This is a genomic window from Streptomyces sp. WAC 01529, assembly GCF_003945545.1.
Classification (GTDB): Bacteria; Actinomycetota; Actinomycetes; order Streptomycetales; family Streptomycetaceae; genus Streptomyces; species Streptomyces anatolicus.
Window position 1 is genome coordinate 4250036 of sequence record NZ_CP029617.1, and the last position, 379965, is coordinate 4630000.

A 379965-nucleotide genomic window follows, 5' to 3' on the forward strand; every position below is an offset into this window, starting at 1 on the left:
GCAGCTCGTCGACGCGGCCCTCGTGTTCGGGGAGGGTGAGGGTGCCGGTGGCGTCGATGTCCGTGGAGAAGAAGACGACGTGGACGGTGGCCTCGGGGTCCACGTGGGCGGCCAGGGCGAGTACCTGCTCGGCGAGGCTCTGGGCGGAGCCGTCCTTGTAGTACGGGCGCATGGAGCCGGAGCGGTCGAGGACCAGGTAGACCTGGGCTCGGGTTCCGGTGAGGTCGTTCTTCTTGAGGGCGGTGGCGGCGGCCTTGTAGGGGGTGGCCAGGGCGGGGGCCTTGGCGCGAAGCTTGGCCCCGGATACGGCGGCCTTCTTCCCGGCCCCTTCAGGCGCGGCTGCCTTCTCGGCCTCCCTCGCCGGGGCTTCCGGCTCCGCCGCAGGGACCTCGGGCTTCTCCGCGCTTTCCGGCTCCGCCGAGGGCGTGGTGCTTGCCGTGGCTTCAACGTCCCCGGCGCCTTCGGGCTGTGCCCACCCGTCCCGCCCAGCGGGACGATTGCCCACAGCGGAAGCGGCCTCGGCCTCGTCGGCCTCGTTGTCGGTCGGCTCGGTGGTGGTCGGGGGGTGCTCCTGTTGTGGGCAGGCGTCCCGCAGGGCGGGACGGGTGGGCACAACGTCGTCCGCTTCGGGGGAGGCGGAGGTCTCACCCGGGGTGTCCGCGACGGCGGGCTCAGCTGCCTCAGCCTTCGGCTCGACCTCGGGCTCGGCCACCGGTTCAGGCGCCGACTCGGCAGGCCGCTCAGCCTCAGCCTCAGCCGCAGGCTCCGGCTCACTTTCCCGGTCCCGCGCCGCAGGCACCGGTACCGAGACGTTGTCGAACGCCGCCGCCACCAGGTCATCGACCGCCGAAGACGAAGACGAAGACGAAGACGAAGGCGGAGGCGAAGGCTCCCGGCTCGGGGAAGGGAGCGAGGCCTTGGAGGGCGGGGTCGGCTCCGGTGAAGGGGAGGGGAGCGAGACCGCCTCCGGCGCCGAGGACTCCCCCTCCGCTTCAGGCGCAGCCGCACGCTCAGGCTCCCGCGCCTCAGGAACGCTCCCCTTGCGTGACCGTCCGAACGCGTTCCGCAGGCGATCCAGAATGCCCATGTGCGCAACCCTTCGCGTGAGTTGATTCCCGAAATCCCTGGCCAGGGCGGACACGTAAGGTTAGCCGCCGCCATGGGCGATCTTGGGCAGGGTCGCCACCCCTCACCCGCCCGAACCACCGCCGAGCCCCCCGTGGCACCTCCCATGGCACCCCCCGTGGCATCCGCCGCGCCGCCCGCCACACCCCCCGCACGCCAACTTCCTCCCATGCGCCACGGATTCACCCGCCGTTCACCCGCAGGCCGCCGCCTTGCCGGAACCCACACCTAGCCTCACGGCGGAATCAAGCCACGCCACGACGACGGAGGATCCGTGCCCAAGCTGCTGCCGATCATCACCTCGCATCAGGGGAGCGGCGGCCGTTCCGCCCTGACCTGCCGCTTCCGCTGCGGTGACGCCTGCTTCAACGAGGTGCCCAACACCAGCGACAACGAGTACGTCGGCGATGTCATCGCCGGTGCCCTCAGCCGCCGTTCGATGATGCGCGCCGCCGCCGTCGTGACGGTCGCCACCGCCGCGGGCAGCGCGGTCATAGCGGGCCCCGGCGCGAGCGAGGCAGCCGCGGCCACGCCCGGCCACCGCCCCCAGGCCGGGCACACGGGTGGGAAGAGCAAGGGAGCGCGCGGACTGAGGTTCGCGCCCGTCGCCCCGAACACCACCGACGCCGTCACCATCCCCACCGGCTACGAGCAGAACGTCGTGATCCGCTGGGGCGCACCGATCCTGCGCGGCGCCCCCGCCTTCGACCCGGACAAGCAGACCGCCAAGGCACAGGCCGGCCAGTTCGGTTACAACAACGACTTCCTCTCCCTGCTCCCCCTCCGCGGCGAGCACGGCGAGCACGGCCGGCAGCTCCTCGTGGCCAACCACGAGTACACGGACGAAGTCCTGATGTTCAAGGGGTACGACCCCCAGAACCCGACCCGCGAGCAGGTCGAGATCGCCTGGGCGGCCCACGGCCTCTCCGTCGTCGTGGTCGAGGGCGAGCGCAAGAGCGGCGCCCTGCGCGCCGTCAGCCGCCACCACCTCAACCGCCGCCTCACCGCCACCAGCCGCTTCCGCCTCACGGGACCTGTCGCCGGCAGCCCCCTCGTACGTACGAAGGCCGATCCGCGCGGCACCACCGTGCTCGGCACGCTCAACAACTGCGCGGGCGGCACCACGCCTTGGGGCACGACGCTGCACGGCGAGGAGAACTTCAACCAGTACTTCGCCAACGCCGCGAAGGTGACCGACCCGACGGCCGCCGCCCGCCTGAAGCGGTACGGCGTCTCCGGTGAGGCCTCCGAGCGGAAGTGGGAGCGGTTCGACGACCGTTTCGACCTCGCCAAGGAGCCGAACGAGGCCAATCGTTTCGGCTGGGTCGTCGAGCTGGACCCGTACGACCCGGACTCGACCCCGCGCAAGCGCACCGCGCTCGGCCGCTTCAAGCACGAGGCCGCGCAGCCGCGCCTCACCCACGACGGCCGGCCCGTGGTCTACATGGGTGACGACGAGAAGTTCGACTACTTCTACAAGTTCGTCAGCAGCAAGCGCGTCGCCAAGGGCAAGTCCCGCGCCGCGCACGAGCACAACCTCACCCTCCTCGACGAGGGCACCCTCTACGTCGCCAAGCTCACCGGTGACTCCCCCGCGAGCGAGATCGACGGCAAGGGGACGCTCCCGGAGGACGGCGAGTTCGACGGCAGCGGCACCTGGATCCCGCTCGCCACCGCCGGTCCCGGCGGGAAGGCCGTCAGCCACGTCGAGGGCATGACCGCCGCGGAGGTGTACGTCTTCACGCGCCTCGCGGGCGACAAGGTCGGCGCCACCAAGATGGACCGCCCCGAGGACATCGAGCCCTCCCCGCACACCGGCAAGGTGTACGTGGCGCTCACCAACAACTCCGACCGCGGCAAGGCGGGCAAGGCCGGCGCGGACGAGGCCAACCCGCGCAACCTCAACAAGCACGGGCAGATCCTGGAGCTGACCGAGCGCCGCAACCGCGCGGAGGCGACGACGTTCGCCTGGTCGCTCTTCCTCGTCGCCGGTGACCCGAACGACCCCTCGACGTACTTCGCGGGGTTCCCCAAGGACCGGGTCTCCCCGATCTCCTGCCCCGACAACGTGACCTTCGACCCGCACGGCAACCTGTGGATCTCCACCGACGGCAACCAGCTCGGCTCCCACGACGGCCTGTTCGGTGTCGCCACGCGCGGCGAACGGCGCGGTGAGCTGAAGCAGTTCCTGACCATGCCGAAGGGCGCGGAGACCTGCGGGCCGCTCGTCCAGGACCGGCGCGTGGTCGTCGCCGTGCAGCACCCGGGCGAGGTCGACGGCGCCTCCGCCGAGAAGCCCGCGAGCGCCTGGCCCGACGGCCCCGGCAAGATCGTCCGCCCGTCGGTCGTCTCGGTGTGGCGCGCGGACGGCCGCGACATCGGCGTCTGAGTACGAAAAGGGGGCACCCGGCAGGCGCCGGGTGCCCCCTCCTCGTACCGCGGGAGACCGCTCAGCCGTTCTGCTTGCGGCGGTAGAGCGCGAAGCCGAGGCCGCCCGCGCCCAGGGCGGCCATGCCGCTGCCCGCGGCGATCAGCGGGGCGTCCTCGGAGGAGCCCGCGGTGACGCCCTCGGCGCCCGCCTTGACGCCGCCCTTCGGGACGACCTGGTGGGAGCCGTTCCTGGGCTGCGGCTTCACCGGCTGCGGCTTCCCGTGCGGCTGCGGCTTCGTGCCGTTGTGGTGGTGGTTCTTGCCCTCGACCCAGGACTTGATCGTGCCGTCGGGGTTGAGGACGACGTGCAGGCCGTTGTTCTGGCCGTAGGCGGCCTTGCCGTTGGCGTCGAGGGTGTCGAGCCTGCTGCCGTGGGCGAAGATGTCGGCCTGGTAGTGGTGCGGGCCGAGCTTGTAGATCTTGGCGAGGGAGCCGTCGGCCAGCTTGACGGTCGCCTTGTGGACGCGCTTGTCGTTCACCGGCTTAGGCGGGACCGGCTTGCCCTTCATGCTGATGGTGCCGTCGGGCGTCAGGGTGAAGGTGTTGCCGTCGACGGTGGTGCGCGCGGCCTTCTCGTACGCGGTGAGCGAGCCCTTGACCGCGCCGTTCAGGGTGAGCGTGGCCTTGGCGGTGCGGGCGGACGCGTTGACCTGGACCTTCGCGGACCAGCCGTTGCCGAGGGCCGTGGTGCCCTTCGACTCCCAGCTGCCGGGCTTGGGCGTGGTCCCGGTGTCCTTGTCCGCGTCGTCCTTCTTCTCCCCGTCCTTCTCGTCCTTCTTCTCTTCGTTCTTCTTGTTGTCGTCCGGCTTGGTGCCGTCGTCCGTCTTGGTGTTCTCGTCCGTCTTCGTGTCGTCCGGCTTCGTCTGGTCCTTGGTTCCGTGGTCCTGACGCTGGTCATCCGTGGTGACCTGGCCCTGCGAGGGTGACGGGGCGTCCGATGCGAAGGCGGCCGTGGCCGGGACGGCGAGAGCGGCGATGGCTCCGGTGGCGATGGCGGCGGTACGGAAGGTACGGCGGGTGGCGCGCATGGGTGGCCCCTCGTTACTGGTCGTTCGAGCTGTCCGTCTTTGTGCCCCTTTGCGGCGGCGACAGCCATGAAGCTACGGGCGCCATGTGTGCGTCATCCGTAGGGAATGTAACAAGTGGCCTCATGCCGTGACGCAGTACCGTAAAGCGGTCGAAAGCGCAGGTCAGAGGGGGTGCGGCCGAAGGTCACCGGGTGGCGGGGACCAAGGTCCCGCCGGAGGCGCCCCGCGGGTCGCCGGCCCGCAGCAGCCACTCCGTGTAGGCGGAGGACTGCCGCGCCGCCTCCCAGTAGGCGGCCTCCAGCTCGCCGTAGACCGCGTTCAGCTCGTCCTCCGTACGGGCCGCCACCAGGAGCCGTACGCCGAGCGGGTCGCCGAAGAGGGGGCGTACGGCCATGTCGGCGCGGCCCCGTGACGTCGGCTGGCAGAGCGTGACGACCTCGCCGGTCGCGACGAGGGACGCCCCGGTGAGGTAATCGCCGTGCAGGACAGGGGGGTTGAGCCCGGCGGCGGTCAGGATGCGGCGCAGGCCGTCCCACTCGCCGTCCACGGTCGGGTCGACCATCCAGCGGTCGTCCGCGAGGTCGCCGAGCCGTACGACGGGACGCGCCACCGCCGGATGGTCCGCGGCGAGGCAGACGAACTGCGGTTCGCGGTCGAGCAGGACCCGTCTTCGCAGCGACTCCGGCAGCCGCAGCGGGCTGCCCTCGACCTCGTGCACGAACACGACGTCGAGCTGTGCCGCGGCCACCATGCGCAGCAGCGCGTTGGCGGACACGTCCATCTGGAGCGAGATCTCGGTGCCGGGCAGGCGCACCCGCAGTCTGCGCAGCCAGCCCGGTATGGCGCGGCTCGCCGTGGAGCCGATGCGCAGCCGCGGGCCGTCGCTCGCGCGGGCGGCGGCCGCCTTGGTCTCGGCCACCAGGGCCCGCATCTCGGTGACCAGCGGGCGGGCCCGGCTGAGGACGACCCGGCCGAGCGGCGTGGGGCGGCAGCCGGTGCGCTCGCGGTCGAAGAGGCGGCCGCCGAGCGCGTTCTCGATGCGCCGCAGCTGGGTCGTCAACGACGGCTGGCTCATGCCGAGTTGACGCGCCGCCTTGTGCAGGCTGCCGGTGTCGGCGATGGCGCACAACGCGCGGAGGTGCCTGACCTCGAGCTCCATGGTCGATGAGCGTAGAGGCGGTACGGCCGTCGCACCAGACGCCCAAGCCCCATGAGAACCAGCCGTTCTGGGCAGACCGGGCGCCCAGGTGATAGCTCCGCGCTATCGCGAGTTGCCATCATCCCCACGCGTCCCGTGCTCCCCGAGACTCACAGCCACCGAAAAGTTCACCTTTCATCGACCCCCCACGGTCGGTTGGACGAGTAGGGAGCCCCCCACACATGAGCAAGCGATACCTGTCCGTCGCGGCGGTCCTCGGTCTCACCGTCGCCGGACTCGGCGTGACCTCCACGGCCGCCTCCGCCGCACCGCTGGCGCCCACGCCGTCTGCCCCGGCCGCGTCCGGCTCGTATGCCTCGTACGCCGCGTACGAGGGTTCGGCGCGGGAGGCCAAGGCCAACAAGGCGTTCTTCGAGGCCGTCGTGAAGGCCGTCGCCGAGAAGCGCGCGGCCAACCCCGGTGCCAAGTCGGTGACGGTCGTCTACGACGCGTCCGGAGCCCCCACCTTCGCCCGCCAGATAGCCGGTTCCACGTCCATATGGAACGCCGCGGTCTCCAACGTGAAGCTCCAGCAGGGCACTTCCGGCGCGAGCTTCTCCTACCGCGAGGGCAACGACCCGCGCGGCTCGTACGCGAGCACCGACGGGCACGGCAAGGGGTACATCTTCCTGGACTACGCCCAGAACAAGGAGTACGACTCGACTCGCGTCACCACGCACGAGACGGGGCACGTGCTGGGGCTGCCGGACACGTACGACGGGCCGTGCAGCCAGCTGATGTCCGGGGGCGGGCCTGGGCCCTCCTGCACCAACGCGCAGCCGGATGCGGCCGAGCGGGCCAAGGTCGAGCAGCTTTGGGCCAATGGGCTGGCGAAGGCGTTGCACAAGGTGAGGTAGCTGTAGCTGGGTGTGGTGGGCGGGGAGCTGCGGGTCCTATGTGGCTGGGCGCGCAGTTCCCCGCGCCCCTGACGGGGCGCCAGCCCCCGGGGCCTTACGGCTGGGGGGTCGCGATGGCTCTCGCTGCGCCCACCTCCTGGCGCAGGGGTTCCAGGACGCTCTCCTTCGGGCCCACCGTGAATTCCGAGCGCACCTCTTCGAGGGTCGCGGACGTGCGCAGGCCCGCCGCCAACTCCCTCAGCTCGCGGGCCACTTCGGCCACCTCCTCCGGCGCGGGGGGCTCGGCGCCGTGCCGGATCCGGACGCGCGCCGCGGTCGTCGCGTCCAGAATGCGTTCGACCGCGACGACCAGCGGCCACCACGCCGTGGCGCGCGTACCGGTCGGCGGCGGCTCGGTCAGGGCCCGCTGGAACTCGGAGCGGATCACCGACAGATCGCGGTAGAGGCGGCGGCGCAGGCGCGCCCGGGCGGCCGGTCCCGCGGTGGCGCCGAACGCGCACTCCACGTACCCGGCGGTGTCCGCGACCGCGTCCGCGAGCCGGTCGCCGATCCGCGTCCCCCAGCTCTCGGGCCAGAGCAGATACCCCGCGACGAGCGCGATGGCGCAGCCGATGAGGCTGTCGACGAGGCGCGGCACGACCAGGCCGAGCCCCTGGTGGTTGAGGATGTCGGAGAGCAGCAGGATGACCGGGGTGATCGCCGCGGTCTGATAGCCGTAGCCGCGCGTGGTCAGCGCGGGGATGAGCGGGGCGAGCAGCATCATCACCGGCACGTCCCACCAGCCGTGCGGCACCTCCGCGAGGACGGCCGCCGCGACGACCAGGCCCGCGGCGGTGCCGAGCGCGCGCAGGACGGCGCGGGAGAAGACCGAGCCGAAGTCGGGCTTGAGCACGAAGGTGACGGTGAGGGCGACCCAGTACGACCTCGGCACGTCGATCAGCGAGACCAGGGCCTGTGCGATGCCGATGCAGAGCGCGAGCCGCAGGCCGTAGCGCCAGGACGTCCCGGAGAGCACGACGTTGCGGGCGGCGCGCCGGGCCCGGACCCGCAGCGCGGCGGGCCGGCCGAGGCGGTCCTCGGTCTCGATGACGCCGAGCGGGTCGGCGTCGTTCAGGGTCTCCGTCGCGTGCCGCACGGCGTGGTCGAGGGCGCGTGCCGCGTGGTCGCCGGGCTCGTCCCCGGGCGCCGGGACGCTCGCGGCGCCCTGCCCGCCCCGCTCCACGGCCTGGGCCAGGGCCCGCACCGCCGCAGGGACCTCGGAGGGGAGGCGTACGCGGGCGTGGCGGGCACTGAGGTGGGTGGCGGGGGCCGCTTCGATGATGGGGGTGAGGGCGTTCAGCTGGGCGACGAGCCGGACCAGGTCCGGGTTGCGGCCGTGGTCGCGGGCGCGGCGGGCGAGGACGAGGTCGTAGCTCTGGTTGAGCGAGGTGGTCACGGCGGCGCGGGCGTCGTCGTACGCGTCCGTGCCCGCGGCGTCCAGGAGCGCGGCCACCGCGCGGTAGGAGGCGGCGACGGCGGTGCGCTCGGGGATGCCGGACCGCAGCGGCCAGGCGAGCAGGCCGAGCGCGAGCACGAGGAGGCCGCCGCCGGTCATCAGGGCGGGGGCGAGCCACCACTGGCCGGGCATCGGAAGCCCGGCGCCGACCACGCAGTTGAGGAGCAGGAGCAGCCCGCCGACGGATGCCACGGCGCCGATCGTCGACATCATCCCGGAGACGAGCGCCACGAAGGTGACCGCGCCGACCGTCACCCAGCCGTGCCCGAAGGCGAGCGAGCCGAGGGTGACGCCGATGGCGCCGAAGAGCTGCGGGACGGCGATGTTGAGGACGCGCATGCGGTAGGCGTCGGCGGTGTCGCCGATGACGCCGGAGAGCGCGCCCATCGAGGCGAGCGCGCCATACGTGGGCTGCCCCGCGAGGATGCCGACGGCGAGCGGCAGCGCCATGGCGAGGGAGGCGCGGGCGACGGCCGCCCAGGGGATGGGCGCGGACTGCGGCTTGAGGGACCTGACCAGCCAGTCGGGTGGGGTCAGTGGGTGCCGGGGGCCGCGTGGGACCGGAGGGGCGGTGGGGGTCTCACGAGGCATGTGCCCATTATCGCCGCTTTGCGTGGGGGGCCTGGGCTGCCCGGGGTCCCCGGGGCGGCGGGATCAACGCTCCGGGCGGTGGAGGGTGAGGGTGACGACGAGGGTGCGGTGGTCGGTGTCGCCGATCTCCAGGAAACGGGCGTCGCGGGCCGAGAAGTCCGGCGTCGCGAGGACGTGGTCGATCTGCGCGCCGAGCGGTGAGGGCACGGCGGTGGGCCAGCTGGGGGAGCGGGAGGAGCCGTCGAGCCGGGCGGCGTCGCGCAGGCGGCCGGCGTCGAGGATGGCGCGGAAGGCGGCGTGGTCCTGGGTGGCGTTGAAGTCACCGGCGATGATGGTGGACCGTCCCTCGCCGGCGGCGGCGTACTCCTTGAGCTTGCCCAGCTCCTCGCGCCACAGGCCGACCTGGCGGGGCATCGGGGGCATGGGGTGGGCGAGCTGGACACGCACGGGGTGCCCCTTCACGTCGGCCACGGCGGCGGGCATGCCGAGGGTGGCGGCTATGCGGGGGGCGCGCTTGAGGGGCACCTTGGCGAGGATGACGGAACCCTCCGGGCCGTAGGCGGCGACGGCCTCGCGGTAGGGGTAGTCGGCGCGGGGGAGTTCCTTGCGGAGGGTCGCGGCGCAGGCGTGGTCGCACTCCTCGACGAAGAGCAGGTCGGGCCGCTCCTCGCGGACGGCGCGGACCAACCCCGCTGTGCCCCGGCCGAATTCGACGTTGGACGTCATGACGCGCAGCTCGGCGACGGCCTCGCCGCTCGGGTCGTTCGTGTCGCCGTACGGCTCCATGTACCAGGCGAGGAGACCGAGGGTGGCGACGCCCCAGACCATGCCGGTGCGCCAACGGGCGAGGGCGGCGAGGAGGAGCCCCGCGACGGCGGGCACGAGGAGCCAGGGCAGGAAGGCGAGGATTTGGGGTACGGGGGTGGGCCCGTCGGAGTCGGCGACGCGGAAGCCGATGACGGCACAGGTGCCGAGCAGAAGCACCCCCGCACTCCAGGCGGCCCCTCGCCGCGGCCGCCGCGCGCCCCTTGCTCCCTGCGCCCCCGCCTCGGTCTCGGCGTCATGGTCGGCGGTCACACTGTCCAAGGCACCGGCCTCTCACTAGTCGGGTGCTCCTGGGATCCTCCCTCATGCCACGTCTACGGATCGTTAGCGCACTCGGCATGCGGCGGGGATGGCGCCCCGTCAGGGGCGCGGGGAACGGCGCGAGCAACCACGACGCACCTGCGGTGGGCTTGCGGCGGTGGCGCCCCGCCAGTACTCGCGTGTAAACCCACTGATGCTGCGGGTTCGTCGTGGCTTGGCGCGCAGTTCCCCGCGCCCCTAGCGCCGGGCCGGATCACGAACGGCGGGCCAGCAGGTGGGCGTCGAGGAAGCCCCGTTCGGAGCCCGGATCGTGGAGCAGCCGGGCGAAGGGAACGAGCCCGGCATCGGCCAGCAGTTCGGCGAGGCGGTCCGCCGGCCAGCTGTAGGCAGGCGCCACCTTGTGGTCGAACCAGACCGGCTCCGGTCCGTCGGTCCCGAAGAAGGACACCAGGAGCAGACCACCCGGAGCCAGAACGCGTACCTGCTCGGCGAGCAGCCCCGGCAGTTCCTCCGGAGCGGTGTGGATCATCGAGTAGTGGGCCAGTACACCGCCGAGCACACCGTCCTCGATCGGCAGAGTCTCCATCCGCGCCTCCTGGAAGTGCAGCGCCGGATGGGCCCGTCGGGCGTGGTCGACCATGCCGGGGGAGAGATCGAGCCCGAAGGCGTCCAGGCCCAGCTCGTGCAGCATGGCCGTCAGATGCCCGGGCCCGCACCCGACGTCAGCTGCCCTCGGGTTACCCGTCGCGCGCACCAGTTCGGCGAAAGTGCTGATCATGGCCCGGGCGAACGGTTGTGTCTCCAGCCGGTCTGCGAACAGCGATGCGTACAGCTCGACGACTCCGTCGTAGGCCGCCCTGGTTTCGTCCTGATGATTCGCCACATGCAGGACCCTATAGCCGGTCTGATCATTGATCTTGTGGCAGGTCGAGGTGAGCTGACGGATGCGGCGGGAGCGAATAGAGCCCCTGTTGCCGCGGGTGGATGGGCGTGGTCGTCCGTGGCGTGATCACCGGCAGGTGGTCAACGGGGCGCTGTGGCGGCTGCGGACCGGGGCTCCGTGGCGCGATCCGCCCGAGCGGTGCGGACCCTGGCAGACCGTCTACGAGCGGTTCGCCCGTTGGGAAGCGGACGGGACCTGGGCGAAGCTGCTGGAACACGTCCAGGTCCGCGACGACGCGGTGGGCCGGGTGGAGTGGACCGTCTCCGTCGACTCCACGATCAACCGAGCGCACCAGTACTCGGCCGGCGCCCGCAAAAAAGGGGGCCGCAGACGGGGACGAACTGGAAGATCCGGGCCGCTCGCAGGAGCGCCAGGCCCTCGGCCGGTCCCGGGGCGGGCTGACCACCAAGGTCCACCTCGCCGTCGACGGCCGTGGCCTCCCTCTGCCCATCGTGCTCACACCCGGCAACGTCAACGACGCCACCGCCTTCGGCCAGGTCCTCGACAGCATCCGCATTCCGCGCACTGTTACGGGCCGACCTCGCACGACACCGGCGCGGGTGCTGGGCGACAAAGCGTATTCCAGCCGGGCGATACGCCACCTGCTGCGGCGCCGGGGCATCGTTGCCACGATCCCCGAGCGCCGCGACCAGATGGCCAACCGCCGGCGACGCGGAACTCACGGCGGTCGCCCACCCGCCTTCGACAAAGGCATCTACCGCAACCGCAACGTGGTCGAACGGTGCTTCGCCCGTCTCAAGCAGTCCCGTGCGATCGCGATGAGGTTCGACAAACTCGCCGATCGCTATCGGGCTGGAATCGTTGTGGCAGCTCTGGTCCTGTGGCTCCGCGAGCCCGCCGGGTGATCATTTGTCAGACAGGCCCTGGGGAGCGTCTCGTGCCGCCTCCCGAGAGGTGCGGCAGACATACGACGGAGGCACCCCGCCAACCCCTAGGCCCGCCCCGACCGACGCACCCGCGGAACCCCCCACACCCCCAGAGCCACGACCACCCCCACCCCCATCACCGCCCAAGCCGCAACCCGCAAGGACGCCGTCAACGCGTCGTACACCGCCCCCACCGCACCCCGCGAGACATCCGCCGGAAGGTCGTCCAGCGTGAGCCCCCGCGTCACCGCCACGGCCACCGCAAGGACCGCCCCCGCCAGCACGGCGCCCAGCGCCACCGCGATGCCCGCCCGCCGGCGGCGTACCGCGAGCAGGACGCCGGCCACGGCGAGCACGACCGCCGCCACGGGAAGCCACAGGCCCGCCGCCTGGAGCAGGCGGAAGACCTCCCGCAGCCACCCGGGATCCGCCGACCGCATGACCGTGACCTCCGTATGCTTCACCGGGATCTTGGAGGCGAACGGCACCCCGTCGTCGGACAGTTGCTGCTTGATCCGCTGGGTGATCGGCGCGAGGTCGACGGTGACCTCCCCGTCGGAGGAGTCGCGCAAGGCCCGCTGCACGGCGTCGTGGGCGGCACGGTTCGCCGCGTTCCAGGCGGTCTTGTAGGCGGCCGTCTCGCTGAAGGACCCCACCGCGTCCCGTACGAAGGCCCTGACCGTGCCCTGGAGCGGCCCCACGTCGATCTCGTCCATGACCGCGTCGGTGACCGCGTCCGCGACGGCCGACCGCACCGCGGGGTCGGAGGCCAGCGGCGCCATCGTGGCGACGTAGTTGTCCGCGTCCCCGATCTCGTACCGCGACCAGGTGGAGACCGCGCCCAGGGGCACGAGGAGGCAGGCGAGGACGAGGAGGACGGCGGAGAGAGGACCACGGACGCGGGACAGGGGGCTGCGGGCGCTGGACAGGGGGCTGCGGACGCTGCGGGGCACGCATCCCAGGCAAGGCCCCGCTCACAGGGGACGCGAGCGGGGCGACTGCATATGGGGCAACGACATCAGCCGACAGGGCAGAAGCGCCGAAGGACGAGGGAGCGACCCGCGGAGCCGACCGAGAGCGCAACCGGACTATTTCCGGTTGTACAACCGCATCGTCACCGGCCCGAACACCCCCACCAGCAACACCACCCACCCCAGCGTCCACGCCAGTTCCGTCGTCGGCGACGTGCCGTCCATCAGCGCGCGTACCGCCGACGACACATGGGTGATGGGGTTGTTGTTGACGAAGGCCTGGAGCCAGCCCGGCATCGTCTCCGGCTTCACGAAGATGTCGCTGAGGAACGTCAGCGGGAAGATCACCATCATGCTGACGCCCATCACCGACTTCTCCGTGCGCAGCAGCAGCCCGAACATCGTCCAGATCCACGAGAACGCGAAGGAGAAGACGAGCAGCACCGCGATCCCGGCGACCACGCCGAGGAAGCCGCCGTCGGGGCGGAAGCCCATGATGAGGCCGACGGTCAGGATCACCACGGACGCGATGGCGTAGCGCAGGGCGTCGCCGAGGAGGTAGCCCACCATCGTCGAGGGGCGCCAGATCGGCAGCGTACGGAAGCGGTCGAAGACGCCCTTCTCGATGTCGGTGTTGACCGAGACGCCCGTATACATCGTGATCATGACGACGGACATCACCAGGATGCCCGGCAGCAGGTACTGGATGTACTCCTGCGGCGACCCGGCCAGCGCGCCCCCGAACAGGTACGTGTACATCAGCACCATCATGATCGGGAAGGCCGTGACGTCGAACAGCTGCTCCGGCACATGCTTGATCTTCAGCATCGCGCGCCAGCCGAAGGTGAGGCAGGCGGAGAGCGCGCTGGGCCGCGGCGGCCGCTCGGTGGAGATGAGGAGTTCGGCGAGGGACTCGGTCCTGACGGGCGCCAGGTCCTGGGTCTCGGTGGGGGCGGTGGCGCTCATGCCGTGGCCTCTTTCTGCGCGTCGGTCGCGGGGGCGGAGTGACCGGCGTCCGTGCCGGTCAGGGCGAGGAAGACCTCGTCGAGGCTGGGCTGGCCCAGCGCGAAGTTGTCGACGGTGATGCCGGCGTGGGCCAGCTCGGCCAGCGCCCGCGAGGCCTGCTCGGCGGCGCCGCGGCCGGTGCGGGCGCCGTCGTCCGTGCCGACGCGGGCCGTCAGCGCGACCGGGTCGGGCTCCAGCTGGATCTGCGCGTCGAGCACCGCGCCGAGCAGCCGCGCCGCGTCCTCGCGCTGCGCGGCCTCCCGCAGCCGCACATGCACCGAGCCCGCGCCGACCGACGCCTTCAGCTCGCCCTTGGTGCCCTCGGCGATGACCTTGCCCTTGTCGATGACCGCGATACGGGACGCCAACTGGTCGGCCTCGTCGAGGTACTGGGTGGTGAGGAGCACCGTCGTGCCGTGGGCGACGACCGCGCGCACGATGTCCCAGACCTGGTTCCGGCTGCGCGGGTCGAGGCCGGTCGTCGGCTCGTCGAGGAAGAGCAGGTCCGGGGTGTTCAGGATGGACGCGGCGATGTCGATCCGCCGTCGCATGCCGCCCGAGTAGTTCTTCACCTGGCGCCCGGCCGCCTCGGTCAGGCCGAACGCCTCCAGGAGCTGCCCGGCGCGGGCGCGCGCCGCCTTCTTGGCGTGGCCGGTGAGGCGGCCGAGCAGGATCAGGTTCTCCAGGCCGGTCAGGTCCTCGTCGACCGACGCGTACTGCCCGGTGAGGCTGACCCTGCCGCGTACGGCGTCGGCCTCGCGCACCACGTCGTGGCCGAAGACGTGCGCCTCGCCGCCGTCGGGGCGCAGGAGCGTGGCGAGCATCTTGACCGCCGTGGTCTTGCCCGCGCCGTTCGGCCCGAGTACGCCGTAGACCGTCCCGGCCCGGACGGTGAGGTCGATGCCGTCGACCGCGCGGTTCTCGCCGAAGGTCTTGACCAGACCCGCGGTCTCGATGGCCATGCTGCTCATGTCCGTCCGCCTTCTCGCAAGGAGTGTCGTCGGCAGTACAGACCCCGGCCGCGGCCGAAACTCATCGGTCCTCGTCGGTCCCTATCAGTCCCGGCGCCTCCAGGCCTCCAGTGGAGCGCTCGGCCGAACGGGTGTTTCCTGGATGAGGGAACGAGGAGGCCGATCATGCGAATCGCTCTGACCCTCGGGGCGGCCTGCGCGACAGCCGTACTGACCGTGGGAACCGCCGCCACGGCCACCGCGTCCAGCCCCGCGAACAACGACGGCGGTGTCGTCTGGGGGACCGTCGTCTCCGGCCCCGACCTGAAGGTCAGGGACCAGCCGACGACCCGCGGTGAGATCGTCGCGAAGCTTCCGCACGGCAGTCAGGACCGCGTCGAGTGCGTCACCCACGGCACCTCCGTGCACGGCGACCCGCACTGGTACTGGCTGACCGGCGTCCGCGGCTGGGTGAGCGCCGTCCACGTCGACACCGGCGGCCGCTCCGTGCCGAGCTGCACCTCCGCCGATCCGTGCCCGCAGTGGCGGGACCGGGACTGCCACCACGACCCGTGCGCGTACCGCGACCACTGACGAACACGCCCCCCGCCGACGAACCCCCATGATCACCGGGGGCACAGAAGGGACCCGTCATGGCACACGCCGCTCCCCTCCACCCGATGCGCCACCGCTCCAGGGCGGCGGCGACTCCCGCCGCCCGCTGGGCCGGACTCGCCCTGCTCATGGGCGTCGTCTACGGCCTCTGGGCCTGCGCCATCCGGCGCGACGGCGGACCGATCACCACCGGCAACGTCCTGTTCGGCGTCGTCAGCGGCCTCGTCTTCGCCGCCCTGATGATCGCCGTGCACCGTGTGGCGCCCACGCTCCCCCGCGAGCTGCGCGCCCTGTCCTGGGCGGCGTTCGCGGGGGTCACCTTCGGCTTCCTCTACAGCCTGGCCGGGGCGAGCGTGCTGCGCTGCACGGCCATGGCGCTGGCGGTCGCCGCGGGCGTCTTCGCGGTGACGTTCTACCGGTACTACACCACCGAGTGAGCACGCCTCTCCCCGCGCCACAGCCGGTGCGCCGCGAGCAGTGAGGCGGCTAGCACCAGCGCCGAGTTGACGGCGACCGCCAGGCTCAGCCCGGAGAGCACCGCCTCCGGGGCGGCGGCCGTGCCCGCTTCCGTCCGGGCCGCCACGATCGCGCTCATCACCGGGATGCCGAGGGTGATGCCGACCTGCTGGGTCATCGTGGCGAGCCCGGTCGCCAGGCCCTGCTCGGAGTCCGGGAGACCGGACGTGGCCGTCACCATGAAGGCGACGATCATCAGCATGTTGCCGACGCCACCGACGAAGGACGCGGCCAGGACCAGCCAGATCCACCCGCCCGAGGTGCCGAGCGCGAGGAGGGAGGCCGTGGCGGCGGCCTGGACGACGCCTCCGCCGAGGATCGTGGCCCGCCCGCCGAACCGGCTCACCGCCCGCCCGCCCAGCATCCCCCCGGCCACCGTGCCGAGGCCGAGCACACCGAAGGCCAGACCGGTCGCGAGCGCCGAGTAGCCGAGGACCTCCTGGAGGTAGAGCGTCAGGAGGAAGACCAGCGAGGTCTCCGTGGCGAAGGCGATGAGCCCCGCCGCGTTGCCCCAGATCACCGTGGGGCGCCGCATGATGCGTACGGGAATCAGCGGCGCCGCCGACCGCCGCTCCACGAACCAGAACGCGACGAGCAGCGCCCCGCCCGCGACCAGCGAGGTGAGCGCCACCGGGTCGCCCCAGCCGCTCTCGCCAGCCCGCGTCAGCCCGTACACCACGGCCAGCAGACCGCCCGTCACGGTCACCGCGCCCGGCACGTCGAGCCGGTGCCTGCACACGATCCGCGAGTCGGTGAGCAGGGCGGGCGCGAGGGCGACGACGGCCGCCGCGACCGGCACGTTGATGAGGAAGGCCCAGCGCCAGGAGAGCAGGTCGGTGAGGAGCCCACCGAGGAGTGCCCCGGTGGTGAAACCGGCGGACATGAGCGCCCCGTTGAGCCCGAGCGCCCGGTCCCGCCGCGGACCCTCGGGGAACGCCGTGGTGAGCAGCGAGAGCCCCGCCGGGGTGACGGCCGCGGTCGCCAGCCCCTGCAACACCCGTGCCGTGAGAAGGACTTCAGGCGTGGTCGCGAGGCCGCCCAGCGCCGAGGAGAGGCCGAGGAGCGCCATGCCGCCGATGAAGATCCGCTTGCGCCCGAAGAGGTCGGCGACGCGCCCGAGGAGCAGCGTGAAGCCCGCCGCGGCGAGCGCGAAGGCGGTCGCGATCCACTGGAGGTGGGAGAGGGAGAAGCCGAGCCCCTCCCCGACGACGGGGAGGGCGACGTTCAGGATCGAGAAGTCGACGGCGACCATGAACTGCGACCCGAGCAGCAGCACGAGGACGAGCCGCTGCCGACGAGTCATCCGGGCGGCGCCGCCACGGGCGCCCTCGGGCGCTTTCAGACCGGTGCTCACAGCTCCTCCAGCTCGACCGCGCGGGCCATGGCCCGGTAACCGGCGTCGTTCGGGTGCAGGTGGTCGCCGCTGTCGTACGCGGGGGCGATCCGCTCCGGGTCGGCGGGGTCGGCGAGGGCCTTGTCGAAGTCGACGTACGCGTCGTACTCGCCGGAGGTGCGCACCCACGTGTTGAACTCGTCGCTCACCGCGGCGGCGTGCGGCCCGTAGTGGTCGGAGCCGCCGAGCGGGAGCAGCGTCGCGCCGACGACCCTCAGGCCCTTGGCGCGGGCCTCGCGGATCAGTTTCCGGTGGCCGTTGATGAGCTGGCGGGCGGAGACGGTCGGGGCGGGCTTGTAGGTGGGCTTGTCGGTCTCGCCGAAGCCGATGTCGTTGACGCCTTCGAGGACGACGACCGTGCCGACGCCGGGCAGGTCGAGGGCGTCCCGCGCGAAGCGGCCCACGCCCTTCTCGCCGTACCAGGCGGAGTCGTTGAGGACCATGTTGCCGCCGATCCCGGCGTTGAGGACGGGCCGCTGGTCGCCCGCATCGGCGAGGCGTTCGGCGAGGGCGTCGGACCAGCGGCGGTCGCGGTCGGTGGAGGAGGCGAAGCCGTCGGTGATGGAGTCGCCGAAGAGGACGACGCCGTCCCGCGCGGCGGGCCGCGGGCCGCTGACGTCGACGCCCGTGAGGTAGTACCAGGACTCGGTGGACTCGTCGAAGGCCCCGGCGCCGGTGTCGCCGGTGTGATCGCCGTCGGCGCGGTAGCTGGTGGCGAAGGCCTGGGAGTGGAAGGTGGCGGGCCCGGTCGTGCCGGAGAGGTGGAGCGTGACGGTCACGGACTCGAACGCGTCGAGCTCCAACCCCGCCGCGTCACTGGCGAGCCGCCCCCCGGCGGGGATGGTGGCGGCCCGTTTCCCCCCGCCGAAGGTGAGCCGCCGCACCGAGCCTTCCTCGACGGCCGCGCCCTTCTTCGTACGGGCGACGGTGGCGCTCTCGATGCGCAGGGGTGAGGCGCCGTACGCGTTGGAGAGCCGGATGCGGGCTCTGGTGCCGCCCTCGGTGACGCGGACGACCTGGCGCAGGGTCTGGCGGTCGAATCCGGCCTCGGACCAGTTGGGCTTGAAGCCGGTGCTGGGCCGCTGCGGGGAGGCGGCCCAGGCGGCGGCCCACCCGCCCTTGGGGGCGTGAATCTCGTTCTGAGCCTGGGCCTGGGCACCGGTCAGGGTGACCCCGGCGGTGAGGGCGAGTGCGGCGGCGGTGGCCGCGGTGACGACGGAGATACGGGCACGCGAAATCATCGAAGGCTCCCGGGAGTTGGGGTGGAGGACCGGTCCGGCGTCCGCGCCGGACCGACACCCCAAAGATCCGCCGAACCCGATGGTCCATCAACGACGATCCGTGAAACGATCTGCGCGCCACGCTTATCGACGCAGGTCACAGGGGGTACGCATGGAACGGCAGGAGCTGGAGACCTTCCTGACGCTGGCCGAGGAACTGCATTTCGGCCGCACCGCCGAGCGCCTCCTGCTCTCCCAGGCGAGGGTCAGCCAGACGCTGAAGAAGCTGGAGCGCAAGATCGGCGCCCCGCTCTTCGAGCGCACCAGCAGGGTGGTGCGGATGTCACCGCTGGGGCGGCAGTTGTACGAGGACGTGGCGCCGCTCCACGCCCAGATGGAGGCGGCGGTGGCCCGCGCGAAGGACGCGGCGCGGGGCGTGGAGGGCGAGCTGCACGTGGGCTTCCTCGGCTCGGGCGCGGGGTCGCTGACGGCGTCGATCCTGGCGACGTTCCGGGAGCGCTGTCCCGGGTGCGAGGTGACGATGCGGGAGACGCAGTTCCGGGACCCGCTGGGGGCGCTGCGCGCCGGCGAGATCGACCTGCTCTTCACCTGCCTGCCGGTCCAGGAGCCGGATCTGGCCGTGGGCCCCGTCGTCATCGAGGAACCCCGGCTCCTCGCGATGCCGCTGGGCCACCCGCTCGCGGGCCGCGCGTCGGTCTCCCTGGAGGAGATGGCGGGCGAGACGTTCTTCGGCGTCGTCAACAGCGCGCCCGCGTACTGGTGGGACTTCCATGTACCGCCGCGCACGCCGAGCGGCCGCGAGATCCGGCGGGGCCAGGCGGTGGCGACGTTCCAGGAACTGATGACGCTGATCGCCACGGGCCAGGGAATCTCTCCGGTAATCGCCTCCGTGGAGCGGTATTACGCACGTCCTGACGTGACCTTCGTCCCCCTGCGGGATGTTCCGGCGGCGGAGGTGGCGCTGATTCATCGCGCGGGCGCGGTGCCGGCTCGCGTGGCGGCGTTCATCCGTGCGGTTGCCGACTCGGTCGCCGCGAACGGGGGCCCTGCCCGGTTCTGACGGCTCCCAGGTGCGGGTCGTTCGTGGCTGGCCGCGCAGTTCCCCGCGTTGTCTGGCGGGGCGCCTTGAGGGTTTTCGCCCGTGCGGGCCGTTCGTGGCCGGTCGCGCAGTTCCCCGCGCCCCTTACGGGGCGCCCCTGTCGGGGCACTGAGAAGCGCCCCGAAGGGGCGCGGGGAACGGCGCGAGCAACCACGGTCAAACGCGCACGTGAAGGACGGCCCCTTCAGGGGCGCGGGGAACTGCGCGACACGCCACAGCCCACCCGCACCCGAAATCCGCCCACGTACCGCCCGACGTCAGGGCCCCGCACTGTCGGGCCGGTCCGTGCACAGCGCCCAGATGACGAAGACGCCGATCGCGATGGAGATGAACGCCCAGACCGGCGTATACGGCAGCCACAGGAACTGCGCCACGATCCCCAGCGCCGCCAGCGCCACGCCCGTCGCCTTCGCCCAGCTCGCGCCCTTGAGGATGCCCCAGCCCGTCACCGCGATGACGATGCCCAGGACCAGGTGGATCCAGCCCCACGTGGTGAGGCTGAACTTGTAGACGTAGTCGCCGATACGAGCGTAGACGTCGTCCTTCGCGATGCCCGCGATCCCCGCGAAGATGCCGAGGAGCCCGTTCACCAGCATCAGCACACCGGCGAAGAGGGTGCCGCCGGTGGTCCACACGTCCTCGTCGCCGCCACCATGGTGCGGCTTCCCGTGCTCCGGCCTGCCGTGATGCTCGGTCGCGCTGCTCATGGCCAGCCACCCCATCTCTCGCTGTCAGGACTCACAGCGTGTGACGGTCCGCCCGGGGCAGCGACCGGTGTTACTGCAAACGGGTGACCCGAAGCCCCCACCGGGCGGGGCTACGACGCATCGGCCACCGCCCGCGTGATCGCCGCCGCGATCCGGCGGATGCCCGGCGAACGCACCGGACAGGGCCGGGACTTGGGCGTGGTCGGCGCCAGACAGAAATGCAGGGGGTCATCGCTCCGGTGCAGAGCCGTCCGCCCCCGCGCCCCCTCGGTGCAGTACGCCGGGTTCTTCGTCTCGTACGCCGTACACGGCAGCGTCTCCGCCCACGTGTACCGCGCCGACGCGGGGGCGACCGCGCGCCCCGCGTCGGCGACGAGGCCGCCCGAGGCGCGGGCCTGCGCCTCGTAGATGCCGTTGACGCGGCGCACCCGGTCGGGAGTGATCGGGTCGGGACCCTGGAGGACCCACACGATGCGGGGCCGGTCCGCGCCCCCGGCGGCCGCGTTGATCTGCCCGGCCAGCGCACGCGCGTCCGCCGCGTACCGGTCGAAGTACTTCTGGCGCGCCTTGTCGTACGTGATGCCGTCCATGCACGGCGTATAGCCCCACGCGTTGCCCCAGAACTGGAGCACCACGTAATCCGGCCGCTCGGCACGCACGAGCGCGGCGGCCTTGTCCTTGTCGGGGACGAGGGAGCGCTTGCCGGTGCCGTCGAGGTAGTCGCAGAGGGTGGTACCCGAGTAGGGCGCGCTGCGGTAGCGGGCGCCGAGGTCGCGCTTGAGCTGCGCGCCGAGGACGTCCTGGTTCTCCATGGCGAGGGAGTCCCCGAGGTAGAGCACCTTCGGCTCCTTCATCCGGGGCTTCTCCGCGACCCGCTGCCGGGTGGTGGAGGTCGGGGCGGGCGAGCGGGAGCCGGAGCCGGCCGAGTCGGGACGCCCCGCGCCACCGGGGTCTTTGGACACCTGGCCCCCCGGCACGGGCGCGGCGGCCGGGGCCTCACCCCCGGACCCGGGATCACCGCACGCCCCCAGCAGCAACACGGCCGCCAGCGCCCCCGCCCCCGAGGCCGTACCCACACTCCACCGCTTGCGCATGCGGCAACTCCCGCCCCAGACAGCCGAAATGGGCACCAGGCAAACACATGCGCGACGGCAGGGGAAGTGGGTGGCGCGCCAACTACCGTCGGGCCCGGGAGCCGTGTGCGGCCCGCGCGAAGTGGCGGGCCAGCGCGCGGAAGGACTCCTTCGGCTCCCAGTGCCAGGGCGATTCGGGGTCGTCGGGGCGGTCCCTGACCGTCTTGGTGAGGCTGTAGCCCGCCATGTCGAGGTCGTGTCGCCGCTCGGGGTGGTGCGGGGCGTCGGGGGTGACGAAGTTGTAGACGAGGGCCGCGTGCAGGCCCATGGCCTCGAAGGCGCCGAAGACGTCGAGGAGGTACGCGGCCTGCGTGCCCTCGCTCCGCTTCAGGTCGCCGATGATCTCCGGGGGCCGCTTGTCGTAGTCCACGACGTCGTGCCAGCCCATGCCGCCGCGCTCGGGCGCCCCTTCGTACGTACACGTCCCGCACTCGGTGATCGCCACCGGCTTGCCCCAACGGCGGTACGGCGTCAGCTCCTTGATGTAGGCGTCGCGGGTCGGGTGGTACGCGTAGTAGTTGACGCTGACGAGGTCGAAGAGGGACCAGTCGACGTCGTCCTCGTGTGCGGCGCCGTAGGTGAGCGGCCCCCGGAAGACGGAACGGCCGGTCTTCGCGGCCCGCGCGATGAACGCGCGGAGCTTGCGGACCATGGCCTGGGGGTCGTAATTCCCCTTGAGGATGTTCTCGACGCGCTCCACGGCGTTGGCGCCGGGCACGATCCCGGGAACGTACAGCAGGAACTCGCACCCCACACTGAGGCACACGCGCGCCCCCTGGCGGCGCATCCGCTCGGCGTGCCGGCCGGTCTCCGCGAGGTGATCGAGGATGTCGCTCTCCGGTACGTCGCCCAGGCGCGGCTGGAGCCAGACGTGCAGCCCGCGCTCGGCGGCCTCGGAGGCGGTGGCGGCGAGGCGTTCGACGCCGTCGCCGAAGACGGAGACGGTGGTGGCGTGCAGGTCCTGCCTGATCGCGCGCAGGTCGGCGCGCATGCGGGCGGGGGCCCAGCGGGTGGCGTGGGACTCACCGTCCACGACTTCGTAGCAGACGCCTCGGTGGGCGAGGCCGCGAGCGCCGGCAGGGGCTTCCCTCGCCGTCCGTGCGGCCTCGGCGGACCCGGTGGCGGCGGCGACCCCGGTGGGGGTGGCGGCCGACGCGGAACCGCCCGCCACGGCCACCGCGACCGCTCCCGCTCCTGCCCCTGCGATGAACCGGGCTCTGCTGATCGCTTCGTTACGCACTGCGCCTCCCGTGGTGTCGGACCACCAGCCTGGCGATCCGACACGACGGGGCCATCGGCCGAAGGTCTACCCGGCCCTGGCCGAAGGGAGGTTCACGGAAGGACGACGGAACAACGGCACAACGAGGGGCTAGCGGGCCACGAACTGCGTGAGGATGGCCTGTACCTCGTAGATGTCGACGCCCTTGGTGAAGGTCTTCTGCAGCGGCGTCGGGTTGCCGGAGATCCAGATCTTCAGCTCCGCGTCGAGGTCGAAGTGTCCGGCCGTCTCCACCGAGAAGTGCGTGATGCTGCGGTACGGCACCGAGTGGTACTCGACCTTCTTGCCGGTTATCCCCTGCTTGTCGACCATGATCAGCCGACGGTCGGTGAACAGCATGGTGTCGCGTATCAGCGTGTACGCGGCGTGCACCTGCTCGCCGTGCCCGAGCAGACGGGCGTAGTCGCCCTGCGCCTTCGCCGGGTCGACGGTGTGCGCGTTTCCGAAAAGTGCCATGTAAGGCCCCCCACTCGATGATCACCTCGGGTGGTGATCGATCCCCATTCCCCGTGTCCCGGACCGAGCCACGGGATCGGACCACCCTAACCGGGAGGGGCGGGGATACGGGGGTGGGGCAGTTCGCCGGGTGGGAGTTCCGCGCCCCGCGCGAAGGCGTCGGCGAAGGCGGCCTCGCCGAGGGCAGCCTTCGCGGCGGCCGTGGCGCGGTCGACGTCGCCGCGTTCGGCGGGCGGCAGCGGGGCGCCCACGCGGCGGCGGGCCGCGTCGGCGGCGCCGAGGAGCAGGGCGGCGTGTTCGGCGCCGCCGGTCTCCCGCGCTCCGGCGAGGGCGGCCGCACCGGCGAGGCCTTCCAGGGAGAGGGCGAGGGCGCGTGGTTCGGCGAGGGTGCGGGCGATCTCCAGACCGAGGAGGTGCTCGGCCTCGGCGCGGGCGCGGTCGCCGCGGAGTTCGGCGACGAAACCGAGTTCCGCGTGGAGCAGGTGGTCGCCGACGGGGGAGGAGACGTCGGCGTGGCGGTCGCGGATGCGCAGGAGATACGACTCGGCGGCGTCGAGGTCTCCGGCGCGGCGGGCGCCGAGGGCGAGGCCCATCTCGGCGTGGATCTCGCCGTACCGGTAGCCCTGGGCGACGGCGAGGTCCCGCGCCTGCTCGTGCAGTTCGCGGGCGCGCTGCCACTCCTTGGTGAGGAGGGCGAGTCGCCCGAGCCCGGAGAGCCGAGCGGCGACCTCGGCCTCAAGCCCCAGCTCCCGGGCGATGCGGAGCCCCTCGTCCTGGCGGCGGGCGGCTTCTTCGTAATCGCCCTTGATCTCGGCGAGTACGGCGAGCGGGGTTACGGTCTGCAACTCGCCCCACCGATCCCCGAGTTCGGCGAAGAGCGCGGCGGCGCGGAGCCCATCGCGGGGGATCGTGCCGAGGTCCCCCCGGATCAACGCGTGCATGGCCCGCAGGGAGAGCGAGGCGGCGGCCCCCCACAAGTCCCCACTCTCCTCGGCGCCCCGGAGCGCGCACGAGTTCACTTCCTCACTACGGGTCTGCTCTCCGGCGCTGAAGAGGGCGTAGGCATAGAGCCAGAGGAGCCGGGCACCCACGTGGCGGACGTCATCGGGGTCCGCGCTCGCGCGGGGAACGGTGCGCTCAGCCACGTCATACCCGCAGGATTCGGCGGGTTGGTCCCCGTCAGGGGCGCGGGGAACGGCGCGCTCAGCCCCATCGAACCCGCAGAAGGCCACCGGGCCAGCCCCCTCAGGGGCGCGAGGAACTGCGCGACCAGCCCCATCGAACCCGCAGGATTCGGCGGGTTGGTCCCCGTCAGGGGCGCGGGGAACGGCGCGCTCAGCCCCATCGAACCCGCAGAAGGCCACCGGGCCAGCCCCCTCAGGGGCGCGAGGAACTGCGCGACCAGCCCCATCGAACCCGCAGATATCCACGGAAGAGACCCCACCCACCCCACAGCCCCCGGCACAGGAACAGATACCGCCACCGCCCCAGGCGCCCCCGCCAGAACCGGTGAGCAACGCAAACGCCCCCCAAAGCACCCGGAGTTCAGCACCCCCCACCCCGAGCCGCCCCACCTCAGAGAGATAACGGCGAGCCTCCGCAAGGCGGCCGCGAAGCAGCCACCACCAAGCCAGCGCCACCCCCAACCGCCCCGCCACGTCCCCGGACCCGAACCCGGACCCGGACCCGAATCCGGACCCGGACCCCCCGCGCACCGCCTCCTCCAACGCCGCCCGGAGATTGCCCGCCTCGGCATCGAGCCGAGCGAGCCACTCCCGCTGACCGCCCCCGCGAAGGTACGGCTCGGCCCGCTCGGCGAGGGCGAGGTAGTAGCGCAGGTGACGTTCCCGTACGCCCCGAAGATCCTCCATCTCCCGCAACCGCTCGACGGCATACGCCCCCACGGACTCCAGGAGCCGATAACGCGTGACGCCTCCAGCAGCCGCCCCCACCCCTACCCCCACTCCCGCCCGCCCCGGGACCACAACCACCAGCGACCGGCCGACGAGCCGCATCAACAGGTCAAGTACCTCCTCGCGCTCGACCCCGTCACCCGCGCACACCGCCTCCGCGGCCTCAAGCGTGCAACCGTCACGGTGGACGGCGAGGCGGCGCAGCACGATGCGTTCGGGAGCGCTGAGCAGCTCCCAGCTCCAGTCGATCACCGCGCGGAGCGTCTGCTGACGGGCGGGGGCGCCGCGCTGCCCGGAGGTGAGCAGCCGGAACCGGTCACCGAGCCGCTCGGCCAACTCCCGTACGCCGAGGCCGCGAACACGCGTGGCGGCCAGTTCGAGGGCGAGCGGTATGCCGTCGAGGCGCCGGCAGATCTCCGCGACGGCCTCCGCGTCGCCGGGATCGGCGAGGGAGAAGCCGGGGGCGGAGGCGGCGGCACGGGCGGCGAACAGGCTGACGGCGTCGTCCTCGTCCAGGGGCGCCACGAGGAACACGCCCTCGCCGGTGAGGCCGAGCGGCTCCTGACTGGTGGCGAGGACACGAAGCCCGGGCGCGGTGCGCAGCAGCGTGTCGGTGAGGTGAGCGGCCTGCTCGACGACCTGTTCGCAGTTGTCGAGGACGAGGAGCATGTGCCGGTCGCGCAGGGCGGCGGCGAGACGTTCGAGGGGCCCGCCGTCGGCGCCGGGCGCGGGCACGCCGGAGGGCGCGTCATCGCGAAGCCCCAGCACACCGGCGACGGCCTCGGCGAGACCATCGACGCCACTACCGTCCGGGCCCCCGCGCAGCCCGGCGAACTCCACGAGCCACACGCCATCGGCTACAGCGCCCTCACCGCCACCGCCACCTCCCCCGGCAACCCGCCCCGCGACTTCAACAGCGAGCCGAGTCTTCCCCACCCCTCCGGCCCCGGTGAGGGTCACCACCCGGGCCCGCTCCAGGAGGCCCTGAACTTCACGAACGGCCGACTCCCGTCCGAGGAGAGGAGTGAGCGGGGCGGGGAGATTACTGCCGCGCCCCACGGCCGTCGCCGACACCTGCGCCGCCCCGCCACCAGTCCCAGGCACCGGATCCTGTCCCTCCCGCCGAGGAGAGGCCTGCGGTGCGCCGGTGGAGGAGGCCGGGACTGCGCCCTGCCCCACGCGGGCCGGAGGATCCTGCGTCGAGCCGCCACCCGGGCGAGGCACCGGACCCCGGCCCGCCCTAACACCCGGGGCAAGCCCAGGATCCTGCCGAAGAATCCCCGCATGCAACGCGGCCAGCTCCGGCCCCGGATCAACCCCCAACTCCCGAGCCAGCCGCCCCCGCAACTCCTCATAGGAAGCCAACGCCTCCCCCTGCCGCCCCGCGAGGTAAAGGGCCCGCATCTGCAAGCCCCGCAGCCGCTCCCTCAGCGGATACCGAGTCACAAGATCCGTCAACTCCCCGGTGAGCAACGCATGGTCCTCCGCCGCCAGCCGCGCCTCCCCCTGCTCCTCAAGCACCGCCAGCCGCTGCTCGGCCAACCGCTGCGCTGACGCTCGTACGAACTCCTCGTCGGCGAAATCGGCGTAAGCGGGCCCGCGCCACAACTGAAGCGCCTCGCCGAGGAGTTCGGCCCGCACCCGAGGGTCACCCTGGAGCCGCGCTTCCCCCACCAGCTCACGGAAGCGGAACGCATCCACAAAGTCCCCGGCCCCAGCCCCGGCCCCCGCCTCCACCCGGAGCCGGTAACCGGCGGCCTCGTACACCACCCGGTCGCGCCCGATCGCGCGCCGCAGCTGGGAGACCTTGGACTGAAGGGCGTTGGCGGGTCTGCCGGGCGGCCGGTCGCCCCAGAGGTCGTCGATGAGCCGGTCGGCGGAGACCGGCCGCCCCTCGTGCACCAGAAGGTCGGCGAGCAGCGCCCGGACCTTCGCCTCGGGAACCCTCACCGGCTCTCCGTCACCGTCCCACACAGCCAGTGGACCGAGCACCCCGAACCGCATGTGGATCACCGTACACACGCCCGAACGACGGCCTGGCGCCGACCGTCGGCGAACCGTCAGCGGGCCGTCAGCGGACCCCCAGCGCCTCCGAAGCCCCCTCAAGAAGAGTCATCCGCATGCCCAAGTACGAGAACCGGAAAGCCGTGGTCATCGGTGGCACGACCGGCCTCGGCCTCGCCATCGCCAAACGGCTGGTCGAGGGCGGCGCCGAGGTCCTGCTGACCGGCGACCGGCCGGCGGACCTGGCGGAAGCCGCCGAGGAGGTGGGCCCCCGGGCCCACATCATCCGCTGGCCCCCGCCGCCTCGGGGGCAGGCCGAGGATCTGCCCCCCAAGGCCGACGCACCGCTGGCCCGCGAGACCGACGCACTGGCGCGCGAGACCGACGTACGACTGACCCACGAGACCGACGTACGACTGACCCACGAGACCGACGTACGACTGACCCGCGAGGCCGACGCACAGCTGACCCGGAACACCGAGGCACGGCTCGGCCGCATCGACCTCCTCTTCGTCCACGCGGAGACGGAACTGCCCGTACCGCCCCCGCCCGCCCTGCTCCGACTCCTCCGCGAGGGCGGCTCCGTGATCCTCACCGCCGCGTCCGCGGACCCGGCGACCAACTCCCTCGCCCCCTTGATCCGCTGCCACGGCACGGCCGACGACGCGGCCCGAACGGCACTCGGCCTGGCGGCGGCGACCTCACTTACGCCGACTGCCCCACGCACACGTACCGCCCCTCACACACGTACCGCCCCTCGTACGCCCGAAAGGACCTGACCCCATGCCCACGGAGACACACACGAGGACCCCGCACCCGCCAACCCCCCAGACAAACCCCCCGCACCCCCAGAAACTCCCCCTGCCCGCCCTACTGGCACTGGCCACGGCCGTGTTCATCACCAGCCTGACCGAGACGCTGCCCGCGGGCCTGCTGCCCGCCATGAGCGCCGACCTGGGCGTGAGCGAGTCCGCGACAGGCCAGACCGTCACGGTCTACGCCATCGGCACCGCGCTCACCGCGATACCGCTGACGGCGGCCACATCGGGCTGGCGCCGGAAGCGACTGCTCCTCATGGCGATGGCAGGCTTCGCGGCAGCGAACACCGTCACGGCGGTCTCGGGCAACTACACCCTCACGATGGCCGCCCGTTTCCTCGCGGGCGTGGCCGCGGGCCTGGCCTGGGCGCTGCTCGCCGGGTACGCCCGTCGGATGGCACCCGTCCACCTCCAGGGCAAGGCCATCGCGATCGCGATGGCGGGCATCCCCGTGGCGCTCTCACTCGGCGTACCGGCAGGCACATTCCTGGGCAAGGTGGTCAGCTGGCAGGTGGCGTTCCTGGCCATGACGGGCCTCACGGCGGGCCTGCTCGCGTGGATCGCGGCGCTCGTACCCGACTACCCCGGGCAGCCGCGCGGGGCGACGCCCCCGATGCTGCGGACGCTGCGCGTGCCGGGCGTGACGCCGGTCCTGTTCGTCACGCTGGTGTTCGTCCTCGCGCACACGGTCCTCTATACGTACATCGCGACGTACCTCGACGGACTCGGCATGGGCGGCTCGACCGACCTGGTGCTGCTGGTCTTCGGCGCGGCGTCCCTGCTCAGCATCTGGCTCGTGGGCGCCCTGATCCACCACAGGCTGCGCGCGCTGATGCTGGCGGCGGTACTGCTCGTGGGCGTGGCGGCGGCGGTGTTGGCGGTGTTCTCCGGGGCCCCGGTACTCGTGTACGCGGCGGTGACGCTGTGGGGCCTGGGCTGGGGCGGCGCGCCGACCCTCCTGCAGACCGCGGCGGGCGACGCGGGCGGTGAGGCGGCGGACACCGCGCAGGCCATGCTGGTCACGCTGTGGAACGTGGCCATGGCTGCGGGCGGAGTAGCGGGCGGCCTCCTCCTGAACCTCTCCGGCACCGAGTCTTTCCCCTGGACCATCCTGCTCCTCCTCATCCCGGTCCTCCTGACGGTTCTCGCCTCCCGGACCCACGGGTTTCCCGCGAAGCGGGTTGCTGCCGGAACGTGAAGGGCGGGCGGGGCGCGGACCGCATACGGCGGAGGAGAGCCTGGGCGGATCCCGGCGGCGTAGGGCTCATTCGCGCCGAACTGGCCTCAGCGCGGCCGCCGTTCACTGCCGCGCAGGAGTACGGTTGACCGTAGGCAGGGCATGTCGCACGCCGGTACCCAGACCGGCCTCGCTCTCGCGCGCCGGCCCGCATCTCGCGCTCCGCCCGGCGCGGGCCCACCCACCAGGACCCCCAGTCCGCGCCGGCGTCCCACCGCACGGCGCCCCCCGATTCCGGCCCCCGGCCATACGGGGAACCCGGCACCGAAGCCACCACCGCACCGGCCCCCGCCCGCACCGGGAGCCGAACCCACGACCCCACCCCACTCACCCCACCCCACCTCACTCACCCCACCCGCTCCACTCACCCCACCTGTTGGACAGGGGCAGCCCAGGACCCCGGCCGCGCCGCGAGCCACGAGTACCTCCGACCGTCCCTCTTCCTCTCAGGAGCACACCCCCATGACCGCCGCCCTTCAGCAACCGCCGCCGCCCTCCCACCCCCTGCTCCGCCTGACCCTGGCCGCCCGCCTCGGCGGCGCCCCGCGCCGGATCGACGGAGCGTGGTGGCCCAGGTCGCACGACCTGCTCGTCGAACTCCCGCTCCTGTTGGCCGGGTTGCCCGCCGCCTGGGGAAACATCACCGCCGTCACCGTGAACGCGCCCGCCTGGTCCCCGTCCCCCGGCCGCCTCCTCGTCGCCAACCAACTCGTACGGCTGCGCAGGACCGACACCAGGGCGGACTCCAGGGCGGACCCCACGACGGATCCCAGGACCGACCTCAGGCCCGAGACCCCGCACGCCCCCTCCACCATCTGCCTCCTGACCCCCGGCCGAGGACGCTGGGACCTGCTCGTCGTACCGCCGGAGACCCTGGAGGCCAGCGCTGAATCGGCCATGGCGACCGCCGCGGAGTGAAGCTCTGCCCACAGGTCTGAGATGATCGGGGCCCGTACGTAGGGCCCCGTGGGGGTCCGACCAGGTGGGGTGGGGATGTCGATGATGGTGTTGCTGCTCAGCATGGGGGTGCTGATCGCGGCGGCGGGCCTCGGGGCCGTCGTATGGGCCGCGCGGGGCGGCCCGCGCTGGGTCCACGGCGTGGCCAAGGCGACGACTGTCGCAGCGGAGTTGGCCGCGTCGGCCACCAAGAAGAGCCGCCGCGGCGACAACAACAACGGCGCGGACTCCGTCATGTGACGTGAGCCGACCCGACGGGACGCGAACCGACGCGACGCGACGCGGCACGAGCTGACGCGACGCGACCCGACCTGACCCGATCCGACGCGGCCCGAGCTGACGCGACGCGGCCCGAGCCGGTGAGACCGGACCCGGCCCGAGCCGACCCGAACCGACGCGACGCGAGCCGGTGTGACCGGACCCGACCCGAGCCGACGCGACCCGAGCCAACGACCCGGCCTGACTCGACCTGACCCGACCCGACCCGAGCCGACGGCCTGACTCGACCCGACCCGAGCCGACGGCCTGGCCCGACTCGACCCGGCCCCACCCAACCCGACGCCCCGGCGCGCGAGTCGGCATGCACCCGCCTCCCCGCAGCCCCACCGGACCGCCGATTTCGGCACGGAAGCCGGACCTTAACGGCCCCGCGACGTCACCGGATCCGCTGCCGCGAGAGCGGGCCTCGCCCCCCCGCGACGATCCCCTACGACACAGGGGCGGCCCCACGGCCCGCCCGCCGCACCCCCCGCCCCACCCCCCGGTGCAACCCCAACCCACTGACCCCCGGCTCCTCAACGCCCTCCAACAGCCGCATGTCATGGTCGTAATCCCCGCCGACGAGCGAGCGGAACGGCACCGGGTCCTCCGTGAACAGACCGTCGAGCCGCGCCCCGTACTCCCGCCGCGCCGCCGCGAACCGCTCTTCCGGCAGCTCATTGGCGCCGTACACCGCGAAAGGCGCCAGCGGCGCCATGCCGGTGAACCAGAACAACCCGTGCTGAAGCGGATGCAGCACGTCCGCGAGCTGCCCGTGGATCCCCCGATCCGAGAACGACGTCTCCCGCGCGCCCACCGTCACCGAGATCAACGCCCGCCGCCCCGCGAGCACGCCCTCGCTGTAGGGCGGCGGCACCGCGGGCCCGTACGCGAACCCGGCCGTGAAGACACGGTCGATCCACCCCTTGAGGATCGCGGGCGCCGAGAACCACCACAGCGGAAACTGCAGTACCACCGCATCCGCCCACCGCACCTTCTCCTGCTCCGCCGCCACATCCGGCGTCAACCGCCCCGCGAGCGTCGCCTCCTCGGAGGCAGCCATGACACGCAGCCGCGGACGGGCACCGGCAGCAACGCCCCCGCTCCCACCCTCGTACGCCTCACCCGAAGGAAAATCGCCGGCATCCACCGTCGCCTTCCACTTCATCGCATACAGATCGGACACCCGCACCTCATGCCCGGCGGCACGCAAGTGACCGACCGCGAAATTGGTCAACGCCCCGTTGAGGGAGCGGGGTTCGGGATGGGCACTGACGACAAGAACCTTCTTCACGTCTACGTTCATGGGGCCACGCTCTCCCGGCCACGCGCCCCCAGCCATCCCCCCACCCAGCGGCGGAACCTCATTCCTGGTACCACCAGGCCCACCCACGCCCACCCACGCGCACCCCGCCCCACGGACCGAAACCGGCGCCCCCCGGGGGCCCATACTTGATCGCATGGAGACTCCCGGCCCGGAACTCGGCACCTTCCTGCGCGCCCGCCGGGCCCGAGTCACCCCCGAGGCCGTCGGGCTCCCGGCCGGTCCCCGCCGCAGAGTGCGCGGCCTGCGCCGCGAGGAGCTGGCCCAGCTGGCAGGCATCAGCGTCGACTATTACGTACGTCTCGAACAGGGCCGCGCCACCCAGCCGTCCCCGGAAGTGCTCGACGCCCTCGCCAGGGCGCTCGGTCTGGACATGGCGGAACGCGGGCACCTCATGACCCTGGCGACGGCCGAGCACGCCCCCGCGCCGACGGCCAGGGTGAGCCCGCTGCTGCGCCGCGTTTTGGACGCGGTAGCCGACGGCTTCCCGGCGTTCGCGACGGACCACCGCCTCGACGTCGTCGCCTGGAACGACCTCGGCGCCGAACTCCTCGGCGGCCTCGCCGACCCGCCCCGCCGCGACCGCAACAACGCCAGATACCTCTTCCTGGACCCCGCCTCCAGGGACGTACACCCGGAGTGGCCCGACCGCGCGGCCGAAGCCGTGGGCCAGCTCCGAGTAGCCGCCGGCCGCCACCTGAACGACACACAGCTCAAGTCACTAATCGCCGAACTGCACTCCAACAGCGCGGAGTTCCGGCGCATCTGGGCGACCGGTGAGGTGGTGATGTGCGCGGCGGGCACCAAACGGCTGCGCCACCCGGAGACGGGGACGCTCACGCTGGACTTCGAGAGCCTGCACGTACCGGCGGCGCCCGGTGAGACGGGGCTGGTCGTGCACGTGTTCGGCGCGGCGGAAGGCACGGAGGCGGCAGCGGCGCTGACCCGCCTCACGAGACGGCTCGCGAGCACCACAGAGCGCCGTACGAGGAGCCACACGACGACCCCAGCCGACTGACGAATCACCCACTCACGCCTCAGAAGTCATCGGCGCCGTTCCGCAGCTCGTACGTCCAGTAGCCGGTCGCCCACTTCGCCGGATCCACGGCGACACCACTCTCACCCGGAGCCTTGACGGCGGTCATGCCGCCCCCGCCCTGGAGGGTGACGGAGAACCCGGTGACGACCTCGTTCTCCTCGTCGACGCCACCGTCGGAGAGCCTCACCAGCGCGTACGCCGGGGCCCCCGCTTTGAGGACAACGGCCGTGGCGGGCTTGCTCTTGGCGACCGGCGGCACGTTCTCCCGGTGGCTCTCCAGGAACTGGATCTCCGGGTAGCCGGTCATCGTGCAGCTGTGCCCCGAGGTGTTCTTCGCGGTCAGGACGATGTGGGTGTAGGGCGGCCCGTTGTGGCGGGCGGCACTGAGGGAGAGGTCCTTGGCGGCGCAGGCGGGGGCGGCGCCGTGGGCAGCGGCGTCGGCGGCAGCCCCACTCCCCCCACCCGAGGAAACGGAAACGGTCCCCCCATCCCCACCAGCCCCACCACTCCGACTCACTCCCGCAGCCTTGACCCCGGTGCCATCCCCACCGCACGCGGTGAGCGACAGGGCGAAGACGGCGGCGCCGGTCGCGGCGACAACGGTGGTGCGACTACGGAACGTACGCATGGGAGTTCCCCCGAAAAGGTAAGGACGGTGACAAGGACGCGAGCAGGACCCGGCGTGAAACCGCCCCGCCCCCGACCCGGCCTGACCTGCTGACACCACGAGTCTGCCCCGCCCCGCTCACGTCCCACTGCCGCCCGACTCACGTCCCCCTGCCGCCCGGCCCCTCCCGGCTCTAGGCGCGGGGCCGTGGTGAACCGGTGGACGGCGTACGTCAGAACCAGAATGAAATCGGTCGCCACCCAGAACGCGACGACCAGACCGGCCTCGGACGGCCCAGCCAACGGCCCTGTCATAGCCGATCAGACGCGTGTACCCTGCCGGACCGCTGATCATATGGGGGCCTCATGGACGCAGGGGTTGCAGCCGTTGTCGGTGGCGCGATCGGCGCGGGCGGCGCATGTCTCGCAGCGCTCATCGCGCTACGTGCTGCCCAGCACACAGCAGACCAGCAGCGCCGATCAACGCACGAGCAGTGGCTACGGCAGACGCGACGTGACACATACGCGCAATTGCTGGCAGAAGCGATGTCGATCAGCAACCTGTTCGAACGAGCTGAGCCGGGTACCGTAGACCCTTTGCCTGACACGGTCACTGTCGAGCAACACCTAGCTGCCCTCCTCATCGAGGCGCCTCAAGCAGTGCATCCTGCGGCTGGAGCGATCGCCGAAGCCTTGGAGAGGCAGATGCGCCTTCATGCGTCCGCCGGCCCTTCCGAGCGTGAGACGAACCGCAGAATCTTCTACGACGCGGTCCACGAGTTCATCGAAGCCAGTCGGTTGTCCCTGCATGATCCGGCCGATTGAACGGCATAGGGGCGCCAGCATGACGGGAGGTCGGCGGAGCGGGTTCGGCCGGTGCGGCGCGTGCTCGCCCCGTCGGCGCCGGTACCTTCTCGACGGCCGGCCCGTCGAGTGGGGGGAAACAGAGAACCCCCGGGCCCATGGCCCAGGGGTTCGAAGAAGAGCGGGTGACGAGAATCGAACTCGCACTCTCAGCTTGGGAAGCTGATGTTCTACCACTAAACTACACCCGCGAAACGTCCCGCCGGAAGCGGTGTCGTAACGTCGCACACTCTACCTCATCACGGGCCCCGGGCGCTCTCGCCGCGGGGCCCGCGTGCTGTGTGGGAGGGGGATGCGCCGTGCGGGGGGAGGGAGTTGGGGCGTACCGTGGGCGCACCGTCGATGGGTGGCTCGGTGCGGTCGTGCCGCCTGGAGTGGCGTCCCTTTCGTGTCGTAATGTGGGGGTTCGTCGAGGGCTCGGGGACGAAACAGTGCCGAGCGCTCAGGCGACAGTGGCACACGGCTTTTGGGGAAGGGACTCGAGGACTTGATGGACCGCACCGTCGTCCGATGTGCCGAAGGGCACGTCTTCAGCACCGCGTCGTTCCCGATGCAGCAGGCGGACCGGCTCGGTCCCGGCCGGCTCATCCGGTGTCCGCGCTGCGCCCGGCTCCGGCACGCGGTGCCGGTCGCCCTGCAGAAGCGGTAGGGCCAGGCCCGAAACTCCGCGAGCGGGAAGAGAGCGCGCGACGTCCCCACGGTCGACGAGATTGTGGTGGGCCCGCGCGCTCTGCGTATCCTCGGTGCGTGCTTCTCTCAGACAAGGACATCCGGGCCGAGATCGACTCCGGACGGGTGCGGATCGACCCGTACGACGAATCCATGGTGCAGCCCTCGAGCATCGACGTGCGGCTGGACCGCTACTTCCGGGTGTTCGAGAATCACCGCTACCCACACATCGACCCCTCCGTGGAGCAGGCCGATCTGACGCGGCTCGTGGAGCCCGAGGGCGACGAGCCCTTCATCCTGCACCCCGGGGAGTTCGTCCTCGCCTCGACCTACGAGGTCGTCAGCCTCCCCGACGACCTCGCCAGCCGGCTGGAGGGCAAGTCCAGCCTCGGGCGGCTCGGGCTCGTCACGCACTCCACCGCCGGGTTCATCGACCCGGGGTTCAGCGGACACGTGACCCTTGAGCTGTCGAACCTCGCGACCCTGCCGATCAAGCTCTGGCCGGGCATGAAGATCGGGCAGCTCTGTCTGTTCCGGCTGACCTCGCCCGCCGAGGAGCCCTACGGATCGGAGCGGTACGGGTCGCGTTACCAGGGGCAGCGCGGGCCGACCGCCTCCCGGTCCTTCCTCAATTTCCATCGGACACAGGTGTGAGCAGCGGTATGAGTGACGTACGCGAGAACCTTACGTACGAGAAGTTCGGCGGCGCCGTGCGCGAGCTGGCGCAGGCCATCGCCGATGACGGGTACCAGCCCGACGTCATCATCTCCATCGCCCGTGGCGGTGTCTTCGTCGCCGGTGGGCTCGCCTACGCGCTCGACTGCAAGAACATCCACCTCGTGAACGTGGAGTTCTACACGGGCGTGGGCACGACCCTCGAAATGCCCGTCATGCTCTCGCCGGTCCCCAACGCCATCGACTTCACCGATAAGAAGGTGCTCATCGCCGATGACGTCGCCGACACCGGCAAGACGCTGAAGCTCGTGCACGACTTCTGCCTCGACCACGTCGCCGAGGTGCGCTCCGCCGTCATCTACGAGAAGTCGCACTCCCTCGTGAAGTGCGAGTACGTGTGGAAGCGCACCGACGAGTGGATCAACTTCCCGTGGAGCGTCGAGCCGCCCGTCGTGAAGCGGGCGGGGCAGGTTCTCGACGCCTGACCCGAGGACATGTGGACACGTGGAGAAGGGCCCCGGCGGTTCAGTACGCCGCCGGGGCCCTTCTCCGTACGTACGGTCTAGAACGTGCCCAGCTTGATGATCGACAGGATCGCCAGGAGCTGGATCGAGGCCGCCCCCAGCGCCTTCGGCCACGGCAGGTCGTGGGACTTGCTCACCATCGTCGTCAGCAGCGCGCCCGCCGCGAGCCAGGTCGCCCAGCCGAGGAGCTGCACGAAGGGCTGGCCGCCGCCGAAGAACATCGCCACGATCACGCGCGGCGCGTCCGTCAGCGACATGATCAGCATGGAGAGGCCGACCGTCGGCTGCCAGGCGCCGTCGCCGCCGAGCTGGCGGGCGAGGGTGTGCGTGACCACGCCCAGGATGAACGCGCTGATGGTGATCGCGACGCCGGTCGTGAGGACGTACGGGACCGCCGCCGAGAGCGTGGCGTTGATCGCGTCGGAGCGGGCGTCGTCGAAGCCGAAGATCGCCAGCGAGCCGTAGAGGAACGTGACGATGACGGCCGGGACCCACATCGCGTAGTCCCGCATGTGGAGGAAGGTCGGGGCCGGGCGCAGCACGATGCCCCGCAGCAGGTCCTTCCAGTGCAGACGCGGGCCGATGGGCGCCGGGGCCTGGCCGGCGCGGTACGTGTCGCCCTGGGTGTAGGGGTCCTCGCCGATGGAGAAGGCCTGGGTGTGCCCGGGGTTGTTGGCCGCGTACGGGTCGTAGCCGCCCTGGGGGCCGTGACCGTGGCCGTGGCCCTGGTCGCCGGGCCCGCCGAAGTACTCCGGCTCGCCGTGACCGCCGCCACCGGCCTGCGGCCACTGCTGGCCGCCGCCCCCGTACTGGGGGCCGCCACCGCCGTACTGCTGCGGGTTGGGCGGCACGGGTGGGTAGCCGTACGGCTGCTGCCCCTGGGGGGCCTGCTGACCGTACGGCTGCTGCCGCGGTTGTTGTTGCGGTCGCGCTTGCGGGGCGCGGTTGTCCCGGCCGCGTCCGATCCTGAATCCAGCCACGAATCGAACGTACCTGGTCTTACGGAGTGGGGTCGTCCCCCCTCGGGAGGAGAGCGGCTTTGCGGCCGACCTGTGACAACCCCTAGGGGGAACCCTGAGCCCACCCCTCAAGCGCCTCAGCTGCCCCAAGCGTCGCAGTAGACCCAACCGCCTCAGCGGCTCAGGACCGCTCCATACGCGTACGGGTGCGAAGACGCGGGCAGGCCGAGGGAGTTGGGGGTGACGACCGTGCCGCCCGCGGTGACGGAGGGCAGGTTCCAGACGCCGCCCGCCGAGGCGTTCTCGCCGGGGGCCGCGGCCGCGAGGTCCGGGCGGCCGTCGCCGTTGTGGTCGGCGGTGGCGAGCGCCGCGCCGAAGGTGTCGCCCCGCTCGGCGACGCCGCGGATACCGGGGGAGTTCTGCTGGTACGAGACCGCCCTCGCCGCCCCCGAGGCGTCGAGGATGCCCTTCGTACCGCCCTTGAGGACCGTGAGGGCGCCCGCGCGTGACGCGCTGCCGATCGCCTCGCCGGGGGCGCCCGCGATCAGGTCGTCCTTGCCGTCGGCGTCTATGTCCGCGACGGCGAGGGCGTTGCCGAAGTCGTCACCCGTCTCGGCGACCCCGGGGACGCCCGGCGTGTCCTGGTTGAGGGTCTGGCCCTGCCAGATCGGCTCGTCGCCGCCCCCGTAGTGGATGTGGATGCCGCCGCCCTTGGCGCGCTCCTCGGGGCCGCACGGGTCGTCGATGTTCTCGTCGGCGATCTCGCGGCAGTTGCCGAGGGCCAGGTCGTCGAGGCCGTCGCCGTTGAAGTCGCCCACGGCCAGCGCGTTGGCGGCGCTGTTGTCGCTGCTCCAGGCGAGGCCGAAGCGGGCCTCGTCCTTGCTGTAGCGGTAGAGCTGGACGTGGGACTGGGTGTGGGGCTGGTTCTGCGTGTAGTAGGCCACGGCCACTTCGGGGCGGCCGTCGGAGTTGAAGTCGCCGGTCGTCAGGACGGGGGCGCGGCCGCCCATGGGGTAGGTCATCACGGGCTCGGTCCGGGCCGCGTACGGGTTGAGGTTGGCGACGACCTTGTCCTTGGCGCCGATCGCCAGATCGACGTCCGTGTCGCCGGTGAAGTCGGCGGCGGCCAGGGACATGCCGTACGCGTCGGAGGCCTTCTCGCCGCGGGCGGCCGTGTTGGCCTGGGCGAAGCCGTCGCCGGTGCCGTAGAGGACGGTGACCGAGCCCGCGTCGGCCTTGGCGTCGATGTCCTCGCCCGGGGCGCCGATGACGAGGTCGGCGTACTTGTCGTCGTCCACGTACGCGGTGGTGACCGCCGCGCCGAAGCGGTCGCCCGCCTCGGGGGTGCCGGGGACCTCGGCGGTGGCCTGCGTGATGCGGCGCACGCCGTTGCCGCCCGGACCGTTCTCGCCGCCGAAGACGACGCTCACGTAACCGGCCTTCGCCTTGCCGTCGACGGTGCCGGAGGGCACGCCGACGGCGAGGTCCGCGTAGCCGTCGCCGTTGAAGTCCTCGGCGTGCTCGGCGGGGGCGCCGGGGGCGGCGGACGCCGTGGTGGCGGGGAGGGTGAGCAGGCCGGTCGCGGTCAGGGACGCGGCGAGGAGAAGGGTGCGTACGCGCACGGGGACTCCGGGGAGTGGGAGGGCGGGCCCGCACTCGGGCCCGGGGGACGGGAGGGCGGGCCCGCGCTCGCGAGCGCGGGCCCGGCTTTCGGCGGGGCGGGAGGCGTCAGTCCGCGAAGTTGGAGCCGAGGCGCGGCGTGCCCGCGCTCGAGACGCCCACCGTGGAGGGGTAGACGCCGGACGTGCCCGAGAGCGTGCCGTCCGCCTGGGAGTCCAGGAGGTAGTAGGCGCCGTTCTCGCTGTTCTCGCCGGACGCGCCGACCGCGAGGTCCCCGCGCCCGTCGCCGTTCAGGTCGTCGACGTGGACGTCCGAGCCGAAGAAGTCGTTCTTCTCGTCGGAGTTGGGGACGCCCGGGGTGTTCTGGCTCAGCAGCACCGCGTTCTTGGTGGAGAGGCCGGAACCGTCCGCGGCGCCGTAGAGGACCGTGACGGAGCCCGCGTCGCCGACGCCGTCCAGGTTCTCGCCGGGGGTGCCCACGACCAGGTCGAGGCGGCCGTCGCCGTTGATGTCCCCGAGCTCCAGCTCGGCGCCGAACGCGTCGCCGGTCTCGCCGCTGCCGGGCACGCCCTCGGTGTCCTGGGTGATGACCTGGCTGCCGCCGTACGGGCCGGTGGACTTGCCCTTCACGACGTACACGGTGCCGCCCTTGTGGGCGCCGTCGATGCCGTCGTCCCAGGTCAGGCCGATGACGATGTCGCCGTAGCCGTCGCCGTCCGTGTCGCCGACATCGGTGATGGTGCCGCCGGGGAGCCGCTGCACGCCGGCCGTGGTGACGCCGTTCGCGCTGCCGGGCAGCCACAGGTTCGCGTTGTCGCCGCCTGCGACGGAGAAGCCGTCGACGATCAGGTCGTCCTTGCCGTCGCCGTTGACGTCACCGGAGTGCAGGTTGAGGGGGCCCGCGCCCTCGCCGCTGTGGATGGGCGGCGTCACGGTGTAGTGGCGGCCGGTGCCGCCCGCGCGGGTGAAGCCGCCTTCGTAGACGTCGAGGGTGGCGGAGCCCGAGCGGGAGCCGATGACGAGGTCGTCCTTGCCGTCGCCGTCGAAGTCGCCCGCCTCGATGGGCGCGCCGAAGAAGTCGTGCTTGGTGGGGCGCGGGTCCTTCACCGTGGTGCCGCCGGACAGGCCGTTCTTCGAGCCCCACAGGATCTGTACGGTGCCGCCGTCGGCGTCCGAGCCGACGTCCTCGCCGATCGCGGAGACCGCGAGGTCGTCGTATCCGTCGCGGTTGAAGTCGCCGAACGCGATGTCGCTGCCGAAGTGGTCGTTCTTCTCGGCGTCGCCGGGCACGCCCGCGCTGTTCTGGCTGTACGAGAGGTGGCGCCGCTCGGCACCGCCGTACGTCACGGCGACCTGGCCCGCTTCGGCCTTGCCGGAGACGGTGGCGCCCGTGGCGGCGGTGGCGAGGTCCGCGACGCCGTCGCCGTTGAAGTCGGCTTCGTCCGGCTGGGTGGCGGGGGCCGGCGCGGCGGTGGCGGTGGCCGCCGTGGCGGTGAGCAGTCCACCGGAGAGCGCGGCCGCGACGGCCGTCGCCGCGGCGAGGCGTATGCGTCCGGGTCTGGTGGTGGTGGTGCGCTTGTGCTGGGCCATGCGGTTCTCCTGCGGCATGCGGGGATGGGGCGTTCACCGGGCGTTGGCCTTGGTGTCACGCCGTGGTCGGCGAAGGGGAGACCGCCGGGGGGCCTCAAGGGTTGTACGGGAATGGGGAGTTGGAGAGCGGGAACGCCGGACGGGCTGGATCTCTCCAGCCCGTCCGGCGTTTGAGGACGAACTCGGCGAAGCCGGTGATTCACCGGCCAACCAAAGGCACCGCCCGCCGATCAAAGACACCGCCCAAGGCCTACCGGCCAAGCACCGCCCCGTAGGCCACGCTGCCCGAAAGCCCCAGCTTGCCCGGCGTCACCGAGGTGACCGGCGGGTTCGGGCCGTCCTTCGGGGTCGCGGCGTACCAGACGCCGCCCTTGCCGTCCTCGCCCGGCGCGCCCACCGCGATGTCCGGGTAGGTGTCGCCGTTGTAGTCACCGGTGGTGACGGCCGCGCCGAGCCGGTCGTCGGCCTCCGCGTTGCCCGCCACGCCCGTGGAGTTCTGGCTGAAGGAGGGGCCGACGAGGTGCTTGCCGGTGCCGAGCGAGGCGAGGACCGAGTAGGAACCGGCGTTCTTGGCGGTGCCGACGGCCTCGGTGTCGGCGCCTACGATCAGCTCGTCGATGCCGTCCTTGTCGACGTTGGCGGTCGCCAGGTGCGCGCCGAAGTTGTCGTCGGCCTCCGCGGTGCCGCCGACCTGCGGGCTGTCCTGCGTGGTGCAGGAGGAGCCGCCGTCGCCGAACGCGCCGCCCTTCTTGCCGTAGACGGTGAGGACGGCGCCGCCGAGGCGGTCCTCGCAGGCGGTGCTCTCGGACTCGGGGTTGGGCTGGACGTGTCCGATGGCGAGGTCGTCGGTGCCGTCGCCGTCGAAGTCACCGGCGGCCAGGGCGGAGTAGGTGGTGTCGCCGCTGGACCACGCCGTCTTCCACGCGCCGGACGCCCGGCTCAGCACCTCGGTGCCGCTGATCTCCATGCCGTCGTACGCCAGGGCGATGTCGTCGCCGCCGTCGCCGTCGAAGTCACCGCTGGTCACGACGGTCGGCCCGGCGAAGTGCCAGCCCTGGATGCGGGAGAGCGTGGCGGGTGAGCCCGAGGTGAACGGGCCCGGCCGCATCGAGAGCGAGCTGGTCTCGTCGGAGTGGGTGTTGAGGGCGATGTCCTTGTCGCCGTCCTTGTCGAAGTCGCCGGTGGTGAGGGCCGCCCCGTACCCGCGGGCTTCGTTCTCTCCTCCGGAGGCCGCGGTGAAGCCGCCATTGAAGCCGCTCGCGGAGCCCCACACGATCGTGACGGTGCCCGCGTTCAGGGCGGCGTCGATGTCCTCGCCGGGGGCGCCGACGACCAGGTCCGCGTAACCGTCGCCGTTCATGTCGTTCGAGTCGACGGCCCTGCCGAACTTGTCGCCCGCCTCGGCGGTGCCGGGCACACCCGTGGTGGCCTGGCTGACCGTGGCCGAGCCGTGCTTGCCGAGGCCGGACGCGCCGCCCCAGACGACGTTGACGTATCCGGCACCGGCCTTGCCGCCGACCGTCGCGCCGGGCACGCCGACCGCGAGGTCCGCGTAGCCGTCGCCGTTGTAGTCGGCGCGGAGCTTGGAGGGCTCGACGGCGGAGGCGCCGCCCGCCGTCAGGCCCGTGAGGGCGAGGGCCGTGGCGGCGCAGAGGGCGCCCGCCGCGATGAGCCTGTTCCGTGCGGGCTTCCGCACGTGCTGAGTCACTGAGATGTCTCCAACTGGGTTAAAGGGAAGGCAAGTCGCCCCGCAGGCGGGGAAGGTCAGCGCAGGGTGTGTCCGAAGCGCGCGTCCACGCCCCCGACGCCGAAGTCCCTGCCGTTGAAGGAGGTCGCGTAGGACGAGGTCAGGCCGGTCGCCGTGCCGCGCAGGGACCAGACGGCGCCGACGTCCCGGGTCGTGTCGATGTCCTCGTCGGTGGCGCCGGTGGCCAGGTCCGCCCTGCCGTTCTTGTTGATGTCCTTGAGGCGTACGGACGTACCGAAGTGGTCACCCGGCTCCGCGACGCCCGGTACGCCCGAGGTCTCCTGGTGCCAGGACTTGCCGGAGGTGAAAGCGCCTCCGGAGGACTTCAGGAGCGTCACAGCGCCCGCGCCCGCGACCGTGCCGACGGTCTCGCCGGGCGCGCCCACCGCGAGGTCGGCCAGGCCGTCGCCGGTCACGTCGCCCGCGGAGAGGGAGGCGCCGAAGCCGTCGCCGCTCTCGTCGGTGCCGGGCACGCCCGTGCTGTCCTGGTGGTACGTCGTCGGGGCGCCGAACTTCTGGTCGCCGCCGAGCCGCACGGTGACCGAACCGCCCTTGCCGCCATGGGCGTTCCGGGAATTGCCGGTGATCAGGTCGGCGTAGCCGTCGCCGTTGACGTCACCGGCGGTGGCCGCGTCGCGGGTGGCGGTGGGGTCGTCGCCCTCGCCGAGGATCTCGGCCCGGTAGCCGTAGTCGCCCGCGCCGCCGTTCATGTGGGCGGTCCAGGCGCCGCCGTCCGCGCGCTCGCCGTACAGGACGAGGCTGATGCCGTCCGCCTGCTTGAAGTTGCCGGCGACCATGCCGTCGAGGCGGGTGCCCTCGGGGATGAAGTCGACCTCCAGGCCGAGCGGGCGCTCGAATTCGTTCCCGTCGCTGTAGTACCACCAGTTGTCGCCGCTGACCACGGCGAGCTGCTGGCTTCCGTCGCCGTCGAAGTCGGTCCAGACGGTGGCCTCGCCGAAGCGGCCCGCGGTGTCGGCAGGGGAGTTCACGACGCGGCCGCCGTCGTGGAAGCCGTTCTTGCCGCCCCAGATGATGGTGACCGCGCCGGACGGCCTGCCGTCGACCTTCTCGCCGGGGGCGCCGACGACGAGGTCGGCGTAGCCGTCGCGGTTCACGTCGCCCGTGGTGACGTTCTCGCCGAACTCGTCCTCGGGCTCGGTCACGCCGGGCACCTGGAGGGAGTTCTGGGTGAGGGTCGTCGCCTGGTTGGCGGCGAGCCCGGACGCCGAACCGAAGGTCACGGTGACGGAGTTGGTGCGCGGCGAGCCGATCGCGAGGTCGCGGTAGCCGTCGCCGTTGAAGTCGTCCTTGAGCACGGAGGCGGCGCTCGCCGAACCGGCCAGCGGCAACGTCAGCCCCGCGGCGGCGAGGGCCGCGACGGTGGCGGTGACGGCCAGGTTTCTTGCACGCACGTGGTACTCCCGGAACTGGGGGACTCTGGGTGGAGCTGGGCTTCCGGGTGTGTGACTCGTGAGGTGTACGAAGGGTTGTGCGAAGGGAAAGGCGCGGTGTCCTCGCGGGGCCGCTTGAGGCACGCGAAGGCTGGCCCGCATGCCCGGCCCCGTATGCGAAATACCGGCCCCGCATACGAAAAGGCCGGCCCCGCCCAGAGAGGGCGGAACCGGCCTTTTACCGTACCGGGACCCCTACTTGACCGGCTCCGGCTCCGGCGTGTCCACCGACTCCTCGTCGCCCGCCGGATCGGCAGGCGTCTTCACGGAGTCGAGCAGCAGCTGCGCCACGTCGACGACCTGGAGCGATTCCTTCGCCTGGCCGTCGTTCTTCTTGCCGTTGACCGAGTCGGTGAGCATGACGAGGCAGAACGGGCACGCGGTGGAGACGATGTCGGGATTGAGGGAGAGCGCCTCGTCGACCCGCTCCGTGTTGATCCGCTTGCCGATCCGCTCCTCCATCCACATCCGGGCACCACCGGCGCCGCAGCAGAAGCCGCGCTCCTTGTGGCGGTGCATCTCCTGCTGGCGCAGGCCCGGGACGGCGGACATGATCTCGCGCGGGGGCGTGTAGACCTTGTTGTGACGGCCCAGGTAGCAGGGGTCGTGGTACGTGATCAGACCCTCGACCGGCGTAACCGGGATCAGCTTGCCCTCGTCGATCAGGTGCTGGAGCAGCTGCGTGTGGTGGATGACCTCGAACTCGCCGCCCAGCTGGGGGTACTCGTTCGCGATGGTGTTGAAGCAGTGCGGACAGGTCGCGACGATCTTCTTCGCCGACTTCGGCTTACGCGTCGACTCGTCCTCATCGTCCTCGCCGTACGCCATGTTCAGCATCGCGACGTTCTCCTGGCCGAGCTGCTGGAAGAGCGGCTCGTTGCCCAGGCGCCGGGCGGAGTCACCGGTGCACTTCTCGTCGCCGCCCATGATCGCGAACTTGACGCCCGCGATGTGCAGCAGCTCGGCGAAGGCCTTGGTGGTCTTCTTGGCCCGGTCCTCCAGGGCGCCCGCGCAGCCGACCCAGTAGAGGTAGTCGACCTCGGTGAGGTCCTCCACGTCCTTGCCGACGATCGGGACCTCGAAGTCGACCTCCTTGGTCCACTCCACGCGCTGCTTCTTGGCGAGCCCCCAGGGGTTGCCCTTCTTCTCCAGGTTCTTGAGCATCGTGCCCGCCTCGGACGGGAACGCGCTCTCGATCATCACCTGGTAGCGGCGCATGTCGACGATGTGGTCGATGTGCTCGATGTCGACCGGGCACTGCTCGACGCAGGCGCCGCAGGTGGTGCAGGACCACAGGACGTCGGGGTCGATGACGCCGTTCTCTTCGCGGGTGCCGATGAGCGGCCGCTCGGCCTCCGCGAGAGCGGCGGCGGGGACGTCGGCGAGCTGCTCGGCCGACGCCTTCTCCTCGCCCTCCATGGTCTTGCCGCCGCCCGCGAGCAGGTAGGGCGCCTTGGCGTGCGCGTGGTCGCGCAGCGACATGATGAGGAGCTTGGGGGAGAGCGGCTTGCCCGTGTTCCAGGCGGGGCACTGCGACTGGCAGCGGCCGCACTCCGTGCACGTGGAGAAGTCCAGCAGGCCCTTCCAGGAGAACTGCTCGACCTGGGAGACGCCGAAGGTGTCGTCCTCGCCCGGGTCCTCCCAGTCGATGGCCTTGCCGCCGCTGGTCATCGGCTGCAGCTCACCCAGCGTGGTGGAGCCGTCCGCGTCCCGCTTGAACCAGATGTTCGGGAAGGCGAGGAAGCGGTGCCAGGCCACGCCCATGTCGGTCTTCAGGGAGACCGTGATCATCCAGATGAACGAGGTCGCGATCTTCAGGCCCGCGAAGAAGTACGTGAGGTTCTGGAGCGTGGAGACGTCCAGGCCCTCAAGGGCCGAGACCAGGGGGTACGAGATGAAGAACGAGGCCTCGTAGCCGTCCACGTGGTGCTGGGCGCCCTCAAGGGCGTGCAGCATGAAGATGCAGACGCCGACGATGAGGATGACGGTCTCGACGAAGTACGCCTGGCCGGTGTTCGATCCGGCGAAGCGGGACTTGCGGCCGGGCTTGCCGGGACGGTTCAGCTGCCGGATGACGATCAGCGTCGCGATGCCGAGCACGGTCATCGTGCCGAGGAACTCGACGAAGACGTTGTACGGCGCCCACTCGCCGATGATCGGCAGCATCCAGTCGGCCTTGAAGAGCTGGCCGATGGCGTTGACGATCGTCAGCAGCAGCGAGAAGAACCCCACCGCCACGAACCAGTGCGCGACACCGACGACGCCCCACCGGTTCATGCGCGTATGGCCGAGGAACTCCTTGACCACGGTGAGCGTGCGCTGGACGGGGTAGTCGGTCCGGGTTCCGGCGGGCACGGGCTGGCCGAGCCGCATGAACTTGTAGATCTGCACGATGGCACGGCCGAACAGCGCTACGCCGACCACGATTAGGACCAGCGACACGATGATCGCGGCGAGTTGCATTTGGGGGCTCCTCGGGCCTGCGAGGCGAACTATTACTAAGCGGTAACTTATGCAGTCCGTCTGAGACTACCCACTTACTCCGCCGCACTGTAGCCAGCAACCCGGTGATCTGCGTCGCTCAGGCAACCCTTCGCGGCTAGATCACCGGGTGACATGAGCGCCCCGTCAGGGGCGCGGGGAACGGCGCGAGCAACCCAACGAGACCCGCAGCCGACCGTGAAGCCCCGGGAGGCCCACCTTGCGCGTAAGCACGCGATAAGAGTTGAGCCCCCCAGACTCACATCTGTTGACGCCAGCGCAGCGCTCATGCATGCTTGAGCCAGATCCACTCAAGAAGTACCTCTGGAGGAACCGAAATGGCACGTGCGGTCGGCATCGACCTGGGCACGACTAACTCCGTCGTCAGCGTTCTCGAAGGCGGCGAGCCCACCGTCATCACCAACGCCGAAGGCGCCAGGACCACGCCGTCCGTCGTCGCCTTCGCGAAGAACGGCGAGGTGCTCGTCGGCGAGGTCGCCAAGCGCCAGGCGGTCACGAACGTCGACAGGACCATCCGGTCGGTCAAGCGCCACATGGGCACCGACTGGAAGGTGGACATCGACGACAAGGGGTTCAACCCCCAGCAGATCTCCGCGTTCATCCTCCAGAAGCTGAAGCGTGACGCCGAGGCGTACCTGGGCGAGAAGGTCGCCGACGCGGTCATCACCGTCCCGGCGTACTTCAACGACTCGGAGCGCCAGGCCACCAAGGAGGCCGGCGAGATCGCGGGCCTGAACGTCCTGCGCATCGTCAACGAGCCCACCGCCGCCGCCCTGGCCTACGGCCTGGACAAGGACGACCAGACCATTCTCGTCTTCGACCTCGGCGGCGGCACCTTCGACGTCTCGCTGCTCGAGATCGGCGACGGCGTCGTCGAGGTGAAGGCGACCAACGGCGACAACCACCTCGGTGGTGACGACTGGGACCAGCGCGTCGTCGACTACCTGGTCAAGCAGTTCAACAACGGCCACGGCGTGGACCTCTCCAAGGACAAGATGGCGCTCCAGCGCCTGCGCGAGGCGGCCGAGAAGGCCAAGATCGAGCTGTCCTCCTCCACGGAGACCACGATCAACCTCCCGTACATCACGGCCTCCGCCGAGGGCCCGCTGCACCTGGACGAGAAGCTCACGCGCGCCCAGTTCCAGCAGCTCACGTCCGACCTCCTGGAGCGCTGCAAGACGCCGTTCCACAACGTCATCAAGGACGCGGGCATCCAGCTCTCCGAGATCGACCACGTCGTTCTCGTCGGTGGCTCCACCCGCATGCCCGCCGTCGCCGAGCTGGTCAAGGAGCTGACCGGCGGCAAGGACGCGAACAAGGGCGTGAACCCGGACGAGGTCGTCGCCATCGGCGCCTCGCTCCAGGCCGGTGTCCTCAAGGGTGAGGTCAAGGACGTACTGCTCCTCGACGTGACCCCGCTGTCGCTTGGCATCGAGACCAAGGGCGGCATCATGACCAAGCTCATCGAGCGCAACACGACCATCCCGACCAAGCGGTCGGAGATCTTCACGACGGCCGAGGACAACCAGCCGTCGGTGCAGATCCAGGTCTACCAGGGCGAGCGCGAGATCGCGGCGTACAACAAGAAGCTCGGCATGTTCGAGCTGACGGGCCTGCCCCCGGCCCCGCGCGGCGTCCCGCAGATCGAGGTCTCCTTCGACATCGACGCCAACGGCATCATGCACGTGACCGCGAAGGACCTGGGCACGGGCAAGGAGCAGAAGATGACCGTCACCGGCGGCTCCTCGCTGCCGAAGGACGAGGTCGACCGCATGCGCCAGGAGGCCGAGAAGTACGCGGACGAGGACCACGCCCGCCGCGAGGCCGCCGAGTCCCGCAACCAGGGCGAGCAGCTCGTCTACCAGACCGAGAAGTTCCTCAAGGACAACGAGGACAAGGTCCCCGGTGACGTGAAGACCGAGGTCGAGGAAGCCGTCACCGAGCTGAAGGAGAAGCTCAAGGGCGAGGACACGGCCGAGATCCGCACCGCCACCGAGAAGGTCGCCGCCGTCTCGCAGAAGCTGGGCCAGGCCATGTACGCCGACGCCCAGGGCGCGCAGGCGGCCGGTGCCGAGGGCGCGGCCCCCGGCGGCGAGCAGGCCAAGGAGGACGACGGAGTCGTCGACGCCGAGATCGTCGACGACGAGAAGCCCGGAGACGCGAAGGGTGGCGCCGCCTGATGACCGAGGAGACCCCGGGCTTCGGCGAGAACGCCGAGAAGCCTGACGTCCCCTCCGGCGCCACCCCTGATGACGCGGCGCCGAAGGCCGCCGAGCCCTCCACCGAGGAGGGCCCGGCGGCCCCGGCCGGGGACGCAGACAGCAAGACGTCCGCCCAGGACTCGAGCCTGGTCGGCCTGACCGCCCAGCTGGACCAGGCCCGCACCGCGCTCAACGAGCGCACGGCGGACCTCCAGCGGCTGCAGGCCGAGTATCAGAACTACCGCCGCAGGGTGGAGCGGGACAAGGTGGCGGTGAAGGAGATCGCCTCGGCGAACCTCCTCTCCGAGCTGCTGCCGACCCTCGACGACATCGGCCGCGCCCGTGAACACGGCGAGCTGGTCGGTGGCTTCAAGTCGGTCGCCGAGGCGCTGGAGACGGTCGTCGCCAAGATGGGCCTCCAGCAGTTCGGCAAGGAGGGCGAGCCCTTCGACCCGACGATCCACGAGGCCCTGATGCACAGCTACGCACCGGACGTCACCGAGACGACGTGCGTCGCGATCCTGCAGCCGGGGTACCGCATCGGCGAGCGCACCATCCGCCCCGCGCGGGTGGCCGTCGCCGAGCCGCAGCCCGGCGCGCAGACCGTCAAGGGCGACGAGGCCTCCGACGACTCCGAGGCCGCCACGGCTCCCGCGGAGGGCTCGGAAGGCTCGGACGAGAAGGAGACCGGTGGCCCGGACAAGGGCTGACGGCTACGACATGAGTGAGGAGGGACGTCGAGGATGAGCACCAAGGACTTCATCGAGAAGGACTACTACAAGGTCCTCGGCGTCCCCAAGGACGCCACCGAAGCCGAGATCAAGAAGGCGTACCGGAAGCTCGCCCGCGAGAACCACCCGGACGCCAACACGGGCAACGTCAAGGCGGAGGAGCGCTTCAAGGAGATCTCCGAGGCGAACGACATCCTCGGGGACCCCAAGAAGCGCAAGGAGTACGACGAAGCGCGTGCTCTCTTCGGCAACGGCGGATTCCGGCAGGGCCCCGGAGGCGGCGGCGGTTCGTTCAACTTCGACCTGGGCGACCTCTTCGGAGGCGGCGCCCCGGGCGGTGGTGGAGCGGCCGGCGGCGGCTTCGGGGGCGGTCTCGGTGACGTCTTCGGGGGCCTGTTCAACCGCGGCGGCGCGGGTGCCGGTTCGGGCACGCGTACGCAGCCGAGGCGCGGCCAGGACATCGAGTCCGAGGTCACGCTGAGCTTCACGGAGGCGGTGGACGGCGCGACGGTGCCGTTGCGCATGTCCTCCCAGGCCGCCTGCAAGGCCTGTTCCGGCACCGGCGACAAGAACGGCACGCCGCGCGTGTGCCCGACCTGCGTCGGCACGGGCCAGGTCTCGCGGGGCGGTGGCGGCGGTTTCTCGCTGACCGACCCGTGCGTGGACTGCAAGGGCCGGGGCCTGATCGCCCAGGACCCGTGCGAGGTCTGCGCCGGTTCGGGGCGCGCGAAGTCGTCCCGCACCATGCAGGTGCGGATCCCGGCGGGGGTGAGCGACGGCCAGCGGATCAGGCTCCGCGGCAAGGGCGCACCCGGCGAGCGGGGCGGCCCGGCCGGTGACCTCTACGTGGTGGTGCACGTCGACGCCCACCCGGTCTTCGGCCGCAAGGGCGACAACCTCACGGTCACGGTTCCGGTGACGTACCCCGAGGCGGCGCTGGGCGGCGAGGTCAAGGTCCCGACCCTGGGCGGACCCGCCGTCACCCTGAAGCTGCCCGCGGGCACGCCCAACGGCCGTACGATGCGGGCCCGCGGAAAGGGCGCCCTCCGCAAGGACGGCACCCGGGGCGACCTGCTGGTGACGGTCGAGGTGACCGTGCCGACGTCGCTGAGCGACGGGGCGAAGGAAGCCCTGGAGTCCTACCGCGAGGCGACCGCGGGCGACGACCCGCGGGCAGAACTGTTCCAGGCCGCGAAGGGAGCATGAGATGGACGGCCGTCGTCGACAGTCCGGTTTCAGTAGGGCGTACCAACTCACCGACGAGACGCCGGTGTACGTCATCTCGGTGGCCGCACAGCTGAGCGGCCTCCACCCGCAGACCCTGCGTCAGTACGACCGCCTCGGCCTGGTCTCCCCGGACCGCACCGCGGGCCGCGGCCGACGCTACTCCGCCCGCGACATCGAACTGCTGCGCACCGTGCAGCAGTTGTCGCAGGAGGAGGGGATCAACCTCGCCGGCATCAAGCGCATCATCGAGCTGGAGAACCAGGTCGCCGCGCTCCAGTCCCGCGTCGCGGAGCTGTCCGCGGCCGTGGAGGGAGCGGCCGCCGCCATGCAGCAGCGCGAGGCGGCGGTGCACGCCTCGTACCGCCGCGACCTGGTCCCGTACCAGGACGTGCAGCAGGCGAGCGCGCTGGTGGTGTGGCGTCCCAAGAGGGCGACGGAGTAGCTCGGCGATCTCTGTGCGCGAAGCCCGTCGGGGCCGGGAGGTGGGAACCTCCCGGCCCCGACGCGCGTTGCGTCTGACGACCTGAAGTGATTGTCGGTGCTGGGGGAAGTGGGTAGTTCGGCATGGCCATGGTGGGACTGTTCTGGATCGCCGAGGGGGACGTGTACGTGGGGGCGAAGCCGTCCGGCCTCGCCCCCGGGGTGCGCCTGACGCCGGAAGGCGTGGTGGCCCTAGGCGACAAGCAGTCGGCGTTCTGGCCCTGGGAGGACGTCCACTCGCTGACCATCGACGACGTCCCGGTGAAGTCCCTCAAGCGTCGGCTTGGCGCGGCCGTCGACATGGTCCTGACGGTCGGCCTGGGCGGCACGGACGGGGCCCCCACGATGACCGTCCGCGTGGGCGGCCCCGACGGCGCCGAGACGGAACTGACGGCTTACACGGCGGCGGCGGTCGGCTACTCCGCCACGGAGTACGACCTCTCCCGAACCCTTCTGGCCGGTCTCACCCAGGGCGCGGGCACCCTCCTGACGACGCTGACGGCGATGGCGGAGTGGGGGCGGCGGCACGAGGGCGGCTCGCCCCGGGCGGCCGCGCGGGAGGCGCTGCTGCGGGAGTGGCTGGCGGTGGCGGACGCTACTGAGCCCGGTCGAGGAGGCCTGAGCGGCCGATGAGGTAGCCGAGTTGGGCGCGGCTCTCGCTGCCGAGGGTGGCGGCGAGTTTGGCTATGTGGACGCGGGCGGTGCGGATGTTCATGCCCAGGCGGTCGGCTATCTCGGCGTCGGTGTGGCCCTCGACGAGGAGGCCGGCTATGGCGCGCTGGCGGGGGGTGACGCCGCCCTCGGAGATCTGCGGGGCGGCCTGGGGCCACATGGGGGTGGCCAGGCGCCACAGGCGCCAGAAGGTGGTGGCGAAGTAGGCGACGAGGGCCGGGTGGCGCAGCTCCAGGGCGATGCTGCGGTCCTTGCTCGCCGGGATGAACGCCACGGTCCGGTCGAACACGAAGAGGCGGTCGGTCACCTCGTCCAGGGTGCGGGCCTCGGCGTCGCCGTCGAGCTGTTCGAAGTAGGCGAGCACGGGCAGGGAATGGCGCGTCGTGTGCTGGTAGAGGGTCCGCATCCGGCAGCCCCGGCTGAGGATCCCCTGGTCCCGGGGGAAGGCCTCGGCCAGCGTCTCGGGCGGGCGGGTGCCGCCGGGCTGGATGGCGAGGAACTCCTCGGTGACGTCGTTCATGGCGCGGTCGATGGCCGAGTTGATGCGCTCGACGCCGTCGAGGACGGTGATCGCGGGGGGCTCGGTGGCGGGGGACAGCCGCGCGTCGAGAGCGATGAGCGGCGCGACCGCCGCGGTCAGCCGTGCCTCGCGGGCGCGCTCGTCGCTGATGTGGTCCTCGATGGCGCGCAGCAGGCGGGGCAGGGCGGTGGCGGGGGTGCTGGGGCGCAGCCAGCGCATGTCGTCGAGGTCGGGGTGGAGGAGGCCGAAGTCGATGAGGCAGGGGGTGCGGGCGGCGTCCTTGCTGGGGATCCTGCCGGTGTGGAGGGCGCGGGCGTACACGGCGAGGCCGGCTTCGCACAGCTCTTCCACCGCGTGGGGCGCGTGCTGGTCGGCCATGCGGGCTCCCTCCTGCTTGGTTGAAGCGACGCGATTCTATGCAGGCGGGTGCCCGGTCGGCGGGCGTGCAGTGTGTGAAGTGTCTACTTCACACACCATCGACGCACCCGGACCCGGATCAGCCGCTTCAGGGCTCCCGGCGGAGAATTCCCGGCCGCCCGGTCCCGGCGTCCGTCGGCTCGTCCGGGCCGTGCGGGTGGGCCCGCGTGGTCACTTGGAGCGGTCCTGGTCCAGGATCCCCGACTGGGCGATGAGGTAGCCGAGCTGGGCGCGGCTGCCGCTGCCGAGGGCCGCGGCGATCTTGGCGATGTGGGCGCGGCAGGTGCGGACGTTCATGCCGAGGCGGCGGGCGATGGCCTCGTCGACGTGGCCCTCGACCAGGAGCCTGGCTATGGAGCGCTGGACGCCGGTGATGCCGTCCGTGGGCGGGTCGTAGGGAGCCTCCTCCAGGAGGGGGGCGGCCCGCTGCCACAACTGCTCGAAGACCTTGGCCAGGTACTCGACCAGGCCCGGGTGGCGCAGTTCCAGGGCTATTTGACGGTCGTCGCGGGCGGGGATGAAGGCGACGGTGCGGTCGAAGATCATCAGTCGTTCGATGAGTTCCTCGAGCGTGCGCACCTCGACCTTGCCCTGCCTCATGTACTCCGCGTAGGCGATGGTGCCCTGGCTGTGCCTGGCGGTGTGCTGGTAGAGCGTGCGCATGGTGATGCCCCGCTCGATGATGCCCTGACTCCGTTTCACCGCCTCGGTGAGGATGGCCTCGCTGCGTCCGCCGCCCGGCTGGACCGTCAGGATCTCCGACTTGCACTCGGCCGTGGCGATGCCGATGGCCGCGTTGATGCGGGTGACGCCCTCCAGAACCGTGATCGCGTGGACCGAGGGGCGGTCCTGGGCGCTGATGGCCATGAATGGCTCGAAAACATCGGTCAACTCGACCGCGAGGGCCCTGCGCTCCTGAATCTCGCGTTCCAGAGGCCTGAGGCGCTGCGCGAGGACGGAGGTGGGTGGAACTGGGCGAAGCCAGTCCGCGTCATCCGGATCGGGATCCAGGAGAGCGAACTCCATCAGACAGGGAGCGGCTTCCGCTTCGGCCCGGCCGATGCGTCCGGTGCGCAGCGCGCTGGCGTAAAGCCTCTTGCCCTCGTCGCATAGTTCGGCCATGGAGTGTGGATGTGCCCGAATTGGGCTGTTCGTTGTCATTGCTCCACCCCCCAGGGTCCTGAACGTGCAGGAACATGATGCATCGCTTCTGTGGTGTTCGCATGGCTGAATGAGCCATCGTCATGGAAGGCCGGGGGAGAGTCGCGATGGAAGTGAGGACGAAGCCCGCTATGTGCATGGGAATGCTTCGCTCGGTGCTTGTCGGTGCCTTCTCTGTTGGGTTGGCCGTCACCGCGTTCAGCGGTCTTGGGGTGAGCTCGGATTACGAGTCCACGGCCGTGGATGTCTCGACACCCGATGTGAGGCCACTGGACATCATCTGGAACTCGACTCCAGGCGACATAATTTGGGATTCTGGCTCGAAGGGAGCGGTCAGGTCATGAGTACTCCCCCCGACGACCGCACCTTCCGCCGAGAAATGGCCACCGCCTACCGCTCCGGTTGGCACTTCATCGATCTCGTGACCGCGATCCCCCATCGCGGCGACTCGCTGATGGTGACCCTGCTCGGTGAGCCGATCGTCGTCACGCGGGACGACGAGGAGGAGATCCGGGCCTACCGGTGCCTCCGCCGACCGCGAGGCGCGCCCCAGCCCGTGCGCTGTGCCGTGCGGTACGGGATGGTCTTCGTCAATCTCGACCGGCGCGACCACCAGCTCGTCGGAGAGCAGGAGCAGCAGGACCCCGGGGCGATGTCGAACGCCCCGGACAGCATCACAGCCACCCCCCGCAGTGCCTGACGCGATTCCCCCGTCGTTGTAAATCGCGCAGGCGCTTCCCCCAGCAGCGGCGCCACCGTGGACCTGAACACGGTGGCGCCGCTGTGGTGTGTGCGGGTGGTGTGTGCAAGGGGTGCGGGCGGAAGGCCTACGCCTTGCCCAGCGCCCGCGTCACCGCGATCTCGATGAGCACCCGGTCCGGGTTGGGCGAGGGGCGCCGCCCGTAGCGCGCCTCGTAGCGCAGCTCCGCCGCCTCGATCTCCGCCGGTTCCGTGCGGATCGTCGCGTGCCCCTCCAGCGTCGCCCAGCGCCGGCCCTCGAACTGGCAGACCGCCACCCGCGCCCCGGGGTCGTCCGTCACGCCCGTCGCCAGGAGGATGTGGACGACCTTGCGGCTCGTCTTGCGCGCGAGCACGCGGGCGGTGCCGGTCTCCGGGTCGTACGTCACGCCGACCGGGACCACGTGCGGGGTGCCGTCCGGGCGCAGTGTGGTCAAGGTGCACAGGTGCCGTTCGCGCCAGAAGCTGAGGTAGGGCTCCGGTGGATCGCGCGGGTCGATCCGGGGGACCCGGGGGGCGGCAGCGGGGTTTGCGCTCATGGGTACGGAACATAGCCGCCCCGCCTCCCCAAAGTTTCCTTGAGTGGAATAGACTCAACTTTGTGTACGTTGATCTAGTCAGAGTCACTCGTTGACTCAGAGTCACTCGTTGACGCCGTAAGGAGGGCACGCGCACGTGGACGCAGAGCTGACCAACAGGAGCCGGGCCGCCATCAACGCGGCAGGCGACCGGGCCGTACATGACGGGCACCCCGATCTGACGCCCGCGCATCTGCTGCTCGCACTCCTTGAGGGGGAGGGCCGGCAGGAGAGCGCGAACATCACCGACCTCCTCGCCGCCGTCGAGGCCGACCAGGCGGCCGTGCGCGCGGACGCCGAGCGGATCCTCGCCGCGCTGCCCAGCGTGACCGGCTCCACCGTCGCGCCGCCGCAGCCCAACCGCGAGCTGCTCGCCGTCATCGCCGACGCCGACCGGCGCGCGAAGGAGCTGGGCGACGAGTACCTCTCCACCGAGCACCTGCTCATCGGCATCGCCGCCAAGGGCGGCCAGGCCGGGGAGGCCCTCGCCAGGCACGGGGCCACCGACAAGAAGCTGCTGAAGGCATTCGAGACGACAAGGGGAGGGCGCCGGGTGACCACACCCGACCCCGAGGGTCAGTACAAGGCGCTGGAGAAATTCGGCACCGACTTCACCGCCGCGGCCCGCGAAGGGCGGCTCGACCCCGTCATCGGGCGGGACCAGGAGATCCGGCGGGTCGTCCAGGTGCTCTCCCGGCGCACGAAGAACAATCCCGTGCTCATCGGCGAGCCCGGCGTCGGCAAGACCGCCGTCGTGGAAGGCCTCGCGCAGCGGATCGTGAAGGGGGACGTCCCCGAGTCGCTGAAGAACAAGCGGCTCGTCTCCCTCGACCTCGGCGCGATGGTCGCGGGCGCCAAATACCGCGGCGAGTTCGAGGAGCGCCTCAAGACCGTCCTCTCCGAGATCAAGGAGAGCGACGGCCAGATCATCACCTTCATCGACGAGCTGCACACCGTCGTGGGCGCGGGCGCCGGAGGCGACTCGGCCATGGACGCGGGCAACATGCTCAAGCCCATGCTCGCCCGCGGCGAGCTGCGCATGGTCGGCGCCACCACCCTCGACGAGTACCGCGAGCGGATCGAGAAGGACCCCGCCCTGGAGCGCCGCTTCCAGCAGGTGCTCGTCGCCGAGCCCTCCGTCGAGGACTCGATCGCGATCCTCCGCGGCCTCAAGGGGCGGTACGAGGCCCACCACAAGGTCCAGATCGCCGACAGCGCGCTCGTGGCGGCCGCCGCGCTCTCCGACCGGTACATCACCTCCCGCTTCCTGCCCGACAAGGCCATCGACCTCGTCGACGAGGCCGCCTCCCGGCTGCGCATGGAGATCGACTCGTCCCCGGTCGAGATCGACGAACTCCAGCGCGCCGTCGACCGGCTCAAGATGGAGGAGCTGGCGCTCAGCAAGGAGACGGATCCGGCCAGCAAGCAGCGCCTGGAGAAGCTGCGGCGCGACCTCGCCGACAAGGAGGAGGAGCTGCGCGGCCTCACCGCCCGCTGGGAGAAGGAGAAGCAGTCCCTCAACCGCGTCGGTGAGCTGAAGGAAAAGCTCGACGACCTGCGCGGCCAGGCCGAGCGCGCGCAGCGCGACGGCGACTTCGACACCGCGTCCAAGCTGCTCTACGGCGAGATCCCGACCCTGGAGCGCGACCTCGAAGCCGCCTCCGAGGCCGAGGAGGAGGCCGTCCAGTCCCAGGACACGATGGTCAAGGACGAGGTGGGCCCGGACGACATCGCCGATGTGGTGGGGGCGTGGACCGGCATCCCCGCCGGGCGCCTCCTGGAGGGCGAGACGCAGAAGCTGCTGCGCATGGAGGACGAGCTGGGCAAGCGGCTCATCGGGCAGGGCGAGGCCGTGCGCGCCGTCTCCGACGCCGTGCGCCGCACCCGCGCCGGGATCGCCGACCCCGACCGGCCGACCGGCTCCTTCCTCTTCCTCGGGCCCACCGGCGTCGGCAAGACCGAGCTGGCCAAGGCCCTCGCGGACTTCCTCTTCGACGACGAGCGGGCCATGGTCCGCATCGACATGAGCGAGTACGGCGAGAAGCACAGCGTCGCCCGCCTCGTCGGCGCCCCGCCCGGTTACGTCGGCTACGAGGAGGGCGGCCAGCTGACGGAGGCGGTGCGGCGGCGCCCGTACTCGGTCGTCCTCCTCGACGAGGTCGAGAAGGCGCACCCGGAGGTCTTCGACGTCCTGCTCCAGGTCCTCGACGACGGGCGCCTCACCGACGGGCAGGGGCGGACGGTGGACTTCCGCAACACCATCCTGGTCCTCACCTCCAACTTGGGCAGCCAGTACCTGGTCGAGCCGCTGACGAGCGAGGAGGAGAAGAAGCAGCAGGTCCTGGAGGTCGTGCGGGCCTCCTTCAAGCCGGAGTTCCTCAACCGGCTCGACGACCTCGTCGTCTTCTCCGCGCTCACCAAGGACGAGCTGGCGCGCATCGCGCGGCTCCAGATCGACCGGCTCGCCAAGCGGCTCGCCGAGCGCAGGCTCACGCTGGACGTCAGCGCCGAGGCGCTGGACTGGCTGGCCCTTGAGGGCAACGACCCGGCGTACGGGGCGAGGCCGCTGCGGCGGCTCATCCAGACGGCCATCGGTGACAGGCTCGCGAAGGAGATCCTCGCGGGTGAGGTGAAGGACGGTGACACGGTCCGCGTGGACCGCGCGGGGGACGGCCTCCTGGTAGGCCCTGCGGGCAAGTCGCTGTAGCGGCCTCGCGTCTGCCCCGGTCTGTCGTTCGCCGGGTGCGGCGGGTCTGTTGGTTGCTCGCGCAGTTCCCCGCGCCCCTACGGGGCACGACCCCGTCCGGAGCGCCCCGTCAGGGGCGCGGGGAACTGCGCGACCAGCCACACGCTGTCCGCAGACGGCGAACGGCGGAAACACGGCAGACGAGCAGCCGGGCTTGCCCCGGGGGGCCCACCCTGGGAGAGGATGGGCCCATCCATACGAAGGGACAAAGCACGTGAGCATCGACCCGTCCTCGATTCCGAATTTCGGGGGACAGCCCGAACCGCAGCAGGGCGCAGGACCGGCGGGCCCCGTCGTCCCCGACCAGGACCTCGTCAAGCAGCTCCTGGACCAGATGGAGCTGAAGCACGTCGTCGACGACGAGGGTGACCTCGCGGCGCCGTGGGAGGAGTTCCGTACGTACTTCATGTTCCGCGGCGAGGACGACCAGCAGGTCTTCTCGGTGCGGACGTTCTACGACCGGCCCCACCAGATCGAGCAGAAGCAGCAGCTTCTGGAGTCGATCGACGACTGGAACCGCCGCACGCTGTGGCCCAAGGTCTACAGCCACACGCACGACGACGGCACGGTCCGCCTCATCGGCGAGGCCCAGATGCTGATCGGCACCGGAGTCTCCCTGGAGCACTTCGTGTCGTCGACCGTCAGCTGGGTGCGCGCCGCGATCGAGTTCGACCGCTGGCTCGTCGAGCAGCTGGGCCTGGAGTCCGAGGTCGACTCCGCCGAGGGCGAGAAGCCGGGTGACGACGAGGCCTGAGGGCCCGTACGCACGCGAGAGCCCGGCCGGGCGTGACACCCCGGCCGGGCTCTCGGCGTACCGGCGGCCGCCTCAGCCCGCCAGCGCCTTGAGGCGAGCCACCGCCTCCTCCAGGACAGACGTCCGCTTGCAGAAGGCGAACCGGACAAAGGGCGCGCCCTCGTCGCGGTGGTCGTAGAAGACCGCGTTCGGGATGGCGACGACCCCGGCCCGCTCCGGCAGCGCGCGGCAGAACGCGAAGCCGTCGCTCTCCCCCAGCGGGCGGATGTCGGTCGTGACGAAGTACGTGCCGGCCGGGCGGTAGACGTCGAAGCCCGCCGCCGTCAGGCCCTCGCACAGCAGGTCCCGCTTGGCCCGCAGGTCCGCGCGGAAGTCGGCGAAGAAGGAGCCGGGCAGGGCCAGCGCCTCCGCGATCGCGTACTGGAAGGGGCCCGAGGAGACGTACGTGAGGAACTGCTTCGCCGAGCGGACCGCGGCGACCAGCTCCGGCGCGGCGGTCAGCCAGCCGACCTTCCAGCCCGTGAACGAGAACGTCTTGCCCGCGGAGCCGATGGTGACCGTGCGCTCGCGCATGCCGGGGAAGGAGGCGAGCGGGATGTGCTCGGCACCGTCGAAGACCAGGTGCTCGTAGACCTCGTCGGTGACGACGAGCAGGTCGCGCTCGACCGCGAGCCGCGCGATCTCGGTCAGCTCGGCGCGGGTGAGGACCGTGCCGGTCGGGTTGTGCGGGGTGTTGAGGAGGAGCAGCCGGGTGCGCGGCGTGATCGCGTCGCGCAGCTCGTCCAGGTCGAGGCGGAAGCGGCCGTCCGCGGGGCGCAGGGTGACCGGGACGCGGGTGCCGCCCGCCAGCGCGATCGAGGCGGCGTACGAGTCGTAGTAGGGCTCCAGCGCGATGACCTCGTCGCCCGGTTCCACGAGGGCGAGCAGCGAGGCCGCGATCGCCTCGGTCGCGCCCGCCGTGACGAGGACCTCGCGGTCGGGGTCGTAGGAGAGGGCGTAACGGGCGAGCTGGTGCCCGGCGATCGCCGCACGCAGCTCGGGGACGCCCGGGCCCGGCGGGTACTGGTTGCCGCGGCCGTCGCGCAGCGCGCGCACCGCGGCCTCGCGGACGGAGTCGGGTCCGTCGGTGTCCGGGAAGCCCTGGCCCAGGTTGATCGCGCCCGTGGAGACCGCGAGCGCGGACATCTCGGCGAAGATCGTCGTACCGAACTCGGTGAGGCGGCGGTTGAGCAGCGGGCGCCCGCTCCCGGAAGTGGAGGTCATGGCGGTCATCCTGCGCCGAACCTCTGGACTTCCTCAACTCTGCTTTGGGCCGTCCCGCAGGGGGGCATCCCCCTGTCACGCAAGCAGCGGGGCCCACGGGGGGACCGCGCTTCGGGGGAACGGAAGGAGCGTGGTGGTCATGTTCGTGGCCTTCATCTTCGCCGCGGTGATCATCTTCGCCGTCGTCGCGGCGGCCAATGTCGGGCACAACCGCAGTCGCCGCCGTGGGGGCCGGCGCTCGGGCACCGCCGCCGGCACGGCGGGCGGCGGCAGTTGGTGGGCCGGGGGCGGCGACAGCGGCGGCGGTTCCTCGTGCGGGGGCGGCGGCTCCTCGTGCGGCAGCAGTTCGTCGTGCGGGAGCAGCAGCAGCTCCTCGTGCGGTGGCGGGGGCGGATGCGGCGGAGGCAGCTGACACGGGGCAGCTGGTCCACCGATTCCAGTGAGCGCCCGGCGGGGAGACAACTCCCGCCGGGCGCTCCGACGTTGATTGCGGCATTGAACAGTTGAACTGTGGAGCCCCCAGGGGGATGGAAACCCTACGAAGTTGGGTAAAAACGCTGTGGCACTGTCGCCGACCATGATTCCCTCTTAACCGCCAGTACCGCCCTCGGACGTCCGTCACGGGTTTGCCGGACCGAAGTCTGGAGACCTGCAAGTGACGAGCTCGTGGGCACGAGCCGGTATTCCGACCGCCCGGTGCCCGTATCCGGGTGCGTCGGCCCCACCTCCATTGCGTGTTAGCGGAGCCGACCCATGCTCACGACCCTGAAGACTGTCTATACCGACACGCGCGCCGCGGACCTCGCCTGGGCCCTGGGGCGCGAGCCGCTGCCCGCGCTCGCCACCCTCGACGTGGAACTGGCCGACGCGAAGATGCAGTTGAGACTCCTCGGCGCCTCCCACCAGGTGCTTCTGGAGGAGGAGCAGGGCAGCTGTTCCGAGACCGTGGCCTGCATCCCCGGCAGCAGCACGCCGCTCCCGCTGGGGGTCTCCAAGCGGGTGGGCGACTGGGAGTACGAGTTCGCCGCGCGCGTCGAGACGCTCTCGCGCGGCCAGTTCGCGGGCCGCGCACAGGAGTTGCTCGCACTGGTGACCGAGCACCCGCATGGCCTCGCCGGGGTCTTCCCCGGCAGCCCGCACGCCTTCACGGCCATGCTGGCGCAGCGGCACGAGGGCTCGGTGATGTGGCGTACGTGGCACGCGTATCCGCAGGACGGCCAGTTGGTCGCCACGCGGACCCGGGTGGGCGTACGGATGCCGCTTCCGGCGGCGCTATGAGCGGTACGGCGTCGTGAGGGTTGCGGCGCCGTGAGCGACGGGGCGGCCCCATGTGCACCCTTTTGGGGGACCCGGCGTGAGCGTGCGGTGACGTAGCGTGCTGGGGTGCTCGAGTCGTCGGTGCGGTTGCCGGTCTCGCCGCGGGCAGGACGGTTCCTCGTCCTGGCGGGCGTGTTCGTCTGCGCTGCCTGCGGACTCGTCTATGAACTCGAACTCGTCGCCCTCGCGGCGTACTTGATCGGCGACTCCGTCACCCAGGCCTCCGTGGTGCTCTCCGTGATGGTCTTCGCCATGGGCATCGGCTCGCTGCTCGCCAAGCGGCTGCGGCGCCGCGCCTCCTTCTGGTTCGGCGTCGTCGAGGCGGCGCTCGCGCTGGTCGGCGGGTGCAGCGCCATGGCGTTGTACGCGGCGTTCGCGTGGACCGGCGACCGGGGCGAGGTCTGGGCGGGCGGCTCGCGGTACCTCCTCGTCGCCTTCTCCCTCGCCATCGGCGTCCTCATCGGCGCCGAGGTGCCGCTCCTGATGGTGCTCATCCAGCGCATCCGTCGGCAGGACGCCGGGGGCGCGGTCGCCGACCTGTTCGCCGCCGACTACGTGGGCGCGCTCGTCGGCGGCCTCGCCTTCCCCTTCCTGCTCCTGCCGATGTTCGGGCAGCTCACGGGCGCCCTGTTCACCGGCGCGGTCAACGCGCTCGCGGGCGGCGCGCTCGTCCTCGGCCTCTTCGGGCGTGACCTGACCGCGCGCGGCCGCTGGTCGCTGCTGGCGGCGAACGTCACCGTCCTCGCCCTGCTCGCCTCGGCCGCCGTCCACGTCGACGAGTTCGAGCGGGCCGCGCGGCGGGCGGTGTACGGCAAGGACGTGCGGGTCGCCGTCCAGACCGACGTACAGGAAGTCGTCCTCACCGGAGGGCGCCGCCGCACCCTCGACCTCTTCCTCGACGGACGCCTGCGCATCAGCGGACGCGACGAGGACCGCTACCACCGGGGGCTCGTCCGCCCGGCGCTGCGGGGCCCCCACGCGCGCGTGCTCGTCCTCGGCGGCGGCGACGGCCTCGCGGCGCGCGAGGTGCTGCGCCACCGGGGGGTGCGCCGCGTCGACATCGTCGAACTGGACGCGGGCGTCGTCGACCTGGCCCGGCACGACCCGGCCCTGAGCGAGCTGAACGGCCACGCCTACCGCGACCGCCGGGTGCGGGTGGTGCACGCCGAGGCGTTCCGCTGGCTGCGCTCGGCGCGCGGGCGGTACGACGTGGTGATCTCCGATCTGCCGGACCCCGGCATCACGGCGAGCGCGAAGCTGTACTCCCAGGAGTTCTACGGCCTCGCCACCCGCGTCCTCACCCCGCGCGGGCGGCTCGCCGTGCACGCGGGCCCCGTGTCGACCCGGCCGCGGTCGTTCTGGACGGTGGAGGCGACGCTGCGCGCGGCGGGCCTGAAGACCGTGCCGTACCGCGTGGGCGGGCGCAGGTCCGGGTTTGCCGCCGGGCCCGACCGCACGTCACAGGGGGCGCGGGCGCCCCGCGACTGGGGCTTCGTGCTGGCCTCGCGGGCGCGCCCCGTGCTGCGGCACGCGGCCGGGTCCGACGTGGTGCGCGCCGGGGCGCGGTCGGCCGAGCCGACCAGGGTGCCGGGGCTGACGGCATCGACCCTGGTGCACCCGCGCTACGCGAACTGACGCACGGTCAGGCGAAGAGGCGTACATAAAGACGAGTGCGTGGGTAGGCTCGACTGCCATGGAGCATGAGGTGTTCGTTCCGGTTTCGGCAGAGCGGCTCCGGCAGGTCCTGGCAGACCCCGAGCGGGTCGCGGGGGCGGTGCCCGGGCTTCAGCGCGACGCGGAGGAGACGGCGGGCCCGCTCTCCGGCCGCCTCAAGGTGCGCGTCGGGGGGCACACCATCACGTACCGGGGCGTGGCGCGGGTCGTGGGCCGCGGTGCCGGGGCGTACGCGATCGAGGGCGAGGGCGCGGAGGTGCGCGGCTCCGGTTCCGTGCGGCTCTCGCTGACCGTGCGGCTCATGCCGGCCTCCGCGGGGACGACCGTCGTGTTCGGCGGGACGGCCGACGCCGACGGCCGGATCACGGAGAGTTCTCCACAGGCTGTGGAATCCGCTGTGCGCAGGCTCCTCGAACGGTTCGCGGAGGGCCTTGCGGAAGCGGCGCCCGCGGACTCCGGCCCGGCCGAGCCCGCCGAGCCGCGGCCCGCGCCTCCCACCGTCTTCGAGACCGAGGTGCCGCCGCCGTCCCTCGACCGGCTGAGCGATGAGGCGGACGACGCCGAAGATCTCGACGAGGTGGACGACGTCGAGGACCTGGATGACGTCGACGACGCCGACGACGCCGACGACATCGACGACGCCGAGGACATCGGTGGTCTCGACGGCATCGAGGACATCGACGGCATCGAGGACGACGTGAGCGACATCGACGTCCCGCCCGCCGAGGCCGCGCACGCCCGCCGCACGATGATCGGCCGCAGCGCCGAGGAGGTCGACCACGCCCCGCCCCGCGGCAGGTACGCCCCCGCGCCCGCCCCCGAGGCGCTGGCCTCCCGCGCCACGCTCCGCTGGGCCGCCCCCGCCGCCGCCCTCGCGCTCGCCTCTGCCATCGTGGTCGGCAGGGCCCTGCGCCGCCGCCGCTGAGCGCGTACACCGTAGGGTCGGGCCCGTGAGTACCGAAGACGTGACCCTGACCGCGGGCGACGCGGAAGTGACCGTGCAGCCGGGCAACGGCTGCCGCATCGGCAGCCTGCGCATCGACGGCGTCGAGCTGCTGAGGCAGGGGGAGCGGTACGGCAGCTTCCCGATGGTGCCCTGGTGCGGCCGGACCGAGAACGGACGGTTCCGCGACGGCGCGACCGTCCACCAGATGCCCCTGAACTCCCCGCCGCACGCCATCCACGGCTTCGCCCGTGACGCCGCATGGCGCACGGCGCGCACCTCGAAGACCGAGGCCGTCTTCACGTACGACCTCACCGACCCCTGGCCCTACCCCGGCCGCGTCACCCAGATCGTGGAGCTGACCGAGGAGGCGCTGACGCTGCGCCTCGGCATCGAGACGTACGGCGAGTCCTTCCCCGCGCAGGCGGGCTGGCACCCGTGGTTCAACCGCTCCCTGGACGGCGGCGGCGAGCCCGTACGGATCGACTTCACCCCCGCCTGGCAGGAGGAGCGCGGCGACGACCACCTCCCCACCGGCCGCCGTATCGACCCCGGGCCCGGCCCCTGGGACGACTGCTTCGGCATGCCCGACGGCGTCGACGTGACGCTGACCTGGCCCGGGCGGCTCGCGGTGAACGTCGCCAGCCGCGAGCAGTGGGTCGTCGTCTACGACGAGCAGGAGGCCGCGGTGTGCGTGGAGCCGCAGACCGGGCCGCCCAACGGACTCAACACCGCGCCGCGCCTCGTCACCCCGATCGAACCGCTGGAGACGGCGACGACCTGGACCTGGACGCGGCTTTAAGCTGACAGGCATGACTGACGACGTACGTGGCGCTCTGCTCCAGCAGATCAAGGACAAGGCCGTGGTGCACGGCAAGGTGACCCTCTCCTCGGGTCTCGAGGCCGACTACTACATCGACCTGCGCCGCATCACCCTCGACGGCGAGGCCGCCCCCCTGGTCGGCCAGGTGCTGCTCGACCTCACCGCCGACCTCGACTTCGACGCGGTGGGCGGCCTGACCATGGGCGCCGACCCGGTCGCCGGCGCGATGCTGCACGCCTCCGCCGCGCGCGGCAAGCGCCTGGACGCCTTCGTGGTCCGCAAGGCCGCCAAGGCGCACGGCATGCAGCGCCGCGTCGAGGGCCCGGACATCAAGGGCCGCCGCGTGCTCGTCGTCGAGGACACCTCCACCACCGGCGGCTCGCCGCTCACCGCCGTCGAGGCCGTCCGTGAGGCGGGCGCCGAGGTCGTCGGCGTCGCCACCATCGTGGACCGCGCCACCGGCGCGGGCGAGAAGATCACCGAGGGCGCGGGCGTGCCGTACCTCTTCGCGTACTCGAAGGACGACCTCGGACTGGACTGACGGCAGCGCCCGGACCGGCGGCCGAGTCTGGAAAGATGGGGGCGACGATGTCGTCGCCCCCAGGTCAGGGTCAAGCAGCACAGCACCCCTACCCGCACATCACAAGGAGCGGACACATGCCCATCGCAACTCCCGAGGTCTACAACGAGATGCTCGACCGGGCGAAGGCAGGCAAGTTCGCCTACCCGGCCATCAACGTGACCTCCTCGCAGACCCTGCACGCCGCGCTGCGCGGTTTCGCGGAGGCCGAGAGCGACGGCATCATCCAGATCTCCACCGGTGGCGCGGAGTTCCTGGGCGGCCAGTACAGCAAGGACATGGTGACCGGCGCGGTCGCGCTCGCCGAGTTCGCGCACATCGTCGCCGCGAAGTACGACATCACGGTCGCGCTCCACACCGACCACTGCCCCAAGGACAAGCTGGACGGCTATGTCCGCCCGCTGCTCGACGTCTCCGCCGAGCGCGTCAAGGCCGGCCGGAACCCGCTCTTCCAGTCGCACATGTGGGACGGCTCCGCCGAGACCCTCGCCGACAACCTGGCCATCGGCCAGGAGCTGCTCGCGAAGGCCGCCGCCGCGAAGATCATCCTTGAGGTCGAGATCACCCCGACCGGCGGCGAGGAGGACGGCGTCAGCCACGAGATCAACGACGAGCTGTACACGACCGTCGACGACGCGCTGCGCACCGCCGAGGCGCTGGGCCTCGGCGACAAGGGCCGCTACCTGCTCGCCGCGTCCTTCGGCAACGTCCACGGCGTCTACAAGCCGGGCAACGTGGTCCTCCGTCCCGAGCTGCTGAAGGACCTCCAGGAGGGCGTGGGCGCCAAGTACGGCAAGCAGTCCCCGTTCGACTTCGTCTTCCACGGCGGCTCCGGCTCCACCGCCGAGGAGATCGCCACCGCGCTGGAGAACGGCGTCGTGAAGATGAACCTGGACACCGACACGCAGTACGCGTTCACGCGGCCCGTCGCGGACCACATGTTCAAGAACTACGACGGTGTCCTGAAGGTCGACGGCGAGGTCGGCTCGAAGAAGACGTACGACCCGCGCACCTGGGGCAAGCTCGCCGAGGCGGGCATGGCCAAGCGCGTCACCGAGGCGTGCGCGAACCTGCGCTCCACGGGCACGAAGCTGAAGTAGTACCCCCGCTTCACGCCGCGAAGGCCCCGGGTCGGGTGACCCGGGGCCTTCGCCGTACCGCCATGGAGCAGACTGGGACCCATGGCCATTCACAAGGATCTGCTCGGGGGACCGCCCCCGACCCACCTGCCCGACGACCCGGAGCCGCGCGAGCTGCTCGCGAACGGCACGGCGCCCGCCGACGTCGCCGCCAAGTACCCCACGTCCTCCCTCGCCTGGGCGCAGCTCGCCGACGAGGCGTTTGAGCGGGGCAGCGTCGTCGAGTCGTACGCGTACGCCCGCACGGGCTACCACCGCGGCCTCGACGCCCTGCGCCGCAGCGGCTGGAAGGGCCACGGCCCGGTCCCGTGGGAGCACGAGCCGAACCGCGGCTTCCTGCGGGCGCTGCACGCGCTGGCGCGGGCGGCGCAGTCGATCGGCGAGCAGGAGGAGTACGAGCGCTGCGCGGGCTTCTTGCGTGACTCCTCGGAGACCGCGGCGACCACGCTGGGCTGACCTTGGGCGGGCCCCCGCGCCCCGAAGGGGCGCGGGGCTGTCACATGTGCGGCTCCGCCGCGTGGGCGCGACCAGCCACGGCGGGCCCGCACTGCCGTCCCGTCGATCGCCCTCCGGGCTCGGGCTCTTGTTCTCGCTGGAGCGCCCCGAAGGGGCGCGGGGAACTGCGCGACCAGCCACGTCCGGCCCGCAGGCGGAGAGCTAGCGCAGCTCGCGCAGCGAGCGCGCGTCATAGGGTGCCGCCTGGGCCAAGCGGCCAGTAAGCGCCTTGTTGGCCCACGCGGCGTCCGCGATAAGTGCGCGGCCCACCGCGATCACGTCGAACTCGTCCCGCTCCATGCGGTCGAGGAGCAGGTCGATCCCCGTGGACACCGTCTCCTTGGCCCACCCCTGCGGCCCCACGAACTCCTTGTCGAGGCCGACCGAGCCCACGGACAGCGTGGCCCTGCCGGTGAGCTTCTTGACCCAGCCCGCGAGGTTCAGGTCGCTGCCCTCGAACTCGGGGAGCCAGTAGCGCCGCGTGGAGGCGTGGAAGGCGTCGACGCCCGCCGCGGCCAGCGGGGCCAGCAGGGACTCCAGCTCGGCGGGGTCGGCGGCCAGCTTCGCGTCGAACGCGTTCGCCTTCCACTGGGAGAGCCGGAAGATCACGGGGAAGGACGGCGAGACCGCACCCCGCACCGCCTCGACGATCTCGCGGGCGAAGCGGGTGCGGGAGGCGAGGTCACCGCCGTAGCCGTCGGTGCGCCGGTTGGTGGTGCCCCAGAGGAACTGGTCGATCAAGTAGCCGTGCGCGCCGTGCAGTTCGACCCCGTCGAAGCCGATCCGCTCGGCGGCGGCCGCGCTGTCGGCGAAGGCGGCGATCACCGCGTCGATGTCGGCGCCGGTCATCGCGTGCCCCTTGGCCTCGCCGTCGAGGGAGAGGCCGGAGGGGCCCGCCGGAGGCGCCGAGGGGATCGGGCCCTGGCCCTCGTCGCGGGTCGCGCCCACGTGCCAGAGCTGCGGGACGATCTTCCCGCCCGCCGCGTGCACGGCGTCGGCGACCTTCTGCCAGCCCGCGAGGGCCGCCTCGCCGTAGAAGTGGGGGACGCGGTGGCTGCTGCCGGCCGAGGCGTGGTCGACGTAGGTGCCCTCGGTGACGATCAGGCCGACGCCGCCCGCCGCGCGGCGCGCGTAGTACTCGGCGACGTCCGCGCCCGGCACGCCCCCGGGCGAGAACTCGCGGGTCATGGGGGCCATGGCGATGCGGTTGGGCAGGGTGAGGCCGTTGATGTCGAAGGGGCGGCCGAGGAGGCGGGCGGCGCGTGAGGCGTCCGCGCCCGTCCCCGCGTCCGCGCCCGCGGTCCCGGCGACCCCCCTGGCTCCCGAGGCTTCCTGCGTCGCTTCCGTGGCTTCCATGCGGCCCTCCTGGGCTTTCGGTGCGGATGACGTTCTACGTTCTGACAGCACTGTAAGCCGATTGCCCGTGTCCTCGTACGGGCGGGTACCTTGAAGGACATGAACTGGCCAGCGACCGAGCGCCACCACCTGACCTCCGCGCCCGGCGGCCTCGCCCTCGTCCAGGAGCTCCTGAACACCGCGCCCGCCTGCCGCCCCGGCCCCGCCGACCTGCCCGACCTGCTGGCCGACGGCGCGCTGGGCGCCGCCCAGGAGTGGGCCGACGCGGCCGTGCGCGGCTGGGCCCGCGAGACGGGCAGGGCCGACGTGCACCTCGTCCTGACCGACGAGGACCTGCCGAAGCTGCGCTGCCTGCGCGACCAGGTGCGGCGCGCGCTCGCCGCGGGGGACCGGAGCGGGGCCGCGGTGCGCTTCACCTCCGCGCCCGTCGTCGTCGGGCTCGCGGGCGACGGCACGCTGACCGTGGAGCCGGAGGGGGCGGGCGCGCGCTGGCTGGCCTCCGCCGTGCTCGCCGAGGCGCTGCTCGCCCAGGCCTCGGGCGTCTGGCGGCGCCTGAAGATCTGCCGCAACCCCGCCTGCGCCACCGCGTTCTACGACCGCTCCCGGAACAACAGCGGCGTCTGGCACTCGGTGCGGGGCTGCGGGAACGCCGCCCACCTGCGGGCCTGCCGGGAGCGGCGCCGTGTGCAAGAGGGCGCCGCCGACAGCAGCGTACAGCTTTAGGTGCGTTTTCCGAACGGGTGTGCCTTGCCGTTTCGGGGAAAGTTGCAGAAGATTCCGGTGGGGACCGGGGCCCCCGTGCCGGTAACGGCAGGGGCGGACCGCTACCCGGAGTACGTACGAGGAGACAGCGATGTCCCCACAGGCGCATGAGACGCCCACCGAGGCGCGCGAGATGCCCACCGAGGCCCGCGAGACGCCCCCCGAGGCGCACGAGGCCCCCAACCTCGACTTCGCCGGCACCACCCCGTACGAGGACTACGTCCAGGCGGACGTCCTCACCCACCTCCAGCAGCTGCGCTCGGACGACCCCGGCGAGATGGTCTTCCTGGTCACCACCCAGGTCATGGAGTTGTGGTTCACCGTCATCGTCCACGAGTGGGAGACCGCCGCGCGCGCCCTGCGCAGCGACGACATCCCGGTCGCCGTGGCCGCGCTCAAGCGCAGCATCCGTGAGCTGGAGGCCCTGAACCACTCCTGGACGCCGCTCGCCGGACTGACCCCGGGGCAGTTCAACTCCTACCGCAGCGCGCTCGGCGAGGGCTCCGGATTCCAGTCCGCGATGTACCGCCGCATGGAGTTCCTGCTCGGCGACAAGTCGGCGTCCATGCTGGTCCCGCACCGGGGCGCGCCGCGCGTCCACGCGGAGCTGGAGAAGGCGCTGCACGAGCCGAGCCTGTACGACGAGGTGCTCAGGCTGCTCTCCCGCCGCGGGTATGCGATCCCGGCCGAGGTCATGGAGCGCGATCTGTCGAAGAAGTACGAGCCCTCGCCCGAGGTCGAGGCCGTCTGGGCCGAGCTGTACTCGGGCGACGAGAGCGGCGAACTGGCCCGCCTCGGCGAGACGTTGACGGACGTGGCCGAGCTGGTCTGGCGCTGGCGCAACGACCACCTGGTCGCCACGCGCCGCGCGATGGGCTCCAAGACGGGCACGGGCGGCTCGGCGGGCGTGGCCTGGCTGGAGAAGCGCGCGACGAAGAACGTCTTCCCCGAGCTGTGGACGGCGAGGAGCCATGTCTGACCGAGCCGTCTTCGAACAGGCGGGGGCCGTGCCCGAGCAGCGTGGCGCGGCGGCCGGTCTGCGCGCCGAGGCGCGGTCCCTGGACGCCGCCGACGAACTGCGGGGCAAGCGCGCCGAGTTCGTCCTGGACGACACCGTCTACCTGGACGGCAACTCCCTGGGCGCCCTGCCCGCGCACGTGCCGGGCCGCGTCGCGGACGTCATCGCCCGCCAGTGGGGCGAGCTGCGCATCCGCTCCTGGGACGAGAGCGGCTGGTGGGCCGCGCCCGAGCGGATCGGCGACCGCATCGCCCCGCTGGTCGGCGCCGCGCCGGGCCAGATCGTGGTCGGCGACTCGACGAGCGTGAACGTCTTCAAGGCGCTGGTGGGTGCCGTACGCCTGGCGCGCGGCGAGGACGGCGGTCACCCGGGCGCGGGTGCTTCCGGGAGCGCCGGTCACCCGGGTGAGGGGCGCGACGAGATCATCGTTGACGCCACGACCTTCCCCACGGACGGGTACATCGCACAGTCCGCGGCCCGCCTCACCGGCTGCCGCCTGACCCCGCTCGCCCCGGCCGAGGTGCCCGCCGCCGTCAGCTCCCGCACGGCGGCCGTGCTGCTCAACCACGCCGACTACCGCACGGGACGCCTGCACGACCTGCCGGGCCTGACGGCGGCCGTGCGCGCGGCGGGCGCCCTCGCCGTCTGGGACCTGTGCCACACGGCGGGCGCCCTGCCCGTGGGCCTGGACGCGCACGGCGTGGACCTCGCGGTCGGCTGCACGTACAAGTACCTGAACGGCGGCCCCGGTTCGCCCGCGTACCTCTATGTGCGCGAGGAGCACCAGGCGCGCTTCGACTCGCCGCTGCCCGGCTGGACCTCGCACGTCGAGCCCTTCGGCATGCGCCCCGAATTCGAGGCGGCGCACGGCGTCACGCGCGGTCGCGTCGGCACGCCCGACATCCTCTCGATGCTCGCCCTGGAAGCGGCCCTCGATGTCTGGGACGGCGTCCCGGTCGAGGCGGTGCGGGCCAAGTCGCTCGCCCTGACCGACTTCTTCCTGCGATGCGTCGAGGCGTACGTACCGAAGGGGCGGGTGGAGTCGATCACCCCGGAGGCGCACGCCGAGCGCGGCAGCCAGGTCGCGCTGCGCTGCGAGGGCGCGGGGGACGTCATGAAGCGCCTGATCGAGCGGGGTGTGGTCGGCGACTTCCGCGCGCCGGACGTACTGCGCTTCGGGTTCACCCCGTTGTACGTCTCCTTCGCCGACGCCGAGCGGGCCGCGCGCGTCCTCGCGCAGACCCTGGACGCGTGATGCCCGCGCGTACGCGGGACTGATAGCGTCCGGCGGATCTTGGTCCCGTTCCTCCGCGCGCCGGAGGGACGGGACGGACCCGCCAGCCGCACTGCCGTTGAGGCAGCCGCACTGCCGTTGAGAGGTTGCCGCATGCCGGACGACGCCGCCGTGGCCCGCGATGCCGCCGAGGCCGAAGCCGCCTTCTCGCATCCCCACGTGGAGCCGGACGCCACCGCCGCCTACGGCGACCACCCCGACCAGGTCATCGACTTCTACGCGCCCCGAGGCGACACGGCCCGGCCCGCCCCGCTGGTCGTCGCCCTGCACGGCGGGGCCTGGCGCGCGCCCTACGACCGTCGGCACCTCACGCCGTTCGTGGACTTCCTCGCCCGCCGGGGCTTCGCGGTCGCCAACGTGGAGTACCGCAGGGGCAGCCCCATCCCCGCCCAGGGCGGAACGGCCCCGGTGGCCGGGCGCTGGCCGGAGACCTTCGACGACGTGGCCGCCGCCCTCGACGCGCTCCCCTCGCTCGTACGGACCGCCCTGCCGGCGGCCGACCCGCGCCGCACGGTCGTCACCGGGCACTCGGCCGGCGGCCACCTCGCGCTGTGGGCGGCCGGGCGCCACCTGCTGCCCGCCGACGCGCCCTGGCGCACCGAACGCCCGGCCCCGCTGCGCGGCGTCGTCGCGCTCGCGCCGATCGCGGACCTCAAGGTCGCCGAGGCGCTGGAGGTCTGCGGCGGGGCGTCGGCCCAACTTCTGGGCGGAAAGGGCAAGTTCGACGAGCGGCTGCCGTACGCCGACCCGGCCGCGCTGCTCCCGACGGGCATCGCCACGACCGTCGTGCAGGGCCGCGAGGACATCGTGGTGCCGCAGGCCGTCGCCGAGGCGTACGCCGACGCGGCGGCCAGGGCGGGCGAGGTCGTGGGCCTCACCCTCCTTGAGGACGTGGGGCACTTCCCGCTGATCGACCCGGCGGCAGACGCGTGCGCGGTGGTCGCGGAGGAGATCGCGCAGCTGGCGTTCTGACTCCGGGGGAGACCGCCTCCCGGCCCTGGGGTGGCCCCCGGGGATACCCGTAATACCTGAGAGCTACGCGGCGGCTGTATACCCCGGTGTGATGTGGTCGACGGCACCTGATCCATAACTTCCCTTCCATGGACGCGAGTCGGAGGACCGGCCCGCGCGGTGGAAGGGAAGCGCGATGAGGATCAGGGCCGGGCGGCTGCGCCGCACTCTGCTGGCGGCCGGTGTCACCGTGGCGGTGGCGTTCCCGCTTTCGGGCGCGGCGCGCCCCGAGATCCCGGCCCCCGCCCCCGCCTCCCTCGGCCGGGTCACGGCACCGGAGCTGACCGCCGCGTACGAGGAGAACAGGGCGAACGCCGCCGAGGCGGCCGAGATGGCCGAGCGGTACGGCGCACGGGAGCGGGCCGCCGAACTGCGCGCCATGGCCTCCCCCGACCGGCGCTTCCTCGTCTTCGACGGGCGGGGCGCGGGCCGCACCGCCGAGGTCTTCGGTGACCTGGCGGACGCCGAGCGCGTCGCCGTCCTGGTGCCGGGTTCGGACACGTCCCTCGACTCGTACGGCAGGCTGCGCTCCGGCGCCCGCGCCCTCCACGGCGAGCTGGGTCCGCGCACGGCCGTGGTGGCCTGGCTCGGGTACGAGACACCGGGCACGGTCAGCCCCGCCGTGCTGACCACGGGCCGCGCGGACGCGGCGGCACCCGCGCTGCGCTCCTTCGTGGCCGAACTGCACGGCATCAACGCCCACGCGCGCGTGTCCCTGCTCTGCCACTCCTACGGCTCGGTGGTGTGCGCGAGCGCGGCCTCCGGGCCGAGCACCCTGGACGTCGCCGACATCGCGTTCTTCGCCAGCCCCGGCACCGGCGCCGACAAGGCGGCCGACCTGCGCACCCCGGCCCGGATCTGGGCGGGTCGCGGAGGCGGCGACTGGATCGCCGAGGTGCCGCACACCAGCGCCGACGTCTTCGGCACCACGTTCGGCTTCGGCACCGACCCGGTCTCCGGCGGCTTCGGGGCGCGCGTCTTCGAGGCGGGCGGCGGCGGCCACAGCGACTACCTCGCACCCGGATCCGTCCCGCTGGAGAACCTCGCGCGGATCGTGCGCGGGGACGGATCGGAGGTCACCGATGCGTGAGTTCGTACGCGGAACCGTGCGGCAACTGGCCAGGAACATCCGGCACATCGAGGCCGCCACGCCCGCCGACCGGGACCGTGCCGTCGACGCCCTGCGGGCCCTGGCCGTCCTCGGCGTGGTCGGCGGCCACTGGCTGGTCACCGCCCTGGTGGCGGACGGCGGCGCGCTGCGCGCCGCGAGCCCGCTGCGGTACCTGCCGTGGCTCGCGCCGGTCTCCTGGATCTTCCAGACGCTCGCCGTGTTCTTCCTGGTGGGCGGGCACGTGGCGGCGAAGAGCCTCGCGTCGGCGCGGGCGCGGGGAAGCGGCTACCTGCCGTGGCTCACGGCCCGGCTCGGCCGCCTCTTCAGGCCGGTCACCGCGGTCCTGTCCGTGTGGAGCGTCATAGGGGTGTGCCTGCTCCTGTCGGGCGCGGGCCCGGACACGGCGCACACGCTGCTCAAACTGGCGCTCTCCCCGCTGTGGTTCCTGCTCGTCCTCGCCGCCCTCACCGCGGCGACCCCGCTGGTGGCGCGGCTCAACCCGCTGTGGCCGCTGGCGGTCGTACTCCACGTGGACCTCGTACGGTTCGGCTTCGGCGGCCCGGCCTGGCTCGGCTGGGTCAACGTGGCGGCGGGCTGGCTCGTGCCCTGGACACTGGGCACGGCCTGGGCACGGGGCGAGCTGACGCGGCGCTCGGGGCGGGTGCTGCTGGTCGGCGGCGCTGCGGCCGCGGCCGGTCTTGTGCGGTGGGGCGGCTATCCCGCCTCGATGGTCGGCGTCCCCGGCGATGCGGTGTCGAACCTCGACCCGCCCACCCTGGCCGCCGTCGCCTTCGGCCTCGCCCAGTGCGGCCTCGCGCTGCTGCTGCGGGAGCCCCTGGCCCGGTGGACGCGCAGGCCCGCGGCCTGGGCGGCGGTGGCCCTCGTCAACCTCTCCGCGATGACGGTGTTCCTCTGGCACCAGACGGCACTGATGGCGGTCACCGCACTCGGTCTGCTCACCGGAGGCCCGCTGCCGGGCCTGCACACGGTGCCGGACGGGCTCGGCTGGGTGGCGGCGCGCCTCGCGTGGCTGCCGGTGTTCGCGGTGGCGCTCGCGGTCTGCCGGGCGGCGTTCCTCACGTACGAGCGAGGGCGCCCGAAGCGGCGCGGGGGAGCCTCCCGGGTGGTGCGCGTGCACCGCTCCCCCGGGGCGTCGGAGACGGCGACCGGGACGGAAGGGGAGGCGGCGCGGCGTGGTTAGAGTTGATCTTGTGGAGCGCGGGGGCCGCGGGCGCGGCGACACAGAGCGGGTGGACCGGACCCTGGGGGTCGGGCTCCGCGGGCTCGGCGCCGAGCTGTGGACCGTGGCGCCCATGCCGCTGCCGCCGCTCGCCAGGTCGCGCCGACTGCGCTGGGCCCCGCACTTCGTGATCCTGTGCGTCGCCATCGGCACGACGATCGGCAACGCCCACCAGGCACGGGACAACTACCACCTGGGCCCCACCCTGGTCACGTTCACGAGCGCCGCGCAGGCCGTGGCCCTCCTGCTCGCCCTGGTGCGCCCGGTCCCCGCGTGGTGGCTGTCCCTCACGGTGAGCATGCTCATCGCCGCCGAGGCGACGATCCCCGTCGGCCGGGGCGCCGAGCCCTGGCCGTGGACGCCGCCCTCGTTCATCACGCACGCAGGTGTGACGCTGCTGCTCGCGCTGCGGCTGCCGGCCCGGGCCGCCGCGGGGGCGTTCGTCGTCAGCGTCGGCGTGCCGATCCTGGTGCAGCAGACGACCGGCCCGGGCCCGTACGACACGACGGTGCCGCTCTCGGTATTCATCTTCGGAGCCCTCACCCTCATCGGCACGCTGCTGCGCGGCCGCCGCGAGGTCCGCAGCCGGCTCGTCGAGCAGGAGACCCTCACCGCCGAGGAGCGCGCCCGCCGCATGCTCCTGGAGGAGCGCAGCCGTATCGCCCGCGAACTGCACGACGTGGTCGCCCACCACATGTCCGTGATCTCCATCCAGGCGCAGGTGGCCCCGCACCTGGTCGAGGACCCGCCCGAGGAGCTGAGGGAGAACCTCGCGGGCATCAGGGGAAACGCCCTGGAGGCCCTCACCGAACTCCGCCGCATCCTCGGTGTCCTGCGCGCGGAGGACCCCGAGGACCCCGGCTCCGCGCCGCAGGCCCCGCTGCCCGGCCTGGACCGTCTCGACGGCCTCGTCGACAACGCCCGCCTGGCCGGGCTCACCGTCCACCGCGAGGACACCGGGGAGCGGCGCACGCTGCCGCCCGGCGTGGACCTGTCGGCCTACCGCATCGTGCAGGAGGCGCTGAGCAACGCCATCCGCCACGCGCCGGGCTCCACCGTGCGCATCACCCTCGCGCACGGCGGGCCCGGGCTGCGCGTCCACGTCACCAACACCGCGGCCCGCGCCCAGGCCCCGCCGTCGCCGGGCGCCGGGCACGGGCTGCTCGGGATGCGCGAGCGGGCCGCCATGCTGGGCGGGGACCTCGCCACGGGCCCGCTCCCGGACGGCGGCTACGAGGTCTGCGCCTTCCTGCCGACGAACGGGGAAAACCAGTGAAGAAGACGATCCGGGTGCTGATCGCCGACGACCAGATCATGGTCAGACAGGGCTTCACGGTCCTGCTGAACGCGGAACCGGACATCGAGGTGGTCGGCCAGGCCGTCGACGGGCGGGACGCGGTGGCCAAGGTGGCCGAGCTGACGCCCGACGTGGTCCTGATGGACATCCGCATGCCCGAGCTGAGCGGCATCGAGGCGTCCCGCCGCATCACGTCCGAGCTGCCCGAGGTGCGGGTCCTCGTCCTGACGACGTTCGACCTCGACGAGTACGTGTACGAGGCGCTGCGCGCGGGCGCCTCCGGCTTCCTGCTGAAGGACGCCTCCGCGGACCAGCTCGCCGAGGCCGTCCGCGTGGTCGCCGCGGGGGACGCGCTGCTGGCCCCCGGGATCACCCGGCGCCTGATCGCCGAGTTCTCCCGCATGGACGGCGGCCCGCGCGGCCCCCTCAAGTCCCGCGTCGGCGAGCTGACCGGGCGCGAGACGGAGGTACTCGCCCTGATCGCGCGGGGCCTGTCGAACGCGGAGATAGCCGAGGACCTGGTCGTCGCCGAGCAGACCGTGAAGACCCACGTGGGCCGCATCCTGCTCAAACTGGACCTGCGTGACCGCACCCAGGCCGCCGTGTTCGCGTACGAGTCGGGAGTGGTGCGGCCCTCCGGACCCGCCGGGTAGTACCTGCGACGGACCCGCGAGGACCCGTCCTGGTGCGGACGCCCCACGCCCGCCGCCCCCGTACCGTCGTAGCCGTGACCGAGACGAGCGAGCAGTTCAAGGCCAGTGGCCTGCGGAGCCCCGAGTACCACCTCGTGAAGGATGTCCTCGGCGGCATGCGCGAGGAACTGATCCACGGCGCCTTCGCCTACCGCCCGCTGGCGCCGAGGACCGCGGACGGCTGGTTCAGCAGGCACCTCCCGCGGCGGATACGCGGGTACGCGGACTGGAACAGGCACGCCCTCGTGGTGGCGGCGGCCCTGTTCACCGTGATCCTCGCCTACCAGGTGGGCCTCGGCGGCGACGAGGGCGTCTACCTCGTGATGGGGGGCGTCTCGGCGTTCGCCGTCCTGATGACCCTGGTCAGGCCGGTGGGTGCCTGGTGGATCTCGCTGGGCTCCGCCCCCTTCACGGGCGCGTTCGGCAACAGCTGGGACGGGCTGCCGTGGACGCCGCCCGCGTTCTTCGCGCACATCGTGGTGATGGTCGTGGTGGCGTTGCGGACCCGCCCGCGCGCCGCCGTGTGGATGTGGCTCGGCACGGCGGTGTACTCGCTGGGCGCCGAGGTCCTGATGCGGACCTCCAGCCCGAACACCCCGCAGATGCTGTTCGCCTCGGCGCTCGCGCTGCTCGTCACCACGGTGGTGCACGTGCGCCGCGAGGCGCAGCGCGAGGTCACCGTGCAGCGCACCGTCACCGCCATCGAGCGCGACAAGCGCACGCTCCTGGAGGAGCGCACCACGATCGCCCGCGAGCTGCACGACGTGGTCGCCCACCACATGTCGGTGGTCGCCATCCAGGCCGAGGCCGCGCCCTACCGCGTACAGAACCCGCCGCCCGAGCTGGAGCAGGCGTTCGTGACGATCCGCGAGAACGCGGTGGCCGCGCTGACCGAGCTGCGCCGCGTCCTCGGCGTCGTACGGGCGGAGGACTACGAGGCGCCGGACGCCCCGCAGCCGACCCTCGCCGACCTCGACCGCCTCCTGGACAACGTCCGGGACGCGGGCCTGACCGTCGACAAGGTGATCACGGGGGCGGTGCGCGAACTGCCGCAGGGCGTCGAGCTGTCGGCGTACCGCATCGTGCAGGAGGCGCTCAGCAACAGCCTGCGCCACGCGCCGGGCGCCCCGGCCCGCGTGGAGGTCGGCTACGTACTCGGCGGCCTCGGCCTGCGCGTCGTGAACGGCCCGGCGACCGGCCTGGTCAAGCCCTCCCCGGGCGCGGGCCACGGCATCACCGGCATGCGCGAGCGCGTCACGATGCTCAACGGCGAGATGACGGCGGAGCCGACACCCGAGGGCGGCTACGAGGTCACGGTCTTCCTCCCGGTGCCGCTCGCCGACCGGGCCGCTCCCGGCTCGACGGGGGAGGACCGGGCATGACGATCCGCGTCCTGATCGCGGACGACCAGATGATGGTCCGCGAGGGGTTCTCCGTCCTCCTCAACGCCATGCCGGACATCGAGGTCGTCGGCGAGGCGGTGAACGGCCGCGAGGCGATCGAACGCGTCCGCGACCTCGCCCCCGACGTCGTCCTGATGGACATCCGCATGCCCGAGCTGAACGGCATCGAGGCGACCCGCGAGATCATCGCGTCCGAGGGCACGTCCAAGGTGCTCGTCCTGACCACGTTCGACCTCGACGAGTACGTGTACCAGGCGCTGCGGGCGGGCGCCTCCGGCTTCCTCCTCAAGGACGCCTCGGCCCGCCAACTCGCGGAAGGCGTAAGGGTGGTGGCGTCCGGCGAGGCACTCCTGGCCCCCACGGTGACGCGCCGCCTGATCACGGAGTTCTCCAAGCTGGCGGAGACCCCGCGCCTCTCGGCGGCGGCCCGGGCCCAGCAGTACGGCGAACTCACCGAGCGCGAGACGGAGGTCTTGGTCCTCATCGCGCAGGGCCTGTCGAACGCGGAGATCGCCTCGCGCCTGGTGGTGGCCGAGTCCACGATCAAGACGCACGTCAGCAGGGTCCTGGTAAAACTGGGCCTACGCGACCGTACGCAGGCTGCGGTATTCGCCTACGAGGCGAGATTGGTGACGCCGGGTTAGTGCCGGTAGGGCGCCCCGCTCTTTTGCGCCCCGAGGAATAGCGCCCCGAAGGGGCGCGGGGAACTGCGCGCCCAGCCCCCACAAACCCGCAGACTATTCCGCAAACCCCGCAGCGCCCCATAGCGTCCCGCCATGAACAAAGCACCCCACCCCTTCACCCCCGCGGCAGCGGACTTCGTGGCGAACCCCTACCCCGCCTACGCCCACCTCCGAGCCACCGGCCGAGCCCACTACAACCCCCCGACGGACCAGTGGCTGATCCCGCACCACGCGGACGTCTCCGCCCTGCTGAGAGACCGCCGGGTGGGCCGCGCCTACCGGCACCGCTTCACCCACGAGGAGTTCGGCCGCACACCCCCGCCCCCCGAGCAGGAGCCGTTCCACACCCTCAACGACAAAGGCATGCTCGACCTGGAACCCCCCACACACACCCGCATCCGCCGCCTGGTCGCCAAGGCCTTCACCCCGCGCACGGTCGAGGGACTGCGGACGTACGTGAGCGAGCTGGCGGACGCCCTCGTACGCGACCTCGTGGCGGACGGCGGCGGCGACCTCGCCGCGAGGGTCGCCGAGCCCCTGCCCGTCGCGGTCATCGCCCAGATGCTCGGCATCCCGGAGAGCGACCGCCCGCTGCTGCGCCCCTGGTCGGCGGCGATCTGCGGAATGTACGAGCTGAACCCGACCGAGGAGACGGCGGCCCGCGCGGTGCGCGCGTCCGTCGAATTCACCTCGTATCTCAAGGACTTGATCGCGCACCGCCGCGAGAAGCCGGGCGACGACCTGATCTCGGGCCTGATCGCCGCGTACGAGGACGGACAGTCGCTCAGCGAGCAGGAGATGATCTCGACCTGCGTACTGCTCCTGAACGCGGGGCACGAGGCGACCGTCAACGCCACGGTCAACGGCTGGTACGCACTGTTCCGCAACCCCGCCCAACTCGCCGCCCTGCGCGCGGACCCGGCCCGGCTGATCCCCACGGCCGTCGAGGAGCTGATGCGCTACGACACCCCGCTCCAGCTCTTCGAACGCTGGGTCCTCGACGACATCGAGATCGACGGAGTGACGATCCCGCGCGGCGCCGAGCTGGCGCTCCTCTTCGGCTCCGCCAACCACGACCCGGCGGTCTTCACGCGCCCCGCCGAACTGGACATCGCCCGCCGCGACAACCCCCACATCTCCTTCAGCGCGGGCATCCACTACTGCATCGGCGCGCCCCTGGCCCGTATCGAACTCGCCGCGTCCATGGGGGCGTTGCTGCGCCGGGCGCCGGGGATGCGGCTCGCGGCCGAGCCCCGGCGCAAGCCGAACTTCGTGATCCGGGGCCTTGCGGAACTGCGCGTCGAGGTGTGAGACGCGGGTCGCTCGCCGACGCCCCGCCCCTCAGCCGATCACATCCCTGCGCCGCAGCCCCGCGAGGCCCCCGGCCACCAGGACCACCGCCACCAGCGTGAGCGTGATCAGCGGCGGCCAGGACACCTCGGCGCCCGGCAGCTTCGGCAGGTGGCTGAAGGGGGAGAGGTTCATGACCGCTTGGGGGAGGTCGAGCGCCGGGCCGATCCAGCCGATCGCCAGGCAGACCCCGACCACGGCCCAGACCGCGACCGCCCCCCTCGGATACGCCCCGACGAGCAGCACCGCGAGCCCGCCGAGCACCCAGATCGCGGGGAGCCGCGCCAGGCACGCGCCCAGCAGCGCCCCCGCCTCCCCGCCGTGCCCGATGGCCATGCCGGCCCCGCAGACCGCCATCAGCAGCACCGTTCCCCCGAAGGCGATCACCAGGTGCCCGGCCGCCCACCGCAGCCGCCCCACCGCGCCCGCGAGGACGGGCTCGGCGCGCTGCGAGGTCTCCTCGCCGTGCAGCCGCAGCACGGAGGAGGCCACGTACAACCCGGCGACCATGCCGAACAGTCCGGTCATCGTGGCGAGGAAGGCGTTCGTCAGGCCGGAGCCGCCGCCCATCCGCTCGATGATGTCGCGGGTGCTCTCGTTGTCGCCGACGATGTCGGCGGCGCCGGAGGCCATCTGCCCGAACACCATCCCGGCGAGCAGGAACCCGGCCGTCCAGCCGAACACCGCGCCCCGCTGGAGCCGCCAGGCCAGCGCGCCCGCCGTGCCGATACGGCCCCGCGCGGGCCCGGGCCGCGTCGGCAGGAAGCTCATGCCGACATCGCGCCGCCCCGCCAGTCCGTACGCGACCACGCCCTGCGCCACGAGCGCGGCGGCGACGAGCGCGAGCACCCACCACCGCTCGCCCGCGAAGGCCCGCAGGTTCTCCTGCCAGCCGAGCGGGGAGAGCCAGGTCGCCGCGGAGGAGCCTTCCGCGCTCCCCGCGTCCCCCGCGGCCCGCAGCACGAACGCCGCTCCGAGGACCGCCGCCGTCAGCCCCTTGGCGAGCCGCGCGCTCTCCGTGAGCTGCGCGGCGATCGCCGCCGTGGTGGCGAAGAGCATGCCGGTACCGGCGATCCCGAGGCCGAGCGCGAGCGCGCCGGACGCGCCCTGCCCCGCCATGCCCGCGGTGATCAGCAGCCCGGCCCCGGCGTTGGCCACGAACGCGGCGAGCAGCGCGGCGGTGAGCGGCGCCCGCCGCCCCACCATCGACGCCGAGAGCATTTCCTGACGCCCCGACTCCTCTTCCTCGCGGGTGTGGCGTACGACGATGACGAGGCTCATGACGGCGGCGAGGACGCCCGCGTAGCCGCCGATGCGCCAGGCGGACAGGGCGCCGATCGAGTCGCCGAAGACGGGGCCGTACATGGCCCGCATCGAGGAGTTGGAGTTCATCGACTCCATGGCGTCGGCGCGCTCGGCGGCCGTCCCGTACACGCTCTCCAGGGAGCCGGGCATGGTGAGCACAAGCCCGGCGACGAGGAGGATCCAGACGGGCATCATGACCCGGTCGCGGCGCAGGGCGAGCCGCAACAGGGCTGCGGTACCGGCGAGTTGGCGGGCGGTCGCGCTCTCGCTCGTTCCGAAGGCGGTGGTGGCGAGGGAGGCGTGGGCGGTCATCGGGCCACCACCGTTTCGTCGCCGTTCTCCGCCGCGTCCTGGTAGTGCCGCAGGAACAGTTCCTCCAGGGTGGGCGGGGTGCTGGTCAGGGACCGGATGCCCGCCTCGGTGAGCGACCTGAGGACGCCGTCGAGCTTGTCGGTGTCGACCTGGAGCCTGACCCGGCGGTCCTCCACGGCGAGATCGTGTACGCCGGGGAGGTGGGCCAACCCGTTGGGCGGGCCCGCGAGTTCGGCGGTGACGCTGGTCCGCGTCAGATGGCGCAGCTCGGCGAGGGAACCGCTCTCGACGGTCACTCCCTTCCTGATGATGCTGACGCGGTCGCAGAGTGTCTCGACCTCGCTGAGGAGGTGCGAGGAGAGCAGGACGGTCCGCCCGCGCTCGCGCTCCTCGGTGACGCAGCGCTGGAAGACCTCCTCCATGAGCGGGTCGAGCCCGGAGGTGGGCTCGTCGAGGATCAGCAGGTCGACGTCGGAGGCGAAGGCGGCGACGAGGGCGACCTTCTGGCGGTTGCCCTTGGAGTACGTACGCCCCTTCTTGGTCGGGTCCAGCTCGAACCGCTCGACGAGGTCGTCGCGCCGGGCCCGGTCGAGGCCGCCCCGCAGCTTCCCGTACAGGTCGATGACCTCGCCGCCGGAGAGGTTGCGCCACAGGGTGACGTCGCCGGGGACGTAGGCGACGCGGCGGTGCAGGGCGACGGCGTCGTGCCAGGGGTCCCTGCCGAGCAGTTGCGCGGCGCCGGAGTCGGCGCGGAGCAGGCCGAGGAGGACGCGGATGGTGGTGGACTTCCCGGAACCGTTCGGCCCGAGGAACCCGTGCACCTCGCCGGCCTCGACATCCAGATCGAGCCCGGCCAGGGCGTGCGTCCTGCCGAACGACTTGTGGAGTCCCGAGACGGTGATTGCCTTGGTCATGATTCTGAAAGTACGCGAGTTTCACAAACTTGTGAAGTTAACGAAGTGTATAAACTCGGCGGCGGGGACGGGCACGGATGAACAGGGGAGATGATCGACGCATGAGGAGTGAAGGCGAGGGCGAGGGCGTGGGTGTGGATGGGGATGTGGGGGCGCGGGGCGCGGAGGCGGAGGCCTCTGGTGCCCGGGACGCGGAGGTCGTCTCCCGTTTCGTGGAGCAGTTCGCCGCGCAGCTCGTCGAGGCGGGCCTGCCGAGGATGCCCTCCCGGATCTTCGCCGCGCTGCTCGCCTCCGACTCGGGGGCGCTGACCTCGGCGGAGCTGGGGGAGCGGCTGCGGGTCAGCCCCGCGGCGGTATCGGGTGCCGTGCGCTATCTGACCCAGCAGCACATGGTCTCCCGCGAGCGGGAGCCCGGGACGCGGCGCGATCTGTTCCGGGTGCACAACAACCAGTGGTACGAGGCGCTGGGCAACCGTGACGCGGTCCTCGACCGCTGGGAGCACGCGCTGCGGGAGGGCGTGGCGAGCCTCGGCGCGGAGACGCCGGCGGGGCGGCGGCTGGCGGAAACGCTGGCGTTCTTCGAGTTCATCCAGGTGGAGCTGGCGGGCATGATGTCCCGCTGGCGAGCCCACAGAAAAACCCTGTTCCCCCCAGACTGACCCCGCGCCGGCTGCCTCCGCCCCGCGCCTCAACAGCGCGGGGCAAACGGGTGGGTGGGTGGGGAAGGAATCGCCGCGCAGCGGCGCCTTGGTCATCCGCCCCCGCTGACCGCGTCACCTAGGCAGCGTCAACCCCCACGCCCCCTGACGGACCGTCCAGGTCCTCGTGCGGACCGGCCCCGCCACCACCGCGTCCGCGCGATAGCGGAAGTCCGCCCCCGAGACCGTCACGGTCCGCGCCCGCACCCGCAGCGGCCTCGCCTCCGCGCCCACCGAGGACGGCCGGATCTCCACCTGGGCGAGCCCGTCGTTCCCCGCGCTCACGCGGACGCCCTCCACCGGCTGGTCCAGGTCGATCAGCGTGACCCCGTCCGCCTCCACCCGCAGCCGCGAAGGCCCCGGCCCGGGCGCCGCCGCCACCCGCGAGGGCCGCGCCGCGGCGAGCGTACGTACGAAGGACTGGCACGTCCGCAACCACGCGTGCCCCTCCCCGGACCCGGAGCCGGAAGCAGAGCCGGAACGACCGGCACCCGCCCCAGAGGCCCCCGTCTCAGCCGCCTCAGAAGGCCCCTCCGTCCCCAGCCCCCGCCCCACCACACCCAGAACCCCCGCCCCCAACGAACCCGCGGCCCCTCCCACCCCGCCAGAGGCCCCAATCCCCCCAGACCCCCCGAACCCCACAGAAGGAATCCGCAAGTCCCCCAGAACCACCCCATCACTGTCATCGACCAGCAGATCCAGCCGCCGCTCGACCCCCTCGAGCACCGCCCGCGACGCCGCCACCGCCCCCGCGGGCACCCCGAGCGCCCGCGCCAGCGACTGCGCGGCCCCCACGGGGACGACGGAGAGCGCGGTCCCGCCGAGCCCCCGCTCCCGGTGCAACGCACCCACCGCCCGCAGCAGCGCCCGATCGTCGCCGATCACCACGAGCCGCCGCGCACCCCTCCTGGCCAGGGCTTTCGTGAAGTCCTCGGGGCCGTCCGGCAGGCACACCCGCACCGCCGCGCCCGCGCCGAGCACATCCCTCGCGATCCGTACCGACTCGCCGTCCGTGAGCCGGGCCACCGGGTCGATGACGACAAGGAGCTGGTCGCGAGCCGACACCATGCGCCCTTTCTTTTAGCCGTTCTTTGAGACCTCGGGTAGCATCTTTGTGCAAGAGCCCCTTGCGCTATTGCGCCAGGGGCTTCGTCTATTCCGGGGCAGCATCCAAGGCACACCCAGGCCGTACACGCCACACCCATACGGGGGCGACGGCCCCTGACCTTGGACATGCCCCGCCCGGAAGGGGTGTACGCCTGTGCCCGCACTTGTGCTGCTCGGTGCTCAGTGGGGTGACGAAGGCAAGGGAAAGGCCACCGACCTGCTCGGTGGCTCCGTGGACTATGTAGTGCGCTACCAGGGCGGCAACAACGCCGGCCACACGGTCGTCGTAGGCGACCAGAAGTACGCGCTGCATCTCCTCCCTTCCGGGATTCTCTCCCCGGACTGTGTCCCGGTCATCGGCAACGGAGTCGTCGTCGACCCGTCGGTCCTGCTCTCCGAGCTGAGCGGTCTGAACGAGCGCGGCGTCGACACGTCGAAGCTGCTGATCAGCGGTAACGCGCACATCATCACGCCGTACAACGTGACCGTCGACAAGGTGACGGAACGCTTCCTCGGGAAGCGGAAGATCGGCACGACCGGGCGCGGCATCGGCCCGACGTACGCCGACAAGATCAACCGCACCGGCATCCGCGTCCAGGACCTCTACGACGAGTCGATCCTCCAGCAGAAGGTCGAAGCGGCGCTGGAGATCAAGAACCAGCTCCTCACCAAGCTCTACAACCGCCGCGCGATCGAGGCGGAGCAGATCGTGGAGCAGCTCCTGGAGCACGGCGAGAACATCAAGCAGTACGTCGCCGACACCACCCTGATCCTCAACGACGCGCTCGACGAGGACAAGGTCGTCCTCTTCGAGGGCGGCCAGGGCACGCTCCTGGACGTGGACCACGGCACGTACCCCTTCGTCACCTCCTCGAACCCGACCGCGGGCGGCGCCTGCACGGGTACGGGCGTGGGCCCGACGAAGATCAGCCGGGTCATCGGCATCCTCAAGGCGTACACGACCCGTGTCGGCGCGGGCCCGTTCCCGACCGAGCTGTTCGACCAGGACGGCGAGGACCTGCGCCGCATCGGCGGCGAGCGCGGCGTGACCACCGGCCGTGACCGCCGCTGCGGCTGGTTCGACGCCCCGATCGCCCGCTACGCCACCCGCGTGAACGGCCTGACGGACTTCTTCCTCACCAAGCTCGACGTCCTCACCGGCTGGGAGCAGATCCCGGTCTGCGTGGCGTACGAGATCGACGGCAAGCGCGTCGAGGAACTCCCCTACAGCCAGACCGACTTCCACCACGCGAAGCCGATCTACGAAATGCTGCCGGGCTGGTCCGAGGACATCACCAAGGCCCAGACCTTCTCCGACCTGCCGAAGAACGCGCAGGGCTACGTGAAGGCCCTGGAGGAGATGTCCGGCGCCCCGATCTCCGCGATCGGCGTGGGCCCGGGGCGCACGGAGACGATCGAGATCAACTCGTTCGTCTGATCCGCCCGCCCCGGGGTCTCCGGGGTTCAGCTCACTCGAAGGGGTGGGTCGCGCTGGAGTGCGACCCACCCCTTCGGCGTCTCCGGAAGACTGCCGGACATGACAGCGACCGGCGTTACCGTGGGAGGGCATCTCCGTCATGCCCGAGCGAGGAGTAGGCCGATGAGTGCGCAGCCGGTGGAGTCGAGCAGGCCGACGGTCACGTATCAGCAGCTCAGGGAATTGGCCGAGGAGTTCGAGGCCGTAGCGGAGAACCGTGACCACGTGGCACGGGCAGACATCACGAACCAGGAGATCACCGTCCACATGATGTCTCCCTCGAAGAAGCACGGGCGCATCGTCGTCATGATCGCGCGGCAGATCGAGAATCAGGACGAGACGGCCTTCACGTCCGCCGAATGCCGGGTCGACCACCCCGGCCTCGGCATGTGCCGGACCGCTGACCTGCTCGTCATGGAGCAGGAGGCTTACGAGCGCGAAGCCGACGACGACTTCGCGGTGTTCGCCCCCGATGCCTCGGTCGCCTTCGAGGTGGTGTCGCCCTCCAACCCGAGCAACGACCACGTCACCAAACTCCGCGACTACCCCCGCATGGGCATCCCCGTCTACGTGATCGTGGACCCCCGGGACGGCACGATCACGGTCCACTCCGGCCCGGACACCTCCGCCGGAGAGCCCTCCTACGCGGACACCCCGCGCCGCTACAAGTTCGGCGACACCGTCGAGGTGGGCCGGTGGACGCTCGAAACCGACGGGTTCCCCCGCTACCGCTGCTGACCGCCCCGCCGGACAGGCCCTAAGCGTCGTCCCCGCAGATCCGCAGCCCCTCCGGCGTCGCGCACGGGAGGTGGCCGTGGGTGCGGATGACGTCCAGGCCGGTGCCGCGGGCGTAGGCGAGGAAGCTGGAGGCCAGGGAGTCGGCGGGGGGCCGGCCGTAGGTGTAGGCGTACTCGATCTCGCGGTAGGGGTAGCCGCTCTTGTCCAGCCCCTCGACGGACGGCTCGTGGCCGTCGAGGTTGAGGCGGTGCAGGCCCTCTAGGCCCGCGGCGGAACGCAGTTCGCTGTAGCCGATGGCGCCGGGGATGCGGCCGACGGCGTCCAGGACCTGGTCGGTGGAGTCCAGCTCGCAGCGCGTGACGGGCACGGACGGGTCATCCCTGCTCAGGCAGTCGTTCGACGAGGCCTTGATCTCGAACGCGCCGCCGAGGACCCGGCGTTGGAGCGTGTCGCGTGTGCCCGAGCTTGAGCCGCGGCTGACCAGGACGACCGGCAGGTCGGGGCCGCCGAGCTGCTTCCAGTTGCGTACGTCGCCACGGTAGAGGCGGCGTACCTCGGGCCGGGTCAGATTGCGTATCCGTACGCGGTCGTTGAGGACCAGCGCGAAGACGGAGACCGCCACCCGCGTCTCCGCCAGACGCGGGAAGCCGTCGGACTTGGGCCCGTCGGAGAAGGTGAGGAGGGGCGGGGAGCCCTGCCCGCCCGTACGGCCCGCGCCCGTACGGCCCGCGCCCGTACGGCCCTCGCCCGCACCGCTCCCGCCCGACTTCTTCCCCTCGTCGTCCAGTTCGCGTATGCCCGCCGCGCTGCCGTGCGCGGCGACCGTGATGTCGGAGCCCGGGCAGTCCTTCTCGTACTTGTCCGCCAACTCCTCGGCGACCGGCGCGAACGCCGTCGAGCCGAGCACCGTCAGCTCGCCCGTCGCACACTCGATGGGCGGCGGGCTCGCGTCCCGCAGCACGATGATCGAGGCCAGCGCGGTGACGGAGAGCGTGAGCAGGACGGTCAACAGCTGTGCGGGCCGGGAGAAGAGCGGCGGTTTGTCGTCGGGGGTCGTCGAGCGGTTGGGCCGCACCTCACCCGCCTGGATGCCGCCGGACATGGTGACCTCGCCGCCGACGGGCCCGCCGGTGAGCAGCACGAGGAGCTTGTAGTGCTGACCCCGGTTGAGCGGGACGCGCGGGATGTGCAGCGTGCTCCCCTCGTACCGCAGGCCCGCGCCCGCAGTGAAGTGCTCCATGAGGGGGTCGGCACCGGTCGGCGCGGTCACCGCGAGGCCGCGGATGGTGCGGCCGGTGAAGACGGCGGTGAGTCCGTGCAGGGCGCGGCCGGTGTAGTCGGCGTCGGTGATGGACTGCGAGCCGTCGTTCTCGACGCGGAGCAGGACGAGCGTGGCGTCGGACATCTCGGGGGTCTCGTCGAAGAGGCCGAGGCGCGCGTTGGCGCCGCCCGTACGGACGTTGTCCCCTATGGCCGTGTCCATCTGGACGCGGTAGCCGACGCGTTTGCGGCGCGGCACCCGGCGTTCGTACCAGAGCGCCCCGACGGTGGCGAGCAGGCCGAGGGCGGCCGTGAGCACGGCGATGGTGTTCTCGGTGCTCAACCAGTCCATGGGCGGTGACGGTAGGCGGCCCGTGGGGGGCGCGGGCCGCCTTCGCCGTCCTGTCGGATGCTGTTCGCCGGCGGTTCAGACCGACGTACGCGGATCCGGCGCGGGGGCGGGCCGGCGGGGCCGTCCGGCGCGGGGTCAGCCCGACCTGGTGTACGTCAGCTCGCCCGTGCCGTCCGTGTTCGCGCGGCGCAGCTTGCCGTTGCCGAGGATCGTCACGACGCTCGCCTTGCCGGGTGTGCAGGCCGACATGGGCTCGCCGACCGTGACGTCGGTCGGGCCGATGTGCAGCCGCTCGTCGGACGCGGACTCCAGCTTGCCCTCGAAGACGCAGCGGTACGTGCCGCCGTCCTCCGTCGGGCCCTCGGCTATCAGCGACAGGGCCGTCTCGCCGGTCTCGCCCTGCTGGAGGGTGAGGCGGCGTGTGTGGTGGCCGTGCTGGTTGTCGAGGCCGCCGGACCACGTGCCCAGGTACTTGTCCGGCACCGTGCCCTCGTCCTCGGTGGGCGTCGGGTCCGGGCTCGTCGGGTCCACGGGCGGCGAGCTGGTGCCGGGGGTGCGCGGGGCGCTGCTCGTGGGGCTCTTGGCGTCGTCGCCCCGCTTCGTCTCGTCGCCGTCGCCGTTCATGACGGCGTAGACGGTGCCGCCCGCTCCGATGGCCACTATCAACGCGACGACGATCAGCGCCGCCGTCGCACGGCCGCTGCGGGGCGGCGGTTCGGGCGACGGGGTGGGCATGGGGGTGTACATGCCGGGGCCGTAGGGGGGAGTGGGGCCGTAGCCGGGCGGGGGCTGGTGGGGGTAGCCGTACGCGGCGGGCTGGGGGTGCTGCTGCGGGTGCTGGGGATAGCCGTACGAGGGGGCGCCCGGCGGCGGCGTGGGCGGCGGGGCCTGGCGGGACACCATGGTGGGGAGGTGGTCGAGCGGGGCGGCGCCGGGTGAGCCGGGGGGAGGGGGAGTCTCCCCGCCTCCGGGGGCGACCGGAGCGGCCGCTCCGGGGGCAGGCGCGCCCGCGCTCGCGGCCGCCGCTTCGGGGGAGGCGGCCGCGGGACTCTCCGAGGGCCCACCTGCGGGGCTCGCGTCCGAGGGGCTCGCGTCCGAGGGGCCGTTGGCTCTCGCACCGGCCCCGCCCTCGGCACCCGCACCCGCAGCTCCCACGGCACCGGCGGCACCGGCGACTCCTACGGCACCCGCCGCGTCCGCCGTACCCGCGCCCGGCTCATCCGGATCCTCCGCGTCCAGCAACTGCACCGCGTGCCGCCCCAACTGGGCGACGAGCGCCCCCGGCAGCCAGGGGTCGAGCGTGGTGCCCCCGGCGCTGAGGGTGTCCTGCGCGCCCGTCCGCTCCAGGACGTCGTCGAGGGAGGGCCGTGACGCGGGGTCCTTGCGCAGGCACAGCGCGATCAGCTCGGCCAGGTTCTCCGGGAGCCCCGTCAGGTCCGGCTCCTCCTGCGCGATGCGGAACATCAGGGCGTGCACCCCGCTGTTGGCCGTACCGAAGGGCAGCGCGCCGGACGCCGCGTACGCCAGGACGGAGCCGAGGCAGAACACGTCGCACGCCGGGGTGATGCGGTCCCCGCGCACCTGTTCGGGCGCCATGAAGCCGGGCGAGCCGACGAGCGCGCCGGTGCGGGTGAGGCCGCCGTCGGTGACCGTCTCCAGGGCGCGGGCGATGCCGAAGTCGATGACGCGCGGGCCGTCGATCGTGACCAGCACGTTCGACGGCTTGAGGTCGCGGTGGACGATGCCCGCCGCGTGGATGTCCTTGAGGGCGTTGGCGAGCCCGGCCCCGAGGATGTTCACCGAACGCTCGGGCAGCGGGCCGTGGTCGCGCGAGACGACGGTCTGGAGCGAGGGCCCGGCCACGTACCCCGTGGCGACCCACGGGATCGCCGCCTCGGTGTCCGCGTCCAGGACGGGCGCCGTCCACGCGCCGCCGACCCGCCGCGCGGCCTGCACCTCCTGCCGGAAGCGGTTCCTGAACTCGTCCTGTTCGGCCAGCTCCTGGCGGACCAGTTTGACCGCGACCGTACGCCCCCTGCCGGACCGCGCGAGGTACACCTGCCCCATGCCGCCCGCACCGAGCCGCGCCAGCAGCCGATACGCGCCGATCCGCTGTGGATCTCCGGGCCCGAGCTTTTCCATCGCGGCACCGACCTCCCCCATTGGTGTGCAACAGGGTGAGGATAGTGCGGAGCTGGGACAGCGTGGCCCGCCCCGCCCTCTACGGTTCCGTAACGGGTTCCGCCACCGCTTCCGGATCCGGGGCGGAGAGCGCGTCCAGGACCTCGGACAGGCGTTCCAACGAGCGTACGGTCGCGGCGAGTTCGGCCTCGCCGAGCATCGTCGAGAGCCATCCGGCCAGCTCCGCGTGGCCCGGTTCGATCTTCGCCACCGCCGCCCTGCCGCCGGCCGTGGGGCGCAGCAGCTTGGCGCGGCGGTGCGCGGGGTTCGGCACGTACTCGGCGAGGCCCTCGCGCACGAGGAGGTCCGCCACGCGCTGCACGCTCTGCCGGGTGATCCCCATCGCGCGGGCGATCCCCGCCACCGGCAGCGGCTCGCGCAGCACGGCGCCGAGCACCTGCCACCAGGCGGCGGTGAGCCCGGCGGGCCTTGCCAGCTCCTCGGAGCGGGCGAGGAACTGCCCGTTCAGCCGGAAGACGGTCAGCGCCGCCCGACTGAGCAGCTCCTGCGGGTCCCGGTGTGCGGACCCGGCCTGGTCGTGGCGGGCGGCGGCGGAAGCCGGGTCACGGCGTGCGGAGTCGGTCATCGTCCCGCCCCGCTCACGAGTTCAGCGTCTCGTACGCCGCCGGGTCCGAGTCGTGGAAGAGGCGGTACCAGGCGTCGAGCTTCTCGCCCTCGAAGACGTCACCGAGCCGCCCGAAGACCTCCCGCGCGAACGCGACCGGCTCGGTCGGGCCCGCCGTGATCAGGTCGCCGTCGGTGACCGCGTCCGCCTCGACATACCGCTCGCCGCCCCTGTAGCCGGAGGCCGCCAGATACATCGCCGCGCCGCTGGTGTGCGCCCGCTCGTCGAGCAGCCCCTCGCGGGCGAGCCCCGCCGTGGCCCCGCAGATCGCGGCGACCGGCACCCCCGCGTCGAGGAAGGTGCGGGCCGTGCGGGCGAAGGGCGCGAGGTCGTCGCTCGTGTCCCAGAGGTCGGCGCCCGGCAGGATCAGCAACGAGCTGTCCTCGGGCCGCAGTTCGGCGAGCGACAGGGCGGGCTGGACGCACAGGCCGCCGATGGAGGTGACCGGGGCGGCCGAGGGGCCGACCGTGCGGATCTCGTGGCCGACGCGGGCGAGCCACGCCGTGGTGTGGCCGGTCTCCCAGTCGGCGAAGGTGTCGTAGACGGCGAGGTGTACGGGCTTGCGGGACATCAGGGCCTCCGTTGGCTGCGTGTCGTGCGCTGTGTGCGACTGCGTGCCGTGCTCTGCGTACGTAAGTATGCTGTCAAAACGACAACATGCTGTCAAGAGGTGGGAGCGAACCTTGCCGCGCCGGCTCACCCCACTGGGCGCTCCCCGCTTTCGTGGAGGCGGGGGTGGGCGGAGGTTGGGCGCATGAACACCACACTCAAAGCAGCGTTCGTCTCCGGCGTCCTGGTCCTCGCGGCTCTCGGCGCGGCCGGTGCGGCGCAGGCCGACGCACCCCTGGACCCGGCTCCCCCGGCCGCCGACAACGGCGCCGCGAACGGCATCGGCTTGCCCTCCGTCGGCACCCTGCCCGCCACCGGCCTGCCCGCCAATGGCCTGGCCGACCCCGGCGGCGCCACCAACGGAGTGGCCCAGCCCCCCAACGGCCTGCCCCTTGCCCATACCGCGCCCCTCACCGACCTGCTCCCCAAAACCCCGCCCACCAACGCCCAGCTCCCCGTCGGGGGCCTGCCGACCCAGCCCTAGGGACAGGCTCTCCCCTGAGATGGCCCCGCCCCGGCGGGGCCATCTCCATGCCCGCTCCATGGCCGGCGCCCACCCGCGCAGCCCTTAACGCCCGGCAGAGGCGCCCTTAACCCGCCGGTCCCTAGCGTCCCGGCCATGGACAGCACACTGAACCTCAGCGCCCTCGGCGCCCACCTGGGCCTCGACCTGGCCGCCGTCGCGCTCCTGACCTTCGGCGTCTTCTATCCCCGGCACCACAGGCGCGAGCTGGTCCCCGCGTACCTCGCCCTGAACGTCGCGCTGTTCGCCGTGGTCGCCGGGCTCGGGACCGTCGGCGGCGACGGCGGGCTCGCGCTCGGGTTCGGGCTCTTCGGGGTGCTCTCCATCGTGCGGCTGCGCTCCGACGCGCTCCAGCACCAGGAGGTCGCGTACTACTTCATCACCCTCGTACTCGGCCTGCTCTGCGGCCTTCCCGCGCTCAGCCTGCCGGTGGCGGCGCTGCTCTCCGGCGTACTGCTCGTCGTGATGTACGGCGCCGACCACCCGCGGCTCTTCGCGCGCGACCGGCGCGCGGTCGTCACGCTCGACGCCGTCTACCGCGAGGAGGGCGCGCTCCGGGCCGAGCTGGCGCGGCGCCTGGGGGAGCCGCTGGGATGGACCGTCCAGGAGGTGGATTACGTACGCGACCTCATGGTCCTGGAAGTCCGCTTCCGTCAGCCGGAACCTTCGCGGCGGCGTGGGGAGTTGACGATACGACGACGCACGACCCGGTCCCGCACGATCGCCCCCAGCCACCCGAAGGAGACCGTGTGAACCCCGCCGTACGCGCCATCGGCCGCGCCGCGCTCGCCGCGCACCCCATCGCGCTGGACGAGGTGAACGCCCGGGCGGAGCTGCTCGCCCGCTTCGACAACAGCTATCTCGTGCCCGTGGAGATCTTCGAGGACCTCGCCGCGCTGCTGACCGACCCCCGCAGGGCCCATGGCCCCTTCCGGGCGCTCAGCATCGGCGGCAAGCGGTGGTTCCGGTACCACTCGACGTACTACGACACCCCTGACCTGGAGACCTTCCACGACCACCGGCAGGGCAGGCGGCTGCGCTACCGCATACGTGAGCGGGTCTACCAGGACAGCGGCGAGCGGCAGTTCGAGATCAAGCTGAAGAGCGGGCGGGGCGAGACCATCAAGCACCGGCAGCGTCTCGAAGGCGGCGACCACGCCCTGGACGGGGCGCGGCAGGACTTCCTCGCCGGGGTGCTGCGCGGGTCGTACGGCATCGAGGCCCCGGAGGGCCTCACCGCCTCGCTCGTGACCGACTACCAGCGGGCGACCTTCGTGGCGGACGGGCAGCGCGTCACGTGCGACGCGGGGCTGGTCGTGCGGGACACCGCGACGGGGCGGACGGCGGCCGCCGACAGCGGGCTCGTCCTCGTCGAGACGAAGACCAAGGGGCAGCTGACCGAGGCCGACCGCGTGCTGCACCGGTTCGGGGTGCGGGCCGCGGAGTTCACCAAGTACTGCGGGGGGTATGCGGCGGTCCGGCCCGAGCTGGGGATCAACCGGTGGGCGCGGGCGGTGCGGACGGCGTTTCCCCGGTCGGCGTTTCCCCGGGGGGCGGGGCCCCTCCCTCTCGGGACGGGGTTCCCTCGCGGGGCGCGGGCGGGAACGTGAGCGTGACGCGGGCACCCTCGGACGTGCTCGCCGTCTCGAAGCGGCCGCCCGCCTCCTCGGCGGTGCGGCGGGCGATGTCCAGGCCGAGGCCCGTGGACCCGGCGCCGCTCGTCCCGCGGCCGGGGGCGGTCGCGCCGGGGAAGCCGGGGCCCTCGTCCGTGACGGTCAGCTCCGCCTCGTGGGCCGGGGTGACGACGACCGTGAGGGCGAACGCCGTGCCCTGCGGCGTGTGGTCCAGGACGTTGCCTATCAGCGCGTCGAGCGCGGCGACGAGTTCGTCCTCCGGCACGGGGACCTGAACCGCGTGGGCGGGGGTCGTGGTGCTGGTGGCGCGGTTCTGGTCCTCGGCCAACGGCGCCCAGAACGCGGCGCGTTCGCGCGCCACCGCCGCCAGGTCGGCGCGCGGCGCCTCGCGCAGGGGGCGCCGCGCCTTGCGGATCACGTCGTCGACGCTGTGCTCCAGGGCGAGGACGTCGGCGGCGATGCGGTGCGCCTCGTCCGGGTCCCGCAGGGTCTCGGCGTCCAGGCGCAGGGCGGCCATCGGGGTCCGCAGTCGGTGGGCCAGGTCGGCGGCGTTCTCCCGCTCGGCGGCGAGCAGGGTGTCGATGCGGGCGGCGAGGCGGTTCAACTCGCCTGCCACGAGACGTAGTTCGGGCGGGCCCTCCGGCGTGGCGCGGGCCGTCAGGTCACCGGCGGCCAGCCGGTCCGCGGTGCGGGCGAGGCGACGGGTCGCGCCGACGAGCCGCGCGCCCAGCCGGTCGGCCAGGAGGAGCCCCAGGAGTACGAGACCCACGCCGATGCCCGCCAGGACGAGCCAGGAGGCGAGCGTACCGGCGTACAACTGCCGCTCGCTGAGCGTCACTTGCACGACCGCGGTGCCGTTCTTCGCGCCCTGCACGGGCACGAGGACCAGGCGGCCGCCGGACTCGGGTTCGTAGGTGAAGGCGCGGCCGGTGCGGGCGAGGCGGACCGGGTCGGTCTCCTGGTGCACGCGCGGGCCGATGACGGTGTCGTCCGCGAGGATGAGCGAAGTGGCAGGCAGATTCGTGCCGTTGACGCTCTCCACCGTCTGCTCGGCGGACGCGCGCTCGTCGGCGGTGGCCAGGGCGGGGCCCAGGGCGTGGGCGACCCACTGGGCACGCGCGGTGGCCTCGGCCGTGGCGCGGTCGGCGGCGTGGGTGCGGGTGAGGAGGGTGAGGGGGACGAGGAGGGCGGCGAGGACGAGGGCGGTGGTGGCCGCGGTCAGCAGGAGGAGGCTGCGGCGCATCAGTCGGTGTCCTCGGGGGCGGTCAGTTTGACGCCCACCGTGCGGACCGTGTGGAGGTAGCGGGGGCGCTGGGCCGTCTCGCCGAGTTTGCGGCGGAGCCAGGAGAGGTGGACGTCCACCGTCTTGTCGGCGCCGCCCAGCGGCTGCTGCCAGACCTCGGCGAGGAGTTCGCGGCGGGACACGACCTGTCCGGGGCGGCGGGCGAGGTGGGCGAGGAGGTCGAACTCGCGGGGCGTCAGGTCGATGGGCGTGCCGTCGAGGGTGACCTCGCGGGAGGCCGGGTCGACGCGGAGCCCGCCGACGCGCAGCGGCTCCTCGGTCTCCGTCACGCCGAGGCGCCGCAGGACGGCCTTGACGCGCGCGTCCAACTGGGCGGCGCCGAACGGCTTCACGATGTAGTCGTCCGCCCCGGCCTCCAGGACCGTCACCATCTCCGGCTCGTCGTCGCGGGCCGTCGCCACGATGACGGGGACGTCGCTGATCGCGCGCAGCATCCGCAGCACCTGCGCCCCGTCGACGTCGGGCAGCCCCAGGTCCAGGACGACCAGGTCGGGACGGCTGGTGACGGCGGCGTCGAGCCCCGCCATGCCGCTGGGCGCGGTCGCCACCGCGTGCCCCTTGTCGCGCAGGGCACGCACCAGGGCGCCGCGGAGCTGGGGGTCGTCCTCGACGACGAGAAGGTGCGCCATACAACCACCGTAGTGAGGGGCATTGGCCGGGGTTTAACCGGGCGTTAGGAAACGATGCGGCACAGTGGCGGGATGAGGAAGTGGCGGAGCGCGGTCGTCACGGCGGCGTGGGTGGCCGTCGGCACGGCGGCGGGGGCGCTGGGTGCCTGGCAGTTGGCCGGTTCGGACAGCGGGGGCGGCGCGGCGCACAGCCGTCCGCTGGACGAGGCGGCGGTGCGTGAGGCGCTGGCCAGGGCGTCGGAGGGGCGGCAGGCCTCGCGGACACCGGCCAGGGAACCCGCGCCCTCACCCTCATCCTCGTCCTCCCCCTCCCCCTCGCCCGAACGCTCCACGGTCCGCTTCACCGGCGGCGCGGCGACGGTGGAGTGCCGCCCGGACGGCACCGTCAGACTCGTCTCCTGGAGCCCGGCGGACGGCTTCCACATCGACGACGACGTGGAGCGGGGCCCGGCGGCGGTCGCCCGCCTGGAGGCGGAGCCGGGCGACGACGACGAGCGGGAAGACCTCGCCTACGACATCCGCTGCACGGCGCAAGGCCCACGGGCGAGGGTGACCCCGGACCGGGACGAGGACTAACCCCGGCAGCTCCTCACCTGCGGCCGGTCCCCCATTGCGCGCGCAGTTCCCCGCGCCCCTTCGGGGCACGTACGAGCGCCCCGAAGGGGCGCGGGGAACGGCGCGAGCAACCACGACGGACCGGCAGATCCCAACTGAGGCCCCCCGGCCCGACACTGTGTCGGGTTCCGCTTCCGAGGCCAGACAGGACGCCCATGTCCTGTCCACACCGTGGACATTTACCCTCGGCCCCATGACCCCTCAGCCGAATCCGCAGGTCGGCGCCGCCGTGAAGGCCGCGGACCGCGCACATGTCTTCCACTCCTGGTCCGCACAGGAACTCATCGACCCGCCGGCCATCGCCGGCGCCGAAGGCTCGTACTTCTGGGACTACGAAGGAAACCGCTACCTGGACTTCACCAGCGGCCTCGTCTTCACCAACATCGGGTACCAGCACCCGAAGGTCGTCGCCGCGATCCAGGAACAGGCCGCGACGATGACGACGTTCGCGCCCGCCTTCGCCGTCGAGGCCCGCTCGGAGGCCGCGCGCCTCATCGCCGAGCGGACCCCGGGCGACCTGGACAAGATCTTCTTCACCAACGCCGGCGCCGACGCCGTCGAACACGCCGTACGCATGGCCCGTCTGCACACGGGCCGTACGAAGGTCCTCTCGGCGTACCGCTCGTACCACGGCGGCACCCAGCAGGCCATCAACCTCACCGGCGACCCGCGCCGCTGGGCCTCCGACAGCGGCGCGGCGGGCGTGGTCCGCTTCTGGGCGCCGTTCCTGTACCGCTCCCGCTTCTACGCGGAGAACGAGCGGCAGGAGTGCGAGCGGGCCCTCCAGCACCTGGAGGACACCATCGTCTTCGAGGGCCCGCAGACCATCGCCGCGCTCATCCTGGAGACGATCCCCGGCACCGCGGGCATCATGACCCCGCCGCCCGGCTACCTCGCGGGCGTCCGCGAGATCTGCGACCGGTACGGCATCGTCTTCATCCTCGACGAGGTCATGGTCGGGTTCGGGCGGACCGGCAAGTGGTTCGCCGTGGACCACTTCGAGGGCGTCGTGCCGGACCTGATGACGTTCGCGAAGGGCGTGAACTCGGGTTACGTCCCGCTGGGCGGCGTCGCGATCTCCGGTGCCATCGCCGAGACCTTCGCGAGGCGGCCCTACCCGGGCGGTCTGACGTACTCCGGGCATCCGCTGGCCTGCGCCGCCGCGGTCGCCACGATCCAGGTCATGGAGGAGGAGGGGGTCGTCGAGAACGCGGCCCGGCTGGGCACGGAGCTGATCGGCCCGGGGCTCGCGGACCTCGCCGAGCGGCACCCGAGTGTGGGGGAGGTGCGGGGGCTCGGCATGTTCTGGGCGCTGGAGCTGGTGAAGGACAGGCGGACGCGGGAGCCGCTGGTGCCGTACAACGCCTCCGGGGAGGCGAACGCTCCCATGGCGGCGTTCGGCGCCGCGGCGAAGAAGCACGGCCTGTGGCCGTTCATCAACATGAACCGCACTCATGTGGTGCCGCCGTGCACCATCACGGAGGCGGAGGCGAAGGAGGGCCTCGCGGTGCTGGACGCAGCGCTCACGGAGGCGGACGCGCACGTCTCCTGACCCCACGCCCCCAGGTGGCCCCGCACCGTCTCCCCCGGCCGGCGCGGGGCCTTTCCACGCGCCGGCCTCCGAGGCCTCCCCGGGTGTGACGGCCCGCGTGGCCTCCGGCCGTGACGGCCTGTGCGGCCTGTGCGGCCTGCCCGGCCTGTGCGGCCTCCCCGGCCTGCCCGGCCTGTGCGGCCTGCCCGGCCTGTGCGGCCTGCCCGGCCTGTGCGGCCTGCGAGGCCTCCGAGGCCTGCGAGGCCTCCCTGGTGTGAGGGCCTGCGTGGCCTCCCCGGCGTGACGGCCCGCGCGGCCTGCCCGGCCTGACAGCCTGTGTGGCCCCCGGCTGTGACGGCCTGTGCGACCTCCCCCGGCGCCGCGACCCCCGGCCGTGACGGCCCGCCCGCCTCCCCGGCCTGGGCCCCGGGCACCTCCCCGGGCATGCCGAGCCGTCACCCGTTCGCCGCCCTCGGCCCCCGTCGCTCGCCACCCCGGAGCCTCGCCCCATGCCGCCCTCGGCCCCCGCCGCTCGCCACCCCCGGGCCTCGCCCCATGCCGCCCTCGGCCCCCGCCGCTCGCCACCCCGGGCCCCCGCCACACACCACCCCGGGCCCCTGCCACAAGCCACCCCCACCCCCCGCCGCTCACCACCCCCACCCCCCGCCGAAGGCACCACACCAGGCCCCCCAACCCCCCACCGCGTACTCTGACAAGCCCGCGCCCCTCCGCAGGGCCCAGCAAAACGACCGCTCAAGGCGACCACGCCAGACTCCGTGGGGGAACCCAGATGCCCGGCACCGACGGCCCCGCCGTCATCCGCAGCACTCTGCGCCAGCAGATCGCCGACGCCCTCCGCGACGAGGTCCTCGCGGGCCGGCTGGAGCCGGGTCAGGAGTTCACCGTCAAGGAGATCGCCGAGCAGTACGGCGTCTCGGCGACCCCCGTCCGCGAGGCCCTGGTGAACCTCACCGCCCAGGGCCTCCTCGACGCCGACCAGCACCGCGGCTTCCGTGTCCACGAGCACACGCTGGCCGACTACCGCGGCATGCTGGAGGCCCGCAGCCTCATAGCCGACGGCATGTTCCGCGACCTCGCGGAGAACCCCGCGACCCACGACGACAAGGCCGACGCCCTGCTCTCCGTACGCCGCAGGGGCGAGGAAGCGGCCCGCGCGGCCTGTGCGGGCGACCTGAACGTCCTCATCGGCTACGACCTCCGCTTCTGGCGCGAGCTGAGCACCCTCTTCGGCAACCCCTACCTCTCCGACTTCCTGCACCGCCTGCGCGTGAAGTCCTGGGTCTGCGCCGTCACCCACCTGCGCCGCTGGAGCGAGGGCGGCGGCGGTGACCTGCGCGGCGCCCTCTGGTCACGCCACACCGAGCTGGTGGACGCCCTGGTGCGCCGCGACCCGGCGGGCGCCCACGCGATCGTCGTGGAGTACAACGCGCACTCCCTCTCCCTCATCGAGCGGCTGGCCGCGGCATGAGCACGGAACCGAACACCGGCCAAACGCCAACCCCGTCCCCGACGCCAACCCCAACCCCGCCCTCGGCCCCGGAACTGACCGTCGTCGTCCCCGCGTACAACGAGGAGCGCCGCCTCGCCCCCACCCTCGCCGCGATCAAGGCGCACCTGGACGGCCCGGACCAGGGCGAGTGGGAGCTGATCGTCGTGGACGACGGCTCCACCGACCGCACCGCCGAGATCGCCGCGGAGGCGTCCGCCGCCGACCCCCGCGTCCACCTCATCCGCGGCGACCGCAACCGCGGCAAGGGCCACGCCCTGCGCCAGGGCGTCCTCGCCTCCTACGGCCGCCGCGTCCTGATCACCGACGCCGACCTCGCCGCGCCCATAGAAGAGCTGGACCACCTCGACAAGGCGCTCGCCGACGGCCACACGGCGGCGATCGGCTCCCGCGCCCGCCCCGGCGCGACCATCGGCGCCCACCAGCACCGCCTGCGCGAGTTCCTCGGACGTACCGGCAACTTCCTCATACGCTCGGTCGCCGTCCCCGGAATCCGCGACACCCAGTGCGGCTTCAAGCTCTTCGACGGCGACCGTGCCCGCGAGGCCTTCGCCGCGTCCCGGCTGCGCGGCTGGGGGATAGACGTCGAGATACTCCAGTACTTCCGCCGGGCGGGCTGGCCGGTCGCCGAGGTCCCCGTGCGCTGGTCGCACCAGGAGGGCTCGAAGGTCAGGCCGCTGGACTACGTCAGGGTCCTCGCCGAACTGACCGCCCTCAAGGCCCGCGCGATCCGCCGCGCCGACGTCCTCGTCGCGCTCCTCTTCCTGGCCCTGTCGGTCACCCTCTACGCCCAGCGCTGGATATCCCCCGCGTCCCGCTACTTCCCCGACTCCATGCAGGACCAGAACCAGTGGGAGTGGTTCTTCGCGGTGACGGCCGACAACGTCCGCCACCTCGACAACCCGCTCTTCACCACCCTCCAGAACTTCCCCGACGGCGTGAACCTCATGGCCAACACGGTCATGCTCGGCCTCTCCGTCCCCCTCGCCCCCGTGACCTGGCTCCTCGGCCCCGCGGTCGCCCTGAACGTGGCGATGACCGGGGGCCTGGCCGCCACCGCCGTCGCCTGGTACTGGCTGATCCGCAGGCGCCTGACCGCCCACCGGGGCGCCGCCGCCGTCGGCGCGGCCCTCGCCGCCTTCGCGCCCCCGATGGTCAGCCACGCCAACGCCCACCCGAACTTCATCGTCCTGTTCATGATCCCGCTGATCATCGACAGGGCGCTGCGGCTGTGCGAGGGCACCCGTGTCGTACGCGACGGAGTCGTCCTCGGCCTCCTCGCGACGTACCAGATCTTCCTCGGCGAGGAACCCCTGCTGCTCGCGGCGCTCGGCATGCTGCTCTTCGCGCTCGCGTACGCGGCCGTACGAAGAGACGTGGCGAGGGAGGCCTGGCGCCCGCTGGCCCGCGGCATCGGCATCGCCCTCGCGGTCGCGCTCCCGCTGGTCGCCTACCCCCTCCACTGGCAGTTCTTCGGCCCGCAGAGCTACCAGAGCGTGCTGCACGGCGACCACGCGGGCAACAGCCCGCTCGCCTTCCTCTCCTTCGCGGAACGCTCCCTCGCGGGCGCCGCGGAGACCTCCGACCCCCTCGCCCTGAACCGCACCGAGCAGAACGCCTTCTACGGCTGGCCGCTCACCGCCCTGGCCTTCGCGATCGTCGTACGACTGTGGGAGCGCGCGGTCGTCAAGGCGCTCGCCTGCACGGTGCTCGGGGCGGCGCTGCTCTCGCTCGGCCCGAAATTCCGCGTCCCCCTCACGGACATCGTCCTCCCCGGACCCTGGGCCCTGATCCGCCACCGCCCGCTCTTCGAGTCCGTCATCGAGGGACGCGTGGCGATGGTGTGCGCCCCGGCGCTCGGCATGCTCCTCGCCCTGGCCCTCGCCCGCCTGCTGACCCGGGACAAGGCACCCGCCGGCCGCTACGCGGGCGTCGCCGCGGTCGCCCTCGCCCTGCTGCCGATCGTGCCCGTGCCGCTCGACGCCGTGGACCGGGCCGAGGTGCCGCCGTTCATCGCGCGGGGCACCTGGCGCGCGTATCTGGGCCCGCACGAGACCCTCGTACCGATCCCCGTGCCCGACGCCGCCCACGCGGAGGCCCTGCACTGGCAGACCGTCGCCGACCTCGGTTTCCGCTTCCCGGGCGGCTACTTCAACGGCCCCTGGGGCCCGGACCGCGTCGGCATCTACGGCCCCTCGCCCCGCAACACCTCCACCCTCCTGCGCCAGGTCAGCGACTCGGGCCAGGTCCCGAAGGTCACCCGGGCCTGGCGTGAGGCGGCCCGCGAGGACCTGGAGTTCTGGAAGGCGGGCCTCCTCGTCCTGCCCCCGCAGCCGAACGAGGCGGCTCTGCGCACGACCGTCGACGCGCTTGTGGGGCAGCGGGCGCGGTGGGTGGACGGCGTGTGGGTATGGGACTTGTACGAAGGCCGTGGCGACGACCGGGTCGCGCACGGGGGCAGCTAGCGGGCCCGGGGCGCGACTACGCTGCCTGCACGCGAGGCAACGCACAGCTACTCAGCACAGCGCAACGCACGTACCGACCCATGTCCCCGACCCCGCCCCCTACCCCGACCCGAGGAGTCTTCTTGGCCTGCGACCTGTGGCTGGTCCCGCTCGTCGACGTGTTGTGCCACAGCCCCGACAACCCCTTCGCGGAAGAGATCGCCGCCTACGACAAAGCGCTGCACGAGGCCGGCTACCCGCCCGTACCCGTCTTCTCCTACATGCCGGGCCTCTCCGGCGACGTCGCCCCGGTCGCGGGGTTCGACTACGACGCGCTGCACTTCCTGCGCCGCGCCTACCTGCTGCGCATCTGCGGCCTTGAGGTCACGCCGGTGGACGAACTGGGCGGCGACTACGAGCAGTTGCTGGAGATGTTCGACGCCACGGCCCAGCAGTCGCACCTGGTCTGGCACTACGACCACGCGGGCGCGTACGTCCCCGTGGACTTCCCCGCGCCGCTGTCCAACGACGAACTCCTCACCGGCGGGGGCCCGTTGGGCTCCTCCCAGGCGCTCCTGCGCGAGCTGGAGTTCGTCGCCCCGTCGATCGGCATAGACCCCGCGAACCCGCCCCTGGCCCCGGCCCCGCCGGCGCACCCCACGTCCCTGGAGGAACCGGCGGCCCCGGCCCCTCCGGACGCGAGCCCGTTCGCCAGAGAACGCCACGTCTGGCTGGGCCTGCACGCGGCGACGACAAGAAGCCTCGCCCAAGGCTCAATGATCATCTACAGCTGAGCACGGTGGGGAAGCCCGTCCGGCGTTTGAGGACGAACCCGGCGAAGCCGGTGACAGGCCCGCCAAAAGCAGCCGGTGACTACCTGGGTTCTGGCGGCCGCTGCCGAGGCATGTTCGGCCGCGCCCCCGGCGGCAACGGAAACCGCCCGGGCGGAGACGGCACCTCCCGGGCGGCCCCGCGCACCATCGCCTGCATGACCAGCGGCACGGGCCCCGCCCGGAACTCCACCATCCAGTCCGACGTCTCGGCCCGCACCAGCTCCGTCACGTCCTCGGAGAACCTCCGCAGCACCCCGAGGCACCGCTCCGCCGCCTCCCCCGCGGTCCCCTCCGTCGGCCCGAGCACCTCCCGCACGCTCTCCGTGGCCCAGTCGAACTGCAACGCCTGCAACCGCCGCTGCACGGCCTGCGCGGTCGCCACGTCCCGCATCCACCCGGACGTCAGCCCGAAGAACCGGTCGCACCCCACGCACGCCACCCCGGCAAGCAGCGAGACGAACCCCCACGTGGCCACCCCCGCCGCCGCCCCGGCCAGATCGAGCAGCGGCAGCACCCCGGCCCCCGCCGCCCCCAGCGCGGTCCCCGCCCGCAGCAGCCGCGCCCCGCGCCGCTTCCAGCCGCGGTCCGTGAGGTACCACTCGGCGGTGTCCAGGGCGCCCCGCTCCACCCAGCGGTACAGCTCGTCGAGGCGCGCGGCGGGCTCTCCCCAGTCGCCGAGCGGAAAAGTCCGCCCGGTCAGGTCCCCGAGACGCTGCCCGCCCGCACCGGCACCCGCCCCCGCACCCTGCCCCTCGGGGGGCACCCCATCGGGCTGCATCTCCGGCTGGCTCACCCGGCACTCCTCTACGAGATCCCTGACTGTTCCCTGCGGGGCTGTTCCCTGCGGTGGCGCAACGTTTTCCGGCCGATGCGGTGGCACAAGTCCTACCGCCCAATGGGTGGCCCTGAGCGCCGTTTCACGGCTTTTCCGCCCGGAAGAGGTGCTTGATCAGGTATAGGAAGACGGCTGATCTCACTCGAAAGAGTGCTGGGGCGACGGCACCCCTGACCACGTAGGCTCGTTTCAGGCGGAAACCCCGCCTCGTGGACCCGTAGGAAAGGGAGCTGATCGTGATCCCCGGTGGTGGCCAGCCCAATATGCAGCAGCTGCTTCAGCAGGCCCAGAAGATGCAGCAGGACCTCGCGACCGCGCAGGAGGAGCTGGCGCGCACGGAGGTCGAAGGACAGGCGGGCGGCGGGCTCGTCAAGGCGACGGTCACCGGCTCCGGTGAGCTGCGCGGCCTGGTGATCGACCCCAAGGCCGTGGACCCGGAGGACACCGAGACGCTGGCGGACCTGGTGGTCGCGGCGGTCCAGGCGGCCAACGAGAACGCGCAGACGCTCCAGCAGCAGAAGCTCGGCCCGCTGGCCCAGGGCCTGGGCGGCGGAGGCATCCCGGGCCTTCCCTTCTAAGAAACCCCCCGGCCAACTACCGTACGTAGAGAGTCGGCAACCTCCTCAGGACCACCGGGTCCCGGGATCTCAAGGAAAGGCGTTCCGTTGTACGAAGGCGTGGTTCAGGACCTCATCGACGAGTTGGGCAGGCTGCCCGGCGTCGGTCCCAAGAGCGCGCAGCGGATCGCCTTCCACATCCTCCAGACGGAGCCCACGGACGTTCGCCGGCTCGCGCACGCCCTCCTTGAGGTGAAGGACAAGGTCCGCTTCTGCGCGACCTGTGGGAACGTCGCCCAGGAAGAGCTGTGCAACATCTGCCGCGACCCGCGCCGCGACCTCTCGGTCATCTGTGTGGTCGAGGAGCCGAAGGATGTCGTGGCGATCGAGCGGACCCGCGAGTTCCGCGGGAAGTACCACGTCCTCGGCGGGGCGATCAGCCCGATCGAGGGCGTGGGCCCGGACGATCTGCGGATACGAGAACTCCTGGCGAGGCTCGCGGACGGCACCGTCACGGAGCTGATCCTGGCGACCGATCCCAACCTGGAGGGCGAGGCGACGGCGACGTACCTCGCACGCATGATCAAGCCCATGGGCCTGAAGGTCACCCGCCTGGCCAGCGGACTCCCTGTCGGGGGAGATCTGGAGTACGCGGACGAGGTCACCCTGGGCCGCGCTTTCGAGGGGAGACGACTCCTAGATGTCTGACGCCACGCTGAACACCGTGACCGACAACCCGGACGACTTCGCGGTGCAGATCTCCGACCAGATCGAGAGCTTCATCGTCTCGGTCAGGGAGGTCGCGAAGGGCGACGAACCGGACTCGGCGGTCCCCTTCCTCCTCCTGGAGGTCTCCCAGCTCCTGCTGGCTGGCGGCCGCCTCGGCGCGCACGAGGACATCGTCCCCGATGAGCGGTACGAGCCCGACCTCGGCCCGGAGCAGGACGTCGACGACCTCCGGGAGCGCCTCGCGCTGCTCCTGGACCCCATCGACGTCTACTCCGAGGTCTTCGATCCGTACGAGCCCCGCAAGGCGCCCGTGGCCGCCCGTATCTCGGACGACCTCGCGGACGTCGTCGCGGACCTCTCCCACGGTCTGGCCCACTACCGCGCGGGCCGCACGACCGAGGCCCTGTGGTGGTGGCAGTTCTCGTACTTCTCGAACTGGGGCTCGACCGCGTCGGCCACCCTGCGCGCCCTCCAGTCCCTGGTGGCCCACGTCCGCCTGAACCAGCCCCTGGAGGACCTGGACGGCCTGGACACGGACGAGGACCTCGCCGAGGAGGCGCTCGCGGAGGAAGCGGGCAGGGTGATGGCGGAGGAGATCGCGGGCCCGCTGGGCCTGCACACCGTGAAGCCGGTGCGGTAAGGGCCCGCCCTGTGAGCCGCCCCACTTTCCGGAGTGCAGCGCTCCACAGCGGGCATGTGCCAAGCCGAGCGACCGGAACGTACGCCCGACCAGCGGGAACGTACGCCTGAGACGATCATCTGGTGAGCAGAACATCTCACGATGTGATATCCACCAGGCGAATTTCGGCCGCTCGTTAAACTGAGCCGACCGCACAACGGATTGAGCGAGGAGCGCACGTGGGCCTTGTCGTGCAGAAGTACGGAGGCTCCTCCGTAGCCGATGCCGAGGGCATCAAGCGGGTCGCCAAGAGAATCGTCGACGCCAAGAAGAACGGCCATCAGGTCGTTGTCGTGGTCTCGGCGATGGGCGACACGACGGATGAGTTGATCGATCTTGCCGGGCAGGTATCCCCGATCCCTGCCGGGCGTGAATTCGACATGCTGCTGACCGCCGGAGAGCGCATCTCCATGGCGCTGCTCGCCATGGCGATCAAAAACCTGGGCCACGAGGCCCAGTCGTTCACCGGCAGCCAGGCCGGCGTCATCACCGACTCCGTCCACAACAAGGCGCGGATCATCGATGTCACCCCCGGGCGCATCAGGACCTCGATCGACGAGGGCAACATCGCCATCGTCGCCGGGTTCCAGGGCGTCAGCCAGGAGGGCAAGAACATCACCACGCTGGGCCGCGGCGGGTCGGACACGACCGCCGTCGCCCTCGCCGCCGCCCTCGACGCCGAGGTCTGCGAGATCTACACGGACGTGGACGGTGTCTTCACCGCCGACCCGCGTGTGGTCAAGAAGGCGCGGAAGATCGACTGGATCTCGTTCGCGGACATGCTGGAGCTGGCCAGCTCCGGGTCCAAGGTGCTCCTCCACCGCTGTGTGGAGTACGCCCGCCGTTACAACATCCCGATCCACGTGCGCTCGTCCTTCAGCGGACTCCAGGGCACCTGGGTCAGCAACGAATCACCCTCCGAGCAAGGAGCCCGCAAGGTGGAGCAGGCCATCATCTCCGGTGTCGCGCACGACACCTCCGAGGCCAAGATCACGGTCGTCGGCGTGCCGGACAAGCCGGGCGAGGCCGCCGCCATCTTCCGCGCGATCGCGGACGCCGAGGTCAACATCGACATGGTCGTGCAGAACGTGTCGGCCGCCTCGACGGGCCTGACCGACATCTCCTTCACCCTCCCCAAGGACGAGGGCCGCAAGGCCATCGACGCCCTGGAGAAGACGCGCTCGGCGATCGGCTTCGACTCCCTGCGCTACGACGACCAGATCGCCAAGATCTCCCTCGTCGGCGCCGGCATGAAGACCAACCCCGGTGTCACGGCGACCTTCTTCGAGGCGCTCAGCGACTCGGGCGTCAACATCGAGCTGATCTCGACCTCCGAGATCCGCATCTCGGTCGTCACGCGCGCCGATGACGTCAACGAGGCCGTGCGCGCCGTGCACACCGCCTTCGGCCTGGACTCCGACACGGACGAGGCCGTGGTCTATGGAGGCACCGGCCGATGAGCCGAAAGCCGACGCTCGCGGTCGTCGGAGCGACCGGGGCCGTCGGCACGGTCATGCTCCAGATCCTGTCGCAGCACGCCGATATCTGGGGCGAGATCCGGCTCGTCGCCTCACCGCGCTCGGCCGGCCGCAAGCTGGCGGTGCGCGGTGAGCAGGTCGAGGTCCTCGCACTCTCCGAGGAGGTCTTCGACGGGGTCGACGTCGCCATGTTCGACGTGCCCGACGAGGTGGCCGCGCGGTGGGCGCCGCTCGCCGCGGCCAAGGGCGTCGTCGTGGTCGACAACTCCGCGGCCTTCCGGATGGACCCGGACGTCCCGCTCGTGGTCCCCGAGGTCAACCCGCACGCCGCGCGCGTGCGCCCGCGCGGCATCGTCGCCAACCCCAACTGCACGACCCTTTCGATGATCGTGGCCGTCGGCGCGCTGCACGCCGAGTTCGGGCTGCGCGAGCTGATCGTCTCCTCGTACCAGGCGGTGAGCGGGGCCGGCCGCGACGGCGTGGAGACGCTGCGCCGCCAGCTGAAGCTCGTGGCCGGCTCCGAGCTGGGCACCAGCCCCGGAGACGTACGCAGGGCCGTCGGCGACGACACGGGGCCCTTCCCGGAGCCCGTGGCGCTGAACGTCGTGCCGTGGGCCGGGACGCTGAGGGACGACGGCTGGTCGTCCGAGGAGATGAAGGTCCGCGACGAGTCGCGCAAGATCCTCGGCCTTCCGGGGCTGCGCGTCGCCGCCACGTGCGTCCGCGTGCCCGTCATCACCACCCACTCCCTGACCGTCCACGCCCGCTTCGAGGACGAGGTCACGGTCGACCGCGCGCGCGAGATCCTCGCCACCGCGCCGGGGGTCGTGCTGTTCGACGATCCGGCCGCGGGGGAGTTCCCGACGCCCGCGGACGTGGTCGGCACCGACCCGACCTGGGTGGGCCGGGTGCGGCGCGCCCTGGACGACCCGACCGCCCTGGAGCTGTTCGTGTGCGGGGACAACCTGCGCAAGGGGGCGGCCCTGAACACCGCGCAGATCGCGGAGCTGGTGGCCAAGGAGTTCACGGCGGGCTGAGCGGGGGCGTTCCGCCACGAGCCCAACCAGTCCGTATGCCCCGCAAACCGATCGGTATGCGGCCCCAGAGCGAAGATCTTCGCGGTATCTGTGTAAGTTCTGTGTCCAACTCGGTGGGCCAGTGCGGTTGAACTGGATCATCTCCGCGTTCGAAGATTCCCGTCCGATCACTGCAACCGGCAGCGGGGCGGGGGCGTCTTTAGCGGTCACCCTCAGGGTGGCCTGAGCGCCGCAAAATTGGGGCATAGGGGAAGAGCTGGTACGCATGGGGGCATTTGATGCATCGTCACGAGCGATGCCCGCGCGACTCGCCGCAAACGCGATGCCGGATGCGTACAACCCTGACGGGGGGAAGCGTGTCCAACAGGCGTGGCAGAGGTACTCGACTTCACAGCGGTACAGGCGAGAGGCGCGGCAGCGCTGCGTCCCCCTCGTCGTACCCGCGCGCCCGGCGGCATGCCGGTGATCGCGCCCATGCCCGCGGCGCGGCCCGCCTCTCTTCCTGCGCAGCGCGAGGGCGCTGACGACACGATGACCGCGGGCACCACTGTCGACCATCTCACCGAGACCTACCGCGCCCACTACAGGTCGCTGCTCGGCCTCGCCGCGCTGCTCCTGGACGACACGGCGTCCTGCGAGGACGTGGTGCAGGAGGCGTTCATCCGGGTCCACTCCGCGCGCAAGCGGGTGCGGGACCCCGAGAAGACGCTCGCCTATCTGCGCCAGACCGTGGTGAACCTCTCGCGGTCCGCGCTCCGGCGGCGCATCCTCGGGCTGAAGCTGCTCTCCAAGCCGATGCCGGACATGGCGAGCGCCGAGGAAGGGGCCTATGACCTGCTGGAGCGCGACGAGCTGATCAAGGCGATGCGCGGCCTCCAGCGGCGCCAGCGCGAGGTCCTCGTGCTGCGCTACTTCGCCGATATGACCGAGGCGCAGGTCGCCGAGACCCTGGGCATATCCCTGGGCTCGGTGAAGGCGTACGGCTCGCGCGGCATCGCGGCCCTGAGGGTCGCCATGGAGGCGCCGGCATGAGTGAGCGCAAGCGTGATGAGCAGGGCGGATTTGAGCAGCATGGCGGGAACGGAAACGTGAACCACGGCCCCGAGGACGAACCAGGCGAGCTCGGTTCCGACGAGCTCGCGCTGCGGCGGATGATGCGGCAGGCCGTGGAGGAGATCGAGCCGAGCGAGCGCTCCCTCGAACACCTGCGGCGCGCGGTCCCGGCCCGCAGGGCCCGCAAGCGCCAGGCCGTCGTCGGCCTCGCCGCCGCGGCACTCTTCATCGGCACCGCGGTCCCCGCGCTGGTGCACGTGACCAACTCCGGGGGCGGCTCGGACGACCGGCCCTCGATCGCGGGCAACAGCCAGGAGTCGCAGGGCGGCTCCAGCCAGGGCAAGGGTCCCCACTCCGGCCAGAAGGACACCGGCAAGAAGCCCGGCAAGTCCAAGGAGAAGGGCAAGAAGGACAAGAAGAACAAGAAGGACGGCAAGGGCAAGGGCGGCACGGGCGGCGGCGGTACGGGCTCGCCCGACCCCGGCGCCTCCGAAGCCGCCACCTCGCCCATCTGCTCCGCGGCCCAGCTCGGCGCCACGGGCGGCGCGGGCCCGGCGGAGGCCGACAGCAAGGTCTACGGCAGCTTCCGCGTCACCAACGTCTCCGGCAGCAGCTGCACGGTCGAGGCGGCGGGCGCGGTCAGCGCCACGGCGCAGGGCGCGGCCGACCCCGCGAAGATCACGGTGGTGGACCACACGGCGGGCGACGCCGCGGGTGCCCTGCCCGACCCCTCGCTGGAGGCGAGCCCGCTCGTCCTTCAGCCCGGCGCGGCCTATGAGGTGCGCTTCGCCTGGGTGCCGTCGGAGACATGCCCGACCAACGGCGGCGAGCCCACCCCCGACCCGACGCCCACCGACGGCGGCGGCACCCCGGAGACCGGCACGAACGACGGCCTGGAGCCCCAGCTGGGGCGGGCGGACGGCGGAGTGCTCGACGGCAGCGTCCTGGTCTCCCTGACCGCGGAGGCGGGCTCGCCCTCGGCGGGCGCGACGGTCCCCAACGCCTGCGCCGGGACGCTCTACCGCACCGGGATCCTGCCCACGACCTAGCGGCTTGGGCCCGCCGGGCTCAGGAGGCGGCTTCCGTCGCTTCCTGGCCCCGGGCCTCGGGCAGCAGGCCGAGCCGCGCGTCGCGGGCGACCTCCGCCTCGCGGCGGAAGAGCCGGAACCACATGAAGACGACGAAGCCCGCGAAGACGAACCACTCGCCGGTGTAGCCGAGGTTCTGGAAGGCCTTGAGATCCAGGCCGGTGTTGCTCGGCGCGCTCGCCGGGACGGCCTTCATGCCGGAGTCGCCCTTGTCGAGGGTGATCCAGGCGTCGTACACGTCGTCGCGTACGAGATTGACCAGCGAGGCCGAGCTGATCGCGCCCAGCTGGCCCCGGGGGAGCCCGCCGGCGGCGCTCACCCCGTTGGAACCGGGGCTCTCGGAGGCCTGGAGGGCGCCCTTGACGGTGACCTCACCCTTCGGGGCGGCTGGGGCCTTGGCGGCGCTCGCCTCGCCGGGGAGCCAGCCGCGCACCACGGGCAGCGACTTGCCGCCGTCGGTGCGCAGCAGGGTCAGCACGTAGAAGCCGCGCTTGCCGTCCAACTCCCGGTCGGGTACGAGGAGTTGCTCGCCGTACCGCCCGGTGGCCGTGGCCTGCTCGCCGGAGGTCTCCTTGTCGACGGGCAGCAGCGCGTCGAGGGGCCGGGCCTCGGCCTTACGACCGTGCGCGCCGCGCTGCGCCGCGGCCTGCTCCTTGGCGGACTCGTGGTCCTGCACGCGGTCCTCGAAGCGGCCGAGCTGCCAGGACCCCATGAAAATGCAGAAGGGGATGGCCAGCACGACGAAGACGTTGATCCCCCACCAGCGGGGCGTCAGCAGAAACCGGTACACACCTCCCACGGTACGGGGCCCCTGCGGGGTGCCGGGCCGTGGGGTATCCCTCGCCCCGCCTCCCGCCAAGCGCGCGGAACCGACGTCACCCCCGCTCGGAGCGGTGGCTGGCCCCCGTCTCGTCCACCCAGCTGGTCCCCACGTCTCATCCCAGCCACGCGCCCGTTTACCCGGCACCAAGCGGTGACGGGCGGTGGCCGCACCTTCCCCGGCGCCCCCAGGCCGGCCGCACCGAACCGGCCGCCACGACCCAGTTCTCCCACCCACCCACCCGTTTACCCCGCACCAAGCGGTGACCGACCGCCCCCGGCCCCTGACCGGCCACACCCAGCCCCGCCTGCCGCGAGCCTTTCCCCGGCACCCCAGCATCCAGCCCCCTGCCCCGCCCCTCGGTGCGGGGTGAACGGGTGGGTGGGGAAGGACCCGCCGCGAAGCGGCGGTATGGCCTGCGCCGTAGGCGCGAGGCGCGCAAGCCCGCCCAGCGCAGGCGCAAGCCCCAGCCCCCAGGCCCTAGTCCGCCGCCCACCGCAGGCGCGGCGCACCGCACCCCACCTCAGCCCGCCGCAGGCGCGGCGCACAACCCCGCCCCGCCCGCCGCAGGCGAACCTCACGCCACCCGGGGCGCCCCCGTCAGATGCCGGGAGGCGAAGTCCAGCTCAAGGGCGACCTGTTTGATCCGCTCGTCCACGACGAGCGACCCGTGCCCGGCGTCGTACCGGTACACCTCATGTACCGCGCCCCGCGCGACCAGCCGGTCCACGTAGTTGTCGATCTGGCGGATCGGGCAGCGCGGGTCGTTGACGCCCGCCGAGATGTAGACGGGGGCCTTGACCTGGTCCACGTACGTCAGAGGGGACGACGCGGCGAAGCGCTCGGGGACCTCCTCCGGCGTGCCGCCCAGCAGCGTGCGGTCCATCGCCTTGAGAGCCTCCATCTCGTCGTGGTACGCCGTCACGTAGTCCGCGACGGGCACCGCCGCCAGCCCCACCGCCCACGCATCGGGCTGCGTGCCGAGGCCGAGCAGAGTCAGGTACCCGCCCCAGGAGCCGCCCGAGAGGACCAGGCGGTCGGGGTCGGCGAGACCCGAGGTGACCGCCCACTCGCGGACCGCCGCGATGTCCTCCAGCTCGATGAGGCCCACCCGGTGCTTGAGCGCGTCCGTCCACTCCCGGCCGTACCCCGTGGAGCCGCGGTAGTTGACCCGCACCACCGCGTACCCATGGTCGACCCAGGCCGCCGGGCCCGCCGCGAAGGAGTCGCTGTCGTGCCAGGTGGGCCCGCCGTGCACCTCGAAGACCGTGGGGAGCGGACCGGTGGCGCCCGCGGGCCTCTGCACGAGGGCGTGGATACGGCCGCCGGGGCCCTCCACCCACACGTCCTCCACCGGCACGGACCTCGGCGCCTTCATGCCGGGCGGATCCAGGACCACGCCACCCGAGGTGGACCGCACCACCGGCGGCTCGGCCGCCGAGGACCACATGTACTCCACGGAACCGTCGGGCCGCGCCGTGGCACCCGAGACCGAGCCCGCGGGCGTCTCGATGCGCACCAGCTCCCGCGAGGCCAGGTCGTAGCGGAACAGCTCGCCCCGCGCCTCGAAGCCGTGCGCGATCAGCAGCGCGGAGCCGTCCGGATACCACTCGGCGCTCACATCACCCGGCAGCCCGAGCGCGAGGTCGCTCTCCTCGCCGGACGCGACGTCCCACAGCATCGGCTCCCAGCGGCCCCGGCGCTGGTGCCCGACGAGCAGGCGCGTGTCCCCGTGGACCGGCGCGAAGCCGAGGACCTCCAGGCCCAGCTCGACCGTGCCGCCCTTGGTGTCGTCCAGCTCGGCGACCGTGGAGCCGTCCGTCCTGATCACGCGGAGCGCGGAGTGCATCGCGTCGCCGTGCTCCGTGTGCTCCACGGCGATCAGCGTGCCGTCGTGGGAGAGGTCGCCGACGCCCGCCGACTCGCGGTGGCGGTACACCTCGACGGGCCCCGCGTCCGGGCCGCCGGGACCATCCGGGCGTACGACGTGGATCGTCGAGCCGTCCTCGTCCGTGGAGCGTCCGACGACCACCGTCCGGCCGTCCCTGCCGAGCGCGAGGCCCGCGGGATAGGAACCCTCAAGGCCAGGCACCGCGGGCTCGTCGGGCCCCCCGGCGAAGGGCTGGCGCAGCCACACGCCGAACTCGTCGCCGTCCTTGTCGTTGAACCACCAGATCCACTCGCCGTCGGGCGAGAGCACGCCGTCCGTCGTGCCGTTCGGCCGGTCGGTGACCTGGCGCTGGGTGCCCGTCGTCCTGTCCCACGCGTACAGCTCGTACGTCCCCGTCGCGTTCGACACGAACAGGGAGCGCTGCGGCGCGTCCTCCGCCCAGTCCGGCAGCGACACCCGTGGTGCCCTGAACCGCTTCTCCCAGTCCGGCATGGACTTCGACCCCGTGGCCTTCTCTGCACCCGTCTCGCTCATGCCCCCCATAGTGCCCGCACCCGCCGACAATTCGCTGGCGAGGTTCCCCACCCTGTGGATAACTTTCCGCACATGTACTCCCCGACCCCCGCGGACTGGCGCGAGACCAACCGGAAACGCTGGGACGAACGCGTACCGATCCACCTGGCCAGCGACTTCTACGACGTTGCCGCCTTCCGCGCCGGCGAGGACGCCCTGCGCGGCTTCGAGCGCGCGGAAGTGGGTGACGTACGCGGAAGGTCGCTGCTGCACCTCCAGTGCCACATCGGCCTCGACACCCTGTCCTGGGCGCGGCACGGCGCCTCCCGCGTGGTCGGCCTCGACTTCTCCGAGCCCGCCGTCGACGCGGCCCGGGAGTTCGCCGCCGAGCTGGGCCTCGGCCAGGAGCGCGCCACCTTCGTCGCCGCCGACGTGTACGACGCGGCGCAGGCGGTCCCCGACAGTGCGTACGACATCGTCTACACCGGAGTGGGCGCGCTCTGCTGGCTCCCCGACATCCAGCGGTGGGCCGAGACCGCCGCCTCCCTCGTCGCCCCCGGCGGCTTCCTCTACCTCGCCGAGTTCCACCCCCTCGCCGACATCCTGGACGACGCCACGGGCTCCCGCCTGGAGCACGACTACTTCGCGCGCGAGGCCTGGGTGGAGGAGGACCCCGCCGGGTACGTGGACACGACGACGCCGACCGTCCACAACCGCTCCGTCGAGTGGCAGCACCCCATCGGGGAGGTCGTCTCCGCGCTCGCCGCGGCGGGCCTGCGCATCGAATTCCTGCACGAGCACGACATGACGCTCTTCCCGCGCTTCGGCGCGCTGGAGATCCGCGACGGCGCCTACCGCTTCCCCAAGGACCGTCCCCGCGTCCCGCTCATGTACTCACTGAAGGCGAGCAAGCCCTGACGCCCCCCAAAGCTCAGGGCAAGGGCGCGGGCGCCCGCAGCCACCCCTCGCGCCCGGGGTCGAACTCCCCCAGCTTCGCCCACTCCCAGGCCCGCAGCACCTCCCGCCCCTGATCGTCGTCCCGCTTGATGACGGCGACGACGGCATCGGTGGTGTGCCGGGCCAGGAGCAGCGTCCGCAGCCGGGTGGCGACGCCCTTCCCGCGGTGGGCGGGCGCCACCATCAGCTCGCTCAGCAGGAAGACCCGGCCCGAGGCGGTCTGCTCCTCGACATCGGCGGGCAGGATGCCCCGGAACCCCTCCCACCACTCGCCGGTGGGCGCGGCGCGATGCCCGTAGAGGGCGCCGACAAGGCCCCCCGAGTCGGCGACGACCATGTCGAAGTCGGGCTGCTGCACATCGCGTTCGAAGCGCCGCAGGAAGCCCTGCCGGTCGCTGTACTCGGCGCCCGCCACACCCCGATAGGCCTCTACGTAGAGGTTGGCCACGGACTCCCGCTGCTGCTCCGCCTGCCAACGGCTCAGCCGCCGCAAGAACACCTCTGCCATGCACGCCTCCCGCCCCGCCCCCCTCAGAGGACGACTCCCCCCGCTTCCCGGACTCCGCATGGTGGCAGCACCGAACGCCCAGCGGAACGGTGCGTCGGGGATCAGCGTGTCGGAGCCGGCGATCAGCGCGCCGGATAGGCGTTGCCCGTCCCGTCGCAGCGCAGATCCCACGTGGCGGCCCTGTCCGCGCCGTCGATCTCCGGCTCGTGTACGCGTACCAGGACATCGGCCGGGGCCTTCCCGCCGGGGATCCCGTCGGCGTTGGCGACGGTACAGGCCAGCTGGCTCACCGCGGTGTGCTCCAACTGCGCGACGGCGACCGGCAGATGAAGGTCGACGGCGCCCCGGCCGGGCAGCGCGGTCACCCGGCCGCGCAGCTCCTGAGGGACGAGGGTGGCGAGGCCGCGCTCGCGCTCGGCGGCGGTGGGCCCCGCGAGGAGCAGGTCGACGGCCTGCTGCGGCCCGACCGGGGTGTCCGACCTGCGGGACACGAACTGCATGCCCCAGGGGCCGAGGAAGTCCAGCCGGGCGTCGTACGCGCGCGTGCCGGGCCGCACCGCGCCGGTCGCCGCCGCACCCGCGGAGACGGGCCCGGTGGTGGAGATCCCGCACCCGGCGACGGCGGACAGCGGGGTGAGCAGCAAGGCGGCGACGGCGACGACGTGAAGCGGCCTTTTCACACGTCCTCCGTGGCGGCCCGGGAGGCCTGGCGCAGCGGCACGGTCAGCGTGAACACCGCGCCGCCCTCCGGCGAGTTGGCGGCATCGAGCGTGCCGTGATGCAGGCGTACGTTCTCCAGGGTGATCGCAAGCCCGAGGCCGCTGCCGTCGGAGCGGGCGCGGGCCGCGTCGGCCTTGTAGAAGCGGTCGAAGACATGGGGCAGGACGTCGGCGGGGATGCCGGGCCCCTGATCGGCGACCTCGACGACGAGACCGCCCTCGCCCCCGTACAGCCCTTCCTCGGCGTACGCGCGCACCACGACGGGCTCCCCGCCGTGCCGCAGCGCGTTGCCGACGAGGTTGGCGACGATCACGTCGAAGCGGCGCGGGTCGAGCGAGGCCCGTAGCCCCTCGGGGAGTTCGGCGGTGACGCGCCCCTGCCAGCCGCGCAGCTGAAGGGTCTTGCGGATCGCCTCGGCGACGTCGATGCCGTCGAGATGGAGGGCAGCGGCGCCCGCGTCGAAGCGGGAGATCTCCATCAAGTCCTCGACCATGCGCGCGAGTTTGCGGGTCTCGCCGCTGATGAGGCGCACCGCGTCGGCCGTCTCCGGAGGCAGCTCCCCGGAGTTCGCGTCCTCGTCGAGCACCTCGGTGACGGCGGTCATCGCGGCCAGCGGCGTCCGCAGCTCGTGCGAGACGTCGGCGGCGAAGCGGCGGGCGTTCGCCTCCATGCGGCGCAGCTCGGCGTCGTCCTTCTCCAGGGCGCCCGCCATGGAGTTGAACGTGCGGCTCAGATCGGCGAGTTCATCGTTCCCGGAGACGTCCAGTCGGGTGTCGAGCGCTCCGGAGGACAGCTGTTCCGCGGCCGTACGCAGTCTGCGCACCGGTCGCAGGACGCGGCGGGCGGCGAAGAGCGCGGGCACCACGGCCAGGGCGAGGGCGGGCACGGCACCGGCCTGCGCCGCGGTGACGAGCGCGGCGATGTCGGCCTTCTCGTCCTTGAGGGAGAAGGTGACGTAGACGGCGAGCCCGGAGGCGGCCTTCCGGTCGCCCGCCTTGGCCCCGTCGCTGAAGTCCAGCGGCAGACCGATCGCAAGCCAGGGCTCGCCGCCGCGCTCCAGGCGCTGATGGGCGGCCGTGTTCCGCTCCCGGACGGCCCGGCGCAGGCTCCCGGGCACCCGCAAGGTCTCGCCCTCCTTGGCGGTCACCAGCGGCCCGTCCTCGTACGCGGCCCCCGCCCGCCAGCCGCGGGAGCCGCCCGCGCGGTCGAGCTGGAGGGCCAGATCGCGCAGATTGCGTGAGGTGGGCGGGAAGGGCACGTCGGGCGCGAGGGAGTCGAGCTGCGCGCGCAGGTCGTGCACGGCGGAGTCCTGTGTGCGGTCCAGGATGGCGGCGCGGGCCTCGCGGAAGGTGAGGGCCGCGGTGATGAGGGCGCTGATCGCGGAGACGACCAGGAAGGCGACGAGCAGCCGGGTACGCAGACCACCACGCGGACGCAGGGCGGCCAGCCCGCGCCTCTCGGGACCACGCCTCTCGCGACCCGGCCTGTCGTGACCACGCCTCACAGTGGCCCGAACCGGTAGCCGAACCCCCGCACCGTCTGGACGTACACGGGATGGCGGGGGTCGTCCTCGACCTTGCCGCGCAGCCGCATCACACACGCGTCGACCAGCCGCGCGTCACCGTAGAAGCTGTGCTCCCAGACCTGTTCGAGGAGTTGCTGGCGGCTGAAGACCTGCCCCGGCGCCCCGCACAGGAAGAGCAGCAGTTTCAACTCGCTGGGAGCCAGGACCACTTCGTGCCCGCCCTTGAAGACACGCAACGCCACCCGGTCCACGCTCAGCTCCCCGTGGACCTCTGGACCACCGGCCTCGGCGTCCCCGTCCGGGCTCTCCCTCGGTACGACGCGTCGCAGCACCGCCCGGATCCGCGCTTCGAGCACCTCACCGCTCGCGGGTTTGACCACGTAGTCGTCGGCGCCCGCCTCCAGGCCCACGACCATGTCAATGTCGTCGCCGCGCGCGGAGAGGATGATGATCGGGATCTGCCGGGTCTCCCGGATGCGCCGGCACACCTCGAGTCCGCTGATGCCGGGCAGCATCAGGTCGAGCAGCACGAGATCGGGCCGGAAGCGCTCCAGGGCGAAGAGCCCGGACTCGCCGCTGGCGGCCGCCTCGATCTCGTGCCCGCGCCGGCGCAGCGCCAGGGTCACCCCCTGTTGCACGGCCGGGTCGTCCTCGATGAGCAGTACGCGAGTCACGTACGAGAGGCTACGTCCGCTTTGTGAGGAAACGGTGACAGCGTGACAGCGCGCCCGTGCCGTCGCCGCTAGACGAACGTCACCGCGCGCGAGGCGGTGGCGTGCCGGGTCAGCTTGAGGCCGGGCAGGCTCACGGACGTCAGTGTCACGTCCGCCTCGGCCTTGCCGTTCTTCGGCCACTGCCCGCTGAAGGTGCGCTTCCAGGGGCGGACCGTGGCGCTCCCGTCGCACTTCAGGGCGACGGTGCGGGTCTGGGCGGTGACGGTCGAGAGCTCTTTGGGAACGGGCGCGGCGGAGACGCCGAGGCCGGTGAAGAGCTGCTTCATCGCCTGGGTCTCGGACGCGGTCGGCGTACGGTCGCGCCGGGTCCGGAGCGTGACCATCAGCTGTGCGTCGCCCCGCACGCCCCGGCACGTATAGGTACCGGAGACGGTCGCGACCGAGGGGTCCTCGCCGAGCCGGGCGGTGCCGTCCAGCGTCACCTCGGGGCGTTCGGCGGCGGTCGCCGCCATGGGAGCGAGGGCCGAGACGGCGGCCACCGCCGCCGTGAGTCCCGCTTTCACGATTCGCTGCATCAGAGGCCTTCCGGAGCCGTTCGAGCCGCAGGGGCCGGCCGGTGTTCCGGCCGGCCCCTGTCGGAACTCAGGTTCAGTTGTTGGCGACACCGTTGGCCGAGAGGACCGGGATGTCGGACAGGATGTGCGACAGCGGCTCGTCGCCCTTCGCCTGGGTCGAGTTCTCGACACACTGCTGCATCTGCGGCGCGGAGAGGATCGGGATGTCCTGGATGCCGACGTTGACCAGGGCGACGATGTTCTGGATGTTGGCCTTGACCGGGAGGCCGACGCAGAGCTTGTTCAGCGAGCCCTGGGCCAGGGACATCTGCGGGCTCATCCGGCCGTTGGTGGCGGAGTTGCCGAACGACTGCTTGGCGCCGTTACCGCTCTGGGATTCGGTGCTGGAGTCATTTCCGGTGGCCATGGCCTGCGGGACCATGGCGGCGGACATTCCGGCGGTGGTCAGGGCGATGGCGGCCGTTGCGAGCAGCTTCTTCATGGTGAGGGGTTCCCTTCGAGTGAGGCTCCACTCCGGAGCCGCATGGTCATCAACTCGGCGACAAGGCGCGGGTTTCGGCGATTGAGCCATTCGGTTGATAAGTGTGCTGAATGCCGGTCGCCGAAGTGACGGTGACGGCTTTCGCTCCAACGGCACCGTTTCGTGCCGCACTTCGCCAGGAACGAAGACGGGGACGCCCCCACTCTCACCGAGGAACTATGGCTGACCGCACAGGACCATGGCAGCGGCTAGGTGTCATTCCGACAAGCAGGCAGTCCCCGGAGTGTCGCACCGACCCCATCTACGATTCCTTGCTCAGGAGCTGGCACGCGCAGGGAAGGACCATTCCGGGCCATCCCGACCCCGAGTGGAGAAGGCTGGTCGAACGCGACCCGTGGCCCCGGAACTGAAGCAGAGGAATTATCCGGAGAACAACAGAAGCGGGCCGCCGAGGAGGAAGCCGGCGGCCCGCTTTTTTGTGTCCGGTGTCAGTCGTTGCTGACGCCGTTGGCCGAGAGGATCGGGATGTCCTGCAGGATGTGCGACAGGGGCTCGTCGCCCTTCGCCTGCGTCGAGTTCTCGGTGCACTGCTGGGTCTGCGGCGCGGAGAGGATCGGAATGTCCTGGATGCCGACGTTGACCAGGCCGACGATGTTCTGGAGGTTGAGCTTGGCCGGCAGAGCGATACAGGGCTTGTTGAACGAGCCCTGGATGAGCGCCATCTGCGGGCTCATGTTGCCGTGCGTGGCGGAGTTGCCGAACGACTGCACGGCGTGGTTGCCGCTCATGGTCTCGGTGCCGCCGTCGTTGCCGATGGCGACTGCCGTGGGCGCTGCGGCCGCTGACATGCCGACGACGGAAGCCGTGACCGCAGCTGCGGTCATAACCTTCTTGATCACAGATATTCCTCTCTGAGTTAGCCCCGTCCTCGGAGCACCCTGAGCAACTGCCCCGGGACGTGAGGGGTTGCTGAAATTCACTCCGATGGCCCAATGTGCGGCCTCTCGCGAGGCGCGATCCGCCGATCTGCGAATAATCGGACCTTCATTTCTGTGTGCCGATTCCAGGAGTGCCTCGCCGTCAGAGTGGGTCGCTGAAAAGATCCGATGGAGTGAATGCACGGAACTAAACGCGGAGTGGGGAGTTGAGCAGGCCGCAGTAACGTGAGCGTCTGCCCAGAAAAGGAACCACAAATGCTTAAGAAGGCAATGGCAACGGCAGCAGCCGCGGTCGCCGTGTCCGTGGCCGGTGTCGGCACCCCTGCGATGGCGATCGGTGACGACACCGGCACCCGGTCGCAGAGCGGTAATGGCGCCGAGCAGTCGTTCGGTAACTCTGCCACCAAGGGCGACATGAGCCCGCAGCTCTCCCTGGTCCAGGGCACTCTGAACAAGCCCTGCATCGGTCTCCCGGTCAAGGCCAACATTCAGAACATCGTCGCCCTGGTCAACGTCGGCATCCAGGACATCCCGATCCTGTCCGCGCCGCAGACCCAGCAGTGCACCGAGAACTCGACGCAGGCGAAGGGCGACGAGCCGCTGTCGCACATCCTGGAGGACATCCCGATCCTCTCGGCCAACGGCGCCGGCAACGGCTGATCCGTCACGCCGTAGGACCCGCTCGGGCCGCCCGTCTTCACGGTGGGCGGCCCGAGCTTGTTTTATTCCCTCGCATTCGAGTGAATTTCCGAGGAACGTCAACCCCTCGGTTTCCTCTGCGCTTATCACTCGTTAAGCAGGGCTCTGGTCACGGTGCGGGAACAGGAACTGCCCGCCCGGCCCCGGCCGCCGCTCAGGCGTGACCCGAAAGAAGGGAAAAGCTGTGAAGCTCAAGAAGAGCGCAACGCTCGTCGCTGGTGCGGTCATGGTCCTGGGCATGGCCGCTCCGGCTGTCGCCGACGCCGGCGCCTCGGGTGTGGCTGCCAACTCCCCGGGTGTCCTCTCGGGCAACGTCGTCCAGGTGCCGATCCACGTGCCCATCAACCTGTGCGGCAACACCATCGACATCATCGCTCTGCTGAACCCGGCGTTCGGCAACACCTGCGTCAACGACTGACGTCTCGACTCAGCTGCTCCAGCTGCGTCTTGACCGGCCCCGGCAGCCTTCGGGCTCCGGGGCCGGTCCTCCCTCGCACAGAGAAAGACCACTAGATTGCGACAGGCCCTCAGCAAAGGAATGCTCTCCGCCGCGGCCGCCACGAGCATCCTGTCCCTGTCCGGCACCTCCGCGTTCGCCGACTCCGAGGCGAGCGGACAGGCTTCGGGCTCTCCCGGTGTGCTGTCGGGCAACAGTGTGCAGGCGCCGCTGGAGGTGCCGGTGAACATCTGCGGCAACTCCGTGAACGGCGTGGGCGCCGCCAACCCGGCCGCCGCCAACAAGTGCGCGAACACCTCCACTCCGGCCGGGCGGGGCCACGATTACCGCCGCGGCGCCGGGAGTTCACCGGCGGCCGCCGAACGGAGAGGCTCCGCGGGACCTGCCTCCGGTGCCACCGCCCGCGGTGAGGTCGCCAACTCGCCCGGCGTGCTGTCCGGCAACAACGTGAAGGCGCCGGTCGAGGTCCCGGTGAACGTCTGCGGCAACTCCGTGAACGGTGTCGCCGCCGTCTCGCCCGCCACGGGCAACAGCTGCGGCGGCCCGCGATCCGAACCGCACGCGGTGCGCCCGCCGTTCGTACCGCATCCCCCCGGCGCGCGCCCCGACGTGCCCGGTCCGCGCGACCCCGGCCGCGAGCCCGGCGCCGAGGCCGGACCCGCGCCCACGACGCCGCGGCACGCCCCGCAGGCGACCCCCGCCGACCACCCGGTGCACGCGACGGGCCCGGGGACCCGGCTCGCCGAGACGGGCATGGACGGGACGCTGCTGGGGGCGGCGGCCGCGGGCACCGGACTGCTGCTCGGCGGCGCGATCCTCTACCGGCGCGGCCGCACCGCCCCGGCCCACCGCTGATTCTCGTACGACAGAACCGGTCGAGCCCCGCTACCTGCCGGGTAGCGGGGCTCGACCGGTCCTTGGCGGCCAAGGCTCTGACGCGTGCTGCCGGACGCGTACGCCCCGAGGAATCGCGGAGCCGAGGCGGCGGACGGAGGGCGGCCGGCCCGCTGGGGGATGTCGCTCACCCACGGCATGGCTGCCGACGGCTGGCGGGAGGCGACCCGGCTGTCCCATGAAGCGCGTCCAGTGCACCATCTGACGGGCCGTGCGGCGGACGAGGTTCACCCGTTCGCCCGCTGTGTCACTCATAAGAGGGCCTGGTCCAGGCCGCCCGGCCTCGGTGATCCGGCCCTGGGGGCCTGGTCCTGGTGGCCCGGCTTCGGTGGACCATCGCATACACGGAAGCCGGGCCGGGTGCCGTCTCCGCGTCACCTGAGGCGAGCGTAGGGGCAGCGGGCCGCACGGGGGCGTGCCACGCCTGTGACCGGTGGCGGTTCCACCCGATCAGCGCGGTTCGCGCGTCGGTGACGGCACGCTCTCCGGCCGGTCGGCCCGCTTCTTCTGGCCGGGGACGACGGCGGGCGCCAGCTCCCGCGGCCCGCTCCTGAAGGAGAAGAGCGCGAGGACCCTCCGCGAGCGGCGGACCACGGCGTCGCAGAGCCGCCGCGTGACATGGCGGAGCCACAGGCGGCGCATGGCCGCCCCGGGACCGGGGTCGTCGCCCGCGTGCCAGGCGAGTTCGCCGGGCGGTGACGGCTCGCGCGGCCCCGGCAGGGCCAGGGCGCGCAGCGCGGTCAGCGGGGCGTAGTTCTCCACGACGTAGGCGCGGCCCTCAAGGGGGTGCGGGGCGGGCACGGGCCGGTGCGTGAGGTCCAGGTGCAGCGCGCGCACCACGTCCGTGCCCGTGCCGTCGGCGAAGAGGCGGAACTGGGCGCCGGGGCGCGGGTTGAAGTCGATGAGGTGGAAGTCGCCGGTCGCCGCGTCCCTGCGGAAGTCCAGGTCGAAGACGCCCCGGTAGCCCAGCGAGGTGATCAACCGCGTGGCGGCGGACCACAGTTCGCGGTTCTCCGTCCACGTGCCGCTCACCGTCAGGCCCGCCGAGCGCGGCCAGGAGCGGTGCTTGCGGCCCGTACCGCCACCGCGTACGACCCCGTCGCGGCCCGCGCACCCGTGCACGAACCAGTCGCCGTCCCGGGCGCCGGGCACGAAGGCCTGGAGCAGCAGGCGGCTGCCCGCCTCGTCCCGGCGCTCGAAGAGGGCGGCCGCCTCGTGCGGGGAGCCGATGAGGGTGGTGCTGCGCAGACCCGTGTGGTGCGGGAGCAGCCAGGGGCGGCTCCACTTCGCGACGGCGGGGAGGCCGAGCCTGGCCACGGCGCCGACGGCGTCGGCGGCGGACTCCGGCACGACCGTCGTCGGATGCGCCACGCCCGCCCGCGCGCACACCCGTGCCAGGGACGCCTTGTCGGCGACGCGCTCGGCCGTGTCGCCGGTGGGGCGGGGGAGCAGGAAGCGGTCGCTCAGCTCCGCGTACAGGGCGCTGACCGCGAGGGCGCCGGCGTCGTCCAGGGGGATCAGGACGGCCGGGGCCGTGAGGTGGCGGGTGACGCGGCGCAGCGCGGCGGCCACCTCGGCGGGCGGGGAGCCCGGGGCGGGCGGCTGATGCATGCGGTGCAGATACCGGGAGCGCCGCACGGGGCTCTCGCGGTCGTCGGCCACCAGGTGCACCTGCACGCCCGCGCGCCCCAGCGAGCGTACGGCGCCCAGTGTCCCGTGGTGAAAGGGATTGCGGTCGATCCTCAAGAGGACCGCAGGGATTCGTGTGTCCAGCGGAGACAAAGTCACCCTCACTGCTCGGTCGTCCATACGGGCGATGTGACGGATCGCGGGATTAGAAACTCGATTGGCGTAATAGAAATAAATATGACGAGGTGTCAGTGCGGGCTGGTCGAGAAAGAGGAGCGGTTATGGGTGCAGGGCGTCGGCGACACGGCAAACGTCTTTCCTTTCTCGCTGTCGGGGTCGTCTCGGCGGTGGCTCTCGCCTCGGCGCCGGGACACACGACGGGCGTCGAGCGCGACGGTGACCCGCCGGGCGCCCCGCCCGCGGCCCCCGCGCCTCCCGGGCCCCCCGTGACCTCGGTCGGGCCGGTGGACCCCGCGGCCTCGCCCGCTCCGGCGCCCGCCGCCTCGGTGAAGACGCCCGCCTTCGGCGCGTATCTGGACTACGGGCCCCGCGGCGTCCGGCGCATCGACGAGCTGAGCAAGTGGCTTGGCGGGGCCGAGCTGCGGGTCGGGCACACCTACCTCCCCGGCGACCTGTGGACCAACATCGAGGGCACCCCCGGCTTCCTGGAGGACTGGGCGAAGTGGCGCAAGGAGAAGGACGACAGGCTCTTCGTCCTCAACGTGCCGATGCTCGAACGCAACGAGGAAGGCGTCGGTGACGACGAGGTCGCCGGGCTGCTGCGGCAGGGTGCCGCCGGCGGCTTCGACCACCACTTCCGGGCGCTCGCCGAACGCCTGGTCCGCCTCGGCGTGCCCGACACGGTGATCGTCCTCGGCTGGGAGATGAACGGCACGACCTACACCCATCGCTGCGGCCCGGACCCGGAGTCCTGGAAGAAGTACTGGAACAGGATCGTCACCACGATGCGTTCGGTGGCCGGACAGAAGTTTCAGTTCGACTTCACGCCCAGCAGAGGGCGTGACGCCGTTCCGTGGACGCAGTGCTATCCGGGTGACGATGTCGTCGACATCATCGGCATGGACTCGTACGACCAGCCGCGCGGAATGTCGTTCGACGAGCAGATCGAGGAGCCGTACGGACTCCAGGAGCACGTCGATTTCGCGGCGGCGCACAAGAAACCCATCTCTTATCCCGAATGGGGGCTTTTCCGCAACGGCGACAACGAAGAGTACATGCGCCGGATGCTGAAATGGATGGACGAGAAGAAGCCGCTCTACAACACGGTGACGGACTACTGCCCGCACGGCGTGTGGCAGTGCAAGGAGAATCCGGCGGCCTCGGCGGTCTACCGCGAGCTGCTCTCCGGCCGTGACGGCACGCCGGACGTGCCGCCCGGACCGGTGATGCCGACCGAGTGCTCGCCGCTGAACCTCGGTGACTGGGTCGAGCAGTGGCTCGGCGGGAAGCTGTGCATGCGGCTCGACTGGTGGAAGGGGCCGCGGCACTCCTGAGGCCGTCGCTCCTGTGCCCGCTGTGTGTGGCGAGGGCAGGGCTTCTCACGGCGAGGGCGGGGCTTCTCACGAGGAGGCCCCGCCGCCGCGGCGCGCCGCCCGCTCGCGCAGCCGCTCCTTCGCCCACCGCCGGGCCGACGCGTCGCAGACCGCCGCGGCCAGCAGGGGGGCCGTACGCCCGCGGGCGAGAAGGAAGCGCTGGTTGGTGACCGGGTCGGGGCGCCAGTGGTGTTTGTACGGCTCGTCGCCGCGCAGCAGGCTCAGGGCGCGCCGCTGTTCGCCGCCGGTGTGGCGGGTGCACGCGTCCAGGAGCATCGTCGCGACGTCCACCTTGCGCTCCCGCAGCCGGGGGTGGGCGCCGTACAGATAGCCGCCCGCCAGCGTGCCCGAGAGCAGCGTCAGATCGGCGGCCATCACCTCGCCGTCGAGGCGGAACTCGGTCAGCACCGCCTCGCCCGCCGCGACCATCGGCCGCATCGAGCGCAGCAGGTGCTCGCGGAACCGCGGCCGCAGATGCTCCGAGGTCACCTTCCGGCCCCGCCACTGCAACTCGTGCAGGTGCAGCAGGGTCCGTACGGACGCCTCGACCTCGTCGGCGGGCACGGTACGCGCCTCCACGCCCAGCTTCGTCAGCCTGCGCATCTTGGCCCGGGCGCGCTGGGCCCGGGGCGTCGGCAGCCGCTGGAGCAGCTCCTCCATGGGCAGGGCGGGAAGCTCCAGGCAGGGTGAGTCGGGCAGCGCCAGCTTGGGCCCGGGCCAGCGTGCGTGGACGCTCTCCACGCAGGCGCCGGGGCGGGCCTCCCCGAAGTCGATCAGCGCGGTCCTGGCAAGCTTGTGGAGCCCGGTCACCAGCGCCCCGGTGGCGCGCTCGCGCGCGGAGCCGGCCACCAGCACGTCCGCGAAGTCGGAGATCGCCCCGCCGAGCGGCTTCAGCGCCGGGAGGGGACGGTGCACCCGCATCAGCGGCGCCGCGGCGATCAGCCGGTCCCCCTCCCGGACCAGGAGCACCCGCAGCCGTCCGGGCCGCCCGTACGACCGCCACCAGGAGGAGAGCCAGGCGTGGCTCTGGAAGGGCGTTGCCGCCTCGCAGGACCGGTACAGCCGCCCCCACGGCTCCGCGAGCGCCTCGAACTCGCCCTCGTCCACGCACAGCCGCGTCCCGAGCAGGCCCGCCTCCGTCGCCGTGCTCACGGCGCGGCGCTCCTCGCGAGGGCGGACGCGGGGCCGGGGACGGCGGCCCCGGCGGTCGCCTCCGCGCGCCCCCGTGGGCGTACGAGAAGGGCGAGGCCACCGAGCAGACCGCCGGCGCAGCCGCCGACCAGGGTCGTCACGCCGGTGGAGAGCGAGGAGGGCGCGTCGGGCTCCAGCGCGCGGGAGAACGTCAGGAGCCGGACCTGGGTGCTGTCCTTGGAGTGGTTGGCGCTCTTGGCGAGCGAGCGGGCCACCGCGTCGGCGGTGACGGCAGCGGCCGCGGGCTTGGCGGAGACCGCGGAGATGGCGATCATCGGCGCGTCGGGGGAGGTGGCCACCTGGACGGTGTCCCGCAGCTCCGTGGCCGACACGCCCGCCGCGACCTGCGCGTCGCCCAGCACGGCGAGCTGTGTGGCCACCCGCCCGTAGGCCTGGGCGAACCCGAGCGCCGACGCCGGGTCGGACTTGGCCTGCGGTACGGCGACGACGTAACTGGTGGCGGTGTACTGCGGCGTCTGGAGCACGCCGTACCCGGCACCGGCGAGCACGCCGAGGGCCGCGCAGGCCGGCAGGGGCCACCAGCGGGGCAGCCGCGCGAGGCGGGCGCGCAGGGCGTCGGTACGCGGGCGCTCTTTCGCGGAGTCGCTCATCGGGGGTTCACCTCCGGGGTCGTGCCGGGGACAACGGACGCGTAGACGCGCATCAGCTGCTCGGCGCTGCGGGTGATGCTGTAGTGCCGCACCGCGGCCGGTGCGGGGCGGCGCGGCAGGAGGGCGGTCCGCAGGCCGTACAGGGCCTGCGCGAAGGAGTCCGGGTCGCTCGGGCAGTACGTGGCGTCCGCCCGCGCCCCGGTCGGGAAGCCGTCCACGGCGGGGCAGGACGCGTAGACCACGGGAAGCCCGCAGGCCAGGCCCTCCACGAGCGCGAGCCCGAACGCCTCCTCGGGGGAGGGGGAGGCCAGGGCGTCCATCGCGGACAGCAGCGAGGGCAGACCGGGCGCGCCGCCGTCGCCGCCGCTCTCCTCGTGGGCGGCCTCCCCGGCGAACCGCACCCGCCGCGCCAGACCGAGCCGGTCGGCAAGCCGCCGCAACTCCTCCTCCTGGGGGCCGGTGCCGACCAGCAGGACGACGATGTCCTCCGGGAGCTGGGCGGCCGCGTGCAGGAGTACGTCGAAACGCTTGCCGCCGGTCAGCCGCCCCACGCCCCCGACGACGAACGCCGCGTCCGGCAGTTCGAGGCGGCGCCGGACGCGCACCCGGGCCGCCGGGTCGTACCGGAAGCGCTCCACGTCGATGCCGTTCGGCACCACCCGGATGCGTTGGCGGGGCACTCCCCAGCGGTGCAGGCGCTGCCCGACGGCGGGGGAGACGGCGACCGTCATCCGGCCGAGGCGCTCCCCGGCGAGGTACAGCGCGCGGACACCGGCGCTCAGCGGGCGGCCCTCCATCTGGGTGTCGCCCAGGGAGTGTTCCGTGGCCACCACCGCGCGCACCCCGGCCATGCGGGCCGCGACGCGCCCGTACAGGCAGGCGCGGTAGAGGTGGGTGTGGACGGCGTCGTACCGCCCGGCCTTGATGAGCCGGGTCAGCCGGGGCAGCGCCGGCAGATCGCGGTTGCCGGACATGCCGAGGTCGGTCACCTGGGTGCCGTCGGCGACGATGCCCCGTGCCACGCTGCCCGCGTTGGTCAGCGTGACCACGTCGCAGTCGGCGGGCAAGTGGCGCAGCAGCAGGCGCAGTTGCAGCTCGGCGCCGCCCACGCCGAGGCCGGTGATGATGTGCAGGACCCTCATCCGGCGACCGCCGAGCGGTCCAGGGCGCGGTGCCTGAGCCGGTTCGTCCACAGCTTCAGCCGCAGGCGCGGGGCCGTGTCGTTCTGGCCGATGTGTACGCGGGGCAGCGCGAAGGGGCCGGAGAGGGGGCCCGGGTCGATCGCGCAGGCGTAGCGGTAACCGGCGTCCCGTACGGCGTCCCTCACCCGCTCGTCGACGTGGCCGTAGGGGTAGCAGAAGCCCTGCGCCTCGGTGCCGGTCAGGTCGGCGAGGGCCGCGCGGCTTCCGCCGATCTCGCGGTGCAGGAGCTGGTCGTCGGCCCGGGTCAGGTCGACGTGGGTCAGGCCGTGCGAGGCGATCTCCATGCCGTACTCGGCGGCGCGGCGGATGCCGGTGGCGCCCAGGAGCGGCTTGCGCGGGCCCTTGGGGTCCCAGGCGTTGTCGCCGTCGAGGCGGCCCGGCAGGACGAAGAGGGTGGCGGTGCAGTCGTGGCTGCGCAGCAGCGGGATCGCCTCGTCGACGAAGTCGCGGTAGCCGTCGTCGAAGGTGAGCCCCACGAGGCCGTGCTCCTGGCCGCGCGCGCACGCGTCCAGGAGCTGGCGCATCGACACCCCGCGCAGCCCCTGGCGGCGCAGCCACCGCAGCTGTGCGGCGAGGCGGCCGGGCGACACCGTGATGCGGTACGGATCGTCGGAAGGGTCCGCCACGGAGTGGTACATCGCGATCCACGCGCGCGTGCGGGGCGGCCTAGTGCGCAGGAAAGGCTCCGCACCGGACGGGGAGGACGGGGTGAGGTCAACGGACATGACGGACCTTTCCTCTGACGGAGCGAAGGGCGGACGGCCAGGGCTGTGCGCCCAGGAGCAGGCCGATCAGCACGAAGGAGACGGTGACCACCGAGAAACCGGCGAGGACGGCGAGGGCGGGCTGCCCGATCCGGCCCGCGCACAGGGCGCCGAGGACCGCGGCGCCCCCGGCGGCGGCCACCAGGCGGCCCAGCTGCCCGGCGACCGCCCGCGTCCTGAGGGGCACGGTGCTCGGGCCCATGCCCCGCAGCAGGAGCAGGGCGCTGACGCAGATGCCGGTGGCGTTCGCGGCGGCGATGCCGTGGACGCCCCAGGTGCCCACGCTCAGGAAGCCGATGCCGGCGGTGGTGACGATGCCGAGGAACATCGCGAGGAACGGGACCCAGGTGGTACGGGCGGCGGCGAAGTGGGCGCGGGCGAGCGCGCCCACCATGGTGTGGCCCAGCAGGCCCAGCGCGTACACCCGCATGACGGACGCCGTGGTGGCGGTGTCCGGTGCGGTGAAGGCGCCGCGCTGGAAGAGCAGTTCGATGAGGGCGGGCGCGGCGGCGATGACGGCGGCGGTGCCGCACAGCACCACGCAGCCCGCGAGGACGAGGTCGCGTTCGACGCGGTCCCTGGCACGCTCCGTCTCCCCGGCGGCCAGGGCGCGGGCGACCGTGGGGAAGGTGACCGTGCACAGCATGAGGGAGAGGGCCATCGGCATCTGCGCGACCTTCTGCGCGTAGTTCAGATGCGAGATGGCCCCGGCGGGCAGCGAGGAGGCGAGGAAGCGTTCGATGAGGACCTGCGACTGGCGGCAGAGCGCGAAGAGCAGGACGGTCCAGATGATCGCCGTCTGAAGCGCCCTGTCGGCGGCCGCGCCCTGCGCCACGGGCTCCTGCGCGGCCACGCCCTTCGCCCCCGGCTCAGTCGCCGCCTGGCCGCTGACGGCCGGGCCCGCGCCCGGTGCGCGCCGCAACTGCCGCCACAGGGAAGGCGCCTGTACGACCACCATGAGGGCACCGCCCACCGCCACACCCACCGCCGCGGCCCGCACCCCCCAGGGCGCGGCGCACACGAACAGGGCGGTGATGATGGCCGCGTTGTACGCCACGTACACCGTCGCCGGGGCGACGAACCGCTGGTGGGCCCGGAGCACCGCACTGCAGTACCCGGTGAGCCCGAAGGTGAAGGCGCAGGTGGCCGTCAGCCGCGTACAGTCCACCGCCCGCCCCGGATCGGGCAGCCCCGGCGCGAGCAGCGCCACCACGTACGGCGCCGCCGCCACGAGCGCGAGCGCCGCCGCCGCGAACCACAGCGACATGCGCGGCAGCGAGGCCCGGACGAGATCGCGTACGGGGTCGTGTACGGGGTCGGCGGCGGAGTCGGCCGCGCGGCGGGCGAGCGCCAGGCTGAACGCCGGTACGAGGAAGAAGGCGAGGCCGTCCTCGATGAGCAGCGTCGCCGCCAGCTCGGGGATCGTCCACGCCACCAGGAAGGCGTCGGTGTCGGTCCCCGCGCCGAAGAAGTGCGCAAGCGCCTGGTCCCGTACGAGTCCGAGGAGCGAACCGGCCACCGAGAGCGCGGCGGTGACCAGCGCGGCCTTGGCGAGGAAGGAACCCCCGCTCTTCTCGGGCGGCGCGCCCCGCGAGGTATTGCGGGCCTCCGCGGTCTCCGCGGTCTCTGCGTTCTTTGCGGGCCCCGCGATCTCCGCGGTCACCTCCGGCGGCACGGTCGTCATCGCGCGCCCGCCTCTCCCGCCACCGCGCGCGAGCCACCCGAGCGCGAGCCGCCCGCGCCCGCCGCCGCCCCGCGTCCCGAGCCCACTGCCCACCACGCCGCGACACCGAAGGCGACCGCCGTCAGGACGGTGGAGGGCCCGCCGATGTCCGCGTACACGAAGTCGGTCAACTGCCAGATCAGCAGCCCGCAGGCGACCAGCGCACAGTCCAGCTCCGGGCCGCCGGGGCCACCCGGCCGCGCGCACCGGCGCTTCCACCGCAGCAGCCCGCACACCAGGAGCGCCGCCCAGCTCCCGGCGAGGGTGGCGAGGCCGAGCAGCCCCTGTTCACCGAGGACGAGCAGGTACATGTTGTGCGGGGACAGCAGCGGCTGACGGGCGAAACCGCTGCCCGCGCCCGCCGTGTCGCTGCCGGACGACAGGGCGAGCGAGGCGTGCTTGTCGCGGTGTTCGGGGAAGCCCTTCAGGCCCACGCCGGTCACCGGCCGCTCGCGCCACATGTCCGCGGAGGCCGCCCACATCGTGTACCGGTCGGTGACCGACTGGTCGGGCGCGCCCGTGACCTGGGTGATGCTGCTGAGCCGTTCCTGGAGCATCGCGGAGCCCACCCCGAGCCCCGCCACGAGCACCACGGCCGCCGCGCCCCCCGCAAGGAGGACCGTGCCCGCCCGGCGCGCCCCGGCGAGCAGCAGGACACCGAGGCAGGCCGCGGCCGTCGCGATCCACGCCCCCCGGCTGAACGACAGGGCGAGCGGCACGGTCAGCACGGCCGCGCACACGCCCGCCGCGACGCGTGGGCGCGGGGCCCGCGGGCGGAAGGCGAGCGCGAGGGCGCAGACGAGCCCGTACGAGACGACCGTGGCCATCCCCATGACGTCCGTGGCGCCGAACGTGCCCACCGCCCGGATGTCCTCGCCCATGTACGAGGCCCCGGTGCCCGTCAGGTACTGCTGTACGCCGATCCCGCCTTGCCACAGCGCAAGGGCCACGAACGACCAGGCGAGGAGGCGGAAGTGGCGCGCGTCCCGGACCAGGATCAGCACGGCCGCCGGGACCAGCACGAAGATCTGGAGGTAGCGCGCGGCCCCCGCGACGCCGGTCGCCGCGGAGGAGGCACCGAAGGCGGCCACCGTGACGCCGACGACCGGGAGCCCGAGGAGCACGGCGGCGGTCCGGCTCAGCGGGCGCCGCCCGGTGCGCGCCAGGTGGACGACGCAGTAGCCGACGACCAGGGCGGAGACGGCGTCGGCGACCGTGCCGGTCCCGGCGCCGGTACCGGTGCTCCCGCCGCCGCTCGGCATCGGCAGGGCGAGCAGCGCGATGAGCAGGACGACGGGCAGGACGGGGGCGGCGTACCGCAGTTCGCGCGCCACGGCGTCGCGTGGGGTCACCGTGCTCAGCTCCCCGTGCGGCGCAGCAGGACGCCCAGGGTGCGCAGCAGGATGCACATGTCCTGCCAGAAGGACCAGCTGTCGATGTAGGCGTTGTCGAAGCGGCACCGGTCCTCGATGGAGGTGTCCCCGCGCAGGCCGTGGATCTGGGCGAGCCCGGTGATGCCGGTCGGCATCCGGTGCCGCCGCGCGTAGTCCGGGTAGGCCTGGCTGAACTGCGCGACGAAGAAGGGGCGTTCGGGGCGCGGGCCGACCAGGCTCATGTCGCCGCGCAGTACGTTCCACAGCTGCGGCAGCTCGTCCAGCGAGGTGCTCCGCAGGAAGCGGCAGAACGCGTTCATCCGCCGCTCGTCGGCGACGCTCCACCGCGTCGCCGCCTCCTGCGGGTCGGCGGGCCGGTGGGTCCGGAACTTCAGCAGGGTGAACAGGCGCCCGTCCTTGCCGACCCGCTCCTGACGGAAGATCACGCCGGGTCCCTCCACGGCCCGCAGCACCAGCGCGCAGACCGCGAGCACCGGCGAGGCCACCAGCAGCAGCGCCCCGGCCACGGTGATGTCCAGCAGCCGCTTGCCCACGCTCGTCCCACGGGGCGCCGCCACCTCCAGCGGACGGCAGGCGAACCCGGCCACATACCGGCGGGCCCCCTCCCGCGCCGGGCCGAGCTGCGCGTGGCGCGGCCCGATCTCCCAGAGGTCGCAGCCCAGGCCGGTCAGCGCCGGCAGCCGTCCCGTGAGCCCCGGGCCGCCGCCGGGGAGCAGGAGCACGGCCTGTACGTCGTTCTGGATCACCGCCCGGTGCAGTTCGTCCTCCGTGCCGAGCACGGGCAGTTCGGGGACGGGCTCCTCGCCCCCGGGCCCGGGCGGTTCGGGGGCGGTCCCCTCGTCCTGCTGGTCGGCCTCGCTCACCACGCCCACGGGCCGCATGCCGCAGCGGGGGCGCCGCAGCAGGGCCGCCGCCACCGCCCGCGCCTCACCGCAAGGGCCGAACACCAGCACGGGCCGGGGCCTGCGCAGGACGTCCGCCCGGCGCTGCCAGTGCACCAGGGCGCGCCCGCCGACGGCGAGCAGGCACTGGGCGGCGCCCACGGTGGCCAGGGCCGACAGGGGCAGCGGCGGCACGGGGGCGGGCAGCGCCGGGGCGAGGACGGCGGTGAGGGCGAGGCCGAGCGCGATCCGCCCGCTCAGCGAGGGCACCTCGTCGAGGGTGGCGGGCAGCGCCGTGTACGCGTACAGGCGCCCCTGCGCGTTCAGGGTGAGGACGGCGACCAGAAGCAGGGGCGCCAGCACGGCGTACCACCGCGGCTCGTCGAGCAGGAGCAGGGCGAGCAGTGCGGCGGCGGAGTCGACCGCCACCAGGGCGGCGACCGAACGGCGGTGCCGGGAGGGGCGCCGCGCCTGCGCCCCGGCGCGTGAACCCCGCGCGCCCCGCGGCCCGATGACAAAGCTGCCGGGCGAGGCGTGGGCACTCCGCGAGGCGTGGGTGTCCTGCGAGGCGTGGGTGTCCTGCCGTGTCGGACCTGACGAGGAGGCAACGGTTCGTTCCGCACTCACGTGGTGGTGCACTCCCTGTACTTGGTGGGCGCCGCGCCCAGAAGCTCGCGGTACACCACGTCGATCGCGTCCGCGGCGCGGCGCGCGTCGTGGTGGTCCAGGACATGCCTGCGGCCCCGCCTGCCGAGCGCGTCGCGCAGCTCCGCGTCCCGCAGCAGGGCGACGAGGGCCCGGGCCAGCGCGGCGGGATCCTCGGGCGGTACGAGGCCGTGGGCGCGGCCCGCCGACGGCAGGCTCTCCCGGGCGCCGTTCACATCGGTGACGACGACCGGCCGGCCGCACGCCATGGCCTCCAGCGGGGCCAGCGCCATCCCCTCCCACCGGGAGGGCAGCACCACCACGTCGGCGGCGCGGTACCAGTCGGCGGTGTCCCTGGCCGCCCCGGCGAACGTCACGGACGCGTCCGCCCCCGCGCGCAGCCGGCCGGCGTCCGGCCCGTCCCCGACGAGGACGAGCCGCGCCCCCGGCACCCGCGCGGTGACCGAGGCCCAGGCGCGCAGCAGGACGTCCTGCCCCTTCTGCCGGCACAGCCTGCCCACGCACACCACCAGGGGAGCGGGGGCGAAGTCGGTGGGCAGCAGCCGGTCGCGGGCCCGCCGGGAGGCGCCGGGCGAGAAGTGGTCCACGTCCACTCCGTTGGGGACGACCACGTAGGAGCCCGCGATGCCCGCACGGCGGCCGGTGATCCATTCGGCCTCGCTGACGCAGACGACGCGGTCCGTCCAGCGGGCCGCGCGGCGCTCCCAGAACCGGGCGAGCAGCGCGGTGCCCCCGCCGACCGCCTCGAAGGACCAGGCGTGCGGCTGGAAGACGGTCGGGACGCGCCCGCGCAGGGCGAGCCGCGCGGCGAGCCCGGCCTTGGCGCTGTGGGCGTGGACGAGCGTGGGCCGTACGGCGTCGATGACGCGGTTCAGCTCCGCCACCTCGGTGCGCAGCCCGGGGCCGGGGGAGCGCGACGCCGCCCACGGGTGGCCGCGCACCCCGCGCCCGGCGGCGTCCAGCGCCCGCGGCAGGGTGCCCTCGGCAGGGCAGGCCACGTGGACATCCAGCCCCGCCGCCGCCTGAGCGGCGGCCAGCTCGGTGACGACCCGCGCCACACCTCCGTCCACGGGCTGGCTGACGTGCAGGATCCGTGGCATGACGGCGTTGGCCTTCCGACGTGTGAAGAGCTCTGACCACAGCGGAGATGAGAGGTTCGCATCAATTACGCGAATCTGGCGCGTATGACTGAAATGCCCTAAATAGAAGGGCAACTGTAGCCGCTGCGGGGCGCCGCTCCGTCAACCTGAGTACGTGTGTCGGATTGGTGAAGGGCATGGTGAATCGGCGATCGCGTACGTGGGGGCCCGCCGCACATCACTCGTCTGGGCGCACAACTCGCCGTCCGGGTCGGCAGTTGATCCCTGTATACGGGCACCCGGCCCGTACGTCGCACCCTTACCAAGGAGCAGCACTCCATGTCGCGTACCACCAAGGCTCTCGCCCTGTCCGCCGTTGCCGCCGCCGCCGTGGCCGGAAGCGCGGGTGTCGCTGCCGCCGACGCCGGCGCGCAGGGCGCCGCCACCAACTCCCCGGGCGTCCTCTCCGGCAACGCTCTCCAGGTGCCGGTCCACATCCCCGTGAACGTCTGCGGCAACTCCATCAACGTCATCGGTCTGCTGAACCCGGCGTTCGGCAACACGTGCGTCAACGACTGACGCGTCGTCTGACCGAACGGCCGTCCCCGCGAAGGCGGGGGCGGCCGTTCCGCATGTGGGGGCCCCGGCCGCCCGTGCCGCCGCCCGTACCGCCGCCGTATAGAAACAGGCCGGTTGATATGAGAATGCGATGCGTTCTTCATTTGAGCGGGTCGGCGGGAACTTTCCGGACCAGGGGTTTCCGCACCGGCCTTGTCTCGTTAGTCCCGGTGAATGAGACGCCAGGCAAACGATGCCTGAACGGTGCTCCCATATGGCGGCGCGAGTCGCCGAAGAAAGGAACATGATGAAGGCCCTGAAGGCTGCCGCTGTCCTTGCCGGTTCGATCGCCATCGCCGGTTCCGCCGCGCCCGCGTTCGCCGGCGGCCTGACGCCCACCAGCCTGAACGGCGGACTTGAGACCCTTGCCGGCCAGCCCCTGCTCGACACCAAGCCGGTGAGCACCAACATGCTCGACACCGAGAACGAGAACTCGGTCGTCAACACCGTCAACGACACCGCGGAGGGCCTGAACGCCGGTGGCGGCCCGACGAAGATGCTCGGTGGGCTTCCCCTCGCCAAGTAACCCCCGGTTCATTCCCCTTTCCGCTGCGGTGTACTGCCCCGAACGGGAAAAGGGAACACGCGACGACGCAAGGGCCGGCCCCCTCTTCCACGGGCCGGCCCTTTCGCGTGCCCGCACGTCATCGGAGACCGCCGAATGACCCCATCGTGTGATGGAAGCCCCGCGCTCGGCCAATTGGGTGACAGCGGAAGGGAATAGGGCCGCCGCCGTCTATACGGTTCCCCTCATGACCTCAACCAGCGAACAGCGCCCCTTCCAAGCAACCGACCTCGGAACCCTGGCTGTTCTTGCCTGGAGCGGCGAACACCCCGACGAGGAGCAGGACATGCCCTTTCTGCTCGCCTACTCCCTGGGCGACACGGAGGGCGGGCCCGAGGCGACGGCCGAGGCCATGCGCGTCCTGCTCCGCGACACGGGGCTGCCCGTCGGCGGGCCCGTGGTCGACGGCTCGCGCAACCCGTCCCTGCCCGTCAGCCTCCTCGTCGAGACCGACCAGGCGGTCGTCTCCATGCCGCACCTGCACGCGCAGTGCGTCGTGCCGCCGGAGTGGCTCGCCGCGGTGAAGCAGCGCGGCCACGCCTACTTCATGGTCACCACGCGCGCGTGGCCGGACGCCAGGCCGGGAGAGCCCGTCGACGAGAAGCGCCTCGCCGAGTTCGCGGGCGACGAGGAGACCCTGCTCAACTCCGGCCACTGCCTGCTGCCCGCGCGAAGCCTGCGCTGATGAGCACCACCGGACTGCCGACCCGGGTGCCGCGGCAGGCCGTCGGCGGGCCCGGTGCGTCCGACGCGGCGCCTGAGGACGGCCCCCACCGGCCCGAGGGGGGCCGGTGGTTCGGCCTGCTCCTGGTCGTCACCGGCGCGGCGGGGCTGCTGGCGTCCTGGGTCATCACGCTCGACAAGTTCAAGCTCCTCCAGGACCCGGACTTCACCCCGGGGTGCAGCCTCAACCCGGTGGTGGCCTGCGGGAACATCATGGAGAGCGAGCAGGCGTCGGCGTTCGGCTTCCCCAACCCGATGCTCGGCCTCGCCGCCTACGCCGTCGTGATCGGCGCGGGGGCGGGCGTCCTCGCCGGGGCCCGCTTCCCGCGCTGGTACTGGCTGACGTTCCAGGCGGGCACGCTCTTCGGCGTCGCGTTCTGCACCTGGCTGCAATTCCAGTCCCTCTACCGCGTCAATTCGCTCTGCCTGTGGTGCTGCCTCGCCTGGATCGCCACCACGCTCATGTTCTGGTACGTGACGTCACACAACGTGCGCCGCGGATTTCTCCCCGCCCCACGCGAAGTGCGCGCTTTCCTGGGCGAGTTCACCTGGACTCTCCCCGCCCTGCACATCGGCGTCATCGGAATGCTCGTACTGACGCGCTGGTGGGATTTCTGGACCAGCTGAGCCCGGGAAATCCACGGGAATTGGTTCAGTCGGGCGAAGTTTGCGCTGATGTCGGCCCAGGATCGTTGATTCGGTGACGGCCGCTCGGTCGTCACGGTGAAAGGACGAGACCCGCAATGAAGAAGTCAACCCGAGGCGCCCTCGCCGCGGTCATCGCATGCGCGGCGGCGGCCGGCGGCAGCGCCTCCGCCACGGCCGCCGAGCAGTCCGAGGTGACCGTCCCGCTGCACGGCGTCGAGTACGCCCTGGGGATGCAGGCGCCCGAGATCACCCTCGGCCTCCCGGTCCCGCTGCCCAGCGGCAGCCCGGAGGGCCCCGACTACGTCGAGGGCCAGCTGCTGCCCGACCACGTGCTCCCGCGTGTCCCGGTCAACAACAGCCTCCCGTCCGCGCGGGTGAAGGCCCCGCTCTCCGACGTGGTCGGCGACCACAGCGTCGACGCGGTCGAGGCCGAGCTGAGCGCCTCCGACGTCAGGGCCACCACGCCGGGCGCCGGCCTCGGTCTCCCCCTGACCGCGCCGCGCGGCGAGCTGTGGGGGCTGCCCGCCCTCCAGCTGCCCAGCGCGGGGCTCCACGCGCCGAGGCTGAGCGCCCAGCCGACGACCGCGCTCGGCCTCACCTGACCGTGGCGCCGCTGCTGAACCGTGTGGGCCCGGTCCCGAGCCGGGCCCACACCGCCCCCTGCCAGGAGCCCCCGGCCCCACGGCTCATCGACCGCGTGACGCGGCGCCACCTCCTCGGCGTCGCGGCCTCGGCGCTGCTCGCCGCCGGGAGCGTATTCCGCCTCGCACAGGCGCCGCGCGAGGCGAGCCCGCCCGTCGCGCTCGACGACCCGCCGTCAGGTGAGCCACTGCCCGGCGCACCACTGCCCGGCGAACCGTCGTTCGACGAGATGTACCGGGGCCGCCGCATCCAGGGGGAGTCGGTCGCCTCGCGGGACCCGCACGCGCCGGGGGGCTGGAGCGTCACCGTCGACGGGCGGCCGCTCGGCCTCATGCGCCGGGCGGACGGCGGCTACCTCAGCACGGTCGACCACTTCCAGTCGTACGCGACACCGCTCGCCGCCGCCCGGGCGGCCGTGGACGAACTCGGCCCCTCCCAAGCCCTGAGCGGCCGCGGGCACTGAGCCGGCCGCACCGCCCCGGACGGCAGAACGGACGGACATGGCCCACACGCGCAAGAACCAGAGCAGCCTCAGCCGGGCCGAGCGGCGCAGATTCGTCGACGCGGTCCTGAAGCTCAAGCGCAGGGGGGAGTACGACGAATTCGTCCGGATGCACATCGACTACTACGTGTCGGACGGCGAGGACCGACTCCGGGTCGCGCACATGACCCCGTCGTTCTTCCCCTGGCACCGCCGCTTCCTGATCGAGTTCGAACGGGCCCTCCAGCGGATCGACTCCGGTGTCACCGTCCCGTACTGGGACTGGACGAAGGACCGCAGCCCGGCCGCGTCCCTTTGGGGCGAGGACCTGATGGGCGGGAACGGGCGGCGGTCTGACCGGCGGGTCACGACCGGCCCGTTCGCCTACAGGAACGGCCACTGGGTCATCAAGGAGGGCGTCACCGACGGGGAGTTCCTCACCCGCGACCTCGGGCGCCCGCACGACCCCCTCGACCTGCCCACCCGGCGGGACGTTGCCTGGGCGATGGCCGATCCGCGCTACGACGTGCCGCCGTGGGACTCCCGCGCGCCCCGGGGCTTCCGCAACAAGCTGGAGGGCTGGACGTCGGCGTCGGGCAAGGAGCGGTGGCGCAACCACAACCGGGTCCACCGCTGGGTCGGCGGGCACATGCTGGGCGGCGGCTCGGTGAACGACCCCGTGTTCTGGCTCAACCACGCCTTCGTCGACCTGCTGTGGGACCGCTGGCGCCGCCGCCACCCCCGCTCGGCCCCCTACCTCCCCGCCCGGCCCCCCGGCCCCGGCTCGTCCCAGTACCGGCGCGTCGTCGCCCGCCACGAGCCGATGCCGCCGTGGGACGTGCGGCCGGACGACCTGCTGGAGCACAAGCGGCTCTACACCTACGGCAGTTAACCCCGGGCAGCGCGAAGCCCCCGGTGGAACGCTCACCGGGGGCTTCCTCGGCCGGGATCAGCCGCCGTAGCCACCCTTGTGGTGGCCGCCGCCGTGGTGCCCCTTGCCCTTGCCGTGGCCCTTGCCGTGACCCTTGTCGTGGCCCTTGCCGTGGTGGCCCTTGCCGTGGCCGTTGTGGTGGCCGTTGTCCTTGTGGTGGCCGCCGCCGTTGTTGATGCAGGTGTTGCCGAATGCGGGGTTCAGCACACCGATGATGTCGACGGTGTTGCCGCACAGGTTGATCGGCACGTGGATCGGGACCTGGAGCAGGTTGCCCGAGAGCACACCGGGGGAGCCGACGGCCGAGCCCTGCGCACCGGCGTCCGCCGAAGCCAGGCCGGAGCCCCCGAGCACGATGGCGCCGGTGCCGAGGGTGACGGCGGCTGCCTTCGCGATGCGAGACATCACGTTCTCCTTTGAGTCGGATAGAGCGACTGCTACGCGCAGCCGCATTCTTCTAACGTCTGTTCTCACGGCGAAGTAACGGCATACGACACTCCGGCCACCGGTCCGGAAATCGCTTTTCCGCGCGTCGAGCGGACCCGAATGCGCTATTCGGCGTTTCTCATGAGTGAGAACGGAGGGAAAGCCGTGTCCTTGGCGGGGGTCCGGCCGTTTCTGAGGACATGACATCAGCACGCCGACTTATCGCCGCTGTCTCGCTGGCCGCCGGAGCCGCCGCCCTTGCCACCCCGACGGCCCACGCCGCCGGTGACGCGCTGGGGCCGGGCAACATCTCGGTGCAGGGCACGATCAACGATCTCCAGACGGCAGGGATGCCCGAGGAGCACCGCGCCCTGGTGCCCAAGATCGACCAGCAGCTCGGCGGCCTGAGCGAACTGAACAAGCTGCAGGCGCTGGTCGAGCCGGTGGCCCCCCTCATGAACCTCGTGCCGGCCATCGCGTAGCCGGTACCACCAGGGCTAGAGGAGCCGGGCTCCCCGTCTGGCGAGGTAGCGGACCGGGTCGATGTCCGAGCCGTAGCCGCGGCGGGCCCGGATCTCCAGGTGCAGATGGGGGCCGGTGGCCCGGCCCGTCGCCCCGCTGCTCCCGATGCGGGCCCCGGTCCGGAGCCGCGTCCCCTGCTGGACCTGGACGCGGGAGAGATGGGCGAAGACGGCGTAGTGGCCGTCCCGCATCCGCACCGTCACCGCGTTGCCGTACGCCCCCGACCAGCGTGCGAGTACGACGACCCCCGCGCCCACCGCGTACACCGGTGTCCCGCGCGGCACCGCCAGGTCGATGCCCGTGTGGTGCCCGGCGAGCCAGTCGCCGCGGATCCCGTAGCGCGCGCTGACCCTGAAGCGGCGGCGCAGCGGGAGGGTGTACCGGCCGGGGCCCAGCTCAGGGGGGAGGCCCCGGGTCTCCTCGGCGGGGACCTGGGCGTCCGCCTCGGCCAGGGCCTCCTCGAACTCGGCGTCGTACTCGCCCGTGCAGACATCCGCTGATCGTGCGGAGGCGCGCGGCGCGGTCAGCGGGACCGCGCCGACGGCCAGGATTCCGGCGGCGACGCGCAGGGCGTGGCGCCGCGTGGGAGGCGCCTCGGGCGCCTTCTCTATGTCGTGGTCCATGCCCGTCAGCTCACTAGCGGCGGACTCGACACGCATCCCGTGGGCCGCCGTCGCTACTCCAGGCGGCTCAATCGGCCCGATCACATGAAGGACATGCCGCCGCCCACGACGCAGGACCTGCCGTACTTCCAGTCGCACTCGACCTGGCCGACGACGGTTCCGGTACGGCCGGCGGGGCCCGTGGGGGCCGCGGCGGAGGGGCTGAACACCAGCAGCGGGATCACCATCGCCACCAGCGACACAAGCAGTCTGAGGTGAACCGACACGTCCGTTCTCCTCGTGATCGTCGTATCCCGAGACGTTCCGATCCTGCCCCGATGTCACTCATGATCGCTATTCCATCACCAAGGGTGACCTTGGTGGCGGGTGTGACGGGGGTGCGAGGGCGGCGGCGACACGGCGTCGGCGTTGAGCCGTGACGCGGCGGGCGGCGCTTACGTTGGTCGGCGTGAAGATCGATTGCGTCGGTGGGGGCCCCGCGTCCCTGTACCTGGCCATCCTCGCCAAGCTTCAGGAACCGGCCCACGAGGTCACCGTCCACGAGAGGCACGCGGCCGGCTCCAGCCACGGCTGGGGCGTCACCTTCTGGCCCGATCTCCTGGCGGAGCTGCACCTCCACGACCCCGTCTCCGCGCGGGCCGTCGCCGAGCGGTCCGTGCGCTGGCGCGGCGGCTTCGCGCACGTCGGCGACAGGACCACGGCCCACGACGGCGACGTGGGCCATGCCATCGGACGCCACCGGCTGCGGACGATCCTCGCCGACCGCGCCCAGGAGCTGGGCGTCCGGCTGGAGTTCGGCGTCGAGATCGGCGGCCGCGCACAGCTGCCCGACGCGGACCTCGTCGTCGCGGGCGACGGCGCGCACAGCAGGCTCCGCACGGAGAGCGCCGCCCACTTCGGCACCCGCGTGACGACCGGCGCCAACCGCTTCATCTGGCTCGGCACGACCCGGGTGTTCACCGCGTTCACCTTCGCCTTCGTGGAGACCGGGCACGGCTGGATCTGGTGCTACGCCTACGGATACAGCCCCGAGCACAGCACCTGCGTGGTGGAGTGCTCCGAGGCCACCTGGACCGGCCTCGGGCTCGACCGGCTCGGCCACGGGGACGCCCTGCGCCTGCTGGAGGGGCTCTTCGCCGACATGCTCGACGGCCACGCGCTCCTCGGCCGTACGGACATCGACGGCCACGCCCGGTGGCAGGCCTTCCCGACCGTCACCAACGAGTCCTGGTCGCACGGCAACCTCGTCCTGATCGGCGACGCCGCGCACACCACGCACTACTCGATCGGGGCCGGCACCAGCCTCGCCCTGCGCGACGCCGCCTGCCTGGCCCGTGCGCTGGGGCCGGCGGGCCCCGAGCAGCTGCCCGCCGCGCTCGCCGCCTACGAGCGCGAGCGCAAGCAGGCCCTGCTCCCGGTGCAGAGCGCGGCCCGGCACAGCGCCCAGTGGTACGAGAACCTGCCCCGGTACATCGGTCTGGAGCCGGAGCGGATGTTCGCGCTGCTCGGTCAGCGCCACTCGCCGCTGCTGCCGTATGTGCCGCCGCAGCTCTACTACCACCTGGACCAGACCGTGGGCCGCCTCCCGTCCCTGCGCAGGCTCAAGCGGAGCCTCGGCCCCCGGCTGGCGCGCGTCCTGCAGAGCCGGAGCCCTCGGGGCTGAGCCGGAAGGGGGCGGGGCCCCGGTGGGTGCAGTGCCCACGCGTTCACCCGAATGGCCCTATCGGCTTCCTTGGCCGGTCCGGGCGGTCGGAACGGCGTCGGCGCCGGGATGGCGAAGCCGCGTACGGCTGCCCCCGCACGCTGCGTGACGCTCCGCCTTGCGCGGCAGGCGTCGGCGGCGCGGGATGGGTACGAGGCGTGCGTCGTCCTTGGCGGATTGGTTTCTGCCCGTCGCATGCTCCAAGGGAGTGATCACCCATGACGCAGGGCGAGGCCTTCACCAACCCCGATGCGCTCAAGGGCCTGACAGCCTACGACCGGACCGGCGAGAAGATCGGCAGCATCGAACGGGTCTACCTCGACGACCGCAGCGGACGCCCCGAGTGGGTGACCGTGAAGACCGGCCTCTTCGGCATGAAGGAGAGCTTCGTGCCGCTGGCGGGTGCCCGGCTGCGGGGCGACGACCTGCACGTCACGGCCACCAAGGAGGCCGTGAAGGAGGCGCCGAGGGTGGATGCCGACCAACACCTCGACCCTGGCCAGGAGCACGAGCTGTACGCCCACTACGGCCTGACCCGGCCGGGTGCCGCGACCGGCACCGGCAAGGCGGCGACCGGCACCGGTATGGGCACGGCGGGCACCGCGGGCACGGCCGGTCTGGCCGGCGCCGGTGCGGGCCAGGGCCGGAACGCCGGTGACCGCGAGTACGCCATGCGGGCCGGTCTGGGCGACGACACCAAGGACCAGGAGATGGTGCGGTCCGAGGAGCGGCTGCGGGTCGGCACCGAGGAGGAAGAGGTCGGCCAGGCCCGGCTGCGCAAGACGGTCGTGAACGAAGAGGTCAAGACGTCCGTCCCCGTCTCGCACGAGGAGGTCCGCGTCGTACGCGAGCCGATCCGCGAGGGCGACCGGGTGCGCGGCACCATCGGCGAGGCCGAGACGGAGGTGACCCTGCACTCCGAGCGGGCCGTGGTGAGCAAGGAGACCGTGCCGGTCGAACGCGTGCGCCTGGAGACGGAGAAGGTCACCGAGACCGAGGAGATCTCCGACACCGTCCGCAAGGAGCAGATCGAGTTCGACGACCCCCAGCAGGCCAGGAGCCGGCGCCGTGGCGTGAAGGGCGAGCGCGGCATGAAGGGCGAGCGCGGCGTGCAGGGCGAGGGCGGCATGAAGGGTGAGGACTGGCGCGACCGGAAGCAGGGCCCGAGCCACTGACGTTCCGCCGGACCCCGGAGGGAAGCACTCGCAGGAGTGCTTCCCTCCGCTTCTGTGTCCGGGGTTCCCGCGTGTCCGTGGTCCCTGCGCCCGCGCCCGCGTCCGCCACCGGCCCCGGTCACCGGCCTCGCAGCAGCACGTCCCGGCCGAGCCCACGCCATCTCCCGCCCCACCGGCGCCACCGGGCGAGGGAATCGTTTCTCCTCGCCGCCCGTACGTGCGCGGACAGTTCGGCAAGGCCATCGGCCCGCCGCAACTGCGCGCACCACTCGCAGTAGTCAAGGCCCGGGTCGTCGTCAAAAGGCGCCATGCCGAACCCAACGATCCACCGACGCGCGTCGGAACGTCCGGGTCAGCCTCGCGTACGGATTTTCACCCGCCTGCCCAGGCCCTAGAGGCGGATCAGCCGCTGCGTGATCTCCCGGTACTCCCGCAGCGCGAGCCGGAGTTCGGTGGACTGCGTACCGGGGTCCTGGTCCTGCCAGTTCGCGCGCAGCAGCCGACGCCGCTCCGCGAGCGCCTTCACCAGCTGGTCGGCGGCCTCGTCGAGGGCGGCGTCGGCCTCTTCGAGCGATTCGTGGGGGGTCTCGTCGAAGGTGTTGATGGCGTGGCCGAGGCGCAGCGCGATCTTCTCCCGTTCGTCCGACGGGAGCAGCGGCTCCGGGCCGCTCGTGCCGCGCTGCGCGCTGCCCCGGGGGCGGTCGGCGGGCTGCTGGGCGCGTGTCTGGTCGTACATCATTGAGTGCCGCTTCCGTTGCGCCTGTGTGCGTACTGGGTACCGCTATGGGGTGCTGCGTACTGCGTGCTCGGTGCTGTCGGTGCTGCCAGTCAACGTCCGGCGAGAGCCCGTGTCAACGCGCCGCCGCGCGCCCCGTCAGAGGTGCAGCATGGCCAGCACCTCCGGGCTGCGTACGCCCGTCGCCACGCTCGGGACCTGTTCGCCGGGGCGGATCCAGCCCGCCTCCTCGGCCGCTTCGACGGCCGCCTTCTCCGCCGCCTCGGCTTCGGAGTTCAGGCCCTCGTTCCTGCCCGAGTGCCCGGCCCCCGCCGCGGCCGCGGCGGCCCGGGATGCCCCGAGGGCGGCCCGGCACGCGAGCGCGGTGGGTTCGGCGTCGTCGGCGGCGGCGATGAGCCGGCCCATCTGGGAGGCCTGCGCCGCGGCCGCCGCCGCGTTCCGGGCGCAGCGCGAGTCCGCGGCCGGGTCGGGCGCGGACTCGGAGAGCACGGCGAGAGCCTGCGCCGCCACGCGCGCCGCGTGGGCGGCCTTCCACACGGCGTCCGCGTGTTCCGCGCCATGCCGCTCGACGTGGTGGCAGAGGGCTGCCGCGCGGGCCGCCGCGCTCTCGGCACGGGCGGCGTGGCCCGCCCTGAGGGCCGCCGCCGTCGGCTGCCGCTCTTCGTGGGCTTCGTGGGCTTCGTGGTCTTTGTGGGCCTCGTGGGCCTCGTGGGCCTCGTGGGCGTTGTGGGCTTCGTGGTCGTGCTCGTTCACCGGGCACCTCCGACTCCGCGTACCTGGTACCTAAAGAAAGATCCCCAGCGCCGCGTCCAGGGACCACACCTGCCAGCTCATCGCGGAGAGCGCGACGAGCGAGATGAGCGCCATCATGAGGTTCTGCCCCTGCTCGGCCCAGTCGTGGATCATCAGTACGAGGTAGACCAGGTTGAGCACGAGGCCCGCGACGAGGGCGATCGGGGTGAGGAAGCCGAGGATCAGGCCGAGGCCGAGCGCGAGTTCCGCGTAGGCGACGACGTAGGCCATGACCCGCGGCCGGGGTTTGACCACGACGTCGAAGCCGCTGCGCACGACCGCCCACCGGTGCTTCTCGGCGATGCCCGCCGCCCAGCCGATCCCGCCCCCTTTGAACCACTCCTTCTTGTCCTTGTGGCGCCAGCTCTCCAGCCACCACAGGCCGAGCCCGATCCGGAGCACGGCCAGCCACTCGGCGCCGCCGAGCCACATCGTCTGCATCGAAAGCCTTCCCTCGACCGGAGCTGACGCTCCGTCAGTTCAGCTCACACGCCCCGCCCGCGCAAGGGGTGGGGCGAGTTCCGATGGGGTGGTTGCCGTCGTTCCGGTGAGCCCATAACCTCGATCTGATGGTCCGTCAGATTCAGTGGGCGGATCCGGCGAGCCGTAGGGGGCGACGCAGTGGAAAGCAGCGAGGTCGGCACCAAGGAAATCCCCCGGGTCATCAGCGTGGACGACCACGTGATCGAGCCCGCGCACCTCTTCGAGACGTGGCTCCCGGCCAAGTACCGCGACCGCGGGCCGAAGCCCTTCACCGCGGGCATCGGCGAACTGGCGTACGTCGGCGGGAAGTACAAGTTCACGACGGACCCGGAGGGCCAGACCACCGACTGGTGGGAGTACGAGGGCGACATCTTCCCGTACAAGCGCATCATCGCCGCCGTCGGTTTCTCCCGCGACGAGATGACCCTGGACGGCATCACCCGGGAGCAGATGCGGCGCGGCTGCTGGGATCCGAAGGCGCGGCTCCAGGACATGGACATCAACCACGTCGAGGCCTCGCTCTGCTTCCCCACCTTCCCCCGCTTCTGCGGGCAGACCTTCGCCGAGGCCAAGGACAAGGAGGTGGGCCTCGCCTGCGTCCGCGCCTACAACGACTGGATGGTCGAGGAGTGGTGCGGCGACAGCGGGGGCAGGCTGATCCCGCTCTGCCTGATCCCCCTGTGGGACATCGACCTCGCCGTCGCCGAGATCCGGCGCAACGCCGCCCGCGGGGTGCGTGCGGTGACCTTCTCCGAGATCCCGACGTATCTGGGGCTGCCGTCGATCCACTGCGGCTACTGGGACCCGTTCTTCGCGGTCTGCGAGGAGACCGGCACGGTCGTGAACATGCACATCGGGTCCTCGTCGCAGATGCCGGCGGCGTCGCCCGACGCCCCGCCCGCCGTCCAGGCCGCGCTGAGCTTCAACAACGCCATGGCGTCGATGATGGACTTCCTCTTCTCGGGGGTCCTCGTCAAATTCCCGAGGCTCAAACTCGCCTACAGCGAAGGGCAGATGGGGTGGATCCCGTACGCCCTGGAGCGCGCCGACGACGTATGGCAGGAGCATCGCGCGTGGGGCGGGGTGAAGGATCTGGTCCCCGAGCCCCCATCGACGTACTACTACCGGCAGATCTTCTGCTGCTTCTTCCGCGACAAGCACGGCATCGAGTCGATCGAGACGGTGGGGGTCGACAACGCGACCTTCGAGACGGACTACCCGCACGTCGACTCGACCTGGCCGCATACGAAGCAGGTGGCGCAGGAGCACGTCGGCGGGTTGTCCGAGGAGGTCGCGTACAAGCTGCTGCGGGGCAACGCGATCCGGATGCTCGGCCTGCCGTTCGACCAGGGGCGGGGAGCCGCCCGGCGTTAGGGTTCGCCTGTTCCCTGCTGGAAAGGCGATCGGATGAGCATCCCCACGACGGAGGCCCTGGTCACACTCGGCCGCGCCTATGTACGGCGAGCCCCTGGGACGCTGTTCAAGAGCGCGCTCGCCGCCCGTTTCCTCAATCCACGCCTGCGGGACCATCCCCGCCGCAGGGTCGTCGACGTGGAGTGCGGCGCGCGGTTCGCGGTCGACACCCAGGACCTCATCCAGCGCTATCTGTACCTCTTCGGCGTCTGGGAGCCGAACATGACGCGGTGGCTGAGGAGTCGCCTGCGCGGCGGTGACGTGCTGGTGGACGTCGGTGCCAACGTAGGAGTCTTCGCCGTCCTCGGCTCCCGGCTCGTCGGTGACACGGGCCGGGTCGTCGCCGTCGAGGCGTCCCCGGCCTTCCACCGGCGGCTGCTGCGGAACGCCGCGCTGAACGGCTGCGAGAACATCCGCGCGGTCAACGCCGCGGTCTCCGACAGCCACAAGTCGCTGACCTTCATCCTCGCCAGCTCCCACAACATGGGCGCGAACTCGATCGTTCCCTACGAGGGTCCCGCCGAGTCCACCTTCGAGGCGCGGGCGCTGCCGCTCCCGGAACTCCTGGAGGCGGACGAGATCGCCGGGGCCCGCGTGATCAAGATCGATGTCGAGGGCGCGGAGGGCGGGGTCGTCCGGGGCCTGCGGCCGGTACTGGACCGGCTCCGCCCGGACGTGGAGATCGCCGTGGAGGTCACGCCCGAACGCATGGCCCAGCTCGGCGACTCGGCCGACGAACTGCTCGCCACCATGCGGGAGCACGGCTTCCACAGCTACCGCCTCGCCAACGACTACGCCCCCCAGAGCTATCCGCGCGCGATGAGGAGCCCCGCGCCTCCCGTGCGGTGGCGAGGTCCTGTGGTGGGCGAGACCGAGCTGGTCTTCTCGCGGGTCGACGCCGAGATCCTGGTCTGACTGGTCTGACCGGTCTGGCTGGTCTGACCGGTCTGGCTGGTCTGACGGGGGCGCGGGGTCAGTCCGTACTGACGGGATACCCCCACTGGAAGTGGCCCAGCGCCCGGGCACGGGCCTCGACGACGGCCATCCGGGCGGCCCGCTCGGCGGCGTCCGTGTGGGAGGTCTGGCTGGTGGCCTGGCCCTCCCACTTGCGGTAGAGGAGCCCCACCTCGGCCGAGAACCAGCCGCGGGCCACGGAGTTCAGCGCGAGGAGCAGGCCCGTGTCCTCGGAGGCGGGCAGTGCCATCCAGCCGCCGAGCGCGACGAGCAGGTCGCGCCGGACGAAGAGCGTCGCCGGGTGCACCTGCGCGCGGAAGTCGTGGGCCGACCAGTAATCGAGGACCGCGCCGCGCTCGACGGGGCCCTGTTCGGGGTCGCCGGGGAACCCCGCCGTCGAACCGTCGGGCAGCAGGTCGAGCACCCGGGAAGTGGCCCAGCCGAGCGTCGGGTCGCCTTCCAGCGCGGCGAGATCGCGGGCCAGCGCGCCGGGCGTGAGCTGGTCGTCGGCGTCCAGGATCTTGACGTAGTCGCCGTCCGCGTGGGCGAGCGCCATCGTGCGGGCGACGCCGGGTCCGCCGGGGCGCCCCTGACGGAAACCGACCCGCTCGTCGTCCGGGACGTGCCGGGTGACCTCATCCGTCCTGCCGTCCTCCTGGATCAGCCACCGCCACTCCCAGCCCTGGGGCAACTCCTGCTCGCACAGGGATGCGTACGCCGCCGGCAGGAAGCGCGCCGACGGGGCGTGAACGGCCGTGACGACCGTGATGCGCCTGCCCATGGCTCACCACCTCTCCAGGCGAGTCGTGAAGATCAGTTCCGTGCGGTCACCGGGCATGATCACGTCGGACATCTCGACGACCCGGTCCTCGATGTCGTACGCGAGCTTGCGGATCGCGAGGACCGCGGCGCCGGGCGGCAGACCGAGTTCCGGTCCCTCCTCGGGCGTCGGCGGGCGGGCCGTGACGTGCTCCTCCATGCGGTCGATCTCGATGCCGACGGTGTGGAGCTGGCTCATGGTGCCGCCCGGCCACGGTTCGTTCCTCTCGTCCAGGAGGGCGGGGTTGGGCTCGACGAGGCTCCGGATCAGATACGACGTCACCAGGGTGAACGGCGCGTCCTCGGCGCTGTACCGGGTGCGGTAGGTGCGCTCCACCAGTGGGGTGCCCTCGGCGACCCCCATGGCGTCGCCGATCTCCTTGGGCGCCTCGATCTCGCGGTACGAGGCGTGGAAGACGAGGTCGTCGACGTCGAGGCCGGTGTCGTGCTCGGTCGAGCCCGTGGCGAGCCGCTTCTCCTCGGGCTGGCGGGCGCGGTCCTTCTCCCACTGGTGGCGGCCGTTGTCGCGCCGCACAGGCGTGCGGGGCGGGTGCCCCTCCGCCGAGTTTTCGCTGGATTTCGCCACTGCCGCTCACCGTCCCGTCGTTCGACAGGACTCAGCGTACGACTCCTCATCAGGACGCTTACGTGATCGACGTTATGCCAACCGCCTGACTTACCGGCGATTTCCCGTTCCGGAAGGCGAAGAGGTTTTCGGCCGCATCGCCGTCGTAAAAAGAAATGCCCGACCGCTGGCGACGGGGGATGCACCAACGATCGGGCTGTAGCCAACAGTAACAAGGCCGCATCCATGTGGGGAGTCAACTTCGCAGCTGAAATGGGGGGTTGTGATCGGGATCACGCCGTGAAGGTGCGGTGTTCAACTGCCTTCCGCAATCCTGTTGAAGAGCAGAGTTCTCGCTACTCGTCGCACGGGGGCTCGTATGACAGCCGGGGCAGATACTCACGCCACTTTTCCGGTGTCAGAACGCCCCGAGTGGTCGAGCAGACGCGGCGAATCGCCGCCTCGGTGTCGAGGTTCCACATCCGGACGGTATCGGTGCCGCTGGACACCCCGAGCATGTCGCTCTGCGGACTGAACGACAGAAAGCTTCCCGCCTTGGCGTTGGGGCTCATCGACTGGCCGATGGCGGACGCCTCGGAGGGGTGGGCGACGTCCCAGAGCCGCACCGTGTTGTCGTTGGCGCCGGTCGCCAGGGTCGAGCCGTCCTGGCTGAACGTCAGCGACACCACCGCGTCGGTGTGGCCGGTGAGCGTGGCCTCCGGCCGGGTCGCCTTGGTCCGCGAGTCGCCGTGCGCGCCGGAGTGCGGGGCCCCGGGATCCCAGAGCCGGACCGTGCCGTCGTCGCTGCCGCTGGCCAGGGTCTTGCCGTCCGGGCTGTAGGAGAGCGTGTTGATGGGGCCGAGGTGCCCCGTCAGCGGCTTGCCGGACCGGGTGGCGTGACGCGGGTCGGCCGTCTTCCAGAGCCGGATGGTGCCGTCCGCGCTGCCGCTGGCCAGGCGCCGCCCGTCCTTGTGGAAGACAAGGGAGTTGACGTACCCCTTGTGGCCGGTGAGCGGCTCGCCGAGCGGGCGGAGACGAGAAGGGTCGGCGACGTTCCACAACTGGATGGTGCGGTCGGTCTGGGGGGTCGCCAGCGTGCGTCCGTCGGGGCTGAACGCCAGCGCGGCCGCGAAGCGCGTGCGCAGCGCGACGGGCGGCCCGTACGCGACGGGCCGGGTCGGGTCGGTGACGTTCCACAGCCGGACCGCGCTGTTCGCCGTCAGCACCGCGAGCGTGCGCCCGTCGGGGGAGAACGCCAACGTACGTACGTCTCCCTTCCCGTCACCCTTCCCGGACCGGAACGGCTTGCTCAGCGTGACCGGTCTGCCGGGGCGCGCCACGTTCCACAGCCGGACCTTGTCGTCGCGCGCGGCCGTGGCGAGCACCTTGCCGTCGGGGCGGAAGGCACCCATCCGGCCGATCATGTCGGTCGTCGGTATCGACCACAGCCGTACCTTGTTGTCGCCGGTCCCGGTGGCGAGCGTCCGTCCGTCGGGGCTGAAGCCGAGCGCGTACATCTCCCCGCTGCTGCCGGCGAGCGGCTCGCCGACCTGGGACGGGTGCGCCGGATCGCTGACGTTCCACAGACTCGCCGTGCTGTCCGCGCTCGCTCCGGCGAGCATCGTCCCCGCGGCGTTGAAGGAGACCGACCACAGGGGGCCGGTGTGGCCGGTGAGCGGCGCGCCGAGCGGTTTCGCGCGCCGGGGGTCGGCCACGTTCCAGAGCCTGAGGGTGTTGTCCGAGCTGCCGCTGGCGAGCGTGCGCCCGTCGGGGTTGAAGGCCACGGAGTGCACCCCGCTCGTGTGGCCCTTCAGTACCTTCCCGATCGGCTTCGGGCGCCGCGGATCGGCCATGTCCCACAGCCGGATCGTGCTGTCGTCGCCACCGGCGGCCAGCGTCCGCCCGTCGGGGCTGAAGGCGACGGAGCGCACGGCCGCCGTGGCGCCGGTCAAGGTGCGCAGCGCCTTCGGCCTGCCCGGTTCCGCCACGTTCCACAGGCGGACGGTGTGGTCGTCCTGGGCGGTGGCGAGCGTGCGTCCGTCGGGGCTGAAGGCGACCAGGTAGATCGTGCCGCCGTCGCCGGTCAGGGGCGTGCCCAACAGGCGCGGGCGGCGGGGGTCGCGGATGTCCCACAGCCGGATCGTGCCGTCGTCCGACGCGCTGGCGAGCGTGCGGCCGTCCGGGCTGAAGACGGCGCTGCTCACCCAGCTCTTGTGGCCGGTCAGGGGCTTGCCGACGCGCTTGGGGCGCGAGGGGTCCGCCACGTCCCACAGCCGTACGGTCCGGTCGTAGCTGGCGGTGGCGAGGAGCCGTCCGCTCGGGCTGAACGAGGTGAGGTAGACGGCGCCGGTGTGGCCGAGCAGTGGTGTGGCCAGCGGCGCGTTCACGATCGAGAGCAGGCGGTTGCGGGTGGCCGCGTCGTCCGGCCGCATCCGGTGGGCCACCAGGTCGAGCTGGGCGGAGAGCGAGGGGTCGGTGGTCTGGGCGCGATCGGCCTCGGCGACCACCTGCTGGAACACCGCGTCGTCCCGCTGCTGCCAGGCGACCACCGCCGAGACGACGGCCACCATCGCCAGGACGACGAGCGCCGCCACCGCGCCGCGGGCGATCCAGACCGTGCGCCGGCGCAGCCTGGCCGATGCCGCGAGGAACTCCGCCGCGCCCCGCGTCAGGAACGTGGCCCCGGCGGACTTCGCCCAGGCGCGGGCGTGCTCCAGACGCGAACCCCGGTAGAGCAGCGCGGTGTCGCGCTCCGATTCCTCCCAGGCGCGGCCGTCCTCCTCCAGGCGCTGGCGCAGCAGGTGGTCGTTGCGGTCCTCGTCGATCCAGTCGCGCAGCCGCGGCCAGGCGTGCAGCAGCGCCTCGTGCGTGATCTCCACGGTCTCCGCGTCGAGCGTCACAAGCCGGGCGCGGACCAGCGCTTCGAGCGACTCCTCCGTCTTGGCGGGGTCCGTCGATTCCTCCGCGAGCTGGCGCCGGGTGCCCCGTCTGCGGGTGGCCTGGGTGTCCTCGCCGAGCCGGACGAGGCGCAGCAGGAGCAGGCGCGCGGCGGTGCGGGCCGCGGGGTCGAGGTCGGACCAGGCCCGCTCGGCGGTGGCGGCCACCGCGCCCTGGATTCCGCCCGCCGCGCGGTATCCGGCGAGGGTCAGCCGTCCCGTCTTCCGCCGCTGCCAGGTGGCGAGCAGGGCGTGGGAGAGGAGCGGCAGCACGCCCGCGTCGTGCGTCCCGCGGGGGCCGTCGGTGCTCACTTCGCGGACGATCAGCTCGGCGAGGCCCGGCTCCAGCTCCAGCCCCACGGACTTGGCGGGCCCGGTCACCGCCTCGCGCAGCTCCGCGTTGGTCAGCGGGCCGAGCACCATGTGCCGGTGCTGGAGCGCGTCGGCCAGTTCGGGGTGGCCGAGGCACTGCTCGTAGAAGTCCGCGCGGATGCCGAGGACGACGAGGGCGGGGGCGAGGGCATCGGGGCCGGGGTCGGCGGCATCGGGGGCGGGGGGCGAGCAGGCGGTGTGCAGGAGATGGACGAACGTACGCCTGTCCGCCTCGTCCGAGCAGAGGGTGAAGGCCTCCTCGAACTGATCCACGATGATGACGGGCCGGGCGCCGGAGGGGGTGGTGTGCCGCGCGGCCCACGCGGCGATGGCCTTGCTCGCGGCGCGCGTGAACTCCGGGTCCTCGGCGGGGGCGGCGGGGTGTGTGGTGTGCGGGGCGTGGGTGGTTGCCGTGGTGCGCGGGGCGGGTGCGGTGGCCGTGGCGTGGGCGGGAGCGTGGGCCGGGGCGTGCCCGGGGGCGGAGAGGGGGGCCGCCAGCTCGGGTATGTGCCGGGTCAGCTCGGCGAGGGGGTCGTTGCCCGGTACGAGCTGGAGCACCAGCCGTTCCTTCGCGGGGGTGCTGGGGGTGCTGGGGGTGCTGGGGGTGCTGGGGGTGCTGGAGGTGCTGGAGGTGCTCGGCGCGCCCTCACGGAGGGCTCCGTTCCGCAGGGCGGGGACCAGGCCGGCGTTGAGCAGGGAGGACTTGCCCGCCCCCGAGGCGCCGACGAGCATCACGAGGCCGCCCGACTTCTCCACCGCGCGGAGCTGGGCGACGAGCGCCTCCGTGCTCCGCTCCCGCCCGAAGAACCACCGGGCGTCCTCCTGGCGGTACGAGGCGAGCCCCCGATAGGGGCAGACGGCGGGGGCGGTCGGCGCCTCGGCCAGGGGCTGCTTCTCCCCCTCCGCGGCACCCGCGGCGGCCCGCCCGCTGACCGGGTCGGCGACCGCGCGCTCCCACAGGAGCTGCCACTGGCCCATGTCGTACAGGCCTTCGGAGACGGGTACGGGCCGTTCGCGCCGCGCCTCGGGGATCAGGACGTGCAGCACCGCCGCGAGGGCGGCGAACTGCGCGGGCACGTTCTTGGCCCGCCGCCAGTCGCTGATCCGCTGCGCCGATACCCGTACGGGCCGACCGCGTTCGTCGACCCGCTGCAACCGGACGACCGCCTCGGCCACGCGCTGGAGGGGAGGGTTCCCGGCTTCCTTGTAGAGCAGAGCGAGCCGTTCCGCGAAGGCTGTGCGTGCCCCTGAGTCGGGACTCAAGGCCTCCACCCCTTACTTCCGCCGCGCTTGGACATCCGGACCGGAAAACTCACTTTATACGGCTGACCTGCGAATAAGGGGGCCGGATGCCGCCGGAACCTCCTCCTCGGATGCGGTAACTGGCAGGATCTCAACGCAGTAGCGAACCAACCGCGAAGCGTCAGGGCAGGCCACGAGCCCGGCGTTCGGAGAGGTGCCTGATGACGCTGCGAATGCGCGGCTGGTTTCGGCCGGAGTCACGACGTGGTGGCGGCGACGATCTCGTCGCGTGAACTCGCGTGAACTCCAGAGTGCCGATCAGCCGGAGACGTCCGGATCACTTTCGTATTGATCGCAGATCCGGACTTACCCCGATCCGTGCCGCAACGCCGACGCGTCGCGGATCGACCCGCCCGCGTCGTTCGGTACCGGTCCCCACAGGGGAGGGACCGGTGCCGAACCGACGCGGCGCGAAGGGCGCCCGCTCTCCGGGACCCACTCCCCGGCGACTGCTTCCCGGCGACCACTTCGCGGTGGCTACTCCCCGCCGCGCTCTCCTCCACCGTGGAGCCTCCGGTACTCGGCGTTGATGCGCTGGGCCTCTTCGAGCTGGTCCTCAAGGATGACGATCCGGCAGGCGGCCTCGACCGGGGTGCCCTGGTCGACGAGTTCACGCGCGCGGGCCGCGATCCGCAGCTGGTAGCGGGAGTAGCGGCGGTGCCCGCCCTCGGAGCGCAGGGGCGTGATCAGCCGCGCGTCACCGATGGCGCGCAGGAAGCCAGGAGTGGCACCGATCATCTCGGCGGCCCGGCCCATGGTGTAGGCGGGGTAGTCGTCGTCATCGAGACGGCCCAGCGAGTCGTCCGCTGTCATCTCACCTCTCTGTGGAACGCGTAGAGGGGCCCTGGTGCCGTACGGCACCAGGGCCCCGAAGGAACTGCAACACCATCTGCCGACCCTAATGCTGCGTCGGCCTACTGTGTCCGCACGACCGTCCTTGATGCCGACGGAAGTACGGGGATCGCGGATGCGTGACCGGAGACCACCTGCCTATCGATGTCCTGCGGTACCCGGGCTTCAGCTTTCCCGCCCGGGCGATCCTGATGGCGCTCGATTCCTCCGTTCTTCCCTCTGAGCCTTCGCTCACTTACGGAACTGCGTACTGCGACTACTGAACTACTGGTACTGCGAACTGCGGGTACTGCTGTACTGCGAACTGCTGGTACTTCAACTGCGGGTACTGCTACTGCTGGCGGCGGCCCCTGATCACTGCGGGCCACCCGGTCCGGTCGTCAGCCCCGTCGCCGTCATGCGACAACCCTGGCTTCGAAGCTCCACCACCGCACCGTCGTACAGGTACTGCTACTGCGGGTACTGCTGCCCGGCAGTTCGTGTCTGCCGGGCCTTGCTCGATCTCGCTCGTTCTCGGCTACAACAGAAACCATAGCCACGTGAGCGCCCAATGTCTACCGCGATCAGCATAGATTTCTATGCGCTCGCCGACGAGATATTCGACCGTGCCGATCTACGCCTGGACACGACGAAGGCCCGACCGGGCGTACCGGTCGGGCCTTCGGTGCTGCGTCTCCGAGCCGTCGTCAGACGGTCACGGGCATCCCCAGCATGGCGGAAGCCCGCTGGAGCGGGCTGACGCGGACGGCGGGAGCGGGCGCGGCCGCGGGGAGCGTACGGCAGGTGAAACCGAGCTGGGCCATGGCCCGGAGAACCTCACCGGCGCTGAAATCGCGGCGGTCCTGGCGGGTGATGACCTGGCCGACCTGCTTCACGGGGTAGTGGCGGCGGCCGATGATGACGGACTCACCGGTGACCGGCTCGGGCTTGACGCCCTTCATCGTTTCCAGCACGCCGCTCTTGGTCAGGTTGAACGGGAAGCGAGCGATGACACAACGCATGAGACCTCACAGGGAGAAAGGGGAACCGAGGTGAGCTGATTCAGAGAGCGAGGGCGGGGGCCGGGGCGGCGGCGAGGCTGCCGGCGCCGATGTCGCGCAGGCGGATCCGGTCCGTGTACGCGGGGCTGTCACGGACGGCGATGAGCCGGGCGTGCGTGACCAGATCGGTGCGCCTGCCGTCCTCGTCGCAGACGAGCAGGTGCTCGACGCGGGCGCCGACCATGACGGAGAGGGCGACTTCGACGGTCATGTCGTCCCAGACCCGCGGCGCGGCTTCCTCCGCGGTGTCGGCGTTCGCCGGGCAGAGCTGCGTCTGAACCAGTGTCAAAGGGTTCCTCCTACAGAGTCCTACAGAAGAGTCCTACAGAGATGGGGCGACTTCCCGAGCACGGAAGTCCTAGGCGGCTGCCGTGTCGACGCCGCCGGTGAACGGACGCGGTACGGACGTACGCCGCACCGTGCCGACGGGGCGGCGTCGGCCGCGGGAAGAGGCGCCGCGCTTGGGGCGGTCGGCCACCGGCGCGGTGATGACGACCGGAATGCCGGACGGCGCCTGGGCACCGGTGATCCGGCCGAGCGCTTCCTCGCCGGAGCGGACCTGCGTGATCTGCGGGCGGATCCCGGCGGCCGACATGAGGCGGACCATGCCGCGGCGCTGGTTCGGGGTGACCAGCGTGACGACGCTCCCGGACTCACCGGCGCGGGCGGTGCGGCCGCCGCGGTGCAGGTAGTCCTTGTGGTCGGTCGGCGGGTCGACGTTGACGACGAGGTCGAGGTTGTCGACGTGGATGCCGCGGGCGGCGACGTTCGTGGCGACGAGCACGGTGACGTGCCCGGTCTTGAACTGCGTCAGGGTGCGGGTGCGCTGGGGCTGCGACTTCCCGCCGTGCAGCGCCGCGGCGCGCACACCGCTGTTGAGCAGATCCTGCGTCAGCCGGTCGACGGCGTGCTTGGTGTCCAGGAACATGATCACGCGGCCGTCGCGGGCGGCGATCTCGGTGGTGGCCGTGTGCTTGTCGGCGCCGTGGACGTGCAGCACGTGGTGCTCCATCGTCGTGACCGCGCCGGCCACCGGATCCACTGAGTGGACGACGGGATCGGTCAGGTAGCGGCGCACCAGCAGGTCGACGTTGCGGTCCAGGGTGGCGGAGAAGAGCATCCGCTGCCCCTCGGGACGTACCTGGTCGAGGAGCGCGGTGACCTGCGGCATGAAGCCCATGTCCGCCATCTGGTCGGCCTCGTCCAGCACGGTGATGCCGACGTGGTTCAGCCGGCAGTCGCCGCGGTCGATGAGGTCCTTGAGCCGGCCCGGCGTCGCGACGACGATCTCGGCCCCGCCGCGCAGCGCACCGGCCTGCCTGCCGATCGGCATCCCGCCGACGACGGTGGCCAGGCGCAGCTTGACGGAACGGGCGTAGGGGGTGAGTGCGTCGGTCACCTGCTGCGCGAGTTCACGGGTGGGTACGAGGATGAGTCCCAGCGGCTGGCGGGGCTCGGCGAGCTGTCCGGCCGTCCGGGCGAGCAGGGCGAGGCCGAAGGCGAGGGTCTTGCCGGAACCGGTGCGCCCGCGGCCGAGGACGTCACGGCCCGCGAGGGAATTCGGCAGTGTCGCTCCCTGAATCGGGAACGGGACGACGACACCCTGCCTGCCGAGCTCGGCCAGGAGCGGCGCCGCCATATCGAGATCGGCGAAGCCTTCCACTGCGGGGAGGGCCGGGGTGATCGTCTTGGGGAGGGCGAAACGGTCATTCGTGTGGCGTGTGCGGTTCATGCGGGAACCTTCCTCGATGCGGCGCATAACAAGGAATTCCCGCAGCGATGGGCAGCGCAGAGAACTACAAGAATGGACCGATGGTAAAAAGCGAAAGCGAACGTGGCCGAGGACGAGAATCCAAAAGAGAACTCACCCGGCCCCAGGCGCAGCATCCAACTGATCGAACGTACGTCTCCGAGCCGTTCCGGCTCGCCCGCAGGCGAAATCACTGCGGGAAACGCATGCAAAAGCAATGCAAACGCATGCAGCTGGGGCCCGCACCCCGAAGGATGCGGGCCCCAGCTACAAGAGTGCGCGAGCGTCAGGCGGGAACGATGTTCTCGGCCGTCGGGCCCTTCTGGCCCTGCGCGATGTCGAAGGTCACCTTCTGGCCCTCGAGCAGCTCGCGGAAGCCCTGGGCGGCGATGTTCGAGTAGTGGGCGAACACGTCAGCGCCGCCACCGTCCTGCTCGATGAAGCCAAAACCCTTTTCCGCGTTGAACCACTTCACGGTACCAGCAGCCATGTCAATCTCCTTTGGGGCAGTACATCGGCATCCGCACTGTGTGGACACCGTGTCGCCGCGATGATTACCCCGCCCGGAAATGACCGGTAATACAAAAGCGCCCCCGTCGCAGTATCCGACCAGGAGCACTTGAAGTTTCGGGAACCACAACTGCAACTGAGACGACAGTAGCACGCCGAGACGCCCGCCGTCCGTTAAACAATTTCCCCCGCCCCGTTACCCCAAAAACCCTTCCCGCACGGCCCATTAAACTCTCACTCCGCGAACACAGACATTGATTCTTCGAGGCCCTGCTGCAGCCGAGGGAGTGCCCGGCGCCGCTCATCGCCACGGTGACTACGGTGCTCCGGTGGCCGGCCCTGGCGTGAGCTGAGCGCGTCGGTCGATGACCATGCTGCGCCAGCGTTGGTGCACCGTCTGCGGCTCGTCGAGCCACCGCGCGCGGGAGGGACTGTCGAGGGGAAGGTCGGCCATGAAGTGGACGATGTCGACGTAGTAGGCGTAGTAGCCCTCACGGGTCAGCTCACGGAGTCGGCTGATGCTGGAGGCGACGCCCGCCTGGTCGTCGCGGATGGCGTGGTGGAAGGCGCGCGCCAACTCCAGCTTGGCCTGGACGAAGCGCAGTCCCGACGTGCTGATCTCCGCCGCCAGTACCTGTGCCCGGTCCTCGACTCCTGTGTCGGTGCCGGCGTCGCGCAGAAACGCTGCGATCCGTATGTCCAGGGTCGCGGCGCGGAGATCGACCTGGGCCAGGAGGTGTTCACCGAGGTCGATCTCATCATCGGTGGCGGGGTCGGTCGTGAAGGCGAGGGTGAAGGCACGCATGGCCTGTGACATGGCTGCCTCCCCGTTCTTGCCGTGCTCTTCGGCCTCCGCGACGGCCGCTCCGAATGCCTGCGCGGCCAGGGGCATGTCGCCCTGCACCCACTGCACGTCGCCGACGACGCGATGGTGCCGCCCCGCCCAACCCAAGTGTGCGGCGGCCTCCAGAGCGGTCGGGAAGTCACCGGCGAGCCGGGCGAGATGGGCGAGCCCGCGGCGGGCATTCGGCGCAAGACGTCCCCCACCTGCGGCGACCAGCTGCATTCCCTGGCGGGATCCCTCGGTGTCTCCGAGGTCGCGCTGTGCCTTGGCCCGGTAGTAGACGGCCATTTCGGACAGCTCCGCAGGCAGCAGGCCGGTGTTGGCGACCGCGACCAGGCGCTCCACGGTGCGAGCCCGGTTTTCGTGCTGCCGACGGGCGATCGCGCTGAGCAGATCGACCAACGCGTCGGCGGCCGTGGCCGCGGCGCCTGCCGCCTCAGGGCTGTCGGCTACGTCGAGTGGCTCCCATACGGAGTCGCCCACGTAGGTCCATGCGGCATCGATGAGCCAGCCGAGGTCAAGGCGGTAGTTGCGGGCGATGGCCAGTCCCTGCCGCAAGCAGCCGACAAGAAGCAGCCGGTCGCGATCCGAGCCGTCCCTCCACTGCTCTCCCAAGGCGGCAAGGGACCGGGTGACGGCTTGCTGCCAGTCGGCGGGCGACCATCGGTCGTCGGTCTGGTCGTCGGCGTCCCGAATCGTCGTGCGGATGAGGGCATGGAGGTGGTAGGGCCACAGCCCGAACGGAGTCTCCCGTACGAAGGGGCGCTCAGTCAGCCGCAGTGCCGGCGCTTGTTGGGGCAGGCCCGCGGCCCGAGTCGCCAGGGTGATGTCGAAGGAGGAGAAGAGGCTGACGGAGCGCAGCACGTGACGCTCGGGGGCGGTGAGATCGGAGAGTGTGCGGGCGATCAGCGCCGGGAAGTCGTGGTCGAAGTCGGCCGGTTGCGGGGTACGCCCGCTGCGGCGGAGCTCCAGAAACCTCATCACGGAGAGGTCCAGATACAGCGGCAGGCCGTGCGAGCGCTGTGCGATCACGGTGCGGATGGCATCGCTGATGAGGGGCCGGCCATCGGCGGAGAGGCGGCGGCCGAGGTAGTCGTCGCAGTCCTCGAGGGAGAAGTCACCGATCAGCATCTGCCTTTCGCGGCCCAGGGCAGGGAACTCCGGACCGGCTTGGCGGATGTCGTGGGCGGCCAGGCCGGGCCAGGCTGCGGGGCCGGTGAAGTCGAGCTGTCCCTGGAGGGCTTCATCCGCCCATTGCAGGCGGGAGCGGCCGGTGATGACGAAGAAGGCGTTCGGCATCAGCCACACCAGGCGCTGCAGGAGGCGTTCGAAGTCTCGGTGGGTGCGGTCCCCGACCTCCTCGAAGGAGTCCAGCAAGATCACTGGCGTGACCCTCTTCCCGGCGGGTAGCCGGGCGAGCTCGAAGCCGAGCAGGTGTGGGTAGTAGGAGAGGGAGTCCAGATCGGGCTCGCTCTCCAGGAGGTCGACCAGGCGTGCGCAGTCGGCGAGCGCACCCACGGTCTGCCGACGCTCGCGCAGCGCTCCTACGAGCGCCCCGGTCACCTGCCCGATGGCGGAGCCGACTGTGCCGGGCAGCATCAGCATTTGGGCGATGTCGGCGAGCACGGACTGCATCTGCTGCGGCAGCGCCTTGCCGAACCGGGTGCCCAGGCCGCTGCGATTGAGGAAGTCCTCCAGCGGACTACCCGGGTGCTGATGCTCCCAGTAGCGGCGCAGCGCCACGTCGAAGGCAGGCAGCGGCCGGCCGACAGCCGCCAGCGCGAGGCGGACGGAGAGCACGACCTTTTCGAAATCTGGGCTCGCCGCACGCGCAAGGTCGATCCGTACGGGCAGGATTCGCGCTTGACCCCATGCGGGGGCGGCCCACTGGGCAGGGCGCTGTACCGGGTCAGTGAGGGACGCCTCAAGCTTGCGTGACAGCGTGGACTTCCCGATACCACCGATGCCGTGGAAGACCACCACGTTGTTCCGGGGCGCCTCCAAGTCCGCTGCATCAAAGGCAGGGTTGTCGACTTGTCGCAGGTGCTCGGTGAGCGCGGCCATCGCGAAGGCCCACTGTGCCTGGCGGTTCGTGAACGCTTCCGCAGTTCCCAGCGTGCGGTCGTTCGTACTGAACAGCGCCCGCAGATCCCGACCTGCCACACCAACCCCCAATTGAAGATCGACTAGGCGCCAACATGGTCCCGGCCACGTCCTGTTGGAGAACAGTCTCCGAAGACCGCTGCGCCCCACCGCCAGGACGTCTGACGCACACGCGGCAACAAAACCCCCGAACACCCCGGCGGTCCGGAGGCCCCCTCTGTCTCAACCGCCAGGTTTAACGAACTACCGGCAACTACCACTGCCTCTTTCTGGGTTTGGCCCAGAAACCCAGAAAAAAGTAGATCCACCAGGCGGGGTTGATGTAGTTGATCCAGTTCCTTCTGTTCTTGAGGTGACGTTCCCAGTAGGCATCCTGCTCTTCAACGGAGCCAACAAGTCTGGCCGGGCAGCGGCCAAATGTCGGAACCAGGTCGCGAGTCGTCGACGGAAGCCGCATGTGCAGAATATAGACCATCCATCCGCCATGCGATTTGGAAAGTCCTGATGGTCTGACATCAACTCGCGCGCCATTGCAGCAGATAGTGACTCCTTTCGGAGCCAGCTCCGCCCGAATGGATCGCAGCGCCTCGAAAACGTTGTCCCCGTTGGCCGTAGATTCGACTCCATCAGGGGATTCCAGTCGCAGGCGCCAGGGGCCTTCGCCTTCGACCGACATCTTCCATTCGGCTTCCTCGCCCCCGAGTTGGACGTAAACTGGAATATCCTCGTTCACTGCCTGTATCCCGGATTCTCGATGATCTCGCCGGTGGGCCTTGCGTAGCGCCATCGTTCCGCGCGGACGATACTACTCGGATCGATGTTCCGGTAGATCACTTCTCGTTCGGTCGGGAATCCGGTGCCGCGTATCCAGGATCGGATGGCTCCGCCAAGTGCCCGGTTCACGTCGACGCCGTACCCGTTGCCGCGGATCTCGTATACCCATGTCCCACGACCTCGGGCCGACTGCGGAAAGTTGCCGGCCTGCATGGCGCTCTTGCTCGTACCTACCCAGTTCGACGGCGTGTCGTAGAGCGCGTACTGGCCGATATCTTCGTTGGTCCCCTTCGGGTGGAAACCGTTCTTGAACATCTCCTCAGGAGATCGCAGATCTCCGCGGAACACGCGTTTCGGGTTGATCACAGCTCTGCGGCGGACGTTGAAACTGTCCGCCACGTCCTGCCGACAGGGTGCGAGTCCCTCCGGGTCAGTCGCCGCCAGCGGATTATGGACGTAGGTGAGGGGGTTGGGGGCTGGCGAGAGACCGAGCGGGTCGGGGCTGGTGTACCGGGCGGTGGTGGGATCGTAGTGGCGGTGGTGATTGTAGTGAAGGGCGGTTTCCGCGTCGGCGTATTGGCCGGGGAACCGAAGCGGGGTATACGCAGTGGCGTCACTGTTCCAGGTGGTGGAGCCCCACAGCGTGGTCTGTGTGTGCCAGGCGATGTCGCCGTGCTCATCGACGAGTTCGGTCGGGGTTCCGACCAGGTCGGTGACGATCGCGTAGAAGCGAGCGTCGACCTCTTCCTGTGGTGAGGACGGCGTGAGTTTGCGCTCGAGCTGGGTCAGGGGGCGATAGCCCTCGTGGTCCCAGGTGAGGACGGTTCCGGTGGCGGGATCGTACTGTTCCGCCAGGACGGGGCCGTCCCAGGCGAAGTAGAGGGACTCCCTGGGGGTTTGGTCGTCGCCTGCCACGCGGTGCTTGGCCGTGCGGCGGCCCAGCGGGTCGTAGGTGTAGGTCCACACCGTGCCGTCTGGGGTAGTGCAGGATGTCAGGCGGTCTTCCGCATCCCAGGTGTAGTGCCATACGTCTGGGTTACAGGACAGGCGTGTCTTACGGCGGCGGGTTATGCGACCTGCGGCGTCATATTCGTAGTGGATCTGCCCGGCTGAGCGGAGGCGGGTGCCGGCGTAGGTGCGTTCACCGCGCGCTTCGGGGTCGGTCGCGCGGTCCGGCCAGTGTGCTTGGGTCTGGTTGCCTGCGCTGTCGTATGTGTACGTCTCCCTCCAGCCATCCGCGGTGACCTCGGTCGGGCGCCCCAACGGGTCGGCGTTGAAACGCCGTGCTGCCCCGGTGAGTTGGTCGGTGATCTGGGCGACGTGGCCGTCCGCGCGGTAGTCGTAGGCGCGCTGGCGGAGGGTGCCCCGGGCAGTGGTGAGGGAACGACCAGTGAGGCGGCCCAACTGGTCCCAGGCGGAGGCGAGAGTCACGTGGCCGGAGACCGTGCTCAGGGTTCGTTCGCGTTCGCGGCCGATCTCGTCGTGTGTGAAGGCGAGTGTGCGGCCGTGTATGGCCAGTTCGGTGCGGTTTCCTGTCGCGTCATAGGACAGATGTGTGACGGCACCGGAGGGTGTGGTGCGCGAGGTGCGCTGTCCCAGGGCGTCGTAGGTGTAGCAAGTGGAGCGGCCGTCCACCGTCTCGGAGAGCACTTGGCCCAGGAGATCGTACGCCCGCGTCAGTGTCGAGGAAGGGGATGTCGCGGCGGTCAGGAGACCCGTCTCGTCGTACTCGAACCGGGTCGTAGCGCCATTGGCGGTCTTGGCTGTGAGGTTGCCGAGTGCGTCATAGGTATGGGTGATTCTGTCGCCCAGTGGCGTGGTTCGTACGAGCAGTTGGCCGACGGCGTCCAGTTCGTAGTGCTGTTCCCTGCCGTCGAAATCAGACTCGGCAACAAGCCGACCTGCGGCGTCATAGGTGTAGTTCCAGGTCAGCCCCTGAGGGTTGGTGACCTGGGTGACATGCAGTTCGGTGTCGTGGGTGAATTCGTAGCGTGCTCCGTCCGGGCCAGTTCGGGCGGAGAGCAGGTCGAAATGGGTGTACTCGAAGCGGGAGACCGCGCCCGTAGCGTCGGTGTGGCTGGTGCAGTTTCCTTCGCCGTCGTACGTCCACGACTCGGTGGCGCCGTCCGGGGAGATGCGGCGAGCCAGGTGCCCTTCGGTAGTCCACTCCTGGCGGATCGTTGCTCCGGTGGCGTTTGTGATCGCGATCGGCCTTCCGAAGATGTCCCGCTCGTAGCGAGTCTCCGCCCCCAGTGGGTCAGTGATGGAGATCGGGAGTCCGGCGGCGTCGCAGTGGATCGTCGTGGTGTTGCCCAGTGGGTCGATCACCGCAGTGGGAAGGCCGTTCACGTCGTAGGTGAAACGGGTCGTCTGCCCGGCCGGGTTGGTGATCGCCGTACGGTTGCCGCGCTCGTCGCATTCCTGCCGCCAGACGGCGCCTGTGGGGCCGTACACCGCTACGGGCAGGCCGAGGTCGTTGTACTCCGTCCGCTCCTCGAGTCCATCCGCTCGTTGGATCGCCACGAGGTGCCCGTTCTCGTCGTAGGAGAAGCGGGTGGTATGGCCGAGTGGATCAGTGACGGCAACCAGCTGGTGCAGGTCGTCCCATTCCTGGTGTACGGACTCGCCGTAAGGATCCGTCTCGCGTATGAGGCGGCTGGCACGGTTGTGCTCGTAGCGGGTCTCGTTGCCTAGCGAGTCGGTGACCGTGGTGGTTCGCGTCGTGTCGTCATAGGCGAGGGTGCCGGCGAGAAAGCCGTTGCTGCCTTCCGTGCGGACCACTCTGCCCTGGTCGTCGTAGGTGTAGTGGTACGCAGTGTTGTTGCGGTCAGTCCAGGAAGTGATGCGTCCGGCGCTGTCGTAGGTGAAACGCACCGGAAGCCCAGAGGAATTGGTGACCTCGGTGAGGTGTCCCTCGTCGTTGTAGCCGTAGGAGACCAACAGCGTGCCCGTGCTGTCCCAGGGCTGGTCCGGGCCGAGCAGGTGCACGGCGCTGATCCGCGGCAGATCGGGGTGGCAGTCGAGCTTGAGTCGGTAACCGCCGCTGTGGACGAGCCCAACGGGGGTGCCATCGGGTTCGTAGTGGATGGTGATCCGTTGGCCGTTGCGGTCCACAATGGCCTGCAGGGGCAGGTCGACCGCTTCTCCATCTGCCGCCGGACGCGGTGTGTGGAAGACGAACCCGAGCCCGGATACCGGATCAGTGACGCGCAGCGCGCCGTCGACTTCGGTGTCCCAGGTGAGAGGCAGTCGCCCTCCAGATTCGGGGAGAACCGGTACATCCGTGTCCGGGTTCAGTCTCGGGTAGATCAAGCGTGCGCCGTCGGGCGCGGCGTAGATGAAGCCCTCGTCGTCGGCCTGCACACGCTGATCGAGGGTCGAGGCCCACGAAGGGCCGAACCAGCCACCCCACCGGTAGGAGGAGATGTGGGTGCGTTCCAGGACCAGCGGCAGGGCAGCCGGCAGCTCGACGTCGGTCTGAGGCAGCAGCATGTCACCGGTGGCCACGTCGATCGGGTCGAGCTTGACCTTCTTGAGCGCGGCCCGGATGGAGGCGGGCAGCTTCTCCCACTCCGAGGGGCGCAGCTTGAGCCGGGACAGCCCCGAACCGTCGAGCTTCAACGTCTTGCCGAGCTTGGCGAGTTCGCTGGGCTTGAGTTTGCCCAGGCCCTTGCCGAGAACCTTGCCCAGACCGCCGATGCCCACCCCAAAGGCGGCCCCCAGGGCCAGGGTCTCCGCCAGCTTGTCCGGGTCCTTGAACGTCCCCGGATCCTGCAACAACGCGTCGAAGGCAGAGAACTTCATGCCCTCACCCGCGAGTTTCCCGGCCTTGGCGATCGTCTTGATCTCCCCGAGGGCCTTCAGGGCCCGCTCCAGGCCGCGGATCGCCTCCATGACAGTACGGATGACCCGGGCCATACGGGACCCGGACTTCTCGATCCGGGCGATCAGCGCCACGACCTTCGCGGCCCGCGCACCGGCCGCAAGACTGCCCGCGATCGCGGACAGGCCACCCGTCAGTACCGACAGGGCCAAGCCCGCGATCTCGAACTCCGCGATCTCGGCGAGGATCACCCCGATCTCGGCGAGCAGCGCGTGGGCCTCATCAGCGAAGTCATCCAGCGCCTTGGCGCCCTTGCGCAGCGAGTCGGCCATCTCGGTGGCCTGCGTACGGGCGGTCTTGGCCCGCTTGTGAAGGGCCTTGGCGGCCTTGCCCTCCCACTCCAGATCCTTCAGGGCCGTCTCGGCGTCGCGGGCCGCGGCGTCCAGACCCTTGGCCAGGGCCCGCCACTGCTTGGCTATCTCGCGGACGCCGTCGGGGTCGACGGCGGGGTCGGTGATGCCCAGGAACTCCAGACCGCTGGCGAGGGTGTTGCCGAAGGCGTGGTTGGCCTTGTTGATCCAGTGCAGCGGGTTGAGGTCTTCGGCGTCGATATCGATGTCGATGTCGCCGGGGATGATGTCGAAGCCCATGTACGGCTCAGCCCTTCTTGGCGCGAGCCGCGGCGGACAACAGCACATCCAGCAGGTCGAAGGCATCGGAGACGTCGTCCATGAACTTCGCCTCCGCCTCCCACTCCTTGTGCAGGTCCTTGGTGAGCTTGGCGATGGTGTCCATGCCGTCCTGGATGTCGTCCTTGGCACTCATCAGCGAACCCAGCACCCCGAACGCGGACAGATCATGCGAAGCGGCCTTGAAGTCATGCAACGGCTTACGGGTGTGGTCCTCCGCCTTGCCCAACGCAGAAGCCGCCTTGTGCAGGGCCTCCGCATCCTTCTTCAGGTCCGACATACGTGTCCGCCCCCGTGGGTTGAGATGGTTCTACGTGCGATGCGCCGACGCGTGCAGACCGGATGGGCCTGCAGTCTCGGTCAGCGGTTGATGGACTGGATCTCCTGGACACTCATGTCCTGGGTCGTCTCGAAGGTGCCATCCGGCAGATCGCCCTTCGCGCCGCCCGTGCCTTCCCAGGAGATCTCCCAGGTGATCGACGCCTTCAACTGGTACGGCTCGCCGCTCGTGGCGCGGAGGTATTGAATCCCGCACGGCGGCTCCTGCCCGGCACTGCCCTTCTTGTACGGGGCACCGATGGAACCGTCCTCGTTGACAGGGCAGTCGCCAGAAGCGGGGAAGGTCTTCGCGTCCTCGGTGCCCGGCTCCAGATGGAGGGCGACGGGCTTGGCCGTGGTCACCGCCCACAGGCCGGTGCCCGGCAGGTCGGCGCGGACCGTGACGTCCTTGAAGGTGGTCTTGTCCAGCCACGCCCAAGTGGGCAGGTTCACCGTCGACTTACCCTCGGGCTTCAACTCGACCTCGGTGTCCGGGACCTTGATCTTGTCGTACGCGAAGGCAGCGAGAGTCTCGGGAGTGGGGGCGTTCTTGTCCTTAGGAATCGTGCCCTCGTCCTGCCAGAACATGATCCGGCCGCAGTCCCACGCCCTGGAATCCTGGTACATACCCTTGCGGACCGTACTGCGCCAGAACATACCTTTCTTGCCGAGGTTGTAGTTCTTGTAGCCGTCGGCACTGGTGTCCTTGGGAAGCGTCATGTCGAAGTTGTTGTCGGCCTTCCCTTTCTCGTAGTGGTCCACCCAGAGGCCGTTGCTCCACCACACATGAGCGTTGACGAGACCGCCCTCGCCGGTGGCGACCGCGTCCTTGAGCTGCTTCGGGGAGAAGACCGGTTCGTACCAGCAGGCTGGCGGCTCCCAGTTGGGGTCGATGGACTTCAGTTCGCCCACCGAAGCCTTCGCCGTCCGGCCACCGGGGTACGTGAGCTTGATCTTCGAGTTGGACACCGAAGCCATGAGTGATTTGCCGGAGACGTCACCACTGGGGCCTGAGGGCTTGCTCGGCTGCTTGGACTTGTCGTCCTCGCCGAACGCGTGGGCCATGCCGGGCACCGCAACGACGACGAGTGCTGAGGCAATCATCAGGCTCGCTGCCTTGTAGTGGTGCGGCATGTTCAGCAGCCTCCCCGTTCGGTCTCCGAGTAGCGCGTCTTCCACACACCCTGGGGCGTCTTGTCGAGCCGGTTGCGGTACTGGACGCGCGCCTTGGAGTTCTGGGGCGTGTGCTCCACCTTGCCGGTCTTGGTGTTCTTGGTGGAGCCCTTGCTCTCGTCGACGCAGTAGAACAACACGCCGCTGCCGTCATCGGCGATGCTCACCTGCGGCTTCGACACCGTGGCGCGGCCGATCAGAACCAGGCCGTCGTCGACGAAGCCCTTGATCCATTTGCGGGCCGACTGGCCGGCGGTTTCGTCGGTGTAGAAGGCCAGCGCCTTGGAGTCCGGGTTTCCCTCGATGATCGCGGCGTACTCGGCCAGCAGTTCCTGCCTGCCGTCATTCAAGATCGCCTGCTTCTTCGGGTCCGAGTTCGTCCACCCCTGGAAGTCGGCCTGGAAGCTCTTGGGGAGCGTGATCTTTGGGCGGCCTGCCGCCGTGTCGGAGGGTGTAGCGGAGGGCGACGGGCTGGCACTCGATGGTGTGTCCGCCCCGGCGATCTTCTTGTTGTCGTTGTCGTCGTCCGAGCCGCCGCAGGCGGTCAGCAGCAGGGCCGCGGATGCGGTGAGCGCGGCCGCGACGAGCCGGGTCGAGCGAGTCACTGTTGTCTCCGGTGAGGTGAGGGTTAACCCGAGCGAAGCAACGCTATCCGTGACCACCCGGTGACCATGAGAGCGGGTCGGGCTTTGGCTGAGACGTAACTGTGCTGAACTGCCCCGGTTCAGGTGGAGACCGCGGCGATTCCGCTGCGCGCGCCTCTTCGCCAGATTCTCCAGCACCTGTGCGGCCACCTTGCGTACCTGACTGTTGAGGTCCTTCTCGGCCACCACGTGGGCGGGAGAGTGCCTCTCGACGTACAGGAACTGCTCCGCTCCGATGCCCACCGTGAGCAATGCCCACCAGGTGTCGCCGTACACGACCTGACCTGCCGCACTGCGTTCCGGCCCTTGAGGATCACGGGGGCGGCCTTCGTCAGGCTGGAGGGGTAGGGTGTGCTCCAGCGCGGGGCCAGGGGGCGATTCACGAACGCACAGGTGGGCCGGTGGTCACGGGCGGGCCGACCCAACCCTCAGAGTGCACCCGTCGGGGAGACCTCGATCAAGATCGTCCCCCACATTTCTCCCAAACGATCTGGAAAACAGTCAGGGGCCTGATCCGATTCCTCGGATCAGGCCCCTGACCTGGTACTTCAGCTGTCGGGGTGGCGGGATTTGAACCCACGACCTCTTCGTCCCGAATGAGGTTCGGTTAACGATCTTTCCTGCCGGGATTGTGTTTACGCAGTTCAGGTGGGTGGTTCCGGTTGGTCTCGGGTGGTGTGGAGGGGGTTTCGGGAGCGAGTCGGCTCCCAGATGGCTCCCAGAGCCGAGCACGGCGCCGACGTCCCTACGCCTGGTGCGACAGGCCGTCCACAAGGAGATCGAGGATCGCTTCTTCATGGAGCGCGACGCCGGGCGCAGTCAGCACGACCGAAGCCGCGGCCTCGCGGACCGTTCTGTAGCCCGGGCCAATGACGGTCAAGGCCGTTCATGCCGGCAAGGCGCGGAGGGCCACGCGTTGATGCTGTGTGCGACGCACTCTCGACTGCGAGCGGTATTCGGTCAAGCCTTCACCGACCTAGGCAGGTTGAGTGCATTGTCGCGTTTGCGGTCTGGTGGTTCCGGGACTTCGCCATGATGATGCCCGCCGTGTCAGTGAACGGGGGGCGGGAATGGGGTTCGGTCGGGGACTGCGTGTACGAGAGGGGCGTGCCCCGGAAGGGATGGTCGATGGGCCCGCGGTACCGGTTCAGGCCGGGCCTGTCCCCTCTCACAGTGGCGGCTCTGGTGAGTTGGACTCGACCTCGTCGGAGGTGACAAGGCTGCTGTGCCAGGCCGTCTACACCCGTCCCGACCGGGTCAAGGCCGTCAAGGCGTGGTGGAGCAAGATCCGGGGCAAGGATCAGAAACCGAACAAGCCGCGGCGCAGTACTCGTAGACGCATCTACTTGGAGGGCAGCGACGACTGCCCTCCCCTGGGTGAGCCTATGGCCCAGTGGGTACGTGATCACGTTCTCCACGGGCCGCCGTTGCCTGTCCCGTCGTACGGATTCGACCTCGTGCCCGTCATCGCGCACAGTCTGCGCGCACGGAGACGGCGTCGGCTGCGGCGAACGCTCGTCCTGCTCTTTGCCGTCGGTGTTGCGTACGAGGTCCCCCGGGCAGCCGTCGTGTGAGGCGGAGCCGTCTTGCCTCATGTGGTGGGCCGGGCTGCGGGCAGCCCATAAGGGCAAGAAGTCGAGGTTGGCGCCCGCGCCCCGTCTGGCGTACCTCGTTCTGTGTGTGCCCTGGATGCTCGCGGTAGTGCCCTACGAGCCGATACCCGGCGAGGCGGTCGCTCTGCGGACCGGCCTGCTCCTGCTGCCGTTCGCCCTGCTGGTCGGAGCCGTACTCGTCTGTGCGGGAGATCGCTTCATGGCGCGGGCGGGGTTGTCCAGGATCGTCCGGGACGGCATCGCGTCTGACCGCCTGCCCTGGACGTCGGCGAAGGCCATGCGTCGGATGGCTCTCATCAGCAACGAGCAGACGCGGCTCGAACTGCCCTATGACCATCCGGAATCCTTCGTCGGAGCCGGACGGCTACGTATGGGGCGTGGCTGACATCGGTATCCCACTCAAGCCCAAGGACTCAGAGGTATCGATCAAGCCCTTCGGCGAGCGGGAACTGCTGCGGCGGATGGGCGACGCCCTCAGGGAACTGGGCCGTGGCGCACGGGAGATCACCGATCCCCTACCCGGCTTCTCCGTCACGGAGATTCTCGGGCTGCCGTCCGAGCTGTGGCTTCGACGGACCCGTGCCGCGAAGTTGGAGCTGCCGGACCTGCGCGGCCGGGGCCGCCGGTCACCGTCCAGCGTGCCGGACCGGCTCTATTTGCGGGCACAGTGCGTCAGTTGGGACGGCCAGGTCGTGGTCACCCTGTTCGCGCATGCCGCACTGGAGGCAGGCGAACTACGGCTTACCCTGCGCCCGCACGTGATGACGCCCCTCTACAACGAGCTGAGGGTGACGGACTCACCCGTCGCCAAGCGCAGAGCGAGACTTTACGGCTGGGTGGTCGTGCAGTCCCTGTTGGACGCCGTCCACGGCCCCCTCGCACTGTGGCGGCTGGTGACCCGGCTCGCCCTCGGAGTGCAGTCGGAAGGTGGCCGGGCCGAGGAAAAAGATCCGGTCAGCCTCCGGGACCGGTACTCCAGCGAAGAAGTCACCGACATGCACCAGGCCGACGACGCGAAGCGGCACGTCGTCCTCATGCAGACCTGCGTCTTCCGCGCGGTCTCCGCCTACCTCGAAGAGCTGGGCGTCGACACCGTTGCGTACGAGCGCCAGGTGGCCGCGGTCATCACCAACATCCAGGTCTACGGCGACAACAACGCACCCATCCAGAACGTCACCGGCAGCGGTATCAGCAATGTCGGCCAGGACAACAAGACTCAAGGAGGAGGAAGTTGATGGTTGTAGGACGTCGCCGCCCCGAACCGGAACAGGGACACGGCTCGGGCATCAGCATCGGCGGTAACAACATCGCCCCGCTCCAGAACGTGGTAGGTCAGAACATCTCGAACGTCCACCAGTCCGCGTCCGTCGAGAGTGCCGCCGTCAGCATGGAAACCGTGCGCGATCTCCTTGCCACGTTCCGCACCGAGGTGGATCAGAACGGGTCGGTCCTGCCGAACGCACAGGAGCTCCGCGCCATGGCGGACTCCATCAACACCTCGCCGACAGCCTCGGACACGTCGGCGATTGGGGCGCTGCGCGGGGCTGTGCAAGCGTTGCCGGCTTTGGTGGCGGGGACGGTGGTGCAGCAGGGGGGTGACGCGCTCGCTCACGGCATTGCCGGATGGCTCAGCTGAGGTGACGGCTGCGCCAAGTCCCAGCCGGTCCGATCGACGATCCCGGTGGTCGGTATCGTCACCGTCTCACGCGACAGCTTGCGGTCCGTGCTTCGCAGGCGCGACCAGCCGAGCCCTTCAGGGCTCGTTGCAGCCTCGGCGATCGATCAATGGCCAGCACTCTCTTCACCGTGTTGTCGAGATTCCTCAGGAGGTTCGCGGTCATCCGGATAGGGAGCCGCTCAACCCAGAACGGGCACGAGGGCTCTCCTGTGACGGGTGAAACCACATATCGGCCAATGTCGCGTGAGGCACCTGAAGAGATGGCGTGGAGTTACCACCTGGAGACTTGATCGCTGGCAGGATCGGTGCCTCTGAGCAGCGTGCACACGCGTACGAATCGAAGTGGTAATGGGGTGGGGGCGGTATGGCCAGAGGGCCGGAGGCCAGGGAGCGCGTTCGCCGGGAGCTCTGGAGACTGGCAAACGGCATGTGCCAGATGTGTCGGAGGGAGCTGGACCCTGGGACTGCCGGACGTACCCCAACGGCTCAGGCGGCACACAATGTGGCACTCAGCGATCATGGGCCCCGAGCGGACCCCACCCTGCCGATCGAGGCCAGGAACGCTGCATCGAACCTCCTGTTGTTGTGCTCGACCTGCCACGACATCGTCGACAAGAACAACGGGGAGGCGTACACCGTTGAGGAGCTGTCCAGACTCAAGGCGGAGCATGAGACCTGGACCGCCGCGCTGAGGAAAGCCGGACAGGCGTGGCGGATGAGCTACAGCAGCATCGACTACCTCAACGTGCCGAGAGTTGCGATGCTTCCGGGCGGGGATGTCGTGCAGCAGGCAGCTCAACGTGCCGGCCTCGACCCGACGCGGCCGTTCTCTGGGCAGGGGTTCGCCCCCGGAATGTTCGTCGGGACTGTGCGTCCCGTCTTCGAGTCGTGGCGAGGGCACGCTGTTCCTCTCGGCGAAGCGCGTCTGGATACGATCCGGCAGGGGATGTACGTGGCGTTCAACGCGCCGATGCGTAGCCGCAACGTGTCCAACCGGCCGTTTCCTCGGCCGCTCACCGGAACATGGCAGGACGACCCCTACCTGTCCTTTCGACTGGGCGGACGTACGGTCATGATCCGGTATGACCCGCAATGGCTCACCACCACTACCGCCGGCACAGACTTGGTCAGCGCGGCGACAGAGCAGGCCACCTATGCGGGGATCGGCCTTGTCGTGGGTGAATCCGCCGATGCGATTCGGATCTCCGCGCTGTTCTTCGGGAAGCCGCAAACCGCAGAAGGGGCGTTCATGAAGTACGTCATTCAGGGCGAGGACGAGACCGTAAGGATGGTCTCTGTCGACGACTTCGAGACAGGGTTGTCGTCGCACGGGTCGGGATCGCGACTGCTGGGCGCTACTCGTGACTCGAGCAGCGATGACGTCACTGTGGCACTGCACTTCAACGAACTTGAGGTCGACCCGGGGCAGATCCAGCGTGAGACGTTCCGGCAGCTGATGCGGGTGGTGCCGGAGTTCCGGCGCGATCTCACGGTCGCCGTGGGCAATCTCGTCACCCACTCGGGGCTGACCGGCCTGCCGAAGCCGCTTGACATCGCAGCGGCCCACTTGGCGGGTGAGCCCAAGGTGTGGTCGACGCACTCCATCAACGCTCTGGGCACTCTGCTGGCGGACGTGGAAGTGGCCTTCGCCCTCGTCCGTGGCGTGCGCAGAGGCCAACTCGATGACTTGCACCAAGCGCTCCTGGCTGAGTCGGAGAGCTACCTCGGGGCGGTCGAGGTGAATCTTCGGCGCCCGACACACCAGCGTTTCTACGGCGTGAGCCCTCGCTATCGACTCATCGAAGCGGATCTCCGACTGCTGTACAGCGCGAAGGAGTACTACGGGGAACTCGGCGACTGGGATCACAGACCTCACGAGCTGCTTGATGAGTGGGAATCGGAGGAGATCTTCAAGAGCGTGGCCTGGGAGGAGGACAAGGAACAAAGCGCTGCTGACGAACGCCAGGCTGAGGAAGAGATGTCCGGGTGGTTGGCCATGATCGACCCGGACGAGGCAGCAGCGGATTGATGGCCCCTGACCCCGTAGGCGTAGAGCACTCTCCGCTCGCACCTTGCCGTGGACAGATCCTGAGGACCGTGGTCACCGGTGGCCGGCGGCACGGTGTCCTCCAGGGCGAGCACCCGGGGTAGTCCACGGACTATGGCTCGCACCGTGGTGGCCGTGGCCCGGCCAGACGCAGGTCTGACAGGACTTGGTGAGCCAGTTCGAAGGGCTGGTTGCGGGGGCCGTGGGGTACCGAGGTGGCGGATTCGAAGCCGCGCTGTGCGGCGAGGGCTCTGGGGCCTACCAGCCAGGTGAGCCGGTAATGCCGCCAGAGGGGAATCGGCCGACGGGCATCGACCACGATGAGGTCGGGCCGACGCCAGATGACCAGCGCCCAGGCTCCCCCGCCGGAGTCGGAGCCCGAGCTGGCCCAGGCTCCGACCAGGGGCGCGTCTTCGGCTGCACCGACTGCTTCGAGTGCCACCAGCGCGGGGTTGCTGAAGCGGCCGCCGGTGACATGGAGGAGGAGTCGTCCATGGCGGTGTACGTCGCGCCCCTTCTCGGCGAGGGACCATACGGCGTCAGCGACGGGATCGTCCTGGACGACGTCCGACGCGACATCGAGCACGGCGGCCGGGTCGACGGCCGGGCCGAAAGCTGTGTCGAGCAGCGTCGTGTACTCCGAGACGTACGCGGAATCCGCTGCGGGAAGCAGGTGGCCGACTGCCTGGGAGGCTTCGTTGAAGGCGAGTGTTTCACGGGTGATTTCGTAGCGTGGGGCGTGGCTTCGGAGCACGGCGAGGGCGACTGCGGCGAGGCTGCCGACCTGGGGCTCGATTCGCTCGGGGAAATCGTTTCGGTTCAGTGCGCGGACGGCCTGGGAGAGCAGTGGTAGCCAGTCGGTGTGTGCCGGGGGCCAGGCGCCTGCCGCGCCGGTCCACAGGGTCAGCCGGACGACGAGCATGCGCTCCGGAGGGCCCAGTTGCGGAGCGAGGGTGACGAGGCGCTCCACCCAGCGCCGGTATCTACGGCGGACTTCCTGGTCGGCCTGCCGGAGGTCGGGCAGGGTGGCGGCGCTGCTCGCTTCGGCACCGGCTGCCTCGGGGGCGTGCTCTGCTGCCACGGCCTCGGCGTCGTCATCGTCGAGGGCGGCTTCGATGTCATCGCTGAACCGCTCGTCCCAGGAGACGGGCAGCAGGTCCTGAAAGGGCGTGCTGGTGTCGGTGGGTAGGGGGAGCCCCAGCGCGAAGCGCGTGAGCGGGTGTCCGACGCGTCCGGCGCATTCGTCCAGATAGCGCTCCCAGCCGTCCTCGTCGCCGTCCAGTGGGGCCGTCGCGGCCGCACCGCCAGTGCTGCTGCTCGCGGATACGCCCGCTGGGGTGGGGGTCAGTCCCGTACGGAGGGTTTCCAGGTCGCCCAGGAATCGTTCGGCGAGCCGGGGATCCGCGAACAGGTCGGGTGGCCGTGTCGTGGGGGCCTGGGACTGGGCCGGGGTCATTCGGCGTAGGGCGCGGTCGGGGTCGACGACGAACACGATGTTGCCGAAGCTCGGTACGCCGTCGCTGTCGAGGACGACCAGGCGCACGCGGCTGCCCGCATCCGCCGGAGCCGTCACCGTCAGCGTGGCCTGTCCGGGCGGGATTTCGGCGATGCGCTCCCATGCCTCCGGCGGTGCTGCGGCCTGAGACAACTCCAAGTGAGCGGTGTCGGAGATCGGCCGGGCCACGCTGATCTCCAGGCCGTCCGGTACGCGTAGGGCACCGAGCAGCAGCGGCCCACTGCCGGCGATGGGGCGGGGAAGGGGCGGGACCGTGTGCAGCTGGACGGCGGGCTCGTCGCTGCCGTCCGGAAGGAGGGTGGCGGTGATGGGAGCGATGATGCCGAGTTCGCAGTTGCCGCCGTCGCCCTGGGAAAGCAGCAGGGCCGCGGCGGAGAGGTTCGGGCTGCCGGTCAGGGCCCAACGCTGCCCCTCGGAGACCCACTCGACGAGTTTCCCGTGGCGGTACCGCTGGTCGTTGTCGCTGACGACGCGTCCGTCGTACTCCTTCACCAGGGTGGCGACCGACGGATCGTCAAGGTCGCTGAGTCCGGGCTGGTAGGCGAGGGTGAACCGACTCGGGCGGAAGCGTTCGAGCAGCCGCCGCAGTGCCATCGCGCGCCGGTCGTAGAAGGGCGCGAACACGGCCAGTTCGTCGACGGGCCCCTGCGGCAGCTGATCGATGATCGGCGAACGCAGACTGCTGACGACGCGGACCTGCGGCGCTGTGGGTGTCCTGTCGCGGTGGAGCCGGTCCAGCAGCGCTGCGACCCGACCCAGCGCCTGTGGCACTCCGGCGGAGAATCTCACCCTTTCCGGGAGGTCGCGTAGCCATGCCGACAGCTCCGAAACCGCGGTGGGACTCTGCTCGCCGTCCACCCGCAGAACCGTCCACAGTTCGGCGTTGGCCTGCCAGCCAGCCAGCGTGGTGTTGCCGGAGCCGAGGGCGATGGTGGCATGCTCCGGTCCGGCAAGGACCATCAGCTTGGGATGGAACGCGGGACCGTGGGCGTACGCCAGACCTGCCAGGTAGCTGCGGCCAGCCCGCCGGACGGAGCGGGGGTCGTTCCGGGTCATGGAGACGTCTCCCACCACGGTGACGCGTGCGCCGGTGGCCTGGGTGACGCCGAGGGCGATCTCCTCGAAGAAGCCGAGATCGGCGGTGAAGCTGAGGAAGAGTGCTTCTTCCAGGTTCCGTCCGCCCGTGCGCTCCTCGTTGAGGATGAGGGTCAGCGGCGAGGCGAACGCGGTTGGTGGCTCCACCGCTCCCGGTGCCGGTACGGTCTCAGTCAACGAGAGCCCTCCCGCTACTGGTCACCGACCAGTGTTGGTCGTGGTAGTGCAGTACGCCGCAGGTGGCCAGGACGGTCCCGAGCTGGTCCAGCCGTAGCCCGACGTCGCCGCGCCCCTCCTGGCTTGTCCGGTACAGCAGCCCGCCCCGTTGGTGCAGCCGGGTCGGTAACCACAATGTGCCGTCGGCGCGTCGGCGCGTCGGCGCGTCGGCGGGCCTTGGCCAGCGCGATCCGCTGCGACCGCGCCACCAGGTCGTAGGTGAGTCGGCGGGCGACGTCGCGCAGTTTCATGGGCCGAGCTTCGTCAAGCCGCCGCTGGACCCATTCCGGGCCGAGCTCGACACCGCGCTGGCCGAGGAACGCGTCCCGGACCCGACCGGTGAGTTCGTCCACCCGACGGGCATTGGTGGCAAGCACCCGCAGTTCGGCGAGGGGCAAGGGATCACCCACCCACCGCAGGTCGTGCTCAGCGGGCAACGGCGCTCCGGTCGTGCTCTGCGTCGCGGGCAGGGAGGACAGGAACGCGTCCACCGTCATGTCGGGCAACTCTGCGGCGAACCGGTCGGCCACCTCCTCGATCGGCACCAGCCCTTCGACCTGCTCCACGAGCCAGGACCACAGGCGGCGCCATGCTCCGACGGAGTAGTTCCGCAGCACCACTCCGCGCCAGGCACCGGCCGTGTCGATGCCGCTGGTCACGGGATCGCTGGTCAGGAAGTCACCGAAAGCGAGCACGTGGCCGATGTCGCGGGTGAAATATCGGACGGGATGTGTGGCGACCACACGAGCCAGAAGCTGAATCGTCTGTCGCCGTGTTGCCGAGCGGGAGCCTGCTTCGGCCGGTGCACCGGGCTCGCACATGAGGTTCGCCAGCCACGCCCCGTCAGGATGCTCACCGCCCACGCACACACACAGCCGGTCCCCGAAAGGGGCGAGATCATCCACGTTCAGCGTGTCCTCGGCGGCCAGTTCGAGCAACCCGCCCAGTCCGGCTCGTAGTGCTGCGGTCTCAAGCCGCGGTCCGGGAACCGGCATGGGCCCTGCACCGAGGATGCCGAGCGCGACCTCGGATCCGGCGTACGGTGTCCAGAACCCCCACGAGTTGCCCACGTACCCGTCCTTGCCCGGGACCTCGGCCTCGGACATGGTGACCGTCCCGGAGTGCAGCCGCCGGGCAAGGGCATCGACCCCATGAGCACGCGGCAGCCACTCCAGAGCCTGCGGATGATGCGCGAGCGACACGGCGGCCAACGCCACCTCCGCGCGGCGCAGCAGAGTCTGGGCGGCCGGGACCGTCAGGTCTTCCGCATCGGCTTGGGCTGCGATCAGCCCGTGCAGAGCATAGTAACGCGCATGCGGAGTCAACGTGGTCACCCCTGGCACCAGGTGATCGACCATGCGCCCCACATGCCGCTCCACCGAGAGCGGATAACGGCCCGCGGCGACGTCAAGCCCCGGGCGACTCCACCCTGGCCCCTCTACACGCCCCGAGGCGGTCCCGCGCCCTCCTGCGGTGGCTACCCGCTCAGCCATCAGACCGGAAGGAGCCGACCGGGAACCGGTTGGTGACTCTTACTGGCTCTAACAAAAACTGATGATCATGTGACTGCTGGCTTGTCTGCTCGTTGGTCTGGTCGTGGGGAATCGTCAGTCGCGTCCGTGGATCGTGTCGGATGAGCTGTGGTCGCTGATCGAGCCGTTGCTGCCCGAGCCGGCGCCGAAGGTGGTCGAGGGGCGGCCGCGGGTGCCGGACCGGCAGGCCCTGTGCGGGATCCTGTTCGTGCTGCACACCGGCATCCAGTGGGGGTACCTGCCCCAGGAGCTCGGCTTCGGCTCGGGCATGACCTGCTGGCGACGGCTGGCCGCCTGGAACGAGGCCGGCGTCTGGGACCAACTCCATGTCCTGCCGCTCGAGAAGCTGCGTTCGAAGGACAAGCTGGACTGGTCGCGGGCGGTGATCGACTCCTCGCACGTCCGCGCGGCCCGCAGGGGCCCAAAAGCGGGCCCAGCCCGGTCGACCGCGCACGACCGGGCAGCAAACACCACCTCATCGTCGACGGGCAGGGCATCCCGCTCGCGGTGTCGCTGACCGGCGGCAACCGCAACGACGTCACCCAGCTTTTGCCCCTGCTCGACAAGATTCCGGCCGTCGCGGGCCGGGTCGGCAGACCGCGCCGACGGTCGGACGCACTGCTGGCCGACCGCGGCTACGACCACGACAAGTACCGCCGCTTGCTCTGGCAGCGCGGAATCCGCCCGGTGATCGCGGAGCGAGGCCAGCCCCACGGCAGCGGCCTGGGCATCTTCCGCTACGTCGTCGAGCGCACGATCTCCTGGCTGCACGGCTTCCGTCGGCTTCGGATCCGCTGGGAACGACGCGACGACATCCACGAAGCGTTCCTCGGCCTCGCCGTCTGCCTGATCACCCACCGACACGTCCAACGGCTTTGTTAGGGCCTTTTACTGGGCACGCGAGCCGACTTCCCACCGGTGCGGGCGGCACCATCGTCGTCGTGCGCCATTCCTTCGCACCTGGCACACCTGTATCGCGCTTCTTCATGCCCTGCTGCCCATCCTCAGTGCCGCCCCAGCAGGCGACTGATCAGTCAGTCTGACGCATCCTCAGCCGCCGTTAGGTGGGCTGGTGGACATCCACTACGAATCAAGCAGCCGGGCTGACGCTCGATGCCGCAAGTGCCGCGCCGCAGCGTGTGCGGCAGTACAGAGGGAGGGAAGGGTATGCGCGGTCAGCCTCCGCTCAGCGGATACCGCCGTCCGCTCTATCCAGCATGCTTGTCTGCCGTGCTACCCGCCCTCCCTCATCCTTTCGATCTGCCTATTGAGATTGCGGACCTGGGTCGACTCGGGACCGAAGGCTTCAGCCAGGAGGGGGCGGATGGCCTCGAGTTCGGTCAATGCCTCGTCAGAACGAGCTGCGGCTGCCAGCATCTGGGCGATGACGAAGCGGGTTTCGAGCACTTCTTCTGGCTCTTTTTGTGGCACTGAGCTCAGGGCGTTCAGAACGTAGAATCGCAGCTGGGGAAGGGCTTTATCGGGCTTGCCGATCTCAGCGTAGGCATGTCCTGCGTGGTAGGCGCAGTCGAGGACATATGCGTCATTTGGTGGCAGATGCCTGCGGTAATCGCGTCCAACGGTATCGAATAGGGAGGCGGCCCGCGTGTATTCCCCAGCGTAGAACAGCGCGGCAGCCAAGAAGTGACGCAGTTGCAGCGCCAGGAACTGATCGTGCCCGGCGCGTTCAATGCCGTCCTCGAGGAGGTTGATCGCCTCGGACGGCCGGTCATCGTCCAGCAGCACACGAACGTTGTCCCTGAGCCGTTCGAACTCGGCTTCGGTGAGCCTGGTGCGGGAAGACTCATGGACGCGGCGCTTCGCTGGCGCCAGCAACGGTCGACGAAACGGTCGGGTCGGGTCGCGGCTCTCATCGCTTCCGGCGAGCCCGCTCGCCGTCGAGGTAAGGGGAACAAGCGCTTCGTAAACCACCTCGGCGGACGGTCGTATGTTCGGATCCTTGGCCAGCATCGACGCCACCAGAGCGTCCACGGACTCTGAGATTTCGGATCGCCGTGCCCTCACCGACGGCGGAATCGACTGTAGGTGGTGAGCACGGAGCGGAACATCGTTCGAGGCGTGGAAAGGCACATCGCCTGTGAGCAGTTCACACAAGAGGCAACCGAGCGAATAGATGTCGGACGCGGACGTCACCGCTTGGCCGAGACACTGCTCCGGCGACATGTACGCCGGTGTGCCAACGGTTCTGTCAACCTGCGTCAGCCGCGGCAGCGCTCCTGCTCCGCGGAGGATGGCGATACCGAAGTCGAGCACCTTCACCAAGCCGCCGTCGACGAGCATCACGTTGGCCGGCTTGATGTCGCGGTGGACGATGTCGACCCGGTGGACGTCGGCCAGCACAGCTGCGATCTGTGCCGCGATCGCAGCGGCCCATTCCAGGCTCGGAGGCGATTCCACGTAGTCCGTGTGGTCGAGTGTTGCCTCCAATGTGGAGCCACGTAGCAGCTGCATGACAAGCCACAGTTGCGTGGTGCCGTCCGGCGCCGTTTCGACGCCCGTGTCATAAACAGCTGGGGTACCGGGATGCTCCAACTGGGCGGTGGTACGAATCTCGCGCAGGAACCGTTTGCGATCTCGCTCCAGCGCATCGAGGATTTCGACTGCCTCCGGGCTGTCCGGCGAGGCAGGAACGGAGCCTGGAGAGGGGGGACGCAAGAGCTTGATCGCCACCCGCCGGTCCAGACGTTCGTCGTAGCCGTGAAAGACCTCGCTCATACCGCCGCGGCCAAGCGACCCGTCCACTCGGTATCGCCCGGCAAACAGCCGTCTTGCGGCCGGTCGCGCCGTCTCTTCCGTCACGCTCCGCCCCTCCCAAGGAGTGGGATTTGCCCGGTTAATTCGCCTGGGTGTCTACCCGCCGGGGTGATCATTCGTCGCGCGCCTGTCTGCCGGTCTCCCGGCTCATCTCGGCGCGCAGTCGGGCCAGAGCCTCGTCGCGAACAGGTTCCGTAATGATGCGGTAGGCGCGCTTCCGAGCCGCTTCCTTGATCGCCTTCCGGAACTCGTTGTTGTCGAAGTAAAGCTTCACGAAGTCTGTATTGCGTTCGGCGTTCTCGGCGACGATGTCATCGAGCCGGTCATCGGCCACCTGCCCGAAACGGGCCTCGTCGTTCATGAGGGCGATCTGCTGCATCCCCGTGTCCTCGACGAGGCCGACGACCTGCTGGTAGACGAGGATCTGGTCGGAAGTACCGAGTTCCAGCCCGAACCGGTCGTTCAGCTCTTCGATGATCTCCGACAGGGGTTTCATCTCCGGCTCCCGGAAGCCGCCGCCATCAGCGGCATGTCCGCGTACGTCTCGGTCGCCCACCGCCGACAGCGAGACGTTGTGCCGCCCTGTGAACTCCAGTCGGAAGTGGCTCAGGTCCGCATCGCCTATGTCGACCGATGTTGACGGCCGTCCCGGCAGCCGGATCAGCAGAACCCTGCCGTACTGGTAGAGACGCTCCAGGTCCTTATCGCCCCAGTCGACGATCTGCGCGATGAGGCTATAGGCGCGGACGTAGTTCTGCATGGCGGACCGGAAGCCTTCCCGCTCGTCATCGGTGTCGAGAGCGACGAAGCGGTCAATTGCTGGCTTGAGATACTCATGTAGCTCGGCATGCAGCTTCCGCTCAGCAGCCTCCGGCATTCGACCGGGCCCGGCCTGGGCCAAGACCCTGATGAATGCCTCCATTTCGGAGGCGACCAGCAGCGCGTAGTCCATCACTTCCCGCTGCTTGGTGTAGAGCAGGTTCGGATCGCTTGGCTCCGTGATTGTCGTCTCGAACCAGTCCTCGAATGCAGCTTGGATGTCGGCAGCGTTGTTGACGAAGTCCAGGATGTGAACGTCGTCCTGTGACTTCATTGGATGGATCCGGTTGAGTCGGGAGAGTGTCTGCACGGCGGCAACCCCGGTCAGCGGCTTGTCCACGTACATCCCACACAGCAGCGGTTGGTCGAAGCCGGTCTGGTACTTCTCCGCGACGACCAGCAGGCGGTACTCGTCCTGGTCACGTGCAACTGCCTGTGGGTCGTCCGCCTTGGTGTAGCCGAACCGGTCCGGTAGCTGGCCTTCCGGGAAACCGTTGAGCTGAGCTTCGGTGAACTCCAGACCTGCCGCCTCGTCCTTGAGCTGACCAGAGAAGGCGACAAGTGTCCCGCAGTCGGTGAAACCGCACAGGGTGACGTAGTTGCGGATCGCCTGGTATAGGTCGAGCGCGTGCTGCCGACTTCCGGTGACGACCATCGTCTTGGCCCGGCCCCCAAGCCGTCCTGCGATGTTCTCACGGAAGTCGTCGACGATCAGCTTCGCCTTCTGCTCTAGCGATTTCGGGTGCTGCTCGGCGAAGCGGACCAGCTTCGCCTTCGCCTTCGCTTCGTCGACGTCCGGGTTGGAGATGCGTGACTCCACCTGTTCAACGGCCGCGTTACGCAGCCGCCATTTGGTGTCGTACGTGATGTAGTTGGCCAGTACGTCGAGGATGTAGCCCTCGTCGATCGCCTGCCGCATGGAGTAGATGTGGAAGGGCACGTGCATGCCCTGTTCACCGGTTCGCGGGTTCACCCTCTCCGGATCGAAGGTGCCGAATAGCTTCAGCGTCGGCGACTTGGGGGTAGCGGTGAAGGCGAAGTACGACAGGTTCGGCTGCTTGCCACGCACGCGCGTCATGTACTCCGCGTCGTCCTCGTCCTCCTCCCGCGGTTGTGCATTGGCTCCGAGCGCCTGCTTGAGCTGGATCGCCGACTCTCCGCCCTGAGACGAGTGCGCCTCGTCAATGATGACTGCGTAGCGCTTGCCGGCTAGCCTCAGGTCGGCGATCTTCTTGAGTACGAACGGGTACATCTGCAGTGTGCTGATGACGATCTTCGATGTGGAATCGTCAAGGGCCTTTGCCAGCTGGTTCGAATCCTCGTCGATCTTCTTGACGACACCGGGCGTGTGATCGAACTGGAAGATGGTCCTCTGGAGTTGCCTGTCGAGAACGACGCGGTCCGTGATCACGATCGTCTTGTGGAAGACCGGCTGGTTGCTCGCATCGAAAAGGTTGGAGAGGCGGTGCGACAGCCAGGCAATGGTGTTCGACTTACCCGAGCCGGCCGAATGTTGGACCAGGTAGTTCTGGCCTGCCCCGTGCGCCTGCGCATGCGCGATCATCTTCTGCACCGCATCCCACTGGTGGTAGCGAGGGAAGATGCGAGGCGAGGTGTGCGGGCTTGTCTTCGCACCCTTTTTGTCCGGAACCTGCACGTGAATGAAACGGTGCAGGATCTCCAGCCAGCTGTCGCGCGGCCAGATCTGTTCCCAGAGGTAGGCGACGCTGTAAGAGCCTGGGGCAGCCGACGGGTTTCCAGCGCCTCCGGACACACCTGGACCGTTGGAGCCGACATTGAAGGGCAGGAACTGTGTATCACGGCCGCGCAGACGGGTAGCGACGAAGACGCGGTCCGGATCGATTGCGAAGTGGACGAGTGTTCGTTTGGCGAAGAACACATCGTTCGGGTCGCGGCGTCGGTACTGAGCGATGGCATGGTCGGCGTTCTGGCGAGTGTTCGGATTTTTCAGCTCAATAGTGGCCACAGGAAGGCCATTGACGAAGAAGGCCATGTCCAGGGATAGAAGGGGATCACGCGCGCTGTAGTGCAGCTGCCGTGCGACCGTCAGCACGTTTGCGTTGTACTCAGCTAGGGCGTCAGCGGCCAGTGTGTGACCGGGGCGGAAGTAGGCCAGGTCAATCTGGACGCCTCGGTCGCGCACACCTTGGCGCAGCACGTCGAGCACGCCGCGTGCGTCAATCTCGGAGGCGAGGCGCTGGGCGAACTGCCGCTGAGTGGTGGACGGGTCGCCACCGTACAGCTCGATGAGCCGGTTCCAGCCGTTCTGCTGTGTGGCGCCGATGAACCGGTACAACTCGCCGGTGTCGATGCCCAGCTCAGCGTTGAACGTACCCTGCGCCGGCGACCAGCCGCGCGTGAGTAGTTCGGCCTCGATGCGGGACTCGAAGATGGGCTCGGTGTGAGCTCCAGGCGTCATACAGCACTCCCAGGTAGGGACCGACCGCTCGCGGTCGTGACGTCGAATTGGCCGGTTACGGCGGCAGTGATCAGAGCTAGGCGGTGTTCCTTGAGGAGCGCGAGCTGGTCAACCAATGCCTGTTTCGCGGCGTTGCCTGACCTCCGGCGGTCATTGAGGTCGTTGACAACCCGTGCCTGATCTGTAAGCGGCGCATCCGGTAGGGGCAACTTGGTTACCGTTGCGGTAGGCAAGTTATTTGCCATGCCGTCAGCGCCAGAAATTCCGAGCTTAATTAGCTCGCGCACTTGATGCGTGCCGAGCATGAAAGCAACAAATTCTGGCGTCATTCGGGTGCGGTCCATTCGAAGGCGGTAGACCTTATCGCAAAGCAGCAATTGAGGTGGTAGGTCTTCCGGGAGAACGGCGATGCTGCCGATCAAATCAACGGATCCGCTTGCGCGAGACATGAGCAGGTCGCCGGAGCGCAGGCTATAGCGAAGCTCGGGTTGAGTTTCGGGAGGTAGCGCTTTGTGCTGACTTGCGTCGAAAGTGCCACCATTCACACAGCCGGCTTTGACGACCCCCCATTCACCTTCGTCGGTTGGTCGATCTTCGCACTGAGGTGACCAACCTTGCTCGATCTTCTGTAGAACGTGCCGAACTCTCACCGTCCCATGCTTAATCTCTAGCGATTTAGCCACCTGGGAAAGGTGACTCTGTACGCGTGTGCTGATCTTTTCCAGTTGAGAAGTGCGCAATCCGGCCAAGCGGTGGATCCGGTTCGTCTCGGCGTCGAGAAAATCCGCGATTCTTTGCTGCTCGATAAGTGGCGGATGGGGGAGTACTAGATTTGCCAGGGTGGCTGAATCGAAGGAGGTCGAGCGCTCCCTAATTCCCTTAGCCAATGATTCTACGTATCCCGAAGATGCCATACTGCGCAAAACGTACGCGATATATCGCAGATCTGCATCGCCTTTTGCCTGGTACGCGTGCACCACGGGTGAGCATTTGCCATCAGCGTCTGAGATTCCAATGGCTCCCGCAAAGCCATCCATCGAATGTACTACTAGATCACCTCTGCGGATTCCTTGGTAGCCAATTTCCTGGACTGCTTCGGTGAATCCATCGACCCGCCGATTTGCCCTGAGTGTAACTTGACCATCTCGGAAAGCTGTCACAACGCCATCATCGGGGCGGGGTTGGCGCAGCTGTCTTCCCAGTAGCCATTTGGCTCGCTCAGAACTCCAATTTGCTGGCAGGTGCCCAAGGCTGGTTTCTGTTGTCATCCCGTCACCTCGCCAAGCAGCTTCTGAATCTGGGATTCAAGCTCCCGCAGCTCCGCATCGATCTCCGTCAACGGCCTCGGGGGGGTGTACACGTAAAAGTGTCGCGTGAACGGGATCTCATAACCGATCTTCGTCTTTTCGTAGTCAATCCATGCGTCCGGGACATGCGGTGTGACTTCGCGAGCGAAATACGTGTCAATTTCCTCATTCAGTGGAACGTTTTCGTAGTCACGAAGATCTGGGTCCGGCAAAACTTCCCCGTCTTTTGCCTTCTGGACCTCTCCCTCCGGGTCCGACACCGAAACCGCACCCCACAGGCTCTTCAAGAGGGGTGCCTTGCTCGGCCAGATTGCCCCGGCCCCTGCAACAGCAGAATGCAGTGCATCTGCTGCCTCTTTCTTGGTCCACCACGTCGAGCCCGCCAGGCTCCGGGCCGCCTCGACCAGTGCCTCGTGCCCATCCCACTTGGCAAGCGCCTTCGCGTTCTCCAGCGCGGCGAGAGTGTCCTCGGTAATCTCGAAGCGCAGCTTGAGTGGGCGCTCGACAGTGATGCGCTGGTAGCCGAAGTCGCGGGTGCTGAAGATCTTTACCTTGTCGTGGTCTGGGTGGTCAGTGTCAGCGGCCACCTTGACGGCGTCGACGTACAAGTCCGTAATGCGCTTGATCTGCGCATCGGTAATCTGCTTTCGCTTATTGCCGAAAGACTTGCGCATCTTCTCCCACTGGTCGCGGGCGTCGAGCAAGATCACCTTGTTCCGGAATTTAGTGTCCTTGCGGTTGGACAGGATCCAGAAATACGTGGAGATGCCGGTGTTGTAGAATAGCTGGTCCGGCAGGGCGACAATCCCCTCTAGCCAATCGTTCTCCAGGATCCACTGGCGGATCCTGGACTCACCAGAATCGGCCGCGCCGGTGAAAAGAGGGGAGCCGTTGAAGACGATCGCCAGCCGGGCACCTTTACCCTCGACCGGTTCCATCTTCGAGATCATGTGCTGAAGGAACAGAAAAGATCCGTCATTGATGCGGGGTGTGCCGGCGCCGAAACGGCCAGCGTGACCGAGTTCCGCCTCAGCCTCTACCTCATCCTTGACCTTTTTCCACTCCACGCCGAAGGGCGGATTGGCCAACATGTAGTCGAACTTCTGGTCCGGATGGCCGTCGTCACTGAAGGAGTTGCCGTAGTGGATGCGGCCGCGTTGATTCCGCATGAGCATGTCTGACTGGCAGACCGCCCATGATTCTGCGTTGACTTCCTGGCCGAACAGGTACACCTCGGCCTTGGGGTTGATCGACTTGATGTGGTCTTCAGCCGCAGTCAGCATGCCACCGGTTCCACAGGCTGGGTCCAGGATGTTGATGACCTGGCCCTCGCCGGCAACTGTGTCGGCGTCCGGAGCGATCAACAGGTTGACCATCAGCTTGATGACTTCGCGCGGGGTGAAGTGCTCACCGGCGGTCTCGTTGGAGTCTTCGGCGAACTTGCGGATCAGATGCTCGAAGACGTAGCCCATGTCGTGGTTGGACAGCTTGTCGAGGTCGCGCATCTCGGCGAACCTACCGACGACCTTGTAAAGGATCTTCGCGCTTGCCAGCCTGGTGATCTCGTTGTCCAGATCGAAGCGGGCCAGGATCCTGCGCACGTTCGGTGAGAATCCGTTGATGTAGTCGCGCAGGTTCTTGGCAGTGCTCGGCGCGTCTGCGGCGATTGTCGTGAAGTCCTGGTCGGAGGTGTTGTAGAACGGCAGCTTGGCTGCGATCTCCAGCAAGCGCTCCTTGTTCTGGACGTCGAGTGAGGCGTCTCGCTTGCGGACGGCGTCCCGCGTTGGTGCCATCACAGCGTCGAGGCGGCGCAGAAGTGTGAACGGCAGGATCACCTGTCCGTACTCATGGCGCTTGTAGTCGCCGCGTAGGAGGTCGGCGACCGCCCAGATGTCACTTGCCATCTTGGAGTGCGTGGGTCCGGATGTCATAGCTTGCTCGTCTCACCTTCGGTTGTGTGGAGGGCATTAGTGTTCTTCAGCGAGGGTTGGTCCGGGGCCAGAACGCCGACAGTGAGACCATGAATGGTCTGGTCGATCACGTTCGCGCTAACCCTCGCCAGCGTCGACAGCGCCTCTTGTAGCTCCTGCAAGCGGCGGAACGCGTCGCCGTAGCGTCGCTGCTCTGCGAGAGGTATACGGGGGATGCGGCAGCGGCGCAGGTCGTCGCGGCTGAGTACGCCGAGCGTGTTGGTCACTGGCACTGAGTTGGCATCGGTTTGCAGGAAGATCGCGACGAAGTGTGCGTCCAGACGGTCCGCATCCAATTCCACAACCTGCGCGATACCAAGTCCGTCTTCCTCTGCGCCAGTCGCGACAACTGGTGGCCGGCCAAGGGTTCTCACCAGTAGATCTCCGGGCCGGGGAGGGGTGTCGCGAGAGTGAATCGTCAGTGCTCCCACACGTTCCAGTTCGCCAATGGTGACGTGGGCGTGGACGGGTGGAGACACGGTGGCGGGAAAGGATGGCATGCCTATCCGGCCCACCTCGGAGTAGAGAGTCTTCAACCGATCGGTCATATGGACGAGGTCCTCGGCCCCCGCTTCAACCCGCGCCGCTACATAGCGGGAAGGCCGCAGATCGACGTCACCGTCGAGTAGGTCCAACCGGGGAACAGCGCGGGAGATGCTCGGGTCAGCATCTGTATAAAGCCGCTCCCAGGCTGCGTATTCGCAGGGGACATCGGCTGCATCGACCAATCCAGACAGGTCGATCATGCGCACAGCCGTTCGGGCTGACGAGCCGTAGGGGCGTTGGAGAACCCAGAGGTACACGTCGGTGCCGGGCAACGACCCCATTGCCTTGGGCAGTGCGATCACGTCACGCAGAACGCCGGAACGCACCAGCCTTGCCCGGATGTCACGTCCGGACGGCTGGATGCAGGTACGTGGCGAGACAGCGATGACGGCCACACCGAGCGGGCGCAGGTGCGCGTAGCAGTGCTGCACCCAAACCAGTTCGCCGTCGCGTGGTGCCGGAGTGCCGAACCTCCAACGTGGATCCGTAGCGAGTTCCTCCGACGGCCACTGCGGGATGTCGAAAGGGGGCTCGCAGACAATGGCTCTGGCTGCGCCCAGATAGGCGCCGAGGCGGTTGTTCAGCAGTGAATCTCCGGTCTGGATCTCGTACGGCACACCCCGAGCGCTGTGTCGCAAACTCGATGCTGCAGCGGAGGCTGCCGATTCCTCGATCTCCTGACCGACAAGCTTGACGTGGTCGCCGAAGCGGTCGGCAGCGGCTGTTAGCACTGTTCCGTTGGCGCACGCGGGATCGAGCACGATGTGCGAGTCGGTATTGCCGACATCCACGGGTTCCTCGCTGGCCGTCGAGCGCGGTAGAAGCGACACCATCACCCTTGCCAGCAACTGCCCCGCGGTCAGGTCGGTGATGGCGCGCTCCTGGGGCACTTGCTGTACGAGCCCTGCCAGTTCGTCTTCCTTGCCTTCCGGCGACTGCACGGCACCGTGGACGCGTTGGGTGCCAGTCTCGGTTTGGCCTGCCGTGGCCAACTGGTCTGCCTTACCCGTCGACTTCAGCCAGGCTTCGACCGCAGCCCGAGAGAACTTCGGGCTACCAGAGCCATCGCCGACAGGCTTCGGAAACTCCGGATAACGACGCCGCCAGTTCGACACGGCGGCGCGGCTGACGCCTGCCAGGCGTGCGATCGCGGCCGCTGTCATCTCATCGCGCTCATCCGGGCTCATGGGGCAACTCTAGCGGCGCACCATCGCCACGGCAAGAATATGTGAGCACTGTTGACAGTAGGCGTCTGTGTACACATTCTAGGATCCACCAGGACCGCTCAAAGGCACAGGAGGACCTCGTGCACCATCAGCGCATCGCACGCGTTACACACCGAGCCCTTTCCCCTCGCTCTCGGCGGCAGAAGTCCTGCGGCAAGGTCTGGTTCGCGGACCGGGTCGCGGCGGATCTGGGCCTCGCTGTCGTCCGGTCGCGAGGCGATGCCCGTGCCAAGGAGCTGGTGCGGTCATACCACTGCCCGCGCTGCCACTGCTGGCACCTGACCTCTGCCGCGCCGCGCCGTGATCACTCCGCAACGCCGAGGATCACTCGCAGTCACTGATCCAGCGCTCCGCCTCGCATTCCCGAAGAGCTCGACCCTGCACTGAAGCACCGCAGCAACCGCGTTGTACGGCGCACGGCGCTGCCCCGGACCTGCGGGGTTCTCCACACCCATACGTCCTTATCCACAGCCCATCCAGGGAGTGGCGCCATGGCAGCCAGCACATCCAGTACTTCCAAGCGGACCCTTTACCGGCTCCGGAGCGTCGCCCCGACTGTCGATGCAATGTTCGACGCCCTGGACCCGAACCAGCTGGAGAAGGTCTACGCGGATTTCGACTTCCCCGAGAACCTCGGTGTACCGGCGGTTCTGGTCACCGGCAGCTTCGAGCAGCCCGTCGCGAGCTGGTGCGACGAGATCTTCCGTACGACAGGTATCGAGGTGTCACGGCCGGTCAACCGTTCGGCCGGGCTGCTGGTGGTCGCCGTCGACGGCGAGGTGTACGCCATCGGCTACGACCAGGGCTTCCGCCTGGTGCCCGACCGCCTGAAAGACCACCGCTTCGGGCTGAGCTTCGCGTCCCGCCGGGTGGACCCCGGGAAGATCCGGGACCTGGTGTCGCACACTCCGGGCGGAGGGCGCACCGACATCACCCTGATCCCGAGCGGGGCCTCGGTGTGGAGCCTGGGCATCGTCGAGCACGCCCAGATTGTGCGCCGCCTCGGCGGTCACCTGGACAACATCCCGCTCACGATCTCCCGGGACAACCCGGCGAAGATCTCCAGCGCCGAGGGCGGTGCTGGTCTGCGTATGCGGCTCGGTGTAGAGGGCACCGACCTGATCGCTGACATCCGCGCGATCGCCCGCGTGCTGCGCGAGGAGAAGCCGAGCCCTGGGCTGGAGTTCGTCGAGCATGTCGTGCCCGTCGACGATCCCGACCTTGCTACTCGCCTGGAGGCTGTCCTCGATCACCTCTTGGGTCAGGAGCCTGACGGGAGGATCAGCGTCGCCGTCCCCGCCGACCATTGGGACGACTATGCGGCGGCCCGGGCATTCAGGGCCAGGATCAACAGTGACGCGGCCAGCCAGCCGACCGACGACTTCAACCTCGACTACGTCCTCAGTCGGGCCCGGATCCAGCGTGCCGGCAAGCGCGTGACCGCACTCCGGGAAGGAACTGTCGCTCTCTACCAGCACAGCCGCGCCGACCGGGCCGACGAGATCTGGACGTCCAGTGCGCTCCGGTGGATCGAAGTGGAAGTGTCCCTCGACTCCCACCGGTTCTTTCTGATGGACGAGCACTGGTATGAGATCGACCAGGCGTATTTGAAGGGGATCCGCTCTCACACCGAGCGGCTGATCACCGACTCCCCGTCCGTAGACTTGCCCCCGTGGGTCCTCGGAGAGAAGGAGCGCACCTACAACGAGTCCGTGCCGGACCAGCGGCCTGGGTACGTCTGCTTCGACCGTGACAACGTTCAGACCACGCTGCACCGCGGGAACGGCGTGGAGATCTGCGATCTGCTGAGCCCGGACAACGTCCTGGTGATGGTGAAGCGCGCCAAGGGCTCCGACGCACTGAGCCATCTCTTCAGCCAGGCGCTCGTTGCTGTACAGACTCTGCGGAACTCCCCGGAGGGGCGGGAACGGTTCGCCGAGAAGGTGGTCGCGGCCCGGAACGGACGCGGCCTGCCGGAAGGCTTCCGGCCGTTGAAGGTCGTCTTCGCGATCTTGCTGAAGGACGGCACCGACCTCACCGCAGACACCCTGTTCCCGTTCTCGCAGGTCACTCTGGTGCAGGCGGCCAGGACGCTCGAAGCGTGGGGTGTTGAGGTCGAGGTCGTCGGCATCGCCTCCACTTCGCCGACCGTCACCTCGACCGGGATCCGGCGGATTGCGGCGTAGCCGCCGCGCGCAGGCTCAGCCGAGCTCAGGGCCATCTCGAAGCCGCGGCTGATCTCACCTGGGGCATCCAGCCTGAGTGCTCACCGTCTGCCGACGAACATCATGTTTGCTCGCTTGTCAGCCCTCGGCTTCTAGGCACTGCCCGTGTTCCAGGTACGCAGTTGTACCGTCGGCGCGTGCCTTGATCCCGGCGGTGATCCGACGTACGAGGCGGGGGATAGTGAGCTCTGGCAGCTGCTCGGCGTCGTGGAAGTCGTAGCTGCGGAGCTCGTCGGCCTGCAACGCGATTTTCTGGCGCTGGTCCGCGCTGAGACGGCCGCCGTCGAAGAGGTAAAGGACCTTGTCTCCCTCTCCTGGATTCGGTGCCCAGTCCACGACGAGCAGGCGGCCGATGTGTGGCTTGATACCCAGCTCTTCGTGGACTTCGCGTACGCAGGCTTGTCGGGGAGACTCCCCATGCTCGACGTATCCGCCGGGGACGTCGCGGTAGTCCTTGTACGAGGGTTCGACGAGCAGGACTCGGTCGGCGTCGTCGAAGAAGAGTGCGCCGGCTGCCATGCGCGGGTGGGCCATCTTCGCTTCGTGCTCGTTCTCACTCACGGGACGGACTCTAACCGCCGACGACGCCGAGCCTGCGTGCCAGGTCTGCCACCGGCTGGGACGGGCGGCCTCGGGTACCTCGGATCCAGCCGATGACCAGTTCCCGGCTCAGGTAGTGGTGGCGCACCTGCTCGGGGGCAGCCTGTTCGGCGTCCAGCAGGGTGGCCAGGGCTTCGTCGGTCCGGTTCCAGGCGCTGAGTGCTCGGGCGACTTCCAGGTTGTGCCTCACGCGGCGTTCCACCGGCAAGCCGCTGGTGTCGATGCGTTGTCCGAGGTCCGCCGCTATCTGGATGTCTCCGAGCTCTCCGGCGGTAGCGACGCAGTGGATGGCCACGTTCGTCGGGCCGAAGGCCGTCCACAGGTGGTTGGCATCGGTGCCTAGCCGCTGTGCGGCTTCGTCGGCTTCTCGAAGGAAGGTCTGCGTCGTCGCCCGGTCCTCCGCTCGGGCGGCTGCCATGGCGCCGGCGAGGAAGAGGGTGCCGTAGACCGAGAGGTATTCGTCGTTCGCGGTGTCCAGGCCGGGCTGCATCACCGCCGCCGCATCGTTCACCAGTTGGACCGCCGGGGTGAAGCGCCCGGTGGCCAGCAGGCAGTGTGTGACCGCCCGGAAGAGCGAGCCCGTCACCGCGCTCTGGCCGCTGTGCTGCGCGGCCGCCAGGCCGCGGTCGGCGGCGATCCATGCCAGCTCCGACTCCCCGACCTTGCCCAACACCATGGCCGCGCCTTGGTAGGTCAGGGCGAGTAGGGCATGTGCCTCCTCCCTATTACGCCCCGAGTACCCGCGGGATGCGGCGAGGGCATCGGCCAGTACGAGGGGAAGGCGTCGCGTGGCGAAGCCGTAGCGAGACGCCTGATAGGCGTCGAGGATCTCCTTCACGTTGGCCCGAAGGTCCTTCAGGGCGGGCGGTTCGTCATCGGGCGGAGGTACGAGCAGCGGCGTGAGCTGCTTGTAGTCCATGAGGGCTTCGCGCAGGGCGGGGACCGTGCGGCGGCCGCTGTCGTTCGACCACTCCATGAGGGTCGGTTCGGCGAGCAGGTCTCCGAGGGAGACGTCGAGGGCCTCGGCGAGTGAGGTGATCACCGAGAGCCGGTCGAGCTCGATCCGATTGTTCTCCGCTTTGCTCAGCCAGTCCGTGGTCCGCCCGACAAGGCCGGCCAGGACTTCTTGGGAGAGGCCGCGTCGGCGCCGGTACCAGGCGACGCGCTCGCCGATGGTCAGGTTCTCTGTCATCCCTCGCATGTCCTGAGCATCACCTCGTGGCCGGAATCGACCCCGGAAGGATTTTCCGGGGTGATGCGGGGTGCCGTACCTACTGTCGCAGTAGATCGAAAAGGCCGCCGGGCAATGTGGTCAACTCCCTTCGCTTCGGCAGGCTTTGGTGATCGGTCCTGCTTCTCACATGGGAGCAGGGCACGGCTCGCTGATACGGACTGGGGGTGTGGAGGGTGCGCAGCACGAATTCGGCGGAGCCGTGGACCGAGCAGGGTCTCGGCCCGTTCGGCCCGGCAGCTCTCAAGCCGTACTCCAGAACGCGGTTCGCCACGGACGGCAGTGCTTTGTTGAAGATCTACGTGGGCATCGACCCCGAAGGCCGGCGCCAGCGCGAGGTCGCGACGGTCGAGCGCGCTGCCCCGTTGGGTATCGCGGTCCCAGCCGTCCTGGCCACGGGAAACGATGAGGCAGGGTCTTGGACGGCATTCCGGGTGGTGGATGGGACGCCGTGCTCGGTAAGCACGCACTCAGCGATTGAGGAGTACATCGGTCACGTCGTGGCTGTGAGTCGCAGGCTGCACCGGCCTGTTGCCGACGCCACTCCCGGATCTGGCTGGGAAGCTCGACGAGCCGGTGTCGTTTCCTCGCACCAGTTCCTGCTCGATCAGTTCTCTCCTCGCTGCCGGTCGCTGCCTTGGTGGTCGGTGCTGGGGGAGGCCCTCCAACCGATCGATTCCCATCCGGTCGTTCACCTGCATGGTGACCTCAAGCCCGAGCACCTACTCGTCGACGGCGGGCGCCTGCATGTCGTCGACTGGGAGGCGAGCGCCTGCGGACAGGCCGTACTCGACTACACCGACGTGGTCTTCCACTTCGTACGCGACCTGCTGTACGGGGGCATGCCGCCCGCACGCGTCCCGGTCGATCTCCTGATCCGGTTGCCGTTCAGCGGGCCGGTCCTGGCCTGGCGCCTGCTCCTCTGGCTCGATCGCCGTCGGACGCAGGACATCGACCTCATCACCGCCCACGACGTCTATCGACTCGCTGCCGAGGAACAGGTGGCCTCCGCGTACCGGTCACTCGCTCAGACGGTCGCGCTCCTCCGCGCTGCCGACGTCCCTCGCTGAATCGTCCGCTCCACCGTTCGTCCAGGCGTGCTGACGCCTGCGCTCATCCCCTTCTACCCACCCCGAACGGGAGTTCGTGATGCCTCGTACGAGCACGACCATCGACAACAGCCACATCGTCATCGACACCGGCATGGCCCAGCCGGACGCGACGACCATCGTGGAACGCAAGGGCCTCGGCCATCCGGACACCCTGGCCGACCATCTCGCCGAGCGGTTGTCCCGCGCCTACAGCCGCTACACCGTTCAGCACTTCGGCGCCGTACTGCACCACAACTTCGACAAGCTCGCCCTCCTCGGTGGAGCCAGCGAGGTGCGGTACGGCGCCGGTCGGATGACATCGCCGGTGCGGGTCCTGGTCAATGGGAGGGCCGCGCCGTTGTGCGGCGGCGAGCGGATACCGGTCGAGGACATAGTGGAGGCCGAGGTTCGGGCGTTCTTCGCCGAGCGACTGCCCGAGGTCTCGGCCCACCTCGACATCGTCTTCAACATCACCAGCAATTCGAGCCCGGGTGCTGTACTCACCGGCGACGGGGTGCCCGACCGCACCCGCTGGTTCAACCCGCGCTCCGTCGAAGATCTCCGCGAGCGGCGGGTACGGCTCTCCAACGACACGTCCCTCGGCACTGGCTGGGCGCCGGAGAACCCCTTCGAGTCGTTCGTACGGGAACTGGTGGACTACTTCTCCGGGAAGAGCGAGTTCACGCTCGCCCACGCCTGGTGCGGATCGGACGTCAAACTCATGGGCTACTGGGACGGAGCCCAGGCCGACATCGTGCTGTGCGTCCCCCAGAAGTCGCGTCACGTTGCCAGCCGGGCGGAGTACGTCCGCAACGCGGAGACCGTCCTCGCCGAGTGCCACCGCCTCGCTGGCCTCCGGCTGCCTGGAGCGGACGCGCGCTTCCGGCTGAATGCTCGCGACGTTCCGGAGAAGGACGAGCTGTACCTCACCTACACCGGCAGTTCGATCGAGTCCGGTGATGAAGGCGTTGTGGGGCGAGGAAACCGGGTCAACGGGCTGATCACACCGTTGCGGCCGATGAACCTTGAGGGCGCCAACGGCAAGAACCCCGTCTACCACGTCGGCAAGCTGTACAACGTCGCCGCGCAGCGACTCGCCACCCGGCTCCACGAGGCGACCGAGGGGCACGCCGAGGTTCACCTGGTGAGCACGACCGGGCAGCGACTCGATCAGCCCTGGCGTGTCCTCGTCCGCCTGTCCTCTCCCGACGTCGAGGTGGACAAGGTACAGGCCCTGGTCACCGAGGCGCTCGGCGAGTTCCCGGCCCTGACGGACGAGCTGGTTTCCGACGGGATCGTGCTGAGCTGATGGTGATGCGGACGCTCGGAGAGGTTCCCGCAGGGTGCCGACAGCGGCTACTCGCGCACTACGGGCCGGAAGCCCAGGCGTGGCTGGACGCAGCACCGGCCCTGCTGGAACAGGCCGCCGAATGCTGGCAGTTGTCCCTCGGCGACTATCACGACGCCGGACACGCCTCGGTGATCGTGACAGCGACCGCCCTCGACGGGCGTCCGCTACTCCTCAAGGCATGGACCGACCCCACCCGGTATCGCCACGAAGTGAGTGCACTGCGGCTGTGGGCCGGCGGACCGACGGCGGACGTCATCGAGGCCGCTGACGACCTGGCGGTGGCCGCCCTGGAGCTGGTGGGAGGGCGCCCTGGTGGCGCCGAGCGGCCAGAGTGCGAGGTTCAGCTGGTGGCGGCTGCCCTTCAGGGGCTGCACACCCTCGGCCAGCGCCGAAGGCGACCGAACAGCTTCCCGCTGCTCACCGACCACCTCGGCACGGAGATGCTGCCGCGGATCCGGCGACGGATGGAGACGCTCGACCTCGACACATGGCGTCTGCTCGTCGACGCCGCGCTCCCGGCGCTCTCCGGACTGCAGGAAGACGCAGGCAGGACAACTGTCTTGCACGCGGACCTGTATCGGGAGAACGTGCCATGCGACTGGCTGGGCCACCCGCGCCTGCTCGATCCGCTGCCCATGCTGGGCGACGCGGCATTCGACTGGGCCTTCTGGACCGTCTACTACGACCTTGGACACGGGACCGACGGGCGGCTGGCCGCTGCCGCCCGGATCTCGCGGATCCCCATTCCCGTACTCGCGCCGTGGTGCAGAGCGCTGGCCCTCGACGGACTCCTCTACTACCTGGAGGCCGGGGACCCGAGAGCACCGCAGATGGCGGGAGTGCTCGCCGGCCTTTCCGCGTCGACCCCGAGGAGGGGCTCGTGACCACCTACGCCCTCCGCCACGGTCAGACGAACTACAGCAAGCGGTACCTCGTCAACGGCGACCCGTCCCAACCCATCCACCTGACCGAGGAGGGTCGGCAATCACTGGGCCTGGGCTGGTCCACCCTCCCCCTCCACACCGTGCGGACGTGGCTGACCAGCGAATTCCCGCGTGCCCAGCAGACTGCTTCTCTGCTGATGGGCGTGCCGGCGGCGGAACTGGTCATCGACCCTCGCCTGAATGAACTCGACTACGGAGAGTTCGAGGGCCGCCCGTTCCTGGAGTACGCGGTCTGGCTTGACGGCCAGGGGCCGAACGAGCGGCCTGCGGGTGGCACCGAGTCCCAGCGCGCCGGCATCCGGAGGATGCTCACCGGATTGCTCGCCACCCTGGAGCGACCCGGACCCCGCGTTCTCGTAGGCCACGGCCTTTTGGCCTCCGTGCTCCTCTGGCATCAGAACCGATCTCCGAAGGAGGCCATGCCGCTCTTCTTCCCGGAGGCGCCGTACGTCGAGCCGATCGCCATACCTGACGACGAGCTGCCGGACTGGATCACGGCGCTGATGAGTGATCTCGACAGGGACGTTCCCGGAGGTCGTGCTGACCGCGGTGGCGCGGACATATTCCGGATCGGTGAGGGCTCGGCGGTTGCTACGGTCGATTCCGTATCCCACCAGCCGGATCAAAAGGATCTTCCTCATGCATGATGCCCGCGCCCTAATCGAAATGGGTGCCGAAGCGGTTCGTCGGCTCGCTCGTCGCGGTTACTCTCTGGACCTGTCCGAGCTGGAGTCCCTCCAGTCTCGGCGCAACCAGAACATCCGCTCGGCCGACGAGCTGCGGGCTGAGTCCAAGCGGGTGGCGAGTGAGGTCCAGCAGACGGCCAAGCAGGGCGGCGACATCTCCAAGCTGAAGGAGCGCGCCCGCGAGCTGAAGGACCAGATCCGGGACATCGAGGCCGGGCAGGTGCAGGTCGAGGAGCAGCTCCGCGACCTCCTCCTCAGCATCCCGAACCTGCCGGACGACGCGGCCCCCGACGGCGACTCCGAGGATTTCGCGGAAGAGGTCCGACGGGTCGGCACTCCGCCGGCCTTCCCGTTCGAGCCGAAGGACCACGTCGACCTCGGCGAGGCCACCGGCATCCTCGACTTCGCTCGGGCGACGAAGCTGTCCGGCCCGCGCTTCGCGGTCTCGCGCGGCGCCGGAGCAGCGCTGGAGCGTGCCCTGGCCACACTCTTCCTCGACCTGCACACCCGTCGTCACGGATACGTCGAGCACGCGGTCCCGTACCTGGTCACCCGCAAGACGATGACCGGCACGGGGCAGCTGCCGAAGTTCGAGGAGGACCTGTTCAAGACCGGCGTCGCCGACCGCGAGCTGTTCCTGATCCCGACGGCCGAGGTGCCGCTGACCAACCTCTACGCCGACGAGATCATCCCGCCGGCTGAGCTGCCGCTGGCGCTCACCGCCCACACGCCGTGCTTCCGGTCCGAAGCCGGGTCGTACGGCCGCGACACCAGGGGCCTGATTCGTCAGCACCAGTTCGCCAAGGTGGAGATCGTCCAGATGGTCGACCCCGCGGACGCGAACACCACGCTGGAGACGATGGTCGGCCACGCCGAGGCGTGCCTGAAGGAACTCGGCCTCGCCTACCGCGTCGTCAAGCTGGCAGCTGGTGACACGGGCTTCTCCGCTCAGCTCACGTACGACATCGAGGTCTGGATCCCGAGCCAGAACACGTACCGAGAGATCTCCTCGGTCTCCAACTTCGGCACCTTCCAGGCCCGCCGGGCGAACATCCGGACCCGCGGTGAGGGCGGCAAGCCCAAGCTCGTCGCCACGCTCAACGGCTCCGGTCTCCCCGTCGGCCGCACCCTGGCCGCTCTCCTTGAGCAGTGCCAGCAGCAGGACGGCTCCATCGTCCTGCCCGAATCGCTCGTCCCGTACCTCGGCTTCCGCCGGATCTCGGCGGACGGAACACCGGAGGCATAACGTGCTCGTCGGCGTCTGCGACTTCCCTGGTAGCTACGCCTTTCCACCCGCCGGCTACGGCGGGATCGAACGATGGCTGTGGGCGGTCGCCGTAGGCGCCCGAGCCGCAGGCGCCGACGTACACCTTCTTGGGCCGGGCTGGCTCACGGACCTGGAGAACGACTGGGTTCGTCGGCCGGTCCGCCTAGAGGACATCACCGCCGGATCGCTCGCCGAGCGCGAGCTTCGCGACACTGGATACGACCTCTTGGTCGTGGGGCACGAATACCCGTCCCTGCCGGCCTGGACGCGCAAGTGGAACGAGCTGGACTGTGACGTCGCCACCTTCCAGCACTCGCCCGTCTTCCAGCACGCCGACGCGGCCTTCGATGGCAGGCGGTCACGGCTCTACTGCTATTCGCCCGAGATGATCGAGCGGTACGCGGAGCACCAGCCGATCACCGAACTCGCCGTTCACCTCGGCCTGGATGAGGAGGAGCCGTCGACCGTTGCTGGCAGCGACCTTGTGTGGCTTGGCCGAATCGACGAGGAGAAGGCACCGCACCTCGCTGTCCGAGCAGCCCAGATCCTTGGCCGCCGGATACGGGTAGTCGGCCCCGTCTTCGACGAGGCATACGTACGACGCCATGAACGTCTCTTCAGTGCGGACCACGTGAAGTGGATCGGCGAAATCGGCGGCCCGGCTAAGACCGCCGCCATCCGTGACGCATCCGTCTTCGTCTACACCTACGCCCGTACGTACGTGGAAGCCGGCGCAGCCGTCTTCGGTGAGTCCCTCCGCGCCGGTACCCCCATAGCCGCGCTCACTTGGCGCGAAGGGACCTGCGCCGAGGCGGCCCTGTGCGATCGGACGGGCGTGGTCACGGTGGCTGATCCCGCAGAGGACGACGAGACAGCAGCGGAGCTTCTCGCCGTCGCGATCGAACAGGCCCAGGATCTCAACCACAAAGAGGTCCAGGAGACCGGGATGCATCGCTTCGATCCAGCCCGCCACTTCACGGCGATGTCGACCCGGTCATGCTGAGTAGGCCCGGGGAACTCGTGCTCGGGACTTCGTCCCATTCGGAAGCCCGCTTACTTGCGGCCCTCCGTCAAGCCATGGGATCCCACTGGGAGTTCACTGTTTCCGAGGGGAGGGTCGCGATCGAGCATCCCCACAGGGCGTCGCCGTACTCTCCGCCTCGTCGGTCCCCGTCCTGGGAGGAACTGCTGGTGGGGCTCAAGGTGGGTTTCGCGGCCCATGGCGCCCCACAGGAGCCCTGCCTGCCAGTTCGGTGGGGCCGTGAGACCGAGCTGACGATCTCGGCCGTCCAAGCCCTTGACCTCTTCCTCAAGGACGGGCGTCCGGTGACCTACCGCAGTGGCTTCCTGCCCCAGCCTGTTGTCCGTTTCACCGGGCAACGTGACGCAACGGGCGATCTCCGGGAAGGGTTTCTGACCTCGTTCGTCAACGTCTCCCGCGTCCAGCCGATTCAGTGCATCGACGAGTACGGGGGGATCCTGGACGGCTGGCTCAGCGTGCTGTCGCGACTGGGTTTCCACGCGCGCCACATCAGCATCAACGGCAAGCTGGCAGCATGGCGGCGCCGCCAAGTCGAAGGCATCACCCTTCGCTTCAACCACCTCGATCTGCCTCTCGGCGACATCGTCCTTCTTTGGAATGCCGACAACCCCGCGCGCATGGCCGTAGACCTCGGCACCGGGCTGGAACGGCTGGCCTGGGCGAGGACGAGGCTGAGGTGGAGGGAACTCGTCTTCGGCCAGTTCGCGTCCCTGGCGCCCCCGCCGACCCTGGACGCCGTCCGCACGGCCACTCTCCTCCTTGCACACGGTGTCCGTCCCGCAGCGCGCGGAGCCGGCGGGATCACCCGCCGGGTGATCGGAACGATCGATCCAGGTGCGGCGAGGTTGGGCGTCAGCTCCCTGGTTCGCGCGTCGTACCGCTATTGGCGACTGTTCGGTGAACCGAAGGTCCCATGGCCAGCCGTGACCATGGCGATCGAGGAGGAACTGGGCATCTGAAGGAAGACCTCCAGTGAGTCGAGTCCGCTTACCGGGGCAAATCTGTCCTTCGCCAGTTGTTCCCGGACAGCGGTCAGTCCAGCGGAACGCCGTGACCTGCGCGGACTCACTTCACTGGCAACGCGGTTGCGTGGCACCGCCCGCCTTGCGAGTGCTGCGACCTGCGGCGACTGGATTGGATGGCAAGGAGAGCCGCGGACTGAGTTCGCTGTCGACGGACACCAGTTGTCCGTTGACATCGAACCCAGTCGTTTTGCCATCGAACCGAGTCGTGCCGCATCCGGCGTGCCCAGAACCACGAAACGAACGAGGGCCGACGGCAAGCCGTCGGTCCTCTGGTCAGCTATCCCACAGCACAGCACAGCACGCCCTGCAGCTCATCAGCCGCCGAGAGTCCCCATGCACGTCATGCACCGGCTCGTCGCCCGCAGCTGCGCGTTCCCCTCAGTGGCGATGGCTGGGCTGCTTTCGCTGATACGGCCCCAATCTCCGGGGGACGGATCGAGAATCCAACCCCACTTCGGAGGCCGCACCTCGTCTTCTGTCATGTGATCGCAGGCGCCTGGAACGTGCGCCTTACCATTCTGTTTGATCAAGATGGCGTCGCCGGGGAACCGCCGCCACTCCTGTCGAACACACCTTTCCTCCGGGTGCGCCTTGGGCACGCTGCCATCAGGAGGGCAGGCGCACCCCATGCCGATGATGTTGTCGCATCGCTCGCAGCGCACCTCTTTCATGTGACCAAGTGTCCCATCCGAGAGCATGCAGCTCACGCGTAACGGCATGGCGGCGGTGTCCATTGCGGCGACACCGAGAGATCACCGCGATTCGACTGGGTTGGATGGCAAAGCGGCTGGCTTCGTTGATGTAGGGTCTCGCCGCCCATGGCCAGCGGCGGTTCCGTGACCTGGTAGTTGTCGTCGTGTCTCACGGCTTGGCCAGCCGTCCAGTCTCACGATCGTGTCCGAATCCTCGGGGCGGCTGGCTTGCTGGCTCGTCAGCTCGCTGGCTAACCACCAGCTGACGGAGTGCAGAACGCAAGCGGGGCGCCGGCCGGAGTGGCTGGCGCCCCGCTGCCGTGCCGTCAGGCCGGTTCGGGTGTGGGCGTCTCGGTCCGGCTGCCGCTCAAGACGTCCACGATGCGGAAGTCGTCGCGCTCCAGGGCCTCGACGATCGCCACGGCCATGTTCTCAAGGCCGTCCGTGTCGGCAGGTAGGCCGCCGTGCGCCTTCCGGTAGGCGACCATGGTGTCCACGATCTTGAGCACAACATCGATGTTCTCCGCACTGCTCTGCATCACGCCTCCTGTTCGTCGTCGCTGCCGCCGTTGACCGCGCGGAGCCGCCGGTGAGCCTTGAACGCCTCCCCGGGTTCCGGCCAGTCGTCGGTGCAGATTCCGTAGCGGGGCGGCATCAGACCCCGCTCACTCATATGAGTGAAGGGCCTGACCTGCCAAATCTCAAACTCGTGTCAGATCTGCCATCGCTTGGCCATCGACCGTGAGATTTGGCCACGAAATCTGAGACCCTACAGTTGACAACAGACACCAGTTCGCCGGGGCAGACAGGAAAGATCCCGAAAGGACTGGTGCGCTGCGGCACAGCATGTCAACGTACAACGCCTGCCGGAAGAACTGACGTCCGAGCCCACGGAGGCGCCCCTGCACCCGCACCACCCTGGTGACCCTTCTCATTCCGACTTGCCAGACCCGATGTACTGGGTTACTCCGCGCCACCTGGCCGGTGACGACGGCGCGCTCGCAGAGCGGATCGGCGACACCCTGACCGGCCTCGGCTGGCATATGTGGCCAACCTCCCGCCACACCCTGCTGTATGTGAGCCCGGACGGGCTGCGCGGCGCCGAGTGGATCCTCGCGGCCTACCCGTTCGAGCTGGGCGGACTGTCCGTAGCTTGGCAGCTGAGTGCCCGCCCGCATGCTGCCTCCGCGATGACGGAGTGGAACGCGTACTTCACTGCCGGCGTCCCGTACGAAGCGCTCGCTGATCTCGTCGTCGCGCTCGACGCCCGTGAAGTGCCGGACGCTGGCTTCGAAGGGCCCGAGACGGTCCTCAACGCAGTCGGTGCCCAAGGCTGGATCCGTGACGTGGACTGCCCCCACACCACCGCCATGGACCCCGGGTTCTCCGCCACCGTCTCCCTGGGACTGCAGCCGCCGCTTGTCCAGGACGCGGATGCGCACCCTGACTTGATGGGGTGGCAGGCGTGGGCGGAATCCGTTCTCGGCGCCCCATATCTGTGGTGCGCCAGCTTCAGTGCCAGCGTCCCCCATGACCTGGTCGCGGCATTCGCCTCCTCGCTCGCCTCACCGGTCCCGGTGCCCCGCCGGACCGTGCCCAAGAGCGCAGAGGGCCGGCTCAACGTCGTCCGCCGCAGCTGACGGTCCGCCCCCTGCAGTGCTTGTTGTGGTGTCGCCAATTGCCTTGAGCTGCAAGTTCGTTCCCCTGCGTCCGTCAGATGACAGAGATGGAGACCGTATGTTCCGACGACGTGCTCGCGCGGACCGCGAGTTCCGTGAGGCCCAACGTGAGGCGTTCGCGCTGCTGCAGATGCATGCACATGAGCTTCTGCCGTTCGACTCTGTCCGGGCCGACGCGTCAACGCCGACCGGATCGGCCTCGGAGACCATCGGGCCGGACTTCCCGCCAGCCGATCTGCGGGCACCGTCCCGGCAGGACGTCGAGGGAATGATGATGCGCTGGATGCATCCGCTCGTCATCGACGACGCGGTCCGCGCGTGCGCGACGTGTGGCGTGTACCGGGACTGGATCGTCTTCTGCATGCGCGACGACTCGGTGTGGCTGTGCTGCCGAGCCGGCCACCAGGTGCATGAGCCTCGTCTGGACGCTGCCTGGTACAACCGCAACTCAGGTCCGGTCGACTACTGGCACCCCTCCCTTGAGGACGGGCTGCGTCACCTCGGCCACTGACCCCCGAAACCCCACTCCCTACTCCTACATACCGCCGGTGCCGGAGGCCCGGCTGGTCAGACCGTCTGTTCCGCAGCCAATTTGGGGTTCCGCATGCGCCTTCACACCACGACCGTCACCAGCCTGACTTCCCTGGCCATCCTGGCCTTGGCGGGCTGCACCAGCAGCAGCACGCTCGCCGACGATCCGGTCTCCTCCGCCTCCGCGCCCACGCAGCAGGAGGGCAAGCACTCCCCGGTTCCCGAGCTGTTGTCCTCGGCCGCGCTGAGCAAGCGCCTCTTGGCCGAGAGCGATCTTGGTGAGGGCTACTCCCGCAAGCCGCAGCAGCCCAGGCCGCAGGACGATGTCGTTGTTTCCGGTTGCCCGGCGCTGGAGGAGCTCGGCGGTGACGCCGCTGTCGGCGACAGCCTCGACTTCCCCCGCAAGGCGAAGGCGTCCTTCACCTATATGGGCGGCAGCGACTCGGAGGTGGCCGAGGAGCTGTACAGCGACACCGCCGCGAAGCTCTCCAGGGGCGCGAGCCGGATCTTCGACGCGATGATCTCCTGCCCCACGTACCGGATCCTCGTCAGCAGCACCTCCGTCGACATGGGCACGGAGCAGATGGCCGCGCCGCCTCTCGGCGACGAGCAGTGGAGCCAGCTGCTCACCTACTCCGTCGGCCCGCAGCGCAGCGTTGTCCAGCAGACGGCGATCCGCATCGCCAACGTGCTGGTGATCGTTTCCGGCTCGCCGGGCCTTGTTGACGCGCACCTGGCGCAGGCCGTTGACAAAGCACAGCGCACACGGTGACTGCAGGGGACGCGAAGGGGGCCGGTGACCGGGATGATTCCCGGTCACCGGCCCCCTTCCTCATCTGGGGGTGCGGTCGGTGCCGTCGTCTGTCAGAAGGTGTACGGGGTGAACGGACGGACAGGTTCAGTCACCGCGTTGACCAACCGCTGGAGCTTCAGCCGCTCGTTCTCGTTCATGATGCCGATGGCGTTGCCGAAGGACTTCTCGTCGTGCTGGTCCAGGAAGGGGGCGAGGAAGCGGTCCAGTTCCTCGGGGGCTTCGAGCCAGGTCTGCAGGTACTGGTGGTACCGATCTACCTGCTTCTTCGCCTCTTTGACCTCGTTGATGGTGGGTGCGAGAGCGGCGGCCTGTTCCGCCTTGGTGAAGGGGCCTCCATCGTCGTGGCGCCAGGTCTTGGTGCTGGCGTGGTACTTGAAGTACGCGCCGCACAGCTGAGCGACGACGTGTCGGCGGGGTTCGATGAGGAGGATGCGGGTGCTCCTTGTTGAGGGGTGGGGCGGTGGGGCAACACATAGGGTCCGGAGAATCCCCGGTTTCGGTAACCGGGGATGTGCAGCTACAGTCCGTCGGCTTCGTGCCGGTCCGTGGCTGCGCGTGGTGTCGTTTCTCGTGGCCCGCGCCAGGGGCTCCGGCTCAGCGGGACCGTCCGGCGTGGGATGTAGGCGGCGTGTACGCGCCCGGGAGCCCGGGATCGGTCTGCGGGGCGGTCTGAGCGGGAAGGCGGCGGGCCTGCGCGGCTCGTGCGCCGGGGCCGGGTGCATGCCGGTCGCCGAGGCGTTGGATGCGCCAGACGAGGACCTCGGATGCTGACTTCGCGTCGTCCAAGGGGCGGTGCTGGGCTGCCTGCCGGAGGACGGTGGCCGGGTTGTGGCCAGCGGCTTCGGCGGCGACGAGGGCGGCGGTGAGGGCGGACCAGGCGTTCTCCGTGAGGATCTGTTTGGCGTGGCGGGGCAGGACCTCGTGCAGGGCGCGGACGTACCGGTGCACGGTGTTGTCGGAGGGATAGTGCCTGCCGAGTTCAGTGAGGCTGGTGGGGGCTATCTGGTCGTAGGCGGCTTGCAGGTGGGTGAGCGTCTGATGGGCGGCGGCCACCTGCCGGTCGTGGTGGTGTAGTGCGCTGCGGCGCTGGACTGCGAGGACGACGAGGATGGCGGCGTCCAAGAGCATGGCCAGCCCGGTGTGGTCCGCAGGCTGGTAGTGCATGGCCTTGAGCGCGCCCCGCAGTGCGCGGGCGTGCTGGTGGTCGGCGCGGGCGCGGGTGTGGGCGGCGTGTTCGAAGGCGGCAGCCGCACGGTGGAGTTCGGCCTGGAGTCGGACAGGAGCATGGGCGGGTAGCGCGTAGAGGACTTCGCCGAAGACGGTGAGGTGGGCCTGGACGGCGCCGTCGTCGGCGTGGGCGAGGTGGTGGGGGATGCGTTCGGCGGCAGCGGTGGCCACATGCCATGGGCTGGGGCGGTGCTGGCGAGCTGATGAGGCTGCGGTGGACTGCGCCTCGGTGGCGGTCAGGCGCTGTTGGATCTGGGGGAGGGACAGGTCGGTGGCGAGGCTGGAGCCGGAGAACCAGATGGGCGTGCCGTCGTCGGACAGGGCGACCTTGTAGCCGCCGAGGTCGCCGGAGGGCAGTGTGCGGGTCTCGACGTGAAGGCCGGCATCGGCGAGCAGGTTGAAGAACTCCTCCAGATCCTTCGCGTGGGACAGCGCGGTACGCACGATGTGCCGCAGCCGCTCACGCGCGGTCTTGTCGTGGCCCCGTCGCTTGGCCTTTTCCTGCTCGGCCCGGGTGGAGCGCTTCACCGCCGAGGTGCCGGCAGCAGCTTCGGGACCACGCCCAACCCGGGTGAGGCCGAAGTCCTCCTCGACAGCTGTGAGTTCGTTCATGGCGCGGCGGTAGTCGTTCCAGTTCCGCGGCGGGCGCAGATCACCGCGCACCTTGGTGGCGACGATGTGGATGTGGTCCTCCGCGTGACGCACGGCAACCCAGCGGCAGCCGTCCGGATCGCCGTCGGGTGCGATGCCGGTCGCATCCACCATGCGCCGGGCGATGGTGGCCCACTCGGCGTCGGTGAGGACGCGGTCCTCAGGCGCGGCACGCACCGAGCAGTGCCACACGTGCCCCTCAGGTGCCTTGTCGCCGGCTTGCTTGACCCGCAGATCCAGGGCCTGCGTGAGCTGGCCGAGCCGTTGCTTGTGGCCAGGGCTGTCCCAGGGGCCGGGGTCGGGGATGAAGTTGTCCCAGGAGGCGACGATGTGCTGGTCAGTGTGTTCGTTGGCGCGGCCTTTGTCGAAGAGGTAGGCCAGCACGCCGTAGGTCTTGTTGCCCGGCTTGACGATGTTCGCGATCACCTCAGACCGCCCACTTCTGCTCGGCTGCCCGCAAGGCGGCGTCGTCGATCGCCCGGACTGCGTCGTGGGCTGTGGCGAGCAGGCGGTCCGCCCGGTGAAGGATCGCGGCGTCCACAGGGTGTGGATCGCCGTCCGCGTTGAGGCGGCGGGCGATCTGGTTGACGTTGTTGCCGATCCGGGCGATTTGAGCCCTCATCGCGGCGAGCTCGTCGATCGCATCGTCGTAGACCGTGCGCTCGGCCGCGACGGTGATCTCACCGCGGACGCGGGCCATGGTGGCGTCGGCGATGTAGCGGGCCATGGTCACGTGAGCGGTCTTCGCCGACGACTGGATGTCGTGCTTCTCGTGCGGCGCGAAGCGCGCGGTGACGTGCTCGGAGCGCTACGCATCGAGGTTCGCGCGGCGGTACGGCGCACGCTGAGCGGCCCGGACAGAGGGATCGCTCGGCTGATCGCCGGCGCCCACCCGCTCCTGCTCCGGCACGCCCTCGTGCCGGAGCTGCTCCTCCGCCACCCCCGGGGCGGAGGAGTCCGCGATGGACCGGCCTATGGACGGTCCATCGCCATTGCTTGCTGCGCTGTCGAGGTCAGTGATCATCTCCTCCTGGGAGGTGGGGAGTCCGTGGTGCGATTCGTGCATTGAGTGGTTTGCCTTGGGCGTTGGGGATGGTCTCAGTGCGGGTGGCCGACGGGCGCCGTAGGCAGCTCGGCCTTGACGGTGCGGACCACCTCGCCGGCGGTGTCGCTGGCCACGCTGTAGCCGTCCTTGCGTACGGCCTCCTCCAACAGGTCGCGGGAGAGACGTCCGTGCTCGTGGAAGAGGTCACGGGCGTATTTGTTGAGGAGGTCCCGTGTCGCGCGCGGTTTGTAACCCGGGCGCTTCGACTCCGCCCGCGAGGCCGTGCGTGGGTCGTTGCCCGGCGGTTCCTTGCCCGGTTTTGGTTCCGGGCCGACGGTGGTGCGGACGGGCTGTTGCGGGCGGTTTTCGGGCAGGGGGCGGGCTGCCCGGTCGGCGGCGTCATCGCCCGCGACCTCGTAGGGCGGGGCGCCCGAAATTTCTGCCCGCTCTTTTGCCGTAGCCCGCGGGCGGGCCGTCGCGGAGCCGCCCCTCGTGCGTGCGGCGGTGTCGGGCCAGCGCGCGGGCAATGGCCTGGAGGCCAGAGCAGTGACCTGTTGACGGGTGGCGAGCTTGCGCAGCAGCAGCTCGTCCTGGCGCTCGTCGCGGTCGACGTCAGCCTGCTCCAGGGCTTGGTGCAGGCGGCGGGTGAGGCGTCGGCCTCGCCGCTTGGTGCGTTTGTCGGGTGTCATGCTCTCTGCCCGGAGGATCAGGGTGACGGCCCGGTCGAGGGCGCGGTCGCGGATGATCCGGGCGGCATCCGCGTCCCGGTCGGTAATCCCCAGACGAGCCAGCAGCCGTTCGCGTGCCTGTCGGGTGAGGAGGGCGGTCAGGCTGCGGGAGTCGGCGTGCGGGCTGCGATGGCGCAGTTCGATGCCCATGGCCAGGTGCCAGAGCACTGCCGCCAGGACCGGGCCGACGAAAGCCCGCACAGTTCCGCCGACCAGCCCGGACTCGGCGTAGGCGGGCACGATCTGCACGCAGGTGATCACCCAGGTGAGAGTGCCGGGCACCCCGGGCGCCTGCTTGGAGCCGTTGAGGTTCGCCCGCGCCATCAGCGCGGTGGCGAACAGCGCCAGTTCGGCGGCCGCGAACATCGCGGCGCGCTCGAAGGCGCTGCCCATGTCGAGGTAGTCGGCGGCGAATCGCCAGCTGGTGTCCGCGCTGTAGGCGGTACAGCCGATCGCGGCGACGGCGGCGACCGGGATCGCGGCGGTGCTACGGCGCTGTCCAGCGCTCGGCTTCCGTCGGTACTTCCGCAGGGACCATGCGGCGGACAGTACGACGACGAGCAGAGCCGCGATGGCAGCAGGCCCAGGGAACCAGTGCGGCAAGGCGGGCATGCCGATGTCGTTGGCGCTGATGAGCGTGGTGGTGCCAGGAGTCATGCAGAGGCTCTCCAAGGGACCCGCGCGTTCGAGGGCAGGCGGAAGCCCGGGCGGGTGAGGTGGTGGGACGGGAGGGACCGCGGGCCGTTCAGATAGCGGGCGCGGTGCGGCGTCGGTCGGAGCCGGTGAGGATGACCCGCTCGGTCATCTCGGCGAGGCGGGAGGCGACGCGGTCGCCGAGCGCGGTGCGGAGCTCGGCGGTGGGGAGGTTGGTAGTGATGAGGGTGGGGAGCATGTGCTCGTACCGATGGTTGACGAGCCGGTAGGTGAGCTCCTCGGTCCACTCGCTTGTCTTGGCCGCGCCGAGATCGTCCAAGAGCAGCAGCGGGCAGCGAGCCAGCGTCTGCAGTTCCCGTTCGCCGTCGTGGCCGGCGCGGGGGCGGAGCCGCGCGTGGAGGTCGGCGGAGGTGGTGGCCTCCCAGCGTAGGCGGACGCCTCGGGTGAGGAGTGCCCGGACGGCGCCGTACGCCTGGTGGGTTTTGCCGGTGCCGGTGGGGCCGGCGATCAGCAGCGACGGGCCCTCGGCGATACCGGGTCCGGTCGGGCCGGGGCGTCCGGCGCGGGCGATCTGGTCGGCCCAGGAGGTGATCTGGGGATGGTCGGCCAGGGCGCGGCGGTAGCGGGCGGGGATGCGGGCGTCGGCGAGTTCCAGGGCGGTGACGGTCTCGAGCGCCGGTTCCTGGGCGGCAGCCGTGGTGGGGTCGATGCCGCGGTTGGCGAGGATCGTGTTGAGCCGGTCGGTGATCGCGCCGACGGGCTGGGGTGCGCGGGTGAGGGTGGCGGTCAGAGCTCATCTCCGTAGGCGGCGACGACGTCGGTGGGGTTCGTCCACGCCCGGTGGGCGGCGGGTGTGGTGGAGGATGCGGCGTTCATGACCTCGTGGACGAGGCTGGGCAGGACGCCCGGGGACAGGCCCTTGACCCGGTGGCGTTCGAGGGCGGCCCGGAGGTGTGCGGGGGCGATGCCCTCGTCGAGCAGCTTGCGCACCTGTTTGCCGAGATGGTTCAGGAAGGCATCTGGCGGGCGGTGGTTGCACGCGGCGATGTACTCGCCGAGGAGCTGCTTGGCCAAGACGGTGTCGGCGCGTGGGCGCTTGCGCCCCCCGAAGGGATATCTCCTAGATCCACGGTCCTAGGTCCTAGATCCGGACCGTGAGACGTCACTGCTGCCTCACCGAGCGCTCCCTGATCCCTCGCGGAGGACTCCGTGAAGCCCTCTTGACCTGCGACTTCGCTCTCAAGCCCCGGATTCAGCGCGGACTCACGGACCTCGCCGGAGCCCTCAGTGAGGACTGCGTGAGGCGGTAGCGAGTACTCCGTGACACCGGCGCCCACGGCAGGAGCCGACGCGACCGAAGCGTCGTGAACCGGGCAGCTCGGGAGGCGGCTCTTGCTCGCCCGGTTGATCTTCTGATGCTGGTGCCAGGTCACGACGTGCAGGTACCGCTTGTGATCCGGCCCCTTGTAGCGGCAGATCAGTCCCGCGTCGGCGAGCTGGGCGAGGTCCGTCTCGACATCGGACGGGGTGTGCTCCGGGCGCAGCACCCACAACTGCCCGGCGATGATCGCGGCGTGGTCGCGGTGGCGGCCCTGGTCGTCGGCCTGGGTGAGCAGGCCGAGGAAGGTGCGCTCGGCGGTCAGGGAGACGACGGCCAGGGACTCGGAGACGAAGGCTTCGGGCTTGATGGTGCGGATTCGTGCCAAGTGCGGGGCGGTCCTCACTCGGTGGCCTGTGCGCGGGCATCACGGCTCACCGTCGGTCGGGGCGGGATTCGAGGGGGTGTTGGCGCGGACGCGCGCCGGGAAGCGATTGCGTTTCCGGGGGTGTCGTCAACATAGCCACACCCCAGTCGCGCAAGTCCAGCCCTATCCGGCGCAATCTCTCACGGCAGAACGGCTGCAAGAAATGGGGCTCGGTGACGGGCGGGAGGAAAACCGTAAGGCACGATCCGCTGTTGACCAAATAGTTGCCCGGACCGCAGAGCAAGAAGGATTACATCGGCAAGCCGTTGACGGGCCGCCGACGGGGAAGCTACAAGACAACACCGCACTTCAGAGCCATGATCGTCGTGCTGGCCCGAGCCCATTCCCGACTCCCTGGAACCGCATCTCGGCGAACGACGCGAGCGCAACATAGACCACGATCGCCGGTTACCCAAACCGGCGAATGCACCTTTCAATTGGAGCCATGCCCCCACGCCCACTGGAAGTCGGACGCGCAGGAATGCAGGCGGCCCGCACCATCGAAATACTCCGAACCGAACGCGGCCTGTCGCAACGCCAGTTGGCCGACCGCGTGACCGCTTTCGGCCGTCCGATGTCCAACACCATGCTGTCCCGCATCGAACGCGCCCAACGCTGATGCGATGCCGACGACCTTGTCGCGATCGCCGACGCCCTCCTGGTCTCGCCTCTCGTGCTGCTGCAGGGGCCGACCGCCACGTGACGAGGACCGCTCAGCACCGCTGACCGAGCACGCCCCCACCCAGTAAGGACCCGCCCTTCTTGCACCACTCCGACATACCCCCTGCCCTCGTACGACGCCTTCCCGGCACCGAGGGCGGAGCCCCCTTGCCTCGTCTCTACCGCTCCGAAGAAATCGCCGAAGCCCTCGGCTGCTCCGCCTGGTGGGTCAAGGACCGGGCCCGACGCGGACTCATCCCGCACACCCGCGTCGGCCGCGCCTACCGCTTCACCGCCGCGCACCTCGCCGAGATCGTCCGCCTCTACGAAGAGCGCCCGAAGCGATCCGTCAGCAGCGCGCCGGCGAGTCGGGCAGCGACAAGCCCTCCCTCGGCACGAACTCGTGCCGCCCGGCCGCCTGAGCTGACTACGGCCCCGACGCCAGGGCGTCTGCGGGCTCGACCGCCGCGCCGCACCCAGTACGAGACCGTCGCGTAGCGCGCCCGCACCCAGTCACAAGCCGAGAACAGGGGAGGAAGACGGAAGTTGGGTTTCGCGGAGAAGCGCGGAAACTACTGGCGCGGCCGGTACAAGACCGCGCCCGGCAAGCACCTCACGGTGGTCGACGACAACGGCAAAGCGATCCGGTTCGCCACCAAGGGCGAGGCCCAGCGCGCCGCGAGCGAGGCCGAGAACAAGTATCGGCGCGGCGACTGGCGCGACCCGGCACTCGGCCAGGAGACCTTCGGCGAGTACGCCAACCGCTGGTACGAGGCCCAGGACCTGGCCCCCTCGACCATGCAGAACTACAAGCGCCACATCGAGGAGCACCTCCTCCCCGACTTCGAGGACAAGGCGCTCGTCGGCATCCTGCGCACGGACGTCGACCTGTGGGAGAAGAAGGAGAAGGCCGCTTACGCGGCCTCCAGCGTCAAGACCTGGCGCTCGACGCTCCACCTGATCTTCGAGGACGCGATCGACGAGGGCCTGATCACCTCGAACCCGGCCGCCAGACGGCGCGGACGCGGCAAGCGCGCCGGACGCTCCCGCGACCGCGGCCCGGAGAAGGTCGTCACCGACCCCCTCGGCACCCTGCTGACCGCGGAGCGAGCCGCCCTGCTCTCCGGCCGCGACGACGAGTTCGTCGCCGTCGTCCTCAAGGGCTACACCGGCATGCGCTGGGGCGAAATCGTCGGCCTGGAGACGGAGTTCGCCCGCTCCGGGGCCGTCCGCGTCGAATGGCACCTGTACGAACTCGACACCGGCGAGATGGTTCGCTGCCCACCCAAGGACGACAGCTACCGCACCATCGACGTGATGGACTGGCTGTCGGCCCTGGTCGCCAACCACGTCGCCCGCACGAAGCCGAAACCCTGCTCGTGCCACGGCAAGACCTACGTCTTCCGGGGCCAGGGCACAGCCCGCACCGGCGGCCACCACGGCGCAAAGCTCGTCGACGTCGCACGCCGAGCCGAAGTCTCCACCGGCACGGTGTCCAACGTCCTCAACCACCCCGACCGCGTCACCGAAGCCAAGCGGGTCAGGGTGGAACAGGCCATCGCAGACCTGGGATTCGTGCGCGGCGGCGCGGTACCGCAGCACGCAGCCCACTGGCGCCGAAACGGCTTTGCCACCTGGCTGTTCACCCCGGCGGTCTCCGGCTGGTACCCAAAGAAGGCGCCGCAGGAAGCCCGCCCCGTACCTCTCCTCGACGAGCCGTGGCCCGGCGTCCCAGCCCGAGGGCGTGGCGCCAGCGACCGTGCCGACGCCTGCTGGCTCCCGATCGCCAAGGGCCTCACACCCCACGGCCTCCGCCATACCCACCGGACCGTGATGGAGGACCTCGGCACCGAGAAGGTCCTCATGGACGACCGCATGGGCCACATCGACGGCTCGGTCTCCGCGCGCTACGCCCACGTCACACCCGGAATGCGAAAACGCCTCATGCTTGGACTGACCGAGCAGTGGGAGGCGGCACTCGACACCCGCCTGGCGATGAGCCCCACGTCACCCGTGCGCGTACTCGATGATCTCCTACGTGCGCGCAGGGAATCACGTAAGCCTGCGGAGTCCCAGCGGTGACTGCTGCTGTGCCTCTGGTGGTCACCACCAGAGGCACAGCCGTCTCCGGCGACACCTTGCGGGGGCAGCGTCAACCTCGTGGAGGTCACCTCGCTCCGGAGGTTATGGCAAACGCCCGGCGAGAGGGCCAAGGGACCTGGCTCAATAGGCACATGGAGATTGGCGAGCACTGGGCGTACCGCGCGAGGCCGAAGGACCTGGGTAGCGAGGTCCGCCAGGTCGAGGTCGTACGCGTGGGCAGCTCCGGCAGGTCTGGCTGGATCCACGTGCGGTTTCTCGAAGGCGATGCCGCTGGCCTGCAGGAGTGGGTCAGTTCCGGCTCTCTCGTAGCGCCGTGGGCGGATGTTGATACGTTCCGCGCGGATGACGCGGCGGAGCTGGCGCTGGCGGAGTGCTCTCGCCACGTCCGGGGCAGCACGGATTTCGAGGCCGCCCGCCTGATCCTCGGCATCGTCCGTCCGAAGAACAGGCTCCGCCTGCGCCGAACAGTGGCCGACGCCGGGGTCCTGGAGCTGAGCCGCCTCGACGAGACGGCACCGCTCATCGGCATCGACGCAGCTGAACTCCGCGGTGACGCCATGGTGTACGAGAACCGCCACGGCATGTGTCTGGCTGGGTGGCCGGTCACCGAGCGCGTCGCCCGCCAAGTGGCCGGCCGTCTCGCCGACGAGATCCTTCCGGAGGTGGACCGCAAGCAGCAGGGCATCGAACAGGAGCGTGCCCAGTCCTCTTGGTACTCCTACAGCCGACGGGACGACCGGAAGCTGGACGCAGAGGCAGCTGTCTTGCGAACCGTCCGGGCCTGGTGCGGCGAAGACAAGGCCGACCGCTACGACGAGTTGGTCGCCCTTCGCGCCGAGGTCATCAGGCTCGGGGGACTCGTCGAGAAGGCGGTCAAGGCTCTACGCGACCGAGGTCACGGCGTCATCGCCTCCACCATTGAGCGCGACCTTGGCGTCCATATCGCCACCCTTGATCCTGATGTGCGTCGATGACGCCGCGCCACGAGTCCGGCTCCGGCTTGGGAAGCGTTGGCTGAGCCGGAGGCTCCTTCTCCGGCCGGTCCGGCCGCCAGCCGTCGAGGAACGGTCGCAGCTGCTTCTTCGTCGGCTCCACGTTGAAGTCACGGGCGGCCAGACCCCTGCCATTCGTCGTGGGGTCGAGCTGATCGGCCTCTGTGTTCCCCCAAGCCGACCACTCGCGCAGCCTCTCAACTTCGAGGGCGTCCTCCGATGCGGCGGCGACGTCATCCAGCGCAGCACAGAAGGCCCGGATCTCACCGGCGGCCCGCCACTGCTCCAGGGCCGTGCCGAAGTGCTCGGCCCGTACCGCGTGAACCGCCTTGACCGAGGCCGCACTTACCGCGGCCTCCCACTCCCGCCGCTCGCGTTCCTCCCGCTCCGCTGCAAGTCGTCGGCGCTCGGCCTCCTGGTGCTCCCGTTCCTCTCGCAGACGCCGTTGCTCGGCCTCTCGTTCCAGCCGGGCCCGCTCCTGCTCCTCCGCGCGTGCTTTCAACGCCCGGAAGATTGAGGCGATCTGCTCCTCCAACGGCTTCTTGGCCGTGTCGGCCCATTCCTTCTTCCAGCCGTAGTTGTAGCTGTAACCCGAGTTCTCGCTGACCAGCAGCTCCAGTTCGCCGGACGGCTCGAACTTGTGGGCCGGCGTGACCCGCTGCCAGTCGTACGTGCGCCGACCTGGTTGCTTGGGGACGTAGAGGACCTGCTTCTGCCGCTCACGGAAGCCGACCTCGTACGTCCTGCCGTGGACAGTGAGCAGCGGCCTCGGCTGCCTGCGCTTCTTGGACACCGCGATCTCGCCGTACCGCGCGAGGGCCTGTTCGGCGAGCAGCCGGAGCAGCGCGAGCACCCTCGGTAGGACTTCGTCGGAGATCTCGAAGGCGCTGTGGTCCTTGGTGACCGCGGCGAGCACGTCCTCGACATCGGTGATCACTCGGCTTCGCGCCAGTCGAATTCGGTTCCACTCGGTGTCGTCCTCACCAGACACCCTCAGCAGACCGAGGAAGAAGTCCCCCTTCGCCCGCCCGCTGTACTTCAGGTGGTACCCATCCGGAGCACACTGCCGGGCTGCGTCGAACGCCCTGCGATACCGAGCCCGTTCCTCCGCGCTGGGGTCAGGGATCCGAAGAAATCGTCCGGCCTCCTGCACCTGCGCGATGAGCGCCGGCCCGACAGCTGCTGGCGACGGGCGCGGAGGTTTCACAGCCCGTTTCGGGGCGGGCTTTGTCTCGGTCGGAGGATCGACATCCTGCGACGGACCAGCGGCAACGGGCGCCCCGGCTTCAGACGCCGCCGCGCGAGGCTTGCGTGGAGCCAACTCCGGACGGTCGGGATGATGCCCGTGCTCCAGGTAGAAGCGCCCCGCGTCAGTGATCTCCGCCTGCCACCTCCCCTTCTTCCTGGGCATGGTCACCAAGCCCCGGTCCCTGAGCGCGCGAGCCGTGACGGCGAGCTCGGGGCTGTTGGACGTGACGGGGTCGGTTCCGCCCCCGATGCGGGTGAGGAGTGCGAGCTGCCGGTCATTTAACGGAGACCAAGGGTGCATGGCGATCGTCGTACCGTCTGTGGTCTCTTCGGCACAAGCCCACGACTCGCTGGAACCGGTGCACACCGAAGCGGCGTGCTGGTGCTCTGGAGCTAAGCGGCGCTTTCCTCCTGAACCACGTCAGCGATCTGCTGCGCGATCTCCTCGATGGAGTAGTCGCTGGTGCTCATCGCCACTTTGTCTGCGAGGGAGGGGCTGTAGCGCCGGACGTCTTCTGCACTCAGGTTGTGCCAGATTGGCAGGAGTGATTGCTCCCCGGCCACATTACGGGTGACGAGTCCGTCGAGTTCGTGGTTGGTCCAACCCTTGGCGAAGAAGGGGGCCGAGAGCACTACGATGCCGAAGCGGCTCGCCCTGATCCCTTCATCGATCTTGCGGCGGAGGCTGTGGCCGATCCGCATCTGGGCTTCGTCGAGCCAGACAGTCACACCCAGCTTGGTAAGCGCGTCTCGAAGGGGGCGGGCAACAGCTCCTTTGTCCTCGGACGCGTGGGAGATGAAGACGTCCCAGGTCTGGCCACCAAGTATGTCGCCAGTAGGCTCCTCCGGTTCATGGACCGCGACGGAGCGGGCCGGACTGCCCTGTGGGTCGCGGGCCGGGGGCAGGAAGCCCCGCGGAGGTGGCTGGACTTGGACAGACGCAGAGATGCGACCGGAATAGCCGCCAAGGTCGATGGCCACGACCCACTGTCCGTTACTGGGGATGGTGATCTGGTGAGGCGAGCGAGTGACGCGACCGCCCAGGTACCGGTATCTCTTCCCCGACTTGTATTTGCTGTACTCGCTGCGCGTCATCACCTGGACGTTGGCTTGGTTGCGCAGGGTGACGATGACCGTGGAACCTCTCTTGAGGTTGCCGAGGTCTTTGTAGAAGTAGTCCACGGGTGCTCCTGGAGATGTGCGGCCGAGCACGTCTCAGAGTAAGGACTGCCACTGACAATCGGAGGCGACGATGTCTGAAGCGGGGTGGAAGCCCACGTCGGCTGGACGCTCGTCTCTCCCCTGGCGCTAGGACTCGGGGAGCCGTCCGGGAGCCGCTCACTGAGGTCGGCTCCCAAATGGCTCCCAAACTGGGACCACAAAGCAAATCAGGCCCGGTTCTGATCTCTCAGAACCGGGCCTGACCTGCTGTTTTGGCTGTCGGGGTGGCGGGATTTGAACCCACGACCTCTTCGTCCCGAACGAAGCGCGCTGCCAAGCTGCGCTACACCCCGATGTCGTTGATCCACTGCCCCGCATTGCTGCAGGCCCGTGGCGACATCGATTACTTTAGCGGACCGGCGGCCTGAGACGAAATCCGGTTTTCGGGGGCCCTTGGCCAGGGGCGGACGCGGTCCAGGGCCACAGCTGCCAGGGCCAGGGCGTAGAAGGCCAGGCCGAAGGTGAGCGCGTTGCCGAGGACGCCCGCGTAGCCGTGGGTCGTGACGTCCAGGAACGGGTACGGGTAGCGGGCCGTCGAGCCCGGTGACAGGAGGGCGCCGCGGGTGAGGGCGAAGGCCAGGTAGGCCAGGGGGTAGAGCAGCCAGAGGGCCGCGTGGCGCGGGCGAAGGCCGCCCGGTCTTGTCAGCAGGAGCCAGTCGAGGGCCACGGCGATCGGGGTCACCGTGTGCAGGAGCAGGTTGGAGACGGTGTGCCAGTCGGACACCGGCGTTGTCTCCTCCGTCATCGAGAAACCGCTCGAGGCGTTCGCCAGGACCAGGTGGTAGACGAGGCCCGTGATCGCGATGAAGAGGAGCGTGCCGCCGGTCACCCACGCCGGCAGCGGGCGGCGGCCCCGCCACGCCCGCCACGCGGAGAGGCCGAGGACCACCGCCACCAGCGCGTTGCTCTGGACGGTGAAGTAGCTGAGGACGCGCGGCGGACTGCCGATGACCAAGTCGATCACGATCCCGGTCGCCGCGGCGAGGGCGATCAGCGCGCGCAGGACGGCCACGACGGGGCGGCGTACGGGTGGCACGACCGCCTCCGCGGGGACGCCGGAAGCGGTCGCGGTGCCCGGGGGAGGAGTCGGAGCGATCATGCCTCCACGGTAGGGGGCCGCGGGTCATAACCGCCTAAAGGGGCCCAGTGGCCGCCTCAATCCCCCCGCCTCAGTCCCCCCGTCTCAAGCCCCCCGCCTCAAGCCCCCCGCGGCACCAGCGTCAGCAGCGTCGCCTCCGGCGGGCACGCGAAGCGCATCGGCGTGTACCGGTTCGCACCGCAGCCCGCCGACACGTGCATGAACGCCGTCTTCCCCTCCGCCTGGTGCGTCGAGAGGCCCTTCACGCGCTCCGTGTCCAGGTCGCAGTTGGTCACCAGGGCGCCGTAGAAGGGGATGCAGAGCTGCCCCCCGTGGGTGTGGCCGGCGAGGATCAACGGGTAGCCGTCCGCGGTGAACGCGTCCAGGGTGCGCAGGTACGGGGCGTGCACGATGCCCATCGAGAAGTCGGCGCCGGAATCCGGACCGCCCGCCACGCGCGCGTACCGGTCGCGTTTGATGTGCGGGTCGTCCAGACCGGTGAGGCCGATCTCGTAGCCGTCGATCTTCAGGGAGCCCCGGGTGTTCGTGAGGTTCACCCAGCCCGCCTCGTCGAAGCCGTCGCGCAGGCCTTCCCAGGGGTTGTGGATGGCACCGACAGCGGGCGCGTTGCCGTTCAGACCGTGCTTGCCCTGCGCCTTCTCGATCAGATAGCGGGCGGGGTTGCGCAACTTCGGCCCGTAGTAGTCGTTCGAGCCGAAAACGTACGCCCCGGGGAACGCCATCAGCGGGCCGAGCGCGTCCAGCGTCTCCGGTACGCCCTCGGGGTCCGAGAGGTTGTCGCCCGTATTGATCACGAAGTCGGGGCGCAGGCCCGCGAGCGAGCGCAGCCACCGCTGCTTCTTGCGCTGGCCGGACACCATGTGGATGTCGGAGACCTGGAGGACCCGCAAGGGGCGCATCCCGGGCGGCAGCACGGGCACCGTCACCCGCCTCAGCCGGAAGGAACGGGCTTCGAAGCCCACCGAGTAGGCGAGACCTGCCGCGGCCGTCGCCGTGATGCCCAGGGGTACTGCGTATCGCGCGCGCATCCTCCCATCGTGTCAGACGCCGCGCGGCCCGGAACGGGAGGAGGGTCTTCGGGCCGGCCAGTCCGAACGGAGGGTGTCCGAGGCCAACCGGCCCGCCCCCCGGGGAAATCGGCGGGCAGGAAACCGGCCGCACCTGCCACAATCAACCCATGACCACGCTCAAGTCGAAGCTCCAGGAAGACCTCACCGCCGCGATCCGGGGGCGTGACGAGCTGCGCTCCTCGACGCTCCGGCTGACCCTCACCGCCATCACGAAGGAGGAGGTCGCGGGCACCGAGGCGCGCGAACTCTCCGACGACGACGTGCAGAAGGTGATCGCCCGCGAGGCGAAGAAGCGCCGCGAGGCCGCCGAGGCCTTCGGGCAGGCCGGGCGCACCGAGCAGGCGGACCGGGAGAAGGCGGAGGGCGAGGTCCTCGCCGAGTACCTCCCCAAGCAGCTCTCCGACGACGAGCTGCGGGACATCGTCACCCAGGCCGTCGAGGAGGCCAGGGCCGCCGGCGCCGAGGGTCCGCGCGCCATGGGCCAGGTCATGAAGATCGTGAACCCGAAGGTCGCGGGCCTGGCCGAGGGGGGCCGCGTCGCCGCCACGGTCAAGAAGCTCCTCGCGGGCTGACTGACCGCGGCCTCGCCGCACCGCGCCGTGCGGACTGCCCCGGCCCCGCCGCACCGCGCGGGCTGACCCCGGCCCCGCCGCGCCGCACCGCGCGGGCTAACCCCGGCCCCGCACCTCGCAGGCCGCCCCCGCCCCTCGCAGGCCGCCCGCCGCACCCCCCAGGCCGGCCCCGCGCCACCCCTCCCCACCACGCCATACGCAGATGAGGGCGCCCCCTTCAAAAAGGGGACGCCCTCATCCTCGTACGCGGGAAGAAACCGCACTACCGGTGCCGCCGCCACCGATCCCGCCGCCGTTCCCGAGGCCACCCAGCACGTCCGGCGGGATGTTGATCTCCGGCCACGGGTTGCCGCCACCGCCGCCACCGCCGGGACCGCCACCCGGCTTGCCATCATCGTGGCCGCCGCCGCCGTCACCACCGTCACCGCCACCACCGTCGCCGCTATCGCCCCCGTCCCCGCCCCCGTCATGCCCCTTGTCCCCACCGGGAAGATGCACGGAGTTGAAGCCGGGCGCCGGCTTGCCCGCCAGGGCGCCGCTCATCGCGTCGCGCCAGATCGGACCCGGCACCTCGCCACCGAAGACCTTGTCGTACGGGACGCCGCCGATGGTGATGTCGACCATCTGCCGCTTGTGCTGCGGGTCGCCGACCCAGACCGCGCCCGACATGTTCGGGGTGTAGCCGACGAACCAGGCCGCGTAACGGAAGTCCGTCGTACCCGTCTTGCCCGCGCTCGCCCGTGAACCGAGACCGGCCTTCTGGCCCGTGCCGTCCTCGACCACGCCCTTCAGGAGGGTGTTGATCGTGTCCGCGGTCTTCTCCGACATCGCGCGCGAGCACGTCGACTTCGGCACCGGCAGCGACTTGCCGGCGAGCGTGGTGATCGACTCGATGGCCACCGGTGAGCAGTAAGTACCGCGCGAGGCGAACGTCGCGTAGGCGCTCGCCATCGTCAGCGGCGACATCTCCTGGGTGCCCAGCGCGATCGACGGCGCCTGCGCGATCTCCTTGCCGTCGGCCCGCTCGACGCCCATCTTCTCGGCGAGGCGCGTCACGGGGCAGATGCCGATGTCACCGATGAGCTGCACGTAGTAGGTGTTGACCGACTTGGCGGTCGCTTCCTTCATGCCGTACGGACCGACCTCGGTCTCGTTCTCGTTGGTGAGTTTCTCGTTGTTGGTGTTCACCCAGGTCTTGCCGTCACAGGCCGAGACGCGCTCCGGATACGGCATCTCGTACGGGGACGAGTAGCTCTGCCCGGCCGACTTGCCGCCCTCCAGGGCGGCCGCCGCGACGATCGGCTTGAACGTCGAACCGGGCTGGTAGCCCGCGCCGCCGCCCATGGAGTCGTCCACGGAGAGGTTGATCGTGGTCTCGTCCTTCTGGAAGCCGTAGGGCCGCGACTGGCCCATGCCGAGGATCCTGCCCGTGCCCGGCTCGACCATCGTGGCGGCGGTCGCCACGTCGTCGGTCTTGTTCACGTGGTTCTTGATCGACGCCTGCACCGAGTCCTGCGTCTGCGGGTCGAGCGTCGTACGGACCTTCAGGCCGCCGCGGTTCCAGACCTTGGCGCGCTCTTCCTTCGTCTTGCCGAAGACCGGGTCGTTGAGGAAGACCTCGCGTACGTAGTCACAGAAGAAGCCGGCGCCGCTGACCGCGGTGATGCAGCCGTTCTTGGGGCGGCTCACCTTCAGGCCGAGGTCCGTCTTCTTGGCCTCGTTGGCCTCCTGCTGCGAGATGTCGTGCGTGTCGGCCATCCGCTGGAGCACCACGTTGCGCCGCTGGGTGGCCTCGGTCGCGTCGTTGACCGGGTCGTACCGGCTGGGGGACTGCACGATGCCGGCGAGGAGCGCGGCCTCCTGGAGCTTCAGGTCCTTGGCGTGCTTGGAGAAGTACCGCTGGGAGGCGGCCTCGATGCCGTACGCCTGCTGACCGAAGTAGGTGATGTTCAGGTAGTTCTTGAGGATGCGCTTCTTGCCGAGCTTGTCCTCGACCTGGATCGCGTACTTCAGCTCGCGGATCTTGCGGCCCAGCGTCTGCTGCGTGGCCTCGGCGACCTTCGTCGGGTCGTCGCCCGCCTCCTCGACGAAGACGTTCTTCACGTACTGCTGCGTGAGCGTCGAGGCGCCCTGCGAGACGCCGCCGCTCTGCGCGTTCTGGTTGAGGGCGCGCAGGATGCCCTTGAGGTCGACCGCGCCGTGCTCGTAGAAGCGGGAGTCCTCGATCGCGACGATCGCCTTCTGCATGTACGGCGAGATGTCCTTGAGCGGGACGACCGTGCGGTCACGTGAGTAGACGGTGGCGATCTGGCCGCCCTCGTTGTCCAGGATGCTGGTGCGCTGGCTGAGTGGCGGCTGCTTCAGATTGGCGGGGATCTCGTCGAACCCCTCGACCGAACCCTTGGCCGCGAGACCCAGCGCGCCGAAGGCGGGCAGCGCGATTCCGGCCAGCACCGCACCCGCGAGCACACTGACCCCGAGGAACTTCGCGGCCTGCTGAGCCGGTGACAGACCGCCACCCGAGCGCTTCTTTCCCATGAGTGCAGCCTACGTTCTGATTCGCCGGACAGGCCTGAATGCCTTGGCCTAAGCTGCTCTCAACTGTCACAGCAGCGGGGCGCAGCAACAAGCCCCTCCGTCGTTCCCGAATCCGACGAAATTATGCCCGAATTCGCCTTTTGTGGCGCCAGGTGTCCGTTGTGACTCAACTGAACCGTCCCGGTTTGCCGGGTTCCTCACGCATGTCGCCCGCTCACTCCGTCGGGTGATCTGCCGCTTACCCATAGTCCGTTCGGGCCATCCAAGATTGGGCCCGAAGGGGGTGTTGCGCTGTGCCCACCTTCCGTAACGTCCTCAACTGGCGGCGGTGAATATGCCGCTGCCGCCGTGGGGGAGCCTCGATTCGGGAGAGGACGGCGCCGGTATGGGCTGGGTAACCGACTGGAGTGCGCAGGCGGCCTGCCGCACTACCGATCCAGATGAACTGTTCGTTCAAGGAGCAGCGCAGAACAGGGCCAAGGCGGTGTGCACCGGATGTCCGGTGCGGACCGAGTGCCTGGCCGACGCGCTCGACAACCGCGTCGAGTTCGGCGTGTGGGGTGGCATGACGGAGCGTGAGCGCCGCGCACTGCTGCGCAGGCGTCCCACCGTCACCTCATGGCGCAGGCTCCTGGAGACCGCGCGTTCCGAGTACGAGCGCGGCGCGGGCCTGCTGCCCGTGGACTTGGAGGACGAGGAGACGTACGAGAGCTACGCCGCGGTGGGATAGGCCGCCCCCGGAGCGATCGCCCGGGAGCGGCACACGGAAGCGGTATAGCGATACGGCGGTATACGGAAGCGGTGTAGCGGGACAGCGGAACACGGAAGCGGTGTACGGAGGGGTGCGCGGTCGGCGTGGCGTCAGCCTGCCAGCCGGTCCCCGATGGCCCGCAGCCCCGCCAGGTCGTGCACATCGCCCGGCAGCGCGGCCACTTCGGCGACCGCCACCTCGGGGTGGCGCGCGGTGAAGCGGTCACGCGTGCGCTGTTCACGCGCGAGCAGCTGCATCCGCTCGGCGTGCAGCCGCAGCAGCCCCACGGTCAGCTGCTCGACGGACGGGTCGGCCGACGTGTCGGCCGCGGGCTCGGGGTGTTCGGAGTTCTCGGGAGTGGCCGGAGTCGAAGTCGCTTGCGTATCAGGGGAGTTACGATCCCCAACCTTCCCGTCCTCCTGATCCACAATGCCGCCCTCCTCAAGATTTTCCGCGGCGGCGAGCGCCCGCTCGGCCGACAGCTGGGCGGCGCCACTGCCGTGCACACGGTTCAGCACCAGGCCGGCCAGCGGCATGTCGTCGGCGGCCAGGCGCTCCACGAAGTACGCGGCCTCCCGCAGCGCGTCCCGCTCCGGCGAGGCCACCACGAGGAACGCCGTACCGGGCGCCTGCAACAGCCGGTATGTGGCGTCCGCCCGCGTGCGGAACCCGCCGAACATGGTGTCCATCGCCGCCACGAACGTCTGTACGTCCTGCAGCAGCGGCCCGCCGAGCAGCTTGCCCAGCGCCCCCGTCATCATCGACATGCCGACGTTGAGGAACTTCAGCCCGGCCCTGCCGCCCACCTTCGCCGGCGCCATGAGCAGCCGGATCAACTTCCCGTCCAGGAAGGAGCCGAGGCGCTTGGGCGCGTCCAGGAAGTCCAGCGCCGAGCGCGAGGGCGGGGTGTCGACGACGATCAGGTCCCACTCGTCACGCGAGCGCAGCTGCCCCAGCTTCTCCATCGCCATGTACTCCTGCGTGCCCGCGAAGCCCGCCGAGAGCGACTGGTAGAAGGGGTTGCCCAGGATCGCGGCGGCCCGCTCCTTGTCCGCGTGCGCCTCGACGATCTCGTCGAACGTGCGCTTCATGTCGAGCATCATGGCGTGCAGCTCGCCGTCGCCGTCGCCCTCGACGCCCTTGACCCGCCGCGGCACGTTGTCGAGCTGGTCGATGCCCATGGACTGGGCGAGCCTGCGCGCCGGGTCGATCGTGAGTACGACGACCTTGCGGCCCCGCTCGGCCGCGCGCAGCCCTATGGCGGCCGCGGTGGTCGTCTTGCCCACGCCCCCGGAGCCGCAGCACACCACGATGCGGGTCTTCGGGTCGTCGATCAGGGCGTCGACGTCCAGCGCGCGGGTGGCGTCCAGGGGCCGCCCCGAATACGAGGTCCCTGCCGGGTCCGAAGTCCCCGCCGGGTCCGAGGCCCGTGCCGAGTCCGAGGTCCGTGCCGGTTCCGGGGTCATGCGATCCCTTGCTTCCGCAGTGCCGTGGCGAGCTCGTAGAGGCCCGCGAGGTCCATGCCGCCCGCCAGCAGCGGGAGTTCGTGCAGGGGCTGGCCGAAGTCCGCGAGCACGGCACGCTGGTCGCGCTCCAGGGCGTACCGCTCGGCGTACTCCGCGGCCTGCTCAAGGAGCGGGTCGACCAGCCGCTCGGCGTTGCCCCCGCGGCGCGCGCCGCCGAGGCCCGCGGCGGAGAGCGACTTGGCGATGGCGGTACGGGGCGCCCGCTCCAGACCCAGCTCGAGCTCGGCCTCGTCGAGCAGGGCCGACCGCACCATGTTCACGATGACGCGCCCCACGGGCAGCCGCGCGGCCCGCAGCTCGGCGATGCCGTCCGCGGTCTCCTGGACGGGCATCTCCTCGAGCAGGGTCACCAGGTGCACGGCGGTCTCGGGCGACTTGAGCACCCGCATCACGGCCTGCGCCTGATTGTGTATGGGCCCGATCTTCGCGAGGCCCGCGACCTCGTCGTTCACGTTCAGGAAGCGGGTGATGCGGCCGGTCGGCGGGGCGTCCATCACGACACAGTCGTACGCGAACCGCCCGCTCCTGTCCTTCCTGCGCACCGCCTCGCAGGCCTTGCCGGTCAGCAGGACGTCCCGCAGGCCCGGCGCGATGGTGGTGGCGAAGTCGATGGCGCCGAGTTTCTTCAGGGCCCGGCCCGCGCCCCCCAGTTTGTAGAACATCTGGAGGTATTCGAGCAGTGCCAGCTCGGGGTCGATGGCGAGGGCGTACACCTCCCCGCCCCCGGGAGCGACGGCGATCTTCCGCTCCTCATAAGGCAGCGCCTCCGTCTCGAAGAGCTGCGCGATGCCCTGCCTGCCCTCGACCTCGACGAGAAGGGTGCGTTTGCCCTCCGTCGCGAGGGCGAGCGCGAGGGCCGCGGCCACCGTGGTCTTGCCGGTACCGCCCTTGCCACTGACGACCTGGAGCCTGCTCACACCGGTGAGCCTAACCAGTCCCCGCCCGGGCTAAGCAGGAGGCCACCGTGAGCATCGCCTCACACCGACTACAGTCGGCCACATGACCAAGTGGGAATACGCAACCGTGCCTCTGCTCGTCCATGCCACGAAGCAGATTCTGGACACCTGGGGCGAGGACGGCTGGGAGCTGGTCCAGGTCGTGCCCGGGCCGAACAACCCCGAGCAGCTGGTGGCCTACCTGAAGCGCGAGAAGCAGGCATGAGCGGGGCTGTCGAGGCCCGCCTCGCCGAGCTGGGCCTGACGCTGCCGGACGTCGTGCCGCCGCTGGCCTCGTACCAGCCGGCCGTCCAGTCCGGTGTGTACGTCTACACCGCGGGCCAGCTCCCGATGGTGGAGGGCAAGCTCGCCGTGACCGGCAAGGTCGGCGCCGAGGTCACCCCGGAAGAGGCCAAGGAACTGGCCCGCACCTGCGCGCTGAACGGTCTGGCCGCGGTGAAGTCGATCGCCGGTGACCTCGACCGCATCGCGCGCGTCGTGAAGGTCGTCGGCTTCGTGGCCTCCGCCCAGGACTTCACCGGCCAGCCCGGAGTGATCAACGGCGCGAGCGAGCTGCTCGGCGAGGTGCTCGGCGAGAAGGGCGTGCACGCGCGCAGCGCCGTGGGCGTGGCCGTACTGCCGCTGGACGCGCCGGTCGAGGTCGAGTTCCAGGTGGAGCTGACGTCTCCGTAGGGCGTGAGCTGACCTCTCCGTAGGGCGTGATTGTTGCCTCTCGAACATCAGCTCACTAGGGGATAGCCTCCGCCCATGGCAAATGGGCAGTGGTATCCCCCGGAGTGGCCCGACCGCATCCGCGCCCTCGCGAGCGGTGAGCTGACTCCGGCGACCCCGCGCCGCGCCGCGACCGTCATGCTGCTCAGGGATGGGCAGGACGGACAGGGCGGACAGGACGGGCGGGAAGGCCACGGGACGGGGAACGGCGCGAAAGGTGCGCCCGAGGTACACATGCTGCGCAGACGCGCCTCCATGGCCTTCGCCGGGGGCGCGTACGCGTATCCGGGCGGGGGCGTCGACCCGCGCGACGACGACCATCTGGTGCGCTGGGCGGGGCCCACGCGCGCGTGGTGGGCCGCCCGGCTCGGCGTCGAGGACGAGGCCGCGGCCCAGGCGATCGTCTGCGCGGCGGTCCGCGAGACGTACGAGGAAGCGGGCGTGCTGCTCGCAGGCCCCACTCCGGAGACCGTCGTCGGTGACACCACGGGGGACGACTGGGAGGCGGACCGCGAGGCGCTGGTCGCCCGCGACCTGTCCTTCGCGGACTTCCTGGACCGCAGGGGGCTGATCCTGCGCAGCGACCTGCTCGCGGCCTGGGCCCGCTGGATCACTCCGGAGTTCGAGCCCAAGCGCTACGACACGTTCTTCTTCGTGGCGGCGCTTCCGGAGGGCCAGCGCACCCGCAACGCCTCTACGGAGGCGGACCGTACCGTCTGGATCCGCCCGGCGGACGCGGCCGCCCGCTACGACGAGGGCGAGCTGCTCATGATGCCGCCGACGATCGCCACGCTGCGGGCGCTGAGCGGCTACGGGACGCCTTCGGAGGCGCTCGCCGGGGCCTCGGCGCAGGACATGACCCCCGTGCTCGCCCAGGCGCGGCTGGAGGGCGGCGAGCTGGTGCTGTCCTGGCCGGGCCACGGCGAGTTCACCAAGCGGATCGCGTCGGGCGGCGGACGGTGACGTTCATGGCCCCGCTCCGGCTCCCGCTCCCACCGCCACGCGCCGCACGCCAGGCCCGCCCGAACCCCTCGACCCCGACGGGAGTCACCCCCGCATGACAGAAGCCGCCGCCCTCCCGGGCCAGCCCCGGGGCGGAGTCCTCAGCGGGCCCGCCACCGACCGCGCGGTCAACGTCCTCGCGCCCAACCCCTCCGCCATGACGCTGGACGGCACCAACACCTGGATCGTCGCGGAGCCGGACTCCTCCCTCGCGGTGGTCATCGACCCGGGCCCGCTCGACGACGCCCATCTGAGCCGCGTCATCGAGACCGCCGAGAAGATGGGCAAGCGGGTCGCCCTGACCCTCCTGACCCACGGTCACCCCGACCACGCGGAGGGCGCGGGCCGCTTCGCCGAGCTGACACGGACTCACGTACGCGCCCTCGACCCCGCCCTGCGCCTGGGCGACGAGGGCCTCGGACCCGGGGACGTGATCACCACGGGCGGCCTCGAACTGCGCGTGGTCGCCACCCCCGGCCACACCGCGGACTCGCTCTGCTTCCATCTGCCCGCCGACCGGGCCGTCCTGACGGGCGACACGATCCTCGGCCGCGGCACGACGGTCGTGGCGCACCCCGACGGCCGTCTGGGGGACTATCTCGACTCCCTGCGCCGGCTGCGCTCCCTGACGGTCGACGACGGCGTCCACACGGTCCTGCCGGGCCACGGGCCGGTCCTCGACGACGCCCAGGGGGCCGTCGAGTTCTACCTCGCGCACCGGGCCAACCGGCTGGCCCAGGTCGAGACGGCTGTGGAGAACGGCCACACCGAGGCCGCGGCCGTCGTCGCACACGTGTACGCGGACGTGGACCGCTCCCTGTGGCCCGCCGCGGAGCTGTCGGTCCGGGCACAGCTGGAGTACCTACGGGAGCACGGCCTGATCTGACGGCCCGCTTTCGGCGCCCCGGGTGGCCGCACTTCAGCCGAGTATGTGGATGGGCCCCGCCTCTCCAAGAGGCGGGGCCCATCCCCGTACAGAAAATCAGCGCCCAGAAAATCAGCGCGCAGAAAATGAACGCCCAGACACAGCGTCAGCGCGACCGCTTGGCGAGCCGCTCCACGTCCAGGAGGATCACCGCACGCGCCTCCAGGCGCAGCCACCCGCGCCCCGCGAAGTCCGCCAGCGCCTTGTTGACCGTCTCGCGGGAGGCGCCGACCAGCTGGGCCAGCTCTTCCTGCGTGAGGTCGTGCACGACGTGGATGCCTTCCTCGGACTGCACGCCGAAGCGGCGCGACAGATCGAGCAGGGCGCGGGCCACGCGGCCCGGCACGTCGGAGAAGACCAGGTCGGACATCTGGTCGTTGGTCTTGCGCAGCCGTCGGGCGACGGCACGCAGCAGCGCCGCGGCCACCTCGGGCCGGGCGTTGAGCCACGGCTGGAGGTCGCCGTGGCCGAGGCCGAGCAGCTTCACCTCGGTGAGGGCGGAGGCGGTGGCCGTCCGCGGACCCGGGTCGAAGAGCGAAAGCTCACCGATCAGCTCGCCGGGGCCGAGCACCGCGAGCATGTTCTCGCGGCCGTCGGGCGAGGTGCGGTGGAGCTTCACCTTGCCCTCGGTGACCACGTACAGGCGGTCTCCGGGGTCGCCCTCATGGAAAAGCGCATCCCCGCGCGCGAGCGTCACCTCACTCATGGAGGCGCGGAGCTCCGCGGCCTGCTCGTCATCGAGCGCCGCGAAGAGCGGGGCGCGCCGCAGAACGTCGTCCACGAGTTCTCTCCTTGTCGACCTGCATCAGGGGACCGTGTTCCCCAGTTTGCCGGACGGTCCAAACAGTGTGATCAGTCACAAGTCTGCCGCACCGGCGTGGCGTGCTGTGCGGGAGGGGGCCAATTGGGGGCCGATCCATGAGGCCAAGGACGGATGTCAGTGTCGGGCTCTAGGCTGGCCGGGTGTCCAAAAAGCCGGTGAGAGCACAGGCCAAGGGGGCTGCGAAGGCGGCCGCACCCCGCGATTCCGCTGTGGGCGAACATGCGTCCGGGGAGTCGGGTAATCCGACAAATCAGACGGGCGGGGCGCGTGCGGAAGGTACGCCCGCCGCCCGGCCGGCGCGTACTACGCCCTCCGTGGGGAAGACCGGCCCCATAGCGAAGAAGTCAGCGTCCACCACGAGGAACTCAGGGCCCGCCGTGCGAAAGTCCACCTCCGCCCCCACCCCCGCGTCGCCCGCCAAGAAGTCGGCGACCCCTGCGATCAAGCCCCCCGCCATCCCGCCGCAGGAGTCCCGCACCGCTCTCGTCCGCCGCGCCCGGCGGATCAATCGCGAGCTGGCCGAGGTGTATTCGTACGCCCACCCCGAGCTCGACTTCGAAAACCCCTTCGAGCTTCTGGTCGCCACGGTCCTCTCCGCGCAGACCACCGACCTGCGCGTGAACCAGACGACCCCGCGCCTGTTCGCCAAGTACCCCACCCCGGAGGACCTGGCCGCGGCCGTCCCCGAGGAGGTCGAGGAGCTGATCAGGCCCACCGGGTTCTTCCGCGCCAAGACGAAGTCGATCATGGGTTTGGCGAAGGTGCTGCGGGACGACTTCGGGGGCGAGGTGCCGGGCCGCCTGGACGACCTGGTCAAGCTGCCCGGTGTGGGCCGCAAGACCGCGTTCGTCGTCCTCGGCAACGCCTTCGGCGTCCCCGGCATCACTGTGGACACGCACTTCGGCCGCCTGGTCCGCCGCTGGAAGTGGACCGAGGAGACGGACCCGGAGAAGGTCGAGACGGCCGTCGCCTCGCTCTTCCCGAAGAGCGAGTGGACGATGCTCTCGCACCGGGTGATCTTCCACGGCCGCCGCATCTGCCACTCCCGCAAGCCCGCCTGCGGCGCCTGCCCGATCGCCCCGCTCTGTCCGTCGTACGGGGAGGGCGAGACCGACCCCGAGAAGGCGAAGAAGCTCCTGAAGTACGAGATGGGCGGCTTCCCGGGCCAGCGGCTCAAGCCCCCGGCGGACTACCCGGGGAAGCCCGCGCCGCCGCTGGCCGAGGGGTGAGACGGCGCACGGTGGAACGAACGCGGGGGCAGACAGCGTTGTCCAGAGACGGACGGGGGTGCAGATGACGCACGCGAACCACACGACCAGCACGACCAGTACGGCCAACACGCCAAGCGGGGCCCACAGGACCGGCCCGGACGGCGTGATGGACGGCCTGCTCAGTACCGAAGGCCTGCCCCCCTGGCTGACCCCCGTCGCCCGCGCCGCCGAGACCATCGAGCCGCTTCAGCTGAGCCGCTTCCTGCCCCCAAAGAGCGGTGCCGGGCGACAGTCCGCGGTGCTCGTCCTCTTCGGGGAGGGCGAGCGCGGCCCCGAGCTGCTCCTGATGGAGCGCGCGGGCTCCCTGCGCTCCCACGCGGGGCAGCCCTCCTTCCCCGGCGGCTCCCTCGACCCCGAGGACGGCGACCCGCGGACGGACGGCCCCCTGCGCGCCGCCCTGCGCGAGGCCGAGGAGGAGACCGGCCTCGACCCCCGGGGCGTCCAGCTCTTCGGCGTGCTGCCGCGCCTGTTCATCCCGGTGAGCGATTTCGTCGTGACGCCCGTACTGGGATGGTGGCGCGTCCCGAGCCCCGTCGGCGCCGTCGACCTGAACGAGACCGCCCGGGTCTTCACGGTCCCCGTGGCCGATCTCACGGACCCGGCGAACAGGGCGACGGCGGTCCACCCCCGTGGGCACACGGGCCCGGCGTTCCTCGTCGAATCCGCTCTGGTCTGGGGTTTTACGGCCGGAGTGATCGATAGAATTCTGCACTTCGCGGGCTGGGAGCGCCCCTGGGACCGCAGTCGGCAGGTCCCGCTCGACTGGCGCGCATGACAAGGTTGCGGGGACGTGGCGGCCGCGATGCGAGGCGAGGATTGAATCGGTGAACGTGCTGGACATCCTGTTGCTGCTCGCCGCGGTCTGGTTCGCGATCGTCGGCTACCGCCAGGGCTTCGTGGTCGGCATCCTCTCGGTGATCGGGTTTCTCGGCGGCGGACTCGTCGCCGTCTATCTGCTGCCGGTCATCTGGGACGCCCTGACGGACGACGACGCGGCGGCGGTGAGTACGACAGCGGCGGTGGTCGCCGTCGTCATCGTGATCGTCTGCGCCTCGATCGGCCAGGCCCTCACCACCCACCTCGGCAACAAGCTGCGCAGACACATCACCTGGCAGCCCGCCCGCGCCCTGGACGCGACGGGCGGCGCGCTGGTGAACGTGGTGGCGATGCTGCTCGTCGCCTGGATGATCGGCTCCCTCCTCGCGGGCACGACGCTGCCGACGGTCGGCAAGGAAGTGCGCAACTCCAAGGTGCTCCTCGGGGTCTCGCGCGCGCTGCCCGCCCAGGCCGACACGTGGTTCAACGACTTCTCCTCGGTCCTCGCGCAGAACGGCTTCCCGCAGGTCTTCAGCCCGTTCTCGAACGAGCCGATCACGGAGGTCCAGCCCCCCGACCCCAAGCTCGCCAAGAGCAAGGTCGCCACGACCGCCAAGCGCTCCATCGTGAAGGTCCGCGGCGAGGCCCGCAGCTGCGGCAAGGTCCTTGAGGGCACCGGCTTCGTCTTCGCCGACCGCCGCGTGATGACCAACGCCCATGTGGTCGGTGGCGTGGACGAGCCGACGGTCCAGATAGGCGATCAGAACCAGACGTACGACGCGAAGGTCGTCCTCTACGACTGGGAGCGGGACATCGCCGTACTGGACGTGCCCACGCTGAAGGCGCCGCCGCTGAAGTTCACGTCCAAGGACGCGACGAGCGGTGCCGGAGCCATCGTCGCGGGCTTCCCGGAGGACGGGCCGTATGACGTCCGCCCCGCGCGTGTGCGCGGCCGCATCACCGCCAAGGGCCCGGACATCTACCACCGCGGCACCGTGCACCGTGATGTGTACTCGCTCTACGCGACCGTCCGCCAGGGCAACTCCGGCGGCCCGCTGCTCACCCCCGACGGCAAGGTCTACGGCGTGGTCTTCGCCAAGTCCCTGGACGACCCGGACACCGGTTACGCACTGACGGTGGACGAGGTGCGCGAGGACATCGAGCGGGGCCGCACCGCCAACCAAGAGGTCGACAGCCAGGGCTGCGCGCTCTAGACCGCGGGAAGCGAGGGGCTGGGTCAGTCGCGCGTATGCCGGAGCCGCGCGGAGACCCAGCGGGCCCTGCGGCGGAGGATGCGGGGGATTCCCATGTCTTGAGGGGGGCCGTGATGGCCCGGATCCTGCGGCCCGCCCCTCTCGCGGCTGTTCAGCGCTGCGGCCGAGCGGCGATTGCGTGCTACGTCACTGTAGTCGTGCGTCCAGCCCATACTGCGACGTTTGCCCGTGCCTCATGGTCGGTAACCGCGCCCGAGCGCCCCAATTGGCCTATGCGCCGGGCAATTGGCGTTCGTAGGACAAGTGTTCCCGTGCCGTTGGCCTCGCTGTTGGCCGCGCGTGGGGCCGCGCGTGGGGCCGGGGCGTGGCTCAGCGGTCCGGTTCGGGGTCCTTCAGCCAGTTCACCAGCTCCGTGGAGAACGCCACCGGGTCCTCCTCGTGCGGGAAGTGCCCGAGCCCGTCGAACAGCCGCCAGCGGTAGGGCGCTTCGACGTACTCACCTGACCCCGCCGCGCTCCTCGTACGCATCACGGGGTCGAGCGAGCCGTGCAGATGCAACGTCGGCACCCGCACCGGCCGCTTCATGCGGCGGTTGAACTGGATGCCGTCGGGCCGTGCCATCGACCGCACCATCCAGCGGTACGGCTCGATCGCGCAGTGCGCCGTCGAGGGGATGCACATGGCCCGCTGGTACGCCTCCACCGCCTCGTCCTCCGGCAGGCGGGGCCCCGACCATTCCCGGACCAGACGCCCCACCAGGGCGCCGTCGTCCGCGACCAGTTGACGCTCGGGCAGCCAGGGCCGCTGGAAGCCCCACACGTACGACCCCGCGGCGGTCTGCTTCCGGTCGGACAGCATCGCCGAGCGCCAGCGCCGGGGATGCGGCATCGAGGAGACCGCGAGGCGGCGCACCAGCTTGGGCCGCATCACGGCGGCCGTCCACGCGAGATACCCGCCGAGGTCGTGCCCGACGAGCGCGGCGTCCGGCTCGCCGAGTGAGCGCACGACGCCGGTGATGTCGAGCGCGAGGTTGGCCGGGTCGTAGCCGCGGGGGGTGCGGTCGCTGCCGCCCACGCCCCGCAGGTCCATCGCGACCGCCCGGAACCCCGCGTCGGCGAGCGCCACCAGCTGGTGCCGCCACGTCCACCAGAACTGCGGGAAGCCGTGCAGCAGCAGGACCAGCGGCCCGTCGCCCATCTCCGCGATGTGGAAGCGCGCCCCGTTGGCCGCCACGTCCCGATGGGTCCAGGGCCCTTCGACGCGTACGGCCGAGGCCGGTTGCGCCGAATGGGCGGTGGCACCCAGCGTGGGGCCGAGCCGCGCGGGGCTGTGCGTGGGGCCGTGCTGCGCGGGGCCGGTGGGGGCCTGGTCCTGATGGGCGGGGTCGGTCATGAGGACGAGCGTGCCACAGTGGCCCCCGTCTCACCGACTCGGACGTCAAGGGCGGCGGCCGGGCTCACCGGGCGGGGATGCGGCTTGACGTTCCCCAGTACGGCCGCCGTCTGCTTGGCCGAGGCGGCGACCTTCTGCGGGCCCTTGCCCTTCTTGGCCTTCTTGGCGAAGACCACGCCGATCAGCGCGAGCACGCCCGCCACCAGCACATTGGCGGCGAAGGACAGCAGGAAGCAGACCGCGAGGTTCCAGCCGCTCCAGGTACGGATGCCGTACGCGAGCGCGAAGCTCAGCATGGGCAGCGAGAAGATGAGGACCGCTCCGGCCGCGGCGAACGCGCCACCGCCGATCGCACCGCGCTTGACGTCCTGACGCAGCTGGGCCTTGGCCAGTGCGATCTCGTCGTGCACCAGCGCGGACATCTCACCGGTCGCCGAGGCGACCAGCTGGCCGAGGCTGCGCTCGGCGCCGACGGGTCCGTCGGGTGAGCTCATCGCGTTCTCCCCTTTTTCTCTTCTGGTGTCTCTTCTGATCTCTTCTGAGGCGTGTCTGCTCAGACTTCTGAGATATGTCTGCTCAGATCATGCCGGACCGTTGCCATCCTCGCGTTCCCCACCCGACACTTCGGCAAGCCTGCGGTGCTCCGCGGCCTTCTTCTCGTAGATGGCGGCCATCCGGAGGTGGTACTCCGGGTCGTCCATCTCGTAGATGTCGGGCACACCGCTGAGGTCGTCGTCGCGCTCCTCTTCCTCCCACAGCTTGCGGTACTTGACGTTCCGTACCTTCAGCAGGATCCCGGCGAGCACGGCCGCTATGAGCGAGCCGGTCAGGACGGCGGCCTTGATCTCGTCGGTGAGCAGCGGGTCCTCGGCGAAGGCGAGTTCACCGATGAGCAGCGAGACGGTGAATCCGATGCCGGCGAGCGAGGCGACCGCGAAGACGTCCGGCCAGGCCAGGTCGTCGTTGAGTTCGGCCTTGGTGAAGCGCGCGGCGAGCCAGGTGCCGCCGAAGATGCCGACCGCCTTGCCGACCACGAGACCGAGCACCACACCGAGCGTCTCCGGCTTGGTGAATACGTCGCCGAGCACGCCGCCCGAGACGGACACACCGGCGCTGAAGAGGGCGAACAGCGGTACGGCAAGGCCCGCGGAGAGGGGTCGTACGAGATGTTCGATGTGCTCGCCGGGGGAGTGCCGCTCGCTGTCGTCCTCCTTGTGGCAGCGCAGCATCAGGCCCATGGCGACGCCCGCGATGGTGGCGTGGACGCCGCTGTTGTACATCAGGCCCCAGATGGCCAGCGCCAGCGGCACGTAGATGTACCAGCCGCGTACCCGCTTCCTGAGCAGCAGCCAGAAGACGGCGAGGCCGAGGGCGGCGCCGCCGAGCGCGGCGAAGTTCAGGTCGCTGGTGAAGAAGACCGCGATGATCAGGATCGCGAAGAGGTCGTCGACGACGGCGAGGGTGAGCAGGAAGGCGCGCAGCGCGGACGGCAGCGAGGTGCCGATGACCGCGAGGACCGCGAGCGCGAAGGCGATGTCGGTGGCGGTCGGCACGGCCCAGCCGTCCATCGAGCCGCCGCCGAAGGTGTTGGTCAGGACGTAGACGAGCGCGGGCGCGGCCATGCCGCAGAGCGCCGCGACGACCGGCAGCGCGGCGGCCTTGGGGTCACGCAGATCGCCCGCGACCAGTTCGCGCTTGAGTTCGATGCCCGCCACGAAGAAGAAGACGGCGAGCAGCCCGTCGGCCGCCCAGTGCTGGAGGGAGAGGTCGAGCCCGAGCGAGGCGGGCCCGAGGTGGAAGCCGCGCATCGACTCATACGAGCCGCCGGCCGTGTTCGCCCAGATCAGCGCGGTGACGGCCGCGATCAGCAGCAGGACTCCGCCGACCGTCTCGGCGCGCAGCGCTTCGGCGACGAAATTCCGCTCGGGCAGGGAGAGCCTGCCGAGGACCTTGCGGCGGGGCTGGGGGGCGGGCGCGGTCACGGGGTCGACCTCCGGTCGGTAGGCAGGGCTGAGCACATGCCGACCAGACTTCCCGGCGCACCTAGGTACTTCTGTTCGCTTCTCGTTCGCGTGACTTCTTGTCGCGATGTTGACGCGATTCTTAGCCTACCTAACGTACGCGCGGACGCATCCGGTGATCTTCACACTAGACGCGCGAAGGGCACCCGGCGCGTCGCCGGGTGCCCTCAACCTTCGTATACGCCGTACGACCTCTACCGCGTACGACCTTGTACCGCGTACGAGCCTCTGCCGCGGGCGGCGTCAGTCCTCGCTCGGCGCCGCCGGGAGCCGCGTCTGGATCAGCTCCATCACGGAGGAGTCCGTGAGCGTGGTGACGTCACCCAGCTCGCGGTTCTCCGCGACGTCCCGCAGCAGGCGCCGCATGATCTTGCCGGACCGCGTCTTCGGCAGCTCCGCCACCGGGAGGATCCGCTTCGGCTTCGCGATCGGCCCGAGCGTGGCGCCCACGTGGTTGCGCAGGTCGGCCACGAGGCCCTCGTCCTCGGCGTTCGCCGTGCCCCGCAGGATCACGAAGGCGACGATGGCCTGGCCGGTCGTCTCGTCCGCCGCGCCCACGACCGCCGCCTCGGCGACCGACGGGTGCGAGACGAGCGCGGACTCGACCTCGGTGGTGGAGATGTTGTGCCCGGACACGAGCATCACGTCGTCCACGCGGCCGAGGAGCCAGATGTCGCCGTCCTCGTCCTTCTTGGCGCCGTCCCCGGCGAAGTACCGGTCCTGGAAACGCGACCAGTACGTGTCGATGAACCGCTGGTCGTCGCCCCAGATGGTGCGCAGCATCGACGGCCACGGCTCGGTCAGGACGAGGTAACCCCCGCCGCCGTCCGGCACTTCGTTCGCCTCGTCGTCGACCACGGTGGCGGCGATGCCCGGCAGCGCGCGCTGGGCGCTGCCCGGCTTGGTCTCCGTCACACCCGGCAGCGGCGAGATCATCATGGCGCCGGTCTCGGTCTGCCACCAGGTGTCGACGATGGGGCACTTGTCGGCGCCGATGTTCTTGCGGTACCACATCCACGCCTCGGGGTTGATCGGCTCGCCGACCGAACCGAGGACCCGCAGGCTGCTGAGGTCGAACTTCGCGGGGATGTCGTCGCCCCACTTCATGAACGTACGGATCGCCGTCGGCGCGGTGTAGAGGATCGTCACCCCGTACTTCTGGACGATCTCCCAGAAACGGCCCTGGTGGGGGGTGTCGGGAGTGCCCTCGTACATCACCTGCGTCGCGCCGTTCGCCAGCGGGCCGTACGTGATGTACGAGTGGCCGGTGACCCAGCCGACGTCGGCCGTGCACCAGTAGACGTCGGTCTCCGGCTTGAGGTCGAAGACGGCGTGGTGGGTGTAGGCCGTCTGGGTGAGGTAGCCACCGGAGGTGTGCAGGATGCCCTTCGGCTTACCCGTGGTGCCCGAGGTGTAGAGGATGAAGAGCGGGTGCTCGGCGTCGAAGGCCTCGGGGGTGTGCTCGGTGGACTGCCGCCCCGTGATCTCGTGCCACCACACGTCGCGGCCCTCGGTCCACGCCACGTCCTGCTTGGTGCGCTGGACGACGAGGACCTTCTGGACCCCCTCGACCCGGCTCACGGCCTCGTCCACGGCGGGCTTGAGCGCGGAGGGCTTGCCCCTGCGGTAGCCGCCGTCGGCGGTGATGACGACCTTGGCGTCGGCGTCCTTGATGCGGGCGGCGATGGCGTCCGCGGAGAAGCCGCCGAAGACCACCGAGTGCGCGGCGCCGATGCGGGCGCAGGCCAGCATCGCGATGACCGCCTCGGGGATCATCGGCAGATAGACGGCGACCCGGTCGCCCTTCTCGACGCCCAACTCGGTCAGCGCGTGCGCCGCGCGGCTGACCTCGTCCTTCAACTCGGCGTAGGTGAGGGCCCGGCTGTCGCCGGGCTCACCCTCGAAGTGGATCGCGACGCGCTCGCCGTTCCCCGCCTCGACGTGGCGGTCGACGCAGTTGTACGCGACGTTGAGCTTGCCGTCGGCGAACCACTTGGCGAACGGCGGGTTCGACCAGTCGAGCGTCTCGGTCGGTTCCGTCGCCCAGGTCAGCCGGCGGGCCTGCTCGGCCCAGAAGCCGAGCCGGTCAGCCTTGGCCTGTTCGTATGCCTCCGCGGTGACGTTGGCGGCGGCCGCCAGCTCCACCGGCGGCGCGAAGCGACGCTCCTCCTTCAAGAGGTTGGCCAGGCTTTCATTGCTCACGACATCTCCCTTGCGCTGCATTGCCGGGGGCGACCGTTGTGTCCGAAGCCACAGCTCATCAGACGCGACCCGTGGTGACAAGGGCCTGCCGAAAATTGGTTTAGACCTTTACCCGTCAGGTGTTCGCCTGGCGCGTACCGGCCTGCTCGGCCTCGACCAACGCCATGGGCTCCACCTGGTCGAAGACCTCGTCGGGGAGGTACTCGGCGCCGTCGGTCTCCGTCAGCAGATACGCCTGCGCCTCCGCGACATGGAAGTACATGCCGTGCAACTCCAGCTCGCCGTCGGCGAGGCGGCGCGCCACCGCCTCGTGCGCCTTCAAGTGCTCCAACTGCTGGACCACATTGGTGAGACAGAGCTGCTCGACGGCGTCGGCGGGCGCCCTGCCGGAGAGCCGCGCCCACGCCTTGTCCTGCGCGCCCAGCCGCTCCAGGCTCGGCAGGCCGTGCCGCAGCCAACGGCGCAGCGGCGTCTGGGCGCCCCCGGGCGGGGTGTTGAGCAGCGCCTGCATCGCACCGCACCCGGAGTGCCCGCACACGGTGATGGACCGCACCTTGAGCACGTCGACCGCGTACTCGATCGCGGCTCCCACCGAGTCGTCCCCGCTCTCGGCGCCCGGCAGCGGCACCAGATTGCCCACGTTGCGTACGACGAAGAGGTCGCCGGGGCCGCTGGAAGTGATCATCGAGGTGACGACCCGGGAGTCCGCGCACGTGAGGAAGAGCTGCGCGGGCTGCTGCCCCTCGCGCGCGAGCCTGGCCAGCTCGCCCCGCACATGGGGCGCGGTGTCCCGCTGGAACGCGCTGATGCCGCTGGCCAGTTGGTGCGCGCTGGGTCGGCCCCGGCCCGTGTCCTGCTCCTCCTGGGGGCGGTCGCAGTGGTGATTGCGCCAGGGCGTCCACGGCCGGCAGCAGGAGTGCGAGGCACTCGCGGGCTCGGCGATGCGGGTCCCGTCGCGCCCGGTGATCTCCACACGGGCGCCGTGCGCGGCGTGCTCCTCCTGCCAGCACTGGAGCGATTCGTACGCCGCGTGATCCATGAAGGAGCCGTCCAGCTCCACGACGACGTCCTCGCCGTGGGGCACGAGATGCAGCGTCCTGCTGAGCCTCGGCACCGCGAGGAACGTCAACTGGCCGCGTGCGCGCACGTGGTGGACGCCGTCCCGCACCTCGTGCGTGATCCGGGTGCGGGCGAGGCGGTGCAGGGCGACGGCCACGGCGACGGCGACGCCGAGGGCGACGCCCTGGAGGACGTTGAGGAAGACCACGCCGACCGTCGTCACGGCGTAGACGAGGATCTCGCGGTGGCGGGTGATGGTACGGATGTGGTTCAGGCTGACCATCTGGATGCCGACGGCCATGACGAGCGCGGCGAGGGCGGCGAGGGGGATCAGCTCCAGGGCGGGGACCAGGAGCAGCGCGGCCAGCACCACCCAAACGCCGTGCAGCATCGTGGAGTTCCTGCTGACAGCGCCCGCGCGCACATTGGCCACGGTGCGCACCGCGACCCCGGCGACGGGCAGGCCGCCGAGCGCGCCGGAGACGATGTTGGCACTGCCCTGGCCGAGCAGCTCGCGGTTGAGGTCGGAGCGGCGCACGTCCGCGTGCAGATCGCGCTGCTTGGAGACGAGCTTGTCGACGGCCACGGCGCCGAGCAGCGACTGCACGCTGCACACCAGCGTGATCGTGAGCACGGCGGCGACGAGCCCGAGCACGGGGCCTTCGGGGAGCCCCACCAGCGCGTGACTGCGCCATGAAGGAAGCTCGACCCGGTCCAGGCGCAGCCCGGCGGCGGAGGCTACACCGGTCGCGAGGGCCACCGAGACCAGGGCCGCGGGCACGGCACGCGCCACGCGCCCGGCGCGGCCGGGGATCCGTGGCCAGAGCAGCAGCACGGCGAGGGTGAGCAGGCTGATCGACAGGGCGGCCGGATGCAGGTCGGCCAATTGGGCGGGCAGCGCCCGGAGGTTGTCGACCACGGCGCTCTGCGGGGTGCCGCCGAGCACGATGTGCAGTTGCGCGACGGCGATGGTGACGCCGATGCCCGCCAGCATGCCGTGCACCACGGCCGGGCTCACGGCGAGCGCGGTGCGGGCCACGCGCAGGCAGCCGAGCCCCAGTTGCGCCAGGCCCGCGAGGACCGTGATGGCGCAGGTGGTCCGCCAGCCGTACCGCTGGATGAGGTCGGCGGTGACGACGGTGAGCCCGGCGGCGGGGCCGCTGACCTGGAGCGGTGAGCCGCCGAGCCGTCCGGCGACGATGCCGCCGACGGCGGCGGCGACGAGGCCCGCCTGGAGGGGCGCTCCGGTGGCGAGGGCGATGCCGAGGGAGAGCGGCAGGGCGATCAGGAAGACGGCGATCGACGCGGAGAGGTCGGCCCCCGCGATGCGGAACCTCCTTCCGGGCGGTGGGGCCTGGGGGGTGCCGGCACCTGGGGTCGGGGCCGAGTCGGTGGTGCGAGTGGGGACGCAGGCAGACATTTTTCCCGTCTCCTCCGGGGCAGCGCGGTCGCGGGACATGGGGTCCTCCGGCGGTCTCCGGAGGGCGGGTCGCGGCCGTGGGTCACGGCGTGCAGCGGCGGGATATCTCAACTCTCGGTAAACGAACAGTAATGCAGAGTAAAGGCTTTGGGTGGACTAATAAGGCAAATGGGTCAATCAATCACTCGGATGAATGAATAAAAACTTTTGGCGGCTTGTCATACCAATCCATTCCGACACCCGTGCGAAGTTGCTGACCGTTCTGTCCCGACTTGCACGGAAAGAGGTGGGCGGAAGATGGCCGCCACCCGGAGGATCACCGCGAGCCTCACCGCCCTCGTGGCCTGCGCGACAGCGCTGGCCGGCTGCGGGGGGAGCGACACAGGCGCGGACGCCGGAACCAAGGAAGGCGCCCACGGCGCGAAGAAGGCGGCCGGAGCCGCGGCCCCCAAGAGCCCGGTCCGCCTGATCGGCGACGGCTCCACCGCGTACACCGGAAAGCAGCCGAACCTGCCGAGACCGGCCCGTCTGAAGCCGGGCCAGAAACCCCCGCAGTTCGTGGTCTTCTCCTGGGACGGCGCGGGCGAGGACGGCCAGAAGCTCTTCTCCCACTTCCGCAAGGTGGCCAAGCGGAACGACGCCACGATGACGTACTTCCTCAGCGGCGTGTACATGCTCCCCGAGGAGAAACGTTCCCTCTACGATCCGCCGCAGCACACGACCGGCAGCTCGGACATCGGCTTCAACGACCGCAAGGGCATCAAGAACACCGTGGAGCAGCTCCGCGGCGCCTGGCTCGAGGGCAACGAGATCGGCACCCACTTCAACGGCCACTTCTGCGGCGCCGGCCGCGGGGTCGGCGAGTGGTCCGTCAAGGACTGGAAGAGCGAGATCAAGCAGGCCAAGTCCTTCGTGAAGGCCTGGAAGACGAACACGGGCCTGAAGAAGGCGAAGCCGCTGCCCTTTGACTACGACAAGGAGCTGATCGGCGCCCGCACGCCCTGCCTCGAAGGGCAGAAGAACTTCATGCGCGCGGCCCGGGAGCTGGGCTTCCGCTATGACACCAGCGGCGTCAACAACCAGGTGTGGCCCAAGAAGAAGCAAGGTCTCTGGGATCTGTCGATGCAGCTCGTCCCGGTCCCCGGCCGTGGGTTCGAGACGCTCACCATGGACTACAACTTCATGGTCAACCAGTCCGGTTCGACGTCCCACGGCGACCCGTCCAAGCACGAGTACTGGGGCGACCAGATGCGCGACGGACTGCTCCGGGGCTTCGCCCGCGCCTACAAGGGCAACCGCGCGCCGCTGATCATCGGCAACCACTTCGAGTCGTGGAACGGCGGCACGTACATGCGTGCCATCGAGGAGACCATCGACACCGTCTGCACCAAGCGTGACGTGCGGTGCGTCTCCTTCCGGCAGCTCGCCGACTGGCTCGACGCGCAGGACCCGAAGGTGCTGGCGAAGCTGACCGAGCTTCCGGTCGGCAAGGCACCGAAGGAGGGCTGGCCGGCATTCCTCTCCGCCCGGCCCGCACCGGCCCCCAAGGGCGTCCCGGGGGCTCCGGCCGTCAAGCCGTAACCCCGCGGGCGCGTTGGGCGCGTTGGGCGCGGGTGGGTCAGGCAGGGGTGACCGACTGCTCGCGAAGCACGAAGTCGGGGTCGACCTGGGCAGCCAGGTCGGCACCCGTCCGTTCGTTGCCCCAGCTCTGCGCGTTCTTCAGGTGGAAGTGGACCATCTGGCGGGTGTAGCGCTCCCAGTCCCGTCGCTCGTACGAGGCGTCGACGGTGGCCTGAAGCGCTTGGAGGGAACGGCGGTTGTCCTCTTCCAGGTGCTCGAAGCGGGGCGGGCGGCCCTTCTCCATGGCGCGCACCCAGTCCGAGTGCCCGACGGTCACCAGGAGGTCGTCGCCGACCTGCTCGCGCAGGAAGTCGATGTCGTCCTGGCCCTGCACCTTGTTGCCGACGACCTTGAGGTCGACGCCGAAGTCACGGGCGTACTCCTTGTACTGGCGATAGACGGAGACCCCCTTCCTCGTCGGCTCGGCCACCAGGAACGTCATGTCGAAGCGTGTGAACATGCCGGAGGCGAAGGAGTCCGAGCCCGCGGTCATGTCCACGACCGCGTACTCATCGCGGCCGTCGACCAGGTGGTTCAGGCACAGCTCCACCGCTCCCGTCTTGGAGTGGTAGCAGGCCACACCGAGGTCGGCTTCGGTGAACGGCCCGGTGACCATCAAACGGACGGTGGCGCCGTCGAGTTCCAGGGGCCGGGCGCACGCGTCGTAAACGGGGTTGTCCTCGCGCACCCGCAGCAGCCGTGAGCCCTCGCCCGGGGGCGTCGTCTTGATCATCGTGTCGGCGGAGGCGATCCGCGGGTTGGTGCCGCGCAGGTAGTCCTTGATCAGGGACAGGTGCGCGCCGAGGGCGGGCAGCCGGGCGGCGTCCGCCTCGTCGAGGCCGAGCGCGGGGCCCAGGTGCTGGTTGATGTCGGCGTCCACCGCGATGACGGGCGCGCCGGCGGCGGCGAGGTGGCGGATGAAGAGCGAGGACAGCGTGGTCTTGCCGCTGCCGCCCTTCCCTACGAAAGCGATTTTCATGACCACAAAGCGTAGTGGCTTCCTTACGTGCCGTACTCGCTCCGCGTGAAGAAGACCACTCCTTCGTGGAGCGGGCGCCCGGAGTACGTAGGGTCGTACTCATGAGTACGACACCCGATCCGCTCGTGGCCCTGGGGACGCTCCCCGGCGTGGCCGACTCCGTGGACTCCGTGCGCAAGGCCGTGGACCGGGTCTACGGGCACCGGATCATGCGGCGCCGGAGCAACGAGATCACCTCCGAGGCCGCACTGCGCGGCGCCCGGGGTTCCGCCGCGCTCTCCGGGGCCGAGTGGGCCCTTGAGGAGGTGCGCCGGCGCAGTGACTTCAGCGGCGACGGCGAGGCGCGCACGGTCGGCGGGGCCCTGCGGCTGACCGCCGAGGCGGGGCAACTCCTGTCCATCTGGCGGCAGTCGCCGCTGCGGGTCCTGGCGCGGCTGCACCTGGTCGCGGCGGCCGACTCGGACTCGGCCGCGGGGCGCCCGCGGCTGGCGGGCGAGCCCGTCGAGGAGCCGCTGATCGAGCTTCCGCTGCCGGACGCGGACGAGGTGGCGGGGCGGCTGGAGGGCCTGTCGCGGCTGATCATCGCGGGCAGCTCGGCACCGGCCCTCGTGACGGCCGCCGTGGTCCACGGCGAACTGCTCAGCCTGCGGCCCTTCGCCTCGCACAACGGCCTGGTCGCGCGGGCCGCCGAGCGCATCGTCCTGGTGGGCAGCGGCCTCGACCCGAAGTCGATCTGCCCGGCGGAGGCGGGGCACGCGGAGCTGGGCCGGGCAGCCTATGTGGCGGCTCTGGACGGGTACGCGTCCGGCACGCCGGACGGCATGGCGGCGTGGATCGCCCACTGCGGCAAGGCCGTTGAGCTGGGCGTCAGGGAGTCGACGGCGGTCTGCGAGGCGCTTCAGCGCGGGGCCGCGTAGCTCCGGTGCGGGGCCGCGTAGCTCCAGCGTGGGGCCGCGTAAGAGGGTTCTCGCGGGGCCCGGACGGTCCGGGAAAGGGTTGCGGCGGTACGGAATTCCGTACCGCCGCTGGCATGTTCACCGGGTTACCAAGCGTCCTCGAAATGTTGCCCATCAGGTCGGGAACTTGGCCCGTCACCTGGTGCGGCTGGCCCGTAATCGACGGGTCGACGTCGCGTGGGTGCTCGATGTCCATGCTTCGGTCCGTGGGGCCGTGGTTGCGTTTTAAGGTAATCCTCTCGGATGTCCTTGGTCTCGCGGGCCGTTGACTCCTTTGTACTCCAGTCCTGGGGCAAGCGGAAGTCCTGGCCGTACTTCTTTACTTTTGGGTTCAAATAGGAGCGAATCGGACGCGGGGTCTCGCGGTGGCTTCTAGCGTGACTCCCGGCGTGGCTTCCGGGCTGGTCTCGCGCCGGTGTCCGCCCTGGTCACCGCCCTGGCCCCCGCCCTGGTCATCGCGCTGGTCAGCCCACCGCGGCGCGGCGCCGGCTCGCGAACCAGACGAGGCCCGCCGTGGCCGCCGCCGCGCCCACCGCGGCCGCCGCGACGAGGGCGGGCCTCGGCGGGGCGGGCAGGCGCTGCTTGAGCCGCACGGGGCGGTGGAAGTCCAGGATCGGCCACGCGCGCGTGAGGGCTTCTTTGCGCAGGGCGCGGTCGGGGTTGACGGCGAAGGGGTGCCCGACGGACTGGAGCATCGGCAGATCGGTCGCCGAGTCGCTGTAGGCGTAGCAGCGGTCGAGGTCGTACCCCTCCGAGCGGGCCAGCTCCTTGATCGCCTCCGCTTTGGTGGGGCCGTACGCGTAGTACTCCACCTCGCCGGTGAAGCAGCCGTCGTCCCCGACCACCATGCGGGTCGCCACCACCCGGTCAGCGCCGAGCAGTTCACCGATCGGCTCGACGACCTCGGCGCCCGAGGTGGAGACGATGACGACATCGCGGCCCGCGGTGTGGTGCTCCTCGATGAGGGACGCGGCCTCGTCGTAGATGATCGGGTCGATCAGGTCGTGCAGGGTCTCGGCGACGATTTCCTTGACCTGTTGCACGTTCCAGCCGCGGCACAGCGCGGACAGATACTGGCGCATCCGCTCCATCTGGTCATGGTCGGCACCGCCCGCCAGGAAGACGAACTGCGCGTACGCGGTGCGCAGCACCGCCCTGCGGTTGATCAGGCCGCCTTGGTAGAACGACTTGCTGAACGTGAGCGTGCTCGACTTCGCAATGACCGTCTTGTCCAGGTCAAAGAAGGCGGCCGTGCGAGGCAAGGAGTGGTTTTCCACAGGCTTGAGCATAGGCGCCCACCATTCGGCGTAAGCTGAGGCGCGTGGGTTTGCCTGAGAAGGCTCTCGGGTACACCATGGAAGTCACGGATCGTTCGCGACCGTGCTAACCCGGTCTGGCTCCTCCCCCCCCGAGTCGGACCGTGGGGACGACCCCCGCTCTCCCCCCCGGCGGGGGTCGTCGCATGTCCGGATGGGTTTTTGAGCCCTCCGTCGATCATCTTCCGACCTTCGGGGCCCTCCCTGCGCCCTCCCGGCGTTTTTGAGGTCTGCCCAAGATCCGTCACTGTGTGTAGCCGTAGCGCTGCTCTGCGGAAGTCTTCGGGAAGTCGGCGGAAGGCCCTGGGAAGACAGCGCGAACGTGGCGCGAAGCCGACGTGAAGCCGTTGCGATGTCACTGGTTTGGGTGACGGAGATATTCACAGGCATCGCCTTGTCCACAGTTATTGACCAAGATCCACACGATTTCCCGGATCGCCGCACACTGATTCCGCCCGTTCCGCTCGCGAAGTTCATGGCCGGATTGCTTTGCCCGGTTCTTCGCCCATGCGGAGCGCGGCATTCACAGGGGCTTGTGTGAGAGGGGGATGGAGATCGTGGGTGGACTGATTTCACAGGGTGGGGCCGCGCCGCCCGACGGACGGCACGGCGGACCGCTGATCCTCACGGAGGACGTGGATCTCCTCGATGACCTGCTGCGCCTGTGTGCGGCGGCAGGGGCGCGGCCCGAGGTGCACCATGGCGGGCCCGACCGCGCAGGGGGCTGGGACTCGGCCCCGCTCGTCCTCGTCGGCGACGACGCGGCCGGCCGGCTGCGCGGGGCCGCGCGGCGGCGCGGGATCGTGTTGGTTGGGCGGGATCAGGACGATTCCGGTGTCTGGCAGCGGGCGGTGGAGATCGGTGCCGACCATGTGCTGCTTTTGCCCGACGGCGAGCAGTGGCTCGTGGACCGGATCGCGGACGTGGCCGAGGGCGTGGGGCGGCCCGCGCTCACCGTCGGCGTGATCGGGGGACGGGGCGGTGCCGGGGCCTCCACCCTGGCCTGCGCCCTCGCGGTCACGGCGGCCCGCGAGGGGCGGCGCACGATGCTCGTCGACGCGGACCCGCTGGGCGGCGGCCTCGACGTCCTCCTCGGGGGTGAGACGGCCGAGGGGCTGCGCTGGCCGGCCTTCGCCGCGTCGCGGGGCAGGGTCGGCGGAGGAGCGCTGGAGGAGTCCCTTCCGGAGCTGCACGCGCTGCGGGTCCTGAGCTGGGACCGAGGGGATGCGGTGGCGGTCGCCCCGGAGGCCGTCCGGGCGGTCGTCTCCGCGGCCCGCAGACGCGGGGGTGTGGTCGTCGTCGACCTGCCGCGCCGGGTGGACGAGACGGTCGCCGAGGCGCTGGCCCAGATCGACCTGGGCCTGCTGGTGGTGCCGCCGGAGCTGCGCGCGGTGGCGGGGGCGCGGCGGGTGGCGTCGGCGGCCGGGCTCGTGCTGCGGGATCTGCGGGTGGTGGTCCCCAAGGGCGCGGGCTCGCCGGGCCTCGGGCGGCTCGACGCGGAGGAGGTCGCGGGGCTGCTCGGACTGCCGCTTGTGGGGGAAGTGCCCTGGGAGGCGGGGCTGCCCGAGGCGCAGGCGGCGGGGGTGCCGCCCGCTGGTGCCGCGCGCGGGCCGCTGGCCCGGTTCTGCGCCGCCTTCTGGGGACGGCTGCCGGCCGAGGCCCTCGGAGGGGGCGTATGAGCGCGGTCGTGGGGGCGCGGATGCTTGACGGGGTCCGCCAGTGGCTCGCGGAGAACGGCACGGAACCGACCCCGGCGCGGGTCGCCGAGGCGCTGCGGGCGCAGGGCCGGGTCCTCGGGGACACCGAAGTGCTCGGCGCCGCCGCGCAGTTGCGCTCGGAGCTGGTCGGCGCGGGGCCTCTGGAGCCACTGCTCGCGGACGCCTCGGTGACCGATGTGCTGGTCTCCGCACCGGACCGGGTCTGGGTGGACCGGGGCGGCGGCCTCGAGCTGACGGAGGTCACGTTCCGGGACGCGGCAGCCGTGCGCCGCCTCGCGCAGCGCCTCGCGTCCGTCGCGGGGCGGCGCCTGGACGACGCGAGGCCCTGGGTGGACGCGCGCCTCCCGGACGGCACCCGGCTGCACGCCGTCCTGCCGCCGGTCGCCGTCGGCTCCACCTGCCTCTCGCTGCGGGTGGTGCGGCCCCGGGCCTTCACTCTCACGGAGCTGGTCGAGGCGGGGACGGTGCCACCCGGAGGCGACCGGGTGCTGCGGGCGCTGCTCGACGCCCGGCTGTCCTTCCTGATCAGCGGGGGCACGGGCAGCGGAAAGACGACCCTGCTGAGCGCGCTGCTCGGTCTGGTCGGCCCCAAGGAGCGGATCGTGCTGGCCGAGGACTCCACGGAGTTGAGGCCCGACCACCCCCATGTGGTCCGGCTCGAATCCCGCCCTGCGAACCAGGAGGGGGCCGGTCTCGTCGGCCTCGACCACTTGGTGCGCCAGGCGCTGCGGATGCGGCCCGACCGGCTGGTCGTCGGCGAGGTGCGGGGCGCCGAGGTGATCCATCTCCTGGCGGCGCTGAACACCGGACACGAGGGCGGCTGCGGCACGGTGCACGCCAACGCTGCGGGGGACGTGCCCGCCCGACTGGAGGCCCTGGGGACGGCCGCAGGGCTCGACCGGGCCGCTCTGCACAGCCAGTTGGCGGCCGCGCTGTCGGTGGTGATCCATCTCGTACGCGACCGGGCGGGCCGTCGCCGCATCGCCGAGGTGCATGTGCTGGAGCGTGCCGGGTCGGGCCTGGTGGTGACGGTGCCCGCGCTGCGGTGGGGTCGGGACGCCTTCACCGAGGGGCCGGGGTGGGCGCGGCTGAGCGCGCTCCTGGAAGGCGCGGACGGGGGCGGTGCGGTGTGAGTACGACGGTGTGGGCGGCGGTCGTGTGCGCGGGAAGCGCGGCCTGGCTGATGGAGGGCCGGGATCGCACGGCCCGGCGCGTTCGGGTGGTGCTCGGGGCCGGGGTGGGCGAGAAGGCGGGTGGCCGGTCCTGGCGCCGGGCCCTCGCCGTCGGCCGCGGTCGGGTGGGGCACGAGTGGTGGTGCCTGCTGGCGGGAGCGGTGGTGGCGGTCCTCGGGGAGTCACCGCTGCCACTGGTCGCGGGTGCGGCGGGAGTGCCGTTGGCGGGGCGGGTGCGGCGGGCCAGGGACGCGCGCCGGGAGCGCGAGCGGCGCGGCGAGGCGGTGATCGCGCTGTGCGGGGCGCTCGCGGGCGAGGTGCGGGCGGGGCGGCAGCCGGGGGAGGCGTTGCGGCTGGCCCTCGATACGGGCGCCGACGGGTGCACCGGGACCGGGGAGGGGCGTGGCGCGGTGCTGGCGGCGGCCCGGTTCGGCGGGGATGTGCCGGGGGCGCTGGGCGAGGCGGCGCGGGAGCCGGGGGCGGAGGGGCTGCTGGGGCTCGCGGCGTGCTGGCGGGTGGCGGTGCACCGGGGTGCGGGGTTGGCGGCGGGGCTGGAGCGGCTGGAGGGCGCGCTGCGCTCGGAGCGCGACCAGCGGGCGGATCTGCGCGCCCAGTTGGCGGGGGCGCGGTCGACGGCCGTGATGCTCGCGGGGCTGCCGGTGCTCGGGCTGCTGATGGGCGGCGCGCTGGGGGCGGAGCCGCTGCGGGTGCTGCTGCACACGGGCGCGGGGCTCGGCTGTCTGGCGGCGGGCGGAGTGCTTGAGGGCGCCGGGGTGTGGTGGGCGCTGCGGATCGTGCGAGGGGCGGAGGGGCGATGAGTTCTGTCCACAGGCTGGGGGTGGCGGTGTGGGGAGTCACGGCCGTGCTCTGGCTGACGCTGACGGTGCTGGCCGCGCGGCGCGAGAGGGCGCTGCGGCGCAGGGTGGGGCAGGCGCTGGGCGTGGAGAGGCCGATGGCGCGGCGCGGGGAGCGGTGGTCGGGCCTGGGCGGCAGAGCGCGTGCCTGGTTCCCGGTCGCCGGTGTGGCCGGCGCGGCTTATGCCCTGGTGGGCGGGGCTCCCGGGCTCGTGACGGGGGCGGCGGTGGGCTACGGCGCATGGCGCTGGCGGCGGACGCGCACGCCCACCCGCGAGCCGGACGCGCCGGAAGCGGCCCATCAACTACCGCTGGCGGCGGACCTCTTGGCGGCCTGCGTGACCGCCGGAGCGAGCCCTGTCTCAGCGGCCCGAGCCGTCGGGGAGTCGCTGCGGGGCCCGGTCGGCGAGCGGCTCACACGAGGAGCGGCGGAAGTGCGGCTGGGCAGCGAACCAGCCGACGCGTGGCGCCAGTTGGCGGCGATACCGGACGCGGCCCCGCTGGCCCGGCTCCTGGAACGCGCAGGTGACTCTGGAGCACCCGCCGCGGAACCGGTGGCACGCCTCGCCGCGGACGCCAGGGCCGCGCGGGCCCGGGCGGCCACGGCCAGGGCGCGAAGGGCGGCGGTCCTGATGACGGCGCCCGTGGGCCTGTGCTTCCTCCCGGCGTTCGTCGCGGTCGGGGTGCTGCCGGTGCTGATCGGGCTGGCGGAGGGCCTGCTGAGGACGGAGTGAAGGCCGCTGAGGACGGACTGAAGGCTGCTGAGAACGGACTGAGGACACGGAAAGCCGACTGCCGCGACCAATCGGGCGGCGGCAACACGCACCAACATCACGGGGGTTGACATGTATGCACGGGATTACGCACGGACGCTGCGTCGACGGGCTCGCGCGGCGGGCCGGGACGCGGGGATGGTCACGTCCGAGTACGCGATGGGGCTGATCGCGGCGGTGGGGTTTGCCGGGCTGCTCTACAAGGTGGTGACGAGCGGCCAGGTCAGGGCGGCTCTGCAGGCGCTGGTGGAGAAGGCACTCAATGCGCCGTTCTGAACGCGGGCCGAGGCCACCCGCGGGGGACCGGGGGTTCGTGACGGCGGAGGCGGCCGTGGTGCTGCCGACGCTGGTCCTGTTCGCCATGGCACTGGTCTGGACGCTGCTGGCCGCGTGCGCGCAGATCCAGTGCGTGGACGCGGCCAGGGCAGGGGCCCGCGCGGCGGCGCGGCAGGACCCGGAAGCGGTGGCCGCGGCGGCGGCACGGGAGGCGGCGCCGCGAGGGGCGCGGGTGTCCGTGCGACGCGACGGTGACCTGGTGCGGGTCGAGGTCGTGGCGGACGCACCGGGCCCGGGAGCGCTGGGCCTCGGTCTGAGGCTGCGGTCGGAGGCGGTGGCATTGGCGGAGGAGACGGTGGGGGTGGGCGTATGAGGGGCGGGGTGTGGCGCGGGCCCGACCGGGACCGCGGGGCGGCCACGGTGTGGGTGGCGGTGGTGATGGCGGTGCTCTGCGTGGTCTGCGGCGCGGTGCTCGCGATGGGGCAGGCCGTCGTGGCCCGGCATCGGGCGGGCGGCGCGGCGGACTTGGCGGCGCTGGCCGCGGCGGACCGGTGGGCGGCGGGCGCGTCGGCGGCCTGTGCGGGGGCTGGCCGGGTGGCCCGGGAGCAGGGGGCTCGGCTGGTGCGGTGCGTGGTGCGGGGGGATGTCTCGGAGGTCACGGCGGCTGCGTCTGTCGGCGCCTTCTCGGCGGAGGTCCGCTCTCGCGCGGGGCCGCCCTCGTGACGGGGCCCCGTGTACGCCGTGCCGCGCGGCGCGGGGTGGGTGTCGCCTCTTCCCCGCCGTCGTGGGGGGCCTGGACCGCCGCTCCGCGGCGGATGCTTTCCCACCCACCCCCCGTCTCACGGCACCGAGCGGTGCGCGTAGGGGCGGGGCCACGCTGCCGCGGGGCAGGCCCACGGCTCCCGGCCGAACCGGCCGAGGCTCAGTGGGTCGCCCCCTCCCCATCCCGCAACAACACGGAGAGCAGCCGCACAGCCCCCCGCTTGTGCAACGGCTCGTTGCCGTTGCCGCACTTGGGGGACTGGATGCACGAAGGGCACCCCGCCTCGCACTCGCACGAGGCGATCGCCTGCCGGGTGGCCGTGAGCCACTCCCGCGCCGTGTGGAAGGCCCGCTCGGCGAACCCGGCCCCGCCCGGATGGCCGTCGTACACGAACACCGTGGGAAGGAGCGTGTCCGGATGCAGCGGCACGGAGACGCCGCCGATGTCCCAGCGATCGCACGTGGCGAACAGCGGCAGCATGCCGATGGAGGCGTGCTCGGCGGCGTGCAGGGCGCCGCCGAGGATCTCGGGATGGACGCGGGCGGCGTCCAGCTGGTCCTCGGTGACCGTCCACCAGACGGCGCGCGTGCGCAGCGTACGAGGAGGGAGTTCCAGCTTGGTCTCGCCGAGGACCTCGCCCGTGATGAGCCTCCTGCGCAGGAAGGAGACGACCTGGTTGGTCACTTCGACGGAGCCGTAGCACAGGCGGCCCTCGCCCCAGGGGACCTCGACGTCCGTCTCCAGGATGGAGATGGAGGTGGTGTCGCGCGCGGTCGTGGAGTACGGCGGCACGGCCTCCTCGACCAGGGCGACGGAGTCCTCCAGGTCGAGATGGCGCACGAGATACGTGAGGCCTTGGTGGAGGTGGACGGCGCCCTCGTGCACGGTGGCGTGCGCGGCGGACGCGTCGACGGTGCCGAGCAGCCGTCCCGTGCCCTCCTCGACGATCTGGACGGGCTTGCCGCCCTCGCCGCGGATGTCGGTGAGGTCGGCGGCCCGCTCCCGGCGGGTCCAGTGCCACGCCTTGGCCCGGCGGCGCAGCAGCTTCGCGGCCTCCAGCTGCGGGAGCAGTTCCGCGGCGGCCGGACCGAACAGGGCGAAGTCCTCGTCCACGAGGGGGAGTTCCGAGGCGGCGGCGCACAGATGGGGCGCGAGGACGTACGGGTTGTCGGGGTCGAGGACGGTGGATTCCACGGGCTGCTGGAAGAGCGCTTCGGGGTGGTGGACGAGATACGTGTCCAGCGGGTCGTCCCGGGCGACCAGCACGGCCAGGGCCCCCTGTCCGGAGCGCCCCGCACGGCCCGCCTGCTGCCAGAGGGAGGCGCGCGTGCCGGGATAGCCCGCGATGATGACGGCGTCAAGGCCCGAGACGTCCACGCCGAGTTCGAGGGCGGTGGTGGCGGCGAGGCCGAGGAGTTCGCCGGAGTGCAGGGCGCGCTCCAGGGCGCGGCGCTCCTCGGGGAGGTAGCCCCCGCGGTAGGCGGCGACGCGGCGGGCGAGGGAGCGGTCGACCTCGGAGAGGCGTTCCTGGGCGATCACCGAGATCAGCTCGGCGCCGCGCCGGGAGCGTACGAAGGCGACCGAGCGGACGCCCTGGACGGTCAGGTCGGTGAGGAGGTCCGCGGTCTCGGCGGTGGCGGTGCGGCGGACGGGGGCGCCCTTCTCGCCGTGCAGATCGGTGAGCGGCGGCTCCCACAGGGCGAAGACGAGTTCGCCGCGGGGTGAGGCGTCGTCGGCGACCTCCTTCACGGGCAGGCCGATGAGGCGCTCCGCGGAGACGGCGGGGTCGGCGGAGGTGGCGGAGGCCAGCAGGAAGACGGGGTCGGAGCCGTAGCGGGCGCAGAGGCGGCGCATACGGCGTATGACCTGGGCGACGTGGGAGCCGAAGACGCCGCGGTAGGTGTGGCACTCGTCGATGACGACGTACCGCAGGGCGCGCAGGAAGGAGGACCAGCGGGGGTGGGAGGGGAGGATCCCGCGGTGCAGCATGTCGGGGTTGGTCAGCACGTAGTTGGCGTACTGGCGCACCCATTCGCGTTCCTCGAAGGGGGTGTCGCCGTCGTACACGGCGGGGCGTACGGCGTTGCCGAGCGGGGCGGCGAGTGCGCGTACGGCGCGGCGCTGGTCGGCCGCCAGGGCCTTGGTGGGGGCCAGGTACAGGGCGGTGGCGCCGCGCCCGTTGGGTGCCTCGGAGCCGTCGAGGAGGGCGGAGAGGACGGGTGTGAGGTAGGCCAGGGACTTGCCGGAGGCGGTGCCGGTGGCCACGACCACGGATTCGCCGTCGAGGGCGTGCTCGGCCGCCAGGGCCTGATGGGCCCATGGACGCTCGATGCCCGCCGCCCGAACGGCGGATATGACCTCCGCGCGGATGCGGTCGGGCCAGACTGCATACCGAGCCGCACGTGGGGGCAAGTGCTCCGTATGAGTGACGCGCGATGCACGGCTCGGCCCAGCGGTGAGCCGGTCGAGGACCGCCCGCGGGGACGTCTGTGCCGGGGCGCCCGAGGAGGGTCCTCCGGTGGGAGAATTTTTGGCCATCGGCATCGAGTGTGTCACTGGCGGGATGGACAATGGTCCCAAGGCGTCGTGCTCGCCCGCCGGTAAGTGATTGAATGCCATCGCGGCTGGCGATCCGTCCTGGGGGCTGCCGAGGTGTCCCGAGGGATGACCGCTCGATAGCAAGGTGCTGGAGGATCCGTGGACCTGTCCCTGTCGACCCGTACCGTCGGCGATCGTACGGTCGTCGAGGTCGGTGGCGAAATCGATGTTTATACCGCGCCCAAGCTGCGCGAGCAGTTGGTCGAGTTGGTGAACGACGGCAGTTTCCATCTGGTCGTCGACATGGAGGGCGTGGACTTCCTCGACTCCACCGGACTCGGCGTGCTGGTCGGCGGCCTGAAGCGTGTGCGTGCCCACGAGGGCTCGCTGCGCCTGGTCTGCAACCAGGAGCGCATTCTCAAGATCTTCCGCATTACAGGCCTCACCAAGGTGTTCCCCATCCACACCTCGGTCGAGGAAGCGGTCTCGGCCACCGACTGAGGCCCGCAGTGGCAGTACAGCAGGGGGCCGGGCCTGCGGCCCGGCCCCCTGACAGCACGCGCGTACGTCCGAGGGGGATGCATGGCCACCGTTGAACTCCGTTTCAGCGCGCTGCCCGAGCACGTCAGGACGGCCCGCCTCGTGGCGGCCGCGGTCGCGCGCAGGGCCGGAGTGGACGAGGCCGTCCTCGACGAGGTCAGGCTCGCGGTCGGCGAGGCCTGCACGCGCGCCGTCGGGCTGCACCAGAGCAACGGCGTCGACGCGCCGGTGCGGGTCGCGCTGATCGAGGACGAGAAGCAGTTCTCCATCGAGGTCGGGGACGAGGCACCCCGTTCGGCACCCGGTGACCGGGCGCCCGGCGCGCGGCCCGGTGAGGGCGAGGAGCTGGAGGCGGAGGGCGAGGACGAGATGGGTCTCGCCGTCATCAGCGGCCTCGTGGACGACGTCGAGGTCACCGCCGGCGAGTCCGGTGGCCTGATCCGCATGAGGTGGCCGACGACCCCCGCGCCACTTCTGCCCTGACCCACGCCACCCGCTCTGGGCGGCCCCGCAGTCGGCGCCCCCGCCCCGGGGCCTCCGAAACCGTACGCCCGCTCGCTCTGCCAGGCCCTGTCACCACCACGGTGAACAGGGCCTTTTCTTATTCTGATCACTTATTTCTCTAGATCAATGACTGGCGTCAACGGTTTTGAGGCATTACCGCTTTCGGGGCCAATCTGCGGCCGCGATCATTTGTTGAGAAGCAATCTCAGGTCAATTGCGTTAGTGGCGCTCTGTTTTGATCAGGTTCCGCTCCCTACAATCCGTCCACATCTTGAGCTCAGCCCCAGCGTCAAGGAGGACGAATGGCGGGGCTTTCTTCCCCTCATCAGTTTGACCACCCCTCAACCTTCGCAGCCGCAGTCCTTACGGACGACAATCGGCTTATCGTGATGGTCATCGCGGCCGTCGCGCTCGCCGCGCTCGTCGTCGCCGGGGTCCTGGTGCGCCAGGTACTCGCGGCCGGCGAGGGCACCGACAGCATGAAGAAGATCGCGAGGGCGATCCAGGAAGGCGCGAATGCCTACCTGGGCCGGCAGCTCCGCACGCTCGGCGTATTCGCCGTCGTGGTGTTCTTCCTGCTCATGCTGCTGCCCGCGGACGACTGGAATCAGCGCGCCGGACGTTCGATCTTCTTCTTGATCGGAGCGGCGTTCTCGGCGACCACCGGCTATATCGGTATGTGGCTCGCCGTGCGCAGCAATGTGCGCGTCGCGGCCGCCGCCCGGGAGGCCACTCCGGCGGAAGGAGAACCCGAAAAGGATCTCACCGCCGTCTCGCACAAAGCCATGAAGATCGCTTTCCGCACGGGCGGCGTCGTCGGCATGTTCACCGTCGGTCTCGGCCTGCTGGGCGCCTCCTGCGTGGTGCTCGTCTACGCGGCCGACGCGCCGAAGGTGCTCGAAGGTTTCGGACTCGGAGCCGCGCTGATCGCGATGTTCATGCGTGTCGGCGGCGGCATCTTCACCAAGGCCGCCGACGTCGGCGCCGACCTGGTCGGCAAGGTCGAGCAGGGCATTCCGGAGGACGATCCGCGCAATGCCGCGACCATCGCCGACAACGTGGGCGACAACGTCGGCGACTGCGCCGGTATGGCCGCCGACCTCTTCGAGTCGTACGCCGTGACGCTCGTCGCCGCGCTGATCCTCGGCAAGGTGGCGTTCGGCGACTCCGGGCTCGCCTTCCCGCTGATCGTCCCGGCCATCGGCGTCGTGACGGCGATGATCGGCATCTTCGCGGTCGCCCCGCGGCGCGCCGACCGCAGTGGCATGAGCGCCATCAACCGCGGGTTCTTCATCTCCGCGGTCATCTCGCTGGTGCTCGTCGCCGCGGCCGTCTACGTCTACCTCCCGTCCTCGTACGCGGATCTTGACGGCATCACGGACGCGGCGATCGCGGGCCACAACGGCGATCCGCGGGTCCTCGCGCTCACCGCCGTGGCCATCGGCATCGTGCTGGCCGCCCTGATCCAGCAGCTCACCGGCTACTTCACCGAGACCAACCGGCGTCCCGTCAGGGACATCGGCAAGACCTCGCTGACCGGTCCCGCCACCGTCGTACTGGCGGGCATCTCGATCGGTCTCGAATCGGCCGTCTACACCGCGCTGCTCATCGGGCTCGGCGTCTACGGGGCGTTCCTGCTCGGCGGTACGTCGATCATGCTCGCCCTCTTCGCGGTCGCGCTGGCCGGTACGGGCCTGCTCACCACCGTCGGCGTCATCGTCGCCATGGACACCTTCGGTCCCGTCTCCGACAACGCGCAGGGCATCGCCGAGATGTCCGGTGACGTCGAGGGCGCGGGCGCGCAGGTGCTCACCGACCTGGACGCCGTCGGAAACACAACCAAGGCCATCACCAAGGGCATCGCCATCGCGACCGCGGTCCTCGCGGCGGCGGCGCTCTTCGGGTCGTATCGCGACGCCATCGCGACCGCGGCCAAGGACGTCGGCGAGAAACTCGGCGACGGCGCCCCGATGAACCTGGTGATGGACATCTCGCAGCCCAACAACCTGGTGGGCCTGATCCTCGGCGCCGCGGTCGTCTTCCTCTTCTCGGGGCTTGCGATCAACGCGGTGTCGCGGTCGGCCGGGGCCGTGGTCTACGAGGTGCGGCGGCAGTTCCGCGAGCACCCCGGGATCATGGACTACAGCGAGCAGCCCGAGTACGGACGCGTCGTCGACATCTGCACCAAGGACGCGCTGCGCGAGCTGGCCACACCGGGTCTGCTCGCCGTGCTCACGCCGATCGCGGTCGGTTTCTCGCTCGGTGTCGGCGCGCTCGGCTCGTTCCTGGCGGGCGCGATCGGCACGGGCACGCTGATGGCGGTGTTCCTCGCCAACTCCGGTGGTGCCTGGGACAACGCGAAGAAGCTCGTCGAGGACGGTCACCACGGCGGCAAGGGCAGTGAGGCCCACGCCGCGGTCGTCATCGGCGACACCGTGGGCGACCCGTTCAAGGACACCGCGGGCCCGGCGATCAACCCCCTGCTGAAGGTGATGAACCTCGTGGCGCTGCTCATCGCGCCCGCGGTCATCAAGTTCAGCTACGGGGACGATGCCAGCGTCGGCATGCGGGTCCTCATCGCGGGGGCCTCCATCGCGGTCATCATCGGCGCGGTCTACGTCTCCAAGCGGCGGGGCATCGCCGTCGGGGACGAGGGCAACGCCGGGCGGACGGCCAAGTCGGCCGACCCGGCGGTCGTTTCGTAGACCGGAGCGGGACGCGTCCAACACGCGGGCGGGCGGCGCATTTTGATGCGCCGTCCGCCCGTCGTCGTATGGGCGTACGCCCCCGGCCGGGGCGGCGGTGGGCCGGGCGTCTGACGGGCCGTGAGCCTTCTCTCGCGCTTCCCGCCATCTGCTTGGTGCAAATGGCTGCAATAGGGGTTGTATCGGACCCACGGCATGCGTTTGTCGCTCGTTTGGCGTGTAAGTTCCGGGGCCGAGAGCCATGGAAGGGACCAATCCGGTGAACAAGAAGCTTGCAGCCGCACTGTCCGGCGGTGCGGTACTGGTACTCACTCTGTCCGGGTGCAGCAGCGACGACGGCAACAAGGAACTGGACGACTGGGCCAAGAAGGTCTGCGACTCCGTCCAGCCGCAGTCGAAGAAGATCGCGGACGCCAACGCCGCGATCCAGAAGGAGACCTCCGACAACAGCTCGCCGGCCGACGTCCAGAAGACCGACTCCAAGGCGTTCCAGGACATGTCCGACGCCTACAAGGCGATGGGCGCCTCCGTGAAGGACGCGGGCGCGCCGCCGGTCGACGACGGGCAGAAGAAGACGGATGACGCCGTCAAGGAGCTGAACGGCATCTCCAAGTCGTACGAGGACCTGAAGAAGCAGGTCGACGGCTTGGACACCAAGAACCAGGCGGACTTCGCCGACGGCCTCAAGGACGTCGCGGGCGAGCTGGACAAGCTGAGCAAGAGCGGCAACGAGGCACTGGAGAAGTTGCAGGAGGGGGAGGTCGGCAAGGCGATGGGCAAGCAGGACAGCTGCAAGAGCGCCTCCGCCACGCCGTCGGCAGGGAACTGACCCCCGCTCCACACTGCCCCGGCGCCCGGGTACCGACCGCCCGCGCCGGGGCAGGGCCATGGAGCCGCTCGCGGGTCACAATGGGGGCGTGAGTAACGCCAGCCTCCCCCTGCCCTCGTCCGACCGCGCCGACGTAGCCGCCTCCTTGCGGCAGGCTCTGCTCGCCGCCGACTTCACCGCCGACGGGCTGCTCGAACTGCTCGGGGCGCCCGCCTACGCCGCGCTCGCGCGCAGCGAGACCGTGCCCGCGCTGCGGGCCACCCGCGGGGACAGCGGCCTCGCGGCCCTCGTGCGCCTCTTCCTGCTCCAGGAAACCGTGCCCCACGCGCGCGTGGCGGACGTCCTGCCCGTCGACGCTCTCCTGGAGAGCCGCTGGCTGGCCGGGCAGGGCGGTGAGCTGCGGGCGACCGTGGACGTGCGGCCGTACGGCGGGCCGAGCGGCGAGGACTGGTTCATCGTCTCCGACCTGGGCTGCGCGGTCGGCGGCGCCGGCGGCATCGGCAGCCATGACGAAGGCGTCGTCCTCGGCGTCGGCGGGGCGTCCACCACGCTCGCCGGGATCACCGTGCGGACGCCGGTCGGCAGCGCGCTCGACCTCGGCACCGGCTCCGGCATCCAGGCCCTGCACGCCGCGCAGCACGCCACGCGCGTGACGGCGACCGACCTCAACCCGCGGGCACTGAAGTTCACCCGGCTCACGCTCGCCCTCTCCGGGGCCCCGGAGGCCGACCTGCGCGAGGGCTCCCTCTTCGAGCCGGTGGGCGAGGAGACGTACGACCTGATCGTGTCGAACCCGCCCTTCGTGATCTCGCCGGGCGCCCGGCTCACCTACCGCGACGGCGGGATGGGCGGGGACGATCTGTGCCGGTCGCTCGTTCAGGAGGCAGGGGAGCGGTTGAACGAAGGGGGGTACGCGCACTTCCTGGCCAACTGGCAGCACGTGGACGGCGAGGAGTGGCAGGACCGCCTGCGCTCCTGGGTGCCGCGCGGCTGCGACGCCTGGATCGTCCAGCGCGAGGTGCAGGACATCACGCAGTACGCCGAGTTGTGGCTGCGGGACGCGGGGGACCACCGCCAGGACCCCACGGCGTACGCGCGGCGGTACGAGGCGTGGCTGGACGAGTTCGAGGCGCGCGGGACGCGGGCCGTCGGGTTCGGCTGGATCACGCTGCGCAAGACCGGGGCCGCCGAGCCGACCGTGACCGTCGAGGAGTGGCCGCACCCCGTCGAGCAGCCGCTCGGCGAGACGGTGCAGGAGTTCTTCGACCGCCAGGACTACCTGCGCACCCACGACGACGCGGCGCTGCTCGCCGGGCACTTCAAGCTCGCCGACGAGGTCATGCAGGAGCAGGTCGGGCTGCCGGGCGCCGAGGACCCGGAGCACGTCGTCCTGCGCCAGCACCGCGGGATGCGCCGGGCCACCAAAGTCGACACGGTGGGCGCCGGATTCGCAGGCGTGTGCGACGGTTCGCTGAGCGCCGGACGGATCCTGGACGCCATCGCGCAACTGGTCGGCGAGGACCCGGTATTGCTGCGGGACCGCACGCCCGCGCAGATCAGGCTCCTGGTGGAGCAGGGCTTCCTGCTGCCCGTCGGGGCGTAGGGCCTGACAGCTCCGGGCGCGGACGCTCCCGGCCCGTGCGGCAGCCCCCGGGGCCCCGGGGGCGGTGAAATCGGCCAACATCCCGTACGTATGCGGCGATTCGGATACGTACGACGGTTGAGCGGGCCGTCCGCCGTTCACCCGGATTTCGCGCTCCCGATTCCCGGCCGTGCCAGCCTCCTCGCGGACCGCCGAGGAAGAGCTGCACGGGGAGGCAAGGGCCATGGAGAGCGCACCCGCGATCTTCGCCGGAACGGTGTTCGCGCTGTTCGGCGCAGGACTGCTGCTGTGGACCGGGGCGCGGGTCGCGCACCGCGAGCCCGTCGCACACGGTGTGAAGCCCGTCGCATCGGCGACGCTCGCCGCGCTCGCGGGATCCGGGGCGCTGCTTCTCGGAGTGTGGTGTTTCACTCGCCTGTGACACGACCGCCGAGCCGTGGCGGACCGCCTCCTTCCGGTGAGGTGGGGCGTCGTATTCCGGCAGGGGCGAGGTGTCGTGCCCCGGCGGGCGGACGGCCGTACGGCGGTGGGGCTCGGGGGCGGGTTCCGGTGGCGCGGCGGGTCGTACTCCCGTAGGGAGAGGAGGCGCACTTCGGTGGGGCGGAGGGGCTCGGTCCGACGCGGCGGAGGGAGCCGTTCCAGCGCGACATAGGGGAGTGCTCCAGGACCCGGGAGGGGACGGGTCCGGTGATCGCGCCGGTGTGACGAGGTCGTCGCCCGGGCAGGGCGTCGAAACGGCAGGTCGCCACTCCGGGCGGCAGGAATGGCGGTAGTCGGGTTACCGTTCGAGTGGCCGTTGCGGGCTTTTCCCGTTTGACACGGGGGCGGGATGTACCGTCACACTCCGCAGCGACAGCGCAACGCAAGCCATGCGAGCACTGCCACCGCACGGCCAAGAGCACTGCCACGAGCAATGCCATCGCGCACTGCCAACGAGCGTCGACCGGAGAGAAGAGCGAAGTTGTCCCCGACCAGCGAGACCGCACAGGGCGGCCGCCGACTCGTCATCGTCGAGTCGCCTGCCAAGGCGAAGACGATCAAGAGCTACCTCGGCCCCGGCTACGTAGTCGAGGCCAGCGTCGGGCACATCCGCGACCTCCCCAACGGCGCCGCGGAGGTGCCCGAGAAGTACACCGGCGAGGTGCGCCGCCTCGGCGTGGACGTCGAGCACGACTTCCAGCCCATCTATGTCGTCAACGCCGACAAGAAGGCGCAGGTCAAGAAGCTCAAGGACCTCCTGAAGGACTCCGACGAACTCTTCCTCGCCACCGATGAGGACCGCGAGGGCGAAGCCATCGCGTGGCACCTCCTGGAGGTCCTGAAGCCCAAGGTCCCCGTCCACCGGATGGTCTTCCACGAGATCACCAAGGAAGCGATCCGCAGCGCCGTCGCCAACCCGCGCGAGCTGAACAAGCGCATGGTCGACGCCCAGGAGACCCGCCGCATCCTCGACCGCCTCTACGGCTACGAGGTCTCGCCGGTCCTGTGGAAGAAGGTCATGCCGCGCCTGTCGGCAGGCCGCGTCCAGTCCGTGGCCACCCGCCTCGTCGTCGAACGGGAGCGCGAGCGCATCGCCTTCCGCTCCGCCGAGTACTGGGACCTGACCGGCACCTTCGGCACCGGCCGCGCCGGTGACGCCTCCGACCCGTCGCAGCTCGTCGCCCGCCTCACCCAGGTCGACGGCAAGCGCATCGCGCAGGGCCGCGACTTCAGCTCCGTCGGGCAGCTCAAGGCGGGCAGCGCGGGCACCCTGCACCTGGACGAGGCGAACGCCCGCGCGCTGGCCGCCGCCCTCCAGAACACCGACTTCTCCGTACGGTCCGTCGAGTCCAAGCCCTACCGCCGCTCGCCGTACGCCCCGTTCCGTACGACGACGCTGCAGCAGGAGGCCTCGCGCAAGCTCGGCTTCGGCGCGAAGGCGACCATGCAGGTGGCCCAGAAGCTGTACGAGAACGGCTTCATCACCTATATGCGTACGGACTCCACGACCCTGTCCGACACAGCGGTCTCCGCCGCTCGCGCGCAGGTCACGCAGCTCTACGGCAGTGACTACCTGCCGGACAAGCCGCGTACGTACGCCGGGAAGGTCAAGAACGCGCAGGAGGCGCACGAGGCGATCCGCCCGTCGGGTGATCGTTTCCGCACGCCCGCCGAGACCGGTCTGACCGGTGATCAGTTCCGGCTCTACGAGCTGATCTGGAAGCGGACCGTCGCCTCCCAGATGAAGGACGCGACCGGCAACTCCGTCACGGTCAAGATCGGTGGCCGCGCCTCCGACGGCCGTGACGCCGAGTTCAGCGCGTCCGGCAAGACCATCACCTTCCACGGCTTCCTCAAGGCGTACGTCGAGGGCGCCGACGACCCGAACGCCGAGCTGGACGACCGCGAGCGCAGGCTTCCGCAGGTCAGCGAGGGCGACGCGCTCTCCGCCGACGAGCTGTCGGTCGACGGCCACGCGACCAAGCCCCCGGCCCGCTACACCGAGGCCTCGCTGGTCAAGGAGTTGGAAGAGCGCGAGATCGGCCGCCCGTCGACGTACGCGTCGATCCTCGGGACCATCCTCGACCGCGGGTACGTCTTCAAGAAGGGGACGGCGCTCGTCCCCTCCTTCCTGTCGTTCGCCGTCGTCAATCTCCTGGAGAAGCACTTCGGGCGACTCGTCGACTACGACTTCACCGCCAGGATGGAGGACGACCTCGACCGCATCGCGCGGGGCGAGGCGCAGGCCGTGCCGTGGCTGCGGCGCTTCTACTTCGGCGAGGGCGAGGCCTCCGGCGGCGCGGCCGACGCGGGCAACGGCGACGGCGACCACCTCGGCGGCCTCAAGGAGCTCGTCACCGACCTGGGCGCGATCGACGCCCGCGAGGTGTCGTCCTTCCCCGTCGGCGACGGCATCATGCTGCGCGTGGGCCGCTACGGCCCCTACATCGAGCGCGGCGAGCGGGACTCCGAGGAGCACCAGCGCGCGGACGTCCCCGAGGACCTGGCGCCGGACGAGCTGACCGTCGAGTACGCGGAGGAGCTGCTCGCCAAGCCGAGCGGGGACTTCGAGCTGGGCGCCGACCCGGCGTCGGGCCACCAGATCGTCGCCAAGGACGGGCGCTACGGCCCGTATGTGACGGAGATCCTCCCCGAGGGCACTCCGAAGACCGGCAAGAACGCGGTCAAGCCGCGCACGGCCTCGCTCTTCAAGTCCATGTCGCTCGACACGGTCACCCTTGAGGACGCGCTGAAGCTGATGTCGCTGCCGCGTGTGGTCGGCACCGACGCCGAGGGCGTCGAGATCACCGCGCAGAACGGCCGATACGGCCCGTATCTGAAGAAGGGCACCGACTCGCGCTCCATCGACAGCGAGGAGCAGCTCTTCACGATCACGCTGGAAGAGGCTCTGGAGATCTACTCCAAGCCGAAGCAGCGGGGGCGCGCGGCCGCGAAGCCGCCGCTGAAGGAGCTGGGCGAGGACCCGGTCAGCGGGAAGCCCGTCGTCGTCAAGGACGGCCGTTTCGGGGCGTACGTGACCGACGGCGAGACCAACGCGACGCTGCGGGCGGCGGACTCGGTCGAGGACATCACTCCGGAGCGGGGTTACGAGCTGCTCGCGGAGAAGCGGGCGAAGGGCCCGGCCAAGAAGACGGCCAAGAAGGCGCCCGCCAAGAAGGCACCCGCCAAGAAGACCGCCGCCAAGAAGACGGCTGCCAAGAAGACCACCGCTAAGAAGACGACCGCCAAGAAGACGGCCGCTTCCAGCAAGGCTGCTTCGGAGGACTGACGGCGCGGCGGGGGCGGGCGGCCTTGCGGTCGTTTGTTCGGGTGGGCCGACGAGGAAGTTGTCCGTCCAGATAGGCTGGACGGATGACGCGTGCCGAGCAGCCAACGGCCGGAATCCCGGCCCCCGACGACGCCCTGGTCGCAGATTCCCGAGAGCGTGCGGTCCGCGCTCTGCTGCGCGTACCGCAGCTGAAGCGGTTGTGGAGCGCGCAACTCGTCGGCAGTGTCGGCGACGCGCTCGCTCTGCTCGTGCTGGTGATTCTCGCGCTCCAGTCGGCCATCGCGGAAGGCGCCTTCGGAGGCGGCTACCGCGGCGTGGCCTTCGCCATCACCGCCGTCTTCGGAGCGCGTGTCCTCGCGACGCTGCTCTTCGGAGCGGTGCTCCTTGGACCGCTCACCTCCCTCACCTCACCCGGCGGACCGCTCGACCGGCGCTGGACCATGGTCGGCGCCGACGGCGTGCGCGCGGCGCTCCTGATCGTCGCGCCGCTGTGGATCGACTGGACACCGGACAACGCCCTCGCGGTGGTCCTGGTGACCTCCTTCGTGGTCGGCGTCGCCGAGCGGTTCTGGACGGTCTCCAGGGAGAGCGCGGCGCCCGCGCTGCTGCCCGCGCCGCCTCTGGAGGGCGCGACGGTACGGCCGCTGCCGGACCACATGGACGCGCTGCGGCGCCTGTCGCTCCGTACGGGATTCGTGGCGCTGCCCCTCGCGGCCGCAGCCCTCGTCGCCATCACGCTCATCGGCAACCTCCTGGGCGCCGGGCTCGACTGGTTCGCGCTGCACCAGGCGGGGCTCGCCTCGTTCCTCGCGGCCGGGCTCTTCGCCGGGTCGCTGACCATCGTCTACCTCCTGCGCTTTCCCGGTACGCAGACGCCACGCGCGCGTAGCCCCCTCGAAGGGCTGCGCAGGCCGCGTACGGGCACCGGCACCGACAAGGGGCGCACGGGTGCCATCCCGCTGCTCGTCCTCGCCTGTGCCGCCGTCGCCACCGCCATCGCCGCGGCCGTCGCCGTCGCCGTGCTGCACGCCAAGGACCTGGGCGGCGGTCCCGTCACCTACGGCCTGATCGTCCTCACGCTCACCGGCGGCACCGTCGTCGGCATCCGCACCGCGCCGTCCGTGCTGCCCTCCCTCTCGCGCCGCCGGCTGCTCGCGCTCGCGATCGCCCTCACCGGCCTCGCGCTGCTCGCCGCGGGCCTCGTGCCCGACGTGACGACCGTGCTGCTGCTCCTGGCCCTCACCGGGGTCAGCGCGGGCGTCGCCGCGAACATAGGGCACGCGCTGCTCGACCAGGAGGTCGAGGACTACCGCAGGGCCCGTACCACCGAGCACCTCCAGGCGGTCGTCAGGCTGAGCGTCGCGCTCGGCGCGCTCGTGGCCCCCGTGGTCGCCGCCGTGATCGGGCCGCACCGCATGGTCAACGGCAAGTTCGTCTTCGACCACGGAGGCGCCGCCTTCACGCTGATGCTGGTCGGCGCGCTGCTCCTGCCCGTGGCCGCGCTCGTCCTCGCCAAGGCCGACGACCGGCAGGGCGTGCCGCTGCGCCAGGACCTCCTCGACGCGCTGCGCGGCGGTGACGACCCAGTGCAGGCGCCCTGCGCCACCGGCTTCTTCATCGCCCTGGAGGGCGGTGACGGCGCCGGCAAGTCCACCCAGGCCGAGGCGCTCGCCGAGTGGATCCGCGCCAAGGGCCACGAGGTCGTCGTCACGCGCGAGCCCGGCGCCACGCCCGTCGGCAAGCGGCTGCGGTCGATCCTGCTCGATGTCTCCTCGGCCGGTCTCTCGCACCGGGCGGAGGCGCTGCTGTACGCCGCCGACCGCGCGGAGCACGTCGACACCGTCGTACGGCCCGCCCTGGAGCGCGGCGCCATCGTCATCTCCGACCGGTACATCGACTCGTCCGTCGCCTACCAGGGCGCAGGACGCGACCTCTCGCCGACCGAGGTCGCCCGCATCAACCGCTGGGCGACCGGTGGCCTCGTACCGAATCTGACGTGCCTGCTCGACGTGGCGCCCGAGGCCGCCCGCGAGCGGTTCACGGAGGCGCCCGACCGGCTCGAGTCGGAGCCCGCCGAGTTCCACGCGCGCGTGCGGTCCGGTTTCCTCACGCTCGCCGCGGCCGACCCGGGGCGCTATCTCGTCGTCGACGCCTCCCAGGAGCCGGAGGCGGTCACGACCGTGATCCGGCACCGCCTCGACACGGTCCTCCCGCTCTCCGAGGCCGAGGTGAAGGCCCAGGAAGAGGCCCGCAAGGCCGCCGAGGAGGAGGCGCGGCGCAAGGCCGAGGAAGAGGCCGCCCGCAAGGCCGAGGAGGAGCGCCTGGAGCGTGAGCGCCAGGAGCAGCTCGCCAAGCTGCGCGCCGAGGAGGAGGAGCGCAAGCGCCGCGAGCTGGAGGAGGCGCAGCGCCGCGAGGCCGAGCGGCAGGCCGAGGAGGCCCGCAAGCGTGCCGAGGAGGCGCGCCGCAAGGCCGAGGAGGAGAAGGCCAGGCTGCTCGCCGAGGAGAAGCTCAGGGCCGCCGAGGAGGCGCGGCGCCGCCGGGAGGTCGAGGAGGAGGCGCGGCTGCGGGCCGAGGCGGAGGAGCGTCGGCTGGAGAAGCAGCGCAAGGCGGAGGAGGCGTTGCTCCGGGCGGAGGAGGCGCGGCGGATGGCCGCGGCGTCGGCGGCTTCCGCGGCGGCGGCTGCGGCTGAGGCGGCTTCGGCTGCCGCGCCCGCTTCCGCGCCGGTTGCTCCGAGTGCGCCGGTTGCTCCGAGTGCCCCGGCTGCTCCGAGTGCGCCGGTTGCGCCGGCCAAGTCGGGGGCCGGGGCTTCCCCGGAGCCGCCCTCGTCCCCCGCGCCCTCCGTGCCATCCGCGCCGTCCGAGCCGCCCGTGCCGGACAACGAGACCACCGTGACCACGCCCGTGGTGGCGCCGCCTGCCGGGGCGACCGACGAGACCGCCGTGCTGCCTGCGGTGCGGCCCGACGGGCCGGGGCCGGAGGACACCGAAGTGCTGCCGCAGCCGCCGGTTCCGGGGGCGTCGGACGAGACGGCCGTCCTGCCCGCCATCCAGGAGGACAAGGTGCCGCCCGGCTACTTCCGGGACGAGCGTCCGTCGGCCGCCGAGGGCGCCAACGAACGCACGCGGGAGCTGCCCCAGATCGACGAGCGGGGCACGCCCCGGCGGTCCGGGCCCGAGTGGGCCGAGGAGACGCCGGACGACATGCCGACGCTGGCGGACGAACTGCTCGGCTCGCGCGAGGACGCCGTTGACGACGCCCACGACCCTCACGGCGCGGACGGCGCCGACGGCGAGGGCAGGCGGGGGCGCCGCGGCCGTCGGCGCTGATCGCGGAGACGGACCGGAGGAGAGGCTCGGAGCCGGGCGGCCCTGGTTGTCAGTGGCGTGTTCCACAATGGGCAGTCCGGCAAGAGCAGTGCGCAGCGTAAGGCGGTGACCCCCATGAGCGGGTGGGACGACGTGGCGGTGACGCCGTGAGCGTGTGGGACGACCTCGTGGGCCAGGACCGGGTGAGCGCGCAGCTGAGCGCCGCCGCCCGGGACGCCGACGCGCTGGTGACCGCGGTCGCCGCCGACACGCCCGTGCCGGAGTCGTCGAAGATGACGCACGCCTGGCTGTTCACGGGCCCGCCCGGCTCCGGACGGTCCACGGCGGCCCGGGCCTTCGCCGCCGCATTGCAGTGCACGAGCCCGGACCGCGCCCTGGGCGGCGTCCCCGGCTGCGGGTTCTGCGACGGCTGCCACACCAGCCTCGTCGGCACGCACGCCGACGTGGAAGTGGTGCGTACGGACCTGTTGTCCATCGGTGTGAAGGAGACCCGCGAGCTTGTCCGGCGGGCCCAGCTCTCGCCCGCGGTCGGGCGCTGGCAGGTCATCGTCCTGGAAGACGCCGACCGCCTCACCGAGGGCGCGGGGAACGTCCTGCTGAAGGCGGTGGAGGAGCCCGCCCCCCGCACGGTGTGGCTGCTCTGCGCGCCTTCCCTGGAAGACGTGCTGCCGACCATCCGCTCCCGCTGCCGGCACCTGACACTGCGTACGCCTCCTGTGGAGGCCGTCGCCGACGTGCTCGTACGAAGGGACGGCATCGAGCCGGATGTCGCCGCCGCCGTGGCGCGCGCGACGCAGGGCCACATCGGGCGCGCCCGGCGGCTCGCCACCGACCCGCGCGCGCGTGAGCGCAGGGCCGCCGTCCTGAAGCTGCCGCTGCGCGTGCAGGAGATCGGCGGCTGTCTGAAGGCGGCGCAGGAGTTGATCGACACCGCGTCCGACGACGCGAAGCAGGTCGCCGAGGACGTCGACGTCAAGGAGACCGAGGACCTGAAGGCGGCGCTGGGCGGCGGCCAGGGCAGCCGGATGCCGCGCGGCACCGCGGGCGCGATGAAGGAGCTGGAGGACAGACAGAAGCGCCGCAAGACCCGTACGCAGCGCGACAGCCTCGACCTGGCGCTCATCGACCTGACCGGGGTCTACCGCGACGTGCTCGCCCTGCAGCTGGGCTCCCGCGTCGCCATCGCCAACACCGAGGTGCAGGACATGCTGGAGCGCATGGCGCTCGGCACGTCGCCGGAGTCCACGCTGCGCCGCATCGAGGCGATCGGCGCCTGCCGCACGGCCCTCGACCGCAATGTGGCGCCGCTGCTGGCGGTGGAGGCGATGACGGTGGCGCTGCGGGCCGGGTGACGGGAGCGCGGCGGGGTGAGAGGGCGGGCCTGGCCGACCGGTTGACGAGGTCACCCGTACGAGTAGCGAGTGGGTACTGTATGTGTTCGCTCAGGCGCGGAGAGTTAGGGTCGCCTGATGGACATCAGTCGCCGCGAGCGTCGCAGCCTCAGCCGTCACCTCCCCTTCCGTACGTGCGGCACGCTGCTCGTGACCGCGGGGCTGCTCATCTCCGGCTGCTCGTCGGGGAGTTCGACGGCGGATGCCTCCATGGGCGCGCTGCCCCGCGCGACGCCCGCGGAGCTGGCTCCGTACTACGGCCAGAAGCTTCGCTGGCACGAGTGCGGTGTCGCCGGTTTCGAGTGCGCCTCGGTGAAGGTGCCGCTCGACTACGACAAGCCCTCGGCGGGCGACATCAAGCTGGCGGTGGCCCGTAAGCCGGCCACCGGGCGGAGCGCGCGGATCGGTTCGCTCCTGGTCAACCCGGGCGGCCCCGGAGGCGCGGCGATCGGCTACCTCCAGTCGTACGCGGCGCTCGGCTACCCCGAAGAGGTCCGCGCCCGCTACGACATGGTCGCCGTCGACCCGCGCGGCGTGGCCCGCAGCGCGCCCGTCACCTGCCTCGACGGCAAGGACATGGACGCGTACACGCAGACCGACATGACCCCCGACGACCGGCGCGAGACCGATCGGCTCCGCACCTCCTTCAAGGAGTTCGCGGACGGCTGCGAGAAGCGGTCGTCGAAGATCCTGCCGCACGTCTCCACCGTCGAGACGGCGCGCGACATGGACGTCGTGCGGGCGGTGCTGGGCGACGAGCGGCTGTCGTACGTGGGTGCCTCGTACGGGACGTTCCTCGGCGCGACGTATGCCGGGCTCTTCCCCGAGCGGGTGGGCCGCCTCGTCCTGGACGGCGCGATGGACCCCTCGCTGTCCGCGCGCCGCATGAACCGCGACCAGACCGCCGGCTTCGAGACGGCGTTCCGGTCGTTCGCGAAGGACTGCGTGGCGCTCGGCGCGGAGTGCCCGCTCGGCTCCGGGAGCCCCGACGACGCGGGCAAGCGGCTGAAGGCGTTCTTCGACGAGGTGGACCGGGCGCCCCTGCCCGCCGGTGACTCCTCGGGCCGCAAGCTCGGCGAGGCGCTCGCCACGACGGGCGTGATCGCCGCGATGTACGACGAGGCCGCCTGGCCCCAGCTGCGCGACGCCCTCGGCTCGGCGATCAGGAACAAGGACGGTGCGGCGCTGCTCGCCCTCTCCGACAGCTACTACGAGCGGAGCGAGGACGGCACGTACGCGAACCTCATGTTCGCCAACGCCGCCGTGAACTGCCTGGACCTGCCGCCCGCCTTCACCACGCCGGCCCAGGTCGAGAAGGCCGTGCCCGACTTCGAGAAGGCCTCCCCGGTCTTCGGCGAGGGCCTCGCCTGGTCCTCGCTGAACTGCGCGTACTGGCCGGTCGAGGCCACCGGCAAGCCGCACCGCATCGAGGCGGAGGGCGCGGCGCCCATCGTGGTCGCCGGCACGACGCGCGACCCCGCCACGCCCTACCACTGGGCGCGCGCCCTGGCCTCCCAGCTCTCCTCGGGCCGCCTCCTCACCTACGAGGGCGACGGCCACACGGCGTACGGCCGGGGCAGCGAGTGCGTCGACTCGACGATCAACGCGTACCTCCTGGAGGGCAGGGTCCCGGCGGACGGAAAGCGCTGTTCGTAGGGCGGGAGGGCCGCTTCGGGAGGGGTGTGCGGAGCACCCCCGGAAACTGTGTAGACTTGGCCGCGTTGCTGATCGCACGATGTGCGGACGGCGCGCCGCCTTAGCTCAGATGGCCAGAGCAACGCACTCGTAATGCGTAGGTCTCGGGTTCGAATCCCGAAGGCGGCTCTGTGGAAGCCCCAGGACTCACTCGCCGTGACCTGGGGCTTTTGCTTTTCCCGACTGGGAGCGGCGGTTATCTGTTCCAGTGCTGGGAGGTTTTGCCCGACTGGCAGGTCGAGGCTGAGATGCCGCCGCCGTAGGCCAGGTCCAGGCAGCCGCCGTTCGCGGTGCTTTTCAGGGTGTTGTTCGGGCCCCAGCGCCACAGGCGGGCCTCGCCCTGGGTGCAGTCGCCGACGAAGACCGCCTGGCCGAGCATGTTGGCGACCAGGCAGGAGCCGGACTCCTTGTTGACGACCTTGAAGCTGTTGTTCTCCGCGCTCACGGTGGACCATCTGGCGCTCGGGTCGCCGCAGGTGCCGTCGTCAGCGGCGCCGTAGACCTGGGTCAGGCAGGAGCCGTTGTCCGCGTTCTTCAGGCGGAACGGGCCCGAGGTGGGGTTCGAGGGAGCGTCCGTGTCGGTGTCGCTGCCCCCGTCGCCGCTCTCGTTGTCGCCGTCGGACGCGTCCGAGTCTGTGGAGCCGCCGTCGCCCTTGCCCTTGCCCTGGGAGGGGTTCTTTCCGTCGTTCGCGGTGTCCCCGTCCGACGCGTCGCCGTTCTTGCCCTTGCCCTGCGGCGCGTCTTCGTCGGTCTTGTCGCCGTCCGGGTCTTTGGGCTTCTTCGTTTTCTCTGTTTTGTCCGATTCCGGTTTGGCCGAGCCGTTCTTGTCCGGTGGCGCTGAGGGGTCCTTCGGGGCGGTCGCCGACGTGGAGGGGGGTGCGCCTGCCGCGCTGTCCGAGTTGGTGACGTAGGGGAGGTTCTGGAGCGCCAGTGTGGTGCCGGTGGCTATGACCACCACCGGGAGCACCGCCATCAGGGTGCGGGTGCGGCGGCGCGTGCGGCTGTCCTTGGGTGGGGCGGCGGGCGGGACTGCCTCCGGGGTGGGCTCGGGCGGTGGTGGTGCGGGGAGCTGGGTGGGGGGGTTCGCGGCGAACGCGGCGCGGCCCGCCAGGCGGTCCGTGATGAGCGGCGGCCAGGCGGGCGGGGTCGAAGGGCCTTCCCGCGCGGCCAGTTCGAGGAGTTCGGGGGCCGTCGGGCGGCCCTCGGGGTCCTTGTCCAGGCAGGCCGCGACGGCCTCGGCCAGGCGGGGGGCGAGGTGGCGGAGCGGGTCGAGGTCCGGGGTGTCGTGGACGATGCGGTAGAGCGGGCTGCCCTCGGCGCTGTCCTTGAACGGCCAGCGGCCGCTCGCCGCGTACGCGACCAGCAGGCCCAGCGTGAACATGTCCGAGGCGCTGGTCAACCGCCTTTTCCCCGAGGCCTGTTCGGGCGACATGTACGCGGGCGTGCCGACGATCAGACCCGTCTGGGTCAGCTGGCTCTGCTCCGCCGCGCGGGCGATGCCGAAGTCGATGAGCGTGACGCCGTCGAGGGTCAGCATGATGTTCGACGGTTTGAGGTCCCGGTGCACCATGCCGAGGGCGTGGACCGGCTCCAGGCCCGTCGCCAGCCCCCGCAGCAGCCGCCAGAGGGCGTCGGCCGGCAGCGGGCCGCCGTGCGGTTCGACGGCCTCCGTCAAGGTGATTCCGGGTACGTACGCGGTGGCGAACCACGGAGGTTCGGCGGTGCGGTCGCTCGCGAGCAGCGGCGCGGTGGCCCCGGCCGGCAGGCGCGCGAGGTTGTCCATCTCCTGCCCGAAACGGCATACGAATCCCTCGTCCTCGGCGACGACGGACGCCAGCATTTGCTTGACCGCCGCGTACCGCCCCTCGACGACGCCGAGGTAGACCCGGCCCATGCCGCCCGCCCCGAGGCGGCCCACCAGGGGGATCGTGCCGATCTGCCGCGGGTCCCGTTCGCGCAGCGGTTCGGCTCCGCTGCCCGTGAGGTCGAACCCGCCCTGCGCGTCTGCCCCGTTCACCGTCTCCCCGTTCACCGGCCTCCCGGCCGGACCCGTGCCGCTCCCGTGCGCACCCCCGTCCGCACGGACGGACACCGGCCCCGGCCGGGCCGGACATCAGTGTGGACCATCGGTCCCGCCGGGTGGAAGATCTTTCTAGAAAAGTGTTCCATTTTGGGGTTTAGCGTGCGTACGAGCCGAGGCCCACCAGGCAGTAGACGTACTCGTTGATGGTCGAGCCGTTGAGGGTGTAGCGGTACGAGAAGGCGTACTGCGTCTTGGGGTTGTCCTTGCAGCGGCTCAGGTCGGAGGTGAGGGGGATCGTCTGGATCACCCGGTAGTGGGCGTCGGAGGCGGAGCAGGAGACCTCCTCCACTCCGCTGACCTCCTGGGCCGTCTCGGAGTCCGGCAGCGTTCCGTTGAGGCAGGTGCCCGAGGTGTACGGGGTCGGGGGCGCGCTCGTGGGGGCGGCGGCGGAGGGCGTCGGGGCCGCGGTGGGCGGTTCGTACGTCGTCTCCGAGAGGGCCGACGGGGTGGCGTGGGTCGGTGGGGTGGACGAGGCGGTGTCGTCATCGTCTCCCTGGTTCAGGACCAGGGTGGCGATGAGTACGGCGCCGGCGACGCCGAGCACCGCCAGGCAGCCGCGGGCGCCGCCGGAACCGCGTGGTGCGGGGTTCGGCCGCGGCGGAGGAGTGGGCGACATGGGAGACGTGGGTTCGGACACGGGGTCAGTGTGGGGGAGACGGGTGGTCTTTTGAAGTGGATTTCTAGAAAACAGTTCTAGAAATTGTGTGGGGTGCGCAGGGGTTTACGCTGGTGGACACCATGAGCCCCAAGCAGCAACGTGGCGCGGAAACCGCCGAGCGCCTCCTGGACGCCGCCCTCCAGGTGTACGCCGAGTCGGGGGAGCAGGGCGTCACCGTCAGCGCTCTCACCAAGGCCAGCGGTGTCAGCCTCGGCAGCCTCTACCACCACTTCGGCAGCGTCGATGGCCTCATGCGCGTCCTGTTGCTGCGCTGGCTCGGGCGTCTGCTCGAGGAACTGGCCGGGGGCGTGGAGCGGGCCCGTACGGCCAAGGGGGCCGTGCGTGCGCTCGTACGGGTGTATCTGACGTTCATCCAGGAGCATCCGGACGCCTCGCGGCTTCTGCACTCCTCCTATGCCGACCGGGTCGGCATGGCGCAGGCCGCCCAGTTGCGTGACGCGCAGGAGGCCAGGCTGTCGCCGCTGACCGCCTGGGTGCGGCTGCACACGGAGTCGGGGGAGATCGCGGCGCTGGAGGCGCCGATGGTCGAGGCGCTGGTCATGGGGCCGATCGTCGCGACCGCGCGGCGCTGGCTCTCCGGCATCGACGACGCCGACCTCGATCAGGCCGCGCGGGTGCTTCCCGAGCGGATCTGGCGGTCCATCAGCCCCTGAAGGCGGGGTTATGGCGAGCTCCGGCCGGGGAGCGATCGGGCATGGTCGAAAAGGGTGCGGGGACGGGCGGGGCAGGGGCTGGGCCCGGGGGTGACGTGGGGGCTGCGGCCGCGGTCGGGACGGCGGCGGAAGTGGCCGCTCGGTACGGGCTGCGGGCCCTGCCGGTGGAGGGAGGTCTGTATCGGCGGACCTGGGCCGGTCCGCCGGATGCCGCCGGACGGCCGGCCGGCTCGGCGATCATCGTGCTGCTGACCAGCGCTCCGGGCGACTTCTCCGCCCTGCACCGGCTGCCCGTCGACGAGGTCTGGCACTTCTACGAGGGTGACGCCCTGGAGCTGCTGCTCCTCGCGCCCGACGGCACGGACCGCCTCGTGGTGCTGGGACGGGACGGGTGCGTCCAGTTCGTCGTCCCGGCGGGCACGTGGATGGGGGCGCGGACCTCGGGCGGTGGGCGGTACGGGTGGTCGCTGTTCGGGACGACGATGGCGCCCGGTTTCCTGCCCCGGGACTACGAGGGTGGCGAGGCGGAGGAGCTGTGCGCGCGGTATCCGGGCAGGGCGGGCCTCATCCGGGAGCTGTGCAGGGTGGGGGCGCCAGTGCGGATGGGGGAGTCGGATCAGGAGGCGGAGCCGATGCGGGTGGGGGAGCCGGGCCGGGTGGGGGAGCCGGGGCAGGGTGTCGGCTCGGGGCGGGGAGGAGAGGGCGATAAGTGAGAGGGGGAGCGGGGGCTCCGGCGTGCGGCGGGCTCTGCGGGACGACGGCTTGCCGGGGCTGGCCGGGCGCGTCGCTCTGGTGACCGGGGCCAGTGGCGGCGTGGGGGCCGGGATCGCGTGGCGGTTCGCGCAGGCCGGGGCGGCGGTCGTGGTGCATTACCGGCGGGGGGAGGCGCGGGCCCGGGAGTTGGTCGAGCGGATCCGGGACGGGGGCGGGGAGGCGGTCGCCCTGGCGGCGGATCTCACCCGGGAGGAGGAGTGCGAGCGCCTCGTGGAAGCCGCGTACGCCTGGAAGGGGCGGCTGGACGCGCTCGTCAACAACGCGGGGATTCAGCCTGTGCGGAGCCTCGCCGAGATGACGGCCGCGGACTGGCGGGAGCTGGCCGAGGCGAACGTGACCAGTGCGTTCTGCTGCACGCAGGCCGCGGCTAGGCGTATGGCTCGGCGGGAGGGGGACGGGGGCGGGAGCGGGCGCGGAGACGGGGGCGGGGACGGGATCGGGCGCGGGAGCGGCCACGGGGACGGGAGCGGGACCGGCTACGGGGGCGGGGGCGGGCGCGGGAGCGGGCACGGGGACGGGGACGGGCGCGGGAGCGGACACGGAGACGGGGACGGGGGCGGGAGCGGCCACGGGCACGGAGACGGGGACGGGGGCGGGAGCGGCCACGGGCACGGAGACGGGGACGGGGGCGGGCGCGGGAGCGGGAGCGGGCACAGAGACGAGGACGGGGGCACGGGTTGGGGCGGGGGAGGGGGCGGTTCGATTACGCAGATCGCGTCCATCGAGGGGTCGCGCCCTGGCCCCGGCCACGCCCACTACAGCGCGTCGAAAGCGGCCCTGATGATGTTCGCCCGCTCGGCCGCGCTGGAGTACGGGGCGTGGGGCATCCGCGTCAACAGCGTCTCCCCCGGCCTCATCGACCGGCCCGGCCTCGCCGAGGAGTGGCCGGAGGGCGTGGAGCGGTGGGGAAGGGCGGCGCCGCTCGGCCGGCTCGGACGCCCTGAGGACGTCGGCAGCGCCTGCGTGTTCCTCGCGTCGGACGCGGCGTCGTGGATTACGGGGGTCGACCTGGTGGTTGATGGCGGGGTGGGAGTGGCCCCCGTGTGGTAGCCCGGGTCCGCTCGGTGAACCGGGGTTGCCCGGCCGTTTTGGCCGCCGGATGGCCGCCGGACGGCCGCCCGCCCAGGCGGCGCCGGGGTGATACGTGCCCGGGCCCGGGGCGGGGGCCGCGTCAGTGGTTCAGGTAGGCCAGGACCGCAAGGACCCGGCGGTTGTCCGTGTCCGAGGGGGGCAGCCCGAGCTTGGGGAAGATGTTGCCGATGTGCTTGGCGACCGCCTTCTCCGAGATGAACAGCGCCTCCGCGATCCCCGCGTTCGAACGGCCCTGCGCCAGACACTCCAGGACCTCCCGCTCGCGGCCCGTGAGCGCCGCCATCGCGGTGTCGCGGGCCTTGCGGACCAGGAGCTGGGAGATCACCTCGGGGTCCATGGCCGTACCGCCCCGGGCGACCCGTTCGATCGTCCCGATGAACTGCGCGCCGTTGGAGACCCGGTCCTTCAGTACGTAGCCGACCCCCTCGGAGCCGGTGGCCAGCAACTCATGGGCGTACAACGGTTCCACATACTGGGAGAGCAGCAGTACCGGCAGGCCCGGCACGCGGCCGCGTGCCTCCACGGCCGCGCGCAGGCCCTCGTCGCTGAAGCCCGGCGGGAGCCGGACATCGACGATCGCGACGTCCGGCCGCAGGTCCATGAGCGCGGCGAGCAGCTCGGGGCCGTTGTCGACGGCCGCGGCGACCTCGTGCCCGAAGGCGGTGAGGAGGCGGGCGAGGCCGTCCCTCAGCAGGAAGTGGTCTTCGGCGAGGACAACGCGCACGGCACCTCCAGCGTCACCGTCGTCGGGCCGCCGAGTGGACTGCTCACGGTGAGCACGCCGTCGAAGGTGGCCAGCCGCTGTTCTATGCCGCGCAGGCCGGTTCCCCGGGTGGCATCGGCGCCGCCGCGGCCGTCGTCGGTGACCTTGATGCGGAGTGTGCCGGGGGTGGGACCCGTCCGGGTGGCCGTATCCGTGCCCGTGCCCCTATCCGTGCCCGTATCGATATCCGGCTCGTAGTCAGGTCGGGCCGGCTCGTGGCTGATGTCGATCCGGGCCCGCCCGGCCCCCGAGTGCTTCGCGGCGTTGGTCATCAGCTCCGAGACGGCGAAGTACGCGGCCGACTCCACCGGTGGCTCGGGGCGCGCGGGCAGGTCGGCCCGGACCTCGGTCCTGAGCGGGCTGATCAGCGCCAGGGAGCGTACGGCGTCGGCGAGGCCGCGGTCCGCGAGGACCGGCGGGTGGATCCCGCGGACCAGGTCGCGCAGTTCCTGAAGTGCCTTCGTGGAGTTCTCGCGGGCCTCGGCGAGGAGGGCGCGCACGGCCTCGGGGTTCGATTCGAGCAGGTGCTCGGCGGCATCGAGCGTCATGCCCATCGCCACCAGGCGGGCCTGGGCGCCGTCGTGCAGATCGCGTTCGATGCGGCGGATCTCGGCCATCTGCGTGTCGACGGCTGCCGTACGGGTCGTGGTGAGGTGGTCGATGCGGTGTGCCATCTCGGCCATCTCCGCGCGCAGTTCGTCCTCGCTGGGGGCGAGCATCGCCCGCAGGTAGCGCTCGTGGAGGCTTACGGCCCTGGGCGCGGCCCAGCGGAACGCGAGCGGGAACTGAAGGGCGCCGAGCACCCCCGCGAGGGCGGCCGTCGGCCAGTTCTGGACCGGGACGAACAGGTACCAGATGCTGTCCCACTCCTGGGAGAGCCGCACCCCGAACACCGCGGTGAGCAGCCCCCACACCCCGCTGAGGACGAGCGCGAGCGGGGCGAAGGCGATCAGTCCGCCGACGTACGGGTGGAGGTTCGCCCACCGCCAGTCCCGCCACACCTGCCCCTCCCTGCTCGCCAACTGGGCGCGCAGGGCGGCGCCCTGGTCCGCCGACGGCAGCTCGGGGTACGGGGCCGGGAAGTCCCGGCCCGACCACTCCTCGGCCAGCTGCCGCTGCCGGTCGGCCAGTTTCCGTACGCTCTTCACGGCTCTCGGGAGCAGTTTGGCGCGTAGGCCGCTCATGAAGAAGAGGTGGGCGTGGGTGGTCCAGAGCGAGACCCAGAGCGCCCGGAGGGACAGGCCCCACAGGAGCAGGGAGCGTGTGAAGGCGCCGGGGTGTGCGGGACTTCGCGTCGGGTGCGGCTTCTTCGGCCCCGGTGGGCGTGGTTGTGGTTGTGGCTGTGGCTGTGGGTCCGTGGTGGTGGGCATGGTGATCCCCCTGTGTTCCCCGTGAGGCCTGTTCGCCTTGTTCCGTATGTCTCTGATCTGCGGGTTCGTGCGGCCGTGGGGTTCATTATGGGGCGGTCACCGGGCAGAAGTCGGTGGAGAAAACTCCCCTCTTCGCCGGGCTTCGCAGAGGGCGCGGGGGTCAGGCGCGGGGCGCGGTGACGCGGGCCAGCCAGGCGTGGACCGCCGCGTTGAACTCGGCGGGCCGTTCCAGGTTCGGCAGGTGCGCGGCAGACTCGACGACGTTCAGTACGGAGTCGGGTAGCGCGGCGTGCATGGCCTCGGCGTCGGCGACCGGGGTGTAGGTGTCGTCGCGGCCCACGACCACGAGGGCCGGAACGGCGACCCGCGTCAACAGGGCCCGGTAGTCGGGGCGTTCGGCCCGGCCGCGCAGGGCGGCGGCCGCTCCCTCGGGCGGGGCGGCGAGCATCATCCGGTGGACGTACGCGGAGGCTTCCTCGTTGTACGACGCCACCATCTTGTCCCGCACCTCGTCCGCGTAGCCCTTCATGCCCTCGGCGAGCAGCCGGTCCGCGAGCGAGTTGCGGGCGGCCTTGCCCTCCGGGGTCTCGGCGGCGGGGAAGGTGTCCGCGAGGAGGAGGCCCGTGACGCGCTCCGGGAACAGGCGGTAGCACTCCATCGCGATCTGGCCGCCCATGGAGAGGCCGCCGAGTGCGAACTCCCTTACGCCCAGGTGGTCCAGGAGCGCGGCGAGGTCCTCGGCGAAGGTGGCGAAGTCCGTGGTGCCAGGGACGACGGTCGACGCGCCGTAGCCGCGGAGGTCGGGGGTGATGACGCGGTGGGTCGCGGCGAAGGCCTCGCGTTGCGGGGTCCACATGGAGCGGTCGAAGGGGTGGCCGTGGAGGAGTACGAGGGTGGGGTGGGGGTCGGTGTGCGGTTCGGCCTCGCCTGTGTCGTCGTAACCGATGGTGACGCCGTTGAGCTGTGCGGTTGCCATGGAAGGAGGCTAGGTCGGGTCAACTGCCCGGTGCAATAAGCTCTTTGCTCTCGGTGCAATCGGGGGAGCGCGGGTGGAGAGCGGCGGTGTGGGAGGCGGGTCATGGCGGGGCGGAGTGATTACCGGCGGGTGGCCGACGAGGTGGCCCGGGAGATCGAGAGCGGGGCGCTGCGGGGCGGGGAGCGGTTGCCGACGCAGCGTGCCTTCGCCCGGCGGCGGGGGATCGCCAACTCCACGGCCATCCGGGTCTACGGAGAGCTGACGCGGCGGGGTCTGGTCGTCGGCGAGGTGGGGCGCGGCACGTTCGTCCGGGCGGCGGCGCCGCATCCGGGCGGGGCGGCGTTGACGGAGAGGGTGGAGCCGGAGCCGGAGGGGCGGGCGGAGTCCCCCGTCGACGCGAATCCCCCCGTCAACCTGGAGTTGAACTACCCCGTGGTGGAAGGCCAGTCGGCGCTGATGGCGAGCGCCCTCGCGCAACTCTCCCGGCCGGACGTGCTGCTGGAGGCCACCCGAGCCGCCGCCCCGGACGGCACCCCCGAGGCGCGAGAGGCCGCCGTCTCGGTACTCGCCCGCGGCGGCTGGCGCCCGGAGCCGGGGCAGGTGCTCTTCGCCGGGAACAGTCGGCAGGCCATCGCCGCCGCGCTCTCCTCACTCGTCCGCCCAGGTGGCCGCGTCGGCGTCGAGGAGGTCACGTATCCCCTGGTGAGAGCCATCGCCGAACAGCTCGGCCTGCGGCTCGTGCCGATCGCCATGGACGAGCAGGGCATGCTCCCCGACGCGCTCGCCGACGCCCACCGTGGTGCGCCCCTCGCCGCCGTCTACGTACAGCCGACTCTCCACAACCCGCTGTCGATCACGATGGGGGAGGCGCGGCGGCTCGAACTGGCCGCTACAGTAAGGGATTTGGGGTGTCACGTCGTCGAGGACGGTACGTGGGGGTTCCTCGCGGAGGACGCGCCCGCGCCGTTCGCCGCGCTGCTGCCCGAGCGCGTCATCCTCGTCGACAGCCTCTCCAAACGGCTCGCCCCCGGCCTCACCCTCGGCATGCTCGCCGCGCCACCCGCCCACCTCGACGCCCTCGCGCGCAGTCTGCGCTCCGGGGCGTGGACCGCGGGGGCCTTCGGGTTGGCGGCGGCCGTGCGGTGGGTCGGGGACGGGACCGTGGAGACCTTGGTCGCCGCCAAGCGGGCCGACGCGGGTGTGCGGCACGAGATCGTGCGGGCGGTGCGGGGGCGGCTCGCCGCGGCGGGGGTGAAGGGACGTATCCGCACGGACCCCCGCTCCTACTACTGCTGGTGGGAGCTGCCCCCGCCGTGGCGCGCCGAGACCTTCGTCGCGGCGGCGGCCGCGCGCGGCATCGCGGTCACGCCGGGGCCCGCGTTCGCCGTCGGTGGCCACCGCGCGGCGGACGCGGTGCGGATCGGGCTCGCGTCGCCGCCCACGGACGTACTCGCGGCGGCGCTGGACACGCTTGCCGCGCTCGTCACGGAGGGGCCGCGGCCCTAGCCCGGCCGGGGCTGGGGGCCTCCGGCCGGTGCAGGGGCGGGTTCCGGTTCACGAGTGCCGATTCACGAGTGCCGATTCACGGGCGCCGGGTCAGGGGCGCCGGGTCACGGGTTCCGCTTCACGGGCGTCGGAGGACCGCGATGTCGAACTCCAGTGCCACCTTCGGGCTGATCAGGGCCGTGGTCGCGGCGTTCCAGTTCACGCCCCAGTCGCCCCGGTTGACCGTGACTCCGCCTTTGAAGCCGAGACGGAAGGCGCCTCTGCCGTCATCCAGGCCGTCACCCATGCCGTCGGCCATCGGGACGCCCTGTGGGTCGCCCTGCGGGGCGGGTGCGTGGCCGTGCAACTCCACGTCCAGCACCAGCGGTTGGGTCGCTCCCCGGATGGTCAGGTTCCCGGTGACCTTGAAACGCGCCCCGTCGTCCCGCGCGATCGCGACCGAGCTGAACGCGATGACCGGATGGCTTTCCACGTCCAGGAACCTGCCCCGCAACAGCTTGTCGCGCCGCTGGTCGCCGGTCCGGATGCTGTGCGCCCGGACCGTGAGCCGTATGCCGGACTTCGACGGGTGGCCGCCGTCCAGGTGCGCCCCGCCCTCGAACTCGTCGAACTGCCCGCGCACCCTGCCGCCCACCGTGTGCCGGGCCACGAAGCCGATCCGGGTGTGGGCGGTGTCGATGACGTAGTCGCCCGTCAGTTCGTCGAGCGGGGGCGTCGGGGTCATGCGAACTGGCCGGGCTGGTAGCCGCCCGCGGGCTGCTGGGTGATGACGTTCAGCCGGTTGAAGGCGTTGATGAGGGCGATGAGTGACACCAGTGCGGCGAGCTGGTCCTCGTCGTAGTGCTTGGCGGCGTCCGCCCAGGCCTCGTCGGTGACACCGCCGGCCGCGTCGGCGATGCGGGTGCCCTGTTCCGCCAGCTCCAGGGCGGCGCGCTCGGCGGGGGTGTAGACGGTGGCCTCGCGCCAGGACGCGACCAGGTTGAGGCGGACCGAGGTCTCCCCGGCGTGCGCGGCGTCCTTGGTGTGCATGTCCACGCAGAAGCCGCAGCCGTTTATCTGGCTGGCGCGGAGGAGCACCAGTTCCCGGGTCGTGGCGGACAGCGACGACTCCGCGATCGCCTGCCCCGCTGAGGCGAGCTGCTTCACGGCCTTCGTCGCGACCGGGTTGGTGTGGATGTTCAGACGGGCGTCCATGGGGTCTCCCTAGTGGATGGGGTGCGGCTGCGCGGTGGCGCGGTGGTCCTTCGCCGCGGTCGAGTGCGTTCCAGGAGTACGACGAGACAGCTCGGCGGAATGTGAGGTGGTCCGCCCGCCGCCTGCCTTCCGCCCCGCCCGCGTCACATTTCGGGGGGCTGTCCCGTCGTACTGGTGAGCCAGCGAGCCAGTGAGTCCGCGCGTGAGTGAGTGCGTGCGGGCGCGGCCAGCCAAGGGAGCAGCTACACGATGAGGATCGAGTCCGAGCCGACCGAGCCGACCGAGCCGGCTGAGGCGTCTGGGCCGACCGACCCGGCCCTGAGCGCGGTCACGAGTGAGCGGCGTCAGCTGATCAATCTCGCGTACCGGCTCCTCGGCTCCCTCGCGGACGCCGAAGACGTCGTGCAGGAGACGTACGCCCGTTGGTACGCCATGTCCCCGGAGCAGCGGGAGGCGATCGATTCCCCCGGCGGCTGGCTGACGAGGGTCGCCAGTCGCGTCTGCCTCGACCTGCTGCGCTCGGCGCGGGCGCGGCGGGAGAGTTACGTGGGGGAGTGGATTCCGGAGCCGGTGCCCGATCACACGGAGTGGGTCGGCGGGCGCGGGGGCGGTGCGACGGCCGATCCGGCCGACCGGGTGACGCTCGACGAGTCGGTCAACATGGCGTTCCTCGTCGTGCTGGAGTCGATGACTCCGGCCGAGCGCGTCGCGTTCATCCTGCACGACGTCTTCCGTTACTCCTTCGCCGAAGTGGCCGAGGTCGTCGGCCGGACGCCGGGGGCCTGCCGGCAGCTGGCGTCGTCGGCGCGGCGCCGCGTCCGCGCGTCGCACGCCGCCGAGGGTCCGACCCCGGCGGCTCGGCGCGTACGCCTCGTGAGGGACTTCAAGCGGGCGTGGGAGGCGAAGGACATCGACGCGCTCGTCGGGCTCCTCGACCCCGACGCCATGGGGCTCTCCGATGGCGGAGGCCTGGTCAGCGCGGCGCCGCCCACGGGTGGCAGTGAGCGGATCGCGCGCTTCCTCGTCGCCCTCTCCGGCGCGGCGGCGGACCTGGTGCTCCTGGAGCGGACGGTCAACGGCCAGCCCGGGCTCGTGGTCCAGCAGGGCGGCGCCACCAGGGCGGTGATGGCGTTCGACTTCGCGGGCGATCGGATCAAGGGCTTCTGGGCGGTACGGAATCCCGAGAAGCTGCAGGCTTGGGGGGTGTGCTGAGGCGGGCCGGCCGGCCGGGGCGGGGCGGGCGGCGTGTGGCGAGCGGGGCGGGCGGCGAGCGGGGCGTGTGGCGGGCCGGGCCGCGGGCAGGACAAGAGCCCCGGTCGGTCACCTCTGCCGACCGAGGCTCTCTCTCTGCCCCCGGACCCGACCGCGGCGGCGACACTCCCCCGAGCTACGCGCATTGCGCGAGTACCGGCGGGGCCAGGTCCGATGCAGTGATCACATCAGGCCCCGCCAACAGATCGCTAACATATGGCCAACGGTCGGCCGATAAGCGACGGTCGGCACGGGGAGACGGCGTGAGTGAGCGGGGCGAACTGCGGTCCGGGCGCGGGCGTGGGCACGGGGGGTGCGGGGCGGGGGCCGGGCTGCGGTTCGGGTTGCTCGGGGCGCCTGTTCTGTACGACGCCACGGGCGAGCCGCGTCTCGTGCGCAGCGCGAAGGGGCGCGCGCTGCTGGCCGCGCTCCTCCTGGAGCCGGACAGGGTCGTCTCGCTCGACGCCCTCAAGGACGCGCTGTGGGGAGACTTCCCGCCTGCCTCGGCGCGGGCCTCGCTCCAGAACCACGTGACACGGCTGCGGCGCCTGCTCGACGACCCGGAGCGGCTGCACGCGGAACCGCCGGGGTATCGGCTGCGGGTCGCCGAGGGCGAGTTGGACGTCTGCGTCTTCGAACACCAGGTGGCGCGGGCACGGGCCGCGCACGCCGGGCGGGACTGGGCGCGGGTCGTCGACCACGCGTCGGACGCGCTCGCGCTGTGGCGCGGGAGGCCTCTCAGCGGCCTCCCGGAACCGCTGACGGACCACTTCGTCGTGCCGCGTCTGGAGGAGGCGCGGCTGCTCGCTCTCGAATGGCGGTACGACGCCGAACTGGCACTCGGCACCGACCTCGCCGGGCTCACGCCCGAACTGGCGGCGCTGGTCGCCGAGCACCCTCTCCGCGAGGCCTTCCACCGACAGTTGATGCTCGCCCTGCACCGCACGGGCCGCCGGGCGGAGGCCCTGGCCACCCACCGCGAGCTGCGCCGCAGACTGGTGGAGGAACTGGGCGTGGAGCCGGGGGCGGCGGTACGGGAAGCGCATCAGGAGGTGCTGCGGGGCATGGGGGAGGCTGGGGCCGCCGGGCGGAACGGGGGTGCGGGGACGGCGGGGGCGAGTGAAGTCGGCGGGCGACCTCGGGGCGTGGAGGCGAGTGAAGTCGGCGGGCCCCTCGCGTGCTTCGAGGAGAGCCTGCGTATTCACGGCGAGTACGAGGACTGGCACGGCGAGTCCCAGGCCCGCCTCGGTCTGGTCCGTGCCCTGCGCGGCCTGACCCGTCCCGAGGGCGCGCCCCGTGAGTACGCCACCCGTGAGTACGCCACTCTCCTCGACCGCGCCGCACACCCCGGTGATGCCCCTGCGGCGGCGGGCCTGCCCCGCCACGGCACGGACAGCAAGGCGGCCGAGGGGCGGAGGGTCCTGCTTCCTGCGCGGGCCGACTGAGATCGGCGGCGCCTGAAGCGGGCTCCCTTGAGGCGGGGCTCACTTCGCGTCGGCGTAGCACTCCACGACCGCCGTCGTGAACGGGAACCGCACCGGCGTCTCCCCGAAGGCGATCCGCCCCGCGAGGTCCCCCGCCTCACGCACCGCGAGCGCGACGGCCTCCGCCTCCTCGGCGGGGCAGTGCACGATGACCTCGTCATGCTGGAAGAAGACCAGCTCGGCCCGCATCCCGCCCTCGGCGATCGCCCGGCGCAGGGCCGCCAGCATCAGCAGCGCCCAGTCCGCCGCGCTGCCCTGCACCACGAAGTTGCGGGTGAACCGGCCGCGGGCCCGGGCGTTGGTCGAGGCGTACCCGGGAGTGAACTCCCCCTCGGGAGTAGGGAGTCCGTCCGCGAGGAGCGGCGCCTCCTGAGGGATGCCCGCCTCGTCGTCCTCACCGGCCCCGGCCGCCGGCGGGCTCGTCCGCCCCAGCCAGGTCCGTACGAGCCGCCCCTCCTCGCCCGCCTTCGCCGCCTCGTCGACGTACGCCACGGCCAGGGGGAAGCGGCGCCGCAGCGCCGCCAGATTCTTCAGGCCGTCGCCCGACGTCTGCCCGTACACCGCGCCGAGCAGCGCGAGCTTCGCGTGCTCGCGATCGCCCGAGAACGCGCGGTCCGACAGCCGCGTGTACAGATCCTCCTCGCTGCCCGCCACCTCCATCAGGCCCCGGTCCCGGGAGATCGCGGCCAGCACCCTCGGCTCCATCTGATCGGCGTCGGCCACGACGAGCCGCCACCCCGGATCGGCGACCACGGCCCTGCGGATCACCTTCGGGATCTGCAGCGCCCCGCCCCCGTTCGTCGTCCAGCGGCCGCTGACCGAACCGCCGGGCGTGTACTCGGGCCGGAAGCGGCCGTCGCGCACCCAGTCCTGGAGCCAGCTCCAGCCGTGCGCGGTCCAGATGCGGTACAGCTTCTTGTACTCGATGAGGGGCCGCACCGCCGGATGGTCGATCCCCTCGATCTCCCAGCGCCGCGTCGACTTCACCCTGATGCCGGCCTGCGCGAACGCCTTCACCACGTCGGCGGCCAGGTCCGGGCGCACGCGGCGGCCGAACGCGGCGGACACCTCGTCCGCCAGCTCGGCGAGGCGGCGGGGCTCACCACCGCCCGCGTACCGCTCGCCGAGCAGTTCGGTCAGCAGCTCGCGGTGTACGTCGGCGCGCCAGGGCACGCCCGAGGCGTTCATCTCCGCGGCCACCAGCATGCCCGCCGACTCGGACGCGGTGAGCAGGCGCATGCGGCCGGGGTGGGCGGCGGCGTCGTGTCTGCGCTGCTGCTGCGCGTACACCTCGACGAGTTCTTGCAGGGTGACGGGGGTGCCGCCGGGGCGGGGCTCGAAGAGGGAGTCCTGGGAGCCGGGCTCGGCGGCGCGGGGAGGGGGATCGGGGGGTACGGGGGCGTTGCGGAGGCGGGCGAGCGCGGCGGCCGCGGAGCGGGGCTCGCCGAGTCGTCCCTCGTGGCCGAGGAGGAGCAGCTCGGCGGCCTCGATGTCGTAACACCGCTCTACGCGGGCGCCGGCGGCGAGCAGGCGGGGATACAGGGCGGGGGTGGACCGCCACACCCACCTCGCGACGTCCCTTCGCTTCCGCACGGCCTCGGCGAGGTCGGCCTCGCGGACGACGGGTCCCGCGGGCAGCCCGTCGTCCCCGAGGGGGACCAGCTCAGCGCCTCCGCCCTCGGCTGCGGCGATGGCCCAGCGGTCGGTCATGGGGGGAGTGTGGCATTGGGGACTGACATCGGGCGGGGCCGCGGTTTCTGGCGGGGCGCCTTGGGCGGGGTTTCGCCTTGGCTCCTGCCTGCTCGCCATGCCTTCCGGGTGTGCCGTTCCCTTGCGTTGTGGGGGAGTTCCCCCACTCACCCGCCCTCGCCAGGGAGGATCAACTGTCTCCGCCCTCGTCGATCAGGCGGCGGACCTCGCGGTCGACAAGACCGAGGCGGGCCTCGGCGACCAGCGGTACGGCCCTCCGCTGCCGTCGCGCCTCGTGGACGTCGATGTCGACCGTCACCAGCGCCGCCTCCCACTTCGGCGCCTGCGCCACCACCGTTCCGCGAGGGTCGACGACGCGCGAGCCGCCCCAGAAGGAGGCCCCGTTCTCGTTGCCGACCCGGTTCACGAAGACGACCCAGCACTGCAGCATGCGGGCGGTGTAGGAGAGCAGCGTGTCCCAGTAGAGGCCCGTGTCCATGGCCTCGGGGTCCAGGCTGGCCGCGCTGTTCGTCGGTACGACGATGACCTCGGCGCCATCTTGCACGGCGAGCCACGGCAGGACCGGCTGCCAGGCGTCGTTGCACACGAGCGTGGCGGCCCGGCCGTGGCCGCCGGGCAGGTCGTACGCGCGCAGGTGCTGGCCGGGGCTGACGTGCTTGCGCTCCTCCCAGGCGAGGTAGTTGGGGAGGTACAACTTGCGGTGCGCGTGAAGGAGTTGGCCCTTCGTGTAGTACGCGGCGGTGTTGTAGGCCCGCAGGCTGGTGTGCTCGTGGAGGCCGACCAGGACGTCCGGGCCGCCGGGCGCGGCGAGGGCGAGGAGCCGGGGGTCGTCGGTGGTGATGGAGGTATCCCGTGCGAGGCCGCCGAGGTGGTAGCCGTGCAGGCTCAGTTCGGGGAAGACGACGAGGTCGGCGCCCTGGGTCGCGGCCTGGTCCACCTGGTCCCGCGCGCTCTCCAGGTTCTCCCCGACCTCACCCAGGGCGCAGTCGGTCTGAGCCAGCGCCACTCGCATGCCCCGAGCCTTTCAGCGCCGTCCGCCCCGCGCACGTCGGGAACGCCCGTAAGGGGCGCCGCCCGAAGCCCGGGCCCGCGCGCGGCCGTGGTGGGGTGCCTCGCCGTCGGGGCGCCCCTGTCCCGCCGCTCCGCGGCGGATGCTTCCCCACCCACCCACCCACCCGTCTCGCCACACCGGGCGACGTGCCGTAGGGGCGGGGGCGGGTGGGGAACTCCCTCGCGGGAACGCGGGCGGGACGGGGGTACCGGCCGGGCGGGTGGGTGGGGAACTCCCCCACAATGCAGGGGAACGGCACGTCCGGAAGGCCACCCCCACCAGCCCGCAGCCGCGCACGCGCCGGAGGGGACGTGGGGGTATGTGCGAGCGCAGCACAGTGGACCCCAATAGCCGAGCAATAACCAGCAGGCCCCCGCACCAAGATGGCGAGCACGCACATACCCCCGCGGCCCCGCCCCACCCACGAAGCCAAGGCGCAGTCCCCGCTCAAGGCGCCCCCGCCAGCCAAAGCCCCCCGAGGTTGACCGCCGTCACCGCGAGGCCAAGCAGCGTGCCCGCTGTCATCGCCACCAGCGCCTCCCCGGCCACCACCACCCGCACCTGACCCCGCGTCGCCCCCGCCATCCGCAGCGAGCGCAGCTCGGCCCCCCGCACCGACGTGGCCATCAGCAGGGTGCTCGCGAGGGAGATGCCCGTATAGACGACGGAGATACCGAGCAGCATCAGGAGCCCGAGCCGCGTCTGGGCCTTGGTCCGGGGATGCGTCGCGGCCAGCCACTCCTCGGCGGACCGGACCTCGCCCCCGCTCGCCGCGGCCAGCGCGGCAGCGGCCCCGTCCGGATCGGCCCCCGCCTCCAACCGCACATCGACCCGATCCACAGGAACAGGAACAGAAGCACGCGCACGCGCACGCCCAGGCGCGGGCGCAACCGCAGGCACCCCCGCATTCGCCGAAGTAACGTACGCCCCATTGTCCCCGCTCCCACGAGCCAGCACCGCGACGATCCGCAGCCGTGCGGGCCTTCCGTCGCCCAGCCAGACGTCGACGTATGCGCCGACCCGCCGCTTCTCCCACTCCTCGTTGACGACGATCGACCGGTCGTCCAGGTCGCGTACGTCACCCGCGACGACCGGCAGCCGGGACGTCGCCGCCAGCGCGGCCGGGTCGCGCACCGCGCGGGCCTCGGAGCGGATGAGCGCGCTGCCCTCCTCGCGTACGAAGACGGCGGTGGACGCGGAGGCGGAGACGGCGGCGGCTCCCGGGATGTCCCGTTCGGAAGGGGGCTTCAAGTCCAGGCCAGTTACCACGAGTTGAGATGCCGTGCGTTCCCGCGCCTCCGCCGACTTCGCTTCGCTCACGGCCTGCGCCGAACCCAGCAGGCTGCCCGCGAGGGCGACCGTCACCAGGACGGGGGCCGTGATGGCGGCGGTGCGGCGGACGGAGGCGGTGGAGTTCTCGCGGACGAGGAGGCCGATGGCGCCCGGCAACCGGAAGGCGCGGACGACGGGCCGTACGAGCAGGGGCGCGAGTGCGGCAGCCGCGGTGATCAGGATCATCGGCTGGACCGTGTACGTCTTGCGCTTCATGAGGGAGGACGGGTCCGTGGCCAGGGTCCAGCCGAGCAGCCCGAGCCCGTACGCCAACAGGGCCGTACCCACGATCCGTCTGCTCCACGGCATGACGTCACTGTCCACGGACGCGTCGCGCGACGCCTCCGCCGGGGTGACGCGCCCGGCCCGCCGAGACGCGGTCCAGGCTCCGGCGAAGGCGACGAACAGGCCGGTCCAGAAGGCGAGTTGGAGCGGCCAGGTGAGCCATGACGCGAACAGCGCCGAGACCCTCGGCGCCTCCCGGGTTCCCCCGACCCCCGGGACCACGAACCAGCGCGGCGCGATCCCGGCCTCCACCAGCGCCTCCCCGAGCAGCGGCCCGCCCCACGCTCCGACCACGCACCCCACGACCGACGCCGCGACGCCCACCGCGAGCGCCTCGCCGAGCACCTGCCCGCGCACCTGTCCGGGCGTCGCACCCGCCATCCGCAGCAGCCCGAACTCCCGCCGTCGCAACGCCACGACGAAGGCGAACGTCGACGCCGTGACGAACACCGATACGAAGGCGGCCACCCCGCCCGCCGTGCCGAGGAAGGAGTTGACGGCCACCAGCGCCTCGGCGTCGCGTGCCGCGTCGGGGTCGGCCTGGCGGCGGTCGTCGCCGGTGAGGACGCGGGCCCGCCCGTCGACCACCTCGCGCACGTCCCGCGCCCGGGCGTCGACGCCGACCGCGTCCCGCTTGTCACCGTCCAGCCGCACGGGGCCGAGCCGGCGAAGCTCGCGTATGAGTTCGATATCCACAGGGTGTGGATGAGCGAGCGGCTTCGATACGTACGTGGTCTCCGGGCCTCGTTCGACCGGTACCGTCAGCCGGTCCTGCCCGAGTACGACCACCGGCGAACCGGCGAACCGCACGGGCGGCCGTTCCGGCGCCGCGAGGCTCGCGTCGAGACCGAGGCCCATCGCCGCGGTGAGGCCGACGCCGAGGGCGACGGACACGAAGGCGCCGAGGAGGCTGGTCCATCGCGTACGCAGTGAGGCGATGTAGATCATCGCCCGCTCTCCTCTTCCGTGTCGATGAGGTCGGCGGGGGGGCGCCAGGGTCGGGTGGCTGCCATGGGCGCCACCGGCGGGGTGGGCGTCACCGGCGGAGCAGGTGTCATTGGCGGCGTGGGCGGAGGTCGTCCCAGCGGCGTTTGTGCCGCTTGCGGCGCTCTCCAGCAGCGCCATCCGCTCCGCCACCGCGCCGGCGGCCGGTGCGCGCAGTTCGCTCGTGATCCGGCCGTCGACGAGGAAGACCACGCGGTCCGCGTACGAGGCGGCCACCGGGTCGTGCGTGACCATCACGGTCGTCTGCCCTTCCTGGTCGACCAGGCCCCGCAGCAGTTCCAGCACCTGGCGGCTCGTGCCGGTGTCGAGCGCGCCGGTCGGCTCGTCGCCGAAGAGGACGGCGGGGCGGGTGACCAGTGCCCGTGCGAGGGCGACCCGTTGCTGCTGGCCGCCCGACAGCTCACCGGGCCGATGTCCGGCCCGGTCGGCGAGGCCCACCCGTGCGAGGGCGTCACGGATCTCCGTACGGGGAGGGCGGTGGCCCGCGAGGCGCAGCGGGAGCGCGATGTTCTGGGCGGCGGTCAGGGAGGGGAGGAGGTTGAAGGCCTGGAAGACGAAGCCGATCCGCTTCCTGCGCAGGAGGGTGAGCCGGCGCTCGCTCAGCCCCGTCAGTTCGGTTCCGCCGACCTCGACGGTCCCCGAGGTCGGCCTGTCCAGCCCTGCGGCGCACTGCAGAAGCGTCGACTTCCCGGAGCCCGATGGCCCCATCACCGCGACGAAGGTCCCGGCGCGGACCTCCAGGTCGACGCCGTCGAGGGCGGTGAGGGGGCCGTGCCGACGGCGGAGGGCGGTCAGGCGTACGGCGGTCGTATTCATGCCCTCAACCCAATCGCCGGGGGCGGCGTCGAGCACGACCACTGGGTGGTGTCCCGGGGTATGCCCAGCCCTACCCCTCACCGGCGCCGCGCTCCTCCCCCTGCGCCGCAGGATGGGGGGTTCGCCGTCGGGGCGTCCCTGTCCCGCCGCTCCGCGGCGGATGCTTCCCCACCCACCCGTCTCGCGGCACCGGGCGATGTGCCGTAGGGACGGGGGCGGGTGGGTGGGGAACTTCCCCCACTACGCAGGGGGACAGGCACGCCCGGGAGGTCACCCCCACCGGCCCGCAGCCGCCGAACCGGCCGGAGGGGACGTGGGGGTATGTGCGAGCGCAGCACAGTGGATCCCAGTAGCCGAGCAACAACCAGCAGGCGCCCGCACCGAGATGGCGAGCACGCACATACCCCCGCGGCCCCGCCCCACCCACGAAGCCAAGGCGCAGACCGAGCCCAAGGCGCCCCGCCAGAACCCGCCAGCCATACCCTTGCCCCATGGACTCGGTGATCGAAAAGGCGTTCGCGGCGGCGCTGTACGGCGACGGCCAAGGCGGCCGGAACGGCCACCACGGCATCGACACCGGCGCCTCCCTCCTCGCCGCCACCCCCGCCGCCGACCCCGAGCTGCGCCGCCGCGGCGAGGAGTACCTGCGCCGGGCCTGGCGGCACGGCTGGCAGCCCGCGGATGTCGTACGGCTCGTCCGCCGCGACCTGGACGACCCCCACGTACGCCTGACCGCCGCCCTGATCCGATCCGAGACCGCCGCCTACTCCCACCTGCCACCCCGCTGGGCCACCCAGCTCGCCGACCTCCCCGACACCGGCGCCGACGGTCCCGTCCGGCTCCGCGACCGCTTCTCGGAAGCCACCGTCCACCTGGAGCTGTACCGGCTGCTCCTGCGCCTCCCCCCGATCGAGCCCATCGGCCCGCCGCCCGGCGAGACCGTGCCGGGACCCGTCGAGGGCGAGCCCCGCACGCTCACCCGGATTCGCGCCCTGCTCGCCAAGGCCGAGGCGACCGGCTTCCCCGAAGAGGCGGAGGCGCTCACCGCGAAGGCGCAGGAACTGATGGCGCGGTACTCGCTCGACGAGGCGCTGCTCGCCGCACGTACGCATGCGAAGGACACCCCGGGCGCGTGCCGCGTCGGCGTGGACGCCCCGTACGAGACGGCGAAGGCGATCCTGCTGGACTCCGTGGCCACGACGAACCGCTGCCGCGCGGTGTGGAACGAGGCGTTCGGCTTCTCGACCGTCGTCGGCTTCGAAGCCGACCTGGAGGCGGTGGAGTTGCTCTACACCTCGCTCCTCGTCCAGGGGACGGCCGCGATGACGAAGGCGGAGGCGGGTCAGCGCGCGGCGGGCCGCAAGCGCACGAAGGCGTTCCGGCAGACGTTTCTGCTGGCGTACGCGCACCGCATCGGCGCCCGCCTTGCGGAGGCGGGCGAGCACGCGGTCACGGAAGCGGCGGCCGAGGGCGGCTCGGCGGCCTCGCTCCTGCCCGTACTCGCGGCACGTGACGTGGCGGTGACCGATCGGGCCGAGCGGATGTTCCCCGAGACGACGACGACCCGCGTGCGCGGCGCGACGGACGGAGAGGGCTGGACCCACGGCACGGCGGCGGCCGACCGCGCCGACGTCCTCTCCAGGAACAGGGGCCCCGCGCTGCCCTGACGGCTCCGCGTCCCGCCCCGGAACTGGGGCCCCGCGCTGCCCCCACGGCCCCCCACCGCACCCCGAAACCAGCCCCGCCCTCCCCTGACGCCAACCCGGCGTCCCGCCCAGAAATCAGGACACCGCCCCGCCCCAGAGCCACATGCGCCCTGTCCCATGGCCGACCGGGCCGACATCCCAGCACCGAACCGCGACCCCGCCGACAGGCGCCGAGCCCCCACGCCCCCCTGGGCCGCTCCACCTCCACGGCACGGCACGGCACCGCACCCCCGCCAACCCCACCCCAAGGCACGACACCCGCCCCACGCCCCAGCCCAGCCCACACCCCGGCCCGCCCGATATGCCCCGTATCATCACAGAGTGACCTGGCTCCGAGCGCTGAAAGAGACAGCCCGCTCAGGCCTGACCGTGGAGCGTAAACGCCTCGAACCCCTGGTCGCCGCCCGCGCCGCCGCAGGCCTGGCGATCGTCATCGGCCTCAGCCTCACCCTCTTCGGCCCAGCCGTGGCCGCCAGCTCCGCCTTCGGCGCGTACCAGGCAGCCATCGCCACCTTCCAGCGCAGCTGGCGCCCCCGCCCGGAACTCGCCCTCGCCTCCGGCACGAGCCTCGCCGTCTCCACCTTCCTCGGCTACCTCACCGGCTCCCACCCCCTCCTCTTCCTCGCCCTCCTCTCCCTGTGGACCCTCCTGGCGGGCCTGAGCTGGGCCGCGGGCCCGACCGTCGGCATCATCGCCTCCTCGAACGTGGCGATCATGCTGGTCACGGTCACCATCCCCACCTCGGCCGCCGGCGCCGCGGGCCACGCGGCGATGATGGTCGTGGGCGGGTTCGTACAGGCGGCCCTGGTGGTCCTTTTCCCCGTACGCAGATGGGGCGCCCACCGGGACGCCCTCGCCGACGCGCTGGCCGCCGAGGCGGACTACGCACGCAGGCTCCGGCACGACCCCGTGGCCCCCTTCGACCCGGAGCCCCTGATGGCCGCCCGCGCCGCGGCGACGATCACCCCGCGCCAGGCCCGCACCCGCCCCGCCGAACTGCACGGCGCGCGGGGCGTGGCCGAACGCATCCGCCCGGTCCTCGCCTCCCTGGCCGACCCGGCGGTGGGCGTCCCGCCTGAGGGCAGAGAACGCGACCGCGTACGTGAACTCCTCGCCGCGGCGGCCTCCGTCCTGGACGCGGCGGCCCGCGCGATCCGCCACGGGGAGCCGGTGCGGATCCCCCCGGCGGCGCTGGGGACGCTCAAGACCCCGGACACGGGGGCGATCCTCACGGGTCCGGCGTACCGCGCGGCGACTCGCCTGGGGGCGCTCCTGAGGGACGTAGTGGAGACAGCGGGCGGCACCTCGCCCGCCCCCTCCCACTCGCACTCCCCCCTCACACACCTCTCCACCCCACACCTCTCCACCCCCACCGGCCAGCAGCCCCTCGCCGACCGGACGCCCCCCACCACCCAGCAGCCCCCCACCACCCCCTCCCCACCGACCCCCCTCCTCCGCCCCACCCTCTTCGCCCTCGCCCCCACCGCCCTGCGCGCCATGCGGGTGGCGGCCCTGCGCCACGACTCCCCGGTCACCCGGCACGCGGTCCGCGTCACCGCGGTGGCCGCCGCGGGCTATCTCCTCGGCACCTGGCTCCCGTTCGGCCACGGCTACTGGGCCCCCATGGCCTCGGTCATGGTGATGCGCCCGGACTTCTCCCAGACGTACTCCCGCGCCGTGGCCCGCTTCGGCGGCACCCTCGTCGGCGTGGCGCTGGCCACGGGCCTGGTCCAGTTGATCCACCCCCGCACCGGCCTGTCCGCCGCGCTCGCCGTGGTCTGCGCCGGGCTGATGTACCTGCTGATGCGCACGGGGCAGGTGGCGGCGCAGGCCTGCGTGGCCGCGTACGTCGTGTTCCTGCTCGGCATGGGCGGCCAACAGTGGACGCAGACGGTCCCGGAGCGCGTCGTCCTGACGCTCATCGGCGGCGTCCTGGCGATGATCGCGTACGCGCTGTACCCGGCGTGGGAGACCCCGCGCCTGCGCACCCGCCTCGCCGACTGGCTGATCGCGGACGGCCGTTACGCCGCCGCGGTCGTCGACCACTACGCGCATCCGGCGGGCAAGGCCTGCCCCGACGTCCGCGAGGCCCTGCTCGCGGCGAGGGACGCCAGGGTCGCCTGGCAGGAGGCGACGGCCCGCGCCGAGAACGAACCCGTGCGCCACCGCGGTCTCTCCCGCGCCGCGGCCACGGAAGCCGAGGACGCCCTGGCCCAGCTGGGCCGCGTGGCGATGCTGATGGAGGCCCATCTCCCGGAGCGCGACGCGACGCCCGTCCCCGCGGCGGCTCGCCTGGCCGAGGCGCTGCGCAAGTCGACGGAACAGGGCGCGAAGGCGGTACGCGAACGCCGCGTCCCCGACTGGGAGGCGGTCCGCGCGGCCCTCGCGGAGTGGGACGGCGAGGGCGTCCCCGACCGGGTGGTCCGCAAGGGGGCGGGCCTGCTCCTGACCACCCTGGAGGAACTCTCCGACGCCCTGAACACGCCCGCACCCCCCATGCTCCTGGACGGCTCACGCTCCCCGGCCCCCGATGCGGGCCCGGGCCCCAGCCCTGATCCCGGCCCTGGTTCCGGCCCCGGCCCAACGCCCAAAACCGACCCCGGCCCCGGCCCCCAGCGCTAGCCCCCCCCGCCGCTACAACCCCATCGGCACGGCCACAACTACCAGGAAGACTTCCGCACCCCCGGCAGGAACCCGGCATGCGCCTGCTCGCGCAACTTCACCCGAGACAGTCCGAACGCCCCCACATACCCGCGCGGCCGCCCGTCGACACTGTCCCTGTTCCGCACCCGCGTGGCACTCGCGTCACGTGGCTGACGCGCCAACTCCCGCTGGGCTGCGAGCCGTTCGGCATCCCACGTGCCGGGCCTGCGGATGATCTCCTTCAGCTCGGCCCGCCGCGCGGCGTACCGCGCGACGATCTCCCGGCGCCGCTCGTTCTTCGCGATCTTGCTCTTCTTCGCCATCGCTCAGACCTTCCCGCCCCGGGCGCGGATCCGCGCGACCGCCGCCTCGACCCCGAGGGAGTCCACGGTCTTGATCCCCTTCGCGCTGAGCCGCAGCCGCACGTACCGGCCCTCGCTCGGCAGCCAGTACCGCTTGCGCTGGACGTTGGGGTCGAAGCGGCGGGAGGTCCGCCGATGGGAGTGGGAGATCTGGTTGCCGAAGCCGGGCTTCGCGCCCGTCAGCTGGCAGTGGGCGGACATGGTGACGCACCTCTCGGTCGATGGAAGGACCCCGCAATTGAAAACGGGAGTCGTTTTCATATACTAGCCACATGGCCCGCAACGAACTCCGCCCGATCATCAAGCTCCGCTCCACGGCCGGAACCGGCTACACCTACGTGACCCGCAAGAACCGCCGCAACGACCCCGACCGCCTCACGCTGCGCAAGTTCGACCCGATGGCCGGACGCCACGTCGACTTCCGAGAGGAGCGCTGACCGCCATGCGCAAGGACATCCACCCCCCGTACGCCCCCGTCGTCTTCCGCGACAAGGCCGCCGGTTTCGCCTTCCTCACCCGGTCGACCGCCACCAGCCCCAAGACGGTCGAGTGGGAGGACGGGAACACCTACCCGGTCATCGACGTCGAGGTCTCGTCCGCGAGCCACCCCTTCTACACGGGGACGGCACGCGTCATGGACACCGCGGGCCGCGTCGAACGCTTCGAGCGCCGCTTCGGTAAGCGCTGATGGACCGCCCGATGGACACCGTGATCGTCGGCGGCCTCCACGCGGACGCCCGCAAGGCGGCCGTCGACCACCTCCTCGCCACCGTCCCCGGCAGCGTCGCCCTCCACCACGACCTGTCGACCGCCGTGCGGGGCACCGTCGTACGCACCGTGCGCGACGCCACCGGCGCGCTCTCCTCCGGCGAGGCCCCCCTCGTCAACGACTGCGCGTGCTGCGCGCTCCGCGAGGACCTGGTGCCCGAGCTGCGGCGGCTCGCCGACGCGGGTCTGCACCGGCTCGCGGTCGTCGAGCTGTGGGGCTCCGTCGAGCCCAAGGCCATGGCCGAGGTCATCGCCGCGCACGGCGGCGAGGGCATCGCGCTCGGCGGCGTGGTCACGGCGGTCGACCCCGCCTTGCTCCTGCCCTACCTGGGCAACGGCGACGACCTCATGGAGGCCGGCCTCGCCGCCGCCCCCACCGACCAGCGCACCGTCGCCGACACCTGGGCGCGCCAGCTCGAATACGCCCCCGTGCTCGCCGTCGCCGACTCCGCCGAGGCCGACGACGAGGACCGCGCGCTCCTCGCCCAGCTCCACCCGACGGCCCGCCAAGTCCCGATCGGCCACGGCGACTTGGCGGGGGCCGCGCTCGCCGGTTTCGACGTCGAGGCGGCCGCGGCGGCCCAGCACCCGGCCTGCGCGCTGCTGCCGGCCGAGGCCGACGCGTGCGGTGTCTCCACCTTCGTATGGCACCGGGAGCGGCCCTTCCACCCGGAGCGGCTGTACCAGGCGCTGGAGGATCTGACCTGCGCGGCCGCCCGCAGCCGGGGGCGGTTCTGGCTCGCCGACCACCCGGACACGCTGCTCGGCTGGGACGCGGCGGGCGGCGCGCTGTGCGTCGAGAGCGCCGGGCCCTGGCTCGCCTCGCTGCCGGACGCCGCGTGGGAGATGGTCCCGCCGATGCGCCGCGCGGCCGCCGCCATGGACTGGCACCCGGAGCACGGCGACTGCTGCAACCACCTGGTGTTCACCTCGCCGGGCCTGGACCGCGAGGGCCTCGAACAGGTCCTGGAGTCCTGCCTGCTGACCGACGAGGAGTACGCCGCCGGGCGCGACGCCTGGAAGAACCTGCCCCCTGCCTTCGACACCCTCCTGGAGGTCTGACCCTTGTCCCCCCGCAAGGCCCCCGCCCGCCCGCAGAAGCCGCGCCCCAACCCCCTCGACGCGCTCGGGATCACGTACATCGACTACAAGGACACGGATCTGCTCCGGAAGTTCATCTCGGACCGCGGCAAGATCCGCGGCCGCCGGGTCACGCGCGTGACGGCGCAGCAGCAGCGGCAGATCGCCGCCGCGGTCAAGAACGCCCGCGAGATGGCGCTCCTGCCGTACGGCACCGCGCGCTGATATTCCCTCTCTCCGCTTCCCACTCCCGTCGCTCCATTTCCCCCCGTCGCACCGCGCCGGTTGTTTTCCGCCTTTCGGACGGAACACATCCGGCGCGGTGCGCGTCTGTTTCTAGTGCACGGTGGACCGGCGGAGCTGTAATCAAGGCACCACCCCACGTGCACGTGCATCTGCCCATGCATCAGCATGTGAACACAGCTATGATCCGGGACAGTTGACCACTGCATCTAGACCACCGCATCTAGAGCCACCGCATCTAGAGCCACTCAAGGCACTGCACCACCGGGGAGCGATCTGTGCACCACGCGATGAACGGCATGGCGGCCACGGAGCTTCACGGGGTGGTCTGGCAGAAGAGCAGGCACAGCAACTCGCAGGGCTCCTGCGTGGAGTTCGCGAAGCTGCCGGGCGGCGACGTCGCCGTACGCAATTCGCGCTTCCCGGACGGGCCCGCGCTCGTCTACACCCGCGCGGAGATAGAGGCGATGCTGCTCGGCATGAAGGACGGGGAGTTCGACCACCTGATCGGTGGTTGAGTACGCGAACACGCGCGCACGCGCCCCCCGGGCCCTCAGCCCAGCTGGAACAGCGCCCAGACCACCTTGCCCCGCAGCGTTCCGGCGAGCGGGTGCCAGCCCCAGCCGTCGCTGAAGGACTCCACGAGGAACAGGCCGCGGCCCGACTCCGCGGAGAAGTCGTCGTCGGTGTCGCGCGTCACCGGGCTCTCGTCGCTGGGGTCGCGCACCGCGCACACCAGACGGGACGACCAGCGCATCATGTGCAGCCGCACGGGCGGGTCCAGCTGCTCGCGCGGGGTGTCGGCGGGCAGCGCGTGCCGCAGGGCGTTGGTGACGAGTTCGGAGACGACGAGCGCTATGTCGTCGAAGCGCTCGTCCAGATTCCACTGCCCGAGCGTCTTGCGGGTGAACTGCCGTGCGCAGCCCACCGCTTCATAGCGGGCGGGCAGTGCGACGGAGGCGGTGCCGGAGACGGCCGAGGGGTCGAGCGGAGGAAGCCCCTGCCTTAACGGCTCGAGCATGGTCGATCCATTCGTCCCCATGCGAGGCACTCCCCGGTTTCGCGGTACGTAGCGATGGAGCGGTGGCGCGGTCGGTCGCCGATGGTGCGGGTGGTACACGGTCGGTACAGCGGTGGCGCGCGGACCATGGTTCCGAATGCGTCGGGCAGATGCAAGGGCAGATGCACGTGCACGCGCCGGACTTGGTGGCTCCCGTGCCAGTTCTTGCCCATTTCTTCCGACGGATTCTTGTGGAGGCCTTTCGGAGGCTTTCCGTTTCTGTAACCGAACGAGTACGGCCCGGAGCGTTTAATGGCAGACTGCTGGCTTCCAGTCGATGGGGAGGATTGAGCGAAGTGACCGCAGGGGAGTCGAGTGGCTCGGTGGTACGGCGCATCCTGCTGGGCTCGCAGCTGAGGCGCCTCAGAGAATCCCGGGGCATCACCCGCGAAGCGGCCGGCTACTCGATCCGCGCATCCGAATCGAAGATCAGCCGCATGGAGTTGGGACGGGTGAGCTTCAAGTCCAGGGACATCGAGGACCTCCTGACGCTCTACGGCGTCACGGACGAGGCCGAGCGCGGCGCACTCCTCTCGCTTGCCAAGGAGGCCAACCTCACGGGCTGGTGGCACAGTTACTCCGATGTCCTGCCGGGCTGGTTCCAGACCTACATCGGCCTGGAGGGCGCGGCCTCGCTGATCCGCGTCTATGAAGTGCAGTTCGTCAACGGCCTGTTGCAGACGGAGGCGTACGCCCACGCGGTCGTCGCGCGCGGCATGAAGGGCGCGAGCGACGCCGAGATCGAGCGCCGCGTCGCCCTGCGTCTGGAGCGCCAGAAGCTCCTCGCCTCCGAGCACGCGCCCCGCTTCCACTGCGTACTGGACGAGGCCGCGCTGCGGCGCCCGTACGGCGACCGGGAGGTGATGCGCGGGCAGATCCAGCACCTCATCGAGATCTCCGAGCGGCCGAACGTCACGCTCCAGGTGATGCCGTTCAGCTTCGGCGGCCACGCGGGCGAGAGCGGCGCGTTCACCATGCTGAGCTTCCCGGAGTCCGACCTCTCCGACGTCGTGTACGTGGAGCAGCTCACCGGCGCGCTCTATCTCGACAAGGCGGAGGAGGTCGCCCAGTACGAGCGGGTGGCGGCGCAGCTGCACAAGGACAGCCCGGATCCGGCGGACAGCCGTGACCTTCTGCGCGGACTGCTTCAACTCACCTGAAACATAAGTACTATGACGTGACCTCAGATGTCTGACACTGATCGGGTATCTGCTTCCGTCTGCTGCCGCGGCAAGGGGTCCGTCTCATGTCCTTCTTCACTGACCTGGCTCACCAGTACATCGACGGGGAATGGAAAGCCGGGTCGGGCTCCTGGGACATCATCGACTTCAATCCGTACAACGGCGAGAAGCTGGCGTCCATCACCGTCGCCACCGCCGAAGAGGTCGACCAGGCCTACCGCGCCGCCGAGCGCGCGCAGCGGGAGTGGGCCGACACCAACCCCTATGCCAGGCGCGGTGTCTTCGAGCGCGCCCTGCGGATCATCGAGGACCGCGAGGACGAGATCACCGAGGCGATCATCGCCGAGCTGGGCGGCACCCGGCTCAAGGCCGCCTTCGAGCTGCACCTCACCAAGGAGTTCCTGCGCGAGGCCGTGCACCTCGCGCTGCGCTCCGAGGGCCGGATCCTGCCCTCCCCGGGCGACGGCAAGGAGAACCGCCTCTACCGCGTCCCGGTGGGCGTGGTCGGCGTCATCAGCCCCTTCAACTTCCCTTTCCTGCTGTCGATCAAGTCCGTCGCCCCGGCCCTCGCCCTCGGCAACGCCGTCGTCCTCAAGCCCCACCAGAACGCGCCGGTGCTCGGCGGCAGCCTGGTGGCCAAGGTGTTCGAGGACGCCGGACTGCCGCCCGGCCTGCTGAACGTCGTCATCACGGACATAGCCGAGATAGGCGACGCCCTGATCGAGCACCCGGTGCCGAGCATCATCTCCTTCACCGGCTCGGACCGCGTGGGCCGCCACGTCGCCATGGTCTGCGCCTCGCAGTTCAAGCGCGCGATCCTGGAGCTGGGCGGCAACAGCGCGCTGATCGTCCTGGACGACGCCGACATCGACTACGCCGTGGACGCCGCGGTCTTCAGCCGCTTCGTCCACCAGGGCCAGGTCTGCATGGCCGCCAACCGCATCCTCGTGGACCGGTCGGTGCAGGCGGAGTTCACCGAGAAGTTCGTCGCCAAGACCGCCTCGCTCAAGGTCGGCGACCCGGCCGAGCCCGGTACGCACATCGGCCCGCTCATCAACTCCTCGCAGGCGGACGCCGTTTCGGCCGTCGTCGAGCAGGCGGTCGCCGCGGGCGCGACGGCCCTGCTGCGCGGCCGCACCGAGGGCAACGTGGTCTCGCCCTCCGTCCTGACGGACCTGCCCGCCGACTCCCCGGTCCTCGGCCAGGAGATCTTCGGGCCCGTCGCCCTGATCCTGCCCTTCGACGGCGAGGAGGAGGCGGTACGGATCGCCAACGACAGCCCGTACGGCCTGAGCGGCGCGGTGCACACGGCCGACATCGAGCGGGGCGTACGGCTCGCCAAGCGCGTCAGGACCGGCATGATCCACGTGAACGACGGCACGGTGCACGACGAGGCGATCGTGCCGTTCGGCGGCGAGAAGAACTCCGGCATCGGCCGGCTGAACGGCGAGTCGACGGTGGACGCCTTCACGACGCAGAAGTGGATCTCGGTACAGCACGGACGCTCGCGCTTCCCGTTCTGAGACGTACCGCCGCCGTGGATTTTCGCCGGACCCTTGCGGACAGAAGCTGACCGCAAGGGTCCGTAGCTTGTGAGGTGTCGGGAGGGAAGCCGGAGCCCGGCGGAACTCGACCCCTGCGGGAAGGCGGACATCATGGTCACCCACGTCAGTTCGGAAGCGCGCGGCGACGAGCGCGGCGCCCTCATCGCCTTCGTGGAGGCCCAGCGCGGCGGCATCCGCCGCTCGGTGCTCGGGCTCACGGACGAGCAGGCCGCCCTGCGGCCGAGCGCCAGTGAGCTGTCCCTGTCGGGGCTGGTGAAGCACGTCGCCGAGACGGAGCTGAACTGGCTGCGGATGGCCCAGCGCAAGCCGAACGAGAGGGCCCGCACCGAGGCGACCTGGGGCGACAGCTTCCGCCTCGTGGAGGGCGAGACGCTCGCGGAGACCCTGGCGTTCTGGGACCGGGTCGCCCGCGAGACCGAGGAGTTCATCCGGTCGGTGCCGAGCCTCGACGACACCTTCCCGCTGCCCGAGGCGCCCTGGTTCCCCAAGGGCGGCGAGGTGTCGATGCGCTGGCTGATGCTCCACCTCGTCGAGGAGATCGGCCGGCACGCGGGCCACGCCGACATCGTCCGCGAATCCCTGGACGGCAGAACGGCGTTTGAGCTGGTGGCGCTGGAGCAGGGATACTCTAGTCAAAATTGATGACTGGGGGGCTATCGGAAGGCGCGGTGCAGGAATGTCAGCGATCCGGCTACTGGTTCTCGGGGCCGTGCGCCAGCACGGCCGCGCCCACGGCTACCAGGTCCGCAACGATCTGGAGTACTGGGGCGCCCACGAGTGGTCCAACGCCAAGCCGGGCTCGATCTACCACGCGCTGAAGCAGCTGGCCAAGCAGGGACTGCTGCGCGCGCACGAGGTCGCCCCCTCGACGGCGGGCGGCCCGCCGCGCACGGAGTACGAGATCACGGACCAGGGCACCCAGGAGTACCTCTCGCTGGTTCGTGAGTCCCTGACCACGTACGACCAGCGGCCGGACGTCCTCACGGCGGCGCTCGGCTTCATGGTGGACCTGCCGCGCGAGGAGGCGGTGGCCCTCCTGGAGGAGCGCGTGAGCCGCATGAAGGAGTGGCGGGCCTCCGTCACCGAGTACTACACGCCCGAGGAAGGCCCCGGCCAGCTGGGCCACATCGGCGAGATCATGAACTACTGGGTGCACTCGGCCGACACCGGCGCGGAGTGGACCGAGGGCCTGATCGCCCGCATCAAGGGCGGCGCCTACACCTTCGCCGGTGAGGGCGACCCGTTCGTCGGGGTGCTCGCCGACGGCGAGGAGAACCCGTTCGGGACAGGTGCCCCGCACGCCGGGGACCACAAGTAATCAAGTTTGACGAATGCTGGGCCTTCCGCTATCTTCGCCCACCTAGTCAAGTTTGACTACATGATCAACGAGGGAGTCGGATGGCGGCGGACGCGATCATCGTCGAAGGCGTACGGAAGAGGTTCGGGGAGAAGGCCGCGCTGGACGGCCTCGACCTGCGGGTCGGAAGCGGCACGGTGCACGGCGTGCTGGGCCCCAACGGCGCGGGCAAGACCACGGCGGTACGGGTGCTCGCCACCCTGCTGCGGGCCGACGAGGGGCGCGTGGAGGTGGCGGGGCACGACGTGCGGCGCAGGCCCGACGAGGTCCGTCGGCGCATCGGCCTGCTCGGCCAGCACGCGGCGGTGGACGAGGAACTGAGCGGCCGCCAGAACCTGGACATGTTCGGACGCCTCCACCACCTGGGCGCGCGCCACGCGCGCGTGCGGGCCGACGAGCTTCTGGAGCGGTTCGGTCTCGCGGAGACCGGCCGCAAGGCGGTCAAGCGGTACAGCGGCGGCATGCGGCGCCGCCTGGACCTCGCCGCCTCGCTCATCACGGACCCCGAGGTCCTCTTCCTCGACGAGCCCACCACGGGCCTGGACCCGAGGGGCCGCGCCGAGGTGTGGGAGTCGGTGCGCTCGCTCGTCGGCGGCGGTACGACGGTGCTGCTGACGACGCAGTATCTGGAGGAGGCCGATCAGCTGGCCGACCGCGTCTCGGTGATCGACGGCGGCCGGGTCGTCGCGGACGGCACGCCGGACGGCCTGAAGGAGCGCCTCGGCGGCGACCGCATCGACGTGGTGGTGCGGGACGCGGCCCAGCTGGCGCGCACGGCCGAGCTGCTGCCCGAGGGCGCCACCGTGGACGCCGACCGCAGGCTGGCCTCCGCGCCCGTCACCGACCGGATGGAGGCGCTGACGGGCGTCGTACGGGCGCTGCGGGACGCGGGGATCGACGCGGAGGACGTGGCGCTGCGCAGGCCCACGCTGGACGAGGTGTTCCTGAGCCTGACCGGACGCCCGAAGGAGACGGAGGCCGTATGAGTACGTCGATGAGCTGGATCGCCACCGACTCCTGGACCATGACGCGCCGCGAACTGGCGCACTGGGCGCGGCAGCCGGTGCAGGTCCTGGTGGGCCTGGTCTTCCCGGTGATGATGCTGCTGATGTTCACCTATCTGATCGGCGGCGGGAAGGGCATCGCGGGGCAGTACGCGGAGTTCCTGGTGCCCGGCATGTTCGCCCTGACGATGGTCTTCGGCCTGGACGCCACGATGGTCGCGGTCACCCAGGACCTGAACAAGGGCGTGATCGACCGCTTCCGGTCCATGCCGATGACCAACGGAGCGGTCCTCGTCGGGCGCTCGGCCGCCGACATGCTCCAGTCCTTCGTTTCGCTGCTGGTCATGATGGCGGTGGGGGTCGCGATCGGCTGGCGCTGGCACGGCTCGTTCGCCGCCGTCCTCGCGGCGGTCGGGCTGCTGCTCATGCTGCGGTTCGCGATGCTGTGGATCGGCATCCACCTGGCGATGGTCGCGGGCAGGCCGGAGATGGTGGCGGCCGTGCAGATCCTGGTCTGGCCGGTCGGCTTCCTCTCCAACGCCTTCACGGTCCCGCAGAACATGCCGGGCTGGCTGGGTGCCGTGGTCGAGTGGAACCCGATGTCCGCGACCGCCACCGCCGTACGCGACCTCTTCGGCAACGACCCCGGGGTGGCCGGCACGTCCTGGGCGGCCGATCAGGCGGGTCTCCTGGCGGTGCTGTGGCCCGTGGTACTGGTGGGAATCTTCCTGCCACTGGCGGTACGCAGGTTCACGGCACTCAGCAAGTAAGTAAGGGCATTCGGCGACTAGCGGCACCCGGCGAGCAGCGGCACTCGGCGAGTGGCGGGCGGGGCCTGCGCGGTATCGGCTTGCACCTCACGCGACGTGAGGACGCAGGCTGATCCGCGTACCGAGAAGGAAGGGCGGAAGCCATGGGCTACTCCGTGGGACAGGTCGCCGGTTTCGCCGGGGTGACGGTGCGCACGCTGCACCACTACGACGAGATCGGCCTGCTCGTGCCCAGCGGGCGCAGCCACGCGGGTCACCGGCGCTACAGCGACACCGACCTGGACCGGTTGCAGCAGATCCTGTTCTACCGGGAGCTCGGCTTCCCCCTCGACGAGGTGGCGGCCCTCCTGGACGACCCGGAGGCGGATCCGCGCGCGCACCTGCGCCGCCAGCACGAGCTGCTGACCGCCCGGATCGCCAAGCTCCAGGAGATGGCCGCCGCCGTCGAGACCGCCATGGAGGCGAAGAAGATGGGCATCAACCTCACGCCCGAGGAGAAGTTCGAGGTCTTCGGGGACGCCGACCCCGAGCAGTACGCACAGGAGGTCGAGCAGCGCTGGGGCGACACGGAGGCCTACCGGGAGTCGCAGCGCAGATCGGCCTCGTACACCAAGGACGACTGGAAGCGGATCAACGACGAGTTCTCGGCGATCCACGCCCGCATGGGCGACCTGCTCGCCGAGGGGTACGCCGCCGACTCCCGGGAGGCGATGGACGGCGCCGAGGAGCACCGTCTCTTCATCAGCCGGTACCACTACGAGTGCGCGCACGAGACGCACACCTGCCTCGGTGAGATGTACGTCGCCGACGAACGCTTCACCGCGTTCTACGAGGCGATCCGCCCCGGGCTCGCGGTGTACATGCGGGACGCGATCCTGGCGAACGCCGCGCGTAACGCCTGAGCGGCAAGGGGGTCGGTGAGACAGTCGGTAAGGGGCGTTATCCGGGAGAATGCCCCTTACCGTGCTCCTACATGGGACGGTGGAACCTGGCCCCGCCGCCCGGCGTTGATAACTTTGGGCGGCTGCACCCGCCGCCGCACCGCCCCCCCCTCACCCTCAGGAGCCCGGAACCGTGACGACGCTTGCGCTCGGACCAAGCTGGCTGGATCCGGATTACCTGCTCAACCAGTTCGGCCTCTGGGGCCTGCTGGTGATCGTCTTCGCCGAGTCGGGCCTGCTCATCGGCTTCTTCCTGCCGGGCGACTCGCTGCTGTTCACCACGGGCCTGCTGATCACCACGCACAAGCTGGACACCCCGCTGTGGCTGGCCTGCCTGCTGATCTGCATCGCCGCGATCCTCGGCGACCAGGCGGGCTACCTCTTCGGCAAGAAGGTCGGCCCGGCGCTGTTCAACCGCCCGGACTCCAAGCTCTTCAAGCAGGAGAACGTGGTCAAGGCCCACGACTTCTTCGAGAAGTACGGCCCCAAGTCGCTGGTCCTGGCCCGCTTCGTGCCGATCGTGCGTACGTTCACGCCGATCATCGCCGGCGTCTCCGGCATGCGGTACCGCTCGTTCATCACGTTCAACATCATCGGCGGCGTCCTGTGGGGCGCGGGCGTCACCCTGCTCGGCGCCTGGCTCGGCAACATCGACTTCGTCCACAAGAACATCGAGGCGATCCTGATCCTGATCGTCCTCATCTCGGTGGTGCCGATCGCCATCGAGTTCCTGCGGGCCCGGGGCAAGTCCAAGAAGGCGGCCTCGGCCGCGGGCGCGCCCCCGGCCCAGCGCGGCCGGCACGCGAAGCGCTGACCCCCGGGGGCAGACCCCCGGTCGCGGGGTCAGAACCCCCTGGTCCGCTTCGCCGCCCGGCGGTTCTCCGCCGTGGCCGCCCCGGGGATCTTGAGGATCAGCCGGGAGATCTCGCTCCCCAGGTTCACGCCGATCGCGATGGCGAGCGCCGTCGCGACGGCCTTGGTGAGCGAGTTCATGCCCGTGTTGAGGTCGTTCTGCGCGAGGGCCAGCAGCCCGAAGTACGTGGCGCTGCCGGGCAGCAGCGGCCCGATCGCGGCCGTCACGTACGGCAGTGAGGACGCGAACCGGTAGCGCGAGAAGAGCTGCCCGAACAGGCCCACGAGACCGGCCGCGATGGCCGTCGCCGCGACGGGGGACAGCGCCAGCGGGGTCTGCGCGAGGGCACCGAACATCACCCAGGCGATGCCGCCGTTGAGGGTCACCATCAGCACGGTGTGACGTTCCTGCTGGAGCAGTATCGCGAAGGCCAGGCTCAGCGCCATCGACGCCAGGATCTGGATGACGGGCCGCGACGACGTCACGCCGAACTGCGTCTCCGGAGTCAGGTTCGTCGCGTCCAGCATCACGCCGAGCGACAGCACGAGCAGCACACCGCAGACGATGCCGACGATCAGGTACATGACCTCCAGCAGACGCGCCGCCGCGGTGATGTAGTAGCCGGTCAGCCCGTCCTGCACGCCCGCCACCAGCGCCCGCCCCGGGATCAGCGCGAAGAGCCCACCGGTGATGACCGCGGAGGCCATCGTCGCCTCGGTGTGCGCGAAGCTCAGCGCCACGCCCATCGCGGCGGGCGGCATCGCGGCACCCACGAACTGGTAGAACTCCGGCAGCCCGCGCCCCGCGCACAGCCAGGCGAGCCGGTCGCCGAGCATCGCGCCCACGGCGGCCACCACGAAGACCAGGGCGCCACCACCCACCAGCACGGACGCGGAGCCCGCGAGGAGGCCGCTGGCGGCCGTGAGGGCCCATCCCGGGTAGGGGTGACGGTTACGGCGGATGCCCGCGAGACGGCGGTAGGCCTCCTCCAGGGAGACGTCGATGTCCGGGTCGCTGATGTCGTCCACCAGGTGGAAGACGGCCGCGAGCCGGGTGTAGTCGGTGCCCCGGCGGCGCACGGTCCGCGAGGCCGTGACGGGGTCCTCCACGAGCGAGGGCTGGTGGGAGACCGACAGCAGCGTGAACGTCACGTTCGGCTCGCAGCGGTCCAGGCCGTAGGAGCGGCAGACGGCGAACATGGCCGCCTCGACGTCCTCGGCGCCTTCACCACCGGCGAGCAGCAGCTCCCCGATACGCAGCGTCAGGTCGAGCACGCGCGGTACGGCGGGCCCGGCCTCGTCCCCCTGCTTCTGCGCGGGCTCCGGAGCGGGCCGCTCGGTGACCGGCATCCGCAGCATCGTGCGCATCTGGTCCTGCCAGGGCACTTCCTTGGTGAGCTTCACCAGGGGGATGCCCTGCGCGGGTGTGAAGGCCGGCGGGGCGTTGCGCGCGCTGTAGGTGTTCGGCGTCGTGAACGCCGATTTCTCGGTCTCCTGCGTCGTCGACGGCGACGGGGCCGGGAGCCCCGTGGGGAGGGCGAACTCGGAGGTGGTCTGGGACTCGTCCTCCGGCGCCTGCGGCTGCGGCGCCACCCCGCTGGGCTGCACGAACGCGCTGCGGGCCTCGTCCGACTGAGGCTTTCGGTCCTCGGCCTCATGCTCGGCCACTGGTGCCCTCACTTACTTCTCATACGACTCGTACGCACCCTCCGTATGGCCAGTATGGGCACAGATACGCGAACGGGCCGCGCGGTCCGGAAGCCGGATCGCGCGGCCCGTGCGGGGCCGGGAGGCTCAGTGGCCGCCCTGCGCCTCGAAGCGCTTGTACGACTTCTCGATCTCGGCCTCGGCGTCCGCGCGGCCGACCCAGTCGGCGCCTTCCACGGACTTGCCGGGCTCCAGGTCCTTGTAGACCTCGAAGAAGTGCTGGATCTCCAGGCGGTCGAACTCGGAAACGTGGTGGATGTCACGCAGGTGCTCCACCCGGGGGTCCGAGGCCGGGACGCAGAGCAGCTTGTCGTCGCCGCCCGCCTCGTCGGTCATCCGGAACATGCCGATCGCGCGGCACTTGATGAGGCATCCGGGGAAGGTCGGCTCGTCCAGGATGACCAGGGCGTCCAGCGGGTCACCGTCCTCGCCGAGGGTGTTCTCGACGAAGCCGTAGTCCGCGGGGTAGCTGGTCGACGTGAAGAGGCGACGGTCCAGACGGATCCGGCCGGTCTCGTGGTCCACCTCGTACTTGTTCCGCGAACCCTTCGGAATCTCGATGGTGACGTCGAACTCCACGGGTGGCTCCTCCATGATCAGCACATACTTCGGGTGATTAAGTGTCCCTCACGCAGATGTGTGATCGCGAAAGGGGCTGGTCGTCGTGCCGGAGCTCAAGCCTTGGCAGCGGCCTCGACAGCTTTTGGAACAGCTGCCAAAGCCTTCCGCCCTCAAGCTCCCCCGGTTCTCGGGAAAGCTCACGACCTTGCAGCTCACGGCGGGTGCCGCCACCCTCGGCCTGGTGATCTCGGCCGGGGCGGTGGCCGCGGCCGGCCCTTGGGACTCCTCCGGTCAGCGTACGGCCGAGCGGGACTGGGCCGCTGCTCAGGAGGCCGGGGGTGGCGCAGATCACGGTGGTCACGGGGCCGCCGGGACGCCCGAGACCGCCCCGAGCGCCCCGTCCGTGCTCACCGGGCTCGGCGCGCCCGCGGGGGCGGCTCCGAGGCCCACGGACCGCGCGCTGGCGGACGTACTCGACCCCCTCCTGAAGGACCCCGCGCTCGGCCCGGAGCGCTCGGCCGTCGTCCTCGACGCGGTCTCCGGGAAGCGGGTCTACGGCAAGGGGGCGGGGGACGGCCTGACGCCCGCGTCGACCATCAAGATCGCCACGGCCGTCGCGGCGCTCTCGGCCGCGGGGCCCGACCACCGCATCGCCACCACGACGGTCATCGAGCCGGACTCCAAGGACGTCGTCCTGGTCGGCGGCGGCGACCCCACGCTGACCGCCCGCAAGGACGGCCGCTACACCGACACCGCCGCGAACCTGCGCACGCTCGCCGAGGACACCGCCCGCGCGCTGAAGTCCCGCGACATCGACAAGGTGGCGCTCTCCTACGACACCTCGCTGTACTCCGGGCCGCCGCAGCACCCCATCGGCCCCAACGAGAACATCACGCCGGTCAGCGCCCTGATGGCCGACGAGGGCCGGCTCGACGACTCCTCCAGCGGGCCCGCCCCGCGCGCGGGGGACCCGGCGGGCGACGCGGCGAGGAAGTTCGCGGGCTTCCTCAAGGACGAGGGCATCCACCTGGAAGCCGACCCCGGCCCCTCCAAGGCGTCCCCCCGTGCCTCGTCCCTCGCCAAGGTCGAGTCGCCGCCCCTGTCCTTCCTGGTCGAGCGGATGCTGACCCACAGCGACAACGACATCGCCGAGGCCCTGGCCCGCCAGACGGCCCTCGCCGCGAAGGAGCCGGTCAGCTTCGACGGCGCGGGCCGGGCGGTCGGCGCCCAGCTCGCCAAGCTCGGGCTGCCCCTCGCCGGAGCGGAGTTCGCCGACGGCAGCGGCCTGGACCGCGCCGACCGGCTCTCCGCCGAACTCCTGGCCGCCCTCCTGGACCGCGCCGCCGATCCGGCCCGCCCCGAACTGCGCTCCGTGGTGACGGGCCTGCCGGTGGCGGGCTTCACCGGCACCCTGGTCGACCGCTACCCCAAGGAGTCCCCGGGCACGGGCCTGGTACGCGCCAAGACGGGCACCCTCACCGGCGTGAACACCCTGGCGGGCACGGTCGTGGACGCGGACGGCCGCCTTCTGCTCTTCGCTTTCATGACCACAGGCACGAGGGACGCCCAGGCGGCCCAGAAAACCCTGGACCAAATGGCCTCAACGGTAGCCAACTGCGGCTGCCGCTAACGCCCCCGCGGGCCCGGAACAGAGCGCCCCGAAGGGGCGCGGGGAACGGCGCGGTCAGCCACACACAACTCGCACGCTTAAAGCCACCGAGCCCCCTAGGGGCAAGGTCCGGGGCAACCTGGGGGGTCAACACCCTCCGCCAGAGGGGGCCAGCACGTACCGTTGACGCATGACGAGCATCGGTGGTGCGGAGATGGTCGACTGGAACCTCGCGGTGGCGACCGCGACCCGGCTCGTGCGGCCGGGCCCAGAGGTGAGCCGGGACGAGGCGCGAGCCATCGTCGCCGAGCTGCGCCGGCATGCCAAGTCCTCGGAGGAGCACGTCCGTTCCTTCACGGGCATGGGTACGGAGGACGCCCACGACACCCCCGTCCTCGTCGTCGACAGAGCAGGCTGGATCAAGGCGAACGTCGCCGGCTTCCGCGAGATCCTCAAGCCCCTCCTGGACAAGATGCAGGACAAGCGGGGCAGCGGCCCCGGCGGCGCGGTCCTCGGCGCGGTCGGCGGCAAGGTGACCGGCGTGGAGCTGGGCATGCTCCTGTCGTTCCTGGCCTCCCGCGTCCTCGGCCAGTACGAGACCTTCGCCCCCGCCACCCGAGCCCTCCCCGCAGGGGCGAACGGCGGCGGCAGGCTCCTCCTGGTGGCCCCGAACATCGTGCACGTGGAGCGCGAACTGGACGTGGACCCCCACGACTTCCGCCTCTGGGTCTGCCTCCACGAGGAGACGCACCGCACCCAGTTCACCGCCGTCCCCTGGCTGCGCGACCATCTCGAAGGCGAGATCCAGTCGTTCCTCGGCGAGACCGACGTCGACCCGATGACGGTCCTCGAGCGCGTCAGGGAGGCCGCCCAGTCGTTCGCGGGAGGCCGCCCGGAGGGCGAGGAGGACGACGCGAGCCGCTCCATCGTCGAGCTGGTGCAGACCCCCGCCCAGCGCGAGATCCTCGCCCGCCTCACGGCCGTGATGTCGCTCCTGGAGGGCCACGCGGACTTCGTGATGGACGGCGTCGGCCCCGACGTGGTGCCCTCCGTCACCGAGATCCGCGAGAAGTTCAAGGAGCGCAGGGCCCGCGGCGCCAGCCGCCTCGACCAGGCCCTGCGCAAGCTCCTCGGCCTCGACGCGAAATTGCGCCAATACCGGGACGGCGAGCGCTTCGTACGCGCGGTCGTGCAGGAGGTCGGCATGGACGGCTTCAACCGCGTATGGACTTCACCGAACACCCTGCCCACGAAGGCGGAGATCGCCAAACCGGCGGACTGGGTCGCGAGGGTGCACCGTAAGGGAGACTGAGGGACCGGATGCGGCCGATGGCAGGAGAACGCCCCCGCAATCACCCGTCCGAGGGACCGTAGGCGAGGGGTAGGCGTGCAATGCTCGGGGAACGGCTCGGCTCTGTCACCATCGACACACTCTGAGTGACTGAACACTCGGGGGCCCGAGGCCTGGGAGACCAAGCCTCCGGACTCCGGAGTGGGTCCTGAGTGATTGGTCCGAGGCTCACCCCCGAACTTCACGAAGGGAACCGGACATGGGTCCCCATCCTGCGGTCGCGGCGATACGCCTGGCGGTCCGCCGCGTACTCCACGACGTACTGACCGACGTACAGCGCAGCTCCGAGAACGACCCCCCACCCCTCGCGCACGAGCACGCCCCCCAGCCGCTCGTGCTCGTCGCCTGCTCCGGCGGCGCCGACTCCATGGCGCTCGCCTCCGCCCTCGCCTTCGAGGCCCCCAAGCTCGGCATCCGCGCCGGCGGCGTCACCGTCGACCACGGCCTGCAGCCCGGCTCCGATCTGCGCGCCGCCGAGGTCCTCGTGCGCCTCACCGCGCTCGGCCTCGACCCGGTCGAGTCCGTCACCGTGCGCGTGGGCCGCGAGGGAGGCCCGGAAGCAGCCGCCCGGGACGCCCGGTACGCCGCCCTGGACGCCGCCGCCGAACGGCACGCGGCGGCCGCCGTCCTGCTCGGCCACACGCGCGACGACCAGGCGGAGACCGTCCTGCTCGGCCTCGCCCGCGGCTCCGGCATCCGCTCCCTGTCCGGAATGGCCGCGACCTCGGGGGTCGCGGGCCGTTACCGCCGCCCCTTCCTGCACATCGACCGCCAGACCGCCCGCAAGGCGTGCATGGTCCAGTCGCTGCCCGTCTGGGACGACCCGCACAACGCCGACCCGGCGTACACCCGCTCCCGGCTGCGCCACGAGGGTCTGCCCGCCCTGGAGAAGGCGCTCGGCAAGGGCGTCGTCGAAGCGCTCGCCCGCACGGCCCAGCTCTCCCGCGACGACGCGGACGCGCTCGACACCTGGGCCGCCCAGGCCGAGGCGACCGTGCGCGACGCCGCGGGCCTCCTGGAGTGCGCCAAGCTCTACGCCCTGCCGGCCGCCGTACGCCGCCGCATCGTGCGCAGGGCCGCCATCGAGGCCGGGGCACCCGCCGGTTCGCTCTTCGCCCGGCACATCGAAGAGGTGGACCGCCTGATCACTGGCTGGCGCGGCCAGGGAGCCATCAATCTCCCGGGCAAAGTCGTGGCTCAGCGCCAGGGTGGCAGACTGGTGATCCGGCAAGGCTGACGTGCGGCCCGTGCTCATCGCGGGCCGGTCGGCCGGTGGGACGACCGAAAGTGATGCGGGTGGACGCGAAAGACATGGGCACCGACCTCAAGTCGGTGCTCATCACCAAGGAAGAGATCGACGCGAAGCTGGCGGAGCTGGCCGCGAAGATCGACGCGGAGTACGCGGGCAAGGACTTGCTGATCGTCGGTGTCCTCAAGGGCGCCGTGATGGTCATGGCGGACCTGGCGCGTGCGCTGGCCACCCCCGTCACGATGGACTGGATGGCCGTGTCGTCGTACGGCGCGGGCACCCAGTCCTCCGGCGTGGTCCGGATCCTCAAGGACCTGGACACGGACATCAAGGGCAAGCACGTCCTGATCGTCGAGGACATCATCGACTCCGGCCTGACGCTGTCCTGGCTGCTGTCCAACCTCGGCTCGCGCGAGCCCGCCTCCCTGGAGGTGTGCACGCTGCTGCGCAAGCCGGAGGCGGCGAAGGTCGCGATCGACGTGAAGTGGATCGGCTTCGACATCCCGAACGAGTTCGTCGTGGGCTATGGCCTGGACTTCGCGGAGAAGTACCGCAACCTCCCCTTCGTCGGCACGCTGGCCCCGCACGTCTACGGCGGCTGACGCCCGCCGGACCTGAGGCCCGCGGGGCCTGACATCCGCAGGACTGGGTACGGCGGCGGGGAACCCTCACCCGTTTCCCGCCGTTGGACCATGCGAAGGCGGGTTTGCCAGCCGTCCCGTGCGGCTTCGGGTCACAATGCTGGGGTACCGTCCGAAGAACAGTCTTTATCAAACTCACTATGGCAGGAGGGACGGGGCGTCTTCGCTCCGTATGGATGGACGTGAAGCGATACTTCCGTGGGCCAGTCATGTGGATCGTGCTGGCCGTCCTTGCCGTGGTCGTGTTGATGCAGGTCGTCGGCTCGTCCGGTGGCTACAAGACGGTTGACACCGGTCAGGTCGTTCAGGCGATCAACGACAACAAGGTCGAGTCGGCCAAACTCACCACCGGTGACGAGCAGATCATCAAGGTCGAGCTCAAGGGTGACGAGAAGGTCAAGGGCAGCAGCAAGATCCAGGCGAGCTACATCGGCGACCAGGGCGTCGACCTCGCAAAGTCTCTGCAGGCCAAGTACGAGGACAAGCAGATCAAGGACGGTTACACCGTCTCCCCGTCGAAGCAGAACCCCTTCGTCGGCATCCTGCTCTCCCTCCTCCCCTTCGTCCTCATCGTGGTCGTCTTCCTGTTCCTGATGAATCAGATGCAGGGCGGCGGCTCCCGGGTCATGAACTTCGGGAAGTCCAAGGCCAAGCTCATCACCAAGGACACCCCGAAGACGACCTTCTCCGATGTGGCGGGTTCGGACGAAGCCGTCGAGGAGCTCCACGAGATCAAGGAGTTCCTCCAGGAGCCGGCGAAGTTCCAGGCCGTCGGCGCCAAGATCCCCAAGGGCGTGCTCCTCTACGGCCCGCCCGGCACCGGCAAGACGCTCCTCGCGCGCGCCGTCGCCGGTGAGGCCGGGGTTCCGTTCTACTCGATCTCCGGTTCCGACTTCGTCGAGATGTTCGTCGGTGTCGGTGCCTCCCGTGTGCGCGACCTCTTCGAGCAGGCCAAGGCGAACGCCCCGGCGATCGTCTTCGTCGACGAGATCGACGCCGTCGGCCGGCACCGCGGCGCGGGCCTCGGCGGTGGCCACGACGAGCGCGAGCAGACGCTGAACCAGCTGCTGGTCGAGATGGACGGCTTCGACGTGAAGGGCGGCGTCATCCTGATCGCCGCCACGAACCGCCCCGACATCCTCGACCCCGCGCTCCTGCGCCCCGGCCGCTTCGACCGGCAGATCGCCGTCGACCGCCCGGACATGCAGGGCCGTCTGGAGATCCTCAAGGTCCACCAGAAGGGCAAGCCGGTCGCCCCGGACGTGGACCTCGGCGCGGTGGCCCGTCGCACGCCGGGCTTCACCGGCGCCGACCTGTCGAACGTGCTGAACGAAGCGGCGCTCCTGACGGCGCGCGGCGACCGGAAGCTGATCGACAACCACGCGCTGGACGAGGCGATCGACCGCGTCGTGGCGGGCCCGCAGAAGCGGACCCGGATCATGTCCGACAAGGAAAAGAAGATCACCGCGTACCACGAGGGCGGACACGCCCTGGTCGCGGCGGCTTCCCCGAACTCGGACCCGGTCCACAAGATCACGATCCTGTCCCGCGGCCGGGCCCTGGGTTACACCATGGTCCTGCCCGAAGAGGACAAGTACTCCACCACGCGCAACGAGATGCTCGACCAGCTCGCGTACATGCTGGGCGGGCGCGCGGCCGAGGAGCTCGTCTTCCACGACCCGACGACGGGCGCGGCGAACGACATCGAGAAGGCCACGGCCACCGCACGCGCGATGGTCACGCAGTACGGCATGACCGAGCGTCTGGGCGCGATCAAGTTCGGCGGGGACAACACCGAGCCGTTCCTCGGGCGCGAGATGGCGCACCAGCGGGACTACTCCGAAGAGGTCGCCGCGCTGGTCGACGAAGAGGTCAAGAAGCTCATCGAGACCGCGCACAACGAAGCGTGGGAGATCCTCGTCGAGAACCGCGACATCCTCGACAACCTGGTTCTCCAGCTCCTCGAGAAGGAGACCCTCAACAAGGAGCAGATCGCGGAGATCTTCGCCGGGATCGTGAAGCGTCCGGCCCGCCCGGCGTGGACCGGCTCCTCGCGGCGTACGCCCTCGACCCGCCCGCCGGTGCTCTCCCCCAAGGAGCTGTCACTGACGAACGGTGCGAACGGCGCCACCCCCGCGGTGACCTCGGGCAGCACGGAGAAGCACCTCGAGGTGGCCCCGGAGGACCGCCCCGAGAGCTGACCCCGCGCGCCTCAGCAGGCCCGGAATGAATGTCGCGCCCCCCAGGTTTTAGCCTGGGGGGCGCGGCACTTTCGTATGCCCGCGTGAAACGCACAGGAACGAGGCACAACATGACCGACCCGGTGACGCTGGACGGCGAGCACTCGATCGGCGAGTTCGACGAGAAGCGGGCCGAGAACGCCGTGCGTGAGCTTCTGATCGCCGTCGGGGAGGACCCCGACCGCGAGGGCCTCCTGGAGACCCCGGCCCGCGTCGCCCGGGCGTACCGGGAAATATTCTCCGGGCTGCGGCAGAAGGCGGAGGACGTCCTGACGACGACGTTCGACCTGGGGCACGACGAGATGGTCCTGGTGAAGGACATCGAGGTCATGAGCTCCTGTGAGCATCATCTGGTCCCGTTCGTCGGCGTCGCCCACGTCGGGTACATCCCGTCGGTGGACGGCAAGATCACGGGTCTGTCGAAGCTCGCCCGCCTCGTCGATGTGTACGCGCGCCGGCCGCAGGTGCAGGAGCGGCTGACCACGCAGATCGCGGACTCCCTGATGGAGATACTGGAACCGCGCGGTGTGATCGTGGTCATCCAGTGCGAGCACATGTGCATGACGATGCGCGGGGTGCGCAAGCCCGGCGCCAAGACCATCACCTCGGCGGTCCGCGGTCAGCTGAGGGACCCCGCGACGCGCAATGAGGCGATGAGTCTGATCATGGCCCGCTGAGCCGCCCGAGCCCCGCTGGGCGGGACGAGCCCCGCTGGGCCGGACGATCCCGCCGAGCCCGCTGTCAGGTCGCCGGGGCCGCCTGGCCGTTCTCGTCGTCGTCCTCGGGGAGCTTGCAGACCCGCTCCAGGAACAGGGCCGCCGCTATCACCGCGATGCCCATCAGGACCGAGAGCCCGGCGTAGATCGCCTGGTCGCGGCGGGCCGGGACCTCAAGGGATTCGAGCAGGAACGCGCCCGCGCCGCCGTACATCCCCGCGACGAGCGCCGCGACCAGGGCGCTGGCCTGGCCGAAGACGACCGCGCGCGCGGCCATCAGCGGCTCGACGCCCTTCGCGCCGGGGCGGCGCTCCCGCTGGGCCCGCAGCCGCGAGCGCAGCGAGAGCGCCGTCGACAGGAGTACGACGGCGATCACCGCGAGCACGATGGGCGCGGCCAGCGGGACCCGGGGCAGGCTGCCGAGGGAGTCCCACAGCCGGGCGCCCGACCAGGACAGCACTCCGGCCACGGCGAAGAGGCCGGCCAGTGTCCTGATGCGCAGTTGCTTCACGGGTGACCCTTCGTTGCCTTCATCGTCGTACGGACCCTGCGGCGGATCTTGTAGACCCTAACGACTATTCCGGCAGCCGGAGTTCCAGGTCGGCACGGGGCGCGACGCCGTCGCGGGTGACGGCGGCGAGCAGCTCGGCGACCGGGCCGCGGCCGACGAGCTGGGCCTCGGGATCGACGTCGAGCCAGGGGGCGAGGACGAAGGCGCGCTCGTGCGCGCGCGGGTGGGGCAGGGTGAGCGCCGGGTCGTCGGAGACCACGTCGGCGTAGGCCACGATGTCCACGTCGATCGTGCGCGGGCCCCAGCGCTCGTCGCGGACGCGGTGGAAGGCCTCCTCGACGGCCTGCGCGCGCTCCAGGAGCGAGGAGGGCGGCAGGGTCGTCTTCACCACGACCACGGCGTTGAAGTACGAGGGCTGAGTGCCGGGGTCCACGCCCCACGGCTCGGTCTCGTACACCGGAGAGACCGCCTTGACCCGCAGGCCGGGGGTGTCCTCCAGGGCGTCGACGGCGCCCTGGAGGGTCTCCAGGCGGTTGCCGAGGTTGCTGCCGAGGGAGATCACGGCACGCTTGGGGTTGGACAGGGTGCTGCCCGCCGCGTCCACCTGCTCGACCACGGAGGTGGGCACCGGCTGGACGGTCGGGTCGCTCTGACCCGCTTTGAAGGGCGCAGTCATACTCGGCTCCGGGTGATGGTGACGGTCACATCGTCGAAGGGCACGGTGATCGGGGCGTCCGGCTTGTGGACGCACACCTCGACCTCCAGGACGCCTTCGTGCTTCAGACACGTCTGGGCGATGCGCTCGGCGAGGGTCTCGATGAGGTCGACGGGCTCGCCCTCGACGGCGGCCACGACCTCCTCGGCCACGATGCCGTAGTGCACGGTCTTCGCCAGGTCGTCGTCGGCCGCGGCCGCTCGCGTGTCCAGGCCGAGAACGAGGTCCACGATGAAGGTCTGGCCCTCTTCGCGCTCCCGCGGATAGACACCGTGGTGCCCGCGGGCCTTGAGGCCGCGCAGCGCGACACGATCCACGCGAATCACTCCTGCAATCGTCGGTATCGGCAGGCCTGCGCCGAGTGCGGTCGGCACACCAGCCTCGATCGAATCTACCTGCGAGCACTGACAGTGCTCGCCCGCGGGGCCTTCCGACGCGGTCCGCCGGCCCCGCCGCCCCCGCTGTTCCCTGGCCCCTACCCACTCAGGAGGGGTTCTCGTCACCCTCTTCGTCGTCGGTTTCGGCCAGGACGGGCGAGGCGTGGTGCGACCACAGTTTCCAGCCGTCGGGTGTGCGGCGGAACACGTTCGTGGCGACCACGAGCTGCCCCACGAGCGGTCCCAGTTCACCGCCGCCCTCGGGGGGCGGGCCGCCGCTGAGGATGTTCTCGGTGCAGGTGACCAGGGCGGTGTCACCGGCGACGCCGACCTTCAGGTCGGTCAGGAAGAACTGGATGTACTCCGTGTTCGCCATGATCAGTGCGTACGACCTGAGGACCTCGCCGCGGCCGGTGAGGACGGGCCAGCCGGGGTGGACGCAGGAGACGGCGTCCCCGTCGGCGCTGCGCTCGGCGTGCTCGGCGTTCTCGTCCGTGCGGTCGTCGTCGGTGTCCGGGTCGTCGCTGACGGTGTCGGCCTCGGAGTCCAGCCACAGGTCGGAGACCTTGTCGAAGTCGCCGCGCTCCAGTGCTTCGTAAAAGGCGGTGTTGGCCAGCTCGACCTGCTCGATGTCGGTGCGGGCAGCCCCGGTCACAGGTGGCCGCCGGCTGCGTCCGTCACGGCCTGGGCGACGCGCACCGCGTCCGCCGTGGCCCGCACCTCGTGCACACGGACCGCCCAGGCGCCCTGGTGGGCGGCGATGGCGGAGACCGCGGCGGTGGCGGCGTCGCGCTCGCGGGCGGGCGGTGGGGCGCCCTCGGGGCCCGCGAGGACCCGGCCGAGGAACCGCTTGCGGGAGGCGGCGACCAGGAGGGGGTGGCCGAGATCGCGCAGCCGGTCGAGGCGGGCCAGGAGCGCCAGGTCGTGCTCGGCCTCCTTGGAGAAGCCGAGGCCCGGGTCGACGACGATGCGCTCGGGGGCGATGCCGCCCTCGATGGCGGCGGCCACGCGCGCGTGGAGCTCGCCGACGACTTCGGAGACCACGTCCTCGTAGACGGGCTTGGCGTGCATGTCGGTGAGGAAGCCCCGCCAGTGCATGACCACGAAGGGGGCACCGGCGGCGGCGACCGCGGGAACCATGCGCGGGTCGGCGAGGCCGCCGCTGACGTCGTTGACGAGGACGGCGCCCGCGGCGAGCGCCTGCTCGGCGACGCTGGCGCGCATGGTGTCCACGGAGACGGTGACGCCTTCGGCGGTCAGGCCCCGCACCACGGGGACGACGCGCTTCAGCTCCTCGTCCTCGTCCACGCGGGTCGCGCCGGGACGGGTCGACTCGCCGCCGACGTCGACGAGGTCGGCGCCCTGGGCGACGAGGTCGACGCCGTGCTTGACGGCGGCCGTGGTGTCGAACCAGCGGCCGCCGTCGGAGAAGGAGTCGGGCGTGACGTTCACGACGCCCATGACCGCACAGCGGTCCCACTCCGGCAGCCCCTGGACCGATCCCCGCCCGCGCAACGTACTCATGTGTCCAGCGTAGGCCCCGGAAGGGGACGGGTTACGCCGTCTGCATCTCGCGTTCCGTGCTCTGGTGGGGGCAGGGGCGCGGCTGGGTGGTGCCCCTGCGCAGGAAGCGGGGGAGCGCGAGGGTGACGAAGCCCTCTGCCTGCATGGCGGCGAAGCCGATGCGGGGCAGGTCCTTGCTGGAGCGGTAGACGACGAAGCGGGGCTCCCAGCGGGGGCGGAACTTCGCGTTGAACTTGTACAGGGACTCGATCTGGAACCAGCGCGACAGGAAGACCAGCAGGCCCCGCCAGGCGCGCAGGACCGGGCCCGCGCCGATCTTCTCGCCGCGGGCGAGGGCCGCGCGGAACATCGCGAAGTTGAGCGAGACGCGCGTGATGCCGAGCTTCGGTGCGGCCTGGAGGGCGGCCACGATGAGCAGCTCGTTCATGCCGGGGTCGGCGGAGCGGTCGCGGCGCATGAGGTCCAGGGAGACGCCGTCCTTGCCCCACGGGACGAAGTGGAGGACGGCCTTGAGGTCTCCGTAGGGGCCCGCCTCCTCGTCGGCCTTGTGGGCGGTGGCGATCAGGCAGTCGCCGTCGTTCGGGTCGCCGATGCGGCCGAGCGCCATGGAGAAGCCGCGCTCGGTGTCGGTGCCGCGCCAGTCGTCGGCGGCGCGCTGGATCTTGGCGAGCTCCTGCTCACCGAGGTCACGGATGCGCCGTACGCGCGTCTCGTAGCCATTGCGCTCGATCCGCTTGACCATCTGGCGTACGTTGCGCATCGCACGCCCGGACAGGGAGAAATCCGCGACGTCCACCACCGCCTCGTCGCCCAGTTCGAGGGCGTCGAGGCCGGTCTCGCGGGTCCAGACCTCGCCGCCCGTCTCGGAGCAGCCCATCACGGCGGGCGTCCAGGAGTGGGCCTTCGCCTCGTCCATGAAGCGCTCGATGGCGCCGGGCCAGGCCTCGACGTCGCCGATCGGGTCGCCGCTGGCGAGCATCACCCCGGAGACGACGCGGTAGGTGACGGCGGCCTTGCCGCTGGGGGAGAAGACGACGCCCTTGTCGCGGCGGAGCGCGAAGTGGCCGAGCGAGTCGCGGGCGCCGTGCCGGTCGAGCAGGGCGCGCAGCTTCGCCTCGTCGTCCTCGGTGAGGCGGGCGGCCGGGTGCTCGGGGCGGAAGGCCAGGTAGATGGTGGTGAGGGCGGTGAGCATGCCGAGGGCGCCGAGGGAGAAGCCGACGGTCCAGGACGTACTGCCGTAGTAGCCGACCGGGCCCTCGAAGCCGAAGAGGCCGTAGAGGACGTGCTGGAGGCGTTCGGTGATACTGGGGTCCCCGATGACCTTGCCGGGGTGGACGCTTACGATCACCAGCCCCAGCAGGATGGAACCCGCCCCGAGGAGGACGAAGTTGGCCAGCGCGCGCCAGCGGCTGCGCGGGTCGGGCAGGGCCGTGAACTCACTCCGATGGCGCAGCAGCAGTGCGAGGAGCGCGAGCGAGATCACGACACCGATCACCGAGTGCCGGTATGTGAACTGCGCCACGGCTCCCGCGGGCAGCAGCACCACGGCGGCCCGCCAGGCCCGCCGCTTGTGGCGCCGCAGACCGTGGGCGAGCAGGAGCAGCAGAATGCCGGAGCTGAGCGCGAGCGCGGCCGCGAAGGGGCCGAGCGCCCCGGGCAGAACCTCGGCGATGGCGTGCATGCGGCTGTGCCGGAAGCGGGGGAAGACACCTGCCGCCACGTTCAGCAGGCCTACGATCGTGCAGGCTCTGGCGACGAGGGTCGGCACGGCCTCGGGGCGCGGGCCGCGCAGTATCCGGTGGAGGCGGCCGTCGCGGTGCCGGTCGTCACCGCCCGGAACCCCACCCGACATTTCGCCATCTATCCTGACAGACATCGCATCCTGTAGTTCTGCGAGAGAGCTTGAATCCGGTGCCAAAACGGCATCCGGCACCTTTGCGCCCTCTAGGACGGTCCTTCAGGGAAACGGGTTCATTCCTCGCCGGAAACGGCTGGAGAAGCTCGGGCAACATCCTAGGCGAGCAACAGCCCGGAACCCCGAGGCAACGGTAGTAGAAAGCGCAGGCAGGAACACCCTATGGGTCTCACGAGCAACAAGGTCCTCGCCCTTGCGGTCTTGCTGGCCGTACTGCTCTTCTTCGGCACGATCTGGCTCTGGCCGCGGCTGGCCCGCCGCTCCTGGAAGGCCGTCACCGGCCGCGTGGGGCTGCTCCTGGCCACCCAGATCGCGATCTTCGCATCGGTGGGTCTCGCGGCCAACCAGGCCTTCGGCTTCTACGCCACCTGGGCCGACCTCTTCGGCCAGGAGACGAGCCCGGGGATAGTGGTGGACCACGATCCGGCCAAAGGGGGCTCAGGGCCCGTCAAGGTCGTCGACACCCAGACCGTGAACGTGCCCGGCGGCAGCCGCCCGTCCCTCGGCGGTCAGATCCAGAAGATCGAGGTCGGCGGCAAGGAGTCACGGATAGGCAGCCCCGCCTACGTCTACCTGCCGCCCGAGTACTTCCAGCCGCAGTACCGCAACCGCACGTTCCCCGCGGCCGTGGCCCTCACCGGCTACCCGGGCACCGCCGAGGCGCTCATCAAAGGGCTGCACTACCCCCAGACCGCCCACAAGCTGGCCGCCGACGGCAAGATGCAGCCGATGATCCTGGTCATGATGCGGCCGACCGTGGCGCCGCCGCGCGACACGGAGTGCGTGGACATCCCCGGCGGCCCGCAGACCGAGACGTTCTTCGCCAAGGACCTGCCCGACGCTCTCTCGCAGCACTACAGGGTGGGCTCCAAGGCCCGGAACTGGGGCATCATCGGCGACTCCACGGGCGGCTACTGCGCCTTGAAGCTCGCCGTGCACCACCCCGACAAGTACGGCGCCGCCGCGGGCCTCTCGGCCTACTACAAGGCGCCCATCGACGTCACCACCGGCGATCTCTTCCACGGTGACAAGCAGTTGGAGCGCGAGGCCGACCTCATGTGGTACCTCGACCACAAGCCGGCGCCCAAGACGTCCTTGCTGGTGACCAGCAGCAAGAAGGGCGAGGACAACTACCAGGACACCTTGAGGTTCATCGACAAGGTGAAGGCGCCCACGCGCGTGTCGTCGATCACGCTCGAAAGCGGTGGGCACAACTTCAACACCTGGCGCAGGGAGATCCCCGCCACCCTCCAGTGGATGAGCGGACGGCTCAGCGGCGACTGACGGCCCCGGCGGCCCGGATGACCTCGGTCGGCCCGGCGGCCCCCGGAGAACCGCGGATCAGTCGGCGCCGATCGCCGCGATCGTCTCCAGTTCGACCTCGGCCCGCGCGATGTCACGGGCGTCCGCCGCCGTCGAGCGGCGCAAGGCCTCATGCAGCCCGGCCGGTGTCAGCACGCCCAGGAAGCGGCCCTCGCTCTCCTTGTCGATGACCGCGATCCAGCCCGCGTCGTGCTGGAGCATCGTCGCGAACGCCTGCTTCAGGCTCGCGCCCACCGGCAGCCACGCCTCCATGCGCCGGGCGTGCTCGCGGACCGTGCCGTGGCCCACGCGCGCGTGCTCGGCGGAGATCCAGCCGTGCAGGTTGTTGTCGCCGTCCAGGACGACCGCCCAGCGGGCGTCGAGGTCCTTGGGCAGCGCGTCGTCCAGGTGCACCACGGGAGGCTGTTCCAGGTCGCCCTCCTCGATCGGGGTCACGGAGAGCCGCTTCAGACCGCGGTCCGCGCCGACGAAGTCGGCCACGTACGCGTTGGCGGGGGCACCGAGGACCGTCGAGGGGGTGTCGAACTGCTCGATGCGGCCCTCTCCGTAGACCGCGATGCGGTCGCCGAGGCGGACGGCCTCCTCGATGTCGTGCGTGACGAACAGGACCGTCTTGCGCACGGACTGCTGGAGGCGCAGGAACTCGTTCTGAAGGTGCTCGCGCACCACGGGGTCGACCGCGCCGAACGGCTCGTCCATCAGGAGCACCGGCGGATCGGCCGCCAGGGCGCGGGCCACGCCGACGCGCTGGCGCTGGCCCCCGGAGAGCTGTTCGGGGTAGCGGTCGCCGAAGACGGACGGGTCGAGGCCGACCAGGTCGAGGAGTTCGGCGGCGCGCTCGCGGGCCTTGCCGCGCTTGACGCCGAGCAGGTGCGGCACGGTCGCCGTGTTCTCCAGGACGGTCTTGTGCGGGAAGAGGCCGACCTGCTGGATGACGTAGCCGATGCGGCGTCTGAGCTGCACGGGGTCGATGGCGGATATGTCGTCCCCGTCGACGAAGATCCGGCCCTCACTCGGCTCGATGAGCCGGTTCACCATCTTCATCGTGGTCGTCTTGCCGCAGCCCGACGGGCCGACGAGCGTGACCAGTTCACCCTCGGCGACCTCGAAGGACAGATCGTCGACGGCCGTGGTGCCGTCCGCGTAGCGCTTGGTGACGTGCTCGAACCGGATCATGTTTCCCCATTGTGCCGGGCGGTGGCGGACTGTGGCAGGCGGTCTCGGGTGGTGGCGGGCCGTGCGTGACGGCCGTGTTGCGGCCGCACGAGGAGTCTCGGCGATTGTCAGTGCCGCGCGTTAGGGTCGCCAGACACGGGGGGACGTGTGTGCGGCATACGTCCAGGGATTCGGGGGAGGTGGGGCGCGTGGCCGAGCAGAACTGTCTGGTGACGAACGACTGGATCTGCGGGGAGTACCTCCGCACGCGCAGCCAGGAGTTGACCGACGCCACCCTTCAGCACGTCGGGATCACGCTCGCCTCGGTGGCGATAGGCCTCGCCGTGTCCCTGCCGCTCGCGCTCCTCGCCCGCCGGTGGCGCTTTTTGTCGGGACCCATCCTCGGCGTGACGACCGTGCTGTACTCGGTCCCCTCGCTCGCGATGTTCTCGCTGCTCCTGCCGTTCTTCGGACTCTCGGTCTCGCTGGTCGTCACGGGCCTTGTGCTGTACTCCCTGACGGTCCTCGTGCGGAACATCCTGGCCGGTCTCCAAGCCGTCCCCGAAGAGGCACGCGATGCCGCCAGGGGGATGGGGTACGGCCCGTTGAGGCTCCTGTGGGAGGTGGAGCTGCCGCTCGCGCTGCCCGCGCTGCTGGCCGGCGTCCGCATCACCACCGTCTCCACGGTCGCGCTGACGACCGTCGGCGCCATCGTCGACTACGGCGGCCTCGGCACGCTGATCCTCGACGGCCTCGACACGACCTTCAAGGCGCAGGTGCTCACGGCGTCCGTGCTCTGCGTGCTGCTGGCCGTCGTCGCCGACCTGCTGCTGCTCGGGCTCCAGCGGTGGCTGACGCCCTGGACGAGGGTCCATCGAATACGGACGAGCCGCGCCGCGCGCAAGGCGGCCGTGGCCAAGGTGGCTGAACCTGCATGAACGCGATCACCGGTGCGTACGACTGGCTGGCCACGGGCGCCAACTGGCAGGGCGAGAAGGGGGTGTGGCACCGCCTGGCCGAGCACCTGTACTTCAGCGGGGTCTGCCTCGCCGTCGCCTGCCTGATCGCGCTGCCCCTCGCGCTCTACCTCGGCCACATCGGCAAGGGCGGCGCCCTCGCGGTCAACATCTCCAACGTCGGCCGCGCGGTGCCCACGCTCGCCCTGCTGATCCTGCTCACGCTCACCCCGCTCGGTGAGCACGGCGACGCCCCGACGCTGATCGCGCTGGTCCTGTTCGCCGTGCCGCCGCTGCTGACCAACGCCTACCTCGGGATGCGCGAGGTCGACCGGGCGGTGGTGGAGGCGGCGCGCGGGATGGGCATGAGCGGCGGTCAGCTCTTCGCGCGGGTCGAGCTGCCGCTCGCGTATCCGCTGATCATGACCGGCGTCCGCTCGGCGGGGGTGCAGGTCGTCGCGACGGCCACGCTCGCCGCGATGGCGGGCGAGGGCGGCCTCGGCCGGATCATCACCGCGGGATTCAACCTGCAGAACACCCCGCAGGTGGTCGCGGGCGCCTTCCTGGTGGCGCTGCTCGCGCTCCTGGTGGAGGGCGTCCTGGTCGTGGCGGGGCGCCTCTTCGACCCGATGCGGCGGTCCGGCGGGGTGACCCACTGAGTTTTGTCTTCTCTCCCTTTCGAAATGGTGGTTCACCGATGAACAGCACAACGCGTCGCGCGCGACGGATGGCAGGGGCGGCCGCGGCCGTCGTGGCGCTGACCGCGGGTCTCGCCGCGTGCGGCGGGGACAGCCTGGAGGACGACGGCAAGGGGGCGGACAAGGCGGGTGACGGCAAGAAGGGCTCGCTCGTGGTGGGTTCGGCGCGCTTCACCGAGCAGAAGGTCCTCGCCGAGCTGTACGTGGGCGTTCTCGAGGAGGCCGGATATGACGCGCAGGTCAAGACCGTGCAGAACCGCGAGATCTACAAGCCCGAACTGAAGAAGGGCTCGATCGACATCGCGCCCGAATACGCCGCGACGCTCGCGGAATTCCTCAACCTTGAGAAGAACGGCCCGAAGGCGAAGACGGTCGCCTCCAGCGATCTCGACACGACGGTGAGCGCGCTGGAGAAGCTCGCGAAGCCGCAGGGTCTGAAGGTGCTCCCGGCGGGCGAGGCGGTCGACCAGAACGCGTTCGCGGTCTCCAGGGAATACGCCGAGAAGCACAAGCTCAAGACCCTCTCGGATCTCGGCAAGTCGGGGGAGAAGGTCAGGATCGCGGCGGGCGACGAATGCGAGACCCGGCCGTTCTGCGCGCCCGGCCTGAAGAAGAAGTATGGGATCGATGTCACCGGAATCGACCCGAAGGGCGTCGGCACCACGCAGTCCAAGCAGGCCGTCAAGAACGGCACGGACCAGCTGGTGCTGACCACGACGACCGACGCGACGCTCAAGAACTACGACCTCGTGATCCTCGAGGACGACAAGAAGCTGCAGAACGCGGACAACATCCTTCCCGTCGTCAACGCCAAGGACGCGGGCGGCAAGGAGATAGCCGACGCGCTCGCGAAGCTGACCAAGACGCTCACGACGGAAGACCTCATGGAACTCAACCGGAAGGTCGACGAGGAGCGTCAGAAGGAAGCGGATGTCGCGAAGGAGTATCTGGAGTCGAAGGGCCTGATCGGAAGTTGATCAAGAGGCGGTCAGGGCAGTTCCGGGGTCGAAGCGGAAGTTGACCGCCGGAGCAAAGCGGAGGAGGGGTGGGGAGTTGTGGCGAGTTATCGATGTGGCACCTGCTTTTTGGCGGGCGGGGCTCCGGACTTCGCCTACGCGCGGTAAGTTTCTGGCCATGCCACGTGGACGTCACCGCCATTCCCCACCCCTGCACAGGCTGCTTCCTCCTTCGACGGTCGCAGGCGTCTCTCTTCTCTGCGCCGGCGGCGCCTGGATGTTCGCGGAACCGATCGTGCTCCGCGGGCTCGTCGCCGCCGCGGCGGCCGCCGCGGTCGTCGGCTCGGTCGTCATGCGCCGCTGGGACCAGGCGGCGGGCAAGCGCGTCGCCGAACTCACGCGCGCGCGAGCGAGCGACGAGTGGCGCTACGAGGAGCGGATAGCCGAGGTCGAGTCCGACCTCGACGAGTCCCGCGAGTTGCGGGGCAAGCTGGAGACCAAGCTGCGCGCCAAGCGGTCCGAGCTTGCCGCCCTGCGCAACGAACACGCCGCGCTGCTGCGGCGGTACGCGACCGCGGAGACCGAGCGGGCCAGCGCCCTTGAGGGGCGGCGGCTGCTCGCCATCGAGGCGACGTCGTCCTCGTCGGCGCCGGAGCTTCCGGCTTCCGGCACGGCTTCTGGCACGGGGGCCTCGGAGTTGGTGCCCGCGGTGCGGGCGGGGGCGCCGGTGCCGGGCGCGCGGGCCAAGGGTTCCGCCGAGGGCTCCGGGAAGTCGTCGGTCCGGGCGGACGGGGGCCTCACGTCCTCGCTCTTCCTGCGGGCCAACGCGGCGCTCGACCGTCTCGCTGTCCGGCACGAAGCCGATGACGCTTCTCGGGGTGACCGCCCGGGGAAGTCCGGGGCGGCCGACGGATTCGGCGGGCACGAGCGCGCGGTCGCCGTCGCGCCGCCCGTTCAGGCGCGGCGCGCCATGCCCCAGGGCGGGTTCGACTTCTTCGGCACGAAGGGTGCGGCGGGTGCGGCTCCGGCCGCGCTGGAGTCCGTGCAGGACGAGGACCTCGCCGACGTGGTGGGCGAGGAGGCCCTCGCGGTCCATAAGGCGGACGGGCGGGTCATCGATCTGACGGCGCATGATGAGACCGAGCAGATTGACGTGGGGGAGTTGCGTAGCGCCCTTCGGGCGTAGTCGCTCCGCTGCGGGTGCGTCGTGGCTGGTCGCGCAGTTCCCCGCGCCCCTTACGGGGCGCAGCCCCCGCTTACGCCATCCAGCGGTCCGGGCGGGCCTCGTCGCGGCCCGTGCGGGAGCGGTCCGCCTGGGCGTGGAGGAGCTTGGCGGCCTCCTCGGCGGGGCGCAGGCGGGCCGTCACCGTCTTGTTGGCGCCCGTGTCCACTCGTACGTCGGCGACGCCCTTGACCCGCTCCCAGGGCCCCTGTGAGAGCCGCACGCTCTGCACCTTGGCGTGCGGCACCAGCGACAGGCGGCGCTTGAGCAGGCCGTGCCGCGCCGCGAAGACCGCGTCGGTGACCACGAGTCCGTACCCCTTCCACCAGAGCGGCACGCACCATGCCGCCCGCGCGGGAGGCCGGGACAGCTCGGCGGGCTCCGGCACGCGCGCGCCCGGCAGGACGCGGGCGATCACCGCCTCGGCCAGCTCCCGGGGAGCCACCGGCACCAGCACGCTGTTGGCCGAGCCCGCCACGTCCAGCTCCACCCGCACCCAGCCGTACCGCCGCCACAGCAGGGGCTGCACGATGTGCACGGTCTGCACGCGCCCCGGCGGCACCGTCTCGTGCGCCTTGTCGAGCAGTCCGTGGTCGATGCGCAGGCCGTCCGGGGACTCGCCCACCGTCCAGTCGTACTCCTTGATGAAGCGCCCGCCGCTGCTCGCGAACGCGCCGCCCAGGATGGGCAGTCCGGTGGCGAGCACCGTCCACAGGTTGTGCGTGGCGAACCACAGGGCCGTCGGGACGACGGTCGCGGCGACGAGCATCGCCCAGGGGGCGCCGGTCAGCATCAGGGAGAAGGCGAGCATGCGCGGCTGCACGTGGAGCAGGCCGCGCACCGGTGCCTCGCCGACCTCGCGCGCCTCCGCGGGGGCGAAACCGGCTGCCCGCGCGAGGAGTTCGGCGCGCAGTTCGGCGGCGTCGCGCTCGCCGAGGTAGGCCAACTCGTCCTTCTGCTCGGCGCCGACGACGTCCAGCTTCAGCTTGGCGACCCCCGCGATCCGGGCGAGCAGCGGCCGCGTCACGTCGACGGCCTGGAGCCGGTCGAGGCGGATGTGGGCGGTGCGCCGGAAGAAGAGGCCGGTGCGGATGCGCAGTTCGGTGTCGGTGACCGCGAAGTGGGTGAACCACCAGCTCAGGAAGCCGTACGCGGCGCCGCCGAGGAGCACGGCCGCGCTGCCGAGGAGCAGGGTCGTGGTGGTCAGCGCGGAGAGGCGCTGCTGCGTGCCGTTCGGGTCGTGGACGGCCCAGCCCACCAGGACCGCGAAGGGCGCCCAGGCGCGGCGCAGCGGCGTCACGGGGTGCAGCCGCCGCTCGGTCACGGCCACGCTCTCCATCGTCCCGCTGCCGGCCGAGGCCTCCGGTATGCCGCTCACAGCCCCGCCGATCTGGCCTCGCCCAGCTCCGTCAGCCGGTCGCGCAGCCGCTCGGCCTCCTCGGGGAGCAGCCCCGGGATGCGCGCGTCGGTGGCGGCGGCAGCGGTGTGCAGCTGCACGCTCGCCAGTCCGAAGTGCCGCTCCACGGGCCCGGACGTCACCTCGACGAGCTGCATCCTGCCGTACGGCACCACGGTCTCCTCGCGCCACAGCACACCCCGGCTGATGAGCAGGTCGTCGTCGCGCTCGGCATACCGCCACGAGAGCCAGTTGCGCCCCATCATCGGCCAGCCCCACACCAGGAAGGCCAGCGGCAGCAGCGCGAAGGCCGCCCACGCCGGGCCCGCGAAGAGGCCGAGCAGCACTCCGGTGGCCACCGCGAGCGGCACAAGCCAGGCCACGAGCAGCAGCCGCCGCATCCTCAGCAGTCCCCGTGGCAGCCCCGTCCACACCGGCTCGACCCGTGCCCCCGCCGGTCCAGCGGTCCCTGCCGTCCCCGTTTCCATGCCCCCAGCGTACGTACGCCCCGCGACAGTCGCGCAGGCCTGTGGACAACCGCGTACGGCCAGGACGGACGGGTGGGCCCGCCAGCCGCGTACGCGGGCAGCGCGTGCGAGAGACTGTGCGCATGAGTCCCACGACGGAGACCACCACGCAGACCACGCTCGGCATCGGCGGCGCGGCCGAGAGCACCGACATGGTGCTCAACATCGGCCCCCAGCACCCGTCCACGCACGGCGTGCTCCGTCTGCGCCTCGTCCTGGACGGCGAGCGCATCCAGCACGCGGAGCCGGTCATCGGCTACATGCACCGCGGCGCGGAGAAGCTCTTCGAGGCCCGGGACTACCGGCAGATCGTGATGCTGGCCAACCGCCACGACTGGCTGTCGGCGTTCTCGAACGAACTCGGCGTGGTCCTCGCCGTCGAGCGGATGCTCGGCATGGAGGTCCCCGAGCGCGCGGTGTGGACACGCACCCTGCTCGCCGAGCTGAACCGCGTGCTCAACCATCTGATGTTCCTCGGGTCGTACCCCCTCGAACTGGGCGGCATCACCCCGGTGTTCTACGCGTTCCGCGAGCGCGAGGAGCTGCAGAACGTCATGGAGGAGATCTCCGGCGGCCGTATGCACTACATGTTCAACCGCGTGGGCGGCCTCAAGGAGGACCTGCCCGCCGGATGGACCTCCCGCGCGCGGGAGGCCGTCGCGTCGGTGCGGTCACGCATGGACGTGTACGACGGTCTGGTGCTCGGCAACGAGATCTTCCGGGGCCGTACGCGCGGCGTCGGCGTCCTCAGCCCCGAGGCGGTGCACGCCTACGGAGTGAGCGGCCCCATCGCCCGCGCCTCCGGGGTCGACTTCGACCTGCGCCGCGACGAGCCCTACCTCGCGTACGCCGAACTCCAGGACACCCTGAAGGTCGTCACGCGCCAGGAGGGCGACTGCCTGGCCCGCTTCGAGTGCCTCCTGGAGCAGACCCACAACGCCCTCGACCTCGCCGACGCCTGCCTGGACCGGATCGCGGACCTCCCGCGGGGCCCGATCAACCAGCGCCTGCCGAAGGTCCTCAAGGCCCCCGAGGGCCATACGTACGCGTGGACCGAGAACCCCCTCGGCATCAACGGCTACTACCTGGTCTCCAAGGGCGAGAAGACCCCGTACCGCCTGAAGCTGCGCTCGGCCTCGTACAACAACATCCAGGCGCTGGCCGAGCTGCTTCCGGGGCAGCTCGTCGCGGACATGGTGGCGATCCTCGGGTCACTCTTCTTCGTGGTCGGCGACATCGACAAGTAGCGCGTCGGCCGCGGGGAGGCCGACGGGCTGCACCAGCCACCCGAAGTCCCCGAGCCCGCCGGGCGCCGTCAGCTCGGCGGCCTGCCCCGCCAGCGCGAGTGCGCGTACGTACGCGCTGGGGTCCTCGGAGGCCAGCGACAGCGGCGGGCGGCCGCCGCTCACCCCGAGCGCGCCGAGCGCCGCCCGCTGGGTGAGCAGCACGGCACCCTCCGACGCGCAGGCGTCCAGCGCCACATGCGCGGTGATGTCACAGCTGCCGTCCGGCACGGGAGCCGTCTCACGGCCCGCCCTGAAGCCCGTGAGCGTCCCGAAGGGCGGGCGCGCCTCCCGGGCGTGCGCGTAGTCCACGGCGACCGCCAGACCGCGCTCCAGGGACGCCACGGCAGCCGCCCACGCCTCGTCCCGGGGCCTGCCGATCTCCGCGCGCAGGCCGGGCTCGGCCTCAAGGGGCCACCAGCGCGCCAGCCACGCGGCGTCGGGACCGTCGACCGGGCCGCCCGGCGACTCGGTGCCGTCGTCGCGTACGAGCACCCGGCGCGGCGTTCCGTCGGCGGCCACCTCGGCGATGTCCACGGGGACGTTGTCCAGCCACTCGTTGGCGAAGAGCAGGCCCGTCACGCCGGCCGGGGGAGCGGCCCGCCAGTCGATGCGCGGGTCGAGGCCCGCGGGGCGCTCCGCGCGCTCCACCGCGTACGCACGCACGCGTGCCGCGACATCGGGGGGCAGCGCGGCGAGCACGCCCTCGGTCAGTTCGCCGCGGCCCGCGCCCATGTCCACGAAGGCGACCTCTTCCGGGTGGTCGAGCGCCGCGTCGACCCGGCACAGCAGCCGGGCCACGGCGGCCGCGTAGAGGGGCGAGGCGTGCACGGAGGTGCGGAAGTGTCCCGCGGGGCCCTCAGTGCGGCGGTAGAAGCCGTCAGGGCCGTACAGGGCCGTCTCCGTGGCCTCGCGCCAGCCTCGCGGGACGCCCGCCCCGCCACCGTCGTCGTCATACGTCACAGCCCGCAGGCTAAGGGGGCCTCCACCTTGGGGAGTACACGCACTCCACACGGATCGCACCTCCGGTTGACCCCGGGGTGCCGTCGGCCTGCCTACGCTGGGTTACGTGCAGCGCCTCTATGACTTTCTCCGCAGACACCCGACATGGGTCGACGGCTTCTGGGCCTTCGTCCTGCTCGGGATCTCCGGGATCGGTCTGGTGTCCATGTCCGACACGAACGGCTACGCGCCGGGCGTCATGGCGATCCCGGTCGCCCTCGGACTCTCCCTGGTGGTCGCGCTGCGCCGGAGGGCGACCGAGCAGATGCTCGTGCTCGTCACCGTCATCGGCGTCTTCCAGCTCGTCTTCGACGTGGAGACGATGCCCGCGAACTTCGCCATGCTGGTGATCATCTACACGGCGGCGGCCGACGGGGCGCGGTGGGCCTCGCGGTTCGCGCTGGTGGGCGGCCTCTGCGCGGCTCCGCTCTCGATGATGCGGTGGACCCCGCAGGACGTCTCCGTCGCCGGCAGCGTCCTCTTCACGATCTTCCAGATCGTCCCCTTCGCGCTCGCCTGGGTGCTCGGCGACTCCATCCGCACCCGCCGCGCCTACCTGGCCCAGCTGGAGGAGCGCGCCGACCGCCTGGAGAGGGAGCGCGAGGCGCAGTCGAAGGTCGCGGTCGCCGCCGAGCGGGCCCGCATCGCCCGCGAGCTGCACGATGTCGTCGCGCACAACGTCTCGGTGATGGTGGTCCAGGCCGACGGCGCCGCGTACGTCATGGATACCGCGCCCGACCAGGCCAAGAAGGCCCTGGAGACGATCTCGGGCACCGGCCGCCAGGCCCTCGCCGAGATGCGCCGCCTGCTCGGCGTGCTGCGCACGGGGGAGCCCGAGGAGGGTTCCGAGTACGTCCCGCAGCCCGACGTCGAACAGCTCGACGAGCTGATAGAGCAGGTGCGCACGTCCGGTCTGCCCGTCGACTACAAGGTCGAGGGCACCCCGCGCCCGCTGCCCAGCGGCGTGGAGCTGACCGCGTACCGCATCGTGCAGGAAGCGCTCACGAACACGCGCAAGCACGGCGGCGCGAACGCGGGTGCGAGCGTGCGCCTGGTCTACTTCGACGACGGCCTCGGGCTGCTCGTCGAGGACGACGGCAAGGGCGCCCCGCACGAGCTGTACGAGGACGGCGGCGCCGACGGCCGCGGGCACGGCCTGATCGGCATGCGCGAGCGCGTCGGCATGGTCGGCGGCACGCTGGACGCCGGGCCGCGCCCCGGCGGCGGCTTCCGGATCAGCGCGCTTCTGCCGCTCAAACCAGCACACTGAACTCGACCATGTCCGGCGATGACACCTGTCACCGGCCGCCACCTGCCCGTCCGTTCGCCCGACCCGTTCTCTGACCCCTCGAAGGGACTCCCTTGATGTCGATCCGCGTGATGCTCGTCGACGACCAGGTGCTGCTGCGCACCGGGTTCCGGATGGTGCTGGCCGCGCAGCCGGACATGGAGGTCGTCGCGGAGGCGGGTGACGGTGTCGAGGCCCTGGAGGTGCTGCGCGCGACCAAGGTCGACGTGGTGCTGATGGACGTACGCATGCCGAAGCTGGACGGCGTCGAGACGACCCGGCGCGTCTGCCAGGACCCGAACCCGCCGAAGGTGCTGATCCTGACCACCTTCGACCTCGACGAGTACGCCTTCTCGGGGCTGAAGGCGGGCGCCTCCGGGTTCATGCTCAAGGACGTGCCCCCGGGCGAGCTGCTCGCCGCGATCCGCTCCGTGCACAGCGGCGACGCGGTGGTCGCGCCCTCCACCACGCGCCGTCTGCTCGACCGCTTCGCGCCGATGCTGCCGAACGCGGGCGGGCAGCCGCAGCACAAGGAGCTGGAGCGCCTGACGGGCCGTGAGCGCGAGGTGATGGTCCTCGTCGCGCAGGGCCTGTCGAACGGCGAGATCGCGGCGCGGCTCGTCCTCTCGGAGGCCACCGTGAAGACGCACGTCGGCCGCATCCTGACCAAGCTGGGGCTGCGGGACCGGGTGCAGGTCGTGGTCCTCGCGTACGAGACGGGGCTCGTGCGGGCCGGGGGCAACTCCTAGGCCGCCCGGGCAGGCCCTAGCGCAGGACGCCCTCGATGAAGTCGCTGCCCAGCCGTGACACCACGCTGATGTCCAGCTGGTGCTGCACATAGCGCCCTCGGCGGCGCGTGGTGATCAGGTCGGCCTTCTTCAGGACGCTCAGGTGCCGGGATATCTCCGGCGCCGTCATGCCGTGCGCGTCGGCCAGCTCGCTGGTGGTGTACGACCCGCGCGCGAGGTGGCGGCACAGGCGCATCCGCACTGGGTGGGCGAGCGCGGACATGCGGCGGGTCAGCTGCTCCACGGTGGGCGGGGCGGTGAGGCCGGGGGCGCTGATGGGGTACGTGATGGTGGCCTGCCAGTCCCTGCGGTGCAGCACCATCAGATGCGGCCAACCCAGGCTGGTCGGGACGAGCACCAGGCCGCCGGGGCCCGTGGTCGTATGCCCCGTGGTGATCTTGTCGACCGTGATGCGGTCGCCGCTCTCGTCCAGGGAGACCGCCCCGGATATCGCCTTCAGGGCCTCCGCAAGGCCCTTGCGCCGCAGCAGCTCGGTCTTGTGGCGGGCGTCCGCGGCCAGTTGATGGCTCAGCCGGGCCCAGGTGTCGGCGAAGAACGCGTCCTCGCAGTCCTCCAGGAGCTGGCGCAGCCACGCGCGCACGGCCGGTGGCTCGTCCAGGAGCCGCTGGGTGAACCGCACCTGCTGGGGGCCCCGGGCGGCCGCCAGGTCCAGCGCGCGCCGCTGCACGGCGGGGTCGCCCAGGATGGCGCGGTCCGGCTCCGAATGCGACGTCGACTGGCAGGTGAACTCCAGGGCGGCGTCCACGAACTGCTCGTCCGTCAGCTTGTCCAGCAGGTCCAGCTCCTCGGCGAGCGTGGCCCCGGGGAGCGCGCTCTGCCCCGGGATGCCCGCGAAGGGCGCGAACACGTCCGAGAACGCCGAGCGCCACAGGAAGTCGGCCTCGCACAGACGGTCCGCCAGGCACGGCTCAAGGCGCGCAGAGACGGCCGTCACCCAGCCCTGGAGCCCCGGGTGGTGGCCCGGCTCGGAGAGCGCGTGCAGCGCCATGCCCAGCTCGGCGAGGGGCGAGGGCACGACATGGATCCGCTGGTGGGACAGCCCGCTGATGTCGATGCTCACGCTCATGTCCCCATGGTGCACCGCGCCACTGACAGCGCGGCCGTCGATTGACGAGCGCCGTCAATCGACGCGACGGGGACGGGCTCACGGGAGCACTCTGAGGTCATCGCCCGGAGCCGTCGAAGCCTCCGGGCCGCGTCCTCCCCCTCTCCACTCCCTCCCCCCTCCCCCTCTCTATTCCCCTCCCACTCCTCGCTCCCACGGGGCCATCCCTGGGACAGCGCGGCCCTTTAATGCCCGATAAGTAACACTTGTACCGAGAGGCGATACGTCATGAGCGTCACCCAGCAGTACCTGCTCGACACCTACCGGGCCGCCCAGCACGGCGAGCCGGCGGCGCCCGCGCCCGGCCACCACGACTGGCAGGTCGTCCGCGAGGTCCGCGACTACGGCCGCTTCCGCGCGGTCGTGGAGGAACGCCCCGCCCGCGGCAGGCTCCGCGCCGCCCTGGCCCGCCTCGCGCGAGGCGGCCGCCTCAGCGGGGGAGCCGTCGCACGAACTCCGCGACCGCTTCCTTGACGTCGTCGGCCGTCCATCCCAGGCCCTCCTCGGTCACGGTGACCTCCGTGACCGAGAGGCCGGGCGGCCCGTCCGCGGACCAGCGGCCGAACAGAAAGGTCTTCGTCTCCTCGGCCTGCCCCAGTGCGGCCTCCTCCAGCACGCCGGGCGCGTACGGCAGCCACACCTGGAACTGGTGGGTGTGCGGCCGCCGCGGATGTACGCGCGACCAGGGCACCCCGGCTGCCGTGAACCCCTCGTGCAGCGCCTGTGCCACCACGCGCGCGTGGGCGACGTAATCGGGCAGGCGCGGCAGGACCCGTTCCAGGCCGAGCAGGGCCGAGACAGCGGTCGGGAACTGCTGGAACAGCCGTCCCCCGTACCGGTGGAGCCACACCCTCGCCTCCTCGACCAGCGTGTGCGGCCCGGCGAGCGCGGCCCCGCTCAACCCCTCCAGGGACTTGTAGAACGACACGTACACGGTGTCCGCGAGCCCCGCGATCTCCGTCAAGGGGCGGCCGAAGTGCTGCGTGCACTCCCACAGGCGGGCGCCGTCGATGTGCACGACCGCGTCCCGTTCGCGTGCCGCCTCCACGACCGCCTCCAGCTCCTCCCATGAGGGCAGGACGAAACCGGCGTCCCGGAGCGGAAGTTCTAGCATCAACGCCCCGAAGGGCTCGGGAAAGTCGCGCACTTCATCGGCCGTGGGCAGGCGCGGCTCGTCCGTGGGGTGCACCGTGCGCAGTCCGCTGACCGTGGGGAAGGCGTCCCCTTCGTGGAGTTCGGGGTGCGCCCTGGGGTGCAGCGCCACGGTCGCGTTCCCGGTGCGGCCCGCCCAGCAGCGCAGGGCGACCTGCTGGGCCATCGTGCCGGTCGGGAAGAAGACGGCCGCCTCCTTGCCGAGCAGGCGCGCGACCCGCTCCTCCAGGGTGGCGACGACACCGTCCCCGTAGACATCGGACGCCTCGTCCGCGCCGACGATCCCAGGAGCGGCCGCCGCGAGCGCCGAGAACCGTTCGGTCAGCGGGATGTGCAGGGGCGAGCGGTGCAGGGTGCGGGTGGCCGCACGGGCCGCCGCCGAGCGCCTGGCACGGGTGTCCTGTGTCGCTTCGTTCGCAGTCATCCTCCGAGAATGGCCCGCCCGGCGGCACCAGTCATATGAATAGCCACAGCCTGTGGACAGCGGAAGACGCGGCGCCGACCAATCGCGTTAGCATGACGAGAAATCGTCCGGTACCCCGAGCGGACTGGAACGGAAGGCGTCATCGCGTGAACGCATCGCATCAGCCAGACCCGCGGGAGCGCCCCGCGAGGCTCACGGTGGGAGTCGTGGGAGCGGGCCGCGTCGGCCCCGCGCTCGCCGCGGCGCTCCAGCTCGCCGGGCACCGCCCGGTGGCCGCGTCCGGGGTCTCCGACGCCTCCGTGCGCCGCGCCGCCGCCATGCTGCCCGACGTGCCCCTCGTCCCTCCCGCCGAGGTCCTGGAGCGGGCCGATCTGGTGCTCCTGACCGTGCCCGACGACGCCCTGCCCGGCCTGGTCGAAGGCCTCGCGGAGACCGGCGCGGTCCGCCCCGGCCAGCTCCTCGTGCACACCTCCGGGCGGTACGGCACCAAGGTCCTCGACCCCGCCCTGCGGGCCGGCGCCCTGCCGCTCGCGCTGCACCCCGCCATGACGTTCACCGGCACCCCCGTCGACGTCCAGCGCCTGGCCGGATGCTCCTTCGGCGTGACCGCGCCCGAGGAGCTGAGGCTGGCCGCGGAGGCCCTGGTCATCGAGATGGGCGGCGAGCCCGAGTGGATCGCCGAGGAGAACCGCCCGCTGTACCACGCGGCGCTCGCCCTGGGCGCGAACCACCTGGTCACCCTGGTCGCCGAATCCATGGAGCTGCTGCGCGACGCGGGCGTGGAGGCCCCCGACCGGATGCTCGGCCCGCTGCTCGGCGCCGCCCTGGACAACGCGCTGCGGTCGGGCGACGCGGCCCTCACCGGCCCCGTCGCACGCGGCGACGCCGGTACGGTCGCCGCCCACGTCGCCGAGTTGCGCAAGCACGCCCCGCAGACCGTCGCCGGATATCTGGCGATGGCCCGCGCCACCGCCGACCGCGCCCTCGCCCACGGACTGCTCAAGCCCGAGCTGGCCGAAGACCTCCTCGGCGTACTCGCCAACGGCGCCGACGGGACCGGCGGAGCCGAAGGAGGCAGCCGATGACCACCGCCCTCCTGCACACCGCCGACTCCCTGCGCACCCGCGCGCGTGACGGCCGCCGAACCGTCGTCATGACCATGGGCGCCCTGCACGACGGGCACGCCTCGCTGATCCGCGCGGCCCGCCGTATCGCGGGCCCCCAGGGCGAGGTCGTCGTCACGGTCTTCGTGAACCCCCTCCAGTTCGGCGCCGGAGAGGACCTCGACCGCTACCCCCGCACCCTCGACGCCGACGTCAAGATCGCCGAGCAGGCGGGCGCGGACGTCGTGTTCGCCCCCGGCGTCGAGGAGGTCTACCCCGGCGGAGAGCCCCAGGTCCGGGTGAGCGCGGGCCCCATGGGCACGGTCCTCGAAGGGGCCACGCGCCCCGGACACTTCGACGGCATGCTCACCGTCGTCGCCAAGCTGCTGCACCTCACCCGGCCCGACGTGGCCCTGTTCGGGCAGAAGGACGCCCAGCAGCTCGCCCTGATCCGCCGTATGACCCGCGATCTGAACTTCGACGTGGAGATCGTCGGCGTCCCCACCGTGCGCGAGGACGACGGTCTGGCCCTCTCCAGCCGCAACCGCTACCTCTCGCCGGAAGAGCGGCGCACCGCGCTCTGCCTCTCCCGGGCGCTCTTCGCGGGCCGCGACCGGCACGCCGCGCAGGAGGCGCTGCGCGCCCGCGCCGCGAGCGCGCCCGCCACGCTCGCGCGTGCCGACGCCCTCAGCGCGATCGGCGAGTCCCGCGCGGCGGCCGACGCCCACGCCGTGGCGCAGTCCGCGGCGCCCTCGGCGCCCGGCGGGCCCGCCGCCGTCGTCGCCGCCGCCCGGCAGGTCCTCGACGACGCCGCACGCCTGAGCCCCCCGCTCGAGCTGGACTACGTGGCGCTCGTGGACCCCGCCGACTTCACCGAGGTCCGCCCGGGCCACACCGGCGACGCCGTACTCGCCGTGGCCGCCAAGGTCGGCTCGACCCGGCTGATCGACAACCTCCCGCTGACCTTCGGAGCCGCCGTATGAGTGCCACCGGAATACGGCTGCACGCCCCCGCGCCGGGTTGGTCCCTGGACGCCGACATCGTCGTCGTCGGCTCCGGAGTGGCCGGTCTGACCGCCGCGCTGCGCTGCTCGGCCGCCGGCCTGCGGACGGTCGTGGTGACCAAGGCCCGCCTGGACGACGGCTCCACGCGCTGGGCCCAGGGCGGCATCGCCGCGGCGCTCGGCGAGGGCGACACCCCCGAACAGCACCTGGAGGACACGCTGGTGGCGGGCGTGGGCCTGTGCGACGAGGAGGCCGTGCGCACCCTCGTCACCGAGGGCCCCGACGCCGTACGCCGCCTCATCGAGACCGGCGCCCACTTCGACACCGGCCCTGAGGGCGCCATCGAGCTGACCCGCGAGGGCGGCCACCACCGCCGCCGCATCGCGCACGCGGGCGGCGACGCGACCGGCGCGGAGATCTCCCGCGCCCTCGTCGAGGCGGTACGCGCGCGTGGCATCCCGACCGTCGAGAACGCCCTGGTGCTCGACCTCCTGACGGACGCCGACGGCCGCACCGCCGGCGTCTCCCTGCACGTCATGGGAGAGGGCCAGCACGACGGCGTGGGCGCCGTCCACGCCCCCGCGGTGGTCCTCGCCACCGGTGGCATGGGCCAGGTCTTCGCGGCGACCACCAACCCGTCCGTGTCCACCGGCGACGGCGTCGCGCTCGCCCTGCGCGCGGGCGCCGAGGTCTCCGACCTCGAATTCGTGCAGTTCCACCCCACCGTGCTCTTCCTCGGCTCCGACGCCGAGGGCCAGCAGCCGCTGGTCTCCGAAGCGGTGCGGGGCGAGGGCGCGCACCTCGTCGACGCCGACGGCGTGCGCTTCATGGTCGGCCAGCACGAGCTGGCCGAGCTGGCCCCCCGCGACATCGTCGCCAAGGGCATCACGCGCCGCATGCAGGAGCAGGGCACCGATCACATGTACCTGGACGCCCGGCACTTCGGCGCCCACATGTGGGAGAACCGCTTCCCGACGATCCTCGCCGCCTGCCGCGCCCACGGCATCGACCCGGTCACCGAGCCCATCCCCGTCTCCCCGGCCGCGCACTACGCCTCCGGAGGCGTCCGCACCGACCCGCACGGCCGCACCACCGTCCCGGGCCTGTACGCCTGCGGAGAGGTCGCCTGCACCGGCGTGCACGGCGCCAACCGCCTCGCCTCCAACTCCCTCCTCGAAGGCCTCGTCTACGCCGAGCGGATCGCCGCCGACATCGCGGCCCAGCACGCCGAGAACGCCCTCCGCGCGCGCGTGCCCGCCCCCGTCGCCCAGCCGGAGACCCCGACCCACCCCCTGCTCCCGCCCGAGGCCCGCTTCGCCATCCAGCGCGTCATGACCGAGGGCGCCGGTGTGCTGCGCTCGGCCGCGTCCCTCACGGAGGCGGCCGCCCGGCTGGCCCGCATCCACGCCGAGGCCGCGGGCGCGCTCGCCGAGGACGGCAAGACCGCCGAGCCCGGCGTCGACACCTGGGAGACCACCAACCTCCTGTGCGTCGCCCGCGTCCTGGTCGCCGCCGCCCAGCGCCGCGAGGAGACCCGCGGCTGCCACTGGCGCGAGGACCACGCCGACCGCGACGACGAGGTCTGGCGGCGCCACATCGTCGTACGCCTGAACCCGGACAGGACCCTCGCGGCCCACACCACCGAGACCGCAGACTTCCCTCCCACCCGTCCCACTCCCAGTCCCCAGGAGCAGTGACCGTGAGCACCCCCGACGACCTCCCCCTCACCCCCGCCGGCGGTGGCTGCGGCGATGCCTGCGGCTGCGGCGGCGACGACGCGTTCGACCCCCTGGAGTGCGGTCTCGACCCCGCTCTCGCGCGACTGCTCGCCGAGGCGGGCCTCGACCCCCTCCAGATCGAGGACATCGCGCACATGGCCATCGAGGAGGACCTGGCGGGCGGCGTGGACGTGACCACGGTCGCCACCATCCCCGAGGACGCCGTCGCCACCGCCGACTTCACCGCGCGCGAGGCGGGCACCGTCGCGGGTCTGCGCGTCGCGGAGGCGGTCATGTCCGTCGTATGCGAAGAGGAGTTCGAGGTCGAGCGGCACGTCGAGGACGGTGACCGCGTCGAGGCGGGCGACACGCTGCTGAGCGTCACCACCCGCACCCGCGACCTGCTCACCGGCGAGCGCAGCGCCCTGAACATCCTGTGCCGCCTCTCCGGCATCGCGACCGCCACGCGCGCGTGGGCGGACGTTCTCGACGGCACGAAGGCGAAGGTCCGCGACACCCGCAAGACGACGCCGGGCTACCGCGCCCTGGAGAAGTACGCCGTGCGCATGGGCGGCGGCGTCAACCACCGCATGTCGCTCTCCGACGCGGCGCTCGTCAAGGACAACCACGTGGTCGCCGCGGGCGGCGTGGCGCAGGCCTTCAAGGCCGTACGCGAGCAGTTCCCCGACGTGCCGATCGAGGTCGAGGTCGACACGCTCCACCAGCTGCGCGAGGTCGTGGACGCGGGCGCCGACCTGATCCTCCTGGACAACTTCACGCCGGGCGAGACCGGGGAGGCCGTCGCCCTCGTCGGCGGCCGCGCCTTCCTGGAGTCCTCGGGCCGCCTCACCCTGGAGAACGCCCGCGCGTATGCCGACACGGGCGTCGACTATCTGGCGGTGGGCGCCCTGACCCACTCCTCCCCGATCCTCGACATCGGCCTCGACCTGCGGGAAGCGGTGCGTGACTGATGCTGCTGACGATCGACGTGGGGAACACGCACACCGTCCTCGGCCTCTTCGACGGCGAGGACATCGTCGAGCACTGGCGCATCTCCACCGACGCCCGCCGCACGGCGGACGAACTGGCCGTGCTGCTCAACGGCCTGATGGGCATGCACCCGCTGCTCGGCGAGGAGCTGGGCGACGGCATCGACGGCATCGCGATCTGCTCGACCGTCCCCTCGGTCCTGCACGAGCTGCGCGAGGTGACGCGCCGCTACTACGGAGACGTGCCCGCCGTCCTGGTGGAGCCCGGCATCAAGACCGGCGTCCCGATCCTCATGGACAACCCCAAGGAGGTCGGCGCCGACCGCATCATCAACGCGGTCGCGGCGGTCGAGCTGTACGGCGGCCCGGCGATCGTCGTCGACTTCGGCACGGCCACGACGTTCGACGCGGTCTCCGCGCGCGGGGAGTACGCGGGTGGCGTCATCGCCCCCGGCATCGAGATCTCCGTGGAGGCCCTGGGGGTACGCGGCGCGCAGCTCCGCAAGATCGAGCTGGCACGCCCGCGGAGCGTCATCGGCAAGAACACCGTCGAGGCCATGCAGGCGGGCATCCTGTACGGGTTCGCGGGCCAGGTCGACGGGGTCGTGAACCGGATGGCGCGCGAGCTGGTGGGCACGGGCGGTGACCCCGAGGACGTCACGGTGATCGCGACGGGTGGGCTGGCGCCGATGGTGCTGGGGGAGGCGTCGGTGATCGATGAGCACGAGCCGTGGCTCACGCTTATCGGGCTTCGCCTGGTCTACGAACGGAACGTCTCCCGAGCTTAGGGGCTGGCGGGGCCCCTGGCGGGGGACAGGTGATCTCGCACCTTCGCGCCGTCGTGGCCCCCCTATCCCGCCGCTCCGCGGCGGATGCTTCCCACCCACCCACCCGTTTGCCCCGCGCCGCAGGGGCGGAAGGTAGGGCGAGGGGTGGGATTGCCCCCGCGGCCCCGCCCCCCCCAGACGAACGCAAGGCGAAACCCCGCCCAAGGCGCCCCCGCCAGAACCGGCGCAGACCGAGCCCCAACACGACCCGCCCGCACCCCCCTGATAAGCCGATTTTGTCCGTTTGGCGCGTATCGTCTCCCCATGCCCACGCCCTACGGATCCCGCGGCGGCATGGCCTTCAGCGCGGAGGAGCTGCGTGTGCTCCGTCGCGCCCTGGCCCTGGCCCTGCACCCCAGCCCCGTCCGCAGCCCGGCCCCCGGCTCCGCCCACGTCCCGAGCCCCACTCGCGACGAGGACGTCCGGGACTTCCTGCGCCTCGCCCAATCGGTGGACGAGGCGGTACAGGAGGGCGCCCGGCTCCGCGCCTTCCTGGTGGCCGACCTCGCCCGCTACCGGGCCGCCCTGCCCGGCACCGCCGCCGGCTACCTCGCACTCCTCGACGATGTGCTCGGCGCCGGTTACCAACCGGGCCCCGACGACCTCGCGGCCCTGCGCGCCCTGCGCGGCAACCCCGCCGCGGCCGCGCTGCTCGACCGCTGCCGGACCCTCGCCGAGCGCTCCGTCCGCGCCCGCCTCGCCGGCCACGCAGTCCCGGCGCCGGAACGCCCCCGCATGCCCGCGCCCCGCACACACCTCCTCGCCCTGCCCGGCGGCCTGGGCGCCGCGGAGAAGGAGACCTCCCGCCCGGTCCCCACCCCGGCCGAGGTCTTCCCGCCCAAACGCCCCACGCCCGCCGCACCCGCACCCGCACCCGCGTCCCCGACGCCCTCCGCGCCCCCGGAACCGGCGCCCCCCGCCCCCACGCCCGCGGACCCCTCGCACCAGCTCGCGGCGGGCTAGCTACTCTGGGGGGCATGGACTACGTTTCCGCGCTCCTGCCCCCCGTAGTGATGGCCGTGTTCTTCGGCGGTCTCATCGTGACGATCGTCAAGACCCAGGGCGGCGCCAACAAGGCCAAGGAGGACGCGGCGGCCGACGCCGCGATCACCCGCGCCGAAGCCGTCCGCCAGGCACCGAAGACCGGCGGCGCCTGACCCCGCACACACCACCGACCAGGGCGTACGACTCGCGACCTCGCCGAGCCGTGCGCCCTTGTTGTTGTGCGATGTCGCGTAATGTCGCGTAATTAGGCGTACGCCACGTCCCTCACGCATCACGCCAATAGTGACGTCTCCCACTATTGTTCAACTGTGCCTCGTCCATTGGGAGAACTCGAAGACTCCGTCATGACACGGGTGTGGAAGTGGAACCGCCCCGTGACCGTTCGAGAAGTCCTGGAAGACCTTCAGCAGGAACGGTCCATCGCCTACACGACCGTGATGACCGTTTTGGACAATCTCCATCAGAAGGGCTGGGTGCGTCGCGAAGCGGAAGGCCGGGCCTATCGATATGAGGCGGTCTCCACTCGTGCCGCCTACGCGGCCGCACTGATGAACGAAGCCTGGTCGCAGAGCGACAACCCCGCAGCCGCACTCGTCGCCTTCTTCGGCATGATGTCGGAGGAACAGCGGGAAGCGCTGAGCGACGCCATGCGTATCGTCCAAGGCCCGGAGAACCCCGGCGCGGCGGAGCGCGGCGCAGAGCGATAGCGTCCGCTCATGGCAGCAGAGGTCCCCGAACTCAGCGAACTCAGCGCAAAAGCGGTCTCCGTCCGCAGGGCGCGAACCTCCGATGTACCGGCCGTGCGCAGGCTCCTCGACTCCTACGTCCGCGAGCGCATCCTCCTCGACAAAGCGACGGTGACTCTTTACGAGGACATCCAGGAGTTCTGGGTCGCGGAACGGGACGACAACGCCGAGTTGGTCGGCTGCGGGGCCCTGCACGTGATGTGGGAAGACCTCGCGGAAGTACGCACCCTGGCGGTGAATCCCGAGGTCAAGGGCGTCGGGGTGGGGCATCAGCTGCTCGGGAAGTTGCTGCAGACCGCCCGGTGGCTCGGTGTGCGCAAGGTTTTCTGTCTGACCTTCGAAGTCGACTTCTTCGCCAAGCACGGCTTCGTGGAGATCGGCGAGACTCCGGTCGACGGAGATGTCTACAGCGAGCTGCTGCGTTCCTATGACGAGGGCGTCGCGGAGTTCCTCGGCCTCGAACGAGTGAAACCGAACACCTTGGGCAACAGTCGGATGCTTCTGCATCTGTGATCGCCACTGTGGTATTCCGGGCCGCCTCGTGCCCCGGTGGCCTATGTCCGAAACGCGCATGTTTCCAGGCTTCTCGGGGTCCCGGGTCTCTCCCAGGGGTTTGTGTTTTTCCGGCAAAAGCGGTTTGCTTTCCGACGTACTGCAGTACTGCATATAACAGGGGCCGGTGAATCGGTGGCGTACGCCGCCCGGACCGGCCTCCAAGTTATCGATGAAAGGAAATCCAGTGGCACAGAAGGTTCAGGTCCTTCTTGTCGATGACCTCGACGGTGGCGAGGCGGACGAGACCGTGACGTTTGCGTTGGACGGCAAGTCCTACGAGATCGACCTCACCACGGCCAACGCGGACAAGCTCCGTGGCGCCCTGGAGGACTTCGTCAAGGCCGGTCGGCGTACCGGCGGCCGTGGCTCGGGCGGCCGCGGCAAGGCGCGCTCGGCGGCGGCGAGCGGTGGTCAGGACACCGCCGCGATCCGCGCCTGGGCGAAGGAGAACGGTTTTGAGGTCAACGACCGGGGCCGTGTTCCCGCCTCGATCCGCGAGGCCTACGAGAAGGCCAACGGCTGACGGCTGCGACGGCGCAGCCTGACCCGGTGGCACTGCGTCGCAGCCGTGTCCACGAGCCGTACGAGATCGGAGCCCACGGCGGGGTCGCTGTGGTGCGCGGTCCCGCCTCCCCCCACCGCGGGCAGGGACACGAGCGCCGGCAGCGTCGGCTCCACCTCGCACCCGGGCTCCGGGGGTCGCAGCCATACGGCGGCCCCCCGTGAGCCGGACCACCCCGGAGGCGTGGGCGCGTCGATCCGCCCGCCCGCACCGACGGCGGTGAGGCCGAGGGGGATGTCCCCCCACTCCAGCCAGTCGAGCAGCCCCGGCAGCTCGTCCGCGCTCCCCGCGCTCACCAGCAGCCGCATCGTTTCCCCGCACAGCGCGACCGGCGCCTTCGGTCCGAGGTGGCGCAGCGCGGCGAAGCCCGCTTCCGCGGGTAGTTCCAGGACGTCGAAGCGCAGCCCCGTCAGCAGGCGCACCGGGCCGGGTTCGGGCGCGGTCGCCCAGCCGAGCCGGTTCTCGTACCACTGGCGCACCGGGTCGCTCTGCTCGACCGGCGTGCGGGGCTGAGGAACTGTGGGGGCCATGTCCCAGCAACAGCCGGAAGGCCGTCGGGGTTACGCGCGGTCGCGGACCGGATGCGCACGGTGGCCGGAAAAGGAGCGTGAGGGCGTGTTCGGCGGCGCAAGGGTGTTCGCCCGTAGCGGAGGGAACCGGGGCGCGCCGCATGGAGTGTGAGTCCTTGCGGGTAAGACATCCCTAGTGGGGAGGGGCGACACGCGGTCTTCGGCGTCTCACGTTCGCCATCGGCGTACTGATGGTGAGGGTATCTGCCTGGCCTGCGGGAACATCGTCTCGCACCATCGGGTTGGAGCTGTTGTCGGCGTTCGAGGTCAGGACTTCCCCCGTGAAGGGGGCCGGGTGTCGGCAGTTGGAATGAGCGGTCCCCGCTTGCGGGACTAAGCTGCGGAAGGACAGGGAGGGGACCGACCCCTTACTGCCTGACCGCTCTGAGGAGCGATTAACGATGTTCGAGAGGTTCACCGACCGCGCGCGGCGGGTTGTCGTCCTGGCTCAGGAAGAAGCCCGGATGCTCAACCACAACTACATCGGCACCGAGCACATCCTCCTGGGCTTGATCCACGAGGGCGAGGGTGTCGCCGCTAAGGCCCTGGAGAGCCTCGGGATTTCGCTCGAGGCGGTCCGCCAGCAGGTGGAGGAGATCATCGGTCAGGGCCAGCAGGCCCCGTCCGGGCACATCCCCTTCACCCCCCGTGCCAAGAAGGTCCTGGAGCTGTCGCTCCGCGAGGCCCTTCAGCTGGGCCACAACTACATCGGCACGGAGCACATCCTGCTCGGCCTGATCCGCGAGGGCGAGGGCGTCGCCGCCCAGGTCCTGGTCAAGCTGGGCGCCGATCTCAACCGGGTGCGGCAGCAGGTCATCCAGCTGCTCTCCGGTTACCAGGGCAAGGAGACCGCCACCGCCGGCGGTCCTGCCGAGGGCACGCCCTCCACGTCCCTGGTGCTCGACCAGTTCGGCCGGAATCTGACCCAGGCCGCCCGTGAGTCCAAGCTCGACCCGGTCATCGGGCGCGAGAAGGAGATCGAGCGGGTCATGCAGGTCCTGTCCCGCCGTACGAAGAACAACCCGGTCCTCATCGGTGAGCCCGGCGTCGGCAAGACCGCCGTCGTCGAGGGCCTCGCCCAGGCCATCGTCAAGGGCGAGGTGCCCGAGACCCTCAAGGACAAGCACCTCTACACCCTGGACCTCGGCGCGCTGGTCGCGGGATCGCGCTACCGCGGTGACTTCGAGGAGCGCCTGAAGAAGGTCCTCAAGGAGATCCGCACCCGCGGCGACATCATCCTGTTCATCGACGAGCTGCACACGCTGGTCGGTGCGGGTGCCGCCGAGGGCGCCATCGACGCCGCTTCGATCCTGAAGCCGATGCTGGCCCGCGGTGAGCTGCAGACCATCGGCGCCACCACGCTCGACGAGTACCGCAAGCACCTGGAGAAGGACGCCGCGCTGGAGCGCCGCTTCCAGCCCATCCAGGTCGCGGAGCCGTCGCTGCCGCACACCATCGAGATCCTCAAGGGTCTGCGCGACCGGTACGAGGCGCACCACCGCGTCTCGATCACCGACGAGGCGCTGGTCCAGGCCGCCACCCTGGCCGACCGGTACATCTCGGACCGCTTCCTGCCGGACAAGGCGATCGACCTGATCGACGAGGCCGGTTCCCGGATGCGCATCCGCCGGATGACCGCGCCGCCGGACCTCCGCGAGTTCGACGAGAAGATCGCGGGTGTCCGTCGCGACAAGGAGTCCGCGATCGACTCGCAGGACTTCGAGAAGGCCGCTTCCCTGCGCGACAAGGAGAAGCAGCTCCTGGCCGCGAAGGCCAAGCGCGAGAAGGAGTGGAAGGCCGGCGACATGGACGTCGTCGCCGAGGTCGACGGCGAGCTGATCGCCGAGGTCCTGGCCACGGCCACCGGCATCCCGGTCTTCAAGCTGACGGAGGAGGAGTCCTCCCGCCTGCTGCGCATGGAGGACGAGCTGCACAAGCGCGTCATCGGCCAGAAGGACGCCGTCAAGGCGCTCTCGAAGGCGATCCGGCGTACGCGTGCGGGTCTGAAGGACCCGAAGCGTCCCGGCGGCTCGTTCATCTTCGCCGGTCCGTCCGGTGTCGGTAAGACCGAGCTGTCCAAGGCGCTCGCCGAATTCCTCTTCGGCGACGAGGACGCGCTGATCTCCCTCGACATGTCGGAGTTCAGCGAGAAGCACACGGTCTCGCGCCTCTTCGGCTCGCCTCCCGGTTACGTGGGTTACGAAGAGGGCGGGCAGCTGACCGAGAAGGTCCGCCGCAAGCCGTTCTCCGTCGTCCTTTTCGACGAGGTCGAGAAGGCCCACCCGGACATCTTCAACTCGCTCCTGCAGATTCTGGAGGACGGTCGCCTGACCGACTCCCAGGGTCGTGTCGTGGACTTCAAGAACACGGTCATCATCATGACGACCAACCTTGGAACCCGTGACATCTCGAAGGGCTTCAACCTCGGCTTCGCGGCCCAGGGCGACACGAAGTCCAACTACGAGCGGATGAAGAACAAGGTCAGCGACGAGCTGAAGCAGCACTTCCGCCCGGAGTTCCTGAACCGCGTGGACGACGTCGTCGTCTTCCCGCAGCTCAGCCGGGAGGACATCCTCCAGATCGTCGACCTGATGATCACCAAGGTGGATGAGCGCCTCAAGGACCGGGACATGGGCATCGAGCTCTCCCAGTCGGCGAAGGAACTGCTCGCGAAGAAGGGTTACGACCCGGTGCTCGGCGCGCGTCCGCTGCGGCGCACGATCCAGCGCGAGGTCGAGGACACCCTCTCCGAGAAGATCCTCTTCGGCGAGCTGCGTCCGGGCCACATCGTGGTCGTCGACACGGAGGGCGAGGGCGAGACCGCCACGTTCACCTTCCGTGGCGAGGAGAAGGCGGCGCTGCCCGACGTGCCGCCGATCGAGTCGGCCGCCGGCGGCGGCGCGGGCCCGAACCTGAGCAAGGAGGCGTAGCCCTTTCAGGGTGCGCTTGTGGGGGCTGCCCCGGACCGGTTCTTACGGTCCGGGGCAGCCCCTTTCCGTATGCGGGGGCGTTCAGAGTGTGGGCAGGCCGTAGGTCTCGATCTCGATGTGGTCGGGCAGGGCGGAGAGGTCCAGCGGCTGCCTCGCGTCGGGCGCTCCCACGCTGTTGAGGGCCTCCACGTAGAGGCGCTGGAGCCCCGGCATGAGGGTGACGAGGCGTGCCAGCGCGGCGTCCTCGTGGTCGTCGAGGGAGAGGTGAAAGTCCGTGAGGCCGGGCAGGCTCAGCTCCTTGGGCGCGTGAAGGAGGCTGTGGGAGCCGGCGTGCAGTGTGGTGAGCCGGGGCAGGCGGGCGAGCGCCTCCCAGTCGGCGGCCGAGTCCGGGCCATCGCCCAGGAAGGCCACCAGCTCCAACAACGGCCATCTGGGCAGCAGCTCCAGGTCCCGTACGGAGGAGCGGGACCCCGCGAGGCCGAGGAAATTCAGTGGGGCCTCGGCGGGGATCAGCGTCAGACTCCAGGGTTCGCCGGCCTCGAAGACGCTGAAGAGACTCAGCCCGTCCAGGCTGTGCAGCGCTACCAGCCCCTCGGCCGAGAGGTGGGCCGGGGAGTAGGACAGCATCAGGAAGGTGGGCTCGCAGGCGACCAGGAACCGGGAGGCGACCCCGGGGGAGACGCCGACCCTGATGTCCAACCGCTTCGGGTATAGCCCCAGCCGCTCCAGCTCCACGATCTGTTCGTCGCTGCGGAGAGTGAAGTTGATGCCGGACTGGTCGAGGTGGGCGATGACCTGTTCCGCGTATGCGCGGCAGTCGTAGCGGTGCCAGCCCCACAGCAACTGACTGCGGACCAGGAGGCTGGGGTGCCGGGTGAAGTGGGACAGGAACGGGATGGCCGCGTCGGACCGTACGTGGGTCGCGGTGATCGTGACCAGGCGGGCCTCTTCGTCGCTCAGACCGTCGGGGCCGGGGAGCAGGTCGAGCACCATGGGGCCGACCTTCGCGAGTTCGCGGGCGTCCTCGGCGTCACGCGGCGGGATGAGCCCGGCCGTGCGGCGCTCCACCTCCTCCCGTACGGCGGGGGCCAGTTCCGCCGCGTGTTCGAGGCAGGCCGCGGCGAGGAGGTGGACGCGCTTGCGGGAGCGTTCATCGTGGTGTTTGTCTCCGTACGCCAGCAAGTCGCGCAGCAGTTCCGCCCGTTCACGCGGCCTCGCCTGGGCCACCGCCATGCGGATGACGTCCTCCCACTGGTCGTCCGCCGCGTGCCGGGCGAGGAAGCCGAAGTCGCCCTCGTCGACCGCCGCGCGGGCGCCCAGGAAGTCCTGGAAGGTGCGGTGGACGAAGTCGACGGTGTCGGGGCCGGGTTCGCGCAGGAGGCCGCTGCGGTGGAGGAAGTGGGCGTAGACGGCCCGCGCGTCACCGAGCGCGGCCAGCTCCGGTACGGACGGCAGCGCGTCGGCGATGATCGCCTCGGCCCGTGAGCGGTCCAGGACGGTGCGGCCGTTGCGGATCAGCCAGTACGCGAGGCGCTGGAGCAGCTGGAGCTGCGGTTCCTCCCGCAACTCGGGGACGGTCATGTGGCGTTCGCGGTCCCTGCGGACCAGGAGCATGGAGAGGGCGGCCGTGTAGAGGTCCTTGCGGCCCAGGGGGAGGAAGCCCCTGCGGTCCCGGTGCAGGGCGCAGATCAGGCCGCACATCAGGGGGTTGGTGGCCAGGCGGCCCAGATCCGGCTTCGACTTCACGGCCGCGAGGAGCTGACTCTCGTACGCGATGAGGGCCGCGTCCTCGTCGGGCGCGCCCGTGGCCGCCGCGGTGTGCCAGCGCTTGATGAACGCGGCCACCTCGGTCTCGTTCATGGCGGAGAGCGTCAGTTCCGTGAAGCCCTCGTCGGCGAGCCAGTCCGTGCGCACCGCCGAGGGGCGTGAGGTCACCAGCCAGCGGTTGCCGGGGTAGGCGTCGATGAGATCGGTGAGCCACGCGCGCGTGGCGGCGCGTTCGGCCTCCGGGATCTCGTCGATGCCGTCGATCAGGACCAGGGCGCGGCCCGCCGCAAGGACGCGCGCCTCCCAGCCCGCGGGCTGAGTACCGGCGAGCGGGCAGCCGACCGCGGCGAGGAAGTCAGCGGGGGCGGGCAGGCGCTCACCGTGGCGGGTCAGGGTGCGCAGGGGGAGGACGTAGGGGATGCGGTCGTAGAGGTACGTCATGGGGCCCTCGGCCAGCTCCTGGCGGGCGGCGCTCACTGCGAGCCACTGCACGAGGGTCGTCTTGCCGGAACCGGCCTCGCCGCGCAGCAGGACGCGGTCATGGGCGGCGAGCGCCCGGTCGGCGGGGAGCGGGGAGGTGTGCTCGACGACCTCCACCTCTTCCGCGTGGTACTCCCCGCCGGTCAGGAACCGGGTCGTCGCCACACGTCCGGGCGCCGTCGCCTCCAGGGACATGTAGGCCGCGTCCAGCGGCCACTTGCCCGGGGTGCCCGTCAGGTCGATCCCGAAGATGGTCAGCTTGCCGTGCTTCTTCGCGACGTACGCGAGGTAGGGCTCTTCGAAGGCCGCGTCCTGTGCCCCGGGACGCGGGCTGCGGGCGATCAGCTCGTCCACCTTGGCGATGAGTTCGTGCTGGCCCCGGCTCTGCGCGACCAGCGTCGCCGCCGGGAAGGTGGAGCGCTGCGTGAAGAATTGAAGGATGTGCAGGCAGGCCCACTCGGTGACGGAGCCGAGGTAGGAGGAGGCGTCGGCGGAGAGCCCCGCGGTGGCCGGGCGCCCGGCGGCCGACGCGTGCTGGAGGAGGGTGCGGGCCAGCTCGCGGTGGCCGAGGCGGACCGCCTGGACGTCGTCCATGTCGAGGTCGCCGAGGGCCAGGAGCACCCGGGACAGGGCGTCGACGACGGCGTCGGTCTCGTCCGCGGGGAAGGGGCGCTCGCCGGGCGAGCGTATGGAGCGGGTCACCAGCCGCTCGGCGAGGCGGCGCACGTCGGCCTCGGTCAGCACCCGCTTCTCGCCCCGGAACGACACCAGGGAGGAGAGCCGTACGGGCCGCTCGACCAGCCCCGCGCCCGGGCCCTCCCGCACGAACAGCTTCTTGATCAGGGGGGTTAAGGCGCTCGATGCCAGGCGGGTGCCGATGACCGCGGGATCCATGGGGGTGAGCGTAGTGGGCGTCACATCGGCGGCGGGGTGGATCTTCGTGGCCGGTGACATGCCGCACAGGCATTTTGTCCGTTACTAGGCGGAATAGTGGGACGGGCCCGAGGTGCACGCGGGACTTTGGTCCCGCAACCTCCGGGACCTTTGGCGCGTCGGGGGTCGATGGGTGCGGACCCATGGGCAGCAGGCGTCCGGGGGCGGTCCGACGTGGGGTTAAACCCGCTGAGCGACCTGGGATTCCATTGCGGAGTCGCGGGGTAATTGTCCGGATTTGTTGGTGTCAAGAGGTCGAAATGCCGACGCCCGGCTACGGCTTTGGGTAGTAGATGGGGGGTTTGGCAGGGATCGGAGCGCGGGTTACCAAGGGATGGCCGACCCGGCGAAGTGCGGTTCTTGCGGGGCTCCCCCCCGCTCCCGTCCGCCGGGTCTCCTCACGCCCCCTCAGCCTGTGAAGGACGTCCCCATGTCGAAGCGCACCAAGTCCCACCATCCCCGCCCGTCCATGCTCCGTACGCGGGCGGCCGTCGTCGCCGCCGGTCTCGGGGTGTCGACGCTGCTCGGGGCAGGGGTCTCGGTCGCTGCGGAGAGCGCCAAGAGCGGCGGTGCACTGCCCGGCGTCTCCGTGAACCCGGTTCAGGCGCAGGCCGCTGCCCAGGCCAAGGCCGCCGAGAAGGCGAAGCAGGGTGGCGTCAAGAAGGCCGCCGCCAAGGCTCCCGCCTGGGTCCAGCCGGTCGAGCGCTACACGCTCTCCGCGACCTTCGGTCTCGGCGGCAACATGTGGTCGCACAAGCACTCCGGCCAGGACTTCGCCGTCTCGGTCGGCACCCCGGTCGCCGCCGTGCACGGCGGCACCGTCGTCAAGGCCGGCCCCAACGGCGCCGGTGACGGCCCCGCGTACGGCAACGCCGTCGTGATCAAGCACAGCAACGGCACGTACTCGCAGTACGCGCACCTCTCGAAGGTCGACGTCCGCGTCGGGCAGAACGTCACCACTGGCCAGCGCGTCGCCCTCTCCGGCAACACCGGCAACTCCAGCGGCCCGCACCTGCACTTCGAGATCCGTACGACCCCCAACTACGGCACCGCCGTCGACCCCGTCGCCTTCCTGCGCTCGGTGGGCGTCAAGGTCTGACGACGGGAATTCCGGCGGGCGGTCAATCGCCCGAGTGGGCCTGCGTGACCAGGTCGATGGCGACTTCGAGGATGGCCTTCCGCTTCTCCTCGGGGTCGCCATCGATGTCCTTGAGCACGAACATCCCGCCGTGCATGGTGAACAGCGCGCTGAAGCACCGCACCTGGTCGGTCATCGGCGCGTCGGGGTCCTTGAGGATCTCGTAGAGCTCAAACATGCGGTCCTTGAAGCTCTCGCCCGTCTTCAGGTCCCGCATCGTGGCCTGGTTCTCCTGCATGAAGCGGAAGAGCGGCGCCGCGTCGACCAGGATCTCGCTGTAGCGGCGCAGGACCTGCTTCCGGATGGCGAGGGACGGTGGCTGCGGCTGCTCGTGGCCCCAGGCGATCAGCTCGTCGATGGGCCGGGTGAGGTCGTCGAAAATGCTGTTGAGGATGTCTTCCTTGGTCTTGAAGTGGTAGTACAGCGCCGCCTTCGTGACCTCCAGTCGCTCCGCGATCTCACGCAGCGAGGTCTTCTCGTACCCCTGTTCGGCGAAGAGTTCGAGGGCCACGTCCTGGATGCGCTGACGGGTGTTCCCGCGGCGCCGCTGCTTGCCTGTGCCTGTACCCGTGCCCATCGGGGTGCTCCTCGGCTCCATTAACTTACTTGACGCCCGGCTAGTCGGGGATCTACCTTCCCTCAGTGTAGTCAACTAGCCGGGCGGCAAGTAAGGCGCCCGGTGGGGCCCAGGACGGTCCTGGGGTGTGCGGGGAGTGGGGACGATGACGGACAAGACCACGGCGGCAGCCGAACCGGAGCGGGGGAGCGCCGCGCCGCGCGAGAAGGCCGAGCCGCGGCCGCGCAGCGTGCGCGTCGTACTGATGGCGCTGATGATCGCGATGCTGCTCGCGATGCTCGACAACATGATCGTGAGCCCCGCCATGCCGACGATCGTCGGCGACCTCGGCGGCCTGGAGCACCTGTCGTGGGTCGTGACCGGGTACACCCTGGCCACCGCCGCCTCCACCCCGATCTGGGGCAAGGTCGGCGACATGTACGGCCGCAAGGGCGCCTTCCTCACCGCCATAGTGATCTTCCTCGTGGGCTCCGTGCTGAGCGGCATGGCGCAGGACATGGGGCAGCTCATCGGCTTCCGCGCGATCCAGGGGCTCGGCGCGGGCGGTCTGATGGTCGGCGTCATGGCGATCATCGGCGACCTGGTGCCGCCGCGTGAGCGCGGCAAGTACATGGGCATGATGACCGGCGTCATGGCGGTCGCGATGATCGGTGGCCCGCTGGTCGGCGGCACCATCACCGACCACCTCGGCTGGCGCTGGGCCTTCTACATCAACCTGCCGCTGGGCGCCGTGGCCCTCGCCATGGTGACCGCCGTCCTGCACCTGCCCAAGAAGAAGGCACAGGGACGGATCGACTACCTCGGCGCGGCCCTGCTCACCGTCGGCATCAGCGCGCTCGTGCTCGTCACCACCTGGGGCGGCACGGAGTACGCCTGGGACTCGGCCGTGATCATGGAACTCATCGCGATCGGCGTCGCCACGCTCGTCGGCTTCCTCTTCGTACAGAAGAAGGCCGCCGAGCCGATCATGCCGCTGCACATCTTCCGCAGCCGAAACTTCTCGCTGATGGCCGTGATCGGCTTCATCACCGGCTTCGTGATGTTCGGCGCGATGCTCTTCCTGCCGCTCTACCAGCAGTCGGTACAGGGCGCCTCGGCCACCAATTCGGGGCTGTTGCTGCTCCCGATGCTGCTCTCGATGATGGCCGTCTCCATGTTCGCCGGCCGCTACACCACCGCCACCGGCAAGTACAAGGCGTTCCCGATCGTCGGCACCGTACTGATGATCGTCGGGTTCTTCCTGCTGGCCCAGATGGACACCGGGACCTCGCGCCTCACCTCGGGCCTCTACATGGCGGTGCTCGGCGCCGGCATGGGCTTCCTGATGCAGATCACCATGCTGGTCGCGCAGAACAGCGTGGAGATGAAGGACATGGGCGTCGCCTCGTCCTCGGCCACCCTCTTCCGTACGCTCGGCTCCTCGTTCGGCGTCGCGATCATGGGCGCGCTCTTCAACCACCGCGTCCAGGACGTGATGGCCGAGCGCGCCGGTGAGCTGGGCGGCAAGGTCACCGAGGAGTCGGCGCAGCTCGACGCGGCGAGCCTGGCGAAGCTGCCGGAGCAGGTGAGCGACGCGTACAGGTTCGCGGTCTCCTCCGGCACGCACTCGGCGTTCCTGCTGGGCGCGGCCATCGGCGTCGCAGCGCTCCTTGCCTCCCTCTTCGTGAAGGAGACCCCGCTGCGGGGTGCGGGCCCCGCCGACAGCCAGTCCGCGGGCGAGGGGCCGTTGTCAGTGCCGCGTGCCAACATCGACGTATGACCGGATGACGGCGTGACGGCGTGACGGCGTGACCGCATGAGGGCATGACGGCAGTTGGGAGCAGGCCATGATCAAGGGACTCGCCATCTCCACCGTCTGGGTCCTGGACCAGGACCGGGCCAAGGAGTTCTACACCCAGAAGCTCGGTCTCGAGGTCCGTACGGACATGACCATGGGCGACGGCGGCATGCGCTGGCTCACCGTCGGCGCCAAGGACCAGCCCGACGTGGAGCTGACGCTGATGGTGCCGGGCCCGCCGTCTCTGGACGACGAGTCGGCCGAGGCCATGAAGAAGCTGGTCGCCAAGGGGGTCCTCGGCGCGGGCGTCCTGGTCACCAACGACGTCCACGGGGACTACGAGAAGCTGAAGGCGCGCGGCGTCGAGTTCCTCCAGGAGCCGCAGGAGCGTCCGTACGGCACCGAGGCGCTCTTCCGCGACGACTCCGGGAACTGGTTCTCGTTCACGCAGCGCCGCGAGGGCGGCCTGGACTTCGGCAAGGACTGGTCCTGCTGACCCCGGTGAGCCGAGGCTGCACGCCCCCCTGAGGGCTGTCCCTCAGAGGTTGTCCGGCAGCTGCAGGACCGGGAAGCTCCCGGTGTTCGTGGGCGCGTGTTCCGGCAGCCACAGCACGGCGACCGCGCCCTCGGAGCGCTCGCCGGGCGCCGCCCCCGCCGGGCGTACGTTGCGGAAGGTGAGCCGCGCGCCGAGCACCCGCGCCTGGCCCGCGGCGATGGTCAGGCCGAGGCCGTGGCCGTGCCCCGCCCGGTCCGTGCTGCCGGTGCGGAAGCGGCTCGGCCCCTCGTCGAGGAGCGCCTCGGGGAAGCCGGGCCCGTGGTCGCGCACCCGCACCACCCGGCCCTCGACGCTGACCTCGATCGGCGGCTTGCCGTGCTTGGCCGCGTTGGCGACGAGATTGCCGAGGATGCGTTCCAGGCGGCGCGGGTCGGTGGTGACCTGCGACTCGTGCACCACCGTCACCGTCACGTCCGCGGTCAGGGCCGCCATCCGCCGGCTCACGAACTCGCCGAGCGTGATGTCCTGCAACTCGGCCCGCTCGGCCGCGGAGTCGAGCCGGGCCACTTCGAGGACGTCCTCGACGAGCGTGCGCATGGCCTGCGCGCGATCCTTGACCAGCTCGCTCGGCCGGCCGGGCGGCAGCAGCTCGGCCGCCGTGAGCAGCCCGGTCACCGGCGTGCGCAGCTCGTGCGCGATGTCCGCGGTGACCCGCCGCTCGGCCTCCAGGCGCTGCTTGAGGGCGTCGGCCATGGCGTCGACGGCGCTCGCCAGGTCGTCGGTCTCGTCCTTCACGACACCGCCGATGGCGTCGCGGACGCTGACGTCCGTCTGCCCCTGGGCGACCTCGCTCGCCGCCGTCGCCGCCTTGCGCAGCCGCCGCGACAGCTGCCCGCCGATCAGCACGCCGAGCGCGCAGCCGCCGAAGACGACCGAGATCGACCCGATGACCAGCGCCTGGTCGAGGTCCTTCATGACGGTGGCGCTGCGGTCGGTGAAGCGGGAGTGCAGCGAAAGGACGTGCCCGTCGGCGAGCGGCACGGCCGCCCAGATGTCCGGCACCCCGTCGGGCTTGTCCTCGACGAAGGTGGCGCGGCGGCCCTTGAGCACCGTGTGGCGCAGCTCCTCGGGGAGCGCCGGGTCGTCGACCTTCGTACCGAACTGCAGGGTCTGGCGCTGGGAGGCGGAGTAGAGCCGCAGGGCGAACTGGATGCGCTCGTCCTGCACGTCGCGCGCGTTGTCGAGCATCGAGACCCGTGCGGCGTTGTGCACGACCAGGCTCAGGACCACCGCGACCAGCGCGCCGACCAGCGCGATCGCCGCGCTGATCTTCCAGCGCACGCCGGTGCGCAGGCCGGTGCTCAGACGTGAGCGCAGGCCCGCGGGCGAGCTGGATCGGAGCACCTCGTGGGCGCGGCTCCTGAGGCGGCGCCGTACACCGTTCGTCACGCGCCCGCTCACGCCTTGAGCTTGTATCCGAAGCCGCGGACCGTCTCGATGCGGTCCTGGCCCACCTTCGTGCGCAGCCGCTGCACGTGGACGTCGACGACGCGGGTGTCGCCGCCCCAGCCGTAGTCCCAGACACGCTCGAGGAGCTTGTCGCGGGAGAGGACCGTGCCGGGCGCGGAGGAGAACTCCAGGAGCAGGCGCATCTCGGTCGGCGTGAGCGCGACCGGGGCGCCGTCCCTGCGGACCTCCATGCCCTCCGTGTCGATCTCCAGATCGCCGAAGTGCAGTACGCCGCCGTCCGTGGTCGAGCGCTCGTCCACGGCCGTCGTGGCTTGGCCGGAACCGCTCGCGTGTCCGAAGCGGCGCAGGACCGCGCGGATGCGGGCGACCAGGACGGCCCCGTCGAACGGCTTGGTCACGTAGTCGTCGGCGCCCGCCTCCAGGCCGAGCACCACATCGATGGAGTCGGCGCGCGCCGACAGCATGATCACCGGGACGGTCGACTCGTCCCGGATACGGCGGCACAGCGAGACGCCGTCCAGGCCCGGCACCATCACGTCGAGCAGCGCGATGTCCGGCTGGTTGGCGCGGAACGCCTCCAGGCCCGCCAGGCCGTCGGGCATGGCCGTCACCGCGAAGCCGTCACGCTCCAGGGCGAGCTGGGTGGCCTCGCGGATGACGTCGTCGTCCTCGACGAACAGGACATGGGTCTGCTCTGCCATCGGATGTTCTCAGTCCTTCTCGGTGTTTCTCGGGTCTGCCTACGTGTACTCAGTACGTCTACTCCGTACGTACGGCCGTCAACCCGCCTCCGGCGCGGGCTCCTCGCCGCCCACCGCGTTGCTGAAGTCGTTGCGCGTGCGTTCCGTCTCGGTGAAGTGGTGCGAGGACCAGCGATAGGTGATCACTTCCTCGCCGGAGGGGTAGGCCACCGAGTCGCCCTCCTCGTACAGCTGCTTCGTCACCACCAGGTCGCCGCGGTCGATCTCGGTGTAGACGGAGGCCGGCTCCTCGGCCGTAAAGACATTCTCGTACCTGCCGCCCTGGGCGCGATACACATAGCTGCCGATGCCGACGGCGTCCGCGCAGGTCAGCACGTTCACCACGACATCGGCGGCGGTTCCTCCGGTCAGGTTCCCGTACGACACGTCGACCGGGTACGTCTTGCCCGCGCACGGCTTCAGATCCCGTTTGACCGCGGGGCTGACCTTCGGGTCCTCCTTGACGAGCCGCACCGCGTCGATCTTCTTCGGCACGCGGACCGAGGACGACGGGGCGGGCGAGGCGGAGACCACGGGCTCGCTGCGGGCCGGGCCCTCGTCGCGCGCTCCCGAGCCGCCCGTCGAACAGGCGGAGAGCGAAAGACCGAGAGCGGCGAGCCCGGCCACCGCCGTACTCGCCGCCTTCACACTTCTCTTGGCCCGGGGGCCTAGGCCGCGCAACGCTCCCGCTCCTCACGTTCGAGCGCGCTTGCGACCAGCTCCTCGCGGTCCCGGCTCTCCAGCTCCTGGCGGAGGCGGGCGAGCGCCCGGTGCAGCGTGCTCTTGACCGTTCCTGCCGACATGCCGAGTGCGGCGGCCGTCTCCTCTGTGGACATCTGCTCCCAGTGTCGCAGCACGACGACGCTGCGCTGCTTGGGTGCGAGCACCTTCATGATGTCCATCAGCAGAGCGCGGTCCGCGTGCTGTTCGGTGGAGTCTTCCACGCTCGCGTCGGGCAGCTGCTCGGTGGGCACCTCCTCCAGCTTGCGGGCGCGCCACCACTCCGTACGCGTATTGATCATGACGCGGCGCAGATAGGCGTCCGCGAGCCGCTTGTCGGCTATGCCGTCCCAACGGCCGTACGTGCGTACGAGCGCGGTCTGGAGGAGGTCCTGGGCGTCGACGGGGTCCGGAACCAGGCGCCGGGCACTGCGCAGCAGGGCGTCCTGCCGAGTGCGGACGTACTCTTCGAACTCGAGCACCTCGCCGTGCGCCATATCAAACCGCCTCCGTTCCGTCCCCAATGCCGACCGCAAGTCCTTGCCTGTGCGGTACAGGTAAGAAGCTACGGAGGCCGTGTCACGGGGTTGTGCGGAGCAGCCAGCGGGGGGCGCACGGCTGTGCGTAGGTTGTGTAACAGAAGTAGGGCGCGCGTAAACGCCGCCCGCGGGCGGGTGGGCGTCAGGTCAGCGGCAGCCGGTAAAGGCCGTCCGGCAGGGGCTCGACGAGACCGTCCGCGACCAGCCCGTCCAGCGCGCGGGCCCGCTGCACCGGCTCGTCCCACACCCGGTCGAGTACGGCCTGCGGCACGGGCGTTACGGCCTCACGGAGTACGGCGAGCAGCTTGCCCCGCACCTGGCGGTCCGTGCCCGCGTACGTCTGGGTGCGGCGGGCCGGGCCCTCGTGCGCCGGCTTTCCCGCCGTGCGCCAGGCGCAGCGGTCGGCGATCGGGCACCGCGCGCAGTTCTCGTTCTTGGCGGTGCACACCAGGGCGCCCAGCTCCATCGAGGCGGCGGCCCAGCGGGACGCGGTGCGCGCGTCCTCGGGGAGCAGGGCGCGGGCGAGCTTGCGCTCGGCGGCGGTCGTCGCGTTCGGCGGGTTCTGCACGCCGGTCACGGCCCGCGCGAAGACGCGGCGCACGTTCGTGTCGAGGACCGCGTGCCGCTGTCCGTACGCGAACGACGCGACGGCCGCCGCGGTGTACTCCCCGATGCCGGGCAGGGCGAGCAACTGGGCGTGCTGCGTGGGTACGTCGCCGCCGTGCCGCTCCGTTATGGCCACGGCCGCGCCGTGCAGCCGCAGGGCGCGGCGCGGATAGCCGAGCCGCCCCCAGGCGCGGACGGCCTCGCCGGGCGCCTCCTCGGCGAGGTCGGCGGGGCGGGGCCAGCGGGCCAGCCACTGTTCGTACACGGGCAGGACCCGGCTGACGGGCGTCTGCTGGAGCATGAACTCGCTGACCATCACGCCCCACGGCCCGGCGTCCGGGCGCCGCCACGGCAGATCACGGGCGTGGGCGTCGAACCAGGCGATGACGGGGGTGTGGAGGGCGTCCCCGGTGGGCTCGGGGGAGTCCCCCGGGGCGGCCGGGCTGTGCGGCATGGGCTTTGTGGGAGCAGTCATGGCGGGGTCGATCCTGCCATGGCCTCGGCGGTTCTACGGGGTCGTGGGGGCGGGTGTTGTCCCGCGTCCCGCGGGAGGCCGGGCTTTCCGCGGTCCGGCGCGGGTTCTCCTGGGGGGCGGGGGGTGCTTCTTCACCTGCGGCCCGGTGGACCCTTTCCCGCGCTCCGCGCGGGTTCTCCCACACCCACCCGTTACCCCGCACCACGTCCCATCGGGCCGACGCCCGAGCGGGAGCCCGCCTATGCGTTGCCCGGCACCACGCGCCGCCGACCGGTGATTGAGTGGCGCGCCCGCCCACAGGTCGCCGAGCCGCCGTGGGCGGCGCGCCCACCCACCCACTGCCCGCGCCACGCGTCGCTGACCCGGCGCTTGAGCGGCGTGCCTGCCCACCCGTTATCCCCGCGCCACAGACCACCGGCCCGGCGTTCTGGGCGGTGCTCGCCCACTCGTTGTCCCCGCGCCGGGGGGGGGATGGGCGGGTGGGTGGGGAGCTTTCCTCGCCCAGACCGCTGGCCCGGTGTTCTGCGCGGTGCCGGCCCACCCGTTGCCCCGCGCCGGGGGGGATGGGCGGGTGGGTGGGGAGCTTTCCTCGCCCAGACCGCTGGCCCGGTGTTCTGCGCGGTGCCGGCCCACCCGTTGCCCCGCGCCGGGAGGACGGGCGGGTGGGTGGGGAGCTTTCCTCGCCCAGACCGCTGGCCCGGCGTGCTGCGCGGTGCCCGCCCACCCGTTGCCCCGCGCCGGGTGGATGGGCGGGTGGGTGGGGAGCTTTCCTCGCCCAGACCGCTGGCCTGGTGTTCTGCGCGGTGCCCGCCCACCCGTTGCCCCGAGCATTCCCCGCCCGGGGGTGGCGGCACGCCGGGGGCGGTCGGGACCTGACTATCGGCAGGGGTGCCGAGGGGGCGGGGGGAAGTAGCGTCGGGGCGTGGACAGGCGTATGCGGGGCGCATTGGTGGGGACGGCGCTGGCGCTGCCCGCCGGGGCAGCCAACTGGCTGGGGCTGGACGAGCCCCGCTCGGCCCCCGCCCAGCTCACCGCCCTCGCGGCCCTCGCCTGCGCCACCGGCATCCGCAGGGCCAGGCCCCTGCTCGCCTTCCTCCTCGCCGCCGCCCTCGGCCTCCTCACCGCCCCCTCCCTCTTCACCCTCTCCTTCGGCCCGGCCCTCGCCGCCTTCGCCCTGCTCCTCGGCCGCCGCGCGCCCCGCGCCCGCCCCGCGCTCCTCGCCTTCGGCGCCCTCGCCGTCCTCGGCACGGCCAAGATCGCCGTACGTGACGTGGACCCCGTGGTCGAGTGGCTCGTCCTCATGGGGACCCTCGTCTTCGGCACGGTCTTCCCCTGGCTCGCGGGCCGTTACTGGCGCCAGGCCCGCGAACTCGCCGCCGCCGGCTGGACCCGCGCCGACCAGCTGGAGCGCGAGCAGCGCATCGTCGCCGACCGGGCGCGGCTGCGCGAACGGGCCCGTATCGCCCAGGACATGCACGACTCCCTGGGCCACGAACTGAGCCTGATCGCCGTCCGCGCGGGCGCCCTCCAGGTCGCCCCCGACCTCCCGGACCCGCACCGCGAGGCCGTCGCCGACCTCCGCGCGGCCGCCTCGCACGCCACCGACCGGCTGCACGCCATCATCGGCCTGCTCCGCGAGGACGACGACGAGCGGGCCCCGCTCGCCCCGACCGGCGAGAGCGTCGCCGACCTCGTCACCCGCGCCACGGAGTCCGGCCTCCGGATCACCTACGACGATGACCAAGGCGCTGACCAAGGTGATGACCGAGGCGCTGGCCGAGGCGACGACCAACCGCTAACCGCAAGCGGATCCGGCGGCGCCGAGCTGACCGAACGTACCCTCCACCGCGTCGTCCAAGAAGCCCTCACCAACGCCGCCAAGCACGCACCCGGCGCCCCCGTCACCGTCACCGTGAGGCGCGGCGGCACCTCGACGACGGCCACCGTCACCAACGGCCGCCCCGAGCACCCCGGTTCGCCCTCCGACGGCGGCACCGGCCTGCGCGGACTGCGCGCCCGCGTCACCGACCTCGGCGGCACCTTCGACGCGGGCCCGCACGGCGACGGCTTCAGGGTCACCGCCCACCTGCCCGCCGAGGGCATCACCCCCGCGCCCCCGCACCCCGGCGCCCACCTCGCGTACGCGCGCCGCCGCACCGTCCTGGCCTTCGGCGCCGCCGTCACCACGGGCGTGCTGCTCGTCGGGGGAACCTTCGCCTGGTACGCGTACTCCCGGACCCACTCGGTCCTCGATCCCGCCGACTTCGCGCGCCTGCACGTCGGCGAGCCGCGCGCCGAGGCCGAACGCGTCCTGCCGGACCTGGCCTCCTCCGACCCGCCGGTCGAACGCGCGCCGAGCCCGCCGCCCACCGGGGCCGACTGCGCGTACTACCGCGCGAGCGGCGAACTCTTCACCGCCGTCCCCTACTTCAGGATCTGTTTCGACCAGGGCGGACCGGGCGACGGCGGCGCCCGACTGGTGGACAAGGCCGTGATCCCCACGGCTGACGCGATGAGCGAGGAGCGTGTGCGGTGAACGAGGCCATCCGGGTCCTGCTGGCCGACGACGAGGCGATGATCCGCGCGGGCGTGCGCGCGATCCTCGCGGCGGGCGGGGACATCGAGGTCGTCGCGGAGGCCGCCGACGGGCGCGAGGCCGTCACCCTCGCGCAGGCCCACCGGCCCGACGTGGCGCTGCTCGACATCCGTATGCCGCGCCTGGACGGTCTCGCGGCGGGCGAGGAGATCGTCCGTACGGTGCCGGGAACCGCGGTCGCCATGCTGACGACGTTCTCCGAGGACGCGTACGTGGCAAGGGCGCTGGCCGGCGGAGCCACCGGTTTCCTGCTGAAGTCCGGCGATCCGCACGAACTCATCGCGGGCGTACGGGCGGTGGCGGGCGGCGCCGCCTTCCTCTCGCCCAAGGTGGCCCGGCACGTCATCGACGGCTTCGGCGCCCGCCGCATGGGCCGCGGCGCCGAGGCCCGCGCCCGCGTCGAGACCCTCACCCCGCGCGAACGCCAGGTCCTCGGCCTGGTCGGCGCGGGCCTCTCCAACCCGGAGATCGCCGCGCGGCTGCACCTGGTGGAGGGCACGGTCAAGGCGTATGTGAGCGCGGTCCTCGAACGGCTGGGGGTCAAGAACCGCGTACGGGCGGCGATCATCGCGTACGAAGCGGGGCTCGTCCCGGAACCGGAGTGAGCCCCGCCCGCCCCGCCCCCCGGGGTCAGCGACGGCGGTGCGAGTCGCGGCGGTGCGAACCGTTGCCGGGTGAGCCGTTGCCATACGAGCCGTCGCCGTACGAGCCGTTGCCGTACGAGCCGTCGCCGGGTGAGCCGTTGCCGTACGCACCGCCCTCGTGTGAGCCGTAGCCCTGCGAGCCGTTGCCCTGCGCGCCGTAACCGTGCGCGTCGTCGGCGTGCGGCTCGTGGCGGCGGAACGTCATCGTCGGGGTGTCGTACGCCGCCGGATCCGTCGCGGGGGACGGGGCGAGCGCCGGACCCGGGCCCGCGAACCACTTCACGACGCCGGTCGAGGATCCCCGCATCGCCTGCGCGACCCGCGCCACGGGACGCGTGGCGACCCGTACGACCGCGTACGTGATCAGCGCGCCGAAGACGAGACCGACCGCCACGTCGTGCGGGTAGTGCACGCCGACGAAGACCCGCGAGAGCGCCATGAGCACGGCCATCGGAACCGTCAGGGCCGCGAGGCGCGGCCAGGCGAGCGCGAGACCGATCGCGGCGGCGCCCGCGATCGTCGAGTGGTTGCTGGGGAAGGACCAGTCGCCGTAGGCCGGGCACTCGACGAGCGGCTTCAGCGCGCCGGTCACCGCCCGGCAGGGCCGCTCCTCGTCGATGACGGACTTGAGCAACTCGCTGCACACATAAGCCACCGCGGTGGCCAGAGGTGCCAGCACCGCGATCGCGAGCGCGCGGGGGTCGCCGCGGCGGGCACGCCACCAGGCGACGATGAAGAGCACGCCGAAGAGAAGCAGCCCGAGCTCCGTCCACACCTCGGCGAGGTGCTGGAACCACGAGGGCGTGTCGTGGGCGAAGTCGGTGATATCGCGGTAGAGATCGTCGTCCATGGTGTCCATGATTACGGACGGTACGGAGTGGGTCCGAATCGTCACATCTGGCGATCGTCCCGTGCGGACCCCTGACGATGGACAGGGTCTGGAGGGCTTTGCGGGGTTCTGCGGGATGATGATCGGCAAACTTTGTGGCTCAGGGCGGCGGGTGGGGCGGGACACGCGCCGGTTCTCTCGTAAGGTTTGGGCGTGGGATCTCTGCGCAATCCGGTCGGGCCGCTTCCCTCCACCATCTACTGGCGTCGGAGGGCCGTTCTGCTGTCCGTGTTCGGCCTGCTGGTACTGCTCGCCGTCTGGATCGCCACCTCCGGAGGCGGAGGCGGGAAGAACGGCGCCGACGGCCCGGGCGGCAACGGCCCCGCTACGTCCATCACTCCCGGCCCCTCCGATTCCGGGCCCGCGATCAGTGAACACCCGGGCGGGCGGGACGAGTCGAGCGACGGCTCGGACTCCGGTTCCGGTTCCGGCCCGGGCGGTTCCGAGGGGTCGGACTCCGAGGGCTCTGATGGCTCCGGCGGTTCCGGGGGCGGTTCGGGGGGCTCCGGCGGCGGTTCGGACGGCGACGCCAAGGGCGGCGGGGGCTCGGGCGACCGGCTCCCGGCCGGCACGCGCGTACCCGACTGCACCAGCGGCGCGGTGAAGTTGAAGGTGCGCAGCGTCCGTAACGAGTACGAGATCGGCGAGAAGCCCAAGTTCGAGCTGATCGCCGAGAACCGCGGCGGCAAGGCCTGCAAGGTCGACATGGGCGGCAAGGGAACGGTCCTGACGATCACTCAGGCCGGTGGCGACGAGGAGTTCTGGTCCTCGGCCGACTGCCCCTCCGGGAGCGGCAGTCTGCTGCTGCGCGTGCCCGCCGAGGGGCGCGTCACGCACACCGTGCAGTGGGACCGGCGGGGGAGTGAGCCGAAGTGTGCTTCGCCTTCGGCGGGAGTCGCGGGGGCCGGTACGTATCTTGTCGAGGCTAAGGCGCCGGGGCTTGGGGTTGCTCGGGCCTCGTTTGTTCTTGAGAAGGACTGAGGGGCGGTGCGGGTCGTGGGGTGATTTCCGCGCTTCGCGCGGGGAGTTCTCCCACCCGCCCGCCCGTTTCCCCGCGCTCAGCCGTCCCGTAGGAGCTAGGCGCCCCCGGGGCCGCTAGACGTACCGCTCCAGGATCGACGACTCCGCCAGGCGCGACAGGCCCTCGCGGACGCTGCGCGCCCTGGCCTCGCCCACGCCGTCCACCGTCTGGAGATCGTCCACGCTCGCGGCGAGCAGCTTCTGCAGGCCGCCGAAGTGCTCGACCAGGCGGTCGATGATGGCGCCGGGGAGGCGGGGGACCTTCGCGAGCAGGCGGAAGCCGCGCGGGGAGACGGCCGAGTCCAGGGCCTCCGGAGAGCCCGTGTAACCCAAGGCGCGCGCCACGGTGGACAGTTCGAGCAGCTCCGCGTGGGTGAGGGCGTCCAGCTCCTGGAGCGCCTCGTCGACCGTACGGGAGCGCTTGGCGGTCGGCTCGGGCACGTAGTCCCTGACGACCAGCTCGCGCTCGGGCTCGACGCCCGCGATCAACTCGTCCAGCTGGAGGGCGAGAAGGCGGCCGTCGGTGCCCAGCTCCACCACGTACTCGGCGATCTCCGTGGCGATGCGGCGCACCATCTCCAGGCGCTGGGCGACCGCCGTCACGTCCCGCACCGTCACCAGGTCCTCGATCTCCAGGGCGGAGAGCGTGCCCGCGACCTCGTCGAGACGCAGCTTGTACCGCTCCAGGGTCGCGAGGGCCTGGTTGGCGCGGGAGAGGATCGCCGCCGAGTCCTCCAGGACGCGGCGCTGGCCGTCCACGTACAGCGCGATCAGGCGCATGGACTGGGAGACGGAGACGACGGGGAAACCGACCTGCTTGGAGACGCGGTCCGCCGTGCGGTGCCGCGTGCCGGTCTCCTCGGTGGGGATCATCGGGTCCGGCACCAGCTGCACACCGGCGCGGAGGATCTTGGTGATGTCCTTGTCGAGGACGATGCCGCCGTCGAGCTTGCACAGCTCGCGCAGGCGCGTCGCGGTGAACTCGACGTTCAGGATGAAGCCGCCCGTGCACATCGACTCGACGGTCTTGTCCCAGCCGAGGACGATCAGGCCGCCGGTGTTGCCGCGCAGGATGCGCTCCAGGCCGTCGCGCAGGGCCGTGCCGGGGGCGACGGCGCTCAGGGAGGCGCGCATCAGCGCATCGGCAGCGGAGCTTCCGCCGGGCTTGCCGGGATTCGCTGCCCGGTCGTTGGCTGCCACTGCACTCCCTCGTTCGCACGTCGTCCAAGCCTCTGCCGTACGACTGTCTTCGTACGGATGGGCGAGACCAGGGCAAAGTCTACCGGCGCTCTTCCTCCTCCCGTGGGGCCTCTCGACGACGGGATCGCGGAAGGACGCGCAGCGCCTCACCCATGTCGGCGACTTCGATGACCTTCATACCGGCCGGGATCCTGCCGGGATCGGTCGGCACGAGGGCGTGGGTGAAGCCCAGGCGGTGCGCCTCGGCCAGTCTGCGCTGGACGCCCGTGACCCGTCTGACCTCGCCCGCCAGGCCCACTTCACCGATCGCCACGAGGTTCTTCGGCAGCGGGGTGTCGCTCGCCGCGCTGGCCAGGGCGAGGGCGATGGCGAGGTCCGCTGCGGGCTCGGAGAGCTTCACGCCGCCGACCGTCGCGCTGTAGATGTCCCGCTTGCCGAGGGCCGTGATCCTGCCGCGCTGCTCCAGGACGGCCAGCATCATCGAGACGCGGGACGTCTCCAGGCCGGACGTGGTGCGCCGGGGGCTCGGGATCTGCGAGTCGACCGTGAGCGCCTGGACCTCGGCGACCAGGGGGCGGCGGCCCTCCAGGGTGACGGTCAGGCAGGTGCCGGGGACGGGCTCGGCGCGGCGGGTGAGGAAGAGGCCGCTGGGGTCGGCGAGGCCGATGATGCCCTCGTCGTGCAGCTCGAAGCAGCCGACCTCGTCCGTCGTGCCGTACCGGTTCTTGACGCCGCGGACCAGGCGCAGGCGCGCGTGCCGGTCGCCCTCGAACTGGAGGACCACGTCGACGAGATGCTCCAGGAGGCGGGGGCCCGCGATAGCGCCGTCCTTGGTGACGTGGCCGACCAGGAGGGTCGACATGCCGCGCTCCTTGGAGGCGCGGATCAGCGCGCCCGCCACCTCGCGGACCTGCGCCATGCCGCCGGGCGCGCCGTCGATCTCCGGCGAGGCGACCGTCTGGACGGAGTCGAGGACCAGGAGGGAGGGCTTGACCGCGTCCAAGTGGCCGAGGACGGCGGACAGATCGGTCTCCGCGGCCAGATAGAGGTGGTCGTCGATGGCGCCGATGCGGTCGGCGCGCAGCCTGACCTGGCTCGCCGACTCCTCGCCGGTCACATAGAGCGTGCGGTGCTGCTCGCTCGCCGCCTTCGCCGAGACGTCCAGCAGCAGCGTCGACTTGCCCACGCCCGGCTCGCCCGCCAGCAGCACCACCGCGCCGGGGACGAGTCCGCCGCCCAGCACGCGGTCCAGCTCGGGCACGCCGGTGGAGCGCGCGGTCGCCGTGCGGCCGTCGACCTCGCCGATCGGGACGGCGGAGGAGGTGACCCGGCCGGGGGCGGTGGTGCGGACCGCGGGCGCGCCATACTCCTCGACCGTGCCCCACGCCTGGCATTCGGGGCAGCGGCCGAGCCACTTGGCCGTCTGCCAGCCACACTCGGTGCAGCGGTAGGACGGACGGTCCTTGGTGGATTTCGTACGGGCAGCCATGCTCGGAACCGTAACCGAGCCCACTGACAACGCGGCCAACGCGGCCAACGCGGCCCGCCGCGGCTCCGCCCCCGTCCCCGCCGTCCCGCATGCTCCGGCGCCCACTCGGCGCCCGTCCGGCGCGTGCGTCAAGGCCCCGGAATGATGGGTTCCTGTCCCCTTTTGAGGGATCTGTTCACCCGTAAGGATTAAATGTGCGCAAGAGGGAGGAAGGAGCCTGCATCATCCGCCTAACTTCGCACGGGTGATGAGCAGCAGGCCGGAAACCCCCGTGAACGCAACCGGCGCACACCGGGCGCACCGTGATACGCGCAAGCGTGTGGCGCCCCGCCCGGCGCCCCGGACGACCCCGCCCGCGCGCTACGAACCGTGTCTGGACGGCCTGTTCACCTACTGCCTGTCCGTCCTGTGCGATCACGACGCGGCGACCGCGGCGCTGGGGGACGTGCTCCATCTGGCCGAGCGCCGGGGCTCGCGCGGCCCCGAGGCCGACGGCGAGCTGCGCGCCTGGCTCTACGCACTGGCCCGCTGGGTCTGCCTGCGCCGTCTGGCCGAGGCCAAGCGGAACCGCCAGGGCGCGCATGCGGCCAGGGGCGCGGGGGGTGGGCGCAGGGGCGCCGCTGCGGGCAGGGGGAGGGACGCGGGGGCCGCCACCCGCGCCGCGAAGACCGGCTCGGCCGCCTCTGGAGTCCCGGGCGCTCCTGGAGTCCCGGGTGCCCCTGAAGTCCCGGCCGCTCCCGGAGTCCCGGCCGCCCCTGCTGCCCCGGGCGGCCCAGGCACCCCCGCCGACTCAGCCGCCCCCTCCGCCCCCACCCCGGAAGAGACCGAGCTTCGGCGCCACCGCGAACTGGCCCAGCTGGCCTGGCCCGAAGCCGCCGGTACGACACCCGAGCAGCGCGAGGCCCTCGAACTGGCCGTGCGCCACCAGCTCGCCCCCACCGAGGTCGCCGCCGTGCTCGGCATGGACCTCGCCAAGGCCCGCGGCCTGCTCGCCTCCGCCGCCTGCGAGGTGGAGCGCACCCGCGCCGCCCTCGCCGTCGTGGAGACCGGCAGCTGCCCCATCGTCGCCCGCCTCACCGGCGACAACCAGGTACTGCTCGGCACGGCCCTGCGCCGCGAGCTGGTCCGGCACGTCGACGACTGCCCGCGCTGCCGCCGCACCGCCGAGCGCGCGGGCGCCGGCGCCTGGCCCGGCACGGCCGTAAGCCCCGCGAGACTCCCCGTCGTCGAGGCCCCCCGCGACGCCCTGCCCCTCGCCATGGCGCACGTCCCCCGCGCGCGGGGCGCCCACCCCCGCTACGACCGGCGCGGTTTCCCGATGGACCCCAAGGACCACGCCGCGCGCCGCGACCGCCTACGCGCGCGTGCCGTCACCACGACCGTCGTCGCCACCGTGGTGGCCGCCCCGGTGCTCGCCCTGTGGGCCGCGTACCGCGGAGCGCCGCACACCGGAGAGGGCCACGACGGCAGTTCGGTCACCGCGAGCGACGGCGTCGACGGCCTCGGCAGCGACCGCTCCCGGGACTACGAGAACGCGGGCAACGCACGCAAGGGCCCCGAGCACCGCTTCACCACGGGCGGCCGCTCACCGGACGTCTCCGTAGAGGTCATCAGCGGCGGCGGGCCCCCGTCCGGCTCGTCCACGGGCTCCGGGCGCCTCACCGTCGCGGCGCGGCCCAGCGGCGACACGACGCTCATCACGCTGACGGCGTCCGGTCGTTCGCCGGTCCGCTGGTCCGCGAGCGAGGGCGCGTCCTGGCTCTATCTGAGCCGCTCGGCGGGGACGCTCGCGCCGGGGGAGTCGGTCACCATCCGGGTCTACGTCGACCACGCCCGGGAGCCGGCCGGGCCCTGGCGGGCCCGGGTCGCCATCGCGCCCTCGGGCGCGGCCATCTCCATCGAGGGGTACGGGGACGGGCGGCCGCCGTCGCGGCCGGGGCCGAAGCCGCGGCCCACTCTCCCCGGGCCCTCCGACCCTGGGCCGTCCGATCCCGGGCCCTCGGACCCCACGCCCACGCCTGAGCCCTCGGAACCGACGCCTACGCCCTCGGAGCCCACGCCTACGCCGTCGGATCCCGGGCCGGGGGGCTCGACTCCGCCGCCCGGTGACGGCGGGGAGCCCAGTCCGAGCTGAGGGCTCCGCCGGGGTGGGTGGTTCGTATCCGCGGGTCGGACGTGGCCGGGCGCGCAGTTCCCCGCGCCCCTTACGGCGCTACCGGGTCCGCCGGGTGCGGGGCCAAGAGGGGGAGTTGGGCGTTGAGGCGTTCCTCGCACAGCTCCACCAGGCGGTCGTACCCCTCCTTGCCCATCAGTTCGATCAGCTCGGGGCGGTAGGTGACGTACACCGGGTCGCCCGCGCCGTGTGCCGACGTCGCCGACGTGCACCACCAGTGCAGGTCGTGGCCGCCGGGGCCCCAGCCCCGCCGGTCGTACTCACCGATCGACACCTGGAGGATCCGCGTGTCGTCGGGCCGGTCGATCCAGTCGTACGTACGGCGCACCGGCAGCTGCCAGCAGACGTCCGGCTTCGTCTCCAGGGGCTCGACGCCCTCCCTGAGCGCGAGGATGTGCAGCGAGCAGCCGGCACCGCCCGCGAAGCCGGGGCGGTTCTGGAAGATGCACGAGCCGTTGTACGGCCGGGTCTGGCGGTCGCCGTCCTCGTCCGTGGAGACCCAGCCGGTCTCCCGGCCCACGTCGTGGTGCTGCCAGATGTCGGGCGTGAGCCGCTCCACGTACGCGGCGACGCGCTTCTCGTCGTCGTCGTCCGAGAAGTGCGCGCCCAGCGTGCAGCAGCCGTCGTCGGCGCGGCCCGCCTGGATGCCCTGGCAGCCGCTGCCGAAGATGCAGTTCCAGCGGGAGGTCAGCCAGGTCAGATCGCAGCGGAAGACCTGCTCGTCGTCGGCGGGGTCGGGGAACTCCACCCAGGCGCGGGCGAAGTCCAGGCCCTTCTCGTCCGGCTCGGCCTTCCCGGTCCTCGCGGGCTTCCCGGACTTGCCCACCTTCTCGGCCTTCTCGGGCCTGCCCACCACCTGGACGCCCCTGACGCCCTTGTCGCCCTTGTCGTCCTTGCCGGTCTTGGCAGCCTTGTTCGCCTTGCCGGGCTTACCGGAGTCGTCAGGCTTCCCGGGCCCCTCGGACTTCTTCGATTTGTCGGCCTTCGTCTTTTTCGTCTTTGGCACATCTCCAGGGTATGCGGGCGGTGGGCCGCCCGAGGCCAGACGAGCGCCCCATCCGGCGTAGCGTTCCGTCCATGAGACTCGGTGTCCTCGACGTGGGGTCGAACACGGTGCATCTGCTCGTGGTCGACGCCCACCCCGGCGCGCGCCCCCTGCCCGCGCACTCCCACAAGGCCGACCTGCGCCTGGCCCAACTCCTCGACCCCGCGGGCGCCATCGGCCCCCAGGGCGTCGACCGGCTGGTCGCCACCGTCCAGGAGGCGGTGGTCGCCGCCGAGGACAAGGGCGTGGAGGAAGTGCTGCCGTTCGCCACCTCCGCGGTGCGCGAGGCGACCAACGCCGACGAGGTCCTGGCCCGCGTAAGGGAGGAGACCGGCGTCGACCTCCAGGTGCTCTCCGGCGAGGAGGAGGCCAAGCTCACCTTCCTGGCCGCCCGGCGCTGGTTCGGCTGGTCCGCGGGCAAGCTCCTCGTCCTGGACATCGGCGGCGGCTCCCTGGAGATCGCGTACGGCATAGACGAGGAGCCGGACGCCGCCGTCAGCCTGCCGCTCGGCGCCGGCCGGCTCACCGCGGCCTGGCTGCCGGCGGACCCGCCCGACCCCTCCGACGTGAAGGCGCTGCGGCGGCACGTGCGCGCCCAGATCGCCCGTACGGTCGGGGAGTTCGCCCGCTTCGGCGCGCCCGACCACATCGTGGCGACCTCGAAGACGTTCAAACAGCTCGCCCGCCTGGCCGGTGCGGCCCGCTCCACGGAGGGCCTCTACGTACAGCGCGAGCTGAAGCGGAAGTCCCTGGAGGACTGGGTGCCGCAGCTCGCCGCCATGACCACGCGCGAACGCGCCGAACTGCCCGGCGTCTCCGAAGGCCGGGCCGGACAGCTGCTCGCCGGGGCGCTCGTCGCGGAGGGCGCCCTGGACCTCTTCGGGTGCGAGAGCGTGGAGATCTGCCCGTGGGCGCTGCGCGAGGGCGTGATCCTGCGACGGCTCGACCACCTCCCCCCGACGCCCCCAGCCTGACCACACGCCGGAAACCCCGGCCCCCTGAGGCCACCTCCCCGGCGTGCGGGCGCGGCCCGTACCCTGTCCCTCGTGGCAGAACCAGTGGTGCGCATCCCGGATGCGAAGGTCGCCCTGTCGACGGCCTCGGTCTATCCGGAGTCGACGGCGACGGCCTTCGAGATCGCCGCACGCCTGGGCTACGACGGCGTCGAGGTCATGGTGTGGACCGACCCCGTCAGCCAGGACATCGAGGCCCTGCGCAGACTGAGCGACTACCACCAGATCCCGGTCCTCGCCGTCCACGCCCCCTGTCTGCTGATCACGCAGCGCGTCTGGTCCACCGACCCCTGGGTCAAGCTCCAGCGCGCAAGGGCCGCCGCCGAGAAGCTCGGCGCGTCCACCGTCGTGGTGCACCCGCCCTTCCGCTGGCAGCGGGGTTACGCGCGCGACTTCGTCGACGGAATCTGGCGGATGGCCGACGAGACGGACGTGCGCTTCGCCGTCGAGAACATGTACCCCTGGCGCTACCGCGACCGCGAGATGCTCGCGTACGCGCCCGACTGGGACGTCACCAAGGACGACTACCGCCACTTCACCGTCGACCTCTCGCACACCGCGACCGCCCGCACGGACGCGATGCGGATGATCGACCGCATGGGCGACCGGCTCGGCCACGTCCACCTCGCCGACGGCAAGGGCTCCGCCAAGGACGAGCACCTCGTCCCCGGCCGCGGCACCCAGCCCTGCGCCGAACTGCTCGAACGGCTGGCGGCCACCGGCTTCGACGGGCACGTCGTCATCGAGGTCAACACGCGCCGCGCGATGTCCAGCGCCGAACGTGAGGCCGACCTCGCCGAGGCCCTCGCCTTCACGCGGCTGCACCTGGCGTCGGCGGTGAAGGTGCCCCGCTCATGACCTCGGGCGCGCCCCAGGGGGCCGCCGCCCCGCGCCGCCGGGGACGCCCTTCTCGTACGCAGTCGGAGACCGGGCCCGCGACGCGCGACCGCATCCTCCAGGCGGCCCGCGACGAATTCTCCGAACGGGGATACGAGAAGGCCTCCGTGCGTGGCATCGCCAAGGCCGCCGGGGTGGACCCGGCGCTCGTGCACCACTACTTCGGTACGAAGGAGCAGGTGTTCGAGGCGGCCATCACCGTCGCCTTCGCTCCCGCGCTGGAGGCGCCCGCCGCCGTCGAGGAGGGCCCGCTCGACGGGGTCGGCGAGCGGCTCACCCGCTTCATCCTCGGCGTCTGGGAGAACCCCGCCACGCGCGCCCCGCTCCTCGCCATCGTGCGCTCCGCGGTGAACAACGACACGGCCGCCGCGGTCTTCCGCCGCCTCATCGCCGCCCAGCTCCTCGGCCGCATCGCCCGCCGCCTGGAACTGCCGGACGCGGAACTGCGGGCCGAACTGGCGGCCGCGCAGCTGGTGGGCATCGCCATGCTGCGCTACGTGATCAAGGTCGAGCCGCTGGCCTCGGCCGACGTGGAGCAGATCGTGGCGCGGGTGGCACCGGTGGTGCAGGGGCATCTGACCGGCGCGTGAGCCGATGACCGGTGCCTGGCCTGCCCCCTGAGACGGTCGTCCCGTCATCCGGACACCCTGTCCAGATCCTGGAGCCGCGGCGTACGCTCGAAGCAGCCCCATCTCTTACGAAGGAGCGAGCGACGATGCCCGAGCTCAGGTCCCGCACAGTCACCCACGGCCGCAACATGGCGGGCGCCCGCGCCCTTATGCGCGCCTCCGGTGTACCCGGGGCCGACATCGGGCGGAAGCCGATCATCGCCGTGGCCAACTCCTTCACGGAGTTCGTGCCCGGCCACACCCACCTCCAGCCGGTCGGCCGCATCGTCTCGGAGGCGATCCGCGAGGCCGGCGGCATCCCCCGCGAGTTCAACACCATCGCGGTGGACGACGGCATCGCGATGGGCCACGGCGGAATGCTGTACTCCCTGCCCTCGCGCGACCTGATCGCCGACTCCGTGGAGTACATGGTCGAGGCGCACTGCGCCGACGCCCTGATCTGCATCTCCAACTGCGACAAGATCACCCCCGGCATGCTGATGGCGGCCCTGCGCCTCAACATCCCGACGGTCTTCGTCTCCGGCGGCCCGATGGAGGCCGGCAAGGCCACGCTCGTCGACGGCACGGTCCGCAAGCTCGACCTGGTCAACGCGATCAGCGACGCGGTGGACGAGAGCATCTCGGACGAGGACATCCTCCGTATCGAGGAGAACGCCTGCCCGACCTGCGGCTCCTGTTCCGGCATGTTCACCGCCAACTCCATGAACTGCCTGACCGAGGCGATCGGCCTCTCCCTGCCGGGCAACGGCTCGGTCCTCGCCACGCACACCGCCCGCAAGGAGCTGTACGAGCGCGCGGGCCGGACGGTCGTGGACATCACCAAGCGCTACTACGACGGTGACGACGCCTCCGTCCTGCCGCGCAGCATCGCCACCCACGCCGCGTTCGAGAACGCCATGGCCCTGGACATCGCCATGGGCGGCTCGACCAACACGATCCTGCACCTGCTCGCGGCGGCCCGCGAGGCCGAGGTGGGCTACGACCTGACCGACATCGACGCCGTCTCGCGCCGCGTCCCCTGCCTGGCCAAGGTCGCGCCGAACGCCGCGCCCACCACGACGTACTACATGGAGGACGTGCACCGCGCCGGCGGCATCCCCGCCCTCCTCGGCGAGCTGTACCGCGGCGGCCTGCTCAACGAGGACGTGCACACCGTCCACTCGCCCTCCATCAAGGAGTGGCTGGACGCCTGGGACATCCGCTCCGGCTCCGCCTCCGAGGAGGCCGTCGAGCTGTGGCACGCGGCGCCCGGCTGCAAGCGCTCCGCCGAGGCCTTCTCGCAGTCCGAGCGCTGGGACACCCTCGACACGGACGCCGCGAACGGCTGCATCCGCGATGTCGCCCACGCCTACTCCAAGGACGGCGGCCTCGGCGTCCTCAAGGGCAACATCGCCGTGGACGGCTGCGTGGTGAAGACCGCGGGCGTCGACGAGTCGATCTGGACCTTCGAGGGCCCCGCGGTCGTCTGCGACTCGCAGGAAGAGGCCGTCGAGAAGATCCTCACCAAGGGCGTCAAGGAAGGCGACGTGGTCGTCATCCGCTACGAGGGCCCCAAGGGCGGCCCCGGCATGCAGGAGATGCTCTACCCGACCTCCTACCTCAAGGGCCGCGGCCTGGGCAAGGCCTGCGCCCTGGTCACCGACGGCCGCTTCTCCGGCGGCACGTCGGGCCTCTCGATCGGCCACGCCTCGCCCGAGGCAGCGTCCGGCGGCACGATCGCGCTGGTCGAGGACGGCGACCGCATCCGCATCGACATCCCGAACCGCTCGATCGAACTCCTCGTCGACGACGCGGAGCTGGACCGCCGCCGCGCGGCCCTCGGTGGTGTGTACGAGCCCAAGGCGCGCGAGCGCAAGGTCTCGGCCGCCCTGCGCGCGTACGCGGCGATGGCGACCAGCGCCGACAAGGGCGCGGTGCGGGACGTGTCGAAGCTCGGCTGAACCCCGGCCGGAATCCGGCCGGGCCCCGGAAACCTTTCGCGGCGCGGGCGCGTCCTTGGTGAGGAACACACCAGGGGCGGCCCGCGCCGCCGGTTACGGGGGAAACACATGAGCGAGAACGTCATCACGCCGGAGAGCGCCGACGCCACCGCGGTCGAGGCGCTCCTCAGCAGAACCTACGCGGTCGCCGCGGACGTCTACGTCCGCTCCGGCCCGGGCACGTCGTACTCCAAGGTCGGCCGCCTCAGCGCGGGCACCCGCGTCACCATCCAGTGCCAGAAGCCGGGCGAGACGGTCACGGGCCCGACCGGCACCTCGAAGCTGTGGGACAGGATCGGCAGCGGGCGGTACATCTCGGATACGTACGTCCGCACGGGCAGCGACGGTTACGTGGCACCGCGCTGCTGACGGCTTTTGGAGCGGCCGGGTTCACGGGCCGCCGGACTCCGACGGTTCACTCGGACTCCGGCGGCTTCGCCGTGTCGAAGGCGAACACCGTGTTCTCCGCGCCGGTCACGATCGCCGCGCGGCCCGCGACGGTCACCCTGGGGCTCGCGTTCATCTCGCCGGACACGCCGTCCGCACGCGGATCGGTGACCCACAGCTTGGCGCCGCCGCGCTCCCGGAGGGCGGCCACGCGCCCGCTGGCCGAGCTGAAGTACAGCGTGCCGCCCGCGGCGACCGGCCCCGAAGCGCCTTCGAGCCCCGTCTGCCGGGACCACTTCAGCTTGCCGGTCCCCGGATCGAGCGCGTGTACGAGCCCGGTCCGCCCGGTGAGGTAGACGGTGCCGCCCGCCATCCCGGGCGTCCCCTCGTACACCGAGGGCAAGGGCGCGTACGACACCTTCCGCGCATCGGTGTCGACCCGCGCCACCCCTTCGTACCCAAGGAACTCGGGCCCCTTCACACGCTGCCGCAGCAGTACGACATCACCGTCGACGGAACCGACCGGCTGCACAGGACCCACCACGGGCACACCCTTGCCGAACCGCCCCGAGCCGCGCCCGATCTCGTGCACGGCGGAGTGGCGCACCTCCCCGGCCTCCACCTCGGCGCGCGGCGCGCACACCGCGTACAGCCGTCTCCCCGCCGAGAGCGGGGCGCACTCCGAGGCGGCGGGGAAGGGCGCCCGCCAGAGCACGCGGCCGCTGTGCGCCTGCCGCGCCTCGAAACGCCCGTTCGACGCGTCGACCGTCATGACGAGGGAGCCGGAGACCACGGCGTCCTGCGTCCGCCCCGTCACGGCCGTCGACTGGGCGCCCGACCGCACGGACCACAGCTCCTCGCCCTTCTCCGCGTCGACGGCCACGACCTCGGTCGCGTCACCGCCCGGCGTGCCCTCGGCGGCGAAGCGGTAACCGAGCACCGTGTCCTCGGTGACGCCCACCAGATGCATGCCCTGGACCGGCACGCCCGGGCTCTTCTCCGTCCACACGCGCGAGCCGTCGGAGATCCGCAGCCGGGCCGCCACGACCCCGCCGCCCCCGCAGAACAGCGCGTCCCCGCGCGCCTCGCACCGCAGTTCGTCCGGGATGTCCTCGCGGCCGCCCCGCACCTGCTTCCGCCACGGCTGGAACCCGCCCGGCAGCGGGGAGCCGGTCGCCGCGACAGTGCGGCCCTTGTCGCCCTCGCCGCCCGCACCGCCGGGGTCGTCGGTCCGCATCAGCGCGACACCGGCGCCGATCGCCGCGACGGCGACCGCGGCGGCCAGGACGGGGCGCAGACGGCGGCGGTTCCCGGAGCGGGAGCCGGTGGCGGAGGCGGACTTCGGAGGGGAGGCGGACTTCGGGGGGGAGGCGGTCGGCGTGGGCGTGTCCTCACCGGCCAGATGGTGCTGCGTGTCCGTCTCGCACGTGGGGCGCGCGGCACCCTCCACGGCGGCGGCCCCGAGATCGGTGGGCAGATCCCGCAGCCGTACGAGGAGTTCGTCCGCCGAGGGCCGGTCCTTCGGGTCCTTCGCCAGGCACGGCTCGACGACCCCGCGCAGCGCGCCCGGGACCGAGCCCAACGACGGCGGCTCATGTACCACTTGATACGCGGTCATATACGGGCTGTCGGCATCGAAGGGCCCCTGACCCGTCGCCGCGTACACGAGCAGCGTGCCGAGCGAGAACACGTCGGAACGCGGCCCGACCCCGCGCGGCGCCTGCAACTGCTCCGGCGACATGAACGGCGGCGTCCCGATCACCCGCCCCGTCATCGTCAGCGTCTGCTGGTCCGCCGCGCGCGAGATGCCGAAGTCGATGACGCGCGGGCCCTCGGGGGAGAGGACCACGTTGGACGGCTTGAGGTCCCGGTGCACGACACCCGCGCGGTGGATGTCGCGCAGCGCCTCGGTGAGCCCGATGGAGAGCGTGCGCAGCTCGGCGCCGCCGATCGGGCCGTGCTTGGCGATGCGCTGGGCGAGCGTATGGCCCTCGATGTACGTGGTGGCCATCCACGGGTGCGTGGCCTCGGGGTCCGCGTCGATCACGGCCGCGGTGAAGGCGCCGCTGACGCGTCGGGCCGCGGCCACCTCCTGCCGGAAGCGGATCCGGAACTCCTCGTCGTCCGCGAACTGCCGGTGGATCAGCTTGATGGCGACGGGCCGCCCCGAGGCCGTACGCGCGAGGAAGACGGTGCCCATGCCGCCCGAGCCGAGCCGCGCCTCCAGCGGATAACCGCCGATCTCCTCCGGATCTCCTTCACGGAGTGACACTGTCCCGACCTCCCCCGTGATCCCCCGTTACGCCATGCGCCTTACCCCGCCCAAAGTAGCCGCCGGGGGGTGGGGCAGGACAAGAGGGGGACGAATAGGGCGCGCCGCCCTCCCCGTCCCGGGCGGGGGCGATAATCAAACAGTGAGCGAAGAACCCACCACCCCCGGTCCCCGGCCCGAACCCATCCGCTTCTTCGGGACGACGTGGCTCGCCCACGACGGCGGCTACGGCGCGCGCCGCGCCGGTCTCGCCGTCGGCTCGCTGCTCGCGGCGGCCGCGGGCTGCCTCGTGCTGCGCTTCGCGTACGAGGGGCTGGCCATCGCGGACGTGGGCGGCTTCGTCAATCTCCTCGTCGTCGTGATGTTCGCGGTCTGCAGCGCGATCGCCTTCCGCCGCACGTGGGAGGGGTTCGCCAAGCGCCACGACCCGGCATCCCAGGCCCAGCTGCGGAGCCTCCTGACGATCGGTTTCATCGGCGTCCTCCTCGCCTACTTCTTCCGCTCCCTGAAGGAGGCCCCCGGCGAACGACTCCATCGCGAGGAGTACGAGGCGGCCCTCGCCCAGTACAAGAAGCGGACCTCGCGCCGGACGGGCAACCCGTCCCGGAAAAAGCGCCGGGCCTGAAGCCTCACGGCCACCGGCGGCCCGCCTTGACGGGCCGTGCCGCCCGGAGGATTATTCATCACATGATGAATAACAAGCGTCCGGGCCGGGGCGGGGACGGGGGTGACCACGTCACCGGCCCAGTCCGTACCGATCCCGCCATCCTGGCCGAAGGCCTCACCGTCGTCCGGGGAGCCCGGACCGTCCTGCGCGGCCTCGCCTTCGCTGTCCCGCGCGGCCAGATCACCGGCCTCCTCGGCCCCTCCGGCTGCGGCAAGTCCACGCTGATGCGCGCGGTCGTCGGCACCCAGGCCAAGGTCACCGGCACCCTGTGCGTCCTCGGCCACCCCGCGGGCGCCCCCGCCCTGCGCTCCCGCATCGGATACGTCACCCAGGACCCCTCCGTCTACGACGACCTGACCGTCCGCCAGAACCTGGAGTACTTCGCGGCCGTCCTCGACCCCGGCCGGGGCCCCGCCGCGGAACGCCGACGCGACCACGTCACCCGCGCCATCGCCGACGTCGACCTGGCCTCGCACGCCGACTCCCTCGCGGGCAACCTCTCCGGCGGCCAGCGCAGCCGGGTCTCCCTCGCGGTCGCGCTCCTCGGCACCCCCGAACTCCTCGTACTCGACGAGCCGACCGTCGGCCTCGATCCCGTACTCCGCCGCGACCTCTGGAACCTCTTCCACACCATCGCCGCCGAACGAGGCGCCGCGATCCTCGTCTCCTCCCACGTCATGGACGAGGCCGAACGCTGCGACCGCCTCCTCCTCATGCGCGAGGGCGAGATCCTCGCGGACGACACCCCGCGAGCGCTGCGCACCCGCACCGGCTCCGACACGGTCGAAGCGGCGTTCCTCCACCTCGTGGACGAGGCCACGGCCCGCTCCCCGGCCCCCAGGAGCCCCCGATGAACCCCCACCGCACCCTCGCCACCGCCGCCCGCGTCCTGCGCCAGCTCCGCCACGACCCGCGCTCCATCGCGCTGATGGTCCTCGTCCCCTGCGCGATGCTGCTGCTCCTGCGTTACGTGTTCGACGGCGACCCCCGCACCTTCGACTCCATCGGCGCGTCCCTCCTCGGGATCTTCCCCCTCATCACGATGTTCCTGGTGACCTCGATCGCCACCTTGCGCGAGCGCACCTCCGGCACCCTCGAACGCCTCCTCGCCATGCCCCTCGGCAAGGGCGACCTCATCGCCGGATACGCCCTCGCCTTCGGCGCCCTCGCCGTCGTCCAGTCCGCCCTCGCCACCGGCCTCGCCCTCTGGGCCCTCGGCCTGGACGTCACCGGCTCCGCCTGGCTGCTGCTCCTGGTCGCCCTGCTCGACGCGCTGCTCGGCACCGCCCTCGGCCTGTTCGTCTCGGCGTTCGCCGCGTCCGAGTTCCAGGCCGTCCAGTTCATGCCGGCGGTGATCTTCCCCCAGCTCCTGCTCTGCGGCCTCTTCGCGCCCCGCCCCAGCATGCAGCCGGTCCTCGAAGGGATCTCCGACGTCCTCCCCATGTCGTACGCCGTCGACGGCATGAACGAGGTCCTGCGCCACCCCGACATCACCGGCGACTTCGTGCGCGACGCCGTCATCGTCGCCGCCTGCGCCGTCCTGGTGCTCGGCCTGGGCGCGGCGACCCTGCGCCGCCGCACCGCCTGAGCCCCGGCCCCCGCGCACCCGCCGCGTCCGCCGCGTCCGCCCACCGGACGCACCACCGGCCCGGCGCACCCCAATGCGAGGATGGCCCCCGGACGACGCAACCCCGGAAGGCCCCCGCCATGAGCCGCACCACGAGTCAGAAAGTCGCAGTCCTCGGCACCGGAAAGATCGGTGAGGCCCTGCTCAGCGGCATGATCCGCGGCGGCTGGGCCCCCGCCGACCTCCTGGTCACCACCCGCCGCCAGGAACGCGCCGACGAACTGAGCACCCGCTACGGCGTCACCCCGGTCAGCAACGCCGACGCCGCCAAGCAGGCCGACACCCTCATCCTCGCCTGCAAGCCGCAGGACATGGCGAAGCTGCTCGACGAGCTCGCCCCGCACGTCACCGCCGACCGCCTCGTCATCAGCGCGGCCGCCGGCATCACCACCGCCTTCATCGAAGAGCGCCTCGCCGACGACACCCCCGTCGTCCGGGTCATGCCGAACACCCCCGTCCTCGTGGACGAGGGCATGTCCGTCATCTCCGCCGGCAGCCACGCCACCGCCGAGGCGCTCGCCCACGCCGAGGACATCTTCGGCGCCGTCGGCAAGACGCTCCGGGTCCCCGAGACCCAGCAGGACGCCTGCACGGCCCTGTCCGGCTCGGGCCCGGCCTACTTCTACTTTCTCGTCGAGGCCATGACCGACGCGGGCATCCTCCTCGGCCTGCCCCGCGACAAGGCCCACGACCTGATCGTCCAGGCGGCGGTCGGCGCCTCCGTCATGCTCCGCGACAGCGGCGAGCACCCGGTGAAGCTCCGCGAGGCCGTCACCTCCCCGGCGGGCACGACGATCAACGCGATCCGCGAACTGGAGAACCACGGCGTGCGCGCGGCGCTCATCGCGGCCCTGGAAGCGGCCCGCGACCGCAGCCGCGAACTGGCCTCCGGCAACAACAGCTGAGACACCGCCCCCACGTCACGTCACATCACCGGCTGCGGCGAGGACGCGGCGGGCAGAAGGCCGACGGCCCGATACGCCCCGTCGACCGTGGGCCGGGCCATCTCCCT

The 379965-nt window shown here is 71.1% G+C and carries 338 protein-coding genes, 3 tRNA genes and 6 pseudogenes (2 of these 347 only partly in view); 191 read left to right on the forward strand and 156 right to left on the reverse strand.

The window, feature by feature from the left end:
• Nucleotides 1-712 carry the 5' portion of a VWA domain-containing protein gene (locus DMA15_RS19180; protein WP_346428916.1) on the reverse strand. 344 nt of this gene lie to the left of the window's left edge, so only the first 712 of its 1056 coding nucleotides appear in the window; it begins with the start codon at nt 710-712; its stop codon lies beyond the left edge, outside the window.
• Between the two features lie 687 nt (nt 713-1399).
• Between DMA15_RS19180 and DMA15_RS19190 the strand changes: the two genes are divergently transcribed.
• Nucleotides 1400-3514, forward strand: coding sequence for a PhoX family phosphatase (locus DMA15_RS19190; protein ID WP_125514028.1), 2115 nt, complete (start codon nt 1400-1402; stop codon nt 3512-3514).
• A 61-nt stretch (nt 3515-3575) separates the two neighbouring features.
• Here DMA15_RS19190 and DMA15_RS19195 read toward each other — a convergent pair whose 3' ends face one another.
• Nucleotides 3576-4583 carry a hypothetical protein gene (locus DMA15_RS19195; protein ID WP_125514029.1) on the reverse strand — a complete coding sequence of 336 codons (1008 nt, stop codon included), beginning with the start codon at nt 4581-4583 and terminating at the stop codon, nt 3576-3578.
• A 184-nt stretch (nt 4584-4767) separates the two neighbouring features.
• A complete protein-coding gene (locus DMA15_RS19200) occupies nt 4768-5742 on the reverse strand; it encodes a LysR family transcriptional regulator (protein ID WP_125514030.1) in 975 nt (324 codons plus the stop codon).
• A 221-nt stretch (nt 5743-5963) separates the two neighbouring features.
• Between DMA15_RS19200 and snpA the strand changes: the two genes are divergently transcribed.
• Nucleotides 5964-6638 (forward strand): snapalysin, encoded by a 675-nt coding sequence (snpA, locus tag DMA15_RS19205; protein WP_125514031.1) that lies wholly within the window; start codon nt 5964-5966, stop codon nt 6636-6638.
• A gap of 94 nt (nt 6639-6732) precedes the next feature.
• On the opposite strand, the gene DMA15_RS19210 is transcribed toward snpA, so the two are convergent.
• From DMA15_RS19210 to DMA15_RS19220, 3 genes are all read right to left on the reverse strand, one after another.
• Entirely contained in the window at nt 6733-8724 is a 1992-nt protein-coding gene (locus DMA15_RS19210; RefSeq protein ID WP_125514032.1) for an FUSC family protein, read from the reverse strand.
• Between the two features lie 63 nt (nt 8725-8787).
• On the reverse strand, nt 8788-9801 hold the full coding sequence (locus DMA15_RS19215) for an endonuclease/exonuclease/phosphatase family protein (RefSeq protein WP_125514033.1): 1014 nt from the start codon (nt 9799-9801) through the stop codon (nt 8788-8790).
• Between the two features lie 262 nt (nt 9802-10063).
• Entirely contained in the window at nt 10064-10693 is a 630-nt protein-coding gene (locus DMA15_RS19220; protein ID WP_125514034.1) for a class I SAM-dependent methyltransferase, read from the reverse strand.
• 36 nt (nt 10694-10729) lie between these two features.
• On the opposite strand from DMA15_RS19220, the pseudogene DMA15_RS19225 reads away from it, so the two are divergent.
• Nucleotides 10730-11613: pseudogene (locus DMA15_RS19225) on the forward strand (IS5 family transposase); the annotation flags it as partial.
• A 92-nt stretch (nt 11614-11705) separates the two neighbouring features.
• On the opposite strand, the gene DMA15_RS36720 reads toward DMA15_RS19225, so the two are convergent.
• The 3 genes from DMA15_RS36720 to DMA15_RS19240 form a co-directional block, all read right to left on the reverse strand.
• A complete protein-coding gene (locus DMA15_RS36720; RefSeq protein WP_240659853.1) occupies nt 11706-12593 on the reverse strand; it encodes a hypothetical protein in 888 nt (295 codons plus the stop codon).
• A 135-nt stretch (nt 12594-12728) separates the two neighbouring features.
• Nucleotides 12729-13577 (reverse strand): ABC transporter permease, encoded by an 849-nt coding sequence (locus DMA15_RS19235; RefSeq protein WP_125514035.1) that lies wholly within the window; start codon nt 13575-13577, stop codon nt 12729-12731.
• Nucleotides 13574-14587 carry an ATP-binding cassette domain-containing protein gene (locus DMA15_RS19240; protein ID WP_125514036.1) on the reverse strand — a complete coding sequence of 338 codons (1014 nt, stop codon included), beginning with the start codon at nt 14585-14587 and terminating at the stop codon, nt 13574-13576. The genes DMA15_RS19235 and DMA15_RS19240 overlap by 4 nt, the downstream gene beginning before the upstream one ends.
• Nucleotides 14588-14752: 165 nt before the next feature.
• Here DMA15_RS19240 and DMA15_RS19245 point away from each other — a divergent pair, with 165 nt between their 5' ends.
• Together DMA15_RS19245 and DMA15_RS19250 are read left to right on the forward strand one after the other, a co-directional pair.
• Nucleotides 14753-15160 (forward strand): SH3 domain-containing protein, encoded by a 408-nt coding sequence (locus DMA15_RS19245; RefSeq protein WP_125514037.1) that lies wholly within the window; start codon nt 14753-14755, stop codon nt 15158-15160.
• Nucleotides 15161-15219: 59 nt separating this feature from the next.
• Nucleotides 15220-15618 carry a hypothetical protein gene (locus DMA15_RS19250; RefSeq protein WP_125514038.1) on the forward strand — a complete coding sequence of 133 codons (399 nt, stop codon included), beginning with the start codon at nt 15220-15222 and terminating at the stop codon, nt 15616-15618.
• Here the strand turns inward: DMA15_RS19250 and DMA15_RS19255 are convergent.
• Nucleotides 15603-17000 carry an MFS transporter gene (locus DMA15_RS19255; RefSeq protein ID WP_125517875.1) on the reverse strand — a complete coding sequence of 466 codons (1398 nt, stop codon included), beginning with the start codon at nt 16998-17000 and terminating at the stop codon, nt 15603-15605. The genes DMA15_RS19250 and DMA15_RS19255 overlap by 16 nt on opposite strands.
• A gap of 47 nt (nt 17001-17047) precedes the next feature.
• Nucleotides 17048-18331 (reverse strand): SGNH/GDSL hydrolase family protein, encoded by a 1284-nt coding sequence (locus DMA15_RS19260; RefSeq protein ID WP_125514039.1) that lies wholly within the window; start codon nt 18329-18331, stop codon nt 17048-17050.
• A gap of 151 nt (nt 18332-18482) precedes the next feature.
• On the opposite strand from DMA15_RS19260, the gene DMA15_RS19265 reads away from it, so the two are divergent.
• Nucleotides 18483-19391, forward strand: a complete 909-nt coding sequence (locus tag DMA15_RS19265; RefSeq protein WP_206302771.1) for a LysR family transcriptional regulator — start codon at nt 18483-18485, stop codon at nt 19389-19391.
• A gap of 296 nt (nt 19392-19687) precedes the next feature.
• On the opposite strand, the gene DMA15_RS19270 is transcribed toward DMA15_RS19265, so the two are convergent.
• The 5 genes from DMA15_RS19270 to DMA15_RS19290 form a co-directional block, all read right to left on the reverse strand.
• Nucleotides 19688-20137 (reverse strand): hypothetical protein, encoded by a 450-nt coding sequence (locus tag DMA15_RS19270; RefSeq protein ID WP_240659854.1) that lies wholly within the window; start codon nt 20135-20137, stop codon nt 19688-19690.
• 110 nt (nt 20138-20247) lie between these two features.
• A complete protein-coding gene (locus DMA15_RS19275) occupies nt 20248-21231 on the reverse strand; it encodes an SGNH/GDSL hydrolase family protein (RefSeq protein WP_125514040.1) in 984 nt (327 codons plus the stop codon).
• Nucleotides 21232-21313: 82 nt separating this feature from the next.
• Nucleotides 21314-22510, reverse strand: a complete 1197-nt coding sequence (locus DMA15_RS19280; protein ID WP_125514041.1) for an abortive phage infection protein — start codon at nt 22508-22510, stop codon at nt 21314-21316.
• Nucleotides 22511-22639: 129 nt separating this feature from the next.
• Nucleotides 22640-23005 carry a PH domain-containing protein gene (locus DMA15_RS19285; RefSeq protein WP_125514042.1) on the reverse strand — a complete coding sequence of 122 codons (366 nt, stop codon included), beginning with the start codon at nt 23003-23005 and terminating at the stop codon, nt 22640-22642.
• 86 nt (nt 23006-23091) lie between these two features.
• Complete coding sequence (locus DMA15_RS19290) at nt 23092-26922, reverse strand: BTAD domain-containing putative transcriptional regulator (protein ID WP_125514043.1); 3831 nt, start codon at nt 26920-26922, stop codon at nt 23092-23094.
• 116 nt (nt 26923-27038) lie between these two features.
• On the opposite strand from DMA15_RS19290, the gene DMA15_RS19295 reads away from it, so the two are divergent.
• The 4 genes from DMA15_RS19295 to DMA15_RS19310 all read left to right on the forward strand — a co-directional run bounded on the left by DMA15_RS19295 (nt 27039) and on the right by DMA15_RS19310 (nt 30174).
• Nucleotides 27039-27701 carry an SDR family oxidoreductase gene (locus DMA15_RS19295; protein ID WP_125514044.1) on the forward strand — a complete coding sequence of 221 codons (663 nt, stop codon included), beginning with the start codon at nt 27039-27041 and terminating at the stop codon, nt 27699-27701.
• A gap of 4 nt (nt 27702-27705) precedes the next feature.
• Nucleotides 27706-28938, forward strand: coding sequence for an MFS transporter (locus DMA15_RS19300; RefSeq protein WP_125514045.1), 1233 nt, complete (start codon nt 27706-27708; stop codon nt 28936-28938).
• A 501-nt stretch (nt 28939-29439) separates the two neighbouring features.
• On the forward strand, nt 29440-29895 hold the full coding sequence (locus tag DMA15_RS19305; RefSeq protein WP_125514046.1) for a DUF5994 family protein: 456 nt from the start codon (nt 29440-29442) through the stop codon (nt 29893-29895).
• A 75-nt stretch (nt 29896-29970) separates the two neighbouring features.
• Nucleotides 29971-30174: a hypothetical protein gene (locus tag DMA15_RS19310; RefSeq protein ID WP_240659855.1), complete on the forward strand. Its 204-nt coding sequence runs from the start codon at nt 29971-29973 to the stop codon at nt 30172-30174.
• Between the two features lie 466 nt (nt 30175-30640).
• Here DMA15_RS19310 and DMA15_RS19315 read toward each other — a convergent pair whose 3' ends face one another.
• A complete protein-coding gene (locus tag DMA15_RS19315) occupies nt 30641-31498 on the reverse strand; it encodes an NAD(P)H-dependent oxidoreductase (protein ID WP_125514047.1) in 858 nt (285 codons plus the stop codon).
• 154 nt (nt 31499-31652) lie between these two features.
• Here DMA15_RS19315 and DMA15_RS19320 point away from each other — a divergent pair, with 154 nt between their 5' ends.
• Complete coding sequence (locus tag DMA15_RS19320; RefSeq protein WP_125514048.1) at nt 31653-32534, forward strand: helix-turn-helix transcriptional regulator; 882 nt, start codon at nt 31653-31655, stop codon at nt 32532-32534.
• Nucleotides 32535-32553: 19 nt separating this feature from the next.
• On the opposite strand, the gene DMA15_RS19325 is transcribed toward DMA15_RS19320, so the two are convergent.
• The gene (locus DMA15_RS19325) at nt 32554-33183 is read right to left on the reverse strand and encodes a DUF4232 domain-containing protein (protein WP_125514049.1); all 630 of its coding nucleotides are present in this window, start codon (nt 33181-33183) and stop codon (nt 32554-32556) included.
• A gap of 344 nt (nt 33184-33527) precedes the next feature.
• Here DMA15_RS19325 and DMA15_RS19330 point away from each other — a divergent pair, with 344 nt between their 5' ends.
• Nucleotides 33528-33986 carry a hypothetical protein gene (locus tag DMA15_RS19330; protein ID WP_125514050.1) on the forward strand — a complete coding sequence of 153 codons (459 nt, stop codon included), beginning with the start codon at nt 33528-33530 and terminating at the stop codon, nt 33984-33986.
• A 159-nt stretch (nt 33987-34145) separates the two neighbouring features.
• On the opposite strand, the gene DMA15_RS19335 is transcribed toward DMA15_RS19330, so the two are convergent.
• Nucleotides 34146-34216 (reverse strand) — tRNA-Gly (locus DMA15_RS19335).
• Nucleotides 34217-34515: 299 nt separating this feature from the next.
• Here DMA15_RS19335 and DMA15_RS36725 point away from each other — a divergent pair.
• The 3 genes from DMA15_RS36725 (at nt 34516) to DMA15_RS19345 (ending at nt 35854) form a co-directional block, all read left to right on the forward strand.
• Entirely contained in the window at nt 34516-34674 is a 159-nt protein-coding gene (locus DMA15_RS36725) for a hypothetical protein (RefSeq protein ID WP_164551788.1), read from the forward strand.
• A 98-nt stretch (nt 34675-34772) separates the two neighbouring features.
• Nucleotides 34773-35348 (forward strand): dCTP deaminase, encoded by a 576-nt coding sequence (dcd, locus tag DMA15_RS19340; protein ID WP_125514051.1) that lies wholly within the window; start codon nt 34773-34775, stop codon nt 35346-35348.
• Between the two features lie 8 nt (nt 35349-35356).
• On the forward strand, nt 35357-35854 hold the full coding sequence (locus DMA15_RS19345; RefSeq protein WP_125514052.1) for a phosphoribosyltransferase: 498 nt from the start codon (nt 35357-35359) through the stop codon (nt 35852-35854).
• A 77-nt stretch (nt 35855-35931) separates the two neighbouring features.
• Here DMA15_RS19345 and DMA15_RS19350 read toward each other — a convergent pair whose 3' ends face one another.
• The 6 genes from DMA15_RS19350 to DMA15_RS19375 form a co-directional block, all read right to left on the reverse strand.
• Entirely contained in the window at nt 35932-36873 is a 942-nt protein-coding gene (locus tag DMA15_RS19350) for a Yip1 family protein (protein ID WP_125514053.1), read from the reverse strand.
• A 152-nt stretch (nt 36874-37025) separates the two neighbouring features.
• The gene (locus DMA15_RS19355) at nt 37026-38474 is read right to left on the reverse strand and encodes an FG-GAP-like repeat-containing protein (RefSeq protein WP_125514054.1); all 1449 of its coding nucleotides are present in this window, start codon (nt 38472-38474) and stop codon (nt 37026-37028) included.
• A 106-nt stretch (nt 38475-38580) separates the two neighbouring features.
• Entirely contained in the window at nt 38581-40062 is a 1482-nt protein-coding gene (locus DMA15_RS19360; protein WP_125514055.1) for an FG-GAP repeat protein, read from the reverse strand.
• A 250-nt stretch (nt 40063-40312) separates the two neighbouring features.
• The gene (locus tag DMA15_RS19365) at nt 40313-41770 is read right to left on the reverse strand and encodes an FG-GAP and VCBS repeat-containing protein (RefSeq protein ID WP_125514056.1); all 1458 of its coding nucleotides are present in this window, start codon (nt 41768-41770) and stop codon (nt 40313-40315) included.
• A 56-nt stretch (nt 41771-41826) separates the two neighbouring features.
• A complete protein-coding gene (locus tag DMA15_RS19370) occupies nt 41827-43221 on the reverse strand; it encodes an FG-GAP-like repeat-containing protein (protein ID WP_125514057.1) in 1395 nt (464 codons plus the stop codon).
• Between the two features lie 234 nt (nt 43222-43455).
• Nucleotides 43456-45723, reverse strand: coding sequence for a (Fe-S)-binding protein (locus DMA15_RS19375; protein ID WP_125514058.1), 2268 nt, complete (start codon nt 45721-45723; stop codon nt 43456-43458).
• Nucleotides 45724-46079: 356 nt separating this feature from the next.
• Between DMA15_RS19375 and dnaK the strand changes: the two genes are divergently transcribed.
• The 5 genes from dnaK (at nt 46080) to DMA15_RS19400 (ending at nt 51034) form a co-directional block, all read left to right on the forward strand.
• Nucleotides 46080-47942: a molecular chaperone DnaK gene (dnaK, locus tag DMA15_RS19380; RefSeq protein ID WP_125514059.1), complete on the forward strand. Its 1863-nt coding sequence runs from the start codon at nt 46080-46082 to the stop codon at nt 47940-47942.
• On the forward strand, nt 47942-48673 hold the full coding sequence (grpE, locus tag DMA15_RS19385; protein ID WP_125514060.1) for a nucleotide exchange factor GrpE: 732 nt from the start codon (nt 47942-47944) through the stop codon (nt 48671-48673). The genes dnaK and grpE overlap by 1 nt, the downstream gene beginning before the upstream one ends.
• A gap of 33 nt (nt 48674-48706) precedes the next feature.
• Nucleotides 48707-49900: a molecular chaperone DnaJ gene (gene dnaJ, locus DMA15_RS19390; protein ID WP_125514061.1), complete on the forward strand. Its 1194-nt coding sequence runs from the start codon at nt 48707-48709 to the stop codon at nt 49898-49900.
• A gap of 1 nt (nt 49901) precedes the next feature.
• Nucleotides 49902-50363 carry a helix-turn-helix domain-containing protein gene (locus tag DMA15_RS19395; RefSeq protein ID WP_125514062.1) on the forward strand — a complete coding sequence of 154 codons (462 nt, stop codon included), beginning with the start codon at nt 49902-49904 and terminating at the stop codon, nt 50361-50363.
• 122 nt (nt 50364-50485) lie between these two features.
• Complete coding sequence (locus DMA15_RS19400) at nt 50486-51034, forward strand: hypothetical protein (RefSeq protein ID WP_125514063.1); 549 nt, start codon at nt 50486-50488, stop codon at nt 51032-51034.
• Here the strand turns inward: DMA15_RS19400 and DMA15_RS19405 are convergent.
• Together DMA15_RS19405 and DMA15_RS19410 are read right to left on the reverse strand one after the other, a co-directional pair.
• Entirely contained in the window at nt 50997-51971 is a 975-nt protein-coding gene (locus tag DMA15_RS19405) for a helix-turn-helix transcriptional regulator (protein WP_125514064.1), read from the reverse strand. The two genes, DMA15_RS19400 and DMA15_RS19405, sit on opposite strands and share 38 nt — an antisense overlap.
• Before the next feature lie 210 nt (nt 51972-52181).
• On the reverse strand, nt 52182-53171 hold the full coding sequence (locus tag DMA15_RS19410; protein WP_125514065.1) for a helix-turn-helix transcriptional regulator: 990 nt from the start codon (nt 53169-53171) through the stop codon (nt 52182-52184).
• A gap of 340 nt (nt 53172-53511) precedes the next feature.
• Between DMA15_RS19410 and DMA15_RS19415 the strand changes: the two genes are divergently transcribed.
• Nucleotides 53512-53871 carry a hypothetical protein gene (locus DMA15_RS19415; RefSeq protein WP_125514066.1) on the forward strand — a complete coding sequence of 120 codons (360 nt, stop codon included), beginning with the start codon at nt 53512-53514 and terminating at the stop codon, nt 53869-53871.
• A gap of 127 nt (nt 53872-53998) precedes the next feature.
• Here DMA15_RS19415 and DMA15_RS19420 read toward each other — a convergent pair whose 3' ends face one another.
• Nucleotides 53999-54448 (reverse strand): pyridoxamine 5'-phosphate oxidase family protein, encoded by a 450-nt coding sequence (locus DMA15_RS19420; RefSeq protein WP_125514067.1) that lies wholly within the window; start codon nt 54446-54448, stop codon nt 53999-54001.
• 136 nt (nt 54449-54584) lie between these two features.
• Between DMA15_RS19420 and clpB the strand changes: the two genes are divergently transcribed.
• Nucleotides 54585-57194 carry an ATP-dependent chaperone ClpB gene (clpB, locus tag DMA15_RS19425; RefSeq protein ID WP_125514068.1) on the forward strand — a complete coding sequence of 870 codons (2610 nt, stop codon included), beginning with the start codon at nt 54585-54587 and terminating at the stop codon, nt 57192-57194.
• 253 nt (nt 57195-57447) lie between these two features.
• Complete coding sequence (locus DMA15_RS19430) at nt 57448-57987, forward strand: YbjN domain-containing protein (RefSeq protein WP_062774584.1); 540 nt, start codon at nt 57448-57450, stop codon at nt 57985-57987.
• Between the two features lie 72 nt (nt 57988-58059).
• On the opposite strand, the gene DMA15_RS19435 is transcribed toward DMA15_RS19430, so the two are convergent.
• The gene (locus DMA15_RS19435) at nt 58060-59250 is read right to left on the reverse strand and encodes a pyridoxal phosphate-dependent aminotransferase (protein WP_125514069.1); all 1191 of its coding nucleotides are present in this window, start codon (nt 59248-59250) and stop codon (nt 58060-58062) included.
• Nucleotides 59251-59389: 139 nt separating this feature from the next.
• Between DMA15_RS19435 and DMA15_RS19440 the strand changes: the two genes are divergently transcribed.
• From DMA15_RS19440 to DMA15_RS19475, 8 genes are all read left to right on the forward strand, one after another.
• Nucleotides 59390-59662 carry a hypothetical protein gene (locus DMA15_RS19440; RefSeq protein ID WP_125514070.1) on the forward strand — a complete coding sequence of 91 codons (273 nt, stop codon included), beginning with the start codon at nt 59390-59392 and terminating at the stop codon, nt 59660-59662.
• A gap of 341 nt (nt 59663-60003) precedes the next feature.
• Nucleotides 60004-60528, forward strand: a complete 525-nt coding sequence (locus tag DMA15_RS19445; RefSeq protein WP_125514071.1) for a DUF2617 family protein — start codon at nt 60004-60006, stop codon at nt 60526-60528.
• A gap of 105 nt (nt 60529-60633) precedes the next feature.
• Nucleotides 60634-62202, forward strand: a complete 1569-nt coding sequence (locus DMA15_RS19450) for a polyamine aminopropyltransferase (protein ID WP_125514072.1) — start codon at nt 60634-60636, stop codon at nt 62200-62202.
• Nucleotides 62203-62260: 58 nt separating this feature from the next.
• Nucleotides 62261-63166 carry an SRPBCC family protein gene (locus DMA15_RS19455; RefSeq protein WP_125514073.1) on the forward strand — a complete coding sequence of 302 codons (906 nt, stop codon included), beginning with the start codon at nt 62261-62263 and terminating at the stop codon, nt 63164-63166.
• Nucleotides 63167-63191: 25 nt separating this feature from the next.
• A complete protein-coding gene (locus DMA15_RS19460; protein ID WP_125514074.1) occupies nt 63192-63986 on the forward strand; it encodes an aldose 1-epimerase in 795 nt (264 codons plus the stop codon).
• Between the two features lie 10 nt (nt 63987-63996).
• Nucleotides 63997-64548, forward strand: coding sequence for an orotate phosphoribosyltransferase (pyrE, locus tag DMA15_RS19465; protein WP_125514075.1), 552 nt, complete (start codon nt 63997-63999; stop codon nt 64546-64548).
• A 116-nt stretch (nt 64549-64664) separates the two neighbouring features.
• A complete protein-coding gene (fbaA, locus tag DMA15_RS19470; protein WP_125514076.1) occupies nt 64665-65687 on the forward strand; it encodes a class II fructose-bisphosphate aldolase in 1023 nt (340 codons plus the stop codon).
• Between the two features lie 81 nt (nt 65688-65768).
• Nucleotides 65769-66182, forward strand: coding sequence for a DUF3151 domain-containing protein (locus DMA15_RS19475; RefSeq protein ID WP_125514077.1), 414 nt, complete (start codon nt 65769-65771; stop codon nt 66180-66182).
• Between the two features lie 201 nt (nt 66183-66383).
• Here the strand turns inward: DMA15_RS19475 and DMA15_RS19480 are convergent, their stop codons facing one another.
• The gene (locus DMA15_RS19480) at nt 66384-67577 is read right to left on the reverse strand and encodes an NADH:flavin oxidoreductase (protein ID WP_125514078.1); all 1194 of its coding nucleotides are present in this window, start codon (nt 67575-67577) and stop codon (nt 66384-66386) included.
• A 99-nt stretch (nt 67578-67676) separates the two neighbouring features.
• Between DMA15_RS19480 and DMA15_RS19485 the strand changes: the two genes are divergently transcribed.
• From DMA15_RS19485 to DMA15_RS19535, 11 genes are all read left to right on the forward strand, one after another.
• Nucleotides 67677-68300: a CGNR zinc finger domain-containing protein gene (locus DMA15_RS19485; RefSeq protein WP_125514079.1), complete on the forward strand. Its 624-nt coding sequence runs from the start codon at nt 67677-67679 to the stop codon at nt 68298-68300.
• 172 nt (nt 68301-68472) lie between these two features.
• Entirely contained in the window at nt 68473-69318 is an 846-nt protein-coding gene (locus tag DMA15_RS19490) for a tryptophan 2,3-dioxygenase family protein (RefSeq protein WP_125517879.1), read from the forward strand.
• Nucleotides 69311-70612: a kynureninase gene (kynU, locus tag DMA15_RS19495; protein WP_125514080.1), complete on the forward strand. Its 1302-nt coding sequence runs from the start codon at nt 69311-69313 to the stop codon at nt 70610-70612. Before DMA15_RS19490 ends, kynU begins: the two co-directional genes overlap by 8 nt.
• A gap of 132 nt (nt 70613-70744) precedes the next feature.
• A complete protein-coding gene (locus DMA15_RS19500) occupies nt 70745-71623 on the forward strand; it encodes an alpha/beta hydrolase (protein WP_125514081.1) in 879 nt (292 codons plus the stop codon).
• Nucleotides 71624-71798: 175 nt separating this feature from the next.
• The gene (locus DMA15_RS19505) at nt 71799-72752 is read left to right on the forward strand and encodes an alpha/beta hydrolase (RefSeq protein WP_125514082.1); all 954 of its coding nucleotides are present in this window, start codon (nt 71799-71801) and stop codon (nt 72750-72752) included.
• Complete coding sequence (locus DMA15_RS19510) at nt 72745-73974, forward strand: acyltransferase (protein ID WP_125514083.1); 1230 nt, start codon at nt 72745-72747, stop codon at nt 73972-73974. The genes DMA15_RS19505 and DMA15_RS19510 overlap by 8 nt, the downstream gene beginning before the upstream one ends.
• Before the next feature lie 49 nt (nt 73975-74023).
• The gene (locus DMA15_RS19515; protein ID WP_240659856.1) at nt 74024-75289 is read left to right on the forward strand and encodes a sensor histidine kinase; all 1266 of its coding nucleotides are present in this window, start codon (nt 74024-74026) and stop codon (nt 75287-75289) included.
• On the forward strand, nt 75286-75963 hold the full coding sequence (locus DMA15_RS19520; RefSeq protein ID WP_276314356.1) for a response regulator transcription factor: 678 nt from the start codon (nt 75286-75288) through the stop codon (nt 75961-75963). Before DMA15_RS19515 ends, DMA15_RS19520 begins: the two co-directional genes overlap by 4 nt.
• 155 nt (nt 75964-76118) lie before the next feature.
• The gene (locus DMA15_RS19525) at nt 76119-77384 is read left to right on the forward strand and encodes a histidine kinase (RefSeq protein ID WP_125517882.1); all 1266 of its coding nucleotides are present in this window, start codon (nt 76119-76121) and stop codon (nt 77382-77384) included.
• Nucleotides 77381-78049 (forward strand): response regulator transcription factor, encoded by a 669-nt coding sequence (locus DMA15_RS19530; RefSeq protein ID WP_125514084.1) that lies wholly within the window; start codon nt 77381-77383, stop codon nt 78047-78049. Before DMA15_RS19525 ends, DMA15_RS19530 begins: the two co-directional genes overlap by 4 nt.
• 132 nt (nt 78050-78181) lie before the next feature.
• The gene (locus DMA15_RS19535) at nt 78182-79399 is read left to right on the forward strand and encodes a cytochrome P450 (RefSeq protein WP_125514085.1); all 1218 of its coding nucleotides are present in this window, start codon (nt 78182-78184) and stop codon (nt 79397-79399) included.
• A 30-nt stretch (nt 79400-79429) separates the two neighbouring features.
• On the opposite strand, the gene DMA15_RS19540 is transcribed toward DMA15_RS19535, so the two are convergent.
• Together DMA15_RS19540 and DMA15_RS19545 are read right to left on the reverse strand one after the other, a co-directional pair.
• Nucleotides 79430-81055 carry an ABC transporter permease gene (locus DMA15_RS19540; RefSeq protein WP_125514086.1) on the reverse strand — a complete coding sequence of 542 codons (1626 nt, stop codon included), beginning with the start codon at nt 81053-81055 and terminating at the stop codon, nt 79430-79432.
• Entirely contained in the window at nt 81052-81969 is a 918-nt protein-coding gene (locus DMA15_RS19545) for an ABC transporter ATP-binding protein (protein WP_125514087.1), read from the reverse strand. The genes DMA15_RS19540 and DMA15_RS19545 overlap by 4 nt, the downstream gene beginning before the upstream one ends.
• Nucleotides 81970-82070: 101 nt before the next feature.
• Here DMA15_RS19545 and DMA15_RS19550 point away from each other — a divergent pair, with 101 nt between their 5' ends.
• Nucleotides 82071-82628, forward strand: a complete 558-nt coding sequence (locus DMA15_RS19550) for a helix-turn-helix domain-containing protein (RefSeq protein ID WP_206302773.1) — start codon at nt 82071-82073, stop codon at nt 82626-82628.
• A gap of 114 nt (nt 82629-82742) precedes the next feature.
• Here the strand turns inward: DMA15_RS19550 and DMA15_RS19555 are convergent, their stop codons facing one another.
• Nucleotides 82743-83735: a diacylglycerol kinase family protein gene (locus tag DMA15_RS19555; protein WP_125514089.1), complete on the reverse strand. Its 993-nt coding sequence runs from the start codon at nt 83733-83735 to the stop codon at nt 82743-82745.
• 193 nt (nt 83736-83928) lie between these two features.
• Between DMA15_RS19555 and DMA15_RS19560 the strand changes: the two genes are divergently transcribed.
• Nucleotides 83929-85212: an adenylosuccinate synthase gene (locus tag DMA15_RS19560; RefSeq protein ID WP_125514090.1), complete on the forward strand. Its 1284-nt coding sequence runs from the start codon at nt 83929-83931 to the stop codon at nt 85210-85212.
• Nucleotides 85213-85374: 162 nt separating this feature from the next.
• On the forward strand, nt 85375-85989 hold the full coding sequence (locus DMA15_RS19565) for a Uma2 family endonuclease (RefSeq protein ID WP_164551789.1): 615 nt from the start codon (nt 85375-85377) through the stop codon (nt 85987-85989).
• Nucleotides 85990-86008: 19 nt separating this feature from the next.
• Here DMA15_RS19565 and DMA15_RS19570 read toward each other — a convergent pair whose 3' ends face one another.
• The 4 genes from DMA15_RS19570 to DMA15_RS19585 all read right to left on the reverse strand — a co-directional run bounded on the left by DMA15_RS19570 (nt 86009) and on the right by DMA15_RS19585 (nt 90978).
• A complete protein-coding gene (locus DMA15_RS19570) occupies nt 86009-87601 on the reverse strand; it encodes a substrate-binding domain-containing protein (RefSeq protein ID WP_125514092.1) in 1593 nt (530 codons plus the stop codon).
• A gap of 135 nt (nt 87602-87736) precedes the next feature.
• Complete coding sequence (locus DMA15_RS19575) at nt 87737-89743, reverse strand: serine/threonine-protein kinase (protein ID WP_125514093.1); 2007 nt, start codon at nt 89741-89743, stop codon at nt 87737-87739.
• Between the two features lie 79 nt (nt 89744-89822).
• Complete coding sequence (locus DMA15_RS19580; RefSeq protein ID WP_125514094.1) at nt 89823-90368, reverse strand: helix-turn-helix domain-containing protein; 546 nt, start codon at nt 90366-90368, stop codon at nt 89823-89825.
• Nucleotides 90369-90381: 13 nt separating this feature from the next.
• A complete protein-coding gene (locus DMA15_RS19585; protein ID WP_206302774.1) occupies nt 90382-90978 on the reverse strand; it encodes a DJ-1/PfpI family protein in 597 nt (198 codons plus the stop codon).
• Between the two features lie 183 nt (nt 90979-91161).
• Between DMA15_RS19585 and DMA15_RS19590 the strand changes: the two genes are divergently transcribed.
• From DMA15_RS19590 to DMA15_RS19600, 3 genes are all read left to right on the forward strand, one after another.
• Nucleotides 91162-91500 (forward strand): hypothetical protein, encoded by a 339-nt coding sequence (locus tag DMA15_RS19590; RefSeq protein WP_125514095.1) that lies wholly within the window; start codon nt 91162-91164, stop codon nt 91498-91500.
• A gap of 135 nt (nt 91501-91635) precedes the next feature.
• On the forward strand, nt 91636-92292 hold the full coding sequence (locus tag DMA15_RS19595; protein WP_125514096.1) for a DUF4956 domain-containing protein: 657 nt from the start codon (nt 91636-91638) through the stop codon (nt 92290-92292).
• Entirely contained in the window at nt 92289-93149 is an 861-nt protein-coding gene (locus tag DMA15_RS19600; protein ID WP_125514097.1) for a VTC domain-containing protein, read from the forward strand. The genes DMA15_RS19595 and DMA15_RS19600 overlap by 4 nt, the downstream gene beginning before the upstream one ends.
• Here the strand turns inward: DMA15_RS19600 and DMA15_RS19605 are convergent.
• Together DMA15_RS19605 and DMA15_RS19610 are read right to left on the reverse strand one after the other, a co-directional pair.
• Nucleotides 93034-94416, reverse strand: coding sequence for a HAMP domain-containing sensor histidine kinase (locus DMA15_RS19605; protein ID WP_125514098.1), 1383 nt, complete (start codon nt 94414-94416; stop codon nt 93034-93036). The genes DMA15_RS19600 and DMA15_RS19605 overlap by 116 nt on opposite strands.
• The gene (locus DMA15_RS19610; protein ID WP_125514099.1) at nt 94416-95105 is read right to left on the reverse strand and encodes a response regulator transcription factor; all 690 of its coding nucleotides are present in this window, start codon (nt 95103-95105) and stop codon (nt 94416-94418) included. The genes DMA15_RS19605 and DMA15_RS19610 overlap by 1 nt, the downstream gene beginning before the upstream one ends.
• A 72-nt stretch (nt 95106-95177) precedes the next feature.
• On the opposite strand from DMA15_RS19610, the gene DMA15_RS19615 reads away from it, so the two are divergent.
• The 6 genes from DMA15_RS19615 (at nt 95178) to DMA15_RS19640 (ending at nt 102017) form a co-directional block, all read left to right on the forward strand.
• Nucleotides 95178-95681 (forward strand): hypothetical protein, encoded by a 504-nt coding sequence (locus tag DMA15_RS19615; protein ID WP_125514100.1) that lies wholly within the window; start codon nt 95178-95180, stop codon nt 95679-95681.
• A 232-nt stretch (nt 95682-95913) separates the two neighbouring features.
• Complete coding sequence (locus DMA15_RS19620; protein ID WP_125514101.1) at nt 95914-97272, forward strand: aspartate aminotransferase family protein; 1359 nt, start codon at nt 95914-95916, stop codon at nt 97270-97272.
• Between the two features lie 85 nt (nt 97273-97357).
• Nucleotides 97358-97555 carry a hypothetical protein gene (locus DMA15_RS19625; protein ID WP_164551790.1) on the forward strand — a complete coding sequence of 66 codons (198 nt, stop codon included), beginning with the start codon at nt 97358-97360 and terminating at the stop codon, nt 97553-97555.
• 486 nt (nt 97556-98041) lie between these two features.
• Nucleotides 98042-98740: a GntR family transcriptional regulator gene (locus DMA15_RS19630; protein ID WP_125514103.1), complete on the forward strand. Its 699-nt coding sequence runs from the start codon at nt 98042-98044 to the stop codon at nt 98738-98740.
• Complete coding sequence (locus DMA15_RS19635; RefSeq protein WP_125514104.1) at nt 98737-101244, forward strand: dolichyl-phosphate beta-glucosyltransferase; 2508 nt, start codon at nt 98737-98739, stop codon at nt 101242-101244. Before DMA15_RS19630 ends, DMA15_RS19635 begins: the two co-directional genes overlap by 4 nt.
• A 122-nt stretch (nt 101245-101366) precedes the next feature.
• Entirely contained in the window at nt 101367-102017 is a 651-nt protein-coding gene (locus DMA15_RS19640; RefSeq protein WP_125514105.1) for a hypothetical protein, read from the forward strand.
• A gap of 79 nt (nt 102018-102096) precedes the next feature.
• Here DMA15_RS19640 and DMA15_RS19645 read toward each other — a convergent pair whose 3' ends face one another.
• Complete coding sequence (locus DMA15_RS19645) at nt 102097-102849, reverse strand: SLATT domain-containing protein (protein WP_240659857.1); 753 nt, start codon at nt 102847-102849, stop codon at nt 102097-102099.
• A gap of 278 nt (nt 102850-103127) precedes the next feature.
• On the opposite strand from DMA15_RS19645, the gene DMA15_RS19650 reads away from it, so the two are divergent.
• From DMA15_RS19650 to DMA15_RS19680, 7 genes are all read left to right on the forward strand, one after another.
• The gene (locus DMA15_RS19650) at nt 103128-103469 is read left to right on the forward strand and encodes a YbaB/EbfC family nucleoid-associated protein (RefSeq protein ID WP_125514106.1); all 342 of its coding nucleotides are present in this window, start codon (nt 103128-103130) and stop codon (nt 103467-103469) included.
• 87 nt (nt 103470-103556) lie between these two features.
• Nucleotides 103557-104156 carry a recombination mediator RecR gene (gene recR, locus DMA15_RS19655; RefSeq protein WP_125514107.1) on the forward strand — a complete coding sequence of 200 codons (600 nt, stop codon included), beginning with the start codon at nt 103557-103559 and terminating at the stop codon, nt 104154-104156.
• The gene (locus DMA15_RS19660; protein WP_125514108.1) at nt 104149-104817 is read left to right on the forward strand and encodes a DUF5063 domain-containing protein; all 669 of its coding nucleotides are present in this window, start codon (nt 104149-104151) and stop codon (nt 104815-104817) included. The genes recR and DMA15_RS19660 overlap by 8 nt, the downstream gene beginning before the upstream one ends.
• Nucleotides 104818-105035: 218 nt before the next feature.
• A complete protein-coding gene (locus DMA15_RS19665) occupies nt 105036-106316 on the forward strand; it encodes an aspartate kinase (RefSeq protein WP_125514109.1) in 1281 nt (426 codons plus the stop codon).
• A complete protein-coding gene (locus DMA15_RS19670; RefSeq protein ID WP_125514110.1) occupies nt 106313-107371 on the forward strand; it encodes an aspartate-semialdehyde dehydrogenase in 1059 nt (352 codons plus the stop codon). The genes DMA15_RS19665 and DMA15_RS19670 overlap by 4 nt, the downstream gene beginning before the upstream one ends.
• Nucleotides 107372-107740: 369 nt before the next feature.
• Nucleotides 107741-108403 (forward strand): SigE family RNA polymerase sigma factor, encoded by a 663-nt coding sequence (locus DMA15_RS19675; RefSeq protein WP_125514111.1) that lies wholly within the window; start codon nt 107741-107743, stop codon nt 108401-108403.
• The gene (locus tag DMA15_RS19680; RefSeq protein ID WP_240659858.1) at nt 108400-109473 is read left to right on the forward strand and encodes a hypothetical protein; all 1074 of its coding nucleotides are present in this window, start codon (nt 108400-108402) and stop codon (nt 109471-109473) included. The genes DMA15_RS19675 and DMA15_RS19680 overlap by 4 nt, the downstream gene beginning before the upstream one ends.
• A gap of 19 nt (nt 109474-109492) precedes the next feature.
• Here the strand turns inward: DMA15_RS19680 and DMA15_RS19685 are convergent, their stop codons facing one another.
• The gene (locus DMA15_RS19685) at nt 109493-110302 is read right to left on the reverse strand and encodes an SURF1 family protein (RefSeq protein ID WP_206302776.1); all 810 of its coding nucleotides are present in this window, start codon (nt 110300-110302) and stop codon (nt 109493-109495) included.
• A 607-nt stretch (nt 110303-110909) separates the two neighbouring features.
• A complete protein-coding gene (locus tag DMA15_RS19690) occupies nt 110910-112757 on the reverse strand; it encodes a prolyl oligopeptidase family serine peptidase (RefSeq protein ID WP_125514113.1) in 1848 nt (615 codons plus the stop codon).
• Nucleotides 112758-112829: 72 nt separating this feature from the next.
• On the opposite strand from DMA15_RS19690, the gene DMA15_RS19695 reads away from it, so the two are divergent.
• Nucleotides 112830-113654 (forward strand): class I SAM-dependent methyltransferase, encoded by an 825-nt coding sequence (locus tag DMA15_RS19695; protein ID WP_125514114.1) that lies wholly within the window; start codon nt 112830-112832, stop codon nt 113652-113654.
• Nucleotides 113655-113667: 13 nt separating this feature from the next.
• On the opposite strand, the gene DMA15_RS19700 is transcribed toward DMA15_RS19695, so the two are convergent.
• The 7 genes from DMA15_RS19700 to DMA15_RS19735 all read right to left on the reverse strand — a co-directional run bounded on the left by DMA15_RS19700 (nt 113668) and on the right by DMA15_RS19735 (nt 119075).
• Nucleotides 113668-114201: a GNAT family N-acetyltransferase gene (locus DMA15_RS19700; protein ID WP_125514115.1), complete on the reverse strand. Its 534-nt coding sequence runs from the start codon at nt 114199-114201 to the stop codon at nt 113668-113670.
• Nucleotides 114202-114323: 122 nt separating this feature from the next.
• The gene (locus tag DMA15_RS19705; RefSeq protein WP_125514116.1) at nt 114324-114881 is read right to left on the reverse strand and encodes a hypothetical protein; all 558 of its coding nucleotides are present in this window, start codon (nt 114879-114881) and stop codon (nt 114324-114326) included.
• Complete coding sequence (locus DMA15_RS19710; RefSeq protein WP_206302943.1) at nt 114878-116368, reverse strand: HAMP domain-containing sensor histidine kinase; 1491 nt, start codon at nt 116366-116368, stop codon at nt 114878-114880. Before DMA15_RS19710 ends, DMA15_RS19705 begins: the two co-directional genes overlap by 4 nt.
• 53 nt (nt 116369-116421) lie before the next feature.
• Nucleotides 116422-117120 carry a response regulator transcription factor gene (locus DMA15_RS19715; RefSeq protein WP_125514118.1) on the reverse strand — a complete coding sequence of 233 codons (699 nt, stop codon included), beginning with the start codon at nt 117118-117120 and terminating at the stop codon, nt 116422-116424.
• 68 nt (nt 117121-117188) lie between these two features.
• Nucleotides 117189-117695: a hypothetical protein gene (locus tag DMA15_RS19720; protein WP_125514119.1), complete on the reverse strand. Its 507-nt coding sequence runs from the start codon at nt 117693-117695 to the stop codon at nt 117189-117191.
• Between the two features lie 73 nt (nt 117696-117768).
• Complete coding sequence (locus tag DMA15_RS19725) at nt 117769-118176, reverse strand: rodlin (protein ID WP_125514120.1); 408 nt, start codon at nt 118174-118176, stop codon at nt 117769-117771.
• Nucleotides 118177-118664: 488 nt separating this feature from the next.
• The gene (locus DMA15_RS19735) at nt 118665-119075 is read right to left on the reverse strand and encodes a rodlin (protein WP_125514122.1); all 411 of its coding nucleotides are present in this window, start codon (nt 119073-119075) and stop codon (nt 118665-118667) included.
• A 294-nt stretch (nt 119076-119369) separates the two neighbouring features.
• Here DMA15_RS19735 and DMA15_RS19740 point away from each other — a divergent pair, with 294 nt between their 5' ends.
• From DMA15_RS19740 to DMA15_RS19750, 3 genes are all read left to right on the forward strand, one after another.
• Nucleotides 119370-119774 (forward strand): rodlin, encoded by a 405-nt coding sequence (locus DMA15_RS19740; RefSeq protein ID WP_125514123.1) that lies wholly within the window; start codon nt 119370-119372, stop codon nt 119772-119774.
• Between the two features lie 199 nt (nt 119775-119973).
• The gene (locus tag DMA15_RS19745; protein WP_164551791.1) at nt 119974-120231 is read left to right on the forward strand and encodes a chaplin; all 258 of its coding nucleotides are present in this window, start codon (nt 119974-119976) and stop codon (nt 120229-120231) included.
• Between the two features lie 96 nt (nt 120232-120327).
• Nucleotides 120328-121125, forward strand: a complete 798-nt coding sequence (locus tag DMA15_RS19750; protein ID WP_125514124.1) for a chaplin — start codon at nt 120328-120330, stop codon at nt 121123-121125.
• Between the two features lie 489 nt (nt 121126-121614).
• On the opposite strand, the gene DMA15_RS19755 is transcribed toward DMA15_RS19750, so the two are convergent.
• Nucleotides 121615-122946, reverse strand: coding sequence for an ATP-grasp domain-containing protein (locus DMA15_RS19755; RefSeq protein WP_125517887.1), 1332 nt, complete (start codon nt 122944-122946; stop codon nt 121615-121617).
• 128 nt (nt 122947-123074) lie between these two features.
• Between DMA15_RS19755 and DMA15_RS19760 the strand changes: the two genes are divergently transcribed.
• On the forward strand, nt 123075-124307 hold the full coding sequence (locus DMA15_RS19760) for a glycosyl hydrolase (RefSeq protein WP_125514125.1): 1233 nt from the start codon (nt 123075-123077) through the stop codon (nt 124305-124307).
• A gap of 66 nt (nt 124308-124373) precedes the next feature.
• On the opposite strand, the gene DMA15_RS19765 is transcribed toward DMA15_RS19760, so the two are convergent.
• The 8 genes from DMA15_RS19765 to DMA15_RS19800 form a co-directional block, all read right to left on the reverse strand.
• Nucleotides 124374-125474, reverse strand: a complete 1101-nt coding sequence (locus DMA15_RS19765) for a GNAT family N-acetyltransferase (RefSeq protein WP_206302944.1) — start codon at nt 125472-125474, stop codon at nt 124374-124376.
• A gap of 20 nt (nt 125475-125494) precedes the next feature.
• Nucleotides 125495-126148: a lipopolysaccharide biosynthesis protein gene (locus DMA15_RS19770; RefSeq protein ID WP_125514127.1), complete on the reverse strand. Its 654-nt coding sequence runs from the start codon at nt 126146-126148 to the stop codon at nt 125495-125497.
• Nucleotides 126145-127290 (reverse strand): glycosyltransferase, encoded by a 1146-nt coding sequence (locus DMA15_RS19775; protein WP_125514128.1) that lies wholly within the window; start codon nt 127288-127290, stop codon nt 126145-126147. Before DMA15_RS19775 ends, DMA15_RS19770 begins: the two co-directional genes overlap by 4 nt.
• On the reverse strand, nt 127287-128075 hold the full coding sequence (locus DMA15_RS19780) for a polysaccharide deacetylase family protein (RefSeq protein WP_240659859.1): 789 nt from the start codon (nt 128073-128075) through the stop codon (nt 127287-127289). The genes DMA15_RS19775 and DMA15_RS19780 overlap by 4 nt, the downstream gene beginning before the upstream one ends.
• A complete protein-coding gene (locus tag DMA15_RS19785; protein WP_125514129.1) occupies nt 128065-129798 on the reverse strand; it encodes a lipid II flippase MurJ in 1734 nt (577 codons plus the stop codon). The genes DMA15_RS19780 and DMA15_RS19785 overlap by 11 nt, the downstream gene beginning before the upstream one ends.
• Nucleotides 129795-131099: an O-antigen ligase family protein gene (locus tag DMA15_RS19790; protein WP_125517889.1), complete on the reverse strand. Its 1305-nt coding sequence runs from the start codon at nt 131097-131099 to the stop codon at nt 129795-129797. The genes DMA15_RS19785 and DMA15_RS19790 overlap by 4 nt, the downstream gene beginning before the upstream one ends.
• A gap of 95 nt (nt 131100-131194) precedes the next feature.
• Nucleotides 131195-132739 carry an exopolysaccharide biosynthesis polyprenyl glycosylphosphotransferase gene (locus DMA15_RS19795; protein ID WP_206302778.1) on the reverse strand — a complete coding sequence of 515 codons (1545 nt, stop codon included), beginning with the start codon at nt 132737-132739 and terminating at the stop codon, nt 131195-131197.
• Entirely contained in the window at nt 132736-133878 is a 1143-nt protein-coding gene (locus tag DMA15_RS19800; RefSeq protein WP_125514131.1) for a glycosyltransferase, read from the reverse strand. The genes DMA15_RS19795 and DMA15_RS19800 overlap by 4 nt, the downstream gene beginning before the upstream one ends.
• A 318-nt stretch (nt 133879-134196) precedes the next feature.
• On the opposite strand from DMA15_RS19800, the gene DMA15_RS19805 reads away from it, so the two are divergent.
• The 7 genes from DMA15_RS19805 (at nt 134197) to DMA15_RS19835 (ending at nt 138426) form a co-directional block, all read left to right on the forward strand.
• Entirely contained in the window at nt 134197-134436 is a 240-nt protein-coding gene (locus tag DMA15_RS19805) for a chaplin (RefSeq protein WP_125514132.1), read from the forward strand.
• Nucleotides 134437-134722: 286 nt separating this feature from the next.
• A complete protein-coding gene (locus tag DMA15_RS19810; RefSeq protein ID WP_125517890.1) occupies nt 134723-135001 on the forward strand; it encodes a hypothetical protein in 279 nt (92 codons plus the stop codon).
• Between the two features lie 226 nt (nt 135002-135227).
• On the forward strand, nt 135228-135725 hold the full coding sequence (locus tag DMA15_RS19815; protein WP_125514133.1) for a DUF5949 family protein: 498 nt from the start codon (nt 135228-135230) through the stop codon (nt 135723-135725).
• Nucleotides 135725-136390 carry a vitamin K epoxide reductase family protein gene (locus DMA15_RS19820; RefSeq protein ID WP_125514134.1) on the forward strand — a complete coding sequence of 222 codons (666 nt, stop codon included), beginning with the start codon at nt 135725-135727 and terminating at the stop codon, nt 136388-136390. Before DMA15_RS19815 ends, DMA15_RS19820 begins: the two co-directional genes overlap by 1 nt.
• A gap of 116 nt (nt 136391-136506) precedes the next feature.
• Nucleotides 136507-137013: a hypothetical protein gene (locus DMA15_RS36730; RefSeq protein ID WP_164551792.1), complete on the forward strand. Its 507-nt coding sequence runs from the start codon at nt 136507-136509 to the stop codon at nt 137011-137013.
• Nucleotides 137014-137108: 95 nt separating this feature from the next.
• Nucleotides 137109-137516: a tyrosinase family oxidase copper chaperone gene (locus DMA15_RS19830; protein ID WP_206302780.1), complete on the forward strand. Its 408-nt coding sequence runs from the start codon at nt 137109-137111 to the stop codon at nt 137514-137516.
• Nucleotides 137517-137553: 37 nt separating this feature from the next.
• Nucleotides 137554-138426 (forward strand): tyrosinase family protein, encoded by an 873-nt coding sequence (locus DMA15_RS19835; RefSeq protein WP_125514136.1) that lies wholly within the window; start codon nt 137554-137556, stop codon nt 138424-138426.
• A gap of 57 nt (nt 138427-138483) precedes the next feature.
• On the opposite strand, the gene DMA15_RS19840 is transcribed toward DMA15_RS19835, so the two are convergent.
• Entirely contained in the window at nt 138484-138870 is a 387-nt protein-coding gene (locus tag DMA15_RS19840; protein ID WP_125514137.1) for a chaplin, read from the reverse strand.
• A 221-nt stretch (nt 138871-139091) separates the two neighbouring features.
• Here DMA15_RS19840 and DMA15_RS19845 point away from each other — a divergent pair, with 221 nt between their 5' ends.
• Nucleotides 139092-139373, forward strand: a complete 282-nt coding sequence (locus tag DMA15_RS19845; RefSeq protein ID WP_125514138.1) for a hypothetical protein — start codon at nt 139092-139094, stop codon at nt 139371-139373.
• Nucleotides 139374-139388: 15 nt separating this feature from the next.
• Here the strand turns inward: DMA15_RS19845 and DMA15_RS19850 are convergent, their stop codons facing one another.
• Both DMA15_RS19850 and DMA15_RS19855 read right to left on the reverse strand, forming a co-directional pair.
• Nucleotides 139389-140036: a M23 family metallopeptidase gene (locus tag DMA15_RS19850; RefSeq protein ID WP_125514139.1), complete on the reverse strand. Its 648-nt coding sequence runs from the start codon at nt 140034-140036 to the stop codon at nt 139389-139391.
• Nucleotides 140037-140116: 80 nt separating this feature from the next.
• A complete protein-coding gene (locus DMA15_RS19855) occupies nt 140117-140302 on the reverse strand; it encodes a hypothetical protein (protein ID WP_125514140.1) in 186 nt (61 codons plus the stop codon).
• Between the two features lie 182 nt (nt 140303-140484).
• Here DMA15_RS19855 and DMA15_RS19860 point away from each other — a divergent pair, with 182 nt between their 5' ends.
• Both DMA15_RS19860 and DMA15_RS19865 read left to right on the forward strand, forming a co-directional pair.
• Nucleotides 140485-141699 (forward strand): FAD-dependent monooxygenase, encoded by a 1215-nt coding sequence (locus DMA15_RS19860; protein ID WP_125514141.1) that lies wholly within the window; start codon nt 140485-140487, stop codon nt 141697-141699.
• Between the two features lie 257 nt (nt 141700-141956).
• Nucleotides 141957-142913, forward strand: coding sequence for a PRC and DUF2382 domain-containing protein (locus tag DMA15_RS19865; protein ID WP_125514142.1), 957 nt, complete (start codon nt 141957-141959; stop codon nt 142911-142913).
• 391 nt (nt 142914-143304) lie between these two features.
• On the opposite strand, the gene DMA15_RS19870 is transcribed toward DMA15_RS19865, so the two are convergent.
• From DMA15_RS19870 to DMA15_RS19880, 3 genes are all read right to left on the reverse strand, one after another.
• Complete coding sequence (locus DMA15_RS19870; protein WP_125514143.1) at nt 143305-143652, reverse strand: hypothetical protein; 348 nt, start codon at nt 143650-143652, stop codon at nt 143305-143307.
• A 135-nt stretch (nt 143653-143787) separates the two neighbouring features.
• A complete protein-coding gene (locus DMA15_RS19875) occupies nt 143788-144402 on the reverse strand; it encodes a hypothetical protein (RefSeq protein ID WP_125514144.1) in 615 nt (204 codons plus the stop codon).
• 30 nt (nt 144403-144432) lie between these two features.
• The gene (locus DMA15_RS19880; RefSeq protein WP_125514145.1) at nt 144433-144882 is read right to left on the reverse strand and encodes a DoxX family membrane protein; all 450 of its coding nucleotides are present in this window, start codon (nt 144880-144882) and stop codon (nt 144433-144435) included.
• 180 nt (nt 144883-145062) lie between these two features.
• Here DMA15_RS19880 and DMA15_RS19885 point away from each other — a divergent pair, with 180 nt between their 5' ends.
• Together DMA15_RS19885 and DMA15_RS19890 are read left to right on the forward strand one after the other, a co-directional pair.
• Complete coding sequence (locus DMA15_RS19885; protein ID WP_125514146.1) at nt 145063-146298, forward strand: amidohydrolase family protein; 1236 nt, start codon at nt 145063-145065, stop codon at nt 146296-146298.
• Nucleotides 146299-146331: 33 nt separating this feature from the next.
• Nucleotides 146332-147252: an FkbM family methyltransferase gene (locus DMA15_RS19890; RefSeq protein WP_125514147.1), complete on the forward strand. Its 921-nt coding sequence runs from the start codon at nt 146332-146334 to the stop codon at nt 147250-147252.
• A 58-nt stretch (nt 147253-147310) separates the two neighbouring features.
• On the opposite strand, the gene DMA15_RS19895 is transcribed toward DMA15_RS19890, so the two are convergent.
• The 15 genes from DMA15_RS19895 to DMA15_RS38010 form a co-directional block, all read right to left on the reverse strand.
• Complete coding sequence (locus DMA15_RS19895; RefSeq protein ID WP_125514148.1) at nt 147311-148072, reverse strand: glycosyltransferase family 2 protein; 762 nt, start codon at nt 148070-148072, stop codon at nt 147311-147313.
• A 3-nt stretch (nt 148073-148075) separates the two neighbouring features.
• Nucleotides 148076-148696 (reverse strand): UTRA domain-containing protein, encoded by a 621-nt coding sequence (locus DMA15_RS19900; protein WP_125514149.1) that lies wholly within the window; start codon nt 148694-148696, stop codon nt 148076-148078.
• A 335-nt stretch (nt 148697-149031) separates the two neighbouring features.
• Nucleotides 149032-153255: an AAA family ATPase gene (locus DMA15_RS19905; protein WP_125514150.1), complete on the reverse strand. Its 4224-nt coding sequence runs from the start codon at nt 153253-153255 to the stop codon at nt 149032-149034.
• Between the two features lie 507 nt (nt 153256-153762).
• Nucleotides 153763-154098: a MerR family transcriptional regulator gene (locus DMA15_RS19910; protein WP_125514151.1), complete on the reverse strand. Its 336-nt coding sequence runs from the start codon at nt 154096-154098 to the stop codon at nt 153763-153765.
• 725 nt (nt 154099-154823) lie between these two features.
• Nucleotides 154824-155138 carry an SCO5918 family protein gene (locus DMA15_RS19915; RefSeq protein ID WP_125514152.1) on the reverse strand — a complete coding sequence of 105 codons (315 nt, stop codon included), beginning with the start codon at nt 155136-155138 and terminating at the stop codon, nt 154824-154826.
• A gap of 40 nt (nt 155139-155178) precedes the next feature.
• Nucleotides 155179-155466, reverse strand: a complete 288-nt coding sequence (locus tag DMA15_RS19920) for a CBS domain-containing protein (RefSeq protein ID WP_125514153.1) — start codon at nt 155464-155466, stop codon at nt 155179-155181.
• A 69-nt stretch (nt 155467-155535) separates the two neighbouring features.
• Nucleotides 155536-156909 (reverse strand): DEAD/DEAH box helicase, encoded by a 1374-nt coding sequence (locus tag DMA15_RS19925; protein ID WP_240659860.1) that lies wholly within the window; start codon nt 156907-156909, stop codon nt 155536-155538.
• Nucleotides 156910-157213: 304 nt separating this feature from the next.
• Nucleotides 157214-157417, reverse strand: a complete 204-nt coding sequence (locus DMA15_RS19930) for a cold-shock protein (RefSeq protein ID WP_023586116.1) — start codon at nt 157415-157417, stop codon at nt 157214-157216.
• Between the two features lie 336 nt (nt 157418-157753).
• Nucleotides 157754-160444: an ATP/GTP-binding protein gene (locus DMA15_RS19935; RefSeq protein WP_125514154.1), complete on the reverse strand. Its 2691-nt coding sequence runs from the start codon at nt 160442-160444 to the stop codon at nt 157754-157756.
• Nucleotides 160445-160637: 193 nt separating this feature from the next.
• Nucleotides 160638-161117 (reverse strand): hypothetical protein, encoded by a 480-nt coding sequence (locus DMA15_RS19940; RefSeq protein ID WP_125514155.1) that lies wholly within the window; start codon nt 161115-161117, stop codon nt 160638-160640.
• Nucleotides 161114-165631, reverse strand: a complete 4518-nt coding sequence (locus DMA15_RS19945; RefSeq protein ID WP_125514156.1) for a DUF6531 domain-containing protein — start codon at nt 165629-165631, stop codon at nt 161114-161116. The genes DMA15_RS19940 and DMA15_RS19945 overlap by 4 nt, the downstream gene beginning before the upstream one ends.
• A 7-nt stretch (nt 165632-165638) precedes the next feature.
• Nucleotides 165639-165950, reverse strand: coding sequence for a hypothetical protein (locus DMA15_RS19950; protein WP_125514157.1), 312 nt, complete (start codon nt 165948-165950; stop codon nt 165639-165641).
• An 80-nt stretch (nt 165951-166030) separates the two neighbouring features.
• Nucleotides 166031-167092, reverse strand: a complete 1062-nt coding sequence (locus DMA15_RS19955; RefSeq protein ID WP_125514158.1) for a hypothetical protein — start codon at nt 167090-167092, stop codon at nt 166031-166033.
• A gap of 32 nt (nt 167093-167124) precedes the next feature.
• Complete coding sequence (locus tag DMA15_RS19960) at nt 167125-168081, reverse strand: hypothetical protein (RefSeq protein WP_240659861.1); 957 nt, start codon at nt 168079-168081, stop codon at nt 167125-167127.
• A gap of 469 nt (nt 168082-168550) precedes the next feature.
• Nucleotides 168551-168685 (reverse strand): hypothetical protein, encoded by a 135-nt coding sequence (locus tag DMA15_RS38010; RefSeq protein ID WP_276314358.1) that lies wholly within the window; start codon nt 168683-168685, stop codon nt 168551-168553.
• 821 nt (nt 168686-169506) lie between these two features.
• Here DMA15_RS38010 and DMA15_RS37535 point away from each other — a divergent pair.
• The 4 genes from DMA15_RS37535 to DMA15_RS19975 all read left to right on the forward strand — a co-directional run bounded on the left by DMA15_RS37535 (nt 169507) and on the right by DMA15_RS19975 (nt 173125).
• Nucleotides 169507-169803: a hypothetical protein gene (locus DMA15_RS37535; RefSeq protein ID WP_240659862.1), complete on the forward strand. Its 297-nt coding sequence runs from the start codon at nt 169507-169509 to the stop codon at nt 169801-169803.
• Entirely contained in the window at nt 169796-170653 is an 858-nt protein-coding gene (locus DMA15_RS19965) for a hypothetical protein (RefSeq protein WP_240659863.1), read from the forward strand. Before DMA15_RS37535 ends, DMA15_RS19965 begins: the two co-directional genes overlap by 8 nt.
• Nucleotides 170653-171054, forward strand: coding sequence for a hypothetical protein (locus DMA15_RS19970; protein ID WP_125514159.1), 402 nt, complete (start codon nt 170653-170655; stop codon nt 171052-171054). The genes DMA15_RS19965 and DMA15_RS19970 overlap by 1 nt, the downstream gene beginning before the upstream one ends.
• Nucleotides 171055-171598: 544 nt before the next feature.
• Complete coding sequence (locus DMA15_RS19975; protein ID WP_125514160.1) at nt 171599-173125, forward strand: hypothetical protein; 1527 nt, start codon at nt 171599-171601, stop codon at nt 173123-173125.
• A gap of 130 nt (nt 173126-173255) precedes the next feature.
• Here the strand turns inward: DMA15_RS19975 and DMA15_RS19980 are convergent, their stop codons facing one another.
• Nucleotides 173256-175931, reverse strand: coding sequence for a hypothetical protein (locus DMA15_RS19980; RefSeq protein WP_125514161.1), 2676 nt, complete (start codon nt 175929-175931; stop codon nt 173256-173258).
• A 14-nt stretch (nt 175932-175945) separates the two neighbouring features.
• Nucleotides 175946-177328, reverse strand: a complete 1383-nt coding sequence (locus DMA15_RS19985) for a hypothetical protein (protein ID WP_125514162.1) — start codon at nt 177326-177328, stop codon at nt 175946-175948.
• Between the two features lie 238 nt (nt 177329-177566).
• Between DMA15_RS19985 and DMA15_RS19990 the strand changes: the two genes are divergently transcribed.
• Nucleotides 177567-178384, forward strand: a protein-coding gene (locus DMA15_RS19990; protein ID WP_240659864.1) for an IS5 family transposase whose coding sequence is annotated in 2 segments (ribosomal slippage) — nt 177567-177896 and nt 177899-178384 — 816 coding nt in all. Because the reading frame shifts where the segments join, the coding sequence is not laid out codon by codon here.
• A 351-nt stretch (nt 178385-178735) separates the two neighbouring features.
• On the opposite strand, the gene DMA15_RS19995 is transcribed toward DMA15_RS19990, so the two are convergent.
• The 5 genes from DMA15_RS19995 to DMA15_RS20015 all read right to left on the reverse strand — a co-directional run bounded on the left by DMA15_RS19995 (nt 178736) and on the right by DMA15_RS20015 (nt 188546).
• Entirely contained in the window at nt 178736-180322 is a 1587-nt protein-coding gene (locus DMA15_RS19995) for a serine/threonine-protein kinase (protein ID WP_240659865.1), read from the reverse strand.
• A 67-nt stretch (nt 180323-180389) separates the two neighbouring features.
• Nucleotides 180390-183536: a DEAD/DEAH box helicase family protein gene (locus DMA15_RS20000; RefSeq protein WP_125514163.1), complete on the reverse strand. Its 3147-nt coding sequence runs from the start codon at nt 183534-183536 to the stop codon at nt 180390-180392.
• The gene (locus DMA15_RS20005) at nt 183533-184804 is read right to left on the reverse strand and encodes a restriction endonuclease subunit S (RefSeq protein WP_125514164.1); all 1272 of its coding nucleotides are present in this window, start codon (nt 184802-184804) and stop codon (nt 183533-183535) included. The genes DMA15_RS20000 and DMA15_RS20005 overlap by 4 nt, the downstream gene beginning before the upstream one ends.
• Complete coding sequence (locus tag DMA15_RS20010; protein WP_125514165.1) at nt 184801-186774, reverse strand: class I SAM-dependent DNA methyltransferase; 1974 nt, start codon at nt 186772-186774, stop codon at nt 184801-184803. The genes DMA15_RS20005 and DMA15_RS20010 overlap by 4 nt, the downstream gene beginning before the upstream one ends.
• Nucleotides 186771-188546, reverse strand: a complete 1776-nt coding sequence (locus tag DMA15_RS20015) for an N-6 DNA methylase (protein WP_125514166.1) — start codon at nt 188544-188546, stop codon at nt 186771-186773. The genes DMA15_RS20010 and DMA15_RS20015 overlap by 4 nt, the downstream gene beginning before the upstream one ends.
• A gap of 530 nt (nt 188547-189076) precedes the next feature.
• Between DMA15_RS20015 and DMA15_RS20025 the strand changes: the two genes are divergently transcribed.
• The gene (locus DMA15_RS20025; protein ID WP_125514168.1) at nt 189077-190771 is read left to right on the forward strand and encodes a TIGR04141 family sporadically distributed protein; all 1695 of its coding nucleotides are present in this window, start codon (nt 189077-189079) and stop codon (nt 190769-190771) included.
• Between the two features lie 117 nt (nt 190772-190888).
• Here DMA15_RS20025 and DMA15_RS20030 read toward each other — a convergent pair whose 3' ends face one another.
• Both DMA15_RS20030 and DMA15_RS20035 read right to left on the reverse strand, forming a co-directional pair.
• The gene (locus tag DMA15_RS20030) at nt 190889-191371 is read right to left on the reverse strand and encodes an NUDIX hydrolase (RefSeq protein ID WP_164551794.1); all 483 of its coding nucleotides are present in this window, start codon (nt 191369-191371) and stop codon (nt 190889-190891) included.
• 10 nt (nt 191372-191381) lie between these two features.
• The gene (locus DMA15_RS20035) at nt 191382-192602 is read right to left on the reverse strand and encodes a helix-turn-helix transcriptional regulator (RefSeq protein WP_125514169.1); all 1221 of its coding nucleotides are present in this window, start codon (nt 192600-192602) and stop codon (nt 191382-191384) included.
• 215 nt (nt 192603-192817) lie between these two features.
• On the opposite strand from DMA15_RS20035, the gene DMA15_RS20040 reads away from it, so the two are divergent.
• The 7 genes from DMA15_RS20040 (at nt 192818) to DMA15_RS20070 (ending at nt 199981) form a co-directional block, all read left to right on the forward strand.
• Complete coding sequence (locus DMA15_RS20040) at nt 192818-193711, forward strand: aminoglycoside phosphotransferase family protein (protein ID WP_125514170.1); 894 nt, start codon at nt 192818-192820, stop codon at nt 193709-193711.
• A gap of 79 nt (nt 193712-193790) precedes the next feature.
• Nucleotides 193791-195041, forward strand: coding sequence for a methionine adenosyltransferase (locus DMA15_RS20045; protein WP_125514171.1), 1251 nt, complete (start codon nt 193791-193793; stop codon nt 195039-195041).
• Nucleotides 195041-195967, forward strand: a complete 927-nt coding sequence (locus tag DMA15_RS20050; RefSeq protein WP_125514172.1) for an aminoglycoside phosphotransferase family protein — start codon at nt 195041-195043, stop codon at nt 195965-195967. Before DMA15_RS20045 ends, DMA15_RS20050 begins: the two co-directional genes overlap by 1 nt.
• Nucleotides 195964-196674 (forward strand): histidine phosphatase family protein, encoded by a 711-nt coding sequence (locus DMA15_RS20055; protein ID WP_125514173.1) that lies wholly within the window; start codon nt 195964-195966, stop codon nt 196672-196674. Before DMA15_RS20050 ends, DMA15_RS20055 begins: the two co-directional genes overlap by 4 nt.
• Nucleotides 196667-197959, forward strand: coding sequence for a serine--tRNA ligase (gene serS / locus DMA15_RS20060; protein WP_125514174.1), 1293 nt, complete (start codon nt 196667-196669; stop codon nt 197957-197959). Before DMA15_RS20055 ends, serS begins: the two co-directional genes overlap by 8 nt.
• Before the next feature lies 1 nt (nt 197960).
• Nucleotides 197961-198983, forward strand: a complete 1023-nt coding sequence (locus DMA15_RS20065) for a glycosyltransferase (RefSeq protein ID WP_125514175.1) — start codon at nt 197961-197963, stop codon at nt 198981-198983.
• Between the two features lie 188 nt (nt 198984-199171).
• The gene (locus DMA15_RS20070; protein ID WP_240659867.1) at nt 199172-199981 is read left to right on the forward strand and encodes a hypothetical protein; all 810 of its coding nucleotides are present in this window, start codon (nt 199172-199174) and stop codon (nt 199979-199981) included.
• Between the two features lie 1084 nt (nt 199982-201065).
• Here DMA15_RS20070 and DMA15_RS20080 read toward each other — a convergent pair.
• Complete coding sequence (locus DMA15_RS20080; protein WP_125514176.1) at nt 201066-201278, reverse strand: hypothetical protein; 213 nt, start codon at nt 201276-201278, stop codon at nt 201066-201068.
• On the reverse strand, nt 201278-201412 hold the full coding sequence (locus DMA15_RS38015) for a hypothetical protein (RefSeq protein ID WP_276314359.1): 135 nt from the start codon (nt 201410-201412) through the stop codon (nt 201278-201280). Before DMA15_RS38015 ends, DMA15_RS20080 begins: the two co-directional genes overlap by 1 nt.
• 280 nt (nt 201413-201692) lie before the next feature.
• On the opposite strand from DMA15_RS38015, the gene DMA15_RS20085 reads away from it, so the two are divergent.
• The 4 genes from DMA15_RS20085 (at nt 201693) to DMA15_RS36740 (ending at nt 204212) form a co-directional block, all read left to right on the forward strand.
• On the forward strand, nt 201693-202379 hold the full coding sequence (locus DMA15_RS20085) for a DUF317 domain-containing protein (RefSeq protein ID WP_125517897.1): 687 nt from the start codon (nt 201693-201695) through the stop codon (nt 202377-202379).
• A 97-nt stretch (nt 202380-202476) separates the two neighbouring features.
• Nucleotides 202477-202929: a hypothetical protein gene (locus DMA15_RS36735; RefSeq protein WP_164551795.1), complete on the forward strand. Its 453-nt coding sequence runs from the start codon at nt 202477-202479 to the stop codon at nt 202927-202929.
• 93 nt (nt 202930-203022) lie between these two features.
• Entirely contained in the window at nt 203023-203721 is a 699-nt protein-coding gene (locus tag DMA15_RS20095; protein WP_125514177.1) for a hypothetical protein, read from the forward strand.
• A 212-nt stretch (nt 203722-203933) separates the two neighbouring features.
• Complete coding sequence (locus tag DMA15_RS36740) at nt 203934-204212, forward strand: hypothetical protein (RefSeq protein ID WP_164551796.1); 279 nt, start codon at nt 203934-203936, stop codon at nt 204210-204212.
• Nucleotides 204213-204357: 145 nt separating this feature from the next.
• On the opposite strand, the gene DMA15_RS20105 is transcribed toward DMA15_RS36740, so the two are convergent.
• The 6 genes and pseudogenes from DMA15_RS20105 to DMA15_RS20125 form a co-directional block, all read right to left on the reverse strand.
• The gene (locus DMA15_RS20105) at nt 204358-206067 is read right to left on the reverse strand and encodes a relaxase/mobilization nuclease domain-containing protein (RefSeq protein ID WP_125514178.1); all 1710 of its coding nucleotides are present in this window, start codon (nt 206065-206067) and stop codon (nt 204358-204360) included.
• Between the two features lies 1 nt (nt 206068).
• The gene (gene mobC / locus DMA15_RS37540) at nt 206069-206368 is read right to left on the reverse strand and encodes a plasmid mobilization relaxosome protein MobC (protein WP_240660232.1); all 300 of its coding nucleotides are present in this window, start codon (nt 206366-206368) and stop codon (nt 206069-206071) included.
• 81 nt (nt 206369-206449) lie between these two features.
• Nucleotides 206450-206707: a hypothetical protein gene (locus tag DMA15_RS37545; RefSeq protein ID WP_240659868.1), complete on the reverse strand. Its 258-nt coding sequence runs from the start codon at nt 206705-206707 to the stop codon at nt 206450-206452.
• Between the two features lie 32 nt (nt 206708-206739).
• Nucleotides 206740-208071, reverse strand: a complete 1332-nt coding sequence (locus tag DMA15_RS20115; RefSeq protein WP_206302782.1) for a hypothetical protein — start codon at nt 208069-208071, stop codon at nt 206740-206742.
• A gap of 88 nt (nt 208072-208159) precedes the next feature.
• Complete coding sequence (locus DMA15_RS20120; protein WP_125514179.1) at nt 208160-208858, reverse strand: ATP-binding protein; 699 nt, start codon at nt 208856-208858, stop codon at nt 208160-208162.
• Nucleotides 208855-209774, reverse strand: a pseudogene (locus DMA15_RS20125) (hypothetical protein). The gene DMA15_RS20120 and the pseudogene DMA15_RS20125 overlap by 4 nt, the downstream one beginning before the upstream one ends.
• Before the next feature lie 484 nt (nt 209775-210258).
• On the opposite strand from DMA15_RS20125, the pseudogene DMA15_RS20130 reads away from it, so the two are divergent.
• The 4 genes and pseudogenes from DMA15_RS20130 to DMA15_RS20145 all read left to right on the forward strand — a co-directional run bounded on the left by DMA15_RS20130 (nt 210259) and on the right by DMA15_RS20145 (nt 213550).
• A pseudogene (locus tag DMA15_RS20130) lies at nt 210259-210516 on the forward strand (helix-turn-helix transcriptional regulator).
• A gap of 59 nt (nt 210517-210575) precedes the next feature.
• Nucleotides 210576-210971, forward strand: a complete 396-nt coding sequence (locus tag DMA15_RS20135; protein ID WP_240659869.1) for a helix-turn-helix domain-containing protein — start codon at nt 210576-210578, stop codon at nt 210969-210971.
• A gap of 48 nt (nt 210972-211019) precedes the next feature.
• Nucleotides 211020-212555 (forward strand): LacI family DNA-binding transcriptional regulator, encoded by a 1536-nt coding sequence (locus DMA15_RS20140; RefSeq protein ID WP_125514180.1) that lies wholly within the window; start codon nt 211020-211022, stop codon nt 212553-212555.
• A gap of 152 nt (nt 212556-212707) precedes the next feature.
• Nucleotides 212708-213550 carry a PE-PGRS family protein gene (locus tag DMA15_RS20145; RefSeq protein WP_125514181.1) on the forward strand — a complete coding sequence of 281 codons (843 nt, stop codon included), beginning with the start codon at nt 212708-212710 and terminating at the stop codon, nt 213548-213550.
• Here the strand turns inward: DMA15_RS20145 and DMA15_RS37550 are convergent.
• From DMA15_RS37550 to DMA15_RS20170, 5 genes are all read right to left on the reverse strand, one after another.
• On the reverse strand, nt 213480-214505 hold the full coding sequence (locus DMA15_RS37550; protein ID WP_240659870.1) for a hypothetical protein: 1026 nt from the start codon (nt 214503-214505) through the stop codon (nt 213480-213482). The genes DMA15_RS20145 and DMA15_RS37550 overlap by 71 nt on opposite strands.
• 704 nt (nt 214506-215209) lie before the next feature.
• Complete coding sequence (locus DMA15_RS20155; RefSeq protein WP_125514183.1) at nt 215210-215998, reverse strand: DUF1883 domain-containing protein; 789 nt, start codon at nt 215996-215998, stop codon at nt 215210-215212.
• A 258-nt stretch (nt 215999-216256) separates the two neighbouring features.
• A tRNA-Pro gene (locus DMA15_RS20160) sits at nt 216257-216330 on the reverse strand.
• Between the two features lie 50 nt (nt 216331-216380).
• Nucleotides 216381-217136: a Pr6Pr family membrane protein gene (locus DMA15_RS20165; RefSeq protein WP_125514184.1), complete on the reverse strand. Its 756-nt coding sequence runs from the start codon at nt 217134-217136 to the stop codon at nt 216381-216383.
• Between the two features lie 98 nt (nt 217137-217234).
• Complete coding sequence (locus DMA15_RS20170) at nt 217235-218164, reverse strand: metallophosphoesterase (RefSeq protein ID WP_125514185.1); 930 nt, start codon at nt 218162-218164, stop codon at nt 217235-217237.
• 149 nt (nt 218165-218313) lie between these two features.
• On the opposite strand from DMA15_RS20170, the gene DMA15_RS20175 reads away from it, so the two are divergent.
• The gene (locus DMA15_RS20175) at nt 218314-218778 is read left to right on the forward strand and encodes a GatB/YqeY domain-containing protein (protein WP_125514186.1); all 465 of its coding nucleotides are present in this window, start codon (nt 218314-218316) and stop codon (nt 218776-218778) included.
• A gap of 234 nt (nt 218779-219012) precedes the next feature.
• Here DMA15_RS20175 and DMA15_RS20180 read toward each other — a convergent pair whose 3' ends face one another.
• On the reverse strand, nt 219013-221316 hold the full coding sequence (locus tag DMA15_RS20180; protein ID WP_125514187.1) for a transglycosylase domain-containing protein: 2304 nt from the start codon (nt 221314-221316) through the stop codon (nt 219013-219015).
• Nucleotides 221317-221701: 385 nt separating this feature from the next.
• Here DMA15_RS20180 and DMA15_RS20190 point away from each other — a divergent pair, with 385 nt between their 5' ends.
• Nucleotides 221702-222046 carry a WhiB family transcriptional regulator gene (locus tag DMA15_RS20190; protein ID WP_030782081.1) on the forward strand — a complete coding sequence of 115 codons (345 nt, stop codon included), beginning with the start codon at nt 221702-221704 and terminating at the stop codon, nt 222044-222046.
• A gap of 131 nt (nt 222047-222177) precedes the next feature.
• Here DMA15_RS20190 and DMA15_RS20195 read toward each other — a convergent pair whose 3' ends face one another.
• Together DMA15_RS20195 and DMA15_RS20200 are read right to left on the reverse strand one after the other, a co-directional pair.
• Nucleotides 222178-223533 (reverse strand): ArsA family ATPase, encoded by a 1356-nt coding sequence (locus tag DMA15_RS20195; RefSeq protein WP_125514188.1) that lies wholly within the window; start codon nt 223531-223533, stop codon nt 222178-222180.
• Nucleotides 223530-224510: an ArsA-related P-loop ATPase gene (locus DMA15_RS20200; RefSeq protein ID WP_125514189.1), complete on the reverse strand. Its 981-nt coding sequence runs from the start codon at nt 224508-224510 to the stop codon at nt 223530-223532. The genes DMA15_RS20195 and DMA15_RS20200 overlap by 4 nt, the downstream gene beginning before the upstream one ends.
• 82 nt (nt 224511-224592) lie before the next feature.
• On the opposite strand from DMA15_RS20200, the gene DMA15_RS20205 reads away from it, so the two are divergent.
• The 4 genes from DMA15_RS20205 to DMA15_RS20220 all read left to right on the forward strand — a co-directional run bounded on the left by DMA15_RS20205 (nt 224593) and on the right by DMA15_RS20220 (nt 227148).
• Nucleotides 224593-224754 (forward strand): DUF4177 domain-containing protein, encoded by a 162-nt coding sequence (locus tag DMA15_RS20205; protein WP_003975360.1) that lies wholly within the window; start codon nt 224593-224595, stop codon nt 224752-224754.
• On the forward strand, nt 224751-225221 hold the full coding sequence (locus tag DMA15_RS20210; protein WP_125514190.1) for a RidA family protein: 471 nt from the start codon (nt 224751-224753) through the stop codon (nt 225219-225221). Before DMA15_RS20205 ends, DMA15_RS20210 begins: the two co-directional genes overlap by 4 nt.
• Before the next feature lie 75 nt (nt 225222-225296).
• On the forward strand, nt 225297-226223 hold the full coding sequence (locus DMA15_RS20215; protein ID WP_125514191.1) for an NUDIX hydrolase: 927 nt from the start codon (nt 225297-225299) through the stop codon (nt 226221-226223).
• 94 nt (nt 226224-226317) lie between these two features.
• Nucleotides 226318-227148 (forward strand): MBL fold metallo-hydrolase, encoded by an 831-nt coding sequence (locus DMA15_RS20220; RefSeq protein WP_125514192.1) that lies wholly within the window; start codon nt 226318-226320, stop codon nt 227146-227148.
• A gap of 145 nt (nt 227149-227293) precedes the next feature.
• On the opposite strand, the gene DMA15_RS20225 is transcribed toward DMA15_RS20220, so the two are convergent.
• Nucleotides 227294-227968, reverse strand: coding sequence for a Crp/Fnr family transcriptional regulator (locus DMA15_RS20225; protein ID WP_016642758.1), 675 nt, complete (start codon nt 227966-227968; stop codon nt 227294-227296).
• A gap of 419 nt (nt 227969-228387) precedes the next feature.
• Between DMA15_RS20225 and nth the strand changes: the two genes are divergently transcribed.
• The 3 genes from nth (at nt 228388) to DMA15_RS20240 (ending at nt 231311) form a co-directional block, all read left to right on the forward strand.
• Entirely contained in the window at nt 228388-229239 is an 852-nt protein-coding gene (gene nth, locus DMA15_RS20230) for an endonuclease III (RefSeq protein WP_240659871.1), read from the forward strand.
• 148 nt (nt 229240-229387) lie between these two features.
• Complete coding sequence (locus DMA15_RS20235) at nt 229388-230056, forward strand: CoA pyrophosphatase (RefSeq protein WP_240660233.1); 669 nt, start codon at nt 229388-229390, stop codon at nt 230054-230056.
• A 49-nt stretch (nt 230057-230105) separates the two neighbouring features.
• Nucleotides 230106-231311 carry a MarP family serine protease gene (locus DMA15_RS20240; RefSeq protein WP_125514195.1) on the forward strand — a complete coding sequence of 402 codons (1206 nt, stop codon included), beginning with the start codon at nt 230106-230108 and terminating at the stop codon, nt 231309-231311.
• 23 nt (nt 231312-231334) lie between these two features.
• Here the strand turns inward: DMA15_RS20240 and DMA15_RS37555 are convergent, their stop codons facing one another.
• The 6 genes from DMA15_RS37555 to DMA15_RS20270 form a co-directional block, all read right to left on the reverse strand.
• Nucleotides 231335-231523 carry a hypothetical protein gene (locus DMA15_RS37555; RefSeq protein WP_125514196.1) on the reverse strand — a complete coding sequence of 63 codons (189 nt, stop codon included), beginning with the start codon at nt 231521-231523 and terminating at the stop codon, nt 231335-231337.
• Nucleotides 231524-231680: 157 nt separating this feature from the next.
• Nucleotides 231681-232703, reverse strand: coding sequence for an alpha/beta hydrolase (locus tag DMA15_RS20250; RefSeq protein ID WP_240659872.1), 1023 nt, complete (start codon nt 232701-232703; stop codon nt 231681-231683).
• Nucleotides 232700-233197 (reverse strand): phage holin family protein, encoded by a 498-nt coding sequence (locus DMA15_RS20255; RefSeq protein WP_125514197.1) that lies wholly within the window; start codon nt 233195-233197, stop codon nt 232700-232702. The genes DMA15_RS20250 and DMA15_RS20255 overlap by 4 nt, the downstream gene beginning before the upstream one ends.
• 87 nt (nt 233198-233284) lie before the next feature.
• Entirely contained in the window at nt 233285-234685 is a 1401-nt protein-coding gene (gene nhaA / locus DMA15_RS20260; RefSeq protein WP_125514198.1) for a Na+/H+ antiporter NhaA, read from the reverse strand.
• 282 nt (nt 234686-234967) lie between these two features.
• A complete protein-coding gene (gene acs, locus DMA15_RS20265) occupies nt 234968-236947 on the reverse strand; it encodes an acetate--CoA ligase (RefSeq protein ID WP_125514199.1) in 1980 nt (659 codons plus the stop codon).
• Between the two features lie 94 nt (nt 236948-237041).
• Entirely contained in the window at nt 237042-239405 is a 2364-nt protein-coding gene (locus DMA15_RS20270) for a SulP family inorganic anion transporter (protein ID WP_125514200.1), read from the reverse strand.
• A gap of 297 nt (nt 239406-239702) precedes the next feature.
• On the opposite strand from DMA15_RS20270, the gene DMA15_RS20275 reads away from it, so the two are divergent.
• Nucleotides 239703-240986 carry a hypothetical protein gene (locus DMA15_RS20275; protein WP_125514201.1) on the forward strand — a complete coding sequence of 428 codons (1284 nt, stop codon included), beginning with the start codon at nt 239703-239705 and terminating at the stop codon, nt 240984-240986.
• Nucleotides 240987-241023: 37 nt separating this feature from the next.
• On the opposite strand, the gene DMA15_RS20280 is transcribed toward DMA15_RS20275, so the two are convergent.
• Nucleotides 241024-242004, reverse strand: coding sequence for an ATP-binding protein (locus tag DMA15_RS20280; protein WP_125514202.1), 981 nt, complete (start codon nt 242002-242004; stop codon nt 241024-241026).
• Nucleotides 242005-242105: 101 nt separating this feature from the next.
• Between DMA15_RS20280 and DMA15_RS20285 the strand changes: the two genes are divergently transcribed.
• Nucleotides 242106-242921 (forward strand): Fic family protein, encoded by an 816-nt coding sequence (locus DMA15_RS20285; RefSeq protein ID WP_125514203.1) that lies wholly within the window; start codon nt 242106-242108, stop codon nt 242919-242921.
• A 503-nt stretch (nt 242922-243424) separates the two neighbouring features.
• Here the strand turns inward: DMA15_RS20285 and DMA15_RS20290 are convergent.
• A complete protein-coding gene (locus tag DMA15_RS20290) occupies nt 243425-244249 on the reverse strand; it encodes an HAD-IB family hydrolase (RefSeq protein ID WP_125514204.1) in 825 nt (274 codons plus the stop codon).
• Between the two features lie 584 nt (nt 244250-244833).
• Between DMA15_RS20290 and ssd the strand changes: the two genes are divergently transcribed.
• From ssd to DMA15_RS20325, 7 genes are all read left to right on the forward strand, one after another.
• The gene (ssd, locus tag DMA15_RS20295) at nt 244834-245955 is read left to right on the forward strand and encodes a septum site-determining protein Ssd (RefSeq protein WP_240659873.1); all 1122 of its coding nucleotides are present in this window, start codon (nt 244834-244836) and stop codon (nt 245953-245955) included.
• Nucleotides 245952-247127: a TadA family conjugal transfer-associated ATPase gene (locus DMA15_RS20300; RefSeq protein WP_125514206.1), complete on the forward strand. Its 1176-nt coding sequence runs from the start codon at nt 245952-245954 to the stop codon at nt 247125-247127. Before ssd ends, DMA15_RS20300 begins: the two co-directional genes overlap by 4 nt.
• A 50-nt stretch (nt 247128-247177) precedes the next feature.
• Complete coding sequence (locus DMA15_RS20305; RefSeq protein WP_125517904.1) at nt 247178-247984, forward strand: type II secretion system F family protein; 807 nt, start codon at nt 247178-247180, stop codon at nt 247982-247984.
• Complete coding sequence (locus tag DMA15_RS20310; protein ID WP_125514207.1) at nt 247981-248754, forward strand: type II secretion system F family protein; 774 nt, start codon at nt 247981-247983, stop codon at nt 248752-248754. Before DMA15_RS20305 ends, DMA15_RS20310 begins: the two co-directional genes overlap by 4 nt.
• Nucleotides 248755-248865: 111 nt before the next feature.
• Entirely contained in the window at nt 248866-249069 is a 204-nt protein-coding gene (locus DMA15_RS20315; RefSeq protein WP_125514208.1) for a DUF4244 domain-containing protein, read from the forward strand.
• Nucleotides 249056-249442 carry a TadE family type IV pilus minor pilin gene (locus DMA15_RS20320; protein WP_125514209.1) on the forward strand — a complete coding sequence of 129 codons (387 nt, stop codon included), beginning with the start codon at nt 249056-249058 and terminating at the stop codon, nt 249440-249442. Before DMA15_RS20315 ends, DMA15_RS20320 begins: the two co-directional genes overlap by 14 nt.
• Complete coding sequence (locus DMA15_RS20325; RefSeq protein WP_125514210.1) at nt 249439-249792, forward strand: Rv3654c family TadE-like protein; 354 nt, start codon at nt 249439-249441, stop codon at nt 249790-249792. Before DMA15_RS20320 ends, DMA15_RS20325 begins: the two co-directional genes overlap by 4 nt.
• 199 nt (nt 249793-249991) lie before the next feature.
• Here DMA15_RS20325 and DMA15_RS20330 read toward each other — a convergent pair whose 3' ends face one another.
• Nucleotides 249992-252451, reverse strand: a complete 2460-nt coding sequence (locus DMA15_RS20330) for a DEAD/DEAH box helicase (RefSeq protein WP_125514211.1) — start codon at nt 252449-252451, stop codon at nt 249992-249994.
• A gap of 78 nt (nt 252452-252529) precedes the next feature.
• Between DMA15_RS20330 and bldG the strand changes: the two genes are divergently transcribed.
• The 11 genes from bldG (at nt 252530) to DMA15_RS20385 (ending at nt 268861) form a co-directional block, all read left to right on the forward strand.
• Nucleotides 252530-252871, forward strand: coding sequence for an anti-sigma factor antagonist BldG (bldG, locus tag DMA15_RS20335; protein WP_125514212.1), 342 nt, complete (start codon nt 252530-252532; stop codon nt 252869-252871).
• Between the two features lie 81 nt (nt 252872-252952).
• Nucleotides 252953-253393: an ATP-binding protein gene (locus DMA15_RS20340; protein ID WP_125514213.1), complete on the forward strand. Its 441-nt coding sequence runs from the start codon at nt 252953-252955 to the stop codon at nt 253391-253393.
• A gap of 323 nt (nt 253394-253716) precedes the next feature.
• A complete protein-coding gene (locus DMA15_RS20345; RefSeq protein WP_125514214.1) occupies nt 253717-256119 on the forward strand; it encodes a sodium-translocating pyrophosphatase in 2403 nt (800 codons plus the stop codon).
• A 241-nt stretch (nt 256120-256360) separates the two neighbouring features.
• On the forward strand, nt 256361-256948 hold the full coding sequence (locus tag DMA15_RS20350; RefSeq protein ID WP_125514215.1) for a small secreted protein: 588 nt from the start codon (nt 256361-256363) through the stop codon (nt 256946-256948).
• 58 nt (nt 256949-257006) lie between these two features.
• On the forward strand, nt 257007-258551 hold the full coding sequence (locus DMA15_RS20355) for a class I SAM-dependent methyltransferase (RefSeq protein WP_164551797.1): 1545 nt from the start codon (nt 257007-257009) through the stop codon (nt 258549-258551).
• A 223-nt stretch (nt 258552-258774) separates the two neighbouring features.
• Nucleotides 258775-258972 (forward strand): hypothetical protein, encoded by a 198-nt coding sequence (locus DMA15_RS20360; protein ID WP_125514217.1) that lies wholly within the window; start codon nt 258775-258777, stop codon nt 258970-258972.
• A gap of 540 nt (nt 258973-259512) precedes the next feature.
• Complete coding sequence (gene topA, locus DMA15_RS20365; RefSeq protein WP_125514218.1) at nt 259513-262320, forward strand: type I DNA topoisomerase; 2808 nt, start codon at nt 259513-259515, stop codon at nt 262318-262320.
• 83 nt (nt 262321-262403) lie between these two features.
• Nucleotides 262404-265646 (forward strand): dTMP kinase, encoded by a 3243-nt coding sequence (gene tmk, locus DMA15_RS20370; RefSeq protein ID WP_125514219.1) that lies wholly within the window; start codon nt 262404-262406, stop codon nt 265644-265646.
• A gap of 146 nt (nt 265647-265792) precedes the next feature.
• Complete coding sequence (locus DMA15_RS20375; protein WP_125514220.1) at nt 265793-266998, forward strand: DNA polymerase III subunit delta'; 1206 nt, start codon at nt 265793-265795, stop codon at nt 266996-266998.
• Between the two features lie 117 nt (nt 266999-267115).
• Nucleotides 267116-268693, forward strand: a complete 1578-nt coding sequence (locus DMA15_RS20380) for an alpha/beta hydrolase (protein WP_125514221.1) — start codon at nt 267116-267118, stop codon at nt 268691-268693.
• A 94-nt stretch (nt 268694-268787) separates the two neighbouring features.
• Nucleotides 268788-268861 (forward strand) — tRNA-Thr (locus DMA15_RS20385).
• Nucleotides 268862-268928: 67 nt separating this feature from the next.
• On the opposite strand, the gene DMA15_RS20390 is transcribed toward DMA15_RS20385, so the two are convergent.
• Entirely contained in the window at nt 268929-270749 is a 1821-nt protein-coding gene (locus tag DMA15_RS20390) for a protein kinase (protein ID WP_125514222.1), read from the reverse strand.
• A 160-nt stretch (nt 270750-270909) separates the two neighbouring features.
• Nucleotides 270910-271452, reverse strand: a complete 543-nt coding sequence (locus DMA15_RS20395; protein WP_125514223.1) for a hypothetical protein — start codon at nt 271450-271452, stop codon at nt 270910-270912.
• Nucleotides 271453-271553: 101 nt separating this feature from the next.
• Between DMA15_RS20395 and DMA15_RS20400 the strand changes: the two genes are divergently transcribed.
• The 3 genes from DMA15_RS20400 to DMA15_RS37560 all read left to right on the forward strand — a co-directional run bounded on the left by DMA15_RS20400 (nt 271554) and on the right by DMA15_RS37560 (nt 273971).
• Nucleotides 271554-272147: a TetR/AcrR family transcriptional regulator gene (locus tag DMA15_RS20400; protein WP_125514224.1), complete on the forward strand. Its 594-nt coding sequence runs from the start codon at nt 271554-271556 to the stop codon at nt 272145-272147.
• Between the two features lie 95 nt (nt 272148-272242).
• Complete coding sequence (locus DMA15_RS20405; protein WP_240660234.1) at nt 272243-272860, forward strand: cupin domain-containing protein; 618 nt, start codon at nt 272243-272245, stop codon at nt 272858-272860.
• 22 nt (nt 272861-272882) lie between these two features.
• Nucleotides 272883-273971, forward strand: a complete 1089-nt coding sequence (locus tag DMA15_RS37560) for an SDR family oxidoreductase (RefSeq protein WP_240659874.1) — start codon at nt 272883-272885, stop codon at nt 273969-273971.
• A gap of 121 nt (nt 273972-274092) precedes the next feature.
• Here DMA15_RS37560 and DMA15_RS20420 read toward each other — a convergent pair whose 3' ends face one another.
• From DMA15_RS20420 to DMA15_RS20430, 3 genes are all read right to left on the reverse strand, one after another.
• Nucleotides 274093-274737: a response regulator transcription factor gene (locus DMA15_RS20420; protein ID WP_125514226.1), complete on the reverse strand. Its 645-nt coding sequence runs from the start codon at nt 274735-274737 to the stop codon at nt 274093-274095.
• Complete coding sequence (locus DMA15_RS20425; protein WP_125514227.1) at nt 274701-275960, reverse strand: histidine kinase; 1260 nt, start codon at nt 275958-275960, stop codon at nt 274701-274703. Before DMA15_RS20425 ends, DMA15_RS20420 begins: the two co-directional genes overlap by 37 nt.
• Before the next feature lie 346 nt (nt 275961-276306).
• Nucleotides 276307-277122 (reverse strand): alpha/beta fold hydrolase, encoded by an 816-nt coding sequence (locus DMA15_RS20430; RefSeq protein ID WP_125514228.1) that lies wholly within the window; start codon nt 277120-277122, stop codon nt 276307-276309.
• A gap of 102 nt (nt 277123-277224) precedes the next feature.
• On the opposite strand from DMA15_RS20430, the gene DMA15_RS20435 reads away from it, so the two are divergent.
• Nucleotides 277225-278628, forward strand: a complete 1404-nt coding sequence (locus DMA15_RS20435) for a PLP-dependent aminotransferase family protein (protein ID WP_125514229.1) — start codon at nt 277225-277227, stop codon at nt 278626-278628.
• Nucleotides 278629-278746: 118 nt separating this feature from the next.
• Here the strand turns inward: DMA15_RS20435 and DMA15_RS20440 are convergent, their stop codons facing one another.
• Nucleotides 278747-279352 (reverse strand): YceI family protein, encoded by a 606-nt coding sequence (locus DMA15_RS20440; protein ID WP_125514230.1) that lies wholly within the window; start codon nt 279350-279352, stop codon nt 278747-278749.
• Nucleotides 279349-279822 (reverse strand): carboxymuconolactone decarboxylase family protein, encoded by a 474-nt coding sequence (locus DMA15_RS20445; RefSeq protein ID WP_125514231.1) that lies wholly within the window; start codon nt 279820-279822, stop codon nt 279349-279351. Before DMA15_RS20445 ends, DMA15_RS20440 begins: the two co-directional genes overlap by 4 nt.
• A gap of 249 nt (nt 279823-280071) precedes the next feature.
• Here DMA15_RS20445 and sigJ point away from each other — a divergent pair, with 249 nt between their 5' ends.
• Complete coding sequence (gene sigJ / locus DMA15_RS20450) at nt 280072-281034, forward strand: RNA polymerase sigma factor SigJ (protein ID WP_125514232.1); 963 nt, start codon at nt 280072-280074, stop codon at nt 281032-281034.
• Between the two features lie 401 nt (nt 281035-281435).
• A pseudogene (locus tag DMA15_RS37565) lies at nt 281436-282137 on the forward strand (AfsR/SARP family transcriptional regulator); the annotation flags it as partial.
• 420 nt (nt 282138-282557) lie between these two features.
• Here the strand turns inward: DMA15_RS37565 and DMA15_RS20460 are convergent.
• From DMA15_RS20460 to DMA15_RS38135, 4 genes and pseudogenes are all read right to left on the reverse strand, one after another.
• Complete coding sequence (locus DMA15_RS20460; RefSeq protein WP_125514234.1) at nt 282558-284267, reverse strand: bifunctional 3'-5' exonuclease/DNA polymerase; 1710 nt, start codon at nt 284265-284267, stop codon at nt 282558-282560.
• Nucleotides 284268-284436: 169 nt separating this feature from the next.
• Nucleotides 284437-285279 (reverse strand): nitrilase-related carbon-nitrogen hydrolase, encoded by an 843-nt coding sequence (locus DMA15_RS20465; protein ID WP_125514235.1) that lies wholly within the window; start codon nt 285277-285279, stop codon nt 284437-284439.
• A gap of 486 nt (nt 285280-285765) precedes the next feature.
• Complete coding sequence (locus tag DMA15_RS20470; protein WP_346428948.1) at nt 285766-288060, reverse strand: ABC transporter permease; 2295 nt, start codon at nt 288058-288060, stop codon at nt 285766-285768.
• Nucleotides 288043-288756 (reverse strand): annotated as a pseudogene (locus tag DMA15_RS38135) (ABC transporter ATP-binding protein); the annotation flags it as partial. The gene DMA15_RS20470 and the pseudogene DMA15_RS38135, both read right to left, overlap by 18 nt.
• A gap of 491 nt (nt 288757-289247) precedes the next feature.
• On the opposite strand from DMA15_RS38135, the gene DMA15_RS20480 reads away from it, so the two are divergent.
• Nucleotides 289248-290423 carry a DUF2786 domain-containing protein gene (locus DMA15_RS20480; protein WP_125514236.1) on the forward strand — a complete coding sequence of 392 codons (1176 nt, stop codon included), beginning with the start codon at nt 289248-289250 and terminating at the stop codon, nt 290421-290423.
• Between the two features lie 360 nt (nt 290424-290783).
• Nucleotides 290784-293084 carry an FUSC family protein gene (locus DMA15_RS20485; RefSeq protein WP_125514237.1) on the forward strand — a complete coding sequence of 767 codons (2301 nt, stop codon included), beginning with the start codon at nt 290784-290786 and terminating at the stop codon, nt 293082-293084.
• 38 nt (nt 293085-293122) lie between these two features.
• On the opposite strand, the gene rpsN is transcribed toward DMA15_RS20485, so the two are convergent.
• Both rpsN and rpmB read right to left on the reverse strand, forming a co-directional pair.
• A complete protein-coding gene (rpsN, locus tag DMA15_RS20490; RefSeq protein ID WP_125514238.1) occupies nt 293123-293428 on the reverse strand; it encodes a 30S ribosomal protein S14 in 306 nt (101 codons plus the stop codon).
• A gap of 3 nt (nt 293429-293431) precedes the next feature.
• Nucleotides 293432-293668: a 50S ribosomal protein L28 gene (gene rpmB, locus DMA15_RS20495; protein ID WP_125514239.1), complete on the reverse strand. Its 237-nt coding sequence runs from the start codon at nt 293666-293668 to the stop codon at nt 293432-293434.
• Nucleotides 293669-293739: 71 nt separating this feature from the next.
• Between rpmB and rpmG the strand changes: the two genes are divergently transcribed.
• The 5 genes from rpmG (at nt 293740) to DMA15_RS20520 (ending at nt 296076) form a co-directional block, all read left to right on the forward strand.
• Nucleotides 293740-293904 carry a 50S ribosomal protein L33 gene (gene rpmG, locus DMA15_RS20500; protein ID WP_125514240.1) on the forward strand — a complete coding sequence of 55 codons (165 nt, stop codon included), beginning with the start codon at nt 293740-293742 and terminating at the stop codon, nt 293902-293904.
• A 5-nt stretch (nt 293905-293909) separates the two neighbouring features.
• Nucleotides 293910-294155: a type B 50S ribosomal protein L31 gene (locus DMA15_RS20505; RefSeq protein WP_030785827.1), complete on the forward strand. Its 246-nt coding sequence runs from the start codon at nt 293910-293912 to the stop codon at nt 294153-294155.
• A gap of 11 nt (nt 294156-294166) precedes the next feature.
• Complete coding sequence (locus tag DMA15_RS20510) at nt 294167-295297, forward strand: GTP-binding protein (RefSeq protein ID WP_125514241.1); 1131 nt, start codon at nt 294167-294169, stop codon at nt 295295-295297.
• A 3-nt stretch (nt 295298-295300) separates the two neighbouring features.
• A complete protein-coding gene (gene rpsR, locus DMA15_RS20515) occupies nt 295301-295540 on the forward strand; it encodes a 30S ribosomal protein S18 (protein ID WP_125514242.1) in 240 nt (79 codons plus the stop codon).
• Nucleotides 295541-295836: 296 nt separating this feature from the next.
• Nucleotides 295837-296076 carry a DUF397 domain-containing protein gene (locus tag DMA15_RS20520; RefSeq protein ID WP_208609624.1) on the forward strand — a complete coding sequence of 80 codons (240 nt, stop codon included), beginning with the start codon at nt 295837-295839 and terminating at the stop codon, nt 296074-296076.
• A 35-nt stretch (nt 296077-296111) separates the two neighbouring features.
• Here the strand turns inward: DMA15_RS20520 and DMA15_RS20525 are convergent, their stop codons facing one another.
• Nucleotides 296112-296600 (reverse strand): ATP-binding protein, encoded by a 489-nt coding sequence (locus tag DMA15_RS20525; RefSeq protein ID WP_125514243.1) that lies wholly within the window; start codon nt 296598-296600, stop codon nt 296112-296114.
• Between the two features lie 314 nt (nt 296601-296914).
• Here DMA15_RS20525 and DMA15_RS20530 point away from each other — a divergent pair, with 314 nt between their 5' ends.
• The 8 genes from DMA15_RS20530 to DMA15_RS20565 all read left to right on the forward strand — a co-directional run bounded on the left by DMA15_RS20530 (nt 296915) and on the right by DMA15_RS20565 (nt 304250).
• Nucleotides 296915-297778 carry a helix-turn-helix transcriptional regulator gene (locus DMA15_RS20530; protein ID WP_125514244.1) on the forward strand — a complete coding sequence of 288 codons (864 nt, stop codon included), beginning with the start codon at nt 296915-296917 and terminating at the stop codon, nt 297776-297778.
• A gap of 86 nt (nt 297779-297864) precedes the next feature.
• Nucleotides 297865-299322, forward strand: a complete 1458-nt coding sequence (locus DMA15_RS20535; protein ID WP_125514245.1) for an aldehyde dehydrogenase family protein — start codon at nt 297865-297867, stop codon at nt 299320-299322.
• A gap of 132 nt (nt 299323-299454) precedes the next feature.
• The gene (locus DMA15_RS20540) at nt 299455-300006 is read left to right on the forward strand and encodes a DinB family protein (protein WP_125514246.1); all 552 of its coding nucleotides are present in this window, start codon (nt 299455-299457) and stop codon (nt 300004-300006) included.
• Nucleotides 300007-300040: 34 nt separating this feature from the next.
• Nucleotides 300041-300682: a PadR family transcriptional regulator gene (locus DMA15_RS20545; RefSeq protein WP_125514247.1), complete on the forward strand. Its 642-nt coding sequence runs from the start codon at nt 300041-300043 to the stop codon at nt 300680-300682.
• Nucleotides 300683-300762: 80 nt separating this feature from the next.
• Nucleotides 300763-301707 (forward strand): ATP-binding cassette domain-containing protein, encoded by a 945-nt coding sequence (locus DMA15_RS20550; RefSeq protein ID WP_125514248.1) that lies wholly within the window; start codon nt 300763-300765, stop codon nt 301705-301707.
• Nucleotides 301704-302495 carry an ABC transporter permease gene (locus DMA15_RS20555; RefSeq protein WP_125514249.1) on the forward strand — a complete coding sequence of 264 codons (792 nt, stop codon included), beginning with the start codon at nt 301704-301706 and terminating at the stop codon, nt 302493-302495. Before DMA15_RS20550 ends, DMA15_RS20555 begins: the two co-directional genes overlap by 4 nt.
• A gap of 143 nt (nt 302496-302638) precedes the next feature.
• Nucleotides 302639-303397, forward strand: a complete 759-nt coding sequence (locus DMA15_RS20560; RefSeq protein ID WP_125514250.1) for a MerR family transcriptional regulator — start codon at nt 302639-302641, stop codon at nt 303395-303397.
• A gap of 172 nt (nt 303398-303569) precedes the next feature.
• Nucleotides 303570-304250, forward strand: coding sequence for a VTT domain-containing protein (locus DMA15_RS20565; RefSeq protein WP_125514251.1), 681 nt, complete (start codon nt 303570-303572; stop codon nt 304248-304250).
• Nucleotides 304251-304279: 29 nt separating this feature from the next.
• Here the strand turns inward: DMA15_RS20565 and DMA15_RS20570 are convergent, their stop codons facing one another.
• Both DMA15_RS20570 and DMA15_RS20575 read right to left on the reverse strand, forming a co-directional pair.
• The gene (locus DMA15_RS20570; RefSeq protein ID WP_125514252.1) at nt 304280-305956 is read right to left on the reverse strand and encodes a threonine/serine exporter family protein; all 1677 of its coding nucleotides are present in this window, start codon (nt 305954-305956) and stop codon (nt 304280-304282) included.
• 126 nt (nt 305957-306082) lie between these two features.
• Nucleotides 306083-306574 carry an inorganic diphosphatase gene (locus DMA15_RS20575; protein ID WP_030785786.1) on the reverse strand — a complete coding sequence of 164 codons (492 nt, stop codon included), beginning with the start codon at nt 306572-306574 and terminating at the stop codon, nt 306083-306085.
• A 133-nt stretch (nt 306575-306707) separates the two neighbouring features.
• Between DMA15_RS20575 and dacB the strand changes: the two genes are divergently transcribed.
• The 6 genes from dacB (at nt 306708) to folE (ending at nt 314323) form a co-directional block, all read left to right on the forward strand.
• Nucleotides 306708-308186: a D-alanyl-D-alanine carboxypeptidase/D-alanyl-D-alanine-endopeptidase gene (dacB, locus tag DMA15_RS20580; protein WP_240660235.1), complete on the forward strand. Its 1479-nt coding sequence runs from the start codon at nt 306708-306710 to the stop codon at nt 308184-308186.
• A 169-nt stretch (nt 308187-308355) separates the two neighbouring features.
• Nucleotides 308356-309477, forward strand: a complete 1122-nt coding sequence (locus DMA15_RS20585; RefSeq protein WP_125514254.1) for a zinc-dependent metalloprotease — start codon at nt 308356-308358, stop codon at nt 309475-309477.
• Between the two features lie 238 nt (nt 309478-309715).
• Nucleotides 309716-310753, forward strand: a complete 1038-nt coding sequence (gene tilS / locus DMA15_RS20590; RefSeq protein WP_125514255.1) for a tRNA lysidine(34) synthetase TilS — start codon at nt 309716-309718, stop codon at nt 310751-310753.
• A gap of 53 nt (nt 310754-310806) precedes the next feature.
• On the forward strand, nt 310807-311367 hold the full coding sequence (gene hpt, locus DMA15_RS20595) for a hypoxanthine phosphoribosyltransferase (protein ID WP_125517906.1): 561 nt from the start codon (nt 310807-310809) through the stop codon (nt 311365-311367).
• A 215-nt stretch (nt 311368-311582) separates the two neighbouring features.
• Nucleotides 311583-313607, forward strand: a complete 2025-nt coding sequence (ftsH, locus tag DMA15_RS20600) for an ATP-dependent zinc metalloprotease FtsH (protein WP_125514256.1) — start codon at nt 311583-311585, stop codon at nt 313605-313607.
• A gap of 110 nt (nt 313608-313717) precedes the next feature.
• Nucleotides 313718-314323 carry a GTP cyclohydrolase I FolE gene (gene folE, locus DMA15_RS20605; RefSeq protein WP_125514257.1) on the forward strand — a complete coding sequence of 202 codons (606 nt, stop codon included), beginning with the start codon at nt 313718-313720 and terminating at the stop codon, nt 314321-314323.
• Nucleotides 314324-314387: 64 nt separating this feature from the next.
• Here folE and DMA15_RS20610 read toward each other — a convergent pair whose 3' ends face one another.
• The 6 genes from DMA15_RS20610 to DMA15_RS20635 form a co-directional block, all read right to left on the reverse strand.
• Nucleotides 314388-314873 carry a DUF3180 domain-containing protein gene (locus tag DMA15_RS20610; RefSeq protein ID WP_125514258.1) on the reverse strand — a complete coding sequence of 162 codons (486 nt, stop codon included), beginning with the start codon at nt 314871-314873 and terminating at the stop codon, nt 314388-314390.
• A gap of 64 nt (nt 314874-314937) precedes the next feature.
• Nucleotides 314938-315549, reverse strand: a complete 612-nt coding sequence (gene folK, locus DMA15_RS20615) for a 2-amino-4-hydroxy-6-hydroxymethyldihydropteridine diphosphokinase (protein WP_125514259.1) — start codon at nt 315547-315549, stop codon at nt 314938-314940.
• Nucleotides 315546-315905, reverse strand: a complete 360-nt coding sequence (gene folB, locus DMA15_RS20620; protein WP_125514260.1) for a dihydroneopterin aldolase — start codon at nt 315903-315905, stop codon at nt 315546-315548. The genes folK and folB overlap by 4 nt, the downstream gene beginning before the upstream one ends.
• Nucleotides 315906-316071: 166 nt before the next feature.
• Nucleotides 316072-316620 (reverse strand): nuclear transport factor 2 family protein, encoded by a 549-nt coding sequence (locus DMA15_RS20625; RefSeq protein ID WP_125514261.1) that lies wholly within the window; start codon nt 316618-316620, stop codon nt 316072-316074.
• Nucleotides 316617-317489, reverse strand: a complete 873-nt coding sequence (folP, locus tag DMA15_RS20630) for a dihydropteroate synthase (protein ID WP_125514262.1) — start codon at nt 317487-317489, stop codon at nt 316617-316619. Before folP ends, DMA15_RS20625 begins: the two co-directional genes overlap by 4 nt.
• 31 nt (nt 317490-317520) lie before the next feature.
• Entirely contained in the window at nt 317521-319341 is a 1821-nt protein-coding gene (locus DMA15_RS20635) for a phosphatidylglycerol lysyltransferase domain-containing protein (RefSeq protein WP_125514263.1), read from the reverse strand.
• A 225-nt stretch (nt 319342-319566) separates the two neighbouring features.
• Here DMA15_RS20635 and DMA15_RS20640 point away from each other — a divergent pair, with 225 nt between their 5' ends.
• The gene (locus DMA15_RS20640; RefSeq protein ID WP_125514264.1) at nt 319567-320688 is read left to right on the forward strand and encodes an alpha/beta hydrolase-fold protein; all 1122 of its coding nucleotides are present in this window, start codon (nt 319567-319569) and stop codon (nt 320686-320688) included.
• Nucleotides 320689-320745: 57 nt separating this feature from the next.
• Here the strand turns inward: DMA15_RS20640 and DMA15_RS20645 are convergent, their stop codons facing one another.
• Entirely contained in the window at nt 320746-321903 is a 1158-nt protein-coding gene (locus DMA15_RS20645) for a betaine/proline/choline family ABC transporter ATP-binding protein (RefSeq protein ID WP_125514265.1), read from the reverse strand.
• Nucleotides 321904-322091: 188 nt separating this feature from the next.
• Here DMA15_RS20645 and DMA15_RS20650 point away from each other — a divergent pair, with 188 nt between their 5' ends.
• The 4 genes from DMA15_RS20650 (at nt 322092) to DMA15_RS20665 (ending at nt 325678) form a co-directional block, all read left to right on the forward strand.
• Nucleotides 322092-322820, forward strand: coding sequence for an ABC transporter permease (locus DMA15_RS20650; protein ID WP_125514266.1), 729 nt, complete (start codon nt 322092-322094; stop codon nt 322818-322820).
• Entirely contained in the window at nt 322817-323497 is a 681-nt protein-coding gene (locus tag DMA15_RS20655; RefSeq protein WP_125514267.1) for an ABC transporter permease, read from the forward strand. The genes DMA15_RS20650 and DMA15_RS20655 overlap by 4 nt, the downstream gene beginning before the upstream one ends.
• A 38-nt stretch (nt 323498-323535) precedes the next feature.
• The gene (locus DMA15_RS20660; protein ID WP_125514268.1) at nt 323536-324513 is read left to right on the forward strand and encodes an ABC transporter substrate-binding protein; all 978 of its coding nucleotides are present in this window, start codon (nt 323536-323538) and stop codon (nt 324511-324513) included.
• 157 nt (nt 324514-324670) lie between these two features.
• Nucleotides 324671-325678 (forward strand): hypothetical protein, encoded by a 1008-nt coding sequence (locus tag DMA15_RS20665; RefSeq protein ID WP_125514269.1) that lies wholly within the window; start codon nt 324671-324673, stop codon nt 325676-325678.
• Between the two features lie 70 nt (nt 325679-325748).
• Here the strand turns inward: DMA15_RS20665 and DMA15_RS20670 are convergent, their stop codons facing one another.
• A complete protein-coding gene (locus DMA15_RS20670) occupies nt 325749-327053 on the reverse strand; it encodes a PH domain-containing protein (RefSeq protein WP_125517907.1) in 1305 nt (434 codons plus the stop codon).
• A 35-nt stretch (nt 327054-327088) separates the two neighbouring features.
• A complete protein-coding gene (locus DMA15_RS20675) occupies nt 327089-327598 on the reverse strand; it encodes a PH domain-containing protein (protein ID WP_125514270.1) in 510 nt (169 codons plus the stop codon).
• Between the two features lie 122 nt (nt 327599-327720).
• Here DMA15_RS20675 and DMA15_RS20680 point away from each other — a divergent pair, with 122 nt between their 5' ends.
• Nucleotides 327721-328884, forward strand: a complete 1164-nt coding sequence (locus DMA15_RS20680) for an NADH-quinone oxidoreductase subunit D (RefSeq protein ID WP_125514271.1) — start codon at nt 327721-327723, stop codon at nt 328882-328884.
• Here DMA15_RS20680 and DMA15_RS20685 read toward each other — a convergent pair.
• Nucleotides 328849-329883: an SAM-dependent methyltransferase gene (locus DMA15_RS20685; protein ID WP_125514272.1), complete on the reverse strand. Its 1035-nt coding sequence runs from the start codon at nt 329881-329883 to the stop codon at nt 328849-328851. The genes DMA15_RS20680 and DMA15_RS20685 overlap by 36 nt on opposite strands.
• A gap of 106 nt (nt 329884-329989) precedes the next feature.
• On the opposite strand from DMA15_RS20685, the gene DMA15_RS20690 reads away from it, so the two are divergent.
• Both DMA15_RS20690 and DMA15_RS20695 read left to right on the forward strand, forming a co-directional pair.
• Entirely contained in the window at nt 329990-331192 is a 1203-nt protein-coding gene (locus DMA15_RS20690; protein ID WP_125514273.1) for a sensor histidine kinase, read from the forward strand.
• A 95-nt stretch (nt 331193-331287) separates the two neighbouring features.
• Nucleotides 331288-331959: a response regulator transcription factor gene (locus tag DMA15_RS20695; protein WP_125514274.1), complete on the forward strand. Its 672-nt coding sequence runs from the start codon at nt 331288-331290 to the stop codon at nt 331957-331959.
• Between the two features lie 16 nt (nt 331960-331975).
• Here the strand turns inward: DMA15_RS20695 and DMA15_RS20700 are convergent, their stop codons facing one another.
• A complete protein-coding gene (locus tag DMA15_RS20700; protein WP_125514275.1) occupies nt 331976-333085 on the reverse strand; it encodes a DUF5937 family protein in 1110 nt (369 codons plus the stop codon).
• Nucleotides 333086-333352: 267 nt separating this feature from the next.
• On the opposite strand from DMA15_RS20700, the gene DMA15_RS20705 reads away from it, so the two are divergent.
• Nucleotides 333353-333598, forward strand: a complete 246-nt coding sequence (locus tag DMA15_RS20705) for a hypothetical protein (protein ID WP_125514276.1) — start codon at nt 333353-333355, stop codon at nt 333596-333598.
• On the opposite strand, the gene DMA15_RS20710 is transcribed toward DMA15_RS20705, so the two are convergent.
• The gene (locus tag DMA15_RS20710; protein ID WP_125514277.1) at nt 333555-334700 is read right to left on the reverse strand and encodes a beta-eliminating lyase-related protein; all 1146 of its coding nucleotides are present in this window, start codon (nt 334698-334700) and stop codon (nt 333555-333557) included. The two genes, DMA15_RS20705 and DMA15_RS20710, sit on opposite strands and share 44 nt — an antisense overlap.
• A gap of 146 nt (nt 334701-334846) precedes the next feature.
• Here DMA15_RS20710 and DMA15_RS20715 point away from each other — a divergent pair, with 146 nt between their 5' ends.
• The 10 genes from DMA15_RS20715 (at nt 334847) to DMA15_RS20760 (ending at nt 343170) form a co-directional block, all read left to right on the forward strand.
• A complete protein-coding gene (locus DMA15_RS20715) occupies nt 334847-335785 on the forward strand; it encodes a DUF2520 domain-containing protein (protein WP_125514278.1) in 939 nt (312 codons plus the stop codon).
• Nucleotides 335782-336786 carry a pantoate--beta-alanine ligase gene (gene panC, locus DMA15_RS20720; protein ID WP_125514279.1) on the forward strand — a complete coding sequence of 335 codons (1005 nt, stop codon included), beginning with the start codon at nt 335782-335784 and terminating at the stop codon, nt 336784-336786. Before DMA15_RS20715 ends, panC begins: the two co-directional genes overlap by 4 nt.
• Nucleotides 336783-338504 carry an L-aspartate oxidase gene (locus DMA15_RS20725; protein ID WP_125514280.1) on the forward strand — a complete coding sequence of 574 codons (1722 nt, stop codon included), beginning with the start codon at nt 336783-336785 and terminating at the stop codon, nt 338502-338504. Before panC ends, DMA15_RS20725 begins: the two co-directional genes overlap by 4 nt.
• A 2-nt stretch (nt 338505-338506) precedes the next feature.
• A complete protein-coding gene (nadC, locus tag DMA15_RS20730; protein WP_125514281.1) occupies nt 338507-339496 on the forward strand; it encodes a carboxylating nicotinate-nucleotide diphosphorylase in 990 nt (329 codons plus the stop codon).
• Nucleotides 339496-340302, forward strand: a complete 807-nt coding sequence (locus DMA15_RS20735) for a type III pantothenate kinase (protein ID WP_125514282.1) — start codon at nt 339496-339498, stop codon at nt 340300-340302. The genes nadC and DMA15_RS20735 overlap by 1 nt, the downstream gene beginning before the upstream one ends.
• Nucleotides 340303-340605: 303 nt before the next feature.
• Complete coding sequence (locus DMA15_RS20740) at nt 340606-341304, forward strand: hypothetical protein (RefSeq protein WP_240659876.1); 699 nt, start codon at nt 340606-340608, stop codon at nt 341302-341304.
• A gap of 14 nt (nt 341305-341318) precedes the next feature.
• Nucleotides 341319-341498 carry a hypothetical protein gene (locus DMA15_RS20745; RefSeq protein WP_125514283.1) on the forward strand — a complete coding sequence of 60 codons (180 nt, stop codon included), beginning with the start codon at nt 341319-341321 and terminating at the stop codon, nt 341496-341498.
• Nucleotides 341499-341654: 156 nt separating this feature from the next.
• Nucleotides 341655-342053 carry a BlaI/MecI/CopY family transcriptional regulator gene (locus DMA15_RS20750; protein WP_240659877.1) on the forward strand — a complete coding sequence of 133 codons (399 nt, stop codon included), beginning with the start codon at nt 341655-341657 and terminating at the stop codon, nt 342051-342053.
• 9 nt (nt 342054-342062) lie between these two features.
• Nucleotides 342063-342605, forward strand: coding sequence for an amino-acid N-acetyltransferase (locus DMA15_RS20755; protein WP_125514285.1), 543 nt, complete (start codon nt 342063-342065; stop codon nt 342603-342605).
• A gap of 226 nt (nt 342606-342831) precedes the next feature.
• Entirely contained in the window at nt 342832-343170 is a 339-nt protein-coding gene (locus DMA15_RS20760; RefSeq protein ID WP_125514286.1) for an Lsr2 family protein, read from the forward strand.
• Here DMA15_RS20760 and DMA15_RS20765 read toward each other — a convergent pair.
• Nucleotides 343149-343739, reverse strand: coding sequence for an SCO3374 family protein (locus tag DMA15_RS20765; protein ID WP_125514287.1), 591 nt, complete (start codon nt 343737-343739; stop codon nt 343149-343151). The two genes, DMA15_RS20760 and DMA15_RS20765, sit on opposite strands and share 22 nt — an antisense overlap.
• Nucleotides 343740-344179: 440 nt before the next feature.
• Here DMA15_RS20765 and DMA15_RS20775 point away from each other — a divergent pair, with 440 nt between their 5' ends.
• Nucleotides 344180-346708: an ATP-dependent Clp protease ATP-binding subunit gene (locus DMA15_RS20775; RefSeq protein ID WP_125514288.1), complete on the forward strand. Its 2529-nt coding sequence runs from the start codon at nt 344180-344182 to the stop codon at nt 346706-346708.
• Nucleotides 346709-346789: 81 nt separating this feature from the next.
• Here DMA15_RS20775 and DMA15_RS20780 read toward each other — a convergent pair whose 3' ends face one another.
• On the reverse strand, nt 346790-349849 hold the full coding sequence (locus DMA15_RS20780) for an NACHT domain-containing protein (RefSeq protein WP_125514289.1): 3060 nt from the start codon (nt 349847-349849) through the stop codon (nt 346790-346792).
• 469 nt (nt 349850-350318) lie between these two features.
• On the opposite strand from DMA15_RS20780, the gene DMA15_RS20785 reads away from it, so the two are divergent.
• Entirely contained in the window at nt 350319-350987 is a 669-nt protein-coding gene (locus DMA15_RS20785) for a M23 family metallopeptidase (RefSeq protein WP_125514290.1), read from the forward strand.
• Between the two features lie 22 nt (nt 350988-351009).
• Here the strand turns inward: DMA15_RS20785 and DMA15_RS20790 are convergent, their stop codons facing one another.
• Complete coding sequence (locus DMA15_RS20790; RefSeq protein WP_125514291.1) at nt 351010-351603, reverse strand: TetR/AcrR family transcriptional regulator; 594 nt, start codon at nt 351601-351603, stop codon at nt 351010-351012.
• A 145-nt stretch (nt 351604-351748) separates the two neighbouring features.
• Between DMA15_RS20790 and DMA15_RS20795 the strand changes: the two genes are divergently transcribed.
• Entirely contained in the window at nt 351749-353362 is a 1614-nt protein-coding gene (locus DMA15_RS20795; protein ID WP_125514292.1) for an MDR family MFS transporter, read from the forward strand.
• A gap of 67 nt (nt 353363-353429) precedes the next feature.
• The gene (locus DMA15_RS20800) at nt 353430-353876 is read left to right on the forward strand and encodes a VOC family protein (protein WP_125514293.1); all 447 of its coding nucleotides are present in this window, start codon (nt 353430-353432) and stop codon (nt 353874-353876) included.
• A 42-nt stretch (nt 353877-353918) separates the two neighbouring features.
• Here DMA15_RS20800 and cseC read toward each other — a convergent pair whose 3' ends face one another.
• The 5 genes from cseC to DMA15_RS20825 form a co-directional block, all read right to left on the reverse strand.
• Nucleotides 353919-355280 carry a two-component system sensor histidine kinase CseC gene (gene cseC / locus DMA15_RS20805; protein WP_240660236.1) on the reverse strand — a complete coding sequence of 454 codons (1362 nt, stop codon included), beginning with the start codon at nt 355278-355280 and terminating at the stop codon, nt 353919-353921.
• A 53-nt stretch (nt 355281-355333) separates the two neighbouring features.
• Nucleotides 355334-356047 carry a two-component system response regulator CseB gene (gene cseB / locus DMA15_RS20810; protein WP_125514294.1) on the reverse strand — a complete coding sequence of 238 codons (714 nt, stop codon included), beginning with the start codon at nt 356045-356047 and terminating at the stop codon, nt 355334-355336.
• Nucleotides 356048-356125: 78 nt separating this feature from the next.
• The gene (locus DMA15_RS20815; RefSeq protein ID WP_240659878.1) at nt 356126-356734 is read right to left on the reverse strand and encodes a hypothetical protein; all 609 of its coding nucleotides are present in this window, start codon (nt 356732-356734) and stop codon (nt 356126-356128) included.
• A 20-nt stretch (nt 356735-356754) separates the two neighbouring features.
• The gene (locus DMA15_RS20820; RefSeq protein WP_125514296.1) at nt 356755-357303 is read right to left on the reverse strand and encodes a SigE family RNA polymerase sigma factor; all 549 of its coding nucleotides are present in this window, start codon (nt 357301-357303) and stop codon (nt 356755-356757) included.
• A gap of 184 nt (nt 357304-357487) precedes the next feature.
• Complete coding sequence (locus tag DMA15_RS20825) at nt 357488-358426, reverse strand: A/G-specific adenine glycosylase (RefSeq protein WP_125514297.1); 939 nt, start codon at nt 358424-358426, stop codon at nt 357488-357490.
• A gap of 922 nt (nt 358427-359348) precedes the next feature.
• Here DMA15_RS20825 and DMA15_RS20830 point away from each other — a divergent pair.
• Nucleotides 359349-360962 carry a histidine kinase gene (locus DMA15_RS20830; protein WP_240659879.1) on the forward strand — a complete coding sequence of 538 codons (1614 nt, stop codon included), beginning with the start codon at nt 359349-359351 and terminating at the stop codon, nt 360960-360962.
• Entirely contained in the window at nt 360959-361627 is a 669-nt protein-coding gene (locus DMA15_RS20835) for a response regulator transcription factor (protein WP_276314360.1), read from the forward strand. Before DMA15_RS20830 ends, DMA15_RS20835 begins: the two co-directional genes overlap by 4 nt.
• Nucleotides 361628-361925: 298 nt before the next feature.
• Here the strand turns inward: DMA15_RS20835 and DMA15_RS20840 are convergent.
• Nucleotides 361926-362525, reverse strand: a pseudogene (locus DMA15_RS20840) (phosphatase PAP2 family protein); the annotation flags it as partial.
• A 183-nt stretch (nt 362526-362708) separates the two neighbouring features.
• Here DMA15_RS20840 and DMA15_RS20845 point away from each other — a divergent pair.
• A complete protein-coding gene (locus DMA15_RS20845; RefSeq protein ID WP_125514299.1) occupies nt 362709-363536 on the forward strand; it encodes a hypothetical protein in 828 nt (275 codons plus the stop codon).
• 114 nt (nt 363537-363650) lie between these two features.
• On the opposite strand, the gene disA is transcribed toward DMA15_RS20845, so the two are convergent.
• Both disA and radA read right to left on the reverse strand, forming a co-directional pair.
• Nucleotides 363651-364775: a DNA integrity scanning diadenylate cyclase DisA gene (gene disA / locus DMA15_RS20850; protein ID WP_125514300.1), complete on the reverse strand. Its 1125-nt coding sequence runs from the start codon at nt 364773-364775 to the stop codon at nt 363651-363653.
• Nucleotides 364776-364854: 79 nt separating this feature from the next.
• A complete protein-coding gene (gene radA / locus DMA15_RS20855) occupies nt 364855-366264 on the reverse strand; it encodes a DNA repair protein RadA (protein ID WP_125514301.1) in 1410 nt (469 codons plus the stop codon).
• 247 nt (nt 366265-366511) lie between these two features.
• Here radA and DMA15_RS20860 point away from each other — a divergent pair, with 247 nt between their 5' ends.
• Nucleotides 366512-368398, forward strand: coding sequence for a hypothetical protein (locus DMA15_RS20860; protein WP_240659880.1), 1887 nt, complete (start codon nt 366512-366514; stop codon nt 368396-368398).
• Between the two features lie 70 nt (nt 368399-368468).
• Here the strand turns inward: DMA15_RS20860 and DMA15_RS20865 are convergent, their stop codons facing one another.
• On the reverse strand, nt 368469-369263 hold the full coding sequence (locus tag DMA15_RS20865) for a hypothetical protein (protein WP_346428949.1): 795 nt from the start codon (nt 369261-369263) through the stop codon (nt 368469-368471).
• A gap of 251 nt (nt 369264-369514) precedes the next feature.
• Here DMA15_RS20865 and DMA15_RS20870 point away from each other — a divergent pair, with 251 nt between their 5' ends.
• The 5 genes from DMA15_RS20870 (at nt 369515) to DMA15_RS20890 (ending at nt 374369) form a co-directional block, all read left to right on the forward strand.
• Entirely contained in the window at nt 369515-370456 is a 942-nt protein-coding gene (locus DMA15_RS20870; protein ID WP_125514304.1) for a Ppx/GppA phosphatase family protein, read from the forward strand.
• Between the two features lie 72 nt (nt 370457-370528).
• Nucleotides 370529-371353 carry a sugar phosphate isomerase/epimerase gene (locus tag DMA15_RS20875; protein WP_125514305.1) on the forward strand — a complete coding sequence of 275 codons (825 nt, stop codon included), beginning with the start codon at nt 370529-370531 and terminating at the stop codon, nt 371351-371353.
• Nucleotides 371350-371982: a TetR family transcriptional regulator gene (locus DMA15_RS20880; protein WP_125514306.1), complete on the forward strand. Its 633-nt coding sequence runs from the start codon at nt 371350-371352 to the stop codon at nt 371980-371982. The genes DMA15_RS20875 and DMA15_RS20880 overlap by 4 nt, the downstream gene beginning before the upstream one ends.
• A 125-nt stretch (nt 371983-372107) precedes the next feature.
• Complete coding sequence (ilvD, locus tag DMA15_RS20885; protein WP_125514307.1) at nt 372108-373961, forward strand: dihydroxy-acid dehydratase; 1854 nt, start codon at nt 372108-372110, stop codon at nt 373959-373961.
• A 108-nt stretch (nt 373962-374069) separates the two neighbouring features.
• On the forward strand, nt 374070-374369 hold the full coding sequence (locus DMA15_RS20890) for an SH3 domain-containing protein (RefSeq protein ID WP_125514308.1): 300 nt from the start codon (nt 374070-374072) through the stop codon (nt 374367-374369).
• 46 nt (nt 374370-374415) lie between these two features.
• Here the strand turns inward: DMA15_RS20890 and DMA15_RS20895 are convergent, their stop codons facing one another.
• Nucleotides 374416-376659, reverse strand: coding sequence for a serine/threonine-protein kinase (locus tag DMA15_RS20895; RefSeq protein WP_125514309.1), 2244 nt, complete (start codon nt 376657-376659; stop codon nt 374416-374418).
• Nucleotides 376660-376801: 142 nt separating this feature from the next.
• On the opposite strand from DMA15_RS20895, the gene DMA15_RS20900 reads away from it, so the two are divergent.
• From DMA15_RS20900 to proC, 4 genes are all read left to right on the forward strand, one after another.
• Nucleotides 376802-377284 carry an EamA/RhaT family transporter gene (locus DMA15_RS20900; RefSeq protein WP_125514310.1) on the forward strand — a complete coding sequence of 161 codons (483 nt, stop codon included), beginning with the start codon at nt 376802-376804 and terminating at the stop codon, nt 377282-377284.
• Nucleotides 377285-377349: 65 nt separating this feature from the next.
• Entirely contained in the window at nt 377350-378180 is an 831-nt protein-coding gene (locus DMA15_RS20905) for an ABC transporter ATP-binding protein (RefSeq protein WP_125517912.1), read from the forward strand.
• Nucleotides 378177-378914 carry an ABC transporter permease gene (locus DMA15_RS20910; protein WP_125514311.1) on the forward strand — a complete coding sequence of 246 codons (738 nt, stop codon included), beginning with the start codon at nt 378177-378179 and terminating at the stop codon, nt 378912-378914. The genes DMA15_RS20905 and DMA15_RS20910 overlap by 4 nt, the downstream gene beginning before the upstream one ends.
• Nucleotides 378915-379033: 119 nt before the next feature.
• Complete coding sequence (gene proC / locus DMA15_RS20915) at nt 379034-379858, forward strand: pyrroline-5-carboxylate reductase (RefSeq protein ID WP_125514312.1); 825 nt, start codon at nt 379034-379036, stop codon at nt 379856-379858.
• A 20-nt stretch (nt 379859-379878) separates the two neighbouring features.
• On the opposite strand, the gene trpS is transcribed toward proC, so the two are convergent.
• On the reverse strand, nt 379879-379965 hold the 3' portion of the coding sequence (trpS, locus tag DMA15_RS20920) for a tryptophan--tRNA ligase (RefSeq protein WP_125514313.1). The gene runs 933 nt beyond the window's last position; 87 of the gene's 1020 nt are visible here — the last part of the coding sequence; the start codon falls outside the window, past its right edge; the stop codon is at nt 379879-379881.

Excerpts from the sequence above, each read along its gene's own strand:
- fbaA (WP_125514076.1), top strand. The coding sequence starts at position 64,665 with ATGCCCATCGCAACTCCCGAGGTCTACAACGAGATGCTCGACCGGGCG.
- DMA15_RS20675 (WP_125514270.1), bottom strand. The coding sequence starts at position 327,598 with ATGGAAACGGGGACGGCAGGGACCGCTGGACCGGCGGGGGCACGGGTC.
- ilvD (WP_125514307.1), top strand. The coding sequence starts at position 372,108 with ATGCCCGAGCTCAGGTCCCGCACAGTCACCCACGGCCGCAACATGGCG.
- DMA15_RS19415 (WP_125514066.1), top strand. The coding sequence starts at position 53,512 with ATGAGTACTCCCCCCGACGACCGCACCTTCCGCCGAGAAATGGCCACC.
- DMA15_RS19775 (WP_125514128.1), bottom strand. The coding sequence starts at position 127,290 with ATGAGGGTCCTGCACATCATCACCGGCCTCGGCGTGGGCGGCGCCGAG.
- DMA15_RS20180 (WP_125514187.1), bottom strand. The coding sequence starts at position 221,316 with ATGGGAAAGAAGCGCTCGGGTGGCGGTCTGTCACCGGCTCAGCAGGCC.
- DMA15_RS19255 (WP_125517875.1), bottom strand. The coding sequence starts at position 17,000 with ATGACTCGTCGGCAGCGGCTCGTCCTCGTGCTGCTGCTCGGGTCGCAG.
- DMA15_RS19305 (WP_125514046.1), top strand. The coding sequence starts at position 29,440 with ATGACCGCCGCCCTTCAGCAACCGCCGCCGCCCTCCCACCCCCTGCTC.
- rpmG (WP_125514240.1), top strand. The coding sequence starts at position 293,740 with ATGGCCCGCAACGAACTCCGCCCGATCATCAAGCTCCGCTCCACGGCC.
- DMA15_RS20550 (WP_125514248.1), top strand. The coding sequence starts at position 300,763 with ATGGCGGCGGACGCGATCATCGTCGAAGGCGTACGGAAGAGGTTCGGG.
- DMA15_RS20310 (WP_125514207.1), top strand. The coding sequence starts at position 247,981 with ATGAGTTCTGTCCACAGGCTGGGGGTGGCGGTGTGGGGAGTCACGGCC.
- panC (WP_125514279.1), top strand. The coding sequence starts at position 335,782 with ATGACCACCGCCCTCCTGCACACCGCCGACTCCCTGCGCACCCGCGCG.
- DMA15_RS36725 (WP_164551788.1), top strand. The coding sequence starts at position 34,516 with ATGGACCGCACCGTCGTCCGATGTGCCGAAGGGCACGTCTTCAGCACC.
- DMA15_RS20425 (WP_125514227.1), bottom strand. The coding sequence starts at position 275,960 with ATGAGCGGCCTACGCGCCAAACTGCTCCCGAGAGCCGTGAAGAGCGTA.
- DMA15_RS20010 (WP_125514165.1), bottom strand. The coding sequence starts at position 186,774 with ATGACATCCGGACCCACGCACTCCAAGATGGCAAGTGACATCTGGGCG.
- DMA15_RS20755 (WP_125514285.1), top strand. The coding sequence starts at position 342,063 with ATGGCAGCAGAGGTCCCCGAACTCAGCGAACTCAGCGCAAAAGCGGTC.
- DMA15_RS19265 (WP_206302771.1), top strand. The coding sequence starts at position 18,483 with ATGGAACGGCAGGAGCTGGAGACCTTCCTGACGCTGGCCGAGGAACTG.
- DMA15_RS19525 (WP_125517882.1), top strand. The coding sequence starts at position 76,119 with ATGCGCGAGGAACTGATCCACGGCGCCTTCGCCTACCGCCCGCTGGCG.
- DMA15_RS19485 (WP_125514079.1), top strand. The coding sequence starts at position 67,677 with ATGAACTGGCCAGCGACCGAGCGCCACCACCTGACCTCCGCGCCCGGC.
- DMA15_RS20270 (WP_125514200.1), bottom strand. The coding sequence starts at position 239,405 with ATGTCTGCCTGCGTCCCCACTCGCACCACCGACTCGGCCCCGACCCCA.
- DMA15_RS20765 (WP_125514287.1), bottom strand. The coding sequence starts at position 343,739 with ATGGCCCCCACAGTTCCTCAGCCCCGCACGCCGGTCGAGCAGAGCGAC.
- DMA15_RS19800 (WP_125514131.1), bottom strand. The coding sequence starts at position 133,878 with ATGCCACGGATCCTGCACGTCAGCCAGCCCGTGGACGGAGGTGTGGCG.
- DMA15_RS19315 (WP_125514047.1), bottom strand. The coding sequence starts at position 31,498 with ATGAACGTAGACGTGAAGAAGGTTCTTGTCGTCAGTGCCCATCCCGAA.
- DMA15_RS20525 (WP_125514243.1), bottom strand. The coding sequence starts at position 296,600 with ATGGGGACGAATGGATCGACCATGCTCGAGCCGTTAAGGCAGGGGCTT.
- DMA15_RS20825 (WP_125514297.1), bottom strand. The coding sequence starts at position 358,426 with ATGACTGCTCCCACAAAGCCCATGCCGCACAGCCCGGCCGCCCCGGGG.
- DMA15_RS20655 (WP_125514267.1), top strand. The coding sequence starts at position 322,817 with ATGAACGCGATCACCGGTGCGTACGACTGGCTGGCCACGGGCGCCAAC.
- DMA15_RS19985 (WP_125514162.1), bottom strand. The coding sequence starts at position 177,328 with ATGGTCGATCACCTGGTGCCAGGGGTGACCACGTTGACTCCGCATGCG.
- DMA15_RS20870 (WP_125514304.1), top strand. The coding sequence starts at position 369,515 with ATGAGACTCGGTGTCCTCGACGTGGGGTCGAACACGGTGCATCTGCTC.
- DMA15_RS19580 (WP_125514094.1), bottom strand. The coding sequence starts at position 90,368 with ATGACCGACTCCGCACGCCGTGACCCGGCTTCCGCCGCCGCCCGCCAC.
- DMA15_RS20910 (WP_125514311.1), top strand. The coding sequence starts at position 378,177 with ATGAACCCCCACCGCACCCTCGCCACCGCCGCCCGCGTCCTGCGCCAG.
- DMA15_RS19320 (WP_125514048.1), top strand. The coding sequence starts at position 31,653 with ATGGAGACTCCCGGCCCGGAACTCGGCACCTTCCTGCGCGCCCGCCGG.
- DMA15_RS19360 (WP_125514055.1), bottom strand. The coding sequence starts at position 40,062 with ATGGCCCAGCACAAGCGCACCACCACCACCAGACCCGGACGCATACGC.
- DMA15_RS19405 (WP_125514064.1), bottom strand. The coding sequence starts at position 51,971 with ATGGCCGACCAGCACGCGCCCCACGCGGTGGAAGAGCTGTGCGAAGCC.
- tmk (WP_125514219.1), top strand. The coding sequence starts at position 262,404 with ATGACGCGTGCCGAGCAGCCAACGGCCGGAATCCCGGCCCCCGACGAC.
- DMA15_RS19845 (WP_125514138.1), top strand. The coding sequence starts at position 139,092 with ATGACATCAGCACGCCGACTTATCGCCGCTGTCTCGCTGGCCGCCGGA.
- DMA15_RS20745 (WP_125514283.1), top strand. The coding sequence starts at position 341,319 with ATGGACTACGTTTCCGCGCTCCTGCCCCCCGTAGTGATGGCCGTGTTC.
- DMA15_RS19585 (WP_206302774.1), bottom strand. The coding sequence starts at position 90,978 with ATGTCCCGCAAGCCCGTACACCTCGCCGTCTACGACACCTTCGCCGAC.
- DMA15_RS19615 (WP_125514100.1), top strand. The coding sequence starts at position 95,178 with ATGAGGAAGTGGCGGAGCGCGGTCGTCACGGCGGCGTGGGTGGCCGTC.
- DMA15_RS20360 (WP_125514217.1), top strand. The coding sequence starts at position 258,775 with ATGGAGAGCGCACCCGCGATCTTCGCCGGAACGGTGTTCGCGCTGTTC.
- DMA15_RS20660 (WP_125514268.1), top strand. The coding sequence starts at position 323,536 with ATGAACAGCACAACGCGTCGCGCGCGACGGATGGCAGGGGCGGCCGCG.
- DMA15_RS20195 (WP_125514188.1), bottom strand. The coding sequence starts at position 223,533 with ATGACCCCGGAACCGGCACGGACCTCGGACTCGGCACGGGCCTCGGAC.
- serS (WP_125514174.1), top strand. The coding sequence starts at position 196,667 with ATGCATGATGCCCGCGCCCTAATCGAAATGGGTGCCGAAGCGGTTCGT.
- DMA15_RS19690 (WP_125514113.1), bottom strand. The coding sequence starts at position 112,757 with ATGAGCGAGACGGGTGCAGAGAAGGCCACGGGGTCGAAGTCCATGCCG.
- DMA15_RS19275 (WP_125514040.1), bottom strand. The coding sequence starts at position 21,231 with ATGCGCAAGCGGTGGAGTGTGGGTACGGCCTCGGGGGCGGGGGCGCTG.
- DMA15_RS19570 (WP_125514092.1), bottom strand. The coding sequence starts at position 87,601 with ATGGACTGGTTGAGCACCGAGAACACCATCGCCGTGCTCACGGCCGCC.
- DMA15_RS19925 (WP_240659860.1), bottom strand. The coding sequence starts at position 156,909 with ATGAACCGCACACGCCACACGAATGACCGTTTCGCCCTCCCCAAGACG.
- DMA15_RS19555 (WP_125514089.1), bottom strand. The coding sequence starts at position 83,735 with ATGGTGTCGGCTCGCGACCAGCTCCTTGTCGTCATCGACCCGGTGGCC.
- DMA15_RS20400 (WP_125514224.1), top strand. The coding sequence starts at position 271,554 with ATGAGCCCCAAGCAGCAACGTGGCGCGGAAACCGCCGAGCGCCTCCTG.
- DMA15_RS19590 (WP_125514095.1), top strand. The coding sequence starts at position 91,162 with ATGAACACCACACTCAAAGCAGCGTTCGTCTCCGGCGTCCTGGTCCTC.
- DMA15_RS19245 (WP_125514037.1), top strand. The coding sequence starts at position 14,753 with ATGCGAATCGCTCTGACCCTCGGGGCGGCCTGCGCGACAGCCGTACTG.
- kynU (WP_125514080.1), top strand. The coding sequence starts at position 69,311 with ATGTCTGACCGAGCCGTCTTCGAACAGGCGGGGGCCGTGCCCGAGCAG.
- DMA15_RS19865 (WP_125514142.1), top strand. The coding sequence starts at position 141,957 with ATGACGCAGGGCGAGGCCTTCACCAACCCCGATGCGCTCAAGGGCCTG.
- DMA15_RS20210 (WP_125514190.1), top strand. The coding sequence starts at position 224,751 with ATGAGCGGGGCTGTCGAGGCCCGCCTCGCCGAGCTGGGCCTGACGCTG.
- DMA15_RS19955 (WP_125514158.1), bottom strand. The coding sequence starts at position 167,092 with ATGATTGCCTCAGCACTCGTCGTCGTTGCGGTGCCCGGCATGGCCCAC.
- DMA15_RS20535 (WP_125514245.1), top strand. The coding sequence starts at position 297,865 with ATGTCCTTCTTCACTGACCTGGCTCACCAGTACATCGACGGGGAATGG.
- DMA15_RS20725 (WP_125514280.1), top strand. The coding sequence starts at position 336,783 with ATGAGTGCCACCGGAATACGGCTGCACGCCCCCGCGCCGGGTTGGTCC.
- tilS (WP_125514255.1), top strand. The coding sequence starts at position 309,716 with ATGGGTCCCCATCCTGCGGTCGCGGCGATACGCCTGGCGGTCCGCCGC.
- DMA15_RS20080 (WP_125514176.1), bottom strand. The coding sequence starts at position 201,278 with ATGCAGAGCAGTGCGGAGAACATCGATGTTGTGCTCAAGATCGTGGAC.
- DMA15_RS19950 (WP_125514157.1), bottom strand. The coding sequence starts at position 165,950 with ATGTCGGACCTGAAGAAGGATGCGGAGGCCCTGCACAAGGCGGCTTCT.
- DMA15_RS19630 (WP_125514103.1), top strand. The coding sequence starts at position 98,042 with ATGCCCGGCACCGACGGCCCCGCCGTCATCCGCAGCACTCTGCGCCAG.
- DMA15_RS19310 (WP_240659855.1), top strand. The coding sequence starts at position 29,971 with ATGTCGATGATGGTGTTGCTGCTCAGCATGGGGGTGCTGATCGCGGCG.
- DMA15_RS20325 (WP_125514210.1), top strand. The coding sequence starts at position 249,439 with ATGAGGGGCGGGGTGTGGCGCGGGCCCGACCGGGACCGCGGGGCGGCC.
- DMA15_RS20680 (WP_125514271.1), top strand. The coding sequence starts at position 327,721 with ATGAGTCCCACGACGGAGACCACCACGCAGACCACGCTCGGCATCGGC.
- DMA15_RS19500 (WP_125514081.1), top strand. The coding sequence starts at position 70,745 with ATGCCGGACGACGCCGCCGTGGCCCGCGATGCCGCCGAGGCCGAAGCC.
- dnaK (WP_125514059.1), top strand. The coding sequence starts at position 46,080 with ATGGCACGTGCGGTCGGCATCGACCTGGGCACGACTAACTCCGTCGTC.
- DMA15_RS19910 (WP_125514151.1), bottom strand. The coding sequence starts at position 154,098 with ATGACAGCGGACGACTCGCTGGGCCGTCTCGATGACGACGACTACCCC.
- DMA15_RS19700 (WP_125514115.1), bottom strand. The coding sequence starts at position 114,201 with ATGGCAGAGGTGTTCTTGCGGCGGCTGAGCCGTTGGCAGGCGGAGCAG.
- DMA15_RS19195 (WP_125514029.1), bottom strand. The coding sequence starts at position 4,583 with ATGCGCGCCACCCGCCGTACCTTCCGTACCGCCGCCATCGCCACCGGA.
- DMA15_RS19530 (WP_125514084.1), top strand. The coding sequence starts at position 77,381 with ATGACGATCCGCGTCCTGATCGCGGACGACCAGATGATGGTCCGCGAG.
- mobC (WP_240660232.1), bottom strand. The coding sequence starts at position 206,368 with ATGGCCCGCTACATCGCCGACGCCACCATGGCCCGCGTCCGCGGTGAG.
- DMA15_RS19400 (WP_125514063.1), top strand. The coding sequence starts at position 50,486 with ATGGCCATGGTGGGACTGTTCTGGATCGCCGAGGGGGACGTGTACGTG.
- sigJ (WP_125514232.1), top strand. The coding sequence starts at position 280,072 with ATGAGGATCGAGTCCGAGCCGACCGAGCCGACCGAGCCGGCTGAGGCG.
- DMA15_RS20145 (WP_125514181.1), top strand. The coding sequence starts at position 212,708 with ATGGAGATTGGCGAGCACTGGGCGTACCGCGCGAGGCCGAAGGACCTG.
- DMA15_RS20510 (WP_125514241.1), top strand. The coding sequence starts at position 294,167 with ATGGACACCGTGATCGTCGGCGGCCTCCACGCGGACGCCCGCAAGGCG.
- DMA15_RS20290 (WP_125514204.1), bottom strand. The coding sequence starts at position 244,249 with ATGCTCAAGCCTGTGGAAAACCACTCCTTGCCTCGCACGGCCGCCTTC.
- DMA15_RS19410 (WP_125514065.1), bottom strand. The coding sequence starts at position 53,171 with ATGACAACGAACAGCCCAATTCGGGCACATCCACACTCCATGGCCGAA.
- DMA15_RS19420 (WP_125514067.1), bottom strand. The coding sequence starts at position 54,448 with ATGAGCGCAAACCCCGCTGCCGCCCCCCGGGTCCCCCGGATCGACCCG.
- DMA15_RS20190 (WP_030782081.1), top strand. The coding sequence starts at position 221,702 with ATGGGCTGGGTAACCGACTGGAGTGCGCAGGCGGCCTGCCGCACTACC.
- DMA15_RS19620 (WP_125514101.1), top strand. The coding sequence starts at position 95,914 with ATGACCCCTCAGCCGAATCCGCAGGTCGGCGCCGCCGTGAAGGCCGCG.
- DMA15_RS19770 (WP_125514127.1), bottom strand. The coding sequence starts at position 126,148 with ATGAGCGACTCCGCGAAAGAGCGCCCGCGTACCGACGCCCTGCGCGCC.
- DMA15_RS19610 (WP_125514099.1), bottom strand. The coding sequence starts at position 95,105 with ATGGCGCACCTTCTCGTCGTCGAGGACGACCCCCAGCTCCGCGGCGCC.
- DMA15_RS20355 (WP_164551797.1), top strand. The coding sequence starts at position 257,007 with ATGGAGCCGCTCGCGGGTCACAATGGGGGCGTGAGTAACGCCAGCCTC.
- DMA15_RS19880 (WP_125514145.1), bottom strand. The coding sequence starts at position 144,882 with ATGCAGACGATGTGGCTCGGCGGCGCCGAGTGGCTGGCCGTGCTCCGG.
- DMA15_RS20380 (WP_125514221.1), top strand. The coding sequence starts at position 267,116 with ATGGACATCAGTCGCCGCGAGCGTCGCAGCCTCAGCCGTCACCTCCCC.
- DMA15_RS37545 (WP_240659868.1), bottom strand. The coding sequence starts at position 206,707 with ATGCACGAATCGCACCACGGACTCCCCACCTCCCAGGAGGAGATGATC.
- DMA15_RS20275 (WP_125514201.1), top strand. The coding sequence starts at position 239,703 with ATGGCCGCCACCCGGAGGATCACCGCGAGCCTCACCGCCCTCGTGGCC.
- DMA15_RS20465 (WP_125514235.1), bottom strand. The coding sequence starts at position 285,279 with ATGCGAGTGGCGCTGGCTCAGACCGACTGCGCCCTGGGTGAGGTCGGG.
- DMA15_RS19945 (WP_125514156.1), bottom strand. The coding sequence starts at position 165,631 with ATGGGCTTCGACATCATCCCCGGCGACATCGACATCGATATCGACGCC.
- DMA15_RS20785 (WP_125514290.1), top strand. The coding sequence starts at position 350,319 with ATGTCGAAGCGCACCAAGTCCCACCATCCCCGCCCGTCCATGCTCCGT.
- DMA15_RS19780 (WP_240659859.1), bottom strand. The coding sequence starts at position 128,075 with ATGTCCGTTGACCTCACCCCGTCCTCCCCGTCCGGTGCGGAGCCTTTC.
- DMA15_RS19605 (WP_125514098.1), bottom strand. The coding sequence starts at position 94,416 with ATGCGCCGCAGCCTCCTCCTGCTGACCGCGGCCACCACCGCCCTCGTC.
- DMA15_RS19660 (WP_125514108.1), top strand. The coding sequence starts at position 104,149 with ATGTCTGACGCCACGCTGAACACCGTGACCGACAACCCGGACGACTTC.
- DMA15_RS20665 (WP_125514269.1), top strand. The coding sequence starts at position 324,671 with ATGCCACGTGGACGTCACCGCCATTCCCCACCCCTGCACAGGCTGCTT.
- DMA15_RS20775 (WP_125514288.1), top strand. The coding sequence starts at position 344,180 with ATGTTCGAGAGGTTCACCGACCGCGCGCGGCGGGTTGTCGTCCTGGCT.
- DMA15_RS20740 (WP_240659876.1), top strand. The coding sequence starts at position 340,606 with ATGCCCACGCCCTACGGATCCCGCGGCGGCATGGCCTTCAGCGCGGAG.
- DMA15_RS20540 (WP_125514246.1), top strand. The coding sequence starts at position 299,455 with ATGGTCACCCACGTCAGTTCGGAAGCGCGCGGCGACGAGCGCGGCGCC.
- DMA15_RS20555 (WP_125514249.1), top strand. The coding sequence starts at position 301,704 with ATGAGTACGTCGATGAGCTGGATCGCCACCGACTCCTGGACCATGACG.
- acs (WP_125514199.1), bottom strand. The coding sequence starts at position 236,947 with ATGCAGCGCAAGGGAGATGTCGTGAGCAATGAAAGCCTGGCCAACCTC.
- DMA15_RS19260 (WP_125514039.1), bottom strand. The coding sequence starts at position 18,331 with ATGATTTCGCGTGCCCGTATCTCCGTCGTCACCGCGGCCACCGCCGCC.
- DMA15_RS19790 (WP_125517889.1), bottom strand. The coding sequence starts at position 131,099 with ATGCCGAGCGGCGGCGGGAGCACCGGTACCGGCGCCGGGACCGGCACG.
- DMA15_RS20800 (WP_125514293.1), top strand. The coding sequence starts at position 353,430 with ATGATCAAGGGACTCGCCATCTCCACCGTCTGGGTCCTGGACCAGGAC.
- pyrE (WP_125514075.1), top strand. The coding sequence starts at position 63,997 with ATGACTGACGACGTACGTGGCGCTCTGCTCCAGCAGATCAAGGACAAG.
- DMA15_RS19635 (WP_125514104.1), top strand. The coding sequence starts at position 98,737 with ATGAGCACGGAACCGAACACCGGCCAAACGCCAACCCCGTCCCCGACG.
- DMA15_RS19840 (WP_125514137.1), bottom strand. The coding sequence starts at position 138,870 with ATGTCTCGCATCGCGAAGGCAGCCGCCGTCACCCTCGGCACCGGCGCC.
- DMA15_RS19670 (WP_125514110.1), top strand. The coding sequence starts at position 106,313 with ATGAGCCGAAAGCCGACGCTCGCGGTCGTCGGAGCGACCGGGGCCGTC.
- DMA15_RS20320 (WP_125514209.1), top strand. The coding sequence starts at position 249,056 with ATGCGCCGTTCTGAACGCGGGCCGAGGCCACCCGCGGGGGACCGGGGG.
- DMA15_RS20235 (WP_240660233.1), top strand. The coding sequence starts at position 229,388 with ATGGACGGCCTGCTCAGTACCGAAGGCCTGCCCCCCTGGCTGACCCCC.
- DMA15_RS20315 (WP_125514208.1), top strand. The coding sequence starts at position 248,866 with ATGTATGCACGGGATTACGCACGGACGCTGCGTCGACGGGCTCGCGCG.
- DMA15_RS19285 (WP_125514042.1), bottom strand. The coding sequence starts at position 23,005 with ATGGCACTTTTCGGAAACGCGCACACCGTCGACCCGGCGAAGGCGCAG.
- DMA15_RS19475 (WP_125514077.1), top strand. The coding sequence starts at position 65,769 with ATGGCCATTCACAAGGATCTGCTCGGGGGACCGCCCCCGACCCACCTG.
- DMA15_RS20025 (WP_125514168.1), top strand. The coding sequence starts at position 189,077 with ATGGCAGCCAGCACATCCAGTACTTCCAAGCGGACCCTTTACCGGCTC.
- DMA15_RS20095 (WP_125514177.1), top strand. The coding sequence starts at position 203,023 with ATGCGCCTTCACACCACGACCGTCACCAGCCTGACTTCCCTGGCCATC.
- DMA15_RS19395 (WP_125514062.1), top strand. The coding sequence starts at position 49,902 with ATGGACGGCCGTCGTCGACAGTCCGGTTTCAGTAGGGCGTACCAACTC.
- folP (WP_125514262.1), bottom strand. The coding sequence starts at position 317,489 with ATGAGTACGTTGCGCGGGCGGGGATCGGTCCAGGGGCTGCCGGAGTGG.
- DMA15_RS19325 (WP_125514049.1), bottom strand. The coding sequence starts at position 33,183 with ATGCGTACGTTCCGTAGTCGCACCACCGTTGTCGCCGCGACCGGCGCC.
- DMA15_RS19805 (WP_125514132.1), top strand. The coding sequence starts at position 134,197 with ATGTCGCGTACCACCAAGGCTCTCGCCCTGTCCGCCGTTGCCGCCGCC.
- DMA15_RS19890 (WP_125514147.1), top strand. The coding sequence starts at position 146,332 with ATGAGCATCCCCACGACGGAGGCCCTGGTCACACTCGGCCGCGCCTAT.
- DMA15_RS19565 (WP_164551789.1), top strand. The coding sequence starts at position 85,375 with ATGAGTGCGCAGCCGGTGGAGTCGAGCAGGCCGACGGTCACGTATCAG.
- DMA15_RS19835 (WP_125514136.1), top strand. The coding sequence starts at position 137,554 with ATGGCCCACACGCGCAAGAACCAGAGCAGCCTCAGCCGGGCCGAGCGG.
- DMA15_RS19895 (WP_125514148.1), bottom strand. The coding sequence starts at position 148,072 with ATGGGCAGGCGCATCACGGTCGTCACGGCCGTTCACGCCCCGTCGGCG.
- cseB (WP_125514294.1), bottom strand. The coding sequence starts at position 356,047 with ATGGCAGAGCAGACCCATGTCCTGTTCGTCGAGGACGACGACGTCATC.
- DMA15_RS20695 (WP_125514274.1), top strand. The coding sequence starts at position 331,288 with ATGTCGATCCGCGTGATGCTCGTCGACGACCAGGTGCTGCTGCGCACC.
- DMA15_RS19270 (WP_240659854.1), bottom strand. The coding sequence starts at position 20,137 with ATGAGCAGCGCGACCGAGCATCACGGCAGGCCGGAGCACGGGAAGCCG.
- DMA15_RS20470 (WP_346428948.1), bottom strand. The coding sequence starts at position 288,060 with ATGGCGCTGCTGGAGAGCGCCGCAAGCGGCACAAACGCCGCTGGGACG.
- DMA15_RS19810 (WP_125517890.1), top strand. The coding sequence starts at position 134,723 with ATGAAGGCCCTGAAGGCTGCCGCTGTCCTTGCCGGTTCGATCGCCATC.
- DMA15_RS19375 (WP_125514058.1), bottom strand. The coding sequence starts at position 45,723 with ATGCAACTCGCCGCGATCATCGTGTCGCTGGTCCTAATCGTGGTCGGC.
- DMA15_RS20890 (WP_125514308.1), top strand. The coding sequence starts at position 374,070 with ATGAGCGAGAACGTCATCACGCCGGAGAGCGCCGACGCCACCGCGGTC.
- DMA15_RS20205 (WP_003975360.1), top strand. The coding sequence starts at position 224,593 with ATGACCAAGTGGGAATACGCAACCGTGCCTCTGCTCGTCCATGCCACG.
- DMA15_RS19545 (WP_125514087.1), bottom strand. The coding sequence starts at position 81,969 with ATGACCAAGGCAATCACCGTCTCGGGACTCCACAAGTCGTTCGGCAGG.
- DMA15_RS20300 (WP_125514206.1), top strand. The coding sequence starts at position 245,952 with ATGAGCGCGGTCGTGGGGGCGCGGATGCTTGACGGGGTCCGCCAGTGG.
- DMA15_RS19740 (WP_125514123.1), top strand. The coding sequence starts at position 119,370 with ATGCTTAAGAAGGCAATGGCAACGGCAGCAGCCGCGGTCGCCGTGTCC.
- DMA15_RS20700 (WP_125514275.1), bottom strand. The coding sequence starts at position 333,085 with ATGAGCGTGAGCATCGACATCAGCGGGCTGTCCCACCAGCGGATCCAT.
- DMA15_RS19435 (WP_125514069.1), bottom strand. The coding sequence starts at position 59,250 with ATGACCTCCACTTCCGGGAGCGGGCGCCCGCTGCTCAACCGCCGCCTC.
- dnaJ (WP_125514061.1), top strand. The coding sequence starts at position 48,707 with ATGAGCACCAAGGACTTCATCGAGAAGGACTACTACAAGGTCCTCGGC.
- rpsN (WP_125514238.1), bottom strand. The coding sequence starts at position 293,428 with ATGGCGAAGAAGAGCAAGATCGCGAAGAACGAGCGGCGCCGGGAGATC.
- folK (WP_125514259.1), bottom strand. The coding sequence starts at position 315,549 with ATGACTGCGCCCTTCAAAGCGGGTCAGAGCGACCCGACCGTCCAGCCG.
- DMA15_RS19970 (WP_125514159.1), top strand. The coding sequence starts at position 170,653 with ATGGTTGTAGGACGTCGCCGCCCCGAACCGGAACAGGGACACGGCTCG.
- DMA15_RS19695 (WP_125514114.1), top strand. The coding sequence starts at position 112,830 with ATGTACTCCCCGACCCCCGCGGACTGGCGCGAGACCAACCGGAAACGC.
- DMA15_RS20645 (WP_125514265.1), bottom strand. The coding sequence starts at position 321,903 with ATGATCCGGTTCGAGCACGTCACCAAGCGCTACGCGGACGGCACCACG.
- DMA15_RS20905 (WP_125517912.1), top strand. The coding sequence starts at position 377,350 with ATGAATAACAAGCGTCCGGGCCGGGGCGGGGACGGGGGTGACCACGTC.
- DMA15_RS20430 (WP_125514228.1), bottom strand. The coding sequence starts at position 277,122 with ATGGCAACCGCACAGCTCAACGGCGTCACCATCGGTTACGACGACACA.
- DMA15_RS19680 (WP_240659858.1), top strand. The coding sequence starts at position 108,400 with ATGAGTGAGCGCAAGCGTGATGAGCAGGGCGGATTTGAGCAGCATGGC.
- DMA15_RS20670 (WP_125517907.1), bottom strand. The coding sequence starts at position 327,053 with ATGGAGAGCGTGGCCGTGACCGAGCGGCGGCTGCACCCCGTGACGCCG.
- DMA15_RS19550 (WP_206302773.1), top strand. The coding sequence starts at position 82,071 with ATGAGGAGTGAAGGCGAGGGCGAGGGCGTGGGTGTGGATGGGGATGTG.
- DMA15_RS20350 (WP_125514215.1), top strand. The coding sequence starts at position 256,361 with ATGGAAGGGACCAATCCGGTGAACAAGAAGCTTGCAGCCGCACTGTCC.
- DMA15_RS20880 (WP_125514306.1), top strand. The coding sequence starts at position 371,350 with ATGACCTCGGGCGCGCCCCAGGGGGCCGCCGCCCCGCGCCGCCGGGGA.
- DMA15_RS19720 (WP_125514119.1), bottom strand. The coding sequence starts at position 117,695 with ATGCAGCGAATCGTGAAAGCGGGACTCACGGCGGCGGTGGCCGCCGTC.
- DMA15_RS19820 (WP_125514134.1), top strand. The coding sequence starts at position 135,725 with ATGAGCACCACCGGACTGCCGACCCGGGTGCCGCGGCAGGCCGTCGGC.
- DMA15_RS19725 (WP_125514120.1), bottom strand. The coding sequence starts at position 118,176 with ATGAAGAAGCTGCTCGCAACGGCCGCCATCGCCCTGACCACCGCCGGA.
- DMA15_RS20640 (WP_125514264.1), top strand. The coding sequence starts at position 319,567 with ATGGGTCTCACGAGCAACAAGGTCCTCGCCCTTGCGGTCTTGCTGGCC.
- DMA15_RS20735 (WP_125514282.1), top strand. The coding sequence starts at position 339,496 with ATGCTGCTGACGATCGACGTGGGGAACACGCACACCGTCCTCGGCCTC.
- DMA15_RS20440 (WP_125514230.1), bottom strand. The coding sequence starts at position 279,352 with ATGACCCCGACGCCCCCGCTCGACGAACTGACGGGCGACTACGTCATC.
- DMA15_RS20250 (WP_240659872.1), bottom strand. The coding sequence starts at position 232,703 with ATGACCGACCCCGCCCATCAGGACCAGGCCCCCACCGGCCCCGCGCAG.
- DMA15_RS20820 (WP_125514296.1), bottom strand. The coding sequence starts at position 357,303 with ATGGCGCACGGCGAGGTGCTCGAGTTCGAAGAGTACGTCCGCACTCGG.
- DMA15_RS20115 (WP_206302782.1), bottom strand. The coding sequence starts at position 208,071 with ATGACTCCTGGCACCACCACGCTCATCAGCGCCAACGACATCGGCATG.
- DMA15_RS20560 (WP_125514250.1), top strand. The coding sequence starts at position 302,639 with ATGGGCTACTCCGTGGGACAGGTCGCCGGTTTCGCCGGGGTGACGGTG.
- DMA15_RS19850 (WP_125514139.1), bottom strand. The coding sequence starts at position 140,036 with ATGGACCACGACATAGAGAAGGCGCCCGAGGCGCCTCCCACGCGGCGC.
- DMA15_RS19930 (WP_023586116.1), bottom strand. The coding sequence starts at position 157,417 with ATGGCTGCTGGTACCGTGAAGTGGTTCAACGCGGAAAAGGGTTTTGGC.
- grpE (WP_125514060.1), top strand. The coding sequence starts at position 47,942 with ATGACCGAGGAGACCCCGGGCTTCGGCGAGAACGCCGAGAAGCCTGAC.
- DMA15_RS20710 (WP_125514277.1), bottom strand. The coding sequence starts at position 334,700 with ATGACTGCGAACGAAGCGACACAGGACACCCGTGCCAGGCGCTCGGCG.
- DMA15_RS20035 (WP_125514169.1), bottom strand. The coding sequence starts at position 192,602 with ATGACAGAGAACCTGACCATCGGCGAGCGCGTCGCCTGGTACCGGCGC.
- DMA15_RS20255 (WP_125514197.1), bottom strand. The coding sequence starts at position 233,197 with ATGAGCTCACCCGACGGACCCGTCGGCGCCGAGCGCAGCCTCGGCCAG.
- DMA15_RS19345 (WP_125514052.1), top strand. The coding sequence starts at position 35,357 with ATGAGTGACGTACGCGAGAACCTTACGTACGAGAAGTTCGGCGGCGCC.
- DMA15_RS20330 (WP_125514211.1), bottom strand. The coding sequence starts at position 252,451 with ATGGCATTCAATCACTTACCGGCGGGCGAGCACGACGCCTTGGGACCA.
- DMA15_RS20165 (WP_125514184.1), bottom strand. The coding sequence starts at position 217,136 with ATGATCGCTCCGACTCCTCCCCCGGGCACCGCGACCGCTTCCGGCGTC.
- DMA15_RS19455 (WP_125514073.1), top strand. The coding sequence starts at position 62,261 with ATGGAGCATGAGGTGTTCGTTCCGGTTTCGGCAGAGCGGCTCCGGCAG.
- DMA15_RS19540 (WP_125514086.1), bottom strand. The coding sequence starts at position 81,055 with ATGACCGCCCACGCCTCCCTCGCCACCACCGCCTTCGGAACGAGCGAG.
- DMA15_RS20170 (WP_125514185.1), bottom strand. The coding sequence starts at position 218,164 with ATGCGCGCGCGATACGCAGTACCCCTGGGCATCACGGCGACGGCCGCG.
- DMA15_RS20435 (WP_125514229.1), top strand. The coding sequence starts at position 277,225 with ATGGCGGGGCGGAGTGATTACCGGCGGGTGGCCGACGAGGTGGCCCGG.
- hpt (WP_125517906.1), top strand. The coding sequence starts at position 310,807 with ATGCGGGTGGACGCGAAAGACATGGGCACCGACCTCAAGTCGGTGCTC.
- ftsH (WP_125514256.1), top strand. The coding sequence starts at position 311,583 with ATGGACGTGAAGCGATACTTCCGTGGGCCAGTCATGTGGATCGTGCTG.
- DMA15_RS20175 (WP_125514186.1), top strand. The coding sequence starts at position 218,314 with ATGACCACGCTCAAGTCGAAGCTCCAGGAAGACCTCACCGCCGCGATC.
- folE (WP_125514257.1), top strand. The coding sequence starts at position 313,718 with ATGACCGACCCGGTGACGCTGGACGGCGAGCACTCGATCGGCGAGTTC.
- DMA15_RS20795 (WP_125514292.1), top strand. The coding sequence starts at position 351,749 with ATGACGGACAAGACCACGGCGGCAGCCGAACCGGAGCGGGGGAGCGCC.
- DMA15_RS20340 (WP_125514213.1), top strand. The coding sequence starts at position 252,953 with ATGGCCACCGTTGAACTCCGTTTCAGCGCGCTGCCCGAGCACGTCAGG.
- DMA15_RS20545 (WP_125514247.1), top strand. The coding sequence starts at position 300,041 with ATGTCAGCGATCCGGCTACTGGTTCTCGGGGCCGTGCGCCAGCACGGC.
- DMA15_RS20480 (WP_125514236.1), top strand. The coding sequence starts at position 289,248 with ATGGACTCGGTGATCGAAAAGGCGTTCGCGGCGGCGCTGTACGGCGAC.
- DMA15_RS20085 (WP_125517897.1), top strand. The coding sequence starts at position 201,693 with ATGTACTGGGTTACTCCGCGCCACCTGGCCGGTGACGACGGCGCGCTC.
- DMA15_RS20585 (WP_125514254.1), top strand. The coding sequence starts at position 308,356 with ATGACGAGCATCGGTGGTGCGGAGATGGTCGACTGGAACCTCGCGGTG.
- snpA (WP_125514031.1), top strand. The coding sequence starts at position 5,964 with ATGAGCAAGCGATACCTGTCCGTCGCGGCGGTCCTCGGTCTCACCGTC.
- DMA15_RS20780 (WP_125514289.1), bottom strand. The coding sequence starts at position 349,849 with ATGGATCCCGCGGTCATCGGCACCCGCCTGGCATCGAGCGCCTTAACC.
- DMA15_RS20305 (WP_125517904.1), top strand. The coding sequence starts at position 247,178 with ATGGAGGGCCGGGATCGCACGGCCCGGCGCGTTCGGGTGGTGCTCGGG.
- DMA15_RS19330 (WP_125514050.1), top strand. The coding sequence starts at position 33,528 with ATGGACGCAGGGGTTGCAGCCGTTGTCGGTGGCGCGATCGGCGCGGGC.
- DMA15_RS19575 (WP_125514093.1), bottom strand. The coding sequence starts at position 89,743 with ATGGAAAAGCTCGGGCCCGGAGATCCACAGCGGATCGGCGCGTATCGG.
- DMA15_RS19210 (WP_125514032.1), bottom strand. The coding sequence starts at position 8,724 with ATGCCTCGTGAGACCCCCACCGCCCCTCCGGTCCCACGCGGCCCCCGG.
- DMA15_RS19240 (WP_125514036.1), bottom strand. The coding sequence starts at position 14,587 with ATGAGCAGCATGGCCATCGAGACCGCGGGTCTGGTCAAGACCTTCGGC.
- DMA15_RS20445 (WP_125514231.1), bottom strand. The coding sequence starts at position 279,822 with ATGGACGCCCGTCTGAACATCCACACCAACCCGGTCGCGACGAAGGCC.
- DMA15_RS20000 (WP_125514163.1), bottom strand. The coding sequence starts at position 183,536 with ATGACGCCTGGAGCTCACACCGAGCCCATCTTCGAGTCCCGCATCGAG.
- DMA15_RS20280 (WP_125514202.1), bottom strand. The coding sequence starts at position 242,004 with ATGAAAATCGCTTTCGTAGGGAAGGGCGGCAGCGGCAAGACCACGCTG.
- DMA15_RS19300 (WP_125514045.1), top strand. The coding sequence starts at position 27,706 with ATGCCCACGGAGACACACACGAGGACCCCGCACCCGCCAACCCCCCAG.
- DMA15_RS19595 (WP_125514096.1), top strand. The coding sequence starts at position 91,636 with ATGGACAGCACACTGAACCTCAGCGCCCTCGGCGCCCACCTGGGCCTC.
- DMA15_RS20345 (WP_125514214.1), top strand. The coding sequence starts at position 253,717 with ATGGCGGGGCTTTCTTCCCCTCATCAGTTTGACCACCCCTCAACCTTC.
- DMA15_RS20635 (WP_125514263.1), bottom strand. The coding sequence starts at position 319,341 with ATGTCGGGTGGGGTTCCGGGCGGTGACGACCGGCACCGCGACGGCCGC.
- DMA15_RS19760 (WP_125514125.1), top strand. The coding sequence starts at position 123,075 with ATGGGTGCAGGGCGTCGGCGACACGGCAAACGTCTTTCCTTTCTCGCT.
- DMA15_RS38015 (WP_276314359.1), bottom strand. The coding sequence starts at position 201,412 with ATGAGTGAGCGGGGTCTGATGCCGCCCCGCTACGGAATCTGCACCGAC.
- DMA15_RS19290 (WP_125514043.1), bottom strand. The coding sequence starts at position 26,922 with ATGCGGTTCGGGGTGCTCGGTCCACTGGCTGTGTGGGACGGTGACGGA.
- DMA15_RS19235 (WP_125514035.1), bottom strand. The coding sequence starts at position 13,577 with ATGAGCGCCACCGCCCCCACCGAGACCCAGGACCTGGCGCCCGTCAGG.
- DMA15_RS37555 (WP_125514196.1), bottom strand. The coding sequence starts at position 231,523 with ATGGGCTGGACGCACGACTACAGTGACGTAGCACGCAATCGCCGCTCG.
- DMA15_RS19505 (WP_125514082.1), top strand. The coding sequence starts at position 71,799 with ATGAGGATCAGGGCCGGGCGGCTGCGCCGCACTCTGCTGGCGGCCGGT.
- DMA15_RS19815 (WP_125514133.1), top strand. The coding sequence starts at position 135,228 with ATGACCTCAACCAGCGAACAGCGCCCCTTCCAAGCAACCGACCTCGGA.
- DMA15_RS19915 (WP_125514152.1), bottom strand. The coding sequence starts at position 155,138 with ATGCGTTGTGTCATCGCTCGCTTCCCGTTCAACCTGACCAAGAGCGGC.
- proC (WP_125514312.1), top strand. The coding sequence starts at position 379,034 with ATGAGCCGCACCACGAGTCAGAAAGTCGCAGTCCTCGGCACCGGAAAG.
- DMA15_RS20705 (WP_125514276.1), top strand. The coding sequence starts at position 333,353 with ATGAGCGTCACCCAGCAGTACCTGCTCGACACCTACCGGGCCGCCCAG.
- DMA15_RS20220 (WP_125514192.1), top strand. The coding sequence starts at position 226,318 with ATGACAGAAGCCGCCGCCCTCCCGGGCCAGCCCCGGGGCGGAGTCCTC.
- DMA15_RS20045 (WP_125514171.1), top strand. The coding sequence starts at position 193,791 with ATGCCTCGTACGAGCACGACCATCGACAACAGCCACATCGTCATCGAC.
- DMA15_RS36735 (WP_164551795.1), top strand. The coding sequence starts at position 202,477 with ATGTTCCGACGACGTGCTCGCGCGGACCGCGAGTTCCGTGAGGCCCAA.
- DMA15_RS36730 (WP_164551792.1), top strand. The coding sequence starts at position 136,507 with ATGAAGAAGTCAACCCGAGGCGCCCTCGCCGCGGTCATCGCATGCGCG.
- DMA15_RS19785 (WP_125514129.1), bottom strand. The coding sequence starts at position 129,798 with ATGACGACCGTGCCGCCGGAGGTGACCGCGGAGATCGCGGGGCCCGCA.
- DMA15_RS19445 (WP_125514071.1), top strand. The coding sequence starts at position 60,004 with ATGCTCACGACCCTGAAGACTGTCTATACCGACACGCGCGCCGCGGAC.
- DMA15_RS20285 (WP_125514203.1), top strand. The coding sequence starts at position 242,106 with ATGAGTACGACACCCGATCCGCTCGTGGCCCTGGGGACGCTCCCCGGC.
- DMA15_RS20860 (WP_240659880.1), top strand. The coding sequence starts at position 366,512 with ATGAGCAGCAGGCCGGAAACCCCCGTGAACGCAACCGGCGCACACCGG.
- DMA15_RS20460 (WP_125514234.1), bottom strand. The coding sequence starts at position 284,267 with ATGACCGACCGCTGGGCCATCGCCGCAGCCGAGGGCGGAGGCGCTGAG.
- DMA15_RS19250 (WP_125514038.1), top strand. The coding sequence starts at position 15,220 with ATGGCACACGCCGCTCCCCTCCACCCGATGCGCCACCGCTCCAGGGCG.
- DMA15_RS20790 (WP_125514291.1), bottom strand. The coding sequence starts at position 351,603 with ATGGGCACGGGTACAGGCACAGGCAAGCAGCGGCGCCGCGGGAACACC.
- DMA15_RS19490 (WP_125517879.1), top strand. The coding sequence starts at position 68,473 with ATGCCCACCGAGGCCCGCGAGACGCCCCCCGAGGCGCACGAGGCCCCC.
- DMA15_RS19200 (WP_125514030.1), bottom strand. The coding sequence starts at position 5,742 with ATGGAGCTCGAGGTCAGGCACCTCCGCGCGTTGTGCGCCATCGCCGAC.
- DMA15_RS19870 (WP_125514143.1), bottom strand. The coding sequence starts at position 143,652 with ATGATGTACGACCAGACACGCGCCCAGCAGCCCGCCGACCGCCCCCGG.
- DMA15_RS19535 (WP_125514085.1), top strand. The coding sequence starts at position 78,182 with ATGAACAAAGCACCCCACCCCTTCACCCCCGCGGCAGCGGACTTCGTG.
- DMA15_RS20050 (WP_125514172.1), top strand. The coding sequence starts at position 195,041 with ATGGTGATGCGGACGCTCGGAGAGGTTCCCGCAGGGTGCCGACAGCGG.
- DMA15_RS20015 (WP_125514166.1), bottom strand. The coding sequence starts at position 188,546 with ATGAGCCCGGATGAGCGCGATGAGATGACAGCGGCCGCGATCGCACGC.
- DMA15_RS19295 (WP_125514044.1), top strand. The coding sequence starts at position 27,039 with ATGCCCAAGTACGAGAACCGGAAAGCCGTGGTCATCGGTGGCACGACC.
- DMA15_RS20505 (WP_030785827.1), top strand. The coding sequence starts at position 293,910 with ATGCGCAAGGACATCCACCCCCCGTACGCCCCCGTCGTCTTCCGCGAC.
- DMA15_RS19510 (WP_125514083.1), top strand. The coding sequence starts at position 72,745 with ATGCGTGAGTTCGTACGCGGAACCGTGCGGCAACTGGCCAGGAACATC.
- radA (WP_125514301.1), bottom strand. The coding sequence starts at position 366,264 with ATGGCTGCCCGTACGAAATCCACCAAGGACCGTCCGTCCTACCGCTGC.
- rpmB (WP_125514239.1), bottom strand. The coding sequence starts at position 293,668 with ATGTCCGCCCACTGCCAGCTGACGGGCGCGAAGCCCGGCTTCGGCAAC.
- DMA15_RS20215 (WP_125514191.1), top strand. The coding sequence starts at position 225,297 with ATGGCAAATGGGCAGTGGTATCCCCCGGAGTGGCCCGACCGCATCCGC.
- DMA15_RS19440 (WP_125514070.1), top strand. The coding sequence starts at position 59,390 with ATGTTCGTGGCCTTCATCTTCGCCGCGGTGATCATCTTCGCCGTCGTC.
- DMA15_RS19480 (WP_125514078.1), bottom strand. The coding sequence starts at position 67,577 with ATGGAAGCCACGGAAGCGACGCAGGAAGCCTCGGGAGCCAGGGGGGTC.
- DMA15_RS20005 (WP_125514164.1), bottom strand. The coding sequence starts at position 184,804 with ATGACAACAGAAACCAGCCTTGGGCACCTGCCAGCAAATTGGAGTTCT.